Source organism: Campylobacter hominis ATCC BAA-381, assembly GCF_000017585.1.
GTDB classification, from domain to species: domain Bacteria; phylum Campylobacterota; class Campylobacteria; order Campylobacterales; family Campylobacteraceae; genus Campylobacter_B; species Campylobacter_B hominis.
This window is the reverse complement of sequence record NC_009714.1, coordinates 115,344-576,716: the sequence shown is the minus strand read 5'-3', so window position 1 is coordinate 576,716 and position 461,373 is coordinate 115,344. Positions and strand designations below refer to the sequence as shown.

Sequence of the window (461,373 nt, the reverse complement as noted above, 5' to 3'; positions counted from 1 at the left end):
ATCCAGAAAATGAAAATAACAGAAGATTTAATCTTTCAGAGTTAAAGGATTCGATAGAAATGATGAGAAACTTTATTTCAACTAATGATAAAAGAGTTGAATAGCTTTATACTAGGATACAACTTCTTTACTTTTAATATGTTTGTGCTTGCAATATGCTTGCAAAAAATCGGAGAAACAGAAATAAAACGGATAATAAGGCTAAATTTGATAATAAAATCCCTGATTTTATGCCATTTATACAAAACGATATCAATGGACATATCGAATGGGAATAGTTGCAAAAAAATAAAAACCTTGTAAATTTCAATGGTTATAGAGGATTGAGAACTACAACTGATTTTGTTCAGTAGAAAAAACTATGAAAATTATTATGAAAAAGAGATGGGATTGCTTAACCACCTCTTCTATATTTATTACTTTTCCCATTCAAATAAAATATTTAGCTCCTTATACTCTTCCAAATATTTTTCTTTGTCTATAGCTGTTCTTGTGATATCAATAATTTTACCTATTTTATCAACTGTCTTAAAGCCAAATCATCAAAAGTTGATAGTTCTTGTGAAAAATACAAATTCAAAACTATGAATTTTTCAACAATTAAGCCTAAAACAAAGAGTTAATTCAACCATACAGCGCGACGACTCAATCTATATCTTTTACTTTTAATTTTTTACTGTCCATTCTAATCCTTCTAATAGATAAATTCTTCTGCCATTTTTGTTTTTTCTATTAAATTCTTGTAAACTTTTGATTTTTGTAAAAGCTCTTCATGCTTACCTTCGTTTTCTACTCTTCCGTTTTCAAGAACTACAATCTTGTCCGCATTTTCTATGGATTTCATTCTGTGTGAAATGATAACAACTGTTTTATCTTTAATCAAATTATTTAAAGACTCTTGAATTTTTTTCTCATTATCTACATCAAGGCTTGCTGCTATTTCATCCAATATTAATATTGGTGCGTCCTTTAAAAAAGCTCTTGCTATTGATAGTCTTTGTCTTTCACCACCAGATAGCTCAGCACCATTCTCACCAATAACTGTATCAAAATCCTTATCCATTTTTTCTATAAAGTCTGTGCAATTGGCAAGTTTTGCTGCTCTTTTAACTTCTTCATCACTTGCTTCTTGCTTTCCAATCCTAATATTTTCCATAACACTTTGATTAAAAAGAACCACATCTTGAAAAACTATTGAAACCTTGTCAAAAAGTGATTCTGTTGATATCTCTTTGATATCTTTGCCATCGATTAGGATTTGTCCCTCGTCATAATCATAAAGTCTTGATATAAGTTTTAAGATAGTTGTTTTACCGCAGCCACTTGCGCCTACCAAAGCAGTGACCTCTCCCTGCTTTGCTTTAAAACTAACTCCCCTTAAAACTTTTGCGTCTTTATTGTAAGCAAATTCAACATCTTTTAGATCAATATCAAATTTTTTTAACTTATAATCTTTGCCCTCTTGGAGATTTTGATTTTGAATTTCTTTTAGTCTTTCAATCTTTGGCGTTAAATAAAATATTTCCATCATGCCCTCTTTAGATGCATCAAGAGAGTCTTTTATCTTCATAGCCGCTAGTAAATATCCTATAAGGTATAGAACACTTATCTCTTTATTAATAATTAAATTTGCGCCAACAAATATCACAACAGCAAGAGATATAAAGCTAAATATTGATGAAAGTGACATAGTTAGAACAATCCCCATTTCTGTCTTTAAGTGTACTTTTTCACTTTTATCCATTTTTTCATATAGCTTTTCTTTCATTTCCTCTGATAAGCCATATGCTTTAATCTCCATTTGCATTTCGATATTTTCCTGAAAGTTTTCTGAGTTTTCTCTTAAGATGTCATAATATTTTTTCTCCCCTTTAACTTGATATTTTTTAGATAAAGGTATAAAGATAAAGCTTAAGAGCGATGGAATAATTACAGCTAAGCCCATTTTTACATTTCCTACTAACATCATTACAGATATTAGCGGGAAGAAGAGTACCATACCACCAACTTTTGGTATCGAGTGGCTCATTGCATGTTCTATACCCTCAATATCAGCCATTATTGTTTGCGAGAGATCAGAAATATCATGTTTAGAAAAGTATGATAGAGGCAGTTTTGATAAGTTTTCTGCTGTTCTTATCCTTAAATCAGCACTTTCTTGATATGTTGTGCTATACAGTTTATCGTATTCAATAGAAAGCAAAATATACATTGCTATCAAGGTCAAAACTGAAAATACTATATAAAAACCACTGCTTTTGTCGATATTCTCCAATACTTCTTGAGCAAAAAACATTAGTATTATTACAGGAAGCATATTTATACAATAGACAAAAAATGAGAATAGTGTTGCTTTGGTTAAATTTCTAGCTCCCCTATCTGTAAGAGCAAATCTTTTTTTATAAAACTCCTTCATTTGAAACCCTCCATTCATTTGCACTGTTAAACATCTCTTGAAGTCTCTTATATATTGTATCTCTTGACATTAACTCTTTGTCAGAGCCTCTTTCTATAATTTTTCCATTATCCATCACAAGTATTTCATCAAGATCTTTAATTGTAGAAAGTCTGTGAGCAATCATGATAACTGTCTTATCCTTCATAAGATTTTTGAAAGCTTTTTGCAGTTCAAACTCATTATCTGGATCGATAGACGCCGATGCTTCATCCATAATAATAATTTTCGAATCCTTTAAAATTGCTCTAGCAATTGCAATTCTTTGTTTTTCTCCTCCAGATAAATAAACTCCTTTTGAGCCTATGACTGTATTTTCTCTATCTGGAAATTTGTCTAATATCAGATCGCATCCTGCTAATTTCAGGGCTTTCATAACATCATCTTTGCTCGCCTCTTTATTGGCTAAAGCTACATTGTCGTAAATACTTTTCTTAAACAATTTCGAATCTTGAAAAACAAAGGAGATAGCTTTAATTAGGGCTTCGTTAGAATATTTAGATATTGGTATGCCACCTATCTTTATGCTTCCTTCATTGACATTATAAAAGCCTGATATAAGTTTTGCTACTGTTGATTTACCTGATCCAGAGGAACCGACTAGTGCATAGGACTTTCCTTCTTCTAATTTAAAGGATAAATTTTCAATGACAGCTTTATCATTATAAGCAAAACTTACATTGTCAAACTCAATATTGAAGTTTTTAAAATTATTGAGATTGCCATGCACTAATTTATCTTTTTGCATGTCATTGTAAAGCGCCTCTAAAGTGTCTACTGCATAATTTCCTTTAGAAATATACAAGGAGTACCACATCATTCTCATAAATGAAACAAAGAGAACTCCCGATAAAAATAAAATCATGATAAGCTCAAGCAATATCATCTTGGCACTACCTAAGCTAGTCATAAAATAGACAACCGGAATAATTAAGATAGCAACTAGACCAAAAAATAACCACTGATACAAAACATAAGGCTTTTTACAAGATAGGGAATAATCATAAGCATATTTTGAGTAATCTTTTATTGCCTTGTAGAAACTTTTAAATGACTCTACATTTGCTCTAAATATTTTTACAACTTGCATTCCTCTAACGTACTCGACAGTTTCAGCACTTAGTTTAGATAGGGCTTCTTGGTATATCTTCATAAATCTTCCCTCGCCCATCATTGCTCCTAAAATTACGCTTCCGATTATTGTAAGAGCAAGTAAAGTGATGCCTACTCTTATACTTACTATAAAACCAAGCACAAGCACAAGAAAAGGTGTAATTATTGCTTGAGAGCTATCTGGAATCATGTGGGCTATCACCTGGTGAGTTTGTGCGGCATTGTCATCTATGATCTTTCTAATTTTTCCAGAAGGGTTCAAGTCAAAGAACCTAAAGCTTGCTTTCTCTAGGCCATCAATCCCTCTTTTCCTTAAATTTGTTTCAAGCCTAAATCCCAAAACGTGTGAAAACATTCCTGAAACAAAATAAAATATTGCTCCACCTGTTAATGCAAAGACTGATTTTAACGCTAAACTCTCTGCGCCAGATAAATTTGAATTAATTATTAAATTATCTAAAAATTTGTAGATTAAATAATATCCATATACTGTAAGCACTGCAGATATAACAGAAAAAGCTATAGCAAAAGCTCCAAGATATTTTTTATCCCCTACATAAGCAAATAGCTTTTTATAAATATTCATAATCATCTCCCCTTTCTTTAATATCTCATTTAGATATAAATTTTGACAATAGTTATCGTTGATTTTTTATTATACATCGATTATAATACAAATACAATAGTTTTTAATTAATAAGGCTAATTGGAATATTGTCTAAAAGGGATAGAGTTATTATGGCTTATTATAATTTTGTAAAAGAATATATGAACGTAGATGAGTGTAAAAACAATAAGAAATATTCAAGTGCAGGGCATACATTTTGTTGGAGTAAAGAGGATTCAACCTATGCGGAAGGCCTGTATTGGTTTTATGAAGGAGATGGATTTATTATTGATATACATGATTTTTATATCAGAGAAGAGGTAGTTCAAAATAGCACTTATAGTATGGCAGACTATGTTTCGATATACTCTAGCTACATTATAAGTGCAAACGGCGAGAAATTTAATCCTTATCAAACTTTGACAGCCAACTCATTATGCACTTTTGATTTTGACAATATAAAAGATGACTTTCGATTTTTATTGCACGAGAACTGCTATTATCTTGCTGTTTCTATAGGCTTTAAAAAAGAACTTCTAGAAAAACACCTATCATCCATTAACATTGACCTAGAATCATTTTATAGGGCTTTACTTCAATCAAATCAAATAATACTTACAAAGTCATTAGAAAAAGTGGCAATGGAAATATTAAATTGTAAGATGGACACTCCTGCTGCTGATTTTTTCTTTAAAGCCAAAGCAAATGAGTGGATAAGTATAGTAATAGATACCTACTTAAATAGAAAAAATTATAAAATTGAGTCTGATGATGATAAAGCACTTGAAGATGTAGCCAGATTTTTAGATGATCATTTCTCAATGAATATAAACCAAAGAACACTTGAAAAAATATCTAAAATGAGTGGAACAAAATTAAAAAATTTGTTTAAAGAAAAATATGGTCAAAGCATTACAGAATACACCCAAAGGAAAAGAATGAATGTAGCTGAAACTCTTCTTTTAAATACTGAGCTTCCTATAAAGGAGATAGCTGAGTCTGTTGGATACACATCTCATAGTAAATTTTCCATTTATTACAAAAGATACAAGGGAAAACTTCCTAATGAAGTTCGTAATTTAGCTTTCAAGCATCACAATTTAAATTGCGATTACTGTGATTAAGCTAAATTTTCTTTTATTCTTTCTTCTTTCATCTCTTTAATAGTTGTTCTATTTTCGATACCAATTAAGAGTGATATAAAAATCCTCTTTATTGCAAAATTATTTTGTATTTTGATTTGATAAATTTATGAGTACAACCAATAAATTTAGTGAAATTTAGTATGAAATTTGAACTAATTGAGCCTTTAAGGGAAATTTTTAAAGATGAAGTTAGAGCCTTGGGACTTGAGCTTGGGCTTAGTCGTGATTTAGTTTTTAGACATCCATTCCCTGGACCTGGACTTGCAATACGCATAATGGGAGAGGTTACAAACGAAAGACTTGAGCTTTTGAGAAAAGCAGATGTTGTGTTAAGACAAGAGCTTAAATCAAGTGGTTGGTATGAAAAAACTTGGCAAGCATTTTGTGTGCTTTTAAATGTAAACTCAGTTGGAGTTATGGGCGATAATAGAACTTATGAAAATGCGGTTTGTATTCGCGTAGTCGATGCAAGCGATGGAATGACAGCAAGTTTTTCAAGACTGCCATATGATCTGCTTGAAAATATAAGCCGTCGCATCATAAATGAAGTCGATGGAATCAACCGCGTAGTTTATGATATCTCAAGCAAGCCGCCTGCAACGATTAAATGGGAATAATCGAAAATTTTTAAATTAGGCAATAAATTTTTGCCTAATTTAAACTTTCGATTACCGAAATTTTATAAAACCATATTAATATAAATTTTTAACACAAAATCGCTTAACTAAAATGATGAAAATAAAATTAAAATTTAGAAAAAGAATTAAATTTTCACTCGGATTTACAATTAATTTCAGCAAATCATGTATGAGCACCGCAATTGGAATTAAAGTTACTTCGATAAATACAGGCAAAAACCGTTCTTTTTAAATACCGTAATTCCTAACTATATTTATGATTGTAAAAAGTTAGGCGGTTTTTCAATAAAAACAGCGAAAAAGATTAAATGATAAAAATAATCGAACAATAAACGAATCTATTAAAATTAAAAAATATTGATGCGGATTAATGCAAAAATTTATTTGACCTTAAAGCAGCCATTATTGAATCAAAAACTATTTTAAAATCAACTTATAAAAAACAGAGAACCGATTTTTTATATCAAAAATTCTATCAATTTTTATATCCGTTAATATTCAGTTTGCTTTATAAAAAGCCGTATCAAGTCACTACAAATAGAAAAACGATATAATTACGGCTAAGTCATGCAGTCCGTAAATAAGATATAAATATTGGTGATGAAATAAAGAAAACTTATAGCAAAATAAGAGATTTTTATAAACTTATAATGATTGATGATATATTAAATATCACATCACCTCGGTTGATTGATAAAATAAAATAACGCAGCACCACATTTTCCGCTATTTAAAAGATAAAAAAGTTTTGAAAAAACGTTGAAATTTATGACGATTTTTGATACTGCTATTGTCTTTCACAATAAAAACGGTTCCGATTACTATCTTTTCCTGACTTAATCGTTGCATATAAAAATATCGTTAAATCATTGGAATAATTGATTATATGAATTTACGTATAAAATCGTATAATCAATTATTTATGAAACGGAAAAAATTCCTAATAATATGAAAATAATTTGATTATACTTGGAAATATATAAATAAAAAATAGCTCGCGATAAAAGTTCTAAGGATAATTATAAAATTCCGGTTATTTTACATTATGAATTGGGTATAGCAAGCAAGATAATTAATGATTCGTTTTAATTCGGCAATGCAAAAATCGCGAAAAATTTCTGTTTGACTTTTGAAATTATATTTCCATATTAAAAATTTCAAATTGGAATAAAAGCAAAAATTTTTTACACGCAAAGCGAATTTTCAATCAAAATCTATTTTTGCCAAAATTTAAAATTTACATAAAATTTTGTATAATTAAGTTTCTATTTTAAGGATTATTTTTGAAAAAAATTTTACTGGTTTTTCTTTTTTCAGGACTTTTTGCGGCTGACTTAAAAATCATCGCTGTCGGCGACATAATGTTTCATTCGCCTCAAATTTCAAGTGCAAAAAATGGCAAAGATTATGATTTTGCACCGCAATTTGAGCAAATAAAGCCATTTTTGCAAAGCGGAGATGTAAGCATAGGAAATTTCGAAACTACAGTAAATGAAAAACGCTCATTTAGCGGTTATCCGCTTTTCAATACGCCGAAACAGGCGCTAAAAGCCCTTAAAGACGCAGGCATTGACGCGCTTGCCACCGCAAATAATCACGCTCTTGATACAAAAATAAGCGGTGTCCTTGAAACCGTAAAGTCTATAAAAGAAGCTAGAATTGTGCCTTTTGGAACCGGCGAAGGAGAAAAATTCGCTTTTATAGACAAAAATGGCATAAACTTGGCGCTTTTAGCTTATTCTTACGGCTATAACGGACTTGAAAATTCACTGAATAAAAAAGAAAAATCGCTTTTAAATTTCTTGGATGAGACGCAGATAAAAGATGATTTGCAAAAGGTGAAATCTCTTGGCGCCGATTTTATCATCATTTACGCGCATTGGGGAAATGAATATCAAAATAAAGCTAACGATTTTCAAAAAAAATTGGCAAAAAAGATGGTAGATTGGGGTGCAAATGTAGTAATAGGCAATCATCCGCACGTAGTTCAAGAAACTATGTTATATCAAAAAAATGAAAATAACGATGAAAATTCTACACAAAATTTGCAAAATAACTTTATAAAAACGGATGAGAATTTTACAAAATCAAGCGGCTTCATCGCTTTTTCGTGTGGAAATTTTATCTCAAATCAGCGCCTTGAAACACTGAAAAACATTCGCACCGAACAAGGTGTTGCGTTTGAAATTTTAATCTCAAAAGATGAAAATACCACAAAAATAACCGACATAAAATTTCATCCGCTTTGGGTGAATCCTGTTTTTCAAAACAACAAAAAGGTAATAAAAACATATCTTGCGAATGATTTTAACGCAAGCGCATTTGATAAAAATATAAAATTTATTGCCAAAAATCCAAATCTTAGAGCCAAAAAGGCTTACGAAACGGTAAAAAACAACCTGGAATTTAAAAATTTAAATTAAGCAAGCGAGCAAAATTATAAGCAAAATTTTCAGTCGAAATATCCTATAAAATTACTTTAGAAATTTTAATAAAATTCATTATTCACCGCAAAATTCCAACTAAAAATTTCAAAAAAAAGGTGCTATTTTGAAATTTTATATTTAAACCGACAAAATTTTACTCATAACTTTATATTTAAATGCAAACGTTATTATTTCATTATGTCTTTTAAACAAATTTTAAAATTTTATATCGGCGGTTTTAGAAATATGAAACTTGGTAAAACGCTATGGCTTATCGTTTTAATCAAAATTGCGGTAATTATTCTTATATTTAAAATGCTTTTCTTTAACGAAACGATAAATACAAAATTCGACTCTAAAAATGAAAAAATAAATTTTGTTTACGAAAATCTTATAAAGGATGTTAAATGACAGAACTTGCGTCGGTTGATTGGTCAAGGGCTCAGTTTGCACTTACCGCTTTATACCACTTTTTGTTTGTGCCTTTGACTTTAGGGCTTTCATTTATAATAGCATTTATGGAAACGATTTACGTAAAAAGTAAAAACGAAGAGTGGAAAAAAATAACTAAATTTTGGCTCAAACTTTTTGCTGTAAATTTCGCTATCGGCGTTGCTACAGGCCTTATAATGGAATTTGAGTTTGGAACTAATTGGGCAAATTACAGTTGGTTTGTAGGAGATATTTTCGGCGCGCCACTTGCGATAGAAGGACTTTTCGCATTTTTCCTGGAAGCTACATTTTTTGCCGTAATGTTTTTCGGATGGGATAAAGTAAGTAAAAAATTTCATCTATTTTCTACATGGTGCGTTGCTATCGGATCAAATTTAAGTGCGTTTTGGATACTTGTGGCAAACGGCTGGATGCAAAATCCGGTAGGAACGGCGTTTAATCCGGATACTGCAAGAAATGAAATGGTGGATTTTACCCAAATAGCTCTTTCTCCGACAGCAATCAGCAAATTTTTACACACGGTTGGCGGTGGATACATTACCTCAGCACTTTTTGTTCTTGGAATAAGTGCTTATTTTATACTTAAAAACAAAAATTTCCAAATGGCTAAAAAAAGTTTTATAGTTGCTGCGAGCTTTGGGCTTTTAAGCTCTTTATTCGTTTTATTCAGCGGAGACGAAAGCGCATATCAAGTAGCCCAAAAGCAACCTATGAAACTGGCTACCATGGAAGGACTTTATAATGGAGAAGTAAATAGCGCGATTGTAACCGTAGGAATTTTAAATCCTAAAAAAGAAATAGACAATAATGAAGATCCGTTTTTATTTCAAATAGAAGCACCGTATCTTTTGGGACTTATGGCAACAAGAGGAATAAATAATTTTACTCCTGGAATCAACGATTTGATAAACGGAAATGAAACTCATAAAATTCCATCTATGCAAAGCAGAATCGATAGCGGAAAAAAAGCTATAAAAGCTCTTGATGAGTATAAAATTGCAAAAGAAAACGGTGATACGAATTCGGCTAAAAAATATAGAGAAATTTTGCAAAGTAATATGCAAAATTTCGGCTACGGTTATTTAAATAATCCAAAAGATGCCATAGCTCCTGTCGGGCTTACATTTTACAGTTTTAGAGTTATGGCGGCTCTTGGAATATATTTTATAGGACTTTTTTTTGTGGTAATGTTTTTGAGTATGGCAAACAAAATCGAGAATTTCAGGAAAATTCTTTGGTGTTGCGTATTTAGTATTCCGCTTGGATGGATTGCTTGCGAGCTTGGATGGATTGTGGCCGAAGTCGGACGCCAGCCATGGGCTATACAAGATATTATGCCGGTTGGCGTAGCAGCTACGAATTTATCTTCCGCAAATATCAAAATTTCATTTTTCCTTTTTGCAGTGCTGTTTACGACTCTATTTATAGCCGAAATCAAAATAATGTTAAAGCAAATTAAGTTAGGATTTTAAAATGTATGAAAATTTACAAATTTATTGGTGGTTTATAATAAGCTTGCTTGCAGGAATTTTTGTCTTTATGAGTTTTGTTCAAGGCGGACAAATGCTGCTTTTTTCATTCAAAGACGAGAAAAATAAAGATATGATAGTAAATTCAATCGGTAAAAAATGGGAATTAACTTTTACTACATTAGTAATGTTTGGCGGAGCGTGTTTTGCAGCATTTCCGTTATTTTATTCTACAAGTTTCGGGGGCGCGTATTGGGTTTGGATGGCGATACTTTTTTGTTTTATTATTCAAGCCGTTTCTTACGAATACAGAAAAAAAGAAAATAATTTTTTAGGGCAAAAATGTTATGAAATTTTTATGCTGATAAATGGCTTTTTAGGAATATTTTTAATCGGTGTTGCGCTAAGCACATTTTTTAGCGGAAGCGAATTTAGCCTTGATACAAGAAATTTTGTAGCGTGGAAAAATCCGCTTAGAGGGCTTGAAGCGCTTTTTAATCCTTTTAATTTTTTGCTTGGTTTTACATTAGTTTTTGCAGCCAGAGTCGGCGGCTCGATGTATCTTATAAACCACATAAACGAAGATTATATGAGAAAAAAAATCAGAAATTTTCTTAAAAAAGATGCCGCTGTTTTTGTAATTTTCTTCATCGCTTTTTTAGTTTGGATAAGCTTAAAAGACGGATTTTGCGTAGAAAACGGCGTTGTAGTTACGAAAAAATTTCACTATATTTTAAATTTTTTTAATCATTATTTTATATTTTTCGGGCTGATAATTTCCGTTTTAACGGCTCTTTTTGGAATTTATAAAGGAGCTTTTACAAAAAGTATTCAAGGCATTTGGTTTTGGGGCATCGGCGTCATTTTCGCAGTTACGTTTTTATTTTTTAGCCTTGGAATGAGCGGAAATGTATTTTACCCGTCAAGCGCCGATTTAAACAGTTCTTTAAGTATTTATAATGCAAGTTCCAGCTTTTATACACTTAAAACAATGGCTTATATTTCGGTTTTTATTCCGTTCGTCCTTGCTTATATAGCTTATGTTTGGAAAAATATGGATAAAACTAAAATGAGTAAAAAAGAACTTGAAAAAAGTAATGTCGCTTATTAGGAGATAAAGATGATAAAATCTATAATTATGCTTGTGATTTGGTTTGTTTTAATCGTTGCTAGTTATAAATTTATAAAACTTAATATTACAGAAATTGAAAGCAGGGAAAAGTAGTTTTTTAAAACATGGCGCAAAAGCGGCTAACCTAAAACGCAAATTTTAAAATATAAATAAATTTACACGTTTTTGAAATTTGTCATTTAAAATACTTGTCGCAGTAAAATGATAAAAATACGGCTAAATTTTAAACTGAGCTTTTATTTTATGTTTTAAAATTTATGCCGATGCTTATTTGCCGATAAATAAAAAATGTACTTAAATATCTTTAATAATTAATTAAAAATATTGAACTATTTATCAAAAATTCATTAAATTTTTAATAAATTTTGTGTAAAATAATAAAATTTTTCGTTTAAAAGGTAATTCTTTGGCTCTTGTTGATTTTATTGATGTTTCAAAAAAATTCGGCGCAAATGTCATACTTGATACCGTAAATTTCAGTGTAAATGATAAAGAAAGAATAGCTATAATCGGCAAAAATGGTAGCGGCAAATCCACATTAATGAAAATTTTATGCGGCGAAATGCAAGCCGATAGCGGTCGAGTAATCGTGCAAAACGGCATAAATATCCAAATGCTGGCGCAAAATCCGAAATTTGATGAAAATTTATCCGTGCGCGATGCACTAAAAAAAGAACTGCAAGAAATTTTTGACAAAATCAACGAATACACGGAAATTTTAAACGAACTCTCGCAAAATCCTGATAACAAAGAACTTATTCAAAAGCAAAACGATCTTATAAAATTTATAGACAGTAAAGATGGTTGGCAAATTGACGCAAAAATTGAGCGCGTTTTGGAAAATTTTAAATTAAAAGAGTATGAAAATCGCTCAGTTTGCACACTTTCAGGTGGAGAAATTCGCCGCGTTGCTCTTGGAGCACTCATTTTAAAAAAACCCGACGTGCTTTTGCTTGATGAGCCGACAAATCACCTTGATGTTTATATGGTTAAATTTTTGGAAGAAATGCTTTTAAATTCCAAACAAACTATTGTTTTTATAAGTCACGACAGATATTTTATACAAAGACTGGCTACACGAACTGTTGAGCTTGAAGATGGCGCTTTGCGCAGTTTTGAAGGCGGTTATGAAAATTACCTGCATAAAAAACAGGAAATTTTGGCAAGCCTTGAAAAATCACATGAAACTCTTATAAAACAGCTGAGATATGAAGAAGAATGGCTTCATAGAGGCGTAAAAGCTCGTCTTAAACGAAACGAGGGACGTAAAGAACGAATTTTTGCAATGCGGGAAGAAGCCAAAAAAAATCCCGGCACGATTCGCCGTGTAAAACTTGAACTTGAACGCGCAGTAAAAAGCTTTAATAAAGGCGGAACCGGCGGTGAAAACCGCAAAAAAATGCTTTTTGAATTAAAAAATATAACAAAAAGAATTTTTTCAAAGACTCTTATAGAAAATTTCAGCGCACGAGTTTTACAAGGAGAACGGATAGGCATTGTAGGCGCAAATGGTCTTGGAAAAAGCACGCTTTTAAAAATTCTTCTCGGCAGAAACAAAATCGATAGCGGCGAAATAAAAATAGGCGACTTAAAAATCGGATATTTCGATCAACAACGAACAAATATCAGCGATGATAAAAGTTTAATAGAAATTTTTTGCCCGAACGGCGGCGACCATATTATGGTTAGAGGACATTATATGCACGTTTACGGCTATCTTAAAAACTTCCTTTTTCCAAAAGAATTTTTGGATAAGCCGGTGGCTACTTTAAGCGGTGGAGAAAAAAATCGTCTGGCGCTTGCAAAACTTTTTACAGAAGAACACGACTGCTTAATTCTGGACGAACCGACAAACGATTTGGATATCGCTACAATCAATATTCTGGAAGATTATCTGCTATCTTTCAGCGGCGCGGTACTTATCGTCAGCCACGATAGATATTTTGTAGATAAAATCACAAACAAACTTTGGATATTTACAGGAAACGGTAAAATCGAACAATCACATCTTGAATACAGCGAATATCTTGAAATAGAAGATGAAATGAAAGAGATTGACGATTTCGAAAAAAACGTTCAAGACACTGAAAAACAAGTTAAACAAAAAAGTTCAGATTTTAAACTCAGCTACAAACAAAATAAAATTTTAAACGAATATCCGGATAAAATAGAAAAACTCGAAACGCGCATAAAAGAGCTGAATCACGCGCTTTCTACACCTGAAATCTATCAAAAATTAGGTCTTCAACCGCTATTTGAAGAACTTGAAGAGAAAAAAGGAACACTAAATCAAATGGAAAACGAATATTTTGAAATTTTGTCGCTTGTAGAAGCTAACAAAGGCTAAAAATGTTGTATTTACTGATTTTTTTATATGCTATTTATTCACTTTATCGCCTTATTTTAGCTATTTTGCAACTAAACTTTGTAAAAGCGAAAATTAACGAACCGGCTGTAGTTTTAAATGAAACGGATTATAAAAAAGCTGCAAATGTGGCGATAATAAATCAGAAATTTCAAATTTTCTCGTATTTTTATGAATTTTTTATAGCACTTTTTTGGCTTTTGACAGGTCTTAAAATTTTACAAAATTTCATTTTTAACCTCGGAATTTTTAAAAATGAATTGTTAAACGAAACACTTTTGGTTTTAGCGTTTTTGATATGCGGCGCGATTTTATCACTTCCTTTAAACATTTATGAGAAATTTTATAAAGACAAAAAACTCGGCTTTTCAAATATCACACCAAAAATTTTTATACAAGACAGCATCAAATCATTTGTTTTAACCCTGATTTTTGGCGGAATCGTAATTTTTGCACTTTTATTTTGTATCCAAAATTTGGGAAAATTTTGGTGGATTTATGGATTTATGTTAAGTTTTATCTTAGTTTTAATCGTAAGTTTGATTTATCCAACTTTAATAGCACCGATTTTCAACAAAATGTCGCCTTTACAAAACGGCGAATTAAAAACGTCAATTGAAGGACTTTTGCAAAAATGCGGTTTTAAAAGCAGTGGTGTTTTTGTAATTGACGCAAGCAAAAGAGATAAAAGATTAAACGCTTATTTTGGCGGATTTGGAACGACTAAAAGAGTTGTGCTTTTCGATACATTGATTCAAAAACTCACACAAAATGAAATTTTAGCTGTACTTGGACACGAACTTGGACATTTCAAACACGGCGATATTTTAAAAAACATTGTGCTTCAATTTTTTGTTTTTGCCATAATTTTTGGTGTTTTTGGAAATTTAAATTTTGATATTTTAAACAGTATCGGTTTGTTTTCAAACGGCGCAAGCTTGCTGATTTTTATGATTTTATTTTTGCCGATTTTACAAACATTTTTAGAGCCGATAATTGCTAAAATAAGCCGCTCGCACGAATTCGGCGCGGATAATTTCGGCGCTAATTCACAAAGTGCCGATGATATGATTTCCGCTCTTAAAAAACTTGGCAGCGAAAATAAATCTTTTCCGCTTGCTCATCCTTTATACTCAGCCGTTTATAATTCACATCCGAGCCTTTTTGAGCGGATACAAGAGCTAAATGAGAATCGCTGACGCTTTAAAAATCGCAAGCGCTCGTATAAACTCAAAAGTTACAGCACGCGAAATTTTAAAATTTGACAGGAAATTTAGCGATACGGATCTGATTTTAAATCTTGATAAAGAGCTTGATGAAAACTCAAAATTCTGGGAGTTTATAGAAAAATTTCAAAACGGTAAACCGCTTGCTTACATCACAAATGAAGTTGAGTTTTTTGGAGAAATTTTTTTTGTGGATGAAAGCGTTCTTATTCCAAGATTTGAAACGGAAATTCTAGTAAATAAATCACTTGAAATTTTAAAAAATTTTAAAGCGCCTAAAATTTTAGAAATCGGCACAGGAAGCGGAATTATAAGCATTATGCTTAAAAAAAATATAAAAGATGCTGAAATTTTGGCCGTAGATATAAGCAAAAAAGCTTTAAAAACGGCAATTAAAAATGCCAAATTTCATGGTGTTGAAATTGATTTTAAAATTTCCGATTTATTTGAAAATGTTGAAGGAAATTTCGATCTTGTCGTTTCGAATCCTCCTTATATCGCGCAAGATTATCCGCTTGACGATTATGTTTTAAAAGAACCGGAAACTGCACTGATAGGCGGAAAAAACGGAAGTGAAATTTTAATAAATTTAATAAATCAAAGTGCAAATCGCACTAAATTTTTAGCTTGCGAAATAGGATACGATCAAAAAGAAATTTTAAAAAAAGAGCTCGTAAAAAACGGCTTTAAAGCACAATTTTACAAAGATTTGGCAGGCTTTGACAGAGGTTTTACAGCAAAAAAATGAATAACAATTCACTTATTTACAGACTTTATTATTACAAACTTTTTGGCTACGATTACATAGATGAGTGTTTTTTGCTAAACCGACCAGAGTTCAGTTTCGATAATTTGGATGAAATGATGAAAGAAATAAAAGTCTGTAATCTTTGCGAACTATGCAAATCAAAAAGTGCCGATATTTTGCCACAAGGAAGCGAAAGCAGTGAAATAATGGCTATTTTTTTAAGTCCAAGCGAAGCCGATGAAAAAAACGGAAAAATTTACAGCGGAAATTTCGGAAAAAAAATTCTTGAGCTGTTTGACGAATGTAAATTGAGTTCTCATAAAATTTACACGACTTTTTTGATAAAATGCCCTGCTCCAAATGATATAAGTATGCGAACTATTGTAAATTGCAGTCCGTATATTTTTGATGAAATTAAACTGGTAAAACCGAAAATCGTTTTGCTTTTTGGAGCAATAGTTTCAAAAATCGTGTTAAGAAATGAACAAATGCCAGATATTTCACTAATTCACGGCTCTATGTTTATGGATGGAGATGTAAAGTTTATGCCGACTTTCGATATGCATTTTATCGCGTTAAATCCAAGCAAAATAGAACTTTTTAAAGCAGATCTTAAAAAAGCGGGAAAAAGTTTATGAGATTTTTTGTTTTTTTATTTTTGGCTTTTGCGTTTATAAAAGCTGAAGATTTTAATGAAGAAAATTTAACTGAAATTTCACAAAAATCGTGGATTATAGATGACAGCTTGAAATTTCAAACAAATAACAAAATAGCGATTTTGATACCTGAAATAGCGGTCGGATCTTACGGTGAGAGTGTAAAAAACGGAATTTTTGCCTACATTTTAAGTAATAATTTGGAAATGGATGCAAAAGTTTATTATTGCGGCGACGAAAATGAAAGCTCTTTACAAAAAGCGTTGGACGAAATAAACGAAGATGGAGCTTCTATAATAATAGCGGCAGTAAGCTCAAAAGGAGCAAAATTTATAGATGAAAATGCCGTTTTTGGAAAATTTTATTATATTCCTACTTTGCCTAAAAGTTTTGGAAGTTTCGGAAACATTATATACGGCGGAATCGATTACCGCTCTCAAACGAAAACGCTTTCAAAAATCGCAAAAAAGCCTATATATTTTATAAGCGACACAAATTATATAAGTGAAATTTTAAATGAATATTTTGACGATGAGATTAAACCTGTCAAAATTTTACGCAGCTCAAATTTTGATTTCACGTTTTTAAAAGAACTTGATAAAGTACCGCAAAATTCCGGCGTTGTGCTAAATTTAGCACCGTATAATGCCAAAATCATACTTGACAATTTACAAAATCAAAAACTTATCCTTTCTACACAGATAAACTTTACGCCTGAAATTTTAAATTATGGCGAAATAACTAAAAATTTAATTATTGCAAACTCGATTGATGATGAAATTCCGCCAACAATAGAAAATTTTGCAAATGTATTCAATATCAATCTAAAATATGACTGGATTGCCTATTCATCGATGATTGGACTTGATTATTTTTATAACGGTTTTATAAATTTAAAACACAAAAGCGTTTTTAAAAATAAAATTAAAGATCATGCGTTAAATTGGCCCCCTGCTCTTTTTAAAATAGAAAATGGCGAATTTGTAAAATTTTAGTTATATATTTTTGAAATTATGAATTTTACAGCTTTTCCTTAAAATTTTTTTGATATTATTAACGAAAAGGAAAAATTTTGAAACCTGAATATAATTTTTTTAAAAATACAAAATATGCCTTGGATGGTCTTGCGTGGATGATAAAAAATGAAGTAAGTTTTAAGATTGAAGTTGTTTTGGGAACGATTTTTATTTTTATTTCATTTTTTTTGGATATCAGTTTGAGCAAGCATTTGTTTTTAATTTTTGTTATTGTTTTAATTTTTATTTTAGAATGTATCAATTCGGCTATAGAAAGTATTGTAAATATGGTAATGCCGGATTTTAATCCTCTTGCAAAGATTGCAAAAGATACGGCTTCATCGGCTGTGTGTTTGAGTATAATTTTGGCAGTTATAAGTTGGGGTTTAGTGATTTCTGAAGTTATAATTTAAATAAATTTCACTGAATTTTAATATAAGTTAAAATTTCAAAAGTTTCAGTAGACGAATAGGTTTACCTGCAATTATAATATGCTTGGTAGTTTTTACTGCTACCGATTTAATGATATTTTGTAAATATGACATCAGTTAAATTTTAACTATTTTTTTAGTTTTTTAATGCTTCTATTTCATAATTTATTACAGTTATTGCGAAAAAAGCCAAGCTTTTTTAAATAACATTTTAACTATATTTTAAGTTGTATGTTGTCACAAGTTTTTACATAAATTTATTTTGTTAAAATTGTGCCGAAAGATAAAAAATATCCATCTAGAAATACTCTAATTTTTAATTTTTTATAATAAAGTTAATAAATATTTAGTGATTTTGTTATATAAACAAAATTTATGTCTGTTTTTATATAAAAAAATAAGTAAAATTTTTAAATCATTTATTGTTTGATAAAATAAACTTAAAAAACGCAATATGTTTAAGAAATTTACATAAATTTTACGCGAATTTTGTTGTAAAATCAATAATCTAAACATTTAAATAAAAATACTTTAGTCTCAAGCTAGCAGAATTGAAGATTAAAATGAATTTAAATTTTTACGAATAAACTGACATTTTATTATTATAAATTATGCTATTTTTTAAATTTTATAATTTATAATAATTTTTTTAATTACTATGGGCGTGAGAAAAACGATTTAAAAATCATTTTTCTCAAAATTTGATAATTAAAAATATAGCGGCCTACACTTTTTTTGGAGTCACAAGCATGCTTACATATCTGCCTTCTATAATCGGTTCTTTTTCTTTGGTTGCATTTCCTTCAAAATACTCATCCCAAATTTTATTTAAAAGATTTACGCCGATTTCAGGCGTCGCAATTTCACGTCCTTTTAGAAAAACGCGGAGTTTGACATGTTTGTCATCATCTAAAAATTCTTTTGCATGTTTGATTTTATAATTTACATCATTTTGTGCGATTTTAGCGGAAAATTTAATCTCTTTTATTTCAATGACTTTTTGCTTTTTTTTAGCCTCTTTCAGCTTTTTTTCTTGTTGGTAGCAAAATTTTTTATAATCCATAATTTTTGCTACCGGCGGTTTTGCATCTGGAGCTATCAAAACCAAATCAAGTCCCGATTGATACGCTACTTCAAGCGCTTTTTCTCTTGGTAAAATACCGTATGCTTTGCCGTCATCACCTATACAACGAAGCTCTGCGGCTCTAATGTCTTCGTTTAAAAAAACCTCTTTTCCTTTACTCAAAAATTCACCTCATTTAGTTTATTTTTTACAAATTCCAAAAACTCATCAAGCGATAAGTTCGACTGAGCGCGTGCTCTGCGATCTCTTAGAGCCACGCTTCTATTTTTTACCTCATTATCTCCCAAAACTAAAATCATTGGCACCCGTCCTTTTTCGGCTGTACGAATACGTTTATTTAGAGTTTCGTTTTTACTTAAAATTTCACTATCAACTTCCAAATTTGCCAAAGCTTTTTGAACTTCTTTTGCATAGTTAAGATGTGCGTCATTTATAGGAATTATACTAACTCCTGTTGGCGCGATGAAAAATGGAAGTTCTCCAGCAGTATGCTCTATCAAAATACCTATAAATCTTTCAAAACTTCCCAATATTGCTCTGTGAAGCATAACCGGTTGTTTTCGTTCATTGTTTTCATCGATATATCCCAAATCAAAACGGCTCGGTAAATTAAAATCAACTTGAATTGTGCCGCATTGCCATTTTCGTTTTAAAGCATCGGTTATTTTAATATCGATTTTAGGTCCGTAAAATGCACCACCACCTTCATCGATTCCGTATTTAAAGCCGTTTTCATCAAGTGCTTCTTTAAGTGCATTTGTAGCTATTTCCCATACTTTATCATCGCCTATTGCTTTTTCAGGTTTTGTTGAAATTTCCATTTCATAACTAAAACCGAAATTTTTCATTATTTTATCTACAAAATCCAAAATTTCAAGCACGTTTTCTTTAATTTGGCTTGGCATACAAAAAATATGCGCGTCATCTTGTGTAAATTCGCGCACTCTAAAAAGTCCGTGCATTACACCGCTTTTTTCATGTCTATGAACAACACCGTATTCGAAAAATTTAAGAGGCAAGTCGCGATAAGAACGAATTTCACTTTGATAAACTTTTATATGTCCGACACAATTCATCGGCTTTATGCCATATTCTTGCTCATCAATTTTTGTAAAGTACATATTTTCTTTATAATTTGTATAGTGTCCTGAAATTTTCCAAGCATCTGCTTTTAAAATTTCAGGTCCGCGAACAGGCTCATATCCACGACGTCTATGAACGCCAAAAAGTATTTTTTCCAGTTTTGAGCGCATTCTTGCACCGTTTGGAAGCCAAACAGGAAGTCCTGCACCGATTTGATCATCGAATGTAAAAAGTTTCATTTCATTACCGATTATTCTATGATCTCTTTTCTTAGCCTCTTCCAAAATTCTTAAATATTCATTCAGATTTTCTTTATCGGCAAAAGCCGTACCGTAAATGCGAGTTAGCATTTCGCGTTTTTCATCTCCGCCAAGATAAGCGCCGGCTACGCGAGTCAGTTTAAAAAATCGCAAAAATTTTGTATTCGGTACGTGAGGACCGCGGCAAATATCTTTAAAATCACCTTGCTTATAAACACTTACTTCGCCATCAGGAATGCGTTTTAAAACTTCCTGTTTTAAATCATCATTTTTAAATTCATTTGCTATTTCGCTTTTTGTGCTGCAAATTTTAGCTATTTCCTCTTTGGCGTCAATAAATTCTTTCATTTTCTTTTCGATTGCCTGCAAATCTTCTTTTCCAAGCTTTTCGCCATTTTCTTTCGTCACTCTGAAATCATAATAAAATCCGTCTTCAATCGCAGGACCTACGAAAAATTTGGCATTCGGATAAAGTGCCAAAATAGCTTGCGCCATAAGATGCGCACACGAATGGCGAATAACTTTTAAAGCGTCTTCGCTATTATCAAAATAAATTTCTTCAGCATTTTTAACGTTTTTTAAAGATTTGAAACTTTGCGTATCGACAATCTCACCATCTACTTTATATGCGATAATATCGCTCATTTTTTATACCTCTTTTTTACCGGAATCGTCTTTTTTACAACAAAAGAACTAGACGTGATTTTATCTTATTATCATTTAAAGCCATCTTAAAGTTTTATGAAATTTAGGATTTTTTAAATCAAACATTTACTAAATTTTATAAACTTATTAGCACTATTATACATAAAGTGCTAATAAATACTTGATAAAATGATAAAAATTTAGTATAATACACTCAATTTTTTTAATAAAACTTATGAAAGGATTTGAGATGAAAATTTCAACTTACAGACCATTTTTTAACTTAAAGGCATTGAATGACGACTTCTTTAATTTTCCGTCATTTGAGAAAAACGGTGTTTTCGCTCCGCTTGTAAATACAAGAGAAGATGATAACGGATACTATATAGAGGTGGATTTACCTGGCGTTAGAAAAGAAGATGTCGATATAGAACTTGACAAAAATATGCTAACAATTTCAGGTGAGCGAAAGTTTAAAAATGAAAAAAAAGAAAACGGCTATCAAAGAACCGAAAGTTATTTCGGTAAATTCGAGCGAAGTTTTACGATAAATACCGATATTGACACCGATAAAATTACAGCCGAACAAAAAGACGGAATTTTAGAAATTTTTATTCCGAAAGTTGAAGCAAAAGAAAGCAAGAAAATAGCTATCAAATAGCAATGTTAAGGCGTGAATTTCACGCCTTAAGTGTTTGAAAAGCTATTATATAATTTATACGCGCCGTATTTTGTAAAAAATACAAAAACGAAATAAAACATTATCGAATAAATAAACTTAATTTCTTGCAACTTTTATTTTATTTCATATTTTTTAATAATTTTTGAAATATAATCATAAAAATTTTCACAGTTTCAATTATCTTAATAATAAATTTCACGTTAAATTTCGGCTAATTTTTTATCTTGACTTACCATAAATTCTGCAAGTTTTCATTTTTACACGTTATAAAATCAGCTGAAAAAATAAAGTTAAAGGATATTACTACTTTATCAAAAAATCGCAATTTAAAATAAAAAGAATGAAACCGAAAAAAACTATAATTATACAAACGGTAAAAATTTAGAATTCTTGAAAATCAGTATTATGTTCGTTTATTTTTTTTCTAATGAAGCATAGTAAAATTTATCAATGTAAATATTTTTTTATTTTTCAGCTTTATATTCAAGTTCTATTTCTCAGGCATAAAGTTTTGATTTATGAAATTTTAAAGCCTTAAATTACCATCAGATTAAGCTAAAACGTTTTTTATAGCATAATTTGATTGATTATATTTGCCTTATGATATTTTTTAATTGTTTTAAACTTTATATATTTGAAATCGGAATTTATAAAACTTATTTTGAAAAAACTTGTTAAAAACAGTGTTTAAAAAGTTCATAATATTTTTAAAATTTGCACCTTGAACTAAAGTGATTTTATAAAATTCACTTCCGCTAAAATCTACAAAACATTCTAAAAATGTAATCAATAAAAATGCGTATTATCTTTAAATTTTACATTTGAAGAAATTGCAGTTTTACTATAAATTTATTTTATTTTGAAAAATCAGCTTTAATTAAAAATCAGCTCTTTTTAAAAATACAGCCTTTAAAATTGGCATCGCTGTCAAACTGGCAATTATAAATTTCTACACTTTTTTGAAAACACAACTTCTAAATTTTATATTTTTAAAAAATCAAATGATATTTTTATCATAGATTAAAATTTCAAGCATACAGAATTCTACCGAGCCTTACCATATTTGAGCCGCATTTTATCGCGGTTTCAAAATCGGCGCTCATTCCCATTGAACAAATCGCAGCGCCGCTTTTTTGTAAATTTTCAAAAATTTTATAAGTTAGCTCAAAACTTTTTATTATCTCCTTTAAATCATCGCTATGAGCGCCTATGCTCATCACGCCTACTAAATTTAAATTTTTACATTCGGCTTTGATTTTTCTGTAAGTATCTATAGCCTCATCCGCTGAAATTCCGCTTTTCGAATCTTCATTTGCAACGTTTATTTCAAGCAAAGTATCAAGGCGATAATCAAGCCTTTTATCAACCGCGACTGCAAGTTCGAAACTATTGCAACTTTGCCATAAAACAGGCTTTAACGTAATCAATTGATTTATTTTATTTTTTTGTAATGTGCCGATAAAGTGCCATTTTAGCGGTAAATCTACCAAAATTTCGCATTTTCTTTTTAATTCCTGTACACGGTTTTCGCCAAAATCGATTTGACCTTGCGAAAAAAGATTTTCAACCGCATTTGTATCCACATTTTTACTAACCGCCAAAAGCTTAACATTTTCCCATATATTAGCGCCTGCTCGCGCTTTTTCAATTCTATCCGAAATTTCACTTAATTTCATTCATATACTCCAAAAATTCTAAAAAAATCATTTATAACAGTAAAAATCATTAACGCAAAAAGTAAAAATATACCGGCATATGTAGCACGTGTAAAAAATTTTTCACCGACAGGTTTCCTAAAAATCAGCTCATAAAGATTAAAAAATATATGCCCGCCATCAAGTGCAGGAATCGGAAATAAATTTAAAATTCCAAGATTCACTGAAATTAGAGCGATTAAAAGTAAAAGCGGCGAAATTCCAAAACTTACAGCTTTTGACGTAATATCCGTAATCGCGACAATTCCGCCCATTTCTTTTGGAGAAACTGCTCCGCTTACAAATTTTTCAAGTCCAATCACAATGAGTTTCGAAGCTTCAATCGTTTGTAAATAAGCAAACTTTAAAGAGCTGATTCCTGTGTGATAAATCGTTACAAACTCACCGTTTGGCGAAATTCCGATCAGTGGCGTTTGAATTTTTTCTCGCCAGATATTTAATTTTTCACCAATTTTTGGCGTTAAAACTACATTTATTATTTTTCCATCTCGTAAAATTTCCAAATTTAAAGGTTTTAATGCCACGTTTTTGGCGATATCATCCCATTCTTGCACTTTTTCACCGTTTATACTTAAAATTTCATCGTTTTTCTTTAATTCTACAGTGGATGCGGCTGAATTTTCTGCTATATGACCTATTTTAGGTGCAAGTTTTTCAACACCGATAAATCCAAGTGCAATGTAAATTAAAAATGCCAACAAAATATTAAAAAAAGGTCCTGCAAAAAGTATCAAAATACGCTCAAACGGACTTTTTGAATTGTAGCTGTCACTATCAAAATTTTTCAGTTCAGGTTTCAAATCTTCCTGTCCTTTTAAACTGACATATCCTCCAAGCGGAATCGCGCTTATCCGGTATTCCGTGCCGCGCCATGATTTCGCCCAAATTTTTTCGCCGAAACCGACACTGAAAACATTTACTTTTACACCAAGCCGTCTTGCAACGATAAAATGTCCGAATTCGTGAAAAAATATCAGAAAAGAGATAGATAAAACGGTCACCATAAAGTTGATACCGTAAAAATAAAAACCAACCCCAAGAAGCAGGATTGTAAAAATTATACTTTTCAAAATTATCCTTTTTTTGCTAATTTTTTGCCCGTAAGGTTAGCAAAATTTTCTAAATTTTGACTAAATTCGGTTTTGAAATCCGCCACAAAAAAGCCGCCAGAAAACGCATTTTTATATAATGCGATTTGTTTGCAAAAATTTGCCGCATATATTTTAATTAAAAAATTTTGAAAATTATATGATTTTTTGATCAAGCTCTTGCAAAAAGCGCGAATATACTTCTCTTTATTCACACCGAAACAATTTAAAAAGTTTGAGAAAATAGAATATATTTAAAGATAAAGTATAAATGATATAGACTTTGCAAAAAGCAAAAAATGATCTTTTATTAATCTATTATAAAACAAAGCTTAAACTATTACTTTTGAAGACGGTTTGATTACAATCACTTTTGATTATTATGATTTAAGACAAACGGATTATAATTTTAAAGTTTATTTTTGATAAAAGAGTAAAAAGCCAAAATTTCAAAGGCAATAAATGCAAGATGATGAAAAGTATAAAAAAATAAAAGAAGTATTAGATAGACTTCACAGGCAAAAAGAAAATTCCAAAGAGAATTTAAATTCTCAAACTTTAGACAATAATAAAACTGTAAATAATCAAAATACAAATTTAAAAGATAAAAATTTAAATTTTAATAAAAATAATAACTCATCAAATTCCATAAACCAAAATTTCTTTGACACAAATGCAAACACAAACAATCCTATCGAAAAGATTATATTTAAAGATAGTTCAGAGTGGAATTTAAATGAAATCCTAAAAAACGCTCCACTACTAGGCACAGACGAGAATGATACATTCTATCTAACTCCAAACGATGATGAATTTGACGCTTTAAGCGGAGATGACATTATTCACGCAGGAAATGGTAACGACACTATAAATGGCGGAAATGGTAATGATATTATATATGCAGGAAACGGCGATGATAATGTTGGTGGTGATGACGGAGATGATAACAAATTTACAAATTTAAATTTACTTGTTGCGTAAGTTTAAATTTGTAAATTTGAAAATGGACTTTGTATCGCGTATAAACGATACGACCTGAATTTGAATTTGCTAAAATTTGTCATTGCGAGAAGCGAAGCGACGAAGCAATCTAGTCAAACGGCAAAGCCGTTTATTAAAAGCAAATTTGCAAATAATAAACGCCTGACGGCGTTGCTGGATTACTTCGAGTTTTTCAAACTCTCGCAATGACAGGAAATTAAATATAAAGGATTAAATTTGGAAAATATAAATTTAAACAATAAGACAAATGTTAAAAAAGCGAATTTACGAAATTATGATGAAAATCCGATTGTTATTTGCGATAAGACCATTGATTGTATAAAATTTTCTATTATAATACAAATAGTAATTATTTTAATACCCTGCATTATTAAGTTTATAGTTACTGGTGAATTTGCTCGTAGCATATATATGACATTTTTTGTAATAGCTAGATTGCGTAGCGATATAAAACAAGATTATTTAAATGCAAAAATATATTTTTATAATGCTAAAATTTGCAAACAAGTTAATGGAGAAATATATTCTGAAATAGATACAAATAAAGTTTCAAAAATTTTAAAAACTATAAATTATTCAATACCACATAATTACACATTGGATATTTTGGGAACAAAATCGGCTATTGCTTTTTTATTGATTTTATTTGTTGGAATATTTGTTAAATTTGGTATTTTAACTTCTTTATTTTTCGTTGGGTTAATTTTATTTTTAATTTTGTTACCACAAATAATTTATCATTTAAATAAAAATATTGACCCATTATTTGATATGTTGTTTATAAAAGATAAAAACAATAATTGTTTGAATTTTATGATTAGCTATGAAAGCGAATATAAAGAATTAAAGCAATATTTTCAAATAAAAACTGGTAAAAATTTAGATAAAGTAGAAAAGAAAATAACAGCACTTTTTGAATTTAAAAAACAAGATTTTGAGTAACAAATTTTTTAATAAGGAGATGAACTATGAGTTCAACAAACAGCAGAATAGCGAAAGCTAATCAAATTTTGGATAGAGCAGAAAAAATGCTCTTAGGTAGTATGAGCAAGCAACAAGCTTTGGATATTATGTCAAAATGCTGGAACGGGCTATCTTTTGCATTGGGTAATATCGATAATCCATTAGGAAATGCACAGGAAATGGTAACGACACTATAAATGGCGGAAATGGTAATGATATTATATATGCAGGAAACGGCGATGATAATGTTGGTGGTGATGACGGAGATGATAACAAATTTACAAATTTAAATTTACTTGTTGCGTAAGTTTAAATTTGTAAATTTGAAAATGGACTTTGTATCGCGTATAAACGATACGACCTGAATTTGAATTTAACAAAATATAAATTTAAAAAAGGATTAAAATTGAATGGCGAAAATTTAGAAAACAAATCAAATTTTAAAAAATTAAATTTGCGAAATTATGATGAAAATCCGATTGTAATAGGTGATTTTTCGGTGTTTTCATTGTTTTATCTATTTTGGTTTTTGTCTTTATTTGGCTTATTGTTTTTTACTTATATTGTAATTTTTGCAGATAATTTTACCAATATAAATATATTTGGTTTATTTATTGCTGTCTATCTCGTATTTGTTTCTATAAAAAATTTCATAACAATGAAAGAATACAAACAACAAAACAAAAGCTACTTTTCTTTCACAAAACAATCAATCACAAGCACAAGAGATTATATAATTTCTGATTTATTTTCTAAAAATAAATACATAAGCGAAAACAAAACTATTCCAAACCCTGCATTAAATTTAGAAAAGGTGTATTTTTGCGTGGTTTGCGAATTGCAGTCAAATTACGGCAGATTTCATTATTTCACACCTTATGAGCTATACAAAAAATCGAGCATAGGCGTTCATATTGGTAAAATAGTGCTTTATATGAAGCATTTGGTTTTATATTTGATTTTTGTTTTGCCATATAAAATTTATAAATTAAAAAAGAGCGGTGAACCACTTTGGCTACTTAAAAAGAATTTTATCATTAGGTGCAAAAATAGAAATTATCTTTTAGTAAATGTCTATTCAACGAAAGAATACAACGAACTTTTACAATATTTTCAATCGCTAAATATTGAGATAGAAAACAAAACAAAATTTATCCCACATATTCAAAATGACGGTTGGTTTCAAGATAAAAACGAAATTTGGAGCGATGATTTTAGCGATACAGAAATTCCAAAAGATACTTTTAAAAAGAAACTTAGGAGATTTTTTAGTTTAGATTAAAATTTGGACTTATAGTCAAACATTGATAATAAAATTTAAAAAGGAGATAGCATGAGTGATACTACACAAAACAATAACACAACAAACAATGAGAATAATAGTTCTTTAACGGCAGTTGAGATTGCAAAAAATGCAGTAGAACAAATGTATAATTTGGCAATGGGTGCTGTTAGTGCAGGAAGTGCTTTAATAGATAATAAAATAGCTTCTACAACTATGACATTTTGGTCGGGTGGAGTTGATTTATTTAAAAAATCAAGTAACAAATCCGAACGATAACCACTATCAAGGGACAGGTAGAGCAGTTGGAGATATGCTAAATCTTGCGATAACTTTTGGGGTGCAAAAGAAAGTAGAAAGCTATAAAGTTAAAGGTGAAATAAAGGCAGGCGCTGCTTTTATAACTTACATTGGTTTGGCTGAATTAAATTTGGGAGAAAAATTTTCAAATTTATTTAACACCTATGTTGCAAATGCCGATAGATTTTATGATGAAATTATTACCAATAGCGACTTTTTCGAACAAGTTAAAAATGGTTTAATAAATAATGGTTTGATGAATTTTGTAGATTATTTTGATCCAGATGGTGATGGCAATGTATCTGCAATAGATATAGTAAATGGTTATCAAAAATTGTTTTCTCCACCACCTGCATTTGGAACAATGGATTTTGAAATACAATTTGCATCTAATAAGCTAAAAGAAATAATAATCAAAGCAGATATTTCAAAACAAGAAGAAGAAAAAGAAATCATACAGGCTGTTATGAAGCACGACGAAATCCAAACCCTAACCATAAATTCCCAAACCTACAACATAAAAGAACTCTCAAATTTAGAACTTCGCAATGCCATAGAAAACATTCCACAAGTATCGTTTTTATTATCACATATACTTATAAAAGTAGGCGAATACCTAGACTTAGGCGAAAAAGGAATTTATAAAATCAAATCAGGCGATACTCTCTCAACCATAGCCCAACTCAATGGTATGGTTACAAAAGATTTAGTAAGACTAAATTCGTGGCTATGCGACGAAGGCAGAATAAAATTCAATCAAAACAAAGTCCTAATCGAAGGAAATCCATTAAATCTATCAAACACAAACCACACGCTCTACGGCGAAGCAAACGCAGAAAATGTTTTGATAGATGCTAATGGTGGGGATAATATTGAGTTTATAAATTTAAGTCTAGTTGCGTAGATTTAAATTTGTAAATTCAAAAACAGAATTTTGTATCGTAGATAAACGATACGACCTGAATTTGAATTTGCAAGGAAATTTGTCATTGCGAGTGAGTGAAACGAACGAAGCAATCCAGCAACGCCGATAGGCGTTTATTATTTGCAAATTTGCTTTTTAATAAACGGCTTTGCCGTTTGACTGGATTGCTTCGAGTTTTTCAAACTCTCGCAATGACGGAAAATTAAACATAAAGGATTGAAATATGGAAAATTTTGAGAATTGGAATAAAAAAAAATTTGATAAAAATTTAAATAACGCTAAAAGAAACTACGATTTAGAACCGATTGTTTTATTAAACCACGATGTGAGTATCGAATTTATTAGGGCTATTACTATCATTATTTTTATTGTTGTAAATTTATTATTACCAACTGGTTCGTGGCATATAAAAATTTTTAATATAGTTTTTTGGTTACCTTTTTTACAATCAAGTATTAAAAGATACAAAACTCACAAAAACAGCAAATTTATATTTTCAAAAGATTTTATAAGACAGACAAATGACGGAAATATCGATATAAAAATCAATTTATACCAAATTTTAAAAATTCAGAAAATAAAGCAAATTTTTAATACAGATGCTCGAAAAGAAATGATATACAGAAATAAATATGGAGATAAAGCAATAATGTTTGGAAATATTTTTGTTGTAATTATTATTGCAATATTTATTTTTATATGGTTTTTTGGAATTATTGTTGTCAAAAAAGAGCCATTGGGATTAATTATTCTTTTTTTAGCATTTATTTTTATTATTGTTTGGTTTCTACTTCCACAATTTATTTACCATATTAAAAGTGGTGGCTTGAAAAACTGGCTAAATGATACGCTTGAAATTCAAACACAAGATGAAGTCATTTTTGTCGTAATTGCAAACAATAACGAATACAACGAACTTAAAGAGTATTTTTTAAGTAGGTTAAATATAAATATATACAAAATTTAAAATGAAAAATTTAATAACAACTTTATTTTTAAGGAGACACAAATGAGTAGAGAATTAGTTGCGAAAGCGGAACTCGACAGAGTTGAAAAAATGCTTGAAGAAGCTGGTATTATCAGAAATGGTGAAGTAAATTTAGCCAAATTGGCTATAAATGATGCTAGTAAAACAATTGATATATTGGCTGATGAACATTTAGAAAAAATGAAACACGGGAAAGGTGGCTTATTCCTAGTTACACAGGCTGGAAATATAGCAGTAGATTTAGCAAATGGGGAAGCTGGCGTAAAAACAGCTCTAAATTTAGCAATTGATACTGTGTTATTTGTAGCACAAATTACGCCTATGGGTAGAGCTTTTCAAGTGGCAGTAAAAGCCATAGATGGATTAAATACTATTGCCTCCCACTTCGGCTACGATATAGGAAGCCTAGCAGGAGAAATTTACGATTGGGCTACAAAAGGAGATAAATATAAAGACTATATTACACAAGATGGATTTCTCCGTGTAGTTATGGACGACGGCACGGTATATATGAGACCGCTTAAAGGAAGATATGGTTTAGCAACTGGTAATTATATGAACGATGTATTATTTGGTGGCGATTGGAACGACACACTTCAAGGTGGTAATGGTAGCGACCTACTCATCGGTGGCGACGGATTTGATACATACAATGCAGGAACACTTGACATTATCCGTGATAGCGACGGCAAAGGCTCAGTTCATTTCAACAGACACAAACTAACAGGCGGAACTTATGATAAAGACAGAGACCTTTATATTTCAGATGATTATATCGAATACAAACTCCACGATGACGGAAGATTAGTAGTAAGTGATATGGGAGAAAATATAGTCATAGAAAATTTTAATAAAGACAATAATGATTTAGGCATAATACTAATAGACCCAAAAGATGTAGTAGTTACCATACACGACAATCAAGCAAATGAGGGTGGTAATGGCAAACATACGCTAGGGTTTAAAGTAAGTTTAAATAGAAAATTAGAAGCAGGAGAATACTTAACACTATACATAAACGGACAATTGGTTAAATTTACAGAAAATGAACAAGAAAAAGATAATGCTTATATCTATGAGTGGGACGGAAACGAAAGCAAAGACGGAGATAGAAAATTTGAAGTAAGTGGCTCTGTTTTACAAAGTGGAACTTCTAAAAATCTAAATGTAAAATATATTCACCCTGCAAAAGGTCTCATCAAAGACGACGACCGTGACGATGACCCTGACCCAGAGCGTGAATATTCTCCGATTGTGATTGACTTGGGTAATGATGGCATAAACTCACACGCACTAAATTATACTATAAATTTTGATTTAGATAATAATGGTTTTAAAGAAGCCACAGGTTGGGTAAGCGGCGATGATGCACTTCTAGCAATAGATAAAAATAACAACGGCATAATAGATAATGGAAGCGAACTCTTTGGAAATAAAAGTATCTCAGATAGTGCTTTCTCATACACAAATTCATCTTTAAACAACGGCTTTGAAACACTAAAAAGCTATGACAGCAACAATGACGGCATAATAGATAGCCAAGACGCTGAATTTGACAAGCTACTTCTTTGGCAAGATAAAAACTCCAACGGCATAAGCGAAACAGACGAATTAATAAAACTAAGCGATAAAGCAGAATTTGCAAATTTAAACTTACTTGTTGCTTGAATTTTTGAATTTGCAATAGTAAGTTTAAATTTGTGAATTTAAATTAATAAATTCAGCATCAAATAATGCCCAGTGAGATAGAATTTGCAAGTAAAATTTATAAAAAGAATTAAATTTTGGAAAATACAAATTTTAAAAATGATATTTTTAATAAAAACAAAAATTTAAGAGATTATGATAAAGAGCCGATAATTATAGAAAATAAAACACAATTTTTTATAGCTTTCTTTGGGTTATGTGTTTTAATTTTTATGATTTGTATGTATTTGTATGAGCCTAATGAAACTCGATTTAGACAACTTTTTATTATTTTTCCTATTTTTGGATTGCCATTTATGCTTGATTATATTCGCAACCGAAATAACAAGCATTTAATAAAGCTAACAAATACAAGAATAACACATAATATAAATAAAAAGGTGATAAAAACAATATTTTTAGATGATATTATAAGTATAAAACGAACATACTTTTTGCGTGATAGAAAATGGCTTGAAAATCAAAATGTATTTTACAAAATGGCTTTAAAATATGACCCATATTCTACAATAATTGCCTTTTTAATAATATTTTTGACTATTTTTTTGATTTTAACTAAAAATTTTTCTATGAGTAATTATCAAATTCTAGCTATATTATTTGTGGGAATATTTTCTTTTTGGATTTGCAAATTTTTATATTTTTTGATTTTTGAAAGAGAATTTAGGCTTATATTTTACGATTATTTAGTTATTTATACAGATAGCAAAAACATAAATTTTATTATAAAAAACAACAAAGATTATAAGTTATTGAGAGAATTTTTTATAAAAATAAAAAATATTGATATTGATAAAGTTGAATGCCATATTTGGCTTGATGATAAGTAATTTTTTTAAAAAGGAGACGCGACGAGCGAAGCAAAAATTGCAGAAGCTAGTAAAGTATTGAGTGCAGTAGAACAAGCTGTTGGAAATCTAGGTATTATTGATATGGTAAATGAAAATAAAAAGCCGGTTACATATTTTAGCGGTGTAGTTGATGCGATGTATTTAGATGCGAAAAATAAAAAAACACCATTACCAGGTGGAAAAATTGTAAAATTTGTTACAACTGCTGGTGAATATGTGTTTAGCGATACAAAAGGTGAAAGTTTTGGAGAATTTTTTATCTGGTGTTGCTGGTGATTTAGTGCAAGGATTTGTTTGCGGTGTAGCTGCTGGACCAGCAGGAGTATATGTATCTAGTTTTATCTCGTCTGTTACTGGTATGAGTTTAGGTGATTTTTCAAAACAAGCATATAGATATTTATCGGGAGATGACAGTTCTGATATTGCTAAAAAATTAGGTGTAAAAGATATTACCATCACCAACGGCTACCTAAAAGTAACTATGCCTGATGGCACAGTATATGCTAGACCATTACTAGATAAATATCACGGCGGTTTAATCACAGGTGGCAGTAAAGATGATGTATTATTTGGTGGCAATGGAAATGACATACTTCAAGGAAATGGCGGTTATGATATACTTTTAGGCGGTGCAGGTAATGATACTTATAATGTAGATAATGGCGATATTATCAGAGACACCGACCACAAAGGAAGCGTTCATTTTAGCGGAACTCATCTTAAAGGTGGCAAATGGGACGAAAAAGAACAATCCTATGTAGGAAAAGGCGGAGAAAAATATAAAATAAATAGTAGTGGCGAACTAATAGTAAGTAAAGGAAGTAACTCTATCACTATCCAAAACTACTCCAAAGATAAAAACTCTCTTGGCATAGTCCTAGCCGACCCGGATGAAATCCTAATAACCATATCAGATAAAAGTGCAGTAGAAAAAGACCAAACTATGGAATTTACCATAATACTAGATAGAGCATTAGAAAAAGACGAAACGCTAGTCTTAAAAGTAAATGACAAAGAGATAATATTTAAATCAGGAGAAAAAGAGAAAAAATATACTCATACCTGGAAAGATGATGACTTAAAAGAAGAAGATGAGAAATTTGAAGTAAGTGCAAGTGTAGTAACAGATAAATCAAATGTCAAAGCGATAATTAAAAATTCAGGTCAAGGTCTCATCAAAGACGACGACAAAGATCCAAACGATGATAAGCCAGAAACTTACGATCCACTTGCAATAGACCTTAATAATGATGGCATAAAAGGCACAAATTTAGACTATAAGATAAATTTTGACCTTGATAATAACGGCTTTAAAGAGGCTACAAGCTGGATAGATAACAATGACGCCTTTATCACCATTGATAAAAACAACAACGGCGCAATCGATAATGGTAGCGAGCTATTTGGAAACAAGAGCATCTCAAATAACGCCTATGCCTACACTAATCCAAATTCAAAAAATGGCTTTGAAAGCTTAAAAGAGCTTGATAGCAATAACGATGGCATAATCGATGAAAAAGACAAAGAATTTACAAATTTACTTCTTTGGCAAGATAAAAACTCCAATGGTATAAGTGAAACAGACGAATTAATAAAACTAAGTGATAAAGTAAAATCAATAAATTTAAATTTACTTGTTGCTTGAATTTTTGAATTTGCAAAAGTAAGTTTAAATTTGTGAATTTAATAAATTCAGTATCAAACAATGCTGAGTGAGTTTAAATTTGCGATGAAATTTTATTAAAAGGATAAATTTTGAAAAATCAAAATTTAGAAAACAAGCAAAATTCTAAAAGCAAAATTTTAAGGGATTATGATAAAGAGCCGATAGTCATACAAGACAATGCTAACATATATGGTGCTATTTCGTTATCTATTGGAACTTTTGTATTAGCTTATATAATATTTGTCGAAAATTATATTGGTATGAAAATTTTTTTATTATGTCTGCTTGTTTTTGTTGGTGTAGGTGTTGTGAAAGAGTTAAATTCGAAAGCAAAAGTATTTTTAACAAATGAATATATTGAGAAAAGAGAAAATAATATTTTAGTTTCAAGGGTTTATTGTTGTGAAATTAAAAGGATTGTTAAAACTATAAACTCTATACTCCCAAAAAGTGATTTTTTTGTATTTAAAAATAAATTGGCATATTTTGGCTTTTCATTGTATTTTTTATTTTTAGTATTTACACAAGATATTATAAAAATTCTAGCAATAATAGCCATTGCATTTGGGCTAATTTTTTTAATGCTAATTCCACAATTTATAATTCATTATAAAGAGAAAGCAAAAAATGCAGTTTGGCTTTATGATGTCCTTTTTGTAAAAGGAAAAGATGGGAATTTTTTAAATTTTATGATTTCAAATGATAAAGAATATTTTGAATTAAAGGAGTATTTCTGGACAAAATTTAAAATCAATTTAGACAATGCAGAAAGAAAAAGAACGGTGCTTTTCGAAGCTAATAAAAAAGATTTAAAAAAATCAGGAGAAAAACAATGAAAAATGAAGCAGCAGCTAAACAAATTTTAGATAGGGTTGAAAATTATCTATCTACGGATTTAAAAACAAGAGATGCTATTATGAATAGCATAAATAAGGCTTGGAATATAACTGACGATAGTTTAGCATTACGCTATAAAAATTATAGAAACGCACTGGATAATAGCAAATTTGGCTCTGGTGTTGTTGGATTTATAACTGCTGGTGGCAATGTGCTCATAAGTAATGTTAGTGACGAAGATACTGTCGAAACAGTTATGGGTCTTGGTGTCGATGTAGCATTAACGCTTATGGAACTTACACCGGCTGGACAAGTTATAAATATTGCTTTGACATTAACAGGCTTTGACCCAGCAACAAAATTAAAAGATATATACAGAAGTTTAGCTTATGAAAGTGAAGCAGATTACAATAACAATAAAATTGCAAAGTTAGTTGGTGCAAAATCAGTTACTATTGAAAAAAATATTTTAAAAGTAACTATGCCTGACGGAACAATATATGCTAGACCACTATCAGCTTCATTTTTCCCTTACGGCGTAACTCCAAGCGGACTTCTCACAGGCGGTAATGGTTGGACAAACGATGTCTTATTCGGTGGTAACGAAAACGACACACTTCAAGGTGGTAATGGTAGCGACCTACTCATCGGTGGCGACGGATTTGATACATACAATGCAGGAACACTTGACATTATCCGTGATAGCGACGGCAAAGGCAGAGTATTTTATCTTATACAAACATTCAACTCACAGGTGGCACCCAAATCGAAAAAGGCCCTAAAATTTACAAAGGCAAAGACGGCACAAAGTATGAACTCAAAGGCTCAGATCTTATAATCAACGATAGCATAACAATAGAAAATTTCAGTAAAATAAGCAATGATTTAGGTATAGTCTTAGTCGATGCAGATGATATAGTAGTAACCATAGAAAACAATCAATCAACCGATGGTGACAATGGTAAACACTCAATGGAATTTAAAATAACTCTAAATAGAGCACTAAAAAAAGATGAGTTTTTAGAACTAATCATAAATGGACAAAGGGTTAAATTTAAAGAAGGAGATATAGAACAAACCTATACTCATACTTGGGATGGAAATACAATCAAAGAAGAAGATAGAAAATTTGAAGTAAGTGCAAGTGTAGTAACAGATAAATCAATCGTCAAAGCAAAACTAGCACAAGCAGGAAACGAAACTATAATAGATGATTATAGAGAATTTACAAATTTAAATTTACTGATTGCTTGAATTTTAAATTCAAACAATAGTAAGTTTAAATTTGTAAATTTAAATCAATAAATTCAGCATTAAATAATGCTGAGTGAGTTTAAATTTGCAAGTAAAATTTATAAAAAGGATTAAATTTTGGAAAATACAAATTTTAAAAACGATATTTTTAATAAAAAGAACAATTTAAGGGATTATGATAAAGAGCCGATAATTTTATACGATTATGAAATTTTACATAATGCAATTATTGTGCTTATTCCACTTTTATTTGGAGCCTCAATACCTACAAACATACAAGCATTATTTGATGGTGAAAATATTAATGAAATTATTTTAGTAAATTCAATAATTATTGGTATGATTTTGTTTATTTGCATTATTGTATTTATTCTAAACAATCCAAAGAAAACTCAAATTTCAATAAAAAATTTTACCGTTGAATTTTATGAAAAAACTGCATTTTCCAAAAAATTAGAATTGAAGCGAAAAATAGAGTTGGATAAAATTAAGGAAAATATATATAGACCATTTACTGTGTATTCTATACACAACGAAAGCTTTAAATCGAAGTTAATTATTTTTGGAATAGCTGCTTTTGGTTTGATAAGTGGTATGGGAATTTTATGGTTTATTGGATTTTTAATATTTGGATTTTTAGGGTTTGTATTAGCAAATTTTATACTTTATCTGATTATTGGTAAAAGTGGCGATAGATTTTTTACTATGTTCCCAAAAATAGCACTAACAGAACCGTATTTTATACCTTATAGTGCTGGAAATTTTTTACCACAATATTACTCTTTAATAATTTGCAACCATAGCAAATATAGCGAAATTAAAAAGTATTTTTTAAATTTACACAACATAAACATTGACAATGTTGAAAAAATCTATTTTTAAAGGAGAAATGCTATGAGTGATTCAAGCAAAAGAGTATCAAAGGCAGAAGTTGAGCTAAATAAAGCTTATGAGAGATTGTTGAAAAATGCAGATGCAACAAAACTCATTATAGAAGCGTTAGCTGATGGCGTTAAAATAGACGAGATTTTAACAAAATTCAAAAGCAGTGAAAAATGGACAGAAGCCATGAAAGATAAATGGGGTAAAAGACCAGGTTATATAAATGCGGCACTTAATGCTCCAAAAAACAAACTAAGTGGATATGATGGACTAACAGTATTATCAGAACTGGGAATTGATGTTGGTTCGGTTTTTACAGAAAATTTTGTAGAGAAAAATATAATACCAAAACTAGGACTTAAATACTCACCTTTAATCGGTTGGTTTAGTGCCGGTATGGATATTGGAAATTTAATTAATCAAGCTACTGGTTTTGAAGAAGCTAGTTTAAGTCAGTTAATTAAGAAGAAATTAGAAGAACTTCGTGGCACAACCACAGACCTGCCAGACCTAGAAATGCTTAAAAAAGGAATTTTAAAAATCACTATGCATGATGGCACAGTATATGAAAGACCATTGGTAGATATTGCAGGAAGTTATATGCTAACAGGTAACAGTAAATCCGATGTCTTATTCGGAAGCGATGGTAATGATATATTAAACGGTCACGCTGGCTCAGATATACTCATCGGTGGAGCTGGCAAAGACGATTATTTTGTAGATAACGGCGATACTATAAAAGATAGCGACGGCAAAGGCAGAGTATTTTATCTTATACAAACATTCAACTCACAGGTGGCACCCAAATCGAAAAAGGCCCTAAAATTTACAAAGGCAAAGACGGCACAAAGTATGAACTCAAAGGCTCAGATCTTATAATCAACGATAGCATAACAATAGAAAATTTCAGTAAAATAAGCAATGATTTAGGTATAGTCTTAGTCGATGCAGATGATATAGTAGTAACCATAGAAAACAATCAATCAACCGATGGTGACAATGGTAAACACTCAATGGAATTTAAAATAACTCTAAATAGAGCACTAAAAAAAGATGAGTTTTTAGAACTAATCATAAATGGACAAAGGGTTAAATTTAAAGAAGGAGATATAGAACAAACCTATACTCATACTTGGGATGGAAATACAATCAAAGAAGAAGATAGAAAATTTGAAGTAAGTGCAAGTGTAGTAACAGATAAATCAATCGTCAAAGCAAAACTAGCACAAGCAGGAAACGAAACTATAATAGATGATTATAGAGAATTTATAAATTTAAATTTACTTGTTGCATAAATTTAAAACAAGAGTAAATTTAAATTTGTGAATTTAAAAACAAAATTTCGTATCGTAGATAAACGCGATACGACCTGAATTTGAATTTGCAAGGAAATTTTATTTAAAAGGATTAAAATTGGAAAACGAAAATTTAAACAATAAGCCAAATGTTAAAAAATCAAATTTGCGAGATTATGATGAAAATCCGATTGTTATAAAAGATGAATTATCAAATACGAAGTTTTTAAGTATCATTTTTTTAGTTTTATTAGGACTTGCTTTAATAATCAGGAAAATATTTTTTTCTCAATATGACACTGTTTATAGCAATGGTAACTCACTTTTTATTATCCCATTTCTTACTTATATGACTTTGAAAAATACTTTTAGAAACCTTGAAAAAGACGCACAAATTCATTTTTACAATGATTATATAGTTAAAAAATTAGAAAACGGTATTGAAAAAAGAATTGCAATATCTCACTTGAAAAATACAACAAAAAGTATTTCATCAATGTTGCCAAATGGTTTTATTGGTGAAAAAATAGAAAAAGCTATTCTTATTTATTGTGGATTATTTTTCGTTTTTGTTTTAGCTTTAATTATATATAGAGGCGAATTTAAAATACTGATTTTTATATCACTTTTTACTTTTATAGTCTTATATCTGCCACAATTTATAATTCATCATAAATATGGCGGTTTAAAAGATAGTTTTTACGATGTCATTTGGTTACAAGATAAAGACGGCAAATTTTTTAATTTTATGGTTAGTTCAGACAAACAATATAATGAAATCAAAAAATATTTATTGGTTAAAACGGGCAAGAGTTTAGATAAGGTAGAAAAGAAATTTTTTCTGCCTATATCTTGGTTTAAAGATAAAGATTTATTAAATTAAACTTATTTTAAAGGAGAAAACATGTCAAGTGTTGCATATGCAAACAAAATTTTAGATGAAGCTGAAAGAAAGCTTTTAAAAAATTACTCAAAAGCCGAATTTATTGAGTTAATAAATAAAAGTTGGAATATTGTCTCTAATAGTAGCCAATATCAACTTGCCAAATTGGGAGAACGAGTAAGTGATTTTAAAAAAGCAGGTGGTGTCGCTACTGCCGTTATTGGTGTTGTGTCTGGCGTAGGTAATGTAGTAATATCAAATGCTAATGATGAAGATAAAATCGAAACACTAATTGGTGCTGGTGTTGATTTAATTTTACTTGGCGTTGGTTTTATGCCAGGAGTTGGTCCTGTGGTTAATTTAGCTATGATTGGAGCAACTGCACTAGGTATAGACCCTGCTACCAAAATTAAACAATGGTATCGTAATGAGCAAATCGACAGCCTAGACTGGGTTACCATTACTAAAAGTGGCTTTTTACAAGTAACTATGCCAGATGGCACAGTCTATGCCCGACCATTTATGCCAAACGCACAAGGTAGTTTGTTTGGTAACGGCAAAGACGATGTCCTCTTCGGTGGCAACGGTAATGATGAATTTTATGGAAGTGGTGAAGAATTTAGCGAAAGACGAGATATTACCGAACTGCAAAATTCGCGTGATTTTTCAGAAATTTTACGCTCACGATGCTCATTATAAATAATTTCATTTGTTTTTTACATTTCCGCTTCATTTTACACAACAACTTTAAAAGCGTTCTTTTTTAAATTTTTAGATATAAAATCTTGTTTCATTATATAAATAGTTATCAAGAAACGCTGCTGTTTTAATATTTTGTTCGTTTAGCGCTTACTTAACTAATCACATATCATATTGAAAAAGTGAAATTTTTAGATTTTTTTTACGTGATATACGCCACTTTGCGTATTGTATTTGTGGCAAAATCATAAAATCAGATTCTGCGTTTTTTGTAAATTTAACGCTATTTTATTTAAAATTTCGCCCATTTCTTACCGCTTTTTACTTCTAGTTGACGACTTTTTATATCTCATCAAAATCCACTCTGTAAAGGTAAAATTTTAGCCGCATGAAATCCGCTGCAATCCGTCAAATTTTTATTTTATTGTTTCATTTAAAATTTTAAAATATCCGTTCACGCTTTTCAGGCTAATTAGCCAATTATTCCTAATTGTTTTCTTTTATCACTTTATGAAATTTTGCGTAGGCTTTGATATATTCAAAACCTGAATAAACAGTCAAAATAACTGCTATCCAAAGCAAAATAGAGCCGAAAATCCACTGCATTGTAAGAAAACCGATTGCTATCATTTGAAACACGGTTTTAACTTTTCCTGCCATAGAAGCAGAAACTTCAATATTTTCACTAAGCATTACGGTGCGAAATCCGGTTATAAAAAATTCTCTTATCAAAATAAGATAAACCGCCCATGGATTTGCTCTTCCAATATACATAAGCCCTAAAAATCCTGCTAATGTCAGCATTTTATCGGCTAAAGGATCGATAATGGCGCCAAACTTTGTGATTTGATTCCAATTTCTTGCGATAAATCCGTCAAAAAAATCAGTCACGGAAGCTATAACAAACACAAAAGCGGCTGCAAAATTTATCCAGCTCGTATGAATGCTCGAAGTTGAAATTTCGTTGCTTCCTGCTATTATCAAAAGATAAAAAAATAAAGGCGCCAAAAAAACGCGTAAAATCGCCAAAATGTTCGGTAAATTAAGCATTATCTAAAAGTCGTTCCGCCATCTACTATAAAAGTATGTCCTGTGACCCAGCTTGCTTTGCTTGAACATAAAAATAGACAAGCTCCTGCCAAATCACTTGGTTTACCCATTCTATTCAATGGACTAAGTTGCGCGGTTTTATCCCTTACTTCCTCATAATTTGTAAAAGCTTTAAGAGCGTCGGTATCAATAGGTCCGCCACACACCGCATTGGCTCTTATTCCAATTTTACCAAGTTCAGACGCTGCATATTTAACCATAACTTCAACCGCAGCTTTACAAGTACCATGACCTGCATAATTTTCTATATAAACGCGATTTCCTGTCGAGCTGATTGAGATTATTGAACCGCCACCAGTTTTTTCCATTCTTTTTGCGGCTTCCTGAGCACCAACTATAAAGGCATCAACTGTTGCAGTGAAAATATTATTTAATCCTCTAGGTTTGAGTCTCATAAACTTCGTGTATCCGCCGGCTACTGCGCGTCCTGAAATAATAGCATTTGAAATAAAAAAATCAATTCTATCGAAATCATTGTCAATCTCTAAAAAAAGATCTTTATAGGTTGCAGGCTCTAAGATATTTAGCGCATAACATCTTGCTTTTATGCCGAATTCGCTTTCAAGCTCTTCGCATTGTTTTTTTGCAAGCTCTTCGTTTGAATTGTAGGTAAAAGCGATATTTACACCGTTTTGCGCAAATTCTTCGACTATCGCCCTTCCGATTCCTCTTGTTCCGCCGCTAATTACCAGCGTTTTTCCATTAAATTCGTTATTCATTTCCATTATAACCCTTTAATTTTGTATTTTTTTATTGTTTCTTCGATTTTTTTATAATTTTCTTTGCTAGGCTCACAAAGCGGCAAACGATATTCAAGCGTTTCGATAAGTCCTGCAATATACATCGCCGCTTTTATAGGCACAGGATTGCTCTCTACAAATAAAATTTTGTTTAATTCATAAAGTTCATTGTTTATCTCGCGAGATTTTACAAAATCGCCTTTTAGTGCGTAATCACAAAGTTTTGCGACATAATCCGGCAAAAGATTTGCAGTGACTGAAATCACGCCTTTTCCGCCATTTGCCAATATCGGATAATTTATAGAATCTTCTCCGCTGACTACGGTCATATGCGGCTCTCTAGAAAGCAAATCAACACATCTATCTATATCTCCGCTTGCCTCTTTTACACCGATTATATTTTTGCATTCTCTAAAAAGACGAATTACAGTATCCGCCTTAATATCGCAACCTGTTCTTCCTGGAACATTATAAAGCAAAACCGGAATTTCAACCGAGTTTGCAATCTCTTTATAATGCAAATACAATCCTTGTTGAGTTGGTTTATTATAATACGGCGCGACGGATAAAACAGCGTCCGCTCCATGATCTTGAGCAAATTTAGCCAAACCTATGGCTTCGTGAGTTGCGTTGCTTCCGGCTCCTGCTAAAACTTTAACATCCGTACCTTTGCATGTATCCACGGCAATTTCAATACAAACTCTATGCTCTTCGTGTGTAAGCGTGGCGCTTTCGCCGGTTGTACCGACCGGTACAATCACATTTATGCCGTTTGCAATTTCTCTTTTTATGAGTTTTTCGTAACCGACCTCATCGATTTTGCCATTTTTAAACGGCGTAATAATGGCTACCATAGAGCCTTTTATAAGAGTTGATTCCATTTTTATTCCTTTCTTAAAATTACACTTGTAAGTCTGTTTTTATCAAAATATTTTAAAAAACAATTTTTAATATCCATTTTGGTTAAATTTTGAATTTTTTGCGGTAATTCAAAAAGCACGCTTATATCGCCCATAGCGATAAAATTTCCATAAATGTCTGCAATTTTTCCGGCGCTGTCAAGCGAATATACAAACTGAGAATTTAACGCATTTCTAACCTTTTCCAACGCTTCATCTTCTATCTCTTTTTGTTTTAGGTTTTCTAAAATTTCTAAAATTTCACTCTTTAAAATTTCAGCCTTTATGCCAAAATTCGCCACAGCAAAAATGATAAAAAGATTTTCATCAATGCTTGACATATTATAAATTTCAACATCATTTGCAAGTTTTTTCTCATCAACTAAAATGCGTCTTATAACTGAACTTTTGCCGCTTCCTAAAATGTTTTCCACAGCGGACAGCGCATTTTGGTCGGCGTGATTAAATGGCGGAATTTTATAAGCAAGAGCTATCATTTCAACTTCACTGTTTTTATGAATTATAATGTTTCTTTCACCATTTTGAGTAGGTTCTTTACAAAAATTAACAGGAATGTCGGAGCTGTTTTTTATTTTTTCAAAATGTTTTTTTGCGCTTTTAAATGCGCTTTTTTCATCGATATCACCTGCAATTACCAAAAACGCATTTTGCGGTTGATAAAATTTCGCGTGAAAATCATTAATATCTTCAATTGTCCAGTTTTCTATATCTTTTTTAAAACCGATCGGCGTCCAATGATACGGATGGTATATAAAAGCGCTGTTGTAAAGGCGAAAAAAAAGAAAGCCCGCAGGATTATTATCTGTGCGCCAAAGTCTTTCTTCAAGCACAACATTTCTTTCAGGTTTGAACTCTTCGTCTTTTAGATTTAAATTTTGCATAATATCGGCAAAAAGCTCGCAGGAAATATCTAAATTTGAGTTGGCACATTTTATAAAATAGTGTGTATAATCAAATCCTGTTGATGCGTTATCAATACCGCCAAAGCCTTTTACAGTCTTATCAAAAACCCCTGCTTTACGGTTTTTAGTAGATTTAAAATTCATATGCTCAAGCATATGAGCGATACCGCTTTTTCCCATATACTCGTTTCTTGAGCCGACTTTATAAAAAATATCAGTGCTAATAACGCCTGAGCCTTCATTGCAAGGAATGTGATAAATTTCGAATCCGTTATCTAAGATTATTTTTTTAAATTCAGGCAGCATTTATTTAAGATCCGCTCCAACAGCTTCGGATATATTTTTAAAGCCGTCTTTTCGTAAAAGTTCGGCAAGTTCACTATTTATTTTTTTGCAAAGTATTGGACCTACATAGATAAATGCTGTAAAAATTTGAATGAAATTTGCACCAAGTCTTATTCTTTTATAAGCTTCCTTGGCACTATCAATACCGCCACAGCTTATAAGAGTCGTTTTTCCGTAAATCTCTTTTGCAATTTGTGCAAAAAAATTGCGCGATTTTTCCGTTATCAGCTGTCCGCTAATGCCGCCTTTTTGCTGTTTGATATTTGGAGAAAGCGAGTAATCTACGCTAGTATTGTTTATAATTATGCCGTTGGCGCCGTTTTGCACGGATGAGACACACAAATTTATCGCATCTTTTATATCCATATCCGGCGCGATTTTTATAAAAATCGGCTTTTTTGTCTTCTCTTTTGCCATACAAAAAAGCTCTTTTATGAAATTTTCATTTTGTAAATCACGTAAATTAGGGGTATTCGGCGAACTGATATTTATAGCAAAAAGATCGCAATATTCGTTAAAATTTTCTATTAAAACTTCATAATCTTTCAAAGCTTCGTCATTCGGCGTAACTTTATTTTTACCTATATTTGCGATTAAAGGAATGCGAAACGGATATACTTTTTTTACATTATTCAAAACAACATTCATACCTTTGCTGTTAAAACCCATAGAATTTTGGATACTTTTATCTTCAATCAGTCTGAAAATTCTCGGTTTCGGGTTTCCCGGTTGCGGTTTTGGCGTAACGGTGCCGTATTCCAAATGTCCAAATCCGAGCTCAAATAACGGCAAAATCATTGTCGCATCTTTATCAAAACCGCCTGCAATGCCAATTGGATTACGAAATTTAAGTCCAAAAAGATTTTGTTCTAAAATCACATCGCTATATGTGAAATTTTTAGCCACCAAACTGCCGACTCCTGGCAGCATATCCCACATTTTCATACCAAAATAACCGATTTTATGAGCGGTTTCAGGGTCAAAATTAAATAAAACACTTTTTAAAGCGCTATACATTACATTATTCTCCAATCTTATGCTAACAAATTTAAAATTTTACCAAAGAATTTTTTAAAAACAAATTTATCAACTTAATTTACCTTTTAATTTTTGATAAATTTCACAGCTTTGACTAAGACTTTCATCGGTGCCTATTGCCGCTATTTCGCCATTATTTACGACTGCTATTTTATCCGCGTTTGCAATCGTAGAAAGTCTGTGAGCGATGATAAATATGATTTTATTGTCTCTTATTTTTTCTATTACGTCGCTGATTGCTTTTTCGCTTGTATTATCAAGCGCCGATGTAGCTTCATCGAAAATTAAAATTTGAGGATTTTTATAAAGCATTCTTGCAATTGCTATTCGTTGTCTCTGTCCACCGCTTAAATTTGCGCCGAACTCTTGAAGTTTTGTGTAAATTCCATCTTCCAGATTTAACACAAAATCGTATGCGTTTGCCATTTTTAAAACATTTATTACACGGTTTTCATCAAAAACGCCGCCATAGCACACATTATTTGCGATTGTATCGTTAAAAATATAAACGCGTTGTGTAACAAGTCCGATATTATCTCTTAAAGATTTCAAACTAAACTCGCTTATATCGCTTTCATTTACCAAAATATTTCCACTGCCGGCATCATAAAATCTCATAAGTAAATTTACAATTGAACTTTTTCCGCCGCCGCTGTTTCCGACAAATGCAAACATTTCGCCTTTTTTAGCACTGAAATTTATATTTTTAAGTGCTGTTTTTTCGTTGTATTTCAGACTGACATTTTGAAAAATTATAGTATTTGCGGCATTTGGAAATTCTTTATTTCCATCAATGATTGACGGGATTAAATCCAAAAGTTCAAAAGTTCTCTCACTGGCAGCGATTGCATCTTGAAGACTGTTATAAATAGATGAAAGTGCTTTAATCGGTTGATAAAGCATAAAAAGCGCAGCCGTAAATGAGAAAAATTTTCCCATATCCATAGCGCCGTTTATAACTTCCAGACCGCCCACTATAATGATAATAGCAATACCGATCGAGCCGATTATTTCCATTATCGGGCTGACAAGCGCATTTGTTTTTGTAGCTTTTACATTCAGCTTAAAAAATTTTTGATTTTCATCTTTAAAGCGATTGAGTTCCAAATTTTGTGCATTGCTTGCTTTTACAATTTCAATATTTGAATAAATTTCATTTAGCACGGAGCTTATATCAGAGTTTTTCTCTTGCGATTTTTTAGAGATTTTTTTCATCTTTTTTGCGAGAATAGAAAGAGGATAAACAGCAATCGGCAAAACCACAAGGGCGAAAAAAGCAAGTCTTGGATTTTGATAAATTACAACGATTAAAAGTCCTATTATAGACATTATTTGAACCAACATATCAGGTATCATCGAACTTACAATCATACGAATGCGCTCAATATCGTTTATCGTTCTGCTAATCAGCTCGCCTGTTCTAAACTCATTAAAAAACTTCATATCAAGGCTTAAAAGACGATCCACAAGCTTATTTCTAATCTGTTTAATTATATCCTGACCTATATATGAGCTTAGGTATGTTTGAAAATAAGATCCGACACTTTTCAACGTATAAACGGCAATGATTGCATAAGGCAAAATGTAAAGCAGATTTTCATTTTTTTCTATAAAAATTTTATTCAGCACAGGCTCGACAAGCCATGCTATAAGACCGTTTGCAGCACTTGCAAATATCATTGCAATCATCATAAAAAACAGCAAAAGTTTATATTCTACAAAATAATGTTTAAATCTTTTTAAAATACCTTTCAGTCCGTTCATTTTATGTCCGTTTCATTTGAAATTTCCCAAACGGTGCCGTTTGGTGTATCCATAAGCGTGATATTTTGCAAGGCAAGTTTTTCCCTGATTTCATCGGCAAGAGCAAAATTTTTTTCTTTTTTTGCAGCATCTCTTTGCGCTATTAAATCAGAAATTTCAGCCTTTTTTGTTTCACTAACGCCAAATTGAAAATATAAATTTTCATCCGTATATAAAATTCCTAGAGTCTCTTTTACAAAATCCAAATTCGCCAAAATTTCACCTTTTTTCATCTTGTCTTTTGGATTTTTATCAAGCCGTTCATTAGCACTATTTACCATAGAATCAACTATACTAAGAGCTAAAGATGTATTTAAATCATCACTTAAAGCGTCTAAAATTTCAGCTTTGAATTTTTCATCTGAAATACCTTTTTTCGCGCCTTGCAAACGTTTTTTAAGACGATAAATTTTATCGAGTCGTTTTTTGCTTGAAAATAAATCATTCACGCTGTAATTAAAATTTGCTCTATAATGAGAACTCATCAAATAAAATCTTAATGCCTCACCAGGCACGATTTTAAGGGCATCTTTTATAAAAAAGCTGTTCCCTAGACTTTTACTCATTTTTTCATTGTTAACTTGCACAAAACCGTTGTGCATCCAGTATTTTGCAAGATTTTTATGCTCGGCGCAACGACATTGCGCGGCTTCATTTTCGTGGTGCGGAAATAAAAGATCCATTCCGCCTGCGTGAATGTCAATTAAATATTTTTGTTTATTATCAGTAAGATATTTTTTTATCATTACGACGCATTCCGTATGCCAACCGGGACGCCCGCAGCCAAATTTCGCTTTATAATATTTTTCGTCAAATTTCCAAAGTGCAAAATCTTTTTCATCTTTTTTTTGCGCGTTCGAAGCAACTCTTGCTATGTTTTCGTCGCTATCTTTTTTACCGCTTAAACTTAAATAATCGCTGTCTTTGCTCGTATCAAAATAAATACCGTCCCCTTGAATCTTATATGCGGCGCCGTTATCCAAAAGTTCTTCCACAAACTCTATAATTTCGTCAATGCACTCTGTAGCGCGCGGCTCGATATCGGCCCTAAGCACATTTAAAGCATTCATATCGTCCAAATACCTTGAAATGTAAAATTCCGTAATCTCTTTAAGGCTTTTACCGCTATCTTCCATCTTTTTTAAAATTTTATCGTCAATATCGGTAAAATTTTTAACAAATTTTACTTTAAAACCGAGCGCTACAAGAGTTCTACGTAGCAAATCAAAGCTAATCGCGCTTTTTGCATGTCCTAAATGCGCATCATCATACACAGTCGGTCCGCAAACGTAAATTCGCACAAAATCATTTTCTAAAGGAATGAATTCAAGCTTTTTTTTAACAACACTATCAAAAATAACCATTTATTAACCTTTTAAATATCCATAAAATCGCGATTTCAACGATACAAATTACAAAAATAAAAGCAATTTTTTTGCGATTTATTATAGCTAAAAAATTTTTAAAACCAAAAAATTTAATATTCATAAAAAATAGGAAAAAACCGCTAATTGAGCTTGCAAGCGCTAATCCTGCCACACCGAAAGGTTTAACTAAAATAGCGCAACAAGCAAAATTTAAAAACAGACTTTGAACTGAAATTTTAGCGGCGATATTTTGTTTCATTTCTGCATATAGCCATAAAGAAAAAAGTTTTGCCAATCCGAACGGAACAAGCCCTATCATATAAGCGCTTAGCACTAATGCACATTCAACCGTATTTTCACGCGTAAACTCGCCTCTTTCGAAAAGAAGCCACGTTATTTCAAAGCTGAGCATAATGCCGCCGATTGTGGAAAACACAAGCAGAGCAAATAGAAAATAAAAGCTTTTACTCATAAAATTCAGCGCCGTTTTTTCATCGTGCGCTTTGATAAATTTACTTATTTTAGGAAAAATCGCAGTCGTTAAAGCAATAGCAAAAAGCGCAAGCGGAAGCTGAAAAATACGGTTTGCATAATATAAATAACTAATTGATCCAAACGCCAAAAAACTTGCAAACCAAGTGTCTATAAAGCCGCTTATTTGAAGCGCGGAAGATCCTATCACGCCATGATAGAAATTTTTGTAAAAACCTTTTGTGTCAGCTTTTTCACCTTTAAAAAGGTGCGAAAATCCTCCAAGCAGAATTTTAAGCATTCCTGTAAATTTTAAAGCGATTATATGTACCAGAAGCTGCAAAAATCCGCCGATTACGACGCCTATGCTTAGATACAGCACGATTTCTTCATCGCTTTTTCCTTTGGCTAAAAAAAGTGCCGTTATCATAGATAAATTTAGCAAAGCCGTTGAAAATGCGGTAGTTGCGAAGTGGCCGCGATATTGCAAAAGTGAAGCAAAAAGCGTAACTGCAAAAATAAAAATAAGATATAAAAAGTTTATTCTTACGTACGGAACCGCCATTTGCACAGATTTAAAGTCAAATCCAAGAGCTAAAAATTTTGTAAAAAATGCGGTAAATAAAAAAACTACAAAAGTTAAAAAAAGTATGAAAATTACAAATTTTATAAGTACTGAAGCGGCAAAAATGCCTTTTTTACGTGCAGCTACAAAACCAGGTAAAAACGCTTGTGTAAAGCTTCCTTCGCCAAAAAGTCTGCGAAAAAGATTTGGCAGTTTAAAAGCTACGAAAAATATATCGCTCCAAATCCCGGCCCCTAAAATTCCGGCTGTCATTAAATCTCTAACGAAGCCTAAAATGCGCGAAGTTAAAATACCGAAACTATTTGTAAAAAATCCTTTAAACACCGATAAACCTTGATTTATAAAAACTTTTTATTGTATAAAATTTCCAGTTAAATATAGTTTAAAAATCGGCGTTATTTTTACAAATAAAAAAAACACAGAATAAATCCATTTTACCGTTTTTAAAAAAAATAAAATTTATATTATAGAGTCGAAATATTATATAAAACAATTTTATGATTTGTTTTTCTATGAGAATAATCGTACAAAAATTTATTAAAAGCTAAACCAAATTTTATTATAATCGGAACTCATCAAAATTTTTTGGAGTTAAAGTGCTGGATTACGAGCATAAAAATGGAATTTTAAATATTTTTTTTAATGGAAATTTTGATTATAAATTAAATCCGAAAATCGCACATAATTTTAAAAATATAGTGAAAAATTCCATAAAAAACAGTGAAAAAATAATATTAAATTTTAAAGACGTAGAAAATTTTGACTATTTTTTTGCCGTTTTTATAAAAAAATCACTTATAAAAGCAAATTATGAAATAATAAATGAAAACGAAAAAATAAAAAAAATCTTTAAAACGCTTGAAAATGCCGATTTTAGCGAAAATATACATAAGAAAAATATAAATTTTATAATAAAAACTTTAAATGAAATTGGTATCGCTACAATAGACGCGAAAAAAAATCTAACTAATTTAACCTCTTTTATGGGTGAATTTTTTATAAAATTTTTCGCACTGACACCAAAAAAAATGCGCCTTAAAGAAATGAGTAATTGCGCAAAAGATGCAGGAATAGATGCTGTTTTTATCGTATCTTTAACGGCATTTTTAGTTGGAATAGTTTTAGCTTACATAGGCTCGGATATGTTGGCGCAATTTGGCGCAAGCATTTATATAATAGACATAATGGGAATGCTTACACTAAGAGAAATTGCACCTCTTATAGCAGCAATCGTAATTGCCGGCCGTTCGGCGTCATCTTTTACAGCTCAAATCGGTGTTATGAAAATTACAGAGGAGATAGATGCGATGAAAACAATGGGCTTTGATCCGTTTTATTTTCTTTGTATGCCGCGCATTTTAGCAATGATTATAATAACGCCTTTTGTGATTTTTCTAGCTGATGCCGTCAGCATTTTTTCTCAGATGATAGTTTGCGATGCTTATTTGGAAATATCTTTTGCCGACTATTTGGAGCGATTTAAAAGCACGATTGAAATCAGACATTTTCTGGTCGGGATTGTAAAAGCGCCGTTTTTCGGCGCGATAATTGCGATTGTAGGTTGTTTGCGCGGATTTGAAGTCAAAAACGACACTCAAAGTATCGGAGAATACACAACAATAAGCGTTGTAAATGCTATATTCTGGGTAATAGCGTTGGATGCATTTTTTGCCGTTATGTTTTCGGAGCTGAAAATATGAATATCATAAACGCGCAAAATCTTACAACAGCTTTTGGCGATTTTATTATGCACGACAATGTAAGTTTCAGCGTGCAAAAAGGCGAAATTTACGGACTTTTGGGCGGAAGCGGAAGCGGCAAAACAACGCTTATGAAAACTATGATTTTTCTTAAAAAACCAAGCAGCGGAACAGTTGAAATTTTCGGAGAAAACATATGGGCTTTAAAAGCCGAAAAAAGACTTGAAATTCAACTGAAATGCGGCGTAATGTTTCAATTCGGAGCACTTTTCAGTTCTATGAATGTTATAGAAAATGTCGGAATTTTACTTAGAGAATATTCAAAATTCAATGAAAACGAGATAAATGATTTATCGCTTTTTTGGCTTGAAAAAGTCGGTCTTAAAATTTCAGATGCACAAAAAATGCCAAGCGAATTAAGCGGCGGTATGAAAAAACGAGTCGCAATGGCAAGAGCGCTTGCTTTAAGTCCGGAAATTTTATTTTTGGACGAACCGAACTCAGGACTTGATCCGCTAAGTGCAAGATCGCTTGACCGCCTTGTTTGCGAACTTAGAGATACTCTTGGAGTTACAATAGTAATGGTTACGCACGATATTGACAGTATTTTTGAAATTTTGGATAGATTTTTGATAATCGATAATCACAAAATAATATATGAAGGTGTTTTAGCAGGCGCCAAAAAGCTTAAAAACAATCCTTTGCGCGAACTTTTTGAAATGAGGTAAAAATGGAAAATAGAAATTCTTACACGATAGTCGGACTTTTTGTTATGCTTATAGGGGCGTTTTTGGGTATTTTTATGTGGTGGATGCTCACTAGAACCGAAGCAAACGAAACATACCGCTCATACTTTATCCATACAAAAGAGCTTCCTGTTGGAATCAAAGAAGGAGCCGATGTAAAATTTATCGGAGTAAATGCAGGAATCGTCAAAAAAATAGATTTTATAGATATGAAAAATGCGATAATAGAAATTGAATTATCTATAAAAGATAAACTTCCGATTTCAAAAGACAGTATAGCAAAAGTCGAATCTCAAGGAATAAGCGGAATTTCATTTATAAATATAACGCAAGGAAGCGGCGAAATTTTTAATGAAAATGAAAAAAAACCGATTATTTCTCTTGATAAGGCTCTTTTAGATAAAATCGGCAAAAAAGCGGAAGTAATAAGCGATCAGGTAAGTGAAACGATTTATAAAATAAATATGCTTTTATCAAATCAAAACATTGATAAAATTAATAAAATTTTAACCAATTTTGAAACTTTCAGCAAAAAACTGAATGATGAAAAATTGACAAAAAATATATATACGGCTATTGACGAGTTTATAAAATTTCAAAAAACAATGGACAATTCTGCAAAAAAATTCAATAATTTTATAGACAATCTAAATAAAACACAAAATAAAATTTCAGCTCGTATAGACAACGGTGATTTTAATATCCGCGAAATTTTAAATCCGACTTTAAGCGATGCACAAACGACTTTGAATGAATTTAATAAAGCTTTGATTGAGTTTGAAAGTGCATTATTCAGACTTGAAGACAATCCGTATGAGTTCTTTTTCAAAGATACAGGAGATACGAAATGAGAAAATTTTTAATTATTTTAGCTATTTTACCGCTGCTTAGCGGCTGCTATTTAAAACAAAAAAGTAAACCTTATACTTATTATGAACTGAAATTTATGCAAAATACATGTATAAATAAAAATGCAAAAACAAAAAATATTTATATAGCAAATATTTTAGCAACAAGTCTTGTCGAAAAAAGAGATATTTTAGTAGTTGATTATCTGCATAAAGCGCGATATCTAAAAGATGCAAAATTTATAACAATGCCAAGCGATATGGTTTATAAAGCCATAAATGACGCTGTTTTCTCAAATTGCGGACTAAATCCGATTTTTGCGCCGCGTGAAAATGATTTACGCCTTAAAGTAAAAATCATAACCATGGGAGTTTATGAAGATGAAGCTGTAGTTACGCTCGGGTATGAAATTTTTAACGCATTTAACGCACGCAAATCTGCTATAATAACAAAAAAAGTTTTTGTGAAAACCCCGCAAAATCAAACTATTTTTAATGCATTGAACGATGCGTTAAATCTTGCAATAAATGAAATTTTAAAGGCAATATAAATGATAGTTGCAGTAGAAGGCATAATAACAAAAAAAGAACCGACTTTTTGCGTATTAAAAACAGTAACCGGAGTTAGCTATGGAATCAGCATTTCGCTTGGATGTTCGGCACGAATAAATAAAGGCGAAAAAATAGAACTTTTAACAGCTCAAATTTTACGCGAAGATGCTGATTTACTTTACGGTTTTCTAGATGAAAAAGAAAAAAGAATGTTTGAAATGCTCATAAAACTTAACGGTATCGGTGCGAATACGGCGATGGCTGTTTGTTCAAGTTTAAGCAGCGATAACTTTTTGAGAGCTATTATAAATGGTGACACCGCAACTCTTACAACGGTTCCTGGAATCGGACCAAAAACGGCTCGTAGAATAATAGCTGAATTAAGCGACGCAAAAATAGAGCTTGCAAATGACGGAGAACAATATAAAATTGAAACTATCAGCGCGCTTGAAAATTTAGGATTTAAAAGAGATAAAATCAATAAAATTTTACTTAATTGCAAAAGTACAAATACAGCCGATTTAATAAAAGAGGCACTTAAAAAATTAGCATAGAAAAGGAGAAAAAATGAAATTTGGAATTATTTTCGGTGGTCAAAGTTATGAACATGAAATCAGTATAGTTTCCGCAATTTCGCTTAAAAAAGTAATAAAAAAAGAATGCGCTTATGTTTTTTGCGATCAGGATCGCAACTTTTATTTGATAGAACCGAAAAATATGATTGCAAACTATTTCAGCAGTGGTGAATATAAAAAAGCAAAAGAGCTTACAATAGCAAGCAATGGATTTTACGTAAACGGAATGTTTTCAAAAACACGCGTAGAAGCTGATGTATTTGTAAATGTAATCCACGGATGCGATGGAGAAGACGGTAAATTAGCCTCACTTCTGGAATTTTTCAATATTCCTTTTATAGGACCAAGACTGGAAGCAAGCGTAATAAGCTATGATAAAGAGCTTACCAAAAACTTAGCTAAAGCCGCCGGTATTAAAACTATAGAATATCAAATTATTAAAAGTTCAACTCTTCCTAGCATTCCATATCCTCTAATCGTAAAACCATCTCACCTAGGAAGCAGTATAGGCATAAAAATAGTTAAAAATCACAATGAATTAAGTTACGCTATCGATACGGCTTTTGAACTTGACAGTAGCGCCATTATAGAACCATATATAGAAGATGTAAAAGAATACAATCTTGCCGGTTGCAAAATAGACGGAGAGATAGAATTTTCTATCATTGAAGAACCGCAAAAAGATAAATTTCTGGATTATTTTCAAAAATATATGGATTTTTCACGCTCAGGAAAACCTCAAGAAGCAAATCTGGGCTTATCCGTAAAAGATAATATGAAAGAGGCGTTTAGACGAGTTTATAACTACGGTGAATTTGACGGCGCGATTATTCGTTGCGACTTTTTTGTTATAAATAATGAAGTTTATCTAAATGAAATCAATCCGAATCCTGGAAGTTTGGCAAACTATTTATTTAATGATTTTAACGATGTACTTAATAGACTGGCTATGAATTTACCGTCAAATAAACACATTCAAGTAGGATATGAATTAATAAATGCTATAGTGAAAAATAAATAAATAAAAAGGCGAATTTAAATGTTCGCCTTTTAAAACTTCTGATTTTTAAATTTTAACCTATTCTAAAATTTCAGCTTCTATCATTTTTACCATCTCTTTGCCGAGATATAAGCTTATCATTTTTTTCTTTCATATCTTTTGTAACTTTGCTATATTCTGCAACTAAACAGACAAACTATCATATTGCGGAAAGAAATTTGATATAAAATCATCATTATCTATAACTTGTAAAATTTCTTCTCTTTTTCATACTTTTTTTACTATCAGAAATTTAAATTACAATTCCTAAAAACGAATACGCCATTTAATTCTTTTTCGCCAAATTTGCATCTCCCCAATGTTTAAATTTTAAAGCTTGAAAAATATTTATCTGCCACACTGCCGATTTTTACTATTTCATCCGTTACTACAAACCTATAAAATTCTATAAATACATATAAAATTATACTAATATAATTTTTGTTGCATTTCTACTTCAACCTTTTTGTTTATTTATAACATAATCTATTATCTTAAGCGCTCGTTATTGTCCTTTTATCTTTTGTTTAGCATCACTTTGAAACAGTTCTATACGTGATAAATTTTGAAGCTTTTTTGTATTTTATGATTACATTTGTTAAATTTTCATTTTATAAATTTTGACTTAAATATTTTAATGTATTTTTAGTATTATTTTCAATTTGTTAATAAAACATAACTAAAATTTTATCTCAGCAAAAAATGTATCGGCAAAAAAGGATAATAAATGACATTTCAAACACTTCAAAAAACTCTTTTAAATTTAAAAGACAGTTCAAATTTAGCTAAATTATTAGACTATAAAAATATGGATAAATTTCATCAAGCCATATATAAAGTCGCAAACGCGAAAAGCTTGGCAAAGTTTTTGCGAGACGGACATTATGACTACATTTATACTTCAAAAGAGCTTGTATTAAAGTTGGCAAGTATTTATAAAATTGACATAAACGCTGAGCTTGAAAACGCACAAAAACTAAATGATGAGCTCCAAAAATATAAAAATAGTTATATTTATATCGATACTGACTTTAAAAGAAAAAATGAGCCTATATTTAAAATCGCTCTTATGCAAGGATATAGGTATGTTTATTTTAATAAAGATGAACTTTGTTTTAAAAGTCTAAAGGAACAACTTGAGTTTATTTCAAAAATCATAAATAATCACTACAAAAATACCAAAACTTTGCCGCTTTTTGGAGAGATTACAGGATATAAATTTCATCATCTTAAAAAAGATTATGATTTTGATGTAAATGCAAAACTTACAGATAAAAAAATTATCCGGAGCACAGCTTGGCTTAAGTTAGCATAGTTTTATAATTTAGTTATAGCAAAGAAAATGTCTTAAAAAACTAAATTTTTTTCTTGTTTTATTTTGTAAAATGTGATTTTAATTTCTGCTGAAAAAATCTTAAGTGCAGCTATAACTTTATGCCACTTGTAGTGTTTTTCTAAAAAAATAATACATTTTTTTATCTAAATCTTGCAGTATCATTTTTTTCATCATCGTTTATTGTTTTTAAACTAATCCGTTATTTTAATTCTTTTATTATATGCTGCATAAATATCAGTTTGAAAATCTAAGTTGTGTTTTTTTTTTGCATTATTCCGTTTTCAGATGATTTTAAGCCGGTTGCATAAAAAACAACTTCGGTTTTTTTGGAAAGCTTTAAAAATTTTATTTTGAACTTCACTTTCATTGTAATTAATTTCAGAAATATATAAAAGTAAAAAATTTAGTCATTATTATATATAAAAAACCATAATCAATATTTTCTTACAAAATCATTTATACCGTCATCTTGCTATAAAAATTTATCTTTTTGTATTTTTATTTTTCATAAAAATGCAGTCTGAAAATTTATATAATCGTAGATTTTTCGGTATTTATTTCACCATAAAACGATATATTGAATTTTATCCCATTCGCTGTTACTTTTTAAAGTTTTTAAAGCAGGTAAAAAATTTTTTCAAAAGATGAAACAACATAAAATTTTATTTTTGATTGAAATTATTGAATTTGTATTTATATCACTTATCTTATTTTTAACTCTCAAAATTTTAGTTCCAAGAGATATTCATAAATTTCAACTTAAATATTTTATAAAATAAAAAAGGCGTGGCAAGTGCCACGCCTACTAAAAAAAGAATGATTCAATTACATCATTCCGCCCATACCGCCACCCATATCAGGCATTTGCGGCATTGCAGGTTTATCTTCTTTGATTTCGCTTACTGTTGCTTCTGTTGTTAAAAGTAAGCTTGCCACGCTTACGGCATTTTGAAGCGCAACACGTTCAACTTTTACAGGATCGATTATTCCTGCTTCAAACATATTTACAAACTCGCCGCATGCAGCATCAAATCCATAAGCTTTTTCTTTATTTATGCTTACTGCATTTGCTATTACGCCTGCGTCAAATCCCGCATTTTCCGCAATTTGGCGAAGCGGTGCAAAAAGTGCTCTTTTTACAATATCAGCGCCGATTTTTTCATCGCCTTTCAGATTTTCTTTTACTGCATTTCCGGCTTTAATTAAAGCTGCTCCGCCACCGATTACAATTCCTTCTTCTACAGCTGCTTTTGTAGCTGAAAGCGCATCATCTACACGATCTTTTTTCTCTTTCATTTCAGTTTCAGTCGCAGCGCCAACTTTTATAACCGCTACACCACCGCTTAATTTTGCAAGTCTTTCTTGAAGTTTTTCTCTATCATAATCACTTGATGTAACTGCAATTTGAGCTTTTATTTGATCTACTCTTGCTTTTATATCGTCTTTTTTACCGGCGCCATTTACGATTGTAGTATTATCTTTATCGATTAATATTCTTTCCGCTTTTCCAAGATCTGCAATACTTGCACTCTCAAGAGTTCTACCAAGCTCTTCGCTTATAACTGTTCCACCTGTCAAAATCGCAATATCTTCAAGCATTGCTTTTCTTCTATCGCCAAATCCTGGAGCTTTAACAGCTGAAATATTTAAAACGCCGCGAAGTTTATTTACAACCAATGTCGCAAGCGCCTCGCCTTCAATATCTTCAGCAATAATTAAAAGCGGTTTGCCTGTTTTTTGAACTTGCTCCAACACAGGAAGTAAATCTTTAAGATTTGTGATTTTCTTATCAAATAGCAAAACAAGCGGACTATTTAATTCAACTTGCATTTTTTCCGCATCAGTGATGAAATATGGGCTTAAATAACCTCTATCAAATTGCATTCCTTCAACTACATTCAATTCATCGTTGATTGATTTTGCCTCTTCGACAGTGATTACACCATCTTTACCTACTTTTTCCATAGCATCTGCGATTAATTTACCGATGCTTTCGTCTGAATTTGCTGAAATAGTTGCGACTTGCGCTATCTCTTTTTTATCTTTTACAGGTTTTGAAATTTTCTTAAGTTCAGCAACAACATCAGCGCAAATTTTATCCATTCCACGTTTTACTTCAATTGGATTTGCACCTGCTGTTATATTTCTAAGACCTTCTTTAAAAATAGCATGCGCTAAAACTGTAGCTGTAGTAGTTCCGTCACCTGCTTGATCGTTTGTTTTGTTTGCTACTTCTTTAACAAGAGCTGCGCCCATATTTTCTATTGTATCTTTTAATTCAACTTCTTTTGCCACACTCACGCCGTCTTTTGTAATTGCCGGAGCGCCAAAACTTTTTTGAATTAAAACATTACGACCTCTTGGTCCCATTGTAACTTTTACTGTATCGTTTAATTTTTTTACGCCATCATAAAGTCTATTTCTAGCGTCATCTGAAAAAATAATATCTTTTGCCATTCTTTTATCCTTTATTTATTTAATAATTCCTAAAACATCTTCCAAGTTTAAAATAAGATATTTTTTATCGCCTAGTGTAAGCTCACTGCCTGAATATTTCGCAAATGCTACTTTATCACCCGCTTTTACACAATCGCACTCTGTTCCTACTTCAACTATTTTACCGGTTGATGGTTTTTCTTTTGAAGCATTATCAGGAATAATAATGCCTGAAGCTGTTTTGTTACTCTCTTCTTCGCGTTCAATCAAAACACGCTTTCCAAGTGGTTGAAATTTCATACTTTCATCCTTTTATTAAAATTTTTTAGCACTCTATTTATTTGAGTGATGAAATTATACGAAAATTTTCATTTTTTGTCAATAGTTTAATTAAAATTTTATCATAAATATTTAGTCTATAACACTCAACTTTTAAAAATTTTAAATTTTTGAAATCATTTATTCAAAATTTACAAAATTTATATAATATGTAATTCTGATTACAAAATTTTTAGAGAGAAAATATGCAAAACACAAAACCGAAAACAAAAAAATCAGTCGATAGACTTTCAAAGATTATTAAAGCGGGTTTGGAAGTTTTCCTGGAAAAAGGCTTTGAAGCAACGAGTCTTAATGAAGTAATAGAAAAAAGCGGCGGTTCTTTATCTACCATATATAATTATTTTGATAATAAAGAAAGTTTCTTTAAAGCCGTTATGGATGAAAACAGCAAGATATTTCGTCGTAAATTTGAAGATAAATTAAAATTAAACGATTCAACCGATATACGTGAATATTTAACAAAATTTGGAGAAATTTATTTAAATATAATGTTTAATCCAAAAATTATAAAATTCTATCGTCTCATGCTTTCGGACATTTTGCGCGACAATATTACGCCGCATGGAAGAATATTTTTGAAAAATGGGCTTATAGGAGTAAATGAAATTTTAGATGACTTTTTTTTAAAAAATATAAATAAATTTAAATGCAAAAATCACCACAAACTTGGCGTTTTTTTCTGCTTTATTCTAAGAGAGCCGTATTTTTGTAACGCTATGTTTTTCGGAGAAAAAATCGATAAAACAAAACAGACGGAGCAAATACAAGAAATAGTTGATTTATTTTTAAATGGGCATTTGAAATAAATTTTTAAAGCGTAAATTTTATTGACAAATTTAACATTTTTTTATAAAATCAAGCGAATTTTTGTAATTAGAATTACAAAATTTTAAAATTAAAAATTATTTTTAGAAAGGTTCTTTATATGAACAAAATATTGAAAATTTCACTTTGCGCCCTAATTTTTGCGCTAATAAGCGGTTGCGGCGACGAAAAACAAACTGCACAACGAGAAAAAAAAGCCGTCCCGGTTGGAATTTTTGTAGCCAAAATGGGTGCAATTCCGATAAATTTTGAATTTCCGGCAAAGATTATCAGCGAACAAAACGTTGATATCATAGCAAAAGTACCTGGAACTCTTTTAAAACAAAATTTTAAAGCCGGAGATTTTGTAAAAGAAGGTGATGAACTTTTTGTGATAGACCCTGAAAAATATCAAGCGGCTTTCGACAGCGCAAATGCAAGATTTAAACAAGCGGAATTTGATTATAAACGTGCTTTAATGCTTCATAAAAGTAATACGATAAGTAAAAAAGAGTATGATTCGGCGATTGCAAATTACGGTATAGCGAAAGCGGATTTGGCAAATGCCAAAATAGATCTTGGATACACAAAAATAATTGCACCTTTTGATGGTGTAACAGGCGATCCTTACAAAGACATCGGTGCTTATATTTCACTTAACGATTCAAAACTTGTAAGACTTACAAAACTGGATCCGATTAATGCTGATTTTGCGATTTCAGAAGTTGATACTTTAAGTATAAATGAAAAATTAAATAGTGGCGAATGGGAACAAAAAGGCGCGCCTATAACACTTAAATTAAATAACAAAGATTATAATGGAACAGTTAGTTTTATAGATAAAGTTATAAATGACGGCACCGGTTCGGTTGATGCTAAAGCCGTATTTGCAAATCCTAATTTTGAAATTTTACCAGGAGCATTTGCAAAAGTTGTAATGAGCGGACTATATCAAAAAAACGGCTTTAAAATTCCACAATATGCAGTACAACAAGATGCTACTACAATGTTTGTATATGTAGTTCAAGACAATAAAGCGACACGTAAAAATATAAAAATACAATCTCAAAATAACGGCTGGTCGGTAATCTACGAAGGACTTGCCGATAATGATAAAATTATAATAGACAACTTTGCTAAACTTGGAGTTGGCGTTCCTGTTAAGATTGTTGAAGGTAATAAATAATGTTTTCAAAATTTTTCATACACAGACCTGTTTTTGCCTGCGTTATTTCTATTATAATAACACTTGCAGGACTTGTAAGTTTACGCGGCTTGCCGATAGAAGAATATCCGAATCTTACTCCTCCTCAAATAAATGTATTCGCTTCGTATCCTGGAGCCGATGCTCAAACTATAGCTGAAACCGTTGCTGCGCCGCTTGAAGATGCACTGAACGGCGTAGAAGATATGATATATATGCAAAGCACTTCAAGTTCGGCAGGAACGATGAGACTTAGTATTTATTTTAAAACTGGCACTTCTCCGCAAATAGCACAAGTAAACGTAAATAACCGCGTAAATCTTGCTAGCAAACTTTTACCTGATAATGTTACAAGGCAAGGAATTAGCGTTTTTGAAAGAAGCGATTCAATACTTGAAGTTATCAGTTTTTATGATCCGAGCGGTCAAATGGATATTATAGATCTCAGTAACTACTTAACTATAAATGTAGTGGACGAAATAAAACGCGTAAACGGTGTAGGTGAGGCTTTTATAGTAGGAGACAAAAAATACTCTATGCGCGTTTGGATAAAACCTGATTTACTAAATAAATATGATATTACAACATCCGATGTAATAAACGCTATAAGCGAACAAAATACACAATACTCAGTAGGTAAAATAGGCGAATTACCTGAAAACAGTAATAGCGCATACGTTTTTTCAATAAGGACGGAAGGAAGACTTGTAAAAGTATCTGATTTTGAAAATATCATAATAAAATCTTTACCGAACGGTTCTGCTCTAAAACTAAAAGATGTGGCTAATGTAGAACTTGGAAGTGAAAATTACATGTCAAATAACTTAATAAACGGACATTATATGATGCCTATGTTAGTATTTATGCAAACGGACGGCAACGCAATTGCTACAGCTGATGCGGTAAATAAACGTATTGAAGAATTATCTAAAAATTTTCCCGGAAATTTAACTTATAATGTAAATTACAACACTACCGATTTCGTAAAAGTCTCAATGAAAGAAATTTTCCAGACTTTTATTGAGGCTTTGGTTTTAGTACTAATCATTATGTATCTTTTTTTAGGAAATTTGCGCTCTACAATAATACCGATGATAGCAATTCCGGTTTCTATCATCGGAACATTTGCAGGAATTTATGCAGTCGGATTTTCGGTGAATTTAATAACACTTTTCGCAATGATATTAGCTATCGGTATAGTTGTCGATGATGCAATTATAGTTGTGGAAAACGTAGAACGGAACTTGGAAGAAAATCCTAATATCAGCGTTATAGAAGCTACAGAAAAGGCAATGGAAGAAATTATGGCGCCTATTATTTCAATAGTTTTAGTTTTGTGTGCCGTTTTCTTGCCTGCAAGTTTTATCGAGGGCTTTGTAGGAATAATACAAAGACAATTTGCGCTAACTCTTGTTATTTCTGTTTGTATCTCAGGTATTGTAGCACTTACTTTAACTCCAGCACTTTGTGCAAAATTTTTAAGACGCGATATGGCCAAAAAACCAAAAATTTCACAATGGTTCAATAAAATTTTTGATATCAGCACAAATATTTATGCAGCAGGTGTGGCAAAAATATTAAAACACATAATTCCTTCTTTAATTGTAGTTGCAATTTTGTGTTTTTGTACTTGGCGACTTTTTACAATGGTGCCGGCAAGCCTTGTACCGGAAGAAGATAAAGGCGTATCAATTGCGGTAAGCCAACTACCGCCCGCTTCTACAATCACAAGAACGGAAAATGTCATAAAAAAACAAAGCGACGAACTTCTGAAAAATCCGCTTATAGATGCGGTTGGCGCTATGATGGGATATGATCTGTTTGCCGGAGGACTTAGAGAAAATGCAACAGTAATATTCTTAAAATTTAAAGATTGGAGTGAAAGAAAAGAAAAAGATCAAAGCAGTTTTGCTATAAATAAAAAATATAATATTTTATTTTCGCAAGATAGAAATTCAACTACATTTGTATTAAATCCACCACCAATAAATGGACTTTCTTTAACAGGCGGTTTCGAGCTTTTCGCTCAAAACACAACTGGAAAAAGTTTCGCCGAAATAGAAAAAGATATGAAAGTAGTAGCTGCCAAAGCAAATGCAAGAGGCGATTTGGTACGCGTGCGAACTACGCTTGATACAAATTTCCCGCAATATAAACTTATAGTAAATACTCAAAAAGCAAAAATGCTTAATGTAAATATTAAAAATTTGTATATGACAATAAATACGATGCTTGGACAATATTATGTAAATGACTTTAACTTTCTTGGAAAAACATTTAAAGTAAACGTAAAAGCTGCAGGTGAATACAGAAATTCAGTTGATGATTTGCGTGCGATTTTTGTAAAAAGCAACGATGGAAAATCGATTCCTGTAAATTCTTTAATAAAACTTGAAAATGCTCTTGGACCTGATACTGTAAATAGATTCAATGGCTTTCCTGCCGCAAAAATTATGGGAGATCCTGCAGAAGGCTATACTTCAGGTCAAGCAATTGATGCAATTGCACAAGTTTTCAAAGAAGAATTTCCTAACGAATACACTCTTGGATGGTCCGGAACTTCTTATCAAGAGGTGCAATCAAGCGGTAAAGGTGCTACAGCATTTATTTTCGGTCTAATTTTCGTTTATTTGATTTTAGCGGCTCAATATGAAAGATGGCTGATGCCGGCTGCCGTTATGACAGCTGTGCCGTTTTCGGTATTCGGTGCAATTTTATTTACATATTTACGTGGACTTACTAATGACATCTATTTCCAAATAGGATTAATCTTACTTATCGGACTTGGAGCAAAAAATGCTATATTAATCGTAGAATTTGCGATGACGGAGCACAAAAAAGGCAAAAATATAATAGAAGCTTCAATAGCGGCTGCAAGACTTCGTTTTCGTCCGATTGTAATGACATCTTTGGCGTTTGCATTCGGCGTTTTACCGATGGTAATAAGCTCAGGAGCCGGTTCTGCATCAAGACACTCTCTTGGAACCGGAGTAATCGGCGGAATGATAGCGGCTTCTACAATCGCTATTTTCTTTGTGCCGTTATTTTTCTATTTGCTTGAAACTTTCAATAATTGGCAAGCAAAACTATCACGCACAAAAGAAATAAAAAGAATAAGAAAAATCAGGAGGGAAGAAAATGCGTAAAATTTTAGCTTTTTGTATTACGGCGATTTTATTCGCAGGATGCAATTTTAAACCTGAAACGCCGCAAATTTCGGCAAATTTTAAAGCTGATTTTAATAGCAGCAATATAAATGATTTTTGGTGGAAAAATTTTAATGATGAAAATTTAAATATGCTTATAGATTCGGCGCTAAAAAATAATTCCGATTTGGCTTTAGCATTAAATAATATCGAATACGCAAGAGTTTCTCTTGGACTTTCAAAATTGGAATTTTTGCCGAATTTTACTCTTAGCGGCTCAGCTGTAAGACAAAACAATTTTCCACAAGCTCCAGATTCAAATCATGCAAATATTTATCAAATAGGAGCAGGACTTAATTACGAGCTTGATTTATGGGGAAAAGTGCGAAACAGCGTAGATGCTGCGGATTCAAATTTTAAAGCTACCATTTATGATTATGACAATGCGCGCCTTAGTATAGCAAGTAGCGTAGCAAATCTGTATTTTAAATTTTTAAGTTTAAAAGAGCAGGAGAAAATTTTAACGCAAACTCTTGCAGCATATGAGCAAATGGCAAATTTCAGAGCAAATCAGTTAAAAGCCGGAGCAATAAACAATATCGTATATTATCAATCAAAAGCTCAAGTCCAAAGCGCTACGGCAAGTCTGATAGCGACCAAAACGCAAATAAATGCTACAAACACTGCACTTTCTATAATGACAGGTAAAAATTATGATGAAATTTTACACAATAACATTAAAGCAAGCCAAACATTCCCTACTTTACCTAAAATTCCGGCAGGAATTCCAAGTGATTTGCTTTTACATCGTGCTGATGTTGCAAGTGCTTTGGGGCGTTTGAAGGCAACAAATTTCTTAGTTGGCGCTCAAAAAGCGAATTATTTTCCAAGTTTTTCTTTAACAGGAGCTTTCGGTTTTGCAAGCACCGAGTTTGATAGACTTTTTGTAAATAATGCAAGTTCGTGGAACATCGGCGGCTCACTTGTAGGACCGCTTTTGGATTTTGGAAGAACAAAAAAACGAATAGATTTGGCAAATCTTGATCAAAATGCAAGTTTTATAAATTACGATAAAACTTTAAAAACAGCATTCGGTGATGTAAGAGATGCACTTGTAAGCGTAAAAAACTCGGATATTAGAACAAAAACTTTAAAAGATCTGCTTGCCACACAACAACAAGTTTATAACGCGGCAAAACTTCGTTATGATAGCGGATACAGCGATCATATAGAGCTTCTTGACAGCGAAAGAAATTTGCTTAGCGCCAAACTCAATCTAAGTATGGCGAATTATGAAAGATATGCAAGCGAAGTTGCTTTATATAAAGCACTTGGCGGCGGTTTTTCTTTAAAAGACAGCAAAACCGTAAATTTAATTAACACGAATAAAACCGTAATGCCTAACGATTCGGCATTTCCAGTCGATAAACGAATTTTTTAAAATTTAAACATTGTAGGGCGTTCGCGCCCTATATAATTAGGCACGTATTATATAAATTTTTAAACTTGCGATTCCATTAAAAACTTTTTAAGAAATTAAGCACATTTTCATCAAATTTTGAAGGCTTTTTATCTTTCATATATACAACATTTATAAACGCACTGAATATCAGTTCATTTATGTTTTCTCCTTTTAAATTTTGTACCTTATAAATATCCTGTCTGATTACAGCGCTTGCTTTTTTTATAGAATCGACACCTGTTTTAATTTCAATCATATCTCCGAAAACAGCTGATTTGATAAATTTAGCCTCTATTTTATTTACTACAAAATAAGCCCTGCTTGAAAAAATATCAATACCTGATTTTATAAAAGCTTCACTTCTTGCCCTTTCACAAAATTTAAAGTAATTTGAATGATATACTATTCCTTGCGCATCGGTATCTTCATAATAAATTCTAAATTTCATAGATATTCCTTAAAAATTTTTTGGATATTATAACAAAAAGGAAAAAATTTAAAACCGAAATATAATTTTTTTTAAAAATACGTACGTGTAACTCTTTTTTTTTGAAAAATAAAGTTAGTTTTAAGGTGAGTTGTTTTTGGAAAGATTTTTATTTTATTTTATTTTTTTAATATTGAGTTAAATTTTAATTTTTTTACTATTGTTTTTGATTTTATTTTAAAATATATCAAACTTAAACGCAGAAAGTTTTTATACGCGGTAATGCTAAATTTTATACTTTTTTAATTAAAAACTCTTGCTTAACAAACTTTCAATGCATTTTTAGCTGCCGTAATGTGTGAAATTTTAAATATCAAAATAGTTTTTTGTATTTATGGTAAAAATTAAATTTTTTAATGCAAAATCTATTTTGTGCTATTTTAAATACATATGAATATTTAAAAAGATTTTTATGTTGATTATAATAAGTTTTTATTAAATTTTATAAATTTTTTATCTTAAATTTTACTATGTAATTTGCAGCTTTTTATATTAATTCAACTTTTTGTAAAAAGTTATATTTTTTTTGCTTAAAGCCGTTTCAATCATAAAGTGACTAAAAAGCTATTTATAAAATTTTTATACGTTCCAGTCTTATTTTTTTTGAATGGTCCGTTTTTGTCATTATGTATTTTTTATCAGAATAAAACATTACGCCTTTTCAGTACTTTATTTTTAACAAATAAATAAAAATTAGAAAATTACACCGAATAAAATAATTTACTATTTATAAAATTTACCGCCAAATGCGGAGTTTGTAATATTTAATTAAATATTACAATGATACAAAATTTCTTTCACATCTTTCAAACTTTTTGCATTTCTATTCACAACTATGGCATCTAAAATTTCTAAATTAATTAAAATTTTTTAATATACATTTTAAAAACTATAATTTTTAATCTCTTTCACTTTTACAGTTTTAACAATCTTAAATTGCACTTCATTTTTAAGTCGTTGCTTTGATTTTTAACTAATCAGCAAATTTCAACTATGATTTATTTTTTTACTTAAAAGCAGTGAACTAAAATTATCTATTGAGGATTTAAAAAATATAAAAAGGTAGTTTCCGCATATATTTGCGGAAATTGTATTAAATTACTTTCGTAGTTCTTTAATTTTTGCAGCTTTACCGCGACGATCACGTAGATAGAATAATTTTGAGCGTCTAACATTGCCTTTTCTTAAAACCTCAATATTTTCCAAACTTTCACTATAAATTGGGAAAATTCTCTCTACACCAATGCCATTTGCACCGATTTTTCTAACGATAAAAGTTTCACCAACGCCGCTACCGCGTCTTGCAATACAAATTCCTTCAAAATTTTGAATTCTGGTTTTTTCACCTTCTTTTATACGAATAGCAAGTTTTAAAGTATCGCCGGCACGAAAATCAGGGACATTTTTATTTGAAATTTGAGCATTTTCAAAAGCTTCTATATATTTATTTCTCATTTTTTTCCTTTTTTGGCGATGACTTTACGGAACATATCTGGGCGGAAGAATCTTGTTTTCGAGTTCGCCATTTGATTTTTTAAAACTTGTATTTTATTATGATTTCCCTTTAAAAACTCTGAATTTATTGATAAATTTTCAAAAATATCAGGTTTAGTAAATTCAGGTGCTTCCAAAAGTAAATTTTCAAAACTTTCCTCGTCAAGTGATTTTTCATTTCCAAGCACGCCTTTTATATTGCGTGCTATTGCATCCGTAAAGCACATAGCTGCAAGTTCGCCGCCTGTTAAAATAAAATCTCCCAAGCAAAAAACTTCATTTACATATTTTTCCACAATGCGCTCGTCAATACCTTCATATCTTCCACAGATAAAACATAAATTTTTATATTTAGAAAGCCTTTTTGCGTCATTTTGCGTAAATTTTTTAGCAGCAGGTGTCGGGAAAATAAATCTTACTTCATTAAAATTTTCCAGCACGGCTTTTATTGTTTCAGCTAAAGGTTCAGTATTTATTAAAAGTCCTGCACCTCCGCCTATCATATAGCTATCTACTTTTTTATATTTATTTGCTGTAAAATCGCGCGGATTAAAAAAATATATTTTTATCTTTTCGTTTTTTAATGCACGACCTAAAATTGAATCATCAAAGTATGGACGAATTAAATTTTCAAAAAGTGTAATAAATATAAAATTCACGAATTTTGCAAAATTTCAAAACCGAAACGACTGAAAATTTTGCCCTCTTCAATAGAAATTTTATCTATAAAATGATCGGTATATGGCAAATAAAATATTTTAGGAAAACCTTTTTTAATTAATTTTTCATCGGTCGCAATCTCAAATACAAAATTTCCGGCCTCAAAAATATCAGCTACTTTGCCTAATTTTTCTTCATTTTCAAATACTTCCAACCCTAAAATTTCAAAATAGAAAAATTCATCTTTTCCAAGTTTACAGGTTTTTTTAGTAATTTCTTTGCTTTGATATAAAATTTTATTTGTCAATTTAGCGGCGCATTCAATATTTTCATAGTTTTTAAATACGGCAACGAAATTTGTTTTATTAAAACTTAAAATTTCTAAAATTTCCCCATCCGTTAAATAAAATTTTGCACCTTTTTTGAATTGTGAAGGAAAATCACTTCTATTATGAAGCTTTATTGCACCTTTTAGGCCAATCGTTTTACCTAAAAGTGCAACCTCAAGCATATCGTCTTTAAGCATCAGCTGCTTTAACTGTAATTTTGTAAGTAACCGGATCTTTGGCTTTATATCCGATTATCACAGTTTTGATTGCATTTATCATTCTGCCGTTTTTACCTATCAGTTTGCCGGTATCAAATTTATCCGCAAAAATCACAATTTCCGTATGATCGCTATTTTTAATAAGTTCTGTTCGCACTTTTTCAGGATGATCTGCAATCAGCATTGCATATTGTTTTAAAAAATCTTCAACCATAACTATTTACTTGTAATTTTTGCTACTCTATCGCTTACTTTTGCTCCGACTTTTTTCCAATATGCAAGACGGTCAGCATCAAATTTAAGTTCTTCTTCCATTCTTGGATTATAATATCCGATGGTTTCTATAAATCCACTATCTCGTCTTTTTCTGCTGTCTGTAACGACAATGCGATAAAATGGACTTTTTTTACGTCCTATTCTTGTTAGTCTAACGACTGTTGCCATATTTTTCTCCTTAAAATTTTTGGTTTTAAAATACTCACCATAATGAGCATTTTAAAACTCCCTATCTTGGGAAGTTTTGTTTATGAAGCATTGCTGAGAGATTTTGCATTCCGCCTTTTCCACTAAATCTTTTTGCAATTTTGCTTGCATTTAAAAATTGCTTCAAAAATTTATTAACCTCAACTTGCGAAAGTCCGGCGCCACTTGCAATTCTTCTTTTTCTAGCATTATTTAAAAGGTTCGGATCTTCACGCTCATCCGGAGTCATAGAATTTATCATTGCTTTTATGTGAATTATTTCTTTTGAATTTTCAAGATCCATATCTTTTATTTGATTAGCGATTCCATTCATTCCAGGAATCATGCCGATAAGATTTTTCATGTTGCCAAGTTTTTTAACACTTTCAAGTTGATTTATAAAATCATTAAAATTAAAATTTCCTTTGCGAATTTTTTTACCGATTTTTTTTACATCTTTTTCATCAAAAACAGCACTGGTTTTTTCGACTAAAGTAGCCAAATCGCCTTCGCCCATTATTCGGCTGACTATACGCTCAGGTATAAAACCTTCAAAATCTGCAATCTTTTCACCGGTACCGATAAATCTAAGCGGAATATTTAATTGTTTAGCTATACCGAGAGCCACTCCGCCTTTTGTATCAGCATCAAATTTTGATAAGATTACGCCTGAAATTCCAAGCTTTTCGTTAAAATTTGCAGCACTTCTGACACCATCCTGTCCGCTCATAGCATCAGCTACATAAAAAATTTCATCAGGATTGCTGATTTTTTTAATTTCTTTCAGCTCATCCATAAGCTCTTCGTCAATAGCAAGCCTTCCAGCAGTATCTATTAAAAGCACATCATAAAGACCTTTTTTCGCTTTTAAGATAGCTTCTTTTGCTACTTTTTTAGGATTTTTTTCATTTTCTATATAAAAAAGTTCAATTTCATTTGCTTCACAAAGTTGACGAAGTTGCTCTACAGCAGCTAATCTTTGTAAATCACAAGCTGCTATTAATACCTTTTTTTTGCGAAGTTTTAAATAATTTGCAAGTTTAACTGTAGTTGTAGTCTTTCCGCTACCTTGAAGTCCAGCCATAAGTACTACTGTAGGATTTTGAGATGCAAACACAAAACCTTGATTCCCAGGAGCTGTAAGGACTGTGGTGAGATTATTTTTTATTGAATCCAAAAATTGTTTTTGACCAACCACGCCGGATTTCATATCGTTTTCTACTAATGTTAAAAAATCTTTTGTTACTTTATGATGTACATCCGCTTTTAAAAGTGCTTTTTTAAGAGTATTGAGTGCATTTTTTAAAGCTTTTTCGTCATCAATCATACGAAGTTTATTTACAGCAGCTCTAAAAGATTCGCTAATAGTTTCAAACAATTTTTGTCCTTATAAATTTTAGTAAATGGCAATTTTAGCTAAATTTTCTTAAAAATAGATTTAAATTTTGTAAAATTTTATTACTTGCATTTTGCTTTAGCAAAATTATTATTTTTAATAGTATTTTTTTTAAAATCAATATTTTCTAATTAAAAAATTTAAATTATCTTTTAAATAAACAACCGCGAATGAATTAATCGCGGCTGTAAATTTTAAAAAAGTCCGAATTTACCATCTTTACGTTTATAAATTACGCGCATTTTCGCATCGATATCATTAAAAACTAAAAATTGATCACTACTTGATTTAAGTTTTTCAAGCGCTTCATCTATTTCAAGCGGTTTATAAAGTTCCAATTCGGTCGGAATAATTTCATCGACCTCAATAGATTCAACCGCTTCATTATTTTTTAAAATTTCATCAAGTGCATTTTGTTTTTTATCATCTTTGTTTTTGTGAGTTGTATTTTTATCATGTGTTCGGCGCAAAATTTTGCTTGCACGATTAGTTATACTGTCAATAGCAGCGTAAAGATCTTTATCTTTGTGTCTAATTACAATTGTATCTTTTTTAGCAAGATTTATTAGAAAATCAACAATAAAACCTTTTTTGCCATTTCGTTCATCAGCTGAAATAACACAACGACCTGAAATTATATCAAGTCCGTATTTATTTAAATTTTCAAATGCACTTTCTACATAGTTTTTGATACTATCTGTTAGTTCAAATTGTTTTCCTGTTATGCTTAAATTCATTGTTTCTCCTTTATCATGGGATTTGTAATGTTCTACGAGAAAATTTTATAGGTGCGGAACCTATATTTCCTACAGAAGCTACATGAACATCTATTATGGAAGCGAATTTATCATTATCTGTTAATGTGGTATGACTGATAACATTTTTATCGCAAGGCAATGCACTGTTTAAATAATAAATTTGCACTTTTACATTAAATATAGGACTTTTACTTGGGTAATTTAAATTAATTTCTTTTACGCTGTCAGGGCAACCTTTATTATAATCGTTTTGTTGAATGTTCATTATAGCATACTCTGTAGCACTTCTTGCTAAAAGTTCCGCTTGTTGATTCAACAAAATATTAGGTGCTTCTCTAGCGCTCATAGTCGCAATAGAAAGCGAAGTCAAAGCTATTGTTGAAATCAATATTATAAAAAATATTGCCGCTATTAAACTAAATCCTTTTTTCATCATTCCACCACCTGTGATTTGCATACTATAAAATCAAGTTTTTCAGCATCAAAATTTCTATTATTATCTCTCATACAAAGTTTGACTGCAACCGAATTGTTGTCATATGTAAATCTAAACATAGTAACATTTTTGGCAAGTATTACACTGTTACCTTTTATATAATTCTCATTTTCCCAAGGTTGAAAATTATAGTACAACAATAAATTATAAGTATTGCTTTTTATCTTCTTGCCTCCATCTACACTGACACTGACATTTGCAGCATTATTATCTAGAACAGGTACAATGGCATAAGCGGTATGAACTAAAAAGTATCTATTTTTGTTTCTAGATGCTAATCCGCTAATTTGCATTGTGTCATTACCTGTAATGCTTACTGTTCCTATATTTGTATGATTATATGTTTTATGATCATATCCGAAAGAGTTTGCATCTACTTCAGCATCATTAAAAATAATTCCAAAACTCTTAGTGCCGGCATTAAGTGAATTTAATATACTCTCTGCATTTTTTAAACTGCTGCCCGGACTTTGTATCACAAAATCACCTGACGGCACAATCATTTTTATATCGAAGCCGCTCCATCCTAATAAACCTTTATTAGCAGAACCGATATATTGAGTTTCCGTGCTTTTGCCTATCCATTCAAGCACATCGTGTTCTTCCTGTACTTGATCTAAATAAACAAAATCTCCGTCAGGGTGTTCTCCATTATCTGTCGCTCTACCTATAACAGTTTTTTTTACTCTATCTCTAAGAAGAGATGTAATGATATTGAGCGTTCTTTCAGTTTCGCCTTCCAAATCGCTTGTAGCTCTATTATTTGTGTATGAATTATAAATCTTTACATATAAATCAGCTCCAAACATAGAAATGATAGATAACAAAACTATAACAAAAATAAGTTCTATAAGTGTAAAAGCTTTTTTCATTATTCGCACCGCCTATTTATCAGTAAAACCGATATTAAAAGCATAATATCTTATTTTTACATAGTTGTTAGGATCGTTTTGATCCACAGCCGTAACGGTTATTTTTTTAATATTTGTGCTATCTCCTACACAATTTTCATCAAAAGGATTTGCTACGTAGCAAATTTGAGAATAAACTCTGGTATGCAATATAAAATCTCCTCTTGATGTGTTGTCTGTTACAGTATTGTCAAATTCCCAATACAACTTATCAAAATCATTCATATTGGTTATTGTGTTATTATTATATTTTTCAAACTTCACATTTTTTTTAACCGGATCAAATTCTACTATACCATCCAACTTACTTGCATTATTGTCTACAGGTGCTGCGACATTGTGTCTTATAGAATAATTAACACTTCCTATACTTTTATTTGTTACTTCGCATATGTCTGCTGAAGTATCCCATGGAAATTTAACAATCTGTGACATTACAGTTTTAGCATTTAGCGCAAGCTCCTGCTTTAAAGCAAAAGTATTAAGTTCTGCCGTTTGAGCAATCATATTCGGTATCGCCATTGTAGCAATCGCTAAAATAACAATGGTTAAAATAAGCTCAATCATCGTAAAAGCTTTTCTCATTACCGTTTCCTTAGTTTTAAAATTTTATCTAAACTTTTTAGATAACTTTGCTATTATACTATTTTTTAACTGAAATTTAAAATTTTGTGCTATTTTTAGAACAGCTTGCTTCAACAGCGTCCATAAAAGCAGCTCTTACTTTAAATTTTTCAAGCTCGAAAATCCCTTTAATCGTAGTTCCGCAAGGAGAACAAACCTGCTCTTTTAAGAGTGCCGGATGAAAATTTTCCAAAAGTTTTGCCGAACTTTCAAAAACTTTATTTACCAAATTTTGAGAAATTTCTTTTTTAAGTCCTTCTTTTACGCCGCCATTAGCAAGAGCTTCCGCTACAAGCGCCAAATATGCAGGAACGCAACCTGAAAGCACGCCTGCCGCGTTTAAATCATTTTCATTTTCAAGCCTGACGCAACCGCCGAAACTTCCTAAAATTTCATCAATTCGCAAATCATTGGAATCTGAAAAATAAGGTGTTGTTGAAGAGCCGTATTTAGCAGCGATATTCGGCATACAAACAACACTTATATCAGATTTTAAAATTTTTAAATCATTTAAAGTTATTCCAGCCATTACGCTTATTAAAATTTCAGCTTTTCCGCTTAAAATTTTACTCATTTGACTAAGAGCATAAGGCTTAAAAGCTAAAATTATAATTTTGCCGCTTATATCATATTTTTCTCCGTAAATTTCGCATTTAAAACCGGCTTTGCGTAAAGATGAAAGTTTTTCTGAATTTCTGCCGACAATTATTATTTCATATTTATTTTTCATTCCATATGCCATAGCGCTCGCCATTGCGCCGTTTCCAAGTATATAAATTTTCATAAATCCCCCAAAATTTTTAGAATATTTTAGCGATTTCATAATAAAATAACAAATTTTGTAGTTGTTTATTAAATTAAATATTATAAAATCAAAGATTAAAAAATTAAAAACAAGGAAAAATTATGAAAAAATTTCTTATTTTTGCAGTTTTTATTGCCATTATAAGCGGATGCAGCGCAAAAAAAGGCGATGAAATTTACAATCTTGCTCCACAAGCATGGTTTAATCTGATTATAAAAGATATAAAAGATTCAAATCTGAAAGCCGCCGATGAGCATTATGTTTCATTTTCAAGCGAACATATCGGCTCTCCTTTACTTGAAAGTATGACTTTAATACTGGCTCAAGCTCACACGATGGAAGAAGATTATACGCTAGCAAATACCTATCTTGACGAATATATAAGAAGATACGGCACGGATGATAAAATTCAATATGCTAAATTTCTAAAAATAAAGTCGAATTTCGACTCATTCAACAAACCGAACAGAAATCAAAAATTGGTTCAAATCTCAATAGTGGAAATTCAAAATTTTTTAATGCAATATCCTGATACAAAATACAAACCGCTTTTGGAAACTATGCTTATAAAATTTCGTTTAGCTGAGAATGAGTTAAATAAAAGTATTAAAAATTTATATGAAAAAACAGGAAGAGATGAATCAGCTCAAATTTACAAAGAAAGAATCGGAACTTCACCGGTAGCCGGAACCGATACAATAAAGCCGGAATCTCCATGGTACCGCGTGATTTTTGAATAAGGACATTAAATGAGCGAAGTACACGAAAAGTTACCTATTATTGTATTTGACGATGAAATTTTATATCCGTTTATGATTATTCCGCTTTTTTTGGAAGACGAAAGTAACATAAAATCGGCGAATTTAGCCGCACAAAACAATTCAATGGTTTTACTTACGGTAAATAAACCGGATTTCAGCGGTAGCAGAAATTTCGACAGCTTTTATGATATCGGCATAATCGGAAATATAATGAGAAAAGTTTCCATGCCTGATGGTAAAATCAAAATTTTATTTCAAGGCTTGGCAAAAGCTCGTATTACAAAAAGAATTTCAAACGAACCGCTTTTAGCCGACATTGAAATTTTTGAAGAAGAAATTCCTGCTCCAAAACGTATAGAAGCGCTAAGCAGTGTATTAAAAGAAAAAATAAAAATTCTCGCAAACAGCTCAAATATTTTTTCTTCCGATGCATTAAAAGCAATTGAAGAAAACGACGATTTAAGCAGAGTAAGCGATTTTATATTAAGCACGATAAAAATAAAAAAAGAGCTTGCTTTTAAGTTTTTCACTGAAAAAAATTTAGAAAAAAAAGTTTTGAATTTAATCGATCTGATTAACGGTGAAATAGAAATAAATCGCCTTGAAAAAGATATAAAAAGTAAAGTTCACAGCAAAATAGATAAAAACAATAAAGAATATTTTTTAAAAGAGCAGTTAAAAGAAATCCAACGAGAGCTTGGTAATGAAAACGACCGTGAAAACGAAATCAAAGAATATCGTGAAAAATTTGAAAAGAAAAAGCAATTTTTAAGTGAAGACGGTAAAAAAGAGATTAAAAAACAAATTGATAAATTTTCAAGACTTCATCCTGATTCCGCCGATGCAAGCGTAGTGCAAAGCTACTTGGATTGGGTTTTGGAAATTCCGTTTGAAATCGTTTCAAAAGAAAAATTATCTATCAAACAGGTAAGTCATCAGTTAAACAAGGATCATTACGCACTAACAAAGCCAAAAGAGCGAATAGAAGAGTATTTTGCCATAAGAGAGCTGCTTGAAAAACGAGACATAAACGACAAAAAAAACAACGGCGCAATTTTATGTTTTTATGGACCTCCAGGAGTCGGTAAAACAAGTCTTGCAAATTCTATCGCCACAGCGCTAAAACGCAAACTTGTCCGCATTGCTCTTGGAGGACTTGAAGATGTTAATGAATTAAGAGGCCATAGAAGAACATATGTAGGAGCAATGCCTGGAAGAGTGGTTCAAGGACTTATAAATGCAAAACAGATGAATCCGGTTATCGTTTTTGATGAGATTGATAAAATTGCAAACTCTTATAAAGGCGATCCTACGGCTGTTCTACTTGAAATTTTAGATCCTGAGCAAAATCACGCTTTCAGAGATTATTACGTAAATTTTGATATCGATCTTAGTGAAGTAATTTTTATAGCAACAGCAAACGATATTTCACAAATTCCGGCGCCGTTGCGTGATAGAATGGAATTTATAGCATTAAATTCTTATACACCGCAAGAGAAATTTCAAATCGCTAAAAATTATCTTTTGCCTCAAGAACTTGAAAAACACGGCTTAAAAAATACTGAAATTTCAATAACTAAAACGGCTTTAAAAAAGCTCATTGAAGAATATACAAGAGAAAGCGGAGTAAGAAATTTAAGACGTCTGATTGCTTCAATTTTTAGAAAAAGCGCAATTAAAATTTTAAAAAATGAAACACAAAAAGTAAATATTACACTTAAAAATTTGGACGAATTCGTAGAAAAAAAAGTCTATGAAATAGATGAAGTTGAAAAAAAAGATCAAATAGGAATAGTAAACGGGCTGGCTTGGACAAGCGTTGGCGGCGATGTATTAAAGATAGAATGCATAAAAATAAAAGGTAAAGGAAATTTAAAGCTCACCGGCCAACTTGGCGATGTGATGAAAGAAAGTGTAGTAATCGCATTTAGTGTAATTAAAACCTTAATAGACGACAAAAAAATAAAAATACCCGCTGAAATTTGTCAAAAAGATGAAAAAGGTGAATATTTACAAGTTTATAATTGCTACGATTTGCATTTGCATGTCCCTGAAGGTGCGGTTCCAAAAGACGGTCCAAGTGCCGGAATAACAATGAGCGTGGCAATAGCTTCTATTTTAAGCGAGAAAAAAGTTCGCGCTGACATTGCAATGACAGGCGAAATCACATTAAGCGGTAAAGTTCTTGCAATCGGCGGTTTAAAAGAAAAACTTATCGCTGCGCATCGTGCAAAAATAAAAGAAGTGCTGATTCCGCGTAAAAATTTCGAACAGGATTTGACGGATTTGCCTGATGAAGTAAAAAAAGATATCACTCTTACCGCTGTAGATACAATAGATGATGTCCTTAAAAAGGCGCTTTTGTAAGCCGAAATTTCGGCTTACAATTTTCTTATAAATTTTAAAATTTAAAATAATTTTTATTTTAATAAAATTCGCTGCAAATCTTTAATCATATTTTTATAACTTGAAATTTTAAAAAAATTTTTAATTTTGCGATTAAAAAATTCATCTTTGTAATGTTTTAGCCATAAAGTATTTTTATCTTACGAGCCAAAAACGATTATCCGAGTTAGTAAATTTTTAAAATAAATTTTATTGAAATTTTAAAATATCCGTCCATTTTAAATTCCAAAATAAAAATAATTTTATTTTTTTTACACACAATTTATTTTTAAATTTTATAAAATTTCAAAGAAATACATTTACGCCTGTATAAATAAAAATTATAAAAACAGCAATTTGAACTTAGTAAAAAAGTTTGATTAAAAATCTTAGTGAAATTTTAAAATTTGCACTGAATGCAAGAAATGATGCTAATAACGCTCTAGGATTTGCCGTTTATTAAAAAATTTTTTAATAGATTTATTTCCTGATAAATTAAGTAAAGAGTATAATCTTAAAATATAGATAACAAATATTCTGCTAAAAACCGAATCTTTTAATTATATAAGCAAATATAAAATCGCCTGCTGCAACGGATAAAAATTTAAAATGCATTTTGTGTGAATTTACTTGCATTTTTTCTGCAAGCCCTCCATTGCCAATTGCTATAACTGATTGTTTTACCTGATAAGCCTTATCTTCACTTAAAAATTCAGTAATTCTATTTTTTTGGTAATCGTGTAAAATTTAATTACTTAGCCTTTTGATACTCTTTTTCAAGCGCTTTATAAATCTCTTTTTCACTCAAAATTCCTGCGTGCAAAATTTCGCTCATAACCACATTGTCTTCTTTTTCATTCCAAAATTTTTTATATTTTCCGCTTTTATAGCCATGGTCTTGACGAAATTTGTTTAGCACATTTTTGCCGATATATTTTTTATACAAAATATCTAGATTTACACCGCATTTAAGCGAAAGTCTAAAGTAATTCGTTAAAAGTTCGTGAATTTCAATCATAAAACCGCTTGTTTGATGTATCAAAATTTCAGCATCATTTATAATTTCATAAATGCTGTATTCATTTATATCATATGCCTCACCGCAAAAATCACCAAATCCGCTGATTGCGCTGATTTCAGTCGTCATTTTTGAAATATCTTTTTCAAATTTTTGATCTTCTAAAACCATACTCATCACAAAATGCCAAATATCGACAATTTCTATAGTTACATTTTCTGTATTTGTAGGTTCGGCTATATTTTTCCAGTGTTTCCACGCAAAGCTATCAATCAGTTCGGCACATTCCATATAAACACAACGTTTCCAGCTTATAATTTTGCCTTCTTTTGTATAACCATTTTCCCAGCCTATACCGTTTGTTTCGTCATTTAATCTCTTTTGCATTTCAAGCATTGTGTGAAGTTTATCTAAATTTTGCATTTATTTCCTTTTTTTGGCAGGATTATAACAAAAAATAGTAAAATATGAAATGGAAAATTTTGATAAATTCTTAAAAAAAATGAAGCTTCTTAGCATTTCGGTATGTGAAAATAATACACCTTACGCATTTAGTGCATTTTATGCTTACGATGAAAAAAGCAGATTTTTTGCTATTGCAAGTGACAGCAAAACGCGTCATATTCAAATTTCAATAAAAAATCCTAAAGTAAGCGGAACGGTAGCTCTTGATACAAGAATTATAGGAAAAATAAAAGGTGTGCAATTTAATGGAATTTTAAGTCCGGCGGATGAAACAGCGAAAAAAATTTACTTTAAAAAATTCCCGTTTGCATTGGCAATGAAACCGGAAATTTTCAAAATTCATATCGTTTGGCTGAAATTTACGGATAATTCCATTGGTTTTGGAAGAAAATTTTTATGGCAAAGATAAAAACTGAAATTTTAAAAATTTTCAAGCTTTATTTCATCGTTTTTAATTATGCAAATGCCTTTATTTAAAACATTTTGCGCAATTTCTTTTGCTTCGCTTAAACTGTGCATTTTATAGCTTCCGCATTGAAATTTATTAAGTTCAGGTATATCGTCCTGTGATGTAACTTTTAAAACATCTTTCATAGAATTTTCAAATGCTTTTATAACTTCCGTTTCGCTAGGTCTTCCGATTAAACTCATATAAAATCCTGTACGGCAACCCATAGGCGAAATATCGATTATTTCGACATCTTTGCTGTTTAAATGTTCGCGCATAAAACCTGCAAAAAGATGTTCTAACGTGTGTGTGCCTTTTTCGCTCATAATTTCGTGATTTGGGCGGCAAAATCTTAAATCAAAAACACTTATATTATCACCTTTTGGAGTTTGCATAACTTTTGCAAGACGAACCCCTGGAGCTTTCATCTTTGTATGATCTACTTTAAAACTATCTAAAAGAGGCATTTTTTATCCTTTCATTTTTAATGTATTTTACAAAATTTTAGTAAATTTATAAATTTCATAGTATTTATTTATTTTTAATAATATTTAGGTTATTATTTTCATAATATTTTTTTTGGAGAAATGTTATGAAATTTAAATTTTTCTTAGCGTGTGTATGTTCTTTAGTTTTTGCAAGTGCCTTAAATGCGCATTTTCAAATGGTTTTACCAAGCAGTTCAAGTGTAAGCGATGAAGCAAATGCAAACTTGAAAATAACATATAAATTTAATCATCCTTTTGAACAAAATTTAATGAGTATGAGCGATGGTGCAAAATTCGGCGTATTTTTTGACGGCAAAAAAAGTGACATAAAAGCCGATAAAAAAAGTGAAAATAATTTTACTTTTTATGAAGCAAATTATATTATAAACGAACCTGGCGTATATCAATTTTTTGTTGAGCCTGCACCTTATTTTGAACCTGCGGAAAATACTTTTATAAAACATATCACAAAAACAGTTGTAAATGCGTTCGGCGGTGGCGAAGGCTGGAATAAACCAATCGGCTTAAAAGCTGAAATTGTGCCGCTAACTCGCCCATACGGACTTTATAAAGGCAATAATTTCAGCGCGAAAGTTCTTTATAAAGGAAAACCTGCTAAAAATATTCCGGTAGAAGTCGAATACTATAACAAAAACGGCTTAAAAGCTCCTACTGACGACCACGTAACGCAAGAAGTTATGACAAATGAAAACGGTGAGTTCAGTTTTACAATGCCGCTTACAGGCTGGTGGGGTTTTGCCGCACTTATTGAAGACGATGAAACAATCAAAAAAGACGGAAAAGATTATCCTATCGAACTTGGCGGAGTTATTTGGATAGAAACGAAAGATTATATAAAATAAAATTTAGTGAAAATTTCTAAATTTTATTTTTGAAATTTCACCGCCATTATTTAAAATGGCGGTTTTTCTTAAAACTTGAAACTTGTTAATATTCATTAAAAACTCTTGATAAACAAAATATTTTGTCATGGTTTTAAAAAATATAAATTATTTAATAATCACTCTATAAAGCAAATTAAAAATTTAGTTTGTTTTATAGAGGAATTTTTCCTCGCACAACTACTCCAAAGCGCGGAGGCATAATATCCGCGCTATTTAAATTATGTATAACGAGACATTCAAACGAAATTGCAGTGAATTTTGCTACAATGCCGAAGTTAAAAAAGAAAGGACATAAATGCATATCAGTGAAGGCGTTTTAAGACCTGAAATTATTATCCCGGCTTGGGCTGTAACAGGTGTGGCGGTGAGCGTTTTATTATACAAATTAAAATCAGACGAAATTTCAAAAGTAGCGGCATTTTCAGCGATTTTTTTCGTAGCTAGTTTCATACATTTTCCACTTTTCGGCGTAACGTCGGTGCATCTGATTTTAAGCGGACTTATAGGAATTATGCTGGGGACAAATGCCTTTTTGGCGATATTTGTAGGACTATTTTTTCAAGGGCTTGTTTTTGGATTCGGCGGACTTAGTTCACTTGGCGTAAATACACTTATAATGGGATTTCCGGCAATTTTTATGAAGTTTATAGCTTTTAAAATTTCGCCACCGAAAGTAGGCTTTTTCTTAGCCGGATTTTTAGCTATTTTGATATCGGCATTTTTACTTGCTCTTACACTTTTTTTAAACGGAGAAGAACTTAAAGCGCTTGCATTTGCCGTATTTGCGATGAATATTCCATTAGCAGTAATTGAAGGATTTATCACACTTTTTGCAGTCAGTTTTATACTAAAAATAAAACCCGGAGTTTTAAAATGAGATTTTTTATAATTTTAGCCCTATTTTGCGGAATTTTAAATGCACACGGACTTTATATTTTTGCCAAACAAAACGGTGATGAAGTATTTGTAAAAAGCTATTTTTCAGCTAAATCACCTTGCCGAAATTGCGATGTAAAAATAGCCGGAAAAGATTATAAATTGGATGAAAAAGGCGAAATCAGCATTAAAATTCCAAGCGAGAATTTTGAAATAGTTGTAAATGGTGGAACCGGTCATCAAAAAAAGATAGAATTTAACGCTAAAAATTTTAACGCCCAAAATGCAAACGAGCAAAATACTACAAAAGAAAACAAACAGGATCTTGAAAAAGATTTTGAAAACTCGATTGATTTTAAGATGGAATTTTTAAAATTCGTCGCATCTATTTTATCGATTTTGCTAATTTTCGGCGTAATATATTTTGTCAAAAAAAAGAGATGATAAGCCCAAAATTAGCTTTTATCGCAACGATTTTTTACTCATTTTTCATAGCGCTTCAAAGCGAAATTTACGCCACGTTCTTTGCGCCTGTGATTTTTGTTTCTTTGATAAATTATAAACTGATTGCAAAAATTGCCGTTAAAATTTTATTTTTAAATATCTTTATAGCGTTAATAGCACTTAGTTTTTGGTATTTCGGACAAACAAAAATGGCGATTTTGGTTGCGCTTAGGGCAAATTTAATTATATTTTTTACTCTTTTACTGTTTTATAAATTTAATATTTTTGAAATTTGTTCCGGTATCGCGGAGATAAAATTTTGCGCTAAATTCGCATTTTTACTATTTTTCAGTGTAAAATTTATAGACGCTTTAAAAAAAGAATTCAAAAGAATTTTAAAAACTCTTAAAGCACGCTCATTTATCGCTAAAACCGATATTTTCTCACTTAAAACTTATGCAAATATCGTTGGAATTTTATTTATTTGCGCTATAAACCGCAGCGAAAATTTACAAAAAGCGCTGATTGTGCGAAATTTTAACGGAAATTTCAAAATCATTGGCAGCGCGCAAAAAATAAATTTTGCTGAAATTTTGCTTTTAATCACTATAATTTGTGTGTTTATAAAGAAAGGTCAAATTTTATGAGTTGTTCTGTGAGTCTTAAAAACGTAACTGCAAAAATAGGTGAACGGACATTGTTTGAAAATTTAAATTTAAGTATAGGACATAAAGAAAAAATCGCAATTATCGGCGCAAACGGCGTAGGAAAAACTACTTTACTGGAAATCATAGCAGGACTTAACGCGAATTTTGACGGCGATATCGAGCTTTTTCACGAAAATGTAAATGATCCTAAAATTTACAGCAAATACAGGCGCTTAGTCGGCTTTTTATTTCAAAACAGCGACGAGCAATTTATCTGCCCTAACGTATTTGATGATATTGCGTTCGGTCTGCTTGCAAGCGGCGTAAGTCAAAGCGAGGCAAAAAAGCGTGCAGAATTTATGCTGAATGAACTTGAAATTTCGCATTTAAAGGATAAAATCGTATATAATTTAAGCGGCGGCGAAAAAAAGCTGGTTGCGCTTGCAGGAGTTTTGGTAATGGAGCCGAAAATTTTGCTGTTTGATGAACCTACCGGCGGACTTGATGAAAATATGCAAAAAAGGCTCACAAAAATTTTACAAAAACTTGAAAAAAGTATAATCATAGTTTCGCATGACCGCGCATTTTTGGAGTGCGTAGTTACTAAATTCTACACACTTACACCAAACGGTCTTATATCTTAAATTTTAAAATCAACATAGAATTTTAATAAAAGTAAAAACAAAAAACTGTATAATACCTGCATTTCATTTTAAGGAGAAAAAGTATGAAAAAAATTTCAGCAATTATTGCCAGTTTGCTTATAGCAAGCACTTCTCTTGTAGCAAAAGAGTTTATTTCTATCGGCACAGGCGGTATGACAGGAACTTATTATCCGGTTGGTGGTGCAATTTGTCGTTTGGTAAATAAAAACGCAAACATGAAATGCTCGGTTCAATCGACAGGAGCTAGCGTATATAACGTAAATAACGTCTTAAAAGGCGAACTTAATTTCGGCTTCGTACAAAGCGACGTAGTATATGATAAATACAACGGAACAGGAAAATTTGAAGGCGCCGGAGATAAAGATTTACGCGCCGTTATTTCAATTTACCCTGAAATGCTTGCTTTTGTAGTTTCAAAAGAAAGCGGCATAAAATCTTACAATGACTTAAGCGGCAAAAAAATCAATGTCGGAAATCCAGGAAGTGGAAATGAAGTCACAGGTTTAATAGTTTTCGACGCTTATAAATTTAATGTTGAAAATTTGGCTCATAGAGGTGTATTAACCGCTCAAGAGTGTCCAATGGCTTTAAAAGATAAAAAAATTGACGGATATTTTTATGTTGTAGGTCATCCAACAGCAAATATTACAGATGCTTCAAATTCGATACCGATTGATTTAATAGGAATTGAAGACGCGCAAATTAACGAACTTTTAAAGAAATATCCTTATTTTTCAAAAGGCGTAATACCTGCAAATCTTTACAAAGGCGTAGATCACGATACTCAAACAATCGGTGTAAAAGCTGTTTTAGTAGCAACAAAAAATCAAAGCGACAGTTCAGTTAGAGCCGTAGTTAAGGCTATTTTAGATAATTTTGACGAATACAAAAAACTTCATCCGGCATTAAAATTAGTTACAAAAGAATCTCTTGTAGAAGGACTTTCAGCGCCACTTCATCCGGCTGCCGAAGCTGTTTTTAAAGAAGAAGGAATTTTAAAATAGGCTAATTATATGGAAAAAGCAAAAAAAGACGAGCAAGTTTTAGAAGTAAAAAGTCGTGAATTTGATTCACCAATTCTATTTTGGATAACGACTATCGTTTGTTTTTCATGGGCGGTTTTTCAGCTTTATATAGCTTATTTCCCTTTAAATACAACAATAGCACGTTCAATTCATTTAGCTTTTGCACTCGGAATTATTTTTTTACTTTTTCCGCTTAAAATTCACAAAAGCGCCAATTCGTTTATTCCATGGTATGATTGGATACTGGTTATTATAGGAGTTTTGGCTACGCTTTATCCTTTTATAGAATTTTATGATCTGGCAAATAGACCTGGAGACTATCTTGTTAGAGATATAGTAGTATCGTTAATTGCGATTTTTATTCTTTTTGAAGCCGGTAGAAGAATGATGGGGCCTGCACTTGGAATAATCGCATTTATATTTTTATTATATTGCTATTTTGGACAATATATGCCTGATATTATTGCTCACCAAGGAGCAAGTTTAAGCAAACTGGCAGGTCATATGTTTCTTACAACAGAGGGTATTTTCGGCGTCCCTTTAGGTGTTAGTGTAAGTTTTATATATTTATTCGTACTTTTCGGTTCACTTTTGGAAAGAGCCGGAGCAGGACAATACTTTATAAATGTTGCTTTTTCGCTTTTAGGAAGATTTCGCGGCGGTCCGGCAAAAGCTTCCGTAATCGCTAGCGGATTAACAGGAATGGTAAGCGGAAGTTCTACTGCAAACGTGGTAACTGTAGGAACTTTTACGATTCCGCTTATGAAAAAAGCAGGACTTACCAGCGTAAAAGCCGGCGCTGTGGAAGTTGCAGCAGGAGTAAATGGACAACTTATGCCGCCAATTATGGGAGCGGCAGCTTTTATAATCGCCGAATTTTTAGGAATGAGTTACACAAATATAATGATAGCAGCGGTTATTCCTGCTTTTGCGTGTTATGCAAGTCTATTTTTTATTGTACATTTAGAAAGTTGTAAATTAGGCTTAAAAAGCAGTCCTAAAAGTGAAATTTCAAAATTTAAAATTATTTTGAGCGGAATTCATTACATAATACCGATTCTGGTTTTGCTTTATATATTGTTAATCGCTAAAGAATCACCGATTTCTGCAGCATTTTATGCTATTAACACTATTTTTATAATTATGATAATTCAAGATCCGTTAAAAAAATTCATCATTCACGAAAAAATTACAAAAGCCGATTTTTTGCGAGGTTTTAGCGATATTTTTTGGGCTATGGTAGCAGCTTCTAAAAATATGGTCACAGTAGCTGTTGCAACAGCACTTGCAGGACTTATAATAGGTTCAATTTCATTAACAGGAATTGGTCAAGTTCTAGCCGATGTAGTAGAAAAGCTTGCAGGAAACAACATTTTATTGATTTTAGTTTTAACAGCTGTAATGAGCCTGATTTTAGGAATGGGGCTTCCAACAACAGCAAATTATATAGTAGTTTCAAGTTTGGTGGCACCGGTTATTTTAATGCTTGCAGGCAAAAATGATTTTATAATTCCTGCAATTGCCGTGCATTTATTTGTATTTTATTTTGGAATTTTAGCCGATGACACGCCGCCTGTTGGAATTGCGGCATACGCAGCAGCCGGAATTGCAAAAGCAAATCCTGTTACGGTCGGACTTCAAGGATTTTTTTATGATTTACGAACTACGATTTTACCATTTGCATTTTTCTTCAACAACAAATTGCTTTTAATCGAATCAGTAGGCAATCCGTATGATCCTTTGACAATCGTTTGGATAAGCGATCCTTTAACTATTTTACTTATTTTTTCAATGGCATTGATTGGAATTTTTGCATTTTCAAGCGCGCTGCAAGGTTGGCTTGTAACACGTTGCAATGTAATTGAACGTATTTTAATGCTTATAATCACACCTCTTTGCTTAGTTCCAAATATATGTGTAAAATATTTTGATTTTATAAACGATGAATGCACATCATACATTATAGGAACGACAATTTTTGCAATAATCTTTGCAAAACAATGGATAATCAGTTCAAAAAATCCGTCACTTAGAAGCGGAACACCAAAAGCGATATAAAATTTTATACCCCGAATTTCTTTAAATTTTAGAATAAGAAATTTTGGGTATAATCAAAAAATTTTATATTTTAAAGGCTTGAAAAATGAATCTTGGAGATATTTTTTCAAAAATTACTCGCAAACAAAGTACGCCGGAGGAAGCACCGTCGCATTGGATAAAATGTCCTAAATGCGGCTCTTTGATGTATCATAAGGAAGTGGAAAGCAACAACCGCGTATGCCCGAAATGCGGACATCATATGCGTTTATCAGCAAAAGAGAGAATAAATTTATTAGCAGATACCGAAACTTTTGAAGAATTTGATAAAAATTTATCGCCGCTTGACCCGATAAAATTTGTCGATAAAAAATCATATAAAAAAAGAGTCAGTGAAAGCAGTGAAAAAACAGGCGGTAATAGCGCTGTCATTAGTGGTGAGTGCGAAATAAACGGTATAAAAGTTCAACTTTGTGTTTTTGATTTCGCTTTTATGGGCGGAAGCATGGGCTCTGTTGAAGGTGAAAAAATCGTGCGCTCAGCCAAAAGAGCATTGGAAAAAAATCAACCTCTTATAATAATAAGCGCAAGTGGAGGTGCCAGAATGCAAGAAAGCACTTTTTCACTTATGCAGATGAGTAAAACATCAGCTGCAATTAAAATTTTAAGTGAAGCAAAAATTCCTTTTATTTCAGTTTTAAGCGATCCTACAATGGGTGGAGTAAGCGCTTCTTTTGCATGGCTTGGAGATCTTATTATAGCAGAACCGGGAGCTCTTATAGGATTTGCAGGACAAAGAGTTATAAAACAAACAATAGGCGCAGATTTACCTGAAAACTTTCAAACAAGCGAGTTTTTACTTGAACACGGTTTAATTGATGCAATTGTGGAACGAAATGAAATGAAAAAATATATCAGCGATATGATTACATTTTTCACTCACAACAATCAAATAGAAGTTGCCGAAATAGACGATGAGCAAAATACAAATGAGTGAAATTTTCGTAAATTCGATACAAAAAAATAAAAATGATTTCGCAATGCAGATAGCGGAATACATAAAAATGTCACAAAAATTTGCAGCCCTGAAAGATAATGTATTTTTTAATCAAAAAATTGCAAAGGCTCAAAGTATCGGCAAAGACGAAGCATTAAAATCATACGATGAAGTTTATTTCGCTCATAAAAAAGGCTATTTAATTGCACTTGATGAGCGAGGCGAAATGATTGATAGTTTGCAATTTGCTGAAATTTTATCAAAAAACAGTCAAATTTCATTTTTTATCGGCGGCGCATACGGTTTAAGTGAAAATTTTAAGCAAAAAATGGATAAAATAATAAGTTTAACAAAGCTGACTTTGGCTCATAAAATTGCCAAACTTATGCTTTTTGAACAAATTTTTAGAGGACTTTGCATAAACGCGGGCCATCCATATCATAAATAAAGGATAATAGTGAAAAAGACGGAATTAAAATTTTTTCGAAAGCTTCTTGAAGAAAGAAAAGAACAAATAAAGAAAAATATAAACGATTCGGTAAATGAGGTTGCTGAATTACGTTCTAATAATGCTGCCGATGAATTTGATGTAGCAAGTATGAATACAGATTCAAATTTGGAATATTCGCTAAGCTCAAAGCAACGTTATGAATTGGAAAAAATTGAACTTGCCCTAAAAAAAATAGAAAACGGCACTTACGGAATTTGCGAAATGTGCGAAGATGAAATCAGCATAGATCGTCTAAAAGCAAAACCGCAAGCAAGATATTGTATAACATGCAGAGAGATCATAGAAAAACAAAAAAAATAAAGGAGCAAAAATGAAAATCAAACAGTTTTTTATATATTCGCTTATTTATATAGGTGTAGTCGCAGTCGCTGCTTTTACACAAGAAAGCGGCAGCTATACATTAAATATTTTCGGATTTGAGTTAAATTTGCCGATTGCACTCTGGTTTGCTCTAGCGGTTGGTATTTATGCAATATTAGCGATTCTACATTTGATTTTCAATTCTATTTCATACTATAGCGCAAGAAGAGCCATAAACAAAGATATGAAAACTTATGAAGCACTCAGCAAAGAAGTTTTGCTAGGACTTGAAACAAATAAAGAGTTTAAAACCGATTATTTCAAAGACGCCTGCGAAATTACACAAACACTAAGCCCATGGAATTTCGGAGCAATAAATATCAGTAATGAAAATTTAAAAAATATTGTGGAAGATATAAAAAAAATCAATTCCGGCGAAGTAATTGAGCTTAAAAAATACAAACTTCCACGCACGAACAAACTTTATATCAAAAATGAGTTAAATAAGCTTAAAGCGGACCCACTTTATGCGCGTGAAATTTTAAAACAAAAAGAACCGATAGAGATTTTAAATGACGAAGCATATAAAACTCTACTTGAAAGCGACACATTTTTGGAAATAAAAAAACACGGCGTGCCTGAAAAAATAGATCAAATAAACATAATCTTAAACAGATTTGTAAATAGTAAAATTGAAATTTCAAAAGATGACCTATTTGAACTTATGAATAATAAGAATTTTACCGAAGACAACTTTTTGGATTTAGCTAAAAAATTGGAAAAATCTTTTGAACCGAATGTTTATAAAGCAATCTTTGAACGTCTTAAAAACGAAAATTCAAATGCAAATGAAGCTTATCTTTATGTTCTTTACGAAATCGGAATGTTAGATGAATTAAGAGAACAAATAAACTCAAGCGATAGCGGTGAGCACGAAAAATTCGAGCTTTTACTATTTTTGCGCGACAACGGCAAAAAAGTCCCGGCTTCGCTAGTAATATAAATCAAAAAAGGGCTTTTAAGCCCTTAAATTTTATGTTTTCCTTTAAAAATCATCCGCTTTTTTTAGCTCCGCTTGCCGGTTTTTCCGATCTTCCGCTCAGATCAGTTGTCAAACGCTTTGGTTGCGATGCTACCGTTAGCGAAATGATAAGTGCGAACGCTCTTGTTTTTTGCTCTGAAAAATCTTTAAAAATGATAAAAAAAAGCGAAAATGAAACACCATATTTTGTGCAAATCGCAGGAAGCGATCCGAAAATCATAAAACAAGCAGTTGAAATTTTAAATAAAATTGACGGAATTGACGGAATTGATCTAAATTGCGGCTGTCCCGTACCAAAAGTAGTGCGACAAAATGCCGGTTCAGCGCTTTTACAAAATTTGGATCTGCTTTCAAAACTAATAGAAATCATCAAAAAAACAAGCAACAAAAAATATACAAGCGCAAAAGTAAGGCTTGGCTTTGATACAAAAAATCCGGTCAACATTGCGCTTGCCGTTCAAAATGCAGGAGCCGATTTTATAGCAATGCACGCTAGAACAAGAGCCGGAGGATATTCGGCAAAACCTGATTATGAAGCAATCGCTGCTGCAAAAAGCGCAGTAAAAATTCCGCTTATAGCAAACGGCAACATAAACTCACAAAATGCAAATCAAATTTTAAACCTGACAAAAGCGGACGCTCTTATGATAGGAAGGGCTACAATCGGCAATCCTTGGGTATTTTATGAAATAAAAAATCAAAAAACAGTTGCGGTTGATGAAAAAATAAAAAAAGAGATAATTTTAGCTCATTTCGATGAGATGATAAAATTTTACGGCGATCACGGAGCGGTGATATTTCGCAAACATCTGCACGAATATTCAAAAGGCTATGCGGACGCTACGAATTTTCGATGCGAAATAAACACAATAACAAACGCTGAAAAAATGCGCGATAAAATCAAACAATTTTTTGAAATTTCCTGATTTTAATTATATATAAATTTCATTAAAAAATTAAAAGAATTTTTAAACTATTTCAAGCAATTAAATTTAATCAAATAAACTTGTATAAAAAGTAATTTTAAATTGAATTTTCTATTTTGCATAAAAATATTTTTCAATTTAAATTCAAATTTCAAACATCGGCAAAAAAGCATTTTTATAAATTTTTATTATTTCAAAAACAGCCGATAAAAATTTAAAACTATAGCCTTTAGGGCTTTTTAAATTATTAAAAATAATTTTTGCTTATTTTATACTTGTCTGAAAATCAAAAACACAATAAATAAAACTTATCTAAAAATTTCCGCTTTAATAATAAATCACCTGATAAAAACTTTGATATCTTGATAAATTTATATTAATTATTTTTCTCATTTGTAATTTTTAAAATTTCAGCGCGCAGTTAAATTTTTAATAATTTAAAATGTTAAAATTTCACCAGATAATGCAAATATAAAACAGATAACACATCATAAAAGACAGACCAAAACGAACGTAAAGCGGAATTTCCATACCATTATCCAAAATTCTTTTTGTTTCATCGTCAAGATCGTTATTTTCGATTTTTTTTATAAACACAATCTTGCTTATCACATCTAAAAAATAAAAAATCAGCAAAATAAAAAGCGTTCCGATTTGTAAATAAAATACGCAAAAAGTAAGAAAAATAAAGCTGAACTGCATAGCAAAAAACAGCACACTGTTTTGTTTGAATTTTTGAACATATCCGTCAAGCATTTCGCTAACATTATTTTTGTGATTAAAATAAATATCTAAAATTTCGCAACAAGCAAAAATAAGTGTTAAATTTAAAGCATTCATTCCGCGATTTTAGCAAAATTTCTTAAAAATTAGGTTTACAAAATTTAGTTTTCACGTAAAATCAATATTTATAAAAAACAAATTTTAAGCCAAAATCGGCTAAAATTCCAGCTTAAAATTTTATTAAAATGGCAAAAAAATGAATGAAAAATTTAGCAAAATAGGTTTTATTTTAGCAGTGGCAGGCGGCGCCGTAGGTCTTGGTAATGCTTTTAAATTTCCTACTCTTGTAGGAAGCAGTGGCGGAAGCGCTTTTGTATTTTTATATTTAATTCTTACGCTTACTATCGGTTTTAGCGTATTTTTAGCAGAAATGGCGATGGGAAGATTAAGCGGCAAGGATCCCGTGAATGCTTATAAAATTCTTGCGCCGAAAAATGGCGATAAATGGAAATTCGCAGGATTTTTTATGATTGCAGGAATTTTTGTTTTGGCGTTTTATTTGATAATTTTGGGTTGGGTTATAAGATATATCGCCGTTTCATTTGCAAGTTTGCCTAGCACGACAGCTTTAGCCGGAGAAAATTTTGAAAATTTCATTACAAACTCATTTAAAGCAAATCTGTTTTTTTATTTAATTGCATTTTTATCTACATTTGCAGTCGTTGCGCGTGGTATAAAAAGCGGAATTGAAAAACTGAATATTTATATGATGCCGCTACTTTTCATACTTTTACTTATTATGTTGATTTATTCCTGCTTTATGGACGGTTTTAGCAAAGCTGCAGTTTTTTTATTTACGCCTGATTTTTCAAAGATTGATTTCAGTGTAGTTTTAAATGCGCTTGGACTTGCATTTTTTACTCTTTGCATAGGAATCGGCTGTATTACGACATACGCGGCAAATCTTGGCGAAAGCGCAAATATCGTAAAAAGTTCAATAAGCATTGTTTTTATAAATATTTTAATCGGTCTTATGGTAGGACTTGTTGTTTTCACATTTGTTTTTGAATTTGACGCGAATCCGGGCGAACAAGGTGTAGGACTCGTTTTTGTAAGTTTAACCAGCCTTTTTGCAAAACTTGGATTTATCGGCAACGTTCTAGCGGTTTTATTTTTTATTTCGCTGTTTTTTGCAGGCATTACATCGGCAATTTCGATGATTGAGCCTTTTGTATTTTATCTTATAAACTCTTATAAAATTTCGCGCCTAAAAGCCGTCATAATTTCGGCAATAGGCGTATTTGTATTAAGTTTGAGTGCGCTTTTATCCATACAAAAAGACGCCGGAGCCACATTCACATTTTTTGGCAAAAGTTTTTTTGATATTTTAGATTTTGTAAGTCAAAATTTGATGCTTCCGCTTGGAGCGATGATGACAACTATATTTGTAGGATTTATAATGCGAAAAACAGATTTAAAAAGACTTTACACGACTGAAATGGGCGAAAAAGGCTTTACAATTTGGATAAATTTTTTAAGATTTGTCGTGCCTATTTGTATAATTATTATTTTTATAAATCAAATTTGGGGCTAATTTAAAATTTTACGCGAAACGAAGTTTTCTGATTTTTACTTTCACATGAAATTTTAAATCCAAGCTCATCGCAGTATTTTTTAACTAAACTTAGCCCTATTCCAAAACCGCCTTTTTCAGCATTAAAACGTGTAAATTTTTCAAAAATTTTTGATTTTTGTTCTTTTGAAATTTCATTTCCGAAATTTGAAATTTCAAAATAATTTTTACATAAAATTACAGAAATTTCAGTTCTTTCGGCGCAGTATTTTATAGCATTCGATAAAATATTATCAAAAATATTTTTAAACTTAAACTCGTCCGTTTTTAACCAAACTTCACTTAAATCAGTATTCAAGCTAAGATTTTTTTCACCGAGCATTATACTGAAATATTTTATTCGCTCATTTAAAATTTCTTTAACATTAATATTTTCCAAAGTATTTTGTGTTGTTTTTAAATTTAAATTTACTAAATTTTCATAAAGATTTGAAAGTGTTTTGGCGGCTATTTTGATATTTGACAAATATTTTTCAGGATAATTTTCAAACATCTCAATACTCATTAAAATCACGCTAAGCGGAGTATTTATCTCGTGCGTTGTGTCTTTTATAAAAGAATTTAATGAATTTATTTTTTCTATCAAAGGTCTAAAAGAAAGTTTAATGATAAAATATGAAACAATTAAAAAAAACAAAATGCTGCATAAAAAAATAGTTACGATTTTACTTATAATTTCCAATTTCTCTTCACTGTATTCATTGCTTCTAAGAAGCACAATATAATTATTTTTCATCTTATTGAAATGTAAATTTTCATATAAAAAAATTTCACCGTCATTTATAAAAAACTGTTCGTTGTTTGGCATAAAATATTTAGCATGCTTGTGCTTTTTAAATTTTAAACTGTTTAAATCAAAATCAAAATCTTTTTTTATGAAATTTCGGTTTGTTATATCAAAAATTAAAATTTTCGCATCATCAATTTTTTTAAAACTTAGGGTTGAAATTTCGTCAGATTTTGCCAAAACAGCTATTTGACCCATTATTGAAGTTAATTCTTTGCTGATATGAATTTTAAGTTTTTCATTTGAAGTTTTATAATAAAAATAACAAAAAAATGAAAGTAAAATAATACTCGTAAGCATATAAAGAGCAAAGATTGGAAGTCCATATTTTTTAAACGACATAGCTGTAACCGACCTTTGATATAGATACAATGTGTTTTCCGAAAATTTTTCGCAAATTTCTGATATAAACACGAAGACTTAATTCGCTTGGCATTTCATCAATATCCCAAACTGCGCTATAAATTTCTTCTCTACTTACACTTTTATTTTTTTTCTGTAAAAGAAGAGTCAAAAGAGTCATTTCCTTCTTTGATAAATTTACAGGCTCACCGTTTTTAAACAATCTTTTTTCATAAATATCAAAAGCAAGTCCATCGCACAGTTTTTCAATATGTGAGTTTTTGTGTGCAAAATTTCGTCTCAAAAGATTGTTTATGCGGAGTAAAAGTTCAGCCAATTCAAAAGGCTTTTTAAGATAATCGTCGCATCCTGATAAAAAACCCTTATTTAAATCATTTATATCGTTTAATGAAGTTGTAAAAATACAAGGCGTATTTTTCCCGCTTTTACGAAGCTCGTCCAAAAGTTTAAAACCGTTTCCGCCGATTATTTTGACATCAAATATCCATAAGTCAAAATTTTGTTCATAAGCCAAATCAAGCGCTTCATTATAGCTTTTAGTACTTTTTACTTCAAAATGATTTGCGACTAAAAAATCGCAAATCATCTCATTTAGCATATTTTCATCTTCTAAAACAAGAATTCTGTTCAAATTTTAACCTTACTTGAATTTTGGCATCTTCCTACAATCATTTGCACGCGCACAATTGTTCATCATATCATTCATCATATCAAAATTACATCCGCAATTTTTATTGTTTTTCATATTTTTTGAAAAGCCCATATTTTCAAAAAATTCGGCTTTTTCACCTGAGCTGAGTTTTTCTATTTTATCGCTCATCGCTTTATGAACTTCGCCTTTAAATTTAAAGCGCTCTTCTGGTGTTTTTGAACTCATCTGTTCACACATTGCGCTACGCATTTTGAAAATAATTTTATTTTGTTCGCCAACTCGTTTGCGAAGCTCGAACATTGCATCGGCAAAAACTACAGGATCTTTTGTGTTTAAAGATTTTATAAGTTCATCACTGCTTTTTCCGCTGAAATCCGCAGCACAAAGCGAAGTCGCCAAAGCACATACTAAAATTAAAAAAGATTTTCTCATTTTTACTCCTTGTTTTTAAGTTTTATACATTTTATGAAAAATATGTGAAAAAAATGTTAATAAATTTTATCGTTCAAAAACAAGTGAATTAAACTGTTCTATAAAACTTAATGGATTTACGCTAATTCCGTTTATTGCTATACCAAAATGTAAATGAGGGCCTGTAACACGCCCGCTTTGCCCGCTAAGCCCGATGATTTGACCGCGATTTACACGCTCGTTTGGTTGCACTGAAATTTTACTTAGATGATAATATTGTGAAAAAATTCCACCACCATGATCTATGACTACAGAATTTCCTGCGTAATATCGATCTTTTGCAATTCGCACTATTCCGTCATTTGAAGCAATTATTTCGGTTCCTATAACGGCTCTGTAATCGATTCCTGAATGATAGCTTTTCAAATTTCCATTGAATGTGCGGGCATTTCCGAAATTCGATGTTATGTATGAACTTAAAGGAATAATAAACGGCGCATTAAAAAAATATTTTTTTTCAGTTACAGCATAAATTTTATTTGCTTCGTCAAGTTCTTTTTTTATGCGAATAAGTGCGCTTTTTGGCGGATTTACCTTTTTTGGCTCAACTTTTAATTCTTCGCTTTTATAGTTTCCTTTTATAAGTTTTAAAATTTCAGTTTCAGTTTTTCCGTTAACAAAGCTTTTAGCAACCATATCATTTTTTTGACGATAGTTAGCAGCCAAAATGGCTATATTTTGATTCTTATCGTTAGGATCGGCAATCCAAAAAATTCTTTTTTTATCTAAATAAAGTTCGCCGGTAATTTCTTTTGGAGCTTTTAAAATAAGCACGTCTCCGTTTTTTATTTCCAAAGAAAACAAATTCGTTACAAAAATAATTAAAATCAGTAATTTATTCACATTTTCCCCAAATTTTTTAAAATTTTGTTGATTTTTTATTTAAAAATCTATAATTTATTGCTATAATAGCGAAATTTCAATTTTATAAGGATAAAAAATGAAAAAATTATTTTTCACTGCTGTTTTGCTTCTTTTCGGTATAAATGTAGCAAATGCCGATGTAGCAGCAAATCAAGAACTTTATGCTGCATCAAATGTAATCAGTTCATTTGCACATGACAACAATTTCTCAATTCCTGCAGATAAAGTATTAAATGCTAAAGCGGTTGCAATTTTAACGGATGTAAAAAGAAGTGCAGCTGTAGTTTCAACTCAATACGGAGATGGAGTTTTCAGTGTAAAAGATGAAAACGGAAACTGGTCTGCACCTCTTTTTATAAAATACCGCGGCTTTGGAGTTGGAGTTCAGGCAGGATATGAAACAAGTGATATTGTAATGTTGTTTCAAACAACAAAATCTTATCAAGATATATTTAACGGTACCGACACACTTGAACTTAATGTAGCAGGAAGCGTTGTAGAAGGTAAAAGAGGAGGAGCGGCTACAGATTTACCTGATATTTCAGCCTGGATTGTAAGTCCTGGAGAAGTAACAGGAGTTTATCTTGGTGTATCTCTTGATATAGGAAGAATTACAATTGATGATCAGCTTACAAATGATTTTTATGATAGAATTTATGATTATGAAGATATCTTAAATGATTCTCCAAGAGACAACAAATACTCTAAAATTTTCAAATCTACTCTTAAAAAATATTTGAATGACAACAGATATTACGGAAAAATTCAAAATAAACCTGCAGGCTGGCCGAAAACTGTCCCTGTTGTAAATAAATAAAATTATATTACAAATCAAGCCAAGAAGTTTGGTCTTGGCTTGAATACTGCAAGTAAAAATTTTAATATCTTACATATTAAAAGAACTTTATACTTTATGAAATTTCAATTATTAATTTTTCACTGAAATTTTTAAATTTTAAAGCTTCCGTTTCATTTAAAAATGCTGAAATTTCAGCTCCTTTTTCATTAAATTTTTTTAAAATTTCAATATTTCGCATTTTAAAAAAATATTCAATTTTTGAAATTTCACTAAACGGCGCAAAAAATTTCAATTCTTTTTTTATTTCAAATTTTTTAAGAATTGCGGATTTTATAGCAAGATTTGCACTGCTTGAATATGCTCTGACAATTCCGCCTATTCCAAGTTTAATTCCACCGAAATATCTAATTACAAAAATAGCCGTATTGATAAGCTCGCTTCCTCTTAAAGCATTTAAGCAGGGTATTCCGGCACTATTTTTGGGCTCAAAGTCATCATTTTGATTTTCAACGATTTGATTGAATTCGTTTAAATATCTATACGCCCAAACAATGTGAGTTGCTTTGATGTGAGCTTTTTGCAGATTTTTTAACTCTGCTTTAAAATCATCAAACGGGCAAATAACGGCAATAAATTTTGATTTTTTAATCTCATTAATGACACTGAATTTTTCACAAACTATCTTCAAATTTTGCCCTTTTTACTTGATTTTATCAAAAAATGGATATAATTTCAAAATTTAAATCAAGGATTAGAAATGATACAAACTTGCTTATTTCCAGCCGCAGGTTATGGCACAAGATTTTTACCTGCAACTAAATCTTTACCTAAAGAAATGTTGCCGATTCTTACAAAACCGTTAATTCACTACGGTGTTGATGAAGCGATGGAAGCAGGAATGAGTAATATGGCATTTGTTACAGGGCGTGGAAAGCGCGCATTGGAAGACTATTTTGATAAAAGTTATGAACTTGAAGATCAAATTTCAGGCTCAAACAAAGAGAAATTATTATCAGAAATTAGAGATCTGATGAAAAAATGTACATTTTCTTTTACTCGTCAGGAGAGTATGAAAGGGCTTGGAAATGCTATTTATACTGGTAGAATTTTAACACGCGACGAAGCTTTCGGTGTGATTTTAGCGGATGATTTATGTGTAAATGAAAACGGCGAAGGGATACTTGCTCAAATGGTAAAAATTTACGAAAAATATCGCTGTTCCATAGTAGCGGTAATGGAAGTGCCGAAAGAAAAAATTTCAAGTTACGGTGTAGTAAATGGAAAATTTATCGAAGATAATGTGATGATGATAAATCAAATGGTGGAAAAACCAAATCCTGCAGATGCACCGTCAAATCTTGCAATAATAGGCAGATATATTTTAACTCCTGATATTTTTGAAATTTTAGAGCAAACAAAGCCTGGAAAAAATGGTGAAATACAAATCACTGACGCGCTTATGACACAAGCAAAAAACGGAATTGTAATAGCATATAAATTTCAAGGTCGAAGATTTGATTGCGGAAGTTTAGATGGTTTTGTAGAAGCTACAAACTATTTTTATGAGAAAATTCATGCTAAAAAATGAGCTATATTTTCCAAAAACCGATATAAATACGATTCATTCTTATGCATCGCGTATGATGAGCGAGTTTGAAAGTGGCGAAATAGGATATTATCATCTACCTTTGGAAGTTGAAATTTTAAGCGAAATAAAAGAATTTTTAAATAATAAAATATATGATGATGTCGTATTGATAGGAATTGGCGGAAGTTCCGTCGGAGTTAAAGCGGTAGTCGGCGCTCTTTTAAATACAGAGCAAAAAGCCGAGCTTCACATCCTTGATAATGTTGATAATTTTTCATTTTTAAGCGTTGTTAAAAAATTAAATTTTGAGCGCACGCTTTTTATAATTTCGTCAAAATCAGGCACGACAATAGAAACAATTTCTTTGTTTAAACTTATTTTAAAATATTTTAACGTGCTGAATTTAGACAAGAATTTTGTTTTTATAACAGATCCCGGATCTGTGCTTGAAAATTTTGCCGTTCAAAATAAAGCAAAATTTTTTAATATTCCAAAAAATGTCGGTGGACGCTTTAGTGTATTAAGTGCGATAGGATTAATGCCGTTTTGCGCGCTTGGGCTTGATTGCGAAGCGCTTTTAAAAGGCGCAAAAGCTGCGAAAGTACATTTTTTGGACAACAAAGACGACACAATACTTCAAAAAGCTTATCATTATGCAACTCATAAAAATGCAAAAATAAATGTAGTTTTCAGTTATTGCGACAGGCTTGCAAAATTTAATGATTGGTATGTGCAGCTTTGGGCTGAAAGTCTTGGCAAAAAAGTAGGATACAAACGCCTTGGACTTACACCTGCAGGACTTATTGGAAGTCGCGATCAGCACTCGTTTTTACAACTGATAATGGATGGACCGAAAGATAAAACTTGTACATTTATAAAAGTTGCAAATCAAGGAAATTTCACTGATTACATACCAAATATGAGCCTTGCCGGACTTGAAGCCTGCAATTTTACAAATGGTCTCAGTATGAATGCGATGCAAAATTTCCAATGTGAAGCTACAAAAAAAGCGCTGATAAACGAAGGAATAAGCGTAGATCTTATCACACTTGAAAAACTTGACGAGTTTGAAATAGGATATCTTATTTACTATTATGAACTTCTAACAAGCGCTGTAGGACTTATGCTTGGCATAAATACATACAATCAGCCAGGCGTAGAAGTAGGAAAAAGAATTTTAAAATCACTGATACTTAAAGATTAAAATTAAACTACTTAAAATTTTAATCTCTTTGTGTAGGTATGAAAAATAATTATTTTAAAATTTAAAAAAATTTTACTAAATGCGATTCCTTGCATTAAGTTTTATTGCTAAATAAAACTCAGGTCGCTTTTTTTTGATAGAATTTTATGTAAATCTTTATTGCATTTTTTTAATTAAATCTGATTTCGCAATAATATTTCAAAAAAATTTTACGCCTTTATCTAAAACGGCTAAATTGTTTAAAATAATTCTTTGACAAAATAATTTTAACAATTTGATATATTTATTTTTTTAAATTTTAAAGCTGATTATCTTGCATTAAAATTCCAAATCTGTTTAATGCTTTATTTTAAGTTATGAGTTTCTTTATGCTTACCTTAAAAGCAAGGTAAGCATATCAATTTTTATAAGAAAAATTTATAGATATCATCTAACAAAAAGTATTTTTTGTCTGCCAAGCCATGATAAAATGTGTTAATCTGATTGTCGAAAAGTTTTTTAAAATAACCTTCTTTGCTTAGTTGTATAAGTTCGTCATTTATAATATTCAAAAGTTCTTTATTTCCTTTTTGCACACCGATACCAAGAAAATCACTGGCACCCAAACTATTTATATTTACCTCGAGGCTTTTATCTATCACGGCATAAGTTAATACAATTGTATTGTCACTTGCATAACCGGCAGCATCTGGCGTATTTTTAAGCATTTTATAGCAATTTGCGGCACCATCGCAGCCAAGTATATTAAAACCTTGATTTCTAAAATATACTTCACCTGTTGTTCCGTGTTCTGCTATTATAGTTTTTCCTTTTAAATCAGCAAATGTTTTTATGCCATCATCTTTACGTGTTACTACACCGATATTTACAGCAAAATAAGGATTTGAAAAATCTATCACTTTCGATCTTTCATCTGTGATAGTAAACGTAGCAATTAAAAAATCTATTTCGTTATTTTGAAGAACCTTTAACCTATCACTTGCTAAAACAGGTTTAAATTCGATAGTTCCGCTATTTCCGCCAAAAATCTTCTTTGCAATTTCCTTTGCAAGATCAACTTCAAATCCTTCAAACTCACCGTTTTCTTTTATTTGCGAAAATGGCGGTTGCGCTTCAAATACGCCTACTCTCAATATTTTGCTTGATTTGATTTCATTTAATGAGTTTGCACTCAAAAAGCCTAACATAAACATTAAAAAAACTAAAATTTTTTTCATTTTTTATCCTTTGATATATTTTAATTTAAAAAACAATTTAAAAATATTTGAATTTATTTACTTAGCTAAATCAGCTAAAACTTTTGCAGCATGGTCCTTTGCTCTTACATTTTTATAAATTTTACAGATTTTTCCGTTTTCATCTATAACAAAAGTTGAGCGGACAACCCCGAGATACTCTCTACCGTAATTTTTCTTAACTTGCCAGACGCCGTAAAGTTTAGACACTTCGTGATCCGAATCACTTAACAAAATATGTTTTAAACTTTGTTTTGCAGCGAAATTTGCATGACTTTTTACAGAATCGGGACTTACACCGATTATTACGGCATTTTGTGCGATAAACTCATCAAAATTTGCACTAAACTCACAAGCTTCTATGGTGCAGCCTGGAGTATTATCTTTCGGATAAAAATACAATACTACCTTTTTACCGATAAAATCTTTTAGGCAAACATCGTCATCTTCGCCATTCTTCAAGCAAAATAAAGGCGCTTCATCGTCAACATTAAGTGTAATTTTTCGTTCTTTGTCAGCTTCTAAAATTTCACCCACTTATCTCTCCTTAAAATATAAAATTATTGTTTTAAAAAATATCTCTCATTATACTTTTATAAGACATATTTTACAAAAAAATAAAATACGGAACAATATTTTTTATTAATAACTCAAAATTTCGTTAAATTATAATATATAAAAATAAATAAACAATAAAATTTATTAAATTTGTTAGAAATCTTTATATTATAAAATACCGTGAAGTAATTTTAATTAATATTTAAAATTTATTTTTTAATTAAAACGGAAATAAAAAAGCAAATAGATGCTATAAGTATAATAATTGCGCCGCTTGTTAAATTAAAATAATAACTTAACAAAAGTCCGCTAATGCAGAAAAAAGCAGAAATAAAAGTCGCTAAAATCATCATTACGCTTAATTTTTTGGAAAATTTTTCAGCTATAAAAGGCGGAATTGTAATGAGCGCGATGACTAAAATCAATCCGACAACCTGTATGCAAGCTACGACGCTAAAAGCCATCATAATTACGAGCAGATAATAAAATGCCCTTGCATTTACGCCGCGCAAACCTGCAAACTCAGCATCAAAACTAATCGCTAGAAACTGTCTATAAAAAAGTATGATTAAAAGTGTAAAAATCAAGGCACAAATGCCGATAAATGCAAGTATTTCTTCATTTATAGCTAGAATCGAGCCAAAAAGATAGCCCATTAAGCCGGAACTATACCCTGGAGTAATGTCTATGAAAATAATTCCTATAGCCATTCCAAACGCCCAAATAGCACCTATCGCAGAATCGAATCGTTCCAAATTCCGCTCACTTATAAAAGCTATCACTAATGCTAAAAAAAATGCAAAAACACTTGCACCGAAAATCGGCGAAATTCCAAGAAAAAAGGCAATTCCAATGCCGCCATAAGCGCCATGCGCCACGCCTCCTGCTATAAATGACATTTTATTTATTACGATTAATGAGCCGACAACGCCGCAAATTATGCTGACTAAAATTCCACCCAAAAAAGCATTTTGCATAAAATTTAAAGATAAAATTTCAGACATTTTTACGAAATCCTACAAAATTTAAAATTTTATGTTTTTTTAAACCGCTTTTATTACTCAAATCCTGTCCGCAACTGCACTCTTTAAGAGCAAGCTCGATATCACAGAAATGGTGATGAGAATTTTTTATATGCGATAAAAACTCATCTTTTTGTATATTTGAAATATCGTGCATAAAAAGTGTTTTATTTGTGATATAAGCGGCTTTTGAAGCATAATTCAGTGCAAGATTTACATCGTGGCTTATCATTATGATACCGATTTTTTTGTTTAATTCTTTAAGTAATGTGTAAATTTCAATTTGTCCCACCGTGTCAATACTTGCAGTAGGTTCATCAAGTAAAAGTATGCGCGCATTTGCAGCTAGCGCTCTTGCTATATAAACACGCTGTCTTTGACCGCCGGAAAGGTCGCAAATACGATGTTTTGCAAACTTATCCATTCCGACAAGTTCTAAAAATTTCATAGCTGATTTTTTTTCGCCTTGAGAGTAAAAACCAAAAATTTTTCGACCCAAAAATCCCATAAGCACGACATCTTGCGCACTTATCGGAAAATTTTGAGCGATTTTTATATTTTGAGGAACATAGGCTATTTTTTTTGATTTTTGATTTGCTTTGTCACCAAATACTTTAATCTCCCCGCTTTGGGGCTTTAAAAGTCCTAAAATCAATTTAAAAAGTGTGCTTTTTCCGCCGCCGTTAGGTCCGAAAATACACAAAAAATCACTGCAATCATAGTTTAAATTTATATTTTTTAAAATTTCACATTTATCGTAACTAAAACTCAGATTTTTTATCTCGATATCGCTCAAAATTTTACCTTTTTTACATTAAATTTTGTCATTCTAACAAAATTTTATAAATTTTCGGCAAAAATTTCTACCGTTTTTTTCATCTCACTAAGCCAGTTTTCAGGTAATTGATCAATTTCAATCACCGCCGCATTTGTAGCTTTTGCGATTGATTTAGCCGAATTTTTTGAAAATTGTGGCGCTACAAAAATCACGCGAACATTTTCCTCTTTTGCCTCTTCAATCAATTCCTCAAGCTCGGCAGGTTTTGGCTCTTTTCCCTCTATTTCAATTGCGATTTGATTAAGAGAGTATCTTTTAGCGAAATATCCCCAGCTTGGATGATATACGATAAAATTTCTATTTTTTAATGCGCCTAATTTTGCAGCGGCGAATTTATCAAACTCATCAAGTTTTTTTAAAAATTCATTTGCATTTTTTTCAAAAATTTCCTTTTTATCAGGAAATTTATTAATTAAAGCGAACTTAATCGTTTCAACTTGAGTTTTAACTAAAACAGGATCAAGCCAAATGTGCGGATCAAGTCCGTGGTGATGGTGTTTTTCGTTTGTTTCGCAGTGGTGTTTAACTGCATTTTCGTCATGGAAATTTTCTTCATTCACATGTTCGTCATGATGATGCTCGGACATTGCGATTTTTTCTATTTTATCATCGGTTTTTATGATTTTTAAATCAGGAAAATTTTCAGCTATTTTCGGCAACCAAATTTCATCAAATTCGACTCCGACGGAAAAATAAAGCTCACTTTTTTCAAGATTTTTCATTTGAGACGGTTTCGGCTCATAAGTATGTGGATCGGCACCTTTTTCTATCATTGTATTTACCGAAATTTCATCGCCAGCTATCTGCTCAATAAAAAATTTTGTAGGCAAAATAGTCGTCGTAACAATTGGTTTTGCAAAAAGCAAACCGCTAAAAGCCAAAAAAACTAAAATTTTTTTCATTTTTATCCTTTTTTAAAATTTTGAAGCGGAATTATAGCAAATGCAACTTAGTTGCAACTTAATTAAAATAATAAAAATGTATGAATTCAACTTAATTTTTTAACAAATAATCTTAAAATATCCATATTTTAATGCTAAATCAAGTTTTAAATACTCTTAATTTTTATATCGCAACTATTTTAAAACAGTAATTTTGCGAAATTTCAAAAAATATGATTTTATAAAAAAATATCGACACTAAATATCACATATAATTTTTTCATCTGTTTTTTGGTAAAATAAGCCGATTTTTGGATAAAAAACTATTTAAAAATAAGGAAATTTTATGAACTCGAAAGAATTTTTGAACGAACACAATATCACTTTTACCACACTCCGCGCTCAGATGATAGAAATTTTACAACACGCAAAAAATCCTGTCAGTTATGATGAGCTTGTAGCAAAAACAGGAGCCAATAAAACTACAATTTACAGAAACATAGAACTTTTCAGCGAAAAGGGGTTAATTATTTCAAGCGAAAATAATCGCAAAAGTTTTTATGAACTTGCCGAACACGCAAAAGCCTATTTTGTATGTGAAAACTGTCACAAAATGGAAGAAATCTCAATGCCAGAAATCACACAAAAACACGTAAAAAGCGTAATTGTAAAAGGAATTTGTGATGAGTGCAGCAAGTGAAATTTGGGACGAAAAAAGCAAAAATTATCCTAAATTTAACGGTGATTTAAATGAAATTCAAAAAAATGCGATTGAAATTTTATCTCATTTTGGTTGCGATTTTAATGATAAAATTTTAATAGATATTGGCGCAGGAACCGGACTTTATTCACTTTATTTCGCTAAATTCTGTAAATTTGTAACGGCTTGTGATATTTCGAAAGATATGCTTGAAATTTTAAAAAATTCGGCAAAAAAATTTAAAATTTCAAATGTCAACACAATTTTAGGTGAGTTTTCAAAGCTGAATTTCAAACAGCATTTTGATATAGCATTTTTAAGTATGAGCCCTGCTTTGCAAAATGAAGATGATTTTGAAAAATTTTGCGATTTAGCAGACAATCACATTTATATAAATTGGCAAAATCCGCGAAAATCAAGTTTGCTGGCTAATTTTATAAATCCACAAAAGCGCAATCCGTATAAAACAACTCAAAAATTTACAGAATTTTTAGATAAGAAAAATATAAATTTTAAAAGTGAAATTTTTAAAGAAACATTTACACGCAAAAGATCATTACAAGCGGCTTTTGAAAATGTTTCATGGCATTTAAAAATAAATGAAATCAAAATAAATGAAAATGAAATTTCAAAAACTTTACAAACCTTAGCTGATGAATATGGAGAAATTGAAGATAAAATCGAAACCTGCATAAAAGTTATCGTCTATTAAAATATTTTATAAGTTTTTTAAATTTTGCAAAGTATTTTAAAAATATGCTTTAATTTATAATCTACAACCAAACACTGTGTTTTAAGCGATAAACTAGCGGAAAATACGATAAAAAAGCTACTAGTAAAACATTGCAAATCAATGAAATTTTAAACCAAAAATCATCTATTTTTTGTTTTAACACTTTGGAAATTACAGCAATAAATCCCGGCAAAGCTCCACAAAAAAGCAGAATATAAATAAAATATCCTATATAGTGATACTCACCAGAAAGCATACAAAACGGGCATTTGTGAAGCGGCAGCTCATAAATATAAGGCGAAAAAAATCTGATCAGAGCATAAATGCAGGCGAAAAAAAACACAAAACTGAAAAATCCGAAAATATAGCGCAATCTTAAATAAATAGAAACGATCAAAATCAAAAAAGAAACGTAAAAAGCACTCAAAATAAAGCCATTTTTATAATAAATCGGCGTATGCCCGATATAATTTTCTCTAAAAACTTCGCTGCAACAACTAACTGTCTGATTAAAGCTTATTCCTTTAAAATGCAAAATTTCTAAAATAAGTTCAAGCGCGAAAAGCGCGAAAATAACGATAAAAAGCAAAAATTTAAGCTTTGTAAAACTGCTGTTTTTATCTTTAAAATCCAAAAAATTTATATATAAAAAACTGCATAGAAAAAATAAATTTAAAATTTTTACAGCTAACATCGCGCTTCCGTAATTTGTCGCATCAAATACCCCTACAGCGCACATAGCTCCTGGAATTAAAGGCGCGATTTCATCCGCACAAAAAATAAAAAATAAAAAAAGTGGAATTTTAATTAAAAATATAAAATAAACTACGGTTGAAACCAGATACGACTGATTTGCAAGCTTGTATTGAGCCTGCGTAAGCGAATCCGGATCAAATTTCAAAGCAATTTTTACGGCAAAAAACAGCGCTAAAAATGCGAACATAAAAATAAAAATTTCAACGATAAAAAAACTCAAAATAAAAGGCGATTTAAAAATCATTTTGTAAGCCTGAATACGCTATTTACGCAAGAATTTTCAATCAAAAACGGATCGTGCGTTGAAATTACAATTGTTTTGCCTTTATTTTGTAGAAATTTTAAAATTTCTACAAATTTTTGACTCAAAAAAGCGTCCAAATTTGCCGTCGGTTCGTCCGCCAAAATAATATCCGCATCATTTATAAGCGCTCTTATAATCGCAACTCTTTGCATTTCACCACCACTTAAATTTTTAGCAAGTTCATTTTTTTTATTTTTTAAATTAAACTCGTCCAAAAGTTCATCAGCTCTTTGTAAAGGCAAAATTTTGCAAGGAAGAGCCGGCAAAATAATATTTTCAAATACGCTCAGTGTCGGAATGAGATTAAAATTTTGAAATATAAAGCCGATATTTTCGCGTCTAAAAAGGCTCATAAATTTTAAACTGAGCTTATTTATGCTCTCATTTTTTACGATAATTTCTCCGGCGCTTGGTTTATAAAGTCCTGCAATCATCGATAAAACTGTTGTTTTGCCACTTCCACTTACACCGTTTAATATAAAAATTTCGCCTTTTTTTACGCTAAAACTTATATCTTTAACCGCGATAAATTCATTCGGCTTATTTTCATTAAAAATTTTCGTAACATTTTTAAGCTCTATCATTTTAAAATTTCTCCTGCGTCAAGTGTTGCGATTTTCCACGCAGGTATTATGCTAACTCCCACATAAAATGGCACGCTTAATAAAAACAGCATAAAAAAGTCGGCGAAATCAAATACAAAAGGCAGATCGAAATTAATTTTTAAAGCCGAATATCCTGCAAAAACATTTGAAATAATCGGCGCTTTTAAGAAAAAAACATAAAAAATAGCCAATGCCAAACCGATCAAAAATGCAGTAAAGCTTATAATCAAACTCTCAAAAAGTTTTGATTTGATTATATCCGAAATTTCCCAGCCAAGAGCTTTTAAAATCCCTATTTCGCGCCTTTCTTCGCTTCTAATTCCGCTTAATTTATCATACAGAATAACACAGAAGCTAAATAATGAAATAATTAAAAGAATTAAAAAAATTCCATTTTTAAAATCGTAGAGAAGATTAAATTGTTTAACCATTTCATATTTTGTAATTACACGAAATTTAGGATATTTAAGCCTAATTTTTTGAGCTATAAAATCCACTTCAAGAGGATTTGAAATTTTAAGCGTTACATCGCTGAATTCGTCGTCTTTTATACCTAAAATTTTACGTGCATTGGAAATTTCCGTGATAATCACATCGTTATCTATAAGTTCCGCGCCGCTTTTATAAACTCCGCTTGGCACAAGTGAAATAAGCTCGTCATCAGGCGCAAAAAAAGGAAGTGCACCGTAAGTTGAGATTTGCGCCCTCAGTGCATCATATACATTTTGCGAACTGATCATGAAATTCGGCTTAAAATCACTTAAATTTTGAGCTATCCGAGTTATGTTCTTATCAAAATATTCTTCAAAACTTTCAATTCCGAATATCGTAAGATAAAGCTTTTCACGCTCGAAATGATATTGGCCCGTAACTCGCGGCAAAACGCCTGAAATTCCTGGAATTTTATAAAATTCATCTATTTCGTCCTGTGAAATAAAATGTGCTCTGCCGCCATAATATTTTTGCACCAAAATTTCAGGTAAATCTTTGCTGATTGTGCTATATTCGCTTTTTAAAGATGAACAAATCAAAATCGACGAACTGATTAAAAAAACTAAAATCGCAAAAATAATGCCGATTGCTAAATTTTTAAAACCGAAACGAAATACGGATTTTAAAGCATAATCAAATATATTATTCATAAATTTTGTATTGTCCGCTTTGTGTAAATGAACCTATTTGACGCTCTTTAAATCCAGGATAAAAAGCAAAAATTTCATTTATCTCCGCTTCAAACGGAAATCTTGAAATTCCATCAAAAAACGCAAAAAAATTCATACCTGTAAGTGCTACAAAGTGCGATTTTACAGCACTTTTGTCGAAATTTTCATTAGTTTTTTGTAAATATAAAATTTCAGCAAGTAAAACCGCACAGATTAAAGTAAAAAAAACAGCAAATTTTTTACTCACATTTAAATCCGTCAAGCTCGCAAATAACGGCTTTATCTATATCATCAAATTTTAAAATTTTACTTGCTTTGTGATCACTTTTAAAAGCTTTTGCTTCACTTTCATCGGCAAATGCAATCAACTCATTTCCCATAGGACCGAAAACATCGCTACCGATGACATAAAATGCGGTTTTTCCGTTGATTGAGCCTTGAGAATAGTAGTCACTGACTTCGATTTTTGCTATTTTTTCCGATTTTTTGCCGTATTTCTCAGGCTCCAAAATAAATTTCATCATATCTTTTACGCCGTCGAATGCTTTATATTCGCCGTTTTCATAAGAAATTTTAGCTATAAAATTAGGATATTTATACACAAACATCGCACAAACCGCGCAACGATCTTTTTCATCTATTTTTATTTTAGCCGATTTTGATTTTACTTCGTCCCATAGATATCTTGTTACGGCTTGAGCTTTTTTCGGTTCGATATCTTTGCAGGATTTTAAAACTTCAGCTTTCAATTCATTGATTTTTGAGAATTTTTCCACATCGATTTTTTGACATTTATTTTCGTAGATTTTTTTGTCTTTAGGATACATTTTTTTCTTAAGCATCTTTGAACGTTCAACATTCTCAGCTGCCAATGAATTTTTTGCAATTTGAACGGCTTCTTTAAAAGTTTTTATCTCTCCGCCAAAATTTTTTATAAAATCTTTTGCATCATTTTCATTTTCAAATGCGAATTTGCTGACTTTCGACATGGTTCCTTTTACTTTGCTTCCAACTACATAAAATGCTTTGTTTGCATCTATAATTTTTTCGCTTTTTGCATCCGTAACCTTTACTTCATCTAAAATAGCATCGTTATCGGCTACCAAGCATCTAATTGAGCAATATTGCGTCTTTGTGCCGTCTTTGTGAACAGAAGCGTGAGATGTTTTGTAATTGTGTTTTATACTCATTCCACAAATAGGGCAAAATTCTTTGCCTTCGCCGGTTTGTAAAAATTCGGGGTTTTCACTCATTTTGTTAAATTTTACCTCATCAGCTAAACTGACACCGAAAAATAAAGACAAAACAAATAAAATTTTTAAGAAAAATTTCATTTTTAATCCTTTTGTAAAAAAAATTTTCGAGATTTTAACGAAATAAAATAAATAATGTATTTTTTTAAATAGTAATTTTTGCAATATTTTTCCGCGTAATTTCACATTGTTTTGAAAATAAAAATTTTAAATGATATTTTTTTAATAAACAGCGGAAAAGAATTTAAAATTCAAATAAAAATTGCTTAAATAAGCCTAATTTGACGGCTTATTTAAGATTTTACGTTTTTAAAATTTTGATAAAACGATAAATATTACAAATCGCCAAAAAGATTTTTTAAATCTTGCATAGCCTCTTCGTTTGTTTTTTTGCTCTCGCCGGTTTCTACAAGCTCGATTTGTAAACCTGTAAGCATACTTGCCAAACGAATATTTAGGCCGCTTTTTCCTATAGCTTTACTTTTTTGCGCCGGATTTATATAAACTATCGCCTTATCTTCCGATATTTTTACAGAATTTGCGATTGCCGGACTCATCGCACGCGCTACTAAAATTTCAGGCTGATTACTCCATTCGATTACATCAATATTTTCTTTTTTCAATTCAGCGCTTACAGCATTTATTCTTACGCCTTTTGTTCCTACGGTGGCGCCGACAGGATCTATATTAGGACTAATTGCGCTAAGAGCTATTTTAGCTCTTTTTCCAGGAATTCTGGCGCAGGCTTTTAATATTACGCTTCCGTCTTTTATCTCCGGAACTTCCGCTTTAAGCAAAGCTTCCAAAAATTTCGGACTGGTTCTTGAAAGCTCGATTTTTATTCCTTGATTTTTATCGATAAAAACATGGCGAATTACCGCATTTATTATATCTCCGACTTCAAATTTTTCATCTTTTATGCGGTTTTTCATCGGCAAATAAGCTTTTATATCATCCACTTCTACATAAGTTGTTTGTTCTCTATCGACTCCTGTGACGCTTCCGTGCACCAATTCACCGATTTTTTCATTGTAATGTTTCAAAATTTTTTCTTCAAGTAGCCTTTGTATATGATAATTTAATTCATTAAAAAGAATTTGCGAAGCTGTACGACCGATTTTTTCCAAGTTTATATCATAGCTTATTTCATCGCCTATTTCTATTGTAGGATCGATCTTTTTGGCTTTATCCAAAGTTATAAAATTTTGCTCGTTCAAGCCGTCTTTTAACACAAAATCATTTGCCACAACAGATACTTTTTGAAAAAGTTTTATTTTTTTACTGACAGGATCTATTTGACTTTCATATACAAAGTCTTCGCCAAAAATTTTTTTTGCGGTTTGGATAAACGCTATTTTCACTTTTTCGCTGACTTCAGCTTCTTCAAGCCCTTTTTCATTTGCGATAGATTCTATAATGTCCGTGATTTTTTCCATATATTTTTTCCTTAATGATTACAAAATTTTTTATTGGATTTTTCAAATTTGTAAGATTTTGAATTCTAGCAAAAGTAGCTTGAAAATTCTTTAAAATTTAAACGAATTTTTAAAGAATTTCGGTTAAAATATTAAATTTAAAAAATTTTAAAGGACGCTAGATGAATTTAAAACTTGCAAGAACTGAAATTAACGCTAAACCGGCTGAAATTTCTTTGGAAAAACTGGAAGAAGAAGTGAAAAAAAACGGACAAAATTTTTTTTATTTTGATAGAGAAAATTCTCACAAAGACCTTATTTTATTAATTGAAGCTTTTGAAAAAAAAGGATATAGCGTATATCATAGAACCGTAAAAATAGGACTTGGGGAAAACGAATATATGTATGAGGTTCATATACTTTGAAATTGTTGTATTTACAAACGCTTGGATGTGCGATGAATGTTCGAGACAGCGAACATATCGTAGCCGAACTGAAAGATGAATATAAACTTACGGATGATATTTCAAAAGCCGATCTTATTTTGATAAATACATGTTCCGTTCGTGAAAAACCGGTACATAAGCTTTTCAGTGAAATCGGCGCTTTCAATAAAGTAAGAAAAAATGGAAGCAAAATCGGAGTTTGCGGTTGCACAGCTTCACATTTGGGTGAAGAAATTTTCAACAAAGCGCCTTTTGTTGATTTTGTGCTTGGAGCAAGAAACGTATCAAAAATCAGCGAAGCCGTAAAAACTCCGAAATTTATCAGCACGGATATAAATTACGATGAAAGCGAATTCGCATTTGGAGAATTTCGCGGCTCGCCTTATAAAGCGTTTGTAAATATAATGATCGGCTGCGATAAAAAATGCAGCTACTGTATAGTTCCGCAAACTCGCGGAAAAGAGATATCGATTCCTGCTGAAATTATTTTAAATGAAGCAAGTAAAGCCGTGCAAAACGGAGCAAAAGAGATATTTTTACTTGGTCAAAACGTAAATAATTACGGAAAATTTTTTAGCAGCCGACATGAAAAAATGGATTTCAGCGATTTACTTGTAAAAATCAGTGAAATAAAAGGGGTGGAAAGGATTCGTTTTACAAGTCCGCATCCGCTTCATATGGATGATAAATTTCTTGATATTTTCACATCAAATCCAAAAATTTGCAAATCAATGCATATGCCTTTACAAAGCGGTTCTACAAAAGTTTTAAGAGATATGAGACGAGGATACGACAAAGAATGGTTTTTAAACAGAGCTCTGCGTTTAAGAAAAATGTGCCCCGAAGTGTCAATCAGCACTGATATAATCGTAGCTTATCCTACGGAAAGTGAAGATGATTTTAAAGATACGATGGAAGTTTTAAACGAAGTTAAATTCGAGCAGATTTTTTCTTTTAAATTTTCACCGCGTCCTTTAACTGCGGCTGAAAATTTGCCTTTGATTGACAATGAAATCGCTTCAAAAAGACTTGAAATTTTACAATCCCGTCATAATGAAATTTTAGATGAAATAATGAAAAATCAAGTCGGCAAAATTTTCGATGTTTATTTCGAAGAGCTTCGCGCAAACGGCGAAGTCGCAGGACGCAGTTTTTCAAATTTTTTAGTCAGCGTAAAAGGAAGTGAAGATTTACTTGGCAAAATTTTACCTGTTCGTATAGAAAAAGCCTCTAGAATGGTGCTTTATGGAAAAATTACCGCTTAGCAAACGCGTTAAAATTTTTATAATCGAAAATCTTATTTATCTAACGATTTTCATTATTTCACTTACCTGCAAAAAAAAATTTTCATTCGATGAAATTCCGAAAAAGCCGGTTATAGTTGTATTTTGGCATGGAAGACTTGCTATGATGAGTCTTATTTATAAGCAATGTTGGAAACAAAGACCTGCAAAAGTTATGATTTCAGATCACAAAGACGGCGAAATTATAACTCGCGTAATTTCACATTTCGGTATCGGCGCAATTCGCGGAAGCAGTTCAAAAAATGCCGCGCGCGCTTTAATTTCGGCATTTCGTGAACTTGATAATGGCGTAAATATAGTTATTACGCCTGATGGCCCAAGAGGTCCTTTTCAAAGCGTCGCAGACGGAGCAGCCATTATTGCGCAGAAAAAAAATACGCAAATAGTAGCTATAAATTATGAAGCAAGCTCGTTTTGGAAATTTAAAAGTTGGGATAAAATGATTTTGCCAAAACCGTTTTCCAAAATAAACTTCAGCATTTCAAAACCTTTTAGCGTCGCAAATATGGATATAAAAGACGCAAACGAAAAAATAAAAAACGAACTTTTAAAAGCCGGCGAAAATGATAAACGATTTTAAATTTAGCATAATAATAATTTTGATAAAATTATATAGTTTTGATTAAGGAAAAAATAATGGGATTTTTTAAAAGTAAAAAAGCATTTTTTACGGCATTTATAAATAAAAATTATTGCGAAGTTTATTATAGAAAAATAGGTGCGGACCGCGCTATCATAGATGAAAAATTCAAAAAAATAACATATGAAAACGACAAAGACTTAAAAAACGAAATTATAAACCTTGGAATTTTAAACGAAAAAAATCTGACTTCATCCGTTGTTATTGATGACAAAGATCAACAAGTATTTATGCAAAGCGGCTTAGCAAGCGATGAGAATTTCATTTTCCAAAATATAGATAAAAATTTTACCTGTGCTTTTGATAAAAAATTTGCTGACGCGCTTGATGAAAAATGCGGCATTAAGTTCGATTTTCATACGAGTTTATTTAAAATTTTATATTTTTTATATAAAAATCAAAATTTCAGCACAAACTCACTTTACGCATTAAAAGCAAAAAATAAAATTTTATTTTTAATAGCAAATAAAAATGAGGTCTTTTTTACGGATTTAGTGTTATTTGACGAAAACTGCATAGATAGCGACCGTGAATTTTTGCAAATTTTAAAAGATGAGATAGATAAATTTTATAAAACAAATGATAGTGATTTTATCGAAAATATTGCAATTTACAGCGACGATGAACTAAATCACGAACTTGGATATGTGATTTTCACACAAATTTTTATAAAAACGGAAATTCATTTTGTAAATATTTGCGAATACACAAATAAAATTTCAATCAAAGAAACGTATTAAAAGCCTATTTTCGTATATATATCCGCGAATAAGTGTCGGAATTTTTTTTACTCTGCATAATTCTTTAAATTTTTTATCCAATTTTTCTTGCTTTTTATAAGGCGAAATAAAAATTTGTGTTTTAGTTTTGCAAATACAAATTTTTCCTGAAACAACACAATTTTGCCTTTTTTCAATCTCTTTTCTTTGATTTTGAGAAAGTAAAATTCCTGAAATTTTACAAGCTTTATCGATTAAATTCATAGCGTTCGGCAAGTTTTTAATTATAAAAAATTCATTGTTGGAAAACTCAAATTCGCCCAAAAGAATCTCTTTATCTTTTTGCAAAAACGTAAAACTTTTGGCTAAATTCTCAGCATATTTACTTACAAATTTATCACTGAACTCAGCTCTTATAAAATTTCTTTTAAATTTTAAATTTTGATTCGAAATATCATTAAAAAATTTCAGATTGTTAATACGTAAAAAATTTAAAATTTCATCTTTACCGGTATTTAAAAGCGGCCTTAAAACAGTAAAATTTTCGCGTTTTTCAACCATTTCAGGTGACAGAAGATTTACAAGCCCTGAGCCTTTACTAAGCTGCATTAAAAACCACTCGAACTTATCATTTAACTGATGAGCCGTAATGACGACATTGTAGCCGTTTTGCACGCAAAGTTTTTCAAAAAAACTCCATCTTATTTTTCGCGCTTCGTTTTCAAAATTTCCGTTTAAATTAAATTTTAAAGGCGAAATAAGACAATGAAATTTTAAATTATTTTTTTCGCAAAGTTCACGCGCACAAACCATCTCCAAATCGCTGTTTTCGCGCGTTTTATAATTTACAAAAGCAACGTCGAATTTTAAATTTAAATCAAGTAAAGTATGAAATAAAGCAGTGCTGTCACTTCCATGTGAAAACGCCAAAATAGCGCGCTTAAAGCGCAAAATTTCTAAAATTTCAGGCTCAATTTTAAGAGATGATTTTAGCAAGCAGTTTTCCACCTACAAAATCAGTAATTTTAATTTTATAAAGTCCGCCGACTTCAACATTTTCCAATTCACTTTCATTTATTAAAATTTCGCCGTCTATTTCAAAATCCCAAATTGCAAGCTTTGCGCCGTAAAAAAACTCGCCTTCACTGCTAAATCCGCAAATTTCAGCCATTTGCTCGGTACCTATTAATGCGCGGAAACTCTCATCGATAGCACGGTCAGCTATTTTTGCTATTTTATTAAGTCTTTTTTTTATTATATTTTGCGGTATCTGCTTCATTTCGAAACTTGCCGTATCTTCTTCTTTACTGTAAGCAAAAACGGAAATTCTGTCAAACTTGAACTCCTGCAAAAACCTGCAAAGCTCATCAAAATATTCTTCGCTTTCTCCTGGATGCCCCACTATTATACCGGTTCTTAAAAATGAATTTTTAGCTGCTCTCATAGTTTGTAAAAGTTCCAAAATTTCAGCTTTACCGTTTCCTCGCTTCATAATTTTAAGCATTTCATCGTTGATATGCTGAATTGGCATATCAAAATAATTTACAAAAACAGGCGAGTCGATAATTACCTGCAACAGCTCTTTATTTGTAGTAGTCGGATAAAGATATAAAATTCTGGCAATTTTAACGCCATTTATTTTTTCTATCTCTTTAATAAGCGAAATAAGTCCGTTTTTAAGCCCTATATCCCTTCCAAAACTGCTGGTATCCTGCGCTATAAAACTGAAATCATAATATCCGCGCTCAACAAGCATTTCAACTTCCGAAACTATATTTTGTATATCACGACTTTTAAGGCGACCTTTGAAACTTGGAATTGCGCAAAAACTACATTTTTGATTGCAACCTTCTGAAATTTTAATATAAGCGTGAAAATTTGTTCCTGTAATTACGCGATTTTCATTTTTTTGTAAAAAAGTTTCATCTGAAAATTTGCTGAGTTTTCCAGCAATCATCTTATCGATTTCACCGAAATCGCCGACACCGCTAAAAATATCAACATCAGGAAGTTCTTTTATAAGTTCATCTTTATAGCGCTGCATAAGACAACCGGTAACTGCTAAAATAGAACCTTTTTTTCTAATTTCGCAAAGTTCTAAAATCGCTCTTATACTCTCTTGCTTTGCACTGTTTATGAATCCGCAAGTATTTACAATAAGCACGTCAGCTTCTTTTGGAATATCCGTAACTTCAAAATCACGCAATGCTCCAAGCATAATCTCGCTATCGACTAAATTTTTATTACACCCTAAAGATTGCAAAAAAACTTTTGGCATATTACAACCAAATATTGTCAATTAAACGCGTTTTATCGACGTATGCGGCCACCAAAATAATAGAATTTCCTACCTCTATTTTAGAAATTTCTTTAAAATTTCTATCTACAAAAGCGATATAATCAACTTTTAAAGGCTCCAAAATTTTAAGCATAGCCGTTTTTATTACATTTATATCGGTTTCGCTTGCATCTACCAAATTTTTAGCTTTCAATAAGGATCTTGATAATTTTAATGCAAGCATTTTTTGCTCTTCATCAAGATAAATATTTCTGCTGCTAAGCGCTAAGCCATCATTTTCACGCACGATTTCACACGCATTTACATTTATATCCATGAAAAAATTTTGTACCATATTTCGCACAATTGTAAGTTGTTGCGCATCTTTTTTTCCCATATATACATTTTTTGGTTTTGTTAAATTAAAAAGCTTGTTCAATACTTGCAAAACACCATCAAAATGTCCAGGGCGCGTAGCTCCTTCTAAAATAGCAGATAAACTTTTCGGAGCCGAAATTTTCGGTTCATCATCTTCATAAAATTCATCCGCTTTTGGAATAAAAATAGCATCTACTTCTAAATTTTCGCAAATTTTAATATCCGCAGCTTCATTTTTTGGATATTTATCCAAATCTTCTCCGGCTAAAAATTGTGTAGGATTTACAAATGTCGAAACTATTGTTATTTCATTTTCATCTTTACATCTTTTTATAAGGCTGATATGTCCTGCATGAAGTGCGCCCATCGTCGGCACAAAACCTACTTTTTGTGAAACTGCGGCGCGAAATTTTCGCAATTCATCTGTTGTTCTTAAAATTTCCATTTTTCTTGTCCATTTTTTATATTTTTTGACTTGAGATTATAGCAAATTATAAATTTAAAAATCTTTATAAGAATAAAATGCTATAATTCAAAATAAAAAAAGGTAAAATTTGGATAATTACGAATACAGCGAACTTTTAAAAGAGTTAAAAAACAAAATTTCAAATGTAGAAGCAATTATTAAGCCTAAAATTTTAATGACGCGTTTAGCTGAAATAGAAAAAACAGAGCAAGATCCTGCACTTTGGGTTGATGCAAAAAAAGCGGCTCAAATAGGACGAGAAAAAACAAAAATTTCAAATATCTTAGCAAAATTTAAAAAAGCACAAAACGAATTAAACGATGCGAAGGAATTTTACGAATTAGCCGTAAGTGAAAACGACGGCGAAACGATAAACGAACTTTTTAGAGAATCTGCAAAATTAAGTGAAAATATTGCGAATTTAGAGCTTTCAATGATGCTTAGCGGCGAAAATGACGATAAAAATGCTATTATAAATATTCATCCCGGAGCAGGCGGAACGGAAGGTGAAGATTGGGCAGGAATGCTTTATAGAATGTATGTTAGATTTTGTGAGCGGGTAGGATACAAAATAGAAATTTTAGATTTTCAAGAAGGCGATGAAGCAGGAATCAAAGATGTGAATTTCATAGTAAAAGGCGAAAATGCTTACGGATATTTAAAAGTGGAAAGCGGAATTCATAGACTTGTAAGAATAAGCCCTTTTGATAGTGCAGGAAGACGCCATACAAGTTTTGCAAGTGTAGTTGTAAGCCCTGAACTAGATGACGATATACAAATAAATATAGATGAAAAAGATCTAAGAATAGATTATTATCGCTCAAGCGGCGCAGGCGGCCAACACGTAAATAAAACGGAAAGCGCCGTAAGAATAACGCATATACCGACAAATATCGTAGTACAATGTCAAAACGATCGCGATCAGCACAAAAACAAGGCAAGCGCTATGAAAGTGCTTAAATCCCGTCTTTATGAGCTTGAAAAACTTAAAAAGCAGGAAGAATCAAACAAAACGCCAAAAAGCGATATAGCGTGGGGTTATCAAATTAGAAATTACGTGCTTTTTCCATATCAGCAAGTAAAAGATTTACGTTCAAATATAGCTTATTCACAAGCGGAAGCAATATTAGACGGCGATATAAAAAAAATATTGGAAGATGTATTAATCAACAATCAATCTTAATAAAGGAGAAAATATGAGTGAAGAAGGAATTTTAATTTCACTTGGTTATAGCGCGAATGACGCTACTTTAAAGCAACTTAGAGGCATTTTGTCAAAGTGTGATTTTGAAGATAATGAGCTTGACAGAATTATCACTTTAAATGACAAACTTAAAATTTATAATGCATATGTTGCTATGTCAAATACACATGATTTTTTTAAAATCAAATATGACGCAACAGGAAAAATGCAAAAAAAAGCTGTTTTAGATCTCATTTTCAGTTGGTCTGAAAAATTTCAACTAAAAATTAAAAAAGTTGAAAATAAGGAAACTTATTATATTACAGGCAGAATGTAAGGAATAAAAATGAAAAAATTCGCTTTTATTTTAATCGCGGCTTTGGCGTTAGCCGGTTGCCAAACCGGTGCAAAAAACAGCGTCACTCCAATGAACAGCAGCTCAGGCGCAGGAAACGCAAATAACAATGCCGGAATAAAAGATTACCACGAAGTTCAACCGGTTCAAGTCAAAGGCACTCCGATTATTAGCGACGCATGCAGAGCCGGAAATATACAAATGTGCAAAAATTTTGCAGATCAAATGTATAGCAAAGGCGATTTTACAAGCGCGATTGTCGCTTATAATATAGCTTGCCAAGCAATTGATATTCCAAGTTGTGTAAAAATGGCTTTTATGTTTGAAAAAGGCGAAGGAGTAGAAAAAAATCTTGATAATGCAGGCGACATACATCAAAAAGCTTGCTTTCACGGATACAAACCAAGCTGCAAAGACGCAAAAAGACTAGGATACACTTGGTAAATAAATTTTAGGGTCTTCTGGCCCTAAAATTTATATTAAGATTTGCACATTTAATGTGGAATATAAATTCATAAATATTATAAAAATTTGGTATATTATTATTTAATGGCAAAATAAAAAAATAAGTTATAGTTATTTTAAAGCTAAATAATAAGTAGTAAAATAATAGTCAAGCATCTAAGTTTTGAATGTAAAAAGAAATTTTTATAAAACTGTTTTTATAAAACCTGTTTCCAGCTTGAAGCTATGATACAAGTAGATCTTAATATAACTTTAAATATAATTTAAAAATGTATAGTATCCAATAATATAAAACTTGAAAAATTGATAAAAAGGAATTGCTATGGATTTTTTAAAACTTAGTAAAAGAGATCACTTTTTAGGTTCAAGACTTAAAGTTGTTGGAGTTGATTTTGAAAAGAATCCTGAAAGTTTAGCTAATTTTATAAACGGCTCAAAAATCAAACAGAAATTTAAAAATCAAAGTAAAATTTCAAATTTTTACAAAGAATCAGCAGAACTGATTTATCCGGATTTTGATGTAAATTGTGGATTATGTATAAGACTGATTAAAAAAAATACAACTACCAAAGTTTCATCACTTGTTCCGTTTTTTAAAGATATCGGACTAACTTATGAAGGCGAAATTTATGAAGTAAACATCTGGGAAGGTGGAACGGAAGCACAAATTTACTTTGGTTTAAATATAAATGAAGTTACATTTTATGACAATAATTTTTTAGAAAATAGAAAATTTTATATACCAAATAGTAAATTTAAAGCTAGAATTTACGGTGTTGCTTATAGAGCAGATTTTTTAAAAGATGAAAAAGTAAAAATTAAAATTACAGAAGAAATAGCTGAAGTTTTTAAAAAAGATGTCGGAGAAATAACTACTTTGCATACTGACAAAATGAGTTCGTTTTTTGCCACTTGATGATAGTGGTGGAGATATTGATGAATACGAAGTAAGTGGAAAAATAAGTGCTATTAGAAAAATAAAGCTTAATTTTTGTAACAAAAAAGCTTACATTTGCAGGATTGATTGTATGCGTGAAATTGACGAGTATTACGAGTTCGAAATTTTAATTATAAAAGAAAACTGGAATGAAGAAAATGAGCCAAAAATTGGAGATTATATACATTTAATTTGCTTTTTTGCGGGTGAAATTATCATTTAAAATTTTTATACTGCAAATTAAAATGTATAAATATCTAAATTTAATTTATGATTTCATAACAATAATTCACTCATACTTCTATAATGTTTTTAACATACATAGGTATGTTAAGTTTTTTATTCTATATGCTTTAAACCAATTTGTTTACCGGTTCTCAAATTGATCGCATATTAAAATTTTAGTTTGACTACGATAATCTTTTGAGATTTTTACATTGTTTTTTGCAGCAATATCCAAATCACTTTTACTAAATTGAGCTAATTTTTCTAAATTTATAATATTAAATTACCATTGTAAATTATATTTTTTTAATTATTTTATATCTTGTGTTAAGTGTAATTTTTCACACTCTTCGTAAATTTTTTTGAATATTCTTACCAAATTTTTTGATAAATTGTAAAAAATTATCTAAATCAAAATTTCATCGATTTTCATCGACAAAGTCTTTGTCTTGCATTAAATAAGTTAGCGAAGCACCAATGATTACCATATATCTTAAATTATACAACTCATAACCATTAACTTTGTATTCCCGATCTTTATCAAAATTCATTTCAATTATTTATTATTTTATTCTTTTTTAATTTTGTATTTTATTATTTATTTGTTAGTATTTATTGTATTATTGTTTAATCGTTTGTTAATTCTTTAATGCTTTCTATAACTCTTTTTAATGTACCGGCAAAAAGATAATTCTAAATTCTCTTTAAAATTTTGTAGACTTTTTAAAATTAGATTTTCTAGTTTTTCCGGTTTTAAATTAGAAGCTTCATAAGATGCTTCAATCATACTATTTTTGTCTATTAAATTTAAATCTAATTTATATCCGGCATTTTAGCTAAATTATTACAAAAAATTCTTTGGGTTTCATTCACAAAAATGATGAAGTACATTTAATTCCATTATAAAATTTGTCTTTTTGTATCAAAATTTTTAATATTTATTCCATTTTTAAAAAAGTTTTTTTAATCATTAAAAATTTTCAATACACGCAAGTTTATAAATTTAAATTAATTGATAAATTTTGTATTTATACGGCGTCATTTTTTAAGTTATTTTATTTTTAATTAAATACATTGTTAAGATGAATTAAATTTTATAAATATTTTTTGGCAATGAGAGAACTGATAAAATTTAAAAAAAACAAATAATAGATTATAGAATTAAAATTTCTCGTGCAAAAAAAACGCACGAGAAAAGTTTTACATTACTTTTTTAGCTTGTGCTACAATTGCACTGAATGCCGCTGCATCATTCATAGCAAGATCTGCTAGAACTTTTCTGTCAAGCTCAATATTTGCTTTTTTAAGAGCATTTATAAATTTTGAATAGCTGATGTCGTTTAATCTGCAAGCCGCATTGATTCTAACAATCCAAAGTCGTCTGAAATCGCGTTTTTTATTGCGTCTATCTCTATAAGAATATACTAAACTTCTTTCTACTTGCTCTTTTGCTTTTCTAAAATGTTTACGACGTGCGCTAAAAAAACCTCGCGCTAATTTTAGAACCTTTTTATGGCGTCTACGTCTTACTACGCCTGTTTTTACTCTTGCCATTTTTTTCCTTTCTTATGGCGCCTGATTTTCAGGACTTGCCCTTAAAATTCAGTGAATTTAGGGGAGTTTGGAGCTTTTTTTGCTCAACTTCTTTGTAAATTATTTACAAAGCATTTTTTTGACTGCGGCAACATTTGTCTTATCAACAAATTGCGGACCTCTTAGATCTCTTTTGCGTGTTTGGCTCATTTTTGTCAAAATATGGCTACGAAATGCCGAACCTCTTTTGATTTTATTTTTGCCTACTTTAAAACGCTTAGCCGCACCACGAACAGTCTTCATCTTTGGCATACTAATCCTTTTTTTAAAGTAAGCTATGATTATACTATAAGTTTGCTTTAAATTTTTTGAATTAATTCTATTTCTTTTAATAACACTTAAAATTTAATTAATAAAAATAGATTTTTATTAAACCTTTTTTTTAAATTATAAAGCGACTCCTTTCACAATTATTCAAATTTGGCTCGCAAAATTTGCAACCATCATAAAGGAATCGGAGCGGATGGTTTAATAGTAATCATTAAAAATAAATCTGAAATTTCAAACAAAATATCAAGTCTGATTTTAGATTTAAATAATGACAAAATAGATTTTGCATGGGATTTTTATAATTCAGATGGAAGCAAAGCTGATATGTGCGGAAACGGTTCAAGAGCAGCTGCGCTTTTTGCTTATGAAAATAAAATAGCAAATAAAAATATGAAATTTTTAACCGGTGCCGGTATTATAAATGCTGAAATTTGCGAAATAAATAAACATCTGGCAATAGTTGAAAGTGAATTGACAAAACCTGTTAAAAAAGCTGAAAATTTCAGTGAAAACGGTTTTTTATGGAGTTTTTACGATACCGGTGTTCCTCACTTGGTTACTTTTGTAAAAGATCTGAATGATTTTAATATAGAAGTTGCAAGAAATTTACGTAAAAAATATAATGCAAATGTAAATTTTGCAAGCTTTAAAGATGAAATTTTAAGAGTTAGAACTTATGAACGCGGAGTGGAAGATGAGACATTGGCTTGCGGAACAGGAATGGCTGCATGCTTTATAACAGGAGTTATAAATTTTAATCTACAAAACGTTGTAAAAGTAATGCCAAAAAGCGGTGAAATTTTATATTTAAGAAAGAACGATGATAAAGTCTTTTTTAAAGGAGCTGTGTCTCATAGTTTTGATGCTTTGTTTTATGATGAGAATGAGATATAAAACGGTTTGTAAAATTTGGGAAGGGTATTTAAAAATATTTTGTTTTAAAATTCAAACTATTTATGTAATTGCAAAATTTTGCAATTACATAATTTTTTATTGTTTCATGCTGATATAACTGTTTAATGCGCCTATATAAGCTTTTGCAGTAGCCATCAAGGTATCCGTATCAAGTCCGTGACCTATTATTGTGGATGAATTTTCAAACAATACTTTAACGGTTACTTTCGCTTGCGCGTCTTTTCCTTGAGAAACCGCTCTGACTTGATAATCTTTTAAATTTCCTTTTATACCGCTTATTCTATCAATTGTTTTAAAAATTGCATCTACAACACCGTTTCCAAGAGCTGAATCTTTTAAAATTTCATCATTGTGTTTTAAAGTCAAAGCAGCACTTGCATGCCCCTTATTACATTCGCTTGAACTAAGTGCGATAATTTCAAAAGCACATGGAATTTTAACAAGTTCATCCGTCATAAGCTCTCTTAAATCATCATCAAAAATTTCTTTTTTGGCATCGGCTAAAATTTTAAATTTTTCAAACACATTAGCAAGTTCATCTTCACTTAAATTATATCCAAGACTGACTAACTTATCTCTAAAAGCATGGCTGCCGCTATGCTTGCCGAGAACAATGGAATTTTTTTCCAAACCTATATCTTCTGCACGCATAATTTCATATGTTTCTTTATGTTTTAAAACGCCGTCCTGATGAATTCCGCTTTCGTGTGCAAAAGCATTTTTACCGACGATTGCTTTATTCGGTTGAGGCTCTATTCCTGTGATTGTGGCAACCAAACGACTTGAATGGTAAATTTCTTTAAAATTTATATCCGTATAAAGCGGTGCAAAAACATCGCTTCTTGTTTTTATAGCCATTACGACTTCTTCAAGCGCTGTATTTCCTGCCCTTTCACCAAGTCCGTTTATCGTGCATTCTATCTGTCTGGCACCTGCTTTTATGCAAGCAATAGTATTTGCAACAGACATTCCTAAATCATCGTGACAATGTGATGAAATAACGGCTCTATCTCCTACAAATTTTACAAGTTCGCCTATCATATAACTCATTTCACTTGGAAGTCTATAGCCTACCGTATCCGGCAAATTGATTGTTGTAGCTCCTGCATTTATAGCTGCTTCCACAATTTCTTTAATAAAAGAAATTTCGCTTCTTCCTGCATCTTCACAACTGAATTCAACATCGTCACAAAAAGTTTTTGCATATTTTATGGAATTTATCGCTTTTTTTATTACATCATCCGGTGAAAGTTTAAGTTTATACTCCATATGAATCGGGCTTGTTGCGATAAATGTGTGAATACGCTTAAATTTCGCTGATTTTATTGATTCACCGGCAGCTTTTATATCTTTTTCAATAGCTCTTGCAAGAGAGCAAACTCGTATTTTTGAAACAGCCCCGCAAATACGCTCTATAGCGTCAAAATCACCAGGACTTGCAGCTGCGAATCCCGCTTCTATTACATCAACACCAAGTTTTTCAAGCTGTATTGCAAGTTCCACTTTTTCGGCTGTATTCATTGAAGCGCCCGGACTTTGTTCTCCGTCTCTTAAGGTAGTATCAAAAACTATAATTTTATTTTTATTCATCTTTTGTCCTTTTTACTTTTTTAAATTTTAAATTGATTATATTATAACTTGCACGAATCAAGCCATACAGCACATATGCACTAGTAAAAAACGCACAAATTTCAAGCGGATAAAGATATATCAAAGAAAAAACTATAACCAAACCGACCAAAATTTTAATAAAATATGTTTTTTTAAAATTTAACTTTTTAAAACTTGGATAGCGGACATTGCTTACCATTAAAATAGAAAGCCCGGCAACGCATATAAGATATAAAATTTCATAATTTTTAAAAATATCGTAAGCATTATAAAGACCAACCCAAAATGCCGTCGTAATCGCAGCCGTAGGAATTGGAAGCCCGATAAACATACTTGGATCATAAGTTCCTGTCGTTACATTAAAACGCGCCAAGCGAATTGCTCCGAAAATTACATAAATAGCCATAATCAGCACACCAACTCTGCCAAAATACTTGCCAACGGCAAAATAAAAAAGCACAGCAGGCGCAACACCAAATGCTATAACATCAGCAAGACTGTCAAATTCCACGCCAAATTTGCTGGTAGTATGCGTAAGTCTTGCTACGCGTCCGTCAAGTCCATCAAAAACAAGTGAAAGCACGATATAAATAATGGCTTTTTCAAAATCGCCTCGAATGCTGGCAAGCGCACTTACTATACCTAGAAAAATGCTCGCGGCCGTAAAAAAATTCGGCAAAATATATGCAATTTTCGGCTGCTCACTCATAAATCGTCCTCGCCTTTTTCATCATCTTGTTGCAAACGTGAAGGAAAACCGTTTTTAATCTCAAAATTTTTAATGATTTCACGCACTTTTTCACCCTCGATTGTCTCGTTTTCGTAAAGCGCTTTTACCATCTCTTCAATTGCACCTGCGTAAGTTTGCAAAGTTTCCAAGACACTTTTATAACGCTCGTCAAGCGTTTGTTTGACATAATCATCAAGCTTTTTAGCCATATCATCGCTATAATCTTTAATCGCTTGACCACCGTTTAAAAACATATTTCTTTGCTTTTCAAGTACCATAAGTCCCGCAATATCCAAATCACTCATTCCATACATACTAACCATTGATTTTACGATATCCGTTGCGCGTTCCAAATCATTGCTGGCTCCTGTTGAAATTTCTTTTATGAAGATCTCTTCGGCTGCACGTCCGCCAAGTAAGACATCGATCATCGCGTAAAGCTCGTATTTTTGCATCAAAAATTTATTTTCTTCAGGCGTATTTAATGTATAACCAAGAGCTGCCAAACCGCGTGGAATTATAGAAACTTTCGTAACCTTATCAGCTCCTTTTGTAGTTTCGCTGATAAGCGCGTGTCCGCATTCATGATAAGCAACTATTCGTTTTTCTTTTGGATTTATGCGGCGTGATTTTTTCTCAAGCCCTGCAATTGCGCGCTCTACGGCTTCAACCAAATCGTTTTGTTCAACATAATTTTTTTCGTTTCTTCCTGCCAAAAGCGCAGCTTCATTTATGATATTCGCTAAATCGGCTCCGGCAAGTCCTGCAGTAAGTCTTGCGATTTCTTCCAAATCCACACTTTTAGAAAGTTTAATATCTTTGCTATGCACATTTAAAATTTCAATTCGTCCTTTAAAATCAGGCTTATCGACAAGCACTTGTCTATCAAATCTTCCTGGTCTTAAAAGTGCAGCATCAAGGACTTCCGGACGGTTTGTAGCTGCTAAAACTATAACAGGATTTGCATCAGAACTGAAACCGTCCATCTCAGCCAAAAGTTGATTTAATGTCTGTTCTCTTTCATCGTTTCCACCGCCAAAACCGCCTGCTGCACGACTTTTACCGATTGCATCGATTTCATCTATGAATACAATTGCCGGGGCCTCTTTTTTAGCCGTTTCAAAAAGATCTCTAACACGACTTGCGCCAACGCCTACAAACATTTCAATAAAACTTGAACCGTTTACTGAAAAAAACGGCACGTCAGCCTCTCCTGCAACCGCTTTTGCAAGTAAAGTTTTACCGGTTCCTGGAGGCCCTACAAGCAAAACTCCTTTTGGAATTTTAGCACCCAAATTTATATAACGACCTGGGTTTTTAAGAAAATCAACAATTTCTTTAACTTCTTCTTTTGCCTCTTCCACGCCTGCCACATCACTAAATTTTACTTTCGGCTTTTCGGAATTAACAAGTTTTTTACTGCTGCCTATACCAAGAATTCCGCCACTTACATTTTTTTGCATACGATTTACAAGAAACATCCAAATTCCAAAGAAAATAGCAAGTGGAATTACCCAACTGAAAAGTATATCCGTAAAGAAATTACTTTCATTATAAGCGCCGTAAGGAATTTTTTTCTCATCTAAAATTTTCACAAGGTCATTATCGGATACTTTTTTTGCTATGTAGGTTGTCCCGTTTGATTGAGCTTTGATATTTGTTTGACCGATTGACACCATAGATACGCTGCCATTTTGAATTTCATTTTTTAATTCCGAATAACTTACATTTCTGACATTCGATCCGGAATTCATAAACTCGCTTCCAAGTCCACCGCCTTCAGGCGACATCGCTTTAAAAATTATTATCATAATCACAGCAAAAATGATAAATGCGCCGATAGGATTTTTGTTAAAAAAATTATTTCCACCGCCGTTATTTTTATTGTTTTGATTATTTTGATCCATTTTTATCCTTTTTTAAATACAAAACTGACCCACTCGCCGTTTTGTAAAATTTCTAAATTGTTCATATCTGAAAATACATTTAAAATTTTATTTTTGTATTTTTCTAAAATACCGGAAATTATCAAAATTCCACCACTTTTAACACTGTTTTTAAGCTCGTTTTGCAAAATCAAAATTACATCTGTGATTATATTCGCTATTACAAAATCAAACTCTTTATTAAAACTTTGATTAAAATTTTTGTTTTCATTTAAATTTTCACTTAGAATTTCTCCGTCCATGTTTCTAATCGCCAAATTCGCATCAGCAATACTTCCATTCCAAATTTTATCTATTTTTACACCGTTTTTCTGAGCGTTTTTTATACTTGCGTCAACAGCTTGTATGTCAGTATCGCAGGCTGCAACTTTTAAACCGATCTTTTTTAAAGCTATGCTTAAAATCCCGCTTCCACAACCGACATCAAGAGCAGTAGCACCGTCTTTGGCATATTTGTCTATCAATTTAAGACACATATTTGTGCTTTCGTGATGTCCGGATCCAAAAGCAATAGCCGGATCTATTATAATGTCAATAAGCTCTTTTTTGGATTCTTTCCAGCTTGGTCTTACATAAAATTTACCGACTTCAATCGGCTCAACGCTTTTTTGATATTTCTCAATCCAATCGGCATTTTCTTTGATAGATTTTGAAATTTGCAAATCAATTTTTGTATTAAACTTTTTTTGCAAAGCTTTTTGAAACTCAATAAATGCAAATTCTAAATTTTGCAAATCTTCTTCATCACGAATGATAAAAGAATTTTCTTTTTCTTCAATTGCCTCTACACCGAGTTCAAAAGAGAAATTTTTAAATAATTCCGAAGCGTTTTTACTTGAAACTTCCATTTCATAATAATTTTTTTTCATAACAATCATTAATCTACAAAATTTTAAACCTGATATTTTACATAAAAGAAGTTCAAAATTTGCTTATTTTTTATTGTAATTTAACGAAAAAGGGAATTTTGATTGAGCAAAATTCCAAAATTTTAAAAATTTCCGTCTGTATCCTGACCGGCTGTTTGTTCCCACGGAAGTTTTGTACCGCCTAATATATGAAAATGCAAATGCATAACTTCTTGTCCTGCGTTCTCGCCGCAATTACAAATTAAACGGTAACCGCTTTTATCAAGTCCCATTTTTACGGCAACTTCTTGTATAAATTTCGTAAACTCGCACATTATATCAGGATCTGCAACTTGAAAATTTTTATAACATTTTTTTGGAATTGCCAAAATATGAATCGGCGCTTTTGGATTTATATCGTGAAAAGCAAGAAATTTATCATTTTCAAGCACTTTATTGCAAGGAATTTCACCGTTAATTATTTTTTCAAAAACATTCATCGTTTTTCTCCTTAAAATTTTTTGGCAAAATTATAACTAAAAATTATTAAATTTTTAGTTTAATGAGAGTTTTAATAAATTTTCAATACAATCCTACTCAAAAATTATTTTTTAAGGACGAAATTTTGAAAGATTTAGAGCAGGAAATAAAAAACTCGCAAAATTTAGCTGAACTTGAAGCGATTCGTCTTTCACTCTTTGGCAAAAACGGTGAAATTACCGAACTCTTTAGCAAACTTAAAAGTTTACCTAATAATGAAAAAAAAGAATTTGCCAAAAAAGCAAACGAAAAAAAGGAGCTTTATAATAACCTTATAAGTGAAAAAAGATCGGAACTTGAAGCAAAAAAACAAAATGAATTTTTAAAAAAAGAAGCGATTGATGTAACACTTTTCGATGAGCCGATTAACTCGGGCGCAATTCACCCTGTAATGGCTACTATGGATAAAATCGTAGAGTATTTCGTATCTCAAAATTTTAGCGTCGAATCAGGACCTTTAATAGAAGACGATTTTCATAATTTTGAGGCGCTAAACTTGCCGAAATACCATCCTGCGCGCGATATGCAGGATACATTTTATTTAAATATTCCAAATATGCTTATCCGCACACAAACAAGCCCGGTCCAAATACGCACAATGCAAAAAATGAAAAAACCGCCGATTAGAATGATTTCTCCCGGGGCTGTATTTCGTAGAGATATGGATTTAACGCATACTCCTATGTTTCATCAAGTAGAAGGTCTTGTTGTGGAAGAAGGAAGCAAAGTCAGTTTTGCGAACCTTAAATATATATTGGAAGATTTTCTGCATTATATGTTCGGCGATGTCAAAGTTAGATTTCGCCCAAGTTTTTTTCCGTTCACCGAACCAAGCGCGGAAGTCGATATAAGCTGTATTTTTTGCGGCGGAAAAGGTTGCAGGGTATGTTCACATACAGGCTGGCTTGAAGTTTTAGGAAGCGGTGTAGTTCATCCTAATGTATATAAATCGGTAGGTTGGAAAAACGTAAGCGGCTACGCATTCGGATTAGGAGTTGAAAGATTTGCAATGCTGCTTCACAGTGTGCCTGATTTGCGCTCGCTTTTTGAAGGAGACATCAGATTATTGGAGCAATTTAAATGATAATAACAAGAAATTGGTTAAACGAATGGATAGATATAACAGAAATTTCTACAGATAAAATTTTAAAAGCGCTAAATTCAATCGGTCTTGAAGTTGACAGTTATAAAAAATTTTCCGTCGCCGATAAAGTTGTAATCGGTTATGTAAAAAGCAAAAAAGCTCATGAAAACAGTGATCATTTAAGCGTCTGCGAAGTTGATACAGGTTCACAAAGCCTTCAAATAGTATGCGGTGCAAAAAATGTCGAATCAGGTCAATTTGTAGCGGTCAGCTTGATAGGAGCCGTTTTGCCTAATGGACTTACTATAAAACCTGCAAAACTTCGCGGCGTAGAAAGTAATGGTATGATCTGCTCATCAAGCGAACTAGGTTTTCCGAAATTAAATGACGGAATAATGGTACTTGATGACAGTATCGGCGAACTTGTTCTTGGACGAAATTTAAACGAATATTTGGCTTTTAACGATGAACTGATTGATATTGATTTGACACCAAATAGAGGCGATTGTCTTAGTATTTACGGCATAGCAAGAGATTTGAGCGCGGCTTTAAATATACCATTAAAAAATAAAAATTTCACTGAAGAAGCCGAAAAACTTCTTGGAATCGGCAGAATTTTATCAGTTCACGCTGATGAAAAAATAGATGCAAGCTTTATATACAGAGCATTTGAGATAAAAAACAGATTTGATATTACGCTTACTCACAAACTTCGCTTGGCTTTTGCCGAAATTCTATCAAATGACACACTTGTAAATTTGTTAAATTATACAACACACAGCACCGGTGTTTTACTTCGCGCTTACGATTTTAATAAAATTACAAATAAAGACAAAATTTCAATAGATATAAAAAAACAGGAAAACGGTGAATTGGCTGTTTTTTGCGACGATAAACTTTTAGGCATAGCAGGAATCAATCAAAATAGCGATTTTAAGGCGAACAAAGACAGTAAAATTTGTATCGTGGAAGCAAACTATACAAATCCGCAAATAATAGCCGAAGCTCTTGGCGAAAACCGCAAACTAAAAGGCGACGAGCATACTTATCGCTCAACAAGAGGAAGCGAACCGAATCTGATTTTAGGGCTAAATCTGCTATTTTCTTTTTTGAAAAATAAAGACGAATTCGCATTATTTGCAGGCGCACAACAAATTTTAAATACAAAAGAGCCGAAAATTGTAAGTTTTACAAATGCTGAAATTGATGAAATGATCGGCACTAAAATCGAAAAAAATCAAATTTTAAAAATTTTAAAATCTCTTGGAATAGATGTAAATATGGATAATGAGTTAATTACAGCGACAATTCCTACATTTCGCCACGATATAAGCAATTCTCACGATATTTGTGAAGAAATCGTAAGAATTATTGGAATTGACAATATCGCTTCAAAACCGCTGGTATTTGCTGAAAATTGCAGATTTAACGAGACTTTTTTTGATTACGAAAATGCAAAGAAAATTCGCTACAAATCTGCCAACATAGGCTTTTTTGAATGCGTACATTATATTTTTGACAATGAAGAAGAATTAAAAAATTTAGGATTTGTGCCGTGTGAAGTTAAAATTTTAAATCCTATAAATGCGGAACTTAGCGTTTTGCGCCCTACTTTGATAAATCATTTATTAAACTCATCAAACTTAAATCTTAGAAATTCAAAAAAATCAATAAAACTATTTGAATTCGGTAAAATTTTTGATGAAAAAGGTGTGGAAAAAGATTGTTTCGGTTTTATTGCAAGCGGATTAAAAAATGAACCTAGCTTACTGAACTCAGCAAAACCTGAAAATGTGGATTTTTTATATTTCGCATCGCTTATTCAAAATATTATTGGAAAATTTTCATGCGTCTTGCCTGATAAAAACATAAAATTCTTAAATGATTTTGAGCAGGCTGAAATTTGGCAAAATGGCGTAAAAGTAGGAATTATCGGTAGATTTAAGTTTGAAAATGAAAGAGATTTGGCTAAAACTTATGTTTGCGAAATGGATTTTAAAGCTTTAAAATTTAATGAAATAAATGCAAAAAATTATTCGAAATTTCCAAGCATAAGTCGAGATTTAAGTGTTGTAGTGCCAAATAATATGAGATTTGAAGTCATTAAAAACGCGTTAAATAATTTACAAATTTCAGATTTAAAAGAATTTTTACCGGTTGATATTTATAAAGATGAAAATTTAAAAGATTCTTACAGTCTGACTATAAAATTTATATTTCAAAATTTGGAAAAAACGCTAGAAGACGAGCAAATTGAAGCAAAAATAACTCAAATTTTAAAAGCACTAAATAATTTAGGATTAAATTTAAGATGAAAATTTTCGCTCAGAGCAAACCTTTAAAGGCTACGATTTCAAATATCGCAGCGGATAAATCAATCTCTCATCGTGCAGTTATTTTTTCGCTTTTAAGCAGCGGCACAAATAAAATTGAAAATTTTTTATTTGCCGAAGATACCGAACACTCACTTGAAATAGCGCGAAAACTCGGAGCAGATATAGAAATAAAAGAAGGAATAGTTTTTATAGACGCGCCTAAAAAAATTGTTGAGCCCGACTGCATTTTAGAGTGCGGCAATTCAGGCACTTCGATGCGCCTTTTTATGGGACTTTTAGCCAGTGTTGAAGGATTTTTTGTGTTAAGCGGCGATGAATATTTAAATGAGCGCCCTATGAAACGTGTAGGTGAGCCGCTTTGTAAAGTAGGAGCAAAAATTTACGGACGCCTGGATGGTGATAAAGCGCCGCTTTGCATACAAGGCGGAAAGCTTGATTTTTTCAAATTTAAAAGCAAAATAGCGTCGGCTCAGGTTAAAACAGCTCTTATTCTGGCGGCTTTAAATTCTCAAGGTTGCGAATATTCCGAACCTGAACTTAGCAGAGATCACAGCGAAAAAATGCTTAAAAAAATGGGGGCCGATATTGAAATTTCGGGACTGAATCTAAAAGTAAAACCGCTTACAAAGCCGCTTGATCCGCTTGAAATTTTTATTCCTAACGATCCAAGTTCGGCGTTTTATTACGCAGTTGCGGCTACTATAATTCCTGGTTCCAAAATTATTTTAAAAAATATGCTTTTAAATAAAACAAGAATTGAAGCTTACGAAGTTTTAAGAAAAATGGGAGCAAATATAAAATTCACTCCAAAAAGCGAAATTTACGAACAAATCGGAGATATTGAAATTTCTTACGCGCCTTTAAAAGCCGTTGAAGTAAGCGAAAATATTTCGTGGCTGATTGATGAAGCGCCGGCTCTTGCCATAGCTTTTGCGTGCGCTAAAGGCACAAGTGTTTTAAGAAACGCAAAAGAACTTAGAGTGAAAGAAAGCGACCGTATAAAGGTAATTTGTGAAGGATTAAAATGCTGCGGTATCAATGTAACCGAGCTTGAAGACGGGTTTAAAATCACTGGCGGTGAAGCGGAACCTGCTATAATTACGCCATACGGCGATCATAGAATTGCTATGAGTTTTGCCATTTTAGGTTTAAAATGCGGTATGATTATTGAAAATAGCGAATGTATAGCAACATCTTTTCCGAATTTCGGAAAAATTTTAAAACAAATCGGAGCAAATATTGAAGATTGAGTTAGCCAAAAAATACGGCTTCTGCTTCGGTGTGAAAAGAGCTATCAAAATAGCTGAAAATACCGAAAATAGCGCAACAATCGGCGAACTTATTCATAATAACGAGGAAATCGACAGACTTCACAAAAAATTCGGCGTAAAAACTCTTAATGATATTAGCGAAATAACAGATGAAAAAAGACTTATAATTCGCACGCACGGCATTACAAAAGACGATTTGGACGTTTTAAAATCCAAAAACAAAGAGTTGATTGACGCAACTTGCCCATTTGTAAAAAAACCTCAACAAATTGTAGAAAAAATGAGTTCGGAAGGATACGACATCGTAATATTCGGAGATAAAAATCATCCTGAGGTAAAAGGTGTGAAGTCCTATGCAAAAGGTAAAGTTTTTGTAGTTCTAGATGTGAGTGAACTTAAAAATTTGAAAATTTCAAACAAAGTCGCCCTTGTGTCTCAAACTACAAAAAGAATTGAAAATTTTACAAAAATAGCCGAATTTTTAATGACAACAACAAAAGAACTAAGAATTTTCAACACAATCTGCAATGCCACTTTTCAAAATCAGGAAGCCGCAGCAAAGCTCGCAAAAAAGGCGGATGTAATGATAATAATAGGCGGCAAAAACTCATCAAATACAAAACAACTTTTACTTATTTCACAAAATTTTTGTAAAAACTCATACTTAATAGAAAATGAAAATGAACTCAAAAAAGAGTGGTTTTTAAATAAAGAGATTTGCGGAATTACAGCAGGCGCGAGCACGCCTGAGTGGATAATCAAAAAAGTTGTAAAAAAAATTAACACAATGTGCTAAAAAATACCGGCAAAATTTATATCATAAGCAATGTTTTAAAATACAAGTTTGCATCGGTAATTTATTTTTTTTGCAAAAAATATCTCAAAATTTTATGCCGATTTTAAAAATAATTTTGAAATCTGACATTTTCTTTATTTTTTATTCTTTTATTTAAAAAATACATATATTTTAAAAAAGACTTAACAAACAAAAATTTATTAAATCCGAATTGCAAAAATGTTTATAATTTTATTAAACTTAATTCACATTAAAGTAAAATTTAGATATACTCCAAGTCTTGAAATTTGCCTATCGGCATAAATAAAACAAAAGGAAAAAAATGGCTGTGAACGAAACAAAAGTTCAACAAAATGACGAAATTACGGAAGAAAATTTCGAGGAATTATTAGAGGCGTCTTTTAAAAAGACTGATGGTGATCTTATCGCAGGTAAAATCGTAGATATCAAAGATAACGAGGTTTTTGTGGATGTTGATCGAAAATCCGAGGGCATACTTGATGCAGGAGAAATTACAGATAAAAATGGCGATTTACTTTTCAAAGTTGGCGATACAATAAATGTCGTTATCACCGGAAGTCGTGGTGGCAAACCGCTTTTGTCATATAAAAAAGCGCTCAGAAGAGAAAAAATCAAAGAATTTATTGAAAATTTCGATGAAAATGCTGAAAACATATTGAATGTCAAAGTGATTTCGTTTAATAAAGGCGGTTTTGTATGTATAAATTCCGACAATGTTGAGTTTTTTATGCCTCGTTCGCAAGCCGGCTTTAAAGATGGAAAATCAGCAATAAACAAAACATACAAAGTAAAAATTATAAAAATAAATAAAGAAGAGCAAAGCATTATCGTTTCTCGCAAAAAACTTTTCGATGAAGAAAGAAAAGTAAAAAAAGAGGTAATTTCAAAATTACTTGAAAATACCGATCAGGTAATTGAAGGTATAGTTAAAAAAATCACAACTTACGGTATGTTTGTAGATGTAGGTGGCGTGGATGGACTTGTTCATTACAGCGAAATCAGCTATAAAGGTCCTGTAAATCCAAATTCTTTATATAAAGAAGGTGATAAAGTGCCTGTGAAAGTTATAAATTATGACAACGAAAAAAGGCATCTTTCTTTATCTATTAAAGCAGCACTTCCGGATCCTTGGGATGAAATAAAAGATAATCTTGAAGTAGGCGATACTATTCAAGTTACAGTTTCAAATATTGAACCTTACGGCGCATTTGTTGATCTTGGAAATGATATAGAAGGCTTTTTGCATATAAGCGAAATTTCATGGGATAAAAATATTAAAAATCCAAAAGATTTTATCTCAGAAGGTCAAGAAATCAATGTCGAAGTTGTAGAAATCAATGGTGATGACCGTCGTTTAAGAGTAAGTCTTAAAAATTTACTTCCAAAACCGTTTGACGAATTTATGAAAAAATATAAAGTCGGCGATATCGCAGAAGGCACAATTACTACAATTACAAATTTCGGAGCATTTGTAAAAATAGAAAACGTGGAGGGTCTTTTACATAATGAAGATGCTTCATGGGATAGAAATGTACGCTGCAAAGATCTATTCAAAATCGGCGATAACGTAAAAGTAAAAATTATAAAAATTGATGAAGAAAATCAAAAAATTTCATTAAATCATAAGGATTTAGAGGAAAGTCCAATCTGCAAATATGCTCAAAAACATGCAAGCGGCGATATAGTTACAGGTAAAATCCGCGACATTAAAGATTTTGGAATATTTGTAGAACTTGGCGAAAATGTAGATGCACTTATCAGAAAAGAAGATTTGGGTTCTATAGATCCAAGCACTCTTAAAATAGGCGATGAAATTGAAGCTGCAGTAGCATTTATTGATGAAAAGAAAAATCGTATTCGTCTTAGCGTAAGAAGACTTGCAAAACAAAAAGAGCGCGAAGTATTAAATGAAATAAATAGCGATGAAAAATTGACGCTGGGAGATCTTATAAAAGATCAACTCTCAGAAAATTAAAAATTTTGGGGGTAAAAATGAAGACAATAATTATTTGTGACCCGATTTATAAAGTCGGGTACGAATTATTAGAAAAAGAAAAAGATATAAAAGTAATAGATGCTTCAACCGTTTCTAAAAATGAACTTTTAGATATGGTAGGAGATGCCGATGTCGCAATAACAAGAAGTCCGACACCGGTAGATAAAAATTTTTTACAGGCCGGAAAAAAATTAAAAGCAATTGTTAGAGCTGGGGTTGGCGTAGACAACTGTGATATAGATGAATGTTCAAGGCGTGGAATCGTTTTAATGAATGTACCTACTGCAAATACAATCGCAGCAGTAGAAATGACAATGTGCCATTTGCTGAATTCAGCTCGTAAATATGTAAACTCTTGCAATGATTTAAAACTCAACCATACATGGAAACGCGAAAAATGGTACGGAACCGAAATTTATAAAAAATCTCTTGGAATTATAGGTTTTGGAAATATCGGCTCTCGCGTAGCGGTGCGTGCAATAGCATGCGGTATGAGTGTCATAACTTATGATCCATACATAGATCCGAGCAAAGCAACAAATATCGGTGTGCGCTACACTACAAATCTTGATGAAATTTTAGCTTGTGATTTTATAACTATTCATACACCGAAAACAAAAGAAACAATAGGAATGATAGGCGATAAAGAAATCGCTAAAATGAAAGACGGCGTTAGACTTATAAACTGCGCACGCGGCGGGCTTTATAATGAAAATGCTTTAATCAATGGTTTAAAAAGCGGTAAAATAGCATATCTTGGCATGGATGTTTTTGAAAAAGAACCGGCTACTCAAAACGAACTTTTAGAATTCGAGAATTTAACTGCCACACCGCATCTTGGCGCAAATACTGTAGAATCTCAAAGCAACATTGCAACTGAAGCCGTTGAGCAAGCAATAAGCGCAGCCAGAGGACTTTGCTATCCAAATGCTCTGAACTTACCTATAAAAACAGATAATTTACCTGATTTTGTTGAACCTTATATGAACCTGGTTTCAAAAATGGCTTATATGGCTGCCCAAATTGATAAAAACCAAATAAAAGCTATTAAACTTGAAGGTAATGGAAAAGTTGTAGATTACTTAAATTCTATGCTTGTTTTTGCTGTATACGGAGCACTTAAAGAAAAATTCGGCGAAAAAGTCAATTATGTAAATGCGATATTTACAGCCGACGAAAAAGGAATTAAAACAGAATCAGCAATCTTAAACGAAGATAACTATAAAAATAAAGTTTGTGTAAAAATTACAACTGATAAAGGTGTAACTGCAATCAGCGGAACCGTTTTTAATGACGACGAAGAGAGAATTTTAAATATCGACGGCTTTAAAACAGATTTCAAACCGAAAGGTAAAATGATAATATTTAAAAATACCGATGTTCCAGGAGTTATCGCAAGCGTCAGCGCGATTTTGGCAAAAGATAAAATCAATATTGCAGATTTTAGACTAGGTCGCGGAGAAGACGGAAACGCACTTGCTGTAATTCTAGTAGATGAAGATATAAGCAAAAGCGTACTTGACGAACTTTCAGCACTTTCTACTTGCCTACTTGCTCGTTATGTAGTACTTTAATTCTTAGTGAAATTTTAGCTTTACGGTTAAAATTTCACTTTTTTATAAAAAATTTAGATATTTTTTAAATATTAAATTTAATCATAAGCTTGACTATACAAAAATATCTAAAATTTGTAATACTTCAAGAAATATAATGAATAAAAATTCTAAAACAAATTTAGAATTTTATGATTAATAAATCCGGAAAGATATCTGAATTTAACTGTTAAAATAGATGAAAAAAATTTAGTTAAAAGTATTAGAGATAATTTTTGCTATATTTTTTAATAAGTATCTTTGTTATTAATGCAAAAACTAAACAAAAAAGAGCATAAATTTAGATTATTAAAAATATGATAAAGATTTATCAAGTTTTATTATCTTACAGGCATTATCACCTGCATTTTTATGCCTGTAAATTTATTTTTTTCAAAAATTTGAATTTCATAAAGCATATTATCTACACAAGAGTTAAAAACTACTGTTGTTTCGTATGTATTACCTTTTTTGATTAAATCGGCATTAATTTCTCCCATATTCACACCCTTAATAACAACAGATGGTTTATTTAAATTATCAAGTCCTGTAATTTTTAAAGATGTTGGAATTATCGGTCTAATAGGACGTGGCGAAAAAGAAAATTTTATAACTTCATTGTTTTGTAAAATTTCACAATCTTTTATGTTTAAATCACATTTGATATCTGTTTTTACTACGTGTTTATTATTTTTATTGCCATAAAACAAAAAAATAATGCCGCAAAATATTATAAAAATGTTTTCATAAATAGATTATTTTATATTACAGTAAAACCAAATCATAATTTATTGACTACAATCAAATTTTTTAAATACTTTTTAAATACCTGACAGAATAATAATGTAAAACATATGATATTGATAAATATAAATTTCAATTTAAAATAAATTGTAAATTAACCTATTGTATTGTAAATTCACAATTCTTTTACTAATATTTTTAACGGATTTTAAAATTTCACCTTTTTCAAAAATTCTTTTATCCACATTTTTTTTGGTGTAATAATTTCGCTATTGCTGAAATTTGCAGCGTGATATACGGTAGCACCGCTTTTTGTAGCATAATATTTTATCAATGTCTTTTGCAAAAACGGTTCCGTACTTGGTATAAACCATGCATTATTTGAAATGGCAATCACAAATTTCGGATTATTTTGATAAATTTCAGGTCTTGTAGCTTCATAACAAATCGCGCTAGTAATATTTTGATCGAAAAGTCTATATGTACTTATTTTTTTTGCCTTTGCAAAATCCGGTGCGCCGTCAAAAAACAGTTCATTTATAAAATTTGCGGCAAAATCAGGAAACGGAATTTCTTCGCCGAAAGGAACGAGTATGAATTTATCGTATCGCTTCATTTCACCGCCGTCAAAAACATAGGCGGAATTGTATATTTTACCGTTTTCATAAGCTTCAGCTCCTGCAATTATGGTTATTTGCTCACTTTTTTTCTTTAAAATTTCACTTAAATAATTTTCATTATTCAGATAAAAAGCGAATGCGCTTTCAGGAAAAACTATAACTTTTTTATTTTTAAAAATCATCTCATCTATCAAGTGCAAATTTTCTCTTACGTTTAAAATCGCATTATTTTTATTCCAAATTTCGTCCTGAGAAATTTCTGTAGTTACAAGTGAAATTTCAAACGGTAAAAAATTAGCGTTTTTTTGTGAAATTTGAAGAGCAAAAATCAGACAAACAAAAATCCATAAAATTTTGAATTTCTTAAAATAATAAAACGCGCAAATTCCTGCAAAAACGGCTGAAATTCCCCTTAAATCAGGTTCAAAAATTCCAGGCATTAAAATAAGTTCCAAATTTAACCAATTAAATGAAAAAGGATGGAAAAACGCCAACCCGATCAGTAAAACTGAACGCAATATTAAATTTTTAAAATGTCCGCAAATCCTAAAAAATATGCCGTAAGCAAAACCGAAAAACAAAATTTCAAGAGGAATAGCATAAGCAAAACCGAAATAAATAAGACTGAAACTGACCCAATAAAACCATAAAATTCCTATGAAAAATCCGGTCCAAAAAAATATTTCACGATTAGAATTTAATAAGCGCAAAAGTCCATAAATAGCGATAAACGGTGATAAAAATTCAAGCCAAAAATTTTGAAAAAAAGCAAAAATCAAAAAATTTGAAATTAAAATGGAATAAAAAAAGCCTTTATTTATATAATTTAAGGTAAAATAATCAGTTATTAAATTTTTGACAAAGGATAAACATGCAACAAGGAAGCGTTTTAGGCTCATTATTACCTCTAATTGTTTTATTTGCAATCTTTTACTTTTTGCTTATAAGACCACAACAAAAACAAGCAAAAGCTCACAAAGCTATGATCGATGCATTGGCAAAAGGCGATAAATTAGTCACAAACGGCGGATTTAAAGCCACAGTCGTAAAAGTCGCAGAAGGTGATTTTATCACAGTTAAGCTTAATGATGACACTATTGTCGAGTTGGATAGAAATTTCGTAGCGAAAAAAATAGATGAATAAAATAACTTACAGGCTGATTGCATTTTTAATAGCAGCCGTTTTTTCGGTAATATTTTCTATGCCGTCAATTTTTCAATTTGAAAAAGGGCATAAAATAAATCTTGGGCTTGATTTGCAAGGCGGAATTCATATGCTTTTGGAAGTTGAAGTTGATGAAGCTATAACTTCAAAGATAAAATCTCTCGCAGCAAGTCTAAGCTATTCGGCTAAAAAAGATGATCTTTTACTTGACGATATAAAAATTGAAAAAAATTATTTTGATTTTTCTATACTTGATCCTGATGAAGCTCCAAAATTTGAAGCGATTTTAAAAGATATGAAAGGCATTGTTATTGATAAAAATGTACAAAATTATCATATCAGCTTAGATGAAAAAGAGATTGAAGCAACAAAAACTTATGCAGTAGAACAAGCGGTCGAGACGATAAGAAACAGACTGGATCAATTCGGTCTTGCCGAACCTACTATCGCAAAACAGGGAAAAGAGTATATTCTGGTTGAACTTCCGGGAATCAAGACGCAAGAAGATGAACAACGAGCAAAAGATCTTATTGCAAAAGCGGCTCACTTGCAACTGATGGCTCTTGACGATGTTCGCCAGGACAGAGCTCAAAGTATTTCAATGGTAGAAGCTAAAAGTTATGGAGATGTAATATATCCTGACGTAAAAAATGAAAGCGTAAAATACCTTATAAAAGAAATTCCTGTTTTAGACGGAGCAATGTTAACCGATGCAAAAGTTGCATTTGATCAAAAAACAAATCAACCGATTATAAATTTTACATTAAATAGTGAAGGTGCTAAAATTTTCGGCGATTTCACCGGAGAAAATGTCGGAAAAAGACTTGCAATAGTTCTTGACGGTAAAGTTTATAGCGCACCTAGAATAAATGAAAGAATAGGCGGCGGAAGCGGTCAAATAAGCGGAGGATTCAGTGTCGAAGAAGCTCACGATGTAGCAATTGCGCTTAGAAGCGGCGCACTTTTGGCTCCTGTAAAAATGAGCGAAATTCGTTCAGTAGGTCCAAGCCTCGGGCAAGACAGTATAGATCAAAGTATGGCGGCCTTAATGGGCGCAAGCGTTTTGATTGTACTTTTTATGATTTTTTATTATGGTGTGGCAGGAATTTTTGCAGATATCGCTCTTGTTATAAATATTTTGTTTTTGATAGCTTGTATGGCGCTTTTTGGAGCTACACTAACATTACCTGGAATGGCAGGAATTGTCCTAACCGTAGGAATGGCTGTAGATGCAAACGTAATTATAAACGAACGTGTGCGTGAAGTTTTAAGGAGTGGCGCAAATATAAAGCAAAGTATAGAAAAAGGCTACGAAAATGCAATGAGTGCGATAATTGATTCAAACCTTACCACGCTTATAACATCAATGGCACTTTATGCTTACGGCACCGGTCCTGTTAAAGGGTTTGCTGTTACTATGAGTATCGGTATCATAGCTTCCATGATAACCGCAATTTTAGGAACACATGGAATGTTTGAACTTATAATGGATAAAATGTTGAAAAAAGGAAGCACAAGACTTTGGTTCGGTTATAAAGTGAGGAAAGCATAATGCAAATATTTGATAAAGGCAAAATTTATAATTTTATGAAATTTCGCTACGCAGCATTTGCGTTTTCTGCGATTTTAATGTTGGGTTCTATGTTTTTACTGTTTTTTCAAGGTTTTAATTACGGTATTGATTTTAGCGGCGGAACGCTTATTCAAGTAAAATACGATCAAAAAGCCGATTTGGCGCTAATTCGTAAAACCATAAATAAAGTTGATTTTTTAAAAGATGCAGCTGTTACGGAATTTGGAAGCGACCAGGAAATCGTTATTCGCTATTCAAGTGCACATGATAAGGTCCAAGAAAATCTGAATGCAAAAATGAATGAAATTTTAAAACCGACAGGAAATTTTGAAATTAGACGTGTAGATGTCGTAGGACCTAAAGTAGGAGATGATCTGAAACAAAAAGGAATTATGGCTGTAGCCGTTTCTTTGGTGCTTATTTTAATTTATATAGCAGTGAGATTTGAATGGAGATTTGCAATTGCGGCAATTTTTTCGGAATTTCACGATGTAATAATTACAATAGGAGCAATAATCTTATTTAAAATAGATTTCAATCTTGAAATTTTAGCCGCCATTCTTACAATCTTGGGATACTCGCTGAATGATACAATAATCGTATTCGATAGGATAAGAGAGGGCATAAAAGAAAGCAAATTCGCAAAAATAAATGACGTCATAAACGAAGCCGTTTCAGCGACACTTTCACGTACAATTTTGACATCGTTCACAACTTTGATAAGTGTTGCTATTTTGCTGCTTTTCGGTGGAGATATGATTTATAATTTCAGCTTTGTAATGATGATAGGTATAGTATTTGGAACATTCAGTTCAACTTTTATCGCCGCACAAAGCTTAATTTGGTTTAAATTTGACGTCAACAAATACCGTGAGTTTTTAGCGGAAAAACAACGCAAGATAAGAGAAAAAGAAAAAATTCGTGCAATGTATGAAAAAGGCATGGTTTAAGGGGTTAAAATGAACTGGGGACGAATGACTTATGTTTTTTTATCGCTTATGGGTTTAACTACTTTAATAGGCTTTGTATATTATCAAAACGAGATGCTTTTATTTTTCGCAGCAAGCTTAAATGCGATTTCAACATTGTTGAAAATCGGCGTTAGAAGCCAACTTGCAGCCGAGCTTTTTGCAAGTTCGCTTGTAGCTGATTTACATTTGATTCCTGCTTTTATCATAATGATAATGAACTCGCATATTCCTGCTATTGTTGTTGCTCTAAGTATAGGAGCAGTGGTTGCAAATGTTTTTTCGCTTATTTTAATTGTCGTGGAATCCGCAAAAATGAAAGATGAATTTTAAGGGAATAAAATGTATGATAGCAAAAAATTAGAGTTAAAATGGCAAGAAATTTGGGATAAAGAGGGTATATTTGAACCGAAAAAAGATTATAATCTGCAAAAAAAATATATTCTTTCAATGTTTCCGTATCCAAGCGGAAGAATCCATATGGGACATGTCAGAAATTATACAATAGGCGATGCGATTTCACGATATTACCGTATGCAAGGCTATAATGTACTTCAACCGATAGGCTTTGACAGTTTTGGAATGCCTGCCGAAAATGCTGCAATAAAACACAAAATTCACCCTAAAAAATGGACATATGACAATATTGATTATATGACAAAAGAACTTTTTAGACTTGGATTTAGCTTTTCTAAAAATCGCATTTTAGCAACATCTGATCCGATTTATACAAAATTTGAGCAGGAATTTTTCATAAAAATGTTTGAAAAAGGGCTGATTTACCGAAAAAATGCTGTTGTAAATTGGTGCGAACAAGATCAGACCGTACTTGCAAACGAACAGGTTGAAGATGGAAAATGTTGGCGTTGCGGCAATGAAGTCGTGCAAAAAGAGATGCCCGGATATTATCTTAAAATCACATCTTACGCGGATGAACTTTTATCTTGCCTTAAAGATTTGCAAAATCACTGGCCATCGCAAGTTATCACAATGCAAGAAAACTGGATCGGTAAAAGTTTCGGTTTGGAATTTGATTTTAAATTTGATGATGAGAGCAGTAAAAAATTAGGCGGAGTAAAAAGTTTTAAAGTTTTTACAACGCGTCCCGATACAATTTATGGTATGAGTTACGCAGCTCTTGCGCCTGAACACGCCGTAGTTAAAGCAGTTTTGGAAAAAAATTTGGTTTCTAAAGAAACAGCTGATAAAATTAAGAAAATTTTAAACCAAAGCCCAAGAGAGAGACAGGCAAATGATAAAGACGGTGCATTCTTAAATCTTTTTGCAATTCACCCTCTTAGCGGCAAAAAAATTCCCGTCTGGATGGCGAATTTCGTTTTAGCAGAATATGGTGGAGGCGCTGTTATGGCGGTTCCTGCACATGATGAAAGAGATTTCGAGTTTGCACATAAATTTAATCTACCTATCATTCAATCAATCGGCGCAAAAAACGGTGAAAATGTTAAACTTCCTTATATAGAAAGCGGAATTTTAGTGGATTCGGCCGAATTCTCCGGACTTGAAAATGAAGACGCCAAAATGAAAATCATAGAAAAATTCGAAAAAGAAAAAATCGGGAAACGCGTTACAAATTACAAACTTCGTGATTGGGGAATAAGCCGTCAAAGATATTGGGGCGCACCGATTCCTATGATAAAATGCCCAAAATGCGGTCTTGTGCCTGAAAAAATAAAAAATTTGCCGGTAACATTACCTGATGATATAAAAATAACAGGCAAAGGAAACCCGCTTGATAAACATCCTACGTGGAAACATTGCACATGTCCGAAATGCGGCGCCGAAGCGGAGCGCGAAACCGATACTCTTGATACTTTTTTTGACAGCAGTTGGTATTTTGCGCGTTTTACAAGCGATGAAAATATGTGGCAAGAAAAAGGCATAGACGAAAAAAGTGCTAATTATTGGATGAATGTCGATCAATATATCGGCGGAATCGAGCATGCTATACTTCATCTTCTGTATGCGAGATTTTTTCAAAAAGTTTTAAGAGATCTTGGATATTTACGAGATAGTGAGCCGTTTGCCAATTTGCTAACGCAAGGAATGGTTTTAAAAGATGGCGCAAAAATGAGTAAAAGCAAGGGAAATGTCGTAGATCCGGATGAGATTATAGAAAAATACGGCGCGGATACGGCGCGCCTTTTTATACTTTTTGCAGCTCCGCCGCAAAAAGAACTCGAATGGAATGACAGTGCCGTTGAAGGAGCGTATAAATTTTTAAACCGTCTTTACGAGCGAAGTCAAAACGTGCAAAAAACACGTGAAATTCCAAAAATAGATCAAAGCTCACTTAATAAAGCCGAAAAATATGCAAGACTTAAAGTATATGAAGCACTTCAAAAATCAAGCGAAGTTTATGAAAAAACTTTTGCTTTCAATACCTTAATCGCTGCTTGTATGGAAGCGCTGAATGCACTTAATGCGCAAGAAAACAGACAAATTTTAACTGAGGGATATTTTATAATATTAAATCTTTTAGATCCGATTGTTCCCCACATCGCTTGCGAACTTAGTGAAAATCTATTTGGTAGAGCCAATTTTACACCGATTAAAATTTTGCCTGAAGTTTTTGAAAAAGATGAGATTAGGTTGGCCGTTACAGTAAACGGCAAAAAACGTGCCGAAATTGAAGTTGCAAGCGATTTAAGCCAAAGTGAAATTTTAAAAATCGCGAAAGAGCAAGTTCTTAAATGGCTTGAAAACAAAAAAATTATAAAAGAAATTTATATTAAAAACAAGCTTGTAAATTTGGTAGTGAAATGAGAAAAATATTAGCTTTATTTATCCTATTTTTCGTGCTTGGCTGCGGATACAGACCCATTTCAAAAATCACGCACAATGTTTTGCCGCAAAATATTTATGTGGACGTATTGATGAGTAAAACCGATCCGCAAAATACGGTTGCTATAAAAGACGCTGTAAAAAAAGGCATTGTCGAACGTCTTGGACGCGAATTTAGCGATAAAAAAGCGGCTGATAGTTATATTATTGTCAATATAAAATCTTTAAGATTTACAGAATTAACTTACGATCAATTCGGTTACGTAACAAGCTACCGCGCGAATTTAAGATTAAATTTCAAAACAAAACTGTCTGACGGTGAAATTTTCAGCACCGATACTGTTGGAGATTATGACTTTAGAGTAAGCAAACTTGTCAAAAATGCCCGAGACGCAAACAGTGTAATAAGTGACAAGGATAGATATAACGCTATTGAAAATGCCTCTAAACAAGCATTTGATGAGTTTATCTCAGCGCTTGCCGTTAGAGGGCTTAAAAATTGATTGACTTTTTAAGTTACATAAACTCAAAGCCGATGTTTTACAAAAAGATTGACTTTGAGCGCTTTCCACGTATTTTTAATTTTTTAAAAAATAAAATCCCGCCTCTTAAAAATGTAACGCAAATCATAGGCACAAACGGCAAAGGAAGCACCGGAAGATTTCTAGCTCAAATGCTTATGCAAAAAGGCGCCGACGTCGGACATTACACAAGCCCTCATATTTTCAGTTTCAATGAACGTTTCTGGCTAAACGGCGAAGATGTAAGCGATGAAAAACTGCAACAATCGCACGAAATTTTGCAAGAAATTTTAGGCGAAGAAATTTCAAATTCTCTTTCATATTTTGAATATGCCACGCTTTTAATGTGGATTTTGTTTTTAAAGTGCGATTATTGCGTAATTGAAGCAGGAATGGGCGGAGAGTTTGACGCTACCAGCGAATTTCATAAAAAACTAAATCTTTTTACGCCGGTAGGACTTGATCATATGGCGATTTTAGGCGACAGTATCGAAAAAATCTCGCATACTAAATTTATAAAAATGGCACAAAATGCGATTTTAAACGATGAAATGAATGAAATTTCAGTAAAAATCGCAAAAGAGATTGCCGAAAACAAGAATGCAAAGTTAAAATTTCCGGCTGAAATTTTAACCGGCAATGAAAAGGCTGAAATTTCAAAATATATCAAAAAACAAAATCTTGCAAAATTTCAAATTTCAAATCTATCTCTTGCATTTGCGGGTGCGAAATTTTGGGGCGTAGAACCCAATCTTAAAACTATCGGAAGTTTAAAAATACACGGCAGAATGGAACAGATAGCGCCAAATATCTTTATAGATGTCGGACACAACGAACTTGCCGCAAAACAGATCGCAGACCATTTTGCAGGACAAAAAATAACGCTTATTTATAATGCTTTTTTGGACAAAGACGCGGCTTCCATCTTTAAAATTTTAAAGCCTATAATTAAAAAAGTTGAAATTTTTGAATACAAAAGCGAAAATAGAGAGCTGATAGGCAAAAAAATTGAAGATATTTTACATGCACAAAACATAAATTTCAATAAGTTTAAAAAGCTTGAAAACAACGAAATTTACTTGGTTTTCGGTTCATTTATGCTGGTAGAAAATTTCTTAAAATTTTATGGTTTTAAAGATGAATTTTCAAGCTAAAATTTTAATTTTTTCCATTATTGCGCTGATTTCGGTTTTGATATTTGCGGTTTTTAAATTATACACTCAAAATGACGATTTAAAAATTCTCGCACGCAGTCTTTACGAACAGAATTCCGCACTAATCGCACAAAATGCAAATCTTCTTACAAATAATAAAAATATCTCGAAAGAGCTGGAAAATACAAATGATAAATTTGCAAGCCTGCAAGTAAGCGCAAGTTTGAATCAAGCCAAAAATGAGTTGAAGGTAGAAAAAAAAACCGAAAAAATAAAAGTCGACAGCAACATCCAAAAAGATTTTTTGCGCTTCATTCCAAACGGCATGCCGCTTGATTTTAAAGGAGTTACAAGCGAATTTGGAAATAGATTACATCCTGTTTTTGGCAGTTATAAAGAGCATTTGGGAATCGATTTGCGCGCAAAACTTGGCACGCCTGTATTCGCCACAGCGGACGGATTTGTGGAATACAGCGACGATTCCGGTACAGGATACGGCTTTTTGGTAATTATCACACATAATTTTGGATTTAAAACAAAATATGCTCATCTTTATAATCAGCCTATAGTCGCACTTGGACAATTTGTGCGAAAAGGCGATTTAATCGCATATAGCGGTAATACAGGGCTTAGCACGGGACCGCATTTGCATTATGAAGTGCTGTTTTTGGAACGCAATTTAAATCCTTACAACTTTTTAATTTGGAACACCAAAAATTTTTCGAATATTTTTCAAAACGAAAGGAGAATTCCGTGGCAGAGCATTGCTGCCGCACTTTCTGCAAAATGATACAGTCAAAAATTTACGAATATTTTTCTAAAAACTCAAAAGAAATTTTAATTACGGAAAACGATAAAGAGGCTCAAATTTCAGATCAAGTGCTGAAATTTATAGGTTTTGAAACATTTGTCTTACCTGATTTCAGGGCATTACACGGTGAAGATTTAAGAAGTTATTATGACGAATTGATTTCAATAAGCACCGTACTTTCGGCATTTTATAAATGTAAAAATAAAAAAATCATTATTTCACCGATTAGAACTATTTTAAATAAACTTCCGGCAAAATCACAACTTAAATTTTTAAATCTAAAATTTGCGGACAAACTTGAAATTTCAAACTTTAAAGATGAAATTTTAAGAATCGGGTATTTGACAAACGATATCGTTCAAAGTAAAGGCGAAGTCAGTTTTCGCGGTGAAATTATTGATATTTTCGCGCTGAATTATGAAAAACCGATTAGAATTTTATTAAATGACGATGAAATCGAAAGTATAAGATTTTTTGACGAAAGCACGCAAAAAAGTGAACCGACAGAAATAGAATCAATAGAAATAGCGCCGTTTTTAGCAAATTTAAGCAAAGATGAGTTTGAAAACACAAATGAAAAAATCGCAAATTTCGATTCGGACGCGCTTATAAAAGATCTTTCCAGTCTCGGCTTTTGGTTTATTGACGGATTTATTGACTATTTGCAAAATTTCAGCTTCATCTGTTTAAACAAACTCGACACAAACGAAATTTTTAGCGAGCGAAATTTGGATTTTTTAAATCAGGCTGAAATTTTACCTGAACCGAAAAAGTTCAAAGATTTGGTTATAACACCAAGTGCGGAGTTTTTTGAATTTCATAAAGACGCACAAATCACGCTTATAGCGCGAAATTCCGCTCTTATAGACGAATTGAACATTTCAATTTCGCCAAATATCAAAATTTTACGTGAAGACTTAGTCGTAAATCTTATCTCAAATGACGAAATAATTATATCTCTTAATAAATTTAAAGCAAAAAAAAGAGTCAGAAAAAGCTCACTTGCTGTTGATGAGCTTCAAATAGGCGATTTCGTAGTACATGAAAACTACGGCGTTGCGAAATTTGCAGGTCTTGAACTTATAGAAGTTCTTGGCTCAAAAAGTGAATTTGTGGTTTTGGAATATTTCGGCGGCGATAAATTACTGCTTCCTGTGCAAAATTTGAACTTAATCGATCGCTACATCGCAAGCGGCGTGGCTACGCTTGACAAACTCGGTAAAACCGGTTTTGCAAAGATCAAAGAAAAAGTGCGTGAAAAACTTTTTGCAATCGCTTCAAAAATCATTCAAACAGCAGCAGCCAGAGAACTTGTGCGCGGTATAGTAATAGAAAATAATACACCTGAATACGCAAAATTTTTAAGCAGCGCAGGATTTGAATACACAAAAGATCAACAAAATGCAGTAAATGCGATATTTACAGATCTGAAAAGCGGCAAAGTTATGGATAGACTGATTAGCGGCGATGTAGGTTTCGGAAAAACGGAAGTTGCGATGAATGCAATTTTTGCATGTATCAAAAGCGGCTATTCCGCGCTGTTTTTCGTGCCTACGACACTTCTTAGCGCTCAACACTACGCCACATTAAAAGAAAGACTTACTCCTTTTAAAATTCAGGTTTTTCGCCTTGACAGATTTACAGGCGCCAAAGAAAAAGCTGAAATTTCAAAAAAAATAAAAGACAAAATTCCTATCGTAATCATAGGAACTCACGCGCTTTTAAACATGGAAGTCGCAAATCTTGGGCTTATTATAATTGACGAAGAGCATAAATTCGGTGTAAAACAAAAAGAAAAACTCAAATCAAAATCCGCCGCTTCACACGTTTTAAGTATGAGTGCTACTCCAATTCCGCGCTCGCTCAATATGGCTTTAAGCTCTTTAAAAAGCTACAGCGTTCTTTCGACGCCGCCGCTTGATAGACTTGATGTAAGAACATTCGTAAAAGAGCGGGATGAAAAAATCATTAAAGAAGCGATTATGCGTGAAATTCGCCGTGGCGGACAAGTATTTTTCGTGCATAATCATATCGCTACAATTGAAACTTGCAGAAAAAATTTACAAAAAATCGTACCGAATCTTAAAATTTTGATACTTCACTCACAAATTGACGCAAAAACTACAGAAAATGAAATTTTGAAATTTGAAGCAGGTGAATATGAAATTTTACTATGCACAAGTATCGTAGAAAGCGGAATTCATATGCCAAACGTAAATACAATTATTGTAGAAAATGCAAATAAATTCGGCATTGCAGATCTTCACCAACTGCGCGGACGTGTTGGTAGAAGCGCAAAACAAGGGTTTTGCTATTTTATGGTAGAAGATAAAACAGCACTTAATGAAGATGCCATAAAGCGTCTTATAGCGCTTGAAAGCAATTCGTTTTTAGGTTCCGGTTCAGTGCTTGCTTATCACGATCTTGAAATAAGAGGCGGTGGAAATTTAATCGGCGAAGCACAAAGCGGGCATATAGAGGCAATCGGATATTCACTTTATATTAAAATGCTTGAAGATGAAATAAATAAACTGATGAATAAAAAAACGCAAAATAAGGATGTAGAGCTAAAAATTGCCGTAAATGCTTTCTTAAACAGCGATTTTATACGAGAGGATCGATTGAGACTCGATCTTTACAGAAGACTCAGCAAAGCCGAAACCGTTTCACAGGTTTATGAAATTTTCGGCGAAATTGAAGATAGATTCGGTAAAGCCGATATTTACACAAAACAATTTATTGATTTGATGATTATTAAAATTTTGGCAAACAGTCTTAATATCAAATCAATTACTTCTGCAGAACAAAATATATTAATAACATATGCAAACGGCGAAAAAATGCGTTTAAAATCAAGCAGCAAGGACGATGATGACGTTTTAGCCGAAATTTTGATATATTTACGAAAGGAAAATAAAAAACATGGACTGGAGTAAAAATTGGGTTGCTGTTTTTAGAGCGAAAAACAAAAATTTAAGAGCTGTCGAAAAAGATGAAATTGATTTTGTGGATATTAACGCACTAGTAGGACTGAAATTTCAAAAGCAGGAACTTTTAAAGAATACGGAAAATTTTATCTTAGGAAACGGTGCAAATCACGCACTTCTATGGGGCGAACGCGGATGTGGCAAATCAAGTCTTGCAAAAGCTGTTTTTACAAAATTTTTCTCACGAAATCTTCGCGTAATTGAAATAGGCAAGGACGATTTGGAAAATTTGGTTGATATTTTGGATGAAATCAGGCGAGAACCTTTTTATTTCATCATTTTTTGCGACGATTTAAGTTTCGAGCAAGGAGATGACAGTTATAAACATTTAAAACCGCTGCTTGACGGAAGTATGCAAAAAGCGCCGAAAAACGTGCTGATGTATGCGACTTCAAATCGCCGTCACATCGTAAGCGAATATATGAAAGACAACCAAAATATCGAAGTTACCAACGATGAAATCCACTATAAAGACGCTGTTGAAGAACGAATTTCGCTTAGCGACAGATTCGGCTTACAACTTAGTTTTTACCAAGGAAATTTTGAAGAATATCTGCGAATCGTGGATAATTATTTCAGCAATTATTTAAATTATAATGATATCAAAAACTCGGATGAAAATGAACGTGAAAATTTTGAAAAAAGACGCGAAAATTTACATAATGAAGCAAAAAAATATGCAATGCTCCGAGCAAGTCGCAGTGGACGGACAGCAAAACAATTTTATTTAGCATATAAAGAGATTTTTTATTAATGAAATTTTTTATACTTAATTGAACTGATAATAAAATTTTTTAAATATTAACAAAAAAGGAAACAAATGAAAATAGGATTTATAGGCGATGTAGTAGGCTCTCCTGGAAGAGATGAACTTAAAAAAAATGTTAAATTTTACAAAGAGAAACTCGGTCTTGATTTTATCGTGGCAAACTGCGAAAATGCAAGCGGCGGATTCGGGCTTAGCGCCAAAAATTCCGGTGAAATACTTGAAAGCGGCATAGACGCAATCACAGGCGGTAATCACAGCTTTGACAAAAAAGACATTATTTCTTTAATGAACGAACTTCCGATAATTCGCCCTTATAATCTTTACGAAGCACCTGGGCGCGGTGTTTTAAATCTAAAAAAAGACGACAAAAATCTAAGCATAATAAATATGCAAGGAATAATCGGCTTAAATATAGCTAAAAATGCTTTTTATGAGATAGATGAAGCTATAAAAAAGTGCGAAAGCGAGAATATTTTAGTGGATTTTCACGCGGAAATGACAAGTGAAAAAATGGCTTTTTTTTGGGCTAATAAAGGCAAAGTTTCCGCTATTTTAGGCACTCATACACACGTAGGCACGGATGATTTACACATAAATGATGGCACGATTTTTACATGCGATGTGGGACTGACAGGAGCTAGAGAAGGAGTAATCGGAATGGACGCCGAAGCTTCAATAAACGGCTTTATAACAGGGCGCAAACAAGCTTTTAACGTAAATAAAACTTATAAAACGATTTTTCAAATGGTAGTTTGTGAAATTTTGGAAGGAAAGGCGGTTTCCGGCTTTAAAATTCGCCTGATAGACGATAAAGAATACATAAACGAGGCTTACAATGACTGATCTTTTTTTTACTCTTTATGAAAATGCGAGCGTGAAAAATGCACAATGGTGGCCAAATTTCGGCACTTTTGAAGTTGTGATAGGCGCTATTTTGACGCAAAATACAAAGTGGCAAAACGTGGAAATTGCTCTTTGCAATTTAAAAAATTACGATGCGATTAATTTAGAAAAAATTGCTGCCATGCCCCGTGAAAAGCTTGCTGAACTCATAAAACCAAGCGGATTTTACAATATGAAAGCAAAACGTTTGCAAATGCTTTGCACCGCAATTGCAACTGATTTTGGAGATTTTGAAAATTTTAAAGATTCTGTATGCAGAGAATGGCTGCTTTCTCAAAAAGGTGTAGGCGCTGAAAGTGCGGATAGCATACTTTGCTATGCTTGCGAGCGTCCGGAAATGGTCGTAGATAACTACGCTTTAAAAATTTTAGGAATTCTTGGATACGAGTTTGAAAGCTACGATGAAGCAAAAGAATTTTTAAGTTCGTTGGATTTTGAAAAAATTTATACAAAAACTGGTTTAAGTGATGAAAATTCAGTATTTTCGTTATATCACGGACTTATCGTTGAATTTTGCAAAGCACACTTAAAAGGCAAAATTTTTGATGACTTTGCGCTAAATTTATTTAAAAATTTTAATTGAAATTTTCCTAAACCAAGCGCTAAAAAATTTAAAATATAAATTTTATATCTCTTTTAAATAATAAATACCGCTTTAAATAATTTAAACATAGTAAAATTATATAATAAATAATTATTCTCTGTTATTATTTAAATTTCATCTTTGATTATTTTTTTATTTTTTATTGTTGTCTTTTTTTTGATTTTTTTTATCTGTATCTTTTTTATTAATTTCATCTTTTAACTTTACCTGCTTTTTTCAAATCTTTAACACATTCTTTATTTACATTAAGTGCAAATAAACTTATCGCCAAAGCGAGCAGTGCTATAATAAGTTTTTTATATTTATTTCCTTTTATTAAATTTTTTTTGAAATTCTAATAAAGTTAAATTTAAAAGACAACCAAATCATTAATATTGTTTATAGAATTGTGTGAAGTAGATTTACTTTTGCTATCATTTTGCTATTTATCTGTTTTGATATAATGTATGTCTGCGTGATGTTGGATTGCATATACCATTTCTGCGACTATTGCCGGATTTGTAGCGTGTGCAATTAACGCGTTTATTTTTACATCTGAAAGAGAACTAATATCTTATATGTGCACCATTAATTACAATTTTACTATTAACTATCTATGTATCGGAAGTTAAGCTAATCCAAATTATAGATAAGGTAAATTGCGGTCTTACAATAACAAACAGTTATCAAGGTGTCAATGTTAAATCACAAATTATAACAAAGACTATTATGAGTGTAGCAACGAAAGATAATATAAAACAATAGATAATAGTGATAATATAGTCATTTGCAATCCAAAAGCCCAAGTGTTAAATGGCGATTTGGCATATATACTTCACAAAGAGAGTGCCATTAAAATATATTTATAAGGACAATAACAGCATATACACAATCTATCTATGTAAATCAAGAAAGACGTTTCTTTACACAACAACAGTAATATCTGACAATACAGAGCTTTTATCAAATCTAACATATGCAAAAGTAATCCAAATTGTAAAGATAGAAATAAATAATAGAAAAGTAAGATTAAGAGGTATAGGTAAGTGTTAAATAGTTTTTATCTTTATCTTTTTGATTTTCTATAAGGTAAGAATTAACAGAGCCGTATTTTTGCCATAATCACAGTCTGTTTCTTGATATAGAATTTTTAAGTTATTGATTGCAAGTACCAGACTGTTTGTCAACTAAATAAAGTTTTGGAGTTTGGTTTTAAGATGAGAGTATTTTTAAATTTTATTTATCGTTTGAGATATTAACGTCTTGTGTTGTAAAATTTGATAATTTTTTACCACTTTGAATAAAATCCATTTTAATTCGTCTAAATAAATTACATATTCATTTTACTAATATTTGCTGTTTTGTCCTTATTATCAAATATTCTTTTTTCAGCAATCTCATTTATTTTACACCAGTCATTTTCCTTATATAGGTCTATATTATTATTTTTAAGTAAAGAGTATAAATACTGCTGTTATTTCGCAAAGCATAAGGCCAAATTTCCAATTCATCATCATTTATTGTGTAATTTTTCCAATCTTTGTCAAAATTCACAATAATCTCCTTTTTAGATCTGTCATTTTTTATCTTTTATAAATTGTATTTTTTTATGATTTCTTTTTGTGCAGTATATAAAATTTCTTTGCACTCATTATAAGTTTTTTCTTTTGAATACTATTCCTAAATTTTGTATGTTAATATCCAAAAAATTACATAGATTTTAATTTTTGGTATTTTCATCAACAATCCATCCAACATTTTTGAAGTTATTTATATTTTCAACTCCAACGCACAAAATCTTTAAGCACTCCAACTCGTCTCCACTTATTTTATAATTCATTTGCAAGCTCTTCTTTTCTCACATAAACCTTTGAAAAAAATATCTATAAGCCCAAACATAGACATTTTTAACTAAGTCACTACACTCAATATAAACTAAGCTTAAATTTAGCAGTTCGTTCAAACTTAACTGTAAGCAGTGTAAATTATAGTTAAATAACTGCACTTAAATTTAACTAACTTCAAATTTTCAATTTCACATCAAAATTTATACAAATTAACAATTTTAAGTTAAACATCTAATACTAAAAACAGCCATCATTTTAGTAAAATTTCTTACTCTTATGCATTTGGAGTTTATAAAAACACTATCTAGCAAAAGTAGTGATGGCTTTATGTTTAAAATTTATAGCATTAATCGGGTTTGATAGTAGCAGACAAACTTAAATTGAAGATGTGTAAACTAAGCTTAAATTTAAACAGGTCATTTATAAATTTAACCGCACAAATGTCAGCTAAATCTAAATAAATAAACAATATTAATGCTACAATGCTATCATGATTAATTTTAAAAACTTATATACAATTTTTATTATTATTTTTTTTATCAATATTGTTATTATCAGCAGTACTGTAACGCTAGAAAGACAAAGTCTAAAATTCATAAAAATCGCAATAAAACAATAACTATTACTACAAAATATCACATCTAGCTATTTTAGATTATTGCAAAAAAAAACGCGCCTTGACAGAACCCCTTAAAGCACTTCAAAAAAATATAAATGTAAGTCCAAAATCGCACCTATACCATTTTTATACAGTTTTCAAATCCAAAACCTGATTCGACAACAGTTGAATTCATGCTTTATAACGATGTTAGTTTAAATCAAAGCATATTTTGATATTTATGTGGCTTATTCCATTTCGTTTTATAATCTCTATCAACGAAAAAGATTTTTATGTCAGCTTTATAATCCCTGTCAACCATATACCAAAGCGCATCACCATTTGCTTTATAATCTCTGTCAACAATGAAAACCAATAAATCCGCTTTATAATCTCTATCTACTTTAAAAACCTTAAATTTTGCTTTATTTTCAGAAACTACACAAAGTTTTGCCATTGTTTCCTCCTTAAAAATGATATACCTAGATGATGAGATTATATCTCTTCAAACTTGAAAAAAGCATAAAAATTAATTTAAAAAATAATGACAGATAGGTGATAATCTACTTAAAAAAATCTTATTAAAACCATATTTATAACAAAATTTTATTAAATTATATTGAGATCTAAAGCAAAATATATCGGCTTTGACTTTTTTAAAATTTTTATATATTTAAAACTCAAACTATATTATAGATACAATTTCTAAAAAACCACAGACACCTTAACACTACAAATTTAAAGTGTCTATACATTTTAAAGCCTATAGGAAGTTATATTATCTAATAAAATAATAATATTTATAAAGTTATTTCTTGCTATCTTTAACCTCAATATCTTCTTTTATTGATTCAAATTTTTTATCACCTATGCCTTTTACATTTTTAATATCTTCTATTTTTGTAAATTTATTTTCTTTTCTGTATTCTATTATAGCTTCTGCTGTAGTCTCTCCAATACCTTTAAGAGTCATAAGCTCTTCCTTGGAAGCAGTGTTTATATTGACTGCTGCAAATAAAAATGAAAAACTAAAGATAAGTAGTAAAAGTAATTTTTTCATAATAATCCTTTAAATTAAAATTTATTAATATTAACTACGAAGATTTAATAAATGATTAACATAGAAAATTATAAAAATGTAGTATAAAAACACACTCCGCAACGACCTACTTTCCAACTGCGAGTAACACAGAGTATCATCAGCCACGATATGCTTAGCTTCTTGGTTCGAAATGGAGCAAGGCGTTTCCATATCTGTATAGTCACGGAGCAATGTTAAATAAAAGAATTCTGTTTTTATATTGCTTTTTACTGTTTATTAATTATTTTAATCTTTTTAAATTCTCTTATTAAACACTGCTTTTTATATTGTTAAAAGTCCATTCGCTGTTTTAATAATTAAACAATTGTTTTGATTTATTGTTATTGTTTTTTATCCTTAACAAGGAAGTGATGCTTAATAAGATAAGCAAACGAGCTATTAGTACCGGTCAGCTAAATGACTTACATCAATTACACACCCGGCCTATCAAACTTATAGTCTATAAGAGCTCTTAAAAGAAGATTAATCTTGGAGTCGGCTTCGAGCTTAGATGCTTTCAGCTCTTATCACATCCCGGCTTAGCTACTGGGCTATGCTCTTGGCAGAACAACCCATACACCAGTGGTCAGTTCGACCCGGTCCTCTCGTACTAGGGTCAACTCTCCTCAATCTTCTTACGCCCACGGCAGATAGGGACCGAACTGTCTCACGACGTTCTGAACCCAGCTCGCGTACCGCTTTAAATGGCGAACAGCCATACCCTTGGGACCTGCTCCAGCCCCAGGATGCGATGAGCCGACATCGAGGTGCCAAACCTCCCCGTCGATGTGAGCTCTTGGGGGAGATCAGCCTGTTATCCCCGGGGTACCTTTTATCCTTTGAGCGATGGCCCTTCCACACAGAACCACCGGATCACTAAGACCGACTTTCGTCTCTGCTCGACCTGTATGTCTCGCAGTTAAGCTGGTTTATACCTTTATACTCTACTAGCGATTTCCAACCGCTATGAACCAACCTTTGTAAGCCTCCGTTATTATTTGGGAGGCGACCGCCCCAGTCAAACTACCCACCAGACATTGTCCTACATAAGGATAACTTATGCTAGTTAGCTAATCGAATAAAGAAGAGTGGTATCTCACCAATGGCTCACTATAAACCGGAGTCTATAGATCAAAGCCTACCACCTATCCTGCGCATCTTTATCCAAGTAGCAGTGTCAAGCTGTAGTAAAGGTCCACGGGGTCTTTCCGTCTTGCCGCGGGTAGGAGGAATTTTCACCTCCACTACAATTTCACTGGATCCCTCTTTGAGACAGCTCCCATCTCGTTACGCCATTCATGCAGGTCGGTATTTAACCGACAAGGAATTTCGCTACCTTAGGACCGTTATAGTTACGGCCGCCGTTTACTCGGGCTTCGATCAAATGCTTTGGATTACTCCTGACATCATCAATTAACCTTCGAGCACCGGGCAGGCGTCACACCCTATACATCCACTTACGTGTTAGCAGAGTGCTGTGTTTATGGTAAACAGTCGGGAGGGACTCTTTGTTGTAACCTTCTTTGCTTATAGAGTAAATCTTTCACAAAGTTAGGCACACCTTATACCGAAGATACGGTGCTATTTTGCAGAGTTCCTTAAAGAGAGTTCTTCCACGCGCCTTAGAATACTCATCCCACCCACCTGTGTCGGTTTACGGTACGGGCAACATTATCTAAACTTAGAAACTTTTCTCGGCTCGATAGTATCATGGGTTCTTACGCTACTCCGAAGAGTTTTGTAAGCCTTTTAGATCTCGGATAAAAAGTTGCGGATTTGCCTACAACTTAACCTACATCCTTAGACTAAGTATTCCATCACTTAGCCCCATTAACTTTAAGCGTCCTTCCATCGCACAATAATGTTGGTATCGGAATATTAACCGATTTTCCATCGCATACCCCTTTCGGACTTTGCTTAGGACCCGACTAACCCTACGATGACGAGCATCGCGTAGGAAACCTTGGGTTTTCGGCGTTAATGATTCTTACATTAATTATCGCTACTCATGCCTGCATGCTCACTTGTATATGCTCCAGCGCTCCTTACCGGTACGCCTTCAATGCTAAATACAACGCTCTTCTACCACTTACACTATTGTGTAAATCTACGACTTCGGTACTTATTTTAGCCCCGTTATATTTTCCGCGCAAAATCACTAGACCAGTGAGCTATTACGCTATCTTTAAAGGATGGCTGCTTCTAAGCCAACCTCCTGGTTGTTTAAGTAACTTCACATCGTTTTCCACTTAAATAAGATTTAGGGACCTTAGTCGGTAGTCTGGGTTGTTCCCCTTTCGACGACGGATTTTATCACTCGCCGCCTGACTGCTGTGATTACATTATAAGTATTCGGAGTTTGATAGGGGTTGGTACATTGGTGTATGCCCTAGCCCATTCAGTGCTCTACCCCTTATAATTACGACACAACGCTATACCTCGATATATTTCGAAGAGAACCAGCTATCACGATGTTTGATTGGCCTTTCACCCCTATCCACAAGTCATCAGGAGCCGTTTCAATGGCCGTCTGTTCGATCCTCCGCCGGTTCTTACACCGGTTTCAATCTGCTCATGGATAGATCACATCGTTTCGGGTCTGCAGCATCCGACTAAACGCCCTATTAAGACTCGCTTTCGCTACGGCTCCGTGTTTACTTAACCTTGCCGGACACCACAACTCGCAGGCTCATTATGCAAAAGGCAGTCCATCACCCTGATAAATCATAGGGCTCTGAATGATTGTAAGCAAATGGTTTCAGATTCTATTTCACTCTGATCACCTCAGTTCTTTTCACCTTTCCCTCACGGTACTTGTTCGCTATCGGTTTGGTAGTAGTATTTAGGGTTGGATCGTGGTCGACCCGAATTCAGACAAGATTTCACGTGACTCGTCTTACTCAGGATACCGCTAAGTAAAAAAGGGATTTCATATACGGGAGTATCACCCTCTATGCTCAACTTTTCCAAATTGTTCTATTATCCGTTTTTATTCTTTTATGCAGTCCTATAACCCCACTAGTAAACTAGTGGTTTGCCCTCTTACGCGTTCGCTCGCCGCTACTTGCATAATCTCAATTGATTTCTTTTCCTTTGGGTACTAAGATGTTTCAGTTCCCCAAGTTCGCTCCATATCAGGTGGTATATATCACTATATACCGGGTTGCCCCATTCGGAAATCTATGAATCAAAGCTTCTTGACAGCTCCTCATAGCTTATCGCAGTCTAGTACGTCCTTCATCGCCTCTACCAACCAAGGCATCCACCATTTGCTCTTAGTAGCTTACCTTTTTAGTTTATAAAGATTTAAATCTTTTAAACTATATATTGTTTTAGAATTTTAATATTTTATATTCTAATTTGCATCACTTCCTTGTTAAAGATAAATAATTTATAATATTTAAGCATTTGATTAAGACGGAAAGAGATTAAAAACATATAAATAAGTTTAAAACTTTATATGTCCGTTTTTTAATCTTTATCATAAAATTCGGATAACAAATGAATTTTATAACTTGCTTTAAAATCAACCGCTTAAAGCTTTAACAAGTTCCTGTAAAATTGTTTTATTTATTAAAACTTGATTGTGACTTTTAACAATGATAAATTAAATAACTTGCTTTTTTTGCAAAAGCGAAATGTAATTATACAAAAAAGAGCTTAAAGGGAAATTAAAAACAAAGAAATCTATGAAATTAAATTTAAAAAAAATCAAAAAAGTATAAAAATTTTGATATATAAGTTTTATAAGTAAAATTTTATATCACTTTCCAAACTATTCTTTATTTTGCATGTTTCATCGTCAAATTTTATATCAACTGTTAAATTATTTTTTATTAATTCTGCTATATAACTACAATTTTTAAGAAAAATAGGGTTATGCTTCCGCTACTATAAAAGTTTTACTTTTTTTCAATAAATTCATATAATAAATCTAAAATATTATAGATATCTAAATCATCCAGTCCACTAGTAGGCTCATCTAATCCATAAATTTCATTTTTTTATCGTTAAGTGCACTAAAAAGCTTTAATCTTTGATTTTCTCCTCCAGATAAACTTAAAATCGAAGTGTTTAATTTTAAATAATCCAGTCTAAGCTTACATAAAATATTTAAACTTTCAGCTATTTTTTGTGGAAATTTCAAAGAGGAAAGTTCTTTTATTGGCGAATTTAAGATTTCATATATATTAAGACCAAGAAATTTATTCTTCAAAATTTTATTATTAAAACCGCTTCCATTACAATACTTACAATCTTCATATATTTTTGTCCCATAATTTTCAAGATACGCTATCTTACCTTTTCCAGCACATTTTTTACAAATTAAATCTTTAAAAGAGTAGTTTTTTATATTTTTTGCAAATTCGTCTTTAATGTAAGCAAAAAGCCCGCTATATGTTGCAACCGTCGAATTAACATTTGCCCTAATCGACTTTTGAGAGATATATTTATATCCTATTAGTTTTTCAGGTAAAATTTCTCTAAGAATAGTACTTTTACCAAACTCCGGACATTGAGCTTATGCCAGTTAAAGACCCTAATCTTATTTTAAGAGCATCATTAAATTTAATTTTATCTGAATTTAAATCTATTCTAAGTGTTTTTTTACTTTCAAAAAATTTTCTTTTAAAATTTGAATTAAAATTTTTCATATACATTTCTTTTGGTACAATTTCTCCTCCAAATTTACCACTTTTAGGTCCCAAAAAAATTGTACTGTCAGCAAATTTTAATAATTCTTTATTATAATCTACCGCAATAACTGTATTTTTTTTGTTAAATTTTTAATATTTTCACATAAAAGCTTACACTCCTTTGGATGCAATGAACTTGTCGGTTCATCCAAAATAATAAAAATATCATTTAATTTACCTAAAAGAAGTTTGGCAATACGAAGTCTTTGCAATTCGCCACCGCTAAGAGATGGAATAGATCTGCTTAAATTTAAATGTCCCAATCCTAAATTTATACTTTTTTGTATAAATTTCCTTAAATTTTCTAAAGATAACTCATCTTTAAAAATTTTTAAAGCAAATATCTCACTACAAAGCCTATTAAAATCAAATAATAAAAAATCTTTTAAAAAAAATCCGTCCTCAAAAGATAAATTGAATAATTTTTTATCTAATCTTGCACCGTTACAAAAGCTGCAAGGAATTTTTTTCATAAACTTTTCGTATCCATTGATTTCTTTTAATTCTGTTAAAATTCCACGATAAACCGATGTTTTGACTCTATTTGATGAATTGATTTTATAATTTATTTTATATTTTATATCACCTAAACAATTTAAAAGTTTGTTTTGATCTGTCTCATTAATATCAAAAAATTTTGAATCATTATTGATATTTAAATCTTTTAAATGTAAATTTAGAAGTTTAGTATAAAAATCACTGTAACTATTTTTCCATGGCAAAAAAGGATTGTCTTTTAAAAGTAAATTTTCATCTACTATCTTCTTCAAATCTGGAATTAATTCGTAACTCGACCCTAAACATCTTCGACAAATATTTTGAGAATTTAAAGTTATTATATTTTTAATTTCGCCTTTTAAAATTCTAAAAAATACTAAATTTAAAAAATTAGAAAAGCCAAAATACGAAATTATGGTTGACCGTGGATTTAAGTTAAAATTTAATTGTTTTAAGCCAGCACTAACACAAATAAAATCATAAAAATCTATTTCGTATTTACTAGAGATAAAATTATCACTTGTTAAAATTTTATATTCACTATCACTTATAGCATAAATCGTATCAAAAGCAAGACTTGACTTCCCACTACCACTACGGCTATACAAATAAGACTATTTTTGGTATGTTCAAATCCAAATTTTTTAAATTATTTGTTCTTATACCGCGATATATAGCTTTATTCATGATAATTCGTCATTTACTAGTTTTTCGTAAATTCTTTTCTTATATTTATCGTTACAAATAGGTTTATTCATATTATTACAATGATTTAAATTATCTATCCTACAACCACCGGAACAAATAAATTTTAATTTACATTTTTTACACTTTAACATATTATCTACATTTGTATCTTTATTTAATTTATTAAATCTCTCTATTAGTTCTTTAGAGGAAATATTTTTATTGCAAAAATAAGAATTATTAGATAAATTTAATGATTTTGAAATAAATTTAGGTGCTTAGTAGCCAAAATTCTTATTTTAAAAAATTAAAAAATACTATGAAATGTCTCAAAATCAAATAAAACATATTAGTAACTAATAAAAATTTAATGTTTAGTAAAAATTAGTAAATGAGTATGAATAAATATTATAGAACCATACAAAGATTAGTTCTGTGTATAAACCGCATTTCTATGTAAAAAACAATAAATGCTATTGAAAGCGTCTAATAACTTAATTGAATTAATTATGCTAAATAAAGTTCAATACTGCAAAAATGAGTTTACAGATAGCAAAAATCATAAATAAAAATTTTAGTGATACTTCAAACATATAAATTTATATAGAAACCATTATAAGTTAAAATTTAGTCACAATTAAGCATAAAATCATTTAATTAATATTTTTGTCTTAAAAAATATATAAACAGGAGAAATTTAATGAAATATTGTGAAAATTATGAAATTAGTGTAATTTATCTTTTCAATATAATCAACTGGTGGGCCTGATAAGACTTGAACTTATGACCTCACCCTTATCAGGGGTGCACTCTAACCGGCTGAGCTACAGGCCCTCTTTATATATCTTTTTGTTATAGATTTTCTATTTTTATTAAAGCATAAAGCTTAATTTTTAGAAAATCAGAATAAAATAATAAATGGTGGAGAATAGCGGGATCGAACCGCTGACCTCCTGCGTGCAAAGCAGGCGCTCTCCCAGCTGAGCTAATTCCCCGATGTTTACATAATATCTGATTATTTTATTGTATTTTAATTATCGGTTATTTTAAGAAGATTATTATTCTTATAAGTTTCATTGTTTTTATTATATTTTCGGTTTTTGTCTGTTTGTTTATTGATTTGTGTTTTTTTATTTATCTGTCTGTTTCGTTGTTGATAAAAACAATCGGGATTATATATGTTTTTATTTTTAATTTTAATTTGCTCTTTTTAAATTATTCAATCTCTGAAAACTAAACAAGGATGATTGAGATTTATGATGAATATCTTGTGAGAGAATATTCATTTGTACTCTAGAAAGGAGGTGATCCAACCGCAGGTTCTCCTACGGTTACCTTGTTACGACTTCACCCCAGTCGCTGATTCCACTGTGGAGGGTAGCAAATTTTGCATCCCCGCTTCGAGTGAAATCAACTCCCATGGTGTGACGGGCGGTGAGTACAAGACCCGGGAACGTATTCACCGTAGCATGGCTGATCTACGATTACTAGCGATTCCGGCTTCATGGAGTCGAGTTGCAGACTCCAATCCGAACTGGGACATATTTTATAGATTTGCTCCATCTTGCGATATTGCATCTCATTGTATATGTCATTGTAGCACGTGTGTCGCCCCGGACATAAGGGCCATGATGACTTGACGTCGTCCACACCTTCCTCCTCCTTACGAAGGCAGTCTATTTAGAGAACTCAGCCTAACTGTTAGCAACTAAATACGTGGGTTGCGCTCGTTGCGGGACTTAACCCAACATCTCACGACACGAGCTGACGACAGCCGTGCAGCACCTGTCTTAACATTTCTGCAAGCAGACACTCTTCCATCTCTGGATGATTTGTTAGATATCAAGTCCGGGTAAGGTTCTTCGCGTATCTTCGAATTAAACCACATGCTCCACCGCTTGTGCGGGTCCCCGTCTATTCCTTTGAGTTTTAATCTTGCGACCGTACTCCCCAGGCGGTATACTTAATGCGTTAGCTGGATTACTGCCTTGACTAGCAAAGCAACAACCGGTATACATCGTTTAGGGCGTGGACTACCAGGGTATCTAATCCTGTTTGCTCCCCACGCTTTCGTGCATCAGTGTCAGTTAGGTTCTAGCAGATCGCTTTCGCAATAGGTATTCTTCTTGATATCTACGGATTTTACTCCTACACCAAGAGTTCCATCTGCCTCTCCCCTACTCTAGACTATCAGTTTCCCAAGCAATTTAATAGTTAAGCTATTAGATTTCACAAGAGACTTGATAATCCACCTACGCACCCTTTACGCCCAGTGATTCCGAGTAACGCTTGCACCCTCCGTATTACCGCGGCTGCTGGCACGGAGTTAGCCGGTGCTTATTCATCGGGTACCGTCATTATTCTTTCCCGATAAAAGGAGTTTACGCTCCGAAAAGTGTCATCCTCCACGCGGCGTTGCTGCGTCAGGGTTTCCCCCATTGCGCAATATTCCCTACTGCTGCCTCCCGTAGGAGTTTGGACCGTGTCTCAGTTCCAATGTGACTGATCATCCTCTCAGACCAGTTATGCGTCATAGCCTTGGTAAGCCGTTACCTTACCAACTAGCTGATACAGTATAGCCTCATCTCTTAGCGAAAAACTTTCTCTACTTTACTTATGTAAAGCAGAAGTATAGAGTATTAGCAATCGTTTCCGACTGTTATCCTCTACTAAGAGGCAGATTAGCTATATATTACTCACCCGTGCGCCACTAACTTATAAGAGCAAGCTCTTATTCGTTCGTTCGACTTGCATGTATTAGGCACGCCGCCAGCGTTCACTCTGAGCCAGGATCAAACTCTCCATATAAAACATTTTTTATCTCTCTTTATAAAATATTTGCTTAATTAAATCAAGCTGTTTTTTATTAAAAGAGTTTTTTATTTATTATAATTTATATATGAAGTTTTTAATCTAAAAACTTTTTGAATATTAAATATATTTTTAGTTCATTTCAGCTTTTACTTTCCTAAGAAAGCCTAAAACCTGATAAACCGGCTCAATCGATCACTTGTTTAGATTTCAAAGATTGACTTTGATTATATTGACAATGATAATTTAAAAAACTTACTTTTTCTAAAAAGCTTTTTAGTTTGCTTTTCAAAAAAGCGAAATTGAATTGTATAAAAAACTTGCTTAAAAGTAGATAAAAGTTTGAGAAAAATTGAGAGAAAATAAAATTGTGCTATATATTTATTTAAGTTTTTGGTTGCAAAACTGGCTATAAGTCCATAAAAATACTCTAAAGTGCAGCAATTACTATTATTAAACAGTGTATTACATACGTTTAAGATATTGTTTACTTATTTTATTTGCAAGGCAAGATAAATATTCGTAAAAACAAGTCTTTTTTCAAGGCGCCTAATTTCAAAACTATTGTTTTATCTATTATACGATTATACGATTCATACAATGTTTTGTCGGCATTTAATACGTCATAGCAACCAAACTTATTGCAATTGCAAAGTTGTTTAAAAATTTTTACATTACGATATATATTTTTTTGTTATACATTTTTGCAACATCTGCAACGCAAATACAAGCAATCATTTAAAGAAACAAAATAATCATCTATATCATCTATATTTAAAATTTTGTACAAACAGGTTAAGGCAGTATTTAAAACTCAGAGTTATCAGTAATTACAATCTATAATCGTATTTATACTAAGTTATAACGATTACAACAAAAAACATTTGGTTACATATTTACTTTTTACCAAAATTACAGATATAATTATATGGCAATCTCAAAAGTAAATTATAATATGTAAAATCATGTAGTATTAGGGAGTTGATAAATGTTTTGGTTGCAGAGGATGGATTTGAACCACCGACCTTCGGGTTATGAGCCCGACGAGCTACCACTGCTCTACTCTGCGTCAATGAAATAAACTAAAAAAGCTTAAATCGTGGATGGGGTAAGAGGATTCGAACCTCTGAATGATTGGACCAAAACCAATTGCCTTACCGCTTGGCTATACCCCAATGCAAAAAGAAACGTAATTATACATTTTTTAATTTCCATTGTCAAGGCAAATTTAAAAATTTTCATATAAATTTAGATTTTTTAACAATTTAAACGAATTTTTATATTAAAAATAATAAAATATTTTTTTATTTTGCCCCATTAGCTCAGTTGGTAGAGCATCTGACTCTTAATCAGGTGGCCGCAGGTTCGAACCCTACATGGGGCATAATTACCACGCTTTGGACTTTTTCTATATTATTAAAATTTCCGCTTTAACGTTTGGCGTATTATAAAATTCAATATCTTGTTTACATTTGCATTTAAACGCTGCTATTTTATACTTTTGCAAAAAAAGTAAATATTAAATATCACTTGATTAACAAAAATAAGAAATTAAATGCAACAAAAAATATATTTAAAATTTAGCTTTTAGTAAATCTGATAATCTCTTTTGCTAGCTCATTTGTAGCATCAATGATAATTTTATCATCGCCGATATATGGCAAAAATAACGGAATTTCCGTGCATGCGGCGATATAAATATCGGCATCAATTTCATTTAAAATTTCCTTAAATTTAGGAACAAAATCTTCAATTTTCCCGGCTTTTACACCGTCATAAATGCAGCTCATCAGTTTTTTCATCGCAATTTGCGATATATCAGCCGTCAAAAAGCCGTTTTTTTTCAATTCGTTATCGTAAATTCCGGCTTTTTGTGTGCCGATAGTTGATAGAACGGCTACTTTTTTTACATTTTTATACTCTTTTTTTATCGCATTAACGGTTATTTTTGCGATATGAAGTATCGGCAAGCCGCTTTGCTCAACTAATCTGTCTGCAAAAAAATGCGCCGTATTACAAGCCATACAAAACGCATCACAACCACTTTGTTTAAGCCTTTTAGCGCTTTTTAAAAGCTCAGCAAAAGGATCTTCTTTGGCGCCAAGAATATACGCTGTTCTATCCGGTATAAGAGTATTGTTATCTATTATCAATGGTATATTTTCCTGATCGCTTTTCGCATTTGTCAAAAAAACTACTTTTTTATAAAGATCAATAGTAGCCAAAGGTCCCATTCCGCCGATAATTCCAACCAATTTCATATTTTACCCCTTTATAATCTTATTAAATTATCAACTGAACATTTTATACAAATTCAGTAAATTTTTATATTTTATAAAATTTTAGTGGAAATTAGGCTAAAATACGACTAAATAAATTAAAATCAAAGGACGAAAATGACATTGACAAATTTTATTTTATTTGCAATAATTCTACTTTTACTAAAAATAATCATTGAAAACAAACAAATTTTTAAAAGAAAAGGGCAAACAATGAAATCTTTAACGGCAAAACAAATAGGCGAAAAATTCGGCAAAACGCCAAAAGAGATAAATGAAATTTTTGATGATTTGGATTTTTTAAAAAAAAGTGATTGTGGTTATACAGTAACAAAAAAAGGGCAAATAAACGGCGGAATCCAAAAAAAATATATGGGAAACGATTATGTAGCCTGGAATGAAGAAATTTTAAATAATGAATTATTTATAAAAAGTCTGAAACCGCAAAGCGAACAAGTTGAAAATAAAGATGAAAATGATTTTCGCACAAAATTTAAAGCCGAATATCGCACAAAAGACGGGCATTATGTAAGAAGCAGAGCCGAAGTTATTATCGCAGACTGGCTTTATAGCGAATTTGTAACTTATGCTTACGAAAAATCGGTTCCTATAAAAGAAGAAATGTATTGTGATTTTTACATTCCGCAAGGCAAAGTTTATATAGAATTTTGGGGCTTGGAAGATGAAAAATATCTAAACATAAAACAATATAAACAGCAACTTTATAAACAAAACGGACTTAATTTAATAGAAATAGGAAATAATGAAATAAATAATATAGATGATTTTTTACCAAAAGAACTTTTGAAATTCGGCATTAAAATAGCATAAAATTTTAATTATCAGAGCATATGCTAAAGATAAATTCATTTTTTTAAAATTTTATTAAAACAATTCTAAATTTTACGCTGCAATTTTTTTAAATCAGAATAATTTTTTAGCATAAAATTAATACGAAAAAATTTATCTTAAACTCATTATTTAAAAACTTCAAATTACCAAATATAATAAACTTTTTATGTAATTTATTTAATTTAATTTTTTCAGCTTATATTTTAAGTATTAATTAAGTTTTCATAATTTTCTTAATCGCCTGAATTTTACAAATTTAATTTGCCGTTTTTATTTTAATTTTTATATTTTTTCTTGTTGAAAACTATAAATTTTAAAATAATTTTCATATTTTAAAAATATAAAAATTTCCATAAACAATTATTTCAATCCTCGAAAATATTAAATTTCACCTAATTTTTTCATAATCATTTTTATTTTGATAATGACTTTTATTTTATTTTAAACTAAAATTACTTATAATGCGACAAAAATTTTTAAAATAATGAGAATGATTATGAAGATTACAAATATTTTTTTACTATTTTTATTTCCTCTTTGGCTTTTCGGTGCAGACTACAATGCAGAAAATTCGGCTATAAAAGATAAATTTTTTCAAAGTTTGAATGAATATAAATCAGGAAACACCGAACGCGCAAAAGAATTGGTTCAAGAGGCTTATTTTGGGCATTTTGAAAATTTGGAAGCAGGTATTCGCATAAATCTTGGTCAAAAAAAGACATATCTGATGGAAAAACAATTCGGTGATATAAGAAAAGCGATCAAAAGCGGAAAAGATATCGCTACAGTGCAAGTTTTAATCAATAATTTATTAAGTCAAATTGATGAAATTATGCCACTTATCGAAAATGGAACTAAACTTGTAGCTGAGAAGTCACACGACGGCGGTTTATCAGCGTCAAATGCAGCAAATAGCAGCACTATTTCAGGCGTGGAAAACAACGGCAATAATTTTACAAGCTCAAATACTTTAAATAAAACGGATTCTTACAATAAAAATGAAGAAAAATCTATAAATACCGTTAACGATATGGGAAATTCAGCAAATTTTACCGCACAAAATGCGGCAAATCCATGGAATTCGATATATATAGAAATTTCAGACGAATTTCAAAACGCAAAAAATTTCTATGATACAAAAGACAGAGAAAATCTAATAGCTTCGATAAACAAAATCAAATTTGAAATTTATAGAAATAAAAAGCTTGAAATAGCTGTTCGTCAATATGTAGGACAAAATATCGACGCAATGATTCAACAAATTTTAGGCAATATAATTTCAAAAAATATCACACTTTCAGATGAAAGTTTTAAAATGCATGTAAAAGATGCTGATGACCTCATAAAAATCGCCGTTTCAAAGCTTCCTGAAAATTCATATGAAATTGCGCCGAAAAATTTGGTGGAAAATGCGGACTATGAGAACGACGATGTTGATTTTACAAAAGTTATAGAAAATATCAAAACGCAAATGGCGGAAGTTTTGGAACTTTACAAAAACGGCGAGATAAAAAAAGCCGTAAATTTAGCGCAAGATATATATTTCGATGAGTATGAAGCAAGCGGAATGGAAGTTAAAATAGGCGCTATAGATAATAATTTGAAACTTGAAACGGAGGCTAGTTTTTCAGCTATCGCTTCACTTGTGCAAAATAATGCAGGTATCGATAAAATAAGAAACGCGCAAGCAAAACTTTTTGATCAGCTTGAAATCAGTGCGGAAAAAGCCGGTAAAAACTCAAGTCCTATAAATTTATTTTTCTTAGCGCTTACGATTATTTTACGCGAAGGTTTGGAGGCGCTTATAATCGTTGCAGCTGTAGTTGCATATCTTATAAAAACACAAAACTCAAATAAGCTTGGCATCGTATATTCATCTGTTGGAATTGCCGTATTGCTTAGCTTTTTTACGGCGTGGGTCGTAAATTTATTATTTACAAATGCTGCTCAAAGTAGAGAAATTTTAGAAGGCGCTACGATGTTAATTGCCGTAATTCTGCTATTTTATGTAGGTTTTTGGCTTTTATCTAATGCTGGAGCCAAAAAATGGAATAGATACATTAAAGGTAAAATTTCGCAAAGTCTTAGCAAAGGCGATAAAACAGCACTTTGGTGGGTTTCATTTTTGGCTGTTTATAGAGAAGGTGCGGAAACGGTGCTATTTTATCAAGCACTTATTTTTGACGCGCAAAAAATCGGCGCAATAAATATGATAATTTACGGCTTTTTACTAGGTTGCATTGTTTTAGCTGTTTTATTTATCATATTTAAGGCGTTTTCAATCAAAATTCCGCTTCGCGCGTTTTTTATCGCAACTTCAGCGATCATTTTTTATATGGCTATTGTTTTTACAGGAAAAGGTGTAATGGAACTAGTGGAAGGCAAAGTTTTTGTGCCTACGATTATCCATTCTATGCCTACAATTACGTGGCTTGGCATTTATCCTTACGTGCAAAGCTTAATTCCTCAAATTTTAATGGTGTTGGCATTAATTGTTGGAATTTTGATTATCAAAAAAAGAGAAAAATCAATTTAATAAAGGAGAAGATATGAAAAATATTTTTTTAGGTGCGGCTGCGGCTGCAGTTTTAGCTATAGGTGCGAATGCCGGTGAAGTTCCTATCGGTGAGCCGATTGAAAAAAACGGTATGGAAATAGCAGCTGTTTATTTACAACCGATTGATATGGAACCGAAAGGAATTGATTTAGCACCAAGCTTGGCGGATATTCACCTTGAAGCAGACATTCACGCGATTGAAGGCAATCCGAACGGTTTTGCAGCAGGCGAATGGATACCTTATCTGAAAATCGCTTATACACTAAAAAATACCGATAACGGCAAAATTAAAGAGGGAAATTTTATGCCGATGGTAGCAAGTGATGGTCCACACTACGGTGCAAACATAAAAATGGATGGCGGCGTTGGAAATTATGAGCTTACTTATAAAATTTACAATCCTTCAACACAAGGCTTTGGAAGACACGCCGATAAAGCCACCGGTGTAGGCAAATGGTGGGATAATTTTGAAGTTAATTACAAATTCAAATACACAGGCACTCCGAAAGAGTAGAAATTTTAAGGTCAAATTTTGAATTTTCAAAATTTGACCGAAATTTTTTAATTTTAGGTAAAAGATGACATTATATTTTTCAAATACACTGCTTGCACTTTTTGGCGGTACTTTTTTAGCGGCTTTGTTTAGTTTGCGCGAATTTTTTAAGGTGAATTTTCTGCCGTTTTTCGGCGGAATTTTTCTTGGAATTTTCGTACATTTTTTAAATCAAAAAGCGCTTAGCGGCACTTCGAATCTACCGATTTTCGATAGTTTGGCTATAATTTTTATACTTATTTTACCGTTTTGCTTAAAATTTAAAAATTTTTATTTTCATTTTATGGTTTATTTGATTTTAGGGCTTAGCTTCGGTTATATTTATGCAAATATAAGTGCAAATTTTAAAATTTTCTCAGGTGAAATTTTAGATACTTTAAGCCTTAAAAATCTATTTTTCTGTATTTTAGCTTTCGTTATTTTAGCACTTGTTTTTAAAGCGATAAATTTTGTAAAATTTCGCGTAAATCGCGCCGTAATGATAACTATAAGCATTTTAGGAATTATGTTTATATTTATTGATAGGAGTGCAAGTCTAATTTTATCTTTTATGCAAAACGGCGTAATTTTAACTCATTCCTGGCTGCTTTCGATTGTAGCAAAAATAACATATTTCAATCTTTTTTTACCGTTTGTTTTTGCTTGTTTCAGTATTGTTTTGGCAATATATTTTTTCATTTCACGTCCTAAAAAAATTTCAAGAACAGACATTGTCAAATTTCGCCAAAACGAGCAGTTGCGACATCTGGCAAAAAATTTTCTAATCTGCATGATAATTTTAAATTTCACAATCTGTGCCATTTTTATCTACTATATAAAAATAGAATCAGCTCCGCTTAAAATCACTGATTCAGTAGAGGTTTCGCCAAAAAACGGATATTTTGAGTTTGATGCAAAAATAGCACTTGATAATAAACTTCATCGCTTTGCCTATGTTACAGATGAAGGCAAGGAGGTGCGATTTTTTATAATCAACCGTTTTAAAGACAAACTTGCCCCGGTTATGGTTTTTGATGCGTGCAGCATTTGCGGCGATATGGGATATTTGCTGAAAGGTGGCGAGCTCATTTGCATATCATGTAATGTGCGTATTTTTTTACCGACTGTCGGAAAAGCCGGCGGTTGCAATCCGATTCCTATGAATTATGAATATGACGGGAAAACATTGAAAGTTTCTCTAAAAGAGATAGAAGACGGCGCAGGATTTTTTACAAAGACAGTTGAGAAAACTGTAATTGATCCTGTAAGTCATAAAAAAATCAAAAATGACTCCAAATTCAGATATTTATATTACGGCAGAACATATTTTTTTGAAAACGAGCGAAATTTAGCCGAATTTGAAGATAATCCTGAAAAATTTATCACTATAAACGGCGAAATTTCAGGTGTTGATACGCCGTCACGAAACACAGACGAAATGGGCACCAAAAATTTGCAAAACGGGGATAAAAAATGAAAAATATGTTTTTGCTTATGGTAAAAAAATCACTCACTCACTCAAAAAATTTTCTTATGTTTTTGACGATTTTTTTATCGACGGCGCTTATAGCATGTATGCTTAATATCACACTGAATATCGGCAACAAAGTCGCAAATGAATTAAGAAGTTACGGCTCGAATATCGTAATGCTTCCAAAAAGTTCCTCTTTAAATATCGAAATTTCAGGACGAAATTTTATGCCTCTTGCCAATGAAGATTATCTGAATGAAAACGATTTACACCTTATAAAAGAAATTTTTTGGCAAAACAACATATTGGCTTTTGCGCCGTTTTTAGAAATTTCAGGCTTTATAAATAACGAAAAAGTGCAAATAACAGGCACTTATTTTGATAAAAATATAAAACTTGCAGACGATCCTACCTTTAAAACGGGGGTAATTAATCTTTATCCTTTTTGGTTTGTCAACGGTTTATTTCCAAATGATGAAAAAATAGATGAAATAATGGTTGGCGAAAAATTAGCGAATAGACTTAAGTTAAACGTCGGTGACAATGTTGTTTTAAATTTCGGACAAAACAGAGAAAACGCAAAAATTGTAGGAATTTTAAAAGGCGGTGATGAAGCTAGCGGTAAGGTGATTGCCAACTTAAAACTTGTTCAAAAACTTTCAAATAAAGAAAATTTATATGGAAAAGCTGAAATCAGCGCAATGACAATCCCGGAAAACGATCTTTCCGTAAAAGCGCGCAGAAATCTTGATAGCCTTGACAGCTTAGAATATGATACCTGGTATTGCTCGGCATATGCAGGTTCTATTGCTTATCAAATCGAAGATAGTGTGCCAGGCAGCATTGCAAAGGTAGTTTTAAGCGTTTCAGGAGTGCAAAGCGAAATCACAAAAAAAATACAGAATTTAATGAGTATAGTTACGATTTTAGCGCTGATTATTTCTGCACTTTGTATCACAAGCTTAACAAACGGTGAAATTTTAATACGTAAAAAAGAGATAGGACTTTTAAAAGCATTGGGTGCAAAAAATATTTTCATATTTTTGGAATTTTGCTGCAAAAATGTCATTATAGGCATAATTTCCGGCATTTTTGGTGCTTTGTTCGGATACCTACTCTCTTTTGTAATAGGTTATAAACTTTTTGCCGATTTTATCGGCGTGAGCTTCACAGCGTTTGTTTTAAGCGTAATTTTTGGAATTTTAATTTGTATTTTAGGCTCTATTTTAGCCCTTAAAAACATTTTGAATTTGCTTCCTGCCGAGGTGTTTCATGGCAAATAATTTTTTCAAAAAAGTAGTATTTAAAAGTATTATAAATAGCGGCGCACGCACTATTTTAATTTTTACTTCCATTTTTATAGGGGCTATGGTTTTGGCGGCATTTGTAAATGTCTATGCGGACATCGAATCAAAAGTAAGCGAAGAACTTAACAATTATGGTGCAAATGTAGTAATAACGCCTAAAAACGGACATTACATCGACGAAAAAACATTGGAAACGAAATTTGAAAATATGCAAAATTTAAAGACGTCAAACAAATATCTTTTCGGCTCTGTAAGTCTTGGAAAAACAAGTGCGATTATGATGGGAACGAAGTTTTCATCACTTTCAAAAATTATGCCGTTTTTAGAAATTAAAGAGGGAAAAATTTCCAACTTTGACTTTGATGATAGAAACGTTTTAATAGGCGAAAATCTTGCAAAAATCGCCGATATAAAGCTTGGAGATGAGCTTGAAATCAGCATTAGCGGGCAAAATCAAACATATAAAGTAAAAGTGCGCGCTATCGTATTTGACGGCGAAAAAGAGGATAAAATGGTTATCGCTTCGCTAAGTTTGGCTCAAAAAATTCTCAATAAACAAGGCGTTATAAACTACGCAAACGCGATTTGCGGTGGAGATATTAATGAAATTTCAAAAACTCTTCAAAGAGTAAGCGACAAAAACATCGCCTTTGAAGTTATAAATAAAATTTCAAAAACAAATGAAATTATTTTAGAAAAAATAAAACTTTTGATGGCACTTGTAAGCATTGTGATTTTAATCATAACTTCGGTTTGCGTAAATACAAGCCTTAGTCAGGTTATGATCTCTCGTCAAAAAGAAATAGCGCTTTTAAGAGCGCTTGGCGCAAGCAAGAAAAACATTGTCTCATTTTTGGGTGTTGAAATTTTAGTCGTATCATTTTTAGGTGCTCTGCTAGGGGCATTCGGCGGTTTTGCTTTGGCACAAATTTTAGGACAAATTTTATTTGGTTCAAGCATTGGTTTTAGGTTAATCAGCATTGTTTTAGCGGTATTTGTAAGCGTATTTTGTGCATTAGCGGCTTCTTATTATCCGATCAAAAATGCTCTTAGCAAAAATATCGCAAATTTATTAAGAGGTGAGTAGTGGAAATTTTAAAATGTGATGGAATTTCAAAGTATTTTGGCGATGTAGCGGCGCTTGATGATATAAGTTTTAGCGTAAATAGTGGCGAATGGGTAAGCATAATGGGACCAAGCGGGGCAGGAAAAAGCACTCTGGTAAATATTTTAAGCTTAATGGATCACGTAAGTAGCGGCATTTATGAAATCGCCGGAGTAAAAGCCAATAGCTTGAATAAAGATGAAATTTTACGTTTCAGGCGCGAAAAAATCGGGCTTATTTTTCAGGAATTTCATCTTGTAAGTTATCTCAACGCGCTTGAGAATGTGATGATAAATCAATATTTTCACAGTAGTATCGACGAAGAAAGCGCAAAAAATGCGCTTGAAAAAGTCGGCTTAAAAGAACGCATAAATCATTTACCAAACGAGCTGAGCGGTGGCGAACAACAGCGCGTTTGTATTGCAAGAGCTCTTATAAATGAGCCTGATATTATAATTGCTGACGAACCGACAGGAAATTTGGACGAAAAAAATGAGCAGATTGTGCTTGAAATTTTTAAAAATCTTAAAAAAGAAGGCAAAACATTGATTTTAATCACGCACAATCCATATCTTGGACGATTTGGCGACAAAATTATTTGGCTAAAACATGGCAAATTGGATAGAATCCAAAATTTAAAAAATGAGCAAAATAAGACTGAAGTTTAATGAAATTTTAAAAGGAATAAGATGAAAAAACTGATTATTTTGTCAATATTTTTGACGATTTTCAGCGGTTGTCAAAATGAAAATCACCATATGTCAATCAACGATCCTGTAGGAATTGACACAGTTTATGAAAGCGGCAAACTTAAAATAAAAGGGCAAAACTCGCCATTTGTGGTTTTTTTCTTTTCTGCTACGTGCGGTGCGTGCAGCGAACAAGTACCAAGTCTGATTGAACTTGGCAAGAAATTTAAAAATGTGAAATTTATAGGAATTATGGGAAATTCGCAAGGATTTGACAAAGATATGAAAATTTTAAAAGAAAAAGGAGTTGATTTTCTTACGATTTCTTCACCAAAATCGGTTGATTACTTTTCAAATGCAGTCGGCGGAATTTACGGTGTTCCGGCAACTTTTTTATTTGATAAAGACGGCAAAATCGTTAAAAAATACATAGGTCTTACATCAAAAAATATCATAGAAAAAGATATAAAAAGCCTACTTTAAAAATTTTCATTATTTTTAATAAAAATTTAAATTTTTAATTATTCAATTTGCAATATTAAAAGCTTTTTAGATTTTATTTTTTACCTTTTGTACAACTGATCTTTTGTGTTTTGCTATAAAACATTAGCCGCCGAAATTTTAGCGCTGTTTTTTTAAAGCGGTTAAATTAAGCTTCTTGCCAAAAATTTCAGTTATTTTTAATATTTAAAATAATGTTATTTTATGTTTTGCAGGAATTATCTTATGCTAAAAACAAAACTTTTTATAAGTTTTTATATTTATCATTTTTTTTATTTAAACCGAAAAATTTAAAATATACTTATTTTAAGCTCTAAAATTACAATTTAAAGCCTATTTGCAAGATTTAAATTTCTTTTAACTTAAATTTTTAATTTTCGCAAAATTCATTATTTTTTGATAATGACTTTTATTTTAAGCAAAAATTTTATATAATTTTGCAAAAAAAAGGCAAAAAATGACACTTAATGAAATAAGAGATGGAGAAAGAGCCGTAATTGAAAATTTTGAAATAGACGACAATCTGCGCCAAAGATTTTTTAGCTTCGGGCTAAATCCCGGAAAAAAAATAAAAAAGCTTAAATCAACTCTTAAAGGTTCTACAATCGAAATTCAAATTGACCGCAGTTGTGTGATTTTACGCAAAAATGAAGCGGAAAAAATCAGAGTAAGCAGAACAAATGAAAACGCTTAAAGTAGCGTTTGTCGGTCAACCGAATGTCGGAAAAAGTCTGCTTGTAAATACGATTTGCAAAGCAAATATGCATGTTGGAAACTTCGCAGGCGTAACAGTTGAAAAAGCCGAAGCCGCGCTTGTTTTTGAAAATTATAAAATCAAAATAATAGATTTGCCGGGTACTTATTCGCTTCATGGCTACTCAAAAGAGGAAAAAATCACACGAAATTTTTTGGAAAACGGTGAATACGATTTAATCGTAAATATTGCAGATTCCACAAATTTGGAGCGAAATTTATTACTAAGCGCTGAGCTTATGGAGACAAATAAAAAAATCGTTTTAGCCTTAAATATGAGTGATGAAGCCGAAAATGAGGGCATAAAAATCGACACTGAAAAAATGCAAAGTCTTTTAAATATCCCTGTTATCTTAATTTCAGCGCAAAAACAGAAAAATCTGCACGATTTTTTAGTGCTGATTGTTAATACCTGTAAGAAAGATTTTGCGATAAATAAGCGGATTTACGGTGATTTGATAGAAAACGAAATTTCAAAATTGAGCGAATTTCTGGATACAAAAAACGATGAAAACATAAAATCTCTTGGTTTTACGAATCGCCAAATATCTAAAAAGCTGCTTTTTGGAGATGATGAAATTTACGCTTTTTTACACGACAAAGCGATTTTTTTAGAACTTTTAACACTTCTTAAAAGAGCAAAAGAGCGCCTTTATAAAGGATATGACAATCAAAATTTAAAAGAAATTTTTATGGACGACACAGCGTCTTTTGTAAATGGTGTGATAACGGAAGCCGTGATATATGAAAAACCGAAAAAGCCGAATAATACAGCTAAAATCGATAAAATTTTAATTAACAAATATCTTGGCTTACCGATTTTTTTATTTTTAATGTGGGTACTTTTTCAGCTGACTTTCACTTTAGGATCAATTCCGATGGATTATATCGAGGCGCTGTTTGCGGCCATTAGTCAAAGCGTTGCCACTCATATCTCAAATGAAACTCTTTCAAGTCTTATTTGTGATGGAATTATAGGCGGCGTCGGTTCAGTGCTTCTTTTTTTACCGAATATTTTAATTCTGTTTTTTGGAATTTCACTGCTTGAAACGACCGGATATATGTCAAGAGTGGCGTTTTTATTGGACGGATTTTTTCATAAATTCGGGCTTCATGGCAAAAGCTTCATACCTCTTGTAACAGGTTTTGGCTGTTCTGTGCCCGCATTTATGGCAACGCGCACACTTAAAAACGAAAAAGACAGACTTTTAACACTTTTTATCATAAATTTTATGAGTTGCGGAGCAAGACTCCCTGTTTATGTGCTTTTTATCGGAGCTTTTGCGCCAAAAGAAGAAGCCGGAAATTGGCTTTTTGCGATTTATATTTTCGGTGCGATCGTAGGACTTGCGTGCGCAAAATTTTTACGCGTTATAGTATTTCGCGGCAAAGATGAGCCATTTGTTATGGAAATGCCGAAATACCGCATTCCAAACTGGCGCCTTGTATGGTTTATGATTGCAAATAAAGCAAAAATGTACTTAAAAAAGGCGGGTACTTTCATACTTGCTGCAAGCGTGCTGATCTGGTTTTCAAATATGTATCCGAAAAACAAGCAAATCGCGGCTAAATTTGATGAGCAAATCGCACTTACGCAAGATATATCCAAAAAGGAAACCCTGGAATTTGAAAAATCGAATGCGCTTTTACAGAACAGTTATCTTGGTAAAGCTGGAAAAGCTTTGGAACCGATTTTTGCACCGCTTGGATTTGATTGGAGACTTAGCGTTTCGCTAGTAAGCGGACTTGCGGCAAAAGAAGTTATGATTTCGACGATGGGAGTTTTATATTCGCTTGGCGATCAGGACGAAAACAGTAAGAGCCTGACAGGTGTGATCAAATCGCAAATTCCGCTTAGCACCGCCGTAGCATATCTACTTTTTGTGATGTTTTACAATCCTTGTCTGGCGGCAAGTGTCGTCTTTGCAAGAGAAGCCGGCGGTCTGAAATATCTTGCACTTTTATTTATTTTTACAAGCATTGTTGCTTATATAATGGCGTTTTTCGGACGAATTTTATTTTCATTATAAGGAATTTATTTTGGAAATTTTTGAAATTTTAATTTTAGCGTTTGCAATTTTTGGTGTAATTTTTTATTTTTATAAAGTTTTTGCAAAGAAAGATTGCGGATGCGGCTGTGGAAAAAATTGCAAAAATTTTAATAAATATGACAAATCTGATTGAAATTTAATTTTATTAAAAAACCGCTATAAGATAAAAACGGATTTTTAAAAAATTTTGATATTTAGTAGTTAAATTTATAAAATTTCCGCTAGTTTAAATTCTAGGTTTTATTTTTATTTGATAAATTTTGATTACTACACTATTTTTTAAAATACCGCGTCAAAATATTTTAAAATAAATTTTTGATATAAAAGTATAAAACCTGAAATTTAAACTGACAGTATCATAAAAAACAAATCTCAATACAACCTGATCTCCAATAAATAAGCTTTAAAAAATAAGTATATTTATCGTTTGGAAATTTCAGAAGCTGAATTTAGAGAAATTTTAAGATATTTTTGTTTAGATATAAAAACAGTAAAAATAGCTGAAATTTGTAATATTTTTAGAAATACAGTAAATAAAATTATAAAAAAACAGATAAAAATTTTAACAATGAATGAATGCGAAAAAATATCTAAATTTAATGGCGAAATATAAATAAATAGCGAAATTTATTCTGATACAAAAAAAGAGTGTGAGTTTAGATTATAATGTAAAAAAGATGATAAAGACTTATATCCTATTTTATTAAAAAACTGGTAAGAAAAAATTCGCTTAAGTTGTATTGAGTCTAAAATTTTACTAAAATAATTATTTGAATTGGAATTTAAAAAGTTTAGCCACAAAACAGTGGCTAAACCTGCAACATTTAATTAAACATCAAACGATACAAATCATCCAAAAGCAGATATTTTCGCTCGACAGTTCCTTTATAAAATGGCTCGAATGTATTATTGTAGGCATCTTTAAAAAAATTGCTCTTGCTAAGATTGTATATACTTGCATTCACAGCTTCCAAAAGTGCTTCATTTCCCTTTTTCACACCCGGACAAATAAATTCTATACTGCCTATATTTTGTATTCCCATTTCAATATTGTCATCCAAAAGTTGCAAAAACGCTATCAGAATGCTTGTATGCATATATCCGTCAGCTTCGCCTTTTTGCAGACTTTGAAAACATTTATTTACGCTTTGACATTCAACCGGAGTGATGCCTAATTTTGCAGCATTTGCTTTTAGATAATCATCTGTCGTAGTTCCTTTGATAAATAGTATCTTTTTGCCTGCAAGTTGCGAAATACTTCTGATATTTTCAGATTTTTTTGTCAAAATTCCTTGCGTATTTGAAAGATACGGTGTAGCAAAATCTACACTTTTAGCGCGTTCTTCCGTTTTGCTGAAGTTTGCCAATATCAAATCAACTGTTCCGTTTTGAAGATATGGAATTCTATCTTTTGCATTTAGCCCTACGAGCTGAATTTCACCGTTTTTGCCTAAAATACTGGCGCCTATAGCTTTTGCAAGTGAAATTTCAAAACCTTCAAATTCGCCATGCTCATTTTGATTGCTGAATGGCGGTAAATTTAGACGAACGCCTATTTTTATTACTTTTGATTGTTTAATCTCTTCGAGAGTGGAACCAAAAGCAAAGCAACTGCAAATTAGCAATAAAAAAAATAAATCTTTTTAGCATTTTGTCATCCTTTCATAATAGTTGTAGCATTTTATCACACTATTATGATAGCTAAGCTTAAAATTTATTTAACTTTTAAACATAAATTCAATATTTTTAAGCTAACTGATAAATTTTACAATCAAACACAACTATACAGGCACTTTTTAAGCTTAATATAATTTGATAAATTTAATCAGATGATAAATTTTATAAGACAAAAAACATAAATGCAAATGCAATCAAAATTCTATAAATTCCAAAAGGAATATAATCAAACCTGCTGACAAATTTTAAAAACATTTTTATAGCAAAAAGCGCTACTAAAAACGCTACAAAACCGCCCAACAAAAAAAGCTGGATATTATCCATATTTGCTGCAAAAATTTCGCGGTTTTTGTAAGTATCGTAAAAAGTCGCTGCAAACATCGTAGGAACCGCAAGCAAAAAGCTGAATGCCGCAGCTGTTTGTCTGTTAAGTCCGCTTAAAAGTCCTGCGATTATAGTCGCGCCACTTCTTGAAGTTCCAGGAACCATTGCAAAGCATTGTGATAAACCTATAAAAAAAGCCTGTTTATAGCTAATCCCATCCAAAGTTAAAATTTCGTTTTCAGGTGGATTTTTTTTACGCAAAAGCTCAACTACAATAAAAATAACACCCCAGATAATCAGCATATAAACTACAACATTTTGACTGAAAAGAGACTTGATGTGCGAGTATAACAGATATCCGATAGCAGCTGTCGGTAAAAAACCTATGATAAGCTTAATCCATAATTGTTTATCGCGCTTAAGTCTTTCAAAAAATGTAAAAACGACAGCTAAAATCGATCCTAACTGAATTACAACTTCAAAGCATTTTAAAGTGTCTGTTTGCTCTAAATTTAAAAGTCCGGCCGTTAAAATCAAATGCCCGGTTGAACTGACCGGTAAAAATTCGGTCAAACCTTCAACAATGCCTAAAATCACGGCATCAATTATACTCATTAATTATCCTTTGTAGATTTTTTAAATTTTCTGTTATTGAGCGCGGATGATACAGCGCACTTACAATCGCCACGAAATTCGGATGAAATTTCAAAATTTGACGCAAATTTCCGGCGTTTATTCCGCCAATTACACAAGTTGGAATTTTTAAAATTTCTGCGGCTTTTTTTAGAACGTCGTGATTGCAAATTTTAGCATCCTTTTTTGTAGGACTTTTAAAAACAGCGCCGAATGCCGCGTAACTTGCGCCGTTTTGCTGTGCGTTTAAGGCTAACGTTAAATCATCATAACAACTTACGCCGATAATTTTATTTTCGCCTAAAATTTCGCGCGCTTTTATGATAGATCCGTCATCTTTTCCGATATGAACACCGTGTGCTCCAAGTTTTCGCGCCAAAAGCGCATCATCGTTTATTATTAAATAAGCGTGATAATCATCGCAAAGTCTTATAAGCTCACTTATGATTTTTTCGTTTTTTTCTTTTTTCTTGCTGCGAAATTGCACAAATTTTATGCCGTTATCCAAAATTTCATGGATAGATTTTACAATCACATCTTCAGGCGTGAAAAAATCATCGCTTAAAGCGTAAATTTCACTCATTTTTCAAAGCGTCTTTTATATTTCCGTCATTTTCGCCAAGCACACATTTTGTGATATGAAGTATTTTTTCATTAAAAATTCCGGCATTTTTTTCGCGCGCTTTTTTTGATTCTTTGTCAAAATCTGTTCTATCAGAAACAGCCAAGCCGCTTTCTATTAAATTTTTTGCTACCGTTTCACCAAGATCGCAAACGCGGAATTCATTTCCATCGCCTTGCACTAAAACATTATATTTTTGTAGCTTGCCTAATTTTTGTTCAATCATTTTATCGTAATCTTCCTGCAAATTTTTAGCCTTTTTGGGATCATCGAAACACTCAGGCTTTGCAGTATATGAGATAAATTTCAGATCTTTTAAAACGCATTTGAAATTTCGTTTGTTTGTTTTAAAAACAAGTCTGCCGTTTTCAAATTTTTTAAATTTCCAGTGTCTTTCATAGGTTGCATTTGCAGCACTAGCCCAAAAAACAGCAAAAATAGCCAAAAAAATCCAAAATTTTCTCATTTTTATGCCTTATTTTAAATCGTATTTTTCTAAAATTTTATCAAAAGTGCCGTCTTTTTTCATATTTTCAATTTCAACATTTATCTTTTCTATGAGATCCGGATATTTATTTTTGTCAAACGCCAAAGAGAAACCTTCACTTCCGTCAGGAACTTTCGCAAATTCAACCAAATCCGGATTTTTCTTCAAATAACTGTATCCGATTGAACTATCTACAAGCACGGCATCGACTTTTTTATTTTTTAAAGACATTATCGCTACAAAAATATCTTCGCTTGCGCTAACATCAACGCCATTTAATTCTTTTGCCGCCATCTCTTGCACTGTTCCAAGTTGCACACCGATTTTTTTACCGTTTAAATCATCTATTTTTGTGATATCTGTGCTATCTTTGCATTTCAAAAACAAATTTTCAGTGAAATAATAAGCATTAGAAAAATCAACCGCTTTTTTTCTGGCCGGAGTCGCGCTCATAGCAGCTGCCGCGATATCGATTTTTCCTGATTTTAAAGCAGGAATAAGTCCGTCAAAACTCATATTTAAAACTTCATATTTAAAACCGATTCGTTTGCTGAGTTCAGCCATAAGATCAAAATCAAAACCCGTAACTTCCGATTTGTCGTCCAAAAACTCAAATGGCGGATATGTAGCATTTGTGCCCACTATTAGAGTATCTTTTGTAAAATCTTTCGCGTTTGCAAAAGTAAAAATCAGCATAAAGCAACTTAAAATTTTAAAAAATTTTTTCATTTTCAATCCTTTCATCAGTGATTTAAAATTTTATTTAAAAACTCTTTTAATCTCGTATTTTGCGGATTTTCAAAAACATTTTTCGGCGTATCGTCAACTGCGATTTTGCCCTTTTCCATGAAAAATATGCGGTTTGCGACATTTCTTGCAAATCCCATTTCATGCGTTACAACAAGCATTGTAAGACCGTCTCTTGCGACATCTTTCATCAAAGTCAGCACTTCTCCTATCATTTCAGGATCAAGAGCTGATGTAGGCTCATCAAATAAAATAACATCAGGATTCATCATTAAGCTTCTTGCTATTGCAATTCTTTGTTTTTGACCGCCTGAAAGTTTGTGTGGAAAATAATTTATTTTATCCAGCAACCCTACTCTTTCAAGTAAACTTTCGGCTTTTTTATAAGCTTCTTTGTGCGTCAAAATACCGGTCATTATAGGAGCCAAAGTTAAATTTTCAAGCACATTTTTATTTGCAAAAAGATTGAAATGTTGAAAAACCATACCAACTTTTTGACGAACTTTATTTATATCTGTTTTTTTATTTGTTATATCTTCGCCGTTTATGATTATTTTACCGCCATCAGGAATTTCCAGTAAATTCAAACAGCGTAAAAATGTGCTTTTTCCACCGCCGCTTGGACCTATAATGGCTACAATATTTCCGTTATGAATTTTTTTTGATATATTATCTAAAACTAAAAGAGACCCGTAACTTTTAGTTAAATTTTGAATTTCAATCATTTCTGTTCAGCCTTTTTTCAAGTAATTTTACCAAAAGCGTAAAAAATTTTACACTCACATAATAAATAACAGCAGCGAAAAGTATCGGCTGAACCGTATATAACGTCGCCTGCAAACTTTTTGAAAAAAACGTAAGATCGGTAATTGCCACCATTCCAACAACTGAAGTTTCTTTAAAAAGGCTTATAAATTCGTTCGCCAAAGCGGGTAGGATATTTTTTATAGCTTGCGGAAAAACAATCTTTCTCATCGAAGTTGTATAATTCAAACCCATCGCACGCGCAGCTTCCATTTGACCTTTATCTATACTGTTTATACCGCTTCGCACTATTTCAGCTACATAAGCCGAGCTGTTTAAACCGAGTGCAAAAACCGCAGCCGCAATATTGTTCGTCCAACTTGCAAAAATAACAAAAACAAAAATCATAAGTTGAATTACAATCGGAGTTCCACGAATGATATCAATATATTCATCGATTATAAAATTTAAAATTTTAAAATTTGCAAATTTTAAAAACGCCAAAATAAAACCCAAAAAAATACCTATACTTGTTCCGCCAATCGTAAGAATCATCGTAATGCCGTAACTTTTACAATAATTTTTTATCTGTGCATCCGTAATATCTGTCGGATAAGTATAATAAATCGCTATCAAAACAATGGCTATAAAAAATAAAAATTTGAAAATTTTGAAATACAAGGCGCTACCTTAATTTAAAAAATTGAACTTTAAAGCATACTAAAATTTCACTTAAAAAATACTATAAAAATAAAAATTTTTATTTCCTTTTAATAAGGAAAATTTTATAATAATTTTATGGAAATTTTAGAGTATTTTTACGAAAACAAACCGGAAATTTTAAAATTTTATAACCGCAAAACGGAACTTGAAAATGGACGCACGATATTATATGGTGCAATCGGAAGCGGCAAAAGCTATATAATGATAAACAAACTTTTAGAATTTGAAAATGATGAAATTTTATATATTAATTTTGCCGATTTTCGCGTAAATGTAAGTGAAATTTTGAAAGATTTGGATAAATTTTTACAAAAAAATTCGCAAATTTCAGTCTTGGGACTTGATAATTTGAATGAAATTCTAAATGATGAAATCGAAATTTTAGATAAAATTTTAAAAATCCGTAAAATAGAAAATATTTTTATTACGACACGCCTTAAAAATTTAAATTTTAAAAATTTTACACAACTGGAAATTTTTCCTTTAAGTTTTGAAGAATTTATTTTATTTGACAGAAGAAATGATGTGAATGCGGCATTTTCTACATTTTTACAACGTGGAAACAGCGCAAAAAATGCATTTTTACAAAATTTTCAAATCATACAAAATGAGCAAATCGGCATAAAATCGTCATTTAGACAAAATGAAATAGAAATTTTGAAAGCGATTTCAAAATATAACGGCGAAATTTTAAGTATAAATAAAATTTATACGGAATTAAAAGAAAAATTCAAAATTTCAAAAGATAGCGTATATGGCGCGATATACAGATTTGAAAATGAAAATATAATAAATTTCATACCGAAATTTAATGACTTTAAAGCTGCAAAAAAAATATATTTTTCTAATTTCAATTTCGGTGAAATTTTCAGTTTAAAAAAAGACTTCCATAAAAAATTTGCAAATGCCGTATATTGCGAACTTAGAGCCATACAACTTGGAGAAATTTTTTACAATAAGGATTTTGATTTTTTAATTCCAAAGCGAAATATGGCTTTTTTGATAATTCCATTCAGTGCAAGCGATATTGTATTTTTACGTTTTAAAAAATTAATTAATACATGTAAATCGCTAAAAATTATACGCGTAAATGTCATAAGTATGGCAAACAGCGGCACAATGGAAATAGAAGGCATAAAATGCGAAGTAGTGCCGTTTTATGAATTTGCACTCGGTCTGTGAGAAACAATGAAAATTTGCGGAATTGATGAAGCAGGAAGAGGACCGCTTGCGGGACCTTTACATATAGCAGGATGTATTTTAAATAAGCAAATTGAAGGACTTAAAGACAGTAAAAAATTAAGTGAGAAAAGACGCGAAATTTTATATGAAGAAATTATAAAAAACTCGACTTATAAAATTGTCAAATTTTCTGCAGCACAAATTGACAAATTCGGGCTTAGCAAATGTTTAAAACTCGGACTTAATGAGCTTGTGGATTTTTTTGCGCCGTTTGAAGTTAAAATAATTTTTGACGGCAATTCAAAATTCGGTGCCGAAGGTTTTGAGACGATGGTAAAAGCCGATGATAAAATCAAAGAAGTCTCGGCGGCAAGTATTTTAGCAAAAGTAAGCCGTGATCGCGTAATGCGAAATTTTGACATAAAATTTCCATTTTATGATTTTGCAAAAAACAAAGGTTACGGAAGTAAAGCTCATATAGAAGCAATACAAAAATACGGATACTGCGAAATTCATCGCAAAAGCTTTCATTTAAAGCATTTGCAAGGAATTTTGGAATTTTAAAAAATTTTAAAATTCCAAGTTTAAGATAGAATAAAAAATAACGCCGCAAAAAATAAAAATATTTTTACCAAACGGCGAGCAAAGTTTAAAAGAATTTTTAAAATAATCGTATTTTTGCATTTTATGAAATATTTAAATGCATTTGAAAAACATAAATTTGTCGCAATTAAAGGTATTTATCACTTTTTTAAAAGTGATAAAAGTTTAAAATTCTAACCTGAAATAAGTAAAAATTTAATCTCTTTAGTATCAGTTTTTTATTGGAAATAAAAGCTGCCAAAATAAAAATTTACGCTTTAACTTTAAAATTCAACTAAATAAATTTTTGTATAAAATTTAATCCGAACTAAGAAATTTCAATATTTTCAATCTCTATTTCCGTTTTTTGCGATAAGTTTTCCAAAATTTCAGCGGTTTGAGAATTTTTAGGTAAAACCATATGAAAATTTTTTCCAAATGCCAAAATAAAATTTGACCCCGTACAAACAAGCCTATTCAGCTCATTTATACCGAACTTTTCACTCTCTTTTTCGCCGCCGAAAATCACCTCATCGTTTAAAACATTAAAACCCATCTCAACGCTTGAAGCAGGTAAACTTTCACTGTCAGCCAAATGGCGAATTAACATTTTTTTATAAAATCTTGGAAAAATCACAAGCCATAAAATACCCAAAATAGCAGAAGTTATGCTTAAAACAGGTGCAAGTTTCGTAAGAGCGTCAAGCACAATGCCGACTAAAATAAACTCAAAAGGTATTAAATAAAAACTGGTTATTTTTTGCTTTTTTGCCATTTTGCTATGAAGCAGCATAAATTTTTTTAAAACTTCAACATCTTTATTTGTGATAGTTACTTTCATTTTTATCCTTTTTTTGCAGTTATTTTAGCATTTCAGGACTTAAAATTTCTCATTTAAACCTGAATTTTAAATTACTTGATTTTAATTAAGCAAAATTTAAAAAACAAAAATATCGGGAAATGCGTATTTTATTACTTTTAAATTAAAAATTTCTCAGTTTTATTTTGATATTTGATTTTATTTTTGCCGGATCAAATTTTATTTTCGGTGCTTTTAGATTACCGAAATTTTCATTAGTAACATAGAAATTTTGCAAACAGTATTCGCCTTTGTAGCCGTAATTTTCTAAAATTCCAGCCATTTTTGAAATTTCCGTTTCGTTTAAAAAATTACTATGAATTGTCGTTCTGACTTCAAATTTCACGCCGCTTTTCACCAAAATTTTAAGGCTTTTTATAAAATTTTCATAACCGTTTGTTTTTGTAATTTTAAAAAATTTTTCGTTTCCGGCTTTAAAATCAAGCGAAATAAAATCCGCCAAATTTCTTTTTAAAATTTCAGCCAAAATATCAGGATTTGAGCCGTTCGTATCGATTTTGTTTAAAAAACCGAGATTTTTTACACATTTCAAAATTTCTAAAATTTCATGGCAATTCGTGCATTCGCCGCCGCTAAAAACAACAGCGTCAAGCTTATTTCGGCGCATTTTTAAAAACTCATACAAATCATCGGCGCCGAATTTTCCGTTTGTCGCCGAAACGATTTTTGTGTTATAGCAATAAACGCAACGCATATTGCATCCGCAAAACCATACAACGGCTGAAATTTTACCTTCAAAATCAACTATCGAAAATGGCGTAATATCAAAAATAGGCTTCATTATTTACTCCAAAATTGTGCCATATAAACATCTGAATTTTTATTGCTGACATTAATCGGATTTTACAAAAAACTTTATTACTTATAAAAATTTCACCGCAAAACTATTTCGTATCAAAATAAATGCGCTCTTTATGTTCGCCGATTTTGCCCGTATTAAAACTTTCAATCGGACGATAATATCCCATAACACGCGTATAGACCATACATCTGCTTTTTTTGTTTTCCTGTTCGCAAACAGGACAGAACTCGTGCTCTCCGGCGATATATCCGTGCTCATGACAAACGCTGAAAATCGGTGTAATCGTAATATAAGGCAAACGATAATTTTCCACAATTTTTCGCACTAAATTCGCACAAATATTACCGTTTTGAATTTTTTCTTTCATATAAAGATGAAAAACCGTTCCTCCTGTATAGCTGTTTTGAAGTTCGTCCTGCAAATCAAGCGCCAAAAATACGTCGTCCGTGAAATTAGCAGGCAGTTGCGTAGAATTTGTATAATATATATTTTCGCCGAAGCCTGCTTGAATAATATCTTTAAATCGCTTTTTATCCTCTTTTGCGAAGCGATACGTTGTACCTTCGGCGGGCGTTGCTTCAAGATTATATAAATTTCCGGTTCGTTCCTGAAAATATTTAATTTTTTCGCGCAAAAACTCTATAATTTTAGTAGCAAATTTCCGTCCGAAAGGCGTAGCTATATTTTCCTTATCGTCCGTAAAATTTTTAATCATCTCATTTGCGCCGTTAATACCGATTGTGCTGAAATGATTGTTGAAATTCCTTAAATATCGTTTAGTATAAGGATAAAGCCCGCGCTCAAACATCTTAGTTATAAACTTACGCTTTTTTTCCAAAGTGCCGCTTGCAAGCTCACAAAGTTCATTAAGTCTTGCAAAAAGTGCATCTTCATCATTTTTATACAAATAACCAAGACGCGCCAAATTTATTGTAACCACGCCAATGGATCCGGTCATTTCGGCACTTCCGAAAAGACCTCCGCCACGTTTTAAAAGCTCTCTTAAATCAAGTTGAAGTCTACAACACATTGAGCGAACGGCTCCAGGTTTATAAGCTTTCGGATTTGAAACCTTTTTGCCGTTTTTGTCAATCATATACTGTGAGCCGATAAAATTTTGAAAATAACTTGATCCTACTTTTGCAGTATTTTCGAAAATAGCCTTGGCGGCGGCACTTCGCCAATCAAAATTTTCAGTTAAATTTACGGTTGGAATCGGAAAAGTAAATGGTTGGCCGCACTTATCGCCGCGCGTTAAAATTTCATAAAATGCTATTACAATTCTTTGCATCTCAGGTTCAAAATCGCCGTAAGTAAGCTCTGTAAGTGAATTTTTACCACGCTTTTTGGCTTCTTTTAAAAGCTCATCATCTTTAAAATTTTTAAAAATATGTTCGTTTTCCACAGTAGGAATTTGCGTTTTCAAATCATCCGGGCAAGTAAGATCGACTGTTACATTTGTAAATGGACTTTGCCCCCAACGCGCAGGCACATTTAGATTATAGACAAAACTTTCAATTGCCGATTTTATCTGCTCGTCAGTGAGTTTATCCTTAAAAACATAAGGTGCAAGATATGTATCAAAACTTGAAAATGCCTGAGCTCCCGCCCATTCGCTTTGTAAAATTCCCAAAAAATTCGCCATTTGATAAAGCGCGGAATAAAAATGCCTCGGCGCTTTGCTTTCGACACGTCCGCGAACGCCATTAAAGCCTTCATTTAACAAAACTCGCAAACTCCAACCTGCACAATATCCGCTAAGACAATCTAAATCATGGATATGATAATCACCATTTCTGTGCGCCGCACCCTCTTCTTTATTATAAACACTGTCAAGCCAAAAATTTGCCACGACTTTTCCGGCTGTATTATTGATGAGCCCGGCATTTGAATAGCTTGTATTTGAGTTTGCGCTAATTCGCCAGTCTATTTTATTTATATATTCGTTTATCGTTTGCGTTGAGTTTATGTAAGTAGTATCGTCATTTAAGCCCAAAATATGCTCTCTTTGCAACTTGTGCGTGTGGCGATAAAGCATAAAACTTTTTAAAACCTTAAAATTTCCGCTTTTAAAAAGTTCTTTTTCAATCATATCCTGAATATCTTCAACCGAAATTTTACACGAAATTTCAGTTTTTTCATTCTTTAAATTTTGATTTTTATCATTTATCTGTTCTAAATTTTCAAATTTTATAAAATTTTGCGTTTTTCCACTTGAATTTTGCGCGCTTTCATTATACTTTGCGAAATTTTTTTCTTTTAAGGTCAGGTTTGAAATTTCATCATTTTGTAAAATTATAGAACTGTTTTTAATGTCGGTTTCTTTGAAAAAATCAGATTTTAAATTTTGATTTTCAGATAAATTTTCATTTGAAACTTTTTTTAAATTTTGTGTGTTTTTATCATTTGATATTTTAATTTCGCCGTTTTTATTTTGGATTGTTTCATCATTTTGAGAAATTTCATTTTCATTTTTTTCAGATAAATTTTGGTTATTTTTTCTATTATCTCCTAAATTATCAGCTAAATTTTGAAATTTTTCATTTTTGTATTTTTTATTTGAAATTTCTAAATTTTGCTTTCTTTCGGTGTTGTTCGCATCTAAATTTTGCTCATCGTCAAGTATAATTCTAGATATAATGGCTTGATAAATTTTATCATCAAAAACATAATTTTCACTTTCAAAAGCCTTTTTTATCGCATCTTGTATCTTAAAAGGCATAAAATTTTCTAGACTTCCATCTCTTTTAATAATTTTTATCATATCGTAACTCCAAAAATTTTTGGCATTATAACAATATAAACTTAAATTTGTAGAAAACCTAAAAATTATATTTTTTATATTTTCAATTTAAATTTTATAAAGAATAAAATAGCTGTTTTTTTATTTGGAATGATAGAATATTTTTATAATATTTGGTTTTGTCGCTTTCCGATACAAGCGGTCTTTTAAGTAAATTGCAAAAATTTTAAATTTTAAAAAGCGTTATTTTTTAAATTTTGTGTTGAATGAATTTATATTTTAAAAAAATATTCCGTATAAAGTGAGTGCTTTATACGGAATTTCGATTATTTATTAGTGGTGAAATTATTTTTTAGCATTACTCTTTTTCTGATAATGTTTGAAACTTCTATCTCATCGCCGACTAAAAGCGCATTTGTAGAGCAAATGGCTGCACACATCGGCACTTTGCCTTCTGCAATTCTATTTTGTCCGTAAAGCTCACGCTCTTCTTTTGAGTTTGTCTCTTCGGGACCGCCTGCACACATTGTGCATTTATCCATTTCGCCTTTTATTCCGAAAGCGCCGTCTCTTGGGAATTGTGGCGCACCGAAAGGACAGGCATATAAACAATATCCGCAACCTATACATTTTTTCTTATCATGCAAAACAATACCGTCAGCACGAATATAAAAGCATTTTACAGGACAAACCTGCGCGCAAGGCGCATCTGTGCAGTGTTGGCATGCAAGCGTGCTAGAATACTCTTTTCCAGGAACTCCTTCATTTAAAATAATTACTTTCCTGCGATTTATTCCGACTGGTACTTCGTGCGCCGAACTGCATGCGACCTGACATCCATAGCATGCGATACATCTACTGTTATCAACGTAAAATTTCATTCTTGCCATAGTTGTCTCCTTACGCTTTTTCTATTTGGCAAAGGCCTGCGTTAAACTCGGCTATTTGCGTAACTATATCAAAGCCGTAATTTGTAACTATATTTGACGGCTCACCGATAATATAAGGCTTAGTGCCTTCCGGATAACGATCACTTAAATCCACGCCTTGGAAAATTCCGGCAAAATTGTAAGGCAAACAAATACGATCATCACTGACAGATTCTGAATAAATACATTTGACTTTTATTTTTGTGCCTTGAGGCGATTTTATCCACATCATTTCACCGTCATTTATACCGTAAGATGAAGCAAGTTTAGGATTTACATGTGCAAACATTTCAGGAGTAATGGCTGAGAGATATTTGCTGGTTCTTTCTATCATTCCGGCACCGCTTAAATTTACAAGGCGCATTGAACTTATAATCACAGGAAAATCTTTGCTCCAATCCTCTTTTTGTTGTTCACTTTTAAATTTTACGCTTACACGGAAATTTTTAGCCTGATCATCAAATGTAGGATATTTCTTTACCAAATCTAGGCGTGGAGAGTGGATTGGCTCTCTGTGATGAGGAATTTGATCTGCGAATTCCCATACTTTTACTCTTGCTCTTGCATTTCCATAAGGGCAAATTCCGGCTTCTCTGCATTTTTCAGCAATAAGTCCGCTATAATCGGTACTCCAGCTGCCACCCATTTTTGCTTTTTCTTCATCGCTAAGTTTGATACCTAAAATTTCTTCTATGTTTTCTTTTGTAATTTGAGCGTAACCTCCTTTTACTTTTGAACCTGGAAGCGTAATTGAAGCATCTGCAAGTTGTGAAACGCCATCATGTTCTAAACCGAAGCGGTTTCTAAAACCCATACCGCCTTCTGCATAAGGCGTATTTATATCATAAAGAATAGGAGTTCCAGGGTGTTTTTCATCCCAGCAAGGCCACGGAAGTCCATAGTATTCGCCCTCAACAGGACCTCGTCCTTTAAGAGTTAACGGATCGAAATTTTGCCAGTTTTCTTGATGTTTTCTAAGTCTAGCGGCGGTTCTTCCATTGTTTCCTATACTTTGAGTATTTCTTGCTATCTCATCAGTGGCATCATCAGGCCATTTGAAATCGTCTTTGATTTGTTTTAGTTCGTGATTTACGATTCCCATTTTCATACCGCGCACATATTCGTCATAAAAACCGAATTTTTTCGCGAATAAAAACATAACTTCCTGATCTTCTTTGCTTTCATAAAGAGGTTTAATAACTTGTGTTCGCCATTGCGCCGAACGGTTTGTAGCCGTTACATAACCTTCCGTTTCAAATTGCGTACAGACAGGAAGTACATAAATTCCGTCTTTTCTATCGCTCATAATAGCGACTTCATTTAAAAACGGTTCGGCAATTACAATCATATCAAGCTTTTCAAGTGCTTCTTTGATTTCCACTTGTTGCGACATAGAAGTAATTCCGGTTCCTTGAACCCAAAGCACGCGCAAATTTCCGCTTGAAAACACATCTTCTTTTTTATTTACACCTTGCCACCATTTAGCAAGTGAAAAACCTTTTTCATTTCGCCAAGTGCGATCTTCGGGTGCTTTTTCATTATAATAAAAATACTCTTTGAAATTTGTACCTTCAACATTTTCGCCAAGCTTTTCTCTTTTTTCTTTTGTAGAAACAGCGAAACGTTTTATGAATTTTTCATAATCGACGCCCCAACCTTCACAAAAATGCTTCCACGCGCCATCTTTTATACCGTAATATCCTGGAAGACTATCTGCCAAACAGTTCATATCGGTCGAACCTTGAACATTATCGTGTCCTCTTATGATATTACATCCTCCGCCTTTTACGCCCATATTTCCTAAAACAAGTTGCAAAATTGATAAAATTCTGGTATTTGAACTTCCAATCGAGTGTTGTGTGATTCCAAGAGCCCAAAATAAAGTGGCAGGTTTTGTAGTGGCAAATACTCTTGTAAATTCTTCAAGCTCTTCTACCGTACAGCCGGTTACATTCGCAGTTTCTTCAGGCGTCCATTTTTCAGCCTCTTTTCTTATCTCATCAACAGCATAACTTTGCTTTTCAATAACTTCCTTATCTTCCCAACCGTTTTTGAAAATAATATGTAAAGCGCCGTAAATAAAGGCTATATCGGTTCCAGGTCTTATTCTTATATACATATCGGCTTTTGCAGCAGTTCTTGTATAAACAGGATCCACAACAATAATTTTTGCACCGTTTCTATCTCTTGCTTGAAGCGCATGCTTCATTCCGCCGACAGGATTTGCAACGGCTGAATTAGCACCTATAAAAAGTAAAACTTTCGAGTTTGCAGTTACATCACCGAAGTGATTTGTCATCGCGCCATAACCCCATGTATTCGCCACACCGGCGACTGTTGCGCTATGTCAAATGCGTGCTACGTGATCTATATTATTTGTGCCCCAAAAAGCGGCGAATTTGCGAAAATAGTAGGCTTGTTCGTTATTGAATTTCGCAGAACCTAAAAATTCCACGCTGTCAGGACCATCTTTAGCTCTTACTTCAAGCATTTTTGCTGAAATTTCATCTACTGCCTGATCCCAACTTATACGCTCCCATTTGCCATTTACTTTTTTTAACGGATATTTTAAGCGCATTTTTGATTTTGTAAGATCGATTTGATCTATTCCTTTACAGCAATGACTTCCTTGCGAAAAAGGATGATCTATTGCCATATCCTGTCTAATCCAAGTATTGCTTGCTTCATCGACTTCAGCGATAACTCCGCAACCTGCCGAACAAATTGAACAGATTGTTTTTTTCTTCACTGAGTTTGGAAACGGATTTTTTATCTCATCCGGTGAAGCATCACGTAAAATTTCGTCATTTCCAAAAACGCTTACAGAACCTGCAGCGGTTCCAAGAGCAGCGAGTTTTAGAAAAGATCTTCTACCTATACTCATCCGTAACCTCCTTAATAAACTATTTTGTAGTATTTTTCCCACGCTTCACTTTTATAGTAAAGCACCTCTTTTTTCTTTGAGTTGCCACTTGTTATATTTTGGCTTTTTTCTTTATTATTCGCCAAAAGTGAAGTAGCACCTACCGCACTTGCTGCGGTTCCTATTTTAAGGGCTTTCCTTAAAAAATTTCTACGAGTTTCCTGCATAGGCACTCCTTTATAAAAATTATCATCAATGATAACATAATTATTAAAACATTTTGATTAAAATCCATAATTTTGTCAGGTTTTATAAAATTACAACCTTATTTTTAAAAATTTTATAAACTTGTTAAAATAAATTTAATAAAATTTAAAAATGAGACAGATAGAACTTTTTTCTTCCAAAGTCCAATTTAGTGTATTTATTGGCATTATTTTAATGATTTTGGCAGCTAATTTAACTTATCATTATTATGATTTTAAAAATTTCAAAGCCGAACCTACACGAATTTTAAATGCTAAAATTTTACAAGCTTATGAAAAAATAAATAAAAAAGGAAAAATTTACAAAGTTATCAAACTTAAAACAAACAGTTTTGAATTTTATACAACGAGCAGAAAATACGTGAATTTACGTGCAGATCAAAACGTAGAAATCGGTGTTTTTACAAAAAACGTAAAATTTAAAGATTATCTCAGCAAAAGATTTTATATGCCGAATTTTAAAATTTCACCGTCTTCAAACGCTTCAAAAAAAGCCGGAATTTTTACAAATTTCAAAGAAAAAATGATAAATTTTATCGTCTCTCAACACGAAAATGAAAAAATGAGAGAATTTTATTCTACGCTGTATTTCGCAACAGATATGTCAAAAGAACTTCGCGCAAATGTCACAAACTGGGGAATTGCTCACATCGTTTCAATTAGCGGATTTCACATAGGAATAATTTTCAGTTTTATTTTTATTACGCTTTTGCCGATTTATCGCTTTTTTCAAAACCGATATTTTCCGTATAGAAGCGCTAAAATCGACATTACAAATATGATTATGATTTTTTTGCTGATTTATCTTTTTGTACTTGACTTTACGCCGAGTTTTTTGCGATCTCTTGCGATGTGTGCTGTTGGATACTTTTTTGTTCTTAGAAATTTAAAAATCGTAAATTTTATGACACTTTTTCTTGCGATTTTTTTGCTTGTTGCGATTTTTCCAAGCCTTGCTTTTTCGTTAGGATTTTATTTTTCAAGCCTTGGCGTGCTTTTTATTTTTATTTTTTTACACCATTTTTGGAAAAATTTCGGCGTCATAACAGCGACCGTTTTACTGAATATTTATGTATTTTTATGTATGAATGTGCCGGTGTATTATTTTTTTCCTATAATTACAGCACAGCAAATATCGGTCATTCCTCTTGGATATGTTTTTATAGTTTTTTATCCTTTAAGTGTAATACTGCATTTATTAGGATTTGGCGGAATTTTAGATGAAGCAATGCTGAATTTTTTAAATTTCGCTTTACCGAATTATCAAACAGATATTCCGTTTTTGATATTTTTAACGGCAAATATTTGCGCCATTTTAGGCGTTCGCTACCGTTTTTTTGCTGTTTTGTGTGCTATTTTCGGTATTTTGCCTATCTTTTTTATCTAAAAATACGCAAACTTTTACGCCGTAAAGAAAAATAATCCAACTGATATAAACCCATACGAAAAAAAATAAAAGCACGGAAAAAGAGCCGTAAATGCTAAGATAAGTCTTGCTGTATAACGCGTATTGCACAAACAGAATTTTTGAAATATTCCAAAAAATACTTGCGATAAACGATGACAAAATTATATTTCTTGTTTTAGTTTCAAGATTTATAGAGATAGAATAAACAACGGCAAAAATCGCCCAAACAATTATATAAGGAAAAATTGAGAGCAAATTTATCCATTTTGTAAAATCGTTCGAATCTAATAAATTTTGTAAAATTCCACTTATATAAAAACTGAGTCCAAGCCCCAAAGGCGCCAAAGTTATAAGCGTCCAATAACTGCTGAGTGAGCGGAAAAAACCGCGTTTTTCGGCTCCTGTAATTTTAGAAATAATATTTTCAAAATCCAAAAAAAACATAAGAGATGTAAAAACTACAGCAACAAGCCCTGTAATGCCAAGACTTACGCTATTTTGCAAAAACTGCTCGATATAATTCGCAAATGTGTCCTGATTTGTCGGAAGAAGATTTGAAAAGATAAATTGTTTAATTCTTTCATAATATTTCTCAAAACTGGGCATTTGCGTGAAAATAGATAAAGACAGCATTAAAATTGGAAGTAAAGATAAAATCGTGTGAAAACTTAAGCTTGCTGCATAACCGCTTAAATTTTCATCATAGATGTTTAAAATTTCCCTTACATTTTTAAAACTCTGTTTTATCTTTTTCATTTTACGGTTCGTTTGATATTCGCTGAAAGTTTTACTAAAATTTCATATTCGATAGTGTTAAAAAATCTTGCCCAAACTCTTGCGTCGTCAAAAACGCAAACGCGTTCGCCCGCGTCTTTTGAAGCGAAACTGTCCATTGACATTTTGCCTAGAATTTTTTCATTGTTTCCAAGCCTTAAATCACCTTTTCCATTGTATCTTAAAAGTCCGTCACCGTAACCTAAATCGTAAGTTGAGATTAAAATGTCGCAAGGCGCTTCAAAAACACCGCCGTATCCAACTCTCTCACCTTTTTTTAACAAACGCGAACTTATGCGATCCGCATAAAGCGATAAAACGGGCTTTAAACCTAAAATTTCGCTAAATTGAAAATAACCGAATTGTGCCATTCCAACCCTTGCAAAATCGTCGCTGAATTCTTCGCTTCGCTCAATCGCGGCAGAATTACATGAGTGAAAAACCACATTAAATCCTAAATTTTTACATTTTTTTTGCGCAGAAATTTTAAAATTTCGCCAATTTTCACGTTGAACGAAAAAATCGCTTCCGATTTCATCACTGGCTCTGAAATGCGTATAAAATCCACCTAAATTTAGATGATTTTCACGAACCAATCTTAAAGCATCGTCAAGTTGCTCAGGTAAAATTCCGTTTCTATGCATTAAAGTATCAACGCTGATATGCACTTTGCTGCCATTTTTTATTTTTGAAAAATGACTCATATCGTTGATTGCGTATGAAAAATCAGGTTTTTCACAGCCTGTAGGAATATGTGAAAGAATTAAAATTTCATCATAAAATTCGGCAATTTGCTCCGCTTCCATTTCACTTTTGACGACAGCTTTTTTTATTCCGAATTCTCTTGCGATGCCTGCTATTTGCGCGCTTCCATGGCCATAAGAATTATCTTTTGCAATCAACATTATCTTTTCTTTTCCGCCAAGTTTTTGAGAGATTTTTGTTAAATTGCTCAAAAATGCACTCTTATCAAGTAAAATTTCAGACATCCAGTTTAACCCCATAAGCTTTATAGATAAAAGGTAGAATTTTTCTTACCTTATAATCAAACGCAAAAAATTTCTCATATAGTTTTTTCATTTTTTCATCATCTTTGAAATCATAAGCGTCGCAATTCGGAATTTTTTCTATATTTTCATCCAAAAATTTATAAAATTCTGCTCTTTTATCTATTAAATTTTGTAAAATCTGTTCCACTTCTTGCGAACTTGTTTCTATTTTTTCTGGCATGTCCAATTCTCTTCTTTTTTTCATAAAATCGGCAAATAACACCCAAAATACGCCGACCATCGCGCCTGCTAATAATGCTACCGCCAAAATTATGAGCTTTTTCGGTTTTTCAGGATGTTTGCTTGTTATGATTTGAGAAACTACGCTTGTATTTTTATAATTAAACGGCTCTAAAGTAAGCTCTATAACAGATTTTTGGCCTAAAAGTGTATTTTTAAGTTCAATTTTTTGTATATCGGTAAGTTCTTTAAGTTCTTTTTGTAAAGCGGATAAAATATCATTTAATGCGCCTGCTTTTTGCATTTGTAAATTTTGTTCAACATTGTTGATTTGATTTTCGGTTTCACCCATTTTATCGTTTTGTAAAACTTTTATCTGATCTTCTATGTTTGCCAGTTTTACTTTTTGACTGCTTATATAACCGTCAATAATCTTATTGTGTTCATCTGAAACACTTTGTATCATCTCATCTATCATTTTAACGGCTTTTTCATTACTCTTACCGAGAACTTCTATACTGAAAAATTTATTGTTATTTTTGATTTCATTTACTGATTTTACATAAACATCTTTACCTTCTACATCTTTTAGCAAATCAATATAACGAGTTTTCAGTTTTTCTATAATATTTTTTGGTTCTTCAAGCATAACATTTTTTACGACCCCGTTTTCATTTGTATTATAGTAACCTACTTCTACAAGTGCGCTAGCTTTATACCATGGCGTAGCGATCAATGTGTATAAAATTCCGACAACTAAAAATACAACCGTTATTACTATAATTTTGATTTTACCGTTCCAAAGCGTGGCAAAAAGTTCAACAAGATCTATTTCATCGTCTTTATAAATTTCATTTTCCTTCATTTTCTTCCTTTTTTAAAATTTCCATAAATTTTTCTTGTAGTAAATCTCTAAAAGCCGCACTATCGGCTTCAAATCTGGTAACAATTACAGGCGTTGTATTACTTGCTCTGACAAGAGCCCAACCGTGATCGAATTTTATTCGAATACCATCTATTGTAATAATTTCCTTGATTTTCGGCAAACCTTCCACACCGTTTTTTACGCGATTTTTGACATTTTCTATGATGGAGAATTTTTTCTCATCGGTAGTGTGAAATTTCACTTCATCAGTGCTATACATTTTCGGTAATTTTTCTATTTCATCATCAAGTGAAATGCCTTTTTGAATAAGTTCAAGCACTCTTACCATCGCATAAATCGCATCATCAAATCCGAAATATCTCTCTTTAAAATATATATGCCCGCTAACTTCGGCTCCAAGATCGTATCCATGCTCTTTTATAGCTTTTTTTATATTCGAATGTCCTGTTTTTCCCATAAAACTTTTGCCGATTTTATCGATAAAATCATACATTACAGACGAGCATTTCACTTCGCCTAAAATTTTCGGATTTTTCATATTCAAAGCAAAAAGGCAGGCAAGTTCGTCGCCTTTAAAATTGTGTTTTTTAGTCAAAACGGCGATTCTGTCAGCATCTCCGTCAAAACCGAATCCAAGAGCGAAATTTTCATCTCTTATCACTTTTTTAAGATCCGTTAAATTTTTTTCTTCGCTCGGATCCGGATGATGATTTGGAAAATTTCCATCAGGTGTTTCAAACATAAATTTTGCATTTAAGTTTAATGCTTTGCAAATTCGCTCAGCCGTAATTCCACCAACCCCGTTTGCAAAGTCGCAAACAAACGGAAAATCAAAGTTTTTAAGATGAGAAAATTCTTTTTCAAAAAAACCTACATAAGGCGTTAAAATATCGTATTTTTCGCATTTTACATTAAAATTTATTTTTTTAAAATTTTTGCTGTTGCCTAAAAATTCTACAACTTCTTTGCCGAATTTTTTAAGCTCTTCGCCAAAAAAACTGTCATCGCCTATTGTGATTTTAAAACCGTTGTATTCTTTTGGATTGTGTGAACCGGAAATCATTATATTTGCGTCGAATTTATGCGTAAAAACACTGAAATATCCAACCGGCGTAGGAAGCATACCGATATCGAAAACATCACAACCGGCACTTTTTAAACCGCCTGCAAGCCATGAAAAAAGCGCGTCTTTACTGACTCTTGCGTCCGTTCCTACGCTTACACTTTTTAAATTTCTTTTTTTTAGCTCCAGACCGAGTATATAACCGATCGCGCTCACGCTGTTTTTGGTAAGCTCTTCGCCAAAAATTCCTCTTATATCGTATTCTCTAAAAATTTGTTCTATCATTTTTGCCTCGTTTTAAACTGATAATTTTACATAAAATGAGCTTAAAATTTAAATTTTATCGCTAAAATTTACAAAAAAAGGACAAAAAATGCAAAAAATAAACAGATTAATAGGCGAAAATAAACTTGATGAAGCACTTGATTTGGCGCTTGATAAATTAGATAAATTGAATTTTGATTTCAAACGGTTCGCAGGCGAAATTTCACCTGAAATTTTAGAAATTCTACGCCTTATTTCCATAATTTACTACTCTAAAAAAGAAATAATGAATTCAACTGAAATTTTACTTAAAACAAACAATCTTACAAAACAAAAATTTAAAAACGAGCCTGAAATTTACGCTGAAATTTATGCGGACATAAATAACGATTTGGCGCTGAATTTTAAAATTTTAAAAGATTATGCTTCGGCTTTAAAATTTTTTGAAATTTCAAGTTTTGTGAAAAAAAATCTCGGCGCTGATTTTATCGGAGAATACGCAGCAAGTCTAAGTGAAATAGCCGAAATTTACGCAATTAAAAAAGATTACAAAAAAGCATGCGAAACATATGAGAAAATTTTGGAAATCTGCAAGCGAAATTTTAATCAAAACCAAACTGATTGGGCTGAATTTTACGCACAAAATTTATTTTATCATTCCGTGGCGATGTTCTATAACGGCGCGGAATTTAAAAATTTTTTAAATAAATCGATTGAAATTTCCAAAAATTTTAAATTATCAACTGCAAAACAGGAAAAATTTTTGGAATTTTTAAAGGTGCAAAAGTGAGAAAAATTTTAATTTTTTTAACGATTTTGTGTATATTTTTCGGTTGCGGAAATTCAAATAATGATGAAACTTTAGGAGAACCGACAAATTCGGCATTTCGCGCAGGAGAAAAAGTGGAGCTGAAAAGTGTAAGCGGCGCAAAAATAACACTAGTTCGCCAAAAAAACGGGTGGAAAATCGCAGGAAGTGACAAAACACTTATTTTCGATATTTTCGGAACTTATTGCAATTCCTGCAAAGATGAAGCAAAAAACATTATGAATTTACAACTCAAACACGCAAATGACGTGCAAATCGTAGCTTTGATATATTATGAAGATGTAAGCGACGAACATATTTTGCAAAATTTCTGCGCGCGCCACAATGCGTATTATTTTATCTCAAATGACGCAAGAAACGGACAAATCGTAGAATCAATCGCAAATGATATCGGTTATGAAGCGGATAAAATCGCGCTTCCGTTTAAGGTGATTTTAAAAAACGGAGAATATAAAACGCTTGGAAACGGTAAAAAATATTATCTTGGAAGCGTAGCTACGGAAAAAATCGAAAACGATTTAAATTAAAATATAAAATTTTATAAATTTAAAACTGTTATGCCGAAATTTCAAATTAAAGTTGCAAAATTTACGCAATTTTATGCACAAAACAAAAATTTACGCAGGCGCGATACGACAGCTGCCGAAATTTCGGCAAATTTTTTATTTTAATGAAATGAAAAATTTAATAACTCTTTTGCAGCTTTAAAAAACAGTCGCTTTTTTGTCTGCTCTATAGCGTTTATAGCGCCGTTTGCGTCCGTTGTAATTTTTATTTTCAGTTCCTGCATTTATAATCCTTTGCTATAATTGCGAAAAAACAAAAGGGGCGAAAAATGTTTTTTCAATCAGGAATTTTTGCAGCTTTGCTGTTATGCCCGCTTGTGCTTTATATTTTCGGATATTTAAAAACCGCTTTTGCGCTGTTTTCATCTTTTTTCCTTATCGTAACTTTATGTTTCTTTTTTAAAATCGGCACTTTTTTTCCTATTCTACTTTTCGGCTTTTTTATAACTTGCTTGCAGAAGTTTAAAAATTTAAATAATTTCTGAATTTTTGTAAAATCTAATAAAAATTATTCAAAATTTGCGTTATATAAACTCTGCACGCTATTTAAATAAAATTTCCGATTTATTTAGTGAAAACGCAAAAAAATTATAAAGCTGTCTTAATTTTAAACTTTATCGAAAGCTGAAATTTGGCGCAAACAGAAATTTCAGTATAAAAAAAGATTTTTAAAAAATTTTTACGCAAAAAATAGCAATATTTATCAGAATAAAGCTTTTCACAAAACTGACTTGTTTAAATTATCGCAAGTTTTTTTAAAGCTATTATTGAAATAAATGTTTTTCACAAACTTTATGTCGGGCGAAGCGAGCGATACCGCGTTTGCTATAATTTATTAAAATAAAATTTCACACAAATCAATCGCGGCAAATGAATTTAAGTCTTATATAACAGCGATTAACATAAAAGTTTTGCGCAAACATAAGTAGTTTGATAGCGCAAGACGAGCGCTGAATGTAGAAATCAAAATAAAAGTTTCGCGCAAACGCTTAAAATCGCTGTATTTGAGCGAAGTATATAAGGCGAGTTTATGGCATATGAATTTTTAAAAAGCTTTCTTTCACGTTCGCTAAAACCGCCCTCCGGTCCAACAAAAGCAATTTCATCATTGCCGAAAATCTCCAAACTTTTGCCGCCAAAGTCAATAAGTGAGATTTTATCTTGAAATTTTTTTGAAAGTTCGTCGGAAGAGTTTAAAATTTCGATTTCTAAAATTGAATTACGACCGCATTGCTGCGATGAATTAATAAGAATTCTCTCCATTCTTTTTAAATCAGGTTTTATATTTTTTTGCGAAAAATCACTATAAACTAAAATCACTTTGCCGATTCCAATTTCATTTAATGAAGGTAGAGTTTTTTCGATAACGGCGTTTTCCACGACAGCCCACGCCACCGTAAAATCAGGTGTTTTTTCTATAACGGAATTTTTAAAAATAAGTTCACAAAGTGCTTCTTTGCGCGAAATTTCCATAATTTCATAAATGTAATTAAACCCGTCTTTTAAATTTCTGACATCGATCCGCTCACCTGCCTTAAGACGGCGCGCTTTTAAATGTGAAAACTGCTCGTTTGTTATTTTGAGTTGCTCATTTCCCGCCGTTTCATCATAAAAATATACCATTTTACACCACGCTCGAAATTAAAATACACATTAAAATAACGGCTAAAATTTTAGCCGCTTTAATGCGGTATTTTTGAAAATCATCTTTTATATACGCCATTTTCAGGGCTTTATAAGCTTTTACATTAAGTATTATAAAAATAACTGAGCTAAAAAGCATAACCAAAATATCAGCTTTCGGCAAAAAATGAAGTGCAGCCCAGTTAAAAGCTCCGGTTACACAAATAGCAGCAAAAAATGCGTAATAAATCGGCAAAAGCAGACGAATGCGATTTGTAAATTTTATCTTTTGTTTTTTTGTGGCGCCTACAGGCAAAAATATAAAAATCAGATACACAAAACTTAAAATAGTAAGCGCGTATGTAAAAAATTTGTGCAAATTTAAAGAAAGTTCGTAAGTTTCAGCCATTTCGCGCCTTTTTTGTAAATTTTAAAATAAACATTTTGCCAAAAAACACTCAATTTTGCAAATTTAAAATGACAAGGAATATTTATCCAAAACTTCGCCATTTTCGCGGATAAATTCTATAAATTTTAAAATTTCATCAAGTTTTTCGCCGTCTTTTTTATACACAAAATAACTTTTATTTGTTATAGGATATTTTTTATTTTCGATTGTTAAAATTTCATCATTTACAACTAAATTTGCACTTTTTAAATTAACAGCGTAGCTTTCTCCTGTATAACCGATAGAAAAAGGTGTATCACGGACACTTTGCGCGATTATATAGCTTCCTTTTTTACCGATTCCGACTTTAAAATTCAAGGAAAATCCGCTTCCTAAAATTTCAGCGAATTTTTTGTCGTTTGCGCTTAAAAATTCGCTGAATGCAAGCGTAGTTCCAGATCCGTCGTATCTATGAAAAATATTAATTTTTTCATGCGGTAAATTTTCGTCTTGATTTAAAATTTTGATTTTTTCATCGTCCCAAAATTCGATTTTCCCAAGATAAATTTCAGCCAAAATTTTGCCGTTTAAATTTAAATATTTTACGTCTTTTACATTATAAATCACTGCTACATTTCCTTTTGCAAATTGGCTAAATTCGCAGTTTTCGCAGTTGCCTTTTATCTCGCTGATTGCAAAATTCACATCGCCTCTTTTCAGCTCTTTTATACCGCCGCTGCTTCCAATTGGTGTGAAATCAACTTTTTTGCCGAATTTATCTTTATAATCTATAGCAAGCTCTTTTACGGCTTTATAAACAAAAGTTGCGCCGGCTCCTTTAATATCGGCTTTTGCAAACGTAAAAAATAAAAAAAATATAAATAAAAATTTAAACATTTTGAAATCCTTTGGCAAGATTTTAGCAAAAAATAACAAATGTTTTCAATTTGTAATTTAACGATTTTATAATGAGCCGAAATTTAAAAAAAGGATGCGTAAATGAAAAAATTAGCAATGTTGGCATTAGCCGGCGCGCTTGTTTCAGGTGCTTTTGCAAGCGATAAAATAATGGGTCAAGGAGCAACCTTCCCACTTCCTGTATATAAAGACTGGGCAAAAATTTATTACAAACAAACAGGAAATCAAGTCACATACAGCGGTGGCGGAAGCGGAAAAGGCATAAGTGCAATCACCGATAGAAACGGAAATTTCGGCGGAAGCGATTCGGCTCTTAAAAAAGACGAACTTAATGAAAAAAAATTATTACAATTCCCTGCAGTAATCGGAAGTATCGTTTTGGCTTATAATATCGACGGTGTGAAAGATATGGAATTAAAACTTGACGCTGAAGCTGTAGCAGGAATTTTTAGCGGCAAAATTACAAAATGGAATGATCCTGCAATAGCAAAAATAAATGAAAATATAAAACTTCCTGACGCCGATATCGTGCCGGTAGTAAGAAGTGAATCAAGTGGAACTACATTTAATTTTACAAGTTATTTAAGCAAGGCAAATGAAGACTGGGCGAAAAATTACGGCGCTGCAAAAACAATAAACTGGGGCGCGAAAGTAACTCCTGCTCAAGGAAATCCTTTGGTTGCAAAAACAATCAAACAAACTCCGAATTCAATCGGCTATATTGAATATGCTTATAAAGTTACCGAAAATTTAAATGCCGCTACTCTTAAAACTGCAAACGGAGATTGGGCTGAGCCTACAGAAGAAAATTTTGCAAAAGCCGCACTAAATTCAAATTTCAGTATTGATGAGCATTTTTACGATGTTCTTGCTTACGGAAAAGGCGAAAAAAGCTATCCTATCGCAGCTGCTACATTTATCTTACTTCCAAGCGACAACGCGGAAGACGGCAAAAAAGTAACTAAATTTTTCAAATGGGCATTTGAAAATGACGAGGCTAAAAAAGCGGCGGCGAATCTTGGATATTTGCCTCTTCCAAAAGATACGGTCGATATGATTGAAGAATACTGGAAAAAATACGATATTTTTCCAAAATAACTATTTTTAAAAAAAACATTACAAAATTCCTACGGACACACTGTTCGTAGGAATTTTAAATTTTAAGAAAGAAAAAATATGCAAACACAAAGTAGTAGCGCCAAAATGCGCGAATTTATATTTTTTAACCTGACAAGAGGCGCTTCAATCTTTGTTTTGGTTATACTTTTCGCGATTTTTGCAGCGCTTGTTTATTACTCGCTTCCGGCCATTTCAAAATTCGGCATCGGCTTTTTGGCAAGTTCTGATTGGGATGTGGTAAAAGAGCAATTTGGAGGCGCCGCTTCAATTTATGGATCTATTATTTCAACTGTTATTGCTATGATTTTAGCCACACCTGTTGCCATTGGAATAGCGATATTTTTAACGGAAATCGCACCTTTTAAAATACGAAATTTTTTTAGCATAAATATAGAATTATTAGCTGCAATTCCTTCTATTGTTTACGGTATGTGGGGATTTTTATATTTTGTGCCTTTAATTCAAAAATTATTCGGCGGAACCGGAATGGGACTTTTAACGGGCGGAATTGTGCTTTCTATTATGATTTTACCTTTTATAGCTTCAGTTACAAGAGATTCGATGCAAACAACACCGGAAATTTTAAAAGAGAGCGCCTACGCTCTTGGTGCGACACAATTTGATGTAATAAAAGATGTGGTATTTCCATACTCGAAAGCAGGAATCATTGGTTCTATCATTTTAGCGCTTGGCAGGGCTTTTGGAGAAACTATGGCAGTTGCATTTTTGCTTGGAGGACTTCCTGTCGTGCCTTCAAGTATAACTGATCCGGCTACAAGTATACCGGTTACTCTTGCTACTCAATTCGGCGAAGCAATGGGAAATAAAATTTATGAAAGCAGCCTGTTTTATCTTGCTTTGATTCTATTTGTTATCAGTTTCTTTACGATAGCAATAGCTAAATTTGCATTTTTAAGAAAGAAAAGAGTTGTGTGATGAGCGATACATTTATAGAATTAAGACAAATTTCAGCCAAAAAACGAATTAGAGCGAATTTTATTGTAAATTTCTTATCTATTGTTTTTGCGATTATCGGACTTTTATTTTTATTTTGGATTATAGTTACACTTTTTGTAAAAGGTTTGGCGGGTTTCAGTTTTGATATGTTTTTAAAAGACAGCATTGACAGCGGTATAAGAAACGCCATTGTCGGACATATAATTATTATTTTTATAGCTTCAGTTATCGGAATTCCTATCGGACTTGCCGCAGGAACTTATCTGAGTGAATACGGCGGACCGAATGATAAAAAATCAAATTTCGTGCGAAATATGAGCGATATTATGATGAGCACGCCATCAATTGTAATCGGAGCTTTCGCTTATGCGATTTTAGTTAGTCCTATGAATAGCTACAGCGGTTTGGCCGGAGCTTTGGCGTTATCCATTATGATGGTACCTGTGATTTTAAAAACAACCGATGATATGCTTACTTTAGTTCCGCAAACTCTAAGAGAAGCCGGAATCGCTCTTGGCGCGCCAAAACATAAAGTAATTTTAGGAATTATTTTCAGGGCTGCTAAAAATGGACTTTTAACGGGTGTTATTTTAGCAATTGCAAGAGTTGCCGGTGAAACCGCACCGTTACTTTTTACTTCGTTTAACAACGATTTTTTTGTAACAAATCCTATGGAACCAATGCCTTCACTTACAAATACGATTTATGAATTTACGCAATTTCCAAATGAAGATCAAAATGCGGTAGCTTGGGCGGCCGCTTTTATTTTGGCGATATTTGTTTTAGGCGTAAATATATTAGGCAGATATTTAGTTAAAAGAAAAAAATAAGGAAAAAATATGGCGACAATAACACAAATAAACGATGAATTGGCTCTTGATATAAGAAATTTTTCATTTTGGTATAACGGCTCAAGCTCACCGAGTTTAAAAAATATAAATATGCCCGTGGCGACAAAGAAAGTAACGGCTTTAATAGGTCCGAGCGGTTGCGGCAAAAGCACGCTTTTGCGCTCGATAAACAGAATTCATGATTTGTATCCAGGAAATCGCTATGAAGGTGAAATTTTATTTCACGGCAAAAATATTTTGGATAAAAAAACCGATTTAATCGAACTTCGCACAAAAATCGGTATGATTTTTCAACAACCGACCGCATTTCCTATGAGTATAAAAGAAAATGTGGAATATGGTCTTAAACTTCAAGGAGTCAAAGATAAACAGATATTGGCTCAAACAACGAGTAAATCATTAAAAGGCGCTAATATCTGGGAAGAGGTAAAAGATAGATTAAACGACGACGCTACAAGCCTTAGCGGCGGTCAAAGACAAAGACTTTGTATAGCAAGAGCGATTGCGGTAAGTCCTGATATCCTGCTTTTTGACGAGCCTACATCGGCTCTTGATCCTATTTCAACCATCGCAATTGAAGAGCTGATAAACAGATTAAAGGAAAAATATACAATACTTATAGTAACTCATAATATGCAACAAGCAACAAGAATCAGCGATTATACGGCTTTTATGTATTTGGGTGATTTAGTTGAGTTCGGCAATACGAAACAAATTTTCGAAGCTCCTAGAGAAAAGCTTTTGCAAGAGTATGTAGGCGGAAAATTTGGATAATGTTATACTTCCTAAAAATACTCAAAAAGAGCTCATTGACATCATTGTGAAATTTAATCCGAAAGAAATTTGGATTTTCGGTTCATTTGCAAAAGGTGAAGCAAAATTTTCAAGCGATATCGATCTTTTTATAGTGCAAAAGAAAAACTGTATCATTTCACACAAAGCCGTTATTTTACTTCGTAAAGAGCTTAATGAATTCGGCAAAAAATATGGACTTGAAATTGACGTTTTTTACGATACTAAAAAAGGTATAAAAAATAAAATTTTACATAATGATGAATTTTATATTTCGGTTTTTAGTAATGCGGCAAAAATTTACGATACAAAATCAAGTTCGTTATCTGAAATTTTAAAACAAAATTCATTTTTTCATAAAATTTGGTTAAAATTTTACAATTTTTTTAAAACTTTAAAGGAAAAAATTTGCAAAACTTAATTGCTATTATTGACGATGAACTTGATTTGCTTGAGCTTCTGGAATACAATCTTGAAAAAGCCGGATTTGATGCGATAGGATTTTTAAATACAAATAAAATTGAACAATTTTTAAACGAAGAAGATGTGGATTTACTTATCGTAGATAGAAATTTGCCAGGTATTGAAGGAAGTAAATTCGTAGAAAATTTACGCGCAAAAGGATACAACACGCCGGTTATTTTCTTAACTGCAAAAACAAGCAAAGAAGAGCAAATGCAAGGTTTTGGCGTAGGTGGGGATGATTATATAACAAAGCCGTTTGATTTGGATAATCTAATCGCAAGAATAAAAGCTGTATTAAAACGCACACAAAAAAGCGCCGAAATTTATAAATTTAAAGATATACTTATAAACTCGACAAGCGCAAAAACATTCATAAACGATAAAGAAATCGAATTAACGAAACTGGAAACTTCACTTTTGACAGAATTTATAAAAAACAAATCGATCGTTTTAAACCGCGAATATTTAGCTGAAAGCGTATGGCACGATACAGATACGTCAAAACAAACTATAAATATCGCCATAAAACGTTTAAGAGATAAAATCGATCCCAAAAAAGAGAAAAATTATATAAAAGTAATTCGCGGCGAAGGATATGAACTGTGCTGAAAATTCACCAAATTTTTCTTTTAAATTTTTTATTTATTTTTATGATTTTTTTCGGAGCGTTTTCATTTATTTTGTATCAAAATCAAAAAATATTAAATTATAATTTAGCTGAAAATCGTCTCAAAATAATGTCAAAAATCATCGAAATTTCCATTTTTGACGGAAATTTAAATAAAAATTTTATCAATAGTCTTGCAGTAAAAAGCGGGACATATATAGGAATTTTAGATAAAGATCTTGGAAAATTTACAATCAGCGATTCGGATATTATCGATATGGATATATTTCTGGGACTTAAAAATATTACAAGTAAAACCCAAATCGATACCATAGACGATAAAGAGGTGCTTTATTATGCGCTTGATACGATAATTGACGACAGATCATATATAATTGTCGTCGCATCGAATCTGGATAGTATTTTCGTAAAATTTAAAGATATAATGTTTAAAATTCTTGTCGCTTTTTTTATTTGTTTTATATTGTCATTTTTAATAGCAAGAATTTTAAATTCCGTAAACCGTAATGAACTTAAAAAAATAGAAAATTTTTTATCAAAAATCGCAAATAAAGACTATGGGGAAATCGATATAAATACCAAAATAACGGAGTTTAAACAAATAAACATAGGACTTGAAAATCTTAGAAATACAATTTTAAAACTTGATAAAAAAACACGAAAGAAAAATGCAAAAATACGCCTTAAAAATATGCAGCTTGAAACGATTTTAAGCTCCATTTCACATGAGTTTAAAAATCCGATCGCAATCATAGAAACGGCAAGTCAGACATTGCAAAAAGATAAAAATATGCCGCGAAATTTGCAAGATAAATTTTTAAATAAAATAAATGCAAATTGTCAAAAAATCGTGGATTTGATAGATAAAATCAGAGTTTCTTTTGATAATCATATGGCACCGGATCTCAGCGAATATGATATTTTCGAGCTTGCAAACGAAGCAAAAGATGAAATTCCGGCAAAATTTACGGATCGCAAAATAATAATCAAAGGCGAACATAAAATTTTGAAAATTGACAAAATTTTAATAAAACAGGTAATTTTAAATTTGCTTGAAAATGCACTTAAATACTCGCAAGATGAAGTTTTAATAGAAATAAACGATGAATGTCTTTTGGTTATTGATAAAGGGATTGGAATTTCGTCTGAAAATATCGCGCTTGTAAGCAAAAAATATTTCCGCATAGATACAAACTCCTGGAATAATTCTTTTGGTTTAGGACTTTTTATAGTAAAACAGATTTTAAAACTTCATGGTTTTAAACTTTCGATAAAATCGCAATTCGGATCAGGTTCTCAAATCGGATTTTATTTTAAAAATTAAATTTTAAAAATTATTTATTATGCATTTGCTGATTTTTTATTGATTTAAAATATATTGCAAAAAACGCAATAACTGTTAAACTGATTTTAACCATTTCAAAAAAATAAATTTATAAAATTTCACATTGATAGCGCAAGTTTAATCTGATTGCGCTATTTTTGAAGTTAAAACTTGCAAGCTTTAAAATTTTATAGTCAATTTCAAATCATTTTTTATTACAGCTTATTCTGTTTATCATCAAATTTTTTGCACGCCACGGAAAAATTTCAGTTTTATTAACGACAATATTGTAAAATACGATGAAATTTTGAAAACAAGGAAAAATATGGAGCAGATAAAAACGTTTATTTTAATGACTTTTTTGGCTTTGATTTTTATGTTTTTTGGCGGATTGATAGGTGGCGAACAAGGCGTAATTATAGCTTTTGTAGTTGCTCTTGGAATGAATTTTTTCAGTTATTTTTTTAGCGATAAATTGGTTTTAAAACATTATCACGCGGTAAAAGTCGACGAAAACTCAGCAGGCGGACTTTATGCGATTGTGCGCCGTTTAGCAAATGCCGCAAATGTACCGATGCCAAGTGTTTATATAATCCCCGAGCAGATTCCAAACGCATTTGCAACAGGCAGAAATCCAAATAACGCGGCCGTTGCGGTAACGGAAGGACTGCTAAATTTACTTAGCGAAAATGAAATAGAGGGAGTTTTGGCACACGAAATGAGCCACGTCAGACATTATGATATTTTAATCGGCTCCGTGGCGGCTGTTTTTGCAGGCGCAATCGCAATTTTGGCAAACTTCGCTAAATTCGGTGCCGTTTTCGGCGGAAATGAAAACAATCGCCAAAATGGAATTTTAATGATTGTTGCTGCAATCATAATGCCGATAGCTGCGGCAATTATACAAATGGCAATCTCTAGAAGCCGTGAATACAAAGCCGACGCAGGAGCTGCAAATCTGACAAAACATCCTGAATGGCTTATTTCGGCTCTAAGCAAACTTGAAAATTACGCGCAAAATCGCACAATGCAAAATGCAACGCCGCAAAGCGCGCATATGTTTATAATAAATCCGTTCAGCGGCGTAAAAAGCAGCTTTTCACAACTTTTTAGAACTCATCCAAGCACAAAAGATCGCATCGCAAGACTGAACGAAATTAAACAAAGTATGTAAATCAGCATACTTTGTTTAATTTAAAAAAATACTCTGTCTTTTGTTTTTATACGACGTCTATCCGGTTTAAATTTAAAACTTCATTTATTAAATATGATTTAATTGTTTTTTTATAATTTTAAATAATTTATTGACAAATATGAAAAAATATGTTATGATTATAAAATCATTATTTATTATGATTTTAAATATAAGGAATTCGTATGCTGATATATGAACTGAATGTTACTGTAAAACTTAAAAAAGCTGTCAAATTCTCACAAATTCCTGGATTTCTTAGTAAAAATATAAATTACTCTTTTTTACTTGATAAAAATTTAAAAAATTTGCATTCCAAAAACCATATAAAACCTTATTCTTTAAGTTTTTTACAATCACACGAAGGAAGAAAAGATCTGTTTGATGTAAATGAAATCGCATTCTTTAAAATAAGAAGCGTTTTTCCTGAATTCATTGAAAGTATGAAATATTGCCTTGAAAATAGTAAAGGGTTTGATTTTCAAGTTTTAGGCACTCTGACTACTGATTTTGCACCGACAAATATACAAAGTCTTTACACTATGAGTCCCGCCGTCGTTACAATCAGCATTGATAATAAATCTTATTGCTGGACTAAAAAAGATAGCGATATCTTAACTCTTAAAAATTCGCTTGAGACAAATCTTAAAAATAAGTTCTCACTTTTTGTAAATGATAGCGTTTCTTTTAATGATGATATTATCGAACTTATTGAGATAAAAAACGATAAGCCGTTTATGTTTCCTTATAAAGGCGGCAAAATTTTCGCATACCGCTATAAGGTATATTTTGCAAATAATTCATACGCAAGAGAGCTTGCCAAAATTGCATTAGCTCTAGGTCTTGGCGAAAAAGGAAGTCTGACATTCGGCTTTTGCGAAAAAGGAAGATAGATGAAAAAAGATCTTATTGAGAGATTTAACGAAACGCCGAATTTGGTACTTGACAGTTACACTTTAAAATCAGGTATTTATATAAAACTCGGCGAAAAATATGTGCAAAAATTTATAGTGAAACAGGAAAAATCTAAAAATGATTTATATAAAGAAAATGGCGATAAAGTCGTAGAAGAAGATAAAAAATGGTTTAAAAAGAATGATTATTTAAGTGTTTATTTGGACAGCAACAAAAGTGTATTTGACAAAAAATTTCATAACGCAAATTTTTTAACCCTATTTTTTAAAATAGAAAATTTCGGTTATATAGTTGAAAATTTAAACAAAAATTTTGAAGTATTTAGAACTTTCGAAAAATTCAATAAAAAAGAAGACAAAATAATAATTGAAAATCAAAAAGAGTATATAAACAGTAAAGAAAGACAAGAAAAGATAAATAAAGCCGAAAAGCTAATAAAAAATTATTTAGATGAAATAAAAAAATTTGCAGATGAAAAAATCAAAAATGGGCAGTATGTAAGAATTTTCATAGATGAAGCGGATGAAATTTATGAAAAAGAGTCACAAATTTATACGGAATTAAAAATTTTTAATGCAAATTCCTATAATAAACTTATAAATGGTAAAATTTACGGTTTATCAAACTCAAATACCGGAATGAACTCAAAAAAACCGTTTTTAAAGCATAAAAGCAGAAAAAGTATTTTACCGAGTATGATTTCACAAAAAGAAGCGCTAGATGAGAAGAGTTTTTTCGACTGGCTCTCTTATCAAAACAGAAATTTTATAGATAATTTTGACAATGCTTTTTTGCTGAAATTTAATGAGAACGGAAGAGCTGTTATTAGTGACTTTGAATCTATTGTGTTTAAAGAAAAAAGCTCTTTTAAAATCGAAATTGTTGATTTTATCGATGCGGGTCTTGATTTATACGAGATTAATAATAAAAATGCAAAAGCAAAGATAGATGAAGTTCTTTATCAAAAATCTCTTTCCGATAATAATTTATTCAGTAACGAAATAAAAATAAACGATAAAATATTAAAAGAACTGATTTATCAAACAAGAAATTCCGTGATAGAACTTTTATACAAAAACAATGAAGCCGATTTTTATCAGATGGTTAATAAATATTCAAGTGATTTTATAAAAGTTGCACTTCGTTCCTGCAAAGAGTATGGCGAACTCAACGCTAAAAAAGCTATAAATTTTATCTTAAGTTTAAAAGACTACAAAGGAGAAACCGTGGATTTAGATACAATAAAAGAAAACTTGGAAAATGCCTTAAAAAGCGATATTACAAAGCTTGACAGCAATGAATATTTCTTTTTGGCAGGTCAAATTGCAAAGTATTTGATGAGTAAAAGTAAAGCCGCAAACAAAACTTATGCTTTAGCCGAACCGTATCTTAAAGCAAAAACTACAAACAAGTTAAAAAGCGTTTTAAAAAACGAATTTGAAAGATACAAATATGAAATTTCAATCTATGACAAAAGATTCAACAAAGCCTATCTTTTAATTCAAAATAGCGACGATATACAAATAAACAACGATTTTGAAAGTTTGATGTTAGCAGGAATGATGTCACAAAATTTAATCTATGATAATAAAAAAGGAGAAAGCGATGAATAGAGTTTATGGAGTTATCGGCATTAGAGCCTTGATGTCAAACTGGAATGCAGATTTTACAGGACGTCCGAAAAGTACAGGAAACGGCGATATTTTTGGAAGCGATAAAGCGCTTAAATTTCCCATGAAAAAAATGTGGGAAAAAGGCGGCGAAAAAGTGCTGTATGTAAAATCTTTAAAGCAAAATAAAGACGGAGAACTCGCCCCGAATTTACTTAAAGAAAGATATGCTTTATTTTTTAATGAGTTGGATAAAAAAACCAAAACAAGCGAAGTTTTAAGAAATCTTTTTAATTGCATCGATATTAAAAATTTCGGTGTAACTTTTACGGAAGCGGGTTTTAACATTTCCATAACAGGAGCCGTTCAAATCGGTCAGGGAATGAATAAATTTGAGCTTACAAATGTGGAAGTTCAAGATATTTTATCGCCCTTTGCGGTCAAAGAAGAGGCAAAGCAAAGCACTCTTGGCACTAAAATAATGACCGATGAGGCACACTACTTTTATGGGTTTTGTATAAATCCAAGCACATATGATGAGTATAAAAATATATTAAACGATCCGCATTTCGGCTACAGCGACAGCGATTATGAGAAATTTAAAAAAGCGGCCAGATTTGCAGCTACAAATTTTAACTCAAATTCAAAATTCGGTTGCGAAAACGAGTTTGCGATGTTTATAGAAACAGCTGAAAATGCATATCTACCGGATCTTAGCAACTATTTAGAGTTTGACAGCAAAAAAAGAGAGCTTAATTTAAACACGATTGAAAATCTCTTATCATCAAGCGAAATTAAAAAAGCTGAGATTTTTTACAATCCGCTTGCTTTAAAAGTTATAAGCAAATTTGATAAATTCGATCTTTACAGCGGAGAAAAGTTTCAATGAAAGCTTTAAGCTTTAAACTTAGCGGAAAATTTGCATTTTTTAAAAAACCTGACGTTAATGAACATGTATATTTCTCATACAATAACATTCCAAAACCAACTCTGCTTGGTCTTTTAGGAGCTATAATCGGACTTGGCGGCTATGCGAAAGAATGCGAACTTGGTAACAGAAACAACCCTGAGTTTTATGAAAAATTAAAGTATCTTAAAATCGCTTTAATCCCGCTTGCAAAATTTGGAAGATTTAATAAAAAAATCCAGACTTTCAATAACGGTGTCGGTGCCAATCAGGATGGAAATTTAATCATAAAAGAACAATGGCTTGAAAATCCGGCCTGGCAAATTTTGATAAAAGATGATAAAAGTGATGAATTTTCCAAAATATCAAAATTTTTAATGGAAAAAAAGGCGATTTTTATACCATATCTTGGTAAAAATGATCACTTTGCAAGCATAAGCGAAGTCAAAATTGTAAATTTGGATGAGTTTAAAGAAAAAAAAGGCGAAATTATCTCGCTTGTTTTAGAAAAAAACGTTAAAAATCCTGGAAGGAACCCAAGTAAAGACAGTTTTATATTTAGCGAATATTATCCGATCGGATTTGATGAAAATGGCTTTTATACGTTAGAAAAAACAATCTTTACAAATCAAACTTATGAGATTGGCGACGGATTTTACAAATACAAAGAAAGCGCGATATGTTTTCTGTAAATGACAGTTTTTGGGCTCATAAACGTGATGATAAAACTCCTGAAACCCTAAACGAACATACAAATCTTACAAAAATTTACTTGGAAAAGATAAAAAAAGCTAAAAATTTGGATATTGTGATAAATGATTTAATTGTTAAAATTTTAAAAGATAAAAACGCGCTTAAATTTAAATGTTTAATGCTTGAAATTTTCGACAATCTAATCATTTGGCACGATATCGGCAAGATAAATCCGACTTTTCAAGCTATGAAGATGAAAAATAAAGCTTACAAAAGAGATAGGCGTGTAGCTTCAACGCATTCGGATAAATCTTTTAAAGAGATAAAAAAATCTTATGAAGAAGAAGTTTTTAAAACTCATAATGACACAGTTATATTTCTTTTCTATCATCTTCTATCAAATGTGCTAAATCATCATTCTACGCTTAAAGATGGGCTGAATTACGATATTTTGGGTGAGAGTATCTTGGACGTTTCTTTTAGAAATATCGATAGAGAAGGCTCACAACAAAGTAAGGAAATTTATCTTCTTTTAAAACTTCACTATTCGCTTTTGATTGCTTGTGATTTTTATGCGACGAGCGAATATATGAACGATATCGAAACTACCGATTTCGGTATATTTTCAACTGATGAAAAAGAGCGTTTTTTTAATAAATTCAAGACATTTTACAACTCTTTATCAAAAGATAAGGAAATTGATATTTTAAGAAATGAAATTTTTAAAAGTTCCGAGCAGACTTTATTGGAAAATTTAAATAAAAATATCTTCTATCTGGAAGCTCCGACAGGAAGCGGCAAAACTTTAACTTCACTAAATTTAGCGTTAAATCTACTGAATAACAATGGAAATTTAAATAAAATTTTTTATATTTTTCCATTTAATACACTGATTTCTCAAACTTATGAAGTTTTCAAAAATATTTTTAAAGATGACGAAAAAATCGCCGTAATCAACAGCATAACTCCACCTGTATCTAAAAATACGGATGATACGTATCAGGAAAATGATGAAAGCAAATATGAAAAAACTTATATAAATAGAACTTTTTTCAATCATCCTTTTATTCTAACCAGCCATGTAAGGCTGTTTGAAACGCTTTTCGGCGTTAGCAAAGAGAATAATTATCCGCTTTTCTGTCTGGCGAATTCGATTGTCATAATAGATGAAATTCAAAGTTATGATCCTAATTTATGGGAATTCATGGCATTTTTTCTTGATGAGTTTGCCAAATTTTATAATATCAAATTTATCATTATGTCAGCGACTTTGCCTAAAATTTCAAATCTTATAAACTCACAAAATGAGTGGGTGGAACTTTTAAAAAACCGCGAAGCTGTATTTTCAAATCCGCTTTTTAAAGATAGAGTAAGTCCTGACTTTTCACTTCTTGAAATCAAAAAAGATAAAATTTTCAACGAGCTTATAAACAGAGCTAAAGAAAAAGAAACCGACAAGATACTTTTTGAGTTCATCACAAAAAAATCGGCAAGAGAATTTTACAATTTTATATTGGATAAATTTAACGGTTATGATATTTTCGAGCTTAGCGGCGATGATAATAAACTTTATAGAAAAAAAGTTATCGCCGCTACGAAAGAGGATAAAAAATGTATTGTCGTAGCAACGCAAATCATCGAAGCCGGCGTAGATATAGATATGGATCTCGGTTTTAAAGATATCGCTACAATCGAAAGCGAAGAGCAGTTTTTAGGTAGAATCAACAGAAATTCGCTAAAGCAGGCTAAGGTCTATTTTTTTGATTACGATGATGCGAATAAAGTTTATAGAGACGATGAGCGGATGAAATTCAACACAAAAGATGAAAATTTAAGAAAGTCTTTAATAAACAAAAATTTCACACCTTATTATAATACTCTTTTAAATGAGCTTTTTAGCAAAAACTCAAAAGCCGAAAATTCACTTGTTTCAAAAAGAGACGAGTTTTTTAATGAAATTTCAGCACTGAATTTTATGCAAATTTCAAATAAAATGAAGCTTATAAAAGATAACTCCGAAAAGATATTTTTACCTTTCAGTATCGATATAAAAAAGTTTGATATGAGCGAATACGGCGATATAAGCGAACTTTTAGATGACGAAAACAAACTTAGCGGACAAAAAGTTTGGGAAGCTGTAAAAAATATAAACGAAGTAAAATCCTACTCAAAAAGAAAAATCAAAGTCATAAGCCTAAATGCATTGGCTGAAATTTTCAGCTTTAACGTTTATAATAAATTTTTACCAAGCCCGCAATACGGATACCATTTTATAGATGATTTTGAAAATTTAGTCGATGAAAACGGCAAATTTTTAAGAGAGAATTTTGACAATAAGTTTAAAAATGAAAGTATGTTTTTGTGAGAGTAACAGCTACTTTGATAAATTACTATTTTCACTGCAAAAGACAGTGCTATCTAGCTTTTAATTATATAAATTTAGAAGATAACAGCCAAGATGTGAAAATAGGAAAGGCGCTGCATGAGACTAAATTTAAAGATGAAATAAAGTTTAAAAATATCGCTGTTGATAAAATAGATAGCGAATTTGTAACCGAGTTTAAAAAAAGCGATAGCGACGAAACGGCGGCATGTTGGCAACTTCTATATTATCTTAAAGTTTTAAAAGATGCAGGAATATTAAGAAAAGGAAAATTAAAATTTGGTGAAAATAAAAAACTGCCCGAAAAAGAGATGATAATCGAACTTACCGACAAAAAAGAAAACGAGCTGAACCAAATTTTAAAAGAACTTAAGATTCTATTTTCATCATCAAATCCGCCAAAACCTGAAATTTCAAAAAAATGCAGAAAATGCGCGTATTTTAGTTATTGCTACATATAAGGAAAATAATGTCAAAACTTCAAACAAGATATATTTTTTCCATGGGCGAGCTATCCAGAAAAGATAACTCTCTTGCTTTTAAAAACGAAAAAGGTACTGTATATATCCCTGTCGAGGGTGTCAAAGAGATATATTTTATGAATGAAATAAACCTGAACAGCAAACTTTTGGATTTTTTCGCAAAGTATGGTATAAGTGCTCATTTTTTCAACTATTATGGAAATTACAGCGGAAGCTTTTTTTATAAAAAAGCCCTTATAAGCGGCAGAGTTTTAATTTCGCAGGTAAAAGCTTTAAAATACAGACAAATAATCGCCAAAAGCATAGTTTTAGGTATATCGTTAAATATACATGAAGTACTTTATCACTATTACAGGCACGGCAAAAAGAGCTTTTTAGTCTGCTTGATTTTCTGAAAAATGATGTGGAAAAAATGCTTGAAAAAGCGAACTCGATAAATCAGATTATGTTTATAGAAGGAATGATCTGGAACAAATTTTATGATAGCTTCGAGATCTTTTTGGATGAGAGTTTCAGTCTTGGAAAAAGAGTAAGACGCCCGCCGGATAATCCTTTAAATGCGATGATAAGCTTTGGAAATACACTTCTATACACAAAAACAATAAGCGCGATTTATCAAACTCATCTTGATCAAAGCGTGAGTTTTTTACACGAAAGTAGCGACGCGAGATTTAGTTTAAGCCTTGATTTAAGCGAAGTTTTTAAGCCTGTTTTAGTATTTAAAACGATTTTTGAATTGGTAAATTTAAGAAAAATAGACGCCAAAAAGCATTTCGATAAAAAATTAAATTACTGTCTTTTAAACGAAAACGGACGAAAAATTTTTATAGAAAGTTTTGAAAACCGTATAAACGAACTGTTTTTACACGCTAAACTTAAACGCAAAATTTCATATAAAACAGCTATAAAATTTGATGGATATAAGTTAATAAAATTTATCTGCGAAGGCGTTAGTTTTAAGCCGTTTAATCTAAAGGAAAAGATGTGAAAAACTACAACTTCGCTTATGTTTTCTACGATATCGGCGACAAAGAAAGTGAAGTCGGAAAAAGGCGTGTGACAAAGGTTTTTAAGATATGCAAAAAATACTTTTTGCATCATCAGAAATCCGTTTTTAAAGGCGAAATAACACCTGCAAATTTTATAAAATTTGAAAGCGAAATCAAAAAAGTAACGGATAAAAACCTGGATACAATTACCATACTTAGGCTTTTTAGACAAACAGATGTAAAAGAGATAATAATCGGCGAAAATGATAGCGATAAAATATTTTTATAAGTTAAACCTGATTTTGTTTCAGTTTTTATTGTTTATTCACTTTTTTTGATTTTTCCAAATAAAATTTTGGTATAATTGCTCTGAAATATTTATTTTACGGATATTTTAAGCCGTTCTTTAACAACTCATTGTTAAATTAAAAACGGTTGGAAAATTTTCATAAAATGTAGGCTTCTATGAACTTTTCGCGGTTTAAAATAATTTTTAAACTGTTAAATGATATTTATTTTGCTATAACAAATTTTGTATTGAAATTCGAAAGACAGAGAAACATAACATTCACGCATTTTTATTTTGCTATAACAAATTTTGTATTGAAATTAGATTTCATTTCCATTTTTGTCTTTAAGCCCGGTATTTTGCTATAACAAATTTTGTATTGAAATTTTATTATTGATAAAGGGAAAAATTTTCTATTTAAATTTTGCTATAACAAATTTTGTATTGAAATAGCTTTCCAAAATATCCTCGCAGCTTCTATAAAAGTATTTTGCTATAACAAATTTTGTATTGAAATTTAAACATTATTTTTTAACTGCGCTTATTTTATAAAATTTTGCTATAACAAATTTTGTATTGAAATCTTATAATTCTAAAGATGGTAAAGTTTATAAAAGCGATTTTGCTATAACAAATTTTGTATTGAAATCCCTTTAAAAGTTTTAAACCTTTTAATTCAAGCATTATTTTGCTATAACAAATTTTGTATTGAAATAAAGAAGTTGATGGAAAAATAATTGATACTTGCACGAATTTTGCTATAACAAATTTTGTATTGAAATATAGCTTCAAAGGTGCTGAAATCGCCTTTTAAAGCTATTTTGCTATAACAAATTTTGTATTGAAATCTTCTAGTAGCCCAAATTTTTGTTTTTTCTATTTTTGATTTTGCTATAACAAATTTTGTATTGAAATTTTAGCCGCTAAATACGGCTTTGCGGTATTATTAAAATTTTGCTATAACAAATTTTGTATTGAAATGCTTTAAAAATCCGAAAGACTACGAAAAAGAAGCAACATTTTGCTATAACAAATTTTGTATTGAAATTTCGCGCAATACGGACAGATCATAACTCTTTACTCATTTTGCTATAACAAATTTTGTATTGAAATCCAAATGTACCCTCGTTATCCACACCTATACACATTCATTTTGCTATAACAAATTTTGTATTGAAATTTCATGGCTTCCTGCCACTTCGGATTTGTTATCGATTTTGCTATAACAAATTTTGTATTGAAATGTTTCAACGCCACCTGAGATATAATTAACTAACTCGCATTTTGCTATAACAAATTTTGTATTGAAATATATATTTTTTCATTAATTCCAAAATACCCATAAAATTTTGCTATAACAAATTTTGTATTGAAATAAGTGATGAAAAAAATGTTTATAAATTTACTTGTAAGCATTTTGCTATAACAAATTTTGTATTGAAATAAATGGCTGTTCCTGTTTGGGTTTATAGGAAAATAAAATTTTGCTATAACAAATTTTGTATTGAAATATAAATTTAACATAACGATTAAAAACCATTTCTGTAGTATTTTGCTATAACAAATTTTGTATTGAAATTTTAAAATTTTAAAGGAATAAAAAATGGCGGCGGATTTTGCTATAACAAATTTTGTATTGAAATATTAGTTTTTCTGCTCCTAGTATTTTTACTAGCACATATTTTGCTATAACAAATTTTGTATTGAAATTCAAGCCCGAAAATTACGAAATCGTGGTAACCTTTAATTTTGCTATAACAAATTTTGTATTGAAATTTATCCAATTTTTCAACTGAAGTTTTAAAATTTAAAGATTTTGCTATAACAAATTTTGTATTGAAATATTTCCAAAAACTTATTTTTTATATCTTCATATAATTTTGCTATAACAAATTTTGTATTGAAATCCAACTCTTCGATTTTTCCTAAAAGTTCCTTTGAAATTTTGCTATAACAAATTTTGTATTGAAATTAAGCGCGTCCATTTTTTTCTATCATGTCCGGCACAATTTTGCTATAACAAATTTTGTATTGAAATTTTTTCTAGTTCTTTCTTTATATTAGGACATTCAAATTTTGCTATAACAAATTTTGTATTGAAATTATACCCCGTTAAATATGCAGGATTAAGTCCCAAAATTTTGCTATAACAAATTTTGTATTGAAATTAGACAATGTGAGTTTTGAATTAATGGCGCTTAAAGATTTTGCTATAACAAATTTTGTATTGAAATTTATTTATACGGCAAGCCCTCAGACACAAAAATAGATTTTGCTATAACAAATTTTGTATTGAAATTTATTTATACGGCAAGCCCTCAGACACAAAAATAGATTTTGCTATAACAAATTTTGTATTGAAATGCAAATAATAGCAAATGCCGGAGATAAAGGAGCATTTTGCTATAACAAATTTTGTATTGAAATTCTTCATTCAATACATTATTTGTTATTTTTTCAGATTTTGCTATAACAAATTTTGTATTGAAATTTATATAAAATCGCTCTTTCTGCAAGGCTCATTTCGCATTTTGCTATAACAAATTTTGTATTGAAATAAAATTATAGTTTATAAAAAACTTAATTTTTTATTATTTTGCTATAACAAATTTTGTATTGAAATTCATAAAGTTTATTTAATTCCCAAGGCTCATTTTTTATTTTGCTATAACAAATTTTGTATTGAAATGTGGCTTTGGCGCCTTGATAAAATCATCATTTTTATATTTTGCTATAACAAATTTTGTATTGAAATACGAAAATAAGAAAGATAAAAAAATAGAAAAATTATATTTTGCTATAACAAATTTTGTATTGAAATGTTTTTAAATTAGATACATAATTAAATAAATCATTAATTTTGCTATAACAAATTTTGTATTGAAATAAGTGTTTTCATCTTGCAAAGTGTCATAAACCAAGTATTTTGCTATAACAAATTTTGTATTGAAATTCAAGTTTGGCGCCGAAATATACATTAAAATAAATGATTTTGCTATAACAAATTTTGTATTGAAATAAAGAGCCGATATCTGCGAAGCAAAACTGGAAGAGCATTTTGCTATAACAAATTTTGTATTGAAATTAATGTTAAAACAACTCTTAATGAAGATAAAATTTATTATTTTGCTATAACAAATTTTGTATTGAAATCTACGAAACTTATTCCAAAGCCCTCATCTTTAAGTGATTTTGCTATAACAAATTTTGTATTGAAATTAAACGGAGTAACGTCCAATTTACCACCTATAGCAATTTTGCTATAACAAATTTTGTATTGAAATCTACGAAACTTATTCCAAAGCCCTCATCTTTAAGTGATTTTGCTATAACAAATTTTGTATTGAAATTTGTAACTGAGCACAAACTTCCCTTTTATGTTTTTTATTTTGCTATAACAAATTTTGTATTGAAATCCCGTAATTTTGTTAATTTCTCCCAAAAAAGCCCTGATTTTGCTATAACAAATTTTGTATTGAAATCCCGTAATTTTGTTAATTTCTCCCAAAAAAGCCCTGATTTTGCTATAACAAATTTTGTATTGAAATAACGGCGACACAATATCTTAATAACAGCTTTATCAAATTTTGCTATAACAAATTTTGTATTGAAATCTATACGCCCACAATCCACAAGTATAATATACAGTAATTTTGCTATAACAAATTTTGTATTGAAATTCTGTTATTCTTATAATTGCTTACCGTTTCGGTATATTTTGCTATAACAAATTTTGTATTGAAATACTTGCAAAAACTTTGGGACTTAATCCTGCATATTATTTTGCTATAACAAATTTTGTATTGAAATGCTAATGTATTAGCTGCAAATCTTCCACCACCTTTATTTTGCTATAACAAATTTTGTATTGAAATAACATATCCTGTAAATTAGTGTATTCAATACACCTTATTTTGCTATAACAAATTTTGTATTGAAATTTTATTCGCACGTTTAAATCGTCCCAAAGTTTTTTAATTTTGCTATAACAAATTTTGTATTGAAATCTTAATATTAAAGTATCTAAATCGTAAAATTTTGTTATTTTGCTATAACAAATTTTGTATTGAAATTCTTGTAATGAGTATGATTTTAGTCTTTCTTGTGAAATTTTGCTATAACAAATTTTGTATTGAAATTGTAATAGCGCATACTTTAACGATTATGCTACTATCATTTTGCTATAACAAATTTTGTATTGAAATATGGTTTTATCAAGTTTATAAAATCCTAATTTTTCTATTTTGCTATAACAAATTTTGTATTGAAATCTTGCTCTTCCAAGCGCTATATTATCGCCACCGTTTATTTTGCTATAACAAATTTTGTATTGAAATTCTTTTTATGCATTTTTAAAATCTCAAGCGCGCTTTATTTTGCTATAACAAATTTTGTATTGAAATTCATTTACATTTATAAGGTCGTTTATTTCATTAAGGATTTTGCTATAACAAATTTTGTATTGAAATAGCTTTGCGACAAGATTTATCTCTTTTTGCTGCATAATTTTGCTATAACAAATTTTGTATTGAAATTAAAATAGCCCGCTCCTTTTTCCTTTTAATCCTTTGATTTTGCTATAACAAATTTTGTATTGAAATGCAAAGGTGCTGAAATATTGGAGAAATACACCGCAAATTTTGCTATAACAAATTTTGTATTGAAATTAGGGAGTTAAAAGTCCGTTTTTAAGTATATTTGATTTTGCTATAACAAATTTTGTATTGAAACAAGATATTAATGCAAGCGCGGTCGTGTGTTTTTTCTATTTTGCTATAACAAATCTGTATTGAAACTGTATTAATTGTGTTTTCTTTACCAAGGCAGCATTTCTTGCAAATTTTGCTATAACAAATTTTGTATTGAAATAAAGGATTTTATCAGCTCTTTTAATATTCCTATTGTATTTTGCCATAACAATTTTGTATTAAAAACAATGCTTTTCCAGCTTTTTCGCGCCTTCCGTGTCGCTATCAACGTTTATGCTTTATTCTCATCCATTTTTTGTCCTTAAATAGAAAAATATGCTAAAATAATAAAAAGGAGAATGAAAATGATATATGTCCCACCGACAGGCGCGCTTATATTTGTTCTGTTTTTGTTATTTATGTTTTTATTTACAAAATACTTTATTTCGGCTACAAAGCACTTTATCAGGTTTGGAAATTTTATTACCGATAAATTTACAGCGCCTTTATTCAGCGCTATTTTTAAATTTCTTGGTAGAAAATTTTTAAATTTTTGCAAATACTTGAAATTTAACGTTTTTAAATAATCGATTATTCTCATTTTTTACCTTTTTAATAATCGCCCGCACTCATTTTTTCATCATCTATTTTCATATCGCAATAGTTGAAATCTCTATAATTTTCTTTTGTAATTTCATCGAAAAATGGCGGAAATTCCTTTATGAGCTTAAACTTAAAGCTGCTGTAAATATCGGCAAGTCTTGCTAAAAGTCCGTCGTGATGCAGCCTTGTGCCTACTATTATATAGTTATAGTCTTTGCTGCCTATGAAATTCAGTTTTAAAATAGCCTTGAAAAACCAGTTGAAAAGCTTATCGCGTTGTGCTTTGCTCTGTATATTTTCGTCATTTTCCACATCATCAAGCACTATCAGATCGGGGCGATTTCCAAGAAAGTTGGTTCCTCTTATTTTTTTGCCCGCACCGAAAACCTTTATCTTTTTAATCGCGCGGGAGGCGCGGAAAATTATCTCATCACTAGTCCATAAATAAGCCTACCTCAAGTGCAAAATCATTTTTCAGCTTCGCATTTTCCTCAATTTCCGTTTTTATAGTCTCAAGGCTTTCTTTTGCGATGTCTAATGTAGAGCTTATAATTACTGCGTATTTTTTACGCTTTATTAGAGAATACAGTGTAAAAAGCCTTGTAATAAGCGTAGTCTTTGCACTTCCTCTGTAGCTTTCAAATACCAGGTGTCTGTTTTCAAGTGCCAGTCGTTCCAAATTCTTATAAATAAAACGCCTGAATTCGCTTGTCTCTTTAATATTTTCACCGCCTATATGGTGGGCGAAATATGTTTTTACAAAGTATTCGAAGCTTTTAAGGGCTTTTTTACGCCTTTTAACGGCGTCATCCTTATCAAGCAGATCAGGAAGATTTTTAAGATAGTTTTTAAGCTCTTTGATTTCCATTTAACAAACCCTTTTTTCTTTAATTTCAAGACTGAATATATAAGCATAAAGAGTGTTTGTTATAAATGCGCTTTTAACGCCGTTTAATATTGTCTGTCTTCTTTCAGATTCGAACCTGAAAATTTTATCTTCCATATCTTTAAGCTCTTTTAAAATAGAGTAAGTCTCCATTTCAAGCGTATTTCTGGCAAGAATTATTTGAAAATTCCTTATTTGCGTATTCGCATTTTCCCTGGAAGAGCTGTCATATATCAGATAGTCGCCATTTTGAGCTATTTGAGCGTAGTTTGCTATGGGTATTAATTTCAGCTTTTCTTTCAGTTCATCAAAAATCATTCTGTCTCCTTGATTTTTTTATTAAAATTTGGCATAATACAGTCACAAATATCATATACAAATGGCTTGCCAGTGCAAAGCGTGGGCGGCGTGGGGAGTTTTTCAGCGGGTCGGGAAGTCTACCGCGGTATGATAGAGGGAGCATCCGCCTACTCCTTCGCATATATTTTCTTTTTAACTCTATCGAGCTTTTTAAACATATTTATAATTCATCAAAAAATCATCTTTTTTCCTTGCCTTTTATTTTATTTTTTAAAGCTGAATAGCTATGGTCGGGTATAAGGTAAGACAGCAGTTTATGCGTATAGCGGGTTCTAGTCCGCACTATTCAGCTTTAAATTTTTCATATATTTTTTTCATTTTTATCCATTGATTTTATCGTTGTTTTGAAATTTAAAAAAGGAATTCTTTCCGAAACTTATTATAAAATTACTGTTCTGAATTTTTTAATTTATTTAAACATATAGTCATAAGTTTAATTTCATATCTTTTATAAAGCACATATACGACATTGTATTTATAAAAATCAGCATCGTAATTTAAATTATTTTTAGCAAAAAATTATGAAATTTTGCATATAATAATCAGATGAAAACAGATACTGTAACTCTTATAAATTTCCTTGTCAATTATGCAGATACGCTTATAGGCGCCGGCAGTTACAACTCAAGAGTAAGTCGGTGTATAAAACGAATAGCTAATCATTACGGATATGATGTTTCGTTGTTTATAATGATAAAATCAATTACAATTAGCGTCTATAACAAAGAAAATATTGACGAAAGATTTACTATGGTCAAAGAGACTACACCGCGCCCGATAAATTTAGCCATGGTCTCTGAGCTTAGCGCTTTAAGTTGGGCAGTTTGTGATGAAAATCTAAATTTAGATGAAGCAAAAGCGATATATTCACACATTTTAGAACAAAAAGGTAGTAAGCTTATACTGTCGTTAATATTTATAGGTACAGCTTTCGGGGCATTTTGTAAACTTTTTGGAGGCGATTTATTCAGTATAATTTTTGTAATATTCGGAACAATGTGCGGTGTAAGCGTGCGATACTTTTTAAGTAAAAATAACGTTGAACTTCGCGTTATTTATGTTATCTGCGCTTTTATTTCATCTTTTGTAGCTTATTTGGCATACCGATTCGGTCTTAGCAACACGCCGACAGCGGCAATAAGTTCAAGTATTTTGTATCTTTTTCCAGGTATTATGCTATTAAATTCCGTGTTTGATATTTTGGATAGAAATGTTTTGATCGGTCTTGCAAGAATGATAAATGCGTCGATTTTAATCATTTGTATGAGTATTGGAATTTATATAACATTAAGTATTACAAGTTTAGGATTGTCATGATTGAATTTTTTATGTATGTAATTATCGCTACAATAGCCGCTCTTGGATTTTCATATGCAAATCATCCGCCAAAATATGTATTGCCTTGGTGCTCATTCTTCGGCGGAATAGGATATTCGATCAGATTATTGCTTATCAATTCGCAAATTTGCAACTATGTTTTGGCTACATTTATATCTTCAATGGCAGTCGGTTTGTTTTCATTTTTACTTGCAAAACGCATAAAAACTCCTATTGAAGTTATCGCTTTCCCTGCACTTTTGCCGATGATTCCAGGTTTGCAAGCCTATACATCAGTTCTTTCCATTTTTAAATTTATAAACTCAACAGACGAAGCTCAACAAATTCATTATCTTGACATATTTTTTAATAATATTTTTGTTGCAATTGCAGCTGTTTTTGCATTGGCAGTCGGAATTTCTCTTGTTTTATTTATTTTCTATGAGAAATCATTTACTATGACGCGTTATAAAAATTTTAGATTAAAGTATACGAAAAAATTAAAATCAAAAAATAGAGCCTGTCGTTAAAAGCTGATTATGATAACATTGACAAGTAAGAAAGATTTTGTCCCGCTTTAAATGAATATTTTATTAAAATTTGAGTTTATAAAAATATCTGTATAAAATAATTTTTTTGAATTTTAAAGAGCGAATTTATTCAAAAGTCCGTTAAACGCACCTTTAAACATTTTTTTAATTTTGTTATTTTATAAAATTATCATAACTCATATTTTTTTATTTTAAGATTTTATTAAGTTCCTCTTTACCAGTGAAAATTCAGCGTTCCTGTTAAGAAATAAAAATTTTTATAATATTGCGGCGGTAGAATTTGTTAGAATTCTCTTGAGCTTTGCATCTGCAAGTCTTTCGTATATGATGTTGAAAATAGTAGTGCTGATTAGAATCGCCATTTCGCATAAACCGCTGCTCTATCTTATACTGAATCATAGTCACTTAACTTCAGTTTTTTTTATATTAAAATTTTAATTAAAATAATTAAAAACACAACGCCAACATCAAATATAACACAAAAAAACATCAATAAGCTTCAAAAAATCCGATAAAAACCGTTTAATTTTACGAAATAAAAGATTTTGGCTATCAGTTAAACAAACCACAATATACCTATGTTTTTGTAACAGTTTTTAAGAGATTTGGAAATAGCTAAAATATGAAAATAATTTTATAACGTTATAAACTATAATTTTAACAGCACTTGAATATTAAAAAATCAAATAATTCAGATGATGAAAAAATTATTTAAATTTAAACTGCAAAATTTCTATTTTAAAGATATAAAAATTGCAGCAAATTTACGTAATAATAAAAAACGACCTGATTTGCACTTTGAATATTAAAAATTATATTTAAATAGATAATAAAAAAGATTAATTTTCTTTAAATTAATTTACGCACCTAAATACCTTTTTAAAATTACCATTGCAGCTAAGCTGTCCAGTTTGCCGTCTTTTTTTTTGCCGGAAAATTGCCTCATTTCATCGGCTTCGACGCTGGAATAGCTCTCATCCATAAAAATTATCTCTCCTTTAAAATTTAAAAGCGAACAAAAATGTGTAATTCTGCGCTTCATTTCATCTTCGCTTGATCCACCAAGCGGAATTCCGACTACCAATTTTTTTACGCCGTTTTGTTGTAAAATTTCGCTTATTTCACGCGCAGCCTGATTTCTATTTTTGCGAATTACCGCGTTTTGCGGCATTACGATTTTATCAAACGCCAAAGCCACGCCTATTCTTTTAAGCCCGACATCAAGTCCTGCTGAAATTTCCACTATTTTACCATCACTTTCGTGCCCATAATTTCGATTTTTCCGGCAAGTTCATACTCATAAATCAAATCACCGAATTTCAAAAGCGCACTGTTTAAATCATTATTATATTTCACAAATTCCAATATTTCATCTTTTGGCACGCTGTTTAAGGAGGTTTGAAAATTTTGCACGCCTAGCTTATCACAAATTTTATCTGCAAATTTCATCACATCGTCAATCAAAAATGCCTTTTTTTCAGCCAAAAGCATATTTGTGCCTCTGCTTTCATCAATGCGGTGCGGAAATGTAAAGATTGGAATCCCTAAATTTAGCGCAGTTTTGGCACTATTTAACGAACCGCTTTTTAGATCGGCCTGCGCTATTATTACAGCGCTTGATATAGCCACCACTATTCGGTTTCGCTCCAGAAACTGCCATCTTTGCGCGCAGGTACCGTTTTCATATTCGCTGATTGCAAGTGCGTCGGAATAAATTTTACTGATTTGCTCCGAATTTTCTTTTGGATAAATTATGTCAAGTCCGTTTGCAAAAATGCCGATTGTGTATGGAAATGCCGCTTTTTGCGCAGCTATATCGCAGCCGATCGCTCCGCCGCTTACCACACAAATTCCTCTGTTTTTAAGCTCGCAAGCGGTTTTAATGATAAGATTTTTTGTATAAACACTCATCTTTCTTGAACCTACTATTGCGATTTTCGGCATATTTAGAAGCATTAAATTTCCACAATAATATAATTTTTTCGGTGCATTTTTACCAAGCCTTGAAAGAGGTGCGATATTAAAAGGAATTTCATTTATAGTATTCATAAATTTCGTCCACATACACAATTTCTACGTCGCCCAAAATATCACCGCTTGTACCAAGTGCTTTGAAAGTCTCTTTCTTAGGATGTCCTATTGCGATTGCAAAACCTTTTTCATGTGCCACCTTAACCGCTTTTTTCAGCATTTTACGTATTTCTGCGACATTTTGGATATTATCCAAAAAAACATCTCTGTAAATATATCTTTTGCCACGATTTTGCGCTACTTTTTGAACTTTTGAATTCCCTACAGTAAGTGAATCCACAAAATCAAAATTGTATATTGAAAGTACGTTATAAAGGCGTTCCATAGCTTTTTGATTACTTGTAAATTTGCTTCCTGTATGATTATTTATAAATCTTGCATTCGGAAAATCGCTGCGAATTGAGCGAATTTTAGCTTCTATACGCAATGCGGAATCTCCGATTAAAATCGTATCAAGTTCATCTTTATAATTTAACGCTTCAAGCGGCAAATGAATCATAAAATGTTTGAAATTTTTTGCTATTTGCGGGGTATGCGGCGTAAATTTTGAACGCGGAAAAAAAGATGGTGTAAGTTTTAACCCGACAGCTTTTAAATTTTTGGCATCGTTTTCATTGCTCATATCATCGATAATTATCGCAAGTTTTGGCTTTTTAGAACGCGGTTTGACAAAAATCTTTTCGTTTGTCTGAGAATTCACGCCTTCAAGACCTGAAATTTCATTTGTTGTATTTACATCTAAATTCTGATCTGAAATTTCAGTGCCGCCAACTATTTTGGAATTTTCGGCGCTTTTTGCAACTTCAACATTTTTTGATTCAATATTATTAGGTTTGTATTTTACAATTTCTTCTATAGTTAAAATTTCATCATTTTTTTTAGGCGATGATATATTTTGTTCTACCGCTTTTGGTGCAGTTTTTGAAATTTCGGTCGGAATGCGTCCGAAAAACAGTTCTAAAATCCAGTAACCAAACGCGATACAAACAATGCAAAACAGTATAATTATTGTAAATTTTAAGAGTTCGGGACGCTTTTTATGGCGTCCTTTTGATATTTTTTTCAATCAGTTTTTATCTTTATCAACTAATTTGCCGTTTTTAATCCATGGCATCATTGCGCGAAGTTTTTCGCCGGTCTTGTTAAGTAAGCTTGCATCTGCAATTTTGCGTTCCGCATTCATTCTTGCATATCCCGCTTTTCGTTCCAAAATGAAGTCTTTTGCAAAACTTCCATCCTGAATACTTCCTAAAATCTCTTTCATAGCCTTTTTGCTATCTTCGTTAATGACTTTTTTGCCGCTGATATAATCACCATATTCCGCTGTATTTGAAATAGAATATCTCATATCTGACATTCCGCCTTGATAGATCAGATCAACGATTAATTTCATCTCGTGCAAACACTCGAAATATGCCATTTCAGGTTCGTATCCAGCCTCAGTCAAGGTATTAAAACCTGCATTTATTAAAGCACAAAGTCCGCCGCATAAAACAGCTTGCTCACCAAAAAGATCGGTTTCCGTTTCATCTTTGAAAGTTGTTTCTATGATGCCTGTTCTTCCGGCTCCGATGGCACTTGCATAGCTTAGAGCCAATTCTTTTGCTTGTCCGCTTGCATTTTGTGAAACAGCGATTAGATTCGGTACGCCGCCGCCTTTTACAAACTCGCTTCTAACCGTATGACCTGGTGCTTTTGGCGCTACCATAATGCAATCTACGCCTTTTGGAGGCACGATTTGACCGTAATGGATATTAAATCCGTGTCCGAAAGCTATGGTATCACCCTCTTTTAGATTATCTTTAATCTCCGACGCAAAAATATCGGCTTGAAGTTCATCAGGTGTTAAAATCATAATTACGTCAGCCTCTTTTGTAGCTTCCACCACACTTTTGACTTTGAAATTCATAGCTTCTGCTTTAGCCCAGCTTTTTCCGCCTTTTTTAAGTCCTACAACGACATCTACACCGCTATCTCTTAAATTTAAAGCGTGAGCGTGACCTTGTGAGCCAAAACCTATCATAGCAACCTTTTTGCTACGAATTAAACTTAAATCGCAATCTTTGTCATAATAAACTGTAACTGCCATCTCGTTTTCCTTTCTTTGATTTGAAATCTTTGAAATTTTACCAAAAAAGTTTAAAATAATAATAAAATTTTTTTTGATTAAGCAAAATTTGGCTATTATTACTTAAATCTTTGGGAGAAAATTCTATTTATGAAAGACTTTATACAGAAAAAAATAACCGCATTACCGCAATTTTCAGCAGATATTTGTGAAATTTTAAATATTTTTGAAAAAAGTAACGACGACATCATTTTTGCATTAACGGATTCAAATTATAAAAGTGAAATTTTAGATCTTGCAAACAATCACTTTTTACAAAAAAATGCGATTTTTAAAGAATTGAAAGACGCTTTAAATTTTTACGGAAAAGAAGAAGTTAAAGCATTTTTTTTATTTGCCGTATTTAGAAAAATGCTTCCAAATGAACTAACTAACTATAAAATAGACGCTAAAAATTTTACTGAGATTTCGCTTTTAAGAAATGCCCTGATGTTTGAATGGATACAAAATTTTAAAAACGTAAACGCTGAAATTTTAAGCACAACGATTTTAATTGAGTTTTCACGCATTTTTATTGATGAACTTATTACAAATTTAGGCGTTGAAATCAGCTTTTATGATGAAATAAAACACTGTATTTTTCCGACCGATTTTACCGATGTCGAACAAAAATTTACAGGTGTAAACAGAGAAATCGTGGCGGCATTGCTGTTTAAGCATTTCGGGCTTGATAAAATAGCTTTGTATGCAAAATTTTCAAGTATAATTGATGATGCCGATGAAGACATAAAAAAAGAGTGCGCGATGATAAAAATCGTAAAAACAGCCGTAAATATCTATCATAGATTAGATGAGCGAAGTATAGACAATACACTGAATTTGCTTGATGAACACATTTTTGAACAAGACGCATTCGTACGCTCAATCAAAAAGTTGAATTTATGAAAGAATTTTTAAAGTCTTTCAACATAGGCGTCAGCAAAAATTCGCTTAGCGCAAAAGAGCAGGAGATTACAAGAAATTTGCTTAATGTGGGCGCAATCAGCGAATATAAAGGAAAATATTATCAAAATGACGGATTTGTGTTTGGAAAACTTGATATTTCATCTAATGGAACCGGTTATTTAAGCGCATTTGACGACAAATTCGAAAGCGATTTAATAATAGAAAACAAACACATAAACGGTGCACATTTTGGCGATACGGTTTTAGCGAAAATTATCAGTAAAAAAAAGGCCAGAACTCATGCAAAAGTGCTTATGTGTGTGTTTCCTGCATTTGCGACAAGCGTTGTTTATACTAAAAAATTCGGCCGAGAAATTTTAGGCGTAAATATAAAAACCGAAGTTGCAACCATGTTAAGAGCGACACAAAAATCGCTTAAAGCATTGCCTGAATTTACTCTTTTAAAAATTGATAATCTAAAAAATGAAATAGTTGAGGTTTTAGGAAATTTAAATGATCCTTTGGTTGATGAGAAAATTTCACTTGCAATTTACAATAAAAACGATATTTTCAGCCAAGAATGCGAACTGCAAGCCACGAGCTTCGGTGATGAAGTAGATGTAAAAATGTATCCGAATCGCCTTGATTTGCAAGATTTGGCGTTTTGCACGATTGACCCGATTGATGCGAAAGATTTTGACGATGCAATATATTTTGATGAACAAAAACGCGAAATTTATGTCGCAATAGCCGATGTAAGTGAATATGTAAGCGAATATTCTCCGATTGACAAAGAGGCGAAATTTAGAGGATTTTCAATATATTTTCCGCATAAATCAATTCCTATGTTGCCACGAAATTTAAGCGAAAACATCTGTTCTTTAAAACCGGATGTGCCAAGGCTTGCGTATGTTTTTAAAATTTCACTTGATGAAAGTTTAAATGTAAAAAATGAAATTTTAAACGAAGCTATAATTTGTTCGAAAGCAAGGTTTAATTATGATGAAATAGATAAAATTTTAAACGATGAAAAAGTTCCGAACAAGCAATTTAATTGGATTTTGTCATTAAATAAAATTTGTGAAAAACTGCGCGAAAAAAGGCTTGAAAAAGGTTTTGATTTCCGCACAAAAGAACTTCGACTGACACTTGATGAAAACGGTCTTATAAAAAGCACGCGCTACGAAAACGATACGCCATCTCACAAACTGGTTGAGGATTGTATGCTTTTGGCAAATAAAGCAGCCGCTGCCAGGATAAAGCATGGGATTTTCAGAAATCACGGCACGGCGGATCTTAAAAAAATCAATGCGCTTTTGGAAGATCTCGCAGTTTTGGGAATTGACGCAGTTTATGAAAGCGATAATGCTAAAATGATTAAAAAAATTCAAGTCCAAGCTGATGAAATAGGAATCCGCGAAATGGTTGATAAACTAATCATAAAAGCGCAAAAAAGAGCGGAATATGGTGAATTCAGCCTTGGACATTTTGCTTTGGGATTTAAAAATTACACACATTTTACAAGCCCGATCAGAAGATACAGCGATCTTTTACTGCATCGATTTTTAAAGGCAAACGCCAAAAAAGATACTAAATTTTACAATTACTTGCTTTTAAATATCGGCGAAATTTGCGAAAATTTAAACATCCTTGAACGCGAAGCTGACAAAGTTGAATTTGATTTTAACGATAGAAAATTTGCGCGCTTTGCAAAAGAAAATTTAGGTAAAATTTTTCGCTGTTATATTGACGAAAACACGACTCAAACAATAGCAAGGCTTGATGATAAATTAAAAGGCGCAAGAATTTTTATAGATAATTTTACATGCGATATTTTAACGCCGGTGCTTGTAAGACTTGAAAGCAGTGATATAGGAACTGCAAAAATCACAGGAAAAGTGGTAAAAAAACAGGATGTATAGAAATGAACTTGAAGGGCTGATTTTTGCAAAAAAAGTGCCAAATTATATACTTTTAAGAGGAATTGACGAATTTCAAAACGAACTTTATGCAAAAATTTTAATCTCATATTTTGGCTGTGAAAATTTAACAAGTATGTATTTTGATGATTACGATTACGATAAAGCAGTCAGTTTTTTCGAGCCAAGTCTATTCGGCGGCAAAAACACACTTTATATAAAAACTAACAAAACTCTTAATAAAAAAGAGATTAAAAACCTGATCTCAATGACGCAAAAAGATGAATTAAATCACTTTATCTACGAGCTTGATGAGGATGGATACAGCTCTGTGGCAAAAGATTTCACAGCACTTTTTAATAAAAACGAAGTAAGATTTTTTAAACCTAACTCACAAAGAGAAGCACTGAATTTGCTTGAAAATAAATGTAAAATGTGCAAAATAATGGCCAACAACGATGCCGCGCTTTTACGAATTTATCAAATTCACAACGAAAATTTAAGTCTTTGTGCAAATGAAATAGAAAAATTCGCACGTCTTGGTATAGAAATCAGTTTGGAAAATGTCAATAAAATTGTTTCCGGACTAAGCGAAGTCAGTTTTGAAGACCTTTTTGAAAAAATTTTGGATAAAAAAGATTTTAGAGATGATTTTTTTCTTTATACAAAAAGCGGTAGCTATGATGAAATGGAATTCATAAACTTTTTTTATCGCTCAATTTTTAAAATTTTCAAAATTCATAGTTACGCAAAAATTTACGGAAATTTTGATTTTAAAGCTATTTTCGGATACACGCCGCCTAGGAATATTCAACAAACTTTAAAAAGAAGAGCAGGCGAAATATCAACAAAAAAATTCTTTGAAATTTTTAAACATTTAAACGAAACGGAATTCAGCTTAAAAACCGAACAAAATATTGACAAACAGACATTTTTACTTGCAAAACTTTTGGAACTTCAAAGAATTTTAATACAAAAATAAATTTTTCTATTATAAAAATTTTAAAAAAATAGCCGAGAATTTATATTTTTTAACGGTAATAAATTTAATTTTTAAAATTTATTATTTTAAAATTCTAAATTTTAATAATATTTTAAGTGGTAAGAATTTAATGGGAATAAAATTCTATCAGCTCATTTCAAATAATTTAAATTTTAATGTTAAAAAGGTTTTCCCACAAAATGTGGGAAAACAAGATTAGTAATCAAGCGCAGGAATTGGCGTAGATTCACTTTGAGCAGGAAGTATAGGATAAACAACCTCAGGCATTTTACCTGTCAAAGATTTAAAGAAAGTAGCTATACTTTTTGCATCTTTATCAGAAATATCTATACCAAGTTGAATACTTCCCATTTCTTTTATCGCATCTGTTAATTTCCAAATAGCACCGTTATGGAAATATGGAGCAGTCAATTCTACGTTTCTTAAAACAGGAGTTTTAACCAAGCCGTTTGCATCGCCTTTGAAATCTCCTACATTCGCGAATTTGTATTTTTTAACAACTTCAAACGGTTGCATTGTTCCGCCTAAATTTATGCCGATATGGCAAGTTGTACAGCCCTTATCGATAAATAATTTTAGACCTGCTTTTTCCTCAGCATTTAAAGCATCTGATTTGCCTGCCAAAAATTCATCAAATCTGCTAGGAGTGTTTAAAGTTCTTTCAAAAATTCCAATTGTTCCTGTAATAAGTTCAAATGTTATTTTTTGATCGCCCCAAGCTTTTTTAAATTCTTCTACATATCCCGGCATTGAGTTTATTCTATCTTCAACAAGTTTAGGAGACGAAGCCATTTCAGGATCAGCTGTCATAGGACCTTGTGCTTGCGCTGCAAGGTGAGCAGCTCTTCCATCCCAAAATTGAACAGTATTGAATACCGAGTTATAAACGGTAGGCGCATTTACATGGTGAGGGTTTGGTGTCCATTTGTGGCCTGTAGAAGCAGGAATTCCATCTACACCGCCACGAGCTAAATTGTGACAGGTATTACATGATATAATTCCACTTTTTGAAAGCAAAGGTTCAAAAAATAATTTTTTACCAAGTTCAACTCTTTCAGGTGTGCTTGGAAAATCTTTTGCGTCAATTGCTGTCTCTTCCGCAAGTTTAGCAAGAGCTGCTTGATTTGTAGGAAGTGCAATAAGTCCCGCGTCTTTAGCTGCTTTAGCTAAATTATCAGCCGCAAAAAGAGAGCTTGTAACTAAAGCTGAGCCTAAAAAAATCGTTGTGATTTTCATTTTAATATCCTTTCGTCTAATTTTCCTTCTCTATATAAGGTAAACTGAATTTTAACTAAACTTAAATAAAAAATACTTTAAAAGAAAAAAATTATTAAAAATTATTTATAACAAATAACTGCAAAAGCAAATTTTTAATATTTTTTTGATATTATAATCAAATTTTTAAATCGCAGAAAGGCTTAATAAATGAAAAAAAACATTTTAACGGTATTTTTAGCCCTTTTATTCGTAGGATGTACTTACACGAATTGGAATATCTTAAATAAACCGGACAATACAAACAACAAAATTAAAGTTGATAGAAATGTTGCGGTTCCAGGATCTATAAAGCCGCAAAACACAAATAATCAAACGACTCAAATAGAACAAAACAGTGATGATAACGGAGATTTTGTAATGATAGAAAACGATATCCCCGGAACCGTAGAAAACAATGCTACACAATCGTTTGAAGAGCATAATGCCACAAAAGAACAAAGCGGAATGTATAAAATAACCACAATAACTTCACTTTGGGGCGCACCGAATAAAGTTATACAGGATGAAAACGGCGCAAACAGATATATATGGAAAAATTGCAAAGAAAGCGGAAAATATGAGCAAAAATGCGAAGATGGCAACTGCGAAAGCGTGCCGAAACTGGATTGTTGCGATAGAATTTTAATAACCGATAGCGAAGGATATGTCATAAATCTAAAAGAAGCTATTCAAGAGTGCAATTAAAACATTGTGGCAAATTTTTTTGAAATTTGTTGTAATTTTAAATTTGATCGCTATTTTGATTTTAAATCAAAGTTTTCGCAACATAAATTATAAAATTTAAAAATTTTGTCTAATTGAAATTTTAAATGGTGATGAGATTTATTAAATAAATTTTGTATGTTTTTGATAAATTTTTAAATAAACTACAAAATGAAATTTTTTAAATTTATATTTTTTTATAAATTTTAAACAAGAAGGAATAAGATGAGCCATAAAAGTTTTTCATCTCGTTGGATGTTTATATTAGCTTGCGTTGGATCTGCCGTTGGAATGGCAAATGTTTGGGGTTTCCCATATAAAGTCCATCAAAATGGCGGCGGAGCTTTTTTGCTGATTTATATATTTTTTATAGCAATTTTTGCTTTTTGCGGTTTATCGGCCGAATATGCTATCGGAAGACGCGCAAAAACCGGAACTCTTGGCGCTTATGAATATGCTTGGAAAAGTCGCGGTTTAAATAAAATCGGCAAAGCTATAGGCTGGCTTCCGCTTGCAGGGTCAATCTGTATAGCAATAGGATATGCTGTAATTATAGCCTACGTTTTTAAAGCGCTTTTTGAGGCGCTCACAGGCTCTCTTATGAGCGTGGATACTTCGACGTGGTTTGAGAATTTTGCTATAAAGGAAAACTATTCGGTTGTCTGGTATCATTTGATAATTATCGTAGGCACACTTTTAACACTGTTTTTCGGTGCAAAAAGTATAGAAAAAACAAATAAAATTATGATGCCGCTATTTTTCATTCTATTTTTTATATTGGCAATTCGCGTAGCTACACTTGATGGAGCCTTTGAAGGATATAAATTTTTGTTTTCAGCCGATTGGAGCAAACTTAAAGATCCTATGGTATGGGTAAGCGCAATGGGACAAGCATTTTTCTCACTTTCAATTACTGGTTCTGGAATGATTGTATATGGCGCTTATCTTGCAAAAGATGAAGATATCATAGATAGCGCCAAGAAAACGGCTTTTTTTGATACGGTTGCCGCACTTGTGGCAGCACTAGTTATAATTCCGGCTGTTTTTGCTTATGGAATGAAACAAGCAGGAGGTCCTGGACTTCTTTTTGTGACTTTGCCTAAAATTTTACAAGATATGCCGGGAGGTCAAATTTTTGCGATTATTCTATTTACAGCCGTAATTTTTGGTGGAATTACATCACTTCAAAATATGTTTGAAGTTGTAGCCGAAAGCGTAATGCATAAATTTCCGCAAATTTCTCGCACAATGATGCTTATTATTTTATGCGTAATAAGTTTCGGAATCGGTGTAAATATGGAGAAAATCAGCTCGTGGGGACCTTGGATGGATTTAGTTTCTATATATATAATTCCAATCGGCGCAGTTATAGGCGCTGTTTCGTGGTTTTGGATTTTGCCTAAAAAAGAGCTTTTAGAAGAAATAAATACAGGAAGCGATAAAATTTACGGAAATATTTGGCATTTTATCGGTAAATTTGTCTTTGTTCCGATGAGTTTGATTTTGTGCCTAATCGCGTTATTTAAACAAATCGCATTTTAATGAGTTGGAAACAAAATTTAGGAATTTTAACGTTAAGCACGTTTTTGCTGTTTTTTAGTTTTACTTCTTTACTTCAAGTTTTGCCACTATACCTTAAAAGCTTTGATACAAGCGATTTTATGATAGGTATCATAAATGCGACTTTTACACTGGCTGCAATTTTCGCGCGCCCATTTAGCGGCAAACTTTTAGGTATATTCAGCCGTTTTGGTACTTTTTATTTTTTTACAGCAATTTTTTTTATAGCTACACTTTGTTATTTTTTCACGCTTCCGTTATGGCTATTTTTGATTTTAAGATTTGTTCATGGAATGGGCTGGGGCGCATCCAATACGGCTTGCAATACAATCGCAACGGATATTATCCCGAAAAAACATTTAGGAAGCGGAATCGGCTTTTTTAGCATTGCTCCAAGTCTTACAATGATGCTGGCGCCGATTTTAGCAATTGAAATTTATAAACATTTCGGTTTTAATGCGGTGGTTTTGAGTTCATCGGCATCTATTCTTGCAGCGATTGTGATATCATTTTTTATGCACGATATAAAACGACACAGTGATGCAAAAAGTCTATTTTTAGAAAAAAATGCTCTGATACCGGCTTTTTTGATGCTTTGCGCAAATAGCGCTTATGGCGGCATAATTTCATTTATCGTGCTTTTTGCAAAAGAGATAAATGTCTCAAACATAGGCATTTTCTTTGCGGTTGCAGCTCTCGCTTTAATAATTTTAAGACCGCTTTTTGGATTTGCGGTTGATAAAAAAGGCTTTTTCGGCATTAGTATGATAGGATTTTTAGGACTTTGTGTATCATTTTTATTTTTATGTAATGCGTGGGACGAAAAATTTATAATTGTCTCAGCTCTATTTTACGCATTAGGAAGCGGTGCTTTGATTGCAAGCTTTCAAACTATGGCAATTAAAAGATCTTCCAATTTAGCAGCTGCGAATGCTACATTTTTTGTAGGATTTGATAGTGGAATTTTTATAGGAATGATAATATCCGGAATAATTTCACAATTTCTAGGATATAAAAATATGTATTTTTTAATGTCCGTCTGGCTTTTTGTTGTACTCATTTTTGTAGTTATTTTTAGAAAGAAAATTTTTTAAAAGTAATTAATTAATTTTAAATTTTGATTTCCCATCATATAAAAATTATTTAGTAAAATAAAATTTTGCTAAATTTTAAATCTTTTTACATTTTCCTTTAAATCTGTCCGGCTCACTATCTTTTCTGCAGTTTCATCATCAATAATCCACTTTCATACAATTTTTCATGTCGTATAAAATAATAGTTATTTGCAGCTAAATTTATTTATATATCATTTTAAATTTACAAATTGGACTTCTTATATAATTAAACAAATTAATGTTAAAATTTTACCTTTAATTACATAAAACAATATTTTAATGTTTTTGACTATAATTCATTAATTTTTATTATATTTAAATAAAAGTGTATAATTTTTATAAAACTTCACTATAATTACATAAATTTTAATCTATTTTAAATAATAAATACCGCTTTACTAATTAAAAACATAGCAAATTACATAATAAATAATTATCCGTTGTTATTTGTTTAAATTACATCTTTGATTATTTTTTTATTAAACTTCATATTTTACTTTAACTGCTTTTTATCCGCTTTATTTTGTTGATCGATTACTTATTTTGTATATACGTTTTTATGTTTTTTCTTTGGTGTTTTTTATTTTTTATTTACACGGCTTTATAATTTTATTATACATTGTGAGTATTATTTGAATTATTATAAGTTTTATAATATAAATTATAATCTTGTATTGGAGATAAAACAGCTTTATTTCATATTGCTTTTATACGGATAATATATTCATATTTTAATATTTCACTACATATTTTTAACATTAACCATTTCAGTTATAAAGCATGGCTTCTTAAATTTATATTTTACAATGTAAAAAATTATAGCGGTTTTTAAATATTTTATATTTATCCTTTTAAAAATTTAATATATTTTATTATCGGAAAAGAGAGTTTAAATAAAATCTTTATAATTCTATTATCAGATTAAAATAGATTAATATTAATTTATAAAGTCTATTTGTTAAATACGTTTTATTGTGATAATAAACAAATAAAAGATATAAATTAAAAATAAAATACGATATTTTATTTTCTACTGAAACGTTTACGAAAATAAAAAAAGATAAAAGATATAAAATTTTAAAAACCTGACACCGTTACCTGAATTGCAATGCTATTTTAGAAGTATTACTTTTAATCTTGTATAAATTAAGGAATATCACTAACAAATACAATAAGAAAAGCAAAAATTCATTAAGGCCATAAGGGATTTAAATATCTTTAAAATTTTAATTATTTTCAATGAAATAAATGTATCGGAAGAAGCTATTTACTAATATTCGGATTTTTAGTATTAACACACTCCGCAACGACCTACTTTCCAACTGCGAGTAACACAGAGTATCATCAGCCACGATATGCTTAGCTTCTTGGTTCGAAATGGAGCAAGGCGTTTCCATATCTGTATAGTCACGGAGCAATGTTAAATAAAAGAATTCTGTTTTTATATTGCTTTTTACTGTTTATTAATTATTTTAATCTTTTTAAATTCTCTTATTAAACACTGCTTTTTATATTGTTAAAAGTCCATTCGCTGTTTTAATAATTAAACAATTGTTTTGATTTATTGTTATTGTTTTTTATCCTTAACAAGGAAGTGATGCTTAATAAGATAAGCAAACGAGCTATTAGTACCGGTCAGCTAAATGACTTACATCAATTACACACCCGGCCTATCAAACTTATAGTCTATAAGAGCTCTTAAAAGAAGATTAATCTTGGAGTCGGCTTCGAGCTTAGATGCTTTCAGCTCTTATCACATCCCGGCTTAGCTACTGGGCTATGCTCTTGGCAGAACAACCCATACACCAGTGGTCAGTTCGACCCGGTCCTCTCGTACTAGGGTCAACTCTCCTCAATCTTCTTACGCCCACGGCAGATAGGGACCGAACTGTCTCACGACGTTCTGAACCCAGCTCGCGTACCGCTTTAAATGGCGAACAGCCATACCCTTGGGACCTGCTCCAGCCCCAGGATGCGATGAGCCGACATCGAGGTGCCAAACCTCCCCGTCGATGTGAGCTCTTGGGGGAGATCAGCCTGTTATCCCCGGGGTACCTTTTATCCTTTGAGCGATGGCCCTTCCACACAGAACCACCGGATCACTAAGACCGACTTTCGTCTCTGCTCGACCTGTATGTCTCGCAGTTAAGCTGGTTTATACCTTTATACTCTACTAGCGATTTCCAACCGCTATGAACCAACCTTTGTAAGCCTCCGTTATTATTTGGGAGGCGACCGCCCCAGTCAAACTACCCACCAGACATTGTCCTACATAAGGATAACTTATGCTAGTTAGCTAATCGAATAAAGAAGAGTGGTATCTCACCAATGGCTCACTATAAACCGGAGTCTATAGATCAAAGCCTACCACCTATCCTGCGCATCTTTATCCAAGTAGCAGTGTCAAGCTGTAGTAAAGGTCCACGGGGTCTTTCCGTCTTGCCGCGGGTAGGAGGAATTTTCACCTCCACTACAATTTCACTGGATCCCTCTTTGAGACAGCTCCCATCTCGTTACGCCATTCATGCAGGTCGGTATTTAACCGACAAGGAATTTCGCTACCTTAGGACCGTTATAGTTACGGCCGCCGTTTACTCGGGCTTCGATCAAATGCTTTGGATTACTCCTGACATCATCAATTAACCTTCGAGCACCGGGCAGGCGTCACACCCTATACATCCACTTACGTGTTAGCAGAGTGCTGTGTTTATGGTAAACAGTCGGGAGGGACTCTTTGTTGTAACCTTCTTTGCTTATAGAGTAAATCTTTCACAAAGTTAGGCACACCTTATACCGAAGATACGGTGCTATTTTGCAGAGTTCCTTAAAGAGAGTTCTTCCACGCGCCTTAGAATACTCATCCCACCCACCTGTGTCGGTTTACGGTACGGGCAACATTATCTAAACTTAGAAACTTTTCTCGGCTCGATAGTATCATGGGTTCTTACGCTACTCCGAAGAGTTTTGTAAGCCTTTTAGATCTCGGATAAAAAGTTGCGGATTTGCCTACAACTTAACCTACATCCTTAGACTAAGTATTCCATCACTTAGCCCCATTAACTTTAAGCGTCCTTCCATCGCACAATAATGTTGGTATCGGAATATTAACCGATTTTCCATCGCATACCCCTTTCGGACTTTGCTTAGGACCCGACTAACCCTACGATGACGAGCATCGCGTAGGAAACCTTGGGTTTTCGGCGTTAATGATTCTTACATTAATTATCGCTACTCATGCCTGCATGCTCACTTGTATATGCTCCAGCGCTCCTTACCGGTACGCCTTCAATGCTAAATACAACGCTCTTCTACCACTTACACTATTGTGTAAATCTACGACTTCGGTACTTATTTTAGCCCCGTTATATTTTCCGCGCAAAATCACTAGACCAGTGAGCTATTACGCTATCTTTAAAGGATGGCTGCTTCTAAGCCAACCTCCTGGTTGTTTAAGTAACTTCACATCGTTTTCCACTTAAATAAGATTTAGGGACCTTAGTCGGTAGTCTGGGTTGTTCCCCTTTCGACGACGGATTTTATCACTCGCCGCCTGACTGCTGTGATTACATTATAAGTATTCGGAGTTTGATAGGGGTTGGTACATTGGTGTATGCCCTAGCCCATTCAGTGCTCTACCCCTTATAATTACGACACAACGCTATACCTCGATATATTTCGAAGAGAACCAGCTATCACGATGTTTGATTGGCCTTTCACCCCTATCCACAAGTCATCAGGAGCCGTTTCAATGGCCGTCTGTTCGATCCTCCGCCGGTTCTTACACCGGTTTCAATCTGCTCATGGATAGATCACATCGTTTCGGGTCTGCAGCATCCGACTAAACGCCCTATTAAGACTCGCTTTCGCTACGGCTCCGTGTTTACTTAACCTTGCCGGACACCACAACTCGCAGGCTCATTATGCAAAAGGCAGTCCATCACCCTGATAAATCATAGGGCTCTGAATGATTGTAAGCAAATGGTTTCAGATTCTATTTCACTCTGATCACCTCAGTTCTTTTCACCTTTCCCTCACGGTACTTGTTCGCTATCGGTTTGGTAGTAGTATTTAGGGTTGGATCGTGGTCGACCCGAATTCAGACAAGATTTCACGTGACTCGTCTTACTCAGGATACCGCTAAGTAAAAAAGGGATTTCATATACGGGAGTATCACCCTCTATGCTCAACTTTTCCAAATTGTTCTATTATCCGTTTTTATTCTTTTATGCAGTCCTATAACCCCACTAGTAAACTAGTGGTTTGCCCTCTTACGCGTTCGCTCGCCGCTACTTGCATAATCTCAATTGATTTCTTTTCCTTTGGGTACTAAGATGTTTCAGTTCCCCAAGTTCGCTCCATATCAGGTGGTATATATCACTATATACCGGGTTGCCCCATTCGGAAATCTATGAATCAAAGCTTCTTGACAGCTCCTCATAGCTTATCGCAGTCTAGTACGTCCTTCATCGCCTCTACCAACCAAGGCATCCACCATTTGCTCTTAGTAGCTTACCTTTTTAGTTTATAAAGATTTAAATCTTTTAAACTATATATTGTTTTAGAATTTTAATATTTTATATTCTAATTTGCATCACTTCCTTGTTAAAGATAAATAATTTATAATATTTAAGCATTTGATTAAGACGGAAAGAGATTAAAAACATATAAATAAGTTTAAAACTTTATATGTCCGTTTTTTAATCTTTATCATAAAATTCGGATAACAAATGAATTTTATAACTTGCTTTAAAATCAACCGCTTAAAGCTTTAACAAGTTCCTGTAAAATTGTTTTATTTATTAAAACTTGATTGTGACTTTTAACAATGATAAATTAAATAACTTGCTTTTTTTGCAAAAGCGAAATGTAATTATACAAAAAAGAGCTTAAAGGGAAATTAAAAATTGTATGGAGGGAGAGAAATTAAAAGAAATTTGGAAATATAATATGATTAAATTTAAATGTATATAATTTCTGATTCTTAAAATTCTGAAAATGAAATTTATCGAAAATGTTTAATCTTTAGTTAATTTTTGACTATATAATTTTATAAAATTTTATTTAATAAGGAGAAAAAATGTTTAAATTACGAACTTTGCCTTTTGAGGCTTCAAAAAATGCTATAATCAGCGAGGAAACTTGTAAATTTCATTACGGAAAGCATCATCAAGGTTATGTTACAAAACTTAACAATTTGATAAACGACAGCGAGTTTAAAAATGCAAATCTTTTTGATATCATAAACAAAGCTAAAGGTGCTCTTTTTAATCAAGCCGCACAAGTTTACAATCACGATTTTTATTGGGACTGTATTGCTGAAAAAAGCAAAATGAGCGACGAATTCAAATCGGCTTTGGATGAAAATTTTGATGATTTTAGAAGTAAATTTTTAGCTACAGCTACAGGGCTTTTCGGTTCAGGCTGGTGTTGGCTTGTATATAATCTGACAAATAACAAACTTGAAATCGTTCAAACAAGCAACGCTGAAACTCCGTTTATAGATAACAAAGTTCCACTTCTGGTTGTTGATGTTTGGGAACACGCTTATTATTTAGACTTCCAAAATGCAAGAGCGGAATATTTGGAAAAATTTTATGAAAATATAAACTGGAAATTTGTAAGCGATGCTTTTACTTGGGCTAAAAAAGAAGGACTTAATTCGGTTAAATTTTATATAAATGAAGTTCATCCGAAAGAAGAATGTGAGTGCTGTTGTAAATAATCAAGTGGCGCAAAATGCGCCGCTTTTCAAATTTTTAGGAAGTTTTATGAAATTTTTATACATTTTAATTATCGGCCTGCTTTTATGCGGCTGCACCAGTGAAGCAATTTATAATCAAAATACTGAAATCGCGCCTGTTGATAACAGTTTGCAAATTGATAAAACACTTCAAAAAACATTTATATATGTTGACAGTGAAGATTTTTTGAATCAAAACATCGCGCCAAGTTCGCATTTGGGAAACGATAAAAGTCTTGATATAAATCTTGGAAAATTTGCAAGCGGTGCAAGTGCAAGATTTTTTAAAAATTATCTGACAAATATCAGCGAAACTACGAATCAAGATGTGCTTAATTCAAATAATCTTATCATAATGCCCAAGATTACAAATTTCACTTATGGATTTTACAGCCCTGATGGAATCGACGTCAGCGCTAAACCTTATGTAAATTACAATCTGAATCTTAAAATTTTTAAGAATCAAAAACTGATTTACAATAAAAATATCAGTTCAAATGAAAAAAATTACGGCGAAGAGCAATTTTTCGGTAGTGGAGATGGTCTTATAGATGAAATCGCTCCTATATTTCAAAAAGCAATAGCAAATGATTTTAATTTGCACGCAATAGAGCTAATCGATACAATAAATCTGGCAAAATAAAATTTCATTTACCAAATTTCGATAAACTTGCCGCAAAAATTTTTTAAGGAGAAAAAATGAGTCTTTATGACAAAAATTATGCTCAAAATAATAACTATGCAAATAGTGAAATTTTAGGCGAAGAAAGATATGCCGGACGAATCAGTTCGCTTATCAAACAAACATATCAACTCTTAACGGCTTCACTTATAGCAGCTACAGCGGGAGCTTTTGTCGGTATGAATTTTTTTAGTATTTCAAGTCCGATTTTATTTCTTGTAGTTGAAATTGCGTTGATTTTCGGTATGCAATTCGCAACAAAAAGCGGAAGCAATACAATTGCGCTTGTGCTTTTGTTCGCATTTACATTTATTACAGGTCTTTCGCTTGGACCGATTTTAAATTTTTATATAGGTGCAGGCGCCGGTAATATAGTTACACAAGCATTTTTGATGACAGCGATTATATTCGGCGGACTTAGCGTTTATGCGATGAATACAAAAACAGATTTCAGTTCATGGGGAAAAGTTTTATTTTTTGCATTATTAGCAATTATTGTTGTTTCGCTTTTGAACTATTTCTTTTTTTCTAGTCCATTAATACACATAATTGTTTCCGCTATTGCAGCTTTTGTATTTTGCGGTTATATTTTATTTGATACACAAAATATAATTCGCGGTAATTATACATCGCCTATAATGGCAGCTGTCAGTTTATATTTGGATATTTTTAATCTTTTTATTTCGCTTTTAAATATTCTCGGATTTTTAAATAGAGAATAATTTATTTTGTCCGGCTTTCCGGCAAAATACTTCACTTAAAATTTGCTAAAATTTAGCCAAAATTTATTAAATTTTGGCTATTATTACCGTTTATTTTTAAAAAAGGGTTTATTGTGACAACACTATTTTTAGTTTTGCAGGTTATTTTTACACTGGTTATTACTGTAGCCGTTTTACTCCAAAAAAGTACATCAATAGGACTTGGAGCTTATAGCGGAAGCAATGAAAGTTTGTTCGGTGCAAAAGGACCGGCCGGATTTTTAGCGAAATTTACGGCTGTTATGGGAATTTTGTTTGTATTAAATACGCTTGCTTTGGGATATTACTACACTAAAGATTCAAAAAGTTCTGTTCTTGATAACGTAGATACAGGCGCACTTGAAATAAAAGAAGATCAAAACAAAAGTGAGCCTTTTGTTCCGCTTGTGCCTGATGCAAAATAATTTAAAATGCAAAATGCACTTTAAATTTTATGATATAATTTATAAAATTTTTACAAAGGAAAATTATGCTAAACTCAGTTTATGACGCTCAAAAATCAGATTGTAATAAGGCTCTCAATGCTTTAAAACGAGACTTTTCAACACTAAGAACAGGAAAAGTCAGCGTTAAAATCCTTGAAAATATTTTTGTTGATTATTATGACAATCAAACTCCGTTAAATCAAGTAGCCACCGTTCTTGCAACTGATGCAACCACGATTTCAGTTACACCTTGGGAAAAAAGTATGTTAAAAGGTATAGAAAGCGCAATTGCTGCTGCCAACATAGGTGTAAATCCGACAAATGACGGCGAAAGTGTAAAACTGTTTTTTCCACCGATGACAACCGAGCAAAGAAAAGAAAATGCAAAAAAAGCAAAAGCTATGGGTGAAAAAGCAAAAGTAAGCATAAGAAATATTCGCAAAGACGCAAATGACGGAGTTAAAAAACTGGAAAAAGACAAAAGTATAAGCGAAGATGAAGCAAAAAAAGCTTACGACGAAGTGCAAAAAATCACCGATAATTTCATAGAAAAAATTGATGAAGCAGTAAAAAACAAAGAAGAAGAACTTCTAAAAGTATAAAAATTTAAGGTGCGATTTTCCGCACCTTATAAAACAATATTAAAAAGTGCTTTTGCTTGCACTATACTACATCCCTGCCTATATATCGTATTTTATATCGCAACATTTAAAATATATATTCCATCAATTGAACTTTTACTGTTTTTAGCAATTAGTTTCCAAAAATACTATCCATTATAAATCATCGGTATTTTAAAGTCCCACAACTCCACCGATATTACTACAATAGTGAATTTTATAAAACTTCGCCTTTGTATTTTTACATTATATTTGTGCTAAAATATTAGCAAATTTTTTATTCAATATCTGTTTTTCTGCAATAAAATCAAAACTATCATTAACTTTTCAATATAAAACTATTTTTTAAGCCAATTTCCAAATCATCAACATTTGGTATTCAAGTATATTTAATTTCTGTAAATTTTTATATCCGTAAAATTCCGAACCGTATTATTCTTAAAATAATCCAAATAATTAAACTTTTCGTCTTTTTTTGTAAAAATGCCGAATGTTAATTATTTGTTCGAAGCCAAGTTATAAGTTTGAAATTTTTGTAATTTTATGTTTTATTGATGGATTTATAACAATTATAAAAATTCATCGTTATTAAATTATCGTATAAAAAGTATTTATTCACTTATATTTTGCTAATGTTTTTTAAAAAACAAAACAGGAATTGCGGTCTTAATTTTTACGCTAAAATGCGATTAAAGTGTTATTTTAATTTATATCAATTACAAAAACATTTTAAAATTTATTTATTTCTTAACTATTTAATTAGTTTTAGACTATCTTCAGCTTCGCTCTCTGCCGTAAAATTTCTAAAATCAGTTTGTCATAAATTTTTTGACTTATACCGATTTTTTAAAATTTGAAGCTGTAAGTAATAATTGATGCAAATTTTATTTAGCAACAATGAAAATTTGATTATCACTTCAGTAGATTTTTTTCGTAAATGCAAAAAAAGAAATTTTATAAATTTTAATAATCGGCAAGGTGCAAACAGCTTCACATTCCGTCATATTTTTCAAATTTTTAATGAAAATCCGTTTAAATGCATAAATTTTTATGAAAAAATTAAAAAACAAAATAATTACATACTTTTTAAGGCTAAATTTTATACAATACTAAAAATTTTTTGGAGGCAAAATGAAAAAAATTATTTCTATTTTGGTTATTATAATTTTGGTAGTTTTATGTAGTTTTTATTACATTTCAAATAGTGTGAAAAACAATATCAGTGATTTTGTAAGTAACAATGAAAATTTCAGCACAAGCAAAAACGAAATAAAAAGCGGATTGTTCAATACAAGCGGTGTTTTGGAAGGTGTAATTTCAAAAGCACAAGCGAAAAATTATATCAGAAAATATCTCAACACGGCTTTATTCAGTATTTCAGCAAACGACAGAGCTGAAATTTTAGAAGAATTTGACGAAGATCAAGATATCGTGCCTTATGACATATCTTTTCGTTATACTTACGATATAAAACATTCTCCACTCGGTCTTGCAGGCGGTTTTGAAAGCAACGGCAAAATTAAAATTTTAACTCCGGAATATGCTGTAATACTTAAACAAATATTTGGCACCGATGAATTTCTAAACGTAAATATAATTAAAAATTTAAGCGATACAAAAACAGCTTTAAAATTTGAAAATGCCAATTTTGAAGGATTTAGCACAAAAAATTTGGAAATTTTAAGCACAAACGACAATGACGGCAAAATCAAAGATGTAGCTATAAAACTTGGCAATTTTTCACTTATAGATCAAATAAAAATCATAATAGATGATATAAACACAAATATTTCTTATGACAAAGCTGTTGATTTTAGCGATATAAAGAGTTTAATTGATATAAATTATAACAGCGAGCTGAAAATCAAAAGCGCTGAAATTTCAGGTATCGGCGGCAGTGTAAAATTAGCAAATATTACAGATAATGCCCATAGCAACAACGACGGTGATATGATGGCCGCTAAAGAAAATTTAAAAATCGGTGAAATTTCGATTTTTAACAATGTGCTAAAAAATGCCAACCTTGCTGTCAGCATAAAGGCTGATAAAAATTTAGTTGGAAAATTTATTGAAGCTAGCGAACATGTCGACTTTTTGGATGATAAAAATGCGCTAAATAAAATATTTAATGCATTTGGCAAAGGTTTAGAGATGAATATCGATAACTTTTCTGTTGAAAATTCTGCCAATAATTCATTAAATTTCAACCTCATGATGTCTTTAAAAGATTTAAAAGATATTGATGTGAATAATGAAGAAGATTTTATAAATAAAATAGCGCCTAATTTTGCTTTAAAAGGCGAATTCAACGCTATTCCTGATATTAAAACATTCTTGTCTCCTTATTTAACCGCCACGGAATTATCTACGTTGAACGATATTGAAAATTCTGAATTTTTCGTGCGTAATTCCGATAAACTAAGTTTAAAATTTGCTTACGATCCGCAAAAAATCGATATTTTGATAAATGATAAAATTTCACTTAAACAATATGGCGGAATTTTAGGTATATTCGCGACAAGAGATGACGCGGAAATTCAAAGAACAGCTACAAATTTAATGACTTTGCTCGGTGATGTAAGTGCTTATTATACATCTCAAGCACAATTTGCAAATAATTTGTCCGACATGACAAACGTACCTTTGGAAGATGAAAAATACCTAATTACAAATAATAAAAAATGTTTGGAAATTGAAATTTCAGGATTGGATATTATTGTAAAAAAATCGCTTGATCAATATGATAGAATTTGTCAAAAATTATATCAAGATTATACCGTAGCCAACTCTTTAGAGCAAGGAAAATTTTCCGTTTTTCAGGTAGAACCGTAAACCGTGAACATTTAAATTTTTTTAAAAAAAGGCGCCGATTTTTGGCGTCTTTATGTTAAAATTCGTGCGAAATTTTAAAAAATAAGGCTTTTATGAAATACTTCTATTTATCATTTGTCATAACTTTTTTAGGACTTCTGATAGCATTTTTTATAGGCTCGTTTGCAGCCGTTTATATCTGTTTTTTACTTACAGTACTTGAAGTAAGTTTAAGTTTCGATAATGCGGTTGTGAATGCCAAAATTTTAAATAATATGAGTAAAATTTGGCAACGCCGCTTTATTACGTGGGGAATTTTTATCGCGGTTTTCGGTATGCGCCTTATTTTTCCGATTTTAATTGTTTCGATTGCCACAAAACACGGTTTAACGGAAACTTTTATGCTTGCATTGAAAGATCCGGATCTTTACCATGAAATTTTAAGTGAAAGTAAAAATGAAATTTATATTTTTGGTGGCGGATTTTTGATGATGATTTTTTTAAACTTTTTTTTTGATAAAGAACGCGATGTTTTTTGGATAAAACCGTTTGAAAAAAATATAATAACTGAATTTTTTAAAAAATTTAACAATATTTCTTTGACTCTTGCTTTAATTCTAGGCGTTTTTATAATATATCAAAGTGGTGATATCAGTCTTATTCTGGCATATTTTTCAGCGATAATTTTATACAATCTTATACAAAATTTTGATGATGTTTTCAGCAAAAACGGCATTAGAAATGGAATTGTCGGATTTTTATATTTGGAAATGCTTGATGCAAGTTTCAGTTTTGACGGCGTAATCGGCGCATTCGCTCTTAGTGAAAATATTTTTATAATTATGATAGGACTTGGCAGCGGTGCGATGTTTGTAAGAAGTATGACGTTGTATCTTGTGGAGCATAAAACGCTTGAACATTTTATATTTTTAGAGCACGGCGCACATTATGCGATATTCGCTCTTGCTGTGATAATGCTTCTTAAAACGCAAATGCAAATCAGTGAAATTTTAACAGGCACGCTTGGTTTCGGTTTTATTTTATTATCATTTTTATGCTCTATTTTTTATAAAAAAGCTAAAAAATAGACAAAAATTTACCGTTTAAATTTTTAAATATTTTTGTACTATTCTTTCTTTTTATTATTTATACAAAAGTTAGAAAAATATCATTATGCTTGAATTTTTACTAAACAAAAAATAACGTACTAAATTCTTAAATTTAAAATATCGGCTCAATATAAGTGGATTTTCTACTATCGATTTTAAAAAAATATGATATAAATCTCTTTATCATCTTTTTTATATTATATCTGAACTCACACTCTTTTTATTATCAGACAGAATAAATATAGATTAGATTGTATTGATACTAAAAATAATTGCTTTATTTTTAACAAAACAATATTGATATTAATTATTATATCAGTTTTAAAATGTTAAAATATCGAAATTTTTTTATAAAGGTTTTTATTTTGAAAGATATTGCGCCGCATATTTTAGAATTTGCAAAATTTTTTACTAAAGTTTCACATACAAACGGCAGAATCAGAATGAGAATAGATCCGAAAATCAAAGAAATTGACAATACTTTTGATTTAGAAAATTTTATAAATTGTGTCAAAAAAATAGACGGCATAATTGATTTAAAATTAAATTTACTGATAGGTTCCATAACTGTGCTTTATGATAATGAAATTTTTTCAAAAGAGCTATGGAATGATTTTTTAGATCAAAAAAATACAGATAAATTGTTAAATTTTTTAAATAAACAAAATTTTTTAAAGGAGATTTAAATGGCATTTCCATTACCATTTTTAGCAGGCATTGCTATCGGCAGTTTGGCTGTAGTTGCTTTCAACAAAAGAGATAAAATTTGTGAAAAGCTTGAAATTTGCGAAAATTTTGACAAGGCTAAAGATTTTTGCGCAAGCAGTTATGACAAAACTAAAAATTTTTTAAACGAAAAATTAAAAAATGATGAAAAAAGTGATAGTCAAGCTGAAAAATATGATAAAGATGCAAAACAGAAAGATGAAATCAAAGAGGAAAAAACGATAAAAAAAGAGGTAAAAAAGAAAAGAAGTTCCGGAACACAAAAGAAAGAAGTTGAGTAATGTTTTTAACAAACACAAGAAAACCGCTTGATCATTTTATAAGTGGCGCTATTTTAAGTGTGCTTGTGACAAATAAAAAACAAAATCCTGGAAATATTGTAAAAACGGCACTTCAAGGTGGTTTAGGCGCATCTTTTGCTATCAGCGCTTCAAACAATATAGCAAACAAAGAATACGCGAATGCTTTAATGTGTATTGGAATCGGCGTGTGCGCCGTTACAATGATAGAAAACATTTTTAATAAAAAGGAAAAAAATGAGCAATCAAAAAATAGATGAAATAGTAGAAAAAATAGGAAAAGAAGAGTTTGAATGTATTAAAAGTTATATAGAAAAATCTATGCAAAATAACCGAAATACGGAAAAAAATCTAAATTTTAACAGTAAAAATTCTCTTTTAAACTCCATATTTGGCGGTGATTTTTTAGGCACTAATAAAGGCGAATTATTGAAAGGTATTGCGATTGGCGCCGGTATGACATATCTGCTTACAAATGAAAATGCGCAAAAGACGCTTTTCGGAATTTTTGCAAAATTACAAAATATGCTTAATGTCGGTTTTGAAGAGATGAAAGAGCGATTTGAAGATGCAAAAGCCGAGCTAGAAGATATTCAATGATAAAATTAATCCATTTAAGTAAAAAAAGAGCCAGATTTAGAATTCATTACATTTCTAAAAAAATCGATCCGCTCTTTTTTTTACAGCAAATTGATAAATTCGACGGTATAACAGACAGTTTTTTTAACCTGAAAATTTCTACTTTGACAATAAAATTTAATGAATCTTTTAATATAAAAAAATTTATTGAATTTTTAAATTTAATAGAAGAAAAAGAAACAAGTTTAAAAATCTGTCTGAAACCGAATTTCGAAGCAAAAGAACAGAATTTATCAAATACAACTATGGTTATTTCATTTTTATCTTTATTTTTTAATATAATCGTAAAATCAAATCCATTGGTAAAATTTATTACCGTAACTGCAAGTTTGCCGATTCTTATAAGTGCTTCAAAAGAGCTTATAAACAAAGGTGTGACATCAAGAGTTTTAGAAGGACTTGCAATTTTTATCTCTTTATACAGAAAAGATTATTTAGCTGCAAACGGCACAAATGTATTAATAGGATTTGGCGAATTTATGGAAGAAAGTATGGTAAATAAAAGCGACGATCTTATCAAAGAACTTGCTAAACCGACCATAAAAAATGCATGGATTATTAAAAATTTAAATGGAAAAGAAAATTTAGTTCAAATAGAAGCCGATGAATTAAAAGCAGGCGATATAGTGGTTGTAGGAAGCGGCGATATAGTTCCTGTGGATGGACATATCGTAGAAGGCAAAGCATATGTAAATCAAGCAAGCATGACAGGCGAATCCGATATTGTAGAAAAAAAATATTCCGATTCTATAATAAGCGGTTCCGTTGTAGAAAATGGAAATATTAAAATTTGGGCTGAATATGTAGGACAAGACACGGCTCTATCAAAAATAAAAAAATATATGCAAAGCTCGCTTCAGGAAAAATCACAAACAGGGCTTAAAGCTTCGCATTTGGCTGATAAATTAATTCCTGTAACTTTATCTTTTGCTTTTATAAGCTATCTTTTTAAGCCGAACGCGCTGGCAAGTGTTTTACAGGCTGATTATTCGTGTGCTTTAAAACTTCCGACGCCGACAGCTTTTAAATCAAGCATAAGTAAGGCCGGAAAAAACGGAATTTTAATCAAAGGTGCGAAATCATTAGAAATTTTATCACAAGCTGATACATTTGTATTTGATAAAACAGGAACTCTGACAGGCGGAAAACTGGAAATAGTCCATATAAAATCTTTCGATTCAAATATAAGCCAAACAGATCTTTTAAATTTAGCCGCAAGCGCTGAAGAACACTATTTTCATCCGATTGCAAAAGCTATAGTGGAAGCGGCAAATAAAAGAGGTTTTATACATATTCATCATGATGAAGTTGAATTTATCGTATCTCATGGCGTAAAAACTACTATCAATAAAAAACAACTTATAATAGGTAGTCGCCATTTTTTGGAAGATGATGAAAAAATAGATTTTAGCAATTATAAAAATGAAATAAACGATAAAATATCACAAAATTTAGCTATTTTATACATAGCTTATGACAATAAACTGATAGGAATAATTGCTCTAAGCGATAAAATCAGAGATAATTGCAAACAGACAATATCAAATCTTAAGAAAATCGGTGTAAAAGAGATAATAATGTTAACCGGCGACACTTTCCGAAAAGCGGAATTGATAGCAAATGAACTTGGAATTGACAAATTTTACAGTGATATGCTGCCAACTCAAAAAGCAGATATTTTAGATATGCTAAAAAAAGATGGTAAAAAAATAGCATATATAGGTGACGGAATAAATGACGCTCCAAGTCTTATAAAAGCGGATGTAGGTATAAGTATGCAAACAGGTGCTCATATAGCAAAAGCAAGTGCCGATATTGCTCTTTTAAAAGATGATTTAAATGCCATATATGAAGCTAAAAAATTATCAAATGATACTATGAAACTTATAAATAGAAATTTTAACGTAACACTTTTGGCAAATTCAGTTATTTTATTTGGAGCCGGTTTCGGTTTTTTTTCGCCTATACTGACGGCTTTTTTGCATAATGGAACTACTATTGTTACGTTACTTAATTCAATTAAAGGTGTAAAATTTGCAAACAAATAATTTAAAAAAACATAATAAAAGAAAAAAGACTGAACAAAAAGTTGTAAAAATTGCTTTGAGTATCAGTCTAATGACGCTTGGCACTACGGCTTTTTATATCAAAAAATTTTCCGCTTTGCATACTGCAGCAGGAATTGCTATGATTTTATTAAGTATTTATCATTCGAACTGTTACAAAAAAGTAAAAAATCAATAAAACTATTTCGGTACAAAATTTAAAATATTGCAAGGTATCAAAAGAGATGACTTTATACTTTATATCTTTATAATGCGGTATTTTGCCGGTAAAGTAAAAAATAGGCAAGTTCTGTATTCCAGATAAAGATTTATACAAAATTTTATTAAACTTATCGGATAAAATCCGCAATTTATTTTGTATAATTTCAACGTTAAGAATATTCAAACATAAATTTCAAGAATGAAAATTTTGGTATAATCTTATAATATTTGCATAATAAGAACTATTTAAATAATATTTCGTCAATAAAGGAAATTTTAGGATATGAAAAATTTCAAAACAAGAATTATAATTTATGCCGTTTTGTTGGTTATTTTACTTGCGGCTTTTAAGCTTTATACATTTTATTCGTTGAATAACGGCGAGATTTTCTATGGAAATATCGACCGCCAGACGCAAGCTCTCTCTTTTGAATTTCCCGGTCGAATTAAAAATCTTTTAAAAGATGAAGGAGATTTTATCAAAAAAGGTGAAGCGTTAGCCGTTTTGGATGATGAATATCTGCAAAACGCTCTTGTTCAGCTTGATGCACAAATCGCGCAGAACAAAGCCATTTTAGAAAAACTTGAAAACGGCTACAGATACGAAGATATCGATCAGGCAAAGGCTGAAGCGGCTAAAAGCGAAGCAAATTTAAACGAAGCTAAAAAAACTTTCGAACGCCAAAAGCAACTTTTAAATACAAACTCTACATCAAAACAAAATTTCGATACCGCAAAGGCGAAATTTGAACTTGCAGTCGCAGCGGCGAGTGCAGCCAGATCAAATCTTTCAAAACTTGAAAACGGCTACGAAAAACTTGATATAAAGGCGCAAAAATCGCTTGTGGAGTTGCTTGAAGCAAAACGCGAAAAGATAAATATAGATCTTAAAAATTCAGTTATCGTTGCGCCGAATAATGGCACCGTTCTTACAAAATTTAAAGAAAACGGCGAAAATGCCGGAGCCCATGAACCTGTTTATGAGATTGCAAAAGTTGATGATTTTTGGGTCAGAGCTTATGTGGATGAAAAAAATTTAGGCCTTTTTAAAGTTGGCGATAAAATGGAAATTTATACCGATTTTAGAGAAAAACCATATGCCGGACATATCAGTTTTATAGCGACGGTTTGTGAATTTACGCCAAAAAATGTCCAAACAATCGAGCTTAGAACAAATTTAGTGTATAGATTTAAAGTAAATTTTGACGAGATTGACGACAAAATCAAACAAGGCGTTCCCGTACACGTTAAAAAAGTAAAATGATAAAAGTAAACGGACTTTGTAAAAATTTTGGAGCCAATCAGGCTTTAAAAAATTTAACCTTTAATTTTGATGCACACAAAATCATCGGAATCGTAGGCAGTGATGGAAGTGGTAAAACTACGCTTTTGCGGCTTTTTGCTTCACTTATGAGTCCAAGCAGCGGCACAATCGAAATTTTGGGATTTAATATGCCCAATTACAGCGAAGATTATCTTAGCAGTATCGGTTATATGCCACAAAATTTCGGTCTTTACGAACAGCTTAGCTGCTATGAAAATTTAAAACTTTATGCAAGTTTAAAAGGTATTTCAAACGAAGAGGAAAAGATTAAGGAAGTTTTAAATTTTATGCGGTTGTATGAGTTTAAAGACCGCTTTGCAGGAGATTTAAGCGGCGGAATGAAACAAAAACTAACGCTTTGCGTATGCCTGCTTAAAAACCCTAAAATCCTTTTTTTGGATGAACCCGGTGTCGGCGTGGATCCTGTAGCCAGAATGGAATTTTTTGACCTGGCGTTAGGATTAAAAGAAAGCGGAATTTCCATTATTTGGGCGACTTCTTATCAAGACGAGGCTGAAAAATTTGATGAAATTTTACTTTTAAGTCACGGCGAAATTTTGGTCCAAAACAGCCCGAAAAATGCAAAAAAAATCCTGCAAAACCGTGTTTTCAGCACACCAAAAAACGATGAAGTATTTCAAAAATTAAGATATGATGAAAAAATTTCGCAGGTTTATTACTTTGGAAACAGGCTTAAGTTCATTCTTAAAAAAGAAAATGAGCTGCCTGATTTAAATGATTTTAAAATAGAAGAGCCGGATTTTGAAGATCTGTTTTTAGCACTTTCAAAAGATGAGAGTAAAAAAAATGCCAAAATAAAAAAGGTACAAAATTTTAAAAGTGAAGAGCTGATAAAAGTTTGCGGATTGTGCAAATCTTTCGGCGATTTCAAAGCCGTTGACGATATAAATTTCGATGTAAAAAGCGGTGAAATTTTTGGGCTTTTAGGACCGAACGGTGCCGGAAAATCAACAACTTTTAAAATGCTTTGCGGTCTTTTAAAACCGACATCCGGCGAGACTTTTGTAATGGGAAAAAATCTTAATAAAAATCCGCAGATAAAAAGGCAAATCGGATATATGGCGCAGAAATTTTCACTCTATAATGACTTAAAAGTTATTGACAATTTAGATTTTTTTGCAGGAATTTACGAACTTGATAAAAATGAAAAGAAAAATCGCGTTGACGAGCTTTGCGAGAATTTTGGAATTACACAATTCTTAAATTTTAAAGTAAAAGATCTTTCTTTGGGTATAAAACAGCGTTTAGCGCTGATTTGCGCGGTTTTGCATAAACCGAAAGTACTTTTCCTAGATGAACCGACAAGCGGAGTTGATAGCATTACAAGGCGCGATTTTTGGGAGTTTATAAACGAGATTGTAAAAGACGGAAGTTGTGTTATGATTACTACGCATTTAATGGATGAAGCTGAATTTTGTGACAAAATAATGCTTATTTCGCAAGGCAAATCGGCGATTTTCGCTACACCTGAAAAAATCAAACAGGTAACAAAAACAGATAATCTACAGGATGCGTTTATAAAATTGGTACAGAAAAGATGAACTTAAGACGTATAAAAGCAGTTGCCGCTAAAGAGCGATTACAGGTATTCAGAGATCCCAGCTCAATCCTGATAGCATTTATTTTGCCGATTCTATTGATTTTTTTGATGGGTTATGCAGTAAATCTTGATAACAAAGATATTGCCGTGTCTATTGTCTCACATGAAAACTCAAGCTTAAGCAATGAGCTTACTTCAAAATTTTTACAAAGTCCGTATTTTGACATTCATTTTTTTAAAAGTGAAAATTTGGCAAAACAGGAGCTTGAAGACGGCAAAAGCAAAGCAGTTTTAATCATTCCGCAAAATTTCAGCAAAACAAAAAACGTCCAACTCTTACTTGATGCAAGCGAACCGAACACCGCTAAACTGATAGGCAATTATGTAAATTTAATCGTTTCAAATTTTATGCTTGAAAACTTTAGAAACTTAGCTAAAAATCCAAATTTTGTAGAAATTTTTAATATAACTTGGTTTAACAAAGAAATTTCAAGCAGAAATGTTTTGATTCCCGGATCCATCGCCATTATAATGACACTTATAGGCACTCTTTTGACATCACTTGTAATGGCAAGAGAATGGGAAGAAAATACGATTGAGCTGATTTTTTCTACGCCAATCAGTATAAACGAACTAATTATAGGCAAGATTATTCCATATATTTTTTTATCGCTTATGTCTATGATAATATGCCTTATAATTGCGATTTTTTGGTATAAAATTCCTTTTAACGGCAGTTTTTTGATGCTTATGCTACTTAGCATAATTTATCTTTTTCCGGCTTTAAGCGTAGGACTTTTAATCTCGGCGATAGCCAAAAATCAGTTTGTCGCTTCGCAAGCCGCCATTATGCTAGGGTTTTTACCATCTTTTTTACTTTCAGGTTTTGTTTTTGAAATTTCAAATATGCCTGAAATTTTACAAATCTTATCTGTATTTTTGCATACAACATATTTTGTAAATTGTATTAAAACTATCTTTTTAGTTGGAAACGTGATGTATGTAATGGTAATAAATATTGTAGGAATGATACTTACAGGACTTCTTTATTACTATTTCGTTGTAAAAAATACAAAAAGGAGTCTTGATTGAGATTTCTTTCGCTCATTAAAAAAGAATTTTTATCTATTAAAAATGATAGAAAAAGCGCCGTAATTGTTTTTATTTTTCCGTTTTTACTTACTTTTTTATTTGCAAATTCAGTAAATTTCGAAGTAAACAATATCTCTTTGGGCGTTTTAAATTTCAGCAATTCCAAAGAGAGTGAACGAATTTTGAAAAATTTTGAAGGCACAAAACGCATAAGCAAAATTTATATGCTTACAAGTTTTGAAGAGGCAAAAATTTTAATCGATAGCGAAAAAATTACTACTTTGGTGATTTTTAATGAAGATTTTGCAAGAAATAAAAAGGTCGAAGTTATTGTTGACGGACGCAATTCAAACGCTTCTCAAATCACTTTAGGCTATATAACTTCTATGATAAATGAACCTCAATTCATCAAAATTCGCTATTTATATAATCCGAATGTTGAAAATTTCTGGTGGATTTTACCGAATTTAATAGGACTTATTTCAATGGCGATTTGCGTAATTATGACTGCGATGTCGATTCCTAGAGAACTTGAACTTGGAACAATGGAACAAATTCTGGTTTCTCCGCTTAAACATTTTGAAATTTTGCTTGGAAAATTGACAACCGCGTTTTTAATCGGACTTATTATTTCATTTGTAATTTTTATTTTGATGATAACGGTTTTTGATGTTCCGTTTTTCGGCAGTTTTTGGCTTCTGTTTTTTGGAATTTCCGTGTTTGTTTTCAGCACCTGCGCTACAGGAATTGCAATTTCAGTGTTTGCAAAAACGCAACAGCAGGCGATTTTATACTCTTGCTCTTATTTCGTTCCTTCCATTTTACTTTCGGGTTTTGCCACACCTATAGAAAATATGCCAAGCTGGCTAATTCCGGTGGCAAATTGTTTTCAACTTAAACATTATGCTATTTTTATAAAATCGGTTATTTTAAAAGATACGGCTTTTACTGCGCTGTTGCCGGAACTTTCGGTTATGCTGGTTTTAGGAATTTTTTATTTTATTCTTTCATTTATATTATTTAAAAAGAGGTTTTAATGGCTATAAAATTAGAAAATATCAAGATTGAGAAGAGTTGGAAAGAGGTGTTAAAAGGCGAATTTCTCTCTCCATATTTTTTGGAGATAAAAGAAAAACTGGTCTGTTTAAAAAATAGCGGAGTTACCATATATCCGCCCGGAAATTTGATTTTTAACGCATTTAATTTAACGCCTTTTGACAAAGTCAAAGTTGTAATTTTAGGACAAGATCCATATCACGAAGTAAATCAGGCTATGGGACTTAGTTTTTCCGTGCCGAAAGATGTCCGCATTCCGCCAAGTCTGATAAATATTTTTAAAGAGATTAATAGCGATTTAGGCATAAATGAGCCCAATTGCGGTGATTTAACATTTTGGGCCAAACAGGGCGTTTTGTTGTTAAACGCATCTCTTAGCGTTTCGGCTAAAATTGCAAATTCTCATAAAAATTTCGGTTGGCAGATATTCACCGACGCTGTCATAAAAACACTTTCGCAAAAAAGAGAAAATATAGTTTTTATGCTTTGGGGAAATTTTGCAAAAGCGAAGGCTACGCTGATAGACGCAAAAAAGCATTTGATATTAACGGCAGCCCATCCAAGCCCGCTTGCAGGGGGTGCTTTTTTTGGTTGCAAACATTTCAGCAAATGTAATAATTTTTTGATTTCTCGTGGAATTTCACCGATAAATTGGGATTTAAACTACACAGACAATCAACCGTTTTAAAAGCTTATGCAAGATAATTTTCAAATAGAAGATCCGCTATGCAATCATAAAAAACATAACATTTAAAATTGCATGACATATATTTAATTGTTAAAAAATAGAAATAACAAAAATTAAATTATAATAAATATGAAAGCTAAATTAGATGGTTTATTTTCTTAAAAATATATTAAAATATCATAATAAGACTAAAAATTATTTTTTATTTTTGCTGTAAAAAGTAGTAAATTTCCAATGAATTAAAATTTATATATGCTTAAATTAAGCTAATATTAAAAATTAAATCGTTTAATTCAGGGGTTTTATTTTAAAAAAATAAATTTAAAAAATTTAATAAATTTAAAAAAAATTTTATATTTTTTTTGTATAATTTGCATAAAGGATTAAAATGTTATTTGGAAAAATCGATTATCTTAATTTACTTCCATTTCATGTTTTTTTAAAACGTTCGCGGTTACAAAATGCCACAAAAAAGGCGATTGAATTTAAAAAAGATGTTCCAAGTAAATTATGCAGATCGCTTTTTTACGGAAAAGTTGATGCAGCCGTAATTTCAAGCATAGAAAGCAGAATAAAAAAATATAAAAAAATCTCTATGGGCGTAGTGGCAAAAGATCGAGTAATCAGCGTTTTAGTGCGAAAAAATAGCGCCAGGAAATTAGATCCAGCTTCAATGAGTTCAAATATGTTAAGTCTAATTCTAAATTTAAAAGGCGAAGTTATAATAGGTGACCGTGCCTTAAAATGTTATTTAAACGAAGGTAGAGATAAATTTTATGATTTAGGTGAAATTTGGCATAAAAAATATAATTTGCCGTTTGTTTTTGCAAAATTCTGTTGTATAAAAAACGGTGATTTTTATACCGGTCTTATAAAAAAATTTTTAAAACAAAAGGTTAAAATTCCGCAGTATATTTTGGCAGAGTATGCCAAAAGTCGCGGTATAACGAAAAAAGATATCACTTGGTATCTAAATTTCATAAGTTATAAAATAGGCGCCAAAGAAGAAAAGGCATTTAAAATTTTTATAAAAAAAGCAAGAAAATTGAATTTTAATCCAATGGAGAAAAACGATGGTTAGAGATTATATAACCGATGTCTTGGAAGATATAAGGCGAAAAAACCCCGGTCAAGAGGTTTTTTTACAAGCTGCAACCGAAATTTTACATAGTTTGGTTCCGCTTTTAGAACGGGAAGATAAATATATAAAAAATCGTATAATTGAGCGAATTTTAGTGCCTGAGCGCACGTTGATGTTTCGCGTGGTTTATGTGAATGATAAACTGGAGCCTTGCGTACATACAGGTTATAGAATCGAATTTAACTCGGCGATCGGTCCTTATAAAGGCGGTTTAAGATTTCATCCGACCGCAAATTTGGGCGTTTTAAAATTTCTAGGATTTGAACAAATTTTTAAAAATTCATTAACAGGTCTTAATATGGGCGGCGGAAAAGGCGGCGCAAATTTTAATCCTAAAGGCAAAAGTGACGGTGAAATTATGCGATTTTGCCAAAATTTTATGATTGAGCTTCAAAGACTTATAAGCGATGTAAGCGATGTACCGGCAGGCGATATCGGAGTTGGCGCAAGAGAGATCGGATATCTATTCGGCGCTTACAAAAAGATAAAACGCAGATTTGACGGCTCACTTACAGGAAAAGGTCTAAACTGGGGCGGAAGCCTGGCAAGAACAGAAGCTACAGGATACGGTTCCGTTTATTTTGCAAATGAGATGTTATGTAAAAAAGGAGATGCTCTAAGAGGAAAAAAATGCGCCATAAGCGGTTCGGGAAATGTTGCAATTTATACCGCAGAAAAGCTTTACCAAATGGAGGCTTTACCGATAACAGTCAGTGATTCTACAGGTTTTATCTACGATATGGACGGTATAGATGTTATGGCACTTAAAAAAATTAAAGAAGAGCTTCGTTTGGGTCTCAGTGAATATTTAAAATATCGTCCGAAAGCTAAATTCACACCTTTAGCCGAATATCCTGCCGGCAGAAATGCGGTTTGGAATATACCTTGTGATGCCGCTTTTCCTAGCGCTACACAAAATGAGTTAAACTTAGAAGATGCAAAAGAGCTTTATAAAAACGGCTGTCGTTTAATCTGCGAAGGCGCAAATATGCCAAGCACTCTTGAAGCGATTGATTTTATACTTTCTAAAAAAGATATGCTTTTTGGTCCTGCAAAAGCTGCAAATGCCGGCGGTGTGGCGACTAGCGGACTTGAAATGGCGCAAAATGCAAGTATGCAAAGCTGGTCGTTTGAAGATGTGGACAGCAGACTTCACGACATTATGCGACATATTTTCAGGATTAGCTACGATACATCAAAAGAGTTCGGCGATGAGGGAAATCTCGTGCTCGGCTCAAATATCGCCGGCTTTAGAAAAGTAGCGGACGCGATGATAGATCAAGGTTATTTATAATTAAAATATTTGATATTTTAAATTTATAATTGCTATGAAAAAAATCGGCGTGGTTTTATCCGGCGGCGGTCTTAAAGGTGCATATGAAATTGGCTTTTTAAAGGCGCTTGGCGAGTTCGAAATTTTACCTGCGACGATTTCAGGAACAAGTATCGGTGCTATAAACGGCGCGTTTTTAAGCGCCTACAAAGATCCGATTAAAACAGCTGAAATTTTACAAAATTTATGGCTGAATACAAATGTGCTTGATGTTTTTAAGCTAAAAAAACCGCAAAATTTAAAGCTTGAAAATTTCGGGCACTTTAGCAAAATTCCAAATTTTAAAAAAGATTTTGATTTTTGTGCGCCGCAAAAATTTTTCTATCAATTAGCAAACGCCGCACTACCGAATTTTATAAATGAAGGTTTTTTTAAAAGGGAAAATTTAGCAAATTTCTTGCGTACAAATATTTCTACAAGCAAGATTTTAAACGGAATTCCGCTTTTTATCGCTCTTACTGAAAGCAGCGATTTTTCACCGTTTTTTGTCAATGTCCAATCACTTGATAAAAATGAAATCATCGATTATTTGCTTAGCAGCGCTTCTTTTGCATTTGGATTTGAGAATACAAACGGCTTTATTGACGGTGCGATAAGTGGCGAAAATATCCCGATTACACCGCTTTTAAAGCAAAATTTGGATCTTATAATTGTTTGCAACATCGAAAATAACGGTTTTTTATCACTTTTTAAAAAACACAGAAATTTTGTCTGCACTACAAAAATTATCGAAATTTCGCCACCTAAAGGTTATTTCGGCATGGTAGATTTCATAAATTTTTGGCAGCTTAACGATTTTATTAATAGAGGCTACCTTGATACGACCGAAATTTTAAAAAATGTGAAAATATAATTATTTGCGATGAAAAATCAAAAAATATTTTTAAACTTTTATATTGTATTTTGAAATATTTCTACTGAAACATAATTTTTTAGGCATATATCGCTAAAATTATTTCCTGCAATTTTATAAAAAGAAAAAAATGAAAAATTTTATTTTTTACTGTTATGACAATAGAACACTACGATAAACGGTTACAAAGGTTACAAAAAGTCAAATAAAGCGATTGCAAATACCGATGATTTAAATCAAAGCATACTAACAGATGTTTAGATGATAATATAAAAAAGAAAGAAGCCTACATCAAAAAATCGCGAATTTATTAAATAAAGGCCGAAATAATACTGATTTTAAAGATTTCAAAGATAGTTTTACATCATTAGAAAAAGTAACGATTATGAAAAAATTGTAAGATTAATTATAAATTTGCCTTGTAATAAAATAAATAAAATTATAAAAGCATTATCGGATAATTTTAAAAATGATATAAAAAGCGATATGATTTTATGATGATTGAAGAAAAACTTTACTGAATATCTCGGGCTTTTTAGATGACAAAATCCATGATATTCCATATATTGATAAGTAAGTGTTTAAAAATATATTTGGCACATTAGCAACTTGTAAATCGGAGTTTTATGCAAATGATAAAACTGTAAAATTTTAGTAATAAAACAAAAATTTCACTATTTTAAAAAAAATCTATTTTGTATATTTTAATTTGTATAAAAATACAACGGATACACCGATTTATATTAAATTTGACACAAACTATTTTATAAGCAATGAATAAATTTCAACTTTTTGGCAAAACAGGTGCTGTTTGCGTGAGCAAATCGTGCAAATTCAAACGGTCTTTACGAAAAAAACAGATCAAAAGCCCGACAATGCAAAAGCCTGAGATGATAAAACAGACAAAACGCAACAAAATCCTGAAAAAATCAGCTTTTTTACCGGTGCGTGTATTAATCAAATAAATATTTTGAGCTTTGTATCCGGGAGTTTGAGCTTTTAAAACAAAAAACAGACTTGTGATAAGCGCATAAATTATCCAGATTGCACTGATTGCAAGCTGATTTTGCCAAAGAGCCTCTTTCGAACCCAAAATTAAATATGTGACAATGTAAAAAAGCGGAATGGCAATAAAAAAAATATCAATAATAAATGCTTTAAATCGGCTAAAAATCGGTGCGACAATGGCTTTTTTTCGTGACATAATTTTCTTTCTTTTTAAATTTTATTTAGAATTTTACAACAATTCGGCTGAAAAAGCGATTTTGCAAAAGTTACGAAATGGCGAAAAAATATAATTTCAAAAAAACATTTCAAAATTTTTAAATAAAACAATTTGCAAAATTCGGCATTTAAAATAAAACGATAACAAAATTATTCAAATGTTTTGCAAATCTTAAAGCGTTTCTCTTTTTACAACAAACAGTTTATTCTTAGGCGCCAAACATCATATTTGATTCCTTCAAAATCGTTTTAATCGGTAAAGTGCTTATTAAATTTTTAATTTTAATTACTTTTTACAAAAACAAAAAGTTTTATAAAATTTATCACGCGCAATAAATTTTATAAACTGAAAAGTATTCTGAAAAATTTAAATTTCATTGCAAAAGCCTAAAATTTCAATTTTGAGCGCATCTTTAAATAGAAATTTTTAAAACTTTGGGTATCATTTCAAAAAAAATTAAAGGAAAAATTTTGAAAAAAAATATAAGCGTGGCACATTCTCCTGATTCTGATGATATTTTTATGTATATGGCGATAAAATTCGGTTGGGTTGACTCAAAATGGCTAAATTTCACAAATAAAGCGGATGATATCCAAACTCTGAACGAAGCGACTTTACGCGGACTTTATGATATTTGTGCAATCAGTTTTGCGCTATATCCGTTTGTGGCGGATGATTTCGCACTTCTTCGCACAGCAGTCAGTTTCGGCGAAGGTTACGGTCCGAAACTTATAAAGAAAAAAGACAGAAAATTAAAACCGAATTTTAAAGTTGCGCTTAGCGGCGAGCACACAAGCAACGCGCTTTTATTTCATATCGCATATCCGAATGCAAGAATAATTTACAAAAATTTCCTTGAAATCGAAAATGCGGTGCTTTCAGGAGAAGTCGATGCCGGAGTTTTGATACATGAAAGCATTTTGGATTTTTCCGATGAACTTTGTGTAGAACGCGAAATTTGGGACATTTGGAAAGAGCTTTGCGAAGAAGATTTGCCGCTTCCGCTTGGCGGAATGTGCCTAAGAAGAAGTTTGCCTCTAACCGACGCGATAGAATGCGAACGCGTTTTAACGGACGCCGTAAAAGTAGCGCACGATCATAAAAAATTGCTCTCAAAAATGTTGATAGAGCGAAATTTAGTGCGTATTAACGATGAAAAACTTGACGCTTATCTTAATCTTTATGCAAACAAAAATTCAATAAGTATGGACGAAAAGCAACTTCGTGCGTGCGATAAAATGTTTGAACTTGGCTATAGACACGGATTTTACGGCTCACTTATCCGTGCAGACGAAAATCTCATACCGACAGAATATCTAAATGCAAGAAACGGCTAAAATGATGGAATTCAGGCGCATTGATTTCAGTAAATTCAGCTCTGTAAAAATAGGCGGAGTTTTTGATGTGCAAATTTTGCATGCAAATAGCGATTTTAACGGCATTGTAATCGGTGGCGCAAACAATATCCTGATATCACCGAACCCGCCAAAACTTGGAATTTTAAGCGATGAGTTTAATTTTATAAGATTAAATGGCGATCTGCTGACAATCGGCGCAGCGTGCAAATCGGCAAAAATTTATAATTTTGCAAAGCGAGAAAATATTGCAGGGTTCGAATTTTTAAGAAATATCCCCGGCACTCTTGGAGGGCTGATTACCATGAATGCAGGTTTGGCGGGTTTTGAAATTTCAAACAATTTAATAAATGTGAAAACAAATTTCGGAATTTTTGACAAAAAAGATTTAAATTTCAGTTACAGAAAAAGCGAGATAAAAGGCGTAATTTTAGAAGCTGCATTTAAAATTTTACGCGGATTTGATACCGTATTAAGCGATGAAATTTTTGCAAAACGCAAAAATCAGCCAAAACACGCGACTTTCGGCAGCGTTTTTAAAAATCCGAAAGGAGATTTTGCAGGTAGATTAATTGAAGCCGCAGGTTTGAAAGGTTTTCAGATAGGTGCCGCAAAATTCAGTGAAATCCACGCGAATTTCTTAATCAACACGGGCGGCGCAACTTTTACCGACGCAATAGACTTAATAAATCTTGCCAAAAAAAAGGTTTTTGAAAAATTCGGCGTAAAACTTGAATGCGAAGTTAAAATTTTATAATGCATTTTACATAAATCAAAAACGGACCTTAAAATTTCATTTAAAGCTTTTTTAATAATCAAAAATTTAATCTCACTTTTATTTATCTTGCTAAAATTTAAAAAATAATGCAAAATTTTTAAAACACGATTTTTTATTTCTTAAATTTTAAGCCGACTTAAAAATTTTCATCATTTTTAGCGATTTTAACGTTATTTTAATTTTTTGATGCCCTTTTATTTGTCGCTTCACCGCTCTATACATCATCCCAATACAAAGCAAATACTGCGTGAAATATTAATTTTTCACTATGTCGAAAATATTTTGATGAACTTGAAAAATTTAAAATACTAAAAAATGGTTGAAATTACATAAAACAAAAAAAATAAAGATAAAAACGGCGTCAGCAATCCAAGACGGCGAAATTTTAAGCGGAAAATGAAATTTAATATTTTAATCTAAACACACAAAAATTTAATAAAAAAGTGAAATTTTAAATTAAAACGAAATTTTTTGCGTTTTAAAAATCTGAAAGAAAAGATGGCGCAGAATACGAATGATTTAGATGATTTACTTTGTCAGGCAGAGCGTTTTAATACATTTTTCAGTTAAAAATACCCTTTTTATTCGCAAAATCAACAACATCTTTTATAATGAGCTTTTTGATTACTTTTATAAAACTTTGCATAAATTTTAATTATATTATTAAGCACCGAGAATTTTATAAGCACCTGTTTTTTGTAAATTTTCTTCTTTTAAAAAAACATTAACGTTATAATTTTTGCTAAGCTTGTTAGAAACAGCAAATGGAGTTTCATCTACAAATCCTGCTATTGTTCGTTTTGCTTGGATTATTTTATTTAAATCAACCATAAAATTCCTTGTTTTAGACTTTAAAAGTTTTATTATATCAAAATTTGCATTTTACTCGGTAAATTTTCTATAAATGATAAAAACACCCTACATTGCTGCAGGATGTTGCTGTTTAAGACTATTCTTTAATTGAATGATTTTATCTTTTATTTCTTTTATTACTGCTATGAAAATTTCGTCAGATTTTTCTGTAGGATCTAAAAGTCCCCAATCATCAAATGCTCTGCCAATAAACGGACATCCTACATCATATCCCATTGAAATAGCGATATCGGGATTAGGTATTTCATCAATAAGTTTGCTATGGTGTCCGTTCGCATTCATATCGATTCCATAAAGTTCTTTTACAATACGAACTGCATCCTGATTAATCTGATTGTTTAATTTTGTTCCAGCTGAATAGGAGTCAAACACATCTGAAGCATATTTTTTCCCTAAGGCTTCTGCAATTTGGCTCCTACAGCTATTATGTACACATATAAATGCAACTTTTGGTTTTTTCATTTTAATTTATACCATTTTGTTTTAATAAATCTTTTACTTCATCCTTGTTTAAAACTTTGCCATAGGATACAACTTTGCCGTTTATAACTAATGCCGGAGTAGACATAACTCCATAACTTGCGATTTGGGAAAAGTCAGTAATGTGGTCTATATACTCTTCAACATTAAGTTCAGCGAGTGCTTCCCTGGTTGATTTTTCTAAAGCAGCACATTTCGAGCAACCAGAACCTAGTATTTTAATTCCTTTCTCTTTTTTCTTTTCTTCTACTTTTTCTATATTTTCTGATGAGTAATTTAGATCACAACAACTTGTTTCTTTAACTTCCTTATTGTTAACAGGTTCACAATTACCTCCACAAGTACAACCTTTCTCTTCTTTTTCTTTCTTACGAAATAATCTCATTTTTTTCTCCTTAATTTACATCTATTGTTTTCACAACGGTATATATTTTTTGCTTTCTACTTAATAGTTTCATTTTAGTTCCCCATTAAATTAAAATAGCGCTAAAAATGTTAAATAGGTATCCTACAACAATTATCCCAAAAGTACAAATTCCTACGAATAAAAATAAAAGCTTTGGTTTAACTGCTTTTTTTAACATGATCAATGATGGTAGGCTTAGTGTTGTTACTGCCATCATAAAAGCTAGGACAGTTCCTAGTTGAGCACCTTTTGACAATAGAGCTTCTGCTATTGGTATAGCTCCAAAAATATCAGCATACATTGGTGCTCCTATAACAGTCGCCAAAACCACTCCAAGTGGATTCTTGCTGCCTAAAATATTTTCCACCCAAGTTTTAGGAATCCAATTGTGTATCAATGCCCCTATGCCCACACCTACTAAAATATAAGGGAAAACTTTTTTAAAAGTGTCACCAACTTGAGTTTTAGAAAAATCAACCCTATCTTTTAATGTTAAGCTTGGAGAGCTAATATCAACTTGACTTGCATTTTTTATAAAATCTTCTACATACCTTTCCATATGCATTTTTTCTATGAGGCTACCACCAACTACAGCAATAATTAGCCCCAATACTACATATGCTAGAGCTACTTTGGCCCCAAAGATACTCATCAATAAGACTAACGACCCAAGGTCAACCATTGGAGAAGAAATCAAGAAACTGAATGTAACACCTAATGGTAATCCAGCACTCGTAAATCCAATGAATAGCGGGATGGATGAACAAGAGCAAAACGGTGTTACGGTTCCTAATAATGCGGCCATTATGTTTGCCCCTAATCCATTAAAACGTCCAAGAATTTTTTTACTTCTTTCAGGTGAGAAATAGCTTTGTATATAAGAAATTATAAAAATCAACACGCAAAGTAATATTGTAATTTTTATAACATCATAGATGAAAAATTGCAAGCTTCCTCCAAGTTTTGAAGTCATATCAAAACCAAAATTTGTTAATACTTCTCCTATTAACTCATTGAGCCATTTCATACCTAGAATTTGATCTTGAATAAAACTCCACATATCTAACCTCTATAAGATTCTTTATTTTCTAAAAACCAGTGTTTTGTATTATTAGCAATTTTTACTAAAAATAGCATAACTGGTACTTCAGTAAGAACACCTACAGTGCAAGCTAGTGCAACTGGTGAATGTATTCCAAATATTGCTATTGCAACAGCTACAGATAATTCAAAGAAATTTGAAGCTCCAATCATGCCTGCTGGTGCAGCTATTTTAAAAGGTAAACCTACTTTTTTGCTCAACGCATACGCTATAGTAAAAATTAGGAATGTTTGAAGGGTAAGTGGAATAGCTATCAATAAAATATGAAATGGGTTTTCTAAAATTATATTTGCTTGTGAGCTAAATATAATTATTAGAGTCAAGAGTAGTCCAACTGTTGTCGTTCCGTCAAATTTACTTGAAAATTGTTTTTCAAAATAATCCTTTCCTCTTTTATCAATTACTATTTTCCTTGTGATGGCACCTCCTAATAATGGAATAGCAACAAATAAAAACACACTAGCAAATAATGTGCTATATGGTACTACAACATTAGATACACCTAATAAAAACTTAACTATAGGCACAAAAGCAATCAAAATAATTAAATCATTTGTGGCTACTTGAACCACAGTGTAAACAGGGTCACCCTTTGTAAGAGTCGACCACACAAAAACCATAGCAGTACATGGTGCAGCTCCGAGCAAAACAGCTCCAGCCAAATAATCATTAGCCAAATCATTAGGAATGAGATTTTTAAATATAATAAAGAAAAACAAATAAGCTATTCCAAACATAGTAAATGGTTTTATTAGCCAATTAACAGCCCATGTTACAAAGAGGCCTTTTGGATTTTCTCTAACTTTTTTAATACTTTGAAAATCTACTTTCATCATCATTGGATAAATCATAATCCAAATTAATATCGCTATGGGCACAGATATACCCGCAATTTGCATTTTACTTAAAGCAGATGGGACTATAGGTATATATTTCCCTATAAGTACGCCCACAATCATGCAAAATAATACCCATAAGCTCAGGTATTTTTGAAATACATTAATTCCATTATTCTTATTTTTTACCATAGTTCTTTTACCTCTTTTAGTATAGATATATTTAAATGTTTCTATGTATAATGCATAAAAATTTACTTTTTCCAAGTATGGCAAATACATTCATCCCCGCTATCAAATATTTCCTTTAAGCTAGATTGCATCTCCTTTAAAATCTTTTTATTGGCAATGTAATATATGTTTTTTCCTTCTCTTCGGCTAATAACTAAATCAGCATCTTCCAATCTTTTCATATCATTAGATAGTGTTGGTTGTGTTATATCAAATTTCTCTAATATCTCACAAGCACAAAGTTCATCGCAAGATAACATATCTATAATTTCTAATCGTTTTGGATCACTCAAAACTTTTAATTTTTTTGATATCTCTATATATTTATTTTTCATGTAAACCTCATTGATATTTTCATGTATAATTATACCAATCATATAGAAGGTTGTCAATATGTTTTTATCTATCTCTTAAAAAAATTTTATTGTTTCCTTTCTATCATCTCAACTAATTTATATCTATGAAATGGTTTTTATCTATTAAGATTTGCTGATCTTAATCGTATATAACCCTACTCGCTAGATTTGAAATTATAAAATAATTTCAAATCTATTTTGTATTCATATCAAATTCCTTTTATAAATTTAAAACTTTATTGTAGCGAAATTTAAACTTCAAAGCATATCTTGCTTTTATTTTATGCTCTTAACATTTTTGTTGCTATCTCTATCATCTCAATGGCGCTTTCTCTATAGTCAATCATCATATTATAAATTTCATCCTCGCTTAAAACTGCTCTTTTTAGATCTGTTGGGATCTCTCCTTTTCTATCGGCTTCTAGGTCATCGTTTCTTTGCTTACCGTAGTAATAGTCCATAAGCTTTTGATACTCTTTTAAAGACTTTTTTAATGTTTTTAAAAGCTTGTTTAATTTCTCTAAAGTATCTATTTGAAACTCTAAATTTTTCTCAAATACAGTTATGTGAGCAAATTTTTCTTCGTTTGAAATTTTCATTTTTTATCCTTTTAAATTGTCTCTCTCATTGTTGAATAAATAAAATCAGATATCTTTCATTTATCACTTTGCATCTAACAATTTTCTCTAAGAAAGACTAAGAATTGTCTCTTTTTGCCCTTAATTATAACTAAAATTTTTAAAGAAAGATTAAAAGAACGCATTGCATAAAGAGAGTTTATCAAGACTCCTGCCGTCAAAAAACGCATCGACAATGTTATTGACATGAATGCCAATACAAAGGCAAAGGAAAGCAAATGTTACAAATATTGGGCAACCAAACATAACCTTAATACAATAGCTGAGTCTGTAATTTATATCAGAGAACATGGTATTAAATCCATTAAACAGCTTGATGAGTATATTCAAAAGCAGCTGATGAAAAGGAAAATATACAAGAGAGAATCAAGACTATTAATAAGGAAATCCAGAAGCTTTCTACCACTATGGAGCAAGTTCATACCGTTAAAAATACAGGGCTTGCTACAAGGATTATAGGGATGATCCATCTGACAAGGCATTTTTGAAGAGTACAAGTCTAAATTTACCCTATATGAAAATGCTCTTTCAGGGCTAAAAAATTCTATTCCAAGCTCCAAAATTCAAAAGATATTTTAGCTGAGCTTGATAAATTACAAGAAAAAAAGAATACCCTTATGCAAGAGTATTCTTCCTCAAAATCTACTATGGACGAACTTTATCAAATACGAAAGAACTATGGAATTTATATGGGTAAGGAGATGGAGAGATAGCGTCTCTCCATCTCTATTAACTATTTTATTTTTTTAAATGATATATATCTTCAATATAATTTCCTGGAAAATCCTCAATATTTAATTTGTACATATTTAAATACCCTTGGATTTTTTCATCAGATAATGAATCTAATTCGTATTTTCTGATTTCTTTTACAAACTTTTTTAGATTATCTTTTAGCTTTTTTAAACCATTCCTTCTCATCACGAAAACTTCCTCATTAAAATCCGCATCATGTGCTAACTGCTTAGTAGGAATTATCATTATACGCAAAACATCTACAAGTTCCCCATACTCTTTCTTAAACCATCCACAATGATTATTAAATTGACCTGCTTCAGATTTTTTTATAGCATTTCGATTTTCGTCCACTTCATTTTTACACTCAAAAAATACATATTTTTTATTTGAAACACACCACAAATTATCTGGACCCTTTCTAATTTCTTTATCTGGACGTTGACTAACATAGCCTAGAATTTCACCTAAGTTTTTTAATGCAGATTCAAATTTTTCAGCCGCAATGCCAAAAGAAAGATTTTCTATCAGTTCATTTATATAAAGATTAAATTCATTAAAACTGTCATATTTACCAATATTGCTTTTGAATTTATTTATTCTAGTTTCATTCAGGAAAGAGATTTTTGAATATGCAATTCCCTCTTTAGGCTTTAATAATTGAGGATTCTTTTTAAATGCAGACTTTTGAAGTGTTTTTGATTTTTCCTCTGAGTACATATATGCATATCTTGCCATCTGCTCTAAATACCAGCCTTTTTCTAAATCATCATTGATAAACTTATCAATAAACTTCTGCGTTTCTTCAGATGCTTTTTCATATTCTCCATCAGAAAATAGTTTTTCTAATTTAGTCTCTGCAGCATATCTTTCATAAATCGAAGTATCTAAAACCCCATCTTCGATTTCATTCATTTCGCTAGCATAATATTCTTTCCAACCCTCATCTCTATTTAATATTTGCGTTATCAAAGAAAATATTTGTTTCATTGAAGTATCATCCTGTAAAATCTCTTCTTTTGCCATTTTAGCAACTTCAAAACCAATTTCAATTTGTTTTTGTGTTTGAGACGAAAAATATTTTCTCGTTAAAACACCTCGCATAAATTTTTCAATATCTGAACCAATTACGATAATTGCACAATAATCTTTTTCACCACGAACCGCTCTACCTATACCTTGCTCTATTTTTTGAGCAATTTTTTTATTTATTATTTCACTATTTGGGCAGCATTTCTCTTCGTATTTATCAAAATAGCTATTCAAATAAGGCAACGAATCTATTACCAAAACTCTACAACTTTCATCAGGTAAATCAATACCATCATACCTGTTATTTATAACTACAGTATTACTAAATTTTCCCTTTCTCAAGTCATCAATAACTTCGAATAATTCTTTATTATTTTTGGGGAAAATTGCCCCAATCTTTTCATAATATACTGCCCTTTTTGTATTCGGTACGATTGCTACAACACCAAAAGGTGCATTCGTCAGTTTAGCAAATTGGGTTGCAACTAAATCTCGATCACATTCTTCATCTATCGACGACGGCATTAAAAGCATTTTTTCTCCAGACCATCGTGATTGTGGATATTTAATTGGATTTGCAACAGCATTAGTAGAGAAGTCAAGCCCTTTTACAAAAAATATATCTTCTTGTGTTGTTGCAGACATTAATATTCTTCGTTTCGCTGATGAAAATGTTCGAAATTGCTCTACACTAACATTATATGGAGTTATTTCAATTTTATTACCAGATATTAAACATGAATACTCTATTATTTTATCTTTTATCAATGGCCATACAAATTGAATTTCGTCTATTAAAGAATATTCAGATAGGATAGATAAAAGTTCCATCCTTTTGCTATTCCACGCCCAATAAGGAACCATCATAAGAGTGTCGTATTCTCCTGCTTTAATATCTAAATAGCTTCCTTCTCCCTGTTCTATTAAATCATCTGAAAATAACGTTAGTATCTTATTATAAATGGCTTCATTGTTTTCCCTACTTATCGTTATAGTAAACGAATTCTTTAATACATCTATACAAGCATGGGAATCATCTAAAACAATTGTCCCTGCTTTTATGCAGTTATTACCAATTCCAAAAATTGATTTCCCATTAAATATTTTATGTGCATGAGTTATTAGTATTTTTTCAGCTGATAAAAACTCATTAGGAATTAGATTATGATTATCAATAATACAAAACGGAATACCGAATTTTTCTGCTTCCCCACAAACTTGTTCTACGAGATAAATATTAGGACAAACATATATACAAGGTCCCTCGCCTAAATTAAGTGCTGATTGTAGCATTAACAAACCAATTAAAGTTTTTCCTTCTCCAGTATGTAGCTTTACAATAAGATCTCTTTCATCTTTTCTATTGTTATACCACTCATCCAAAGCATATTCTTGAACAGGTCTCAAAGGACCTGCAATACTCTTTCTATCAAGCGTATTATACAAATCAATAGGATTGGTAATTTTTGACTTACTTTTTAAAGCAATTTTTTTCTTAAAATCTACCATTTTTAGTACCTCCATTTAATTTTATCATTCTCATTTATTTTCATTTATTAATAAAAATGTATCCCATAAATATCGAACAAGAGTTATACTTGCCCCAACAGATAATTCTGCATGTCGTTTTGTTAATCCATTAAATTTTGCAGAACGACCATGTCCACTTCCATAATGATTTCTTAATTCAATTATTCCACTACTTAAACCATTAAGACTACCTGTAATTTGTTTCACAATTTTTTCTTCTTCTAAATCCATCGCCACGCCTTTATTGGGAATATTCAATGAACTTAGAGTTTGTTTTGCAAGCTGTCCCATATTTATTGAATCTTTTATAATTTCACCATTGCTTTCAATGATTGTTTTACAACAACTTTCTAGTAATTCTTTTGATTTTCCTATTGCTTCTGTCGGATTTTCATTACACATTGCTACCATCAAATCTATTTGCTGATTCATATATTTACTAGAAAATTTTTTCTTTAACTCTTCTGATACTTTAGAAAATTTCTTAGAATGTTGTTTTTCTCTTTCAATAATTTCCTTACACTTATCATAAAGAGATTTGTATGTGCTTCCGTTATAAGTTCTATCATCTGATTCTATTTCTAAGGAATATCGCACTTCATAGTATTCCAGTAAATCATCCAATAATTTTACTACCTTATCATTATCTCCTTCATTTATAAATTCATTTAACGACTTACCCTTCGATAAATTATATGTCTCACACAAAGCTATTCCTACACTATGCAATGTGAATTCATCAAATCTATATGTAGAAAAATCTAAAACATACCCACCTCTATTTAACAAATCATTAAAGTATGTTCTTTCAATATAACTAATCATAAATTCCTCCAGTTCATTAAATTATTCCAAGTTATATTAAGAATTGAACTTAATGCACTCTACTATTTCCTCAATATCACAATCCAATGCATTGCAAATTCTAAGCAAAACATCCGTAGTTACATTTTGCCCATTCTTCATTTTATAAAATGTACTTTTACTCACTTTTGCCTTTTCCATCAATTCATTATTTGTCATATCTAAATCAATGAGTTTTTTGAACAATCTTTTATAACTAAAAACCCTCATTCTTATCCTCCGTTCAAGAAAACTATATTTAGTATATTATACCATAAAATATACTTTTTTCATAAATATATTCTCTTTAATCGAACTCTTGCAAATAAAAAAGAGCCGGTGCAGTCCCAAGACCACACCGACCATATATTTATCTCTCAACTTCTTTTGATGTCTCTTTCTTTTCTTTAGACTTTTCTTTATATTCAGCCTGATATTTTTTGATAGTTCCAAGTACAGATTCTTTTTTCCTGTCTTTTCATCTGTTTTTTGTCTTTAACATTTTTAAAGAAAGTTTCCTAATGTTAGCATGTTCCTTTCCTTTATTATTAATACTTCTTTTTACTTACCCAAAGATTTTAAAATGATCTCCTATCTTTAAGTTCTCTATATCTTTTGTCTTATCTACTAGGCTGAGCATTTGACATACAATTTATATATTTTTAAATGCTCTAATCAAAAAGTAAAAAACAATTAGATTCTCTAATACTTAATATTTTCTTATCTATGATTTACCAGACAGTGTCTGTTAAATTACATCTAACTAATCCTATTTGATAAAATTGTCACTACACCAACTACCTTATCAAAAGTAAGATTGTTAATGTACTTATTTTCACTGATATATACTTCCCACAAGGATCTTAGATATGGATTTCTTTTATGTCCTCGATTACTTCCATATAGTCTTTCATTATTTCCCGACTCCCTCTTTTGTCGGAAGTTCTTTCTATTACTTCTTTTAAATTTTATAATCCATCTCATCTTTCTTTAGTTTGTAAAGTGTGTATAGGTCATGGAAGTTTCTCATTCGTGTTGTTGTTATATTTCTTCTGATTATGGTTTCATATTTTTCAGCTAAAATTGTTTCTAATGGATATGCCATTATTTTTATATCTTCTTTGCTAAAGATACAAGGATAGGTGTATTCTATCTCCCTTGGTGTTATTACATCTCCTGTTGTTAGGTCTAGTTTCATTGGATTTTTAGTTTTCCCAACATTTGCTATTAGTGAAATTTAAAGTTCTCGTACTCGTCCTCTTCTCTTATATAACTATTGATATTTATTATTTCTTCTACGATTTCTTTTATTTTTTCTTCTCTTAGAGCTATGCCCTTAACTATTGAGTCCATGTCCATAGTTGTTCTATTTTCAATACTGATTAAGGATGATATTAGAAATCCTCCCTTTATTACAAAATTATTTTTGTATTTTGATTTAGACAGTCTTTCTATAAATCTTTCGAAAAAATATATTTGCAGAACTTCTTGCGATTTTAAATTTTTCTCCTCTGCCAGACTTCTTATCTTGCCCTTTATACTTTCGATATTAATCACGATAATACCTCCATGTATTTTCTAATTTCATCTTCTATTTTAAATAGTCTACTGTATTTTATGAGTCGTCTTAGGTTTTTATTTGATAATTTAAAATATCTTTTTAAGGCTTGTGTGAAAATTTGTTTATATATTTTTTCTCTGTCGATTGCTATGTCGCAAATTGTTCTTTCTATATCGTAAACTGGTATAAAATTGCCTTGCGGTGATTTTATTTCTGTTTTACCAAGTTCGTATAAGTCTTTTTTTACATAGTGAACTTGTAGATCTTCATATCGCTTTTTTATATGACTTACATTATAGCCTTGGTGCAGATATATAAAATACATTTGAGGTCCTGTCGGATAGGTCGTGGAGGTATAGAGCTGTTTGATGGGAAAATATAATTCGATTACTATTTGATGATATTAGAATAAAATCATCTATCACTTTTCCTTTTAATTGATGCAGTCCTGGTTTTAATCTTTCTAGTTGTCCGCCCTTTGTTAATTCTGATAGATCATGCCTAGCATATCCAAGTTTTTCTGCTTCTTTGTTGGTGATTACTAAATTTTCTTGTGTATATTCTTTAAGTGTATTTATAGTCCACCTCCTCTCGTTTACGCTTTTATTATATATTACTAAAGCGAATATGCAAAGTTGGCTTGTGAGTGTTTTATATTTTGTAAAGGATATAACGAATTCTTACTCCCTATAACAAAAAAAGAGCAGCCTTGTAAGCTACTCTTGTATAAGGTACAAAATGAGTTAATTATATCTTTTGTGCTTCCTCATACCAGCCTAAAAACTACTCTTACGTCCATGCAATTTTTTTGAGTCTTTTTGACGAATACTTCTTCATCTTTTTCAAATACAAAATGTTTATAAAACTGCTTAAAATGCAGGATTTCTAAATTTACTTCTTTTGTATATATGCTATACTCTCAACCCCTATGGTTATGGGGAACATATCCACGCTCGTAGATGGAAACATATCAAAGATTGGCTCTCGTTTGTAGGAACATATCGACTGTAATTATTTCATTTTCAAGCCTTTATCGATAGCTTCCTGAATAATCTTATGACAACAAACTCCCAACGGATTGTTTTCTTTACAATTAGAATTTTTCATTGCCCCAGTGATGGCATTTACTTCTTTTATGGATTTCGCGCCATGCTTTACAACTGCTTCAATTACCTGATTTTCTGTGACTTCGCTACAATAACAAGCATACTTAGGATCTGCATCTTTCTTAAACCAGATAGGAACTCTAACTTGGTCTTTCAAGAATTTTATTTCATTATCTAAGTTATAGTAAACAACGTCGCAGTCCTCGTTCATGCAAATCTTATATTGATCTCCGTTAACAGCATTACGATAATCATCTACCACTAGATGTTCAACAGTTACTTTACTAACGGAAATCCCTTCATTATTACATACAGGACAATTGTCTTTAATTTGATCCGGCTTTTCTGTTTTGCATCCACAACAACATTCATTATTAATCTTCATATTCTTAGCCTCCATATTTTCATTATAATTTCTTTTTTAAACTAGGTAAAACCAATTTCATATACTTGTCATTTATTAATAGCGTCAAACATTTTAGCTGGTGTTAATTTACTTAGCTCCCTGTTGTCAGCCAACGCACGTGTAGCTTTTTTGTGTATAAACACATCAGCGTCATGTTACCCATTGCTCGGCATTCTTCTAATGAACCCAAATACATGGAATGGCAACCCTTTTTTAGACAATTTATAACCGAACATTATCAATCTTGAAAGTTTCTTTAGATTATAAAATATATTCTCAGACAATCCACATGTTTTGTATGTGGAAACTGGTCAAATAGTGCAAATTTATAACTTCGTAAATTTTGCAAATTTTAATTGAATTTTCATTTAAATTTAATTAATCACGAATATTCATTGTAATTTTACAGAAAAAACATCTTAATTATTTTAATTTAAATTTTAAAAAGTAATGTAGAGACAAAAATCGGAACACAAAAAATAATAGCGACAAAAAATAGAATCAAAAAACACTAAATGCGAAATAAAGTCCGAAATTAAAATATTTCATAAATAAACATAATAGCATTATAAACGCATTTTTGGCAGATTCGATAGCTTATATAAATATTTTTTGTATTTGAAAATTCAAACGGTAAATTTTAGCCGAATGCGAAATCTTTAAAATAGTAGAAAAATCTATATTTTGTAGTGTAAATTTTCATTTAATACCGATGATAATAAAAAAACTTAAATTTTAAAGCAAGTTTAAAGGCCAAAAAATCAATACAGGCAAATCATTAAAATATCGCTTTGCTGAAAATTTTCAACTAAGTATTAAAATTTAAAAAAACATATAAGTTTAACAATCTTTGCTGAACTCGATTTTTTCACCGTTTATAAGTTTTTGCATTAAATTACAATCATTCCATGAGCGTATGATTTCATCGCTAAATTTTATATCGCACAGCTCGATTTTTCCCATATTTTCATTGTAGGCGTCATCTTTAAAGCATTGCGCATAGCCTGTCGCGGTCTCATGAACGATAACGCTGTGAAGTTTGACACCTTGCTCTCCGTTTTTAAAAGTCGTAAGATTCAAAAGTCTGTCAATCAAAACGAAAAAAACACGACAAAATTGCTCAGCACTTGGATTTACAGGAATTTCCACGACTCTTAAAGAATGTTTTCTTATATCATTTTTATATTCGTCGCTATCCTTGCTAAATAGCGTTGTAGCGTGATCGAAGCTCTCTACAATATCTTTTATCGCAAGTTTCATATAACCGAAATCATAAACCATTCCGGCATTATCGAGGAAGTTCGAACTAAGTAAAATTTCAGCTTTGTAGCTGTGTCCATGGATACTCTCACGACATTTTTTAGAGCCGCAGAAACGCACAATGTGGGCATTTTCAAACTCATAAAGTTTTCTAATTATCATCTAAACTCCATTTTTATCATTCCAAAGTCTTATATGCAAACGATCCGAATAATTAAAGCCGTTTTGCAAACAAAATTCCGCGCAATACAGCGCATTTTGCGATAGTTGCTCGCGATTTTTCGCCAAAGGCATACACCAGACTTCGCCGTAAACATGCTCTAAAATTTCATAAATTTCAGATTTTGCATCAAAATTTTTACAAATGACAAATTTGTAAAAAAAGATTTTAGCGTTATTTTTTAAATTTTGAAGTGCAGTAAAATTCAGCCTTTTTTCGCGCGGTTCTTTGGAGTTGCCAAGTTTTACGGAAACAGCAAAAACGCAATTTTTATAAAGCGGAAATTTTTGAAAATCAACAAAAATAGTGCCGTTGGTTTCAAAATGAACTTCAAAATTTCGCTTTAAAATTTCATCAATAAACTCATAAAATAGCGGATTTGCATAATTTAATAAAGGTTCGCCGCCTGTAATTACAATAATCGGCAAAGAATTTTTAAAATTCGTCCCGATTTTATCCAAAAGCTGCGAAACGGTTGAAATTTTTTCATAATCGAAATGGGCTGTTTTTACAGCTCTTATCGTATCGCAACCGCGTAAAATTTCACCTGTCTTAGGGCTTTTTAATTCACAATTAAAACCGGCGCAATTTAAATTACATCCTGCAAAACGAAAAAAAACGGCAAGTCTGCCGGCAAATTTTCCCTCACCTTGAATGCTTGCAAAACTTTCAACTAAACTTAACATTATCCGCCGGTTTCGTAAAATGCACGGTTTGAAACTTCACTTTGAGCCCAACGATTTTTTTCCGGTTTATTTGCCACAACACTTTCAAAAATACGCAAAACCTCATCAAAATCATTATCCGCAAGCGCTTTTTTAATACTCATCGCTTCATCGAAATAAAGGCAAGGAATAAGCAAACCCTCCGCACTTAGGCGAATTCTATTGCATGATTTACAAAATTCTTCGCCGTGCGGACTTATTATGCCAAATCTATATTTGTCGTTCGCCAAAAAAAGCGAACTTGGCGAATGCGGATCTTTTTGAAGCGGTGAAATTTTAAAATCACGAGATAAAATTTCTAAAATTTCATTTGCCCCGATACATTTTACGGCATCCAAAGCATGCGAGTTTTGCATAAATTCTATAAATCTCACTTCCGCATTTTTTGAAATTCCGAAATTTAAAATTTCAGATATTTCATTTTCATTTATTCCGCGCACGACAACGCAGTTTAACTTTACTTTAAATCCGACTTCCACGGCTTTATCTATACCTTTTAAAACTTCGTCCAGCAAGTTTCTTTTAGATATTTTTTCAAAAATTTCAGGTTTTAAAGTATCAAGGGAAATATTTACTCTTTTTAGTCCATTTTGTTTTAAAATTTCAGCTTTTTGCGCTAAAAGCACACCGTTGCTTGTCATCGCCAAATCAATATTCGGAGCATATTTTGAAATCAAACCTACGAAATTTTCAACGCCTTTTCGCACCAAAGGCTCTCCGCCTGTAATTCTTATTTTTTCTACACCGTTGTCAATCGCGATTTTAACAAAGCTGAAAATATTTTCAAAACTTAAAATTTTATTATGTTCAATCCATTCAAACGGACGATCAGGCATACAATAAGCACACCTTAAATTGCATCTATCGGTTACTGAAACACGCAAATAATCTATTTTGCGTCCAAAACTATCAACCATTACCCCTGCTTTTTAAATAATTATGCATAACCTCATCAATACTTTTTATTGAATTTACAATCGGTTCAATTTTATTTTTTATTTCTTCATCTATTTTATCGCTGACGCCATCTAGCGGCATATCGTCGATAATCTCTTTATATTGCAAAAATTCTTTTTTGAGATTATAAATTTGTCTTGCCAAATCATCGGCTAAAATATCGAAACGCTCAAATTTTTTGTCGCTTTGGCGATCTTTTATATACACAAAAATCATAACGAATAAAATCACCAGACAAAGTCCCAAAATAATTAAATAATCCATTTAAACCCCTTAATTCCACAAATCAATAAAAATAAAAACAAAAAACATTATACCTAAATAGCCGTTTAATGTAAAAAATGCTCTATCAATTTTACTAAAATCTTTGCGAACTATTCTATGCTCTTTCACCAAAATAAGTGCGGAGATAATAATGCCCGAATACGCCCAAAATCCAAGACCTGCCGCTCCTGCATAAAACAACCAGAAAAGAACGGTAACTGCGTGAAATAAAGCTGAAATAAATAAACTTGCATTTTCTCCGTAAATTGATGGAATACTGTAAAGCCCGGCTTTACGATCATAATCTATATCCTGTAAAGAATACAGAATATCAAATCCGCCAACCCAAAAAGCTGAAGCACAAGCTAAAAGCAAGGACCAAAGCGGAATATATCCAAGAACGGCAATAGCACCTGCAAGCGGCGCAAGAGCCGAACAAACCCCGAGCATAATGTGAGCTGTAGAAGAAAAGCGTTTAAAAAACGAATAAATAAATAGTAAAAATAAAAAAACAAATGAAAGTTTAAAGGCAAGTGAATTTATGAAATATGATACAACCACAAAAAATATGCCGTTTAAAACAATAAACAAAATTAAATTTCCGTGCCCTATTCTGCCATCTACACTGGGACGATTTGCGCAGCGCGGATTTGGACGATCTATATCTTCATCGATCAGACGGTTGCACGCCATAGCAAAATTTCGCGCACTTACAGCGCATAAAATTCCTAAAATCAAAAGTTTAAAACCGAACCACATAGAGTTATTTAAAATTTTGGAAGCTGTAATCATAGCGGTAAAAATAAATGTAAGCGAAAAAATAGAGTGTTTAAAAACGATAAGCTCGCTTATATCACATAAAATTTGCTTAAATTTTCCCATTCTTTTCCTTTAAAAATGGTAATTCTAGCATATTTTTGATTATATATTTATAAATAAAAAAGGCGGAATTTTAAAATTCCGCCATATATAACTTGAAATTTCAGCCTAAATATTCACGTTTGAAGAATTCTCTAGGATGTTTGCAAACCGGGCAAGCTCCTGGAGCTTTTTTACCGCGATGAACATAACCGCATTTTCTGCAAACCCATGCTTGATTTGCATCTTCGTCGTTGAAAAATGCGTCTTTTTCATACATTTCTTTTAGCTCTAAATATTCTCTTTCGTGTTCTGTTTCCACTTTTGAAATATTTTTAAACAATGTAGCGACATCTTTCATGCCTTCTTCTTCCGCGATTTTAGCAAAATTAGGATACATAGTTGTATGCTCGTAGTTTTCGCCGTTAGCGGCATCCACTAGATTTTCAACCATATCATCAAGCGGTTTTTTTGTAAGTTCGCAATATTTTTGAAATTCCATTCTTGCATGTTTTTTCTCATTATCCGCAGCTTCGTGGAAATGATCCGCAATTGCTTTAAAACCGGCTTTGTCCGCTATATCTCCGTATAAATCATATTTATTTCTTGCTTGAGATTCGCCGGCGAAAGCTTTCATCAAATTGACCTCGGTAAGGTTTTTTGTAATGCATTCCATTTCAACTCCGCAACAGGTCAGTTTACCGCCGCCAACATTTTGAACTTCTACGACATTGCCGCATTTTAGGCATTTATAAACTTCGTATTGTCTCATTTTTTGTCCTTTCACTAAAAATTTTATTATTATATATCCTTTAGTCTTAAAAAATAATTTTTTTCGTTTGACATAACTAAATGAGAAAGAAAAATTACAAAAAACAGTTGTGCGAAAAATCCTACAAGCGGAATTAAACAAAGAATATAAAAAATAGAGCAGACGCCCAAAAATTTATATCCTCCGCCCTTGCGATAAAAAATTTTAAAATTTAATTCATCAAGCGTATTCGAACCGATATCTATCAGCAGAAATTTATAATAAAGATAAAAAAGCGGAACATTTATAATAAATAAATTTATAATCGGAACAAAAAGTAATGGCAAACAAATAATGAAAATTCCGCAAAATTTTAAAATTTCAATAATTGAAATTTTAAGCGCTTTTAATGCTGAAATTTCGCTATTTCGCACTCTACGATAATATTTTTCATTTAAATCATTTACAATTACAGGCGTTAAAAATCCTGCCACGATGCTCGCTACAAAAACGGACAAAATCAAAACAAAAAATGCTCCAAGCGTATAAAAAATAAATCCGACGAGCCATTTAATCGCCGTATAAGATAGAATTTCAGCAATAAGCGGATATTTATTTAAAAATGAAAAATCGCCGCTGTCAATGCTTTTAGCCAAAGCATCCAAAAGCTCATTTCCACCTAAATACAAAAAAACGCCGAATAGAACAATACAAACAATTAACGGTATAATAGAAAGCGCGATATATTTTTTACTTAAAAAATCTTTTATGCTGAGTTTTAAAATTTGAATCAAATTTTTATCCGTTTTGTGCTTAAGATCATTGCCGGCAAAATTATCAAAGCTCCAAGTAAAAGTAAAATCATAATCAGATCAATCAAAATTCCGAAATAAATCGTAGGCCAGAAGTTGCTTAAAACCATGACCGAAAAACCGAGCACAATGGCAAAAGATGTATAATACATCGCATATCCTATGCTTTTATGACTTGCCATAACAGCTTTATCCGCATCTTTCAAAAATTTAAACTCACGTTTATAACGGAATATATAATGAATCACGTCATCCACGCCGATTCCTATAGAAATAGCCGCAATCGTAATTCCCATAATATCAAGCGGAATTCCTGCCAATCCCATAATTCCGAAACCAAGAGATAACGGAATTAAATTTACTAAAATTGCAATTATTGAAAATTTTAAACTTCTAAAAATTATAATAAAAACGCCGAAAAGCACCAAAAGTGTAAATCCTAAAGTTCCTATTTGAGAATGGATAAGAGAGCTCAATACATTATTGTAAAGCACCATAAGTCCACTTATTTGAATATCCACATCATCATTTTTAGTTATCTCTTCAAGATCTTTTTGTAAACTGTTTAAAAACTCGCCTCTACGAAGCGATTTATCACTGTCAAGGGTTCTGATTGCAAAATGCGCTTCATTATTTTCTATGCTTATATAAGGATTTAACACGATATCTTTGTAATTTTGCGGCAATTCATTATACATAACGGCAAGCATAAAAATATCAAGCGGTTTTCCGTCATTCAGCATTTTGCCGATTTTCAACAAACTTGCAAGCGAACCGACATGTCCTACAAACTCACGTTTAGCCAAAAAATCGTGAATTTTAGTTATAACGGCCATTTTAGTATTGTCAAACCAATATTTAGGATCATTCGCACTTTCTTTAAATTCGCTTTCAAACTCACTTAACGGATCATTTTCATCTATATCATGGCTGGCATTATTTTTAAATTTCACAACGATATCAAGCGGCACGGTTCCGCCTAAATCTTTATCGATAACGGCCATTCCTTTGTAAATTTCGGTATTCGATTTAAAATATCCTATAAAACTGTTTTCAACTTTAAGTTTTGAAATTCCATAAATTCCAAAAACTACGCAAAACGCGCAAACTGTATAAATTACGCCGCGATGTTTTAGTGCTGAATTTGCACAAATTTCAGTAAATTTAAATCCTTCTTCAAAAATTCTGACTATTTTTCTTTTTTTTGCTATACTCATTACACTTCCGAATACGCCGAATGCGACAACTAAAGAAAGTAAAATTCCGACGCTCATCATAATTCCAAGCATAATTACAGGTTTTATATCGCAAAAAATAAGTGAAAAAAAGCCGACTATCGTGGTAAAAATCGCAAAAAAACAAGGAACGAAGCGATCTTTCAGCGCAACATAAACGATTTGTTTTTGCGTAAAATGGGCAAATTTCTGCGCATATTCGCGGTAAGCTACGATTAAGTGAATAGTAACCGAAACGGTTATTATAAGCTGCAAAGCGATATAATTTGAACTGATTACGGTAATTTCAAAACCTAAAAATCCGAAAAGCCCGCTTGCTGTGATTACGCTTACAACGCACACCAAAATAGGCAAAAATACAAACTCAAGCTGTCTGAAAAATATCCAAAAACATAATAAAAGCAATCCGAAACTGCTTACACCGTAAATCGCCACATCGTTTTTGACAAAGTTTATCATATCGTCCGCGATCATATTTATTCCACCCAAAAACAGATCGTTTTTAGAATTTTGCTTTATTATGTTTTTTATTTTTTCAAGATCTTCATGTTCTTGTAATCTAACTGTATCTCTATAAATTTTAAATTCGCTATTTAACTTATCAAGCGCGATTTTCTGCTCGTTTGTAGTTAAATTTTGTTCTAAGTTTGCACGTTTTTTCTGGAAATTTTCATATGTAAAATTTTGCTTCAAATTAATTACAATAGCCGTAGTTTTAAAATCTTTACTGACAAGATTTGAAGCATAAAAAGGATTTATTTTAAACTCTTCTTTAGCGGCACTTAAATTTACGTCTTTATCGTTTAAAGTCGGTACATGCTTCACAAGTTCGGTAATTGGCTGTTTTTTATTTAAAAGAAGAGGAACATTTGTGATATTTAAAACATCTTCCACGAAGTCAAATTTTTCAATTTCACTTGAAATTTTGCGAATTTTATTTAAATTTTTTTCACTGAAAAGATCGTCTTTTGGCGAAAATGCGATTATTAAAAAATTCGGCGTAGCGTAGCGTTTTGATACATCGCGCCAAATTTGTAAATCTTTATCATTTTCCAAAAGCAGACTTTCACTGCTTGCATCAATTTCAAGTTTTGCAGAGCCGAAACCCAAAATCACTGAAGCTATAATAAAAAAGCCAAGAGTGATTTTTGGAAACGTGACTATTAAGCGGAAAATATGTTTCATTTATCCTCAGGCAGATTCGCATTATTTAAGCGATCTAAAATTTCATTAAAACTTAGAGCGCCATCGCCAAATTGCGAACGATATGTTTGAACGATCGAAACTCCTAAAATATCGACATCATAAACGCGCCAGTTGTCAGATTTATCCGGGAAAAATTTAAAAACTACTGAATAATTTTTATCCTCTCCTATGATTTGCGTTTCCAAATTCAATCTGTTGCTTTTCGGTTTGTTTGTTCCTAAAACCTTCATATCCTGATTTGTATAAAGAGCCAATTTATCTATAAATGAGCTTTTCAATCTTTTTTCAAATGCGCTGAAAAATTGTGATTTTTGGCTATCATTCAAGGATTTAAGGTGTTTACCGAGCGAAATTTTAGCAATTGTAACGTAATCGAAGTATTCATCAAAAAGTGCGAAAATTTTTGCAGGTTTCTCATCTTTTGCGATACTTTCATTTCTTAAAATCGAAACTGCCTCTTCCACTTTTCCGCTCATTACGGGCGCAATTTCATTTTCACTTAAAGCGGCAGCATTAACTGCAAAAAATATGGCAAACGCGCATAAAATTTTTAAAATTTTCATTTTATTCCTTTATCAAATAATTTCTTCGTTGCTCATAAGTATCACGTAAAAACGGATATAAATCAACGGCGTCTTTTTTTAGATTTCTATAAAATAGCGGATCTATAGAAAAATCATTCAATTTATATCCGACAGATACACCAATTCTTGTCGCGTCATCTTCTATATAATTTACCGGATTTGAAAAATAATCTCCAACAAGACCGAAAGTATCGCGCAAATTTGACGGGCCGATAATCGGCCATACAATATGCGGACCGGCAGGAATTCCCCAATATCCAAGCGTTTGACCGAAATCTTCATCATGACGCGGAATATTAAAATGCATACTTGCCGCATCGCTCATACCCGCAAATCCGATTGTAGTATTTATCAAAAATCTTTTAGTTTCATCCCAAGAGTTGTTGAATTTTCCCTGTAAAAGATTATTTACAAGCCTGACCGGATAAAGCACGTTGTGAAAAAAATTACTAAATGCTCCTTGAATAGGATCGGGCATTATATAATCATATCCTTGTAAGACAGGCGTAAAAGCATAATCCCAGACAATATCGTTAAATCCTGTCATAAAACGGTTGTATCCTGAAAGCGGATCGAAAACCTCTTTTTCTTCAAATTCATTTTCAAAATCGCTCATATCTTCGCAAAAAGCGAAAACACTAAAAAAACAGCTCAAAATTACCAGTTTTCTCACTATTTTACCTCTAAATTTAAATTAAAAAATTATTTTTTATAAAACTATAAATTTTACAAATTTTAGACTTTAAACTTTATAAATTTTACTTTGTAAGCTAAAAATTTAATTTTTATGTGTAAAATTAAATGAAAATTTTTAAGGAGTATATTTTGAAATTCAATGCAGATGTTGAAATTTTTGTCAGTGAAAATGAAAAACTTTCAAATAAACACATAAAACTATTAAAAGCGGTTGCCGAAACAAGAAGTATCACTAGAGCAGCCGCTAAAGTCGGTATCTCATACAAAAATGCATGGGATAGCCTAAATTACATAGATACCATTTCTCCGCAAAAAATGGTAATTCGAGAAGAACACAGTAAAAAAAGCGGAAGCAAACTGAGCGATTACGCCACAAAACTGATAGAAACTTATGATAGGATAAAATTTATAGAACAAAAAATTTTAGATAACTTGGAAAATATTGATTTGGAAAACTTCACGGATTTACCGAATTTAAGGAGAATGAGTATGAAACTTAGTGCAAGAAATCAACTTTTAGTAAAAATAAAAGATGTAAAAAAAGGTGCTGTAAATACGCAAATCGTAGCCGAACTTGATAGCGGTGATACTATGCGCTCTATAATCACGCAACAATCAGCAAGTGAATTGAATATAAAAGCAGGCGATGAGGCGAAATTTATTTTTAAAGCGCCAAGCGTAATTGTAGGCAAAGATGACGGCAAAGATTTAAAAATAAGCGCTGCAAATCAAATAAAAGGCGTGATAAAAAATATAGATATCGGTTCAGTAAATGCCGAAATCATAATTGATATAAAAGGAAATCAAAATATAGTGGCGATTATCACAAAAGAAAGCGTTTCCAATATGAAACTTCAAAAAGGTGATAAAGTCGTTGCTGTGATAAAAGCAAGTTCAATTATGGTAGGAATTTAAAAATTTTATAAGGAGTAAAAATGAAAAAACTTATTTTTGCGTTATTTTTTGCGCTCGGTCTGAATGCAGGCGAATTGAATGTAGCAGCTGCGGCAAATGTTACATATCCTATAGAAGATATAAAAGCGGAATTTGCAAAACTGCACCCTGACATACAACTTAATATAAGCCTTGGAGCCAGTGGTAATTTTGCTGCACAAATACGAAATGGCGCACCGTTTGACGTATTTTTAGCAGCAAATATGAAATACGCCGACGATCTTTTTAAAGAGGGATTTGCCGTTGAAGCTGCAAAAATATATGCGAACGGAAAATTGGCACTATTTTCAGCACGCGATTTTGATCTCAGCAAAGGACTTGAAATTTTAAAAGACGATAAAGTAAAGACAATCACGATTGCAAATCCGAAAACAGCGCCTTACGGTGTTGCCAGCATGCAAGCTTTTGAAAAAACAGGCATTTTGAATGATATAAAACCTAAAATCATCGAAGCGAAAAGTATAGGAGATGCGCTAAATCAAGCAATCAATGCAAGTGATGTAGGATTGGTAGCAGCAAGCTCTATGTTTTCTAAAAAAACTGCCGAATACAAGGAAGATAAAAATTTCGTTTTGGTAGATAAATCACTTTACGACCCTATTTCTCAAGGAATAGTTATCTTGAAAAAAGCTGAAAAAAATACCGATGCGAAAGCATTTTATGATTTTATACTAAGTGATAAATGCAAAGAAATTTTCCGCAAATACGGATATGAAATTTAATGCAAAAATAACTGAAATTCGCCAAAATTCAGGCGTTTGTTTTATAAAATTCAACTCCGATTTCGGCGAATTCGCTATGCTAGGTCTTGAAATTCCAAACGGAATTTCAAACGATAAAGAAGCGGTTTTAAATTTTAAAAGCAGCGACGTTATAATATCGCGCGAAAAACTGCAAAATTGCTCTCTTACAAATGAAATAAAAGCAGAAATTTCAGATATTAGAAAAGATGAAATTTTGGCTTGCATAAGATTGAAAATTAAAAATTTTATTTTCGAAAGTATCATTTCCGCAAACTCGGCAAATCGTTTAAAATTGGCAATAGGAGATGAAATTTTTGCATATATAAAAGCTACATCACTATTTATAGAAAGCATTAAATGATAAAATTTAATTGCAATAAAAAAATCAGTGAAAATTTTGAAATAAATGCAAATTTTGAAATACAAAACGGAAAATTCGTCTGTTTGCATGGCAAAAGCGGCAGCGGTAAAACTACAATTTTAAGACTGATTGCCGGATTTATAAAAGCAGATAGCGGCGAAATTTCAGTTGATGATGAAATTTTTCAAAATAACAATAAATTTTTAGCACCGCAAAAGCGAAATATCGGCTTTTTATTTCAAGATTATGCGCTTTTTGAAAATTTAAGCGTTATAAAAAATTTGCTTTTTGCCAAAAAAGATGAAGCTCTTGCGCGCGAAATGTTATCTCTTGTAGAACTTGAAAATCATGCAAATGCAAGAATCAGTGAGCTTTCAGGCGGTCAAAAACAGCGCGTCGCTTTAGCAAGAGCTCTTATGCGAAAACCGAAAATTTTGCTGCTTGACGAACCGCTTTCCGCGCTTGATCCGCAAATCAGATCAAAATTACAGGATTTTTTAATTAAAGTTCATAAAAATTTTAAAATTACAATAATCTTAGTAAGCCACGATATAAGCGAAATTTACAAACTTTGTGAAGTTGTTTTTGAAATAGAAAACGGGCGTATAGTAAAAAGCGGATCGCCAAGTGAAATTTTCCTGAAAACAAGCGGTTCACAAAAATTTTCATTTCCGGCTCGGATTTTGGAAATCCGTCAAAACGGTGCGATTTTCGTAGCTGTTGTTGGATTTGCAAACCAAATCAGCGAAATCGTATTAAGCCCTGCCGAAGCTGATAAACTACAAACAAATGACAATGTCATAATTTCATCAAAAGCTTTCGGTCTACATTTAAAAAAGGCGGAAATATGATTATAGCGACTGTTTCAGGATTAACAAAAAAATCCGTTTTTGTAAAATTTATATTTTGAGATATGACAAAAATGTTAAAATTTGCTTTATTAGACGGTTACGGTATAAAATTTATAATTAAATCAATCAAAAAAAATATAGAATATATATTGAAATTTATAAATTTTAAGACACAAAAAATAATTTTGGAAGCAATATGAACGAGTTTTTGCAAACTTTAAAAGCGCTTGATTTAGCTCCTTTCGTGCTTTCACTGAAACTTGCAGGCATTACTACGTTAATTTTATTTTTTTTGGTTTTGCCGCTTGCATATTTTTTATCTACGCATGAATTCAAAGGACGCGCCACAATTGAAACACTTGCAAATCTGCCTTTAGTTTTGCCGCCTTCGGTTCTCGGTTTTTATCTTTTGATTTTTCTTTCACCTTATTCATTTTTCGGTGAATTTATAGAAAAAACTCTTGGACTTCGCTTGGTTTTTAATTTTTACGGCTTAGTTATTGCAAGTTGTATTTATTCTTTGCCGTTTATGCTAAATCCTTTAATTTCGGGCTTTCGCTCTATGCCTAAAAATTTAGTCGAAGCAAGCTATTCTCTTGGAAAAGGCAAAATTTATACGCTTTTTCACGTTTCACTTCCTGCAATAAAACCATCTTTATTAAGCGCGCTTGTAATAAGTTTTGCTCACACTATGGGAGAGTTCGGCGTTGTGCTTATGATAGGCGGAAGTGTAAGCAGCGAAACAAAAGTCGCAAGCATTGCAATTTATGAATACGTGGAAATTCTTGATTATAAAAATGCGCATATTTATTCAGGAATAATGCTCTTAATCAGTTTTTTTGTACTATTCCTGGTTTATAAATTTAATTCTAAAATAAAAAATTAACTAAAACAGAGTATAATTTTACAAATTTTTTAAATGGAGAGTAAGTCGTGCCGGTGGCGATCGCGGACTTCAAATCCGATGAAAGGGCGGTTGACCGTTCTTTGGGGGGTTCGATTCCCTCACTCTCTCGCCAAAATTCATATTTATATTTTTACTTTGTTTTATTGTTTTTAAATAAAATCAATATTAAAAAAATAATTTCAAGCAGTTTTTAAAGCAAAAGGCATTGATATAAATTTATTTTAAATTCTGTTAACGATAATAAAAATATTTTAAATTTTACAAATATTTAAAAAAATAAGATTGAAATTTCAAAGGCTTGATTAAACTTTAAGCCTTTGAAATTTTATAAGCCTAAAAATTTCATTTCAAGCCTTTAATTTTTTAAAACTTAATTCTTAAATCAAGCCCTATAAATCTATCTTTAAATTGAGTTTGATATCCACCTTTTAAAGATGCACCGAAATTTCCATTTTCGTATTTGCCTACAAGTGTAAATTCTGCACCTTTATCTTCCTTATCCTCTTTTGGAAGTGAAAAATAGCTGTTTGTATCTTTAAATCTTGCCAAGTTATTTGCTCTGTTTATCTTGCCGAATTCTTTATAAATTCTACTATCAAGAAGTATATTAAAATATGAATTCTCATCAAGCAAATGTGTATATCCAAGCTCAACTCCAAGATTTGGTCTGATACTATAATAATCTTTTGAATTAACATCTAAAAGAAGCGTATTGCCGCTTTTTTCTTTTATGTTTTCTATAATTCCATATCCTAAATCAACTCCTGTATATGGCGAAATTTTAAAACCTGAATCGAATTTATACTCTTTATAGAAGCTGTTTTTGACATCAAAGCCTAATGTATAATATTTAGATTTTGCCCAAAAGTCTTTATCTAAAGTATATCTTTTCATCTCTCTTGTGCTTCCTGTAGCAGATATTTTTAAAAGATGATTTATCTCTTCGTTTAAAACTTTTCTATCGACATAATATCCGATTTGTGCTGTTAATGCGTCTTCTTTTGATTTATAATCGTTGTTAAACTCATATCTTTCTTTGGCGATTCCTCCAAAAACTCCATTTGAAGTTCCATCCATTTGAAGATCGAAGTTATTTAGCACAAATAGACCGTAAGCATTCTTATCATATCCCAAAACTCCATCTACTCTTTGATTTCGTTTAGTATTTGCACCAAAAACTTTAAATTTGGTTGTGTCTGTAGTGTTTGTATCCCAACGCATCAAATCATTAAATTCTCTATCATAAATATCAGCAGATGAGTAAGCTCTGGTTTGAGTTGATGCATATTCAAAACCACCTAAACTTTTTAAATTTTTATGAAGTTTAAATTCTTCATTTTTTCCAAGTAGGTTAAGTTTATTAAATATCTTTTTATCGTTGCTTCCAACTATGGCTTTTTCATATTTCTTGTCAAGTGCAATATATAAATCTTTATATTTACTATCTTTTTTTATGAAATTTACATAAGGAATTTTTGACATCACAAAACTCTTTATTTTGTGATTGTTTTTAGCATTTTTATCAAAAGTAGCAAATGCCTGCCAAGTTAAAGATCCTGAATAAACAGCTTTTATAGCTGTTGATTTGTCAAGCTCATCTATGAAAGGCTTCATCAGACTTTGATCTAAGTTTATAACTTTTTTGTTTGTATAGTTTGCTGCTTCAGCACCTACATAAAGGATGATTTTATCATTTTTGCTTAGGTTATCAAGTCCTTTTATAGGTTTTGTCAAATTTACGCCTGAAGTATCCGCATACATTGCCACGATATTCTTTTTAACTCTTTTTTCTTTGCTTTTGTTATCTAAATTTTTAGGAATCTCAATATTTGTTGTTTTGTTTGATAAACTTAGATCCAAATTATTAGCAATTTGTGACTTTGATAATTTTACAGAATTTTCAGTATTGTAAGTTTCATTGTCATATTTTATATTAAAATCTTCAAAATCTTTAGTATTTTTATTAACCGCTATATCAACACCTTTAAATTTATCCTTATGAACTTCGTTTGGACGAAAAGAAGCAATACCTGGAAGTGCAATATCTATTTCTTCATCATCTTTTACTACGCTTTTTGAATTTCCAATTATTTTAATTTCGCCTCTATTTTTAAAATACGAACCATTTACCATATAAACACCAACTGAATTATCAGCGTTTAAAGTTATTTTGCCTGTATTGTCGATTACTGAATTATTAGCGTAAATTCCAATTGAGTTTTGAGCGTTTACATTTATATCTCCGCTATTTTTAATATTGGCAAATTTAGCATACATTCCTATTTGGTTGTTTGCATTTAAGTTTATTACTCCATCGTTTGTTAAAACCGCTTTATTTGTAGATGTGCCTATGCCATACATTCCAACTTCATACTCTTTATTTAAATTTATAGTTCCTGTATTTTTTATGTTTTTCCCCATCAATGCAGCTGAAAATTTATCATTTTCTCCTTTTGAGCTTAGGTTTATAACACCTTCATTTAAGATATTTTTTGCAAAAATTCCAACTGAACTATCGCCTAGTAAAGAGATATTGCCTTTATTTGTGGCTTCGTTTTTTGTATAAATTCCAATTGAGTTTTCCTTATTAAGTAAAATTTTATTTAAATTTGAAATCTTTGCATCTTCATCGCTAAACATTCCAGCGCCCTGACTGTTTGCTAAAATTTCACCACTATTTATTAAAGAGCCTTTTTTAGCATACATTCCAACACCGTTTTCACCATTTACATTTATTTTTCCGCTATTTGTGGCAGCTCCGTTTTTAATATACATAGCAACTGCGTTTTTATTTATATTTATTTCACCTTCATTTTGTAAATTTACATTTTTATTTTCTATGCCATACATTCCAACAGATTCATCATCTGTATTTATAGTGCCATTATTAATTGCAATTCCTGGTGAAAAAAGTGCAATCGCAGCTGAATAAATTTTATTGTCTTTATCGCTTTTTGCTACATTTATAGTGCCTTTGTTTGTTATGGTAATTGTTTTATTGTCACTGTCTTGAAGTGCTAGACCTATGCTTCCATAAGCTAACTCATCCATATTTATTTTTGAATTTGCTCCTAGACTTACATTTGTGCTACCTTCTGCTAAAACAGCGACATTATTTTTTCCTTTTAGGTTAAATGTTATATCATCAAAACTATAATTTGAAGGATTTCCTATAGATTTTAAATGCAAGGCTTTAGAGTTTTCACCATTTACATTAAATACCGAATTTTGCACTAAAGTTAGTTTATTTGCATTTTCTTTGCTATTTTCAAGGTATATAGCAGTTTGATTTTTGTCTGAAATTTCTGTGTTTTTTATATTATAATTTATATTGGTTTTATCACCACTTTTAGAGTATAAAATTATAGACTCATCACCTACACTTATTTCAGCATTTTCTTCTATATTTACAGCAGATGAGTTATTAGCATAAATTCCAACTGAATTTTTTCCTTTTAAGTCTATTGTTGAGCCGTTTTTTACATCTATATTTTTTCCACTTATTGCTGTAACTTTTGATGCATCTTTAGATGAGATTATTCTACCGCCATCTAAAAGCTGTGTAGAACTGTCATTATTAACCGATTTGTTAAGCATTCCGGCTGAGTGGTTTGAGTTTATATATATAAGTCCGCTATTTTTAAGAGTTGAGCTTGAGTTAATATTTTGTGTTTCATCTTGAAATTCTTTTCCATACATTGCAATGCTTGAGCTTGAGTTTTTATTTAAATTTATATTTCCTTTATTTATAAGTGTGGAATTTGAGCTTGCCATCGCCATAGAATTTGCAGCATTTACATTTATGTTTTTATTGTTTGTGCCTGTGTAAGAATTTTGGACTTTGTTGAAATTATTATCTACATAAATTCCAGCCGACCTCTCACCATTTACCACTATATCTCCATTATTTGTAATAAAGCCATTTAGTTTACTAGCTCCACCTATTTGATCTATAAAAGCCCTACTATAAGGCTTTGTATTTTGCGCATAAAGCATTGCTCCAATTGATAGAGAAGAGTTAGTTTGTATCGTGCCATCATTTGTCACATCAGAGCTTACCGCATAAATTCCAGTTGCATTTTTTGTATTACTGCTTCCAACTTTTATTGATGAGCTTTTATCTGTGTTTACCCTACCAAAGTCTATATATAGTCCAACTCCTGCTTCTTTTTGATCTTTGCTATTAACTATAACTTTGCTGTTATCTTTTAGAGTTATTGAAGTTTCATTTTTCTTTTTTGCGTTTGGTCCTGCAGATACTGCTATTGCAAATGGCTTACTCATTGAAAGATTTTTAAGTTCGGTTTCATCCATAATGGCTTTTACTGTTTTGCCACTATCAAGAGTTATATTTGCTCTTTGAATTTTTATATTTTTAGCAAAATTGAAAGCTATTTTTTCATCATTAGTTTGCATTTTTGAAATTTTATCGCCTTTTTTTCCAGCTAGGGATTTATCAATATCGCTATCTATAAGAAAATTTTCAAGTCCGTCAATTAATGCAAGTGTGGCTTTCGCACCATTTGGATCACTTCTGTCTATTTTATAACTAAAAGTTCCTACGCCGATAGTACCTTCGTCTTCGAGATTTAATGCACCGTCTTCATTATTAAAACGTGAGGAGCGTAAATCATTATAGTCTTTAATTGTAAAAAGATTCACCTTATCGCTTAAAGGTTTGATATTTACTTTTCCCATTAAGCCTTTGACATCATAAGTATTGTTTGCTTTGTCATAATCAAGCGCTATGCCGTATGAGTTTCCTTTAAGATTTATAGTGACTTTATTTAAGTCTATTTTAGCGTTTTTTTGACTTGAATATGTCGCATAGCTGTCGCCATTATAGTTTATAACTGCATTTTGAGCATTTATATATGAAGTGTTTCCTATAGAAGCAAGAGCTGATTTTAAGCCTGTAGCGTTGATAGTCGCGCCACTTAGGTCTATATGTCCGCCATTTCCAGCTGTTATGCCGACTCCATTACCATTTAAATTTACTGCTACTTTTTTTTCTATTTTTATTTGAGGTTGCGAATTTTGAGGATTTTGATTTGTGGGATTTAAAGAATTTGAAGCGTAAAATCCATTTGAGTTATCAGCTAAATACATATTTATATCCGAGCCATTTTTTATGGTAACTTTTGCATCATCACTATAAACTACGGCATTGCTAGTAATCAAGGAGTCTTCTTTACCGACATTTAATTTTCCTTGAAATTCTATTTCTCCCTGATCTGCAGCTAAAATAGCTTTATTATCAGTGCTATTTTCTCCTTCAAAGTCTTTTCCTGCGTTTATATTTATATCTCCGTTATATATTATTACGCTTGGATTATTTTGATCTTGCTTTGCATAAAGGGCAGCGTTATTTTTTCCACCATTTATATTGATGACATGATTGGTGCCGTTTTTAAAATTTTCCTTTATTTTATCAACTATTTTTTTATCAAAACTATCTTTTATTTTATCATCAGTAATATCATTTAAAAGTTTTATTGTTCCTCTTTTAGCATAAATTCCTATACCGTTTGTAGAGTTTGCATTTATCTGTATATCTGTTCTTACGAAATTATCCATAACTGAATTTTTAGAGTTTGGATTATATATCATTGCTATAGCATTATCTACTGATTCTTCATCATTGTCTGCTATATTGCTTTGAGGATCAAACCATATACCCTCTTCGTCATCTTCTTTAATATTTATTTCCTCCGGCACATCCCAGTCATCTTTTACTATTTTTGATTCATAAATATCAGTTTCGTTTCCTTTATCCCCGATTACTATTTTCATTGTACTAAAGCTTTTATTGCCTTCATTTAAAGCATCGTTTTCATTATAAAAGCCGATTGTTTTATCGCCTCTTAAGATAATCGGTTTAAAGGCATGAACATTCGATCCTGGTTGCAAATCTCCCCTATCCCCTGCGATCGCCATTCCTATGGAGTTTAATCCATTTAAAACAAAATTTCCATCATTTATAAAGCTTAATGTATTATAATTTAAATATTTTCCTTCACGTGCTGTAGCTAAATAGCCTACAGTATGCATACCAAATAGATTTATGTTTCCAGTGTTTGTATAAATGGCACTCGTATTTCCATTTGGAACATCGGGTGAGTGAAAAAATACTGCTGCTTTTTTATCCTCATCATCATCTCTTGGAAGCAAAACTATATCACCGCTGTTATTATAAATATGCAGCTTATCTGATGTACTATGGTTGACAACCATCATCAAAAAACCTTTAGCGGTTTCTCCTATTTCAGCTATTCCTTCATTTTCAAAATAAACTAAAGGAACTTTTGATTTATCCGTTTCCCGGTTTATCTTTAAAGCTTTAGGCATAAAATATGGTAAAGCTACATCTATAAGCTTACCTGTTGGATCTTTGTCTAATACTTCCTGATTTATCTCGGAAATATTTTTTTTCTTAAAATTATTATTTCCGTTCGTTTCTCCGACCACTGCAAAACCGAATTCATAGTTACAACATCCGGTATCAGTGTTATAGCTTTTTGAATCCATATAAATTTTTACATCTTTTTTAAATGTATTGTATGGAGCGGTTCTTAATGTGTATAAAAAATGCTTTTCATCATCGTTTGCGTAGAAAGTATCTTTTTCTTCGGAATCACCAATTGGTTGATTATAATTATTATAAAACAAAGGCATTGTAGCTTTGTAATCTTTTATCTTTAAAAAACCTTCTTTATACTTAGATGATATTTTTAAAAATACCCCTTTTTCTAATGTTACTTGAGAAAAATTTCCTTGATCACCTCCTTTGGTGTTTAAATAATAAGCATCACTGCTTAAAACGGCTCCCGAGCCTTTGATATTTATATTTACTTCATCTATATTTTTCGGTTTAGCTATATCCGGCATAGAGATTAGACCTACTGTTGGGATATTAAAAAGTGGATTTGTACTTTTTGCATTCGGTAACATATCTTTTAAATTCCAATCTTTATTTTCATAAGACGGTTTTTTTATACTTATATCTTTTTTTATATTTTCAGTATTAAAATTTGTGATTTCTAGCTCATTTCCGCCCATTTTGTTTTTAGCTAAAAAATGTGGAACTTCATAACCGCTGCCCAGTAAAAACTTTTCATTTTCAATTTCTGTAATATGTCTTTTTAAGAGATTTTTATCTATATAATCTCCGTTTTTAGTCTTTGTCGTTAAACCATCATGATTTGAACCATCTATATTATTAGAAAAAGAATTTGGACTTTTTTGTTTAAGCCATAGCCAATTTATGCCTATTTGATAGCTGTGATTATCATCAAGACCGGTTGTAAAGTGTGGTATAATGCTCTTTGCACTCAAACTCATCTGAGTTCCTAAAAGCAACACCAAAACTTTTAAAAAAATGTTTTTTTGCATAATTTTCCTTTCTTAAAAAATTTAATCTTAATTATACAACAAATTATATTATTTTTAAAATTATTATTTTTTTATTTTTTGAGAGTTTTTTTGCATATTTTTTTTAGATTATTAACATTTTAAAATAATTTCGCAAAAGTTATAAATAAAAATTTAATTTTATATAGCGGGCACGAATAGGAAATTTAAAAAATATATTTTTTACCGATACGGTTATAAATCATCAATCAAAGCTTTTTTGGCTTGTTCCCGCTGAAAAATTTTAGGAATTTTATAAATTTTCCCGTCTTTTTCAAAAATTTTACCTGTTTGATGAAAATGAAATTTTACGCCGTTTTCTCTGCAATCCTTTGCGATATCCAAAACCCATTTATATCTGCAAATTCTTGCGTTTTTTCCGCTTTCGCCGCCTACACTGACAAGAGAGATTTTTTCATTCAGATATTTTTTCAAATTTATACTTTCCAGAAGCGGAGCGCATATGATATAACGCCTTTTTATCGGAGCATTTAAAAAAATCGGCAATCTTTCATCGGCCATTTTCTGATTTTCCACGCTACATCCTACAATAACGTTTTCATAACCATCGCCCCAATCTTTAGGCAAAATATCACAAAAACGCTCTATTCTTTTTGTAAAAAACATAAAATCACAATCTTTTCTTGTTTTTATCATATCAAATACTTCGCCTCTAAAACAATCAGCCTCGGAAATCAGAAAATCACTGCTGAAACATAAATATATAAAAGAATTACTGGGAATTTTATACTCATTATTGCGATTTTTGGCTAACGGTAAATAAAAACTTTTTGTTTTGTAAATTTTGGCACTTTCTCTTTGAAAAATTTCATCCATCGCATAAATATAGCAGTTTCTGCACCCTTCGCTTTTCTTTATGCAACCATGCCATGGATTATAATTAACTTCGTTTTTTGCCTGCATTTTTTCTGTTTTCTTTCGGCTGTTGCGGCGGAAGCGTAATATAGCCCGTTTCAAGAAGTTTATTGTAAATTTCTCTTACGATAGGTCCATTTTTACCACCGCCACCTCCATGCTCCACCAGCACTGTTACTACATATTGCGGATCTTCGTAAGGCCCGAAACTTGTCATCCAGCTGTGAGATCTTTGCAAATATTCCATATCCGCTTCTTTTATACGTGACATTGCGGTTTGTGAAATTCCTACAACTTGAGCGGTTCCCGTTTTTGCGGCTATTTTAAACGGTATGCCCTGTAAAACTCTGTAAGCTGTGCCGATAGGCGAATTAGCCACTTCAAACATACCTTCTCTTACGATTTCAAGCTGATTTTTTTCGGTAGGTGTTAAAATTTCAGCAGCCTCGAAGGGAACGTTTATATCGTTTATCTCTTTTAAAAAATGCGGCGTAAGCTCTTTTCCGGTAGCAATCAACGCCGTATTTTTAGCTACTTGCATTGGGGTTGTAAGCACATATCCCTGACCGATTGAAGCATTTACCGTTTCTCCCAAATACCATTGTTGATTATATTTTTGCATTTTCCACTCTTTATTTGGAATTGTTCCTATAAACTCGTTCGGTAAATCTACTCCGGTTTTTCGTCCGAAACCGACTTTCGTAAGATATTCGCTCATAAAATCGATTCCGACTTCCAAACTTCCATCATAAAAATAAATATCACAACTATCTCTGATTGCGGTAAGCAAAGTCTCGTTTCCATGTCCGCCCGCTTTCCAGCAACGAAATTTACGCCCGCCAAGCTCAATGGCACCTGAGCAGTAAAACTTTGTCTCGGGAGTAATTTTGCCACTATTTAAAAATGACATTCCGACGGCCATTTTCATTACGGATCCTGGCGGATATAAACCATTTACAAGTTTATTTGTAAATGGCGCATTTACACCGTTTATAAGTTCGTCCCATTCACTTGCGCTGATACCGTTTACAAAACTGTTTAATGAAAATTCCGGATAACTTCCTGCGGCTAAAATTGCGCCGTCTTTCAAATCCATTATGATTACAGCGCCTGCTTTGTCTTTAAAAAGGTCTCTTAAAAACTCTTCAAGTTCCAAATCGATGGTAAGTTTTATATCGCTACTTTCAGGCTTTTTTGACGCAATTTCGGCAATAGTTTTATTTAAAGCGGTAACCTTGCTTTTTACTTCTCCGGCATTTCCTTGCAAAATTTCGTTATAAAAGCTTTCCACGCCACTTCTACCGATATATCCCGTTAATTTTGTAATAGGCTCGTCTTCGATATCTTTAGTGTTTGCGCGTCCTACATAGCCTATTATATGAGATGCCAAATCGTCATTAGGATAAAATCTTATTGAAGTCGGCTTTATAGAAATATTTTCTCTTAAATTTAAAACGGCAAAATTTTTGATTGTTTCGTTGTAATCCAAAAAATCTATAACATCTATAAAATCGTGATTATAAGCCGAATTATCCTTTTTATAATTTTTAGAAATTTTGGTTGCATTCTGATCTGCAAAAAGTGAAACGATAAAATTTATCTCCTCATCAAGCTCGGAATTTTTTAAATGCGGCGCAAGAGCAAGTGAAAAACCAAGCCTGTTTATAGCTAACGGACGATTTTTCAAATCCTTGATTTGACCGCGCACCGGGGTAATAAACTCGGTTTTTATAGCATTTTTTTTAGCCAAAATTTCAAAATGTTCGTTTGATTGTACTGAAAGAATGTATATTCTACCTATCAGGAAAACAAAAAAAATAAATACAAAAAACGCTACCAATTTTACTCTCATACCAGTTTTCCTCTAAACAAAAATACTGCCAAAGAGCTTTCAATAACTATATAAATTGCGTATTCGTAGCCAAATTTAAGCGTTTCTTCTTCAAGCAAAAAATTAAGCGCATTTGTGATTAAAAACGGCGATACATAACCGAAAATCACAGCTAAAATAAGAATAAAATTTCTTATTTTAATAATTTTGAGTAAAATTTTAAAAATAAGAAAATAAAAAATCATAAATGATATAGCAATAGAAAATAGCGCAAATCCGTGTATCTGTTCGGCAAAAAAAAGAAAAAAAATCACAAAATAATAACTGCTATCAAGCTTTTGAAATTTTTTGTCTTTTCTGAAAAATATAGTAAGCATCAGAGCGAAAAATAACCCGATAAGCGGGGGAAATAACTGATATAAGGCGCTTGTAGTCTCATAAATAAGCAAAAATATCGCAAATGCGAAATTTGCTACAATGTAAAGATTACCGCGACTTCGTTGCATGTAGGAAAATGCTTGCATTTAATACAATCCGCCCAAATTTTTTGTGCCGGCAGAGACTCTTTTGAAATTTCATTAAAACCGAGATTTAAAAAGAAATTTTTACGGTAAGTAAGAGCAAAAATTTGTGAAATTTCATAAAATTCGGCTTCTTTAATCAATTTTTTTACAATTTCAGAGCCTATTTTTTGACCGCGAAAATATTTTGAAACTATTAAAGAGCGTACTTCAGCAAGATTTTTCGTATAAATATGAAGTGCTGAATATCCGACAAGTTCACCGTCTAAAAACGCAAGAGTGTAAGAACGGATATTTGTAGCGATTTCATCATCGCTTCTAGGCAGAATTACACCTTTTTCTACATCTTCGCGCACCAAATTTTGCATTTTAGATATATCTTTTAATTTCGCTTTTACAAGCTCTAACAACTTTCTCCTCCAAGTGCCGTTTTAACTATCATCTCGCGCGCATTTAAAATTTGTTTCTCATTTTTTATACTCATAAATTTTGCCGAAGGATCATGTTTTAAAACAGCCGCTTTTTCTTTTTGATTTAATTTATCACTTTTTGTGTAAAATTTTATCAAAGCCTGATCAGGGCGCAAAAACGAACGAATATAACTGTCGGCGTTTTCATCAATTTCCAAATCAAACTGCCTGCTGTCGATAAGATGCACAAAAAGCTTTATGCCAGTTCTGTTTTTTATAAACTCATCAAGATTTTTTTGCCAAATAAAGTGCATTTTTTTAGAAACTTTTGCATACCCGAAACCCGGTAAATCAACAAAAATAAGTGAAAAATTTTGAGCTGAATTTTCGCCGTTTTTACTTAAAATTTCATCTTTAAAATTTACTTCAAAGAAATTTATAAGTTGCGTTTTCCCGGGAATTGCACTGCTTTTTGCAAGATTTTTTTGATTTACGATGGCATTTATAAAGCTGCTTTTTCCTACATTCGATCTTCCCAAAAACGCAATTTCACTTTTTGCAAAATCATTTATTTGAGAAATTTCACTCGCCGAAATTAAAAATTCGGCACCGCAAATTTTAATCATTTCTTTTCTTTGTCTTCAATTTCAAATATAAGTTTTATCGGCTTTTTGCTTATACTTTTTACTTCATATGTGGTTTTTGCCCGATCTACAATGATTTTATCACCAAAAACCTCTTTTTTAGTCTCTTTTTCGTGCAGATAGGCATTTTTTTCAAGCGTATAAATTTCTTTTTCCGGCTCATACGTTAAAATTTCGCCCTTGCCGTCATAATGTTTATCTTTTAAAATTGCATTAAAACTTGTATTTCCTGTAGCGACATATTTTATGGGATTTTTTTCTTTATCAAAATAAATCGTCAGCTTATCGGCTTTTAAAGTGTCATAATCACCTTTTTTTAAAACTACATTGCCCGTTAAAATGCTTATCAGTTTATTTTCATCAGCAAAAAAATTATCGGCCGTTACATTAACGGTGTCGGCATTTACAAATACTGAAAACAAAAAAAATAAAATTATTTTTCTTGAAAACATCCATGAACCCCTTTGGAAAAAGTTTGCTTTTTATTTAAATCGTATTTTAAACTTTTACCGGTAATTTTATCACCGTTTTGAAGCATTATAAATGGCACATTACTTTTTGCTATCTTCGTTTTTGTATTATATATCGCTTCTTCGCTTAAAAAATTTAAATTATTACTATTCGTGTAATTTACATCTTTTTTAAAAATTATATCATCACCTTTGCTTATAGCGATTTTTGAGCTTAATGTGTGATTGATGTCGTCTATATATATAGCTTTAAAATTTTCAAATTCATCGCTGTTTTTATAACTTACTCCGTTTGTAGAGGTGAATTTGCCGTTTATTTTATCTCCGACTTCATAATCTACGACGTTTTTAAATTCAGTAGCCGGACTTGTTATGCCGCTTTTTATAAAATCATCTGAAAATGGGCTTTGTAAACTCAAAAATACCATTGCTACTGCAAAAATTGCAACCGCAACATAAAAAATTTTTATAACCAATTTTTATTCCACTCATCGCGCAAATTTTCACGATCCACCAAAATCTCTATCATCTCGCGCACAGCGCCGTTTCCGCCATTTTTAGAAAGAGTTATATCGGCTTTTACGGATGAGAGCGCATCGGCAGGTTTGAAACTGATTTTAACAACATTTAAGAGTTTCATATCATTTAAATCATCACCTATTGCAGCGGCATTTGAAAAATCCAAATTTTCAAGTTCTAAAATTTCACGCGCTTTTTGAAATTTATCTTTTACACCTTGAAAAAAATATGGAATTTTAAGCTCTTTAGCTCTGTTTTCAACAATCTTGGAGCTTTTGCCGGTTATGATTGCTATTTTTTTTCCAATACGAAGCCATTCTTGAATCCCAAATCCGTCTTTTACATCAAATTTCTTAAACTCATCACCGGAGTTTGTTTTATAAATACCGCCATCAGTAAGGCTTCCATCGACATCAAGAAAAATTATTTCTATCATAAAATTCCTTTTGTGCTTGGAATTTCGGCACGTTCATTCTTACTTAAAGCTCTTCTAAGAGCAACGGCAAAGGATTTAAAAGCGGCTTCTGATAAATGGTGCAAATTTTGTCCGCGAAGCTTTATTAAATGAAGAGTAATTCCCGCATTAAACGCCACCGCTCTAAAAAACTCTTCCAAAAGTTCAATATCAAACTCGCCTACTTTGCCCACTTTAGGTCCTTCAAAAACCAAAAACGCTCTATTTGACAAATCAAGCGCGCAAGAAAACGCCGCTTCATCCATCACAACTACGCTATCGCCAAATCGCTCGATTTTTTTAATCGGGTAAATCGCTTCTCTTAAAGCGCTTCCAAGAACAATACCGCAATCTTCAACACTGTGATGAAAATCAACGTTTAAATCGCCTTTGCAAATCAGTTTTAAATCAATCAAAGAGTGCTTTGTAAAGCTTTCCAGCATATGGTCAAAAAAACCTATTCCTGTATCAATTTCAGCATTTCCGCTACCGCAAATTTCAAGTTCAACCGAAATTTCAGTCTCTTTTGTTTTTCTGTATTTTTTTATCATTTTATTCCCTTACGATAAAAGCACCTCTAAACGGTCCGCCATGAGCAAAATCCCTGGCTTCGCTTTCACTTTTAAATCCGTGTAAAAATACGCGGTAAATAGGCTCTCCGTCAAGATCGAATACTTTTATAATTGTACCGTATCCCGATGTATTATTATACTCGTTTTTATAGCGCTTAGCTCCATTTACATTTCTAAATGCTCCGATTTGAACCATAAATTGTCCGCCAATTACTGTAGAACCTGCACTTCCTTTTGCGATTTGTCGTCCGCTAAATCCTACTACTTCCAGTTTTACAGGTGCAGTACCTCTTGCAAAAACGCCAAGTCTTTGAGCCGCTTTTTTTGAAAGATCTATAATTCTACCATTTACAAAAGGACCGCGGTCGTTAATTCTAACAACATCGCTGTCGCCGGTATTTAAATTGGTGACTCTAACCATTGTGTTCATAGGATATGTTTTATGAGCTGCCGTCATCGCATACATATTGTATTGTTCACCGTTTGATGTATTTTTACCATGAAAATTCGGTCCATACCAGCTGGCAGTTCCTCTTTGTGTATCACCTACGCTTACTTTTTCAGGATAATATGTTTTTCCGTTAACTGTATACGGGCGCATAGTAGCGGGAGTTGATTTTTTTGGTGTGCCATAAGTTCCTGCATGCGGAATTCTTGAACTACAACCGTAAAACAAAATCATAAAAACGAAAGAAAAAAACAAAAACCTCTTTTGCAATTTTATCTCCAAATTTTAATTATTCAAGCCTTGAGGTTTGAATTTTACTCTCTTCTTGTAAAAAATTAGAAATTTTAAAATTTAATTTTGCTTTATTATCTTCTTTTATCGCTTCAACTCCGCCGTTTGCAATGTATGTTTCATAATTTTCAGTCGGTATATAAAAATGGTAATTTCCGTTTTTCGGTGCAGCAACACCTCTTATATGCACATTTATATCTTTCATTGCACTAATCGGAATATTGGCTTTTTTGGCTATATTTGCCAACTTTTCACCGCCATTTACAGGAATTTTGATTAATTTATTTTTATCGCCGTCTTTATCTAAAATTTTAATCATTGAACTGTTTTTGGCGATATATGAGTATTTTATAATTTTTTTCACAAAATTTTTAGTCTCATTCGGCAAAGCATTTGAATTTAAAAGAGTATCGAAATCGTCGCTTCCTACACTTTTTATTGATTTACTTAAACATGCCTCGCCGCAATTATAAGCCATAGCCGCCAAATACCATTTACCAAAATAATCCTTAAGATAACTCATATATTCATAAGCAGCATCAGTAGAAACAATCGGGTCTCTTCTTTCGTCTATATGTCTATTTACGGTTAAACCGTATTTTTTTGCGGTGCTTGGCATAAATTGCCAAATTCCTCCGGCTCTTACTTGTGATGTAGCTTTATTTGAGAGTTGCGATTCAACCATTGCAAGATAAAGCATAAACTCGGGCGCATCCAAATCATCAAGTTTTTGTCTGATAACTTGTGTGTGATAAGATTTGTTTAAAACGATTTTTTTAAAAAGATTACGATCGCTTTTATCTATACTTTTGTATATTGATATAACCATTTTTTTGTTATCCTGGTTATTTTCAATATCAAAATCGCTTAAAATTTTATCATGATTTATGTAAGAGATGGTCGGGTTTGCAATCAAAAAGTTTGCAAAAAAGATGCTAAAAAATAAAATTTTTAAAATTTTCATTTCTCTCCTTTAAAATTTAAACAATCTCTGTGCGTTATCGCTTGTGATCTGTTCAATTTCGCGCTCAGGGATATTTAAAATTTCTGAGACCTTTTTTACTACAAATTTTGTGTAAGCAGGCTCGTTTCTTGTTCCTCTAAAAGGCTCAGGCGTAAGATACGGAGAATCCGTTTCTATTAAAATTTTATCCAATGGAATTTCTGGTAAAATTTTTACCAAATTTTTAGCATTTTTAAATGTCAAAACGCCGCCGATTCCAAAATAGAAACGATCTTTTAGAGTTAAAAGCAATTTACTTGCATTAAAGCAGTGTAAAACACCGCTCACCTCGGCTTTCTTTAAAATTTCAAAACTATCTTCATTCGCATCTCTTACATGCACGATAAGCGGTTTTTTAAGCTCATTAGCCAAATCTATTTGAGCTGAAAAAACCTCTTTTTGAAGCGCTTTATTAGCATTTTGTTCATCTTCCGTGTTAAAATCGTCTTTTAAACGAAAATAATCAAGCCCGCACTCACCGATTGCCACGCATTTCGGATCTTTAGCGAACTCGCGTAAAAAATTTAAATCGAAATTAGATATATCATAAGGATGGACGCCTGCTGCAAAAAATATATTTTCATGACTATGTGCGATTTTACAGGCTTTTTTAAGTTGTTTCGGATCTGCTCCAGGGATTATCGCTTTTTCTATACCATTTGAATGCATATGTGCTAAGACATCGTCAAAATCGTCGTCAAAAACGTCATCATCCAAATGCGTATGCGTATCAATTATCATAATTTCAGCTTCCTTAAAAATAAACTTAAAGATATTACTTAAAAAAAGATAATCAAAAACAAATGAAAAATTATAAAAATGTGACTAAACAAGTAATTTTTTGGCAAACTCAAGCGCTTCTTTTGTGATATTTTCACCGCTTATCATTCTTGCAAGTTCGGTTATTTTTTCATTCTCATTTAAAATTTTGACACTTGATTTACCGTCAATTTTGCTTACCAAAAAATGGCAATCTGCTTTCGAGCTGAGTTGTGGTTGGTGGGAAATTGCAAAAATTTGATAAAATTTTGAAATTTTAACAAGCACATCAGCTATGCTCATCGACTCTTTTCCACTTAAATTCGAATCAATTTCATCAAGTATTAAAATTCCTGCACCTTTATTTGTGATTTCAATATTTGTAGCTATAAAAGCCAAACGAAGACGATTTGTCTCGCCGGAACTGAAATTTTTAAAATCCGTCGCGCCCATTTTTACGGAAATTTCATCATTTCCGTTTTGTGAAATTTCACATTTTAAAAATTCAAGTGAAATTTCGTCCATATAAAGCTCTTTTAAATATTTGTTTATCAAATTTTGCAAATTTCGGGCATATTTTTTGCGCTTTTCGCTGATTTTTTGTAAAAAATTTGAAATTTCATTTTGTAGAATTTCAAATTTTTTCTCAAGCTCGGCTTTCTCAAAACTTATTTGCTCGTAATGCGCAAGCTCTTTTTTTCTTTTTTCCAAAATTTCAAGCGCTTCTTCAATACTTCCATAACGGCGATTCAGTGAGCTTAATGCTTCAATTCTATCTAAAATTTTTTCGATATCAAGTCCTTCAAGCTCTTCAAGATTCAAACTTTCCTTTTGCGCCCTTAATTCATTCATCGCATCTTCAAAAAAAGAGCTTTCAAGTCCGCTTATTCTAAGTGCTTCCGTAACCGAACTTTCAAATTCGAAAATTTGTCCGGCTCTTTCCCAAAGCTCATTTATTTTATCTTTTTTGCTTAGCTTTTTTTTGATTTGCATAAGCTCGTCAAATTCGCCTGCTTTTGGAGAAATTTGTGATATTTTATCAATTTCGAATTTTGCAAATTCTTTGAGTTCTTCTATTCTGTTTTCTTCATTTTCTATTTTTTCAAGCTCTTTTTTTACTTCTGTGAATTCTTTAAATTCAGCTCTGAAATCGGCTAAAATTTTATCAAATTCAGGCTCGCTTTTAGAAATCAGAAAATCAAGTAAAAATATTAAATTTTCACTACTTATCTCATCGGTATTTTTTGCACCGAGAAATTTTACGAAATTTTGCGTAAGTGTAAGTAAATTTTGGCGCGAAATCATTTGAGAATTTATAAAATATCTTGTGCTTTTGTCTTTCAAAACGCGAAAATTATTTGGATTTTCATTTAAAATTCCAAACTCATCCAAAGAAAATTTTGCTTTTATGTCGCCTTCTATCAGGCTTGCATCGCTTTGACTAAGTCCGAATAAAGCCAAAACAGCATTTATAAGCACCGATTTTCCGGCACCGCTGACTCCTGTAAAAACATTTAATCCGCGTGAAAATTTTAAATCCGTTTTTTCAAAACTGAGCGCATCTTTTATTAAAATTTTCTCTAACATTATTTTATTTTCCCCAACTTAATTTTTCTCTTAAAATACCGAAATAATCGTGATTTACGCGTCTAATCAAAGATGAGCGCGCTTTATTGACGCGTACGCCGATATTTTTAAACTCATTCATATTGAAAATATCCTGTCCGTCGACGATAGCGCTAACATCACTTTTTGTTTTAAAATTTACAAAATACTCTTTCGGCACGATTAGCGGGCGTTGTGTAAGACTGTGCGAGCAAATGGGCGTTATACAGAAAACATCACTTAAAGGATAAATTATCGGTCCGTTTGCGCTCATATTGTAAGCTGTGGATCCAACAGCGGAGCTTATTATCACACCGTCTCCAAAATATGTATTAAAATATTTGCGATTTAAATAGGCGTCTATTTTAGCCATACTTGCGATATTGTTTCTATTTAGCACAACATCGTTAAATGCAAGTTTTCGCACTATTTCACCGCTGTTTTTTTCAAACAGAACTTCAAGCATAAAAGGGCGCTCTATTTCATATTCACCACGCAGAAATTCATCTAAAAACTTTTCAAAATCATCAGGCAGAATATCCGTTAAAAATCCTAAAGTTCCTGCGTGAATACCGATTATAAAAGCATTTTGATTGGCAACTTTTCCGGCAATTGAAATTAATGTTCCGTCGCCTCCAAGACTGATTAAAATTTCAGTTTTTTTTAAAATTTCATTTAGGCCAAAACCTGCTTTTCCAAAAAAATCTGCCGAGTTTTTTTCTATTAAAATTTCAATATTTTTTGCTTTTAAAATTTTAGTTATTTTATCTATCAAAGCACCTATTTCAGCACTTTTTTTAGCTATTAATCCGATTGATTTCACATTCTCGTGAAGTTTAAAATTTTGCATTAAATTTTCCAAATACCGTATTTATTAAATTTTATATAATTTCATGCTGTTTTTTAATTAAAATTATCGTTTAAAATAACACTTGCAGTAACGCAAAAAGCCATATTTTATCCTTTAAATCGCTTGGCATTATAACAAAAAATTTAAAATTTTAAAACGCTCTAAGCAAAATTTAACTATAATGTAGTTTTTTAAATTTATATTAGGAGAAATTTTGCGAAGTAATTATTGCACAGAGCTTGATAGCGGCGATATAGGCAAGATAGTTGATGTTTGCGGCTGGGTCAATTCTTACAGAGATCACGGCGGAGTTATTTTCATCGATTTGCGAGATAGAAGCGGGCTTATTCAGCTTGTTTGCGATCCGAAACATAGTCAAGAAGCTTATACGATAGCCAATTCGGTAAGAGACGAATTTGTTTTGAGGGCTCATGGAAAAATTAGAGCAAGAGGCAAAGATTTAATAAATCCGAAACTCAAAACAGGTGAAATTGAAGTTGTGGTTGAAAATTTGATTGTAGAAAATCCGAGCAAGCCGCTTCCTTTTGTCATAGGTGACAAAAATGTAAGCGAAGAAACAAGACTGAAATACAGATTTTTGGATCTTAGAACAAATGAAAATTTCAATAAATTTTTTACTAGATCAAAAGCTGCGATTGCTGCAAGAAATGCGCTTGACAGACTTGGTTTTGTTGAAGTTGAAACTCCTATTTTAACGCGCGCTACGCCTGAAGGCGCAAGAGATTATTTGGTGCCTAGCAGAGTTTATAACGGTCAATTTTATGCGCTTCCTCAAAGTCCGCAACTTTTCAAACAACTTTTAATGTGTTCGTGCTTTGATAAATACTTTCAAATTGCAAGATGTTTTAGAGACGAAGATTTAAGGGCAGATCGCCAACCGGAATTTACTCAAATTGATATAGAAATGAGTTTTTGCGATCAAAAAGACGTTATGAAAGTAGGAGAAGCCGTATTAAAAGATATTTTTAAATCTTGCGGAAAAGATATAAAAACACCGTTTCGTGTAATGCAATATAAAGACGCGATGGAAAATTACGGAAGCGACAAACCTGATTTGCGCTTTGGCATGAAATTTATTGACGTTGCGGATATTTTTGAAAAATCAAGCAATGAAATTTTTGCAAATATCGCAAAAGACAAAAAGAAAAATCGCGTAAAAGCCATAAAAGTGGAAGGCGGAGATCTTAAATTCAGCAAACGTCAAATGCAAAGATTTGAAGAGTATGTTCGCAAATTCGGCGCTCAAGGACTCGCTTTCATACAAGTTAAAGAAGAAGGTTTAAAAGGACCTTTGGTAAAATTTTTCGAAAAAAGCGAAATAGATGAATTAGTAAAAAGGTGCGAATTAAAAGTCGGCGATGTCGTATTTTTCGGTGCGGGAAAGAAAAAAATCGTTCTTGATTATATGGGAAGATTTAGAATTTTCCTTGCAAATGAGCTGGAATTGATAAATCCTGATGCGCTTGAGTTTTTATGGGTTGTTGATTTTCCTATGTTTGAGCAAAACGAAGACGGCACATATTCCGCTATGCACCACCCTTTCACAATGCCGAACAATGTCGATGAACCGGATATCGAAGAAATCACTTCCATTGCTTATGATGTCGTTTTAAACGGTATCGAACTTGGCGGCGGAAGTATAAGAATTCACAAAGAAGACATTCAAGAAAAAGTCTTTAAATTACTGAAAATAGAGCCTGCAGAACAAAGAGAAAAATTCGGCTTCCTGCTTGATGCGTTAAGTTTCGGAGCGCCACCACACGGAGGCATTGCGATAGGTTTTGACAGACTTATGATGCTAGTTACCAGATCAAGCTCGATAAGAGATGTTATCGCATTTCCAAAAACTCAACGCGCCCAATGTTTACTTACAAAAGCTCCAAGCGGAATTTCAAACGAACAGCTTAGAGAACTTGGACTGAAAATAAACAAAAAGGAACAAAAATGAAAAATTTATTTTTAATTATAGGAGCTCCTGGTAGCGGTAAAACTACAGATGCCGGATGTATCGCGCAAATGAATCAAAGCGTGGCGCACTATTCAACCGGTGATCTATTAAGAGCCGAAGTCGCAAAAGACAGCGAACTTGGCAAAAAAATAGACAAAATCATTTCAGGCGGAAATTTAGTACCGCTTGAAATTGTTATAAACACGATAACATCTGCAATTCACGCTTGCGAAAAAGATTTTATCATAATTGACGGCTATCCAAGAAGCGTAGAACAAATGACCGAACTTGATAAAGTTTTAGCAAATGAATATGATATAAACTTAAGCGCTGTTATAGAAGTAAATGTAAGCGAAGAAGTCGCAAAAGAGCGCGTTTTAGGTCGTGCAAGAGGAGCTGATGACAACGAAGAAGTTTTTTATAACAGAATGAAAGTTTTCGTTGAACCGATTGAAGAAATTCGCAAATTTTACAACGAAAAAGGCATTTTTCATAGTATAAACGGTGAGCGAACGATAGAAGAAATAGTTACCGACATCAACGCAATCATAGTTAAAAAAATAGTTCAAGGATAATCTTTAACCTGGCTGCAATATAAAAATCAGTGTTGCAACCGCGATAAATAATTTAAAGGTGTTTTGCGAAATATAAAATTTCGCAAAACAAAATCAAATTTTACGTGAAATAATTATTAAAAAGTTTTTTAATAGACAAAATTTACGTAAATTTTAACGACGATATAAAATACAGCCGGAATATGGCTAAATTTTATAAATTAAAACATTCTTTAAAATATGAAAGGATAAAAAATGGATGTAAAAAAAATAAAATCAGGTGAAAATCCAAAAAAAGTTAATGCCGTAATTGAAATTCCTTACGGTTCAAATATCAAATATGAGCTTGACAAAGATAGCGGCGCTGTAGTAGTTGATCGCGTGCTATATTCTGCGATGTTTTATCCTGCGAATTACGGTTTTGTGCCGAGTACATTGGCAGCTGACGGCGATCCTGCTGATATACTTGTGCTAAATGAATATCCTCTCCAAGCAGGAAGTGTTATAGCATGCAGGCTTATCGGTGTTTTGGTTATGGAAGATGAAGCTGGAATGGACGAAAAACTTCTAGCTGTGCCTGTCAGCAAAATAGATCCAAGATACGACAACATAAAGTCAATTGATGATTTACCAAAAGCGACTCTGAATAAAATCAAAAATTTCTTTGAAACTTACAAAACACTTGAACCTGGAAAATGGGTAAAAGTAAAAGATTTCGCAGATGCGAAAAAAGCCGAAGAAATTCTGGAAAAAGCTATCAAAAACTATAAATAACAAAAATTTAAAGAGTGGAATTTTAATGAAATTTTTAAAATTCCACACAAAAATACAAAAATTTATTTTTAAAAATATTCAACTGTATTTTTAAAATTTAAAATTACAAACTTAAATATTTTGATTCAAAATCTTACACAAACTGAAATGTTTTTAATAAAAAAATTTATTGAAATTTCACCAAATTATTTATTATTCTCTTTGTAACTTTATTTTGTGCGACTTTTATAACTTAATCAATATTTTCGTTTTTTATATGCCGTATTGTTGAAATATTTTTTATTCGCATTGATTTTTTTATTTAAAAATCAGTTGAAATTTTAAAATAGATTAAATCAATTACATAATCGGCAGAAACATCAATAATTAAAGCCGAAATATCAAAAGAAACCGATACAAAACATAAAACTAGTAACATGGTCACTAAATTTGCAATCATACCGTAACTTTTTAATAAGTTTTAAAAAATTAAGCCACGCAGGCGATCCGATTTTGGTATATTGTCAAAATGAAACCTGCGCAAATAACGCTATAGTGATGCCGCCAATTCAGGATATCACGCCGACAGCAACAGATGTAACTGCTGCGCCGATAAAATATTTTTAACTATTTCAAAGATTTTATTAAATAAATTCTTTTTCAAGCGTTTTTTTATGAATATTCTGCAACGCTTTTACAAAGACAGGACGCGCTATGTTACGATCTTTCATCTGATATTTTATTATAAAAAAAGTTGCACGGCCATATATTTTAATATACAGTTATCTCTAAATTTAAAATCCTTGTTCTATTGGTTATTCTTCCGGATATATCTTTATAAATTAAAGCTTGGCGCAAAATATTTTTTTAAATGGAATTCTAAAAAATTACAGTATTTATCATTTTATCTCTTTTGCAAAAAGCAACGAATCGATTCCATATTTTTCACGAATTTTATGCACCGCTTTATCGATTTCAGTGTTGTTTTGTTTCATTTCGCTAAAAAGATTTTGTTCAGCTCTATTTGTAAATTCGCCAACACATACACTTATATAAATTATAGATTTGGTCTCAAACTTATCACACTTTATAAAAAGATCGTTCATAATTTCATGCAAAACATTTTCATAAAATTTATTTCTATAAGTTATTGATCCGCTTAAGGTAATTCGATCTGAATATCTTATTTTAAGTTCATAATTAGTTGGATTTTGTCCGAATTTATAAACATCGAAACAAATATATCTGCAAAGTATCAAAATTCGCCTTTTAATCTCATTTCTATCAAAAACGGCTTTAAAAGTTCTGCTGTGAGAAAAACTTTTTCTTTTTTTATTAATTTGAAGTAAATTATCGCCGGTTCCTGTAATGTTTTCGTAAAGTTTGATTCCATTTTTTCCGAATTTTTCAAAAATAAATTTTACCTTTTTTACATCTCCTAAAGTAAAAATTCCAAGCTTATTCAAACGCTTCAACATACTTTTTCCAACTCCAGGAAATTTAACGATATCTACATTTTTTAATGTGGAATCAAGTTCATCGCTATTTATCATTTTTATGCCGAACGGTTTTGCCAAATCGGTAGCAAGTTTTGCTATATATTTAGCATCGCTAATACCGATACTGACAGGAAGATTAAATATTTTTAAAATTTCATTTTGCAGAAATTCGGCAAATTTCAAATGTCCGTTTTTCACATTGATTCCGCTTAAATCCAAGAAAAATTCATCAATGCTGTATTGTTCGATATCAGGAGTAAAAGTATATAAAAATTTATAAAGTTTTGTAAATCCCCACAAAAATGAGAAAAAAATTCTCGCTTAAATGAGAAAAAATTCATTCAAATAATTCTCATTTTAATGAGAAAAATCTATTTTTTGCATCTGTTTAGAGCTAAATTAAACACACTTTAAAGCGATTTTAAAGCCTAAAACTATCACAAAAATAGCTGCTTTCTATAATCAAAAAATCATCCAATAGCTCAACCCGTTTGCTCTCTACAAATCTTATCAGTCCGCCATCATCAAATTGGAAATTATGTAGTTTATTAAAAATTTTGTTTTCTATATCATAAGCCCATTTAAAGGCACTTTCAGGCTCATCTATCATTTTGCCTATATAGATACTAAAATATATATCTTGCGCCCAGTGATCGAGTCCGTCATCAAGGCTATTTTGATTTGGCACAACCCTAAGAAGCGGGAAGCTATCCGGTTGCAGTTTTTCTATACCTATTTTTACGTCGCCGTATTCACTAATAAGCCCTTTAATGCGCTCTAAAAAATCATATACGCTCATTCTTACACCTCATAATACGGTATTTTTACAACTTTGCCACTGACTTCAGCCTTTATGTAGCCGGACGGATTTGCAGCGGGTAAAGGTGCAGCGGGTAAAACCGAGCCAAGCTTTAAAAGTCCTTTGACATCGATATTTTTAACGGTAAAATCCAAAGCGGCGTCACCATTTTTTGTAGCATATCTTGCGTCACTTTCGTTTTTATTGTAAAGCTCATTTTTTACATAAAGTTTCCCAAAATTATCATTTATGATAATTCGCCACGCCGTAGCGCCAAGCTCCATTGTTTCAAGTCCGTTTTCTAAAATTGCCATAATTTGCTCCTTATTTTTTTATTTCTTTGCTTCTTAAATCGCCAAACCATATAATATTGCCTTTAAGCTCGCAAGTGCCGAAAAGCTCAGGCACAACGCGGGAATTTGAGTTTGTGGGCATTGAAAACTCATCAAGCCCTTTTGCTTTTGCATTTTCCATTTCGGGCGGAACAGGCATTAAAAGATACACCGCAACCATAGCAACTGCCGTTATTACGGCAACTATCGCATAAAACATTTTTTTCTCCTTTAAATTGTAATTTCCACTTTTTCGCTTAAAATATTTGTTATATAAGCTGCGTTGTAAAATCTATAAGTTAAGCGCTCATTCGTTTCATACTCGAAATTATTGGCCTTTATGTGAAATTCTTTACCGTCTGAAATCTTAAGTAAAACTTCATTTTCCATTAAATTTTCATCAATTCCTGCCGGCACAACATCGCAGCTTCTAAAATTTGCGCCGTGTAATCTTACGCAATTCACCCACTTAAAATATGTTTTTCCGTTTTCTTTCCACGCTTTTAAATTGCTTATAGGATATGGCATTTTTGCTTTTCCACTATGAGAAAAATCAAGCTTTTTTGTTTCCGTGCTGTCTGCAAAGTTGCCTGCCTTGAAATAAATTGTCGTATTTGGCGAGATAATCGGTAAAACCTGTAAATCGTTGGCATCTTTTGGTGCAAACCAAACCTTAACGCCTTTTTGATGCGAAGTTATCTTTTTGCCGCTTAAGCCCCGTATTAAACACGACACTTCCCAAAGCCCGTTACCTAGACTTTTACGCGTTTTAAAGTTGATATACTCATCATTTATTAGGCAAGTCATTTTTAAACGTTGCCAGCCTGCCTCAGTGGCATTTACAGCCCAAAGCGGCGTGATTTCTTTAATTATAAATTTTGCCTCTCTTGCGACTTCGTTTGTGATTTGTAAAGGCTCGTTAAGCTCTGCTAAAGCCCAAGTTTTGTCGAGATTTACCGTTTTGCCGCTAAGTCCGTCGCTTGCGGTAAAATACTGCACCATTCCAGTTGGTGCGATTGCCATAGGAATTATTCCTTGTTCGCTTCCGTTTTCTATGGTAGCCTCTACTGCGCCAAAGTATTCAATAGCGCCGACTTTTAAATCAACCGGCTTATAAAGACTGTCTTGCACGGATGTTACGGTTAGATTTTTTAGGGCAAATACATCCTCTACGGCTTCAACTTCAATACTTGGCTCATCTTTTTCGCCGCCAAGATTTAAAATTCTGAGGCGCATATCCCTAACTCCCAGTTTTTCATTGCTGAAAAGCACGACATCCCCAACACACAAATCTTTAAAAAGCTCTGCGCTAACTTGCATTTTTACGCTGGCATATGGATAACTCATTTTTCTCATCGTTCTATTTAAGACGATTTTTGCGTTTCTTGCGTTTGAAACCGTCATAAACTCGCATTCATATGTCTTTTCATATCCAAGTGTATTTTTCGTGGCTGTGTTTATGGCACTTACGCTTGCCTCGATGTTTTGGACATTATCCGTGTATTTGATGATACATTTGCTGTATGTATCATCCCAACTCTTGCGCGTGAATTTGATGTTTGAACTGTTGCTTTCGTTAATTTTAAATAGATTATCAGGATTGTAATCGTCTCTTAAAATTTTTAAAGCAAGTTTTGAGTTTGATTTGTTGATGTAAAGCACTCCGTCAATCGTCCTTAAAATCTCTTTTATCCACTCTTTTGCTTCGTTGCTTCTACTCATTACAAAGCTTATTCCAAAGCCTTCCTTTTTAAGAGCTTTTGCCACTTTTTCAAAGCTAGAGCTATCTAAGAATTCCTCACTTAGCTTGATTTTAGCCGTCAAGATATACCAAAGCGCGTGAGCGGGATTTATATCTCCGTTTATGTTACTTAGGTTGTCCCCACTGTCCCAGCTTACGCCAAGTCTTGTGCGTCTTGCAATTATGCTGTATTCAGGGCAAGAACTTACATTGTCCCCTATAAAGCCGTTGATTACGAAATAAGACGTATTTTTGTAGCACATACTTGAGCCTGTCTGCTTTGCGATATACGGATCCGCTGCGCTTTGACTGCCGTCATAAAAATACACCGTGCTGTCTTTGTTGCCGCTTCCGTTACCTCCTCCCATTTGTTGCCCGGTTTTTGCTACAAAGCTTCCGCTACTTGTTAAATGCGGCTCTTTTACAACATCGCCTTTAAATTTAAACTTCACAAGTTCATCTATTTTTGTGGCGGTTGCCACAGCCATTCCCAAAAAATATGCGAAACCGATTACCTGATTTCCACCGCCGCTACTTTTACCCATCTTAATATCCTTGCGTTACGGGATTTTTACCGGGAACAAATGGAAAACCGCCGTAATTTATTTCATTGTTGAATTTATTTTTGCAGGTATTAAGAAGCTTATCGCACCCGGCATACACGTATAAAACTACATTTTTATTTAGTTTTTTAAGCGGAAACATTAAAAATATTGTATCGCCAGTATGCTGCATAATGTAGCTGTGCTGATTGTTAAAGCTTACATAGCCGCCTAAGAAGTAGCCATCAGGTTTTTCACCGATTTTTGCGCTTTTAATCTGCGTGAAATTTTCCAAAAACTCGCAGTCTTTGCCAAGAAGCGTAAGCGAATAATCTTTTTTGTTTAAAGCGCAGTTTCCATCGAAAAGCTCGAATCCACACTCGCGTGAGAATGTGCGTGTCGGGATTTTGCCTTTCATAAGTGCGCCAAGAGTGCTTAGCTTAATTGCGGCGCTGCCGTCTTTTGCGTCAAATTCCACGCTTGCAATTCTGCCGTAAAAAAGAAGTTTTTCCTCCGCGTCCATAACCTTTACATTTATGTTGGTGCTCGGATTAAAATCCTTATAAAGATTGATTGGCTCACAATCAAATCCGCAACTGATAGAAGCATCATCATTCAAACTGTCTTTTCCAAGCTCATTTAAAAAAATTGTTTCGCTTTTATAAATTTTGTCGCCTTTTTTAATATCGATTTGCGCGCTTGTATAAAAGTATCTGTCAAGCATAGCGCCAAACTCGAAAAGATAATAATTTTCACTCATAAAATACTTCCTTAAATTTCAGTGTCGTTGTATAGCCTACAGCTCCGTTTTTTGAGAGCGTAAAAGTGTCCGTGTCAAAGCGCACGTTTATTAGCTCCATTATCAAAGTATCCGCCGTAATATCAGTTTTAAACGTGTCTTTTAAAATCATCACCTCGCAATCTTTTTTCGTATCTTTTCTAATGTCAATTATCTGCGTAGAAAAGTTGTATTTTGGTAAAAAAATAAATCTGCTTTGATTATAGACCGCATATCCGCCGTTTGTGTTTTGTATATCTATGGCATCTATGGGTGCGCTTTGTTTATCAAGTGCTAAAAAATCCCTTTTATAGCTAGGTATAAAAAAGCTTTTAAGCATTGCCTGTTTGCTTAAAAAGTAGTTTTCAAGTTTGCGCGCTTCGCCTAAATTCCTTAAATAATATTTATGCGTTATCGTCCTTGCATTTGGCTTTGGGTCATATTTGGCAAGTTTTTCTTTGCCGTAAAGATTAAATCCCGCGTTTATCGTTATCTGCGGGCTTAAAAGCGGCGGAAAATATAAAATTTCCTTATTATCATATTTCATAAAATTTCCTTGAATTCAAGCTCGAATTTTAATGTTTCGGCGTTTTTAAAATCGTATGATATATTTTCTTTAGGCGTTACTTTTATTAACGGTAAAATATATTTTTTAGCATTAGCCTTTTTGCCTAGCGTTATTTCGTTTTTGTAAATGCTTGCGATTTTAGCGACTTCAAAATCTTTAAAATTATTATAGATAAGCACGTTTCCGCCCGTTTTAAATTCCTTATTTTCAAGTCCGCCCGTTTTGATTTTATCCGTCAATTCGCCTTTAGGATTTAAAATTTCGGTGCAACTAAACCACAAAGGAAGCATTATAAATTTGTGCATTCCAAAGCTGATTAAGGGCTCCACGCCGTTATTAATTTCTTTTGTGATTATGTTAAAACTCACAATTCTAACCGCGACGCTTCTTTTAGCTCGCCTGAACTCTTTGCCGTTTTGAGCGGTGAAGATATCGGTTTTAAGCTCTTTGCTTTCAGTGTATTCATAGTTTGGAAGGTAGCTAAAAACAACTGCACGCTCACCGTTTAAGTAGATAGAAATGATTTGTTTGTTACTGAAATTTAGGTTTATTATGCCGTCAATTAGCAAATCGCCTAATTGTTCGGCTCTTATGGTTATTATGCGGTATTGTCCGGGTTTAAAAACATCACCTGAATTTACGCCTAAAAGCTCTATTTCGCTCATTTCTCCCGTAAGACTTATGCCATCAAAGGTAATGTCATCCAAACTTGCATTTCTAAGGTAAAATCTAACTTCCTTTGCAGCGGTTATGTTTTTAAAATCATATGCTCTTTTTAAGTCGGTTTTTTTACCATCATCATCAAGCCATAAATAAAGCCACATAGCTTTATCGTGATATGGATAAAGCGGAGCTAAAGTTACGCTGCTATCAACCTTTTTTGGAATTATTCCGATTTGCGGCATTCCCGCGTTTTTGCCTGTCACTTTGCCGGGAGAAGCCTCATTATAAAGGCTGTTTGCGTTTTTATTGCCTCTTTTATAAGTGCTGTATCCAAAAAGATTTATAAAATTCCTATACAATTTTCACCGCCAATGAATAGTTGCTACTTGAAGGATTTACACCCGGATTTTGATGTGGGCGAAAAGTGAAAAACTTTTCATTTCCAAGATGTAAAATAGTTGCGTTTTCATAGATATTTGGATATTCATTAAAAACTCTCACACACTCCAAAGCTCCTGCATAAACCCAGTGATTTTCATTGTTTTTATAAAAGAAATTTGGTGTTATCAGCGTTTGAAGTCCGCTTAGAGAACTTTTTGCTTTTTTTGAATCCAAAAAATCATATACCGAAATAGCGCTTAATGCGTTGAAATCTTTGCGTGAGCTATCAATTTTCGGTTGCATTAAGTTTGTAAGCATTTTAATCTCTCTTAAATCTGTTTCATAATTGCCGTATCTTGTAGAATATGCGTATATGTTTTGCCATTTTCCGCCAAGTAAAAATGCGGTTTTTTGCCCGGATGCATCCTTGCTGAAAGGAATTTGCCCGTCACCTTTATAACTCTCTCCGTGCCCGTAATCATATGTATTTGTAGCAGCACTTGCATAACACACTCTGCCACCGTTAAATTCGTGAGATTTGGTTATGTATGAAAAGATTATTATAACCTGTTTGTGATTTGCAATATCAAGAGCTATTATCAAAGTTTTATCATCGGCAAACAGATATCCGCCGTTAAATTCAGCACCGTTTGTATTGGGTTGATTAAACTGAAAATAAGCTATTTCGTTGTTTCCTTCCTGTTCAGAGTAGCTTTTGCTTTCATCTATGCTAAAACAGGCATAGGCTCCCGCTCTTTGGCTTCTGCCATAGCTCGGGTCGCTGTGCCAAGCTTCAAAATTCAGCGTCAATGCTCCGCCTAAACTGTTTATTGCATAAAGTGTTTGTTCGCTTTTTTGGTATGTCTGCCAACCGTTTGAGTCAAGCAGGGCTTTTATTCGTAAAATCAGCTCAACCCTTGTATAAACATCTATCTTTTCATACTGCATTACTCATCCTTTTTAAAAGCGTAAGTGTCAAATTTATTAAAACCTATGTTATCTGCAACCACGATATAAGGGTTGTTTTCTATTGCTATTTCATCGCTGTAATTTATACCGTCCGCCATTATTAAGTTGTAAATTCCGTCAATTTCTCCGTAGATATTATAGGTGTCGCTTAAAATGATAGGTGCACTAAACATTTCTCCGTTTGGAGGGCTTACGATATCGCAGTTTGACGCGTCAAATGTAGAGCTGTTAAATGCTGTAGCGTTTATCTGCTTCCAAGCATTAGCGCAAAAAAGATATGGGTTTAAGATGTTGCAGCCTTTGTAGTTGTTCCATTTGGTGTTTTCGTAGCTTGATAATATTAAGTTGCAATCGGGGATTGCCCACTCACCGCCGTAAATGCGGATGCGCCCAAGGTAAATAATTTGCCTTACTTCATTTTTTTGCACGGCATCATCAGGGCGATAAATGCTTAAATTTAAAAGCATTCTGTTATTGTTAAAACTTATGTGGTAATTAAGCTCTTTGTCATCAGCTAAAATATAACCAAGCTTTGCGTTTAATTGTTTTTCTATGGGTAGAGTTTGGCTGTAACCGGTGCTTGAAGTTATGGCAATGTTTGAGCGTCCGTCAGGCTCTATAAAAGCGCTGAAATTTAAAATTACCTGATTATTATCGTCAGCGTTTGTGATTATTAAATCTTTTTGCAAAATGATGTTTGTCTCACAGCTAAAATTCAAATCAAAATTACTGAAGTTCGCGCTTCCTACGGCTTCAATCTGAATATACTTTTTAACTTTTATTTCATCGCTAAACTCCGTATTATCAGTAATTTCCGTGCCTATCAGCTCTCTTGATTGGTCAAATAATACGCCGTTTATCGTGATTTTTTCAATACCTTTAAAAGTTACTGAGTTTAAATTAACGGGGCGCGGAAAAATAACTGTTAAGTTGTTTGCGTTTTCGGTTTGATTTTGGCTTATTGCTCCACTTCCTTTTTCTACCGTGAAATGCGCTCCGCCGCGTGGTATGTTTGTGTATGGAATTTCTTTTTCGCCAAGCACTTGCCAACCTGCATTTACAGCGGTTTCTTTGATTTTATCCAAAAGCTTGAATATCCCATTTACACTGCCATTGCTGTATGCCATATCTATGCTCCTACTATGTTTTTTATTACTTTTCTGCCGCTTCTACTTTCCGCCCAAGTCTCAAACAAATGCGGATCTACGGTATTTACTATTGTTATTCCGCCGCCTTGTTCGGTTTGCGGTGCTGAGGCGCTGTCTTTTAATTGTTTGGTTTGTTCGCGATTTAATACATATTCGCCCTTTAAAAGCACTGCATTTACTTCATCGTTTTTCAAATTTCCGCCGCCTACCATACCGCCTGTGTGGAATTTTTGCGCTTTGATTTGTGCAACTTGAGCCATTCCCTGCGCTATTGCTAGAGCTGCAAGAGCCGCTCCAAGATACGGGTTTCCTGCACTTGCGTAAGCATTTGTAGCAGCCGTATAGGTATTTACGATAGCTTTACCGACCATCATTGCCTGATATGCACGAAGCGCAGCCTTATTTTCGCCGCCGCTTGCGTCGTAAAACATTTTTGCAAGTCCGCCCAGTGCGTCAAATCCCGCACTTGCATAACTTAGATTGGTCTGGATTGCAAGTCTGTCCATCTCCTGCTCTTTTGCAATATGATTTGCTTTGGTATCTTCCAGCAAAGCGTAGTGCTCCGTAATCCTTGCAAGTTCGGCATCGTGAAATTCATCAATTGCGGACAGCCTTGTCGCAAGCTCACCGCTGATTCCTGTATCATATCCCATAGCGCTGTTTAGCGTATCATAGTTGGTTTTTTGCTGCTCGCTTCCAAAATTTGCATCTGCAATCTGCTCGTTTGTGTAGTTGCCGCTACTTTGCATATCCATAGCATTTATTTTAGCTCTTACATTTCCGGCTTTTGCTTTTTCTCCGACTAATTCGTAGTAGCATTCCAAGTTTTCAAGCTGCTTTTTTAAGCTCATCATTTTTCCATTTTGTTTCTTCTTTTGCGAAATACTCCTGAATTTGGAGGTTATTAAGTCCTAGCTCTTTTAAGCGCAAGGTTTCTTTTTCTTTTTCTTTAAGGCGTTGATTTGTTAAATCACCTATAGCTTTGTAATATTCTATCTGTCTGTCAAGCTCTTTTTTTATGGCAAGCTCTTTTTCTCTTGCTATTTGTTCTGCGCTTTTTCCTTTGCCGGATGTATTTTGTTTGGGTGCTTTAACGGTATTTTTCCCTCTTTTGGTGTTTAATTCTATTTTTTCTATTTTTTGGGTTCTTAAATTTGCAATATCATCAAAATCTTTTTTTATGCTATCGGTGTATTTTTGTATGTTTTGAGCTCTTTTTTGGATTATTTCGTCTGTTTTTGCAGTAGCGGCGTTAAGTTTTTCCAGACTTTTCTCTATCCCTAAATCAACCCTCAAATCCACTCTATCAAACTTTTTTATTTCAGCTCCGAAAAAGCTTGCTATTTTATTGTATGCATCTTCAAAAAAAGCTATTACATCATTTATTTTATCACTTAGCCAACTTGTCATATTGTATAGCCCTTGTTTGCCTAAAAGCTCGACTCTTGCTACAACTTCGCCAAATCCGTTTATTATCAAATCAAAGCCGCTTATTACTCCCTCTCCTAAAAGAATTACTCCTGTTGCCATCATTTTCCAAGAGCTGAAAACATCTCTTCCAAACTCTATTATTTCGGTTTTGTTGCTGCTTATTGTATTGGAAATCTCCATTATGGAGTCGGAAACCGTGCTGCTTGCTCCCGTTGCTTTATCAAACTCGGAAATCAACTCCATAATGGAAGTTTTGACATTTGTTGTTGCTTGACCTACCGTTAGAGGCATTTTTTCAAACTCGCTTGAAACAGCTTCGCCTTGTGATTTTACGGCTTCTATCACGGTTTGGCTTGTTATTTTGCCTTCTTCTGCGACTTTCCTAATCTCCCCTATGGTTATTCCCATTCCATCGGCTATCATTTGTGCAAGGCGTGGGCTTTGCTCCAAGACTGAGTTTAGTTCATCGCCTCTTAGCGTTCCGCTTGCCAAACCTTGCCCCAATTGAACCAAAGCCGCGTTCGCTGAGTCGGCTGAAGCACCGCTTATTATCAAACTTTGACTGATTGTTCTTGTGACATCCGCAAGCTCTTGTTGTGAATAGCCAAGTTCTTTTACAGATGAGGCAAGGCGAAAATAAAGACCCGCCGTGCTCTCAAAGCTTTGTCTTGTGTCGCGAGAGATTTCAAAAAGAGCCTGAGTGGAAGCTATGAGTTCGTTTTGAGAATTTGAAACAAGACTTAATCGTCCCTCTAAATTTTTGAAGTTGTCTGCTATGTTTAAGGCATCCATAGCAGTTTTTATTGTTAGAAATCCGCCGACTAAAGATACAATAGTGCCTCTTATTTTATCAAAGCAGCCATCTAAATTTTTAAGTTTTTCGGAAGCTTTTGAGGTGCTGTTTGTCAAGCCTTTAAATTCAGAATTTAAGATGCTTATTTGCCCTGTTTTAGTATCGACATTTATTTTTATATTTAGATTTTTTGTCACTTCGCGCTTCCTTTTAAAACCTCTTTATTAAGGGCATTTAACATAGTTTTTAAAATCTCGTAATGCTCTTTTATTTCAAGTTCATACTCTTTTAAATACTCTTTAGCAAGGTCATAATTCAGATAAAAACTATCTTTAAACTCCAAAACCCTTAAAAAAGTATCAAACATAACTTTTTCCCAATCATCCTCTAAAAAAACAATTCCTCTTAGGTTAAAAAACTCTTTTTCGTCTGCATTTTTAGGTGTTGGCGGTAACTCTTTATTTTTATAGCTTTGTGCTATAAAATCACAAAGCCTGGTTACTTTTTTTCCTGCTCTTTTGCAATTTCTTTACTCAAAATATCCCAAAAATAGCTATTTTTAATGCCTTTTTGTTTTAATGCATTTAAGAGCTTCTCTTTATCAATTCCGCTTATAAGCATTTCGTTTTTGATATTCAATGCGTTTTCAAATTTCGTATCTATTTCTGTAAAATCAGGCAACTTAAGCTTGTTAATTTCTAAATTCAGCTCTTTGTTTTTCTTTATAAGAGTTTTATTTTCCAAAAACAGAGAAAATTTATCTTTTATGGATTGTTTAGACAGCTCTTTATTTATTTCAATCATCTCTGTGTTCTCTTTTATTTGCCTGTTTAGGTTCGCTCTTTTATTTTCGTTTTCACTAAGGCTATTTAAAAGCTCTTTGCTTTCTTTTACGCTTAATTCAAGCTCTTTTTTCTCCTTTAAATTAGGTTCTCTAACTTCTATGTGAAAAACTTCATCATCGATATTCAGTTCAATGTTATATTTTGTTCTTATCATTTATATTCCCCTATGCTTGTTTATAGTATGTGATTTTAAAGTTGTCGTCGCCTTTATCCGAAAGGGCTAAAAACTCTCTATCTATTACGTAAATACCATCTAAATCATTAAATTCAGGCGCTTTGCTTACTTTTGCACGCGGAATTTCAAGTTTGAAAATATCTTTTCCCTCGCTATCTTTAAAAATTGCAACAAAACTCATTGTTGTGCCGTTTGCAAACTCATTAAAGCCACTTTCAGCCCCAGCTTCAAGGCGCATTTTCAAAGTAAGTTTTGGCTCGTAATCTGACATATGAAACTCGCCTATGTTCGTGAATTTTTCATAGTTAATCACGTTTCCCATATCAAAGCTGAATTCACTCAGGTTGATGTCCGTGCCGTTAATCGTCATACTTCCAAGACGCCTGATTAAAAGCGCTTCACCCACTTTTATGTCCGTGATGTTTTGCGGTTCTACAACTTCACCGTCATAGGCTGCTTTGATACCAAAGGTCATTTCTACTTTGTCTCCGACTTTCCCCTCAAGCTTTAGGCTGCTTTTTGCGCCTTTGCCTTTGAATATTCTATCGGGTAAAATCAAATCGATGCTTCCCGTTTTTTCGCTGTGAGTGTCCGGTGTATAAATGAAATTGCCGTTTGTATCTGTTTCTTTTTTAAGATTGCAGATTGCAAAAAGATTGTCATAAAATGTGATGTCTTTGTAAAGGCAGGTTGTGGCTTCAATTTCCATTTGCCCCCAGTCTGCTATCGTTACGACATCTTTAGCCCCGCCAAAAAAGCCGAAATTTGGAATTTCCACTTCATCCATTGTGACTTTTGGCGTTATATTGCTTGTGATTTTTAAAACCTGTTCCGGTTTTTTATAAGTCCCTGACACATCTTCAACACAGATTTTAAGCCCTGTTCTACTCAAAACTCTTGCCATTTTTTCTCCTTTAATTTTTATGCTAAACGAATAAAATCCAAGTCCGCCTGACTTAATTTCACTCTGTTTAGCCAGCCGCCTGAAAATCTCCCGTATTTTTCGGGATTGTTTCTCACTAAATCCATATAAAAAATTTCAAACTCTTTTTTATATTTTGTTTCAAAATCTTTTTCGCTAATCTCGCTAAATGCCTTTAATGTGATTTTTCCTATTATTCCGTCCTCTTTTACGCCTACTGTTTTTTGCGCTTTTTTAATAGCGGTTTTTGTGTGCGTATTTACGCCGAATTTAAAAATCAGATCCGCAATCCTGTCGTTTTTAATCGCGCCAAGATTTGCACTGTCCCAAAAGTTAGCCTTATAAAACTCTTTTACTTCACGTTTAAGCGCTTCATCTTTGTATAAAATTTCGCTTGCTTTTTCCATTTGTCCGCAAGTTTTAAGCACGTCTTTGATTTTTATCCAGCCGACGAAATTAGAATTTGCACTTTCACATATTCCCATAAATGTAAGCCCGTTTTCGCCCGGGTTTTTATGCAAAGCATTTTTAGGATTGTTAAATTCGAGTTTTAAAAGTTCATCATAACTTTTATCAAAATTTGCCATTTTCTGTTCTCCTTAATATCTCTTTCACGTCGCTATGAATTTCATCTTGCGTTTTTGAAATTTTGTCTGTGATTTGAGCGGTTAAATTTGCTTTTTCGTTGTGTTGGCTGAGAGTTTTTACTATTTCTTTGCTTATCTCGCCGCTATCTTTTATAGCTTCAGTGTTGCCGTCAACCGAGCGTTTGAGCTCTTTGACGATAAACCACATAAAGAAAAATACAACTCCTATAATAATAAGCGTAAAAAATACGCTAAGCCCTGTAACACCCCATTTATCAGCACTAGCTATAAAATTTCCGCTTTCTGTTATTATTTTTTCATTCATTGTCTTTTCCTAAACAATATTTAAGCGTGTTTTCGCATTCCAGATAATAAATCATAAGCTTTTTATGCGCTTCAAAAGTGCCGTCATTTCGCGGTTTTAAAGGCATTTTAATATCACATCTAACGGGGATTAAAACGTCTTTATACGTCACTTGTGCATTTTTTGCACTACACCCGCAAAGTAAAATCAAAGTAATAAAAACCATAAACATAAAAATTAAATCATCACTCATTAAAAAGCTCCTTGTATGCCTTTAATTCGCCCTCGCAAGTTTTATCTTTTATGAAAACTTTTTCAATTTTGCTTGTATCAGTGGGTTCAAAGGACTTTTTCAGTTTCAAGTCTTTTATGGCTGCATTTTGTTTTTGCAAATAGGCATCGCAAAGCGTGAATTTATTATTACACAATAAAATTTTATCGCTTAGTTCTGCAATTTCTTTGTTTTTTGCCCTTATTTGAAAATTTTGATAAAAAGCAATAATAACGTCAAAAATAAGAGCGGCTAATACAATATAAAAAAGTTTATTTATCATTTTTTTCACTCCTAAAAATCTTAAAATCAATTTCAAAAACATATATATAAAGACTGTCTTTAAAACCCAAAAACTCTAAACTTTGACTTAAATCATCTTTTAAATTTTTTACCTGTTTAACAGCTCTAAGTCTTATTTCGTCAAGTTTGTCAATCAAACCCAAATTATCGTCATTCAGGCTTCTTGCCGCAAGATAAAGTTTAAAACTTACTCTATCTATCCCTATACTTTCTTTTTTTAGAGAATTTAAAAGAAGATAAAGTCCCGGCTGCTCTATGTTTTCACTTCCTACATCTATAGCTTCCGGGAAAATTTCTTTTAAAGTTTTGTAGGCTTCTTTTAAGTTTTTCATCTAAAACTCGCTTTTTCTCATTCCGTATTTTGTATTGCTCAAAATTTCGCCGTTTTCATCAACGCTAAAACTCCCGGCAATTTTCAAAGCTTCTTTATATAAAATGAGATCCAACTCATTTGGTTCGATTTTTAAAAGAAGCTTCAGTCTAAACATTGCTATATCAAGCAATATCGGCTCAGGAAGCGGCAGGTTTTTTGTCAGTTCCCGCGCTTCTTTTAGAGCTATTTCTGCTATTTGCTCTGTTATTTCCGCTTTGTTTTGTAGGCTTTGTTTTGCTCTTAGAATCAGTTTTTCCTGTATTTCCATCACTGCTTACCTTGAACATATCGGCGCTATAGTGCATTTTTGATACCTTTTTATGCGCCGGTTGATTTGTATGCTAGTTGCCAAAGTGCATAACCTGCATTCATGAAGCTTTTGCAACCGAAAAGCGCTTCATCTTTCATAAAACGATAGTCGTTGCTTGCTTCAAAGACTCCATCTTTTGCCACTTGCAATACAAAAGGCTTCACAGGTTTTGAAAGGTCCATCAGATACCAGCTGGTATCGGCTATCTCCGGCAAAACCAAAAGTGAGTATCTTTTAAAAGTTGCATTTGCTTCACCGCCTGTCAAATAGTCTTTTTCTACCGCTTTGATTGCATTTGCAAGATTTTTAGGACCGCAGATAAGGTGTGTCGGCATTACTCCCATATTTTGTTTTTTATTTCCTTTTATGGTTCTCATAAAAGCCTCAGCTGCAATTAAATTATCACTGTTTAAAACGCCAGTTCCCGTGTTTGCATAAGTATCTCCCTCTATATCGTGGTCTGCCGCAAAAAACGGTTTTCCGTCGTAGCAGTTTTTGCTGTCGGCTTTAAGCAAAATTTCAGCAACCAGACTTGCACCGAATCTTTTTGCATTGTATGCCATTTGCTCGATTGCAGGCTTATATACGCCTATTTTGTCATATTCCAAATGATTATTCGGAACGCTCACGCTTGCCTCAAAAGGCACGTTTTCAAGCAAATATCCGTAATCTTTGAATTTTTTAATATCTCTATCGCCAACCCACTATTTCATCATCGGAAAATTTCCAAGCCAAACATATTTTTCGCTCAAATCGTTACTTACGATTCGCATTGCCATAGCGTCGGCTTCGCTTTTCGTATCATTGAATGTTTTTTGGAAAATCGCCTTAAATCCAATCGCCGTCTCTTCAAAATGTGCCATTATTTCGCTCCTTTATATTCATCTTCGCTAATCCCAAGCATATTTGCAATATTTTTTTCAGCTTCGCTCAAAGACTCTTTTGCATTTGCCTCAAGATTTTTTTTGCCGAAAATAGCGGTTATACTTTTTAGGCTGCTTTCTATATTTTCAAGTCTTGTATTCAGTTCTTTTTTATCGCTTTCATTTTCAGCTTTTTCATTTTTCTCTTGTGTGCTATCTTTTTTGAGCTTTTCAAGTTCATTTTTAAGGGCTTCATTTTCTTTTTTGATTTTTTCAAGCTCTTTTAAAAGCTCTTTGTATTCGCTGCTGTCTTTTACATTCATTTCTTCTCCTTTAAAATTTAGCGCGTTGTTAAGTAAATTTGGTCTATTTACCAGTCCGACCGAGTCAAGTCCGGTCACCTCACTTCCGTCCGTATCAAACACAGGGCTTAGATATCTGTAAATTCTTTTTTCTACAAGCTCTTTGCCTTTGTCATTTAGTTCAAGTTTTGCATAGATACCGTCCTCTTTTTCCACAAAACTATCTTTGCCAAACCAGCCTATTGCACCTGCAAAGCTATGATTTTCGTCTAGGACGATGTCAAGATTGTTTTTTTGAATTGTTTCTATCAAAGAAGCAGCATTTATTTTGAAAACTCTGCCATCTAACCCTTTTACCTCCCCGACGGGGCTTACTTTTATCAGTTCCCCGTCTTTATAATTAAGGCTTAAGAGTTTTTCTATTACACCTTTTTGCAAAGCCTTTCTCCTTTTTAATTTTTAGCGTTATTGTATGTGAAAAACTCATCAAAATCATTCTAAATAGGGGTTATATAGAGTGAAACAAAACTTTTTTAAAGTTATACTTAAACCAAAAATATTTTTTACCCTTAAAACCAAACAAAGATTATTTTTAAAAATGAGTTTTAATGTGTTTAGGGTGCGTTTAGGATTTAAAATCTTTTCTTTTGCATATGAATATATAAAAAAGAGATAAAAAGCCTAAAAAACGCAAATAATAAAAATTTGATATGGGAATTTATAAAATGAATGATGAAATAAGAAATATGTATATAAAAGGCTTCAGTGTAACAGACATCGCCACAACTTTTGGCGTAACAAGGCAGACTATATATAATAGAAAAAATGAAGATCTAAACAATGGAATTGACTGGGACGCACTGGCGCTAAATTCAAGCAGAAAAAAAGCAAGCCTAAGCGAAAACGAGTTTATTTTAACTCTTATAAATAGTTTTGAGCTTGCATTTGACAAAATCAAAGAACTTGAACCCACTGAACAACTTGAAATCCTAAAAGAATACACGGACACCTACTACAAACTTAAAGCCCCTGTAAAAACGGACGATAAAGCCAAAATCCTTGAAAGCATAAGCAAGGCAATAAGCCAAATAGCAGATATTGCTAAAAAAGAAAATAACGAAGCGGTGATGAATTTCTTGGCAAAAAATGCCGATGAAATTTTAGCAAGGACCTTAAAAATATGAATGAGATAGAGGATTTAAGGTCAAAATTAAAAGGACTTTATAAAGTTACCGATCCTTTGCAAAAAAGCCGCATTAAAAAAGCCAAAAAAAGCTTTAGGGATATGGTAAGCCTTTATTTTAATCACCATGTAAAATTACCCGAAACTTCAAAATTTAGAAATTTTTTCTATGACAACAGCTCAAAACTCATAAAAGAAAATAGAAATATGCTTTTTAAAGCTTATAGAGGTGCGGCAAAAACAACTCTTATTTCAAGGCTTTTTGTGCTTTATGAAATGGCTGTTTTAGGCAAAAAAAGAAACGCCGTAATCGTATCGGCTACTATCAATCTATCCAAAAAAACGCTTGAATTTATAAAAACAGAGCTTGAGGAAAACACAAAATTTATAGAGGATTTTAACATTGACAAAGGCTCAAAATGGACTGAGGATGAAATAGTATTTTATGCGGATAAAAAAGCTTTTAAAATAAGCGTTTATGGCTCTGGAACAAAAATAAGGGGCGAGAACTGGCGCGGTTTCAGACCCGATTTAATTATTTGCGATGATTTGGAAAATGATGAAAATGTAAAAACCAAAAGCCAAAGAGACAAGCTTTATGACTGGTTTGAAAAAGCCATTATGAAGCTTCCTGCACGTGATGATGAGAGATATAACATAGTAGTAATCGGCACAACGCTTCATTATGACTGCCTGCTTAACCGCCTTGAAAAAAGAGTTGATTTTAAGTGTTTTACCTTTCCTTTGGTTTTAAGGTTTCCGCCTGATTTGGAAGAGTTTAATTTGGACGAATTTATTTTAGACGATATAAAACTTAATAAAAACAAATACGTCCTTGAATACAGAGCAAGCAAGGGCGCATTTTTAAGCGAATATCAACAAATCCCGCTTAGCGAAGATGAGCTTAGTTTTAGCTCTTACCAAACATTCGATGAAATGCCGCTTTGTGAAGCATATTATATAGGAATAGATCCAAGCCTTGGAAAATCAAAAGGCGATTATTTTAGCGTCTGCATTCTTGGCTTTTTTAATGGCAAATTTTACGCAAAAGTAAAGATGAAAAAGCTAAAGCCGGAGCTTATGGCAGAAAGAATTATAAGCGAAGCAGCCGCTATTTTAAGGCTTAACCGCCCTTTAAAAATCGCCATTGAAACCGTGGCTTTTCAGGAGTTTTTTAAAGACTATATAGAAAAAAGAGCAAGTGAGCTTGGAATTTATCTGCCTATTATTTCCTTAAAAAACACGGTCGCAAAAGAGCTTAGGATTGATAGTCTTACGCCTCCAATCAACAACGGCATAATTTTAATAGATAAAAACTCGACTACATTTTTAGATGAGCTTGATACCTATCCAAAATCAGCCCACGATGACGGACTTGACAGTCTTGAGTTTGCATGGCGTATAGCAAAAGCGCCCAATTTCGACTACGAAAAAGTTAATAGTTTTATTAAAAAATACAATGACAAAAAAAGCTTTTTAAGGAGAATTTTTAATAAATGATATACGGAGATAAAAAATGCTAAAAGATTTTCTAAAACCAAAACGAGATTACATTAAAACCGATATGAGCTATTATACGGAGCTAACTGCCGGGAGAGTAAGGGCTGCACTACTAACCAAAAATCAGCAGGAGCTTTTCCCGCTTTTTAATCTTCTCATAGACAAAGATACAAGCCTTGGCAGTGAATGCGAAAAAAGAACGAATTCAATATTGAATAAATTCTTTACACACGATTTAGGAGAAGATGAAGACGAAAATATCGAAGAAATCATAAAAGCAAGTATTGAAGCAAGGCTTTTTGGATTTTCACTTTTAGAGCTTTATTTGGAAGAGGGTAAGCTAAAAGTAAGCACTGTTGGAAGAGAATACATTGAGTTTGAAGAAAATAAACCGACCCTTAAAATAGGCAAAAAAAGATTTGTCGCAAAAGAGCCGTTTTTTATAGCTATAACTTCAAAGCCCGCAATTTTAAAAACACTTTGGATAACCTATGCAAAACACTACGTTTTAAGTCTTTATCTAAAATTTGCAGAGTTTTTAGGCGTTCCTCCGCTCATCGGACAAACCGAAAATGCGGATGATAAAACGCTGAAGGCTATGAGCGACGCCTTTGAAAACCTAAGAAGCGGAAGCTATGTCATTTTAGGCGCGCAAGATATCATAAAAACGCTTGAAGGACACGGAAGTCAAGCTGATTTTATGGAGTTTATCCGTTATTGTGACGCCGAAATTGCAAAAAGTATAAACGGTTCAGTGCTTAGTTCAAACACAGCTTCAAACGGAAGCTACTCGCAAGGCAAAATTCACGAAAACAACCGCTTTGAGATAATCGATGCAGACATTAAATTTGCAACCCGAACTGTTAGAAATTTTTATGCAAGACTTGGAAAAAAAGTAAATTTAAATATTCAATTTGAGAAAGATAAAAATCTGCTTGATAGAGCTCAAACACTTCAAATTTTAAGTTCGTTGGGATATGAAATGGACCTTGAAGATATGGCAAAAGAGTTTGATTTACCTCTTCCAAAAGGCATAAAATCAAAAAGCCTAAATGCAAAGACTATTAGAAAACCGCTTGACAGGTTTGATAATTTTATGCAAAGTGAGAATTTTAAACACCCTTTAAAGAGTGTTGAGACAAACATTAAAGAGAGTCTAAACACATTTTTAAAACAAAGTGAGACCTACGAAGAAGCGTTTAGCAAGCTCTATGAAATGTATAGTGACATCTCTCCCGATGAGCTTGAAAAATATATGTTTGAAGCCTTGCAAAACGCTGAAATTTTAGGAAATTATGATGATTGATTTTTTTGCGAAACCTGATGATTTGGTATCAAAATTTAAAGCCAAAAGCCCCGAAGTGCATTTTGATTATGATGAGATAGCTCATGAAGCGCATAAAAGAGTTTTTACTATAGCTAAAATGACAAATCTTGATTTATTAAAAGATATGCAAAACTCCTTAACTACTGCATTTCACAAAGGAATAACTTTTAATGAGTGGAAAAAAGACATTATCCCACACCTTAAAAAAAGCGGCTGGTGGGGAGATGTTGAAATTAAAAATCCAAAAACCGGTGAAGTAAAAAATATTTTTGTAGGCTCACGCCGCTTAAAAAGGATATTTGATACAAATATAAGGACAAGTTATGCCGGAGCCAGAAAACAAAGCCTTGATGAAAGCAGCCTTGAATACTACCGCTACAGCGCGGTTTTGGATAGTCACACAAGAGCAAGCCATAGAGCAATGCACGGAGTGATTTTAAAAAAAGACGATCCGTTTTGGAAAAAGAACTTTCCGCCAAACGGCTGGAATTGTAGATGCACTGTTAGGGGATATTCTAAAAAGCAGATTGAAAGAATGGGTTTAACGCCACTTGATAACACACCGCCAAATATATCGGATAAAGACTTTGCTTATGATATAAACGGTGCTGATTTGGACGATGTTTTTAAAGAAAAAGCAAAAAAAGTTTTAAATGTAATTCAAAGAAATAAAGATAAATTAGCTCTTGCTCTAAAAGAATTTGACCGCCAAAGAGATATGTATGTCTGGCAAAAAGGGCTTGATAATGCTATAGATGAACTTTTGATTAAAAAGAATTTAAAATCTCCCATAGAAGCTTTTCAGCTTGGTGTGTTATCCGGTTTCATAATTAAAAAAGCAAAAGAAATTTTAAAAATTGACACCAAAACAAAACATATTATGGGTGATAAAAAAGGAATTTTACATATAAGACCTGAAAGGAAAGGGGCATATAGTCAAGACCTAAGGATAGATGAAATAAGGCAAATAGTTAAGGTTTTAAATGATAAAAATACGCCAGTTAGTTTGGATATTAGCGATAATGCTATAATTTTTTGGTTTGATGATAATATGGATAAGACAAAAATAAATAAAATAGTTGTAGATCTAAATTATAACTTAAAGAAATTCGGGGTTACAAATTATATGGTAACTGCCGGAAAAATAAATAAACAAGATATGAAGCATAAAGAGTTTATAAAAATCCGCTGACGGCGAGAGTTGCACTCGCAATCTCTATAGCTGAAAGCTACAACCCGCTACTTCGTTGCGACCATCAATCAGCGAATTCTTATGCATATTATACCACAAAAGGATAAAATATGGAAATAGAAGTAAAAGGCATCGAAGAAATACAAAAAAGTCTAAAAAAACTTGAAAAAAAGACTGGAAATTTAGCACCTACATTAAAAGCAATAGGTGAAATGATAAGAACCAAAATAGACGAAAGCTTTGAAAAAGAAGCTAGCCCGTTTGGTGAAAAATGGAAGCCGATTTCCGCAACTACTGCATTTAACTATGCAGGCGGTAAGAAAAAAGCTTTTAAAAAAGGTGCTAAGTCCTTAAAAAGTGGCTTTTTAAAGCGTTATGGAACTCATGGCGATAAGAAAATTTTAGTTGAAAGTGCAAATTTAAAAGACAGCTGGGGAGTAAAAGCTGATAATAAAAGCGTAACGGTTGAAAGCTATGCAAAAGCGCGCGGCTTTCCATACGGACTTACTCATCAGTTCGGCTCTGTTAAAAGAGGCATCCCTGCAAGACCTTTTTTACCTGTGGATGACAAAGGAAATCTTGAAAGCACTCTACAAAAAGATATTTTAGAAAAAATCGAAGATGATTTATTAAAAGGGGATTAAAATAATTAAATCAAAATTTAACCTAAGCTGACAAAAGATTTTTATAAGCTTCTTTTTGAGACCACAAAATAGGCTTAATGCCATATTGATTTGTTGCTTGCGTGATATCATCTGGTACTGTAATATTACTATCATTTAAAATAATTATACTTTCACTATTTTTTGTCCTATCATCTTGTAAGTCTAAAAATGAAAACAAAGAAGACTTTAAATTGTCTTTTTTAGGGTTATTAAGAAGTTTTATAAGTCTTTCTTTGCTTTTTTTTGATTTAGAGATTATAAAATCAAATTTATGATTTAAATGACTCTTGCCCTCTAAACTAACAGATGAAATATATCTTGCATCTATACTATCTAAAAATCTTGCTACATCATCAAAGAAAAAGCTTGAAATTTTATTATTTGCTAAAACAAACATATCATTTACACTTATTAATGCTTGTAAAATATTATGTTGTTTAGAAGCAAAATTTGACACACTAGCCTCAACAAAAAGCTCATTATTTTCTCTTTGTATTCCAAAACCATTAAGGATTATTTCAAGTTCTTGTTGTCTTTTTTCTGTATTAAACTGCATACCTTTTAAAGCTAGACTATTTAAAGTATCACCATCATCACTAAGCTTTATTTTATCGCCATTTATAAGGGCATATATAACTATATAATCATTACTACTATCCAAAAAAGGTGTAGTTATCTCATAGGTTTTTTTATCTATTTCCTCAATTTCAAAATTAGCGTGAATATGCTGTATATATTTATCTATAAGAGAGTTTATATCTATCAAAACAAACTCCTTTTTATAAATTCAATTTCTTTGATGTTGCAAAACTCACAAAACTCTTTTGCTACATCTTCTAGCTCTCCTTCTCCCCTCAATCCAAATTCACCAATGGGAAAAGCCCATTTATCATTATATCCTTCTATAAAAAAATGTAAGTGTGAACACTCTTTTTTAAAAACAACTCCTGAATACTTTTGCATAAGGTTACTAAGCTCTTTTGGAGATTTTTCTTTTATAAACTCTGGATTTTTATGCTTTGAGTAAATATCAAGCCTTAAAATAATATCGGTTTTATTATGTCTTAGTTGGCTTTTATTTCTTTTGATTTGAAGACCATACTTACTTATGTCAAAAAGAAGCAAAGCATCTATTTCGCTACTAACTAATTCTATTGTTCTATTTTGATTTGATTCATATATGCTTGGAATATCTACTTTAAAAATATCTTTTGGTGTTTTTAACGCATCTATAATTTTTTTAACTTGAAAATATTCCATTGTTTAAACTCGCTTTTTCACATATTATATAGAAATTTTCTTGAAAATTTGCATAAATTTTACATTTGTTTTAAAAGGGATTAACTACCCTTTAAACTCTCTTTAACCACCTTTTCATACTCTATTAACTCTTCATCTTTTGATTTTATTTTTTCGATTGTGCTAAAAGTCCTACCGCATTTTGGGCATTTTCTAAACCTTTCATTAACTAGCCCTTTAACAGTAGCGATGACATTTGTTTTTTCATTAGCACAATATGGACAGATCATCTTTGTCTCCTTTTATTAGGCCAGCAAGTTGTCCCTAAAAAAGCATTCACTATAGTCTTTGCAATACGCTTTATTTGGTAAGTTTTTATCACTTAAATCAATATCTAGCTTCATTTTTATTTCTTATAAAATTTACACATTTTTTCTAAGCCTGTGATAATACGCCTTGCATCATTTAAGCTCACTCTTTTAAGTTGGCTATCAAGCCTTATGAAGACTTTTATCTGTTTTATTACATATATCATCAGTTTTTTATCGCTAAAGCCAAGCCTGTTTGCAAGGTATTTTATGTAGTTATATTGAGCCGGAGTTATTTTTTTATTTTCATTAGATTTTTTGGCTTTTTTTATTTTCATATTTTTGATTATATTTCTACCTAGTGCATCCGGCTCATACTTTTTGAATTCGCCGCTTATTAGCATTTCAAGGGCGCTTTTAAGTTCATCGATAGAAAGATCCGCAGAGCTTGTTACATCAAACCTAAGCTCAAGCCACATCTGCCATGCGTCATTTTCTTTTAGAGCTTTATATTCGCTGTTTAGATGAATTCTTTTAAGCAAATTATTTCTTAGAATTCTTTGATTTTCGGTCATTTTTAACTCCTTAAAGAATGCCTCTTTTATATAATTCACGACTCAAAACGCTTTTGCAAATTCCAGTGCAGCGGCTCATTTTAGATACGTTTATTTTTCCGTTTTTAAATTTATAAAATTCTAGGTCATAATTAAGAGCATTTCGCAATCTTTTGTCAAATTCTCTTTTTCTGCGCTCATTTAACATTTCCAAATGTATATTTTGTCTTACGCTTTTCATTTTTTATCCTTAAAACCTTAATCAAGGGCTTAAAAAAAGCCCTTTGTTAAAATTTCATTTTACAATTTCAAGACTTTCTATTTTTGGCACGATTCTGAAATTATCTTTTATCGTGCGTTTCAGCCCCAGTTTTACCAGATCGCTGTCATCAAGCTCCGCTAATGCTTCTTTGTTAGGTTTTTCTTCGTAATTTATGCACTCTTTTGCAAGTCCATAAGCCTTTATAGCATTAAGCAGCGCTTCGATTTTCGTTTTTACGCGCGGAAGTGATACGCTTTTGCTTATTCTGTATCCTATTTCACCGAATGTGAATTCCTTACTTCTTTTGTCTGCAAACTCATGTTTGTTGTCCTCGCAAAATAGAGTGATTTGTTGCTCGATATATTTTTTCTCATTATCAAGCCTTTCAATCTCATTTTTTCTGGCCTCTTTTATACGGTTGCACTCAAGCGTAACCTCGCCGTTAATTTTTTCTATTCCTACGCTTAATTCGCACACTCTTTTAAGCGCCGAATCTATATCTTTAAAACTTTCTATCTTCATTTTTTTCTCCTTTTTAGCCTTTTTTGTTTTCTTTTTTGCGCCTCTTTTTCGCCAAGTTTTTTAACTAGTGCCATTTTTTTTACTCCTTTAATCAAAAATACTGAATTTCAGCTCCGTAACTCCGAGCTCACGAGCTATTTTTCGCTCGTAAGCCATACCTTTGCTGTTTTGCGAAAACTCGCAAGGATAAAAATAATAATATCTGCAGGCTCTCATAAGCTCTTCGCAGTTTTTCATCACCTTTTCGCGTTCAAGCTCTGAATACACGTCCATCCACGCTAGCACCGGACTGATCGGCTCATAGCCGTTTAGGCGCACCTGATGACACGCTTCAAGAGCTATATTTTTTGCTATATAGTTTTTATCTCTATCCTTACATTTTATGGAAGCGTAGGGGGTAGAAACAAATACAAGTTTTGCCATTTTTTCTCCTTTCTTAAAAAACTTATTCAAGCCCGCCATTTACGGGCTTTGATAAATTTTTACTTAGCTTTTTGCTTCTAATATTAAAACTAAACAATTTCTTTTTTTAAGATTTTTTTTGATCTTTCTTCTGCTTCTTTTAAGCTATAGCCTTTATTACAAAGTTCTTGCACTTTCCAAAAATATTTGGCTTTTTTACTTTCATAATTAACTACCCAATCATTTATGCATAAAGCTTTTTCTCCTACTTTCATATCAGAAAAAGCTTTTATAATTCCGTCTTTTATCTCTTCTGTTATTCCTGCTTTAACAGGTAGGTTTTTAACTTTTTCTAAAGTATCCGGTTTTATTTCTTGCAAAGCATCAAACAAATTGTCTTTATCTGGCTCGCAAACTGTCGTTAAAAATATATCTTTCGCAAGAATGCCTAAACTTATCATTTTGTTATTTGTAACCACTTCAAGCCTCATTTTCTACCTCCAAATCTTTCCTAGCCCAAAAACAAAACTTGCTTTAGGATTTCGGCAACTTTTGCCAACGCTTATAATAGGCTCTTTAAAACCGCTTTTTAAACTTTGCTCTTTTAATCCGGCAGCTCGCCTTTTAACTCTCTTTCCTACTAACTCCCCGTTTTGTGTCATTCCGACTTCAAACCCGCTAAAAAGTCCTTTAACTAAATTTCTATTCATAATAACTCCTTGGTAAAACGGCATCTATTTTTGCGATGTCGCCTTTATAAATTTCATTTAAATCATCAAGTGCGTATTTAACCTCTCTTAGATTTTTGCACCTTTTCCATACCTTATCCGCTGTTTTTTTGTCTATTTTTATGTTTTCTTTTTCAAATAGCATTTCCACTTCATCATCACCAAAAACTCTCAAAGCTTCGTGCGTGTTTCGTATTCTGGTTGCTACTTGCTCGTGGCTTTTTGCTATCTCTTTTTCCAAATTTTCAGTTCCCACTAAAATTATCGGAGTTTTTGTCATATCTTGCAGATATCTGATTTGCTCCAAACTCACCGTGCTTATAAAATTTGCTTCATCGATTATTAGAACTCTATTTCCGCCACTTAACCCATCTTTTATCGCTTCGATTAAGTGAGAAATGCCTGTTCTTTTTGGCATTACACCAAGCTTAAAAGCAATACTCTCAAGCAAATCTTTTTTATTCATCCCTGCAAACGCTGTTATTACTATGCTTTGAGGAAGTTTTTTCGATAAAGCGTTTATAGCAGTTGTCTTTCCGGTGCCGCTTTTGCCTACTATTTTCATCAACGCTCGTTGTTTTATCGCCTTTATCACACTTGCTATTATTACAACCGTGTTTCTGAAAGGCACTATGTCGCTGTCTTCGCAAATTTCATCATATTGACTTGAAATTTTAAGCTGCTTTGAACTGAAAAAATCGCTTATCTTTTTTTCAATCTCATTTTTACCTTCATTGCTTAAATCATAATCCCCCCAGCCGTTTAACGCTAAAGAAATGTAAGAAGCATTTACTTTTAGTAAAGTAGCAAGCTTTCTATAACTTCCACCGTTTTTCTTATACTCGTTAAGAGCATTTTTTGCTTTTTCGCTTAACGCCATTTAAAATCCTTTATCTAAAATTTAAATGTTTAAACACTTTTTAAAAGCCTTTTAAAAGACCTTTAAAAAGCGCTTAATTTTCTTGCAAAGCACTTCATCCGGCAAACTCATCAAGCACCGCGTCAATATCCGGCAAATACAGCGTATCATCAGCGCTTATTTTCTCTTTGTTTGCGCTTTTGTTGGCACTTTCCTTTTTGGCAACTTCGCTTTTTCATTTCATTTTTTCATCTAAATTTTGTTTAGCTATCTTTTTATAATAAGCGTCTTTTTCATCACGCAAAGATTTTATATAGTTCTTTACAGGAGCGATGTTTTCTTTGTGATACTCTTTTTTAGCTTTTTTGAGTTTTTCAGCGCTTATGTTTTGTCGTTCGTCATCTTCTACAACGCAGACAAACTCGCCTTTTGCATACACATACATCTTAGAAATATCATCAATATCCTCTATCACTTCCACGCTGTCGCCGATTTTTAAATTTTTATAAAGTTCTAAGCTTTGATAAATCATATTATTTATATTTATTCCGCCTGCATTTAGCACCCTTCCGTAGCTCTTACCAAATACTCTCTCATCAAACCAGCCGCTATCCACATCTTTACTGAATTTAGACTTTCTTTCGCAGTATCTGTCTATCGTTGCCTGCATTTCGGCTTTTGTTAAAAGATTTGTTATATTTGTCTTTACTCCGCTTAATCTCTTGCTTTTTTCAAGCGCTTCATTCTCTTTTTTTATTCTCTCGCCTGCGTTATGACCGATAAATCCCGGCAGATTTTCGAAAAAGTTTTGCATAACACCATGCGCTCTTTCTATTACTCCTTTTTGATAGCCTTTAAACGGAGCTGCTGCTATATAGCTTACGCCAAGTCTTGCTAAAACACCTTGAAAGTGCTTACTTACATAGTCTTTTCCGTTATCGCCCTTTATATACCCCGGGCGTCCCATTTTTAAAAAAGCCTTTTTTAGAAGTCTTACATTAGCGTAAGAGTTTGGCGACTCCGCAAGCTCATATACTAGCTTTCCGCTTGCGACATCTATCATTCCTATTGCCTCATATCGTTGCGGTTCGCCCATTTCATTCAGACACATAAAGTCATACTTTGTAGCATCTATCTGCCACTCTTCGTTTTCATTAAGATAGTCTCTTTTTACGCTTATATTCATATCGCCAAGCGCGTCAAGCCCGCCCCTTAGAAAGTTTCTCACATCCGCGTCTTTTTTGATTAGTTTATTTGCGTGGCGATAAAATGTGCTTTGAGAGATATCGGCTTGTAAATCAAACGGATCAAAAGAAATTTTATTTTCCAGCGAATATCTTCTTACATATTCCATCCACCAGCTACTTTTATGCGCGTTACCGATGGTTAAAATCGCCTCTTTTATTAAGGTTTGATCCGCTCTGATTTTTTGCCGCGCCCGTCTTTTATCTCTTTTATACCGCCATTTTCAAACTCTTTAATCCATCTATATATATTTTTATTACTTATGCCAAAAAACTCGGTTGCTACCTTTACAGAGTGTTTTTTCGCATAAGCTATAACTTCTAATTTTTGTTTTTCATCAAGAGTTTTTATATGGCTGTATTTGCCTGTCATTTTTGCAGGTTTTTTATTTTTAGAACTCTTTGCAGTACTTTTTTTAGAGCCGTTACATGCTTTTTTGTTATTGCCTGTATTTTTATCGACTTTAACAGTTTCACGATTGTTTATCTCATTACTACCTGCTTCAAAGGTGTTTATCTCATCGTATGTCTCATTGCCACCGCTTACTGAATCGCTACCCAAATTATCACCCTTGCAGCTTAGGTTATCACTATAAATCTCTTTTTCATCGGCTGTTTTTTCATCGTCCAGCCAAATTTGAAGAGTTTTGCCACCACGACCTACGCCGTCAGCATATTTAAAGAGTAATTTATTACACTTTATAAGGCAAATTTTTTTGCTTATTTTGTTGGCTCTATTTATAGATTTTTGCAGTGTGTCGTATTTAATACCCAAAATTTCAGCCGCTTCTTTACTGTTTAACCACATCTCAAACCCTTATTTACCCAAGACCATTTTCCATCGCTTCCGCCTGCTACCTTATGCTCAACCCTATTTAGAGCTATACCGTCGCTTTCCAATACCTTTTTAGCCTTTTTGCTTACATATCCTTTGTAAAAACTGCTTAGACTTAGATTATTTATCTCGCAATAAGCTTTCATATCATATCTAGTCTTATCTTTTATCGCCTCAGCCAAGCTTTGCATACCATCTCCTTTCTTTTTTTATGTATAATTTCATTGTTAAAACAAAAATAAAGGATTAAAATGTATAAAGATACTCTAAGAAAAAAGGAAGATGACAGTTATAAAGTAAAAAATTATGAAAGTAATCTAAAGCTAAGCTATGACGCCATTAGAAAAGATTATGACAACATTCTTACAAGTATTATGCCAAACCAAGTAAATCTTATAAAAACATATCTTTGGCTTAATACCTTTATAATCGGTATTGCTGTTATTTTTATCAAAGAACAAGCAATAACTCCAAAAATTTTATGTTCTTTTATATCAATATTTGCTTTATGTATTATCTCAATGATAGCTTTAGTTGTTGCTTTATACTACAACAAACAAAAGAAATTTATATTTTTTAAACCCGAAGATATAGCCAATATCAAAGATAACAAATGGTCTTACGCCCAAGGTCTTATAAACCTTATAAACGAAACTAAAAATGCATTTGATTTAAACACTGAAATAGTTAAATTTAGAGCCTTTTATATTAGGATAGGCGCTATTTTTCTAATTTTAGCTTTTATGGCATTCACCTATACTACGACTTATTATCTATTACCATATATAAACCATAGAAAGGAGGTGATAATTATGCCGGATGATAAACCTATAAAACCTGATGAAAATAAGCCAATTACTATGTCTTTAAGCACAAACAGTCAAATAAACATCAATACGGAAAGTATCAATGAAAGCACTAAAGAAAATAGCGGCTTCAATATCACTGCTGATGATAAATCACAAAGTGATAATAATAATTCATCAAACGATAAGGATAAATAACCTTATTAAGCCCCTTAAAAAAGGGGCTACTCATCAAACAAAAATACTAAACTAAACAGCATAAAAGCTATAAATAGTATATAATCATCCATTTTTTGCTCCTATTTTGTTTTAACACTGAAATTTTAAAGATCACATTAAGCCCAAATTTCAAAAAATTTGGTTATTATTTCTTAACAAGTTTTGAAATTATAGCGTAATAAATTACACTTGTCAATATAAAAGAGTAATTTGTTCGTAAAATTATGGGATTTAAAATGGAATTATCAAATAGAATAAAACAATTGAGAGATATAAAAGGTTGGACGCAGCAAGAGTTAGCTGATTATTCTGGTGTTTCTATTGACAGCATAAAAGGATACGAGTCAAAAAAAACAAAAAATATCACAACTGAAAATTTAAACAAAATTGCAAAAGCTTTTGATTTAAATATATCAAATTTTTATAATAATGATTTGTCCGTTAGTGAGATAGAAAAATGTCCGTTAGGAGTCCATAAGTCGTCCGTTAGTGATAAAAAAAGTGTCGTTACTCCCCCAAACCTTAAAATGTCACAGGACAACTTTTCCGTCCCATATTTTGATGATGTCTATGCAAGCGCGGGAGGCGGCTACATAAATGATGAAAACCCGCCTAAAATGATTGAATTCTCCAAGTCCTTTTTACGAGACTATCTCGGAACTGTCGAGTTTTCAAGGCTTAATATCATCAAAAGCAAAGGTGACAGTATGGAGCCTACAATTCCAAAAAATGCGCTTTTATTTATTCGTCTTGGAGATGTCGAGGAAGGTCAAATCTGCGTAGCTAGAATAGATGATGAACTCTATGTCAAAAGACTTCAAAAACGCCCCGTAGTTAAGCTTATTAGCGATAATCCCGACTATGACCCGATTACTCTACAACCGGATGAAAATTTTGAGATAATAGGTTGTGTTATAGGATACATAAAGAAGTTTTAAAAATCGCGTAAAAATTGTTACAAACAATGTAAAATTTTTGTCAAAATTGTCAAAAAAGTGTCAAGCGTAAAAATTCTCATTAAAATGAGAAAAATCATTTTCAAACATCGCTAAAATCATATTTCTAAACAAATCACTTATTTTCTATTTTTTCTCATTTTATACAACATTTTACAAGTTTAATCGAGAGCTCTTTATAAAAACTATGATCGGCCTTTACAACAATTAAATTTTTGCACAGTGTTTTAGCATGTTTTAAAGGCATTGCTGATTTTATTCCAAATTTTCTAGCCTCATAACCGGCACTTAAAACAACGCCGTTTTCTTCTTTTATCTTTTCGTTATCGTCGGCGGAACCATTTGCGACAACTACATTTTTGCCAATTAAAGTTTTATCTTTTATTCTTGCGGCCGATACAAAAAACAGTCCAGATCGATATGTAAAATCACTTTTTTGCCTATTTATATTTTATGATACTAAATCCGAAATTCGTTAAAATCGGGGAAATCTCTATTTGATTAATTATATTTTTTTGTTAAGCTTATAAATTTTAAAAAAATAGGTAGCAAAAATTTTGTGTGATAAAATTTTTGCTAATTTTAGTAGTTTCGGTTATTAAAATTTATTTTTTATAAACCAAAACTTCATCTAAACTTTGGCGAATTTTTTTAGCAGGCTCATCGTCACTGTATCCTAAAGCTACGACAACGCAAGGGTGAAACGGCGCGCCGAAACCGTCAGCTGCTATAAACTCGCTTAAAGCATTATAGTCAAATCCGCCTATTATGCAACTTTGAACACCAAATGCACAAGCTATATTTACAAGATTTGCGCAAGCCAAATATCCTTGCAGATCTGTATAAGCACAAAGTTCACGCTCACTCATTCGACCTGTTTTAGAGCCGACAAACGCGATATATTTTTCCACTTTATCTTTGCTTTTGCCTTTACTTTCTATTCGCTCTCTTAAAAATTTATCATCAGGCCTTATATCGTTGCGACTTATGATTATAACGGCGTGAGAACATTTTTCTATATGTTTTTGAGCATTGCATATTGTCGCTAAAGGTGTTAAGTTTTCGCCGCTTACAACCATAAATTTCCATGGTTCCAAACCAACTGAACTGGGGCTTAATCTTGTTAAATTTATAATTTCTCTTAATGTTTTATCGTCAATCTTTTTATCATTAAAATTTCTACAGGAATACCTATTTTGCATTATTTCACGTATAAAATTTTTCATTTTCCATCCTTTAAAAATTATAATCGAAACTAAGATTTAAAAAAGTAATGTGATTTCTTTCAAATGTACCTACGACATTATTAAAATCGACATCATCCGCAGAATTTACATGTCTTTTTTGGCGATCCTGATAAAAAAACGCTCCTGTAACACCAAAATTTTCACTTACTTTATAATTTGCACCGGCAGAATAAATATATGCCTTTGTTTCAGGTAATTCAAAACGAACTTTATTACTGTCGGCTGCACTCTCATCAATGGCAAAACCGCCCATTAAGCGAAGTTTTGGATTGTATTTATAAGCAACACCGAATCTATAAGTATTAGTATCATGCCAATTTTTTTCAATAGGTTTATCAAACATATCACTAACAGGAACCCGCTCATCATAGCGAAAATCAAGTTCTTTAAAAGCTGACCAAAATGTGCGGTCATAAGCAAATAAAAATGTAAAATCATCAAGCTCGAATGAAGTTGCTAATGTAAGTACCGCAGGAAGCGGAATGTCTATTTTTACATCTCCGTCATAAAAGCCGCTATAAGCATTTTGTGTCAAAGCATTAAATTTATCCACATCTTTTTTATTTCCTTTTATTTGCGATTTTACTATAGCATCACCTTTTAATTTTAAATTTATTTTAGATCTATAAGTCGCTGCAAAAGATAAATTTTCATTCGGTTTGAAAGTAGCTGCAAGATTATATCCGAAATTTACCGAATCGCCTTTCATATCGCGCCCTGCATCCATACTGACAGGAAAAATAGGCGACGGAGCGAAACCACTTACAGAATTTCGTACTTTTCCTTCGGCATAAGCGGCTCTAACGCCCGCGCCGATAGAAAAATTGTCATTTACTTTATAAGCGACGCTTGGAGCAAGTTCTATTGCTCTTAAATAGAATTTTTCCGCAATTGATTTCGGATACGGATCTTCCCAGTTCATACCGACACCGGCAGGTGTAGCCAAAGCGATACCGAAGCGAAAATCGCCTAAAAACGGACTTATAAAATTCATCCCAGGAACATAAAAATTTGCGCTCTCAGATTTTGTATCATAGTTTTTACTGGGAAATTTATCGCTTTCGTTTTTAAACTTTAAACTTGAAATATGTAAGCAAGTAGATGATAAATTTAAATAATGAACCGGATCTAAAAAAATCATATTTGCAGGGTTGTAATAAGCCGCGTCGGCACCAAAACTTGTAGCTACATTTGAAGCAAGAGTTGCTATACTGTCACCGCTTTGCTCCGGAATTTTATATCCGCCGGCAAAAGCGAATGTAGTTAAAACAGTCATTAAAGATATAGTTTTATTCATTAATTTCCTTTTATTAAGTTTCTTAAAATTTTGATTTCGTCAGGCCAGATAGTTTCATCTATAGTCTCCAAAATCATTGGAATTTCATCAATATTTTTATCATTCATTATATTTTCAAAACTTTCCAGCCCCAAAAAGCCCTTACCTAGACTTTCGTGACGATCTTTTCTAATTCCAAGTTCATTTTTTGTGTCATTTAAATGCATTCCGCTCAAAAATTTATAACCGATTTTTGCATCAAACTCGCTCATAGTTTTCTCATAAGCCGCTTTCGTGCGAAAATCATATCCGCCTGCAAAAGCATGGCAAGTATCGATACATACGCCGATACGAGATTTATCACTCACATTTTTTATAATAAAAGCTATTTGATCAAAATGATAACCCAGATTAGAGCCCTGCCCTGCCGTATTTTCTATGACAAGTTTTACTCTGTTTGTATTTGCAAGCGCTTTATTTATGCTTTCCGCTATATTTTTAAGACATTCTTGCTCGCTAATTAACTTTAAATGCGAGCCCGGATGAAAGTTTAAAAGTCTTATGCCTAAAATTTCACAACGATTTATTTCATCAATAAAAGTCTCCAGACTTTTTTGACGATTTTGTAAATTTGGATGACCAAGATTTATAAGATAACTGTCGTGAGCCAAAATATGCTCAGGTAAAATTTTAGAAATTTTTAAATTTTGTTTGAAATTCTCAATTTCTTGATTTTCAAGAGGTTTTGCACTCCATTGTCTTTGATTTTTTACAAACAGAGCAAATGCATCGGCACCGATTTTAGCGGCATTCAAAGGTGCGTTTGATACACCGCCACTTGCACTTACATGAGCTCCTATTCGTTTCAATTCAATTCTTTTAATTTTATTTTTACGCCGTTTTTGCTATCTTTAAAATTTAGCATTCCGCCGCAAATTTCGTATTTTATACCATCAAAAATTTGAGTAAAACCGCAATTTGTTTCGGTTAAATTTTTGCCTTTAAATATATGCTTAAAATTTAAAATTTCAGACAATAAACCTTTATAATAAGCATTTTTGAAAAATTTTTGATTAAAAATAAGCTCATCGTCACAGGCGCCGTTTAAACAAATTTTGCCGTTTTTATCAACCAATTCAAGCACCAAAACGCCGCTTTTGTAAAGTTCTATCTTATCTCCTCCGGAAATTTTATGCAAAAATCCGGCATCATTTATTTTTATAAGAGGTGAAATCGCAGTAAAATTTATACTCTTTGAAATTTTTGGTGTATTAAAAGCGCACCCTGTAAAAATCAAAAAAATAAAAAATAAAAAGTACTTATTCACATTAAAACCTTGCAAAAAAATAAAAAAAATAATTTTCAAAAATGGAATTGGGGCGAAATGCCCCGAATTTAGAAATTTAGCCTAAAATTTCAAATGGATTTACGACTACATTGTCGCGATCAACTATGTAAGGTATAAGTGCAGCTTGGCGAGCGCGTTTGATCGCTTTTTCAACCATTTCTTGATATTTTTTGCTTGTACCTGTTAATCTTCTTGGCATAATTTTAAATCTTTCTGAAAGACAATACTTTAAAAGTGCTGTGTCTTTATAATCGATAAACTCAATTTTAGCTTCTGTAAATTTGCAATATTTGCGTGTATATTTTCTTTTATCTGCCATATTACTTTCCTTTTAAAATGGTAATTCCTCATCTATATCGGCATTTACGTCGATATCAGGAATCTTTTCTTCTTGCACATCATCTTTTTGAGGTGTATTGTTTGAAAAATTTGTTTTATTGTTGTTTTGGTTTGAATATCCAAAATTTGAGCCGCTATTACGATTTTGGTTAAAATTTTGATTATTATTTGAATTATGTCCGTTATAACCTTGATTTGAACCGTATCCGTTAAAGTTATTTTGAGAATTGAAATTTCCTCCGCCGAAATTTGAATTTTGATTACCGAAATTCCCGCCATTTTGCGAATTTTGCGGAGTTCCAAGCATTTCCATACTTTCTACATAAATGCTATGTTTGCTTCTGTTTTGCCCATTTTGGTCTTGCCATTGATCAAGCTTCAGTCTTCCTTCTATCAAGACTTTGCTTCCTTTATGCAAATATTGATTTGCAATTTCTGCGGTTTTACCCCAAAAATCAATATCAATGAAACAAGTTTCTTCTTTTTTTTCACCGTTTGAATTGTATTTACGAGTTACAGCTATTGCGGATTTACCGACTGCCGAACCGTTTTGTAAATATCTTAGCTCTATATCTCGTGTTAGATTTCCGACCAAAACTACTTTATTAAACATTTTCCACCCTTATTCTTCGCTAGTTATTTCTTCTTCGCTCTCTTTATTTTCTTCTTCGTCTTTTTTTACCGGTTCTTTTGGCGCTTTTCGTTCGTTTTTCTTCATATTCTCCGAAAGTTTTACGCCATGGCTTAATTTTTCCCAAGCTGAAATTTCTTTTTTATTCTCATATTTGATAGTCAAAAAACGAATAATATCTTCATTTATGCGCAAATTTCGCACAAGTTCAGCAATTAATTTTGTCGGTGCCGTGAAATAAATCACAAAATACACACCACGCTCATATTTGTCGATTTTATAAGCGAGTTTGCGTGTTCCCATCTCGACTACAGCGGCTATTTCTCCGCCATTCTTAGTAATGACTTCTTTTACGAAATCAACTTTTGTTTTTACTTCATCATCTTGCAAAGTAGGCTTAACGATGAATAAAACCTCGTAATGTTTCATATTTTCTCCTTATGGATTTTTAGCTTATGCTCTTTTGCACAAGCAAGGATTTTGCATAATGCAACTTATAATTTTACTGAAATCTTACTTAAATTTTTCTTTTAGGTACATTCTTAATTTTTTCGTCACTGTAAAATTTTTAAATACAACAATTTAATTTTATTTAATACTTCTAAAATTTTAAACGTTTTTAACGAAACAGGCCGTATTATAGACTGAAATTCATACAAAAATTAAAAATTTTCAATCAAATCTTTATAAATTTCAGTTAATTTTTGCACTTCATTTACACTTACCCGTTCATTTACAGCGTGCAATCTGTCGTTTATAACACCGAACTCGGCAACATCGACATTAAACTCGGCAAAATATCTTGCATCACTTGTGCCGCCGCCTGTAGTGAAAACAGGACAAACACCTGAAATTTTTTGCACGCTTTGGCTTAACTTTTGCACGATTTTTGAGTTTTTATCCGTCAAAAAGGGATTAGAGCTAACTTTTAAATTAAGATCAAAATCACAATCTTTATACAAATCGTTTATAAAATTTTTAATATCGTTTGCATCCGTTAAATTTGAGTTTCTTACATTAAACATAACACTGACATCGCTTGGCGTTACATTGCATACCTGCATACCGCCCCTGATATCAACAACCACAAGTTTGCTCGGTTCAAAAAAATCATTTCCGTTATCAAAATCATGTCCTGCAAAATTTGCAAATTTACTTGCCAAAATATGCACCGGATTTACGCATTTATTTGGATATGCTACGTGTCCTTGAATTCCGTTTATTCGTAAAATCCCATTTATAGAACCTCTTCTTCCGACCTTTATCGTATCGCCGAAAACGGTTTCACAAGTAGGTTCTCCGACAACCGCAAAATCAGGAAGTTCACCTCGAGATTGTAAAAATTTTAAAGCTTCACGCGTCCCAAAAACAGCATCTCCTTCTTCGTCGCTTGTAAGAAGCAGACTAATAGTGCCATTAAAATTTTGCACCCCGGAAACCGCACAAATCATCGAAGCTACGGCGCTTTTCATATCTTGTGCGCCGCGTGCATATATAAAACCGTCTTTTTGCAAAGGATCAAACGGATCGCTATCCCAACCGATTCCGGGTTTTACGACGTCAATATGACCTGCAAAGCAAATATGCACTCCAGGACCGAAAGTTTTTCGAAAAATCACGTTTTTAACGCCGTTTTTATCAATATTAATTTCTTCAAAATCGTTTAAAATCATTGAAATATAGTTAAAAGCGCCGTCATCATCAGGTGTAATGGATTGAAATTTCAAAAGCTCATTTAAAATTTCCATACTGTCAAAATGTCTCATTTAAGTCTCCCAAAATGTCCTAAATATAAGAATTATACTAAAAAATATCAAAATAAAAGCAGAAATATATGAAAAAAGATTTGCGATTTTTTCGCCTATAACTTTGCGTGCCTTGAAAATTACAAGCGGAAATAAACTAATCCAAAGAAAAATTCCTATTATCAGTCCAAACAATGTAAGTATAAAATTTCCGCCCATATAACTCAAAACAGCGGCACTACTTAACCAAAATGCTATCACATAAGGATTTGACAAATTTATAAGAAATCCTTTTACAAAAATACCGAATAAAGAAAAACTGTCCGTTTTTTGCGTTTTTATATTTGATTTTGAGTTTTTTAAAATCAATATTGCCATATAAGTCAAAAAAATTGCACCGAAAACAGCTAAAATTTTAAAGCCGGTCGGTGAATTAAGAAATTTCAATATGCCGAAACTTAAAAGCGTAAGATAAAGTGCATCCGCACCCATCGCTCCAAGTCCAAGAAAAAACGCTTTTTTATAACTTTTCAGCGCATATGACATTATTAAGATATTTACAGGTCCAATCGGCACACTAACACCTATTCCAAAAATAATTCCGCTTAATATTTCCTGCACTTTTTATTTCTTTTTATATATGACAAATTTTTAGCTAAAAATTTTAAAATTTCCACACTACAAAAGATTAAATTTTACAAGAATTGTAAAATTTTATAATCAGGCGAAGAAGTTATAAAATTTCATCGCCTTCAATTTTTTACATCATAACAGGAATTTTTGTATTTTGTAGAAAATAATGCGCGGTTCCACTTAGAAAAACTTCGCGTATGCCATTATCATCACTCATTCCAGCAACTATCAAATCAAAATTTCCGTTTTCCGCGTTTTCCAATAAAATTTGGCCAGGAACCTTTCCTTTTGCATCTACTGTATCGAAAGTAGCTTTTATTCCATGTAAATCCAAGTAATTATCGATTCTTCCTATTGTTTCTGCTTCGCTTTCTTGTAAATAGTGTCTTGCGGTTATACAATGTACTTTTTTTGCTTTTTTAAGCAAATCTAGAGAGTGTCCAAGCGCCCTTGAACTTTCCGCGCTTCCTGTTAAAGCAACTAAAATTTTTTCTGCTTTAAACTCTTCTAAAACACGCGGAATTACGATAGCCGGACGCCCGCTTTTTACGACTGTCGCCTCAAAAGTTCCGGTAATTTTACCTGTTGTAGGCACTGCCGCTATAACCATGTCAGAATATCGCGAATGTTTTTGCACCAAATCGGAACGATTGCCTATAAGATTTCTTAAAAAAGCGGAATTAGGCACACTTTGATCTTCGCTTACTATAATTCCAAGCTTTTCGCACTCTTCACACACAATTCTCAGATTGTTTTGTTGTTCTTCTATTAATTCTTCTTCCGCCGTGCGCAAAAACTCGTCAAATAAAATACCGCCACGAAGCGTCATTCGCACATTATAAACAGTAGCGGGATCCAGTTGGCAAGCTAAAATACTTAAATGAGTTCCAAAAAATTTATTTACCAAAAGCGCTCCTCTAATGCGCTCTCTTAACTCTTCGCCTGCACCTATAGGAAAAAAAAGCTTTTTTAACTCCATTTTTTTACTCCTTATTCACAAAGTTCTAATGAAATTTTACCACGTTTTATCTCTTCTACTTTTACACGTAAAGTATCACCTTCGCTAAGCTGTGTTTTTATTTTTGATACATGCAAAAGTCCGTCAATACCATCTTTTAAACTTATAAATGCGCCAAAATCCATAATCTTTTTCACAACTCCATCAAATTCTTCTCCGACTTGAAAATTTGAAGTTTCTTTTCTTTCGTGATGATGACCGAATTTTGAGCCTTTTTTGAAATCATTTGATTTTTTTACGATATTTAAAATATCGGATTTAGCGTTTTCCACATTTATTTTATTTGCACCTTGAATTTTAACTTCGCCGCTATCACGTTCCAAATCGATACTGACTTCATATTTATCAATAAGTTCTTTAATGGTTTTTCCGCCTTGTCCTATAATATCTACCATTTTATTCGGATCTACACCGAAAATTTCAATTTTAGGTAGAATTTCTTCATTTATAATTATATCGTCATTTGCGACTTCCATTAAATTTAATATATAATTTCTTCCATCTTTGGCTTGATTTAGCGCTTCTCTTAAAATTTCAAGGCTGATTCCACCAAGCTTTATATCCATTTGAAGCGCTGTAATTCCTTCTCTAGTACCGGCAACTTTAAAATCCATATCGCCGTCATGGTCTTCAAGTCCCATAATATCCGTTAAAATCGCATGTTTATCATCTTCAAAAATTAAGCCCATAGCAACTCCTGCTACAAGTTTTAAAGTAGAAACTCCAGCAGCCCTTAAAGATAAAGATCCGCCACAAACGCTTGCCATAGAACTACTTCCGTTACTTTCCAAAATTTCACTTACAGTTCTTATAACTTGAGGATTATTCAAAGGCACACTAGGAGTTAAGGCTCTTTTTGCCAAATTTCCATGTCCTAATTCACGACGTCCCGGACTTTTTAAAGGACTTGCTTCCCCGACGCAAAATCCAGGAAAATTATATTGGAACATAAATCTTTCGCTAATCGGTGTATTTGAAGTCAGGCTATCGCTTACTTGCGCGTCTGTTTCGCCGCCCAATGTCGTAACAACCAAAGCTTGAGTTTGTCCGCGCGTAAAAAGACAACTTCCATGCGCATTAGGTAAAATATTTGTTTCTATCGAAATCGGGCGAATTTCATCCAAAGCTCTACCATCAGCGCGTCTGCGTTCATTTATAATTTGACTTCTTATAATTTTTCGTTTAAACTTTCCTATAATATTTGAAACTACATTTTTTTGCCATTCGTTTTGAATTGCAGTTTCGCTTTGCATAATTTTATTTACGATTTTATCAAGCTCGGTTGCTCGCTCGCTTTTTGCCATTTGATTTATCGCTGCTTGCACATCGCTTGTAAAATTTTGTTCTATGAAATTTGCGATATTTTCATCTTCCACTTCAGGCTTATACTCTAAAGCGGCATCCGGCTTTTTGAGCGCTGAAAATGTATTTTCATAAGCTGTAGAACCTGCTAAAATAGCCTTTGAAGCAAAATCTATGGCTTCTACCATTTTATCTTCGCTAAATTCGTTCATATTTTGATTTTCACCGTTCATGTTCGGCAAAGAACGCATCTCAATCATCAGCATTTCATCTTTTACGCCTGCTACATATAAATCAAGCGCTGAATTTTGGAGTTCCGAATTTGTAGGATTTATAACAAAACTATCATTTATGTAACCGACGCGAACGCCGCAAACCGGAGCTTTCATAGGAATATCACTTAAATAAAGCGCTACACTTGCCGCATTTAATCCTACAACCTGCAAATCGATTTCAGGATCTGCAGAAAGCACAAAAACTACGATTTGAGTAGGATAAGCATAGCCTTTTGGAAAAAGTGGACGAAGTGAGCGATCTATTATACGCGAAGTTAATGTTTCAAAATCTCCAGGTTTTGTCTCTCTTTTTATATAACCGCCCGGAATTCTGCCTGCAGCGTATTGTTTTTCTATATATTGCACCGTTAGCGGTAAAAAATCTTCTTCCACTTGAGTGTTTTCTCTTGCAACAGTTGCCAAAACCACCGTATTTTTTACTTTCATCAAACAAGCACCGGCTGCCTGCTTAGCAACTTTATTAATCTCAAAAATTTCTACATTGTTGTTTACTTCCACTGCATATTTCATACTTTTTCTCCTTCTTTTTTAAGTGGTAAATAATATGGACTCTCTTCCAAAATCGACATAATAATATCTGATTTCGGCTCAATTTTATCCTTATAATAAAAATCTACATCGACAAAATTTGAAATAGAATGCACGGCGTAAATTTCATCAACTAAAAACCCTAAATTTTGTTTGACATCACTTGCTATAAGCGGCGTAGCGTAAGTTATCGTTTTTGCGCCAAGATGTGTTAGCGACTTTATACAAGTAAGAGCTGTAATTTCACTGTCGCAACCATCATCAATCAAAATTATATTTTTATTCTTTAATTTTTCTAAAAGTTTTCCTTTTCTAAATTTATATATGTTTTTTAAAATCGTCTCTTCATATTTTCGCTTACTTTCACCATAAATAAAATCCAAGTTTATGCCGAACGCATCTATAAGTTCATTGACCACTACTATTTCTTCCGTTTCACTGACGCAGGCAATAGCACATTCCGCATTATTCGGTGCATAAATCGTATCGGTAAATAAAATTTCATAACCAAGCTTTAAATTTCTTGCAATATTATCTACTAAAATTACGGATTCAAGAGATATGCAAACTAAAAGAGCATTATCAAATTTAGGTAAAATTTCAAGCAATTGAGTGCTTGCATCAAGTTGATTTTCAAACATCAATTTTTCGCGTTCTATCATTTACCCTCCGTATAATCCGTATCTTTTGAATAATCATATCCTACCCCGCCGAACGGATAGAAATTTACAAAAAAGTAAACTGCCCGCTCTTTGCTTGCTTTTTCATAATTTCTAAGACTTGAGGTTTTAGGTTCGATATCTTCCTGATAAACAATTGAGTAATTCCAACATTTGCGGTTATGAGTAAGTCCTAAACGCCACATTTTTGAATAATCTCTAAGCAAGTCGTATTCATAAACGCCAAAAATTTCATAATACTTAGGAAGTTTTAGGGCGGCATTAAAAATTAAATAATTATCTTTATTATATCTGCTTGCATCATCATTTAATTTTTCGTACTCGTAAGTATGACTCATATAAGCTGAAAACGCGCTATTATTATAATTTGCATATGTTTGCACTTTATCAAAACTATGAAATTTTTGTGAATATGTAAAACGGTTTCCTATATTAAAATTGCCCAAATATAAATCAACCCTGTGATCTAAAGGACCGAATTCATCATCTTCAAGATTATAGCGTTGTTTTACAGCATGGCGTAAAAATTTTTTACCGTTTCCATCATAAAAATATTGTGTAAATTTGCCGGCTAAATTACTGTTTGTATATTCATCGCTAAGTTCATTGATAAAATTATCTTCATAATATAAATTGTCTTGTAAATTTTCCAATCGCGCAATATTTAAATTTCCGTTCTTTTTATCATATTTATATCTATAATCTTTTAAAATTCTATCATTTAAATCGCTGCTTTTATAACCTGCTATCAATAAATCGGTGCCGAAATTCATCGTATGGTAAAGGCTGCCGTAAGCTTTTGCCAAATCCGTTGAAAGAGAAAACAGATGATAATTATTGACATAATCGGAACTCTTATCTTCAAAAAATTCTCCGCCGAAATAACGATAATTATCGCTCCAATCGATATGTGTAGCATATAAATCCTCAGTAAAACTGAAATTTAAATAATCGCCCAAAAGTTGTTTTGAAAAACTGATAGGAACATTTAACTCATATTGATTTGCATTTACACCTTCTTTTCTTATGTAATTATGGAATTTTGTATCAACCGAATAAATTAAATTAGGCAAAATTATATTATCCGCAAATTTATGATATTGAAATGTCGGAATTTCTTGAACGGTATCATCATTTTGAAATACATTTCCTCTATTTAACTTGCTTGTATCTATATAATATCTGGCATACGTACCGAAATAATGATCATCGTTAGTCAAATAATAATTTAAACGCGAAGTTACAAGAGAATTTTCGCTATCATCATAACCGTTTTTTTGTGATAGATCAAAATATTCCAAATCATTCAATTGAGTAAAATTAATCCATAAATTTTCTTTAAAATCACCTTGTTTTAAATATCCGATGAGTTTGCTTCTATCATATTCAACTTCAAAACCGTAATGTTTTTTGTCTTTTAATTCAAGCCTTTTTTGATGTCTTTCTTTATTTTCAAAAATACCGCTTCTGATTTCCCCGTTTGAATACGGCGAATCTGCAAAACGAAAAATTCCGTAAATTCCAACTCCTCTGCGTGAGCGAATTTGCGGATCAAGCTCAAAATCCCAGCTATCATAAGGTGCAAAATAAACCGGCTGTTTATAATAAAATCCTTCGTCACTCATATATCCCATTTCAGGTATCAAAAGTCCGGTTCTACGGGTAGTATCAGTAGGAAATCCAAAATACGGCAAATATAAAATCGGCACGTCTCCTACATAAAATACAGGATTAAAAAGATGTAAAAATTTACTTTCTTTATTAAGTTTTCCGCTTGTGAAGTTTATATGCCAATCAGGATCGACTACATTGCAACTTGATACGATAGAACCTTTCGTGCGGTAATAATCCTTATCGGCGCAACTTTTATCATTTTGCATCCAAAGTTCGGCATCCTTATCCATCATAAAATTTGCATTTGCCTCTTGAGTGTTGTTTTTAAGATCTATTTTTACGTAATTTGCTCTGCTTGTTTCATTTAAATTTCGCATAGAATTTACATTTCCAAAAAATTCTGCGATTTGTTTTTTTTCATCATAAATCGCTTTATCGGCCGTAATAAAATAATCTTGTGAATAAAGAATAACATTTCCACTAGCTTCTATAATGTCGCCGTTTTTTGTGACATCATCCGCCATAAGCTCTACATTTTGGACTTTTGCTAACAATAAAGTAGCAAAAACAGCCAAAAATATAAAAATTTTACTCAACATTTACTACCAGCGTTTTTGCAACTTTATCTTGCCAGGTTTGTTTATATGGATCAAAAAGCGCCCAAACAAAACCTATATAAAATAAAAATTCGCTTAAAATTCTAACCGTAGCACGAAGTAAGGCAGCTGAAAAATTCATATTTCCATCCACGCATACACAACGAATTTTGCACAAATATTTGCCTAAAGTCGCTCCGAATTTGTATATAAAAAATGTGTGATAAATCGTTTTTATTAAATAATATTGAAAACTAAGCGCTGAAATCGTAGCAATCATTGCTTCTTTGCTTGGAGCGCCGAATAACTCTTTGCTGTAAATTGCAAAAAATAAAAAGCTCATCAATAATTCGTCAATACCGAATGAAATTATGCGTTTCGCATTGCTTGCAATAGTAAAATTCTGCTCTTTAAGCATTTTTTAGTGCCTGATAAGCTATATCTTTTCGAAATTTAGCACCCTTAAAATGAACATTGTCACAAAGTTTGTAAGCCAAATCCCTTGCTTCTTTAATTGTCTTTGCTACGCCCACATTAACAAGAACACGTCCGCCTGAAGCTTGCAAATTTTCTCCGTTTTTGCTGACACCGGCATAGCAAATATGAGTATTTGCAGGAATTTTATCGACTTTTATTCCCTCTGGCTCGCTTTTTGAATACGGATAGTTTTTGCTTGCCATTACAACACCGACTGCAAATTCATCTTTTAATTTGAATTTTTCAAGCTTACCGTCACTTGCATTTTTCAAAATTTCAGCCAAATTTCCGTCTATCAAAGGCATCAAAACTTCACACTCCGGATCGCCGAAACGCACGTTATATTCAAGCACATAAGGCTCGTTTTTAACAATCATAAGTCCTACAAAAAGCACACCGCAAAACGAATTTCCCTCATTTGCCATACCATTAACAGTAGGACGAACGATTTCATTTTCTATTTTTTTAATTAAATCTTTGTTTGCTAACGGACTTGGCGCATAGGCACCCATTCCGCCTGTATTCGGACCTTCATCGCCATCATTTAATTTTTTATGATCTTGAGCGACAGGCAAACTTACAAAATTTTTACCGTCACAAATTGCAAAAAAGCTAAGCTCAAAACCGTCTAAAAATTCCTCTATAACGACTTTTTTACCGGCCTCTCCAAAACTTTTTCCACTAAGCATTTCAATAGCCGCTTTTTTAGCTTCATCTTTTGTTTTGGCTATTATAACGCCTTTTCCTGCACAAAGCCCGTCAGCTTTTACTACAATAGGCGTTTCAAGAGTTTCTATAAATTTTGAAATTTCATTAAAATCGCTGCTATTTAGATATTTTGCTGTTTTGATTTTATTTCTGTGCAAAAAATCTTTCATAAAAACTTTACTTCCTTCAAGCTTTGCAGCATTTTTATCAGGTCCGAAAATTCGCAAATTTTTAGATTTAAATACATCTACAATTCCGTCTGTAAGCGGTGCTTCAGGTCCTACAATTGTTAAATCTATACTATTTTTTTTAGCGAAATTTGCAAGTTCATCGAAATCTTTTATATCAATATTTTCACCGATTTGACCGGTTGCACCGTTTCCAGGAGCAAAATAAATACGCTCTACACCGCTATCTTGTGAAATTCTGCGAGCTATAGCAAATTCTCTACCACCGCTTCCTACTATTAAAATTTTCAATTTTACTCCTTAAAACCCAAGTGAGCGGTGCGTAAAAAGAATCGGCCCGAAAAAGCCAATCTTGCAGTTAGGAAATTTTATCAGGTCGCAACCAATAACTCGGCCACGTCGCACAAAAATCTCACATCACCGCCTATACTTAAATGTTGGACCCTCATAAAAACGCTGTCGCTTCACCCAGGCAGATAAAATTATATAAAATTTTTGCTTAAATCTCAAATTTTATTTTTAAATATAAAATTTTTGAAATAATGTAAAATCTTTTTAAAAAATTTTAAAATTATGCCAAAACGCGTTTCGCCATCTCTTCGGCTAATGTTTTGCAATGTTGCAAATCATCATAACTTGGTGAACAGTGCGCTTCAACAGGCATATCTATAAAATCGAACTCGGTGTTGTTTTTCGCAAATTCCAATAGATTTTTAACTCCACCGCCGCTCCATGCGTAAGTTCCAAAAATTCCCAAAATATGATTTTTCATTTTGTGTGTGGAAATTAGTGAAATTAACTCCTGCATTACAGGAAACAGAGCATTATTATAAGATGCGCTTCCTAAAAACAGACCTTTATTCAGCCAAATATGAGTAAAAATATATGAAACATGAGTTTTTGAAACGTCAAAAAGACGAACATCTCTTACGCCATTTTTTGAAAGTGTATTTGCTAAATAATCGGCCATTTTTTCAGTATTTCCATACATTGTGCCGTAGGCGATTACAACGCCGTTTTTCGTGCGACAATTTGCCAAATCATCATAAAATTTTACTATTTTTTCCGGATTACTTCGCCAAACAATACCATGCACAGGGCAAATTGTTTTAATTTCAAGATTTTCAAGTTTTTTAGTTGCACGTAAAATTTGAGAGGCAAATTTTCCGACTACATTTGTAAAATATCTTGCCCTTTCAAATTCTCGCGCCGTATAATCAATCTCGTCATCAAAAATTCCACCGTCGATCGTGCCGAATCCGCCGTAAAGATCTTGCGAAAAAAGTGTTTTGCTCTCTTTATAATAAGTTACCATGGATTCAGGCCAATGAGCCATCGGCGTTTTATAAAAAGTTAATGCAAAATTTCCGAATTTGTGTGTTTCGCCTTCGCCTACTTCTATAAAATTCTCGCTTATATCAAGTTTATAAAACCCTTTTATAAACTCGGCGGTTTTGGAATTTCCTACAAGTTTCATTTTTGGAAATACATTTAAAAGAAGACTGATTGAACTTGAATGATCAGGTTCCATATGATTTATAATAAGATAATCAATCGTTCCATCCTGTCCGATGACTGAGCGAATTTTACTAAGATACAGTTCAAAACAGCTCGCATGAACAGGATCTATTAAAATATTTTTTTCGCCTTTTAATAAATAAGAGTTATAACTGATTCCGTTTTCAAGCGGCCACATATTTTCAAAAAGACCGGTATGGCGATCATTTACACCGACATAAAATAAATTTTTTTGAATTTCTATTGTAGAAAATTCCATTTTTCGCATCCTTTTTTTTGTAAAATTTTATCGAAATTTTACAAAAAAATAATTATTTTTCAAAATTTACAATTTTTTTGTAAAATAGATTTTCAAAATTTTAAAAAGGATAATTATGAAATTTAGCGGAAATAATGTTTTGGTTACAGGCGGAAGTCGCGGAATCGGAGCTGAAATTTGTAAAACACTTGCAAATTTCGGATTGAAAGTATGGATAAATTATCGCTCAAAACCTGAAGTTGCGGACGCTCTAAAGGATGAAATAGAAAAAAACGGTGGAAATGCCGCTGTAATAAAATTTGACGCTACAAATGAAACGGAATTTATTGAAGCGATAAATCTCATCGTGCAAACCGACGGAGAACTTAGCTATTTGGTAAATAATGCAGGAATAACAAATGATAAATTGGCTCTTCGCATGAAAACCGAGGACTTCACATCCGTAATAAATGCAAATCTTACATCGGCTTTTATAGGTTGCAGAGAAGCTTTAAAAGCAATGAGTAAAAAAAGATTCGGTGCAGTTGTGAATATAGCTTCAATTGTCGGCGAAACCGGAAATGCCGGTCAAGTAAATTATGCGGCAAGTAAAGGCGGAATGATAGCTATGAGTAAAAGCTTTGCAAAAGAAGCGGCTAGCAGAAATGTAAGATTTAACTGCGTTACACCCGGTTTCATAGAAACAAAAATGACTGAAATTTTAAACGATGAAATTAAAAAAACTTATGAAGCCAATATCCCGCTTAAAAAATTCGGTACTCCAAATGATGTCGCAAACGGCGTAGCATTTTTGTTAAGCGATTACGCAAGTTATATTACAGGCGAGGTTTTAAAGATTAACGGCGGACTTTATATGTAAATTTTAAGATTAAATATTGTAAAATTAAAAGATTTTTTTAAAGGAGAAAAAAATGGAAGTTTTTGAAGAAGTAAGAGATGTAGTTGTAGAGCAACTAAGTGTAGCGCCTGATGCTGTGAAAATTGATTCTAAAATCATTGAAGATCTTGGTGCGGATTCTCTTGACGTAGTTGAGCTTGTAATGGCTTTGGAAGAAAAATTCGGTATAGAAATTCCAGATAGCGAGGCTGAAAAATTAATTAGTATTAAAGATGTCGTAACTTATATTGAAAATTTGAATAAAAATAAATAAGGATAAATTTTGAAACGCATCGTAATTACCGGTATGGGAATGATTACTTCTTTGGGGCTTGACAAAGAGTCTAGTTTTGAGAATATTTGTGCCGGAAAAACCGGTATAAAAAAGATTTCTTATTTTGATACGACCGATTTTTCCGTAAAAATTGCAGGCGAAATTGAAGGATTTAATCCCGCTGATGTCGTTGATGACGGAAAAGAAATTAAAAAAATGGATAGATTTATCCAACTCGGCCTGAAAGCTACAATAGATGCGATGCGAGATGCAAATTTCAGTGAATTTAATGAAGATGAATTTGGTGTGGTTTCTGCTGCCGGCATTGGCGGGTTGCCGAATATCGAAACAAATTCTCTTGCTTGCAAAGAAAAAGGTCCAAGAAGAGTTTCGCCTTTTTTTATTCCTTCAGCTCTTGTAAATATGCTTGGCGGAGTAATTTCTATAAAATTTGGTCTTAAAGGTCCGAATTTAGCCAGTGTAACAGCCTGTGCGGCTTCTACTCATGCAATTTGCGAAGCTGCAAAATGCATAATGGTGGGCGAAAGTTCTAAAATGCTTGTAGTAGGTGCGGAATCAACTATCTGTCCTATTGGCATTTCAGGATTTGCTTCTATGAGAGCGCTTTCTACAAGAAATGATGATCCGCTTCATGCTTCAAGACCGTTTGACGGCGAAAGAGATGGTTTTGTAATGGGTGAAGGCAGCGCGGCTTTGGTTTTGGAAACTTACGAAGACGCAGTTGCAAGAGGAGCTAAAATTTATGGCGAAATAGCCGGTTTCGGAGAAAGTGGAGACGCTTATCATATTACATCACCGTCTATGGATGGACCATATAGAGCGATGAAAAAAGCTTATGAAATGGCAGGAAAACCAAAAATAGACTATATAAATGCGCATGGAACTTCTACACCGGCAAACGATAAAAATGAAACCGGTGCATTAAAAATGCTTTTTGCGGACAATGTTCCACCTGTCAGCTCAACAAAAGGACAAACCGGACATTGCCTTGGTGCAGCCGGTGCAATAGAAGCTGTTATTTGTCTTATGTCTATGCAAAAAGGAATTTTGCCTCCAACTATAAATCAATTTGTAAAAGATGAAGAGTGTGATTTGGATTATATTCCAAATGTTGCAAGAAAAAGCGAAATAAATTATGTTATGAGTAATTCTTTCGGTTTTGGCGGAACAAACGGCTCTATTATTTTCAAAAAAGTGAAATAAAATGGCAAATTATTTGGATTTTGAAAAATCAATTAAACAAATTGACGACGATATTTCAAGCGCTAAAATTCGAGGAGATGATAGCGCCGTAGAAATCTTGAAAAAAAATCTTGAAAAAGAGATAAACAAAGTCTATAAAAATTTAAGCGAATTTCAACGTTTACAACTTGCGCGTCATCCCGATCGCCCTTACTCTCTTGATTATGTTAGAGCGTTACTGAAAAATTATTATGAAATTCATGGGGATCGAGTTTTTCGAGATGATCCGTCAATTGTATGTTTTTTAGGATATATAGCCGATAAAAAAATAGTCGTTATAGCTGAACAAAAAGGTAGAGGAACAAAATATAAATTAAAACGAAATTTTGGTATGCCTCATCCTGAAGGTTATCGAAAAGCTTTAAGAGTTGCAAAACTAGCTGAAAAATTTTCTATTCCTATTATATTTTTTATAGATACCCCTGGAGCATATCCTGGAATAGGGGCTGAAGAACGCGGACAAAGTGAAGCTATAGCAAGAAATCTTTTTGAATTCAGCGATATTAAAACTCCAACAATTGCAATAGTGATTGGTGAAGGCGGAAGCGGTGGTGCGCTTGCTATCGGTGTAGCGGACAAACTTGCAATGCTTTCAAATTCCATATTTTCAGTAATTTCGCCTGAAGGTTGTGCTGCTATACTTTGGAAAGATCCTGACAAAAGCGAAGCCGCAACAAAAGCACTAAAAATTACAGCAGAAGAATTAAAAGAATTAAATTTAATTGACGACGTTATAAAAGAGCCTAAAATGGGTGCCCACAGAGATAAAGACGCTGCAGCGAAAGCTGTTGGAAATTATATTATCGAAAAATTAAATGAATTGGAAAAAATTCCGCTTGATGAAATTTTACGCAAAAGAAAAGAAAAAATTTTAAATACAGGTGTTTTTGAAGAATTATAAAATTTTAATAAAATTAAAATTTTATAATTCATATTTTTAAATCAAATTTTAACTTAAGAAAAAATTTATTGTTGACAATTTAAAACAAATCTCGCCTGTGTTAATAAAATTTAAATTTTTAAAAAAGTCGTTATTTTTTTTGTATTATCTAAAAAACCAAATACTACAACTTATAAATAGTGATATTAAATAATTTCGTTTAATTCGTATGTAAAAACACACTTTAAAAAACATTAATTAGAATAATTTCAAAAAATAATATATTTTTTAGCATTTTAAAAAATTGTTCTCATATTTTATTTTAAAATAAATGTAAAAATTTTACATTGCAATATAAAATTTATGAAATTTAAATGCTTTATGGGTTAAAATCCCGTTGTATCGGCATTTATGATTGCCAAGTATTTATCAAATCGTATTATACTTTATTATTAAACTTTAAAAAAGGTTAATAATGAAAATATCATCTTTAAAATTTATGCTACTTTTTACATTTTATCTTTCAGCAGTAAATTTTATATTTTTTTATAAAATTTACACTATTTTTCAAAATAATGAAAAATTTTATATTATACCGCTAATTTTAACGGGCTTTTTTATCAGCGTTATAGCCGTATCGCTTTTGTTTGTAAAATTTCTATCTAAAATTATTGCTGTATCGGTTACCGTAATTTGCGGTATTTGCGGATATTTTATGTATAATTACGGCTCTATAATTGACAGCGAAATGATAAAAAATATAATCCAAACCGACGCAACGGAAGTTAAAAATTTATTAAGCGCCAAATTTTTCATCTGGATGTTTGTGCTTGTAATTGTGCCGATTTTTTTTATTTTAAAAAGCAAAATTTCATATTTTTCATTTACAAAAGAACTAAAAATCAGAGCCGTTTTGATAATCGTTTCACTTTTAATAATAGGCGTAAATTACGCGATATTCGGCAAAACATTTATTCCTTTTTTTCGCGAAAATAAAACTTTACGCTTTTATACATTACCGTTTTATCCGATTTATTCCGCTGTAAAATTTACAAAAAAATCATTTACCGCGCCGCGCCAATTTATAGATTTGGGAAAAGACAGTCTAAAAGATAACAACCAAAACTCGCTTCTTATCTTTGTAGTAGGCGAAACACAAAGAAGCGCCAACTATTCATTAAACGGCTACACTGTAAACGATACAAATTTTTACACAAAAAAACAATAAAGATTTGGTCAGTTTTAATAATTTTTATTCATGCGGCACGAACACGGCGACTTCTCTTCCTTGCATGTTCAGCGATTTAACTCGCGAAAATTTCAGCAGTGAAGAAGCAAAATATAGAGAAAATTTGGTGCAAATTTTACTGGAAGCGGGCGTGGAAATTTATTGGCTTGATAATAACAGTGGCGGCTGCAAAGGAATTTGCGATGATTTGGATGAAAATCACACGGTAAATTTTAAAGCCCAAAAAATGGATAGAGCGATTTTTAAATACGCAAAACAAATAAAACTTAAAGATGCACCGACTGCGATATTTTTACATATTCAAGGAAGTCACGGACCTACATATTTTAAAGATTATGAAAACGCTAAATTTAAGCCTACTTGCGATACGGCCGAGCTAAACGATTGCACAAGCGAACAGATAGCAAATACTTACGATAACTCGATTTTATATGAAGATGAGCTTCAAAATGACATGATTGAATATCTGAAAACTTTTAATAAAAATAAAAAAATATTTTTTCTTTTTGTGAGCGATCACGGAGAAAGCCTTGGTGAAAACGGACTTTATTTGCATTCTATGCCTTATATTATTGCTCCTGATTTTCAAAAGAAAGTTCCTGCGCTTTTTTGGTTTAACGACACGAATACAAGCAAAAAATTCGCCGCTTTTAAAAACGAAAAATTTTCGCACGACAATCTGTTTCATACGATTTTAGGCTTTTTTGATGTAAAAAGTCCCGCTTATAATAAAAATTTAGATATGTTTTCACAAGAATAATTTAATTTTTTTTTCTTGCAGAAATTTGCTTTGTAAAAAATTGCATGCAAAATCAAAATTTAATGGCTTTAATTCCTGTTTTTTGCCCCTCTTTTACGCTTTTATGCACGTTTTCAAACACTCCGCCATCTCTTCCGAATACAAAGCTCTGCTCATCTACAATCGTTTTATAAGTTTTATTCAACCTCATCGCGCGCTTAGGACTTGGCATTATTAAATAGCTGATATCGTTTTTAAGGATATTTATCGCTTTATTTTTAAATTTCAGGCTTTCTGTAACAAAAATATTATTTCCGCCTTTTTGATTTAATTCATACTCTTTTTTTATCATATCTTTGTTTTCACGCCAATTTGAAACAAAAAATTTTTGCATAATTTCATCATTTGATCGAAATTCATCTCCTGTATTATTTAAATATAAATACAATGCATACTCACCTTTGCCGTTTGGCAAAATAAAATCTTTTATTCCTTCAAAACCTCGCTTGCTGCCATGATACCAGCCATTTTTATAAGCTCCTTTTTCAAATTTTCGTGCAAACACAAAAGTAGAATCCGTAAGAGCGCCGATATTTGAATGACATCCCATGCAAAATACGCTCTCTTCATAATTTTGAGGACGTAAATCGCCCTTTTTATCTTCTATAAAACCTTGAAAAAACCAACCGCGATTATTGTTTAATCCTGTTTCCACATTTCCTATAAATTTTTCTATTCTATCAGGAAAATCACGTTTTTCTTTTATCGCTTTTGCACCGGTATCCAAAAGTTCGCCATAACTTTGCCAATACTTTTTCACGCCGTATCTTAACTCTTTCATTCTTTTTGACGGTGTGATTTTTTCGCCGTTTATGTCGATATATCTTACGGAATGTAAAAATTCAGTTCCAAGCGGATAAAGACCAGGAGCTATTTGAACTTTATTTTTTATTTGCAAATTTTTGGCAAGTCCTACATAACTCATAGAAAAACCGCTTAATTTTCCGCTTTTTGTATCTAATTTCGGCTTTTCCCATTTAAATTTTATCTCATCAGCTACGTCAAATTTACCGTTTTGATTTAAATCTACGCCGAATTTGCTCTCATCAACCGGATCTATTTTAAGACTTTTTTGTTTAATCAGACTTTCAACAATCGATAAATTCAATTTATAAATTTCTCTATCAATTTTGCCGTTTTCGTCAAACTGAAAAATTTCAGGAAGTCTTATTAAAGTATCATCTGTGCTGCCGTTTGTAGGCCAAAACGTTCCTAAAAACGGATAATACGAAAATGCTCTCCAACCTGTCATTTCACCGTCTTTGCCTACATCAAATCCGTCTTCATCAAAGTTGTATTCGCAATCAGGAATATATCCATCCCAAATTCCGTTTTTATTATAATCCCATTTCGGATCTAAATTTTTAAGCTTTTTCTCCAAAATTATCTCACCGTTTTCATCTTTATAATTATCTTTTCTGATATAACTTAAAATTTCATCATCGCTTATTTTTGCAATCTTTTCGCTTCTGTCAATAAAAAGATTTTTGAAAGGATTTCTTCTTGCGGCGGCAGGAAAATCATAACTTTCCTGCAACTTATAATCTTCATAAGTAAAATTCGGCTCTTTGTTTTGAGTGTGACAAGAATAGCAAGGATTTGAAACGATTTTTGGATTTTTCTCGTCAGTAGTTTTTGTATAACATTGCGCTGAAATATAAGTGGTAGGCGAATTTATAAAATCTTTTGCTGTGATATTTATATCTAAAGAAAAAGCTTGTATAAAAAATAAATTCAGCAAAATCAGGCTCTTTTTCATAAAAAATTTCCTTTAAAAACAGTAAAATTTTTCAGATGAAATTTTAAAAATTTCATCTTTTTTTGATTATTTTGTAATAACCGGAAACGGTCCGATATATCCGGTATAAGCCCTTGCATCACTTGAGTTTTGAAGTCTGTCTTCATCGCTTTCACCGTATGGATGTTGTACTACCGCAATAATATAACCAAACCCGCCTATATTGTTGTAATAATACGGCGACGTTGTTTCACTTCCGTAAGGAGTAGTTAAAATTCTTGTTAATTTGTCTTTTTGTATATCGTAGGACCAGATATAATCGTTTTGATGACCAGAACCGGTATCTTCACCTATTATCAAAGTGCCTGTGCCATTTATATATGTCACATTATCAGGATTTGCCAAACCGTTAAGATCACAAGTGTTTAGTTTGTCGCCTGTTGTGGCATATTTTCCTGCAATCATACCGCTCATCACATCAGGAACGAAATTTGAACCGATTTTGTCGTCTTTTTTAAGAGTAAGTCTATAAACCGCTCCGCAAGTATTGTGCGGAAGTCTTATGTCATCGACACCTTTTACATCGTATTTCAAGCTATCTTTTCCTTTTGATTTAAAACTTTCCATACCTTTATTTATCTCGCTCATTCCTATATAGATTTCATTTAAATCATTATTATAAGTTATACCTTCCATTTTACGAAATTCAGTTGTAGCGCCTTTTATAGCGGCGTATCTTCTGCTTTCAAGTCTTGAAGCTATTTTTTCCATACCGTGTTTTAATTTTATACATTCCGGTGCGGTTTCTTGATTTGAATCCACATTTGCTTTTGTAGCTGTAAATCCGTCAGGACAAATATCATCTTTAAATTCCGCCATATCGAAAATATCGCTGAATTTTATATCTTTATCAATCTCTTTTTTAATCTCATTATCATTAGCATTACCTAAACTTATCCATTCCAATTTTGCACTTCCGCCATTTTGATTGTCTGTTTGATGCCATTTTGCGGCATAAAGCACGCCCGAACTTAGATCGCCTGCTTTATCGGCTATAAACATAAAAAGCCCTGTATTTGTGCCGTCATCACTTAAAATAACAGTTTTTCTGTCGGGCATTACATAGCTTAATTCATGAGCGATTCTTCCCATTGCATAATGTTTAGTTACATTAACATCGCCTTTTTCGTTGATAATTTTAACTTCAGGCGTCCAACCGTAATTATAAGGATTGACTTTCGTAAGATCTCCTCCGAAATATTCGGCCATCAAATTATAATATTCGCCGCCTTCGCCGTTTTCTTTTATCATTCTTGCATCGGGCTCATACTCTTCACTTCCAAGATGAGTTCCCCAAGGCGTAACGGATCCTGCGCAAGGAACCCAAAGACCGCCGAATTTACTGAAATCAATATTTTTTGTATTTACCGGGCTTAATTTTCCGGTAGTTTTATCTTGATTTAGTTCTGTGATATACATAGCAGCAGGTCTTGTTTCAAAATGTGAAATCATAAAAATTTTATCACCGTAAGTATGAAGCGATGAAAAATCATTGTCGTTTGAAATTCTAGGAGATCCGTCTTTTGTAGTGATAAGTTTGCCGTTTATATCATAAAGAGCACCAAATATTTCATCCCCTACTTTATCTCCGGAACGCATTATTATATTGTAACCGATTTTGTATTCTTTTCCTGAAATCTTTACGCCGTCGCTTGCATTTATTGCTCTTTTTTCAGTGTCGCTGAGAGGAACCTTTACTTCGTTAAATTCTATATCTGTAAGTTCAGCTGCAACAGCAAAACAAACACTCGCCGCAACCAATGAAACTGTTTTTGTCATAAATTTTCTCCCTTTTAAAAGATACGAAAATTTAACATCTGATAAAAACAAAATGATTACAAATAAAAAAGGGGCCCCGCGGCCCCTAATTTTTTGAAAGGAAGTTCTAAACATTTAATTTTTATGTAATTATAAAATTTATCGGTAAATAATCGGTAAGAATAAAAAATTATCTTGTCTTGTATAAAAAATGCATATGTTTTCTATATTGCTCTATTATGTCATTTATAACTGAAATTTTACTCCAACCGATTATATCGTAATCTTGTCCGCCCTCTTTTAAGAAGACGTCCGCTCTATAATAACTATCACTCATTATATAGCTTGGCGAGTTTGTCTCAATCAATCTCACGCCATACACGAAATTTCTTTCGTCAGCCAAATCTATTTCGAGTTCAATCTTTGTGTCGTTTAACGATTTTGTTATTTTATAATTAAACGCATTTTTCTTAAAAATTTGGGAAACTTCATTAAAAGCAGGCTCTACTATATCTTTTAAAAAATCTTTCGCTTCATATTTATTTGGAGTATCAATTATAACTTGAAGTCTTTCCTGCCAAGATTTATTACTTGCGATTACAGGTAAATTTGCAACACTTTGAGTAAACTTTTTCTGCGCATCAACATTTAGCGCTTTAAAAAGTCCGTGCATAGAGCCAAGAAGTGCCAAAGTAAGTGGAAAAGCTGAAATTATAGTCATTGTTTGAAGCACGTCAAATCCGCCCATATATAATAAAACGGCAGCTACAATAGCAATAATTATACACCAAAAAAGTTTTTGCCAAACGGGAGTTTTATCATTACCGTTGGAACAAATCATATTTATAACCATAGCAGCACTATCAGCGGATGTAATAAAAAATAAAATTATCATTAAAACTGATATCAAAGATAAAATTCCGCTAAGCGGAAATTTTTCCAAAAATATGAAAAGCGCCAATGAAACATCTTTATTTACCATATCTGCTAAAGTTATAAAACCGGAATTTACAAAATCTATTGCGCTATTTCCGAAACCGCTCATCCATAAAAACGTAAATCCTGACGGAACCAACAAAACGCCTATAACAAATTCTCTAATTGTCCTGCCGCGTGAAATTTTAGCTATAAAAACACCTACAAAAGGCGACCAAGACAGCCACCAGGTCCAATAAAGTATTGTCCAACCGCCAAGCCAATTATCATTTTGCTTTTTGTAAGCATACATATTGAAAGTGTCGCCTACAAATGATGTCAAATAATTTCCAACATTTTCAAGCAAAGCTTTTAAGAGCCCTGTTGTATTTCCAAGTAAAAATATAAAAATAATCAATAAAAAAGCTAAGATTATATTTATACTGCTTAAAATTTTTATACCTTTATTTACACCGCTTACTGCTGAAATTGTCACACAAATCATAATCGCAAAAATAAGAATTATTTGCGTAGTTTTATTTGATTCTATTCCAAAAATATATTCAAAACCTCCGCCTATTTGAAGCACGCCGTATCCAAGAGATGTAATAACTCCAAAAAGCGTCGCTAAAACAGCAAAAACATCTATAATATCACCAAATTTCGAGTAAATTTTATCTCCTACTAAAGGATAAAAAGCGGATCTTAAAGTAAGTGGTAAATTATGTCTATATGAAAAAAATGCTAAAATTACGGCAACTATTCCATAGCACGCCCACGCGCTAAATCCCCAATGAAAAAATGTAATATTCATCGCCTCTTTTGCAGCAACGGCCTGATCGCTTGTGCCGCTTGGCGGACTTAAAAAATGCATAAGAGGTTCACTGACACCGAAAAACATAAGACCTATTCCCATTCCTGCAGCAAAAAGCATGGCAAACCATGAAATATTGCTATACTCAGGCACGGAATGATCTGGTCCTAATTTAATATTTCCAAACCTTGAAAAAGCCAAATATAAAACCGAAAAAAATATAATCGTCATACTAAGAACATAAAACCAACCGAATTTTGCAGTCAAAAATTCCTGCGTCATTTTAAGATATTTAAGTGAGAAATCCGGTAAAAATAATACAAAAAATAGAATAAAAACTAAAACTGAAACTGAGCTGTAAAAAACATTTGGATTGTAAGATTTTTTAAATTTCATTTTTCTCCTTCGTTTTTATATATACACAAAAAAAGTAAATCGTAAAAAATTTGCTTTTTGATATTAAAAGTAGTATAATCGCAAGTTTAATCAAAAATTTAAGGAAAATAAAATGAAAAAAGATATTCATCCAAATTATGTAGAATGCACCGTTGCATGCGCTTGTGGCAATACTTTTAAAACCCGTTCTAACAAACCGGAAATTAAAGTTGATGTCTGCTCAAAATGCCATCCTTTTTTCACAGGTAGCGAAAAAATAGTAGATAGCGCAGGTAGAGTGGAAAAATTCAATAAAAAATACGGACGCAAATAATTGCTCTATTTCGTCCCGACTCCGATTGGGAATTTAGCCGATATATCGGCTCATGCACTTGAAATTTTAAGCAAGTGCGAAATAGTGATTTGCGAAGATACAAGAGTTGGCAAATCTCTATTTAATCTTTTAAGTTCTCGTTATGATTTTAAACCGAAAGCGACAAACTTTTATCCGCTTCATACACACAATGAAAATGAATTTTTTAATATCTTCAAAACAGAATTTTTAAAAGAAAAAATCTGCGTTTATATAAGTGATGCCGGAATGCCATGTATAAGCGATCCGGGTATTTTTTTAGTAAAATTCGCTCAAAAAAACGATATAAAGTATGAATTTTTAAGCGGCTCGAATGCGCTTTTATTAGCGGCGGCGGCAAGCGGTTTGATTGAAAAAGAATTCAGCTTTTTAGGATTTTTACCAAGTTCCGGTAAAGAGCGTGAAATAGGTATTCAAAATTTAATGTATCAGCCTTATCCTTGTATAATTTATGAATCCCCGAAAAGAATTTTAAATTTAATTGAAAAAATAGCGCTTTTGGATGAAAATAGAAAAATTTTTGCCATAAAAGAAGCAACCAAAAAATTTGAAACAAAATTTTTCGGCAGCGTAAAAAAAGTATTAAATGACATACAACAAAATGTAAATTTAAACGGAGAATGGGCGCTAGTGATAGATAAATCACAAAATTTAAGTCAAGAAAAAATTACACTTCAAGATATAAAAAATCTTCAAATTCCTCCAAAAATCAAAGCAAAACTCATATCAAAAATCACAGGTGAGAAGTCATCCGAAATTTATGAAAAACTGGTTAAAATAAGTTAATCATTAGCTATTTTTTGATAAAATTTTAAGATGATTATTTATGGAAAACAGCTATTTTTACATATTTTGGACGTACATAAACAAAATTTTAAAGAAATTTATCTGGCAAAAGAGATTGATAAATCTTTGTTTGCCAAAATTTCACGTTTGGGCGTGAAAATTTTAAAAATAGACAACAAAAAAGCTCAAGCTTTAGCTCACGGCGGCAATCATCAAGGCTTTTTAGCAAAAGTTGATGAGTTTGAATTTTGCGAAATCGCAGATTTGAAAGAAGCGAAATTTTTAGTAATTTTGTGGAATTTAAGCGATATAGGAAACATCGGCGCGATCGTCAGAAGCGCTTATGCTTTAGGAGCTGATGCAATTTGCGTCGTTTCAAAAAATTTACAAATCGAAGGTGTTATAAGAGCAAGCAGCGGCGCAGCTTATGAAATAAAAATCGCTCGCATAGATGATGGTGCCGGTTTAATAAATGAATTAAAACAAATAGGCTTTCAAATTTTTGCCGCTACAATGGATGGTGAAGATATAAAAACAGCCAAAATAGGCGCAAAAACCGCTCTGATTTTAGGAAGCGAAGGCGAAGGAATTCCACAAAAAATAGTTACAAAATGCGATCATAGCGTAAGTATAAAAATGAAGCACGGCTGGGACAGCTTAAATGTAAGCGCCGCATTTGCCATAATTTGCGATAGGATGATAAATGGATAATATAAAAAAATTTGAAGATTTAAAAAAACTTAATATTAAAGAAATTTCCAAAACGACACATATCGAAGAAAAAACGATAGAGCAACTTTTAAACAAAGATTTTAAAAATTTGCTTGATTTTAATGTAAACGGTTTTTTGAAAATTTTAGAGCGGGATTTTGGGCTTGATTTAAGTGATATAAAAAACGAATTTGATGAGTTTAAATCACAAAATGTTTCCAAAAAAACTACTATCATCAAGCAAATGGCGAAAAAGCAATCGTCAAATACAACAAATGTTCCTATTAAAAAATCGCGTATAATTTTTCCGTTTTTACTGCTTTTACTGCTTTTTATTCTGATATTTTTTAAATCCGATATTTTTAATTTCATAAAAAATAATGAAAATAATGCCGTATATTCAAACGCTACAAGCGTAGATAAAATAAAAACGGACCTGGAAAGTATCGGCATTAATGTTCCGAAATTTGACGAAAACAACACATTAATTGAAAGTAATCAAAGCGATGGTGAAAACAACGAATCAATAAACGCCTTGGAAAAAAGCATTTTGGTTGAAAAAGAGCACAATGCAAGTTTGGAAAATAATGCAAGCGCAAAAACAGAAAACAACGCAAGTATGCCAAATACCGCTATAATAAGTTCAAAAAATAAAATTTGGATCGGCATAATAGATATAAAAACCGGTAAAAAAACAATGCAAATAGCAAACGAGCCTTATAAAATCGATTTAAGCAAAGATTCACTTTTGATGACAGGACACGGTGAATTCGAGCTAAAAACAGATGATAAAGTTCAAGAATTTAACAATAAAAATTCAATGAAATTTTTAATTGAAAACGGCAAAATTTCGCAAATTGATATGGAAACTTTTCAAAAATATAACGGTGGAAAGGTTTGGTAGGTGAAATATTTTTGGCTTATTTTTGTATTTGTGAGCGAAATTTTTGCAGCAAATGCCGTTGAAATTTTACAAAATTTCAAATTAAACTCACAAAATTTTAATGAAAATGAGCTGAAAGATGAAAACTTAAATCCTGATTTTGACAAAATTTCTCAAATTTTAAAGCAAAATAAAAGATTTTATATATTTGATGAAATTTCACAAAATACTGAAATTTCAGATAAAAATGAAACAAAGGATAAAAATCTGGCATCAGATGAAAATCAAACTGATTTTGACAAAAAAAGCGTGCATTTCAGCAGCGAAGATTATATTTATGAGCCCAAAAATATCGGCGGCGAAAGCCTTGACGGAGAGATTATAGAAAATCATTTTTCATGGCCGCAAAAAAAAATCATCGAAAACAAAATAAACTTTAACAATGAAAACGAAATAAAAATGCATTTCGTATCAAATATAAAAGCGCCGATTTTATTAAAAAGTATAGAATTTTTAATGCAAAAAAGTGAAAATTCAGACTATAAAATAACCGAACTTAATTATTCAAAAACTCCATTTGTAGGAGTTTCTATAGGATTAAAAAATTTAGGCGAAAATAATGCCACTTTAAAAAATATTCAAACAAACGAACAGATAGCCGAAATTTTAAGTAAATTTTATAAAATTTCGAAAGATAATGGAATTTTTATTAAAAATTTTTATTGCAATGCTGAAAAATCATATGTTTTTGAACTGGATCTGAGCCAAGTAAACTTAAACACAGCGACTCAAAAAGAAAATTTTTTTAAAAACAAAAAAAATATTTTTTTAAATGTGAGCGATTACTTTTTTGTTGATATTATACCGAAGCAAAAAACAAAACTCGAAGTGATATTTTTTGATAAATTTTTGAATATAATTTATGAAAAAAAATCAAATAAACCGGTTTTAAGCTTTAAACAAAAAATGCCTAAAAACGCTTATTATTTGCAAATTTGCAACAATGAAAAACCTCAAAATCTTAAAAATTTGAAAGTAAAATTTAACTAAGGAGTGATTTTATGTTTGACGAGATTCATTTTAATAGAATTGAACGTTTGCCAAATTATGTTTTTGCTGAAGTAAATGCCATAAAAATGGCTGCTAGGCGAAATGGAGAAGATATTATCGATTTTTCGATGGGAAACCCTGACGGCAGGACACCTCAGCACATAGTCGATAAACTTTGCGAAAGCGCCCAAAAAGATAAAACTCACGGATACAGCGTCAGCCAAGGTATTTACAAACTTCGTTTAGCATGCGCAAATTGGTATAAAAGAAAATACGGCGTAATACTTGACCCTGAAACCGAAGTCGTCGCAACAATGGGAAGCAAGGAGGGTTTTGTACATTTAGTTATGGCTATCACAAATCCAGGCGATGTAGCCATAGTACCTGAGCCGGCGTATCCTATTCATACGCAAGCTTTCATAATAGCGGGCGGAAACGTCGTAAAAATGCCTATGAACTATTCAGCGGATTTTGTACTTGATGAAAATAAATTTTTCTATGATTTGCAAAAAACATTTGACGAAAGTATTCCAAGACCAAAATATATGGTTGTAAATTTCCCTCACAATCCAACAACCGTAACCGTAGAAAAGAGCTTTTATGAGCGTTTGGTCGCTATGGCTAAAAAAGAGAGATTTTATATAATTTCAGATATCGCTTACGCTGAAATTGCATATGACGGTTACAAAACACCGTCTATATTTGAAGTTGATGGTGCAAAAGATGTAGCAGTTGAAGGCTATACGTTATCGAAATCTTATAATATGGCTGGTTGGCGAGTTGGCTTTGTATGCGGAAATAAACGCCTTGTCGCAGCGCTTAAAAAGATTAAATCATGGTTTGATTACGGAATGTTTACACCAATTCAAGTAGCGGCAACTATCGCTCTTGATGGACCGCAAGATTGCGTGGATAAAATTCGCCAAACTTATGAACATCGTCGTGATGTTTTGCTTGAAGCTTTTGATAATTCCGGTTGGCATATTGAAAAACCTAAAGCTTCGATGTTTGCATGGGCAAAATTGCCTGAAAAATGTCTAAATTTAGGAAGTATGGAATTTTCAAAACAACTTCTTACAAAAGCTAATATCGCAGTAAGCCCGGGAATAGGCTTTGGCGTTTTAGGAAACGATTACGTCAGAATCGCATTTATAGAAAATGAAAATCGTATCAGACAAGCGGCAAGAAATATCAAAAAATACCTAAAAGAGATTTGATGAATGTAGCAATTTTGGGCGTCGGCACGGTTGGAAGCGAAGTCGCGAATATATTGATTGAAAACAAAAAATTAATTTCAGCTCGCTCAGGCGTGAAAATCGTGCCTTTAATAGGCGTAGTCCGTAATTTAAATAAACAGAGAAATTGCAAAATTCCTCTTAGTGATGATTTGAATAGCGTAATAGATCGCAACGATATTGATGTTTTTGTTGAATTAATGGGCGGTGTAGAACAGCCTTACAGGATAATAAACCGAATTTTAAAAAAACAAAAAGCCGTAGTAACCGCAAATAAAGCACTTTTAGCTTACCATAGATACAGTCTTCAAAGTTTGGCAGGAAACACACCTTTTGGTTTTGAAGCAAGCGTGGCCGGCGGAATTCCGATTATAAAAGCTTTGCGCGAGGGACTTTCGGCAAATAAAATTTTAAAAATTACCGGAATTATGAATGGAACAAGTAATTATATTCTAACAAATATGGCTCAAAACGGCGAAAATTTTGACATTGTATTAAAAAAAGCGCAGGATTTAGGATACGCGGAAGCCGATCCTGCATTTGATATAGGAGGATTTGACGCGGCGCACAAGCTTTTAATTTTAGCAAGCATTGCCTATGGTGTGCACGGAAATCCGGAAGATATTTTGATTGAAGGTATAGAAAATATCACGCAGGAAGACATCTATTTTGCAAAGGAATTCGAGTTTGTAATCAAGCTTCTCACAATAGCAAAGCGAATTGACGATGAAAACGTAGAACTTCGTGTCCATCCGGCTTTGGTACCGCAAGACAAAATGCTTGCAAATGTCGGCGGAGTGATGAATGCGGTTAGCGTTTACGGAGATTGTGTCGGCGAAACACTATTTTACGGACCTGGAGCTGGAGGAAAAGCTACTGCAAGCGCTGTAATAAGCGATCTGATAGACATAGCACGCGGCACAAAAAGCCCGATGCTAGGGTATAAAATGCAAAATGAAATTCATCAAATGAAGTTGCTTCCTGCATGTGAGATTATGACAAAATACTATTTGCGATTAAAAGTAGAAGATAAAAAAGGTGTTTTGGCAAAAATTACAAATATAATGAGCGAAAATAATATCTCAATCGACAGCTTTTTACAAAAACCAAAAGCAAAAGAAGAAAGCGATGTAACGCTATTTTTTACAACTCATACAAGTTTTGAAAAAGATATTCAAAATGTAATTGAAATTTTAAATACACAAAGTTATTTAAAACAAAAAGTTGCGATGATCCGTATAGAAGAGTAAAATTTTGGGATTAAAAGAGTATAAATTCGGCTTTGAAAGTGAAAACATAGCCGTGAAATTTTTAAAATCTCACGGCTATGAAATTTTAGAGCGTAATTTTCACTCAAGATTCGGAGAAATAGACATCATCGCCAAAAAAGATGAAATTTTGCATTTTATTGAAGTAAAAGCGACAAGCAAAAATTACGAAACGGCTTACCGAATAACATCATACAAATTCAGTAAAATTTTAAAAACAATAAAATTTTACATTACTAAAAAACAAAATGAAACTGATTTTCAAGTCGATTTTATAGGTATAAATAAAGAAAAAATAAGTTTTATAGAAAACATTTCGTTGTAAATTCATTACTTTTTATTTAATCAATTTAAAGTATAATTATAAAAATTTTAGAGGAGACAAAATGGGAAAATATATAGAATTGACATCAGCGAATTTTGACGCTGAAACTTCAAAAGGTGCGGTTTTAGTTGATTTCTGGGCGCCATGGTGCGGACCATGCAGAATGCTTTCACCTGTAATTGAAGAACTTGCGGAAGATTTTGAAGGTAAAGCTAAAATTTGTAAAGTAAATACCGATGAAGCACAAGATTTAGCGACAAAATTCGGTGTGCGAAGCATTCCGACACTTCTTTTTATAAAAGACGGCGAAATCAAAGCTCAAATGATCGGTGCACAATCAAAACAAGTTATCGCAGATAAAATCAACTCACTTCTATAATTTCTAAATTTTGGTCGCCAAAAGCGTCCAAAATTTTATATTTTTTAAATTTTTAAGGAAATGCAAATGTTGGATTTAGCAATTATCGGCGGCGGACCTGCCGGACTTAGTGCAGGACTTTATGCTACGCGCGGCGGTTTAAAAAATGTAGTAATGTTTGAAATGGGAATGCCGGGCGGCCAAATCACATCAAGCTCTGAAATCGAAAATTATCCGGGTGTAGCCGATAAAATGGACGGAATCAGCTTTATGTCGGCTTGGCAGGAGCAATGCTTTCGTTTCGGATTAAAACACGAAATGATAAAAGTAAAGCGCGTCGCAAAAAAACAAAACGGCGAATTTGAAATATTTTTGGAAAACGGCAAAAGTGAACTTGCAAAAGCGGTCATAGTCGCCACAGGTTCTGCGCCAAGGAAAGCCGGTATAAAAGGCGAAGATGAATTTTTTGGCAAAGGAGTAAGCACCTGCGCTACTTGCGACGGATTTTTTTATAAAGGAAAAGAAGTAGCTGTCGTTGGGGGCGGCGATACTGCGCTTGAAGAGAGTTTATATTTGGCAAATATCTGCTCGAAAGTTTATTTGATTCATAGAAGAGATTCATTTCGTGCAGTGCCAAGCACAACAGAAAAAGTTAAAAAAAATAAAAAAATAGAACTCATCACAAATAGCGTAGTAAATGAAATAAAAGGCGATAATAGCGGTGTCTGCGAAATCGTAATAAAAAATAAAAACGGCGAAATCAGAAATTTAAAAGTACCGGGTATTTTTACATTTATCGGTTTGGACGTCAGAAATGATATTTTAAAAGACGAAAACGGCGAATTTATATGTGAAATGAACGAAAACGGACAAGTTGTCGTAAATCTGAAAATGCAAACAAATGTGCCGGGACTTTTTGCAGCAGGCGATATTAGACAAGACGCGCCGAAACAAGTTGTTTGTTCAGCCGGAGATGGCGCAATAGCTGCTCTTAGCGCAATAAATTATATAGAAAATCAGCACTAAGATAACCTAAATTTTAAAATTTATATAAAATTTTGAGTTTTGTAATATAAATTTATCTGTAAAAATTATAAAAAATAGGATTTAAAAAAAATGGACTTTGCGTTTTTAAATGAAACATCGGACGAACTTATTTTTAGCGATGAGATTAATATTTTAGAAGCGCCGAATGATGAATTTTTTTTGGTTGCCAATTCGCCAAAAATAAAAGCTGAAATTTACGCCCCCGAGATTAACAACTATCTGGCAAATTCAAAAAACAGCATGCTCGAAAAAGCCAAAAATGTAAAAATTTTATACGAAAGCAGAGCTTTATCTTTTGATTTTGCCACAAATTTACCAAATTCGCAAAATGTCGGCAAAAATGTTATTTATATGAGTCAAACACCAAGAAAAACTGTAGTAGAAACGCTCCAAAAAGCCGGTTTTAAAGTAATAACCTGTAAAAACGACGAAGTAGAATCTGTATATGGAAAAATAGGCGAAATTTATGTGCAAATCACGCAAGACGTGGAAACTGAATGCGATTTTTTTATATGTGAAAACACCGATAAAAAATTTTTAACTCAAAGCGGATGTTACGAGATTTCGAATTTAGATGAAAATGAAATTTTAGAACTTTTAAGCAAAAAAACACCTGTTTATGAATATGAAAATTTTGTAAGTTATAATCATAAAATTTGCGATTTTGACGGCTCAAAAACTGAATGCTGCGGGCTTTGCGCTGATGTTTGTCCAACTGTTGCGATTTTAAAAGATAAAGAAAATGCAAAACTTAATTTTTCTCATATTGACTGCGTAAAATGCGCTAAATGCGTGCAAATTTGCCCAAGCGGCGCGCTGGAACTTGCAAAAATGAGTATTGAAAGTTTTGAAAAAATAGCAAAACTTTATAAAGATCGCTTTGTAATTTTACTTAGCGAAAAAAACTTGCCGCAAAATATCACTCTACCTGAAAATGCGCTGTATTTCGTAATACCAAACGACAAATTTTTAAAAGCGAACCATTTTTTGTCGATTTTGGAACAAAGCGGACAAAATATGATATTTTTTACACCTTATTTAGATGAAATTACAAAACAAAATATCAATTTTGTAAATAAAATTTATGATTTAAAATTTCACAAAACAGCTATTATAACGGTTGAAAATGAAAATGAACTGCAAAGTGCACTAAATAAAACCGAAAAAACAGCATATTTCGATATACCTTTTGTAAATCAAAACTCACGCGAAATTCTAAGTCAAAGACTTGGTATTTTAGTGGAAAATGAAAATTTGGGGAAAATTTCGCTTGATGAGCATCCGAAATTTGCTCAAATTTCTATAAATGAAGATACTTGCACGCTTTGCGCAAGTTGTGCAGGAGCTTGCAAAAACGGCGCTTTGATAGCAGATAGTGAAGAAAACGCGATAAAATTAAACGCTTCACTTTGCACGGCGTGCGGTGCCTGCGTTAAAAGTTGCGCCGAACAAGGCACAATTGCGATTCAAACAAATGAAATTGATCTGCAAAAAAGCTTTTTTGAATATCAAACATTAGCTCACGATGAACTTTTCGCCTGTATCGAATGCGGCAAAAAATTTGCAACCAAAAAATCGGTAATGCGCGTAGCAGGACTTTTAAAAGACAGTTTCACAGGCGATACTTATAAAATGAAATCACTTTTTTGTTGCAGTGATTGCAAAGCAAAATTAATGATACAAAAGCAGCTAAAGGAACAAAATGGAAACTGAAATTACTGCTGCAAGAGCACTTTATTATGAATTTCTTGCATTTATTTTTTTCTTTTACGAAGATGATAAAAAATTTTTGGAATGGAAAAAAGAGCTTGAAATTTTACAAAAATCGCCTCTTGGCGACGCGCAAAATTTTGAAATTTTAAAAAGTTTTGATTTTAAGAGCTTTAAAGCGGAGCAAAATGCCGTCTTATTTGACTTTTCCATTTCAAATGTAGCACTAAGCGCCTCTTTTTATAATGAAGGAAGAGACGAAGGAAAAATGAAAATTTTTGTGAGTAATATCCTGAAAAGAAGCAAATTTAGAAGAAACGAAAAAGAAAAAAACGATGAAGATTTTATAGGTTTTATATTTTATTTTATGTCTGTTTTGCTTAAAAACGGCGAAATGGCGCTATCTCGCGAACTTTTCAGCAGCGTAATAGATAAAATCGCCGATAAATTTTCAAGCGCACTTATTTCTCATCCTAATGCAGTTTTTTTTGCAAGTATAGGAAAAATTTTACGCGATTTTATTGAACTTGAACGCACAATAAAATGTTAAAACTTATAGCATCCGCAATTTTGAGAAACATATAAAAATAATTCAACCGCATTCTAAGAAAAGTGAATATTTTTCTTTTTTTATTTTGCGAACAGTTCTGCATATCATCTAATCAAAAATATTATTTACAATAAAAATGCACAATCATCGGATTTTAAAATTTTATATTTAAATGTAGTTTACACACACATTTTGTTCCTTTAAATCAAGATAAAAATCTCTCAATTGCTTTTCTTCCCACAAATAAGCCCTTTGATAAACCGGAATAGTAAAATTTTTTTATCTATCAAATAAACCGCTGATTGTTTTTTTGCTGAAATCTCATTTTTATCATTAAAAATAAAATTTTTATAAATTTATTTCAATTATACTGTATCGCAATAATACAGCGCCATAAAGCAACTTTAAACGAAATCACATTTACGGTGTTTGGAAATTTTAAGTGATTTTTGGTTAAAATGACAAAAAAATTTTAAAGGAAAATTATGGATATCGAAAAAATTTATAAAGAGCATGGCGCGTTTTTAGAAGGTCATTTTTTGCTTAGCAGCGGCAATCACTCACAATTTTATTTACAAAGCGCTAAAATTTTGGAATTTCCCTGGATAGCAGGAGAATTGGCAAATGAACTTTTTAATGTAATAAAAAATGCGGGCATTGAGTTTGATAGCGTCTGTTCGCCTGCACTTGGCGGAATTTTGGCCGGCTACGAACTTGCAAAATCGGCGCACAAAAGATTTATTTTTACAGAAAGAGTTGATAAAAAGATGACTCTTAGACGCGGATTTAGTGTATCAAAAGGCGAAAAATTCATAGTTTGCGAAGACATCATAACAACAGGCGGCTCAGCTTTGGAAAGCGCAAAAATCATAGAAAGTCTTGGTGGCGAAGTTGTAGCGTTTGCGGCGCTTGCAAATCGCGGCTTCTGCGCAGTACAAAATTTAGGAAACGAAAGAAAAGAAAGCTGTAAATTACCGTTTAACAAACCTCTTTTTACACTTGGAAATTTTGAATTTGATATTTATGAGCCTGAAAATTGCCCGCTTTGCAAAACAGGAAGCGTGGCGATAAAACCTGGAAGTCGCGGAAACTGAAATTTACAAAATCAATTTGATTTTGTAAAATCTTTTTTTAAATACGTTTAAAAAATCAGGTCTTTCGATATTTTAAACGTATTTTTTACTTTGAAATTATAGTTTAAAGCGCATTAAATCTAAAATTTGTTTTAAAATTTTAGATTTAATAAAATGCACAAAAATATTTATCTATATTAAATTTTTAAAAACATTTAACAAAAATATCCAACTTATACTTGCCGCGTTTTTTAATTTAAAATTTTGGAAAATAAATTAAATTTTGCAATTAATTTTACTATTGCAAAAATATTAAAGATATTCCTCTAAAACTTTTGGAATTTTAATTGAGCCATCTTTTTGTTGGTAGTTTTCCATTATAGCTACAAGTGTGCGACCAACTGCCAAAGATGAGCCGTTTAGCGTATTTACCAGACGGTTTTTACCATTTTTATCTTTGTAGCGAATTTTTGCCCTTCTTGCCTGAAAATCGCGACAATTTGAAATAGAACTTATTTCTCTATATGTATTTTGTCCTGGAAGCCAAACTTCAAGATCGATTGTTTTAGCTGCTGAAAAGCCTAAATCACCGCTACAAAGCATCATTTGGCGATGCGCAAGCCCAAGACTTTTTAGCAGATCGCTCGCACAACTTACCATCTCATCAAACATTTTATCGCTATCTTCAGGCTTTGTGATGGATACAAGTTCAACTTTTTCAAATTGATGTTGACGAATCATTCCGCGTGTATCTTTTCCTGCGGAACCGGCTTCTTTGCGAAAACAGTGACTATAACTGGTAAATTTCACAGGAAGTTCATCTTCGCTTAAAATTTCACCATTGTAAAAATTCGTAGCCGTAACCTCGCTAGTTGGAATTAGATATAAAGAAAGCTCGTCATTATCTACTTTGTAAAGATCGTCTTTAAATTTCGGAAGCTGTCCCGTGCCGAAAAGAATTTCATCTTTTACTAAAAACGGCAAATTTACAAGTTCAAAACCGCGACTTTGATTGAAATCAATCATATAATTTATAATCGCCAAATTTAACTTAGCACCCATACCTTTTATCGCAGTAAAACGACTTCCGCTAAGTTTCACACCGCGCTCAAAATCGAGCCAGCCGAGTTTTTCACCAAGCTCAAAATGCTCTTTCGGCTGAAAATCAAAAACAGGCGGTTGTAAAATCTTTTTTATGCAGACATTTTCATTTTCATCAGCACCGAAAGGTACATCATCATCTATTATATTCGGCACACAGGATGCAATTTTATCAAGCTTTATTTCGGCGGCTTTTACAATTTCGCTTTGAGTTTGAATTTTTGATTTGTTTATCGAAAGCTCTTTTTTAAGCTCACCTGCATCACCTTTTTGACGCATTATTTCGCCAAATTCTTTGCTTTTTGTATTTTGTAAATTTTGCAAATTCTCCAACTCTAAACGATCTTTTTTAAGCTCATCATAAGCTTCTAAAAGAGTACTTAATACATCATTTTTTACATTTTTTGCAATAAGTTTTTTATTAAATTCATCAAAATTTGTTTCAATCAGTTTAAGGTTTATCATATTTTATGCCTTTAGAATTAAAATTTTGTTATTGTATCCAAAATAATCTTAAAGGCATAAAATTTTGTAATATATTTTTGATGTGTATTTTTTACGGTTTTTTATTAAAAATTGTATATTTTATTCAAAATCTAAATTTATACTTATAAGAATTTAAGAAAAATTAAATTCTATTTTCTGTATAATCAAAAGTTATACTGAAATTTTAAAATCAAGAAAGGAGAAAAATGTCAAAAGACGACGTAATCGAGATTGATGGAAATGTCATTGAAGCATTGCCAAATGCTACTTTTAAAGTAGAACTTGACAACAAACATGTAATTTTGTGTCATATTGCAGGAAAAATGAGAATGCACTATATCAAAATTATGCCAGGAGACAGAGTAAAAGTCGAACTTACACCCTATAGCCTTGATAAAGGTCGAATCACATATAGGTATAAGTAAAAATAAAGCAAAATTTTTATATAATTAACGTTTTGCAACTAAGCTGTGTGAAGAAGTGTTTTCAAAATTACCACTATTTTGAAAACAGTTGGTTTGATACTTTCAAATGAAATTTCGTTAAACCTGAGTGCAGTTTGCATAAAAAAGTGGAAAAATTTTTTAGGAGACTGAAATGAAAGTTCGTCCTTCTGTGAAGAAGATGTGTGACAAATGTAAAATTGTCAAGCGTAAAGGTGTTGTTCACGTAATTTGTGAAAATCCAAAACATAAACAAAGACAAGGATAAAATATGGCTCGTATATCAGGTGTAGATTTACCAAAGAAAAAAAGAATTGAATACGGCCTAACTTATATCTATGGTATAGGTCTTTTTACTTCAAGAAAAATTCTTGATGCAACAGGCATTTCTTATGACAAAAGAGTCGCTGATTTAAGCGAAGATGAAGTCGCTGCAATCCGTAAAGAAATCCAAGAACATTATATGGTTGAAGGTGATTTAAGAAAAGAAGTTTCTATGAATATCAAATCACTTATGGATTTAGGTTGTTACCGTGGTTTAAGACATATAAAAGGTCTTCCTGTGCGCGGTCAAAAAACAAAAACAAACGCAAGAACCAGAAAAGGTAAACGTAAAACTGTAGGTGCAGTATCAGCTGCTGCCAATAAGGAATAGAAAATGGCGGAAAAGAAAATATTAAAGAAAAAAGTAGTTAAAAAAAGTATAGCAAAAGGTATTGTTTATATATCTGCTACATTTAATAACACAATGGTTACAGTTACCGACGAAATGGGCAATGCAATTGCTTGGAGCAGTGCAGGAGCGCTTAATTTTAAAGGAAGTAAAAAATCAACTCCATATGCTGCGCAACAAGCTGTTGAAGACGCATTAAATAAAGCAAAAGAGCATGGAATAAAAGAAGTCGGTATCAAAGTTCAAGGTCCGGGAAGCGGTAGAGAAACTGCTGTAAAAAGCATTGGTGCGATTGAAGGAATAAAAGTTACATTTTTTAAAGATATTACACCATTAGCACACAATGGTTGCCGTCCACCAAAAAGACGCCGAGTGTAAGTTAGAAAGTAGGAGAATATTATGTCAAGATATACAGGTCCAGTTGAAAAATTAGAAAGAAGACTTGGCGTTGATCTTTTTATGAAAGGCGAAAGAAGACTTGCTGGCAAATCAGCACTCTTGAAACGTCCTTATGCACCGGGACAACACGGACAAAGACGCGCAAAAGTAAGTGAATACGGCTCACAATTAAGAGAAAAACAAAAAGCGAAATTTATGTACGGTTTAAGTGAAAAACAATTTAGAAGATTGTTTAAAGAAGCTGCCAGAAGAGAAGGAAACACAGGAGAAATTCTGGTTCAACTTTTGGAACAAAGACTTGATAATTTAGTTTATCGTATGGGCTTTGCTACAACTCGCAGATTTGCTCGCCAACTTGTTACTCACGGACACATTTTGGTAGACGGCAAAAGAGTGGATATACCGTCATATAGCGTAAAAGTAGGTCAAAAAATCGAAATAGCGGAAAAAAGTAAAAATAATCCGCAAATTTTGCGCGCTGTAGAACTTACAGCTCAAACAGGAATTGTTGCGTGGGTAGATGTGGAGAAAGATAAAAAATTCGGAATTTTCACACGCAAACCTGAAAGAGATGAAATTGTTATTCCTATTGAGGAAAGATTTATAGTAGAGCTTTACTCTAAATAATAGGGGGCGATAATGAGAAAAATCACAACATCAGCTTATATGCCAACTGAAATTGAAGTTGAAAATGTCAGCGAAAATGTTGCTAAAATTATAGCTTATCCATTTGAAACGGGATATGCGGTTACTCTTGCACACCCTTTAAGAAGACTTCTTTATACAAGTACAGTCGGTTATGCGCCGACTGCCGTTAAAATTGACGGTGTTAGTCATGAATTTGACAGTATGAGAGGTATGCTTGAAGATGTCGCAATTTTTATTATAAATCTAAAAGGAATAAGATTTAAGATAAAAGGTGATTCAAAAAGAGAAGTTATCGAATACAATTTTACCGGTCCAAAAGAAATTACAGGCAAAGATTTAAATAACGATATTGTAGAAATAGTAAATCCTGATGCTTATTTGGCAACAATAAACGAAGATGCGGATTTGAAATTTAGCGTTGTAATAGAAAAAGGAATCGGATATGTGCCGAGTGAATCTATTAGAGATTATGTAAGTAGCGATTATATTGCGCTTGATGCATTCTTTACACCTGTAATTCGCGCTATTTATGATATAGAAAATGTATTCGTAGAAGATAATCCCGATTATGAAAAAATCATTTTTACAATCACAACCGACGGTCAAGTAAGTGCGGTTGACGCATTCAAAAATGCACTTGAAGCAATGTATCAACAAATGTCAGTTTTCAAAGGCATTGTAGATATCGATACCGGCAAAAGTTTCACAAAACAAATTCCAAGCGGTGAACATTCAAAACTTTTTGAAAGCATTGAAAATTTAAATTTGAGCGCAAGAAGCTTTAATTGTTTGGAAAAAGCGGATATCAAATTTGTCGGTGAAATTGTTATTATGGACGAAAGCGAATTAAAAGGTATTAAAAATTTAGGTAAAAAATCTCTCGAAGAAATTAAATCCGTTATGGAAGAAATCGGTTATCCGATAGGAAATGAAGAGATTAAAGACAAAAAAGAAGTGCTTAGCAAAAAAATAGCTGAGCTTAAAAAGAAAGCTAAGGATGATAAATGAGACACAAGAACGGATATAGAAAATTAGGTAGAACTTCATCTCATCGTGCAGCTTTGCTAAAAAATTTAACAATCGCAATTGTTAAAAACGGCAAAATTGAAACAACACTTGAAAAAGCAAAAGAGCTTAGAAGTTATGTAGAAAAACTAATTACACGCGCAAGAAAAGGCGATTTCAATGCGCATAAATTTGTTTTTGCAGCTTTGCAAGACAAAGAAGCTACAAATATGCTTGTTAATGAAGTAGCTCCAAAATTCGCTACTAAAAACGGCGGATATACTCGTATAATAAAAACTCGCACACGTCGTGGTGATGCCGCTGAAATGGCATATATTGAGTTGATTAACGAATAAATTTTAGTCAGGATTTTTCCTGACTATCTTGTATAATTTCAAAATTTCTATCTAGTATCATTAAATCTTAAATTTTATTACATTGTTATAAATTCAATACAAAACGGGACTTATTTATAAATTTAAATCTTTAAAAAAGCTTTAAATTATTGTTTTAAATATAAAACCGGCATATCTTAAAAAATTTTGAAGTAAACTTAAAAATAAATTTTAAACTGTTTTTTATATTAATATGAAATTTTTTGGCAAAAAAATTTAACCATCGATATAATATTAATAAATCATCATAAGTTATTTTACGAAATTTATCCGTTTAAATTATAAGTTTAATAAAAAATATTATAAATTCTTATAAATAAAAAAACTTGTAAGCTATATTAAAAACCAAATTTTTATTAATTTATCAATTGATTTTTTTAAATAAACAACAATGTCAATTATTAATCATTTTGTTTCCAATGCTTTTTGAACTTGATTGACATACGGCTCTATATTAAAATTTTTAGCTTTCAGGCTTACTTTCTCTATGTAATTATTCACATTTTGCGGTGTTAATAATCCTTTTTTATTGCTTATCATTTTCAGCATAAGAGAATTTATTTTTTCGCTATAATGTGTTAAATCCTTATAATTTGCGATATCATCAGTAAAATTCAAATCATTGAAGCCGTAAATTTTAAGATTTGAATATTTTTTACTTTCATTTACCAAAAATTTTACAAGTTTCATTTCAAAATCAAACTCTTTGTTTTTTGTTTGAAATTTTATAGCTTTATAAAGTGTAGAATATGGCGGTAAGATAAGAATAAAATCCGTTTGCGGGTAATTTTTGACAAATTTTAAAATTTTATCGTCCAGATATTTTGTCTGTTTTTCAAAATCACCGCTGAAATTTTGAAATTTGCCGCTTGATATTGTTTTATTTGCGTCTATTATTACATTAAATGCATCTTTTATTTGATTATCGTCCTTAAATTTTATCCAGTTATCAAAGCCACCGAAACGCGAACTGTGCCATTTACTATTAAACCATTTATTCGGTCTGTCAAAATCAACTTCTTTAAGCGGACAATTTTTGTCACCAAAAAAACATCCTGAAAATTTAGTTTCAAAATAAACTTTTATATCGTTAAACGGATTTTTATCATATAAAAAATCATAATTTATATGTTCGTAAGATGGATTTGAATCTTTTTCATACGGATTTATTAAAGCGGAATCATCAAGTGAATACAAAATCATATCCAGGTTTTTATTTCTCAGTGCATAATCAAGAACAAATTTTCTCTTATAAAAATTGCCTCCGCTAAGAGAGAGATTGAAAAATTTTAACTCTTTTTTTTGAGTGAGATATTTTGCCGCCTCTTTAGCTGAAGTATTTTCAAGCATTGAAGTGCCTAAAATCAGCCCGTTAAAATCATAATTATTTATAATTCCGGCAGCTTGAACGCGCATATTTGTGTAAAGTTTTTTACTGAATTCCTGGTTTATATGATAAATTTTAAGAGGATCTATATAAATCATCACAGCTGCAGTAAAAATAAAGATTCCAATCGCAACAGTAAAAGCGCCGCCAAAAACAAAAGTAAAAGATTTGGTGGTATTTTTTAAAATTTTAATTAAAAATTTCATACTTTCTACTTTTTCATTAATTTTTTTGCAGTTTCTGCGATATTTTTATCGGTAAATCCGAAATGTTTAAAAAGATCGCTCGCTTTGCCGCTTGCACCAAATGTTTTCATACCGAAAATTTCATCTGCGAATTTATACCATTCAAGACCGCTTGCAGCCTCAACGGCTAAAATTTTACCTTTTAAAATTTTATTTATATAATCTTCATTCTGCTCACATAAAAGCTCGAAACAAGGCGTAGATACAACATTTGCATTTATATTTTCGCTTTTTAAAATTTCAGCCGCTTTCAAGCAAAGCTCCACTTCGCTTCCGCTTGCAATCAGTGTAATTTTTGCATCTTTTGTTTCTTTTACCAGATAAGCTCCATTTTTTACGCTTCCGAAAACGGCTTTCGGCAGACTTTCAAGTCCTTGTCTTGAACACACAAAAGCTGCAGGTTTCGAGTTGTTTAACGCTATTTTCCAGCACTCTACGTTTTCATTTCCATCAGCCGGTCTAAATGTATAAAAATCAGGCATTGAGCGAAATGTGCCAAGTTGTTCTATAGGTTCATGTGTAGGACCGTCTTCGCCGACTCCGATACTATCGTGAGTAAAAACAAAATAATGACGTAATCCCATAAGTGCGGCAAGTCTTACACCTGATTTCATATAATCGCTGAAAATAAAAAATGTAGCGGAAAACGGTATGAAAAGACCGTATCTTGCGAATGCGTTGCCGATTGCAGCCATCGCGTGTTCTCGAATACCATAGTGAATATTCTTTCCGTACGGAAAATCGCCTGAATTTTTAAGAGCGGTTTTGTTTGATGCGGCAAGATCTGCACTTCCACCTAGAAATCCCGGAATTGCTTCACTTATTGCATTTAAAATTTTACCGTTACTCTCTCTGGTTGCGATTTTTTGACCGCTAAAATCAGGAAAAACAATTTTTGAAAAATCAGGATTTTGCAGTTCATTTAAAATTTTACGTTTATCATCGCTTAATTTTTCCACTTTTTCATTCCAAAGTTTTTCTGCCAAATCGCCTTTTTCTATTGCGGATCGTGTCTCAAAAAGTACGTCTTCATCAACAAAAAAACTTTTTTGCGGATCAAAATCGACCGCTTTTTTAGCTCTTGCAATTAAGTCTTCTCCAAGTGGCGAACCATGAGTTTTTGCACTTCCTTCAAGCTCTAAAGCGCCTTTTCCGATTGCTGTATTTACGATAATTAAATATGGCTTTGTCTTGTTGGCTACTTCATTTAATGCAAATTCGATTTGATCAAAATTGTGTCCGTCGATTCTTGCTACTTCAAAACCTTGTGCTTCAAAGCGCACTTTTACATCTTCATCCCACGTAATGTTTGTATTGCCGTCAATTGTGATATTGTTTGAATCATAAATTATTACCAAATTATCCAAATTCTGATTTCCGGCAATTGAGCAGGCTTCATAGCTTATACCTTCCTCCAAATCGCCATCGCCACAAATACAATAAACTTTATGATCTATAATTTTATTTTTATCTTCATTCAGTAAATTTGCGGCAAATTTTGCTGCCATTGCAAAACCGACTGCATTTGCTATGCCTTGACCAAGCGGTCCTGTTGCTATTTCAATTCCAGGAGTTGTGATTTCAGGATGTCCCGGAGTTTTACTGTAAATTTGACGAAAACTTTTAAGATCATCTAAGCTCAAATCATAACCTGTAAGATATAAATAGCTGTAAATCAAAGCGCTTGCGTGGCCACCTGAAAATACCAATCTGTCACGATTCAACCATTTCGGATTCTTTGGATTATGGCGGATATGGCGCATAAGTACAGTTATAACATCGCTTAATCCCATAGGTGTTCCAGGATGTCCTGAATTTGCTTTTTGGATCATATCCGCACTTAAAAATTTTATTGTGTTTGAAATTTTTTCATTCATCTTTTATCCTTTCAGATATTTTTCTATTAAATTTTCTACCATTTTTTTTAGTTTCGGCTCGAAATTTTCATTTAAAATTTCGGCAATCAGCCTATTTTTATATAATTTTGAATTTTCTATACCGATAATATTTGTAAATGAATTTTTAAATTCATCGTGTCCTACAGGTTTTCCTGCGATTTTATCACTGCTTGTGGCATCTATCAAATCATCATTTATTTGAAAAGCAAGTCCTAGTTTCAGTCCGATTTCGTAAATTTTATCAGTTTTTTCTTTCGGTATTTCTGAAATTGTTGCACCAAGAGCTAAGCTTGCACCGATTAGAGCACCGGTTTTTAAACGATGTAAAAATTCAACTTGCGAAATTTCAAGCTGTTTTTTTTCAAAAAAACAATCAATCGCCTGACCCAAAACCATTCCAGCGCTTCCTGCGTTTTTACTTAAAATTTCAACGCATTTTATTTTAATATTATCGTTTAAATCAGCGCGTGAAATTCTATAAAAAGCCTCCGTATTTAGTGCATCTCCAACTAAAATTGCACTTACCTCATCATATTTTTTATGAATTGTAGCAATTCCTCTTCTAAAATCCGCATTATCGACGCTTGGCAAATCATCATGGATAAGTGAATATGTATGAATCATCTCGATTGCAAGCGCAATAGGCATTGCTTTTGAAAGTTTTTTCGGTGCCATAGTTTCCACAACACCTAAGCAAAGTTGCGCTCTGAAATGTTTTCCGCCGGCAAATAGCATATAATTTAACGCTTCTTCAAAATAAGGATGAAAACTTGGCGCTTTTATCGGATTTTCACGTAAATAGTTTTCAAAATTTTCAAGCGGGCTCATTTTTCGCAACCGAAACCGCCTAAATTTCCAATATCTCCAAGCATTTTTGCTGCTAAGTTTTTCTTTTCATTGTCAATTAGTTTAACCGCGTCATTTATAGCGGAAATCAGCAAAATTTGAAGGCTGTCTTTGTCGCTCATAAGGCTGTCGTCTATACTTACATCTAAAACTTCGCCTTTTCCGCTGATTTTTATTTCTACCATTCCGGCTCCGCTTTTTACGCTAAACTCGCGGTTTGCATTTTCGTTTTCCATTTGCTGCGCCTTTTTTTGTAAGTCGCCAAGCATTTCATTCATTTTAGATAAATCAAAACCTTCAAACATATTCTACTCCAAAGCTTCATTTTTACTATTTACATGCACGATTTTAGGTTTGAAATTCAGAGCTTCATCTGTGCTCATTTGCGCATAACTTACGATTATAACCAAATCACCGATGCAAACTTTCCTTGCAGCCGCACCGTTTAGGCAAATTTCACCTTTTTTTCCTTTTATTATATATGTGCTGAATCTCTCACCGTTATTTATATCCAAAATATCCACCTTTTGAAATTCCAGCATTCCAGCTTTTTTTATAAGTTCTTCATCTATTGTGATTGAACCCACATAGTTAAGATTTGCATCCGTAACTGTGGCTCTGTGAATTTTACTTTGAAGCATTGAAATTGTCATTTTTTATCCTTTGTTATATTTTTATCTTAATTAAATTATACTTTTTATTGCAAAAAGTATTATACAAGTAAAAATTTAAATTAAAATTTATAGTATTCTTAGTCATTAAATTTTGCAATAAAAAAATATCAAAATTATCAAAAATGCCGGTTATATTCGTGGCGTTTAAAAATGGTGCTTTTTGTGATAAAAAATCTAAATTTTTCATTTTTATCACTTAGCGCCATTTAAAATTTCAAGAACGCACTCTTTATCGTTAAAATGATGCTTTACACCTTTAATTTCCTGATAAGTTTCATCGCCTTTACCGAGAATCACAACCATTTCGCCGTTTTTAGCAAGACTTATCGCTTTTTTTATAGCTTCGGCGCGATTTTCTATTTTTATTATTTTGTTTTTTTCTCGCATACCGCTTTCAATTTCATCTATTATGACATTTGGATCTTCACTTCTTGGATTATCACTTGTAATAATTGCCGTTTTTGCGAAATGCTCTACTATCGCTCCCATTTTTGGACGCTTTGTCTTATCTCTATCTCCGCCGGCGCCAAAAACTGCAATAAGTTCGTGATCTTTTAGCGCATTTAATACTTTTTCAATTCCATCCGGCGTATGAGCAAAATCTACAACTACATAAGGATTGCGACTTACAATTTGGACACGACCTTCCACACCGCCAAAATTTGCAAGTGCTTCGGCAATTTTTTTATTATCATAATTTGTAAGAATTTTAACAGCCGCAAACGCAGCCATTAAATTATATAAATTAAACTCTCCTACAAGCGGACTTTCAATTTGAATTTCTCCATCCGGTGTTCTTAAAAGAGCGTCAATCGCTCCTTTTACGCTATAAGCTAAAACAGAATAAGTTGCAATCTGTTTTAATGCGTAAGTTCGTGCATTTGTTTCATTGTATGTGATACCGCCCGCGTCCTTATTTATCAATTTCGGCGTATCGTCTTTGAAAAATGAGCTTTTTACGCGTGCATATTCTTCCATAGTTTTGTGATAATCAAGGTGATCCTGTGTTAGATTTGTAAAAATTTTAAGTGCAAAATTCAGTCCTTGTATACGGTTTTGCGCAATTGCGTGAGAGCTTACTTCCATTATAAAAAACTCACAGTCTTCTTTGCTTGCCTCATACAAATAACCGATTGTTTTAAAAACAGAACTTGTTGTAAGACCTTTTTCATCAATTCTACAATCATTTATAAAAGCGCCTCTTGTGCCCGATAATCCGCATTTAAAGCCTAAATCCAAAAGAGTGGAATAAATTGCCGCGGCGGTTGTGGTTTTGCCGTTTGTGCCAGTGATTCCGACGATTTTGATATTTTTATTTATATTAAGCATTTTTTTAGCTTCATCTATACTTATGATTTTTGCACCATTTTTTAACGCACTGTCCGCAAATTTCATATTTGCGTCGATTTGCATAAAATATGCGCCATTTTGGCATTCGTTGGAATTATCGGTAATAAATGTATTTTGAAATTTTATTTTCATAATCGGTCTTTAATTTAAATTTTACTTATTTAAAAAGCATGTAAAATTATACATTAAAAATATAAAAAAATTGATTAAAAAGTCGGTATAAAATACAAAAAAGCAAAATAAAATTTATTATCCGAAATTTAAAAATTCAAATAAATTTTAAAACATTTTTTAGATAACTAAATTTTATTCTCTGCCGCTTAGAAGCGGAACAAACTCGCACTCTTCAACAATTTCTTCGCTTATTTCGCCATTTATATTTTTGCGAAATTTTGTGATAAATTGTTTGTCGTCTTTTATAATCGGAGCAAGCAAAATTCCACCGTTTTCAAGCTGAGAAAACAATCTATCGTTAACATTTTCGCTTGCCGCCCAAATTAAAATTCGTTCATACGGAGCAAAATTTCTCCAGCCGCAGTTTCCGTCGTCATATCGCACATTTACATTTGAAATTCCTAAATTTTCAAAATGTTTTTTCGCCTCTTTTACAAGTCTTTCTATTCTTTCTATTGTAAAAACTCTATTTACTATTTTGCTAAGCACGGCCGCTGCGTATCCGCTTCCACAACCGATTTCAAGTATATTTTCACATTTATCGCATTCCGTTTGCATTATCATTTTTGCTACAGTTAAAGGCGAACTTATCCACTGATTTCCCAAAATCGGCTGAGGATTTAAATCGTAAGCATGAGCTTCAATAGGCACAAACTCGCTGCGAGAAATTTCACTTAAAGCGCGAAAAAGCGGCAATGAAATTTCGATTTCGGTTGCGATGTTTTCCGCCATTTTCGTACATCTGCGTTTTTCATAATCGCTTGCACTAAAAATCATCGAAATTTAAACTTCCTTTGCTGTAATTCGTAACTTTGCTTTCAAAGAAATTTGATTTTTGGTCATTGAATTTCGCAAAATCGTCAACCCATTTTATCGGATGACGAGCATTGTATTTTTTGTTAAGTCCGATTGCGCTTAATCTATTATCGACTAGATAATGAATATATTCTTCGATAATTTCATCCGTTAAACCCATAATTTGATTTTGTGTGATGTATTTTCCCCATTTGATTTCAAGTTCGCCCGCTTTTTCAAACATTTCATAAATTTTAGCTATATTTTTATCGTTAAAAAGATCCGGGCGCTCTTTGCGAACGGAATTTATCATATTTTGAAAAAGAAGCAAATGTGTAATTTCATCTCTTTGAATAAAACGAATCATTTGAGCGCTTCCTAACATTTTACCGCTTCTTGCAAGCGCGTAAATAGAACAAAATCCGGAATAAAAATAAATTCCTTCCAAAATTTGATTTGCAACCATTGCCAAAAGCAGTTTATTTTCATCAACCTCACCCGCAAGTTCTTCGTAAATACTTGAAATATAATCGTTTTTTTCGCGAAGCACATCATCAAATTTTTCCATCTCATAAATTTGATCCGTGTTTTGACAAATGGCTTCTACCATTACAGCGTAACTTTTACTGTGATTTGCCTCTTCGTAAGCTTGACGAGCTAAAATCGCGTTGATTTCAGGAGCTGTTATATAAGGATTTATATTATCCGCCAAATTATTCGTTTGGAAACTGTCCATTGAAATAAGTTGGCTCCAAACAAGCTCATACATACGTTTTTCAGCAGGTGTTAAATTAAAATTATAATCCCTTACATCATCTGTAGTATCGACTTCACGCGGAAACCATGTATTGGCTTCCATAATATCCCAAAGCTTTAAAGCCCATACATATTTCGCTTTTGTAAAATTTAAAATTCCTTGCGGATTTCCTGAAAAAATTTTACGCTCTGTAAGCGTTTCGTTTGAAAACGGATTATATATTTTCTTTCTTTTCATTTTCTATTCCTTTATTTATATAAATTTCAATACAAAATCTGTCCAAAATTTTACCATAAACGGCGCCAAAATACATAAAATTGCAGAAAATGTAATAATAAATTTTATCGCATTCGATGAATTTTGTTTATACAATGTCGCTTCCGCATTTTCAAGCGGCTCTTTTAAAAACATACAAACGATAATTCGCAAATAATAATACACTGCAATTGCGCTGTTTATCGCCATAATCACAGCCATAAAAATAAAACCCGAGCTGATAGCCGAGCCCATAAGATACATTTTTCCCCAGAATACACTAAAAGGTGGAATTCCTGCAAGTGAAATCATAAAAAGCGCCATTAAGAATGAAGTATAAGGCAAAAATTTAACAAGTCCGTTAAATTTTTCAAATGGATGATCAAATCGTTCGTGCCAAATATTTTGCTTGTTGCGAGTAAACCAAAGCACGCTAAATGCGCCGAGATTTGCGAAAGAAAACATAAGCCAATATAGAAAAAGCCCTATATTCGCCGATTTGGTTCCGATTACAACGGCGCAAAGCACAAATCCCGCATGAGAAATCGAGCTGAATGCAAGCATTCTTTTTACATCATTTTGAATTAACGCCATAATATTTGCCAGTGTCATCGTAAGCACGGCAATAATGTAAAGAGATATTTGAATAAATGCGATATTTGAATCATAAAGCGATTCAAAAACTCTCATAGCAACGATAAAGCCGGCAATTTTAGGCACAATTGAAATATATCCTGCCATTACTTCACTTGAACCTTCATAAACATCCGGTATCCACGTGTGAAACGGAATCAAGGATAATTTAAAACCGATTGAGCAAATCAAAAATATGCAAGCCGTAGCAATTAAAATCGAATCTGTATTTTTTGCACTATATGAAATCGCACTTATATCAAGACTTGCACTACTTAAATAAAAAATCACAATTGCAAAACAAAAAAATCCGGTACTAAGCGCTCCCATTGTAAAATATTTTATAGCGGCTTCTATAGCGCGTGTGCGATTGTGAAGCGCTATTAAAGTATAAAGTGCAAGAGATGATGTTTCAAGTCCGACTAAAATCACAATCAAATTTTGACTTGAAACCATAAATTCATATCCTACTATCATAAATAAATAAAGCGCATAAAATTCCGCTAAACTGCAATCATGAAAGTTCTCTTTGCTAAGAGTAAGCGGCAGAAAAAGAATGGAAAACAGCAAAATAATAATCATGGAAATAAATGCAAATCCATCAATTAAAACAAGATCGAAAAATCCGCGAACAATGCCCGAATATCCGAATAAAAAGAAAATATTTATAGCAAGCCCTAAAATAGCAAGCATAGTCCAAAATGTTCGAGATATATTTTTGTTAATAAAATTTAAAACCAGAATAAATACGGCAAATAGACTCAAAACCATCATAGGTGCGATAGAAGATAAATTTAATATACCGAAATCAATTAAATTTTTCATTTTTCATCCTTTATGAAATTCAGCCTTTGAAGTCTTATTTGCATCTTTGTTAGGCTTTTTTGACTCATCTGATTTACGATTACACTTGATGAAACATCGATTTGGCTAAGAACAGGTTTTGGATAAACACCAAGAACGATAACCAAAATACAAATCGGCACAATCGCAAAATTTTCCATTACATTAAGATCTTTTAATTTGCGATTTTCTTCATGAATAACAGGTCCGAAAAATGTCTTTTTATAAAGATTCATACTATAAATCGCGCCCATTATAATACCGAAACCTCCCAAAAACGCATAAATCGGTTCGTATTTAAACATTCCTAGCAAACTTAAAAACTCTCCTACAAAACCGATTGTAAGCGGAAGTCCGATAGAGCCTAAAAGCACTACACAAAATGTAAATGCATAAAACGGCATAACTTTAGCAAGCCCGCCGAACTCCGACATAAGTTTCGTATGTTTTCTTTCATAAATAAAACCTACAAGCATAAAAAGCCCGCCGCTGACAATTCCATGGCTTAGCATTAAAAATACCGCACCGCTGATTCCTTCAATTGTAAAGCTGAAAATTCCAAGCATAATCACGCCCATATGTGCAATTGAACTGTAAGCGATAACCTGTTTAAGATCTTTTTGAGCAAACGCAATAAATGAAGTGTAAATAATCATAATAATAGCGATAACGCACATCATATCGGCAAAATACAAGCTTGCATCAGGAAAAATCGGAAGAGAAAATCTTACAAAACCGTAAGTTCCCATTTTAAGAAGCACGGCTGCCAAAAGCACGGAGCCGATTGTAGGAGCTTGTCCGTGTGCATAAGGAAGCCAGGTATGAAATGGAAAAAGCGGAGTTTTGATTGCAAATGCGATAGAAAAAGCCAGAAACAGCCAAATTTGATAGTTAAACGGAATTTCAAGGCGTTGCCAATCTAAAATATTAAAACTGAAAGAACCGTTTGTTTTATAGCAAAGATAAGCCATAAAAATTAGTCCGAAAAGCATGAACACGGAACCGAAAAATGTATAAATGAAAAATTTGACCGCAGCGTAAATTCTTTTGCCGCTTCCCCAAGCACCGATAATATAAAGCATAGGAATAAGAGAAAGCTCCCAAAATATATAAAATAGAATTCCGTCAAGTGCCGCAAAAACGCCGATCATCGTCATTTCCAAAGCTAAGATTGAAATGACAAGATGTTTTATGCGCTCTTTTATGGTAAGACTGATTAGAGCTATAAGTGTCATAAATGTGCTTAAAATAATTAAAAACAGCGAAATTCCGTCAATTCCTATAAAATAATTTATACCTACATTTTTTATAAACGGTATAAACTCGATAAATTTAAAATTACCTTCCAAAAATCCGAAATTAAACCACAAAATAATCGAAAGTATAAGCTCGACTATTGCCGCGCAAATGCCATAAATTTTAATATTTTTTTCTTCAATAAAAATTCCGAAAATTCCCGCTAGAAGTGGAAAAAATATAACCAAACTTAAAAAATGCTCCATTATTTTTCCTTAAATCACAAATGCCGAAATCAGCAAAATCACAAAACCTATAACCATCAAACGAAGCATAAGCGAAAGATTTCCGCTTTGCATTTTATTTGTAACGGTGGCTGTTTTCATGATATATCTTGCGATAAGATCTACTGTCGTGTCTATTATTTTATTATCGATTTTTTCGCAAAATTCGCTGATCTTAAAATATCCCGCAACAATTACCTTATCATAAAATTTTGGGATAAAATATTGATTTTTTAAAATTTTATATATTAAATTTTGCTCAATTTTAGGGCTAAAAATTTGTTTTGTATAAGCGAAAACAGCAAAAATAGTGCTTGATAGAATAGCAAAAAACGTAATAATGATTAAAATTTTTGCGGTACTTTTAGAAATTCCGAAATCATAACCAGGCAAAATTTCAAGAACGAACTCTGTAAATTTATTTTCAAAAAATCCTGAAATAACCGCTAAAATTCCAAGTGGAATAAGCGATATGATGACAAAATTTTTAGCTTCATGAGGAGTGTGTGTAAATTTTTGTTTTCCGAAAAATACAAGTATAATAAGTCTGAAACTATAAAATGCGGTGAAAACGGCCCCTGTTAAAAGTGTAACCCAAATAATTAAATCGCCTTCGTTAAATGCAACTTCTAAAATTTTATCTTTACTGAAAAATCCTGAAAACGGATAATACCCGCAAAGTGCTATGGAACCTATAATCATTAAAATTGCAGTCGGTTTCATAAATTTATAAAGCCCACCCATTTTTTTGATATTCAAATCATCATTCATCGCATGCATTACGTTTCCTGCACACAAAAACAGCAAAGATTTAAAAAATGCGTGTGTCATCAAATGAAAAAGCGCAATCCAATAAGCCCCGAAACCTGCTGCTACAAACATATATCCAAGTTGCGAAAGCGTAGAATAAGCTATGATTTTTTTAAGATCATCGTGCACTAAAGCCATGCTTGCAGCAAAAACCGCCACAAATACACCAAGACAAACTATAAAATAGCTCACAGCAGGAACAGCTGCAAAAATCACATTTGCGCGAATTACCAAATAAACGCCGGCTGTAACCATTGTAGCGGCATGAATTAGCGCAGAAACCGGAGTTGGTCCGGCCATTGCATCGGCTAACCATGTATGAAATGGAAATTGAGCCGATTTTCCCATCGCACCAATAAAAAGCAAAATAGCAATAACACTAAGTATAAATGGATTAATACCTGCCGCCGCATCAAATACTTCCGCATATCGAAGAGATCCTACTTGTGTATAAATAAGAAAAATTCCAAGTAAAATTCCAAGATCAGCCACTCTATTCATTATAAAAGCTTCATTTGCACACCAGCTGTTATTATCTTTATCATACCAAAAACCGATAAGCAACCAACTGCAAAGTCCAACGCCTTCCCAGCCTATAAAAAGTCCCAAAAAGTTGTCGCTCATAACCAAAATGAGCATAGAAAATACAAAAAGTCCTAAAAAACTGAAAAATTTATTAAATTTCTCATCGTGTTCCATATAACCGATTGAATAAATATGTACGATAGCAGCCACAATCCCAACTGTTGTCATCATTACGGCACTTACACTGTCTATAAGGAATGTGAAATATGAGTCAAATGATCCGGCCCCTATAAAATCGCCCAAATACACATTTATAATATGTCCGCCGTATGTAAATTCCAAAAGTGCAAAACTGCAAACGGCGCTTAAAATTATAAGAATCGAACAAACAATGCCTATAAAATTCGATTTTTTACTGAATGCGAAAATACCTGCCAGTATAAAAGCGACTAAAGGCGCAAAAAGTGAGATTAAAACATAATTTAACATTACTCGTCCCTCATCGTAGATAAACTATCAATTTCTATTGAATGTCGCTTTTTATACCATAAAATCAAAAGCCCGAGCCCGACCGCCATTTCGCTTGCAGCAATTGCGATGATAAACATCGCAAAAATTTGTCCGCCGATATCGTTATAAAAGCTCGAAATTGCCACGAGCGCAACATTTGCCGCATTTAGTAAAATTTCAGTAGAAAAGAAAAGCATAATTAAATTTTGTCTTTTCATAACACCGACAAGTCCAATAACAAACATAAGAGCAGCCACGATTAAATAATGATTTAAACTTATCATTTACTCTCCTCTTCAAGAGTTAGCGACTTATCCATATTTTTGTGTACAAGCACAATTCCGCAAATCATAGCTACAAGCAACATAATCGCCACTAATTCAAAAACAATCAAATATTTTGTAAAAATCACCAAACCGATAGCTTCAATATTGTCAAGCTCTTTTATAATAGGATAGGCGCTGATTTTATCGCTCAAAATAGGCGCAACAAAAATCATAACAAGCAAAAATGCTGAAATTACCGCAAGAGAATATATTATTTTGTTTTCTTTTGCCTCTTTTACATCTTTATTTGCATTAAAAAACATCATTGAAAAACCGTAAAGAACAATAACGGCGCCCGTATAAACCATAATTTGCACTACGCCTAAAAATTCGGCTCCAAGCGTAAAAAAAAGTCCTGAAATAAATATCATACCACCTGCTAAAGCGCTCATCGCATAAAGCACATTTTTGCTGAAAACGCTTACGGCGAAAAGTCCTAAAGACAGCACACTGAAAAAATAAAAACTTATGATTTCAAACATTTTCATCAACCTTTTTTGTGTAAACCGTAGGCGTTAATTTTATTAAATCATCAACATTTTCAGGAAGTGAACCGAAACCTGTAAACTCTTTTTGGTTTTTTAATTCATCATATTTTGTGAGTAAATCTTTTTTAAAGCCGAAAAATGCTCTTTGCTCGCTTGCAAATTCATAATCCCCTCCATGAACAATCGCAAGCTCCGGACAAACATCGGCACAAAGTCCGCAATAAACGCAACGCCCGAAATTTATGGAATAATTTAACACTTTTTTGCGTCCGTCATCTCCAAGAGTCGTTTCCATTCTAATGCAGTTGCTAACGCAAATTTTTTCACATAATCCACAACCTATACAACGCTCATTTCCGCTTTCTAAAAGCCTTAAAAGTTTATGAATTCCGCGATATCTGTCTGATAGCTCAAATTTTTCCATAGGATATAAAATTGTATGAGAGTTGTTTTTTTTAAGCATTTCCCGCAAAACTACCCAAAGACCGATAAAAAGCTCACCGCGAAAAGTACGATGCAAAAATTGTTTAAATCTATCAAATGAACTTTTGACTTCAGCTCTTTCATCAAGTTTTATATATTTTACCATTTTAGCTCCTAAATAATCACAAACGCTGTAACAAATATACAAATAAGCGCGATTGGCATACAAATTTTCCAGCACAGTTCCATAAGTTGATCAGGTCTTAAATGCGGCCATGCCGCGCGTGTCCAAAGCATAAAGAAAAATATGAAGCTTGCTTTTAAAAATATCATAAGAGATCCGGGAATAAACCAAAACGAATTAAAACCACCCAAAAATATAAGCGAAATCACAATCGAATAAGTTATCATATTTGCATATTCGCCGATGAAAAACATACCCCAACGCATTCCTGAATACGCAGTTCCACAACCGGCCACAAGCTCTGTTTCATTTTCAGTCAAACAAAGCGGCGTTCTATTACACTCTATAAAAGCCGCGATTGTAAAAAGCACGAAACAGACCGGCTGTTTTATCAAAAACCAGCTTGTAATTCCGTTATTCTGTTCATGCACGATGTCAATTAAAGAAAGTGATCCGACCATCATAATAACAGGAATTAACGATAATCCATTTACAATTTCAAAACTTATAAGCTGTAAAACCGATCTTGCAGAACCTATCACTCCCCATTTGTTATAACTTGCAAGACCTCCAATCAGAGTGCCGTATACGCAAGTTCCGCTTACTGAAAGCAAAAACAGAATTCCAATATTTACATCACTTAAAATCGGTCTTACAACATGACCGAAAATTTCAAACTCAGGTAAAAAAGGTATCACAGACATCGCTACAAAAGCACAAGATGCTGAAATTATCGGTGCTATTAAAAAAATAAATCTGTTCGCGCCTGAAGGCATAGTGTCTTCTTTTGTAAAAAGCTTTATCATATCGGCTACAATCTGTAACACTCCGGCAGGTCCAACCATCCAAGGACCGACACGACGTTGCATATAAGCCAAAACTTTTCTTTCCGCATATGTTCCAAGCCCTGCAAGCGTAGCGATGACGGATAAAATTACAACCGCTTTTATAATGGTTTCAACAATAAAAAATGTAATATCACTCATTTTCGCCGCCTTTTACAATTTCAAAATCACAAAATCTTGAATCGGTAAAAATTTCATTTGCCGGAATTTTAGAATCAAAATACGGCAGTAAAATTCCGCCAAACTCATTATTTTCTTCTGTCGGAAGAGAAATTTCAATTCCATTTATTTTTAGCGTTAAAATTTCATCTTTTTTTATATTATGCATTTGCAAAAATTCGCTGCCGACTATAAATTTGGCTTTTTCATTAAATGCGATTGCGCTAAATTCACTAAATTCATTTATAGGATTTGCCGCATAAATAAAATCTTTTAAATTTTCATTTTCATTTTTTATTTCAAACTCGCTTAAATCAGCATCTTGTTTTAAAATTTCAAGTTCATATCCACGTTGATTTTCGCCGCTGTCTGAATAACAATTTTCCAAATCGTCAAATTTTATATTTTTAAAATTTTTACCCAAATCCTGCGTAAAATCAATCGTAAATTTTTTACCGAAGCCGAGAGATTTTGCAAAATCGTTCAGTTCAAAACCGCAAAACGGCAAGGCTGCATTTGTAGGCACAACGCGTTTATCATAATTTGTAAAAGTGCCTTCCTGTTGGCTTAAAGCCGGCGCCTGAAGATCTTTAAAAACTCCGAAACTGTAATCACCTTCTTCATTGTAACCGAAAGTTTTGCCCTCACTTTTTTCGCTGAGTTCGCATATTAAAGATACTCCAAGCGAATTCGTGCGAGGCGGAATTATTAAAATTTTAAAAGGCGTAAATTTTGCTATAAATCCGGTAAGTTTAGCCAAAATTTCAGCATTTTTTGAGCACACGAAATCTTCACCGATTATAAGCGTAAAATTTTGTCGCTCTGCTAAAATTTCGTCGATTTTTGTCTCATTTAAATCTAACAATTCGGAAAAATTTTGATCCAAATTTTTATTAAGCCACTCAGGCAAATTTTGACCGAATTTTTTTAGAATAAAAAGTAGAATTTCAATATCAAATTTCGCGTCATGCTTTATTTGAATAAAATTTTTACTGAAGTTTTGCACCACTTTATCGCTGACAGGATGAAAATAAAGTCCTGCACTTTTTTTTATTTTCAAAGCATTATTTACTTTATAACTTAAATTCGGCGCATCGCTTCTTAAAAATGAGCCTGCAACTATGATAAAATCACTGTTTGCCACATCGGTCGAATTTGCGCTGTAAAGATTTTCTCCACTTTTTTCGGTAAAATTTTTCATAAATTTTTGAAATTTAAACGCTTCGTCATTTACTAATTTTATACCGAAATTTTGTCTGAAAAGCTCTAAAATTCGTGCTTCTTCATTTGTTATAAAGCTATTAAATTTTATAGTTTTTATCTCTTTATTTTTTAAAGCAAAAACGATTTTATCAAAAAGTTTTTCATCTCTCACGGCATTTTTATTGCTAAAATCAAAACCGAATCTGGCAGCACCGTTTAACCAACCGAAATAAAAATCATTGCTGACGCGGTAAATTTTTGGCGCCCTATTTTCTATACTGCTTTGTTTTACATCGTAATAAATAAGCTCACAGTCGCTGCTATGCGGATTTGAAGCAGGAATTTTATTAAGTTCCCACGCATTTGATTTATACTTGAAATCGCTACTTGTCAAAGCTCCAACAGGACAAACAGCCACGCATTCGCCGCATTTTGAACATTCCAAAGTTTCGCCGCTGGCAGGAGCTATAAGATTTTTTTGAAATTTATTCCAAACAGCAAAAGCTTCTTTCGGCATGCTTTCCTTTAAGCTTTTATCCACATTATCGCCACCTCTAGGAACTGTTTTCAGCGCACTTTCACCGATTTTATCCTTGCAGGTTTTTATGCATCTTTCGCAAACTATGCAAAGACTTGGACTGTAACTTATGACTCCCCATTTTTTACAAGGTTTATGCGTATCTTTGATAGCGTATTTTTGCTCATTTACGCCCATGTAATGGACAAAATTTTGAAGTTCACACTCGCCGCTTTGATCGCAAACGCCACATTCAAGCGGATGGTTTATACAATAAGTTTGCATTATCGCTTTTCGCTCTTCATTCAATTCGGGCGTATCGGTTATCACCAGCATTCCATCTTTTGCTTTCGCATTGCAGGTATATACGCGTTTACCATCGATTTCGCCGACACAAAGACGACATGCAAGTGTGGGAGAAGCGCAGCTCACATAACAAAGCGCCGGAATAAAAATTCCGTTGGCTCTTGCTACATTTAGTATATATTCATTTTCTTCGCATTCGCAAACTTGTCCGTTTATCGTTATTTTTATCATATCAAACCTTAGAAATTTTAGCTGTTTCAAAATTATAATTTTTGATTTCATTTACGCCAAGAAGCGCGATTGTGCCTTTTAAATTTTCATCAAGTTTAAAAATTCTGCGCACGGAAAAATTTTTTGTTTTTATTTCGACCTCATCGCCGTTTGCGATTTTTGCAACCATAGCAAAATATTTTCCACCTACAAAATCCAAATTTTTTACATGCTCGAAAACAACCGAACCGTCAAAATTTTCAAGCTCTTTTAATTCATTAAATTCAGTTTTTTTCAAAGAAATTTCGTCTTCATTTTGATTTAAAATTTTAAGCGAAAATTTTTGTTTTAGAATTGCTAGAAAATTTTCAATATTTTGCCTATCTGTATGAAATTTCAATGTATTTTCATCAATAATTAAAATTTCAGTGCCTTTTAAAAAATCTGAAATTTCATCAATTTCTTCTTCGCCGACATTGCATTCACCGCTTAAAAAGCCGATATCAAGACTGTGAAAAAAACTGTCGTCATAAAATCTTTCGCAAATCATCGCCAATACATAATTTATTGAGCCGACTTCGCACTTTACGGTTTTGCCTGATTTTTCATTAAACGGACTTATATTTAAAATTTCAGCGTTTTTAAAATTTTTAAAATCAAAAAATGGAATAAAATTTAAAATTTTCATATTTTGCCCTTTTTTACGATTATCGTCCAATCTACTTGATTAAATTGCAGCGAATTTAAAAGTGTGGAATTTAAAGCCTCAACTAAATCTGCACTTTGTTGCACGCCGCTAAAATCGCCAATCTCAAAAATAAAAATTATAACTTCGCCGTTTTGTGAATTTTTTATGATTTCTCCCATACGGTTTAGAAAATTTTTGCCCAAATGTCTTAAATCATAGCGTTTCATCTATCCACCTCGCCGAGAATAATGTTTGAGCTTCCTATAATTGCCGTAACATCCGCTATATATTGACCGGGCATAATCTCTTCATAAATGGCGCAATGCCAAAAACTTGGACATCTGATTTTTAAGCGATATGGAGAACTCTCTCCTACCGAATAAATATAAAATCCAAGCTCACCCTTAGGGCTTTCCGTTGCTAAATAAATTTCACCTTCAGGCGGTTTTAATCCTTGCGTAATAAGCACAAAATGTTGCATAAGAGAATAATTTTGACTCATAAGCTGCTCTTTGCCGGCACTTACAAACTCAGGCGAATCGGCTAAAATTTTCGGTTCGCTTGCTTTATAAAGCGGCACGCATTGAGTTAAAATTTTAACACTTTCTCGCATCTCCTGTACGTAACATTTATATCTTGCGTAGCAATCGCCAGCCTCTGCATAAGGCACGTCAAAGTCAAGTTCATCATAGATTAAATACGGTTCTTCTTTTCTAATATCCCATTTATAGCCGCTAGCTCTTAACATTACGCCCGAGCACCCGCAGCTTAGCGCCTGTTCTTTTGTAATAACACCTACATTCTGAGTTCTTAAAAGCCAAATTCTATTAGTATCCAAAAGTGCTTCATAGTCGGCGATGTCTCTTGGAAATTTTTCGCAAAACGCTAGCAGCTCGTCAAGCCAACCATCCGGTAAATCAACAAACATTCCGCCTATTTTTACATTATGATGAGTTAAGCGCGCACCGGAATATTTTTCTATTAAATCAAGCACGTATTCGCGCTCTCTGAAAGTATATAAAAATACGGTCATAGCACCGATATCAAGGGCGTGTGTGCCCAAAAAAAGAAGGTGAGAGGCGATTCTGTTTAATTCAAGAAGCATCGTACGAATGATTTGTGCGCGACGTGGAACATCAATACCGCAAAGTTTTTCTACCGTAGCGCAAAAGCCGTAATTATTTGAACCTGCGGCAATATAATCAACCCTATCGGTAACCGGCACAAACTCCTGATAAATCATATTTTCCGCCATTTTTTCCACTCCACGGTGCATATAGCCGATTCCGGGGCGAGCCTTGATGATTTTTTCGCCGTCAACTTCAAGCACAAGCTTAAGCTGTCCGTGCGCACTAGGATGTTGTGGGCCGAAATTTAATATCATATTCGAACCCTCACGGTTAAATTCCACATTTTCAAAAAACGGTCTTAGTTTGTTCGGATCTTGCATTATTTTCTCTTTTTGATTATTTTAAATTTATCTCTTTTTGCACGTTTTACAAAAGGCACTCCGCCGTCTTCCTGATATTCCTGCAAATATTCCTTCTCAGGTCTATTACCGCCGTATTCCGTTTCGTGGTAAATTTGCGAAAAATTAAAAGTATCTTTACTATCAACAAAAGCTGAATCTCTATTTTCTTCGCCGAACTCTTCCCTGCGCTCTTTTCCGAAAATTTTATCTATCTCATACCATTTTGCAAAATTATCGCCTTGAAGCGGATATGATTTTAAAAGCGGGTGTCCATACCAATCATCCGGCATAAGAATTCTTGACAAATTCGGATGGTCTTTAATCCAAACACCTAACATATCGTATAGTTCGCGCTCCGCCCAATTAGCGCTTTTAAAAAGCTGGGTGGCCGAATTTAAAAACTCTTTTTGCGGAACAAAACATTTTAGCCTTGCACGACGAATTCTAGTCATATCAAGAAGTTGATAAAAAACCTCGATTCCCCCGCGACTTGTAATAAAATCAACGCCCGAAAGTTCGCAAAGTATCGTATAGCCGAGATTTTTGAGCTCTTTTAAAATTTTAAGATTATCATCTTTTTCACAAAACAGCACAAGATTATCAAATTCCACGTAAGATTTTAAGATTTTAAAATCTTTCAAGGCATTTAAATCATCAATAAATTTTGTCTCATTTACAGGAATTTTAATACTTTCTTTAGGTACAAAAAATCTATAATCATAATAATTTTTTTTGCTTTTATCATCTTTCGGTTCAAATTTTCTCATTAAACAAGCCTTTTTGGTAATTGATTTCTGTTTGCTTTTTCGCGGCGAATTTTCTTTTGTAAAATCATAAGCGCATATTGAAGAGTTTCCGGGCGCGGCGCACATCCAGGTAAATAAATATCTACAGGAATTATTCTATCGCAACCTTGCACAACGGCGTAAGTGTTAAACATACCGCCTGTGTTTGCGCAGCTTCCCATCGAAATAACCCATTTAGGTTCAGGCATGGCATCATACAGACGACGCGCAAGCTCGGCATGTTTTTTACTTAAAGTTCCTGCTATCACCATAACTTCACTCTGTTTTGCCGAAGCTCTGAAAATTGTGCCGAATCTGTCAAAATCGTATCTGCTGGCTCCTGTTGCCATCATTTCTATTGCACAGCAAGCAAGTCCGTAATTCATCGCCCAAAGTGAATTGCTTCTACCCCAATTAACCAATTTATCAATTGTAGTAAGCACGACCGGAAGTCCGTTTTCGCGTGTATAGTCTATTTTATGCTTTGCCACTCCAACGCTCCTTTTTTCCATGCATAAACAAATCCGATAACCAAAATAACTATAAACAGGCACATTTCAATAAGCCCGAATGTACCTAAAATTTTAAAATCCACAGCCCACGGAAACATAAAAACAATTTCAACATCAAATAAAATAAACAAAAGTGCAACTAAAAAAAAGTGTGAATCAATACGGTTTTGCTGTTTCACGCTCTCCGGTCCGCTTTCATAAATCGTATTTTTAAGTCTTTCATCTTTGCGATTTGCAAATTTTTTGCCTACAAAAGTAGCTAAATTCGTGATAAGTAAAAATGCGGTAAACGCAAAAATAAGCATAAAAAAAGCTCCGAAATAAGGATGCTCCGTCATCATATGTGTCATTTTAAGCCCTTAAAGATTTTCATCGGTTATTCATAAAATTTTGTAAAATGATTTTACCAAAAAAAGATTTATTTTAGCTTATTTTATAACTTTTAATGTATGAAGACATAGAATATATTATGACACAAAGTTTTGTTCCAATGCCAAAAGTGGAAGCAAAAGGAAATATTGATAAACAAAGAAAAAGATTAGTTGCCGCAGAAGATGATGCAATAAGTCAAATAGAAGAATTAGATACCGCATTAGATAATTTAGTCAGCGGAGAATTAAATTTTGGAAAATATCATCTTTCTTTAGTGGTTTTTGGTGATAGTGTAAATGAAGTTGAAAAAAATGCAAATAAAATAATGAAACCTTTGGGAGATTTGGGTTTTTTGACAACATTAGCCAGTATTGCTCTACCTGCTACATATTTTTCGCAATTTCCAGCTAATTTTGGCATTAGACCAAGAATCCATACACTATCTACTTTAAATTTTGCTAGTTTAGTATCTTTCCATAATTTCGCAAAAGGCAAGAGAAGCAATAACCAATGGGGAGATGCAGTAACAATATTTAAAACACCAAATAAACAGCCATTCTACTTTAATTTTCACGAAACTAGAAAAAATAAAAAAGACTTTTCTAGCGACACTTTTTTATTGGCAAATACTTTAATTATTGGAAAAAGTGGTGGGGGAAAAACAGTTCTTATGGGGTTTTTATTAGATCAACTTCAGAAATATGCAGATAAAAATACTTTTGCACCAGGAACACCTGAAGATAAAAAGAATGCTACATTTTTCTTTTTAGATAAAGATAAAGGTGCTAGTGCAAACATATTTGCAAGTGGCGGAAAGTATTTGACAATAGATGCTGGAAAACCAACTGGTTTCAATCCTTTTATGGTAGATAATACAGCAGAAAATATTAGAAAATTACAAACCTTAATGAAAATGCTTGTAACCAGAAATGATGAAATTTTGACTACTCTAGAAGAAGAAAGTTTAAATAACGCCGTAACTTATGTTATGCATCGTTTTGAAAAAGATGAAAGAAATTATGGAATTTCTTTAATGCTAGAACACTTAACAGAACGAAATGATGAAAGAAATTCTTTAAAATCTCGTTTAAAACTTTGGTCGCAAGACAATAAATTTGGTTGGGTATTTGATAATGAAATAGATGAGCTTAATTTCAATGATATAGATGTAAACATATATGGAATTGACGGAACAGATTTATTAAAAGATAGTGAAATAAATTGTATGGTTGCCTACTATATTCTTTGGAGAATTATGGATTTAACCGATGGTAGAAGATTTGCTCTTATAATCGATGAAGCTTGGGATTGGATTCAAAATGACATTGTTGCAAAAGAAGTTTTTAATAAACAAAAAACTATTAGAAAACAAAATGGTTTTGTAGTTCTTGGAACCCAAAGCGTAGAAGATTTTGCAAAGTCAAAAATAGCAACAGCGGTAATAGAACAAAGTGCAACAATACTACTTTTAGCTAATCCACAAGCAAAAAAAGTGGATTATGTAGATAGATTAAACTTAAGTGAAGAAGAATTTGAGTTTGTAAAAAACGTAGATCCAAATAAATATAAATTTCTAGTTAGAAAAAATACTGGCGAAAAATCAATTGTAAGTTTAGATTTGAGCAGTGTTGGAAAAGAAAATCTAGCAATTCTTTCTACTGGCTCTACCTTTGTTGATGAAGTTGAAAAAATAATTAATGATAAATCTAAAAATTATAATGAAAAATTAGAAAATTTAAGAAATCTTTATAGGAGTTAAAAATGAAAATAAGTTTTAAAAAAACTTCTTTTACGGTTTTAATATGTTTATTTTTAAACATAAATTTGTTAAATGCAAGTGGTATTCCAGTAGTTGATGCTGCTGCAAATGCTCAAATGACTACTCAAAATTTAAAACAAATTGCAGAGTGGGCAAAAGAAGCTAAAAGGTGGGTAGATACTACAACTCACTATTCTGCACAATTAAATGCATATGCAAAACAACTTGCAACTCAAAGCGGTGTGAGAGATGTTACTTCTTTTTTAGAAGAAGCAAAAGATGTGTATGATGAAGCAAAGAAAGTTGGAACAACTCTTGGAGAGTTAAAAGATTTTAAAAATAGCGGAAAAGATAGTATAAGCTCAAAAGTTAAAAAATTGATGGATAAGTTTTTTGAATATGACTATTGTAAAGATATTGTTGATGTAGATAAAACTACGCAAAATATCTGCTATCAAAAAAGAAGTGCAAACATAGAAGATATTGTTTTTTATAAAGAAAGAAGTGACACAATAGGTATGTATTCGAAAAATATAAATAAATTAGCTAAAAAACTACAAAAAAGTAAAGATATTAAAGAAAGCTCTGATTTAAACAATGCAATACAAGCTCAAGTTGCACTTATGCAAGCAGAAAAAATTCAAATAGATTTATATGCTAAACAAAGGGAAAATTCAAAAAATATTATGGAAGATAGAGAGTTAGAAAATAGAACTAATCGTCTTATGAATAACTATATTGATTGGGGTTCGTTTGACCCTTATAACTAATTTTAGAGTATAAAAATGCCACCAAAAGAAATTCATAGCGATAATCTCATAACAAGTATACTTAAAAGTATAGATAATTTTTTCATAGGAAATCCTGAGTATAACTCTGCTATTGAAAAAAACATTGAGAATCTGATCAGTGTTTTACTAACTATCGTAGGAACTTATTTGCTTTGTTGGATTATATATCGTGGTTACAAAATTCTTTGGGGAAAATCAAATGATAATTTCAAAGATTTTTTATGGGATGCTTTTTTAAAATTCATTTTTATATATATTTGTATGTTTCCAAATGAATGGATAAGTCTAATTAAAGAAGCCATAAGAGGTTTCAGAGAATATGCTTTGATAGATAGTGATTATATGTCTGTTCCCAATCAATTACAGCATTATTATAATATCACAAGAGCAATTACAATTAATTTTATAGGACATTCTAGTAATTTTGAATTTTTAGCTGCTTTATTATATTCGATAGTGGCTTGGATTAGTTTTTTTATAGGTGCGTTTGGACTATTTTTTGTACTTATAACAAATACTGTATCTTTTTACATATTACTTTTTATCGCACCAATTGCATTTTATGGGCTGATTTTTGGATCTTTTTTAAAAAATATATTTACTCAATGGGTTACTATGGTTTTATCAAATATTATCACTTTATTTTTTATACATATATTTTGTGGATATGCTCTAACTTTAATAAATAGCTACACAAATACAGCATTAACTCAAATCGGTGTTAAAGATATTCCGCATTACAATGTAGCCATAGTTTGTATATTTGCAGGAATTTGTTTAAAGGTTTTTGTTGATTTGGTGCTTAGTTTAGCTGAAAAAATGACAAATGTAAGTTTAGAATCCGCAAGCAGAGGTGCTATAAAAGGTGGAATGGCTACTTTAGGTGCAAATTTAGGCTTTGGTGCTTTAGCCACTAAAAGAGCTACGAAAGGCTTATTGTTTGGTGCAAAAGGCTCAGCAAGAGCTTATGATGGCATAAAAACAGGTGGAAAATTCATTTTAGATAAAATTAGAAAAACGGGTGGTAGATAATGTATATAAATATAAAATCTATTAAAATGATATTTTTATTATTAAGTTTAACTTTTCTTTTTACTGGTTGCGTAACAAAGACAAATACTTTACATAATGAAACAAGTGATTGGAATTTTTTATTTGATAGTGAAGAATTTGTTCCTATAAACAAAAATCAAAATATAAGCAAAAAGGCAATGTAATGATAGACAATAATGACACAAAAACTGCTATAAGTTATGAAGCTAGTATCAGATACTTGGTTGAAAAATCAAATCGTAGAGCTTGGCTAATAGCTTTTTTATCAATTTTTATATCAATTATAAGTGTTACAGCAGTTGTATTCTTAACGCCGTTAAAAAGTGTAGAGCCTTATGTTATAAGAGTTGACAATACAACTGGAATGGTAGATATTATAACTTCTGTAAATCAGACAGAATTTGTATCTGACAATGAAGCATTAGATAAATATTTCACTACTTCTTATGTAAAAATTCGTGAAGGGTATTTTTATAATATTTTACAAAACGATTATACCACTGTTCAAATTTGGTCTAGTCCTGAAGTAAGTTCTGATTATTTAAAAATATATGAAGGTGATAATTCTAGAGTTGATATTTTAAAAAATAGAACTGAAATAGATGTAGAAATTAATTCTGTTACTCTTGGAAATAGCAATGGAATGAAGATGGCTACTATAAGATTTAATCAAATTTATAAAGATGCGAAATCTCGCACAATTACAAATAAAAAAGCTAAAATTGTAACTCTTGCATACGATTATTCTCCACAATCGTTAATGACAGAAAATGAAAGATTAATTAATCCACTAGGTTTTAAAGTTTTAACATATAGAGTTGATGATGAAGTGGAAAGGTAGTTTTATGCATAAATTTATATTTTTATTTATAATATTTTATTCAACTCTATTTGGAATAAGCATACCAAAAATATCAAAATTTGATAATAGAATAACTTTTGCAACATATAACGCAAATGATGTTTTTCAGGTTAATTGCAAAAATGGTTTTGTTACTATGTTGGAATTTAGCAAAGATGAAAGAATAATAAATATAGCTACTGGTTTTAGTGATGGTTGGGAATTAATAGATAGAGAAAATTTTTTATTTATAAAACCAAAAGCATATATCATAAAACAAGAAGAACAAGTTTTAGCAGATCAAAATGGCGATGAAGTAGAATTACAAAATAATGCAGTTATACAACCAAATTCTACAGATTGGAAAACAAACCTTATAGTCACTACAAATGAAAGAATTTATGTATTTGACTTAGAAATCATAGAAGATAAAGATATAAATTATAAGGTAGAATTTTCATATCCTGATGAAATCAAACAAAAACAAAAAGACAAATTGGCAGAAGAAAAAAGAATAAAAGAAGTTCAAAAAAATAAAGAAAATATTGAAAACGAACTTAATAAAGTTACTATCCCTAAAAACTGGGATTTTTTAATGCATATTAATAAAGGAAGTGACACAATTTCACCAGATTTTGCATACGATGATGGAGTTTTCACATATTTAGGCTTTAACAATACAAAAACTATTCCATCTGTTTTTTTATATGAAAATGTAAATAAAAAATCAAAAGAAAGTATTTTAAATACACATTTAAAAAAAGATGGAAATTACGATGTATTAGTAATTCACAAAACAGCTCAGAAAATACTTCTTAGAAGTGGTGATAAATTAGTTGGAATTTTCAATAATGGATATGCTAAAAATCCGCTTGATAAAACATATAACACTATAAATAGAAGCGTAGAAAGAGAGATTATAAAAGATGAGTAACGAAAAAAATAATAGTCAAAACGCTTTAAACAATAATGAAGAAAATAAAGAAGTAAAAACTAATATATCTGAATTAAATGATGAAGCAATTAGCACTAAAAAACTTCAAAGCATAGGAATTATTGTTTTTGGAATAATTATCTTAATTCTTTTGGCTTTAAAATTTTTTTCTAATAAAAATAGTGATGAGCCAGTAAAAGAAACAGCAATTGGAACTAAAATAGAGCAAAAAGATTTCGATTTTAAAGAACCGCCAGTTAAAACATTTCAAGAACTAGTTCAAAAAGAAGAAAAGGAAGTAGAAACAAATGAAACATTACAAAATACTGATAATACAAACCCTTTCGTAATAGCACAAACAAAAACATCTTTTACGCCAAAGGTTTATAAAAGCTCTAGTTCTTTATTGATAAATAACTCCAACCCATCCTCAAATTCCAATAATTTAAGCGAAGAAGATAAACCTGTAGATTTTACCGATCCAAATTATAATTATAGTTTTGATGAAAATGGCAAAATAATAAGAACTCCAAAAAATGAATTTAATAAAGATTATGAACTTGGTGCTTTCACTCCAAAAATAGCAAAATTAAACAAATATGATCCAAATTTATTGCTACCAAAAGGCACTTATATAGGTTGTAGTTTAAATACAAAATTGGTAAGCACAATCAAAGGAAGTATATCTTGCACAGTTTCTGAAAACATATATTCTCAAAATGGAAACACGCTTTTAATTGAAAAAGGATCAAAAATATCAGGATTTTTTAATAGCGGACAATTAAATGATGGAATGGATAGAATTTTTGTCGTTTGGCAAGAAATTAGAACTCCGAACAATATAGATATACCAGTATCAAGTGGAGCAACTGATGAACTTGGTGGAAGTGGAATTCAAGGCTATATAGACCATCATTGGCTCCAAAGATTTGGTGCTGCTATTTTGCTTAGTGTAATCGATGATGCTATGAATGTGGCTTTAAATGGTGGAACTGGAAATAGAAATAACCAAAACAAAGACTATACAGAAAATACAAGAGAGACAACAAGGGATATGGCTGATACTGCTTTACAAAAATTTATAAATATCGAGCCTACTTTATATAGAAATCACGGGGATTTAGTAGCAGTTTATGTAAACAGAGATATTGATTTTAGTAAAGTTTATAAGCTTAATTATATAGGTAATAAAATAATTAAATAGGATAAAAAATGAATACAAATAGCCAAATAAACCAGGTAGATTTACAAAAAACAATCGAAGATATTGATGAAAAAATTAAAGCCTATAAATTAAAGATTTATAGATTAAAACAAAAACGAGATGAATATTATAAATTACTCAAAGAGTTGGAAAATAACTCAGAAATAGGATATTAAAAAATGAGCGGTATTAGAAGCAGTGTTTCATTAAGTAAATATTCAAATGAATATTTTGGAAAATATTTACAAGATGACACAATTAACGAAATTTGCTATAACGGTGGCACTGCTATTTTTTATGAAGATAGCAAAGGCAATTGGCATATTGATGAAAATGCAAATTTTGATTATGAAAAAGCAATAGCATTTGCTACTTCTTGTGCCTCTTTCAAAAAAGATCAAATAGACAAAACAAAACCAATACTTTCTTGTGTATTGCCAACTGGTGAGAGGGTTCAAATCGTAATACCACCAGCGACAAAAGATGGTATTGTTTCAATCACAATTAGAAAACCATCAAAAGTTCGATATACATTAAATGATTATATATCAAGTGGATCAATTGATAAAAATAGTGCTGATTTCTTTATTCAAGCCATTAAACAAGGAAAAAATATTGTCATTTGTGGCGAAACTGGAAGTGGAAAAACTACTTTAATGAAAACTTTTATTGATTTTATTCCGCTAGATGAAAGAATTATAACCATTGAAGATGTTGAAGAAATAAGATTTTACGAACATAAAAACTATCAACAACTCTTTTATCCAAGCGAAGCAAAAGAAAGTGATTTTCTAAACTCAACAGCTCTTTTGAAATCTTGCCTTAGAATGAAACCAAGCAGAATCTTGCTCGCAGAAGTTAGGGGAGCTGAAACATATGATTTTTTAAATGTTATCTCAAGCGGACACAATGGCTCAATGACAAGTTGTCACGCAGGAAGTGTCAAAAATTGCTACAACAGACTAGCAATGATGTCTATGCAAAATGAAATTGCCAGATCTCTTGGTAAAGATATGATACTTGACATTATAAAAAATATCATCGATTTAGTAATAGTCTTTAAAAAAGAGCATAACGGAATTAGGCGAGTAGCTGAATATTTATACGAACAAAAACTATATAAAAACTTTGATGGAATTTTTAAAGAAGTTAAGGATTTTGTATGAAATCACAAGATAGTTTTAACGAGATAAAAGATAGTTTTGAACCAGAAACAGAAATTCAAAATGAAATTTTAAATTTAGAAAAAGATGTTGAAAAAGCTGAAGAAATAATCAGAGAAATAAAAAAAAGAATTATAAAACTAAAAGAGATAGCTTGGGATAAAACCTCTAAAAAAGAAGCCAAAGATATGTTTAAGGTTTTACAAAAAGAAAAAGATTTTATAAATGTTAAAACCAACAAGGGCAATATAAATGTAAGCCAAAATTTTATGGAAAAAGAAAAAAAACATTTAGATGATCCAAATTTACGTGGAATGATAACAAAAGAAGAAATGCTTAGTTTTCCAAAAGTAGCTAAAAATGTAGAGCCTGAATTTAGCATAAAACATCAAGGAAATGTTTGGTCTGTTGAGGCAAATGATGGTAGCAAAATAGTGTATGGCGAAAGAACTTGGGACAAACAAAGCCATCTCTTAACAGCACACTCAAAGACAGAAAGAGGAGAAAGAATTTATTCTAAAAAAGATAACAAGCAGGATAGGGCGAACGGGGTCAGCTTCGCCGAACAATTTAAAGACCGCGATTGCAACAGTCCTGCTTTGAGTGAAAGTATATCAAATAACTCCAAGAAAAGCAACAAAATAACACAGCAAGAATTAGACAATATAGGGAAATTAGCAAGCAAAGCTGTAAATAAAGTATTAAACGATAAAAACAAATCAGAAAACAATAAAAATAAGGATTTAAGTGATGCAAGATAAGTTAAATAAAGCTCAAATCATATTTTTATCTATTGTTGCTATTGTTATATCTTATTTTTTAACAAGTGTTGTAATATTTGTATTAAATGACGCCTTAAAACTACTTCCAAAAGTATGGAAGCCTGAATTTACATTTTTAGCCTTAATTAATGGTTATCCAAAAGTATATGAAGCACTGACCATTTCTCTATTTTTAAGTTTTAGTGTAGTTTTCTTACTCCCCTTTATACCAAAAAAAGAAAAATTATATGGAAATGCAAGATTTGCAAACTCAGCAGATATAAGAAAAATGGGGTTATTTCCTAAAAAAGGAAAAGATGGAAAAATAGATAACAACGGAATTATTATAGGTATGTATAATAACCAGCTTTTGAGATTTGGTGGGCAACAATTTGTAGCACTTGGAGCTCCAACAAGAAGCGGAAAAGGTGTTGGTATAGTTATACCAAATTTGCTTGATTATCCAAATTCTTGCGTTGTTCAAGATATAAAATTAGAATGTTTTGAATATACCAGTAAATATAGAAAAGAAATTCTAAAACAAGATATATTTTTATTCAACCCATATAGTTTTAAAACTCATCGTTATAATCCACTTTTTTATATAGATATGAAAGGTGAAAATGCCGATGCTGAACTAAACGACTTTGCAAATATTTTATATCCACTTAAAAATGATGGCTCAGTAACTGATTATTTTAATGGAAAAGCAAAAGATCTTTTTATTGGGCTTTGCTATATGATGAATGACCTGCTTGGGACTAGAAAAGGTATAGCATTTTTACAAAAATATGAACTTGAATGCTCATTTTCTTTATATGGAATCTTAAAATTGAGTGAAGGATTAAATTTTGAAGTAGAAATAGCCGATGGAGAGATAAAAACAATATCAAATTTTGCAGATACTTACAATACTTTAGTAGAAATGAAAATGGTATCTCCAAAGGCAAAAGAAAGAATTGATGCATTCTTTGAAATTAAAAGCGATAATGAAAGAAGTTCAGCAATGGGTAGTTTTATATCCCCATTAGCAATATTTAGAGCTGATAATATGAGACTAGCTACTTCTGCAAATGACTTTGATTTTAGGGACTTAAGGCGTAAAAAAATGACAATTTATATTGGAATTACGCCTGATAAATTGGCTTCTGCAAAGCCTATTTTGAATATATTTTGGCAACAGCTCATTTTAATAAATGTTCAGCAAGGCTTACCACAATCAAATAAAGAGCTAAAACATCCTTGCCTTCTTTTAATGGATGAATTTACAGCAAGTGGATATTTGGCAACTTATTCATCAGCTATATCATTTATGGCTGGATACGACTTAAGAAGTCTAATAATATATCAAGCAGATTCTCAACTTACCAACAACAAACCAGAAGGATATGGACAAGCAGAAGCTAATACACTTCTTAAAAACCACGCTTGTAGGATTTATTATGCTATGAAAGATGATGATGCAAAAAGATTAAGTGAATCTCTTGGCACAAAAACAGTTAAGCAAAGAAGCAGAAATTTAGGTCAAGGCGGTGGAGGTAGTGAAAGTGAAACAAGTAGAGCTTTAATGCTTTCAAAAGAGATCGAGGAGATGCCGTTTGATACAGAAATTATCAAAATAGAGGGCAAACCACCGATTAAATGCAAAAAGGCTCTATATTATTCAAACAAATATTTTATGGATAAATTCAAAGAAGTAAGTCCTAGTTTAAAAAATATAAAAGAAATTCCAAATAGAAAATCATTAGAAAATGCAATTCAAAATGGTGAAACTTATATAAAAATACCACTTCAAAATGAAGAAACACTACAAAATTATTTAAAAGAAAATATAGAAAAAAGACTTAATGAATTGCCAATAGAAGAAGATGCTGAGATAGAAAATGCATTAGACAATATAAATATAGAAGATGAGGAGTATAACAGTGATGAGTATGAAAATTTTGAAACAAGGGGAAATTTATGAATAAATTTATAATTTTTGTATCTTTGATTTTTCTTTTTAATGGTTGTTCGAAACCGCCAAAGCCAATTAAATTAGATAGTGGTTCAGCCATATCAATAAATCATAATTTAATTGTAGATAAAAAATATAGTGTTCCTAAAGATAATTTTTTAAAAAATAATAATTGGACTTACAATATTTATTTGAGTCCAGTAGATAAAGATACTTTAATTAAAAATGATTTAATTGTTAAAACATTTTATTTGGCACATAATGCCGATAAATTAATTATTTTAGGATACGAACCATTAGCAAAGAAATACAAAGATTATTTTATTAAAAACGATGTAAATGCAAATATAGAAATTAGACCATTAGATTCAATAAATTATAAAAAAGACTTAGTAAATATATTATTTTTTCACACAAAGGAGACAAAATGAAAAAAATAATTTTGTTAGTAGCTATTTTATTTGGCTCATTAAACGCAGTTGAAGTTGATTTACTTACTGGTGACACGAGATTGAGTTGCGAAGCTATTTTGTGTCTTAGTAGTTCTGTAAAACCAGGAGAATGCCAACCATCTCTTAATAGATTTTTTTCAATCAAAGAAAAAAAATGGGAAGATACACTAAATGCAAGAAAAGCATTTTTAAAACTATGCCCTGTTGGAGAAAGTGGTGAAAATGATGCTGAATTTAAAAAACTAAGAGACAATATTTTAGTTTATATTTCAGAGCCTTGCAATACAGAGTATTTAAATTCAAGAGTTGAATATAAAACAAAGGAAATTTGCGGAGAAAGAAGATGCAGACATATACCAATATCAGCAAGAATAAACCCTAACTTACCAAAAAGTTGCAAATTACTTCAAACAAGTAAATATACAGATATAAAAGTAAAATATACTTGCAGTGGTGAATTTTTTCCTATTGATGAATGGGATAAAGGAATAACTAAAAATGAAATACCAAAAACTTTTTACAACTCATTAAAGGCAAAAGATAAAAATTCAGTTGAAGAAGTTAAAAACAAGTCAAAATTTTGTAAAAGAAGTCATATATCTTTTTGTCAGCCAAAATATTATCAAAAAATTACAATAAATAAAAATTGTTGGGAACAAGAATAATGGAAGAAAAAGAAAAAATAGTTAATGAAGTAATTCAAACAACAAATGTTGATATTGACGATACTACCAACTTAAATAAAGAAAATATTCAAAAGGAAAGCTTGAAAGAAAAACTAAAATTAGAAGAAAGTTTTAAAGCTTTAGGTATCGAAATAAATGACGAAAATAAAAGAATTGTATTGGATTATTCAAGAACTATTAGTAATTTCAAAAAATTACTGGATGCTCAAAAAAATAATTATGTTAGTTTGAAAAACTATATGCCAGACAACGAAGTTGTAACAGCTTTGATTAATGAGTTAAATAAAAATTGGGAAGAGATTTCTAAATATTTTGAAACTTTAATGAGTTTTTTTATAAATCCGCCAAGTAAAGAAATTTTTGAACTAACAAATCACGCTTTACTTTTAAAGAACATATATAACAGTCTAAAAGAATTCTCAGAAGATTTTGCAAAATTACATATAGAAGAACAGTTCAATGGTATTAAAAATGATTTTGAGCAGAATTTAAAAACCATAAATGAATATCAGAATAAATTAGCAGCTAGACTTGAAAATATGGCTCAAACTTATGATGAATTTCTAAACAAATTTTTAGATAAACAAACTAATGAACTTGATAATTTTAATAAAAAATCAGCAGAGTTAGCAAAAAGCTATGATGATTTTTTACACAAAAATCTTAAATTTTTTAAAGGAGGAACTTGGAGCTTAATTATATTAAATATTGCACTAGCAATTAGTTTAGGGGTTTTAACTGCAATTTGTTTTATTAAAAACAATGAGTTAAATAGTCTTATTGAAGTTGGCAAAAAATTTGCAGAGATTTCAGTTAAACAAGATGAGCAATCTATAACTTTAAATTTTCCATTAGATGCCAAATTTATAAGTGATAATAATGAGAAAAAAGTTATTCTAAAATAATAAAAAAAGGATTTACAATGGCTACAAATAAAAAAGATGTTGAAGTAGAAAATACTACTCCAAACAATTCAACATCTGCCGATAAAAAAATAACTTCTGTTTATGTTAGTGCTGATTCGTCAGTCAATAAACAAGGTGAAACATTGACAATAGTTGGTTTTGGTGGATTAAAACCTTATGAAAAAGATGGAAAAGAAATCAAACCAGGTGCGAGAGATGCTTTTTATAAGATTTCTAATATTGATAATTTTTTAAAAGCAGTTGATGCAGATAAAATAGGTATTGATATAAAAGGTAAAGATCAAAATAACCAGGATACTTTTATGAGAGCTGATGCTTTTTATCAATCTGGAATTGGAAAAAATGGAAAGGCTTATGGATTTAACAAAATCTGCATAACTCTACAAGAAGAAGAGAGAAATCAAGCAAATGAAATCATTAAATCAGCTCAAAAACTTTATGCCACCAAAGGAATGAACGGCTATTCATTTGATAAAAATTGTGACAATAAATTAATTGACAAATTTAATGCCCAAATTCAAAATGGTTGTGATTTTACATTATCTGCAAAAAAAGATTCAACTTTGCAAAACTATCCGCAACTAATGGAAACAGTTGACAAAATAAAAGGTGGATCAGCTATGGTTGAGATTGATTTTGTAAAAACACAAGGCGCTGTATTAAAGTCGATTACTCCAATTGATAATAGTGGTAATTTAGGTGAGCAAAAGATACTAAAACAAGCTACCAAAAAAACCACTAAAAGAGTAAATCAATGTCTTAAATTTTTAGCAGAGATTTTCTCTGCTAAATCATAAGAGAGGATAATTATGCCATTTTTAGATAAACAGTTTGAAGATAAATTTAATCAAAAAGTATCTACAAATTTTCCAAAATTAAAGCCATTATTTGAAAAATTAAAATCAAAATTTTATACTTATTGTAAATCCAACAATGTTATATATTTTATAAAAATAGAATGTGAATTTTTGAAATTTTTAGAAGAAAATCAAGAAAATATAATCAAATTTACAAGCTTAATTGAACCAAAAATTGAAAATGGTCATCTACTAAAAATAGAATTAAGAGACAAAGATATAATGATATCGTTACCAAATTTTAATTTTTCAAATAATGGTTATAATATATATATAGAAACAATATTTAGTGAAATAAATTTCAATATTTTTATTAAAAATGATTACGAAATTTTTTCAGGTATGTATAAAAAGATAAATAAAAACTACTCATTTTTTGAAATGTCATTATCTTATATAGCTAAAATTTGTAAAAGAAATGATTTAATCTATGAGTTCTTTATTATTTATTTTGAGTATTTACAAAAAGATAATACTAATTTAAATGACATTATAAAAGATTTCAAAGATAATCCAATAAACATATATTCAGCTTTTAAATTTAGTGAGCTAAAAGACTTTAAAAATAAAAAGTATATATTTGCTTCAAAATATCCAAAGGAAACATTTTTTAATCATACAAATAAATATAAACTAATTACTTCATATATAAATATCAAAATCAAAAAATATATTCCCAAAGAATATTTTTTTGAAGTTATAAAATTTTTAGATGACAATATAAAAATATTTGAATTTGAAGATAAAAAAATAGATAAATCATTTATAATAACGCTACTATCTGAATTTTGGCGGAATAAACATTTAAAAAATATAAACAAAAATTATGACAAAATTATCATTTATGACTATATAAAAATGATGATTGATAAAAAAGAAAAAATAAACTTAAATATAAAATCATTTAAGAGAATAAAACAAGAACACGACCGTATTGCCTTAGAAAATGAAATACATTACGCTCCTAATTTAAAAATAAGTAAAGGCAATCAATTCTTAAAACTTAAATTACCAAAAGAAATAAAAAGATTAAGCACTAAACAAGAAATAATAGAAGAAGGAGTTTTAAATAGAAATTGTGTTGCTAGTTATATACGAGAGATAAATAAACAAATTTGTATGATTTACTCACTAAGACAGGATGATAAAAGATACACAATTGAAATTAGACAAAATAAAAATGGTTTTTATTTAAGACAAATAAAAGGCTTTGCAAATAGTGAAGCTCCAAAAGAAATTATCGAGTTTGTTAAAAATGAAATTGAAATAAATAATGTAAATTTATTACCAGGATAAAAGGATAAAAAATGAAACTGTTTATAGCGGAAAAACCAGCTCTTGCAAAATCAATTGCAGCAGGAATAGATGGAGAATATAAAAATGGTGATGGCTTTTTTCAAAAAGGCGAAAATATTATCACTTGGGCATTTGGACATCTACTTGAATTATATATGCCAGAAGACTATGATGAAAATTTTAAAAAATGGGATTTAAAAGATTTACCATTAAAAATAGATGAATTTAAATATAAACCGATACAAAGTTCAAAAGAACAATTAAAAATAATTTGTAATTTAATAAAAAGATCTGATGTAGATACTATTATAAATTGCGGTGACGCTGATGAAGAAGGTCAAATTCTAATCGATGAAATTTTAAAATATGCAAATAATAAAAAACCAGTTTTAAGACTTTTGTTACACGATCTAACCGAAAAAGGCGTAAGATCCGAATTAAAAAATATGAAATCAAATAACGATTTTAGTAATTTAAGTGAGTGTGGCTTTGCTAGGAGTATAGCAGATTGGATTGTTGGTATAAATCTAACAAGAGCTTATACTACAAAAGCACAAAATAATGGTTATAAAGGTGTTATCAGTGTTGGTAGAGTTCAAACTCCAATACTTGGATTAGTAGTCAGCAGAGACTTAGAAAGAGAAGGTCATAAAAGTAGTTTTTATTATACTTTAACTGGAAAATTTAAAACCCATCAAGCTGAAATTTTAGCAAATTTAAAAACAGATGAAAAAATCACAGATGAAAATGAAGCAAATGAAATTAAGAATATCTGCTTGGGTAAAAATGGAATTTTAAATGTCACCAATGAAAACAAACTAGAATATCCACCACTTCCTTACAATCTTTTAAATTTACAAGCAGATTGTTCTAAAAAATTTAACTTTAAACCAGACAAAACTCTAAAAATCACTCAAGACTTAAGAGAAAAATACAAATGCATTACATATAACCGCTCAGATTGTGAATATTTACCTGTTAATATGTGGGAAAGTTCAACTAATGTTTTGAACTCGATAAAATCAAATTTAAGCGACTTTGAAAATATAATAAAAAATGCGGATCCAAATTTAAAAAGTAGAGCTTTCAATGATGAGTTTATTACAGCACACTTTGCTATCATTCCAACTGAAACGACATTTGATTTTAACTCTATGAGCAAAGATGAACAAAATGTCTATAAACTAATTTCAAAACGATATATTGCTCAATTTTATGAACCTATGCAGTATTTACAAACTAATATTGAAATTCTTATTAATGATTATAAATTTACCACTAGTAAGAAAAAAATCACAAAAAACGGCTATCTTTCTCTTTTTAGTGGTGAAAACGACAGCGAACAAAAAAATGATGATGAAGTAGAAAATAGTTTTGATTTATCACTTTTGGAAAGCGGCAATTGCCAAACATTAAATATAGAGATAAATAAAAAGCAGACTAAACCAAAGCCATATTATACAATGCCAACACTACTTAAAGATTTAACTTCGATAAGTAAATATGTAAAAGATGAAAAAATAAAAACTCTTTTAAAAGAAAAAGATAAAGATAAAAAAGGCGAAAATGGTGGAATTGGAACACCAGCCACTAGATCAGAACACATCAAAAATCTTTTTGAAAGAGAATATATAAGAGAAGAAAAAAAATCTATAATTTCAACAAAAAAAGGTAGGGATTTAATAGCTCTAGCACCTAAAATTTTATCAACTCCTGATATGACCGCTCTTTGGTATGAACAACAACTTGAAATTCAAAATGGAAATTTAAGTAAAGATGATTTTTTAAATAGAGTATTTGATGAAGTAGAAGAACAAATAGAGCTTATAAAAAATAATGCTTTACTAGATAAAAATTTTAACGGAATTGACAAAACATATCCTTGTAAATGCGGAAAAGGATTTTTACAAAAAAGGCACTCACAAAAAACTGGCAAAGACTTTTGGGGTTGTAGCAATTGGAAAAATGGATGCTCTGAGATTTATCCAGACCTAAATGGAAAACCAAACATACCAAAGTATTTTTGTCCTAAATGTGGCTCTGCTCTTAATAGGTGGAAAAACAAAAAAGGAGATGGCTATTATTGGTCTTGTAGCGGTTGGAAGACAAAAGGTTGCCAAATAGGTTTTATAAATGATAAAAATGGAAAGCCTGAAATATAAGGAATAAACTATGAAAAAATTATTTCTTTTTTTATTGGTAGTAAATTTAGGAATTTGCAGTGAATTTAATCATCTTTTTATAAAACACGGAAAATTAAACAATATTTCACCACTGCTTTTATATGGAATTGCAAAAACAGAAAGCAGTTTAAATCCTAATCAAGTAGCAAGAAATGACAACGGAAGTTATGATATAGGAATTATGCAAATTAATTCTATTCATTTGCCCGAGTTAAAATCTATGGGTTATAAAGAAAAAGATTTATTTAACCCTGATATTAACATTGGATTTGGAGCAATTGTTTTGAAAAGATGTATCAATAAGTGGGGACTAAACTATAAAGCTTTAAATTGCTATAACGGAAAAGTAAATAACAACACTTATAACATAAAAGTTGTTTCAAATATTGCCAATTACAATAAAAATTTTAATCAAATTATAAAATAAAGGATTTACAATGGAAAATGAAAATATCAAAAATGATGAATATATATCAACAAACAAAGAAAACATTAAAGAAAATGAAGAAAAACCAAATTTTTCCATAAAAATCACACCTGATAAAAATTTTAGTCCTGAGTTTAAGAAGTTTTTTAAAAAAACTGGTATTTTTGACAAAATTCATAGTGGCGATAGTGCTATCGCTGTTATGCAGATGGTTAATGAATTAGACCAAATAGTTAAAGAAGAAAATTTTAACAAAAATAAATTTCCTAAAGAAACTTTAAATTTTGAAATTCAAACTCCAAGTGGAAATAAATTAGATTTTAATGCACCAATGGGAAGAAATTTATTTCAAGATGGAAATTTAGAAAAGCTCATAAATATTGGCACTGAAAAAATAACAAATAATGTATTGAATGAAAATGACAAAAGAGATTGGAAAAAAATTTTTGAAAAAGATCAAAATAAAAAATATAAGATTAAAGTTAATACTCAATCTATAGAAAAAGCCATTGATGGTGGAATAGATGAACTTGCAAAAGCAGGAAAAGGTCTTGGAGATGATAATTTAGAAGCTTTTTTAGTTGCTTTTACAAATTCATATGGACTAGATAGAAAATTTAATTTTCCTAACGAAAACAACAATAAAAATAATGATAAAGAACAAAATAAAGAAAATGAAAATCCTATAAATAAACAAAATAATGCTATCACAGAAAAAGAATTAAGCAATATAGAAAAATTATCAAAAGAAGCTGTATCAAAAATAACTAAAACAAAAGAAAAAGAAAAAGGAATTTCAAAACCTACAAGTTTAGGTATCAGTTAAAAGAATATAATTTATATTAATATAATAGAAATTATATTAAGTTAATATTAAGAATTTTTTATTATAATTTCAGGAAAAGATATGCCAAAGAGAAAACAAAAACAAGAGTGGTGGGAAGGCGGACTATTCGAAGAACTTTATAAAAATAAAGTTGATACACTAGATGAATATCTAAAAGGAGAAGCAGATGAAAGCAGCTTGGGAAATGACACCGAAAGAAAAAGAGAATTGGAAGAACGAAATGTCACAGAAATGGATACTAAGGGAGACTACACCATTAGAAGAAGCACAATGGCTAACGGGGATGAATATCCAATCGATTCTGATAGGCGAGAATTCCAATCCTCTATGGACACAAATAGACAGCAATACGGACTATCCAAGGGAGAGACAACCCAAAATGGAAGTATTTCAAGTAGCAATAGAATATATGAAAGAGAAGAGAAATCTAACATCTCTAATAACAAACGACTTAATGAGCCTATTCAACTTGAATTCGATTTTACAACTGAACTTAGTAGAGATGTATCTCTCAACCTTGATAATCAATGGTTGCGACAAGGAGATGAAATACATAATGAACGATGGGATACATTGCCTACAAATAGCAAGCAGAATTCAAGAGCATCTAATACTTCTAGCCTATACGAGCAAACAAGCCAAAGAGAAGATAAAGATGATGGGATTTTGGCAAATGCAGGAGAGTCTGGGAATTCCGTATTACATAGGATACAAGATAGCAAAAATCTATATGATGATAGACACAAAATATCTACCAAATGGAATGACTTGGAAGGAACTTCTAGCAGTGGGAGCATTCAAGGAGAGCTGGGCGAACAGCCAAGCAGTGAAACTAATCAAAGCAGTGGAAGATTTAGACAAAATCAGTCATCCAATGCGATACATAGTGATGAAATTACGAAAGATGAATATCATCAAAACAGACAACGAGCAAGTGGAATTTTTTCTCAAATTGAACAAAATAGCGATGGAATCATCAAAGATTTACAACCTACTAGAAGAGAAACAAGCAGAAAAATACAACAAGATGGAAGTTTTCAAACTAGAAGATTTAGAGAAAATAATAACAATCAAAGAGATATTAGAAACTCCACTCTAAAGCTAACTTCAACCTATAAAAATGAGGATTTTATCTATCAAGATGAGATTCTCATTAAAGGCAAAAAAGATAGATTTTATAAAAATTATGAAGCTATAAAACTTACAAAAGAACTAACTAAAATCAAAAATGTTGCTATAAGCAATAATAATTTTTTCACAATTACAAAAGAAGAACAAACTATTATCTCACAATTTACAGGCTGGGGCGGTGTTAGTGAATCTTTTGATGAAAACAATCAAAACTTCAAACAAGAAAATACACTTTTAAAAAATTTATTGACCGAAGAAGAATATAAAGAAGCAAAAGAAACTATCACAAACGCATATTTTACGCCTCAAATTTTGGTAAATACTATACATAAAGCACTTAATGAAATGGGAATTAATAGCGATAATAATAAAAAAAGAGTGCTAGAGCCGAGTGCTGGAAGTGGTGCTTTTTTAAAACCAAATCCAAATTTTGAATATTTAACTATTGAAAAAAATCATCTTAGTTCCGATATGCTATCTTTACTTTTTCCAAATCAAAAACACTATGCTATGGGATATGAAGACGACTTAGCCAATCAAAACATTACTAAATTTGATGCAATAATAGGAAATCCACCATTTGGAGAAATAGCCATTATAGATAAAAATAGGGCTTTAAAAGAAGATATTCCAAGAATGTCTCTACATAACTTTTTTGCTGCAAAATCTGCTTCACATATGCTAAAAGATGATGGAATTATGGCTTTTGTTATCTCTACTAAATTTCTAGATTCAAAAACAGATACAACAAGAAGATATATAGACAATTACGCAACTTTTTTAGGTGCTGTAAGACTACCTGAAAATACCTTTGATAGCACTCACTCATCAACTGATATTGTATTTTTTAAAAAAGGTAAAGATTTAAATTTAAACAACAATTGGCTAAATGTAGAAAATTTTAAAGATACAAATCAAATAATAAACAACTATTTTATTCAAAATCCAAACAATATTTTAGGAAATTTAGAAATTAAAATTAGATCTCACGGAGAAGAGCTAGTTTGCACAAAAAACTCAAATTTGAATTTAGAAAATGAACTAAATAGATTTGTTGAAACATTACCAAAAAATATCTATAAATTCCACAAAAATGAAACAAAAATTAATGATGAGATTTACCTTGATGAGATAATAGATGCAAATTATTATAAAGATTTAAAACAAAATAACTATTTTATATTCAATAATGAAATTTACATTAAAAAAGGCGAAATAAATAATGCAAATGGTATTCTTGCTACAAAGCCTGAACTAAAACCAGCACAACAAGAAAGAGTTAAAAATTTTATAAATTTAAGAGATGCACATAAAGAGTTAATTGAGCTTGAAAAAACGGATATTAGCGATGATAATAACCAATTAATCCAGGCAAGAGAAAAATTAAATAATTTTTTAGATATTTATCATAAAAAATGTGGTTTTTTGCATAATTCAAGCAGAAAAAGTGGAATCGACCAGGATGTAGATTACGCTAAAATTGCATCGCTTGAAAAAAACTACCAAAAAGCAATAAGTCCTGAATTAGCTTTAAAAAATGGTGTCACGCCAAGAAAAGAAAGTTGTGAAAAAGCAAATATTTTAATACACAGAGTAATAAAACCAAAATCAGAAATTAAATTTGACAATGAGTTTGATGGATTAATTGCCAGTATAAACAAATACGGCAAACCAAATATAGAATATATAGCTAAAACTTTAAATAAAACTAGCAATGATGTTGCAAATAGTCTAATATCTGAAAATCAAATTTTTTTAGATCCAATTAAACTATCGCAAGGCGAAAAAGAATTTGTTTTGTCCGCTAAATATCTATCAGGAGATGTAAGAGAAAAATTAAAAATAGCCAAAGATATAGCCAAGACTTTTCCTGAAATAAATAAAAATATAGAAAGTTTAAAAGAAGTCATTCCAACAGATTTAAAACCAAGCGAAATAGATGCACCTATGGGAGCTAGTTGGATACCATTAAAATATTATAATGACTTTTTTGAAAGTGAATTTGGAATTTCACAAGAGTTTTGGCATTTAAGTAGAAGCAACCTAACAGGTGAGTGGAAATTTGAAGGTCAAACCCATCCTATGACTATATACAATGAAAGAAGACTTAGTTTTGAAAGATTTTCACCTTATAACATATGCACAAATGCTTTACAAAACTCCAGTATTGTCATTAAAAAAGAAACTGGCAATCAGTTAAGAGATGTTGATGGGAATTTAAGATTTGATAAAAATGGCAATCCTATGATGGAAAAAGTAGTAGATGTTGAAAAAACTCAAAAAGTTAATAGCTTAATACAAAGTGTTAGAGAAAAATTTGATAATTGGATATGGAAAGATTATGAAAGAAGAACTGATCTTTGCGAAATTTATAATAATACTTTTAATTGCTACGCACATAAACATTATGATGGAAGCGACTTAAAGCTAGATAGTTTAAACTCAAATATAAATCTAAGAAAACATCAAAAAGATGCTATTTTTAGAGCTATCAATGAGCAAAATTGCCTTTTTGATCACGAAGTTGGAGCAGGTAAAACATTAACTGCAATTTGCTCTGTTATGAAACAAAAGGAATTAGGGATTACAAACAAGGCTCTTATTGCAGTTCCAAATCATTTAGTTAATCAATGGTCTGATGAGTTTTACAATGCCTATCCAAATGCAAATTTGTTAATAAGTGATGAAAAATCAGTATCACCGCAAAACAGAGAAGAGTTTTTTGGCAAAATTATGAATGGAGAATATGACGCTATTATAATTTCGCATTCTCAGCTTGAAAAAATTCCAGTTCCTCCAGAAGTAGAACAAAATGTTGTGAAAAGACAAATTGAAGAGTTGCAAGAAAGTATAAATTTTGCTGAAAAAAATGATGAAAATATCCGCCCTGCTTCAATAAAACAAATGCAAAAAAGATTAAATTCTTTAGAAGAAAGATTAAAAGAGAAATTAGATAAAGGTAACAAATCCAAAGCTTTAAATTTTTCTGATTTGGGAATTGATTATTTAGTAGTAGATGAAAGTCATATGTATAAAAATTTGCCATTTTCTACACATTTAAAGGTAAAAGGTTTAGGAAATCAAGCAGGATCTAAAAAAGCTTTGTCTATGTATTGTTTTACAGAATATCTAAATAATAATGATAAAAAAATACTCTTTCTTACTGGAACGCCTATTTCAAACTCACTAACTGAACTATATAATATAAACAAGTATTTAATGCCTAATGATTTAGAAAAAAAAGGTATTGGCTCATTTGATGCTTGGGCAAGTAATTTTGCAAAAATAGAAAATGTGCCTGAACTAAACGCAACAGCACAAAATTTTAAAATTGTAAGTAGATTTACAGCACTTAATAATTTGCCTGAAGTGTGTGGAGCTTACGGAGAGATTGCTGATATTGTAACGAACTCAGACATTAAAAAACACTATACTCACTATGTTCCTGAAGTAAATATCATAAAAAGCGTATCGCCAATAAGCAAAGAACAAAGATTTTATATAGGTGTCCAGGATAAAGATGGAAACTATAATGAAGGCTCAATCATTGCAAGAATGGAAAAATTAGGAAGTGGCTCTTTTGATCCAAAAATAGATAATCACTTAAAATGCACAAGTGACGCAAAAAAAGCAGGAATTGACTTTAGACTAATAGATCCAAATGCACCTGATTTTGAAAAATCTAAAATGAACAACTGTGTTAAAAATATAGTAGAAGAATACCACAATTGGGATAAAGAAAAAGGAACTCAACTAGTATTCTTAGATATAGGAACACCTCGCCAAACAAATCAACTATCTACAAATTTAAATATCGATACTGAAAATAACAAACAAGAAAAAGATTTTATTAATATAAATGAAATTATCGAAGATGATGTAGATTTTGATCAAGAAGAAGATAGAGATAGCGATGAAAATTCATTTTTTCTTTATGGAGATTTATATAAAAAGCTAGTAAAAGCAGGTATTCCAAGAGAAGAGATAGCTTTTATACACGATACTGGCGGAAGCAATGCTAAAAAACAAGAGTTGTTTCAAAAAGTAAATAGTGGCGAGATAAGAGTTTTAATAGGCTCAACAGCAAAAATGGGAGCTGGAACAAATGTTCAAGAACGAGTAACAGCAATACACCATTTTGATGTGCCGTGGCGACCAAGTGATTTCATTCAAAGAAATGGAAGAGTTATAAGACAAGGAAATGTTTTATTCCAAAAAGATCCTGATAATTTTAAGATAAAAGAATTTCGTTATGTAACTGAAAATACCTATGATGCAGTTTCTTGGCAGATTATAGAAACTAAATCGAACTCATTAGTAAATTTTAGAAAAGGCTTAGTTGATGGCAGAACCTTGAGTGGCTTTGAAGAAGAAGCAGCAAGTGCGGCTGAAATGAAAGCTGCTGCAACTGGAAATCCACTTATAATTGATCAAGTAAAATTAAAAAGTGCTTTAGACAAAGAAGAAATCTTATATAAAAACTTTTTAAATGATATAATAAATGCTAAAGACACAATAGAAGCCAATAATAAAAAAATTGACTATCTTAAAAAAGATATTATAAATTTGCAACTCGCTCAAAATACGCTCAACAACAATCAAAATGAGAATTTTCAATGCACTATGTTATCTCCATATGGATCTAAATATAGCACAGAATATGAAAGAAAATTTGATATACCAAAAGACAGAAATGATGATTTTGTAAAACTAGAGCAAGAATCTATGAATAGTATATTTTTAGAAAATTTTAAAAATATATCTGTATATGAGAGAAATATAATGGAAATTATGAGATATAAGGGTTTTACAATATATGGTGGATGGAGCGATAATCCAAAAGAGATATCTTTTACAATACAAGACAGAACAGATGGCAAAATAACTAATTTTTATCCTGAAAACTTACATTATAAGATAGATGACAATAACCTTTTTACTCATATTTCCTTTAATGGTTTTATAAGAAGATTAAACAATTATCTAAATAAAGAAAATCTATTAAAAGAAGAAAATAAAAACAAAGAAACAATTAAATCATTAGAAAAAAATACAGCTGATTTAAAAGTTTATTTAAATGAAAATGAAACCTATAAAAAGCAAAATATACTAAATTTATTAAGGGATGAAAATAAAATTATTATAAACGAATTAGCAAAATCATCTAAAAATCCAGCTTATAAAAGTTCATTTAAGTCAAAATTTTTAGAAAGTCAAAATTTAAAAAACAATAGGATATTAAATAATGAAAACAACAAAGAAAACAACAAAGAAATTTTATAATTTATTTTATATTAAAATAATAGATTTTATATTACTTTAATTTTTATTATGGTATAATTTTTATAAAATAAAAAATGAGTAACAAACTTAAAAGAAAGGATTTAAAATGGGTATAAATTTAGACTTAGATTGGGATTATGCAATGAGTGGTGATGAGTTTGAATTTTGGACTTGTGCTTTACGAAATAATAGCAGTATTTTATATTCTTTATTAAAGAATAATAATATAGACCCTTATAAAGAAAATGCTTGGTGCAAAATAAATGAGATTGCAGAAAAAAGAATATTTGAAGAAAAAGACAAAACAGTGAAATATTGGGAAAATGAGTATGTAACTTATTTAGATGAATTAAAATCTAAATATGATTTTATTGCAAAAAAGTATAAAAAATGACTGATTTAAAAAAATTATCAAATTTTACTACACAAGATGTTAATAATATTTCAAATAATGAATGGGATAAAATTTCAAAATCGTGTCATCGCCAAAATAAAACTCCAAAACTTTATTTGGTTGGTGGACAGCCTGGTGCTGGTAAATCAACTACTATTTCAAAAATTGAAGACTCTATGCAAGGAAATTGTGTAGTTATAAATTTAGATGATTATAGAGCTTTACATCCAAATGCAAGAGAAATTTATGAAAAAGGTGCAAAAGATAGTGATGATTATTCAATCTATACAAATCCATTTATGAGAGAAGTTGGCGAAAAACTTATCGATAAGGCTATAGAAAATGGTTATAACGTCATACTGGAGCGAACTTTAAGCTCAACCGATACAGTAAGCAAACAATTAGATAAATTTAAGGAAAATGGATATGAGTTAAATCTATATGTAGTAACTTGCAATAAAAATCATAGCATAAGCTCAGCTGAGCAAAGATATTTAAATGGAAAAATAGGATATGAAAAAGGAATTTTTGCGGATCCACCACGTAAAATTTCAAAAGAATTTCAAAAAGAATGTCACGAAAATTTAGGAAAATCAACACAAACATTAGCACAAAAATATGATTTTAAAGATATAAAAATTATATATAGAAGTCTACAATATAAACAACATTGTGTTTTTGACAAAAATGATAAAACTAAATTACACAATATTGATAAAATAGATAAGTTAATTACTCGTGTGTTAAATGGCAAAAATAAAGAAAAAGCAATTACAAACGAAGAATTAAATAATATAAAAAATAAAACAATTCAAGCAGTAGAAAATATTTTTAACAATAAAACAAAAATTAACAAAGAAAATAATATGGAAATAAAATAATTTATTTTATATTATTTTAATAGATTTTATATTTAAAAATAGTAAAATTTAAGGAGCAGAAGATGGATAAAAAATATAAATTTTTAAAGATTCCTGATGAAAACGGCAATAAATGTAAAATTTATAAAAAAGAACATTATGATTGATTATCTTTTATTATTTGCGTTTGTTTTTGGATTTTTATTAGGATACATTTTAGACAAAAGAATAGAAAAAATATTGACACAAGATAATAACACAAAACATAAAAGGACAAAAAATGAAAAAAGAAAATGAAGGCAATGTGCTTATTGTTGGGAATAATAATATTGTAAAAACCGATAGTGTTTATAATCAAATTATACACATAAAAACAAAAGAAACTAATTTATATACCACAAATAAACGATTGAATACAACACTGTTTAAAGAATTTCTAAAACTTTATGAAATTTATGGATGTGATGAAATTTTAAAAAAACCTGTAAATATTTTAAAAGAAGTTGAAGAAATTTCAAAAAATTGATTTTAGGAAAAAAACAATGAAAAATAAAATTTTAATAATGAGCCTAGTTGTAGTGTTTAATGCTTTACTTATAATAGGCATTTATTATAATACAGAAGATAGTATGGGTAATTATCTTATACAAATATTTATAGCTTTAGCTTTTGCAGCTATAATAGAATTTTCAAGAATAATAATTTTTTATCAAAAAAAATCAAATTTTAATCTATTTCTTGTTGCATTTATTATAATGCTTATTGCAACAGAAATAGGAAAATGGACTAGATTTTATCAAGATAAACATATTATTTATCAAGATTTTAGAGGGTTTGAAACTTTATACTATGGCGGAAAAAAAGCAATAGAAATTAATAGTGATAAAATAGGATCAGTTTGGTTTTTAAAAGAAGATGAAACAACATTTATATTGTTCGATGGGACAAAAATAGAATGCCTTAAAAACGAATGTAATATTGTAGAAAATAAGGAAAAAAATGCAACTTACAAAAGAACAAACAGCTGAAATACTAAATGCATTAGGATACCAAATCGATCGTTCTTATAAATTTAAAATAAGAGATGAACACACTCCTAGTGCTTCTATAAATCCAAAAGATGGAAAAATTAAAGATTTTGGAAGTGGATGGTATGGCGATATAGTAGATTTTTTAGTAGAATTTCACAACTATCAGCAAAAAGATGCTTTTAGAAAAATTAGCTCAATGTTAAATCTAAATACAGATAATAGTTTTACAAATTTTAAATCTTATGAAAATATCAAAAAAGAAAATTCCAGTATGCCACATTACATATCACAAAGTATAATTGATAATTTTCAAAAAGAAAGAAAAGAGAATTTCAGTAGATTTTGGGAACTTTTAAGTCAAACAATGCCAACAGCAAATAAAGAGCAAAAAAGAGAAATTGCAAAAAAATATGAAATTGGATACTCAAAAAAAGCCGATAGATTAATTATGCCAATTAAAGATGAAAATGGTAATTGCCTAACATTTTGGAAATACAACCCAACTCCAACTCCTTTTATTGGTAGTGATGGTGGTGTTATACAATTACCAAAAGTTATGTTTTCAAAAAACAGACAAAGAACCTTATTTGATATAAAAAATTTAGAAAAATTTAGTAAAAATAATGAGCCTATTTTTATTTTAGAGGGTGAAAAAGACTGCTTAAATGCACTAGCAAATGGATTTAATGCTATAACACTAGGTAGTGCAACACAAAATATAGATAATAAATTTTTAAACTATTTTAAAGATAAATATGTTGTTATAGCATATGATTTTGACGAGAGCGGAAAAAACGGTTCGAAAATTTTAGAAAAAGATTTAAAAGGCATTACTAAAAAAACTGAAATTATAGATTGGGAAAAAATAGCAAAAAAACTAGGTTTTACTGATAAATTAAAAAAAGGTTTTGATTTTACTGATTATTTAAAAATCATATCATCAAATAGTAAAATAATAGAAAAAAATATAAATTAATATTTTATATATTAATTTATATTTTTAAAGTTAATTTAATATAAAATAAAGTATAATTATAAAAAAATTTAAAAAGGAAATTTATGAAAATATCTTTACTTAATAAAAAGGGTGGAGTTGGTAAGACACCTTTTGCTTTTAGCATAGCCAAAGATTTAGATTTATTTTTACAAAGTAATGATAATTCTTGCATAGAGCAAATTTATCCAAATAAAGCTATGATCTCAAATGAAGTAAAACCATTAGATGATTGTGTTTATGACTTTGGTGGTTTTAATGCAAGTGGTGTTTTAGATATCATAAAAATCTGTAATTGTATAATAGTGCCTTGCTTACCAACATATAATTCGTTTTTAAGAACATTGGAAACAATAAAAGAAATTGAAAACATAAACCCCAATATTATAATTTTGGCAACTGATTATAAAGATGATAAAGAAAAAGATTTCTTAATGAGTGAGTTAGAAGTAAGATATAAAAACTTTCCTATATATTATTTTAAAAACTCTAAAATATTAAATAATGCAATAAATACTGGTATGTCTTTTATGGAACTTTATAATGAAAATGGTTTATCAAAAAATAGTTATGCAAATTTTATAGATGAATATAAAAAATTACTTTATAAAATTAAGGCTTATAAATAATATGTTTTATATCAATATAATAAAAGGATTTTTATGATTTTTGATGAAATGAGTGAAGAAGACAAATTATATGAAGCAAATCTAAAAAGAATGCAAGAAGAAGATGCAAAAAGAGAAAAACAAATACAAAAAGATTGGAATAAAACAGAAACACAGTTTATGGGCTGGACTATAAATTTAGCATTTTATGTTGGAATACTATACTTTTGTTTTTTTATAATATATTGGCTTGGTATTTTAGTTTTATTTTTAACTGTTTCAATAATATTATCATCTCCAATTATAAGACTTATTGGGTTTTCAAATTTTATAGATTTTTTATTATTACTTATTCTAGTTGGATTTTTTACAGTATTAACATCACCCGAAATATTAAATTACAACATTAAAATTTGGACACCTAGCTTGAATAATTCTTGGGAATTAATAAAAAATATAGGTTTTGAAAATAGTATAGGAATAGTTTTATTATCGTTTTTAATGCTAAAATTTTTTGGAAAATATATAATAAATTTGATTTTATCGATTAATATATTTTTTATAAATTTTGCTTTTAATTTTAAAAAATAAAGGATACAAAATGGCAGAAAAATTAAACATCAACATCAAAGATGCTCTTAAGCAACAAGAAGACTTACAAACCTTTAAAAAAGGCAGATAAATTGGCTAAAAAGCCTAAAAGACAAACAACACAAGTAAGTATTTATTTACATAAAAATGAACTTGAATATTTAGATGATATGTGCGAAAAAGAATTTATAGCCAGAAATGCATATATGAGAAAGTTATTAGTCAAGGATATGGAGCTTAACAAAATTTTAAAAGATAAAGGTATTAACATAACAGAATTTAAAGAAACTATGATAAGAAAAGCTCTTGATATTTAGAATATTATTTATATTATTATAATAGTTTTTATATTTATATAATATAAAAACTATTCTATATTTTTATATTTTTTATTTTCTATTGGATTATCTTTTTTCTTAATCTCTAACGATCTTTTTCTACTAGATTTTTGTTTATCAAAGACTTCGTTATCATTTTTTCTATTGTCATTAATATCATCAGAATTTATGCCGATAATTTCATTAGGTGTAAAATTTTTTAATGGTTTTAGTGCCTTTTCTTTTTTATTTTCAATCGACACATCCCACATTTTTTTATAACTTGTTTTTTGACATAAAATACCAGTTTTTTTATCTCTAAATTGCACTACTACTGGTTTTTCACCTGTTATTGCAAATCTACAATAATCTCCTGTCCTTACATCGTTTTCCTGAACTACTCTTTTTAAATCATCAGCCCAAATATCTATATCTTGTCCTTTTGTAGTTCTATATCTAACATAAAAACTTTTTTTATTATTTATATCAAATTTATAATGAGCCTCTCCGTAACTTATAACTTCATAGTAGTGATTTTTATGCTCTGGTTTTTTATAATCATCTCTTAATTTTATTACCTTGTCATTTAAAAATTCATCAGTTTTAAAATTTATACTATCTTTTTTTATTGTAGCAGTTGCATCTATTTTTAAAGCTCTTAACTCTTTTGCAAAAATTGCCCGCATATATGCTAAGTCGGATTTTTTTGGATTTATTCTTTTGCCATTTTTATCTCTTACTTTTACTGCAATATGACAATGTGGATTGTCTGTATCATTGTGCATAGCTATCACGAAATAATTATTTGGATAAATTTCTTTCATAGTTTTTATACTTGCTTCTTTTATCTTTTTTAATGGTGCATCGTTATAATCTTTCATAGAAAAAACAAAATGTAAAACTTCTCTTTTTTCTTTTAAACTATTGTTTCTTATTTCATTTTCAGTAGGAATTTCTATAATTTCATTAAAAGAATTTGACATATTTTTTAAATCATCTTTTCCAAAAAAAATATTTTCATCACTATTTTCAATTTCTAATTCGCCATTTCTAGATATATATTTCAAATGTGCCTTTAACGATCCAAAATTTTTGCTAGAGCCAGTTATTTTAATAACTACTTCAGTTTGTTTTTTTGTATAATTTTTTACAGAAAATATAGGTTGTTTTGAATGATATTTATAACTACCAATTTTATTTTTATATGAGTATGAGTTTTTTTGTTTTTTATCTAATTCGGTAAAAACTTTTTTAGCTATAAATAAATCATCAAGTTCATCTTTTTTATATTTTTTAACCATTAATTACTTTCAAATTTAATATTTTTTTATATTCAGTTATCAAATCATTTATTTCTAAAATTTTATCATCTATCTCTTTAAAAACATCAGCCAACTTATCAAAGTTTATATTAAATTCATATGATTTTTTAGTTCTAAGAAGTTTAACTATTTCATTAATATTTCTACCAAGTTTATTTAAATCATTTGTAGTATTTACCAACTCTAACATCTCTATATTATTAAAAAGTTTTTTATTTTCATCAGCCATATAATTCAATAAAATGAATTTAATTATTTGTTTAACTGAACTAAATCCATTATAAGAAGATAACATATCAAAATATTTATATTCTTTTTTTGATAAATTTACTCTAACAGATTTAAATTTACTATCATCATCTAATCTTATAATGCTTTTTTTAATATCATAGTCACTGTTAAAAAAATTATAGATAGCAGCATTAACAATAGATGAAAAATTATAGCCAATATCTTTACTTATAAGCTCTTCAATATTTTTATAGTTTTCAGCATCAATTCTAATTGTTTTTAAAACTTTTTTATCCATTTATATCCTTATGAGCTTCGCAGAAATTCGCCTTTTTGGTTTTATAATGTATTACATTTAAACCAAAAAGGCTATCCTGCCTTACTTCTGCTTTTATCTTTCTTTAACTTTTTCTACGTTAACATTTTTTACAAATAAATTTTTTATTTCAAATTTTTATTTTTATTTTTCGGAGAATTTTTTGAGTAGTGTTGATTGGAATAAATATTTTGATGAGTTAAAAGCTATAAGAGCTGGTCGGACTAAATTTATAAAATCTGAACATAAAAATGTTTCTTTTGGAAGTGGTAGAGGGTTTTCTAGAACTCACATTAATTTTTCAAAAAATAAATTTTCTAAACAATCTGTCGTTAAAATGATTTCAAATTTACCACAAACTTCTATTAAAAGATGCATTGATTATGCTTTAAAAAATTCACTTGATGGATACGCTATAAATGAAAAAGGGGAGAGAGTAAGCTCTGATGAAGTTATGGCTGATTGGAAGAAAGATTTTGGAAAAAATCAAAACTCAAAAGATGCATGGCATTTAATGTTTTCTATAAAAGAGTCTTGTAGTGATGAACAAACTTTAAAAGCTTTACAAGATAGCGTTAAAAATGTGCTTGGAACAAATTTTGCAGGTCATAAGTATACTTTTGTTTTACACACTCATCAAAACAATCCACATGTGCATGTTGTTTTAAATAAAAGAAATCAATTTACAAATAAAAAGATTCACTTTAATTCAAAAAGCGAGATTAGGGATTTCTTTGATGATACTAGAACTAATTTTGCCTATGCTTTATCTGCTCGTGGATTAAATTATGAAAATAAAAATTTTTTACAAAAAGATTTAAAGCGTGAATTTAATAATATAAAATTAAATCTAAAACTTGAAGCTGATGACTATACTGCAAAGGATAAAATAAACGACTATTACGATAAAATGCAAGATAAAAATAAAGAAAAATATAAAGCCACATCTAGCCGTATTGAAGCTATGAATGATGAACTTGAAAAACTTAAAAAAGCCAATAAAGATCTTTTAAATTTGTTTTTACAATACTCCAAAAAAAGAAACAAAAAAGCCTTTAAATTTGCTAAGGAACTTAAAGCCAGTAATAAAGAGATTAGAGATAAACAAAATAAAATTTTAGCTGAGATTAAAAAAATAAATAAATTATCATTTGAGGCTACTAGGCTTAATGAGATGAAGTTAGAAAATTATAAAGACAGATCAAATGCTCTTACTTTACTTGAAAATTTTAACCGTAATTACAACCAACTCCATCCTAAAAATAAAGGTGCTAGTAAAGCTGATTTTGAAAATTCTAAAAAAGTTAGAAGAGCTATTGCTGTACTTCGTAATAAAAAAGATGATGATGCTAAAAAATACTTTGATGATAGCTTGATTATTACTCGTATGTTAGGCTCCAATGAAAGCCTTTTTAAACTTGGTAAAAAGCTTGAAATTTTGGATAAAAATTTATATATTTTAGAGCATTCAGAACTTGGAGAAAATGAAAAAAAAGAATTTAAAAAAAGGCTCAATGATAATAAAGAATTTATCACTAATGTGTGCGAGAAGAGGTTTGAATACACTGCCAAAAGGCTTTTAAAAAGTGAAAAGTTAAAAGGGGATGAGTTTTTGTTTAAGGAGTATTTTCATGGCGTAAAACTGCTTAATAAAGAGCCCAATGAAATGCTTTTAAAAATCAAAAAAGAAGCTGATTTACAGGCTAAATTTAGCCATGATATAAAAAGAGATAAATCAAAAATTAAAAGTAGAACTGAAACCAAGCGAGATATTGGAAGGGAGTAGTTTTTTCCCTTTTTATCTTTGATTTTCTTTTGAATTTTCCTTAATAATGTTTTTTATTTTATCGCTATACGGCTTATCTAGTTCAATTTTATACTCTTGCAGTTTTTCATACTCTTTTTTAATATTTTTTATAAGATCTGTTTTTGCTTGTGGCATTAAAATATCTTGTTTTTTAGTAAAATAATCAATATTTTTCTCTAAATTTTTGCATAGCTCTTTTTTTGTTTCTTTTAAAACTTCTTGTATGCTTTCTTTGAGTTTAGGTAAATCTTTGCGTATTGTTTCTTCTACGATTTCGTTTTGTATATTATCATAATCATGGGAAGATATGTTTCTCATATCTCTTACTCCCCTTAATTCGACTTTGTCAAATTTACTTAAAACTTTATATTCTTGGTCTCTTTCTAGCTTTTTAAATTGTTGATGAATTACATCAAAATGTTTCATTATTGCTGGTTTTAGTATTGACTCATCTTCTAGAGCTTTTGTAACTCCCTTAATGCTACAAATTTGCTCTATTGCTTCTATTTTTTCTATTGCTGTTTCTAGTCTGCGAATAGCCTTAGACATAAATTGCTCCTTTTATTATTTTGTCTTCTTTCATTTTTTGCTCTGAATAAAAATCACAAATATCAACAGATTTATGAAATTTTTTTGATATTTGCTTTCTTAAATTATCTAAATAATTAAGTGCCTTAAAGGCGTTTAACCTTTCTAAGAATTCTTTTTTATCTGCTAGAATGACTATATCTATGTCTGAGTTTTCATCGGCATAATCCTTAGCATAACTTCCAAATAAGCCAATTTCTTTGATGCCATCTTTTTGAAGATATGGTTTTAGCTCTGATAGATATTTTAATATAGCATCCTTTTTTAAAATCATCTTTTTTATCCTATATTTAAAATTATTTTCCGTTTGGCACTACTATTATATGCTCAGGATCACATTCAAATTTTCCATATTTTGAACATTTTATTTCATATGCAGAACCCACTTTATTATTGTTTTTATCTACTACAACAACGACAAGATTTTGATCATTTATTAACCTGCCTTGCTGTTTCCATGCTGTAAATTTTCCAAATGCATCTTCAGACGTATAGTTTTTCCAATTTTCGCCATTAAACAATGTTTCTGCATGGTAAAATTCAAAGTCTTTGTTTGTAATTTTTTCTTTTAATTTATTAATCATAGCATCATAATTTTCTTGCTTTATGGTTGGATTTGTATTTTCTAATTTAACAAATCCCTTTCTAACTTCTCCTTCTCCATTACACCCCAATAAAACAAATCCTATTAAAACCATTGAACTTAAAATTTTAAGTTTATTCATCACTCTTTTCCTTTTTTAAATTTTAGAATTATAGCACATCTTATTTGGATATCAATATAATTTTATTTTTAACTTTTACAAAATTATACTATATTTTAGATAAAAGTTAGTTTAAAAATAGTTCTATATTAGTATTATAAAACAGTTTTTTAAAAGTTCTATATTAGTATTATAAAGTAGTTTTTTTATAGCTTATAAATCAGTTAAATAGTAGTTTATAATAAATTGTAACTTTAATCTTTAAACTTCTACTCATTGCTTACTTTTGATTTTAAGTATTTGATTGTTATTATAAACCAATAGGGACATTTTGTAATTTTTTAAATTTATCAAATCAGTAGTAAAGCACGATAAAAAGGGGATAAAAGCTCATTTATTAAAACTTAATTATATCTTAAAGTTAAAAAACCGATCGTTTTATACAACAATTATTTTATCTTCTATTTCTTTCTCCCTTTTTTAAATTTTATATACTTAAATTTACTATTAAATCTTGTATTTTTTATTATAATAAGTTTATTATTAGTGTATAGTAAGTTTAATTTTGAGTTTTTTATTAGTCTGTAATAAGTTTATTTATGAGTTTATTTAAAGTTAAAATGTAGTTTGTTATTAGTTGTTTGCTAAATCAAATATTAGTAATTTTTTCTATTTTCTTTTTGCTTTTTTTATTTTTATGTGTTTCTCTTTTTTCTAGCTCTTCATATAATGGAATTAGTATTTCTTCTGTTATGCCCTTAAATTCAAATCCTATTGTGTGCAAATAATAAGCCATAAGTTCAAGTGATTTTTTTAAATATTTTAGCTCTTTAGTTTCTATATCGTTAAGTTCTATTGGATCTATTGGAAGTGGTGATTCTTTTATAAGCTCTGTCATGATTTCATATGCTCGTTCAAATTTATTATAACTTTTATCCATTAAGTTTCCTTTTTTTCTTTTCTTAATTTGTTCTTTAAAATTGTTGTATTTTGGCTAATTTTTAGCTATAATATGAATGCACAAAAACCAATAGCGTTGGGATTTTCCTAACGCTCTTATTTTATATTCTTCTTGAATATTCGTTACTTATTTTGTTTTCTAAAAGTTTTAATCTTTTAAAGCAATCTCTCATACCTGCTAATGGTTGTATTTTTGGTGCAATATCTTTAAATTTAGGAATGTTATATCCAAACAATTCTTTTACTCTTTCATGTTTGGCTTGTGGCTCTAAAAACTCGTACTTTTTTGATAAGTACTCAACCTTTTTACTAAAATCATTTAATGGCTTTGTAAGGCTTTCTTTACTGATTTCATTGGCTTTTAGCCCTAATGTTTTGCCTATCACTAAATCATCGCTAAAATCCTTTAAAATCGCTTTGTCAGTGGTGGCTCTAGGGATTATTTCTTTTGCTATTACATCAAATTCTTTCCCTTTTTTGTCATTATCAAAGCCTAGTATGATATTCGCATTTACTGCTTTTTCATTTAAAAATTTAAATACTTCTTTTTGACTACTTGTTATTTGACCATTTGTCGAGCACAATAAAGTTTCTTTTAAATTTAAGCCTTTTAATTCGCAGTATGATAAAGTATCTATCATACTCTCACAAATAACTATATTTTTAAAATCTTTTAAATTTTTTTGCGAATCATTGGCTTTTAAAATTTCTAATCCTTTACTTCCATTACAAAGCTGTTTAATCGGCTTATCATATAGTTTTCCTTGTGTATCTTGTGTTAAAGGCTTTGATAGGTAGCTTATGCTTCCTGCTTGTATTAAAAGCTGAATTTCGCTATCTTTGTATGAATAATTCTTACATATATAACTTGGAACTACTGCGTTGCCGTATTTGTTATCTTGCTTTAAATCATTAAATTCTTTTAAAATTTCAGGACTTATTTTTCTTGCTGTAGTTAAAAATGAATTTTCTGCTATTTGTTCTAAATTTTTATAGTTTTCTATTGCTTTTCTACTGCTTTGAGATATAGTTGTTATTGACTCCACACTACTTTTCAACTTATTTATATCTATATTTTCACTACTTAGTAGATCATTTGCTCTTATACCACGATTTTTTGTAAAATTATATATATTTCCCCTGTCGCTGTCATCGTTGGGATTAAAGTACAGATAATGCCCATTTGATTGTCTTGATATTATGATTGTATCATCTTGATCGTTTGTAAGTGTTTTATAATTACGACTACTTTTATTTCTTTTTTCGTAGTATCCATTTTTTATTAAAATTTCATCTAGTGGTAGTTCTATTAAATTTTGTTTGTTTGGTTGTATTTCCACCTTATTGCTATTTATTTCTTTACTTTTTACTTCTTCTTTTTTTATGCTATTTAATTCTTTTTCAACTAACGGTATATATTTGTCAATATTTTTTATAAAATTATCTACTTCTTTTGTAAAATTTTTATAATTTATTTTATCCATTTCGTTTTTGTGAAATGTTAAATTTTTAAGTGTTATTGCTTCATCATTCCCCTGTCTTTGTGAGCCAATTTTTCCATCTTCAAATTTATACTTTGAAGAAAGGGGAAGTATATTAATTGTTAGTTCATCTTTGTCTTTGCTTACTTCTAAACTGCACATATTTTTATACAGAGCTAATTGCAGGTTTTTAACACCATCTGCTTTAGTAATAGCGTTTAATGTCTCTTTAAATGCATTTTCTGCTTTATTTTCATTAACATTTTTGTATATGTATTCTGGAAATTTGTTTATCGCTTCCCAGCCCCTTGTCGTATTGTAAATATTTGAATAAAATATCCCTATATAATCTTTAATTACTTCTTTTTGGGATTTGGATTTTTTTGCACTGATTTCTTTTAAGGTCTTAATTTGTCCTTTGAGTTTTTCTTCCCTTTCTTTTTGCATTTTTTATTCCTTGTTGATTACTTCCCAAGCCTTTGCGTAAATTGTATCCCACACATAGATTATATATAACACTTCATCATTTTTATATTTTTCTATAAGTTCATCAATTTCTTTAAATTTGCCATTAAAAATATCAGTAAATTTTTCATTGCTATAGTGTGCTTTATAATAAGTTACAGCTCCACCGTGCATTTTAAAATTATCAAAATTTTCTAAAACTATGGGTTCAAATTTATCAGCTTTAGATTTTTCTATAATGTCTAAAGTATCTATAACTTCATACTCAGCTAAAAAACCAGATAAATCGTCTATTATCTCTTTCTCTACTTCAATAATTACTGGAGGATACATGCTCATCTTAATCCCTATTTATCCAACAATCCTTTTTAATTTCATCAAATTTGTAGAAACTATTGCAAAAATTCATATTTTTATTTCTCCTACAAAATTTACTATTATTGGCATATGAGCTTATATTTGTAGCTCCTTTTGATTTTAGCCTTTTAAATTCATCTTCTGATATTTTTATGTTTATTTTTCCGCCATTCCACTCATTTTCGCTATACCATCTTGTAGTTCCACAAGTATTTACTGGTCGGATATTTGTATATGAGTGTGCGATCAATGCTTCGCATCCTGTTGGCATTTTTGTTGCTGGTCTATACTCATACTCTACACATCTGCAACGCCTTTCGCCACAACTTTCTTTTACGCATTTTGTTTCAGGATGATTGTTAATATAATCTGCTGTGCATTTTCTAGCGTCTACATTTGGAAGTACATTGTCTCTTAAATCAGCAAAAATTGGATCTTTCTCATCAGCTCCATCTACTGGGCAGAGTCTTAAAAAATTTCTTCTAGCATTTACGGTGTCGCTCCATTTTTTGTGTTTTATACTAAAATATTTATTAATGCTTGGACTACATTCTCCTGGTCTTGTGCCACTACTTAAACATAAAATTGCTTCACAAGCAAGTTTTGTGTCTCCTGTTAACATATCCCCAGCACTTAGGCTACTTGCTAAAATTAAAGCTGAAGCTATAGTTAAAATTTGTTTTTTCATTGTTGTTCCTTTAAGTAAATTATTCTATCTTCTATCTTGCTGTTTATTTCTTTTAATGTTTGAGATAACATATCTGTAAATTGGTACATATTGCCACGATAAATGTTTTGATTATATGCTTCATTGGTTTCATTCATTTTTAAATTTAAAATAGAATTATTTAAGTCTTTAATGGCAATGATTATCTCATCTAACTTTTTTTCTATGTTTGAGTTATCTTTTTTAAACATCATTCTAGCTCTTCTTTAAAGTCATCGTTATAAATTTCTTGATCTAATGCTGGTTTTAAATTTACATTGGCATCTACTTCTTCTTTTTCCCTTTTATTGTTTAACCAATAAAACTCTTTGACATTAACACCCCATGTATATCTAGTAACTCCATTATTATCAACATAATCATCAGTATATAGCTCTCCTGAGCATAAAAATTGAGACCCTTTTTTAAAGTACTGATTTGCAACTTCGGCAGTTCTACCAAATAGCTTTATTGGTATCCACTCAGTTCGTTCTTTTTCTTGTCCACTATTGTCTTTAAATCTCTTACTTATTGCAAGTGAATTTATGCCTACTGCATTGCCAGTTGTACTACTGTATCTTAATTCAAAATCTCGCCCTAAATATCCACATAGTTGTACTTTATTCATTCTTTTCCCTTTTTAATTATCTTTTTTAAAGATGAATTTTGGTAGTCCTAGTTCATCTTTTGGAAGCTGTTTTGTTGTTGGCTCAAATAATGTGTCATTTCGCTTATGTTCTACTACAGTTTGATCAAAACTAGCTTCATCCATATTTTTAAAGTTGTTTTGCTCACTTAGCCCTCTACTTGCTGTTGCCATAGTGCTTGTATAGTTTATGTTTAGCTCATATTGGTGTTGTAAATTTTCTAAAATTTTAAGTAGTATAGAATTTGTGAGTGCTTGGGCTTGTTTTTGATTATTCGCCTTGCTTAGCTGAGTGGCTAAAATTTTAAAGTCATTTTGCATACTTGCTTTTGAGTATCTATTTGTTTTATCTGCGTTGTTAAAAGTATCTTCAAAAGCTAGGAGAGTGTTTGTCTTTTCTATATTACTTCTTTCTTGCAAAAATCTTTCAGCATTTTTTATATTCGCTATTTGAGCCTTGTAGTTTGCTCTTTCTATTGGATCAAGTGATATATTCATCTTTTGTGTAATTTCTTCTATGCTTTTGCTTACATTTGCCCCATTTCTTAAAGCAAAGGTGCATTGATTGACTTTGTCTTTTATCTTTGAGCTTGATGTTTTTACAGTGTGACCAAAGAACTGACTATTTGTTTCTAAAAATGAACAAGCAGTCTTAACCCTTGCAATATCGCCCATAATATCTTCAGGGATACTCTGTACGTTACTATATATATTTTTCATATCATCAATCATCTTTGTTGCATCACCTAAAATTTGATTAACATCATTCATATCAACTCCAAATTCTTTCATCTGTTTTTCAAAATTTAGAGTATCTTTTACCATTTGTTCATATTGTTTTATTTGCTCTGCGTAATCTTTTAGAGATTGTGTGTATCCAGTTACTGCTTGAGCAATTGCAGCAACATCAATTGTTGGTATTCCACTTGCAGTTGCACTATTTAAAAAAAGTACTGATGCTGTGGTGATAGATAGCATTACTTTTTTCATATTTCTCTCCCTTTTTCATTGTATTTATTGTTTTCTTGATTTTTTAAGTGTATCTTTATGTTTTTTTCTAGCTTTTCTGTAGCTTCTGGATAGTTTTTATAAAATCTTTCCTTATTGATTTCTTTTCCTGTTTCTAATTTTATTTGACCTTGCTTATCTGTTTTTGTGAATGCTTTACTTTCTTCAAGCTCTATAAAATTTTTTAAAAGATTTGATCCACTTCTTTCTGATGGGTTTCTTTTAAATTCATCTAATTTTTCTTTTGTATCTCTAAAAAAAGATAATTCTGTTTTCATAGATGAGAATTCATTATCTAGTTTTTTATAGAGATCTCTGTTATCTTTTTTAAATTTGTCATATAATTTTTCATCATCTTTGTGCGGAATTAGTATTTTTTCATTAGTGTCTTCATCTCTTTCCCATTTTCCCATGCTATCTTGCTTTTTTGATTGCTCTATCATTCGATTTGCGTTATTTACATATTTTTGTGATTTATCTTTATCGTAATCATAAGCTACTGCTAAGCCTTGATTTAACTCTATATATTCTTTTCTTAGAGTTAGAAAATCATCTTTAACTATCTTTTGACTTTCTTCTAGTATTTTCTCAACTGCATCTCTTTGTTGTTTTGGTGTCATTTTATTTTCCTTTATTATTGTTTGTTCATTTTTATTGATTTTTATAATTCTTTTTCTAGTGACCTATCTTTTTCTTGATCTTTTGTTTTATTTAGTGTTTTATTGAGTATGTTTTCTTTTTCTTTTTCTAGTGTTTTACTTACTTTTTTATGCATTTTTGGATATGTATTTTTAAAATTTGGAGTTTCTTTTTCTATGTTATCCATCATTTTTTTAAGTTTTTGATATCCATCTAGGTCTAATTCTTTATTTTTTGTCAACTTATCATATGTTGTGCTTAGTTTTGCAAAATTTGAGCGTTCTTTTTCCATTTCATCCAATCCGCCCTTTACTTTTTTTCTTTCATCATAAACTTCTTTTACTAGATTGCTAACAGCATCTTTAAATTTTGGACTATCAAATGCAAGTTCTAGTTTTTCTGCTCTTTGTCTATTTTTAGCTTCGCTCTCTTCTTTACCTTGTTTAAGCATTATTTCCAAGCTTCTATCCATCTCTTGAAGTGCTGTTATAACTCCAGTAATTCCATCGCTATTCATTAGATTATCAATTGATTTTTGAAAATTTGCTTCAAGTCTTGATTGTTTGTCTTTTAGATCTTCTAGCTCTTTTTCGTGTTGTAACTCTAGCTCATCAGCTTTTTTGTTCCAGTCAATTTGTTCGGCTTCTTTTGTCTTGTCTTCTTTTGGTGTTTCTTGGTTTTGTTCCTTGTCTTCAGTCTTTTCTTCTTGTTTTTCTTTAATTTCTTTTTCTTTTGCTTTTATCTGCTCTTCAACTTGTTCTTTTTCTTTCAAAATATCCAAGCTATCTTTTAAAACTTCGTTACTTTCTAATTTGTTTATGCTATCTTTTACTTTGTCTCTTGTTATTCTTGGATTTTTAATTTCATTTAACTCATCTTGTCTATCTTTTATCTGCTCATTAATTTCTAATTTTTCACTTAAAATTCCCAAAGCTTCTCTTGTATCTTTGTTTAATTTTTCATTTGAGCGATTAAAACTCTTCTGTACTTGTTTTTCTTTTTCTTCGTTTTCTTCAAGTTCTGATTTTTGTGTATTATTTTGTGCATTGTATTTTTTAACAGATGGCTCTTTTGCTACCAATTCTTGTTCTTTTAAATATCCCCATTCTTCTAATTGTTCCTGAGTTAAATCTTCAGCCATTTTTTCTCCTAATTATTAATATTCTAGATAGCTTATATAATTATTACTACAATTAGCATTCTATCTTTAAAAAAATTTACACTTGCTTTAAAAAGTGGCATACAAAAAAAAGAAAAAGCAACTAAATTTATAAAAACGCTTTTAAATGGCTTTTAAATGCCTAAAAATCAATTTTATTCTTTTTTTGAATATTTTATTGAATTAATTTTTTAAAGCCGTTTTTACCCCCTTTAAATTAACCAAATCTTGTTTAAATCTCAAAAAAATAGACCAATGTTTAATTTTTTAAAATTTTGCTCTAAAATATAAATTATAAGTTTTAGTTATATATAATTAAGAAAAATTTAAGAATTGCTTAAAATACTTAAACTAAACTTAAATAAAAAAATTTTGATCCGTATTATAATTTTTTTAAAAATCAGCTCCTGAACTATAACTTACGATAAAAATTTTAAAAATTTCTAAATTTACAATTAAAAACAAATCATCTTATATTTTTAAAAGCTCATTTGAATTTTTTTTTTTTTTTTTTTTTTTTTTTTTTTTTTTTTTTTTTTTTTTTTTTTTTTTTGAATTTAAATTTATAAAATTCTCAACCACTTCTTTCCCTTTTTTATACTGTTTTTTATATATAGGTAGGGTTGGGACATTTTGTAAAAACTTAAACTTTTAAACTAATTTTTGCTTAATGCTTTTTCTTGCCTATTTATCGTAATTTAATCTGTTTTTAACTATATTAAACTTAATATAAAAATTCTATTTATTGGGACATTTTGTAAAACTTAGGCTAAATTTAGCTTATTTTTTATTATTTTAATTTTTTAAATCTCTATATATTGGTATTTAAGCTTCAAAGGACTAATTTACTCTTTTTTAATTATATTAAGTTTTTATATTAATTTATTTTTTAAGATTTTATTTATATTCGTTAGTAGTTATTGGCTTTATTGAAAAAATTTTGCTAAAATATTTTTATGAAAAATTTAGAAAAAAATAAAAATATATATGTTCATAAAGGTAGATTTTATGTTGATTGCCAAAAAGATGGTGTTAGAATACGCCGTTCTACTGGTCTTAAAAAATCAGCTCTAGCTTTTAATTATATTCGCCAAAATTACGAGATGTTTCTTGGCTCTCGTGTAGAGTTAGAACAGGCTCAGCGTGAATATTATGAACTTGAGGATGAGCAGGTTGATCGCAGACTAAGAAAAGGGAAAGAAAGTACTACACCCATAAAAAATACGAGCGAGTTTAGCTTTGATAATGTTATTGATAAAGTCTTGCAAGAGAAATCGTTTTTAAAAGATAAAACTGTTAATTTTTATCGTACGATGAGCAATGTTGTTAGTGATTTTTTGGAAAATAAAAATATTTACTACCTATCTGATTTTGAAAGGCATCATAGTGTTGAATTTGTGCAGTATTGCAAAGATAGGGGCTTAAAGGATAGCTCTATTAGTGGATACTGCTCTTTTTTTAAAATGTTGTTTCGTTATGCTATTAATAATGATTTAATTTCTAAAAATCCATTTTTTATTCCTAGATTTAAACAAAAATATGAACCACAAGAAACTGATAAATTTGTACCATTTAGTCTTGATGAGATTTTAACTCTTATTAGGAATGCTGGTGATGAAGAGCTTAGATTATTTTTAGTTGTTGCATTCTTTACTGGTGCTAGAACTGGGGAGATTTTTGCTCTTACTTATGCGGATCTTGATTTTAAAAATAGGCAAATTCGCATCAATAAAACTCTTTCTGATTTAGGTGTTATTGATTCACCCAAAACCAAATCAAGCAATAGAGTTATTGATATGCTTGATATAGTATATAAAGAGCTTATAAAGCTTAATAATGCCCATAAAGATGAACAAATTTTTAAGCTGTCTCGCTCTATGATTAGAGTTAAATTCAACAATTTGCAAGAAAAACTTGGCTATAATAAACGTAGGCTTTACGACACTCGCCACTCTTTTGCTTCTGTAATGCTAAGTCGTGGTGAAGAGCCTATGTGGGTTGGTTGCAAAATGATGGGACATAAGGATTTAAATGAAACTTATCGCTCTTATGCCAAATATCTACCCAAAGAAGTTAAAAAAAGAGCCACTTTTTTAAATGATGTTGTCATATAAAATTTAAAATTTAGACATATTTTTAAAAAAGTATGCTATAATGTGTTAAATTTTATAATAAATAGAATGATTTTTACAGCTTTAAATGTATCCATAGCTCTATTTATAGGCTATACAGCTTATAACTTTTAAAATAGCAAAATTTTAAAATTTCCGTATTAAATAATTTATAACATAAAAAAAGTTATAATTAACGATTAAAAAATTTATAGGAATAATTATGTCTGAAACTAAATATATTTTTATAACCGGCGGCGTTTTAAGCTCGCTTGGAAAAGGTATAGCTTCCGCTTCAATCGCTACGCTTCTTAAAAACTCTGGGTTGAAAGTAAGCATTTTAAAAGCGGATCCTTATATAAATGTGGATCCTGGAACCATGAGTCCGCTTGAACACGGCGAAGTTTTTGTGACTGATGATGGAGCTGAAACGGATCTTGATTTGGGGCATTATGAGCGTTTTTTGGATGAAAATTTAAGTCAAAAAAACAACTTCACAACAGGTAGGGTTTATAGTACTGTTATCGAAAAAGAGCGCAGAGGAGATTATCTTGGAAAAACAATTCAAGTTATTCCTCACATTGTAGGAGAAATAGTAAGACGCATAAAAAAAGCTGGCGAAGGTCAAGAGATACTAATCGTAGAAATCGGCGGAACAGTAGGAGATATTGAAGGTTTACCGTTTTTAGAGGCGATTAGGGCAATGAGAGTAGAACTTGGCAAAAAAAATGCGATGAATATACATCTTACATTAGTACCTTATATAAAAGTAGCTGGTGAATTAAAGACAAAACCGACCCAACATAGCGTAGGCGAACTAAGAAGAATAGGAATTACGCCCGATATGATAATTTGCAGAAGCGAAATTCCGCTAAACAGGGATTTAAAAAATAAAATCGCAATAAGTTGCGGCGTAGATAAAAACTGTGTCATAGAAAGTCCGGATAGCGCAAGCATTTATCAAATTCCGCTAACTTTTTTAAATCAAAATATTTTAGAGCCGATAGCTGAAAATTTAGCTCTTAAAAAACTAAATCCTAATATGAGCAAATGGGATAGTTTGGTAAAACGCGTAATTGCTCCGAACAGTGAAGTTACAATCGCATTTGTAGGAAAATATCTTGATCTTAAAGAAAGTTATAAAAGTCTAACTGAAGGGCTAATTCATGCAGGCGCTACGCTTGATACAAAAGTAAAAATCAACTGGGTTGACAGCGAAAAATTAAACTCGGAAAATGTCGATAAAATTTTAAAAGACGTAAGTGGCGTACTGGTCCCCGGCGGCTTTGGCGAACGTGGAATTGATGGCAAAATGACTGCAATAAATTATGCAAGAATAAATAAAATTCCGTTTCTTGGAATTTGCCTTGGAATGCAGCTTGCGATTATAGAATTTGCGCGAAACATCCTAAATATAAAAGATGCAAATTCAATGGAATTTGACCCGAATACAAAAGAACCTTTGATTTATTTAATAGACAGTTTTATAGACGCGAACGGTAAAAAACAGATTAGAACATACAAAAGCCCGTTAGGAGGAACTATGCGACTTGGCGGATATGATTGCAATATCAAACCTAATACATTGTTAAGCAAAATTTACGACACAAAAAAAACAAGAGAACGTCACCGTCACCGCTATGAAGCAAATCCGAAATATCGCGAAATTCTGGAAAAAAACGGTTTAATAGTAAGCGGTGAAAGCGACGGACTTATTGAAGCTATTGAGCTTAAAAACCATCCGTTTTTTGTAGGAGTTCAGTTTCATCCTGAATTTACAAGCAGATTGATTTCACCAAATCCTGTAATTTTAAACTTTATAGAGGCATCTATAAAAAATGGTAGGTAAAAAAGAGTTAAAAGAAATTTTATCGGCTCGCTTTAAAAATGACAAGCATACTAAAATTTCGCAAATTCCACTTCCAAGCGATCTTAAAGACACTTATAAAGCCGCAAATCGCATAAAAGAAGCTATAAACAATAATGAAAAAATAGCGATTATCGGCGATTATGATGTGGACGGCGTCGTAAGCAGCGTAATTAT

At 31.6% G+C, this 461,373-nt stretch carries 460 protein-coding genes, 6 tRNA genes, 5 rRNA genes, 6 pseudogenes and 1 CRISPR repeat array (2 of these 478 running past the window's edge); of the genes and pseudogenes, 234 read left to right on the top strand and 243 right to left on the bottom strand.

Translation table 11 applies throughout. The features are described 5' to 3' along the window. On the top strand, window positions 1-104 hold the 3' portion of the coding sequence (locus CHAB381_RS02995) for an ATP-binding protein (protein ID WP_012108504.1). Its footprint begins 1,438 nt before the window's first position; only the last 104 of its 1,542 coding nucleotides appear in the window; the start codon falls outside the window, past its left edge; the stop codon is at window positions 102-104. 590 nt (window positions 105-694) lie between these two features. On the opposite strand, the gene CHAB381_RS02990 is transcribed toward CHAB381_RS02995, so the two are convergent. Next, window positions 695-2,416: an ABC transporter ATP-binding protein gene (locus tag CHAB381_RS02990; protein WP_012108502.1), complete on the bottom strand. Its 1,722-nt coding sequence runs from the start codon at window positions 2,414-2,416 to the stop codon at window positions 695-697. After that, a complete protein-coding gene (locus CHAB381_RS02985) occupies window positions 2,400-4,154 on the bottom strand; it encodes an ABC transporter ATP-binding protein (RefSeq protein WP_012108501.1) in 1,755 nt (584 codons plus the stop codon). The genes CHAB381_RS02990 and CHAB381_RS02985 overlap by 17 nt, the downstream gene beginning before the upstream one ends. A 152-nt stretch (window positions 4,155-4,306) precedes the next feature. Here CHAB381_RS02985 and CHAB381_RS02980 point away from each other — a divergent pair, with 152 nt between their 5' ends. The 13 genes and pseudogenes from CHAB381_RS02980 to CHAB381_RS02925 all read left to right on the top strand — a co-directional run bounded on the left by CHAB381_RS02980 (window position 4,307) and on the right by CHAB381_RS02925 (window position 17,862). Further along, window positions 4,307-5,299 (top strand): helix-turn-helix domain-containing protein, encoded by a 993-nt coding sequence (locus CHAB381_RS02980; RefSeq protein WP_012108500.1) that lies wholly within the window; start codon window positions 4,307-4,309, stop codon window positions 5,297-5,299. Between the two features lie 161 nt (window positions 5,300-5,460). Then, window positions 5,461-5,937 (top strand): annotated as a pseudogene (locus CHAB381_RS02975) (GMP synthase (glutamine-hydrolyzing)); the annotation flags it as partial. A 112-nt stretch (window positions 5,938-6,049) separates the two neighbouring features. Further along, window positions 6,050-6,190 carry a DUF4236 domain-containing protein gene (locus CHAB381_RS09200; protein WP_083755243.1) on the top strand — a complete coding sequence of 47 codons (141 nt, stop codon included), beginning with the start codon at window positions 6,050-6,052 and terminating at the stop codon, window positions 6,188-6,190. 1,051 nt (window positions 6,191-7,241) lie between these two features. Then, window positions 7,242-8,381: a CapA family protein gene (locus CHAB381_RS02970; RefSeq protein ID WP_012108497.1), complete on the top strand. Its 1,140-nt coding sequence runs from the start codon at window positions 7,242-7,244 to the stop codon at window positions 8,379-8,381. A gap of 201 nt (window positions 8,382-8,582) precedes the next feature. After that, a complete protein-coding gene (locus tag CHAB381_RS02965; protein WP_012108496.1) occupies window positions 8,583-8,795 on the top strand; it encodes a DUF4492 domain-containing protein in 213 nt (70 codons plus the stop codon). Further along, the gene (locus CHAB381_RS02960; protein ID WP_012108495.1) at window positions 8,792-10,309 is read left to right on the top strand and encodes a cytochrome ubiquinol oxidase subunit I; all 1,518 of its coding nucleotides are present in this window, start codon (window positions 8,792-8,794) and stop codon (window positions 10,307-10,309) included. The genes CHAB381_RS02965 and CHAB381_RS02960 overlap by 4 nt, the downstream gene beginning before the upstream one ends. A gap of 1 nt (window position 10,310) precedes the next feature. After that, complete coding sequence (locus CHAB381_RS02955; RefSeq protein ID WP_012108494.1) at window positions 10,311-11,417, top strand: cytochrome d ubiquinol oxidase subunit II; 1,107 nt, start codon at window positions 10,311-10,313, stop codon at window positions 11,415-11,417. Between the two features lie 427 nt (window positions 11,418-11,844). Then, entirely contained in the window at window positions 11,845-13,785 is a 1,941-nt protein-coding gene (locus tag CHAB381_RS02950; protein ID WP_012108493.1) for an ABC-F family ATP-binding cassette domain-containing protein, read from the top strand. Window positions 13,786-13,787: 2 nt separating this feature from the next. After that, window positions 13,788-15,002 carry a M48 family metallopeptidase gene (locus CHAB381_RS02945; protein WP_012108492.1) on the top strand — a complete coding sequence of 405 codons (1,215 nt, stop codon included), beginning with the start codon at window positions 13,788-13,790 and terminating at the stop codon, window positions 15,000-15,002. After that, window positions 14,989-15,777 (top strand): peptide chain release factor N(5)-glutamine methyltransferase, encoded by a 789-nt coding sequence (gene prmC / locus CHAB381_RS02940; protein WP_012108491.1) that lies wholly within the window; start codon window positions 14,989-14,991, stop codon window positions 15,775-15,777. Before CHAB381_RS02945 ends, prmC begins: the two co-directional genes overlap by 14 nt. Then, the gene (locus CHAB381_RS02935; protein ID WP_012108490.1) at window positions 15,774-16,415 is read left to right on the top strand and encodes a uracil-DNA glycosylase family protein; all 642 of its coding nucleotides are present in this window, start codon (window positions 15,774-15,776) and stop codon (window positions 16,413-16,415) included. Before prmC ends, CHAB381_RS02935 begins: the two co-directional genes overlap by 4 nt. Further along, window positions 16,412-17,428, top strand: coding sequence for a hypothetical protein (locus CHAB381_RS02930; RefSeq protein ID WP_012108489.1), 1,017 nt, complete (start codon window positions 16,412-16,414; stop codon window positions 17,426-17,428). The genes CHAB381_RS02935 and CHAB381_RS02930 overlap by 4 nt, the downstream gene beginning before the upstream one ends. A 77-nt stretch (window positions 17,429-17,505) precedes the next feature. After that, entirely contained in the window at window positions 17,506-17,862 is a 357-nt protein-coding gene (locus CHAB381_RS02925; RefSeq protein ID WP_012108488.1) for a diacylglycerol kinase, read from the top strand. Between the two features lie 742 nt (window positions 17,863-18,604). On the opposite strand, the gene infC is transcribed toward CHAB381_RS02925, so the two are convergent. Further along, complete coding sequence (infC, locus tag CHAB381_RS02920) at window positions 18,605-19,126, bottom strand: translation initiation factor IF-3 (protein ID WP_012108486.1); 522 nt, start codon at window positions 19,124-19,126, stop codon at window positions 18,605-18,607. Beyond that, window positions 19,123-20,952, bottom strand: coding sequence for a threonine--tRNA ligase (thrS, locus tag CHAB381_RS02915; RefSeq protein WP_012108485.1), 1,830 nt, complete (start codon window positions 20,950-20,952; stop codon window positions 19,123-19,125). Before thrS ends, infC begins: the two co-directional genes overlap by 4 nt. A 250-nt stretch (window positions 20,953-21,202) precedes the next feature. Here thrS and CHAB381_RS02910 point away from each other — a divergent pair, with 250 nt between their 5' ends. Then, window positions 21,203-21,613 carry an Hsp20/alpha crystallin family protein gene (locus CHAB381_RS02910; protein ID WP_012108484.1) on the top strand — a complete coding sequence of 137 codons (411 nt, stop codon included), beginning with the start codon at window positions 21,203-21,205 and terminating at the stop codon, window positions 21,611-21,613. A 1,049-nt stretch (window positions 21,614-22,662) separates the two neighbouring features. On the opposite strand, the gene CHAB381_RS02905 is transcribed toward CHAB381_RS02910, so the two are convergent. Both CHAB381_RS02905 and rseP read right to left on the bottom strand, forming a co-directional pair. Continuing rightward, window positions 22,663-23,310 (bottom strand): YggS family pyridoxal phosphate-dependent enzyme, encoded by a 648-nt coding sequence (locus CHAB381_RS02905; RefSeq protein WP_012108482.1) that lies wholly within the window; start codon window positions 23,308-23,310, stop codon window positions 22,663-22,665. Further along, entirely contained in the window at window positions 23,307-24,419 is a 1,113-nt protein-coding gene (gene rseP / locus CHAB381_RS02900; protein WP_012108481.1) for an RIP metalloprotease RseP, read from the bottom strand. The genes CHAB381_RS02905 and rseP overlap by 4 nt, the downstream gene beginning before the upstream one ends. Before the next feature lie 480 nt (window positions 24,420-24,899). On the opposite strand from rseP, the gene CHAB381_RS02890 reads away from it, so the two are divergent. The 20 genes from CHAB381_RS02890 to CHAB381_RS02800 all read left to right on the top strand — a co-directional run bounded on the left by CHAB381_RS02890 (window position 24,900) and on the right by CHAB381_RS02800 (window position 39,971). Further along, a complete protein-coding gene (locus CHAB381_RS02890) occupies window positions 24,900-25,418 on the top strand; it encodes a hypothetical protein (protein ID WP_012108479.1) in 519 nt (172 codons plus the stop codon). 237 nt (window positions 25,419-25,655) lie between these two features. Next, window positions 25,656-26,381: a hypothetical protein gene (locus CHAB381_RS02885; RefSeq protein ID WP_012108477.1), complete on the top strand. Its 726-nt coding sequence runs from the start codon at window positions 25,656-25,658 to the stop codon at window positions 26,379-26,381. A 26-nt stretch (window positions 26,382-26,407) separates the two neighbouring features. Further along, window positions 26,408-26,599 (top strand): hypothetical protein, encoded by a 192-nt coding sequence (locus CHAB381_RS02880; protein ID WP_012108476.1) that lies wholly within the window; start codon window positions 26,408-26,410, stop codon window positions 26,597-26,599. Beyond that, entirely contained in the window at window positions 26,563-26,709 is a 147-nt protein-coding gene (locus tag CHAB381_RS09195; RefSeq protein ID WP_172462809.1) for a hypothetical protein, read from the top strand. The genes CHAB381_RS02880 and CHAB381_RS09195 overlap by 37 nt, the downstream gene beginning before the upstream one ends. Before the next feature lie 99 nt (window positions 26,710-26,808). Next, a complete protein-coding gene (locus CHAB381_RS02875; RefSeq protein WP_012108475.1) occupies window positions 26,809-27,684 on the top strand; it encodes a hypothetical protein in 876 nt (291 codons plus the stop codon). A gap of 51 nt (window positions 27,685-27,735) precedes the next feature. Continuing rightward, window positions 27,736-27,963, top strand: coding sequence for a hypothetical protein (locus CHAB381_RS02870; RefSeq protein ID WP_012108474.1), 228 nt, complete (start codon window positions 27,736-27,738; stop codon window positions 27,961-27,963). Further along, the gene (locus CHAB381_RS02865) at window positions 27,923-28,888 is read left to right on the top strand and encodes a LysM peptidoglycan-binding domain-containing protein (protein ID WP_041570468.1); all 966 of its coding nucleotides are present in this window, start codon (window positions 27,923-27,925) and stop codon (window positions 28,886-28,888) included. Before CHAB381_RS02870 ends, CHAB381_RS02865 begins: the two co-directional genes overlap by 41 nt. 244 nt (window positions 28,889-29,132) lie before the next feature. Then, window positions 29,133-29,876, top strand: coding sequence for a hypothetical protein (locus CHAB381_RS02860; RefSeq protein ID WP_012108472.1), 744 nt, complete (start codon window positions 29,133-29,135; stop codon window positions 29,874-29,876). Between the two features lie 42 nt (window positions 29,877-29,918). Then, the gene (locus CHAB381_RS08430) at window positions 29,919-31,565 is read left to right on the top strand and encodes a hypothetical protein (protein WP_012108471.1); all 1,647 of its coding nucleotides are present in this window, start codon (window positions 29,919-29,921) and stop codon (window positions 31,563-31,565) included. A 116-nt stretch (window positions 31,566-31,681) separates the two neighbouring features. Beyond that, on the top strand, window positions 31,682-32,434 hold the full coding sequence (locus CHAB381_RS02850; RefSeq protein ID WP_012108470.1) for a hypothetical protein: 753 nt from the start codon (window positions 31,682-31,684) through the stop codon (window positions 32,432-32,434). Window positions 32,435-32,491: 57 nt separating this feature from the next. Next, window positions 32,492-32,731 carry a hypothetical protein gene (locus CHAB381_RS02845; protein WP_041570467.1) on the top strand — a complete coding sequence of 80 codons (240 nt, stop codon included), beginning with the start codon at window positions 32,492-32,494 and terminating at the stop codon, window positions 32,729-32,731. Further along, entirely contained in the window at window positions 32,700-34,100 is a 1,401-nt protein-coding gene (locus CHAB381_RS08425) for a calcium-binding protein (RefSeq protein WP_012108468.1), read from the top strand. Before CHAB381_RS02845 ends, CHAB381_RS08425 begins: the two co-directional genes overlap by 32 nt. 110 nt (window positions 34,101-34,210) lie before the next feature. Next, window positions 34,211-34,957, top strand: coding sequence for a hypothetical protein (locus tag CHAB381_RS02835; protein ID WP_012108467.1), 747 nt, complete (start codon window positions 34,211-34,213; stop codon window positions 34,955-34,957). Next, window positions 34,954-35,796, top strand: a complete 843-nt coding sequence (locus CHAB381_RS02830; RefSeq protein WP_041570466.1) for a hypothetical protein — start codon at window positions 34,954-34,956, stop codon at window positions 35,794-35,796. The genes CHAB381_RS02835 and CHAB381_RS02830 overlap by 4 nt, the downstream gene beginning before the upstream one ends. A gap of 134 nt (window positions 35,797-35,930) precedes the next feature. Next, window positions 35,931-36,212, top strand: coding sequence for a hypothetical protein (locus CHAB381_RS02825; protein ID WP_012108466.1), 282 nt, complete (start codon window positions 35,931-35,933; stop codon window positions 36,210-36,212). A gap of 117 nt (window positions 36,213-36,329) precedes the next feature. Continuing rightward, window positions 36,330-37,094 (top strand): hypothetical protein, encoded by a 765-nt coding sequence (locus CHAB381_RS02820; protein WP_012108465.1) that lies wholly within the window; start codon window positions 36,330-36,332, stop codon window positions 37,092-37,094. A gap of 12 nt (window positions 37,095-37,106) precedes the next feature. Beyond that, window positions 37,107-37,973 (top strand): calcium-binding protein, encoded by an 867-nt coding sequence (locus CHAB381_RS02815; protein ID WP_012108464.1) that lies wholly within the window; start codon window positions 37,107-37,109, stop codon window positions 37,971-37,973. A 134-nt stretch (window positions 37,974-38,107) separates the two neighbouring features. Then, window positions 38,108-38,389 carry a hypothetical protein gene (locus CHAB381_RS02810; RefSeq protein ID WP_012108463.1) on the top strand — a complete coding sequence of 94 codons (282 nt, stop codon included), beginning with the start codon at window positions 38,108-38,110 and terminating at the stop codon, window positions 38,387-38,389. Between the two features lie 118 nt (window positions 38,390-38,507). Then, a complete protein-coding gene (locus tag CHAB381_RS02805) occupies window positions 38,508-39,272 on the top strand; it encodes a hypothetical protein (protein ID WP_012108462.1) in 765 nt (254 codons plus the stop codon). 21 nt (window positions 39,273-39,293) lie between these two features. After that, window positions 39,294-39,971 (top strand): hypothetical protein, encoded by a 678-nt coding sequence (locus CHAB381_RS02800; protein ID WP_012108461.1) that lies wholly within the window; start codon window positions 39,294-39,296, stop codon window positions 39,969-39,971. A 486-nt stretch (window positions 39,972-40,457) separates the two neighbouring features. Here CHAB381_RS02800 and pgsA read toward each other — a convergent pair whose 3' ends face one another. The 8 genes from pgsA to murJ all read right to left on the bottom strand — a co-directional run bounded on the left by pgsA (window position 40,458) and on the right by murJ (window position 49,577). After that, window positions 40,458-41,021, bottom strand: coding sequence for a CDP-diacylglycerol--glycerol-3-phosphate 3-phosphatidyltransferase (gene pgsA, locus CHAB381_RS02795; protein WP_012108460.1), 564 nt, complete (start codon window positions 41,019-41,021; stop codon window positions 40,458-40,460). Then, window positions 41,021-41,800, bottom strand: a complete 780-nt coding sequence (locus CHAB381_RS02790) for an enoyl-ACP reductase (protein ID WP_172462808.1) — start codon at window positions 41,798-41,800, stop codon at window positions 41,021-41,023. Before CHAB381_RS02790 ends, pgsA begins: the two co-directional genes overlap by 1 nt. Window positions 41,801-41,805: 5 nt before the next feature. Continuing rightward, window positions 41,806-42,702, bottom strand: a complete 897-nt coding sequence (dapA, locus tag CHAB381_RS02785) for a 4-hydroxy-tetrahydrodipicolinate synthase (RefSeq protein WP_012108458.1) — start codon at window positions 42,700-42,702, stop codon at window positions 41,806-41,808. Window positions 42,703-42,704: 2 nt separating this feature from the next. Next, window positions 42,705-43,949, bottom strand: coding sequence for a M16 family metallopeptidase (locus CHAB381_RS02780; RefSeq protein WP_012108457.1), 1,245 nt, complete (start codon window positions 43,947-43,949; stop codon window positions 42,705-42,707). Next, window positions 43,950-45,005 carry a quinone-dependent dihydroorotate dehydrogenase gene (locus tag CHAB381_RS02775; RefSeq protein WP_012108456.1) on the bottom strand — a complete coding sequence of 352 codons (1,056 nt, stop codon included), beginning with the start codon at window positions 45,003-45,005 and terminating at the stop codon, window positions 43,950-43,952. A 69-nt stretch (window positions 45,006-45,074) separates the two neighbouring features. Further along, window positions 45,075-46,790 (bottom strand): ABC transporter ATP-binding protein, encoded by a 1,716-nt coding sequence (locus CHAB381_RS02770; RefSeq protein WP_012108455.1) that lies wholly within the window; start codon window positions 46,788-46,790, stop codon window positions 45,075-45,077. Next, window positions 46,787-48,193: a cysteine--tRNA ligase gene (gene cysS, locus CHAB381_RS02765; RefSeq protein ID WP_012108454.1), complete on the bottom strand. Its 1,407-nt coding sequence runs from the start codon at window positions 48,191-48,193 to the stop codon at window positions 46,787-46,789. Before cysS ends, CHAB381_RS02770 begins: the two co-directional genes overlap by 4 nt. Then, window positions 48,180-49,577 (bottom strand): murein biosynthesis integral membrane protein MurJ, encoded by a 1,398-nt coding sequence (murJ, locus tag CHAB381_RS02760; protein ID WP_012108453.1) that lies wholly within the window; start codon window positions 49,575-49,577, stop codon window positions 48,180-48,182. The genes cysS and murJ overlap by 14 nt, the downstream gene beginning before the upstream one ends. A 272-nt stretch (window positions 49,578-49,849) precedes the next feature. Here murJ and CHAB381_RS08975 point away from each other — a divergent pair, with 272 nt between their 5' ends. From CHAB381_RS08975 to CHAB381_RS02725, 7 genes are all read left to right on the top strand, one after another. Beyond that, window positions 49,850-50,953: an MlaE family ABC transporter permease gene (locus tag CHAB381_RS08975; protein ID WP_012108452.1), complete on the top strand. Its 1,104-nt coding sequence runs from the start codon at window positions 49,850-49,852 to the stop codon at window positions 50,951-50,953. Then, on the top strand, window positions 50,950-51,681 hold the full coding sequence (locus CHAB381_RS02750) for an ABC transporter ATP-binding protein (protein WP_012108451.1): 732 nt from the start codon (window positions 50,950-50,952) through the stop codon (window positions 51,679-51,681). The genes CHAB381_RS08975 and CHAB381_RS02750 overlap by 4 nt, the downstream gene beginning before the upstream one ends. A gap of 2 nt (window positions 51,682-51,683) precedes the next feature. After that, window positions 51,684-52,550 (top strand): MlaD family protein, encoded by an 867-nt coding sequence (locus tag CHAB381_RS02745; RefSeq protein WP_012108450.1) that lies wholly within the window; start codon window positions 51,684-51,686, stop codon window positions 52,548-52,550. Further along, complete coding sequence (locus CHAB381_RS02740; protein ID WP_012108449.1) at window positions 52,547-53,098, top strand: hypothetical protein; 552 nt, start codon at window positions 52,547-52,549, stop codon at window positions 53,096-53,098. Before CHAB381_RS02745 ends, CHAB381_RS02740 begins: the two co-directional genes overlap by 4 nt. Continuing rightward, on the top strand, window positions 53,099-53,653 hold the full coding sequence (gene ruvA, locus CHAB381_RS02735) for a Holliday junction branch migration protein RuvA (protein ID WP_012108448.1): 555 nt from the start codon (window positions 53,099-53,101) through the stop codon (window positions 53,651-53,653). A 13-nt stretch (window positions 53,654-53,666) separates the two neighbouring features. After that, window positions 53,667-54,695, top strand: coding sequence for a D-alanine--D-alanine ligase (locus CHAB381_RS02730; protein ID WP_012108447.1), 1,029 nt, complete (start codon window positions 53,667-53,669; stop codon window positions 54,693-54,695). A gap of 745 nt (window positions 54,696-55,440) precedes the next feature. Next, window positions 55,441-56,028, top strand: a complete 588-nt coding sequence (locus CHAB381_RS02725; protein WP_012108446.1) for a hypothetical protein — start codon at window positions 55,441-55,443, stop codon at window positions 56,026-56,028. An 846-nt stretch (window positions 56,029-56,874) separates the two neighbouring features. Here CHAB381_RS02725 and groL read toward each other — a convergent pair. Together groL and groES are read right to left on the bottom strand one after the other, a co-directional pair. Next, window positions 56,875-58,506, bottom strand: coding sequence for a chaperonin GroEL (gene groL / locus CHAB381_RS02720; RefSeq protein WP_012108443.1), 1,632 nt, complete (start codon window positions 58,504-58,506; stop codon window positions 56,875-56,877). Window positions 58,507-58,521: 15 nt separating this feature from the next. Continuing rightward, window positions 58,522-58,785, bottom strand: a complete 264-nt coding sequence (gene groES, locus CHAB381_RS02715; RefSeq protein ID WP_012108442.1) for a co-chaperone GroES — start codon at window positions 58,783-58,785, stop codon at window positions 58,522-58,524. Between the two features lie 224 nt (window positions 58,786-59,009). Between groES and CHAB381_RS08420 the strand changes: the two genes are divergently transcribed. From CHAB381_RS08420 to CHAB381_RS02695, 4 genes are all read left to right on the top strand, one after another. Next, window positions 59,010-59,633, top strand: coding sequence for a TetR/AcrR family transcriptional regulator (locus CHAB381_RS08420; RefSeq protein WP_012108441.1), 624 nt, complete (start codon window positions 59,010-59,012; stop codon window positions 59,631-59,633). A gap of 119 nt (window positions 59,634-59,752) precedes the next feature. Continuing rightward, entirely contained in the window at window positions 59,753-60,817 is a 1,065-nt protein-coding gene (locus CHAB381_RS02705) for an efflux RND transporter periplasmic adaptor subunit (RefSeq protein WP_012108440.1), read from the top strand. After that, a complete protein-coding gene (locus CHAB381_RS02700) occupies window positions 60,817-63,981 on the top strand; it encodes an efflux RND transporter permease subunit (protein WP_012108439.1) in 3,165 nt (1,054 codons plus the stop codon). The genes CHAB381_RS02705 and CHAB381_RS02700 overlap by 1 nt, the downstream gene beginning before the upstream one ends. Next, window positions 63,974-65,422: an efflux transporter outer membrane subunit gene (locus tag CHAB381_RS02695; RefSeq protein WP_012108438.1), complete on the top strand. Its 1,449-nt coding sequence runs from the start codon at window positions 63,974-63,976 to the stop codon at window positions 65,420-65,422. Before CHAB381_RS02700 ends, CHAB381_RS02695 begins: the two co-directional genes overlap by 8 nt. Window positions 65,423-65,498: 76 nt before the next feature. Here CHAB381_RS02695 and CHAB381_RS02690 read toward each other — a convergent pair whose 3' ends face one another. The 12 genes and pseudogenes from CHAB381_RS02690 to CHAB381_RS02635 all read right to left on the bottom strand — a co-directional run bounded on the left by CHAB381_RS02690 (window position 65,499) and on the right by CHAB381_RS02635 (window position 74,062). After that, the gene (locus tag CHAB381_RS02690; protein WP_012108437.1) at window positions 65,499-65,891 is read right to left on the bottom strand and encodes a YbgC/FadM family acyl-CoA thioesterase; all 393 of its coding nucleotides are present in this window, start codon (window positions 65,889-65,891) and stop codon (window positions 65,499-65,501) included. Window positions 65,892-67,028: 1,137 nt separating this feature from the next. Further along, window positions 67,029-67,385, bottom strand: coding sequence for a 50S ribosomal protein L19 (rplS, locus tag CHAB381_RS02685; RefSeq protein WP_012108436.1), 357 nt, complete (start codon window positions 67,383-67,385; stop codon window positions 67,029-67,031). Next, window positions 67,375-68,083, bottom strand: a pseudogene (gene trmD, locus CHAB381_RS02680) (tRNA (guanosine(37)-N1)-methyltransferase TrmD). Before trmD ends, rplS begins: the two are co-directional and overlap by 11 nt. Further along, window positions 68,080-68,610, bottom strand: coding sequence for a ribosome maturation factor RimM (gene rimM / locus CHAB381_RS02675; RefSeq protein WP_012108434.1), 531 nt, complete (start codon window positions 68,608-68,610; stop codon window positions 68,080-68,082). Before rimM ends, trmD begins: the two are co-directional and overlap by 4 nt. Next, the gene (locus CHAB381_RS02670) at window positions 68,603-68,845 is read right to left on the bottom strand and encodes a KH domain-containing protein (protein WP_012108433.1); all 243 of its coding nucleotides are present in this window, start codon (window positions 68,843-68,845) and stop codon (window positions 68,603-68,605) included. The genes rimM and CHAB381_RS02670 overlap by 8 nt, the downstream gene beginning before the upstream one ends. Window positions 68,846-68,847: 2 nt before the next feature. Then, complete coding sequence (gene rpsP, locus CHAB381_RS02665) at window positions 68,848-69,075, bottom strand: 30S ribosomal protein S16 (protein ID WP_012108432.1); 228 nt, start codon at window positions 69,073-69,075, stop codon at window positions 68,848-68,850. Between the two features lie 61 nt (window positions 69,076-69,136). After that, entirely contained in the window at window positions 69,137-70,471 is a 1,335-nt protein-coding gene (gene ffh, locus CHAB381_RS02660; RefSeq protein WP_012108431.1) for a signal recognition particle protein, read from the bottom strand. 212 nt (window positions 70,472-70,683) lie between these two features. Beyond that, on the bottom strand, window positions 70,684-71,226 hold the full coding sequence (gene hpf / locus CHAB381_RS02655) for a ribosome hibernation-promoting factor, HPF/YfiA family (protein ID WP_012108430.1): 543 nt from the start codon (window positions 71,224-71,226) through the stop codon (window positions 70,684-70,686). Window positions 71,227-71,239: 13 nt separating this feature from the next. Beyond that, the gene (locus CHAB381_RS08415) at window positions 71,240-71,683 is read right to left on the bottom strand and encodes a hypothetical protein (RefSeq protein ID WP_012108429.1); all 444 of its coding nucleotides are present in this window, start codon (window positions 71,681-71,683) and stop codon (window positions 71,240-71,242) included. Further along, window positions 71,680-72,615, bottom strand: coding sequence for a type II secretion system protein (locus tag CHAB381_RS02645; protein WP_012108428.1), 936 nt, complete (start codon window positions 72,613-72,615; stop codon window positions 71,680-71,682). Before CHAB381_RS02645 ends, CHAB381_RS08415 begins: the two co-directional genes overlap by 4 nt. 12 nt (window positions 72,616-72,627) lie before the next feature. Further along, a complete protein-coding gene (locus CHAB381_RS08410; protein ID WP_012108427.1) occupies window positions 72,628-73,239 on the bottom strand; it encodes a type II secretion system protein in 612 nt (203 codons plus the stop codon). Window positions 73,240-73,315: 76 nt separating this feature from the next. Then, window positions 73,316-74,062: a pyrroline-5-carboxylate reductase gene (locus CHAB381_RS02635; protein ID WP_041570464.1), complete on the bottom strand. Its 747-nt coding sequence runs from the start codon at window positions 74,060-74,062 to the stop codon at window positions 73,316-73,318. A 122-nt stretch (window positions 74,063-74,184) separates the two neighbouring features. On the opposite strand from CHAB381_RS02635, the gene CHAB381_RS02630 reads away from it, so the two are divergent. Further along, window positions 74,185-74,823, top strand: a complete 639-nt coding sequence (locus tag CHAB381_RS02630; protein ID WP_012108425.1) for an outer membrane protein assembly factor BamD — start codon at window positions 74,185-74,187, stop codon at window positions 74,821-74,823. Window positions 74,824-74,832: 9 nt separating this feature from the next. Then, window positions 74,833-77,211: an endopeptidase La gene (lon, locus tag CHAB381_RS02625; RefSeq protein ID WP_012108424.1), complete on the top strand. Its 2,379-nt coding sequence runs from the start codon at window positions 74,833-74,835 to the stop codon at window positions 77,209-77,211. Window positions 77,212-77,769: 558 nt separating this feature from the next. On the opposite strand, the gene CHAB381_RS08615 is transcribed toward lon, so the two are convergent. Both CHAB381_RS08615 and dut read right to left on the bottom strand, forming a co-directional pair. Continuing rightward, window positions 77,770-77,949: an FtsW/RodA/SpoVE family cell cycle protein gene (locus tag CHAB381_RS08615; protein ID WP_232215079.1), complete on the bottom strand. Its 180-nt coding sequence runs from the start codon at window positions 77,947-77,949 to the stop codon at window positions 77,770-77,772. Window positions 77,950-77,980: 31 nt separating this feature from the next. Next, on the bottom strand, window positions 77,981-78,670 hold the full coding sequence (gene dut, locus CHAB381_RS02620; protein ID WP_012108423.1) for a dUTPase: 690 nt from the start codon (window positions 78,668-78,670) through the stop codon (window positions 77,981-77,983). Between the two features lie 49 nt (window positions 78,671-78,719). Here dut and CHAB381_RS02615 point away from each other — a divergent pair, with 49 nt between their 5' ends. Then, a complete protein-coding gene (locus tag CHAB381_RS02615; RefSeq protein ID WP_012108422.1) occupies window positions 78,720-79,121 on the top strand; it encodes a hypothetical protein in 402 nt (133 codons plus the stop codon). Between the two features lie 11 nt (window positions 79,122-79,132). Here the strand turns inward: CHAB381_RS02615 and luxS are convergent, their stop codons facing one another. Then, window positions 79,133-79,627: an S-ribosylhomocysteine lyase gene (gene luxS, locus CHAB381_RS02610; RefSeq protein ID WP_012108421.1), complete on the bottom strand. Its 495-nt coding sequence runs from the start codon at window positions 79,625-79,627 to the stop codon at window positions 79,133-79,135. Between the two features lie 125 nt (window positions 79,628-79,752). Here luxS and CHAB381_RS02605 point away from each other — a divergent pair, with 125 nt between their 5' ends. The 12 genes from CHAB381_RS02605 (at window position 79,753) to CHAB381_RS02550 (ending at window position 90,023) form a co-directional block, all read left to right on the top strand. Continuing rightward, window positions 79,753-80,511, top strand: coding sequence for a DUF4198 domain-containing protein (locus CHAB381_RS02605; RefSeq protein ID WP_012108420.1), 759 nt, complete (start codon window positions 79,753-79,755; stop codon window positions 80,509-80,511). Between the two features lie 337 nt (window positions 80,512-80,848). Beyond that, entirely contained in the window at window positions 80,849-81,430 is a 582-nt protein-coding gene (cbiM, locus tag CHAB381_RS02600; protein WP_012108418.1) for a cobalt transporter CbiM, read from the top strand. Continuing rightward, window positions 81,427-81,873 (top strand): hypothetical protein, encoded by a 447-nt coding sequence (locus CHAB381_RS02595; protein ID WP_012108417.1) that lies wholly within the window; start codon window positions 81,427-81,429, stop codon window positions 81,871-81,873. The genes cbiM and CHAB381_RS02595 overlap by 4 nt, the downstream gene beginning before the upstream one ends. Continuing rightward, window positions 81,870-82,520 (top strand): energy-coupling factor transporter transmembrane component T, encoded by a 651-nt coding sequence (locus CHAB381_RS02590; RefSeq protein ID WP_012108416.1) that lies wholly within the window; start codon window positions 81,870-81,872, stop codon window positions 82,518-82,520. Before CHAB381_RS02595 ends, CHAB381_RS02590 begins: the two co-directional genes overlap by 4 nt. Then, window positions 82,517-83,164: an energy-coupling factor ABC transporter ATP-binding protein gene (locus CHAB381_RS02585; protein WP_012108415.1), complete on the top strand. Its 648-nt coding sequence runs from the start codon at window positions 82,517-82,519 to the stop codon at window positions 83,162-83,164. The genes CHAB381_RS02590 and CHAB381_RS02585 overlap by 4 nt, the downstream gene beginning before the upstream one ends. Before the next feature lie 83 nt (window positions 83,165-83,247). Beyond that, window positions 83,248-84,189, top strand: a complete 942-nt coding sequence (locus tag CHAB381_RS02580) for a TAXI family TRAP transporter solute-binding subunit (RefSeq protein ID WP_012108414.1) — start codon at window positions 83,248-83,250, stop codon at window positions 84,187-84,189. 9 nt (window positions 84,190-84,198) lie between these two features. Next, window positions 84,199-86,268, top strand: coding sequence for a TRAP transporter permease (locus CHAB381_RS02575; RefSeq protein ID WP_012108413.1), 2,070 nt, complete (start codon window positions 84,199-84,201; stop codon window positions 86,266-86,268). Window positions 86,269-86,353: 85 nt separating this feature from the next. Further along, on the top strand, window positions 86,354-87,244 hold the full coding sequence (accD, locus tag CHAB381_RS02570) for an acetyl-CoA carboxylase, carboxyltransferase subunit beta (RefSeq protein WP_012108412.1): 891 nt from the start codon (window positions 86,354-86,356) through the stop codon (window positions 87,242-87,244). Further along, on the top strand, window positions 87,237-87,692 hold the full coding sequence (locus CHAB381_RS02565; protein ID WP_012108411.1) for a 23S rRNA (pseudouridine(1915)-N(3))-methyltransferase RlmH: 456 nt from the start codon (window positions 87,237-87,239) through the stop codon (window positions 87,690-87,692). The genes accD and CHAB381_RS02565 overlap by 8 nt, the downstream gene beginning before the upstream one ends. A 9-nt stretch (window positions 87,693-87,701) precedes the next feature. Beyond that, window positions 87,702-88,055, top strand: coding sequence for a molecular chaperone DnaK suppressor DksA (gene dksA / locus CHAB381_RS02560; protein WP_012108410.1), 354 nt, complete (start codon window positions 87,702-87,704; stop codon window positions 88,053-88,055). A gap of 10 nt (window positions 88,056-88,065) precedes the next feature. Continuing rightward, window positions 88,066-89,058, top strand: coding sequence for a LapA family protein (locus CHAB381_RS02555; protein ID WP_012108409.1), 993 nt, complete (start codon window positions 88,066-88,068; stop codon window positions 89,056-89,058). 32 nt (window positions 89,059-89,090) lie between these two features. Then, a complete protein-coding gene (locus CHAB381_RS02550) occupies window positions 89,091-90,023 on the top strand; it encodes a tRNA dihydrouridine synthase (protein WP_012108408.1) in 933 nt (310 codons plus the stop codon). 453 nt (window positions 90,024-90,476) lie between these two features. On the opposite strand, the gene CHAB381_RS02545 is transcribed toward CHAB381_RS02550, so the two are convergent. After that, window positions 90,477-90,863 carry a hypothetical protein gene (locus CHAB381_RS02545; protein WP_012108406.1) on the bottom strand — a complete coding sequence of 129 codons (387 nt, stop codon included), beginning with the start codon at window positions 90,861-90,863 and terminating at the stop codon, window positions 90,477-90,479. A 139-nt stretch (window positions 90,864-91,002) separates the two neighbouring features. Here CHAB381_RS02545 and CHAB381_RS02540 point away from each other — a divergent pair, with 139 nt between their 5' ends. Next, window positions 91,003-92,340, top strand: a complete 1,338-nt coding sequence (locus tag CHAB381_RS02540) for a sodium-dependent transporter (protein ID WP_012108405.1) — start codon at window positions 91,003-91,005, stop codon at window positions 92,338-92,340. Window position 92,341: 1 nt separating this feature from the next. Here the strand turns inward: CHAB381_RS02540 and CHAB381_RS02535 are convergent, their stop codons facing one another. From CHAB381_RS02535 to pgp3, 4 genes are all read right to left on the bottom strand, one after another. Beyond that, complete coding sequence (locus tag CHAB381_RS02535) at window positions 92,342-93,508, bottom strand: sensor histidine kinase (RefSeq protein WP_012108404.1); 1,167 nt, start codon at window positions 93,506-93,508, stop codon at window positions 92,342-92,344. Then, window positions 93,498-94,160: a response regulator transcription factor gene (locus CHAB381_RS02530; RefSeq protein ID WP_012108403.1), complete on the bottom strand. Its 663-nt coding sequence runs from the start codon at window positions 94,158-94,160 to the stop codon at window positions 93,498-93,500. The genes CHAB381_RS02535 and CHAB381_RS02530 overlap by 11 nt, the downstream gene beginning before the upstream one ends. Before the next feature lie 9 nt (window positions 94,161-94,169). After that, the gene (locus CHAB381_RS02525) at window positions 94,170-94,613 is read right to left on the bottom strand and encodes a DUF1104 domain-containing protein (RefSeq protein ID WP_012108402.1); all 444 of its coding nucleotides are present in this window, start codon (window positions 94,611-94,613) and stop codon (window positions 94,170-94,172) included. Window positions 94,614-94,679: 66 nt separating this feature from the next. Further along, window positions 94,680-95,495: a peptidoglycan metallopeptidase Pgp3 gene (gene pgp3 / locus CHAB381_RS02520; RefSeq protein WP_049752825.1), complete on the bottom strand. Its 816-nt coding sequence runs from the start codon at window positions 95,493-95,495 to the stop codon at window positions 94,680-94,682. A 97-nt stretch (window positions 95,496-95,592) separates the two neighbouring features. Between pgp3 and CHAB381_RS02515 the strand changes: the two genes are divergently transcribed. Then, window positions 95,593-96,333 (top strand): lipid-binding SYLF domain-containing protein, encoded by a 741-nt coding sequence (locus tag CHAB381_RS02515; protein ID WP_012108400.1) that lies wholly within the window; start codon window positions 95,593-95,595, stop codon window positions 96,331-96,333. Between the two features lie 94 nt (window positions 96,334-96,427). Here CHAB381_RS02515 and CHAB381_RS02510 read toward each other — a convergent pair whose 3' ends face one another. Further along, window positions 96,428-97,003: a YigZ family protein gene (locus tag CHAB381_RS02510; RefSeq protein ID WP_012108399.1), complete on the bottom strand. Its 576-nt coding sequence runs from the start codon at window positions 97,001-97,003 to the stop codon at window positions 96,428-96,430. Between the two features lie 69 nt (window positions 97,004-97,072). Between CHAB381_RS02510 and galU the strand changes: the two genes are divergently transcribed. Together galU and CHAB381_RS02500 are read left to right on the top strand one after the other, a co-directional pair. Further along, window positions 97,073-97,903 carry a UTP--glucose-1-phosphate uridylyltransferase GalU gene (gene galU / locus CHAB381_RS02505; RefSeq protein WP_012108398.1) on the top strand — a complete coding sequence of 277 codons (831 nt, stop codon included), beginning with the start codon at window positions 97,073-97,075 and terminating at the stop codon, window positions 97,901-97,903. Further along, window positions 97,890-99,107 carry a glucose-6-phosphate isomerase gene (locus tag CHAB381_RS02500; RefSeq protein ID WP_012108397.1) on the top strand — a complete coding sequence of 406 codons (1,218 nt, stop codon included), beginning with the start codon at window positions 97,890-97,892 and terminating at the stop codon, window positions 99,105-99,107. Before galU ends, CHAB381_RS02500 begins: the two co-directional genes overlap by 14 nt. Before the next feature lie 404 nt (window positions 99,108-99,511). Here CHAB381_RS02500 and CHAB381_RS02495 read toward each other — a convergent pair whose 3' ends face one another. The 5 genes from CHAB381_RS02495 to CHAB381_RS02475 form a co-directional block, all read right to left on the bottom strand. Next, a complete protein-coding gene (locus CHAB381_RS02495) occupies window positions 99,512-100,324 on the bottom strand; it encodes a transporter substrate-binding domain-containing protein (protein WP_012108395.1) in 813 nt (270 codons plus the stop codon). Between the two features lie 57 nt (window positions 100,325-100,381). Further along, entirely contained in the window at window positions 100,382-100,879 is a 498-nt protein-coding gene (gene bcp / locus CHAB381_RS02490) for a thioredoxin-dependent thiol peroxidase (RefSeq protein WP_012108394.1), read from the bottom strand. A gap of 230 nt (window positions 100,880-101,109) precedes the next feature. Continuing rightward, window positions 101,110-101,904 carry a metal ABC transporter permease gene (locus tag CHAB381_RS02485; RefSeq protein ID WP_012108393.1) on the bottom strand — a complete coding sequence of 265 codons (795 nt, stop codon included), beginning with the start codon at window positions 101,902-101,904 and terminating at the stop codon, window positions 101,110-101,112. Further along, window positions 101,897-102,718, bottom strand: coding sequence for a metal ABC transporter ATP-binding protein (locus tag CHAB381_RS02480; protein ID WP_012108392.1), 822 nt, complete (start codon window positions 102,716-102,718; stop codon window positions 101,897-101,899). Before CHAB381_RS02480 ends, CHAB381_RS02485 begins: the two co-directional genes overlap by 8 nt. A 44-nt stretch (window positions 102,719-102,762) precedes the next feature. After that, window positions 102,763-103,662: a metal ABC transporter solute-binding protein, Zn/Mn family gene (locus CHAB381_RS02475; RefSeq protein WP_012108391.1), complete on the bottom strand. Its 900-nt coding sequence runs from the start codon at window positions 103,660-103,662 to the stop codon at window positions 102,763-102,765. Between the two features lie 325 nt (window positions 103,663-103,987). Between CHAB381_RS02475 and CHAB381_RS02470 the strand changes: the two genes are divergently transcribed. Continuing rightward, window positions 103,988-104,341 (top strand): Fur family transcriptional regulator, encoded by a 354-nt coding sequence (locus tag CHAB381_RS02470; protein ID WP_012108390.1) that lies wholly within the window; start codon window positions 103,988-103,990, stop codon window positions 104,339-104,341. Then, on the top strand, window positions 104,325-105,053 hold the full coding sequence (locus tag CHAB381_RS02465; RefSeq protein WP_012108389.1) for a class I SAM-dependent methyltransferase: 729 nt from the start codon (window positions 104,325-104,327) through the stop codon (window positions 105,051-105,053). The genes CHAB381_RS02470 and CHAB381_RS02465 overlap by 17 nt, the downstream gene beginning before the upstream one ends. A gap of 61 nt (window positions 105,054-105,114) precedes the next feature. On the opposite strand, the gene CHAB381_RS02460 is transcribed toward CHAB381_RS02465, so the two are convergent. The 6 genes from CHAB381_RS02460 to nusA all read right to left on the bottom strand — a co-directional run bounded on the left by CHAB381_RS02460 (window position 105,115) and on the right by nusA (window position 110,591). Continuing rightward, the gene (locus CHAB381_RS02460; protein ID WP_012108388.1) at window positions 105,115-106,074 is read right to left on the bottom strand and encodes a hypothetical protein; all 960 of its coding nucleotides are present in this window, start codon (window positions 106,072-106,074) and stop codon (window positions 105,115-105,117) included. Next, window positions 106,071-106,718, bottom strand: a complete 648-nt coding sequence (locus CHAB381_RS02455) for an ABC transporter ATP-binding protein (RefSeq protein WP_012108387.1) — start codon at window positions 106,716-106,718, stop codon at window positions 106,071-106,073. Before CHAB381_RS02455 ends, CHAB381_RS02460 begins: the two co-directional genes overlap by 4 nt. Next, on the bottom strand, window positions 106,715-107,881 hold the full coding sequence (locus CHAB381_RS02450) for an ABC transporter permease (protein WP_012108386.1): 1,167 nt from the start codon (window positions 107,879-107,881) through the stop codon (window positions 106,715-106,717). The genes CHAB381_RS02455 and CHAB381_RS02450 overlap by 4 nt, the downstream gene beginning before the upstream one ends. After that, on the bottom strand, window positions 107,874-108,149 hold the full coding sequence (locus tag CHAB381_RS02445; protein ID WP_012108385.1) for a hypothetical protein: 276 nt from the start codon (window positions 108,147-108,149) through the stop codon (window positions 107,874-107,876). Before CHAB381_RS02445 ends, CHAB381_RS02450 begins: the two co-directional genes overlap by 8 nt. Continuing rightward, window positions 108,142-109,236, bottom strand: coding sequence for a nitrous oxide reductase accessory protein NosL (locus tag CHAB381_RS02440; RefSeq protein WP_012108384.1), 1,095 nt, complete (start codon window positions 109,234-109,236; stop codon window positions 108,142-108,144). The genes CHAB381_RS02445 and CHAB381_RS02440 overlap by 8 nt, the downstream gene beginning before the upstream one ends. 254 nt (window positions 109,237-109,490) lie before the next feature. Next, window positions 109,491-110,591 (bottom strand): transcription termination factor NusA, encoded by a 1,101-nt coding sequence (gene nusA, locus CHAB381_RS02435; RefSeq protein ID WP_012108383.1) that lies wholly within the window; start codon window positions 110,589-110,591, stop codon window positions 109,491-109,493. Window positions 110,592-110,752: 161 nt separating this feature from the next. Here nusA and CHAB381_RS02430 point away from each other — a divergent pair, with 161 nt between their 5' ends. From CHAB381_RS02430 to CHAB381_RS02415, 4 genes are read left to right on the top strand one after another with little or no spacing between them, the layout of a single operon-like run. Next, window positions 110,753-110,995, top strand: a complete 243-nt coding sequence (locus CHAB381_RS02430) for an HP0268 family nuclease (RefSeq protein ID WP_012108382.1) — start codon at window positions 110,753-110,755, stop codon at window positions 110,993-110,995. A 32-nt stretch (window positions 110,996-111,027) separates the two neighbouring features. Beyond that, entirely contained in the window at window positions 111,028-112,281 is a 1,254-nt protein-coding gene (miaB, locus tag CHAB381_RS02425; RefSeq protein ID WP_049752824.1) for a tRNA (N6-isopentenyl adenosine(37)-C2)-methylthiotransferase MiaB, read from the top strand. After that, on the top strand, window positions 112,262-112,900 hold the full coding sequence (locus CHAB381_RS02420; RefSeq protein ID WP_012108378.1) for a lysophospholipid acyltransferase family protein: 639 nt from the start codon (window positions 112,262-112,264) through the stop codon (window positions 112,898-112,900). Before miaB ends, CHAB381_RS02420 begins: the two co-directional genes overlap by 20 nt. Before the next feature lie 56 nt (window positions 112,901-112,956). Continuing rightward, window positions 112,957-113,700 carry a hypothetical protein gene (locus tag CHAB381_RS02415; RefSeq protein WP_012108377.1) on the top strand — a complete coding sequence of 248 codons (744 nt, stop codon included), beginning with the start codon at window positions 112,957-112,959 and terminating at the stop codon, window positions 113,698-113,700. Here CHAB381_RS02415 and tilS read toward each other — a convergent pair. From tilS to panC, 3 genes are read right to left on the bottom strand one after another with little or no spacing between them, the layout of a single operon-like run. After that, window positions 113,680-114,675, bottom strand: coding sequence for a tRNA lysidine(34) synthetase TilS (tilS, locus tag CHAB381_RS02410; RefSeq protein ID WP_012108376.1), 996 nt, complete (start codon window positions 114,673-114,675; stop codon window positions 113,680-113,682). The two genes, CHAB381_RS02415 and tilS, sit on opposite strands and share 21 nt — an antisense overlap. Further along, complete coding sequence (gene rimO / locus CHAB381_RS02405) at window positions 114,656-115,957, bottom strand: 30S ribosomal protein S12 methylthiotransferase RimO (RefSeq protein ID WP_012108375.1); 1,302 nt, start codon at window positions 115,955-115,957, stop codon at window positions 114,656-114,658. Before rimO ends, tilS begins: the two co-directional genes overlap by 20 nt. Before the next feature lies 1 nt (window position 115,958). Continuing rightward, on the bottom strand, window positions 115,959-116,780 hold the full coding sequence (panC, locus tag CHAB381_RS02400) for a pantoate--beta-alanine ligase (protein ID WP_012108374.1): 822 nt from the start codon (window positions 116,778-116,780) through the stop codon (window positions 115,959-115,961). A 109-nt stretch (window positions 116,781-116,889) separates the two neighbouring features. Between panC and prfB the strand changes: the two genes are divergently transcribed. The 5 genes from prfB (at window position 116,890) to CHAB381_RS02375 (ending at window position 119,964) form a co-directional block, all read left to right on the top strand. Then, window positions 116,890-117,984: a peptide chain release factor 2 gene (prfB, locus tag CHAB381_RS02395; RefSeq protein ID WP_012108373.1), complete on the top strand. Its 1,095-nt coding sequence runs from the start codon at window positions 116,890-116,892 to the stop codon at window positions 117,982-117,984. Between the two features lie 13 nt (window positions 117,985-117,997). After that, entirely contained in the window at window positions 117,998-118,321 is a 324-nt protein-coding gene (locus tag CHAB381_RS02390; RefSeq protein ID WP_012108372.1) for a hypothetical protein, read from the top strand. A gap of 9 nt (window positions 118,322-118,330) precedes the next feature. After that, entirely contained in the window at window positions 118,331-118,783 is a 453-nt protein-coding gene (locus tag CHAB381_RS08405) for an SEL1-like repeat protein (RefSeq protein WP_012108371.1), read from the top strand. Between the two features lie 343 nt (window positions 118,784-119,126). Further along, window positions 119,127-119,720: a hypothetical protein gene (locus CHAB381_RS02380; RefSeq protein WP_012108370.1), complete on the top strand. Its 594-nt coding sequence runs from the start codon at window positions 119,127-119,129 to the stop codon at window positions 119,718-119,720. Next, entirely contained in the window at window positions 119,710-119,964 is a 255-nt protein-coding gene (locus tag CHAB381_RS02375) for a hypothetical protein (RefSeq protein ID WP_012108369.1), read from the top strand. The genes CHAB381_RS02380 and CHAB381_RS02375 overlap by 11 nt, the downstream gene beginning before the upstream one ends. A 648-nt stretch (window positions 119,965-120,612) precedes the next feature. Here CHAB381_RS02375 and CHAB381_RS09190 read toward each other — a convergent pair. The 3 genes and pseudogenes from CHAB381_RS09190 to rpmI form a co-directional block, all read right to left on the bottom strand. Beyond that, window positions 120,613-120,830: pseudogene (locus CHAB381_RS09190) on the bottom strand (hypothetical protein); the annotation flags it as partial. Window positions 120,831-121,166: 336 nt separating this feature from the next. Then, window positions 121,167-121,520 carry a 50S ribosomal protein L20 gene (gene rplT / locus CHAB381_RS02370; protein WP_012108367.1) on the bottom strand — a complete coding sequence of 118 codons (354 nt, stop codon included), beginning with the start codon at window positions 121,518-121,520 and terminating at the stop codon, window positions 121,167-121,169. A gap of 99 nt (window positions 121,521-121,619) precedes the next feature. Next, window positions 121,620-121,811 carry a 50S ribosomal protein L35 gene (gene rpmI / locus CHAB381_RS02365; RefSeq protein WP_012108366.1) on the bottom strand — a complete coding sequence of 64 codons (192 nt, stop codon included), beginning with the start codon at window positions 121,809-121,811 and terminating at the stop codon, window positions 121,620-121,622. Window positions 121,812-121,979: 168 nt separating this feature from the next. Between rpmI and dapF the strand changes: the two genes are divergently transcribed. After that, entirely contained in the window at window positions 121,980-122,723 is a 744-nt protein-coding gene (dapF, locus tag CHAB381_RS02360) for a diaminopimelate epimerase (RefSeq protein ID WP_012108365.1), read from the top strand. 96 nt (window positions 122,724-122,819) lie between these two features. Here dapF and CHAB381_RS02355 read toward each other — a convergent pair whose 3' ends face one another. The 5 genes from CHAB381_RS02355 to CHAB381_RS02335 all read right to left on the bottom strand — a co-directional run bounded on the left by CHAB381_RS02355 (window position 122,820) and on the right by CHAB381_RS02335 (window position 128,379). Beyond that, a complete protein-coding gene (locus CHAB381_RS02355) occupies window positions 122,820-124,334 on the bottom strand; it encodes a 2-isopropylmalate synthase (RefSeq protein ID WP_012108364.1) in 1,515 nt (504 codons plus the stop codon). Then, window positions 124,327-125,064 carry a CDP-diacylglycerol--serine O-phosphatidyltransferase gene (gene pssA / locus CHAB381_RS02350; RefSeq protein WP_012108363.1) on the bottom strand — a complete coding sequence of 246 codons (738 nt, stop codon included), beginning with the start codon at window positions 125,062-125,064 and terminating at the stop codon, window positions 124,327-124,329. The genes CHAB381_RS02355 and pssA overlap by 8 nt, the downstream gene beginning before the upstream one ends. Then, window positions 125,061-126,992, bottom strand: a complete 1,932-nt coding sequence (gene ftsH, locus CHAB381_RS02345) for an ATP-dependent zinc metalloprotease FtsH (protein ID WP_012108362.1) — start codon at window positions 126,990-126,992, stop codon at window positions 125,061-125,063. The genes pssA and ftsH overlap by 4 nt, the downstream gene beginning before the upstream one ends. A gap of 2 nt (window positions 126,993-126,994) precedes the next feature. Then, window positions 126,995-127,900 carry a 50S ribosomal protein L11 methyltransferase gene (locus tag CHAB381_RS02340; RefSeq protein ID WP_012108361.1) on the bottom strand — a complete coding sequence of 302 codons (906 nt, stop codon included), beginning with the start codon at window positions 127,898-127,900 and terminating at the stop codon, window positions 126,995-126,997. Window positions 127,901-128,022: 122 nt separating this feature from the next. Further along, on the bottom strand, window positions 128,023-128,379 hold the full coding sequence (locus tag CHAB381_RS02335) for a histidine triad nucleotide-binding protein (protein ID WP_012108360.1): 357 nt from the start codon (window positions 128,377-128,379) through the stop codon (window positions 128,023-128,025). A 125-nt stretch (window positions 128,380-128,504) separates the two neighbouring features. Between CHAB381_RS02335 and pheS the strand changes: the two genes are divergently transcribed. From pheS to serA, 6 genes are all read left to right on the top strand, one after another. After that, on the top strand, window positions 128,505-129,503 hold the full coding sequence (gene pheS / locus CHAB381_RS02330) for a phenylalanine--tRNA ligase subunit alpha (protein WP_041570463.1): 999 nt from the start codon (window positions 128,505-128,507) through the stop codon (window positions 129,501-129,503). Continuing rightward, complete coding sequence (gene pheT / locus CHAB381_RS02325) at window positions 129,500-131,818, top strand: phenylalanine--tRNA ligase subunit beta (protein ID WP_012108358.1); 2,319 nt, start codon at window positions 129,500-129,502, stop codon at window positions 131,816-131,818. The genes pheS and pheT overlap by 4 nt, the downstream gene beginning before the upstream one ends. Continuing rightward, window positions 131,815-133,089 (top strand): 3-phosphoshikimate 1-carboxyvinyltransferase, encoded by a 1,275-nt coding sequence (gene aroA / locus CHAB381_RS02320; RefSeq protein ID WP_012108357.1) that lies wholly within the window; start codon window positions 131,815-131,817, stop codon window positions 133,087-133,089. The genes pheT and aroA overlap by 4 nt, the downstream gene beginning before the upstream one ends. After that, window positions 133,079-133,906: a 4-hydroxy-3-methylbut-2-enyl diphosphate reductase gene (locus CHAB381_RS02315; RefSeq protein ID WP_012108356.1), complete on the top strand. Its 828-nt coding sequence runs from the start codon at window positions 133,079-133,081 to the stop codon at window positions 133,904-133,906. The genes aroA and CHAB381_RS02315 overlap by 11 nt, the downstream gene beginning before the upstream one ends. A gap of 322 nt (window positions 133,907-134,228) precedes the next feature. Next, the gene (locus CHAB381_RS02310) at window positions 134,229-135,902 is read left to right on the top strand and encodes a 30S ribosomal protein S1 (protein ID WP_012108354.1); all 1,674 of its coding nucleotides are present in this window, start codon (window positions 134,229-134,231) and stop codon (window positions 135,900-135,902) included. 17 nt (window positions 135,903-135,919) lie between these two features. Next, window positions 135,920-137,497 carry a phosphoglycerate dehydrogenase gene (serA, locus tag CHAB381_RS02305; RefSeq protein ID WP_012108353.1) on the top strand — a complete coding sequence of 526 codons (1,578 nt, stop codon included), beginning with the start codon at window positions 135,920-135,922 and terminating at the stop codon, window positions 137,495-137,497. Window positions 137,498-137,856: 359 nt separating this feature from the next. On the opposite strand, the gene CHAB381_RS02300 is transcribed toward serA, so the two are convergent. Both CHAB381_RS02300 and CHAB381_RS02295 read right to left on the bottom strand, forming a co-directional pair. After that, the gene (locus CHAB381_RS02300; RefSeq protein ID WP_012108352.1) at window positions 137,857-138,225 is read right to left on the bottom strand and encodes a hypothetical protein; all 369 of its coding nucleotides are present in this window, start codon (window positions 138,223-138,225) and stop codon (window positions 137,857-137,859) included. Between the two features lie 242 nt (window positions 138,226-138,467). Further along, window positions 138,468-139,778 carry an apolipoprotein N-acyltransferase gene (locus CHAB381_RS02295; protein WP_041570462.1) on the bottom strand — a complete coding sequence of 437 codons (1,311 nt, stop codon included), beginning with the start codon at window positions 139,776-139,778 and terminating at the stop codon, window positions 138,468-138,470. On the opposite strand from CHAB381_RS02295, the gene yajC reads away from it, so the two are divergent. From yajC to CHAB381_RS02235, 12 genes are all read left to right on the top strand, one after another. Beyond that, window positions 139,751-140,023, top strand: a complete 273-nt coding sequence (gene yajC, locus CHAB381_RS02290; protein WP_012108350.1) for a preprotein translocase subunit YajC — start codon at window positions 139,751-139,753, stop codon at window positions 140,021-140,023. The genes CHAB381_RS02295 and yajC overlap by 28 nt on opposite strands. Beyond that, on the top strand, window positions 140,016-141,596 hold the full coding sequence (gene secD / locus CHAB381_RS02285; RefSeq protein ID WP_012108349.1) for a protein translocase subunit SecD: 1,581 nt from the start codon (window positions 140,016-140,018) through the stop codon (window positions 141,594-141,596). The genes yajC and secD overlap by 8 nt, the downstream gene beginning before the upstream one ends. After that, a complete protein-coding gene (secF, locus tag CHAB381_RS02280; RefSeq protein ID WP_012108348.1) occupies window positions 141,596-142,567 on the top strand; it encodes a protein translocase subunit SecF in 972 nt (323 codons plus the stop codon). The genes secD and secF overlap by 1 nt, the downstream gene beginning before the upstream one ends. A 9-nt stretch (window positions 142,568-142,576) precedes the next feature. Beyond that, complete coding sequence (locus CHAB381_RS02275) at window positions 142,577-142,918, top strand: DUF6394 family protein (RefSeq protein ID WP_012108347.1); 342 nt, start codon at window positions 142,577-142,579, stop codon at window positions 142,916-142,918. Window positions 142,919-142,927: 9 nt separating this feature from the next. After that, window positions 142,928-145,369, top strand: coding sequence for a leucine--tRNA ligase (gene leuS / locus CHAB381_RS02270; RefSeq protein WP_012108346.1), 2,442 nt, complete (start codon window positions 142,928-142,930; stop codon window positions 145,367-145,369). Further along, window positions 145,366-145,890 (top strand): LPS assembly lipoprotein LptE, encoded by a 525-nt coding sequence (gene lptE / locus CHAB381_RS02265; RefSeq protein WP_012108345.1) that lies wholly within the window; start codon window positions 145,366-145,368, stop codon window positions 145,888-145,890. The genes leuS and lptE overlap by 4 nt, the downstream gene beginning before the upstream one ends. Continuing rightward, window positions 145,890-147,062, top strand: a complete 1,173-nt coding sequence (locus tag CHAB381_RS02260; RefSeq protein ID WP_370445527.1) for a bifunctional folylpolyglutamate synthase/dihydrofolate synthase — start codon at window positions 145,890-145,892, stop codon at window positions 147,060-147,062. The genes lptE and CHAB381_RS02260 overlap by 1 nt, the downstream gene beginning before the upstream one ends. Beyond that, on the top strand, window positions 147,046-147,852 hold the full coding sequence (locus CHAB381_RS02255; RefSeq protein ID WP_012108343.1) for a M23 family metallopeptidase: 807 nt from the start codon (window positions 147,046-147,048) through the stop codon (window positions 147,850-147,852). Before CHAB381_RS02260 ends, CHAB381_RS02255 begins: the two co-directional genes overlap by 17 nt. Continuing rightward, window positions 147,852-150,809, top strand: coding sequence for a DEAD/DEAH box helicase (locus CHAB381_RS02250; RefSeq protein ID WP_041570579.1), 2,958 nt, complete (start codon window positions 147,852-147,854; stop codon window positions 150,807-150,809). Before CHAB381_RS02255 ends, CHAB381_RS02250 begins: the two co-directional genes overlap by 1 nt. Then, window positions 150,796-151,614 (top strand): ATP-binding protein, encoded by an 819-nt coding sequence (locus CHAB381_RS02245; protein ID WP_012108341.1) that lies wholly within the window; start codon window positions 150,796-150,798, stop codon window positions 151,612-151,614. Before CHAB381_RS02250 ends, CHAB381_RS02245 begins: the two co-directional genes overlap by 14 nt. Before the next feature lie 66 nt (window positions 151,615-151,680). Next, a complete protein-coding gene (locus CHAB381_RS02240; RefSeq protein ID WP_012108340.1) occupies window positions 151,681-152,472 on the top strand; it encodes a TIGR00282 family metallophosphoesterase in 792 nt (263 codons plus the stop codon). Then, on the top strand, window positions 152,465-153,115 hold the full coding sequence (locus tag CHAB381_RS02235) for a 3-methyladenine DNA glycosylase (RefSeq protein WP_012108339.1): 651 nt from the start codon (window positions 152,465-152,467) through the stop codon (window positions 153,113-153,115). Before CHAB381_RS02240 ends, CHAB381_RS02235 begins: the two co-directional genes overlap by 8 nt. Window positions 153,116-155,780: 2,665 nt before the next feature. Here the strand turns inward: CHAB381_RS02235 and CHAB381_RS02230 are convergent. The 13 genes from CHAB381_RS02230 to CHAB381_RS02175 form a co-directional block, all read right to left on the bottom strand. Beyond that, a complete protein-coding gene (locus CHAB381_RS02230; protein ID WP_012108336.1) occupies window positions 155,781-156,017 on the bottom strand; it encodes a DUF6150 family protein in 237 nt (78 codons plus the stop codon). A 351-nt stretch (window positions 156,018-156,368) separates the two neighbouring features. Next, a complete protein-coding gene (locus tag CHAB381_RS02225) occupies window positions 156,369-156,620 on the bottom strand; it encodes a ComEA family DNA-binding protein (protein ID WP_012108335.1) in 252 nt (83 codons plus the stop codon). Window positions 156,621-156,713: 93 nt separating this feature from the next. Further along, a 5S ribosomal RNA gene (rrf, locus tag CHAB381_RS02220) occupies window positions 156,714-156,830 on the bottom strand. A gap of 190 nt (window positions 156,831-157,020) precedes the next feature. Further along, window positions 157,021-159,930, bottom strand: a 23S ribosomal RNA gene (locus CHAB381_RS02215). Between the two features lie 693 nt (window positions 159,931-160,623). Beyond that, window positions 160,624-160,857, bottom strand: coding sequence for a P-loop NTPase family protein (locus CHAB381_RS02210; RefSeq protein WP_041570461.1), 234 nt, complete (start codon window positions 160,855-160,857; stop codon window positions 160,624-160,626). Between the two features lie 283 nt (window positions 160,858-161,140). After that, the gene (locus CHAB381_RS02205) at window positions 161,141-161,296 is read right to left on the bottom strand and encodes a hypothetical protein (RefSeq protein ID WP_012108334.1); all 156 of its coding nucleotides are present in this window, start codon (window positions 161,294-161,296) and stop codon (window positions 161,141-161,143) included. A 98-nt stretch (window positions 161,297-161,394) separates the two neighbouring features. Next, complete coding sequence (locus CHAB381_RS02200) at window positions 161,395-162,444, bottom strand: excinuclease ABC subunit UvrA (RefSeq protein ID WP_041570459.1); 1,050 nt, start codon at window positions 162,442-162,444, stop codon at window positions 161,395-161,397. Between the two features lie 75 nt (window positions 162,445-162,519). Then, window positions 162,520-162,720: a hypothetical protein gene (locus CHAB381_RS09185; RefSeq protein ID WP_408610328.1), complete on the bottom strand. Its 201-nt coding sequence runs from the start codon at window positions 162,718-162,720 to the stop codon at window positions 162,520-162,522. Between the two features lie 560 nt (window positions 162,721-163,280). Further along, window positions 163,281-163,357: transfer RNA gene (locus tag CHAB381_RS02195), tRNA-Ile, on the bottom strand. 85 nt (window positions 163,358-163,442) lie between these two features. After that, window positions 163,443-163,518, bottom strand: a tRNA-Ala gene (locus CHAB381_RS02190). Window positions 163,519-163,820: 302 nt separating this feature from the next. Beyond that, window positions 163,821-165,331: ribosomal RNA gene (locus tag CHAB381_RS02185) — 16S ribosomal RNA — on the bottom strand. A 997-nt stretch (window positions 165,332-166,328) separates the two neighbouring features. Then, window positions 166,329-166,403: transfer RNA gene (locus CHAB381_RS02180), tRNA-Met, on the bottom strand. Window positions 166,404-166,434: 31 nt separating this feature from the next. Next, window positions 166,435-166,509: transfer RNA gene (locus CHAB381_RS02175), tRNA-Gln, on the bottom strand. Window positions 166,510-166,645: 136 nt separating this feature from the next. Between CHAB381_RS02175 and CHAB381_RS02170 the strand changes: the two genes are divergently transcribed. Further along, window positions 166,646-166,718: transfer RNA gene (locus tag CHAB381_RS02170), tRNA-Lys, on the top strand. A 196-nt stretch (window positions 166,719-166,914) separates the two neighbouring features. Here the strand turns inward: CHAB381_RS02170 and cuyB are convergent. Beyond that, on the bottom strand, window positions 166,915-167,595 hold the full coding sequence (gene cuyB / locus CHAB381_RS02165) for a cysteate racemase (protein ID WP_012108333.1): 681 nt from the start codon (window positions 167,593-167,595) through the stop codon (window positions 166,915-166,917). A gap of 231 nt (window positions 167,596-167,826) precedes the next feature. On the opposite strand from cuyB, the gene CHAB381_RS08970 reads away from it, so the two are divergent. From CHAB381_RS08970 to CHAB381_RS02110, 12 genes are all read left to right on the top strand, one after another. After that, entirely contained in the window at window positions 167,827-168,444 is a 618-nt protein-coding gene (locus CHAB381_RS08970; RefSeq protein WP_115587323.1) for a PDDEXK family nuclease, read from the top strand. 517 nt (window positions 168,445-168,961) lie between these two features. Further along, complete coding sequence (locus CHAB381_RS02155) at window positions 168,962-171,001, top strand: FTR1 family iron permease (RefSeq protein ID WP_012108331.1); 2,040 nt, start codon at window positions 168,962-168,964, stop codon at window positions 170,999-171,001. 13 nt (window positions 171,002-171,014) lie between these two features. Then, a complete protein-coding gene (locus tag CHAB381_RS02150; RefSeq protein ID WP_012108330.1) occupies window positions 171,015-171,536 on the top strand; it encodes an iron transporter in 522 nt (173 codons plus the stop codon). Between the two features lie 64 nt (window positions 171,537-171,600). Then, complete coding sequence (locus tag CHAB381_RS02145) at window positions 171,601-173,031, top strand: Fe-S-containing protein (protein ID WP_012108329.1); 1,431 nt, start codon at window positions 171,601-171,603, stop codon at window positions 173,029-173,031. After that, complete coding sequence (locus CHAB381_RS02140) at window positions 173,028-174,308, top strand: ABC transporter permease (RefSeq protein ID WP_012108328.1); 1,281 nt, start codon at window positions 173,028-173,030, stop codon at window positions 174,306-174,308. Before CHAB381_RS02145 ends, CHAB381_RS02140 begins: the two co-directional genes overlap by 4 nt. Further along, window positions 174,298-175,419 (top strand): ABC transporter permease, encoded by a 1,122-nt coding sequence (locus tag CHAB381_RS02135; protein ID WP_012108327.1) that lies wholly within the window; start codon window positions 174,298-174,300, stop codon window positions 175,417-175,419. The genes CHAB381_RS02140 and CHAB381_RS02135 overlap by 11 nt, the downstream gene beginning before the upstream one ends. Then, entirely contained in the window at window positions 175,419-176,105 is a 687-nt protein-coding gene (locus tag CHAB381_RS02130; protein ID WP_012108326.1) for an ABC transporter ATP-binding protein, read from the top strand. Before CHAB381_RS02135 ends, CHAB381_RS02130 begins: the two co-directional genes overlap by 1 nt. A 21-nt stretch (window positions 176,106-176,126) precedes the next feature. Beyond that, window positions 176,127-176,609, top strand: a complete 483-nt coding sequence (locus CHAB381_RS02125; RefSeq protein ID WP_012108325.1) for a TlpA family protein disulfide reductase — start codon at window positions 176,127-176,129, stop codon at window positions 176,607-176,609. Between the two features lie 475 nt (window positions 176,610-177,084). Further along, complete coding sequence (locus CHAB381_RS02120; RefSeq protein ID WP_012108323.1) at window positions 177,085-177,321, top strand: FeoA family protein; 237 nt, start codon at window positions 177,085-177,087, stop codon at window positions 177,319-177,321. After that, window positions 177,308-179,410, top strand: coding sequence for a ferrous iron transport protein B (feoB, locus tag CHAB381_RS02115; RefSeq protein ID WP_012108322.1), 2,103 nt, complete (start codon window positions 177,308-177,310; stop codon window positions 179,408-179,410). Before CHAB381_RS02120 ends, feoB begins: the two co-directional genes overlap by 14 nt. A gap of 10 nt (window positions 179,411-179,420) precedes the next feature. Further along, the gene (locus CHAB381_RS08680) at window positions 179,421-179,564 is read left to right on the top strand and encodes a hypothetical protein (RefSeq protein ID WP_012108321.1); all 144 of its coding nucleotides are present in this window, start codon (window positions 179,421-179,423) and stop codon (window positions 179,562-179,564) included. Window positions 179,565-179,858: 294 nt separating this feature from the next. Further along, the gene (locus CHAB381_RS02110) at window positions 179,859-180,044 is read left to right on the top strand and encodes a hypothetical protein (RefSeq protein WP_012108320.1); all 186 of its coding nucleotides are present in this window, start codon (window positions 179,859-179,861) and stop codon (window positions 180,042-180,044) included. A gap of 211 nt (window positions 180,045-180,255) precedes the next feature. Here the strand turns inward: CHAB381_RS02110 and CHAB381_RS02105 are convergent, their stop codons facing one another. The 7 genes from CHAB381_RS02105 to CHAB381_RS02075 all read right to left on the bottom strand — a co-directional run bounded on the left by CHAB381_RS02105 (window position 180,256) and on the right by CHAB381_RS02075 (window position 185,346). Further along, complete coding sequence (locus CHAB381_RS02105) at window positions 180,256-181,056, bottom strand: cysteine ABC transporter substrate-binding protein (RefSeq protein WP_012108318.1); 801 nt, start codon at window positions 181,054-181,056, stop codon at window positions 180,256-180,258. Between the two features lie 214 nt (window positions 181,057-181,270). Further along, on the bottom strand, window positions 181,271-182,047 hold the full coding sequence (locus tag CHAB381_RS02100; RefSeq protein WP_012108316.1) for an undecaprenyl-diphosphate phosphatase: 777 nt from the start codon (window positions 182,045-182,047) through the stop codon (window positions 181,271-181,273). Further along, window positions 182,034-182,648 carry a thiamine phosphate synthase gene (gene thiE, locus CHAB381_RS02095; RefSeq protein WP_012108315.1) on the bottom strand — a complete coding sequence of 205 codons (615 nt, stop codon included), beginning with the start codon at window positions 182,646-182,648 and terminating at the stop codon, window positions 182,034-182,036. Before thiE ends, CHAB381_RS02100 begins: the two co-directional genes overlap by 14 nt. After that, window positions 182,641-183,153: a hypothetical protein gene (locus tag CHAB381_RS02090; RefSeq protein WP_012108314.1), complete on the bottom strand. Its 513-nt coding sequence runs from the start codon at window positions 183,151-183,153 to the stop codon at window positions 182,641-182,643. The genes thiE and CHAB381_RS02090 overlap by 8 nt, the downstream gene beginning before the upstream one ends. A gap of 9 nt (window positions 183,154-183,162) precedes the next feature. Next, on the bottom strand, window positions 183,163-183,903 hold the full coding sequence (locus CHAB381_RS02085; RefSeq protein WP_012108313.1) for a transporter substrate-binding domain-containing protein: 741 nt from the start codon (window positions 183,901-183,903) through the stop codon (window positions 183,163-183,165). A gap of 14 nt (window positions 183,904-183,917) precedes the next feature. Further along, complete coding sequence (locus CHAB381_RS02080) at window positions 183,918-184,646, bottom strand: amino acid ABC transporter ATP-binding protein (RefSeq protein WP_012108312.1); 729 nt, start codon at window positions 184,644-184,646, stop codon at window positions 183,918-183,920. Further along, window positions 184,639-185,346: an amino acid ABC transporter permease gene (locus CHAB381_RS02075; RefSeq protein ID WP_012108311.1), complete on the bottom strand. Its 708-nt coding sequence runs from the start codon at window positions 185,344-185,346 to the stop codon at window positions 184,639-184,641. The genes CHAB381_RS02080 and CHAB381_RS02075 overlap by 8 nt, the downstream gene beginning before the upstream one ends. Window positions 185,347-185,463: 117 nt before the next feature. Between CHAB381_RS02075 and CHAB381_RS02070 the strand changes: the two genes are divergently transcribed. Further along, window positions 185,464-186,570 (top strand): ATP-binding protein, encoded by a 1,107-nt coding sequence (locus CHAB381_RS02070; RefSeq protein WP_012108310.1) that lies wholly within the window; start codon window positions 185,464-185,466, stop codon window positions 186,568-186,570. Window positions 186,571-186,576: 6 nt separating this feature from the next. After that, entirely contained in the window at window positions 186,577-187,134 is a 558-nt protein-coding gene (locus tag CHAB381_RS02065) for a ribonuclease HII (protein WP_012108309.1), read from the top strand. A 346-nt stretch (window positions 187,135-187,480) separates the two neighbouring features. Here the strand turns inward: CHAB381_RS02065 and CHAB381_RS02060 are convergent, their stop codons facing one another. From CHAB381_RS02060 to CHAB381_RS02030, 6 genes are all read right to left on the bottom strand, one after another. After that, window positions 187,481-187,993, bottom strand: a complete 513-nt coding sequence (locus tag CHAB381_RS02060; protein ID WP_012108307.1) for a hypothetical protein — start codon at window positions 187,991-187,993, stop codon at window positions 187,481-187,483. Between the two features lie 142 nt (window positions 187,994-188,135). Beyond that, entirely contained in the window at window positions 188,136-188,813 is a 678-nt protein-coding gene (locus tag CHAB381_RS02055; protein ID WP_012108306.1) for an anaerobic ribonucleoside-triphosphate reductase activating protein, read from the bottom strand. Between the two features lie 103 nt (window positions 188,814-188,916). Continuing rightward, entirely contained in the window at window positions 188,917-191,598 is a 2,682-nt protein-coding gene (locus tag CHAB381_RS02050; protein ID WP_012108305.1) for a ribonucleoside triphosphate reductase, read from the bottom strand. A gap of 305 nt (window positions 191,599-191,903) precedes the next feature. After that, window positions 191,904-192,467 (bottom strand): formate dehydrogenase FDH3 subunit beta, encoded by a 564-nt coding sequence (gene fdh3B, locus CHAB381_RS02045; RefSeq protein ID WP_012108304.1) that lies wholly within the window; start codon window positions 192,465-192,467, stop codon window positions 191,904-191,906. A 10-nt stretch (window positions 192,468-192,477) separates the two neighbouring features. Next, window positions 192,478-195,390, bottom strand: a complete 2,913-nt coding sequence (locus CHAB381_RS02040) for a molybdopterin-dependent oxidoreductase (RefSeq protein WP_223429401.1) — start codon at window positions 195,388-195,390, stop codon at window positions 192,478-192,480. Window positions 195,391-195,401: 11 nt separating this feature from the next. Continuing rightward, entirely contained in the window at window positions 195,402-195,596 is a 195-nt protein-coding gene (locus CHAB381_RS02030; RefSeq protein WP_012108303.1) for a twin-arginine translocation signal domain-containing protein, read from the bottom strand. A 151-nt stretch (window positions 195,597-195,747) separates the two neighbouring features. Between CHAB381_RS02030 and CHAB381_RS02025 the strand changes: the two genes are divergently transcribed. Further along, complete coding sequence (locus CHAB381_RS02025; protein ID WP_041570456.1) at window positions 195,748-197,022, top strand: ComEC/Rec2 family competence protein; 1,275 nt, start codon at window positions 195,748-195,750, stop codon at window positions 197,020-197,022. Here the strand turns inward: CHAB381_RS02025 and CHAB381_RS02020 are convergent. The 4 genes from CHAB381_RS02020 to CHAB381_RS02005 are packed head-to-tail and all read right to left on the bottom strand — an operon-like array spanning window position 196,951 to window position 201,280. Beyond that, complete coding sequence (locus CHAB381_RS02020) at window positions 196,951-197,799, bottom strand: YihY family inner membrane protein (RefSeq protein ID WP_041570455.1); 849 nt, start codon at window positions 197,797-197,799, stop codon at window positions 196,951-196,953. The two genes, CHAB381_RS02025 and CHAB381_RS02020, sit on opposite strands and share 72 nt — an antisense overlap. Beyond that, window positions 197,796-198,806 (bottom strand): alanine racemase, encoded by a 1,011-nt coding sequence (locus CHAB381_RS02015; RefSeq protein ID WP_012108301.1) that lies wholly within the window; start codon window positions 198,804-198,806, stop codon window positions 197,796-197,798. The genes CHAB381_RS02020 and CHAB381_RS02015 overlap by 4 nt, the downstream gene beginning before the upstream one ends. Next, complete coding sequence (locus tag CHAB381_RS08610; protein ID WP_012108300.1) at window positions 198,799-199,911, bottom strand: Wzz/FepE/Etk N-terminal domain-containing protein; 1,113 nt, start codon at window positions 199,909-199,911, stop codon at window positions 198,799-198,801. Before CHAB381_RS08610 ends, CHAB381_RS02015 begins: the two co-directional genes overlap by 8 nt. Then, window positions 199,898-201,280 (bottom strand): phosphomannomutase/phosphoglucomutase, encoded by a 1,383-nt coding sequence (locus tag CHAB381_RS02005; RefSeq protein WP_012108299.1) that lies wholly within the window; start codon window positions 201,278-201,280, stop codon window positions 199,898-199,900. Before CHAB381_RS02005 ends, CHAB381_RS08610 begins: the two co-directional genes overlap by 14 nt. 88 nt (window positions 201,281-201,368) lie before the next feature. On the opposite strand from CHAB381_RS02005, the gene CHAB381_RS02000 reads away from it, so the two are divergent. Both CHAB381_RS02000 and CHAB381_RS01995 read left to right on the top strand, forming a co-directional pair. Further along, window positions 201,369-202,049 carry a tetratricopeptide repeat protein gene (locus CHAB381_RS02000; RefSeq protein ID WP_012108298.1) on the top strand — a complete coding sequence of 227 codons (681 nt, stop codon included), beginning with the start codon at window positions 201,369-201,371 and terminating at the stop codon, window positions 202,047-202,049. Next, on the top strand, window positions 202,046-202,615 hold the full coding sequence (locus CHAB381_RS01995) for a thioredoxin domain-containing protein (protein WP_041570454.1): 570 nt from the start codon (window positions 202,046-202,048) through the stop codon (window positions 202,613-202,615). Before CHAB381_RS02000 ends, CHAB381_RS01995 begins: the two co-directional genes overlap by 4 nt. A 140-nt stretch (window positions 202,616-202,755) precedes the next feature. Here CHAB381_RS01995 and CHAB381_RS09110 read toward each other — a convergent pair whose 3' ends face one another. The 5 genes from CHAB381_RS09110 to CHAB381_RS01975 form a co-directional block, all read right to left on the bottom strand. Further along, entirely contained in the window at window positions 202,756-202,878 is a 123-nt protein-coding gene (locus CHAB381_RS09110; protein ID WP_012108296.1) for a hypothetical protein, read from the bottom strand. A 13-nt stretch (window positions 202,879-202,891) separates the two neighbouring features. Continuing rightward, window positions 202,892-203,020: a hypothetical protein gene (locus CHAB381_RS09105; RefSeq protein WP_256594196.1), complete on the bottom strand. Its 129-nt coding sequence runs from the start codon at window positions 203,018-203,020 to the stop codon at window positions 202,892-202,894. Window positions 203,021-203,617: 597 nt separating this feature from the next. Next, window positions 203,618-204,277 (bottom strand): 16S rRNA (uracil(1498)-N(3))-methyltransferase, encoded by a 660-nt coding sequence (locus CHAB381_RS01985; RefSeq protein WP_012108294.1) that lies wholly within the window; start codon window positions 204,275-204,277, stop codon window positions 203,618-203,620. Window position 204,278: 1 nt separating this feature from the next. Beyond that, window positions 204,279-204,686 carry a hypothetical protein gene (locus CHAB381_RS08400; RefSeq protein WP_012108293.1) on the bottom strand — a complete coding sequence of 136 codons (408 nt, stop codon included), beginning with the start codon at window positions 204,684-204,686 and terminating at the stop codon, window positions 204,279-204,281. A 63-nt stretch (window positions 204,687-204,749) separates the two neighbouring features. Next, window positions 204,750-205,562: a phosphate ABC transporter substrate-binding protein PstS gene (locus tag CHAB381_RS01975; protein ID WP_012108291.1), complete on the bottom strand. Its 813-nt coding sequence runs from the start codon at window positions 205,560-205,562 to the stop codon at window positions 204,750-204,752. Between the two features lie 102 nt (window positions 205,563-205,664). Between CHAB381_RS01975 and pstS the strand changes: the two genes are divergently transcribed. The 16 genes and pseudogenes from pstS (at window position 205,665) to cas2 (ending at window position 221,179) form a co-directional block, all read left to right on the top strand. Then, window positions 205,665-206,681: a phosphate ABC transporter substrate-binding protein PstS gene (gene pstS / locus CHAB381_RS01970; protein ID WP_012108290.1), complete on the top strand. Its 1,017-nt coding sequence runs from the start codon at window positions 205,665-205,667 to the stop codon at window positions 206,679-206,681. A gap of 78 nt (window positions 206,682-206,759) precedes the next feature. After that, window positions 206,760-207,638: a phosphate ABC transporter permease subunit PstC gene (gene pstC / locus CHAB381_RS01965; RefSeq protein WP_012108289.1), complete on the top strand. Its 879-nt coding sequence runs from the start codon at window positions 206,760-206,762 to the stop codon at window positions 207,636-207,638. After that, window positions 207,638-208,489, top strand: a complete 852-nt coding sequence (gene pstA, locus CHAB381_RS01960; RefSeq protein WP_012108288.1) for a phosphate ABC transporter permease PstA — start codon at window positions 207,638-207,640, stop codon at window positions 208,487-208,489. Before pstC ends, pstA begins: the two co-directional genes overlap by 1 nt. A 9-nt stretch (window positions 208,490-208,498) precedes the next feature. After that, entirely contained in the window at window positions 208,499-209,284 is a 786-nt protein-coding gene (gene pstB / locus CHAB381_RS01955) for a phosphate ABC transporter ATP-binding protein PstB (protein ID WP_012108287.1), read from the top strand. Then, window positions 209,277-209,723: a nucleotidyltransferase family protein gene (locus CHAB381_RS01950; protein WP_012108286.1), complete on the top strand. Its 447-nt coding sequence runs from the start codon at window positions 209,277-209,279 to the stop codon at window positions 209,721-209,723. Before pstB ends, CHAB381_RS01950 begins: the two co-directional genes overlap by 8 nt. Beyond that, entirely contained in the window at window positions 209,711-210,376 is a 666-nt protein-coding gene (locus CHAB381_RS01945; RefSeq protein ID WP_012108285.1) for a response regulator transcription factor, read from the top strand. The genes CHAB381_RS01950 and CHAB381_RS01945 overlap by 13 nt, the downstream gene beginning before the upstream one ends. A 128-nt stretch (window positions 210,377-210,504) precedes the next feature. Beyond that, window positions 210,505-211,719 (top strand): sensor histidine kinase, encoded by a 1,215-nt coding sequence (locus CHAB381_RS01940; protein ID WP_172462796.1) that lies wholly within the window; start codon window positions 210,505-210,507, stop codon window positions 211,717-211,719. Window positions 211,720-212,044: 325 nt separating this feature from the next. Continuing rightward, window positions 212,045-212,893: a zinc metalloprotease HtpX gene (htpX, locus tag CHAB381_RS01935; RefSeq protein WP_012108283.1), complete on the top strand. Its 849-nt coding sequence runs from the start codon at window positions 212,045-212,047 to the stop codon at window positions 212,891-212,893. Window positions 212,894-213,096: 203 nt separating this feature from the next. Further along, on the top strand, window positions 213,097-213,804 hold the full coding sequence (cas6, locus tag CHAB381_RS01930; RefSeq protein ID WP_012108282.1) for a CRISPR-associated endoribonuclease Cas6: 708 nt from the start codon (window positions 213,097-213,099) through the stop codon (window positions 213,802-213,804). Next, window positions 213,805-215,439 (top strand): hypothetical protein, encoded by a 1,635-nt coding sequence (locus CHAB381_RS01925; RefSeq protein WP_012108281.1) that lies wholly within the window; start codon window positions 213,805-213,807, stop codon window positions 215,437-215,439. Next, window positions 215,432-216,325 (top strand): type I CRISPR-associated protein Cas7, encoded by an 894-nt coding sequence (locus tag CHAB381_RS01920; RefSeq protein WP_012108280.1) that lies wholly within the window; start codon window positions 215,432-215,434, stop codon window positions 216,323-216,325. The genes CHAB381_RS01925 and CHAB381_RS01920 overlap by 8 nt, the downstream gene beginning before the upstream one ends. Beyond that, window positions 216,322-217,035: a type I-B CRISPR-associated protein Cas5b gene (gene cas5b, locus CHAB381_RS01915; protein WP_012108278.1), complete on the top strand. Its 714-nt coding sequence runs from the start codon at window positions 216,322-216,324 to the stop codon at window positions 217,033-217,035. The genes CHAB381_RS01920 and cas5b overlap by 4 nt, the downstream gene beginning before the upstream one ends. Beyond that, the gene (locus CHAB381_RS01910; RefSeq protein ID WP_012108277.1) at window positions 217,023-219,401 is read left to right on the top strand and encodes a CRISPR-associated helicase/endonuclease Cas3; all 2,379 of its coding nucleotides are present in this window, start codon (window positions 217,023-217,025) and stop codon (window positions 219,399-219,401) included. Before cas5b ends, CHAB381_RS01910 begins: the two co-directional genes overlap by 13 nt. Continuing rightward, entirely contained in the window at window positions 219,398-219,880 is a 483-nt protein-coding gene (locus tag CHAB381_RS01905) for a CRISPR-associated protein Cas4 (protein WP_041570453.1), read from the top strand. The genes CHAB381_RS01910 and CHAB381_RS01905 overlap by 4 nt, the downstream gene beginning before the upstream one ends. An 8-nt stretch (window positions 219,881-219,888) precedes the next feature. Beyond that, window positions 219,889-220,889 (top strand): annotated as a pseudogene (cas1b, locus tag CHAB381_RS09155) (type I-B CRISPR-associated endonuclease Cas1b). Further along, window positions 220,886-221,179 (top strand): CRISPR-associated endonuclease Cas2, encoded by a 294-nt coding sequence (cas2, locus tag CHAB381_RS01895; RefSeq protein WP_012108275.1) that lies wholly within the window; start codon window positions 220,886-220,888, stop codon window positions 221,177-221,179. The pseudogene cas1b and the gene cas2 overlap by 4 nt, the downstream one beginning before the upstream one ends. 225 nt (window positions 221,180-221,404) lie before the next feature. Then, window positions 221,405-225,910: a CRISPR direct-repeat array (repeat unit 30 nt; unit sequence ATTTTGCTATAACAAATTTTGTATTGAAAT). A gap of 279 nt (window positions 225,911-226,189) precedes the next feature. Here cas2 and CHAB381_RS01890 read toward each other — a convergent pair. The 4 genes from CHAB381_RS01890 to CHAB381_RS01880 form a co-directional block, all read right to left on the bottom strand. After that, complete coding sequence (locus CHAB381_RS01890; RefSeq protein WP_012108265.1) at window positions 226,190-226,468, bottom strand: hypothetical protein; 279 nt, start codon at window positions 226,466-226,468, stop codon at window positions 226,190-226,192. Window positions 226,469-226,479: 11 nt separating this feature from the next. Further along, window positions 226,480-226,794, bottom strand: coding sequence for a hypothetical protein (locus CHAB381_RS08395; RefSeq protein WP_049752823.1), 315 nt, complete (start codon window positions 226,792-226,794; stop codon window positions 226,480-226,482). A 109-nt stretch (window positions 226,795-226,903) separates the two neighbouring features. Further along, on the bottom strand, window positions 226,904-227,338 hold the full coding sequence (locus CHAB381_RS08390) for a hypothetical protein (protein WP_049752822.1): 435 nt from the start codon (window positions 227,336-227,338) through the stop codon (window positions 226,904-226,906). After that, window positions 227,339-227,674: a hypothetical protein gene (locus CHAB381_RS01880; RefSeq protein ID WP_012108264.1), complete on the bottom strand. Its 336-nt coding sequence runs from the start codon at window positions 227,672-227,674 to the stop codon at window positions 227,339-227,341. 588 nt (window positions 227,675-228,262) lie between these two features. Here CHAB381_RS01880 and CHAB381_RS01875 point away from each other — a divergent pair. Beyond that, on the top strand, window positions 228,263-229,033 hold the full coding sequence (locus CHAB381_RS01875; RefSeq protein ID WP_041570452.1) for a threonine/serine exporter family protein: 771 nt from the start codon (window positions 228,263-228,265) through the stop codon (window positions 229,031-229,033). After that, window positions 229,030-229,563: a threonine/serine exporter family protein gene (locus tag CHAB381_RS01870; protein WP_012108262.1), complete on the top strand. Its 534-nt coding sequence runs from the start codon at window positions 229,030-229,032 to the stop codon at window positions 229,561-229,563. The genes CHAB381_RS01875 and CHAB381_RS01870 overlap by 4 nt, the downstream gene beginning before the upstream one ends. An 880-nt stretch (window positions 229,564-230,443) precedes the next feature. Here CHAB381_RS01870 and ruvX read toward each other — a convergent pair. The 4 genes from ruvX to ilvC are packed head-to-tail and all read right to left on the bottom strand — an operon-like array spanning window position 230,444 to window position 233,704. After that, window positions 230,444-230,827, bottom strand: coding sequence for a Holliday junction resolvase RuvX (gene ruvX / locus CHAB381_RS01865; RefSeq protein ID WP_012108260.1), 384 nt, complete (start codon window positions 230,825-230,827; stop codon window positions 230,444-230,446). Then, a complete protein-coding gene (locus CHAB381_RS01860) occupies window positions 230,827-231,633 on the bottom strand; it encodes a DNA-processing protein DprA (RefSeq protein ID WP_012108259.1) in 807 nt (268 codons plus the stop codon). Before CHAB381_RS01860 ends, ruvX begins: the two co-directional genes overlap by 1 nt. Then, window positions 231,617-232,681 (bottom strand): divergent polysaccharide deacetylase family protein, encoded by a 1,065-nt coding sequence (locus CHAB381_RS01855; RefSeq protein ID WP_012108258.1) that lies wholly within the window; start codon window positions 232,679-232,681, stop codon window positions 231,617-231,619. The genes CHAB381_RS01860 and CHAB381_RS01855 overlap by 17 nt, the downstream gene beginning before the upstream one ends. Beyond that, window positions 232,682-233,704 carry a ketol-acid reductoisomerase gene (gene ilvC, locus CHAB381_RS01850; RefSeq protein ID WP_012108257.1) on the bottom strand — a complete coding sequence of 341 codons (1,023 nt, stop codon included), beginning with the start codon at window positions 233,702-233,704 and terminating at the stop codon, window positions 232,682-232,684. Between the two features lie 129 nt (window positions 233,705-233,833). Here ilvC and CHAB381_RS01845 point away from each other — a divergent pair, with 129 nt between their 5' ends. From CHAB381_RS01845 to CHAB381_RS01835, 3 genes are read left to right on the top strand one after another with little or no spacing between them, the layout of a single operon-like run. Continuing rightward, window positions 233,834-234,628, top strand: a complete 795-nt coding sequence (locus CHAB381_RS01845) for a hypothetical protein (protein WP_012108256.1) — start codon at window positions 233,834-233,836, stop codon at window positions 234,626-234,628. Then, window positions 234,625-236,550 (top strand): RNB domain-containing ribonuclease, encoded by a 1,926-nt coding sequence (locus tag CHAB381_RS01840; protein WP_012108255.1) that lies wholly within the window; start codon window positions 234,625-234,627, stop codon window positions 236,548-236,550. The genes CHAB381_RS01845 and CHAB381_RS01840 overlap by 4 nt, the downstream gene beginning before the upstream one ends. Continuing rightward, a complete protein-coding gene (locus CHAB381_RS01835; RefSeq protein ID WP_012108254.1) occupies window positions 236,543-237,529 on the top strand; it encodes a DNA polymerase III subunit delta in 987 nt (328 codons plus the stop codon). Before CHAB381_RS01840 ends, CHAB381_RS01835 begins: the two co-directional genes overlap by 8 nt. Before the next feature lie 216 nt (window positions 237,530-237,745). Here the strand turns inward: CHAB381_RS01835 and CHAB381_RS01830 are convergent, their stop codons facing one another. Continuing rightward, entirely contained in the window at window positions 237,746-238,786 is a 1,041-nt protein-coding gene (locus tag CHAB381_RS01830; protein WP_012108253.1) for a cytochrome-c peroxidase, read from the bottom strand. A gap of 189 nt (window positions 238,787-238,975) precedes the next feature. Here CHAB381_RS01830 and CHAB381_RS01825 point away from each other — a divergent pair, with 189 nt between their 5' ends. The 3 genes from CHAB381_RS01825 to CHAB381_RS01815 all read left to right on the top strand — a co-directional run bounded on the left by CHAB381_RS01825 (window position 238,976) and on the right by CHAB381_RS01815 (window position 242,184). After that, window positions 238,976-239,512, top strand: coding sequence for a hypothetical protein (locus tag CHAB381_RS01825; protein ID WP_012108252.1), 537 nt, complete (start codon window positions 238,976-238,978; stop codon window positions 239,510-239,512). A gap of 243 nt (window positions 239,513-239,755) precedes the next feature. Further along, entirely contained in the window at window positions 239,756-241,072 is a 1,317-nt protein-coding gene (locus CHAB381_RS01820; RefSeq protein WP_012108251.1) for a sodium-dependent transporter, read from the top strand. Further along, the gene (locus tag CHAB381_RS01815) at window positions 241,072-242,184 is read left to right on the top strand and encodes an MFS transporter (protein ID WP_012108250.1); all 1,113 of its coding nucleotides are present in this window, start codon (window positions 241,072-241,074) and stop codon (window positions 242,182-242,184) included. The genes CHAB381_RS01820 and CHAB381_RS01815 overlap by 1 nt, the downstream gene beginning before the upstream one ends. 1,319 nt (window positions 242,185-243,503) lie before the next feature. On the opposite strand, the gene rrf (CHAB381_RS01810) is transcribed toward CHAB381_RS01815, so the two are convergent. Continuing rightward, window positions 243,504-243,620: ribosomal RNA gene (rrf, locus tag CHAB381_RS01810) — 5S ribosomal RNA — on the bottom strand. A 190-nt stretch (window positions 243,621-243,810) separates the two neighbouring features. After that, a 23S ribosomal RNA gene (locus tag CHAB381_RS01805) occupies window positions 243,811-246,720 on the bottom strand. A 562-nt stretch (window positions 246,721-247,282) separates the two neighbouring features. On the opposite strand from CHAB381_RS01805, the gene CHAB381_RS01800 reads away from it, so the two are divergent. From CHAB381_RS01800 to CHAB381_RS01695, 21 genes are all read left to right on the top strand, one after another. Then, complete coding sequence (locus tag CHAB381_RS01800) at window positions 247,283-247,927, top strand: superoxide dismutase (RefSeq protein ID WP_012108249.1); 645 nt, start codon at window positions 247,283-247,285, stop codon at window positions 247,925-247,927. After that, a complete protein-coding gene (locus tag CHAB381_RS01795; RefSeq protein WP_012108248.1) occupies window positions 247,908-248,588 on the top strand; it encodes a hypothetical protein in 681 nt (226 codons plus the stop codon). Before CHAB381_RS01800 ends, CHAB381_RS01795 begins: the two co-directional genes overlap by 20 nt. Before the next feature lie 56 nt (window positions 248,589-248,644). Then, complete coding sequence (locus CHAB381_RS01790; protein WP_012108247.1) at window positions 248,645-249,349, top strand: Bax inhibitor-1/YccA family protein; 705 nt, start codon at window positions 248,645-248,647, stop codon at window positions 249,347-249,349. A gap of 113 nt (window positions 249,350-249,462) precedes the next feature. Beyond that, the gene (secG, locus tag CHAB381_RS01785) at window positions 249,463-249,792 is read left to right on the top strand and encodes a preprotein translocase subunit SecG (RefSeq protein ID WP_012108246.1); all 330 of its coding nucleotides are present in this window, start codon (window positions 249,463-249,465) and stop codon (window positions 249,790-249,792) included. A 65-nt stretch (window positions 249,793-249,857) separates the two neighbouring features. Next, entirely contained in the window at window positions 249,858-250,415 is a 558-nt protein-coding gene (gene frr, locus CHAB381_RS01780) for a ribosome recycling factor (RefSeq protein ID WP_012108245.1), read from the top strand. A 1,149-nt stretch (window positions 250,416-251,564) separates the two neighbouring features. Beyond that, a complete protein-coding gene (locus CHAB381_RS01770; RefSeq protein ID WP_041570450.1) occupies window positions 251,565-253,265 on the top strand; it encodes a YdgA family protein in 1,701 nt (566 codons plus the stop codon). Between the two features lie 92 nt (window positions 253,266-253,357). Continuing rightward, window positions 253,358-254,332, top strand: coding sequence for a DUF475 domain-containing protein (locus CHAB381_RS01765; protein WP_012108242.1), 975 nt, complete (start codon window positions 253,358-253,360; stop codon window positions 254,330-254,332). 386 nt (window positions 254,333-254,718) lie between these two features. Further along, window positions 254,719-255,039, top strand: coding sequence for an HMA2 domain-containing protein (locus CHAB381_RS01760; RefSeq protein WP_012108241.1), 321 nt, complete (start codon window positions 254,719-254,721; stop codon window positions 255,037-255,039). Then, window positions 255,040-255,360, top strand: coding sequence for a hypothetical protein (locus CHAB381_RS01755; protein ID WP_012108240.1), 321 nt, complete (start codon window positions 255,040-255,042; stop codon window positions 255,358-255,360). It begins immediately after the preceding gene. After that, window positions 255,360-255,638, top strand: coding sequence for a hypothetical protein (locus tag CHAB381_RS01750; RefSeq protein WP_012108239.1), 279 nt, complete (start codon window positions 255,360-255,362; stop codon window positions 255,636-255,638). The genes CHAB381_RS01755 and CHAB381_RS01750 overlap by 1 nt, the downstream gene beginning before the upstream one ends. After that, on the top strand, window positions 255,616-255,978 hold the full coding sequence (locus tag CHAB381_RS01745) for a hypothetical protein (protein WP_012108238.1): 363 nt from the start codon (window positions 255,616-255,618) through the stop codon (window positions 255,976-255,978). Before CHAB381_RS01750 ends, CHAB381_RS01745 begins: the two co-directional genes overlap by 23 nt. Further along, complete coding sequence (locus CHAB381_RS01740) at window positions 255,975-258,065, top strand: heavy metal translocating P-type ATPase (protein WP_012108237.1); 2,091 nt, start codon at window positions 255,975-255,977, stop codon at window positions 258,063-258,065. Before CHAB381_RS01745 ends, CHAB381_RS01740 begins: the two co-directional genes overlap by 4 nt. After that, the gene (locus CHAB381_RS01735; RefSeq protein WP_012108236.1) at window positions 258,052-258,261 is read left to right on the top strand and encodes a hypothetical protein; all 210 of its coding nucleotides are present in this window, start codon (window positions 258,052-258,054) and stop codon (window positions 258,259-258,261) included. The genes CHAB381_RS01740 and CHAB381_RS01735 overlap by 14 nt, the downstream gene beginning before the upstream one ends. A gap of 306 nt (window positions 258,262-258,567) precedes the next feature. Next, the gene (locus CHAB381_RS01730) at window positions 258,568-259,548 is read left to right on the top strand and encodes an HlyD family efflux transporter periplasmic adaptor subunit (protein WP_012108235.1); all 981 of its coding nucleotides are present in this window, start codon (window positions 258,568-258,570) and stop codon (window positions 259,546-259,548) included. Further along, complete coding sequence (locus tag CHAB381_RS01725; RefSeq protein ID WP_012108234.1) at window positions 259,545-261,170, top strand: ATP-binding cassette domain-containing protein; 1,626 nt, start codon at window positions 259,545-259,547, stop codon at window positions 261,168-261,170. Before CHAB381_RS01730 ends, CHAB381_RS01725 begins: the two co-directional genes overlap by 4 nt. Further along, on the top strand, window positions 261,167-262,261 hold the full coding sequence (locus CHAB381_RS01720) for an ABC transporter permease (protein WP_012108233.1): 1,095 nt from the start codon (window positions 261,167-261,169) through the stop codon (window positions 262,259-262,261). Before CHAB381_RS01725 ends, CHAB381_RS01720 begins: the two co-directional genes overlap by 4 nt. Continuing rightward, a complete protein-coding gene (locus tag CHAB381_RS01715; protein ID WP_012108232.1) occupies window positions 262,258-263,298 on the top strand; it encodes an ABC transporter permease in 1,041 nt (346 codons plus the stop codon). Before CHAB381_RS01720 ends, CHAB381_RS01715 begins: the two co-directional genes overlap by 4 nt. Continuing rightward, window positions 263,298-264,005, top strand: coding sequence for a uracil-DNA glycosylase (gene ung / locus CHAB381_RS01710; RefSeq protein WP_012108231.1), 708 nt, complete (start codon window positions 263,298-263,300; stop codon window positions 264,003-264,005). The genes CHAB381_RS01715 and ung overlap by 1 nt, the downstream gene beginning before the upstream one ends. Window positions 264,006-264,393: 388 nt before the next feature. Then, a complete protein-coding gene (locus CHAB381_RS01705) occupies window positions 264,394-265,086 on the top strand; it encodes an MqnA/MqnD/SBP family protein (RefSeq protein WP_012108230.1) in 693 nt (230 codons plus the stop codon). Continuing rightward, complete coding sequence (gene gdhA, locus CHAB381_RS01700) at window positions 265,079-266,440, top strand: NADP-specific glutamate dehydrogenase (protein ID WP_012108229.1); 1,362 nt, start codon at window positions 265,079-265,081, stop codon at window positions 266,438-266,440. The genes CHAB381_RS01705 and gdhA overlap by 8 nt, the downstream gene beginning before the upstream one ends. Window positions 266,441-266,474: 34 nt before the next feature. Continuing rightward, window positions 266,475-267,332 carry a patatin-like phospholipase family protein gene (locus tag CHAB381_RS01695; RefSeq protein ID WP_012108228.1) on the top strand — a complete coding sequence of 286 codons (858 nt, stop codon included), beginning with the start codon at window positions 266,475-266,477 and terminating at the stop codon, window positions 267,330-267,332. Window positions 267,333-268,116: 784 nt separating this feature from the next. Here the strand turns inward: CHAB381_RS01695 and CHAB381_RS01690 are convergent. Continuing rightward, complete coding sequence (locus CHAB381_RS01690) at window positions 268,117-268,536, bottom strand: RDD family protein (RefSeq protein ID WP_012108226.1); 420 nt, start codon at window positions 268,534-268,536, stop codon at window positions 268,117-268,119. Window positions 268,537-269,078: 542 nt separating this feature from the next. Between CHAB381_RS01690 and CHAB381_RS01685 the strand changes: the two genes are divergently transcribed. Both CHAB381_RS01685 and CHAB381_RS01680 read left to right on the top strand, forming a co-directional pair. Further along, a complete protein-coding gene (locus CHAB381_RS01685; protein ID WP_408610327.1) occupies window positions 269,079-269,894 on the top strand; it encodes a menaquinone biosynthesis family protein in 816 nt (271 codons plus the stop codon). 4 nt (window positions 269,895-269,898) lie between these two features. Continuing rightward, entirely contained in the window at window positions 269,899-270,669 is a 771-nt protein-coding gene (locus tag CHAB381_RS01680; protein ID WP_012108223.1) for a UDP-N-acetylmuramate dehydrogenase, read from the top strand. Between the two features lie 687 nt (window positions 270,670-271,356). On the opposite strand, the pseudogene CHAB381_RS08605 reads toward CHAB381_RS01680, so the two are convergent. The 25 genes and pseudogenes from CHAB381_RS08605 to CHAB381_RS01560 form a co-directional block, all read right to left on the bottom strand. Further along, window positions 271,357-271,521, bottom strand: a pseudogene (locus CHAB381_RS08605) (pyridoxal-phosphate dependent enzyme); the annotation flags it as partial. Between the two features lie 87 nt (window positions 271,522-271,608). Beyond that, complete coding sequence (locus tag CHAB381_RS01675) at window positions 271,609-272,025, bottom strand: arsenate reductase/protein-tyrosine-phosphatase family protein (protein WP_041570449.1); 417 nt, start codon at window positions 272,023-272,025, stop codon at window positions 271,609-271,611. A gap of 1 nt (window position 272,026) precedes the next feature. After that, the gene (locus CHAB381_RS01670) at window positions 272,027-272,428 is read right to left on the bottom strand and encodes a thioredoxin family protein (protein WP_012108220.1); all 402 of its coding nucleotides are present in this window, start codon (window positions 272,426-272,428) and stop codon (window positions 272,027-272,029) included. A gap of 85 nt (window positions 272,429-272,513) precedes the next feature. Continuing rightward, window positions 272,514-273,509, bottom strand: coding sequence for a permease (locus CHAB381_RS01665; protein WP_012108219.1), 996 nt, complete (start codon window positions 273,507-273,509; stop codon window positions 272,514-272,516). Between the two features lie 2 nt (window positions 273,510-273,511). Continuing rightward, window positions 273,512-274,669 carry an ACR3 family arsenite efflux transporter gene (arsB, locus tag CHAB381_RS01660; protein WP_012108218.1) on the bottom strand — a complete coding sequence of 386 codons (1,158 nt, stop codon included), beginning with the start codon at window positions 274,667-274,669 and terminating at the stop codon, window positions 273,512-273,514. Continuing rightward, complete coding sequence (locus CHAB381_RS09090) at window positions 274,642-274,953, bottom strand: ArsR/SmtB family transcription factor (RefSeq protein WP_041570448.1); 312 nt, start codon at window positions 274,951-274,953, stop codon at window positions 274,642-274,644. Before CHAB381_RS09090 ends, arsB begins: the two co-directional genes overlap by 28 nt. Before the next feature lie 302 nt (window positions 274,954-275,255). Next, a complete protein-coding gene (locus CHAB381_RS01650) occupies window positions 275,256-275,573 on the bottom strand; it encodes a DUF4298 domain-containing protein (RefSeq protein WP_012108217.1) in 318 nt (105 codons plus the stop codon). A gap of 777 nt (window positions 275,574-276,350) precedes the next feature. After that, window positions 276,351-278,888: a DEAD/DEAH box helicase gene (locus CHAB381_RS01640; RefSeq protein ID WP_012108216.1), complete on the bottom strand. Its 2,538-nt coding sequence runs from the start codon at window positions 278,886-278,888 to the stop codon at window positions 276,351-276,353. A 30-nt stretch (window positions 278,889-278,918) separates the two neighbouring features. After that, the gene (locus CHAB381_RS01635; protein ID WP_012108215.1) at window positions 278,919-279,734 is read right to left on the bottom strand and encodes an abortive infection family protein; all 816 of its coding nucleotides are present in this window, start codon (window positions 279,732-279,734) and stop codon (window positions 278,919-278,921) included. A gap of 36 nt (window positions 279,735-279,770) precedes the next feature. Continuing rightward, a complete protein-coding gene (locus CHAB381_RS01630) occupies window positions 279,771-279,914 on the bottom strand; it encodes a helix-turn-helix domain-containing protein (RefSeq protein WP_456297467.1) in 144 nt (47 codons plus the stop codon). Window positions 279,915-280,713: 799 nt separating this feature from the next. Beyond that, a complete protein-coding gene (locus tag CHAB381_RS09085; RefSeq protein WP_198002594.1) occupies window positions 280,714-280,950 on the bottom strand; it encodes a nucleotidyl transferase AbiEii/AbiGii toxin family protein in 237 nt (78 codons plus the stop codon). Window positions 280,951-280,979: 29 nt separating this feature from the next. Continuing rightward, complete coding sequence (locus CHAB381_RS09080) at window positions 280,980-281,309, bottom strand: nucleotidyl transferase AbiEii/AbiGii toxin family protein (protein WP_041570447.1); 330 nt, start codon at window positions 281,307-281,309, stop codon at window positions 280,980-280,982. Beyond that, window positions 281,306-281,638: a type IV toxin-antitoxin system AbiEi family antitoxin domain-containing protein gene (locus CHAB381_RS08835; protein WP_198002593.1), complete on the bottom strand. Its 333-nt coding sequence runs from the start codon at window positions 281,636-281,638 to the stop codon at window positions 281,306-281,308. Before CHAB381_RS08835 ends, CHAB381_RS09080 begins: the two co-directional genes overlap by 4 nt. Then, complete coding sequence (locus CHAB381_RS09180) at window positions 281,607-281,852, bottom strand: type IV toxin-antitoxin system AbiEi family antitoxin domain-containing protein (RefSeq protein WP_370445525.1); 246 nt, start codon at window positions 281,850-281,852, stop codon at window positions 281,607-281,609. Before CHAB381_RS09180 ends, CHAB381_RS08835 begins: the two co-directional genes overlap by 32 nt. 472 nt (window positions 281,853-282,324) lie before the next feature. Then, complete coding sequence (locus tag CHAB381_RS01610; protein ID WP_012108213.1) at window positions 282,325-282,804, bottom strand: Csac_0668 family 2Fe-2S cluster-binding (seleno)protein; 480 nt, start codon at window positions 282,802-282,804, stop codon at window positions 282,325-282,327. 861 nt (window positions 282,805-283,665) lie between these two features. Further along, window positions 283,666-284,247, bottom strand: a complete 582-nt coding sequence (locus CHAB381_RS01605) for a 6-pyruvoyl trahydropterin synthase family protein (RefSeq protein WP_012108212.1) — start codon at window positions 284,245-284,247, stop codon at window positions 283,666-283,668. After that, window positions 284,248-284,991, bottom strand: coding sequence for a 7-carboxy-7-deazaguanine synthase QueE (locus CHAB381_RS01600; RefSeq protein WP_012108211.1), 744 nt, complete (start codon window positions 284,989-284,991; stop codon window positions 284,248-284,250). After that, window positions 284,991-285,947 (bottom strand): GTP 3',8-cyclase MoaA, encoded by a 957-nt coding sequence (gene moaA, locus CHAB381_RS01595; protein WP_012108210.1) that lies wholly within the window; start codon window positions 285,945-285,947, stop codon window positions 284,991-284,993. The genes CHAB381_RS01600 and moaA overlap by 1 nt, the downstream gene beginning before the upstream one ends. Continuing rightward, the gene (locus CHAB381_RS01590) at window positions 285,940-286,251 is read right to left on the bottom strand and encodes a hypothetical protein (protein WP_012108209.1); all 312 of its coding nucleotides are present in this window, start codon (window positions 286,249-286,251) and stop codon (window positions 285,940-285,942) included. Before CHAB381_RS01590 ends, moaA begins: the two co-directional genes overlap by 8 nt. Before the next feature lie 9 nt (window positions 286,252-286,260). Continuing rightward, the gene (gene mqnP, locus CHAB381_RS01585) at window positions 286,261-287,133 is read right to left on the bottom strand and encodes a menaquinone biosynthesis prenyltransferase MqnP (protein WP_012108208.1); all 873 of its coding nucleotides are present in this window, start codon (window positions 287,131-287,133) and stop codon (window positions 286,261-286,263) included. Between the two features lie 100 nt (window positions 287,134-287,233). Then, the gene (locus tag CHAB381_RS01580; RefSeq protein ID WP_012108207.1) at window positions 287,234-287,881 is read right to left on the bottom strand and encodes a ferritin family protein; all 648 of its coding nucleotides are present in this window, start codon (window positions 287,879-287,881) and stop codon (window positions 287,234-287,236) included. Window positions 287,882-287,910: 29 nt separating this feature from the next. Further along, on the bottom strand, window positions 287,911-288,654 hold the full coding sequence (locus CHAB381_RS01575) for an EI24 domain-containing protein (protein WP_012108206.1): 744 nt from the start codon (window positions 288,652-288,654) through the stop codon (window positions 287,911-287,913). Beyond that, window positions 288,651-291,092 carry an efflux RND transporter permease subunit gene (locus CHAB381_RS01570; RefSeq protein WP_012108205.1) on the bottom strand — a complete coding sequence of 814 codons (2,442 nt, stop codon included), beginning with the start codon at window positions 291,090-291,092 and terminating at the stop codon, window positions 288,651-288,653. The genes CHAB381_RS01575 and CHAB381_RS01570 overlap by 4 nt, the downstream gene beginning before the upstream one ends. Continuing rightward, window positions 291,089-291,676, bottom strand: a complete 588-nt coding sequence (locus CHAB381_RS01565) for a Tgt2/MlaC family protein (protein WP_012108204.1) — start codon at window positions 291,674-291,676, stop codon at window positions 291,089-291,091. The genes CHAB381_RS01570 and CHAB381_RS01565 overlap by 4 nt, the downstream gene beginning before the upstream one ends. A gap of 1 nt (window position 291,677) precedes the next feature. Then, entirely contained in the window at window positions 291,678-292,370 is a 693-nt protein-coding gene (locus CHAB381_RS01560; RefSeq protein ID WP_012108203.1) for an MlaA family lipoprotein, read from the bottom strand. Window positions 292,371-292,522: 152 nt separating this feature from the next. On the opposite strand from CHAB381_RS01560, the gene CHAB381_RS01555 reads away from it, so the two are divergent. The 6 genes from CHAB381_RS01555 (at window position 292,523) to CHAB381_RS01530 (ending at window position 296,321) form a co-directional block, all read left to right on the top strand. Continuing rightward, window positions 292,523-293,308 carry a TOBE domain-containing protein gene (locus CHAB381_RS01555; protein WP_012108202.1) on the top strand — a complete coding sequence of 262 codons (786 nt, stop codon included), beginning with the start codon at window positions 292,523-292,525 and terminating at the stop codon, window positions 293,306-293,308. A gap of 20 nt (window positions 293,309-293,328) precedes the next feature. Then, window positions 293,329-294,069 (top strand): molybdate ABC transporter substrate-binding protein, encoded by a 741-nt coding sequence (gene modA, locus CHAB381_RS01550; protein WP_012108201.1) that lies wholly within the window; start codon window positions 293,329-293,331, stop codon window positions 294,067-294,069. Continuing rightward, window positions 294,059-294,451 carry a TOBE domain-containing protein gene (locus CHAB381_RS01545; protein ID WP_012108200.1) on the top strand — a complete coding sequence of 131 codons (393 nt, stop codon included), beginning with the start codon at window positions 294,059-294,061 and terminating at the stop codon, window positions 294,449-294,451. Before modA ends, CHAB381_RS01545 begins: the two co-directional genes overlap by 11 nt. Then, entirely contained in the window at window positions 294,448-295,302 is an 855-nt protein-coding gene (locus tag CHAB381_RS01540; RefSeq protein WP_012108199.1) for an ABC transporter ATP-binding protein, read from the top strand. Before CHAB381_RS01545 ends, CHAB381_RS01540 begins: the two co-directional genes overlap by 4 nt. Before the next feature lie 196 nt (window positions 295,303-295,498). Continuing rightward, window positions 295,499-296,188, top strand: a complete 690-nt coding sequence (modB, locus tag CHAB381_RS01535; protein WP_012108197.1) for a molybdate ABC transporter permease subunit — start codon at window positions 295,499-295,501, stop codon at window positions 296,186-296,188. A 35-nt stretch (window positions 296,189-296,223) separates the two neighbouring features. Beyond that, a tRNA-Sec gene (locus CHAB381_RS01530) sits at window positions 296,224-296,321 on the top strand. Window positions 296,322-296,572: 251 nt separating this feature from the next. Here CHAB381_RS01530 and CHAB381_RS01525 read toward each other — a convergent pair. The 15 genes from CHAB381_RS01525 to CHAB381_RS01455 all read right to left on the bottom strand — a co-directional run bounded on the left by CHAB381_RS01525 (window position 296,573) and on the right by CHAB381_RS01455 (window position 314,872). Then, window positions 296,573-303,601, bottom strand: coding sequence for an autotransporter outer membrane beta-barrel domain-containing protein (locus tag CHAB381_RS01525; protein WP_012108196.1), 7,029 nt, complete (start codon window positions 303,599-303,601; stop codon window positions 296,573-296,575). Between the two features lie 213 nt (window positions 303,602-303,814). Further along, the gene (locus CHAB381_RS01520; RefSeq protein WP_012108195.1) at window positions 303,815-304,543 is read right to left on the bottom strand and encodes a DUF5131 family protein; all 729 of its coding nucleotides are present in this window, start codon (window positions 304,541-304,543) and stop codon (window positions 303,815-303,817) included. Beyond that, window positions 304,521-306,347, bottom strand: a complete 1,827-nt coding sequence (gene mrdA, locus CHAB381_RS01515; protein WP_012108194.1) for a penicillin-binding protein 2 — start codon at window positions 306,345-306,347, stop codon at window positions 304,521-304,523. The genes CHAB381_RS01520 and mrdA overlap by 23 nt, the downstream gene beginning before the upstream one ends. After that, window positions 306,344-306,832, bottom strand: a complete 489-nt coding sequence (locus tag CHAB381_RS01510; RefSeq protein ID WP_012108193.1) for a hypothetical protein — start codon at window positions 306,830-306,832, stop codon at window positions 306,344-306,346. The genes mrdA and CHAB381_RS01510 overlap by 4 nt, the downstream gene beginning before the upstream one ends. Next, window positions 306,799-307,257 (bottom strand): N-acetyltransferase, encoded by a 459-nt coding sequence (locus tag CHAB381_RS01505; protein WP_012108192.1) that lies wholly within the window; start codon window positions 307,255-307,257, stop codon window positions 306,799-306,801. The genes CHAB381_RS01510 and CHAB381_RS01505 overlap by 34 nt, the downstream gene beginning before the upstream one ends. Next, the gene (gene yihA / locus CHAB381_RS01500) at window positions 307,251-307,883 is read right to left on the bottom strand and encodes a ribosome biogenesis GTP-binding protein YihA/YsxC (protein ID WP_012108191.1); all 633 of its coding nucleotides are present in this window, start codon (window positions 307,881-307,883) and stop codon (window positions 307,251-307,253) included. Before yihA ends, CHAB381_RS01505 begins: the two co-directional genes overlap by 7 nt. Continuing rightward, window positions 307,880-308,353 (bottom strand): lipopolysaccharide transport periplasmic protein LptA, encoded by a 474-nt coding sequence (gene lptA, locus CHAB381_RS01495; RefSeq protein ID WP_012108190.1) that lies wholly within the window; start codon window positions 308,351-308,353, stop codon window positions 307,880-307,882. Before lptA ends, yihA begins: the two co-directional genes overlap by 4 nt. After that, window positions 308,335-308,847 (bottom strand): LPS export ABC transporter periplasmic protein LptC, encoded by a 513-nt coding sequence (gene lptC, locus CHAB381_RS01490; protein ID WP_012108189.1) that lies wholly within the window; start codon window positions 308,845-308,847, stop codon window positions 308,335-308,337. Before lptC ends, lptA begins: the two co-directional genes overlap by 19 nt. Beyond that, window positions 308,838-309,326 (bottom strand): KdsC family phosphatase, encoded by a 489-nt coding sequence (locus CHAB381_RS01485; protein WP_012108188.1) that lies wholly within the window; start codon window positions 309,324-309,326, stop codon window positions 308,838-308,840. The genes lptC and CHAB381_RS01485 overlap by 10 nt, the downstream gene beginning before the upstream one ends. Next, a complete protein-coding gene (hisB, locus tag CHAB381_RS01480) occupies window positions 309,323-309,895 on the bottom strand; it encodes an imidazoleglycerol-phosphate dehydratase HisB (RefSeq protein ID WP_012108187.1) in 573 nt (190 codons plus the stop codon). The genes CHAB381_RS01485 and hisB overlap by 4 nt, the downstream gene beginning before the upstream one ends. A 1-nt stretch (window position 309,896) precedes the next feature. Further along, the gene (locus tag CHAB381_RS01475) at window positions 309,897-310,598 is read right to left on the bottom strand and encodes a septal ring lytic transglycosylase RlpA family protein (RefSeq protein ID WP_041570564.1); all 702 of its coding nucleotides are present in this window, start codon (window positions 310,596-310,598) and stop codon (window positions 309,897-309,899) included. A gap of 55 nt (window positions 310,599-310,653) precedes the next feature. Then, complete coding sequence (locus CHAB381_RS01470; RefSeq protein ID WP_012108185.1) at window positions 310,654-311,619, bottom strand: lytic transglycosylase domain-containing protein; 966 nt, start codon at window positions 311,617-311,619, stop codon at window positions 310,654-310,656. Between the two features lie 9 nt (window positions 311,620-311,628). Further along, entirely contained in the window at window positions 311,629-312,399 is a 771-nt protein-coding gene (locus tag CHAB381_RS01465; RefSeq protein WP_012108184.1) for a TatD family hydrolase, read from the bottom strand. A gap of 84 nt (window positions 312,400-312,483) precedes the next feature. Beyond that, window positions 312,484-314,004, bottom strand: a complete 1,521-nt coding sequence (locus tag CHAB381_RS01460) for a DNA repair protein RecN (protein ID WP_012108183.1) — start codon at window positions 314,002-314,004, stop codon at window positions 312,484-312,486. 4 nt (window positions 314,005-314,008) lie between these two features. After that, window positions 314,009-314,872, bottom strand: a complete 864-nt coding sequence (locus tag CHAB381_RS01455; RefSeq protein WP_041570446.1) for an NAD(+) kinase — start codon at window positions 314,870-314,872, stop codon at window positions 314,009-314,011. A 214-nt stretch (window positions 314,873-315,086) separates the two neighbouring features. On the opposite strand from CHAB381_RS01455, the gene aspS reads away from it, so the two are divergent. The 4 genes from aspS to CHAB381_RS08675 all read left to right on the top strand — a co-directional run bounded on the left by aspS (window position 315,087) and on the right by CHAB381_RS08675 (window position 318,775). Then, complete coding sequence (aspS, locus tag CHAB381_RS01450) at window positions 315,087-316,841, top strand: aspartate--tRNA ligase (RefSeq protein ID WP_012108181.1); 1,755 nt, start codon at window positions 315,087-315,089, stop codon at window positions 316,839-316,841. Beyond that, window positions 316,838-317,416, top strand: coding sequence for an adenylate kinase (locus tag CHAB381_RS01445; protein ID WP_012108180.1), 579 nt, complete (start codon window positions 316,838-316,840; stop codon window positions 317,414-317,416). Before aspS ends, CHAB381_RS01445 begins: the two co-directional genes overlap by 4 nt. Before the next feature lie 234 nt (window positions 317,417-317,650). Further along, on the top strand, window positions 317,651-318,169 hold the full coding sequence (gene ppa, locus CHAB381_RS01440; RefSeq protein WP_012108179.1) for an inorganic diphosphatase: 519 nt from the start codon (window positions 317,651-317,653) through the stop codon (window positions 318,167-318,169). A 429-nt stretch (window positions 318,170-318,598) separates the two neighbouring features. Beyond that, a complete protein-coding gene (locus CHAB381_RS08675; RefSeq protein WP_012108177.1) occupies window positions 318,599-318,775 on the top strand; it encodes a hypothetical protein in 177 nt (58 codons plus the stop codon). Window positions 318,776-319,047: 272 nt separating this feature from the next. On the opposite strand, the gene CHAB381_RS01435 is transcribed toward CHAB381_RS08675, so the two are convergent. The 24 genes and pseudogenes from CHAB381_RS01435 to CHAB381_RS01330 all read right to left on the bottom strand — a co-directional run bounded on the left by CHAB381_RS01435 (window position 319,048) and on the right by CHAB381_RS01330 (window position 335,485). Further along, complete coding sequence (locus CHAB381_RS01435; protein ID WP_012108176.1) at window positions 319,048-319,947, bottom strand: Y-family DNA polymerase; 900 nt, start codon at window positions 319,945-319,947, stop codon at window positions 319,048-319,050. Between the two features lie 121 nt (window positions 319,948-320,068). Continuing rightward, window positions 320,069-320,446: a hypothetical protein gene (locus tag CHAB381_RS01430; RefSeq protein WP_012108175.1), complete on the bottom strand. Its 378-nt coding sequence runs from the start codon at window positions 320,444-320,446 to the stop codon at window positions 320,069-320,071. A gap of 2 nt (window positions 320,447-320,448) precedes the next feature. Then, window positions 320,449-320,760, bottom strand: coding sequence for a hypothetical protein (locus CHAB381_RS01425; protein WP_012108173.1), 312 nt, complete (start codon window positions 320,758-320,760; stop codon window positions 320,449-320,451). 10 nt (window positions 320,761-320,770) lie between these two features. Next, window positions 320,771-320,998 carry a hypothetical protein gene (locus tag CHAB381_RS01420; protein ID WP_012108172.1) on the bottom strand — a complete coding sequence of 76 codons (228 nt, stop codon included), beginning with the start codon at window positions 320,996-320,998 and terminating at the stop codon, window positions 320,771-320,773. Between the two features lie 11 nt (window positions 320,999-321,009). Then, complete coding sequence (locus CHAB381_RS01415) at window positions 321,010-323,064, bottom strand: phage tail protein (RefSeq protein ID WP_012108171.1); 2,055 nt, start codon at window positions 323,062-323,064, stop codon at window positions 321,010-321,012. A gap of 1 nt (window position 323,065) precedes the next feature. After that, window positions 323,066-323,821 (bottom strand): phage BR0599 family protein, encoded by a 756-nt coding sequence (locus CHAB381_RS01410; protein ID WP_012108170.1) that lies wholly within the window; start codon window positions 323,819-323,821, stop codon window positions 323,066-323,068. Further along, complete coding sequence (locus CHAB381_RS01405) at window positions 323,814-324,386, bottom strand: hypothetical protein (RefSeq protein WP_012108169.1); 573 nt, start codon at window positions 324,384-324,386, stop codon at window positions 323,814-323,816. Before CHAB381_RS01405 ends, CHAB381_RS01410 begins: the two co-directional genes overlap by 8 nt. Continuing rightward, complete coding sequence (locus CHAB381_RS01400; RefSeq protein WP_012108168.1) at window positions 324,383-325,429, bottom strand: hypothetical protein; 1,047 nt, start codon at window positions 325,427-325,429, stop codon at window positions 324,383-324,385. The genes CHAB381_RS01405 and CHAB381_RS01400 overlap by 4 nt, the downstream gene beginning before the upstream one ends. Further along, the gene (locus CHAB381_RS01395) at window positions 325,422-326,399 is read right to left on the bottom strand and encodes a hypothetical protein (protein WP_012108167.1); all 978 of its coding nucleotides are present in this window, start codon (window positions 326,397-326,399) and stop codon (window positions 325,422-325,424) included. The genes CHAB381_RS01400 and CHAB381_RS01395 overlap by 8 nt, the downstream gene beginning before the upstream one ends. Beyond that, window positions 326,399-327,547 carry a hypothetical protein gene (locus CHAB381_RS01390; RefSeq protein ID WP_012108166.1) on the bottom strand — a complete coding sequence of 383 codons (1,149 nt, stop codon included), beginning with the start codon at window positions 327,545-327,547 and terminating at the stop codon, window positions 326,399-326,401. The genes CHAB381_RS01395 and CHAB381_RS01390 overlap by 1 nt, the downstream gene beginning before the upstream one ends. A 2-nt stretch (window positions 327,548-327,549) precedes the next feature. Continuing rightward, window positions 327,550-328,419: a hypothetical protein gene (locus tag CHAB381_RS01385; RefSeq protein ID WP_223429403.1), complete on the bottom strand. Its 870-nt coding sequence runs from the start codon at window positions 328,417-328,419 to the stop codon at window positions 327,550-327,552. Next, the gene (locus CHAB381_RS01380) at window positions 328,397-329,989 is read right to left on the bottom strand and encodes a tape measure protein (RefSeq protein WP_012108164.1); all 1,593 of its coding nucleotides are present in this window, start codon (window positions 329,987-329,989) and stop codon (window positions 328,397-328,399) included. The genes CHAB381_RS01385 and CHAB381_RS01380 overlap by 23 nt, the downstream gene beginning before the upstream one ends. Continuing rightward, the gene (locus CHAB381_RS08670) at window positions 329,986-330,159 is read right to left on the bottom strand and encodes a hypothetical protein (protein ID WP_012108163.1); all 174 of its coding nucleotides are present in this window, start codon (window positions 330,157-330,159) and stop codon (window positions 329,986-329,988) included. Before CHAB381_RS08670 ends, CHAB381_RS01380 begins: the two co-directional genes overlap by 4 nt. Window positions 330,160-330,290: 131 nt before the next feature. Next, window positions 330,291-330,791, bottom strand: coding sequence for a hypothetical protein (locus CHAB381_RS01375; protein WP_012108162.1), 501 nt, complete (start codon window positions 330,789-330,791; stop codon window positions 330,291-330,293). Between the two features lie 10 nt (window positions 330,792-330,801). Beyond that, window positions 330,802-331,716 carry a hypothetical protein gene (locus CHAB381_RS01370; RefSeq protein WP_012108161.1) on the bottom strand — a complete coding sequence of 305 codons (915 nt, stop codon included), beginning with the start codon at window positions 331,714-331,716 and terminating at the stop codon, window positions 330,802-330,804. 17 nt (window positions 331,717-331,733) lie between these two features. Beyond that, on the bottom strand, window positions 331,734-332,321 hold the full coding sequence (locus CHAB381_RS01365) for a glycosyl hydrolase 108 family protein (RefSeq protein WP_012108160.1): 588 nt from the start codon (window positions 332,319-332,321) through the stop codon (window positions 331,734-331,736). After that, the gene (locus CHAB381_RS01360; RefSeq protein ID WP_012108159.1) at window positions 332,308-332,646 is read right to left on the bottom strand and encodes a hypothetical protein; all 339 of its coding nucleotides are present in this window, start codon (window positions 332,644-332,646) and stop codon (window positions 332,308-332,310) included. The genes CHAB381_RS01365 and CHAB381_RS01360 overlap by 14 nt, the downstream gene beginning before the upstream one ends. Then, window positions 332,639-332,878 (bottom strand): hypothetical protein, encoded by a 240-nt coding sequence (locus CHAB381_RS01355; protein ID WP_012108158.1) that lies wholly within the window; start codon window positions 332,876-332,878, stop codon window positions 332,639-332,641. Before CHAB381_RS01355 ends, CHAB381_RS01360 begins: the two co-directional genes overlap by 8 nt. Then, window positions 332,871-333,179 carry a hypothetical protein gene (locus tag CHAB381_RS01350; protein WP_012108157.1) on the bottom strand — a complete coding sequence of 103 codons (309 nt, stop codon included), beginning with the start codon at window positions 333,177-333,179 and terminating at the stop codon, window positions 332,871-332,873. The genes CHAB381_RS01355 and CHAB381_RS01350 overlap by 8 nt, the downstream gene beginning before the upstream one ends. Next, a complete protein-coding gene (locus CHAB381_RS01345) occupies window positions 333,169-333,531 on the bottom strand; it encodes a hypothetical protein (RefSeq protein WP_012108156.1) in 363 nt (120 codons plus the stop codon). Before CHAB381_RS01345 ends, CHAB381_RS01350 begins: the two co-directional genes overlap by 11 nt. Then, window positions 333,532-333,840: a hypothetical protein gene (locus CHAB381_RS01340; protein WP_012108155.1), complete on the bottom strand. Its 309-nt coding sequence runs from the start codon at window positions 333,838-333,840 to the stop codon at window positions 333,532-333,534. 50 nt (window positions 333,841-333,890) lie between these two features. Next, window positions 333,891-334,025, bottom strand: a complete 135-nt coding sequence (locus tag CHAB381_RS08950; RefSeq protein WP_456297466.1) for a Mu-like prophage major head subunit gpT family protein — start codon at window positions 334,023-334,025, stop codon at window positions 333,891-333,893. A gap of 9 nt (window positions 334,026-334,034) precedes the next feature. After that, a pseudogene (locus tag CHAB381_RS01335) lies at window positions 334,035-334,745 on the bottom strand (Mu-like prophage major head subunit gpT family protein); the annotation flags it as partial. Further along, the gene (locus CHAB381_RS01330; RefSeq protein ID WP_012108154.1) at window positions 334,745-335,485 is read right to left on the bottom strand and encodes a phage protease; all 741 of its coding nucleotides are present in this window, start codon (window positions 335,483-335,485) and stop codon (window positions 334,745-334,747) included. The gene CHAB381_RS01330 and the pseudogene CHAB381_RS01335, both read right to left, overlap by 1 nt. A gap of 287 nt (window positions 335,486-335,772) precedes the next feature. Here CHAB381_RS01330 and CHAB381_RS01325 point away from each other — a divergent pair, with 287 nt between their 5' ends. From CHAB381_RS01325 to CHAB381_RS01305, 5 genes are all read left to right on the top strand, one after another. Further along, on the top strand, window positions 335,773-336,231 hold the full coding sequence (locus CHAB381_RS01325) for a DUF1804 family protein (protein ID WP_115587261.1): 459 nt from the start codon (window positions 335,773-335,775) through the stop codon (window positions 336,229-336,231). After that, window positions 336,228-337,730, top strand: a complete 1,503-nt coding sequence (gene terL, locus CHAB381_RS01320) for a phage terminase large subunit (protein ID WP_012108152.1) — start codon at window positions 336,228-336,230, stop codon at window positions 337,728-337,730. The genes CHAB381_RS01325 and terL overlap by 4 nt, the downstream gene beginning before the upstream one ends. 16 nt (window positions 337,731-337,746) lie before the next feature. Further along, window positions 337,747-339,036 (top strand): phage portal protein family protein, encoded by a 1,290-nt coding sequence (locus tag CHAB381_RS01315; RefSeq protein ID WP_012108151.1) that lies wholly within the window; start codon window positions 337,747-337,749, stop codon window positions 339,034-339,036. Next, on the top strand, window positions 339,029-340,249 hold the full coding sequence (locus tag CHAB381_RS01310; RefSeq protein ID WP_012108150.1) for a phage head morphogenesis protein: 1,221 nt from the start codon (window positions 339,029-339,031) through the stop codon (window positions 340,247-340,249). Before CHAB381_RS01315 ends, CHAB381_RS01310 begins: the two co-directional genes overlap by 8 nt. A gap of 110 nt (window positions 340,250-340,359) precedes the next feature. Further along, on the top strand, window positions 340,360-340,893 hold the full coding sequence (locus CHAB381_RS01305) for a phage virion morphogenesis protein (protein WP_012108149.1): 534 nt from the start codon (window positions 340,360-340,362) through the stop codon (window positions 340,891-340,893). A 22-nt stretch (window positions 340,894-340,915) separates the two neighbouring features. On the opposite strand, the gene CHAB381_RS01300 is transcribed toward CHAB381_RS01305, so the two are convergent. The 13 genes from CHAB381_RS01300 to CHAB381_RS01240 form a co-directional block, all read right to left on the bottom strand. After that, window positions 340,916-341,680, bottom strand: coding sequence for a DUF1829 domain-containing protein (locus CHAB381_RS01300; RefSeq protein ID WP_012108148.1), 765 nt, complete (start codon window positions 341,678-341,680; stop codon window positions 340,916-340,918). Then, the gene (locus CHAB381_RS01295; protein ID WP_041570444.1) at window positions 341,677-342,174 is read right to left on the bottom strand and encodes a DUF6978 family protein; all 498 of its coding nucleotides are present in this window, start codon (window positions 342,172-342,174) and stop codon (window positions 341,677-341,679) included. The genes CHAB381_RS01300 and CHAB381_RS01295 overlap by 4 nt, the downstream gene beginning before the upstream one ends. Before the next feature lie 80 nt (window positions 342,175-342,254). Continuing rightward, the gene (locus CHAB381_RS01290) at window positions 342,255-342,443 is read right to left on the bottom strand and encodes an NrdR family transcriptional regulator (RefSeq protein ID WP_012108147.1); all 189 of its coding nucleotides are present in this window, start codon (window positions 342,441-342,443) and stop codon (window positions 342,255-342,257) included. A 116-nt stretch (window positions 342,444-342,559) separates the two neighbouring features. After that, on the bottom strand, window positions 342,560-343,036 hold the full coding sequence (locus CHAB381_RS01285; protein WP_012108146.1) for a phage protein GemA/Gp16 family protein: 477 nt from the start codon (window positions 343,034-343,036) through the stop codon (window positions 342,560-342,562). Between the two features lie 10 nt (window positions 343,037-343,046). Continuing rightward, window positions 343,047-343,256: a hypothetical protein gene (locus tag CHAB381_RS01280; RefSeq protein ID WP_012108145.1), complete on the bottom strand. Its 210-nt coding sequence runs from the start codon at window positions 343,254-343,256 to the stop codon at window positions 343,047-343,049. A 54-nt stretch (window positions 343,257-343,310) separates the two neighbouring features. After that, on the bottom strand, window positions 343,311-343,799 hold the full coding sequence (locus CHAB381_RS01275) for a host-nuclease inhibitor Gam family protein (RefSeq protein WP_012108144.1): 489 nt from the start codon (window positions 343,797-343,799) through the stop codon (window positions 343,311-343,313). Between the two features lie 87 nt (window positions 343,800-343,886). After that, window positions 343,887-344,222, bottom strand: a complete 336-nt coding sequence (locus tag CHAB381_RS01270; RefSeq protein ID WP_012108143.1) for a DUF7768 domain-containing protein — start codon at window positions 344,220-344,222, stop codon at window positions 343,887-343,889. 89 nt (window positions 344,223-344,311) lie between these two features. Then, window positions 344,312-344,692 (bottom strand): hypothetical protein, encoded by a 381-nt coding sequence (locus tag CHAB381_RS01265; protein ID WP_012108142.1) that lies wholly within the window; start codon window positions 344,690-344,692, stop codon window positions 344,312-344,314. A gap of 3 nt (window positions 344,693-344,695) precedes the next feature. Next, a complete protein-coding gene (locus tag CHAB381_RS01260; RefSeq protein WP_012108141.1) occupies window positions 344,696-344,911 on the bottom strand; it encodes a hypothetical protein in 216 nt (71 codons plus the stop codon). Next, complete coding sequence (locus CHAB381_RS01255; RefSeq protein ID WP_012108140.1) at window positions 344,904-345,809, bottom strand: AAA family ATPase; 906 nt, start codon at window positions 345,807-345,809, stop codon at window positions 344,904-344,906. Before CHAB381_RS01255 ends, CHAB381_RS01260 begins: the two co-directional genes overlap by 8 nt. A 214-nt stretch (window positions 345,810-346,023) precedes the next feature. Then, on the bottom strand, window positions 346,024-347,142 hold the full coding sequence (locus CHAB381_RS08945) for a DDE-type integrase/transposase/recombinase (protein WP_012108139.1): 1,119 nt from the start codon (window positions 347,140-347,142) through the stop codon (window positions 346,024-346,026). 50 nt (window positions 347,143-347,192) lie between these two features. Beyond that, window positions 347,193-347,840, bottom strand: a complete 648-nt coding sequence (locus CHAB381_RS08940; RefSeq protein ID WP_012108138.1) for a helix-turn-helix domain-containing protein — start codon at window positions 347,838-347,840, stop codon at window positions 347,193-347,195. Next, complete coding sequence (locus CHAB381_RS01240) at window positions 347,831-348,058, bottom strand: hypothetical protein (RefSeq protein ID WP_012108137.1); 228 nt, start codon at window positions 348,056-348,058, stop codon at window positions 347,831-347,833. Before CHAB381_RS01240 ends, CHAB381_RS08940 begins: the two co-directional genes overlap by 10 nt. Window positions 348,059-348,118: 60 nt before the next feature. Here CHAB381_RS01240 and CHAB381_RS01235 point away from each other — a divergent pair, with 60 nt between their 5' ends. Both CHAB381_RS01235 and CHAB381_RS01230 read left to right on the top strand, forming a co-directional pair. Beyond that, window positions 348,119-348,871, top strand: a complete 753-nt coding sequence (locus CHAB381_RS01235; RefSeq protein WP_012108136.1) for a hypothetical protein — start codon at window positions 348,119-348,121, stop codon at window positions 348,869-348,871. A gap of 257 nt (window positions 348,872-349,128) precedes the next feature. After that, entirely contained in the window at window positions 349,129-349,830 is a 702-nt protein-coding gene (locus CHAB381_RS01230) for an XRE family transcriptional regulator (protein WP_012108135.1), read from the top strand. A gap of 154 nt (window positions 349,831-349,984) precedes the next feature. On the opposite strand, the gene CHAB381_RS08585 is transcribed toward CHAB381_RS01230, so the two are convergent. The 17 genes from CHAB381_RS08585 to CHAB381_RS01150 form a co-directional block, all read right to left on the bottom strand. Continuing rightward, window positions 349,985-350,215, bottom strand: a complete 231-nt coding sequence (locus CHAB381_RS08585; RefSeq protein ID WP_232215076.1) for a Y-family DNA polymerase — start codon at window positions 350,213-350,215, stop codon at window positions 349,985-349,987. 238 nt (window positions 350,216-350,453) lie between these two features. Then, window positions 350,454-351,074, bottom strand: coding sequence for a nitroreductase family protein (locus tag CHAB381_RS01225; RefSeq protein ID WP_012108134.1), 621 nt, complete (start codon window positions 351,072-351,074; stop codon window positions 350,454-350,456). 10 nt (window positions 351,075-351,084) lie between these two features. Next, the gene (locus CHAB381_RS01220) at window positions 351,085-352,392 is read right to left on the bottom strand and encodes an OmpP1/FadL family transporter (RefSeq protein WP_012108133.1); all 1,308 of its coding nucleotides are present in this window, start codon (window positions 352,390-352,392) and stop codon (window positions 351,085-351,087) included. Next, a complete protein-coding gene (gene nfo, locus CHAB381_RS01215; RefSeq protein ID WP_012108132.1) occupies window positions 352,392-353,240 on the bottom strand; it encodes a deoxyribonuclease IV in 849 nt (282 codons plus the stop codon). Before nfo ends, CHAB381_RS01220 begins: the two co-directional genes overlap by 1 nt. Then, a complete protein-coding gene (locus tag CHAB381_RS01210) occupies window positions 353,237-353,698 on the bottom strand; it encodes a hypothetical protein (RefSeq protein ID WP_041570443.1) in 462 nt (153 codons plus the stop codon). The genes nfo and CHAB381_RS01210 overlap by 4 nt, the downstream gene beginning before the upstream one ends. A gap of 76 nt (window positions 353,699-353,774) precedes the next feature. After that, a complete protein-coding gene (rpsR, locus tag CHAB381_RS01205) occupies window positions 353,775-354,038 on the bottom strand; it encodes a 30S ribosomal protein S18 (protein WP_012108130.1) in 264 nt (87 codons plus the stop codon). 12 nt (window positions 354,039-354,050) lie between these two features. Then, window positions 354,051-354,671, bottom strand: coding sequence for a single-stranded DNA-binding protein (locus tag CHAB381_RS01200; RefSeq protein ID WP_012108129.1), 621 nt, complete (start codon window positions 354,669-354,671; stop codon window positions 354,051-354,053). Window positions 354,672-354,680: 9 nt separating this feature from the next. Continuing rightward, window positions 354,681-355,118, bottom strand: coding sequence for a 30S ribosomal protein S6 (rpsF, locus tag CHAB381_RS01195; RefSeq protein WP_012108128.1), 438 nt, complete (start codon window positions 355,116-355,118; stop codon window positions 354,681-354,683). A 233-nt stretch (window positions 355,119-355,351) separates the two neighbouring features. Then, window positions 355,352-356,455, bottom strand: a complete 1,104-nt coding sequence (gene dapE / locus CHAB381_RS01190; protein ID WP_012108127.1) for a succinyl-diaminopimelate desuccinylase — start codon at window positions 356,453-356,455, stop codon at window positions 355,352-355,354. Then, window positions 356,456-357,055 carry a LysE family translocator gene (locus CHAB381_RS01185; RefSeq protein ID WP_012108126.1) on the bottom strand — a complete coding sequence of 200 codons (600 nt, stop codon included), beginning with the start codon at window positions 357,053-357,055 and terminating at the stop codon, window positions 356,456-356,458. It abuts the gene before it with no gap. Window positions 357,056-357,194: 139 nt separating this feature from the next. Further along, a complete protein-coding gene (locus CHAB381_RS01180) occupies window positions 357,195-358,046 on the bottom strand; it encodes a universal stress protein (protein ID WP_012108125.1) in 852 nt (283 codons plus the stop codon). An 11-nt stretch (window positions 358,047-358,057) separates the two neighbouring features. After that, window positions 358,058-360,193 carry a polyribonucleotide nucleotidyltransferase gene (locus CHAB381_RS01175; RefSeq protein WP_012108124.1) on the bottom strand — a complete coding sequence of 712 codons (2,136 nt, stop codon included), beginning with the start codon at window positions 360,191-360,193 and terminating at the stop codon, window positions 358,058-358,060. Next, the gene (locus tag CHAB381_RS01170; RefSeq protein WP_012108123.1) at window positions 360,190-360,873 is read right to left on the bottom strand and encodes a phosphoribosyltransferase family protein; all 684 of its coding nucleotides are present in this window, start codon (window positions 360,871-360,873) and stop codon (window positions 360,190-360,192) included. Before CHAB381_RS01170 ends, CHAB381_RS01175 begins: the two co-directional genes overlap by 4 nt. Continuing rightward, complete coding sequence (locus CHAB381_RS01165) at window positions 360,870-363,104, bottom strand: LPS-assembly protein LptD (protein WP_012108122.1); 2,235 nt, start codon at window positions 363,102-363,104, stop codon at window positions 360,870-360,872. The genes CHAB381_RS01170 and CHAB381_RS01165 overlap by 4 nt, the downstream gene beginning before the upstream one ends. Beyond that, entirely contained in the window at window positions 363,094-363,519 is a 426-nt protein-coding gene (locus CHAB381_RS01160) for an RDD family protein (protein WP_012108121.1), read from the bottom strand. Before CHAB381_RS01160 ends, CHAB381_RS01165 begins: the two co-directional genes overlap by 11 nt. Then, window positions 363,512-364,765 carry a phosphoribosylamine--glycine ligase gene (gene purD / locus CHAB381_RS01155; RefSeq protein ID WP_012108120.1) on the bottom strand — a complete coding sequence of 418 codons (1,254 nt, stop codon included), beginning with the start codon at window positions 364,763-364,765 and terminating at the stop codon, window positions 363,512-363,514. The genes CHAB381_RS01160 and purD overlap by 8 nt, the downstream gene beginning before the upstream one ends. Before the next feature lie 280 nt (window positions 364,766-365,045). Continuing rightward, the gene (locus CHAB381_RS01150) at window positions 365,046-366,251 is read right to left on the bottom strand and encodes an FprA family A-type flavoprotein (protein ID WP_012108119.1); all 1,206 of its coding nucleotides are present in this window, start codon (window positions 366,249-366,251) and stop codon (window positions 365,046-365,048) included. Window positions 366,252-366,366: 115 nt separating this feature from the next. Here CHAB381_RS01150 and fabG point away from each other — a divergent pair, with 115 nt between their 5' ends. The 6 genes from fabG to CHAB381_RS08380 all read left to right on the top strand — a co-directional run bounded on the left by fabG (window position 366,367) and on the right by CHAB381_RS08380 (window position 371,554). Further along, window positions 366,367-367,110: a 3-oxoacyl-ACP reductase FabG gene (fabG, locus tag CHAB381_RS01145; RefSeq protein WP_012108118.1), complete on the top strand. Its 744-nt coding sequence runs from the start codon at window positions 366,367-366,369 to the stop codon at window positions 367,108-367,110. A gap of 52 nt (window positions 367,111-367,162) precedes the next feature. Then, window positions 367,163-367,402, top strand: coding sequence for an acyl carrier protein (acpP, locus tag CHAB381_RS01140; protein ID WP_012108117.1), 240 nt, complete (start codon window positions 367,163-367,165; stop codon window positions 367,400-367,402). Window positions 367,403-367,411: 9 nt separating this feature from the next. Continuing rightward, entirely contained in the window at window positions 367,412-368,626 is a 1,215-nt protein-coding gene (locus CHAB381_RS01135) for a beta-ketoacyl-ACP synthase II (RefSeq protein ID WP_012108116.1), read from the top strand. Window position 368,627: 1 nt separating this feature from the next. Further along, complete coding sequence (locus tag CHAB381_RS01130; RefSeq protein WP_012108115.1) at window positions 368,628-369,566, top strand: acetyl-CoA carboxylase carboxyltransferase subunit alpha; 939 nt, start codon at window positions 368,628-368,630, stop codon at window positions 369,564-369,566. Window positions 369,567-370,020: 454 nt separating this feature from the next. Next, window positions 370,021-370,773, top strand: coding sequence for a phosphoethanolamine transferase domain-containing protein (locus tag CHAB381_RS08385; RefSeq protein WP_049752820.1), 753 nt, complete (start codon window positions 370,021-370,023; stop codon window positions 370,771-370,773). Between the two features lie 4 nt (window positions 370,774-370,777). After that, window positions 370,778-371,554, top strand: a complete 777-nt coding sequence (locus CHAB381_RS08380; RefSeq protein WP_172462794.1) for a phosphoethanolamine transferase — start codon at window positions 370,778-370,780, stop codon at window positions 371,552-371,554. Between the two features lie 52 nt (window positions 371,555-371,606). Here the strand turns inward: CHAB381_RS08380 and CHAB381_RS01120 are convergent, their stop codons facing one another. The 3 genes from CHAB381_RS01120 to CHAB381_RS01110 all read right to left on the bottom strand — a co-directional run bounded on the left by CHAB381_RS01120 (window position 371,607) and on the right by CHAB381_RS01110 (window position 377,274). Beyond that, window positions 371,607-373,352, bottom strand: a complete 1,746-nt coding sequence (locus CHAB381_RS01120; RefSeq protein WP_012108114.1) for a hypothetical protein — start codon at window positions 373,350-373,352, stop codon at window positions 371,607-371,609. A gap of 66 nt (window positions 373,353-373,418) precedes the next feature. Then, window positions 373,419-375,170 carry a PhoX family protein gene (locus tag CHAB381_RS01115; protein WP_012108113.1) on the bottom strand — a complete coding sequence of 584 codons (1,752 nt, stop codon included), beginning with the start codon at window positions 375,168-375,170 and terminating at the stop codon, window positions 373,419-373,421. Between the two features lie 169 nt (window positions 375,171-375,339). Beyond that, window positions 375,340-377,274, bottom strand: coding sequence for a BCCT family transporter (locus CHAB381_RS01110; RefSeq protein ID WP_012108112.1), 1,935 nt, complete (start codon window positions 377,272-377,274; stop codon window positions 375,340-375,342). A 112-nt stretch (window positions 377,275-377,386) separates the two neighbouring features. Between CHAB381_RS01110 and rpmE the strand changes: the two genes are divergently transcribed. The 13 genes from rpmE (at window position 377,387) to pyrE (ending at window position 388,643) form a co-directional block, all read left to right on the top strand. Then, window positions 377,387-377,587: a 50S ribosomal protein L31 gene (gene rpmE / locus CHAB381_RS01105; RefSeq protein WP_012108111.1), complete on the top strand. Its 201-nt coding sequence runs from the start codon at window positions 377,387-377,389 to the stop codon at window positions 377,585-377,587. Next, on the top strand, window positions 377,588-378,412 hold the full coding sequence (gene rsmI / locus CHAB381_RS01100; protein WP_012108110.1) for a 16S rRNA (cytidine(1402)-2'-O)-methyltransferase: 825 nt from the start codon (window positions 377,588-377,590) through the stop codon (window positions 378,410-378,412). It abuts the gene before it with no gap. Between the two features lie 30 nt (window positions 378,413-378,442). Continuing rightward, a complete protein-coding gene (gene rlmB, locus CHAB381_RS01095; protein ID WP_012108109.1) occupies window positions 378,443-379,123 on the top strand; it encodes a 23S rRNA (guanosine(2251)-2'-O)-methyltransferase RlmB in 681 nt (226 codons plus the stop codon). Further along, the gene (locus CHAB381_RS01090) at window positions 379,116-380,027 is read left to right on the top strand and encodes a hypothetical protein (protein ID WP_012108108.1); all 912 of its coding nucleotides are present in this window, start codon (window positions 379,116-379,118) and stop codon (window positions 380,025-380,027) included. The genes rlmB and CHAB381_RS01090 overlap by 8 nt, the downstream gene beginning before the upstream one ends. Next, window positions 380,028-381,056, top strand: a complete 1,029-nt coding sequence (locus tag CHAB381_RS01085) for a hypothetical protein (RefSeq protein WP_012108107.1) — start codon at window positions 380,028-380,030, stop codon at window positions 381,054-381,056. 11 nt (window positions 381,057-381,067) lie between these two features. Next, on the top strand, window positions 381,068-382,273 hold the full coding sequence (locus tag CHAB381_RS01080) for an LL-diaminopimelate aminotransferase (protein WP_012108106.1): 1,206 nt from the start codon (window positions 381,068-381,070) through the stop codon (window positions 382,271-382,273). Further along, window positions 382,273-383,541: a homoserine dehydrogenase gene (locus tag CHAB381_RS01075; RefSeq protein ID WP_012108105.1), complete on the top strand. Its 1,269-nt coding sequence runs from the start codon at window positions 382,273-382,275 to the stop codon at window positions 383,539-383,541. Before CHAB381_RS01080 ends, CHAB381_RS01075 begins: the two co-directional genes overlap by 1 nt. Window positions 383,542-383,545: 4 nt before the next feature. Next, entirely contained in the window at window positions 383,546-383,884 is a 339-nt protein-coding gene (locus tag CHAB381_RS01070; protein ID WP_012108104.1) for a YraN family protein, read from the top strand. Between the two features lie 61 nt (window positions 383,885-383,945). Then, window positions 383,946-384,263 (top strand): thioredoxin, encoded by a 318-nt coding sequence (trxA, locus tag CHAB381_RS01065; RefSeq protein WP_012108103.1) that lies wholly within the window; start codon window positions 383,946-383,948, stop codon window positions 384,261-384,263. A 66-nt stretch (window positions 384,264-384,329) separates the two neighbouring features. After that, a complete protein-coding gene (gene trxB / locus CHAB381_RS01060; RefSeq protein ID WP_012108102.1) occupies window positions 384,330-385,268 on the top strand; it encodes a thioredoxin-disulfide reductase in 939 nt (312 codons plus the stop codon). Window positions 385,269-385,358: 90 nt separating this feature from the next. Continuing rightward, complete coding sequence (locus CHAB381_RS01055) at window positions 385,359-387,002, top strand: 4Fe-4S dicluster domain-containing protein (RefSeq protein WP_012108101.1); 1,644 nt, start codon at window positions 385,359-385,361, stop codon at window positions 387,000-387,002. Continuing rightward, window positions 386,992-387,549: a TorD/DmsD family molecular chaperone gene (locus tag CHAB381_RS01050; protein WP_012108100.1), complete on the top strand. Its 558-nt coding sequence runs from the start codon at window positions 386,992-386,994 to the stop codon at window positions 387,547-387,549. The genes CHAB381_RS01055 and CHAB381_RS01050 overlap by 11 nt, the downstream gene beginning before the upstream one ends. A 485-nt stretch (window positions 387,550-388,034) precedes the next feature. Continuing rightward, entirely contained in the window at window positions 388,035-388,643 is a 609-nt protein-coding gene (gene pyrE / locus CHAB381_RS01045; protein ID WP_012108099.1) for an orotate phosphoribosyltransferase, read from the top strand. 291 nt (window positions 388,644-388,934) lie between these two features. Here pyrE and serS read toward each other — a convergent pair whose 3' ends face one another. Then, window positions 388,935-390,188 (bottom strand): serine--tRNA ligase, encoded by a 1,254-nt coding sequence (serS, locus tag CHAB381_RS01040; RefSeq protein WP_012108098.1) that lies wholly within the window; start codon window positions 390,186-390,188, stop codon window positions 388,935-388,937. 227 nt (window positions 390,189-390,415) lie between these two features. Here serS and infA point away from each other — a divergent pair, with 227 nt between their 5' ends. The 7 genes from infA (at window position 390,416) to rplQ (ending at window position 393,733) form a co-directional block, all read left to right on the top strand. Continuing rightward, a complete protein-coding gene (gene infA, locus CHAB381_RS01035) occupies window positions 390,416-390,634 on the top strand; it encodes a translation initiation factor IF-1 (protein ID WP_012108097.1) in 219 nt (72 codons plus the stop codon). Between the two features lie 172 nt (window positions 390,635-390,806). Then, the gene (gene rpmJ, locus CHAB381_RS01030; RefSeq protein WP_005869855.1) at window positions 390,807-390,920 is read left to right on the top strand and encodes a 50S ribosomal protein L36; all 114 of its coding nucleotides are present in this window, start codon (window positions 390,807-390,809) and stop codon (window positions 390,918-390,920) included. 3 nt (window positions 390,921-390,923) lie between these two features. Continuing rightward, window positions 390,924-391,307 (top strand): 30S ribosomal protein S13, encoded by a 384-nt coding sequence (gene rpsM, locus CHAB381_RS01025; protein WP_012108096.1) that lies wholly within the window; start codon window positions 390,924-390,926, stop codon window positions 391,305-391,307. A gap of 3 nt (window positions 391,308-391,310) precedes the next feature. After that, window positions 391,311-391,703 (top strand): 30S ribosomal protein S11, encoded by a 393-nt coding sequence (rpsK, locus tag CHAB381_RS01020; RefSeq protein WP_012108095.1) that lies wholly within the window; start codon window positions 391,311-391,313, stop codon window positions 391,701-391,703. 21 nt (window positions 391,704-391,724) lie between these two features. Further along, window positions 391,725-392,351: a 30S ribosomal protein S4 gene (rpsD, locus tag CHAB381_RS01015; RefSeq protein ID WP_012108094.1), complete on the top strand. Its 627-nt coding sequence runs from the start codon at window positions 391,725-391,727 to the stop codon at window positions 392,349-392,351. 12 nt (window positions 392,352-392,363) lie between these two features. Beyond that, complete coding sequence (locus tag CHAB381_RS01010) at window positions 392,364-393,380, top strand: DNA-directed RNA polymerase subunit alpha (protein WP_012108093.1); 1,017 nt, start codon at window positions 392,364-392,366, stop codon at window positions 393,378-393,380. Next, entirely contained in the window at window positions 393,377-393,733 is a 357-nt protein-coding gene (gene rplQ, locus CHAB381_RS01005) for a 50S ribosomal protein L17 (RefSeq protein ID WP_012108092.1), read from the top strand. The genes CHAB381_RS01010 and rplQ overlap by 4 nt, the downstream gene beginning before the upstream one ends. Window positions 393,734-394,177: 444 nt before the next feature. Here rplQ and CHAB381_RS01000 read toward each other — a convergent pair whose 3' ends face one another. The 22 genes from CHAB381_RS01000 to CHAB381_RS00890 all read right to left on the bottom strand — a co-directional run bounded on the left by CHAB381_RS01000 (window position 394,178) and on the right by CHAB381_RS00890 (window position 415,461). Further along, window positions 394,178-395,365 carry a hypothetical protein gene (locus CHAB381_RS01000; RefSeq protein ID WP_041570442.1) on the bottom strand — a complete coding sequence of 396 codons (1,188 nt, stop codon included), beginning with the start codon at window positions 395,363-395,365 and terminating at the stop codon, window positions 394,178-394,180. Between the two features lie 5 nt (window positions 395,366-395,370). Continuing rightward, window positions 395,371-397,281, bottom strand: coding sequence for a transketolase (gene tkt, locus CHAB381_RS00995; RefSeq protein ID WP_012108091.1), 1,911 nt, complete (start codon window positions 397,279-397,281; stop codon window positions 395,371-395,373). Between the two features lie 3 nt (window positions 397,282-397,284). Further along, a complete protein-coding gene (locus CHAB381_RS00990) occupies window positions 397,285-398,130 on the bottom strand; it encodes a polyprenyl synthetase family protein (protein WP_041570560.1) in 846 nt (281 codons plus the stop codon). Further along, complete coding sequence (locus CHAB381_RS00985; RefSeq protein WP_012108089.1) at window positions 398,127-398,453, bottom strand: YbaB/EbfC family nucleoid-associated protein; 327 nt, start codon at window positions 398,451-398,453, stop codon at window positions 398,127-398,129. The genes CHAB381_RS00990 and CHAB381_RS00985 overlap by 4 nt, the downstream gene beginning before the upstream one ends. 3 nt (window positions 398,454-398,456) lie before the next feature. Beyond that, entirely contained in the window at window positions 398,457-398,801 is a 345-nt protein-coding gene (gene panD, locus CHAB381_RS00980; protein ID WP_012108088.1) for an aspartate 1-decarboxylase, read from the bottom strand. Between the two features lie 213 nt (window positions 398,802-399,014). After that, window positions 399,015-400,304, bottom strand: a complete 1,290-nt coding sequence (locus tag CHAB381_RS00970; protein ID WP_012108086.1) for a UDP-N-acetylmuramoyl-L-alanyl-D-glutamate--2,6-diaminopimelate ligase — start codon at window positions 400,302-400,304, stop codon at window positions 399,015-399,017. A gap of 174 nt (window positions 400,305-400,478) precedes the next feature. Continuing rightward, window positions 400,479-401,123, bottom strand: a complete 645-nt coding sequence (locus tag CHAB381_RS00965) for a protein-L-isoaspartate(D-aspartate) O-methyltransferase (protein ID WP_012108085.1) — start codon at window positions 401,121-401,123, stop codon at window positions 400,479-400,481. Then, window positions 401,113-402,135, bottom strand: a complete 1,023-nt coding sequence (locus CHAB381_RS00960) for a ribonucleotide-diphosphate reductase subunit beta (protein ID WP_012108084.1) — start codon at window positions 402,133-402,135, stop codon at window positions 401,113-401,115. Before CHAB381_RS00960 ends, CHAB381_RS00965 begins: the two co-directional genes overlap by 11 nt. 15 nt (window positions 402,136-402,150) lie before the next feature. Continuing rightward, window positions 402,151-403,611, bottom strand: a complete 1,461-nt coding sequence (gene nuoN / locus CHAB381_RS00955; protein ID WP_012108083.1) for an NADH-quinone oxidoreductase subunit NuoN — start codon at window positions 403,609-403,611, stop codon at window positions 402,151-402,153. After that, window positions 403,608-405,131 carry an NADH-quinone oxidoreductase subunit M gene (locus CHAB381_RS00950; protein ID WP_012108082.1) on the bottom strand — a complete coding sequence of 508 codons (1,524 nt, stop codon included), beginning with the start codon at window positions 405,129-405,131 and terminating at the stop codon, window positions 403,608-403,610. Before CHAB381_RS00950 ends, nuoN begins: the two co-directional genes overlap by 4 nt. A 9-nt stretch (window positions 405,132-405,140) precedes the next feature. After that, on the bottom strand, window positions 405,141-406,973 hold the full coding sequence (gene nuoL / locus CHAB381_RS00945; RefSeq protein WP_012108081.1) for an NADH-quinone oxidoreductase subunit L: 1,833 nt from the start codon (window positions 406,971-406,973) through the stop codon (window positions 405,141-405,143). Then, window positions 406,973-407,278, bottom strand: coding sequence for an NADH-quinone oxidoreductase subunit NuoK (gene nuoK / locus CHAB381_RS00940; protein ID WP_012108080.1), 306 nt, complete (start codon window positions 407,276-407,278; stop codon window positions 406,973-406,975). Before nuoK ends, nuoL begins: the two co-directional genes overlap by 1 nt. Next, window positions 407,275-407,802, bottom strand: a complete 528-nt coding sequence (locus tag CHAB381_RS00935; RefSeq protein ID WP_012108079.1) for an NADH-quinone oxidoreductase subunit J — start codon at window positions 407,800-407,802, stop codon at window positions 407,275-407,277. Before CHAB381_RS00935 ends, nuoK begins: the two co-directional genes overlap by 4 nt. After that, the gene (gene nuoI, locus CHAB381_RS00930) at window positions 407,795-408,397 is read right to left on the bottom strand and encodes an NADH-quinone oxidoreductase subunit NuoI (protein ID WP_012108078.1); all 603 of its coding nucleotides are present in this window, start codon (window positions 408,395-408,397) and stop codon (window positions 407,795-407,797) included. Before nuoI ends, CHAB381_RS00935 begins: the two co-directional genes overlap by 8 nt. 8 nt (window positions 408,398-408,405) lie before the next feature. Further along, window positions 408,406-409,401 carry an NADH-quinone oxidoreductase subunit NuoH gene (gene nuoH / locus CHAB381_RS00925; protein WP_012108077.1) on the bottom strand — a complete coding sequence of 332 codons (996 nt, stop codon included), beginning with the start codon at window positions 409,399-409,401 and terminating at the stop codon, window positions 408,406-408,408. Then, window positions 409,394-411,673 carry an NADH-quinone oxidoreductase subunit G gene (locus CHAB381_RS00920; protein ID WP_041570559.1) on the bottom strand — a complete coding sequence of 760 codons (2,280 nt, stop codon included), beginning with the start codon at window positions 411,671-411,673 and terminating at the stop codon, window positions 409,394-409,396. The genes nuoH and CHAB381_RS00920 overlap by 8 nt, the downstream gene beginning before the upstream one ends. A 4-nt stretch (window positions 411,674-411,677) precedes the next feature. Then, window positions 411,678-412,343, bottom strand: coding sequence for a hypothetical protein (locus CHAB381_RS00915; RefSeq protein WP_012108075.1), 666 nt, complete (start codon window positions 412,341-412,343; stop codon window positions 411,678-411,680). Then, window positions 412,340-412,570 (bottom strand): NADH-ubiquinone oxidoreductase subunit E family protein, encoded by a 231-nt coding sequence (locus CHAB381_RS00910; protein WP_012108074.1) that lies wholly within the window; start codon window positions 412,568-412,570, stop codon window positions 412,340-412,342. The genes CHAB381_RS00915 and CHAB381_RS00910 overlap by 4 nt, the downstream gene beginning before the upstream one ends. Continuing rightward, window positions 412,567-413,793, bottom strand: coding sequence for an NADH dehydrogenase (quinone) subunit D (gene nuoD, locus CHAB381_RS00905; protein ID WP_012108073.1), 1,227 nt, complete (start codon window positions 413,791-413,793; stop codon window positions 412,567-412,569). Before nuoD ends, CHAB381_RS00910 begins: the two co-directional genes overlap by 4 nt. Then, on the bottom strand, window positions 413,793-414,581 hold the full coding sequence (locus CHAB381_RS00900) for an NADH-quinone oxidoreductase subunit C (RefSeq protein ID WP_012108072.1): 789 nt from the start codon (window positions 414,579-414,581) through the stop codon (window positions 413,793-413,795). Before CHAB381_RS00900 ends, nuoD begins: the two co-directional genes overlap by 1 nt. After that, a complete protein-coding gene (locus tag CHAB381_RS00895; protein ID WP_083755236.1) occupies window positions 414,581-415,111 on the bottom strand; it encodes a NuoB/complex I 20 kDa subunit family protein in 531 nt (176 codons plus the stop codon). The genes CHAB381_RS00900 and CHAB381_RS00895 overlap by 1 nt, the downstream gene beginning before the upstream one ends. Then, window positions 415,072-415,461, bottom strand: a complete 390-nt coding sequence (locus tag CHAB381_RS00890; RefSeq protein WP_012108070.1) for an NAD(P)H-quinone oxidoreductase subunit 3 — start codon at window positions 415,459-415,461, stop codon at window positions 415,072-415,074. The genes CHAB381_RS00895 and CHAB381_RS00890 overlap by 40 nt, the downstream gene beginning before the upstream one ends. A gap of 119 nt (window positions 415,462-415,580) precedes the next feature. Between CHAB381_RS00890 and CHAB381_RS00885 the strand changes: the two genes are divergently transcribed. The 27 genes from CHAB381_RS00885 (at window position 415,581) to CHAB381_RS00755 (ending at window position 444,829) form a co-directional block, all read left to right on the top strand. After that, complete coding sequence (locus CHAB381_RS00885) at window positions 415,581-417,242, top strand: VirB4 family type IV secretion/conjugal transfer ATPase (RefSeq protein ID WP_049752818.1); 1,662 nt, start codon at window positions 415,581-415,583, stop codon at window positions 417,240-417,242. A 2-nt stretch (window positions 417,243-417,244) separates the two neighbouring features. Then, window positions 417,245-418,012: a type IV secretion system protein gene (locus CHAB381_RS00880; RefSeq protein WP_012108068.1), complete on the top strand. Its 768-nt coding sequence runs from the start codon at window positions 417,245-417,247 to the stop codon at window positions 418,010-418,012. A 15-nt stretch (window positions 418,013-418,027) separates the two neighbouring features. Continuing rightward, entirely contained in the window at window positions 418,028-419,065 is a 1,038-nt protein-coding gene (locus tag CHAB381_RS00875) for a type IV secretion system protein (protein ID WP_012108067.1), read from the top strand. Between the two features lie 184 nt (window positions 419,066-419,249). Further along, window positions 419,250-419,927 carry a virB8 family protein gene (locus tag CHAB381_RS00865; RefSeq protein ID WP_012108065.1) on the top strand — a complete coding sequence of 226 codons (678 nt, stop codon included), beginning with the start codon at window positions 419,250-419,252 and terminating at the stop codon, window positions 419,925-419,927. A gap of 4 nt (window positions 419,928-419,931) precedes the next feature. Continuing rightward, on the top strand, window positions 419,932-420,861 hold the full coding sequence (gene virB9 / locus CHAB381_RS00860) for a P-type conjugative transfer protein VirB9 (protein WP_012108064.1): 930 nt from the start codon (window positions 419,932-419,934) through the stop codon (window positions 420,859-420,861). Then, the gene (virB10, locus tag CHAB381_RS00855) at window positions 420,854-422,065 is read left to right on the top strand and encodes a type IV secretion system protein VirB10 (RefSeq protein ID WP_012108063.1); all 1,212 of its coding nucleotides are present in this window, start codon (window positions 420,854-420,856) and stop codon (window positions 422,063-422,065) included. Before virB9 ends, virB10 begins: the two co-directional genes overlap by 8 nt. An 8-nt stretch (window positions 422,066-422,073) precedes the next feature. Next, window positions 422,074-422,241 (top strand): hypothetical protein, encoded by a 168-nt coding sequence (locus tag CHAB381_RS08830; RefSeq protein ID WP_012108062.1) that lies wholly within the window; start codon window positions 422,074-422,076, stop codon window positions 422,239-422,241. Window positions 422,242-422,244: 3 nt separating this feature from the next. Then, entirely contained in the window at window positions 422,245-423,231 is a 987-nt protein-coding gene (locus tag CHAB381_RS00850; RefSeq protein WP_012108061.1) for an ATPase, T2SS/T4P/T4SS family, read from the top strand. Then, the gene (locus CHAB381_RS00845; protein ID WP_012108060.1) at window positions 423,228-423,989 is read left to right on the top strand and encodes a hypothetical protein; all 762 of its coding nucleotides are present in this window, start codon (window positions 423,228-423,230) and stop codon (window positions 423,987-423,989) included. The genes CHAB381_RS00850 and CHAB381_RS00845 overlap by 4 nt, the downstream gene beginning before the upstream one ends. Next, a complete protein-coding gene (locus CHAB381_RS00840) occupies window positions 423,979-425,955 on the top strand; it encodes a type IV secretory system conjugative DNA transfer family protein (RefSeq protein WP_012108059.1) in 1,977 nt (658 codons plus the stop codon). The genes CHAB381_RS00845 and CHAB381_RS00840 overlap by 11 nt, the downstream gene beginning before the upstream one ends. Then, window positions 425,952-426,377 carry a cag pathogenicity island Cag12 family protein gene (locus tag CHAB381_RS00835; protein ID WP_012108058.1) on the top strand — a complete coding sequence of 142 codons (426 nt, stop codon included), beginning with the start codon at window positions 425,952-425,954 and terminating at the stop codon, window positions 426,375-426,377. The genes CHAB381_RS00840 and CHAB381_RS00835 overlap by 4 nt, the downstream gene beginning before the upstream one ends. Beyond that, window positions 426,374-427,063 (top strand): TrbM/KikA/MpfK family conjugal transfer protein, encoded by a 690-nt coding sequence (locus CHAB381_RS00830; protein ID WP_012108057.1) that lies wholly within the window; start codon window positions 426,374-426,376, stop codon window positions 427,061-427,063. Before CHAB381_RS00835 ends, CHAB381_RS00830 begins: the two co-directional genes overlap by 4 nt. Then, window positions 427,063-427,989: a hypothetical protein gene (locus CHAB381_RS00825; protein ID WP_012108056.1), complete on the top strand. Its 927-nt coding sequence runs from the start codon at window positions 427,063-427,065 to the stop codon at window positions 427,987-427,989. The genes CHAB381_RS00830 and CHAB381_RS00825 overlap by 1 nt, the downstream gene beginning before the upstream one ends. 17 nt (window positions 427,990-428,006) lie before the next feature. Beyond that, window positions 428,007-428,807, top strand: coding sequence for a hypothetical protein (locus CHAB381_RS00820; RefSeq protein WP_012108055.1), 801 nt, complete (start codon window positions 428,007-428,009; stop codon window positions 428,805-428,807). Window positions 428,808-428,819: 12 nt separating this feature from the next. Further along, a complete protein-coding gene (locus tag CHAB381_RS00815) occupies window positions 428,820-430,163 on the top strand; it encodes a PcfJ domain-containing protein (protein ID WP_012108054.1) in 1,344 nt (447 codons plus the stop codon). A gap of 11 nt (window positions 430,164-430,174) precedes the next feature. Then, window positions 430,175-432,325 carry a DNA topoisomerase 3 gene (locus tag CHAB381_RS00810; RefSeq protein ID WP_012108053.1) on the top strand — a complete coding sequence of 717 codons (2,151 nt, stop codon included), beginning with the start codon at window positions 430,175-430,177 and terminating at the stop codon, window positions 432,323-432,325. 10 nt (window positions 432,326-432,335) lie between these two features. Continuing rightward, on the top strand, window positions 432,336-432,773 hold the full coding sequence (locus CHAB381_RS00805; RefSeq protein ID WP_012108052.1) for a lytic transglycosylase domain-containing protein: 438 nt from the start codon (window positions 432,336-432,338) through the stop codon (window positions 432,771-432,773). A gap of 10 nt (window positions 432,774-432,783) precedes the next feature. Next, window positions 432,784-433,599 (top strand): hypothetical protein, encoded by an 816-nt coding sequence (locus CHAB381_RS00800; RefSeq protein ID WP_012108051.1) that lies wholly within the window; start codon window positions 432,784-432,786, stop codon window positions 433,597-433,599. Between the two features lie 81 nt (window positions 433,600-433,680). Further along, a complete protein-coding gene (locus tag CHAB381_RS00795; RefSeq protein WP_012108050.1) occupies window positions 433,681-440,034 on the top strand; it encodes an SNF2-related protein in 6,354 nt (2,117 codons plus the stop codon). Between the two features lie 106 nt (window positions 440,035-440,140). Beyond that, the gene (locus CHAB381_RS00790; protein WP_012108049.1) at window positions 440,141-440,428 is read left to right on the top strand and encodes a hypothetical protein; all 288 of its coding nucleotides are present in this window, start codon (window positions 440,141-440,143) and stop codon (window positions 440,426-440,428) included. Next, entirely contained in the window at window positions 440,425-441,309 is an 885-nt protein-coding gene (locus CHAB381_RS00785; protein WP_012108048.1) for a zeta toxin family protein, read from the top strand. Before CHAB381_RS00790 ends, CHAB381_RS00785 begins: the two co-directional genes overlap by 4 nt. Before the next feature lie 259 nt (window positions 441,310-441,568). Next, complete coding sequence (locus CHAB381_RS00780; protein ID WP_012108046.1) at window positions 441,569-441,814, top strand: hypothetical protein; 246 nt, start codon at window positions 441,569-441,571, stop codon at window positions 441,812-441,814. 16 nt (window positions 441,815-441,830) lie between these two features. Beyond that, window positions 441,831-442,316 (top strand): hypothetical protein, encoded by a 486-nt coding sequence (locus CHAB381_RS00775; RefSeq protein ID WP_012108045.1) that lies wholly within the window; start codon window positions 441,831-441,833, stop codon window positions 442,314-442,316. Beyond that, window positions 442,288-443,295, top strand: a complete 1,008-nt coding sequence (locus CHAB381_RS00770; protein WP_012108044.1) for a toprim domain-containing protein — start codon at window positions 442,288-442,290, stop codon at window positions 443,293-443,295. The genes CHAB381_RS00775 and CHAB381_RS00770 overlap by 29 nt, the downstream gene beginning before the upstream one ends. An 83-nt stretch (window positions 443,296-443,378) precedes the next feature. Continuing rightward, the gene (locus tag CHAB381_RS00765; RefSeq protein WP_012108043.1) at window positions 443,379-443,942 is read left to right on the top strand and encodes a hypothetical protein; all 564 of its coding nucleotides are present in this window, start codon (window positions 443,379-443,381) and stop codon (window positions 443,940-443,942) included. 33 nt (window positions 443,943-443,975) lie between these two features. Next, window positions 443,976-444,512 carry a hypothetical protein gene (locus tag CHAB381_RS00760; RefSeq protein WP_012108042.1) on the top strand — a complete coding sequence of 179 codons (537 nt, stop codon included), beginning with the start codon at window positions 443,976-443,978 and terminating at the stop codon, window positions 444,510-444,512. Window positions 444,513-444,604: 92 nt separating this feature from the next. After that, entirely contained in the window at window positions 444,605-444,829 is a 225-nt protein-coding gene (locus CHAB381_RS00755; protein ID WP_011991607.1) for a hypothetical protein, read from the top strand. Window positions 444,830-444,879: 50 nt separating this feature from the next. Here the strand turns inward: CHAB381_RS00755 and mobP1 are convergent, their stop codons facing one another. Both mobP1 and CHAB381_RS00745 read right to left on the bottom strand, forming a co-directional pair. Next, window positions 444,880-446,130 (bottom strand): MobP1 family relaxase, encoded by a 1,251-nt coding sequence (gene mobP1, locus CHAB381_RS00750; RefSeq protein ID WP_011991606.1) that lies wholly within the window; start codon window positions 446,128-446,130, stop codon window positions 444,880-444,882. Then, window positions 446,123-446,680, bottom strand: a complete 558-nt coding sequence (locus CHAB381_RS00745; RefSeq protein ID WP_016647455.1) for a hypothetical protein — start codon at window positions 446,678-446,680, stop codon at window positions 446,123-446,125. The genes mobP1 and CHAB381_RS00745 overlap by 8 nt, the downstream gene beginning before the upstream one ends. Window positions 446,681-446,861: 181 nt before the next feature. Here CHAB381_RS00745 and CHAB381_RS00740 point away from each other — a divergent pair, with 181 nt between their 5' ends. Continuing rightward, window positions 446,862-448,484, top strand: a complete 1,623-nt coding sequence (locus CHAB381_RS00740; protein ID WP_011991605.1) for a relaxase/mobilization nuclease domain-containing protein — start codon at window positions 446,862-446,864, stop codon at window positions 448,482-448,484. A 12-nt stretch (window positions 448,485-448,496) separates the two neighbouring features. On the opposite strand, the gene CHAB381_RS00735 is transcribed toward CHAB381_RS00740, so the two are convergent. The 12 genes from CHAB381_RS00735 to CHAB381_RS00680 all read right to left on the bottom strand — a co-directional run bounded on the left by CHAB381_RS00735 (window position 448,497) and on the right by CHAB381_RS00680 (window position 457,200). Next, a complete protein-coding gene (locus CHAB381_RS00735) occupies window positions 448,497-449,054 on the bottom strand; it encodes a HepT-like ribonuclease domain-containing protein (protein ID WP_024962963.1) in 558 nt (185 codons plus the stop codon). Further along, entirely contained in the window at window positions 449,047-449,367 is a 321-nt protein-coding gene (locus tag CHAB381_RS00730) for a nucleotidyltransferase family protein (protein WP_011991604.1), read from the bottom strand. Before CHAB381_RS00730 ends, CHAB381_RS00735 begins: the two co-directional genes overlap by 8 nt. Before the next feature lie 22 nt (window positions 449,368-449,389). Further along, the gene (locus tag CHAB381_RS00725; RefSeq protein ID WP_011991603.1) at window positions 449,390-449,818 is read right to left on the bottom strand and encodes a hypothetical protein; all 429 of its coding nucleotides are present in this window, start codon (window positions 449,816-449,818) and stop codon (window positions 449,390-449,392) included. Window positions 449,819-450,446: 628 nt separating this feature from the next. Next, window positions 450,447-450,737: a hypothetical protein gene (locus CHAB381_RS00720; RefSeq protein WP_011991602.1), complete on the bottom strand. Its 291-nt coding sequence runs from the start codon at window positions 450,735-450,737 to the stop codon at window positions 450,447-450,449. A 121-nt stretch (window positions 450,738-450,858) separates the two neighbouring features. Beyond that, window positions 450,859-452,685, bottom strand: coding sequence for a toprim domain-containing protein (locus CHAB381_RS00715; RefSeq protein ID WP_011991601.1), 1,827 nt, complete (start codon window positions 452,683-452,685; stop codon window positions 450,859-450,861). Window positions 452,686-452,688: 3 nt separating this feature from the next. Then, a complete protein-coding gene (locus tag CHAB381_RS00710) occupies window positions 452,689-453,042 on the bottom strand; it encodes a hypothetical protein (protein ID WP_041570440.1) in 354 nt (117 codons plus the stop codon). Between the two features lies 1 nt (window position 453,043). Next, the gene (locus CHAB381_RS00705; protein WP_011991599.1) at window positions 453,044-453,748 is read right to left on the bottom strand and encodes a TrbM/KikA/MpfK family conjugal transfer protein; all 705 of its coding nucleotides are present in this window, start codon (window positions 453,746-453,748) and stop codon (window positions 453,044-453,046) included. Next, window positions 453,745-453,981 (bottom strand): hypothetical protein, encoded by a 237-nt coding sequence (locus tag CHAB381_RS00700; RefSeq protein WP_041570439.1) that lies wholly within the window; start codon window positions 453,979-453,981, stop codon window positions 453,745-453,747. The genes CHAB381_RS00705 and CHAB381_RS00700 overlap by 4 nt, the downstream gene beginning before the upstream one ends. After that, a complete protein-coding gene (gene ssb, locus CHAB381_RS00695) occupies window positions 453,978-454,394 on the bottom strand; it encodes a single-stranded DNA-binding protein (protein ID WP_011991597.1) in 417 nt (138 codons plus the stop codon). Before ssb ends, CHAB381_RS00700 begins: the two co-directional genes overlap by 4 nt. A 12-nt stretch (window positions 454,395-454,406) precedes the next feature. Beyond that, window positions 454,407-455,402, bottom strand: coding sequence for a type IV secretion system protein (locus CHAB381_RS00690; RefSeq protein ID WP_011991596.1), 996 nt, complete (start codon window positions 455,400-455,402; stop codon window positions 454,407-454,409). Further along, window positions 455,399-456,040: a hypothetical protein gene (locus tag CHAB381_RS00685; protein ID WP_041570438.1), complete on the bottom strand. Its 642-nt coding sequence runs from the start codon at window positions 456,038-456,040 to the stop codon at window positions 455,399-455,401. The genes CHAB381_RS00690 and CHAB381_RS00685 overlap by 4 nt, the downstream gene beginning before the upstream one ends. A gap of 41 nt (window positions 456,041-456,081) precedes the next feature. Beyond that, window positions 456,082-457,200 (bottom strand): hypothetical protein, encoded by a 1,119-nt coding sequence (locus CHAB381_RS00680; protein ID WP_041570437.1) that lies wholly within the window; start codon window positions 457,198-457,200, stop codon window positions 456,082-456,084. A gap of 974 nt (window positions 457,201-458,174) precedes the next feature. On the opposite strand from CHAB381_RS00680, the gene CHAB381_RS00675 reads away from it, so the two are divergent. From CHAB381_RS00675 to recJ, 3 genes are all read left to right on the top strand, one after another. Beyond that, window positions 458,175-459,332, top strand: coding sequence for a tyrosine-type recombinase/integrase (locus tag CHAB381_RS00675; protein WP_011991595.1), 1,158 nt, complete (start codon window positions 458,175-458,177; stop codon window positions 459,330-459,332). Window positions 459,333-459,552: 220 nt separating this feature from the next. Further along, the gene (locus CHAB381_RS00670; protein ID WP_011991594.1) at window positions 459,553-461,178 is read left to right on the top strand and encodes a CTP synthase; all 1,626 of its coding nucleotides are present in this window, start codon (window positions 459,553-459,555) and stop codon (window positions 461,176-461,178) included. Then, window positions 461,168-461,373: the beginning of a single-stranded-DNA-specific exonuclease RecJ gene (gene recJ, locus CHAB381_RS00665; protein WP_011991593.1), read on the top strand. The gene runs 1,369 nt beyond the window's last position; the window shows 206 of its 1,575 coding nt (coding positions 1-206); its start codon is at window positions 461,168-461,170; the stop codon falls past the right edge of the window. The genes CHAB381_RS00670 and recJ overlap by 11 nt, the downstream gene beginning before the upstream one ends.

Bases quoted from the DNA above. Each gene is read 5' to 3' on its own strand.
- CHAB381_RS02990 (WP_012108502.1), bottom strand. From the start codon at position 2,416: ATGAAGGAGTTTTATAAAAAAAGATTTGCTCTTACAGATAGGGGAGCT.
- CHAB381_RS02985 (WP_012108501.1), bottom strand. From the start codon at position 4,154: ATGAATATTTATAAAAAGCTATTTGCTTATGTAGGGGATAAAAAATAT.
- CHAB381_RS02980 (WP_012108500.1), top strand. From the start codon at position 4,307: ATGGCTTATTATAATTTTGTAAAAGAATATATGAACGTAGATGAGTGT.
- CHAB381_RS09200 (WP_083755243.1), top strand. From the start codon at position 6,050: ATGATGAAAATAAAATTAAAATTTAGAAAAAGAATTAAATTTTCACTC.
- CHAB381_RS02965 (WP_012108496.1), top strand. From the start codon at position 8,583: ATGTCTTTTAAACAAATTTTAAAATTTTATATCGGCGGTTTTAGAAAT.
- CHAB381_RS02960 (WP_012108495.1), top strand. From the start codon at position 8,792: ATGACAGAACTTGCGTCGGTTGATTGGTCAAGGGCTCAGTTTGCACTT.
- CHAB381_RS02955 (WP_012108494.1), top strand. From the start codon at position 10,311: ATGTATGAAAATTTACAAATTTATTGGTGGTTTATAATAAGCTTGCTT.
- CHAB381_RS02945 (WP_012108492.1), top strand. From the start codon at position 13,788: ATGTTGTATTTACTGATTTTTTTATATGCTATTTATTCACTTTATCGC.
- prmC (WP_012108491.1), top strand. From the start codon at position 14,989: ATGAGAATCGCTGACGCTTTAAAAATCGCAAGCGCTCGTATAAACTCA.
- CHAB381_RS02935 (WP_012108490.1), top strand. From the start codon at position 15,774: ATGAATAACAATTCACTTATTTACAGACTTTATTATTACAAACTTTTT.
- CHAB381_RS02930 (WP_012108489.1), top strand. From the start codon at position 16,412: ATGAGATTTTTTGTTTTTTTATTTTTGGCTTTTGCGTTTATAAAAGCT.
- thrS (WP_012108485.1), bottom strand. From the start codon at position 20,952: ATGAGCGATATTATCGCATATAAAGTAGATGGTGAGATTGTCGATACG.
- CHAB381_RS02910 (WP_012108484.1), top strand. From the start codon at position 21,203: ATGAAAATTTCAACTTACAGACCATTTTTTAACTTAAAGGCATTGAAT.
- CHAB381_RS02905 (WP_012108482.1), bottom strand. From the start codon at position 23,310: ATGAAATTAAGTGAAATTTCGGATAGAATTGAAAAAGCGCGAGCAGGC.
- CHAB381_RS02890 (WP_012108479.1), top strand. From the start codon at position 24,900: ATGCAAGATGATGAAAAGTATAAAAAAATAAAAGAAGTATTAGATAGA.
- CHAB381_RS02880 (WP_012108476.1), top strand. From the start codon at position 26,408: ATGAGTTCAACAAACAGCAGAATAGCGAAAGCTAATCAAATTTTGGAT.
- CHAB381_RS02870 (WP_012108474.1), top strand. From the start codon at position 27,736: ATGAGTGATACTACACAAAACAATAACACAACAAACAATGAGAATAAT.
- CHAB381_RS02860 (WP_012108472.1), top strand. From the start codon at position 29,133: ATGGAAAATTTTGAGAATTGGAATAAAAAAAAATTTGATAAAAATTTA.
- CHAB381_RS08430 (WP_012108471.1), top strand. From the start codon at position 29,919: ATGAGTAGAGAATTAGTTGCGAAAGCGGAACTCGACAGAGTTGAAAAA.
- CHAB381_RS02830 (WP_041570466.1), top strand. From the start codon at position 34,954: ATGAAAAATGAAGCAGCAGCTAAACAAATTTTAGATAGGGTTGAAAAT.
- CHAB381_RS02825 (WP_012108466.1), top strand. From the start codon at position 35,931: ATGGAATTTAAAATAACTCTAAATAGAGCACTAAAAAAAGATGAGTTT.
- CHAB381_RS02815 (WP_012108464.1), top strand. From the start codon at position 37,107: ATGAGTGATTCAAGCAAAAGAGTATCAAAGGCAGAAGTTGAGCTAAAT.
- CHAB381_RS02810 (WP_012108463.1), top strand. From the start codon at position 38,108: ATGGAATTTAAAATAACTCTAAATAGAGCACTAAAAAAAGATGAGTTT.
- CHAB381_RS02800 (WP_012108461.1), top strand. From the start codon at position 39,294: ATGTCAAGTGTTGCATATGCAAACAAAATTTTAGATGAAGCTGAAAGA.
- pgsA (WP_012108460.1), bottom strand. From the start codon at position 41,021: ATGCTTAATTTACCGAACATTTTGGCGATTTTACGCGTTTTTTTGGCG.
- CHAB381_RS02790 (WP_172462808.1), bottom strand. From the start codon at position 41,800: ATGAATAACGAATTTAATGGAAAAACGCTGGTAATTAGCGGCGGAACA.
- dapA (WP_012108458.1), bottom strand. From the start codon at position 42,702: ATGGAATCAACTCTTATAAAAGGCTCTATGGTAGCCATTATTACGCCG.
- CHAB381_RS02780 (WP_012108457.1), bottom strand. From the start codon at position 43,949: ATGCTGCCTGAATTTAAAAAAATAATCTTAGATAACGGATTCGAAATT.
- CHAB381_RS02775 (WP_012108456.1), bottom strand. From the start codon at position 45,005: ATGTATAGCGCTTTAAAAAGTGTTTTATTTAATTTTGACCCTGAAACC.
- CHAB381_RS02770 (WP_012108455.1), bottom strand. From the start codon at position 46,790: ATGAACGGACTGAAAGGTATTTTAAAAAGATTTAAACATTATTTTGTA.
- cysS (WP_012108454.1), bottom strand. From the start codon at position 48,193: ATGGTTATTTTTGATAGTGTTGTTAAAAAAAAGCTTGAATTCATTCCT.
- CHAB381_RS02750 (WP_012108451.1), top strand. From the start codon at position 50,950: ATGAATATCATAAACGCGCAAAATCTTACAACAGCTTTTGGCGATTTT.
- CHAB381_RS02745 (WP_012108450.1), top strand. From the start codon at position 51,684: ATGGAAAATAGAAATTCTTACACGATAGTCGGACTTTTTGTTATGCTT.
- CHAB381_RS02740 (WP_012108449.1), top strand. From the start codon at position 52,547: ATGAGAAAATTTTTAATTATTTTAGCTATTTTACCGCTGCTTAGCGGC.
- ruvA (WP_012108448.1), top strand. From the start codon at position 53,099: ATGATAGTTGCAGTAGAAGGCATAATAACAAAAAAAGAACCGACTTTT.
- CHAB381_RS02730 (WP_012108447.1), top strand. From the start codon at position 53,667: ATGAAATTTGGAATTATTTTCGGTGGTCAAAGTTATGAACATGAAATC.
- CHAB381_RS02725 (WP_012108446.1), top strand. From the start codon at position 55,441: ATGACATTTCAAACACTTCAAAAAACTCTTTTAAATTTAAAAGACAGT.
- groL (WP_012108443.1), bottom strand. From the start codon at position 58,506: ATGGCAAAAGATATTATTTTTTCAGATGACGCTAGAAATAGACTTTAT.
- groES (WP_012108442.1), bottom strand. From the start codon at position 58,785: ATGAAATTTCAACCACTTGGAAAGCGTGTTTTGATTGAACGCGAAGAA.
- CHAB381_RS08420 (WP_012108441.1), top strand. From the start codon at position 59,010: ATGCAAAACACAAAACCGAAAACAAAAAAATCAGTCGATAGACTTTCA.
- CHAB381_RS02705 (WP_012108440.1), top strand. From the start codon at position 59,753: ATGAACAAAATATTGAAAATTTCACTTTGCGCCCTAATTTTTGCGCTA.
- CHAB381_RS02700 (WP_012108439.1), top strand. From the start codon at position 60,817: ATGTTTTCAAAATTTTTCATACACAGACCTGTTTTTGCCTGCGTTATT.
- CHAB381_RS02695 (WP_012108438.1), top strand. From the start codon at position 63,974: ATGCGTAAAATTTTAGCTTTTTGTATTACGGCGATTTTATTCGCAGGA.
- CHAB381_RS02690 (WP_012108437.1), bottom strand. From the start codon at position 65,891: ATGAAATTTAGAATTTATTATGAAGATACCGATGCGCAAGGAATAGTA.
- rplS (WP_012108436.1), bottom strand. From the start codon at position 67,385: ATGAGAAATAAATATATAGAAGCTTTTGAAAATGCTCAAATTTCAAAT.
- rimM (WP_012108434.1), bottom strand. From the start codon at position 68,610: ATGCTTAAAGACGATATGCTTGAGGTTGCACTTTTAGGTAAAACGATT.
- CHAB381_RS02670 (WP_012108433.1), bottom strand. From the start codon at position 68,845: ATGGTTGAAGATTTTTTAAAACAATATGCAATGCTGATTGCAGATCAT.
- rpsP (WP_012108432.1), bottom strand. From the start codon at position 69,075: ATGGCAACAGTCGTTAGACTAACAAGAATAGGACGTAAAAAAAGTCCA.
- hpf (WP_012108430.1), bottom strand. From the start codon at position 71,226: ATGAATTTAAGCATAACAGGAAAACAATTTGAACTAACAGATAGTATC.
- CHAB381_RS08415 (WP_012108429.1), bottom strand. From the start codon at position 71,683: ATGATGAAAAAAGGATTTAGTTTAATAGCGGCAATATTTTTTATAATA.
- CHAB381_RS02645 (WP_012108428.1), bottom strand. From the start codon at position 72,615: ATGAAAAAAGCTTTTACACTTATAGAACTTATTTTTGTTATAGTTTTG.
- CHAB381_RS08410 (WP_012108427.1), bottom strand. From the start codon at position 73,239: ATGAGAAAAGCTTTTACGATGATTGAGCTTATTTTAACCATTGTTATT.
- CHAB381_RS02635 (WP_041570464.1), bottom strand. From the start codon at position 74,062: ATGAAAATTTATATACTTGGAAACGGCGCAATGGCGAGCGCTATGGCA.
- CHAB381_RS02630 (WP_012108425.1), top strand. From the start codon at position 74,185: ATGAAAAAATTTCTTATTTTTGCAGTTTTTATTGCCATTATAAGCGGA.
- lon (WP_012108424.1), top strand. From the start codon at position 74,833: ATGAGCGAAGTACACGAAAAGTTACCTATTATTGTATTTGACGATGAA.
- dut (WP_012108423.1), bottom strand. From the start codon at position 78,670: ATGCAAAATTTAGATAAACTTCACACAATGCTTGAAATGCAAAAGAGA.
- CHAB381_RS02615 (WP_012108422.1), top strand. From the start codon at position 78,720: ATGGAAAATTTTGATAAATTCTTAAAAAAAATGAAGCTTCTTAGCATT.
- luxS (WP_012108421.1), bottom strand. From the start codon at position 79,627: ATGCCTCTTTTAGATAGTTTTAAAGTAGATCATACAAAGATGAAAGCT.
- CHAB381_RS02605 (WP_012108420.1), top strand. From the start codon at position 79,753: ATGAAATTTAAATTTTTCTTAGCGTGTGTATGTTCTTTAGTTTTTGCA.
- cbiM (WP_012108418.1), top strand. From the start codon at position 80,849: ATGCATATCAGTGAAGGCGTTTTAAGACCTGAAATTATTATCCCGGCT.
- CHAB381_RS02595 (WP_012108417.1), top strand. From the start codon at position 81,427: ATGAGATTTTTTATAATTTTAGCCCTATTTTGCGGAATTTTAAATGCA.
- CHAB381_RS02590 (WP_012108416.1), top strand. From the start codon at position 81,870: ATGATAAGCCCAAAATTAGCTTTTATCGCAACGATTTTTTACTCATTT.
- CHAB381_RS02585 (WP_012108415.1), top strand. From the start codon at position 82,517: ATGAGTTGTTCTGTGAGTCTTAAAAACGTAACTGCAAAAATAGGTGAA.
- CHAB381_RS02580 (WP_012108414.1), top strand. From the start codon at position 83,248: ATGAAAAAAATTTCAGCAATTATTGCCAGTTTGCTTATAGCAAGCACT.
- CHAB381_RS02575 (WP_012108413.1), top strand. From the start codon at position 84,199: ATGGAAAAAGCAAAAAAAGACGAGCAAGTTTTAGAAGTAAAAAGTCGT.
- accD (WP_012108412.1), top strand. From the start codon at position 86,354: ATGAATCTTGGAGATATTTTTTCAAAAATTACTCGCAAACAAAGTACG.
- CHAB381_RS02565 (WP_012108411.1), top strand. From the start codon at position 87,237: ATGAGTGAAATTTTCGTAAATTCGATACAAAAAAATAAAAATGATTTC.
- CHAB381_RS02555 (WP_012108409.1), top strand. From the start codon at position 88,066: ATGAAAATCAAACAGTTTTTTATATATTCGCTTATTTATATAGGTGTA.
- CHAB381_RS02550 (WP_012108408.1), top strand. From the start codon at position 89,091: ATGTTTTCCTTTAAAAATCATCCGCTTTTTTTAGCTCCGCTTGCCGGT.
- CHAB381_RS02545 (WP_012108406.1), bottom strand. From the start codon at position 90,863: ATGAATGCTTTAAATTTAACACTTATTTTTGCTTGTTGCGAAATTTTA.
- CHAB381_RS02540 (WP_012108405.1), top strand. From the start codon at position 91,003: ATGAATGAAAAATTTAGCAAAATAGGTTTTATTTTAGCAGTGGCAGGC.
- CHAB381_RS02535 (WP_012108404.1), bottom strand. From the start codon at position 93,508: ATGTCGTTTAAAAAATATGGACTTCCAATCTTTGCTCTTTATATGCTT.
- CHAB381_RS02525 (WP_012108402.1), bottom strand. From the start codon at position 94,613: ATGAGAAAATCTTTTTTAATTTTAGTATGTGCTTTGGCGACTTCGCTT.
- CHAB381_RS02515 (WP_012108400.1), top strand. From the start codon at position 95,593: ATGAAAAAATTATTTTTCACTGCTGTTTTGCTTCTTTTCGGTATAAAT.
- galU (WP_012108398.1), top strand. From the start codon at position 97,073: ATGATACAAACTTGCTTATTTCCAGCCGCAGGTTATGGCACAAGATTT.
- CHAB381_RS02500 (WP_012108397.1), top strand. From the start codon at position 97,890: ATGCTAAAAAATGAGCTATATTTTCCAAAAACCGATATAAATACGATT.
- CHAB381_RS02495 (WP_012108395.1), bottom strand. From the start codon at position 100,324: ATGAAAAAAATTTTAGTTTTTTTAATGTTTATGTTAGGCTTTTTGAGT.
- CHAB381_RS02485 (WP_012108393.1), bottom strand. From the start codon at position 101,904: ATGTCTGAAATTTTATCTTTAAATTTTATGCAAAATGCTTTTTTGGGT.
- CHAB381_RS02475 (WP_012108391.1), bottom strand. From the start codon at position 103,662: ATGAAAAAAATTTTAGTTTTTTTGGCTTTTAGCGGTTTGCTTTTTGCA.
- CHAB381_RS02470 (WP_012108390.1), top strand. From the start codon at position 103,988: ATGAACTCGAAAGAATTTTTGAACGAACACAATATCACTTTTACCACA.
- CHAB381_RS02465 (WP_012108389.1), top strand. From the start codon at position 104,325: ATGAGTGCAGCAAGTGAAATTTGGGACGAAAAAAGCAAAAATTATCCT.
- CHAB381_RS02460 (WP_012108388.1), bottom strand. From the start codon at position 106,074: ATGATTTTTAAATCGCCTTTTATTTTGAGTTTTTTTATCGTTGAAATT.
- CHAB381_RS02455 (WP_012108387.1), bottom strand. From the start codon at position 106,718: ATGATAGAGCTTAAAAATGTTACGAAAATTTTTAATGAAAATAAGCCG.
- CHAB381_RS02450 (WP_012108386.1), bottom strand. From the start codon at position 107,881: ATGAATAATATATTTGATTATGCTTTAAAATCCGTATTTCGTTTCGGT.
- CHAB381_RS02440 (WP_012108384.1), bottom strand. From the start codon at position 109,236: ATGAAATTTTTCTTAAAAATTTTATTTGTTTTGTCTTTATTTTTCGGT.
- nusA (WP_012108383.1), bottom strand. From the start codon at position 110,591: ATGGAAAAAATCACGGACATTATAGAATCTATCGCAAATGAAAAAGGG.
- CHAB381_RS02430 (WP_012108382.1), top strand. From the start codon at position 110,753: ATGAATTTAAAACTTGCAAGAACTGAAATTAACGCTAAACCGGCTGAA.
- miaB (WP_049752824.1), top strand. From the start codon at position 111,028: ATGAATGTTCGAGACAGCGAACATATCGTAGCCGAACTGAAAGATGAA.
- CHAB381_RS02420 (WP_012108378.1), top strand. From the start codon at position 112,262: ATGGAAAAATTACCGCTTAGCAAACGCGTTAAAATTTTTATAATCGAA.
- CHAB381_RS02415 (WP_012108377.1), top strand. From the start codon at position 112,957: ATGGGATTTTTTAAAAGTAAAAAAGCATTTTTTACGGCATTTATAAAT.
- rimO (WP_012108375.1), bottom strand. From the start codon at position 115,957: ATGCCAAAAGTTTTTTTGCAATCTTTAGGGTGTAATAAAAATTTAGTC.
- panC (WP_012108374.1), bottom strand. From the start codon at position 116,780: ATGGAAATTTTAAGAACAACAGATGAATTGCGAAAATTTCGCGCCGCA.
- CHAB381_RS02390 (WP_012108372.1), top strand. From the start codon at position 117,998: ATGAGTGAAGAAGGAATTTTAATTTCACTTGGTTATAGCGCGAATGAC.
- CHAB381_RS08405 (WP_012108371.1), top strand. From the start codon at position 118,331: ATGAAAAAATTCGCTTTTATTTTAATCGCGGCTTTGGCGTTAGCCGGT.
- CHAB381_RS02380 (WP_012108370.1), top strand. From the start codon at position 119,127: ATGGATTTTTTAAAACTTAGTAAAAGAGATCACTTTTTAGGTTCAAGA.
- rplT (WP_012108367.1), bottom strand. From the start codon at position 121,520: ATGGCAAGAGTAAAAACAGGCGTAGTAAGACGTAGACGCCATAAAAAG.
- rpmI (WP_012108366.1), bottom strand. From the start codon at position 121,811: ATGCCAAAGATGAAGACTGTTCGTGGTGCGGCTAAGCGTTTTAAAGTA.
- CHAB381_RS02355 (WP_012108364.1), bottom strand. From the start codon at position 124,334: ATGAATAAAAATAAAATTATAGTTTTTGATACTACCTTAAGAGACGGA.
- pssA (WP_012108363.1), bottom strand. From the start codon at position 125,064: ATGAGTGAGCAGCCGAAAATTGCATATATTTTGCCGAATTTTTTTACG.
- ftsH (WP_012108362.1), bottom strand. From the start codon at position 126,992: ATGGATCAAAATAATCAAAACAATAAAAATAACGGCGGTGGAAATAAT.
- CHAB381_RS02340 (WP_012108361.1), bottom strand. From the start codon at position 127,900: ATGAAAAAAAATTATTATGAAATGGAAGTTTCAAGTAAAAACGCTTCG.
- CHAB381_RS02335 (WP_012108360.1), bottom strand. From the start codon at position 128,379: ATGAATGTTTTTGAAAAAATAATTAACGGTGAAATTCCTTGCAATAAA.
- pheT (WP_012108358.1), top strand. From the start codon at position 129,500: ATGATAATAACAAGAAATTGGTTAAACGAATGGATAGATATAACAGAA.
- aroA (WP_012108357.1), top strand. From the start codon at position 131,815: ATGAAAATTTTCGCTCAGAGCAAACCTTTAAAGGCTACGATTTCAAAT.
- CHAB381_RS02310 (WP_012108354.1), top strand. From the start codon at position 134,229: ATGGCTGTGAACGAAACAAAAGTTCAACAAAATGACGAAATTACGGAA.
- serA (WP_012108353.1), top strand. From the start codon at position 135,920: ATGAAGACAATAATTATTTGTGACCCGATTTATAAAGTCGGGTACGAA.
- yajC (WP_012108350.1), top strand. From the start codon at position 139,751: ATGCAACAAGGAAGCGTTTTAGGCTCATTATTACCTCTAATTGTTTTA.
- CHAB381_RS02295 (WP_041570462.1), bottom strand. From the start codon at position 139,778: ATGAGCCTAAAACGCTTCCTTGTTGCATGTTTATCCTTTGTCAAAAAT.
- secD (WP_012108349.1), top strand. From the start codon at position 140,016: ATGAATAAAATAACTTACAGGCTGATTGCATTTTTAATAGCAGCCGTT.
- secF (WP_012108348.1), top strand. From the start codon at position 141,596: ATGCAAATATTTGATAAAGGCAAAATTTATAATTTTATGAAATTTCGC.
- CHAB381_RS02275 (WP_012108347.1), top strand. From the start codon at position 142,577: ATGAACTGGGGACGAATGACTTATGTTTTTTTATCGCTTATGGGTTTA.
- leuS (WP_012108346.1), top strand. From the start codon at position 142,928: ATGTATGATAGCAAAAAATTAGAGTTAAAATGGCAAGAAATTTGGGAT.
- lptE (WP_012108345.1), top strand. From the start codon at position 145,366: ATGAGAAAAATATTAGCTTTATTTATCCTATTTTTCGTGCTTGGCTGC.
- CHAB381_RS02255 (WP_012108343.1), top strand. From the start codon at position 147,046: ATGAATTTTCAAGCTAAAATTTTAATTTTTTCCATTATTGCGCTGATT.
- CHAB381_RS02245 (WP_012108341.1), top strand. From the start codon at position 150,796: ATGGACTGGAGTAAAAATTGGGTTGCTGTTTTTAGAGCGAAAAACAAA.
- CHAB381_RS02240 (WP_012108340.1), top strand. From the start codon at position 151,681: ATGAAAATAGGATTTATAGGCGATGTAGTAGGCTCTCCTGGAAGAGAT.
- CHAB381_RS02235 (WP_012108339.1), top strand. From the start codon at position 152,465: ATGACTGATCTTTTTTTTACTCTTTATGAAAATGCGAGCGTGAAAAAT.
- CHAB381_RS02230 (WP_012108336.1), bottom strand. From the start codon at position 156,017: ATGGCAAAACTTTGTGTAGTTTCTGAAAATAAAGCAAAATTTAAGGTT.
- CHAB381_RS02225 (WP_012108335.1), bottom strand. From the start codon at position 156,620: ATGAAAAAATTACTTTTACTACTTATCTTTAGTTTTTCATTTTTATTT.
- CHAB381_RS02205 (WP_012108334.1), bottom strand. From the start codon at position 161,296: ATGAAAAATTTTAATTCAAATTTTAAAAGAAAATTTTTTGAAAGTAAA.
- cuyB (WP_012108333.1), bottom strand. From the start codon at position 167,595: ATGAAATTGGTTGGAATTATCGGCGGAATGGGACCTTTGGCTACTATT.
- CHAB381_RS08970 (WP_115587323.1), top strand. From the start codon at position 167,827: ATGAAATCTTTAACGGCAAAACAAATAGGCGAAAAATTCGGCAAAACG.
- CHAB381_RS02155 (WP_012108331.1), top strand. From the start codon at position 168,962: ATGAAGATTACAAATATTTTTTTACTATTTTTATTTCCTCTTTGGCTT.
- CHAB381_RS02150 (WP_012108330.1), top strand. From the start codon at position 171,015: ATGAAAAATATTTTTTTAGGTGCGGCTGCGGCTGCAGTTTTAGCTATA.
- CHAB381_RS02145 (WP_012108329.1), top strand. From the start codon at position 171,601: ATGACATTATATTTTTCAAATACACTGCTTGCACTTTTTGGCGGTACT.
- CHAB381_RS02140 (WP_012108328.1), top strand. From the start codon at position 173,028: ATGAAAAATATGTTTTTGCTTATGGTAAAAAAATCACTCACTCACTCA.
- CHAB381_RS02135 (WP_012108327.1), top strand. From the start codon at position 174,298: ATGGCAAATAATTTTTTCAAAAAAGTAGTATTTAAAAGTATTATAAAT.
- CHAB381_RS02125 (WP_012108325.1), top strand. From the start codon at position 176,127: ATGAAAAAACTGATTATTTTGTCAATATTTTTGACGATTTTCAGCGGT.
- CHAB381_RS02120 (WP_012108323.1), top strand. From the start codon at position 177,085: ATGACACTTAATGAAATAAGAGATGGAGAAAGAGCCGTAATTGAAAAT.
- feoB (WP_012108322.1), top strand. From the start codon at position 177,308: ATGAAAACGCTTAAAGTAGCGTTTGTCGGTCAACCGAATGTCGGAAAA.
- CHAB381_RS02100 (WP_012108316.1), bottom strand. From the start codon at position 182,047: ATGAGTATAATTGATGCCGTGATTTTAGGCATTGTTGAAGGTTTGACC.
- thiE (WP_012108315.1), bottom strand. From the start codon at position 182,648: ATGAGTGAAATTTACGCTTTAAGCGATGATTTTTTCACGCCTGAAGAT.
- CHAB381_RS02090 (WP_012108314.1), bottom strand. From the start codon at position 183,153: ATGAGAAAATTTTGGATTTTTTTGGCTATTTTTGCTGTTTTTTGGGCT.
- CHAB381_RS02085 (WP_012108313.1), bottom strand. From the start codon at position 183,903: ATGAAAAAATTTTTTAAAATTTTAAGTTGCTTTATGCTGATTTTTACT.
- CHAB381_RS02080 (WP_012108312.1), bottom strand. From the start codon at position 184,646: ATGATTGAAATTCAAAATTTAACTAAAAGTTACGGGTCTCTTTTAGTT.
- CHAB381_RS02070 (WP_012108310.1), top strand. From the start codon at position 185,464: ATGGAAATTTTAGAGTATTTTTACGAAAACAAACCGGAAATTTTAAAA.
- CHAB381_RS02065 (WP_012108309.1), top strand. From the start codon at position 186,577: ATGAAAATTTGCGGAATTGATGAAGCAGGAAGAGGACCGCTTGCGGGA.
- CHAB381_RS02060 (WP_012108307.1), bottom strand. From the start codon at position 187,993: ATGAAAGTAACTATCACAAATAAAGATGTTGAAGTTTTAAAAAAATTT.
- CHAB381_RS02055 (WP_012108306.1), bottom strand. From the start codon at position 188,813: ATGAAGCCTATTTTTGATATTACGCCATTTTCGATAGTTGATTTTGAA.
- CHAB381_RS02050 (WP_012108305.1), bottom strand. From the start codon at position 191,598: ATGATAAAAATTATTAAAAGAGATGGAAGTCTAGAAAATTTTATGCCT.
- fdh3B (WP_012108304.1), bottom strand. From the start codon at position 192,467: ATGGCAAGAATGAAATTTTACGTTGATAACAGTAGATGTATCGCATGC.
- CHAB381_RS02030 (WP_012108303.1), bottom strand. From the start codon at position 195,596: ATGCAGGAAACTCGTAGAAATTTTTTAAGGAAAGCCCTTAAAATAGGA.
- CHAB381_RS02025 (WP_041570456.1), top strand. From the start codon at position 195,748: ATGAGACAGATAGAACTTTTTTCTTCCAAAGTCCAATTTAGTGTATTT.
- CHAB381_RS02020 (WP_041570455.1), bottom strand. From the start codon at position 197,799: ATGAAAAAGATAAAACAGAGTTTTAAAAATGTAAGGGAAATTTTAAAC.
- CHAB381_RS02015 (WP_012108301.1), bottom strand. From the start codon at position 198,806: ATGTCTGAAATTTTACTTGATAAGAGTGCATTTTTGAGCAATTTAACA.
- CHAB381_RS08610 (WP_012108300.1), bottom strand. From the start codon at position 199,911: ATGAAGGAAAATGAAATTTATAAAGACGATGAAATAGATCTTGTTGAA.
- CHAB381_RS02005 (WP_012108299.1), bottom strand. From the start codon at position 201,280: ATGATAGAACAAATTTTTAGAGAATACGATATAAGAGGAATTTTTGGC.
- CHAB381_RS02000 (WP_012108298.1), top strand. From the start codon at position 201,369: ATGCAAAAAATAAACAGATTAATAGGCGAAAATAAACTTGATGAAGCA.
- CHAB381_RS09110 (WP_012108296.1), bottom strand. From the start codon at position 202,878: ATGCAGGAACTGAAAATAAAAATTACAACGGACGCAAACGGCGCTATA.
- CHAB381_RS09105 (WP_256594196.1), bottom strand. From the start codon at position 203,020: ATGAAAACAGCGCAAAAGCGGTTTTTAAATATCCGAAAATATAAAGCA.
- CHAB381_RS01985 (WP_012108294.1), bottom strand. From the start codon at position 204,277: ATGGTATATTTTTATGATGAAACGGCGGGAAATGAGCAACTCAAAATA.
- CHAB381_RS08400 (WP_012108293.1), bottom strand. From the start codon at position 204,686: ATGGCTGAAACTTACGAACTTTCTTTAAATTTGCACAAATTTTTTACA.
- CHAB381_RS01975 (WP_012108291.1), bottom strand. From the start codon at position 205,562: ATGTTTAAATTTTTATTTATATTTTTTTTATTTTTTACGTTTGCAAAA.
- pstS (WP_012108290.1), top strand. From the start codon at position 205,665: ATGAAAAAATTAGCAATGTTGGCATTAGCCGGCGCGCTTGTTTCAGGT.
- pstC (WP_012108289.1), top strand. From the start codon at position 206,760: ATGCAAACACAAAGTAGTAGCGCCAAAATGCGCGAATTTATATTTTTT.
- pstA (WP_012108288.1), top strand. From the start codon at position 207,638: ATGAGCGATACATTTATAGAATTAAGACAAATTTCAGCCAAAAAACGA.
- pstB (WP_012108287.1), top strand. From the start codon at position 208,499: ATGGCGACAATAACACAAATAAACGATGAATTGGCTCTTGATATAAGA.
- CHAB381_RS01940 (WP_172462796.1), top strand. From the start codon at position 210,505: ATGTCAAAAATCATCGAAATTTCCATTTTTGACGGAAATTTAAATAAA.
- htpX (WP_012108283.1), top strand. From the start codon at position 212,045: ATGGAGCAGATAAAAACGTTTATTTTAATGACTTTTTTGGCTTTGATT.
- cas6 (WP_012108282.1), top strand. From the start codon at position 213,097: ATGCTGATATATGAACTGAATGTTACTGTAAAACTTAAAAAAGCTGTC.
- CHAB381_RS01925 (WP_012108281.1), top strand. From the start codon at position 213,805: ATGAAAAAAGATCTTATTGAGAGATTTAACGAAACGCCGAATTTGGTA.
- CHAB381_RS01920 (WP_012108280.1), top strand. From the start codon at position 215,432: ATGAATAGAGTTTATGGAGTTATCGGCATTAGAGCCTTGATGTCAAAC.
- cas5b (WP_012108278.1), top strand. From the start codon at position 216,322: ATGAAAGCTTTAAGCTTTAAACTTAGCGGAAAATTTGCATTTTTTAAA.
- CHAB381_RS01910 (WP_012108277.1), top strand. From the start codon at position 217,023: ATGTTTTCTGTAAATGACAGTTTTTGGGCTCATAAACGTGATGATAAA.
- CHAB381_RS01890 (WP_012108265.1), bottom strand. From the start codon at position 226,468: ATGAGAATAATCGATTATTTAAAAACGTTAAATTTCAAGTATTTGCAA.
- CHAB381_RS08390 (WP_049752822.1), bottom strand. From the start codon at position 227,338: ATGGAAATCAAAGAGCTTAAAAACTATCTTAAAAATCTTCCTGATCTG.
- CHAB381_RS01880 (WP_012108264.1), bottom strand. From the start codon at position 227,674: ATGATTTTTGATGAACTGAAAGAAAAGCTGAAATTAATACCCATAGCA.
- CHAB381_RS01875 (WP_041570452.1), top strand. From the start codon at position 228,263: ATGAAAACAGATACTGTAACTCTTATAAATTTCCTTGTCAATTATGCA.
- CHAB381_RS01870 (WP_012108262.1), top strand. From the start codon at position 229,030: ATGATTGAATTTTTTATGTATGTAATTATCGCTACAATAGCCGCTCTT.
- CHAB381_RS01860 (WP_012108259.1), bottom strand. From the start codon at position 231,633: ATGAATACTATAAATGAAATTCCTTTTAATATCGCACCTCTTTCAAGG.
- ilvC (WP_012108257.1), bottom strand. From the start codon at position 233,704: ATGGCAGTTACAGTTTATTATGACAAAGATTGCGATTTAAGTTTAATT.
- CHAB381_RS01845 (WP_012108256.1), top strand. From the start codon at position 233,834: ATGAAAGACTTTATACAGAAAAAAATAACCGCATTACCGCAATTTTCA.
- CHAB381_RS01840 (WP_012108255.1), top strand. From the start codon at position 234,625: ATGAAAGAATTTTTAAAGTCTTTCAACATAGGCGTCAGCAAAAATTCG.
- CHAB381_RS01835 (WP_012108254.1), top strand. From the start codon at position 236,543: ATGTATAGAAATGAACTTGAAGGGCTGATTTTTGCAAAAAAAGTGCCA.
- CHAB381_RS01830 (WP_012108253.1), bottom strand. From the start codon at position 238,786: ATGAAAATCACAACGATTTTTTTAGGCTCAGCTTTAGTTACAAGCTCT.
- CHAB381_RS01825 (WP_012108252.1), top strand. From the start codon at position 238,976: ATGAAAAAAAACATTTTAACGGTATTTTTAGCCCTTTTATTCGTAGGA.
- CHAB381_RS01820 (WP_012108251.1), top strand. From the start codon at position 239,756: ATGAGCCATAAAAGTTTTTCATCTCGTTGGATGTTTATATTAGCTTGC.
- CHAB381_RS01815 (WP_012108250.1), top strand. From the start codon at position 241,072: ATGAGTTGGAAACAAAATTTAGGAATTTTAACGTTAAGCACGTTTTTG.
- CHAB381_RS01800 (WP_012108249.1), top strand. From the start codon at position 247,283: ATGTTTAAATTACGAACTTTGCCTTTTGAGGCTTCAAAAAATGCTATA.
- CHAB381_RS01790 (WP_012108247.1), top strand. From the start codon at position 248,645: ATGAGTCTTTATGACAAAAATTATGCTCAAAATAATAACTATGCAAAT.
- frr (WP_012108245.1), top strand. From the start codon at position 249,858: ATGCTAAACTCAGTTTATGACGCTCAAAAATCAGATTGTAATAAGGCT.
- CHAB381_RS01770 (WP_041570450.1), top strand. From the start codon at position 251,565: ATGAAAAAAATTATTTCTATTTTGGTTATTATAATTTTGGTAGTTTTA.
- CHAB381_RS01765 (WP_012108242.1), top strand. From the start codon at position 253,358: ATGAAATACTTCTATTTATCATTTGTCATAACTTTTTTAGGACTTCTG.
- CHAB381_RS01755 (WP_012108240.1), top strand. From the start codon at position 255,040: ATGGCATTTCCATTACCATTTTTAGCAGGCATTGCTATCGGCAGTTTG.
- CHAB381_RS01750 (WP_012108239.1), top strand. From the start codon at position 255,360: ATGTTTTTAACAAACACAAGAAAACCGCTTGATCATTTTATAAGTGGC.
- CHAB381_RS01745 (WP_012108238.1), top strand. From the start codon at position 255,616: ATGAGCAATCAAAAAATAGATGAAATAGTAGAAAAAATAGGAAAAGAA.
- CHAB381_RS01740 (WP_012108237.1), top strand. From the start codon at position 255,975: ATGATAAAATTAATCCATTTAAGTAAAAAAAGAGCCAGATTTAGAATT.
- CHAB381_RS01730 (WP_012108235.1), top strand. From the start codon at position 258,568: ATGAAAAATTTCAAAACAAGAATTATAATTTATGCCGTTTTGTTGGTT.
- CHAB381_RS01725 (WP_012108234.1), top strand. From the start codon at position 259,545: ATGATAAAAGTAAACGGACTTTGTAAAAATTTTGGAGCCAATCAGGCT.
- CHAB381_RS01720 (WP_012108233.1), top strand. From the start codon at position 261,167: ATGAACTTAAGACGTATAAAAGCAGTTGCCGCTAAAGAGCGATTACAG.
- ung (WP_012108231.1), top strand. From the start codon at position 263,298: ATGGCTATAAAATTAGAAAATATCAAGATTGAGAAGAGTTGGAAAGAG.
- CHAB381_RS01705 (WP_012108230.1), top strand. From the start codon at position 264,394: ATGTTATTTGGAAAAATCGATTATCTTAATTTACTTCCATTTCATGTT.
- gdhA (WP_012108229.1), top strand. From the start codon at position 265,079: ATGGTTAGAGATTATATAACCGATGTCTTGGAAGATATAAGGCGAAAA.
- CHAB381_RS01695 (WP_012108228.1), top strand. From the start codon at position 266,475: ATGAAAAAAATCGGCGTGGTTTTATCCGGCGGCGGTCTTAAAGGTGCA.
- CHAB381_RS01690 (WP_012108226.1), bottom strand. From the start codon at position 268,536: ATGTCACGAAAAAAAGCCATTGTCGCACCGATTTTTAGCCGATTTAAA.
- CHAB381_RS01685 (WP_408610327.1), top strand. From the start codon at position 269,079: ATGTATATGGCGATAAAATTCGGTTGGGTTGACTCAAAATGGCTAAAT.
- CHAB381_RS01680 (WP_012108223.1), top strand. From the start codon at position 269,899: ATGGAATTCAGGCGCATTGATTTCAGTAAATTCAGCTCTGTAAAAATA.
- CHAB381_RS01675 (WP_041570449.1), bottom strand. From the start codon at position 272,025: ATGAAAAAACCAAAAGTTGCATTTATATGTGTACATAATAGCTGTAGG.
- CHAB381_RS01670 (WP_012108220.1), bottom strand. From the start codon at position 272,428: ATGAGATTATTTCGTAAGAAAGAAAAAGAAGAGAAAGGTTGTACTTGT.
- CHAB381_RS01665 (WP_012108219.1), bottom strand. From the start codon at position 273,509: ATGTGGAGTTTTATTCAAGATCAAATTCTAGGTATGAAATGGCTCAAT.
- arsB (WP_012108218.1), bottom strand. From the start codon at position 274,669: ATGTATTTGCCATACTTGGAAAAAGTAAATTTTTATGCATTATACATA.
- CHAB381_RS09090 (WP_041570448.1), bottom strand. From the start codon at position 274,953: ATGAAAAATAAATATATAGAGATATCAAAAAAATTAAAAGTTTTGAGT.
- CHAB381_RS01650 (WP_012108217.1), bottom strand. From the start codon at position 275,573: ATGAAAATTTCAAACGAAGAAAAATTTGCTCACATAACTGTATTTGAG.
- CHAB381_RS01640 (WP_012108216.1), bottom strand. From the start codon at position 278,888: ATGGTAGATTTTAAGAAAAAAATTGCTTTAAAAAGTAAGTCAAAAATT.
- CHAB381_RS01635 (WP_012108215.1), bottom strand. From the start codon at position 279,734: ATGATTAGTTATATTGAAAGAACATACTTTAATGATTTGTTAAATAGA.
- CHAB381_RS01630 (WP_456297467.1), bottom strand. From the start codon at position 279,914: ATGGAAAAGGCAAAAGTGAGTAAAAGTACATTTTATAAAATGAAGAAT.
- CHAB381_RS09085 (WP_198002594.1), bottom strand. From the start codon at position 280,950: ATGAAACTAGACCTAACAACAGGAGATGTAATAACACCAAGGGAGATA.
- CHAB381_RS08835 (WP_198002593.1), bottom strand. From the start codon at position 281,638: ATGTATTTTATATATCTGCACCAAGGCTATAATGTAAGTCATATAAAA.
- CHAB381_RS01610 (WP_012108213.1), bottom strand. From the start codon at position 282,804: ATGAAGATTAATAATGAATGTTGTTGTGGATGCAAAACAGAAAAGCCG.
- CHAB381_RS01605 (WP_012108212.1), bottom strand. From the start codon at position 284,247: ATGATAATTAGAAAACTTTATGAGTTTGAAAATGCCCACATTGTGCGT.
- CHAB381_RS01600 (WP_012108211.1), bottom strand. From the start codon at position 284,991: ATGTTAAGTTTAGTTGAAAGTTTTGCAAGCATTCAAGGTGAGGGAAAA.
- moaA (WP_012108210.1), bottom strand. From the start codon at position 285,947: ATGGTTGATAGTTTTGGACGCAAAATAGATTATTTGCGTGTTTCAGTA.
- CHAB381_RS01590 (WP_012108209.1), bottom strand. From the start codon at position 286,251: ATGGATTATTTAATTATTTTGGGACTTTGTCTGGTGATTTTATTCGTT.
- mqnP (WP_012108208.1), bottom strand. From the start codon at position 287,133: ATGGGAAAATTTAAGCAAATTTTATGTGATATAAGCGAGCTTATCGTT.
- CHAB381_RS01580 (WP_012108207.1), bottom strand. From the start codon at position 287,881: ATGAGACAATACGAAGTTTATAAATGCCTAAAATGCGGCAATGTCGTA.
- CHAB381_RS01570 (WP_012108205.1), bottom strand. From the start codon at position 291,092: ATGAAACATATTTTCCGCTTAATAGTCACGTTTCCAAAAATCACTCTT.
- CHAB381_RS01565 (WP_012108204.1), bottom strand. From the start codon at position 291,676: ATGAAAATTTTAAAAATTTTATGCGCGTTTGCCATATTTTTTGCAGTT.
- modA (WP_012108201.1), top strand. From the start codon at position 293,329: ATGAAAAAACTTATTTTTGCGTTATTTTTTGCGCTCGGTCTGAATGCA.
- CHAB381_RS01545 (WP_012108200.1), top strand. From the start codon at position 294,059: ATGAAATTTAATGCAAAAATAACTGAAATTCGCCAAAATTCAGGCGTT.
- CHAB381_RS01540 (WP_012108199.1), top strand. From the start codon at position 294,448: ATGATAAAATTTAATTGCAATAAAAAAATCAGTGAAAATTTTGAAATA.
- modB (WP_012108197.1), top strand. From the start codon at position 295,499: ATGAACGAGTTTTTGCAAACTTTAAAAGCGCTTGATTTAGCTCCTTTC.
- CHAB381_RS01525 (WP_012108196.1), bottom strand. From the start codon at position 303,601: ATGCAAAAAAACATTTTTTTAAAAGTTTTGGTGTTGCTTTTAGGAACT.
- CHAB381_RS01520 (WP_012108195.1), bottom strand. From the start codon at position 304,543: ATGCAGGCAAAAAACGAAGTTAATTATAATCCATGGCATGGTTGCATA.
- mrdA (WP_012108194.1), bottom strand. From the start codon at position 306,347: ATGAGAGTAAAATTGGTAGCGTTTTTTGTATTTATTTTTTTTGTTTTC.
- CHAB381_RS01510 (WP_012108193.1), bottom strand. From the start codon at position 306,832: ATGCAACGAAGTCGCGGTAATCTTTACATTGTAGCAAATTTCGCATTT.
- yihA (WP_012108191.1), bottom strand. From the start codon at position 307,883: ATGATTAAAATTTGCGGTGCCGAATTTTTAATTTCGGCGAGTGAAATT.
- lptA (WP_012108190.1), bottom strand. From the start codon at position 308,353: ATGTTTTCAAGAAAAATAATTTTATTTTTTTTGTTTTCAGTATTTGTA.
- CHAB381_RS01485 (WP_012108188.1), bottom strand. From the start codon at position 309,326: ATGATAGAAATAATTTTTCTTGATGTCGATGGAAGCCTTACTGATGGC.
- hisB (WP_012108187.1), bottom strand. From the start codon at position 309,895: ATGATAAAAAAATACAGAAAAACAAAAGAGACTGAAATTTCGGTTGAA.
- CHAB381_RS01475 (WP_041570564.1), bottom strand. From the start codon at position 310,598: ATGATTTTGTTTTACGGTTGTAGTTCAAGAATTCCGCATGCAGGAACT.
- CHAB381_RS01470 (WP_012108185.1), bottom strand. From the start codon at position 311,619: ATGAAAATTTTAAAAATTTTATTTTTTAGCATCTTTTTTGCAAACTTT.
- CHAB381_RS01465 (WP_012108184.1), bottom strand. From the start codon at position 312,399: ATGATAATTGATACGCATACGCATTTGGATGATGACGTTTTTGACGAC.
- CHAB381_RS01460 (WP_012108183.1), bottom strand. From the start codon at position 314,004: ATGTTAGAGAAAATTTTAATAAAAGATGCGCTCAGTTTTGAAAAAACG.
- CHAB381_RS01455 (WP_041570446.1), bottom strand. From the start codon at position 314,872: ATGCAAAATTTTAAACTTCACGAGAATGTGAAATCAATCGGATTAATA.
- CHAB381_RS01445 (WP_012108180.1), top strand. From the start codon at position 316,838: ATGAAAAATTTATTTTTAATTATAGGAGCTCCTGGTAGCGGTAAAACT.
- ppa (WP_012108179.1), top strand. From the start codon at position 317,651: ATGGATGTAAAAAAAATAAAATCAGGTGAAAATCCAAAAAAAGTTAAT.
- CHAB381_RS01430 (WP_012108175.1), bottom strand. From the start codon at position 320,446: ATGAGCGTATATGATTTTTTAGAGCGCATTAAAGGGCTTATTAGTGAA.
- CHAB381_RS01425 (WP_012108173.1), bottom strand. From the start codon at position 320,760: ATGGCAATTTTAGAAAACGGACTTGAAACAATGGAGCTTGGCGCTACG.
- CHAB381_RS01420 (WP_012108172.1), bottom strand. From the start codon at position 320,998: ATGTTTTATGCGATAGTTGCCGTAATAACGGCAGTTGCTATGGTTGCG.
- CHAB381_RS01415 (WP_012108171.1), bottom strand. From the start codon at position 323,064: ATGGGTAAAAGTAGCGGCGGTGGAAATCAGGTAATCGGTTTCGCATAT.
- CHAB381_RS01410 (WP_012108170.1), bottom strand. From the start codon at position 323,821: ATGAGTGAAAATTATTATCTTTTCGAGTTTGGCGCTATGCTTGACAGA.
- CHAB381_RS01405 (WP_012108169.1), bottom strand. From the start codon at position 324,386: ATGAAATATGATAATAAGGAAATTTTATATTTTCCGCCGCTTTTAAGC.
- CHAB381_RS01395 (WP_012108167.1), bottom strand. From the start codon at position 326,399: ATGCAGTATGAAAAGATAGATGTTTATACAAGGGTTGAGCTGATTTTA.
- CHAB381_RS01390 (WP_012108166.1), bottom strand. From the start codon at position 327,547: ATGGCATACAGCAATGGCAGTGTAAATGGGATATTCAAGCTTTTGGAT.
- CHAB381_RS01385 (WP_223429403.1), bottom strand. From the start codon at position 328,419: ATGAGCTTAAAAAAGCAGCTTGAAAACTTGGAATGCTACTACGAATTA.
- CHAB381_RS08670 (WP_012108163.1), bottom strand. From the start codon at position 330,159: ATGTTTGATACTTTTTTAAGGGTTTTGGAGTTTAAAGATAGTTTTTAT.
- CHAB381_RS01375 (WP_012108162.1), bottom strand. From the start codon at position 330,791: ATGATAAGAACAAAATATAACATTGAACTGAATATCGATGATGAAGTT.
- CHAB381_RS01370 (WP_012108161.1), bottom strand. From the start codon at position 331,716: ATGGCAAGAGTTTTGAGTAGAACAGGGCTTAAAATCTGTGTTGAAGAT.
- CHAB381_RS01365 (WP_012108160.1), bottom strand. From the start codon at position 332,321: ATGGCAAATTTTGATAAAAGTTATGATGAACTTTTAAAACTCGAATTT.
- CHAB381_RS01360 (WP_012108159.1), bottom strand. From the start codon at position 332,646: ATGAATGAAAAAATAATAACAGAAAGCGGAAATTTTATAGCTAGTGCT.
- CHAB381_RS01355 (WP_012108158.1), bottom strand. From the start codon at position 332,878: ATGAGTGATGATTTAATTTTTATGTTTATGGTTTTTATTACTTTGATT.
- CHAB381_RS01350 (WP_012108157.1), bottom strand. From the start codon at position 333,179: ATGATAAATAAACTTTTTTATATTGTATTAGCCGCTCTTATTTTTGAC.
- CHAB381_RS01345 (WP_012108156.1), bottom strand. From the start codon at position 333,531: ATGAAAAACTTAAAAGAAGCCTACAAAACTTTAAAAGAAATTTTCCCG.
- CHAB381_RS01340 (WP_012108155.1), bottom strand. From the start codon at position 333,840: ATGGAAATACAGGAAAAACTGATTCTAAGAGCAAAACAAAGCCTACAA.
- CHAB381_RS01325 (WP_115587261.1), top strand. From the start codon at position 335,773: ATGAATGATGAAATAAGAAATATGTATATAAAAGGCTTCAGTGTAACA.
- terL (WP_012108152.1), top strand. From the start codon at position 336,228: ATGAATGAGATAGAGGATTTAAGGTCAAAATTAAAAGGACTTTATAAA.
- CHAB381_RS01315 (WP_012108151.1), top strand. From the start codon at position 337,747: ATGCTAAAAGATTTTCTAAAACCAAAACGAGATTACATTAAAACCGAT.
- CHAB381_RS01310 (WP_012108150.1), top strand. From the start codon at position 339,029: ATGATTGATTTTTTTGCGAAACCTGATGATTTGGTATCAAAATTTAAA.
- CHAB381_RS01305 (WP_012108149.1), top strand. From the start codon at position 340,360: ATGGAAATAGAAGTAAAAGGCATCGAAGAAATACAAAAAAGTCTAAAA.
- CHAB381_RS01295 (WP_041570444.1), bottom strand. From the start codon at position 342,174: ATGGAATATTTTCAAGTTAAAAAAATTATAGATGCGTTAAAAACACCA.
- CHAB381_RS01290 (WP_012108147.1), bottom strand. From the start codon at position 342,443: ATGATCTGTCCATATTGTGCTAATGAAAAAACAAATGTCATCGCTACT.
- CHAB381_RS01285 (WP_012108146.1), bottom strand. From the start codon at position 343,036: ATGACCGAAAATCAAAGAATTCTAAGAAATAATTTGCTTAAAAGAATT.
- CHAB381_RS01280 (WP_012108145.1), bottom strand. From the start codon at position 343,256: ATGAAAAGCGTAAGACAAAATATACATTTGGAAATGTTAAATGAGCGC.
- CHAB381_RS01275 (WP_012108144.1), bottom strand. From the start codon at position 343,799: ATGAAGATAGAAAGTTTTAAAGATATAGATTCGGCGCTTAAAAGAGTG.
- CHAB381_RS01270 (WP_012108143.1), bottom strand. From the start codon at position 344,222: ATGGCAAAACTTGTATTTGTTTCTACCCCCTACGCTTCCATAAAATGT.
- CHAB381_RS01265 (WP_012108142.1), bottom strand. From the start codon at position 344,692: ATGAGGCTTGAAGTGGTTACAAATAACAAAATGATAAGTTTAGGCATT.
- CHAB381_RS01260 (WP_012108141.1), bottom strand. From the start codon at position 344,911: ATGAATAGAAATTTAGTTAAAGGACTTTTTAGCGGGTTTGAAGTCGGA.
- CHAB381_RS01255 (WP_012108140.1), bottom strand. From the start codon at position 345,809: ATGGCGTTAAGCGAAAAAGCAAAAAATGCTCTTAACGAGTATAAGAAA.
- CHAB381_RS08945 (WP_012108139.1), bottom strand. From the start codon at position 347,142: ATGGAATATGTAAGAAGATATTCGCTGGAAAATAAAATTTCTTTTGAT.
- CHAB381_RS08940 (WP_012108138.1), bottom strand. From the start codon at position 347,840: ATGTGGTTAAACAGTAAAGAAGCGGCTGAAATTTTGGGTATTAAATAC.
- CHAB381_RS01240 (WP_012108137.1), bottom strand. From the start codon at position 348,058: ATGCAAAGCTTGGCTGAGGCGATAAAAGATAAGACTAGATATGATATG.
- CHAB381_RS01235 (WP_012108136.1), top strand. From the start codon at position 348,119: ATGTATAAAGATACTCTAAGAAAAAAGGAAGATGACAGTTATAAAGTA.
- CHAB381_RS01230 (WP_012108135.1), top strand. From the start codon at position 349,129: ATGGAATTATCAAATAGAATAAAACAATTGAGAGATATAAAAGGTTGG.
- CHAB381_RS01225 (WP_012108134.1), bottom strand. From the start codon at position 351,074: ATGAAAAATTTTATACGTGAAATAATGCAAAATAGGTATTCCTGTAGA.
- CHAB381_RS01220 (WP_012108133.1), bottom strand. From the start codon at position 352,392: ATGAATAAAACTATATCTTTAATGACTGTTTTAACTACATTCGCTTTT.
- rpsR (WP_012108130.1), bottom strand. From the start codon at position 354,038: ATGGCAGATAAAAGAAAATATACACGCAAATATTGCAAATTTACAGAA.
- CHAB381_RS01200 (WP_012108129.1), bottom strand. From the start codon at position 354,671: ATGTTTAATAAAGTAGTTTTGGTCGGAAATCTAACACGAGATATAGAG.
- rpsF (WP_012108128.1), bottom strand. From the start codon at position 355,118: ATGAAACATTACGAGGTTTTATTCATCGTTAAGCCTACTTTGCAAGAT.
- dapE (WP_012108127.1), bottom strand. From the start codon at position 356,455: ATGAGACATTTTGACAGTATGGAAATTTTAAATGAGCTTTTGAAATTT.
- CHAB381_RS01180 (WP_012108125.1), bottom strand. From the start codon at position 358,046: ATGGAGTTAAAAAAGCTTTTTTTTCCTATAGGTGCAGGCGAAGAGTTA.
- CHAB381_RS01175 (WP_012108124.1), bottom strand. From the start codon at position 360,193: ATGAAATATGCAGTGGAAGTAAACAACAATGTAGAAATTTTTGAGATT.
- CHAB381_RS01170 (WP_012108123.1), bottom strand. From the start codon at position 360,873: ATGATAGAACGCGAAAAATTGATGTTTGAAAATCAACTTGATGCAAGC.
- CHAB381_RS01165 (WP_012108122.1), bottom strand. From the start codon at position 363,104: ATGTTGAGTAAAATTTTTATATTTTTGGCTGTTTTTGCTACTTTATTG.
- CHAB381_RS01160 (WP_012108121.1), bottom strand. From the start codon at position 363,519: ATGCTTAAAGAGCAGAATTTTACTATTGCAAGCAATGCGAAACGCATA.
- CHAB381_RS01150 (WP_012108119.1), bottom strand. From the start codon at position 366,251: ATGGAATTTTCTACAATAGAAATTCAAAAAAATTTATTTTATGTCGGT.
- fabG (WP_012108118.1), top strand. From the start codon at position 366,367: ATGAAATTTAGCGGAAATAATGTTTTGGTTACAGGCGGAAGTCGCGGA.
- acpP (WP_012108117.1), top strand. From the start codon at position 367,163: ATGGAAGTTTTTGAAGAAGTAAGAGATGTAGTTGTAGAGCAACTAAGT.
- CHAB381_RS01130 (WP_012108115.1), top strand. From the start codon at position 368,628: ATGGCAAATTATTTGGATTTTGAAAAATCAATTAAACAAATTGACGAC.
- CHAB381_RS08385 (WP_049752820.1), top strand. From the start codon at position 370,021: ATGAAAATATCATCTTTAAAATTTATGCTACTTTTTACATTTTATCTT.
- CHAB381_RS01120 (WP_012108114.1), bottom strand. From the start codon at position 373,352: ATGAAAAAGAGCCTGATTTTGCTGAATTTATTTTTTATACAAGCTTTT.
- CHAB381_RS01115 (WP_012108113.1), bottom strand. From the start codon at position 375,170: ATGACAAAAACAGTTTCATTGGTTGCGGCGAGTGTTTGTTTTGCTGTT.
- CHAB381_RS01110 (WP_012108112.1), bottom strand. From the start codon at position 377,274: ATGAAATTTAAAAAATCTTACAATCCAAATGTTTTTTACAGCTCAGTT.
- rpmE (WP_012108111.1), top strand. From the start codon at position 377,387: ATGAAAAAAGATATTCATCCAAATTATGTAGAATGCACCGTTGCATGC.
- rlmB (WP_012108109.1), top strand. From the start codon at position 378,443: ATGATTATTTATGGAAAACAGCTATTTTTACATATTTTGGACGTACAT.
- CHAB381_RS01090 (WP_012108108.1), top strand. From the start codon at position 379,116: ATGGATAATATAAAAAAATTTGAAGATTTAAAAAAACTTAATATTAAA.
- CHAB381_RS01080 (WP_012108106.1), top strand. From the start codon at position 381,068: ATGTTTGACGAGATTCATTTTAATAGAATTGAACGTTTGCCAAATTAT.
- CHAB381_RS01075 (WP_012108105.1), top strand. From the start codon at position 382,273: ATGAATGTAGCAATTTTGGGCGTCGGCACGGTTGGAAGCGAAGTCGCG.
- trxA (WP_012108103.1), top strand. From the start codon at position 383,946: ATGGGAAAATATATAGAATTGACATCAGCGAATTTTGACGCTGAAACT.
- trxB (WP_012108102.1), top strand. From the start codon at position 384,330: ATGTTGGATTTAGCAATTATCGGCGGCGGACCTGCCGGACTTAGTGCA.
- CHAB381_RS01055 (WP_012108101.1), top strand. From the start codon at position 385,359: ATGGACTTTGCGTTTTTAAATGAAACATCGGACGAACTTATTTTTAGC.
- CHAB381_RS01050 (WP_012108100.1), top strand. From the start codon at position 386,992: ATGGAAACTGAAATTACTGCTGCAAGAGCACTTTATTATGAATTTCTT.
- pyrE (WP_012108099.1), top strand. From the start codon at position 388,035: ATGGATATCGAAAAAATTTATAAAGAGCATGGCGCGTTTTTAGAAGGT.
- serS (WP_012108098.1), bottom strand. From the start codon at position 390,188: ATGATAAACCTTAAACTGATTGAAACAAATTTTGATGAATTTAATAAA.
- infA (WP_012108097.1), top strand. From the start codon at position 390,416: ATGTCAAAAGACGACGTAATCGAGATTGATGGAAATGTCATTGAAGCA.
- rpmJ (WP_005869855.1), top strand. From the start codon at position 390,807: ATGAAAGTTCGTCCTTCTGTGAAGAAGATGTGTGACAAATGTAAAATT.
- rpsM (WP_012108096.1), top strand. From the start codon at position 390,924: ATGGCTCGTATATCAGGTGTAGATTTACCAAAGAAAAAAAGAATTGAA.
- rpsK (WP_012108095.1), top strand. From the start codon at position 391,311: ATGGCGGAAAAGAAAATATTAAAGAAAAAAGTAGTTAAAAAAAGTATA.
- rpsD (WP_012108094.1), top strand. From the start codon at position 391,725: ATGTCAAGATATACAGGTCCAGTTGAAAAATTAGAAAGAAGACTTGGC.
- CHAB381_RS01010 (WP_012108093.1), top strand. From the start codon at position 392,364: ATGAGAAAAATCACAACATCAGCTTATATGCCAACTGAAATTGAAGTT.
- rplQ (WP_012108092.1), top strand. From the start codon at position 393,377: ATGAGACACAAGAACGGATATAGAAAATTAGGTAGAACTTCATCTCAT.
- CHAB381_RS01000 (WP_041570442.1), bottom strand. From the start codon at position 395,365: ATGAAATTTTTAATTAAAATTTTAAAAAATACCACCAAATCTTTTACT.
- tkt (WP_012108091.1), bottom strand. From the start codon at position 397,281: ATGAATGAAAAAATTTCAAACACAATAAAATTTTTAAGTGCGGATATG.
- CHAB381_RS00990 (WP_041570560.1), bottom strand. From the start codon at position 398,130: ATGAGCCCGCTTGAAAATTTTGAAAACTATTTACGTGAAAATCCGATA.
- CHAB381_RS00985 (WP_012108089.1), bottom strand. From the start codon at position 398,453: ATGTTTGAAGGTTTTGATTTATCTAAAATGAATGAAATGCTTGGCGAC.
- panD (WP_012108088.1), bottom strand. From the start codon at position 398,801: ATGACAATTTCAATGCTTCAAAGTAAAATTCACAGAGCCACAGTTACG.
- CHAB381_RS00970 (WP_012108086.1), bottom strand. From the start codon at position 400,304: ATGAAAATAAAATTTCAAAATACATTTATTACCGATAATTCCAACGAA.
- CHAB381_RS00965 (WP_012108085.1), bottom strand. From the start codon at position 401,123: ATGATTTTTAGTGCAAGCGATTATGAAAAACGCAGATGTACGAAAATG.
- CHAB381_RS00960 (WP_012108084.1), bottom strand. From the start codon at position 402,135: ATGAAAAGAAAGAAAATATATAATCCGTTTTCAAACGAAACGCTTACA.
- nuoN (WP_012108083.1), bottom strand. From the start codon at position 403,611: ATGAAAAATTTAATTGATTTCGGTATATTAAATTTATCTTCTATCGCA.
- CHAB381_RS00950 (WP_012108082.1), bottom strand. From the start codon at position 405,131: ATGGAGCATTTTTTAAGTTTGGTTATATTTTTTCCACTTCTAGCGGGA.
- nuoL (WP_012108081.1), bottom strand. From the start codon at position 406,973: ATGTTAAATTATGTTTTAATCTCACTTTTTGCGCCTTTAGTCGCTTTT.
- nuoK (WP_012108080.1), bottom strand. From the start codon at position 407,278: ATGATAAGTTTAAATCATTATTTAATCGTGGCTGCTCTTATGTTTGTT.
- CHAB381_RS00935 (WP_012108079.1), bottom strand. From the start codon at position 407,802: ATGTTTGAAATCATAAGTTTTTATTTTTTCAGTGTGCTGTCTTTAGGA.
- nuoI (WP_012108078.1), bottom strand. From the start codon at position 408,397: ATGGTAAAATATATAAAACTTGATGAAAGAGCTGAAGTCAAAAGTTCA.
- nuoH (WP_012108077.1), bottom strand. From the start codon at position 409,401: ATGAGTGATATTACATTTTTTATTGTTGAAACCATTATAAAAGCGGTT.
- CHAB381_RS00915 (WP_012108075.1), bottom strand. From the start codon at position 412,343: ATGAAAATTTTAAATTTTATTCCATTTTTTGATTTTAAAAATTTTAAA.
- CHAB381_RS00910 (WP_012108074.1), bottom strand. From the start codon at position 412,570: ATGAAACGCTATGATTTAAGACATTTGGGCAAAAATTTTCTAAACCGT.
- nuoD (WP_012108073.1), bottom strand. From the start codon at position 413,793: ATGCAAGATCCGAACAAACTAAGACCGTTTTTTGAAAATGTGGAATTT.
- CHAB381_RS00900 (WP_012108072.1), bottom strand. From the start codon at position 414,581: ATGAGAAAATTTGAACCGAAAGATGATAAAAGCAAAAAAAATTATTAT.
- CHAB381_RS00895 (WP_083755236.1), bottom strand. From the start codon at position 415,111: ATGGAAAAAAGGAGCGTTGGAGTGGCAAAGCATAAAATAGACTATACA.
- CHAB381_RS00890 (WP_012108070.1), bottom strand. From the start codon at position 415,461: ATGACACATATGATGACGGAGCATCCTTATTTCGGAGCTTTTTTTATG.
- CHAB381_RS00885 (WP_049752818.1), top strand. From the start codon at position 415,581: ATGACACAAAGTTTTGTTCCAATGCCAAAAGTGGAAGCAAAAGGAAAT.
- CHAB381_RS00880 (WP_012108068.1), top strand. From the start codon at position 417,245: ATGAAAATAAGTTTTAAAAAAACTTCTTTTACGGTTTTAATATGTTTA.
- CHAB381_RS00875 (WP_012108067.1), top strand. From the start codon at position 418,028: ATGCCACCAAAAGAAATTCATAGCGATAATCTCATAACAAGTATACTT.
- CHAB381_RS00865 (WP_012108065.1), top strand. From the start codon at position 419,250: ATGATAGACAATAATGACACAAAAACTGCTATAAGTTATGAAGCTAGT.
- virB9 (WP_012108064.1), top strand. From the start codon at position 419,932: ATGCATAAATTTATATTTTTATTTATAATATTTTATTCAACTCTATTT.
- virB10 (WP_012108063.1), top strand. From the start codon at position 420,854: ATGAGTAACGAAAAAAATAATAGTCAAAACGCTTTAAACAATAATGAA.
- CHAB381_RS08830 (WP_012108062.1), top strand. From the start codon at position 422,074: ATGAATACAAATAGCCAAATAAACCAGGTAGATTTACAAAAAACAATC.
- CHAB381_RS00850 (WP_012108061.1), top strand. From the start codon at position 422,245: ATGAGCGGTATTAGAAGCAGTGTTTCATTAAGTAAATATTCAAATGAA.
- CHAB381_RS00845 (WP_012108060.1), top strand. From the start codon at position 423,228: ATGAAATCACAAGATAGTTTTAACGAGATAAAAGATAGTTTTGAACCA.
- CHAB381_RS00840 (WP_012108059.1), top strand. From the start codon at position 423,979: ATGCAAGATAAGTTAAATAAAGCTCAAATCATATTTTTATCTATTGTT.
- CHAB381_RS00835 (WP_012108058.1), top strand. From the start codon at position 425,952: ATGAATAAATTTATAATTTTTGTATCTTTGATTTTTCTTTTTAATGGT.
- CHAB381_RS00830 (WP_012108057.1), top strand. From the start codon at position 426,374: ATGAAAAAAATAATTTTGTTAGTAGCTATTTTATTTGGCTCATTAAAC.
- CHAB381_RS00825 (WP_012108056.1), top strand. From the start codon at position 427,063: ATGGAAGAAAAAGAAAAAATAGTTAATGAAGTAATTCAAACAACAAAT.
- CHAB381_RS00820 (WP_012108055.1), top strand. From the start codon at position 428,007: ATGGCTACAAATAAAAAAGATGTTGAAGTAGAAAATACTACTCCAAAC.
- CHAB381_RS00815 (WP_012108054.1), top strand. From the start codon at position 428,820: ATGCCATTTTTAGATAAACAGTTTGAAGATAAATTTAATCAAAAAGTA.
- CHAB381_RS00810 (WP_012108053.1), top strand. From the start codon at position 430,175: ATGAAACTGTTTATAGCGGAAAAACCAGCTCTTGCAAAATCAATTGCA.
- CHAB381_RS00805 (WP_012108052.1), top strand. From the start codon at position 432,336: ATGAAAAAATTATTTCTTTTTTTATTGGTAGTAAATTTAGGAATTTGC.
- CHAB381_RS00800 (WP_012108051.1), top strand. From the start codon at position 432,784: ATGGAAAATGAAAATATCAAAAATGATGAATATATATCAACAAACAAA.
- CHAB381_RS00795 (WP_012108050.1), top strand. From the start codon at position 433,681: ATGCCAAAGAGAAAACAAAAACAAGAGTGGTGGGAAGGCGGACTATTC.
- CHAB381_RS00790 (WP_012108049.1), top strand. From the start codon at position 440,141: ATGGGTATAAATTTAGACTTAGATTGGGATTATGCAATGAGTGGTGAT.
- CHAB381_RS00785 (WP_012108048.1), top strand. From the start codon at position 440,425: ATGACTGATTTAAAAAAATTATCAAATTTTACTACACAAGATGTTAAT.
- CHAB381_RS00780 (WP_012108046.1), top strand. From the start codon at position 441,569: ATGAAAAAAGAAAATGAAGGCAATGTGCTTATTGTTGGGAATAATAAT.
- CHAB381_RS00775 (WP_012108045.1), top strand. From the start codon at position 441,831: ATGAAAAATAAAATTTTAATAATGAGCCTAGTTGTAGTGTTTAATGCT.
- CHAB381_RS00770 (WP_012108044.1), top strand. From the start codon at position 442,288: ATGCAACTTACAAAAGAACAAACAGCTGAAATACTAAATGCATTAGGA.
- CHAB381_RS00765 (WP_012108043.1), top strand. From the start codon at position 443,379: ATGAAAATATCTTTACTTAATAAAAAGGGTGGAGTTGGTAAGACACCT.
- CHAB381_RS00760 (WP_012108042.1), top strand. From the start codon at position 443,976: ATGATTTTTGATGAAATGAGTGAAGAAGACAAATTATATGAAGCAAAT.
- mobP1 (WP_011991606.1), bottom strand. From the start codon at position 446,130: ATGGTTAAAAAATATAAAAAAGATGAACTTGATGATTTATTTATAGCT.
- CHAB381_RS00745 (WP_016647455.1), bottom strand. From the start codon at position 446,680: ATGGATAAAAAAGTTTTAAAAACAATTAGAATTGATGCTGAAAACTAT.
- CHAB381_RS00735 (WP_024962963.1), bottom strand. From the start codon at position 449,054: ATGTCTAAGGCTATTCGCAGACTAGAAACAGCAATAGAAAAAATAGAA.
- CHAB381_RS00730 (WP_011991604.1), bottom strand. From the start codon at position 449,367: ATGATTTTAAAAAAGGATGCTATATTAAAATATCTATCAGAGCTAAAA.
- CHAB381_RS00725 (WP_011991603.1), bottom strand. From the start codon at position 449,818: ATGAATAAACTTAAAATTTTAAGTTCAATGGTTTTAATAGGATTTGTT.
- CHAB381_RS00720 (WP_011991602.1), bottom strand. From the start codon at position 450,737: ATGGATAAAAGTTATAATAAATTTGAACGAGCATATGAAATCATGACA.
- CHAB381_RS00715 (WP_011991601.1), bottom strand. From the start codon at position 452,685: ATGCAAAAAGAAAGGGAAGAAAAACTCAAAGGACAAATTAAGACCTTA.
- CHAB381_RS00710 (WP_041570440.1), bottom strand. From the start codon at position 453,042: ATGAGCATGTATCCTCCAGTAATTATTGAAGTAGAGAAAGAGATAATA.
- CHAB381_RS00705 (WP_011991599.1), bottom strand. From the start codon at position 453,748: ATGAAAAAACAAATTTTAACTATAGCTTCAGCTTTAATTTTAGCAAGT.
- CHAB381_RS00700 (WP_041570439.1), bottom strand. From the start codon at position 453,981: ATGATGTTTAAAAAAGATAACTCAAACATAGAAAAAAAGTTAGATGAG.
- ssb (WP_011991597.1), bottom strand. From the start codon at position 454,394: ATGAATAAAGTACAACTATGTGGATATTTAGGGCGAGATTTTGAATTA.
- CHAB381_RS00690 (WP_011991596.1), bottom strand. From the start codon at position 455,402: ATGAAAAAAGTAATGCTATCTATCACCACAGCATCAGTACTTTTTTTA.
- CHAB381_RS00685 (WP_041570438.1), bottom strand. From the start codon at position 456,040: ATGACACCAAAACAACAAAGAGATGCAGTTGAGAAAATACTAGAAGAA.
- CHAB381_RS00680 (WP_041570437.1), bottom strand. From the start codon at position 457,200: ATGGCTGAAGATTTAACTCAGGAACAATTAGAAGAATGGGGATATTTA.
- CHAB381_RS00675 (WP_011991595.1), top strand. From the start codon at position 458,175: ATGAAAAATTTAGAAAAAAATAAAAATATATATGTTCATAAAGGTAGA.
- CHAB381_RS00670 (WP_011991594.1), top strand. From the start codon at position 459,553: ATGTCTGAAACTAAATATATTTTTATAACCGGCGGCGTTTTAAGCTCG.